Origin of the sequence: Pseudomonas viridiflava (assembly GCF_900184295.1) — a bacterium.
GTDB classification, from domain to species: Bacteria; Pseudomonadota; Gammaproteobacteria; order Pseudomonadales; family Pseudomonadaceae; genus Aquipseudomonas; species Aquipseudomonas viridiflava.
Genome location: NZ_LT855380.1, coordinates 4739123 through 5200495, shown reverse-complemented (window position 1 = coordinate 5200495; position 461373 = coordinate 4739123). Strand labels below are relative to the sequence as shown.

Genomic DNA, 461373 nt, shown 5'->3' with positions numbered 1-461373 from the left:
AACGCATCCAGCGCCGCAATGGCCGGATCGACCTTGCCATCAATCTGACCACGACGGTCAGGGTAGAAAATACTGCCGCAGGCAGTCAGCTGGGTCAGCAACGTGGCGACCACAACGCCACCAATCAAACGGGAAGGAATGCGCATGGAGAGCTCCTGAGATGAAGAGGGCAACTATACAAGGCAAAGGCTGCAAGGCTAAGACTATTGAGTGGTGGGGTGGTTCTGGTGGGTGGAACGTTACCTTGGGTCGATCACCTCTATGCGACAGCAGTTTATGGCGTACCGACCTTTCAGGCGTCCTGCCATTTCGCCCAGTCACCCAGAATGACAGGTACCCGGTCATGATCCTGAATCCAGTCATGAAGGCTAGGGTCTATCCATTTGACAGCTTGCGAAAGATCTCTATGCAGCTCATGGAGAGGCTGCCATAAAAGCGGCTCATGATGGAAACAGCGATTACGCAGGTCACGCGCTTTGTTCAGCACCGCTCGGATATTGTCAGGTTTTCGCATGTTTGCAGGGCAGTAATAGAATACCTTCATCAACGGCTTTGAGAGGCTGGCGATAGTTGCTCTGTTGAAAAGGGACGTCCAAAAACCAAAACTGAGTTCTGCCACTATATTGTCAGGGGTCGCGTTTGCTTTTCGCCTGAGTACATCCTTCTGCGCATCAAAAACTCTGTCATATAATCTTTGAAAATTATGATTTCCGGTATTGTCCCACTCTTCATACCAGTCTCTACGGCCGTACTCCACTGTCAGTTCCTTTTGAATACCATTTCGCAGGGCTACCTCCAGCACATGAAAAATAGTGACGAAGGCTTCGGCGGTTCTCATGTTATGCACGTAGGCCTCAGCTGCGCGGTCATGCTTGCCTTTATTGCATTCAAGATAACGGTGCATTCTGGGTGTCGACAGCTTTGCTTCAAGTGTTTTTCAAACCATAGCGACATGTAACTCCTGGATGTCCAGTGGGCGACGGGGCAGCCTCCAGGTGGAAATTCTAGACAGAGAGAGCTTGTTGGGTGGGGGATATATTTAGCATTGCGTTACTTTATGTGAGAGGAAGGTTAAGCAGTCTAGTTACGTTTCGGATTCGGAATTGTTAGTTGTAAGAAAAGTTACTTCTTTATGTGCGAATCTTTTTTGCTACAGGGAATCATTCGTGCCATGAGGTTCGGCTGATAACTTGAGAGTTGACGTGACTCTCTAATGTGATAAATTCACCTCGCTGCCCTGGCAACTCCACTCCCGCGATACAGAAGCGGTGACGAGATCAGGTTGAGTTATGGCCCCGCATGCGGGGCCTTCTTGTTTCTGGCGTTTGAGAGTCCTGAACCTCCAGCATTTCAAGTGTCATGTCGCCTCTCGACCCTCCTGTATTCATTCGCACGTATGTCGCACTTCCTGTTCCTGGATGGGGCTGGCCCACGTACTCGATCATCATGTGAAGCGCCCCCCACACCCGTATAATCAGCCGCCTGTTCTGGAGCTGCCATGATTTCCCTGCCTATCGATGCCGTCTTACCCGCCTTGCGTGAGGCGTTGTCCACCCGTCACGAGGCTGTGCTCGAAGCGCCGCCGGGTGCGGGCAAGACCACGCGTGTGCCGCTCGCGCTGCTGGAGGAAACCTGGCTGGCCGGGCAGACGATCCTGATGCTGGAACCGAGGCGTCTGGCTGCGCGTGCCGCCGCCGAGCGTCTGGCGAGCGAGCTGGGGGAGAAGGTGGGCGAGACCGTGGGCTATCGCATCCGGCTGGAAAGCAAGATCGGCCCCAAAACCCGCATCGAAGTGGTCACCGAAGGTATTTTGACCCGACGTCTGCAGGACGATCCGGCGCTGGAAGGTGTCGGGTTGCTGATCTTCGATGAGTTTCACGAGCGCAGTCTGGATGCCGATCTGGCACTGGCCCTGAGTCTTAACGGCCGTGAGCTGTTTCGCGACGATCAGCCGCTGAAGATTCTGCTGATGTCGGCAACGCTGGAGGGCGAGCGGCTGGCGGCGTTGCTGGACGATGCGCCGGTCGTGCGCAGCGACGGGCGTATGTTTCCGGTGACGATGCAGTGGGGGCGTCCTTTTCAGCCCGGTGAGTTTGTCGAGCCACGCGTGGTGCAGACCGTACTCGATGCGCTGGGTAGCGAGTCCGGCAGCCTGCTGGTGTTTCTGCCGGGCCAGGCCGAGATTCGTCGGGTCAATCAGCAACTGGCCGATGCGCTGGGCGAGCGCGACGATATTCTGCTGTGTCCCTTGCACGGTGAACTGGACCTGAGCGCCCAGCGTGCGGCTATCGAGCCTGCGCCCAAGGGCACGCGCAAGGTGGTGCTGGCGACCAACATCGCCGAGACCAGCCTGACCATCGACGGCGTCCGGGTGGTGATCGATGCCGGTTTGGCGCGTGTGCCGCGATTCGATCCGGGCAGCGGCATGACGCGTCTTGAAACCCAGCGCATCTCCCGCGCCAGCGCCACGCAACGCGCCGGACGAGCAGGGCGTCTGGAGCCGGGCGTGTGTTATCGCCTGTGGTCAGAAGCGCAGCACGATCAGTTGGCTGCTTACGGCACGGCGGAAATTCTGCAGGCGGATCTGGCCGGACTGGCGCTGCAACTGGCGCGCTGGGGGGTGACGCCAGCTCAGTTGGTCTGGCTGGATGTGCCGCCCGCGGCCGCTTATGCACAGGCGCAAGACCTGCTGGTACGTCTGGAAGCGCTAAGCAGTCAGCCAGAGCAACCGCGCAGCCTGACGCCCCACGGCCAGGCGATGGCCGAGTTGCCTGCTCATCCACGCATCGCCCATTTGCTTCTGCGCGGCCATGCGCTGGGGCTTGGCGATCTGGCGAGTGATGTCGCGGCGCTGCTGGGCGAGCGGGATATTCTGCGTGGCGCCGGGGCCGATCTGCATAGCCGCCTGACCTTGCTGACGGGCACCGAGCGCGCAGCACGTGGCGCACAGGGTGGCGTGCAACGGGCCAAACAGCTGGCGCGTCAGTACCGTGGCTACCTGCGCGGCAAGGCTGAAAGTCCGGTCATTGATCCCGATCACCCGCGCTGGCTCGGCGCATTACTGGCGCTGGCGTACCCGGACCGTGTCGCCCAGCAGCGTAGACCGGGTGGCGCGGAGTATCGTCTGGCCAATGGTCGCGCAGCGTTGTTTGCTGAAGCCGATGCCTTGATGAAGCAGGCATGGATCGTCGTGGCGGATCTGGGCAGTCGTCAGGGGCAGCGTGAAGAACGGATCTATCTGGCTGCCGAGTTCGACCCGGCGCTGTTCGATTCCGTGCTGGCAGAGCAGGTCACGTTGCTCGACCAGATCGACTGGGACGAGCGCGAAGGTGTGTTCCGCGCCGAACGCCAGCGCAAGGTGGGCGAATTGATCCTCAGCCGTGAGCCCCTCACCGGGCTGGACGAAGCCACACGCAGTCGCGCCTTGCTCGCGCTGGTCCGGCGCAAGGGGCTGGAGTTGTTGCCGTGGACGCCGGAGCTGCGTCAGTGGCAGGCGCGGGTCGCTTTGTTGCGCCAACTGGATCTGGAAAAACAGCCTTCCAGTGAATGGCCGGACGTGTGCGACGCCAGCCTGCTCGACACACTGGAAAGCTGGCTGCAGCCGTATCTGGGCAAAGTCACGCGGCTCAGCCATTTCGGCAACCTGGACCTGTCCTCGATCCTGCGCAACCTGCTGCCCTGGCCGCTGCCGCAGCGCCTCGATGAACTCGCGCCCCATCATCTCAGCGTGCCCTCCGGCTCATCAGTGCGCCTGGACTACAGCGAACACCCGCCCATCCTCGCCGTGCGCCTGCAGGAACTGTTCGGCCTGGCCGACACCCCGCGCATCGCCAACGGCAGACAGGTCGTCAAGCTGCACCTGCTGTCACCCGCCCGCCGTCCGGTGCAGGTCACGCAGGACTTGGCCAACTTCTGGCGCAGTACGTATGCAGAGGTGAAAAAGGATTTGAAGGGCAGGTATCCGAAGCATTACTGGCCGGATGATCCGCTGGTGGCGGAAGCTACGGCGCGGGTCAAACCGAGGAGGACGTAGGTTTGCGGGCTGTGATGATCGCCTGAGACGCGCTGACGTCGACGCGTGGCGTAACCATCAGGAGTAGCAGGGGAGGAATAACAAAAAAGGGAATGCCCTGGCGGACACTCCCTCTTGCTGCATCAGCGACGCAGGATGCGGCTGAGCAACACTGCCGCTACCGCACCAATTGCAAAGGCTGCGACCGGCTTCTCTTTGACGAACGCAGACACTGTGTCCAGCGCATCGCCGTAAGTCTTGGTCAGTTGACCGGAGGTCTGGCGGCCAGCACCTTCGGCTTCCAGCTTCGAATCACCCAGGAATCTCCCGACCGCGCCTTGCGCCTTGCCGACGAGTTTTTCTGCAACACCTTCTACCTGTTCACTCTTCATGATTCATCAAACCTTCGTGTGTAAATGGAAGCTCAGAATCAGACTGAGCGGGTGGCCAGAAGCTATCTGCACAACGTTAGGTGAGCGGGGCTGATGATTAGTTCAATGGTTGTGAGCGTGGGGTGATGTCGGCTGAAGTCGTAAGCGTTTCCGGGAATTCGGGCGCAGTTTCTGGCGGATCGAACCGAGGGGCGACGTAGTGCGTCATTCAAGCTGATATCATCCATACCGTCCAAGCCGAGCCAGTCGCCATGAATCGTCGCAAAAAAATCAATCAACTCTTGAAAGCCAACGCCAAGAAAGCCAGCGCCAAACTGGCACCGCGCAAGAAGTCTACCTACGTCAGTAAGGCAGACCGGGCGAAGCTTGCGGCTGAAGCCGGGCAGGAGTCTGTCGTTTCTTCCGAGAGCTGAGCCATAAGCCTTGAACGTATCGGATTAACCGGGTTCGATCAGTGGGCAGACACTCATTGATCCTCGAGTCGTTTCTCCATGATGATCGTGCGTTCAGCGCCATGAAATTCGTCGCGGATTTTTTGATAGCCCAGCGTGGTGTAGAACGCCTCTGCGGTAATCGATGAGGGCACGCGCAAAGCCTGAGTTCCAGCGCTGGCGGCTTTAGCATGAATAACGTTCATCAACTGCCGACCGACACCGCGACCCTGGCAGGCAGGATCGACAAAAACGCTTCTGACGACATGACCGTCGAGGCTTGCAGTACCGATGATCTGTTCGTCGTACACCGCGACGAATACCTTGCGCTTGTCGAGCATTGCGCTGACGGCTTCAGGCGCAAAGCTCTGCTCGACCTCTGCGATAACCTCAGGCGGGTAATCCTGTGAGTTTGAACTGCGCAGAGCCGCGATCACTAAACCGCTAATCGCTGCCGCGTCCTCGACTGTAGCGGGGCGAATCTGACACCGCATATCGATAGCCTCGTACTTTGGTCATCACAGCGTAGCCTGCCGTCATGCGCTTCCTCAAACGTTTACAGCTTCGCTGCTCATGTCCTGCTGCCGTCGACTTCCGTTCCTCATGTCGAACGTTGTGCGCTGCGTATTAAGCACCCGCGAATGTCGCTACACTCGCCACCTCCCAAGGATGTAAGGATCTGTGATGCCGCTCCCTGCCTGGCCGCTTCGACGCATGCTCGTGACCTGGTTATACGCTGCCGCGCTGGCGCATGTACTGGGTTCCATTGTGTTCACATGGGCGGGTTTTGCCGGGTGGCTCGACGGCTATCTGCTCACACTTGAGCAGGCATTCTGGACCGGGGCGGCGCCTGCTGCGGCGCGGGCGCAGCAGACCTGGTGGGCGGCGCTGTTCGGCGCGACGTTGCAGACCTATTCGCTGTACATGCTGGCGCTCGTGCACCTTGGCAATCGTCTGAAAAGTCACCTGCCCTGGGGTTGGCTGATGGCCGGCCTGTTGCTCTGGGCACCTCAGGACATCGCGATTTCCTTGCGGGCTGATGTCTGGTCGCACGTCTGGCTGGATGGGGCCGCGCTGCTGGCTCTCTTGCCGCCTCTGTTCTGGCTGTATCGCCATGACCGTGCCCGAGCCGATTGAATCTGCATTCTGTACTGGGCAATATGAGTCAAGGTTGATTGGGGTCGATCATTCAAAACGAAAAAAGCCCGCACATCCATTGAGGTGTGCGGGCTTTCTGCAGTCAGGGCTGTCGATCAGATCATGCGAAACCCTTTGAACGGATTCCAGCCCTGCTCACCTTTGATCTCTTTCAGGTAGTAGGCATAGTTGGTCGTCATCGCATACATCAGCGAACCTGCGACATTCATGCCGGTGCCCATCGCCTGGGAAAGTTCCAGTCCGAAAATGGCCAGCAAAACGTTCAGTACAATATTGATCCCGATCAGGATGCCCAGCAGGACGAGATTTTTCTTCCACAGGCCGAGTACAAAGAGGTAGATCGGTCCGAAGAAAAAGGCGATGAAGTTCATCTGCATCAACATTTTCTTTCCAAAACCCGGAAGGGCCTTGAAGGCGATGTTGAAGCTCGGATCCTTCGGCGCGCCATGTGCGTCGAAGAAGTCGAAGCGTTCCTGCCATTTGGCGCTGTATTTTCGTTTTGGTTGTACGTGGTCTGTGGTGTTCATGCCTGAGCTCCTTGGTCCTGGATGTATTTTTTTGATGTAACGATTCAGACGGCTTTTTCCGTAACTCTGCCATGAGGTCGATTTCAGGGATTCACATCATTCACGCGCAATACGGATAATCGATTCAATACACGCAGTACGTAACCCCCTTTGATCATCTGGCCGTGATGTCCATCACAGAAACGTTCACCACGGGAGCAATAAGTCAGGAAGGTCTGAATATCGGCCAGGTTTGCCTGTGCAATGTACTCGGGGCTCTCAAGCTTGTCGTAAGGGCGATGGTTGGGATAGTGGGTGTCGCACCAGCAGTCCTTGGCCACCGCTTTGAAAAAGTCGTGCACAACGTCGAAGTAAGTGGGCCAGTACTGACCCTCTTTGTAGATGTGTGTCTCGATTGCAATGCCGTTCGGATAGAGCCTGGGCAGGTAAGACAGCAACTCGTCGATGTCTTCGGGACCTGGAATCGGTTCGCTGGGCAGGCGTGTTTCGACCGAAGGATGCATCAGAAGCGGCGCAGGTTTAACGGGGAAACGGTGCGAGACATAAAGATCAAATGCCCAGACCTGACCTTCGGTCAGCCGCTGATCCTTATAGTGGTGAACGTCCTTCTGGTATTTCAGGAATGCTTCGGAGTCAATGCCGTCGGCGAATAACGATGCAATGGCTGCAGACTGCATGAGCCAGTAGATGTCAGGCGAGTGTTCGCCCGCCCTGGAGGTGGCGAGATCCAGTGCTCTTGAGTACAACGCGTTTGCCAGCATGCGTCCTTCTTCACGCTGCGACTCGCTTTGCTCCAGCGGTTCGGCTTTGTCCGCGTGTTCTACCCCGGCGATGTAGGCGTGATAACGCGCAAGTAACGGCGCGTCCCTGTCGGTCAGGGGCGGGCAGATTGGTGGAGAAACCAGCAGCGGTTTTTGTTCCTGAAGGCGTGATGTTTTTTCATCAGATTCGGGGCGAATATCTGGCTGTTGAATCACCGCTTTTTGGCCGAGCCAGGACTTCAATCGATGCAGAAGTTTCATCACTGGAAAACATCCATGGTTTCCCGGCAAGACTCTTCATGCCGGGTCAAGTTATGCGAGCACTTTTTACCTTCCGCCAAGGACCATAAGCCGATACTTCCTTGTACAAACTACACCTTGGGAGGCAAGCAGTCGCGGCCGAATCTTCGGCCTTCAAGGCACCATCGGCAACAAAAAGCGACCGATCACTGGCAGGTGGTCGGAGATCAGCAGCGTGTCGTCACGACGTACCCTGGCACTGACCCGTTTCACGCTTGGGCTGTAAAACAGGTAATCGACGGTTCGATCCGGCCCGCTCACGCGTGGATCGTTGGGGAAATAGGTCAGCCATTTGTTGCGATCGATTCCGCTGGCTTCGGCATTGGTCGGGATCATCGGGTATCTGTCCCAAAGTCCATGCAGTTCGCTGTCGGCTGAGTAGCCAGTGCGTAACGGTTCCGGCAGGCGTCGGTACTGGCCCAGCGGTAGCAGGTTGAAGTCGCCACCGATCAGCCACGGCGTGCCAGCGCCCTCGAATTTGTCCAGCAGGTCGCGTGTGGCGGCGATCTGTCTTTGTGCGGTGTCGCTGCTGGTTCGGGCGGCGGTCAGGTGAGTATTGATGACGGCGAGGTGGCCACCGTCGCGCAGCGGAATATAGCTGACCAGCAGTGCGTTTTTCGGCTGGAACTGGCGGCTGATGAAATTGGCATCCGGTATCGGCAGTTGCACGCGTTCGGCACGGTCGATCTGGAAACGGCTCAAGGTCGCCAGCTTGGTCCCGACGCCGCCCCAGATATGCGGGCTTGGCACAAACTCGGCGCGCCAGTAGAAGGCTTGAGAACTGCACGGATAGAGATCGACCACGCGCTCCTGAAGCAGGGCCAGTTGATCCTGATAGTCGGTGTTCTTGGCGTTGTCGTTCACTTCCTGCAGCAGGACGATATCGGGCTGTTCATCGCGGATGACGCGCGCCACTTCGTCGAGGTTGTATGCGAGGTCTTCGGGCGTCGGGCGTTCGTCCGGGCCGCTGCCGTCGGCCATGTCGTACCAGAAGACGTAGCGCTTGCCGGCCAGGTACTGAATGTTCCAGGTCATGACCTTCAGCGCCTGCCCAGGCACCAGCGGCTTTGCTGCCACTTCGGGATTGCAGCTGGTCTGTGCCGAATCACGTGCGGCCGGGCGCCAGGTCATCTGCTGAACGAGGATCAGCAGGAGGGCAGCCAGCAACAGGCCAAACAGTGTCAGGCGTAGCAGGAAGCGTTTCATCGGCTCGACCTGGAGCGCCTTGCGCTCGGTGAGGTTCGCGTTCGTCTCAGGCGGTGTGCTCCGGCTCGCTGATCAACATGAACAGCCGGAACATCACGATGCTGGTGAACAGGTTCAGAAAGCTGCTGATGCTGTCGATGAGCAGCGACACCGGTGCACTTTGCGGTTCGGGCATCAGGTAAAGCCCCACGCCTTCGAGCAGCCACAACGGGATATAGACGCACAGTACGCAGACCATGATGCGTGTGAAATGCCCGGTGGTCATCAACATGCTTTCACGCATGGCCATGAAAGGGGTCAGCCTGCGCAGCACCAGCAGGTATTCGCTGAAGGCCAGCTTGATCATCACCCAGATGCCCGGCACGACCAGCAGCGACAGGCCGAACATGATCAGCAGCGTGCTCATGGCCGAGAGCACGGCAAAGGTCGGCCACAGGCGTAATGCCATGGCCAGCAGGTCGCGAGTTGCCGGTTCCTCGCCACGGGTGCGGGCGTCAAGAAACAGAATCAGGGCGGCGGTGTAGAGCGGATAGAAAAACAGCCCGATGACCAGGCTGTAGGCAGGTGACGCCTCGGCGGACATGGCACTGCCCAGGGCTTGCTTGGCCAGCGCTTCGAGCACCACCAAGGGCAGGCAGAGCATCAGGATGCTGCCCAGATTGCGCCGGAAGAAGTAGAGCGAATCCTGGATGACGGTCAACGGGTTCATAGTAGATCGCAGGCAAAAAAGCAGGCCGTCACTTTAGCCCATGGCCTGTGTCGATCCAAGCGCAGCGGCAGTCGCGGCAAGGCTTCCTTATCTTTTTTTTCATATTGTTGAACCGCTGCCGAGCAGCCCCATTACTGATTCAGATACCGGCATTCCGCCGGAGGATGATTGATAACGGCAATCCGCGAGGTCGCCATGAACCAAGAAGAGCAAACCCTGATCGACGGTCTTTTCTCGAAACTGAAAACTGCCGAAACAACGTCCGCCCCGCGAGACACGGGGGCCGAGACGCTGATCAAGGAGCACTTGAACCGCCAGCCCGCTGCGCCTTATTACATGACGCAGGCGATTCTGGTGCAGGAAGCGGCCGTCAATCAGCTGAATCAGCAGATTAAGCAGCGTGACGAGCAGATCCAGCAATTGCAGGCCGAACTTCAGCAGGCGAAGAGTCAAACCTCTTCGGCGCCTGCCAGCGGCGGGTTTCTGTCGAACATATTCGGCAGCAGCACACCGCGAGCGCCGCAGTCGCCACCGGCTGCGTCGGGCGGTGGCTGGCGTGACGGGGCAGGTTTCAATCCGGCGCCCGCGCCGCAGGCTGGCTATGGTGCGGCGCCTGCTGCTCCCGTCGGCAGTGGTTTTCTGGGTGGAGCCCTGAAAACAGCGGCCGGTGTGGCAGGTGGTGTGATGCTGGCCGAAGGCATCAGCAGCCTGTTCAGCCATCACACTCAGCCGCAGGAAATCGTCGAAGTCATCCACGACGCGCCCGTTCAGGATCAGTTTTCCAACAATGATCAAGGCAACTGGAATCAGCCGGACCCGCAATACACGGCTGACGACAACTATAACGACGATGGCGGGATGTTCTCGGACGACGATGATTCGTTTGTTTGAGGGCGGCTGGTTCGCCTGAGCGAGATAATTTGATCGTGCCCATGCTCCGCGCTCATCGTTATACACAAGTCCGCCTCGACACTGATCGTGCCCATCGCTCCGCGTGGGCATGCCTCCCGTGACGCTCCGCGTCACAAATGGCACAGACTGGGGATTCGGTGAGCCGAGCGCATGACGTGGATAACGCCCTCGAATGTGGCACACATCTGCGCCACATTCGAGAGCGGACGCGGAGCGTCCTGGGAGGCATTCCCACGCAGAGCGTTGGAACGATCATCATCGTATTCCTTCAAGAGGACTTGTGTATAACGATGAGCGCAGAGCGTGGGAACGATCACTGTGTGTCTGATCGTGCCCATACTCTGAGTGGGCAGGCTGACCAATCGATCCCTCAATTCCCGGCTCAAGCTGGCATACTGGACGCCGATCCACGTTCCGGATCGCTGTAACCGCAGGGGCCAGCCTGCGTCATGAGGAATTGCGGTGAAGAAGATCGCGGTGTTCGCCGATGTGCAGAACCTCTATTACACCGTGCGCCAGGCGCATGGCTGTCATTTCAATTACGCCGCCTTGTGGGCGGACATCAGCAAGCGTGGCGAGATTGTCCATGCCTTTGCGTATGCCATTGACCGGGGCGACAGCAAGCAGCAGCAGTTCCAGCAGATCCTTCGCAATCTGGGCTTCACTGTGCGGCTCAAGCCGTACATCCAGCGCAGCGACGGTTCAGCGAAAGGGGACTGGGATGTGGGCATTACCATCGATATCATGGACTTCGCGCCGCAGGTCGATGAAGTGGTGCTGGCGTCGGGTGATGGCGATTTCGACATGCTGCTCGAACGCATCATCAGTAAGCATGGCGTAGAAGCGGTGGCCTATGGTGTGCCTGGGCTGACTGCCAATTCGCTGATCCGCGCTGCCAGTCGTTACGTGCCTATCGAAGGCGCGTTGTTGTTGAAATGAAATTGTTGTTGAAATGAATTCAAGGGTTGGACCAACGTGTTGGAACGTATTGCAGTCATCGACTTTGAAACCACCGGGATCTCGCCTGGCCACAGTTGCCGTGCGACCGAGATTGCCGTGGTCATCATGGAACAGGGGCGTATCGTTGATCGCTACCAGAGCCTGATGAATGCCGGTGTGCGCATCCCCGCGTTCATCGAAGGGCTGACCGGTATCAGCAACAACATGATTCGCACCGCGCCCAGTGCCGAGCGGGTGATGGGCGATGTGTGCGATTTCGTCGGTTCGACGCCACTGGTGGCGCACAACGCCTCGTTCGACCAGAAGTTCTGGGACTACGAGCTGTCGCGTATCGAGCGCACGCGTGAACAGAGTTTTGCCTGTTCGATGCTGCTCGCCCGACGTCTGATGCCGGGTGCGCCCAATCACAAGCTCGGCACGCTGACACAGTACGCACGCCTGCCCAACACCGGCAAGGCTCACCGGGCCATGGCCGATGCCGAGATGGCTGCCAACCTGACGGCTTACCTGACCAACGAGCTGCGTCAGAAACACGGCCTGGCGGGTGTTTCCCACCAGTTGCTGTGCTCATTGCAGAAAGTCCCGGCGGCGAAGATCGGTGAAGCCATCAAGCGTCAGCGCGGGCTTTGAGCGGTTTTCGCTCCTTGGTGCTTTCCTGTCTGCCCTGAGGCACCAGATGGCCTGACGGCAGGCTTCGCTCCACGGCTGTCGACAGTACAATCGATGTCTTGCTGAAGCCGAACTGCGCGATGCGGTTGATCAGGTCTTCCAGATGGGGCATCGAATCCACGGCAGCGCGCATGATCACGCAGGGGTCGCCGGTCACCCGGTGGCACTGGATCAACTCCGGTATTTTCCACAGATCGTCATATGCCTGCTGATTGCCATGACTGCCCATGCGCAGTTCGATGATGCATTGAATCGGCAAGCCCACCTTCGACAGATCGACTTTCGCCTCATACCCGGTGATGACCCCGCTGGCTTCCAGCTTGGCGACACGCTCGGCAACGGCGGGTGCCGAAAGGTTGACCAGCTTCGCCAGTTGAGCGAACGAGGCGCGGCCGTTTTGCAGCAGCGCGTCGAGCAGAATCCGATCGTATTTGTCCAGGATCATTGCAGTCTCCGGTGGCGTTCGTGCTGTTTTTGAAAACCAAGGTAAAACCGCCAAACAAGCGTCGAATCGTAAGTTTGGCGGGCGGTTAAAAAGGTTTGTCTGCTTAATATTCACGGTTTGCCTTCATACAATAAGCTCACCATAACAATGATTTTCGAGCCTGAACATGCCGCAGTCCGTTCGTTTTTCGCCGTTGCTCATCGGTGCCTTTCTGGCCCTGTACCTGATCTGGGGCTCCACCTATCTGGTCATTCGGATCGGCGTCGAGTCCTGGCCGCCGTTGATGATGGCCGGTATCCGGTTTCTGATTGCCGGGTCCCTGATGTATGGATTTCTGCGCTTTCGCGGCGTGCCGGCACCGACCTGGGCCGAGTGGAAAGGCGCGGCGGTGATCGGCTTTCTGTTGCTGACCTGCGGAAACGGCGGGGTAACGCTGGCCGAGCATGCCGGTGTGGCTTCGGGGATCGCCGCGTTGTCAGTCGCGACCATGCCGCTGTTTACCCTGCTGTTCGGCCTGTTCTGGGGCAATCGCACCACCAACCTGGAATGGGCCGGCATCATTCTGGGCCTGATCGGCATAGGTCTGCTGAATATGGGCTCGAACCTGCAAGCCAGCCCTTATGGCGCCGCGCTGGTTATTTTCGCTGCAGCGGCCTGGGCATTCGGTTCGGTGCTGAGCAAGCACCTGACCTTGCCCAAAGGGCCTATGGCCAGTGGTGCGGAAATGCTGGTTGCGGGCGCGACGTTGCTGATCGGCAGCTTTTTGAGTGGCGAACGGCTGGAGCACATGCCGACGGCGGCGGGTTGGGGCGCGCTGCTGTACCTGGTGGTGTTCGGCTCTATCGTCGCGTTCAGTGCCTACATGTACCTGCTCAAGAACGTGCGTCCGGCGGCGGCAACCAGTTATGCCTACGTCAACCCTGCGGTAGCGGTGTTGCTGGGTGTCGTGTTCGCGGGCGAAACGATCGGTCTGCCCGAGTGCCTGGCGATGGTGGTGATCATCAGCGGCGTGGTGCTGATCGGCCTGCCGCAATGGCGCAAGCCGCGACCTCAGGAAACCGTATCAGCGCCTACAAGCTAACCGAGGCGGGCCGGACAGGGTAAACTGCGCGCCTTGCGCTGAATTTTTCCTACGGTATTCCCATGACATTCGCCTCTCTCGGCCTGATCGAACCCTTGCTGCGCGCCCTTGATGCGCTTGGCTACCAGACTCCGACCCCTGTGCAGGCACAGGCGATTCCTCCGGTTCTGGCTGGCCGTGACCTGATGGCGGCCGCCCAGACCGGCACCGGCAAGACTGCAGGTTTCGCGCTGCCGCTGTTGCAGCGTCTGACGATGGAAGGGCCGAAAGTTGCCCCCAACACCATTCGTGCGCTGGTGCTGGCACCGACCCGCGAATTGGCGGAACAGGTTCACGAAAGCATTCGTCAATATGCCGAGCACCTGCCGTTGAGCACTTACGCGGTCTATGGCGGGGTTAGCATCAACCCGCAGATGATGAAACTGCGCAAAGGCGTTGACGTGCTGGTCGCCACGCCCGGTCGCCTGCTCGACCTGCATCGCCAGAACGCAGTCAAGTTCTCGCAATTGCAGACCCTGATCCTCGACGAAGCCGACCGCATGCTGGACCTGGGCTTTGCCGAAGAACTGCGTGGGATCTACGCCGCACTGCCGAAGCGTCGCCAGACCTTGCTGTTTTCCGCGACGTTCTCCGATCCGATCCGCCTGCTGGCCTCGCAGATGCTGGACGACCCGTTGACCATCGAAGTCAGCCCGCGCAACGTGGCGGCGGCATCGGTCAAGCAGTGGGTCGTGACGGTGGATAAAAAGCGCAAGGCCGACCTGTTCATCCATCTGATGAAAAAGCATCGCTGGGGTCAGGTGCTGGTGTTCGCCAAGACCCGTGTAGGCGTCGATCAACTGGTGGACCGCCTGCAGGCGCTGGGTCTGAACGCAGACGGCATTCATGGCGACAAGCCTCAGGCAACCCGTCAGCGTGCGCTGGACCGTTTCAAGAGCAATGAAGTGAAGATTCTGGTGGCGACCGATGTGGCGGCGCGCGGGCTGGACATTGACGACCTGCCGACCGTGGTCAACCTCGACCTGCCGATTGTGGCCGAGGATTACATCCACCGTATCGGTCGTACTGGCCGTGCGGGCCTGACCGGCGAGGCGATTTCGCTGGTGTGCGCCGATGAAGTCGAGCTGCTGTCGGCCATCGAAGTGCTGACCCGTCAGACCCTGGAGCGTCGTGAAGAGCAGGATTTCGAGCCAGAGCACCGCGTGCCGAGCACCGATGCCAGCGGACAGATCCTCAAGAAACCCAAGAAGCCGAAAAAGCCCAAGGTATCGGGCAGCAAGCGTAATCTGGGCAAGTGGGTCGACAGCGGCGATTCCGAGCCGGCACCGGCAGTCAAACCTGTGCGCAAGGTCCCGGTTTTCAACACCGGGCCGCGCAAGAAGAAGCCTTGAACCGCCATTGATGATTGATCGTTACCACGCGCCGCGTCCGCTCTGGAATGTGACGCAGAGCGTCACGGGCTGCATGCCCACGCGGAGCACGGGCACGATCAGTGTCCAGGTAGGCTTGATGATCGTTCCCACGCTCTGGTAACGCCGCCCAGGACGCTCCGCGTCCGCACTTGAATGCGATGCGGAGCGTCCAGGCACTTCAGTCGATCAATGATGCTCGCGAGTGGCGCGGAATTTCACGTCGGGCCAGCGCTCTTCCATCAGCGCCAGATTCACGCGGGTAGGGGCCAGGTAGGTGAGGTGACCACCACCGTCCAGCGCCAGGTTTTCCACGGCCTTGTTTTCAAACTCTTCGAGCTTCTTCTTGTCGGCGCATTCGATCCAGCGGGCGGACCACACGGTGATCGGCTCGTAGGCGCATTCGACCTTGTACTCTTCCTTCAGGCGGCTGGCGACCACGTCAAACTGCAGCACACCAACGGCGCCGAGAATGATGTCGTTGCTGCGCTGCGGGAAGAACACCTGCGTGGCGCCTTCTTCGGCCAATTGCTGCAGACCCTGACGCAACTGCTTGGACTTGAGCGGATCCTTCAGACGCACGCGACGGAACAGCTCGGGTGCGAAGTGTGGAATACCCGTGAAACCCAAACCTTCGCCTTCGGTGAAGGTGTCGCCGATCTGGATGGTGCCGTGGTTGTGCAGGCCGATGATATCGCCGGCGTAGGCCTCTTCCAGCTGCTCGCGTTCCGAGGAGAAGAAGGTCAGGGCATCACCGATCCGCACGTCCTTGCCCAGACGCACATGGCGCATTTTCATGCCCTTGTCGTAACGGCCCGAACAGATACGCATGAACGCGATACGGTCGCGGTGCTTGGGGTCCATGTTCGCCTGGATCTTGAACACGAAGCCGCTGAATTTCTCTTCTTCCGGCTCCACGGTGCGCTCGTTGGCGACGCGGGCCAGCGGCATGGGCGCCCAATTGACCACGGCGTCGAGCACGTGATCGACACCGAAGTTGCCCAGTGCGGTCCCGAAGAACACCGGCGTCAGTTGACCGTCGATGAACTCCTGCTGGTTGAATTCGTGGCAGGCGCCCTGCACCAGCTCCAGTTGCTCAACGAAGCGGTCGTACTCGTCACCCAGGTGGGCGCGGGCTTCGTCGGAGTCCAGGTTCTGGATGATCTTGGTTTCGGTGCGCTCATGCCCGTGACCGGCGGTGTAGACGATGATGTAGTCATCGGCCAGGTGATAGACGCCCTTGAAGTCACGGTAGCAACCGATCGGCCAGGTGATAGGCGCCGCCTTGATCTTGAGGACGGCTTCGATCTCGTCCAGCAGTTCGATCGGGTCGCGGATGTCGCGGTCCAGCTTGTTGATGAAGCTGACAATCGGCGTGTCGCGCAGACGGCAGACGTCCATCAGGGCGATGGTGCGTGGCTCGACACCTTTACCACCGTCCAGAACCATCAGGGCCGAGTCGACCGCCGTCAGGGTGCGGTAGGTGTCTTCCGAGAAGTCTTCGTGGCCCGGGGTGTCCAGCAGGTTGATCATGTGATCGCGATACGGGAACTGCATGACGGACGTGGTGATGGAGATGCCGCGCTGTTTCTCCATTTCCATCCAGTCGGATGTGGCGTGACGGTCGGATTTACGCGATTTGACCGTACCGGCGACGGAAATGGCCTTGCCCATCAGCAGCAGCTTTTCCGTGATGGTGGTTTTACCGGCGTCCGGGTGGGAAATAATGGCGAAAGTGCGGCGTTTCGCGACTTCGGCGGCCTGTTGGGTCATGGGAAATCGCCTGGAATGGGATTGAAAAAGGGCGCAGATTATAGCTCAACTCCGGGCAATAACCGAGCCGTTCAGTCAATCGGGGATGGCCAGTTAATGTCTCATGTGGGAACCTTTCGGGTCGTGGAGACGTCCATTCCCCCGTCAAGGCCAGTACCGAGGCCAACTTCAGGGGCTGATTCATCAGCATGTTGGCTTGACGAAGCTGCGCTCATGGCTTGTGTTATCGCCGAGGTCACACCCTCTATGGCGACCCACCCGCTGCTCTTCGCGAACGTTATTGCTGGCGCCCCGCACGGTCGCCCAGGCAAACGCGTTCGCCGACTGAAATAAGGAGTCCGCCCGTGGCAAATCGCTATGGCAAGGGGCTATTGGGAGGCGCGGTTGTTATCGCGCTCCTGGCCCTGCTGATCCACTGGATCGGCATTAGTACCATCACGCAATACCAGGATGACCTGCTGTTCTATCTTCAGGCTCACCTGCTGCTGGTTCTGTTTTCGATGCTCGCGGCCCTGGTGGTCGGTATTCCGGCAGGCATTGCCCTCAGCCGACCCAGTATGGTTGGCCGCGCCGAACGCTTCATGCAGATCTTCAACATTGGCAACACCGTCCCACCTCTCGCCGTTCTGGCCATTGCCCTCGGGATTCTCGGGATCGGCAGCGGACCCGCCATCTTCGCGCTGTTCCTCGCCTCGCTGTTGCCCATTGTGCGCAACACCTACGAAGGTTTGAAGAACGTGCAGGGCTCACTCAAGGAAGCCGCCGTCGGCATCGGCATGACGCCACGTCAGGTGCTGTGGCGTGTCGAATTGCCCAATGCCGTGCCGATCATCATCGGTGGTGTGCGGGTTGCGCTGGCGATCAACGTCGGTACTGCGCCGCTGGCCTTTCTTATCGGCGCCAACAGCCTGGGCAGCCTGATCTTCCCGGGCATCGCCCTGAACAATCAGCCGCAACTGGTGCTGGGCGCTGCCTGTACCGCTCTGCTGGCGCTGCTGCTCGACGGTCTGGTGATCATTGCCAGCCGCCTGTGGCTTGAACGCGGCCTGACTCGCTGAGCGAAGGAAATACCATGAAGAAGTTATGTTTGTTTTTAGGCTTTGCCCTGCTGTTCCCGGCACTGTCCCAGGCGGCTGAGCAACCGCTGCTGCGCGTTGGCGCACGCGTATTCACCGAGCAGACGCTGCTGGCCGAACTGACGGCGCAATACCTGCGTACCAAGAACTACAACGTGCAGATCACTGGTGGTCTGGGCAGCAACCTGGCGCGCAGCGCTCAGGAAAGCGGCCAGTTAGACCTGTTGTGGGAATACACCGGCGTCTCGCTGGTGGCCTATAACCACATCGACGAGAAACTCGACAGCGAGCAGACCTACGCCCGCGTGAAGGAAGTCGATGCGAAGAAAGGCCTGGTCTGGCTTTCGCCGTCGAAGTTCAACAACACCTACGCACTGGCACTGCCGCAGAAGGTTGCGGACAAGTATCCACAGGTCAACACCATGAGCGACCTGACCAAGGTGCTCAAGGATGAAGCCAAAGAGGGTCATGTCGTAGCGCTGGACACCGAGTTCGCCAACCGTTCCGACGGTCTGGTGGGGATGGTCAAGCATTACGACATGAATCTCGGTCGTGAAAACACCCGGCAGATGGACGCGGGTCTGGTCTACACCGCGCTGCGTAATGGTCAGGTGTTTGCCGGTCTGGTCTACACCACCGACGGCCGCCTGAACGCGTTCAAACTCAAGGTGCTGGAAGACGACAAGCGCTATTTCCCGGACTACACCGCTGCACCGGTGATTCGTCAGGAGTATCTGGATGCGCATCCGGAGATCGCCACGCTGCTCAAGCCGCTGGCTGAGCTTCTGGACAACCAGACCATGATCGACCTCAACGCCCGCGTCGATGTCGGCCATGAAAGCCCATCCTCGGTTGCCGCAGATTTCCTGCGTCAGCATCCCCTGAATTAAGGAAGGAGACGATATGAGTTTCTTGAGCGCCTTCTCCCATCTGGACTGGGCTCAGGTCCTGCAACTGACCTGGCAGCACATCACGCTGGTCGGCATTGCGGTGACCCTGGCCATCCTTATCGGTGTGCCACTGGGCGTACTGATGACGCGCTTCCCGGTGCTGGCAGGTCCGCTGCAGGCCAGCGCCACCGTGCTGCTGACCGTGCCGTCGATTGCCCTGTTCGGCCTGCTGCTGCCGTTCTACTCCAAGTTCGGTCAGGGTCTTGGCCCGATGCCGGCCATTACTGCCGTGTTCCTCTATTCCCTGTTGCCGATCATGCGCAATACCTACCTGGCCCTGACGGGTGTTGAACCGGGTATTCGCGAAGCCGCCAAGGGCATCGGCATGACCTTCGGCCAGCGCCTGCGCATGGTCGAGCTGCCGATTGCCGTGCCCGTCATCCTCGCCGGTGTACGCACCGCCGTGGTGATGAATATCGGTGTCATGACCATCGCCGCGACCATCGGCGCCGGTGGTCTGGGTGTACTCATTCTCGCTTCAATCAGCCGCAGCGATATGTCGATGCTGATCGTCGGCGCGGTACTGGTCAGCATTCTGGCCATCATCGCCGACCTGCTCCTGCAATGGCTGCAACGCACGCTGACTCCAAAAGGACTCCTCAAATGATCGAACTCCAGAACCTCTCCAAGACTTTCCAGAGCAACGGCAAAGAAGTGAAGGCTGTCGACTCGGTCAGCCTCACCGTCAACGAAGGCGAGATCTGCGTCTTCCTCGGCCCGTCGGGTTGCGGCAAGAGCACCACGCTGAAAATGATCAACCGCCTGATCATGCCGACTTCCGGCAAGGTGTTGATCAACGGTGAAGACACCACGGACCTGGACGAAGTGACCCTGCGTCGCAACATCGGTTACGTGATCCAGCAGATCGGCCTGTTCCCGAACATGACCATCGAAGAAAACATCGTGGTCGTGCCCAAGCTGTTGGGCTGGGACAAGCAGCGCTGCCATGATCGTGCCCGCGAATTGATGAGCATGATCAAGCTGGAACCCAAGCAGTACCTGCATCGCTACCCGCGTGAACTGTCCGGCGGCCAACAGCAGCGTATCGGTGTGATCCGTGCACTGGCGGCCGATGCGCCGTTGTTGCTGATGGACGAACCGTTTGGCGCAGTCGACCCGATCAACCGCGAGATGATCCAGAACGAATTCTTCGAGATGCAGCGCGCGCTGAACAAGACCGTGATCATGGTCAGCCACGACATCGACGAAGCGATCAAACTGGGCGACAAGATCGCGATCTTCCGTGGCGGCAAGCTGCTGCAGATCGATCACCCGGACACCTTGCTGGCGCACCCTGCAGACGAGTTTGTCAGCAGCTTCGTCGGCCAGGACAGCACCCTGAAGCGCCTGCTGCTGGTCAAGGCCGAAGACGCTGCCGACAACGCGCCATCGGTCAGCCCGGAAACCCCGGTGGCCGATGCGCTGGAAGTGATGGACGAAAACGACCGTCGCTACATCGTCGTCACCGACAGCGAAAACAAGGCAATGGGCTACGTCCGCCGTCGCGACCTGCACCGTCAGCAGGGCACCTGCGCCCAGTTCCTGCGCGAATTCAACGGCACGGCCGCGTACGACGAGCACTTGCGTATCCTGCTGTCGCGCATGTACGAGTTCAACCGCTCGTGGCTGCCGGTGCTGGATGCCGAGAACGTGTTCCTGGGTGAAGTGACTCAGGAGTCGATCGCGGCTTACCTGAGTTCGGGTCGTTCGCGTGGCATGAAGACGAGTATTGTGTCGCCGGCTGAAATTGCAGCGGCTGAAGTACAAGGTTGATGCTGAAAGCCCTGCGCTCAATGCGCAGGGCTTTTACTTCTGGACGCATTGATTGACGCCGCAGTCGACGGGGAGATTCATGAACCCTGTCTGATGTTTTCAGTGGGCACGAATTTTCTAGGGGTGTACGACGGCCTGGAGATGTTGCCCATCAAGCCACGTTTTTTATGGATCACAATTTTTTTAACGGACTCGTCAATTGAACCGATAGGCAAGTTTTTCCTCCGAGGGTGCTCAAAGGCACTGACCATCCCCGAAAAACCTTTCACAGGTTTGCCTGTGAGATTCGACAGTTTTGCAGCAAAGCTCAACTCGCCATCCGCTAATTCACACGATAGCAACCTGATGTTTTCATACTTGTCAGGGCTGACATCATGCTTATGAAGTAAAGCCAGCAGACTGTCTGGATCCAACGGTTTTGCGTTCGATTCCATGTAAGAAAAGCTTTTACCGCCCTGATAAAGCGGCGCAGGTGCTACGCGGCCATGAGCCATTATGTTTAGACGAGGATTTCTTTTGTAGATGTCTTCGAAAGTGTGTACGCCGATCGCTATTGAACGAAAGTTTGTTATTTTTTTGGGTACTGTTCCCAAGGTCAAGGGGGCTGCCGATGATGTTGAAAGTCGGTCCAGTGCCGTTGCCAGGAATTGCCAAGACCGTCCATTTGGGTCTGACCGGTTCACAGGGTCGCCACTGCAATAGGCATAAGCATTAAGCCCGCCCTCTGCGAAAGGGCTTAGTGAGTCAGGGCTATGAAAACGCATCAATACCGGATTGAACACCCGCCGACCGTTGCCCAGAGCATAGTGTCCGGTCGCCGGGTCAGGCCTTTCTCCGCTGAAACCGAGGATGGAAAAAGGGCTTTCCCGTAAAGCAGGATGGCCGTAAGGCGTATAAACGGCGTTGTCTTGATGGGACTTACCCTGCGCGGCCAGTACCGAGCGTTGTACGTTGGTGGCGAGCGCGTACATTTCCAGGTGGCCATTATCATGACGCTGCTCAGCCAGCAACTGTTGCTCGTATTGCAGGATCGAACGCTGCACATTGCCCTGAAGTTCGGTCGTCAGGCGGTCGTTCTGATAGAACCGTTGAATACGGGTCTGTGTCGAGAGCCCACTGCTGGCCAAGCGATCCAGCGGATCGTAGCGATAGCGATATAAGAGTCCAGTGCAATCTTTCATCGCCGCTTGCTCCTGAGCATGTCTGGGTCTGAGCAATAGCGTTGCGTTTTCAAATGCGTCTGCCTACTCGTATTTTTGCTAGCAGGGCAACAGATGACGCGAGCATAGGGCTGGGGCCAGGCGAAACTCTGCGTCTTTTGACGTCTCTAAATCAACGGGGATTACCCTCGCCAAGGAACATCAGCCTGTCACATCGGTCCGTTACACAGGAGGCCAGTGCAGCGGCCGCGACGAACGCGTGTAAAAACGCGACATTTTTTGTTGATCTCAGCCCCCTCACGCCCTAAAGTTCGCGCCGAACGTCCATGCTGGAAACGATCCATCCGGCTCAAGTACTGACGACGAGACAGCAAGGCCAGGAAGGCAAGCCCTTCAGTGGCCTTTTTGCTTTCGGCGACATGCCTTGGGAAGTAGGCGAACCAAAGTGGGGATACGGAGGACGTTCATTTGCACCCATTTACCAATTCCGTTTGCCAGACAGGAGTTCCAGCAGCATGACGATCAATGTCGAAGACTACTACGCAGCCGAAACCTTCAAGAAAATGAAGGCGTTCGCTGACAAGCAAGAAACACCTTTCGTGGTCATTGATACCAACATCATCAGCAAGGCCTACGATGACCTGCGCGCAGGCTTCGATTTCGCCAAGGTCTACTACGCCGTCAAGGCCAACCCTGCAGTCGAAATCATCGAGCTGCTGAAGAACAAGGGTTCGAGCTTCGACATCGCGTCGATCTACGAGCTGGACAAGGTCATGAGCTGCGGCGTGACCCCGGATCGCATGAGCTACGGCAACACCATCAAGAAGTCCAAGGACATCCGCTACTTTTACGAGAAGGGCGTGCGCCTGTTCGCCACCGACTCCGAAGCCGACCTGCGCAACATCGCCAAGGCCGCACCGGGTTCGAAAGTCTATGTCCGTATCCTGACCGAAGGTTCGACCACGGCTGACTGGCCTCTGTCGCGCAAATTCGGCTGCCAGACCGACATGGCCATGGACCTGCTGATCCTGGCCCGTGACCTGGGTCTGGTGCCTTACGGCATCTCGTTCCACGTGGGTTCCCAGCAGCGCGACATCAGCGTCTGGGACGCCGCGATTGCCAAGGTCAAAGTGATCTTCGAGCGTCTGAAAGAAGAAGACGGCATCGTGCTCAAGCTGATCAACATGGGTGGTGGCTTCCCGGCCAACTACATCACCCGTACCAACAGCCTGGAAACCTATGCCGAGGAAATCATCCGCTTCCTGAAGGAAGACTTCGGTGACGACCTGCCGGAAATCATCCTGGAGCCAGGCCGTTCGCTGATCTCCAACGCCGGTATTCTGGTCAGCGAAGTGGTACTGGTTGCGCGCAAGTCGCGTACTGCCGTCGAGCGTTGGGTCTATACCGATGTGGGCAAGTTCTCCGGCCTGATCGAAACCATGGACGAAGCCATCAAGTTTCCGATCTGGACCGAGAAAAAGGGCGAGATGGAAGAAGTGGTCATCGCCGGTCCTACCTGCGACAGCGCCGACATCATGTACGAAAACTACAAGTACGGCCTGCCGCTGAACCTGGCCATCGGTGACCGCATGTACTGGTTGTCGACCGGTGCGTACACCACCAGCTACAGCGCAGTGGAATTCAACGGCTTCCCGCCATTGAAGGCTTTCTACCTGTAAGCACGTTGCCGATTGGCCTGTCTGAAGTGATCCTCGCTTCAGGCAGGCCGGGCAGAGAAGTCACGCAACGCCATGCGGTCCGATTCGTCACCGATGGCGGCGGCGCGCTGAAAGTAATCAGTTGCCATGCGTCGAATGTCCGGATACGTCGCATCAAGCAGGACCTTGCGTCCCACCCTCAGAAAATTCAGATTCCCTCCCGCCAGTGCCTTTTTCAGCCAGCCCAGCGCCTGTTCGATATCCCCGCTTTCTGCCAGCACGGTTGCATGACTGAACTGACCGCGAAAATCCCCGCCTTCTGCCGAGCGTCTGTAGCACTCGTGCGCCGCTGACAGGTCACGGTGCCCCGTAACACCTTCTTCCAGATAACGCCCCAACAGGTTCATCGACTTGGCGTGCCCCAGAGTGGCGGCCTTGCGATAACAGTCCATGGCCTGTCGGTGATCCTGTTCGACGCCACGTCCCGTTGCCAGCAGGTTGCCCAGGTTGTAGAGCCCCCAATCCAGTCCCTGTTCGGCAGCCAGCCGGTAATGCAGCGCCGCCTGGAGCAGATCCGGCGTACAGCCCCAGCCATGTTCGAAGCAGCGCCCTAGCATGTTGCGGGCCATCGAATGGCCCTGGTTGGCGGCGATTCCGAACCAGGTTATGGCCAGCGCCTGATCACGCTGAATGCCGCTGCCGTCGAGCAGGATCTGGCCCAACAGCGCGTGCGCCTCGACGTTGCCCTGGGCAGCGGCGGCGAGAATCGCCTTGGCTGCCTGCGCCGGGCTTTCTTCGAGCATCGCTCTTAGATCGTCGATGTTCAGCCATTCCTTGCGGGCAAGGTTCCAGCTCATGGTCAGACCTCGACCCAGCGGCGCAGCAGGTTGTGATAGGTGCCGGTCAACTGGATCAGCGAAGGGTGATCGGGCACCTCCAGGGTGAGCTGCTGGATAGCGGTGTCCATCTCGAAAAGCAGGGCACGCTGACTGTCCTCGCGCACCAGACTCTGGGTCCAGAAGAACGAGGCGTAACGTGCACCGCGTGTCACAGCGTTGACCTTGTGCAGGCTGGTGGCCGGGTAGATCAGCAGGTCGCCGGCGGGCAGTTTGATCTGCCTTGTACCGAAGGTGTCCTGAATCTCGAGTTCGCCACCGTCGTAATCATCGGGATCACTGAAGAACAGCGTGGACGAAATATCGGTGCGTACACGCTCGGCACCACCCGGCGGCTGACGTACCGCATTGTCGATGTGGAAGTCGAAGTTGCCACCTTCCCGATAGCAGTTGAACAGCGGCGGGAAAACCTTGTGGGGCAGTGCCGCAGACATGAACAGCGGATTGCGCCACAACCGCTCCAGCAGTGCTGCACCGATTTCCCTCGCCAGCGGATGCGCTTCCGGCAATTGCAGGTTGTGCTTGGCCTTGGCCGACTGAAAACCGGCAGTGATTTTTCCATCCGCCCAGTCGGTCTGCTCCAACGCTTCACGGATGCGGGCGACTTCATCGCGATCGAAAACACCAGGAATGTGAAGGAGCATGAGAGCACCGAGAAGGTAGAAGGTTGCGAATGGTAGTGATTCCCATTGCCTCTGTATATGGCTGTTTGAGGCTGAATCGAATCTTTTGTGAAAGCTTTGTGAAGAGGATGTGCAGAAATAATATATTTTCGTAAATGTTAATGTATCTCAATTGCTACCGATACGTGTTTGCACTATATTCCGCCGCCTCGACTGCCTTGGGGGAGGATTTACAATGTCACGTCAAACACTGTCGCTTCATGCGGGTTCGCAACGCTCGATTGCTTCTGCGGTCGGGGTCGCCATCGCGGCGATGTCTGCTGCTCACATGGTTCACGCCGCTGAGAGCACAGACGAAAAGGCCTTGTCGCTGGGGGCGACGAACATCAACGGTGAACAGGCTGATGCCTCTTACAAGTCCGAAGATTCGGCCTCGAAGAAGTACACGGCACCGCTGCGCGACACGCCGAAAAGCGTCACCGTCATCCCTCAGCAGGTCATCCGTGACACCGGCGCGACCACGCTGACCGAAGCGTTGCGCACCACGCCGGGCATTACCTTTGGCGCAGGCGAGGGCGGCAATCCGGCTGCGGACCGGCCAATCATTCGTGGCTTCAACGCTGAAAGTGACGTGTTCGTCGACGGCATGCGCGATGTGGCAGCCCAGTCCCGCGAGATTTTCAACATCGAATCCGTTGAAGTCAGCAAAGGCCCAGGCTCTGCCTTTACAGGTGCGGGTTCCACCGGCGGCAGCCTGAACCTGATCACCAAGGGCGCTCATCTGGGTAATGCCTATAACGGCGGTTACACCTTTGGCTCCGACCAGACCCAGCGCTATACGCTGGACGTCAACCAGCAGATGACCGACACCTCGGCGTTTCGCCTGAACCTGATGAAGCACGACGCCAATGTCGCGGGCCGCGACAACGTCGAGACCAGCCGCTGGGGCGTGGCACCTTCGTTCGCGTTCGGTCTGGGCACCGATACCCGCATCAAGGTGGATTACTACCACCTTGAAACCGACGACATGCCTGACTACGGCATCCCGCTGACATCCACGCCAGGTCGTAGCAAGTACATCGTCGACAAGCCGGCCAGCGTCGACAAGAGCAACTTCTACGGCCTGACAGGTCGTGACTATCGCAAGAGCAGCAACGACAGCGGCACTGTGCGCATCGAGCACGACCTGAACGACAGCGTGACGCTCTCCAACAGTTTCCGCATGTCGCGCTCGACGCTGGATTACGTGGTTACCAACCCGGATGACAGCCGTGGCAACGTCGCCAATGGCAGCGTGTCGCGTTCGGCCAAAAGCCGTAACTCCACGTCCAGCGGCTTCGTTAACCAGACTGACCTGACCAGCAAGTTCGACACCGGCTTCATCAGCCACAGTCTGGTGACCGGCGTCGAGTTCTCTTATCAGGACACGCATAACCGTCCTTACACAATCACCAATGCCAACGGCAGCGCGATTGCCAGCACCTGCTCGGCAGTGCTGTTCAGGTCCGGCGACTGCACCAGCCTTGCGGATCCTTCGCCGAAGGATGCCTGGAACGGGCGGATTTCCGACAGCCTGGCCTACACCGATACCGACACCAAAACCAGCGCTGCCTATGTGTTCGACACCCTGACCCTCAATGAGCAGTGGTCGGTGAACATGGGCCTGCGCTACGACCATTACGACACGCGCTCCAGCGGTTTTGCGACGGCACGTGGCGCAACGCCTGCGGCCAACTTCGATCGCCAGAAGACCACCCAGCTCTGGAATTACCAGTTGGGCGTCGTCTACAAGCCTGCGCCGAACGGCAGCATTTACGCCGCGCTGTCCACGTCCAGCAACCCGTCCGGTGAAACCAGCGGCAACGGTGGCCTTGAACTGGCGGCCAACAACGCCGACCTCGATCCGGAAAAGAACCGCAACTACGAGCTGGGCACCAAGTGGGATTTCTTCGGTGACGACCTGTCGCTGACCGCTGCCCTGTTCCGCACCGACAAGACCAACGCGCGGATCACCGACCCGGACAACACCACCTTTCAGGTACTCGACGGCGAGCAGCGCGTTCAGGGTGTGGAGTTCACCTACGCGGGCAACCTGAGCAGCCGCTGGAAAGTGTATGGCGGTTACACCTACATGGAGAGCGAACTGGTCAAGACCACGCTGGCTGCGGACAAGGGCAATCACATGCCCAACACGCCACGCAACAGCTTCAACCTGTGGTCCACGTATCAGTTGATGCCCAAGCTGACCGTTGGCGGTGGCGCCACGTACGTCGATTCCCGTTTCGGCAACGAAGCCAATTCGGTCGAAGTCCCGTCCTACTGGCGTTACGATGCAATGGCCACTTACGCGTTGACCAAAAACGTCGACCTGCAGCTCAACGTCCAGAACCTGACCGACAAGCGTTACTTCGATCAAGTGTTCCAGACCCACTACGCGCACGTCGCCGCTGGCCGCACCGCCTTGATGAGCGCCAACTTCCACTTCTAGGGAGCTGCGCAAGGTAGACCCCGCTTATTTCGGTAGGCGGGGTTTTTCTGTATAAGGCCGCAGCGCCGTATGAAGACAGACAAGACAGGCGACGTCTCCGAGTATCAAAGTGGGCGTCCGGGCAGGCGGGTGAGGGTAGCGAGTATTGAAAAAGGTATTGTTTCAGCTGCACTGGTTCTTCGGGATCACCGCAGGGCTGGTGCTGGCCTTGATGGGCATCACCGGCGCGCTGTACTCGTTCGAAGACGAAATTCTCGATGCGCTCAATCCGAACGTGCTGCTGGTCCAGCCGCAGGGCGAAACCCTGCCGCCTGTTGAGCTGGTCCGGCGACTGGAGTCGGCGACCGGAATGACTGTCGCCATCCTCCGGGTCGAGACCGTCGGCAACCGGGTCGCTCAGGTGTTTTTTTCGCCCAGACCGGGCGAGCGTCGCGGCCCCAAACGCAATTTCGATCCTTACACCGGCGAGCTGAAAGGCGACGGGGTCGGTGAGGAATTCTTCGATTTCATCCTGCGACTGCACCGCTTTCTGGCCATGGGCGAAGTGGGCAAGCAGATCACGGGGGCGTGCACGCTGGTTCTGGTGTTCTTCTGTCTGTCCGGTCTGTACCTGCGCTGGCCGCGCAAGGCGCTGAACTGGCGTGTCTGGCTGACGCTGGACTGGGCGAAGAAGGGACGCAGCTTCAATTGGGACCTGCACTCGGTTTTCGGCACCTGGTGCCTGCTGTTCTATCTGCTGTTCGCCATCACCGGTCTGAGCTGGTCGTATGACTGGGTCAGCAATGGTCTGAACCGGCTGCTGGGCGATGCACCGGCCGAGCAACGCAAAGGCGGTGGTGGTCGTGGTGTAAATATGAGCAAGGATTCGGCGCCTGCGCCATTGGTGGTGGATTACGTCGCGATCTGGGACAGCCTGCAAAAGACTGCAGGCCCAGGCCTTGCAGCCTATAACCTGCGCCTGCCGTCAGCGGGCGGGCAGCCGGCCACGGTGTTTTACCTGCTCAAGGATTCACCTCACCCGCGCGCGCTGAACAGCGTCACCCTTGATCCGGCCAGCGGCGCGATCAGTTCGGTCTCGCGTTATGCCGAACGCAGTCTGGGCGCGCAATTACTGATCAGTAATTACGCACTGCACGTCGGCAGCTACTTTGGGATTGTCGGTCGAATCGTCATGACCGTTGCGTCATTGATGATGCCGTTGTTTTTCATCACCGGCTGGCTGTTGTATCTGGATCGCCGACGCAAGAAGCGTCAGGTCAAGGTTGCACGAGGTGATGTATCGACCGGCGCTGCGCCTGACGCCAACGCATGGTTGATCGGGTTCGCCAGCCAGAGCGGTTTCGCCGAGCAACTGGCCTGGCAGACGGCGGGGCAGTTGCAGGCCGCGGGTCTGCCGGTGCGGGTGCAGCGGCTCGGCGACATGACCGAGCAGGACCTAAGTGAAAGCCGCAACGCCCTGTTCGTGGTCAGCACCTTCGGTGACGGCGAAGCACCGGACAGTGCCCGTGGTTTCGAACGCAAGTTGCTGGGCCGTCCGCTGTCGCTGGAAACCCTCAACTATGCCGTGCTGGCGCTGGGTGATCGGCAGTATCCGAATTTCTGCGGTTTCGCTCATCGCTTGCATGACTGGCTGGCCGAGCGTGGCGGCAGCACCCTGTTTGCCCCGGTCGAGGTCGACAGCGCCGACCCTGCTGCCTTGCAGCAGTGGCAGCATCACCTTGGACAACTGACCGGCAGCACACCAACAGCGCTCTGGCAGGCCCCGGTGTTCGAGAACTGGACGCTTAATCGGCGAGAGCACCTGAACCCTGGCAGCAGTGGTTCGGGCGTCTATCTGCTGGACCTCGTAACGCCCGGCACGATGCACTGGCAGGCGGGTGATCTGGTCGAGATCCTGCCGCGCAACAGTGATGAGGCCGTGCGGAGTTTTCTCAGCGGGCTGGGCATCGATCCTGCGACCCGGATCAATGTGGACGGCCTGCAGGAGCCGGTTTTTCAGGCCCTGGCGACCCGTCAGTTGCCGCAACATCGGGCTCATCTGGTTGGACTTCACGCGCAGGCGCTGATCGATGCGCTGGTGCCGGTTTCCGCACGCGAATACTCCATTGCTTCTGTTCCGGAGGATGGCTCTCTGCAACTCATTGTGCGTCAGGAGATTCATCCTGATGGCAGCCTGGGGCTGTGTTCCGGCTGGCTGACCGAGCATGCCGCATCAGGCAGCGCGATCAGTCTGCGCTTGCGTCGCAACAGCAGCTTCCATCTGCCTGCCGAGCCGGTTCCTCTGATCCTGCTGGGTAACGGTACCGGGCTCGCGGGGCTGCGCAGCCTCTTGAAAGCGCGCATCGCCCAAGGCCAGGCGCGCAACTGGCTGCTGTTCGGCGAGCGCAATCGCGAGCATGATTTTCATTGCGGCGCAGAGCTGCAAGGCTGGCTGGAGTCGGGTGACCTGGCACGGCTGGACCTGGCGTTCTCGCGGGATAAGGCAGAGAAAGTCTACGTGCAGCATCTGTTGCGTGAGGCTGCTCAAGACCTGCGAGCATGGCTGGATGAGGGCGCAGCGATCTACATCTGCGGCAGCTTGCAGGGCATGGCATCAGGTGTGGATCACGTGTTGAACGAAGTGCTCGGCGAACGAGCCGTCAGCGAGCTGGTGGAGCAGGGACGGTATCGGCGGGATGTGTATTGAGGTCTGCTGGTTGAGGTAATCGTGCCCACGCAGACGGACACGATTACCACAAGGCAGAATCACGCTGCGACAAACTGCTCCGCGTAGTGACAGGCCACTTGGCGGTTGTCCACCAGACGCAGTTCCGGCACGTCGGTGGCGCAGCGCTCTGTCGCGTAAGGGCAGCGCTTGTGGAAGGCGCAGCCGCTTGGCGGGTTGAGCGGGTTGGGCAGTTCGCCGACGATCTTGATCTTGGGTTTCAGCGGATCAGGATGAATGGTCGGGGTCGCTGACAGCAACGCCTGAGTGTACGGGTGCAGCGGACGGTTGTAGATCTCTTCCTTGGGACCCATTTCCGCAGGCCGACCCAGATACATCACCAGCACGGTATCGGCGACATGACGCACCACCGACAGGTTGTGCGAGATGAACACGTAGGCCGTGTTGAATTCCTGCTGCAGGTCCATGAACAGGTTCAGCACCTGAGCCTGAATCGACACGTCCAGTGCCGATGTCGGTTCATCCGCAACCAGTACTTTCGGTTGCAGCATCATCGCCCGTGCCAGTGCGATCCGCTGACGCTGACCACCAGAGAACATGTGCGGATAGCGCTGATAGTGTTCGGGACGCAGACCGACCTGGGCCATCATCGCCTGCACTTTCTCGCGGCGCTCGCTGGCAGACAGGTTGGTGTTGATCAACAGCGGCTCGCCGAGCTGATCACCAATCTTCTGCCGGGGGTTCAGCGAGGCATATGGGCTCTGGAACACCATCTGCACGTCCTTGCGCAGTTGCTTGCGCTCGGACTTGCTGGCGCCAGCCACTTCCTGACCGGCAATTTTCAACGAGCCGGAAGACGGCTCTTCGATCAGGGTCAGTGCGCGGGCCAGTGTGGACTTGCCACAACCGGACTCGCCCACCACAGCCAGAGTCTTGCCCGCTTCGAGTTCGAAAGACACGCCGTTGAGCGCGCGCACCAGCGCCGTGCCTTTGAACAGGCCGCGCGAGACTTCGTAGTGACGGGTAAGGTCGCGGGCGGTAAGTACGACGCTCATCACGCCACCTCCTGATTCAAGGGATAGAAGCAGCGCGCAAGGCTGTGGGCCTTGGGATCCAGCGCCGGACGCTGTACGCGGCAGTTGTCCTGCACGTAAGGGCAGCGCGGCGAAAGCAGGCAGCCTTGCGGACGGTCGTAACGGCCAGGCACCATGCCCGGCAGCGTCGCCAGACGCTCGGCACCCATGCTGTGCTCGGGAATCGCTGCCAGCAGCGCTTCACTGTAAGGATGCGCCGGAACGTCGAACAGACCGGGCACCTGACCCACTTCCACGGCTTGACCCGCGTACATCACGCAGACCCGCTGAGCGGTTTCGGCAACAACTGCCAGGTCGTGGGTGATCAGCACCAGCGCCATGTCCTGCTCTTTCTGCAGGCTCAGCAGCAACTCCATGATCTGCGCCTGGATGGTAACGTCCAGTGCAGTGGTCGGTTCATCGGCGATCAGCAGTTTCGGCTCGCCGGCAATCGCCATGGCGATCGCAACGCGCTGACTCATACCGCCAGACAGCTGATGCGGGTAGGCATTCAGGCGTGCAGCGGCGCCAGGGATCTCGACTTTTTCCAGCAGTTCCAGGGCGCGCTGACGGGCAGCCTTGCCGGACATGCCCAAGTGCTGACGCAGCACTTCTTCGATCTGGAAACCCACGGTGTAGCTGGGGTTCAGCGCGGTCATCGGATCCTGAAACACCATCGCCAGATCCTTGCCGATGATGCGGCGACGCTGACGGGAATTGAGTTTGGTCAGGTCCTTGCCGTCGAAGTTGAGTGCGTCGGCGGTGATGATGCCGGGTGCGTCGATCAGGCCCATCAGCGCCATCATGGTCACGGATTTACCCGAACCCGACTCGCCTACGATGGCCAGAACTTCGCCCTTATCGACGCTCAGGGACAGGCCATCCACGACGGGTACGGCCTTGGCGTCGCCGAAGCGAACGTTGAGATTCTTGATTTCAAGCAGTGACATACGAATCTCCTCAGGCGGCGTTCTTGAGTTTCGGGTCCAGCGCATCGCGCAAGCCGTCGCCCATCAGGTTGATTGCCAGCACGCTGAGCAAAATGGTCAGACCGGGCAGGCTCACGACCCACCAGGCGCGTTCGATGTAATCGCGGGCCGAGGCAAGCATGGTGCCCCACTCAGGCGTCGGCGGTTGTACGCCAAGACCCAGGAAGCCCAGTGCCGCAGCATCGAGAATCGCCGACGAGAAGCTCAGGGTGGCCTGAACGATCAGCGGTGCCATGCAGTTGGGCAGCACGGTGATGAACATCAGGCGCGGCAGGGTTGCACCGGCCAGACGTGCAGCGGTCACGTAGTCGCGGTTCAGTTCGCCCATCACCGCAGCGCGGGTCAGACGGACATAGGACGGCAGCGAGACGATCGCGATGGCGATCACGGTATTGATCAGGCCAGGGCCGAGGATCGCCACGATGGCAACTGCCAGCAGCAGCGAGGGCAGGGCGAGCATGATGTCCATCAGGCGCATCACCGACGGACCCAGAATGCGCGGGAAGAAACCCGCCAGCAGGCCCAGCAGGATGCCGGGAATCAGCGACATGACCACCGAAGACAGGCCGATCAGCAGCGACAGGCGCGAGCCTTGAATCAGGCGCGACAGCAGGTCGCGGCCCAGTTCGTCGGTGCCGAGGATGAACTGCCACTGGCCGCCTTCCAGCCAGACCGGCGGGGTCAGCAGGAAGTCACGGTATTGCTCGCTCGGGTCATGCGGCGCAACCCAGGGGGCGAACAACGCGCAGAACACGATGATGATCATGAAGATCAGGCCGGCAACGGCACCTTTGTTCTTGGAGAACGCTTGCCAGAACTCTTTGTACGGGGACGGGTAAAGCAGGCTTTGATCGACTGCTACCGAAGGAGTAGGTGTGCTCATATCGATGATCTCAGCGCTGGTGACGGATGCGTGGGTTGGCAAAGCCGTAGAGGATGTCCACCACGAAGTTGACCAGGATCACCAGGCAGGCGATCAGCAGGATGCCGTTTTGCACGACCGGATAATCGCGGGCGCCGATGGCTTCGATCAGCCACTTGCCGATACCCGGCCAGGAGAAGATCGTTTCGGTCAGGACCGCACCGGCCAGCAAGGTGCCGATCTGCAGGCCGAAAACGGTCAGGACCGGAATCAGCGCGTTGCGCAGGCCGTGGACGAACACCACGCGTGCAGGCGACAGGCCCTTGGCCCTTGCGGTACGCACGTAGTCTTCACGCAGCACTTCGAGCATCGATGAACGGGTCATCCGGGCGATTACCGCCAGCGGAATGGTACCCAGCACGATGGCCGGAAGAATCAGGTGATGAAGGGCGTCGAGGAACGCGCCTTGCTCATCGCTGAGCAGGGTGTCGATCAGCATGAAGCCGGTCACTGGCGGAATGTCGTACAGCAGGTCGATCCGCCCGGACACGGGCGTCCAGCCCAGCGACACCGAGAAGAACATGATGAGGATCAGGCCCCACCAGAAGATCGGCATGGAATAACCGGCGAGGGAAATCCCCATGACCCCATGGTCGAACAGGGACCCTCGCTTGAGTGCGGCGATCACCCCGGCCAAAAGCCCGAGGACGCCCGCGAAGATCAGGGCTGCCAGCGACAACTCGAGGGTTGCCGGGAACAGCGAAGTGAACTCGGTCCAGACGCTGGTGCGCGTACGCAACGATTCACCGAGGTCGCCCTGGGCGAGCTTGCCGATGTAATCGATGTACTGGGCATAGAGCGGCTTGTTCAGGCCAAGGCGTTCCATGGCCTGGGCGTGCATTTCCGGGTCAACCCGGCGCTCGCCCATCATGACTTCCACAGGGTCGCCCGGAATCAGACGGATCAGTGCGAACGTCAGCAGGGTAATGCCGAAGAAGGTAGGGATCAGTAACCCCACCCGGCGGGCAATAAAACTAAACATCTTGTGGTGTACCTCATCAGCCGGTCAGGCGTACCGCCCTTGCTCTTGTGGAGCGCAGGCGGTGGTTTTTTCTACTTCACCCCGGTCGTGGTGAAGTTGTTATTGGTCAGCGGGCTGATATGAAAGCCTTCGACATTTTTGCGCATTGCCACGAACAGCTTCGGATAAGCCAGGCTGATCCAGGGCTGTTCCTGATTGAACACTTTTTGAGCCTGCTTATAGAGGGCAGCCCGTTCGCTCGGTTCGGTAATTTTCCGGGCTTCGGTGATTGCCGCTTCAAATTCCTTGTTGCACCAGCGTGCATAGTTCTCGCCATTCTTCGCTGCATCGCAGCTCAGGTTGGGTGTCAGGAAGTTGTCCGGGTCGCCGTTGTCGCCGGCCCATCCTGCGAAGACCATGTCATGTTCGCCCTTCTTGGCGCGCTTGAGCATTTCGCCCCATTCCATGATGCGAATGTCGAGCTTGATGCCTACCTTGGCCAGGTCCGACTGGAGCATCTGTGCGCCCACCATCGGATTGGGGTTGGTCACCGCGCCGCCGTTACGGGCGAACAGGGTAAACACCTGGCCCTCGGGTACGCCAGCTTCCTTGAGCAGCGCACGGGCTTTTTCCGGGTCATAAGGCGTGGGCTGACTCTCGGTGTCGTAGCCCATCATGGTCGGAGGGTACGGACCTACGCCTTCAGTGGCCTTGCCTTCGCCGAACAGCGCCCTGATGTAGGACTTCTTGTCGAACGCCAGATTGATCGCCTGTCGCACGCGAGCGTCGCTCAGGTATTTGTGCGAGGTGTTGATCGCCACATAGCTGGTCATCATGGACTCCATCTCGTCGATCTTGAGATTGGGGTCTGCTTTGATGTTGGCAATATCGTCAGGTTTTGGATAAAGCGCAACCTGACATTCATTGGCCTTGAGCTTTTGCAGGCGCGTGTTGTTGTCCAGAGTGATCGCGAAAATCAGCGCTTCACTAGGAACCTTGCCTTTCCAGTAATCCGGGTTGGCTTTATAGCGGACCTGAGCATCCTTGGCATAGCGTGTCAGGATGAACGGACCGGTGCCGATGGGTTTGCTGTTGAATTCGCCGGTCTTGTTGCTCTTGAGCAACTGGTCGGCGTACTCGGCGGAGTAGATCGAGGTGAACGGCATGGCCAGGTCACGCAGGAACGGCGATTCGGGGCGCGTCAGGGTGAATTTCACCGTGGAGTCGTCGACTTTCTCCACGCTCTTGAGCAGGTTCTGGAAGTCCATGCTCTCGAAATAAGGGTAACCGACCAGCGAGAGCGCGTGCCACGGGTGCTTCGGGTCCAGCTGGCGCTGGAAGCTCCAGACCACGTCGTCGGCGTTCATTTCGCGGGTGGGTTTGAAGTAGTCGGTGGTCTGGAATTTCACACCTTTGCGCAGCTTGAAGGTGTAGGTCAGGCCATCGGGGCTGATGTCCCAGCTCTCGGCGAGGCCGGGAACCGTGTCAGTCGTGCCGGGGGTGAAGGCGACCAGACGTTCGAGAATGGTTTCTGCCGAGGCGTCTGCCGTGACGGCGGTCGTGTACTGCGCGATATCGAAACCTTCAGGGCTGGCCTCTGTGCAGACCACCAGCGGCTTGGCCGAGACGGATGCAGCAGCGCTGAGCAGCGCAATGGCGATCGAAGCGCGGAGCGATAGCAGTTTCAATAGAAGCCTCCTTGATGCAATGCGAAACGGCGACCGGCGTCATGCCGGTCGCCGCTTCCCGATCACTTACAGAATGTTGAACGGAATGGTGGTCACCAGACGGAACTCGTTGATGTTGCCATCAGCCTGGTTCTCGCTGGCGCGGTGAGTGGTGTAAGTCGCACGAATCGCGGTGGCCTTGAGCGGACCGGATTGTACGGAATACGAAGTACCGATGCCGTATTCGTAGTGGGTTTCGCCGTCCATTGCGCGCACGCCGGTTTTAGTTTCAACGCCTCTGATGTCCTGCGAATCGCCGTAAACGGTACCTTTATAGTTGGTACCGTCGATGTCCCAGCCGCGGGCCTGATAGATGTTGAATTTCAAACCGGGTACGCCGTAGCTGGCCATGTTCAGTACATAGGCGATCTGCAGCGACTTTTCGTTCGGTCCGTTGAAGTCCGAGAGCAGGGAGTTGGCCAAGAAGATCGCATTGGTATCGTGAACGTAGTCGAAGTACTCGTTACCGGACACTTCCTGGTACGCAACGCTCAGGCTATGTGCGTTGTGGGTACCGGTGAAGGAAAGACTGTAGGTATCGTTGTCGATCGGACCCTGCTTGGCCTGGCCGGAATCCTTGGTCTTGTAGTAGTTCAGATTGGTGCTGAATGCCAGGGTCTTGCTGTCGCCCATTTCATGGGTGAACCCGAAGTAGTACTGGTGCCAGAAGTCTTCCACGTTCGAGGCGTAGAGGCTGGTGGTCAGGCTTTCGAACGGTTTGTAATCGGCACCGAACATGTCCACGCGATCAGCGGTCTTGGTGCGATCACCGTACTCGGAGCGGAACTTGTCCAGGCTCTGTTCCATACGCGGCGAGACACGGTCGAAGCTGCCGGCCTGGAATGACAGGTTGTTCAACTCATCGCTCTGCAGGGCGACACCCTGGAAGCTGGAAGGCAGTGCGCGGTTGCCGATAAAGGCGATGACCGGCGTGTTGACCGACTGGCGACCCATGGTCAGCACGGTGTTGGAGACACGGGCCTTGACGTTGCCCAGACCCATTTTGCTCCACTGGCCTACGGCATCACCGTCGCTGTCCGCCAGGGTGCGGTTGGATCTTGGGACGAAATCGTCGATGTCACGCTCCAGCGCGACGGCGTTGTACAGCGCCAGTTCGGTGGAGAAGCCAACCGTGCCCTGGGTGAAACCCGAGGTGTAATTGACGATAGTGCCCTGCTGCCAGTTGATGCGGCGTGGCGTCTCCTTATCCACACCGTCTTTGGTGTAAGTGAATCTGTTGTCGCGACGAAACAGTTCATTGGCATACCAGTTACGTGTCGTACCGGTCAGGTGCTGATCTTCAAGAAAGCCATTGGCTTCTGCCTGTGCGTTCTTGGTGCTCAGCCCGGTGGGCACGAAGGCTTGACTCACGGGCTCTGCCTGAACCATCGCGCCGAACGACGAGAGGGATAGAGCCAGTAATGCAGTGCTGGTTGTTTTCACGATGTACAGCTCCCTTTACTACTTTTATAAACGCCAGTTTTTTGAGTTCTGGCTTTGGTGATGCAGGGTTTAAGGCCCCGCCTTGTTATATGTTCTGGGCACAGATGGATCGCTCGCCGCCTGAAGCGGCGGTGAGCGATATCGCTGTTTACGGGTTACTCGGCGACGCTGACGCCCGAGAAGTTGTTACGACCGAACGGGCTGACGTGGAAACCTTCCACTTCCTTGCGCAACGGCTGGTTGACCGTCGAGTGGGCAATTGGCGTGATCGGCACCTGCTCTTTCAGATAACGCTGCGCCTGCTTATAGAGGTCGGTGCGTTGTTCCCGATCTGTCGTGGCAATGGCGGCTTTGATGAGCGCGTCGTATTTCTCGTCGCACCACATCGAGTAGTTGTTACCGCCGATGGCGGCGCAGCTGTACAGCGTGCCGAGCCAGTTGTCCGGGTCACCGTTGTCGCCGGTCCAGCCGATCAGCGAAATATCGTGTTCGCCGTTCTTGGTGCGCTTGAGGTATTCGCCCCACTCATAGCTGACGATCCGAACCTTGATGCCGACCTTTGCCCAGTCGGACTGAAGCATTTCGGCCATCAGTTTGGCGTTGGGGTTGTAAGGGCGCTGCACAGGCATGGCCCACAGCGTCAGCTCGGTGCCTTCCTTGATCCCGGCATCGCGCAGCATCTGCTTCGCTTTTTCCGGGTCGTAGGCGGCGTCCTTGATGGTGTCGTCATAGGACCATTGGGTCGGCGGCATGGCGTTGACGGCCAGTTGGCCTGCGCCCTGGTAGACCGCATTGATAATGGCTTTCTTGTTGACGGCCATGTCCAGTGCCTGACGTACCTGCAGGTTGCCCAATGGTTCATGGCGCACGTTGTAGGAGATGTAGCCGAGGTTGAAGCCCGGACGTTCCATCACGTTCAGCGCCTTGTCGGACCTGAGTGCTTCAAGGTCGGCCGGGCGCGGGTTCAGCGTGACCTGGCATTCGTTCTTGCGCAGCTTCTGCACGCGCACCGAGGCGTCGGTGTTGATCGCGAAAATCAGCTGGTCGATCTTCACCCGGCTCGGGTCCCAGTATTCCTTGTTGCCGCGATAGCGGATCTGCGAGTCCTTCTGGTAGCGCTGAAACACGAACGGACCCGTACCGATAGGCTGCTGATTGATGTCCCGTGCATCGCCGCTGGCCATCAACTGTTCAGCGTACTCAGCGGACAGAATGCCTGCGAAGTTCATCGCGATGTTCTGAATGAATGCGGCATCAACCGTGTTCAGGGTAAAGACCACGGTCAGCGGATCGGTCTTCTCGACGGACTTGATCTTCTTGTTCAGACCCATGCCGGTGAAGTACGGAAACTCGGTAGGGTAAGCCACGCGAAACGGATGGTCGGGCTTGAGCATGCGGTTGAAAGTGAACAGCACGTCATCGGCGTTGAAGTCGCGGGTGGGCGTGAAGGTCTTGTTGCTGTGAAACTTCACGCCCTTGCGCAGATGGAAGGTGTAGACCAGACCATCCTGCGACACGTCCCATGAGGTTGCCAGTCCAGGCACCACAGTCGTGTCGCCCTGCTTGAATTCGGTGAGGCGATTGTAAATGGGCTCGGAGGCGTCATTGTCGGTGGCCGACGTGTATTGAGCACTGTCGAACCCCGCCGGACTCGCTTCCGAACAGAACACCAGATTGCTCGCCATGCCGGTCATCGGAGTCAATGCAAGCAGACCCAGACTCAGGCAAGACGTCATCGCAAGAGTTTTACGCATGATGATCCCTATCCTTGAAGGACGAGCACTCAGGCTCGGTAACTAACAGGCCCGTGGGCGATAACTGAATAACACGCAGTGCTTGCAGGTAACGGGCCAGCTGATGGCGGGCTTCCTGCCTTTGCCATTGCCTCTGACGGTATGTCGTTGAAGGCATCCGGTAAATAGGCTTATAGGCTGCAAGACGTGTAGGAAATATCCCCCAGATAGGTGGCTTAGTGCCTTTAGTTGCACTTGGCCCACTAACCGGAAGGGTTTCTTTATTCAGGAAGAGCGTCGACTGTGCTGCGTGAACAGCACAGTCGAATCGCGTTTACTTCACGCTTACACCATAGAAGGAATTCAGACCAAACGGGCTGATCTTGAAGTCCTGCACTTTGGTGCTCATGGGCTGATAGACCGTCGAGTGCGCGATAGGCGTCATCGGCACTGCGTCCTTCAGAAGGTGTTGCGCCTGTTTGTACAGTTCGGTGCGCTTGGCCTGGTCAGGTGTCGATTTGGCCTGCTTGATGATGGCGTCGTAAGGCTTGTCACACCATTTGGCAAAGTTGTTGCCGTTCAGGGCGTCACAGCCGAACAGGGTGCCGAGCCAGTTGTCCGGGTCACCATTGTCGCCGCTCCAGCCAATCAGCATGGCACCGTTTTCGCCGTTCTTGGCGCGCTTGATGTACTCGCCCCACTCGTAGCTGACGATGCGTGCATTGATACCGATCTTCTTCCAGTCGGACTGGAGCATTTCGGCCATCAGCTTGGCATTCGGGTTGTACGGACGCTGGACAGGCATGGCCCACAGGGTGATTTCGGTGCCTTCCTTGATGCCGGCTTCCTTGAGCAGGGCCTTGGCTTTCTCGGGATCGTACTTGGCATCCTTGATCGTGGTGTCATAGGACCACTGGGTCGGCGGCATGGCATTGACGGCCAGCTGGCCTGCGCCCTGGTACACCGAATCAATGATCTGCTGCTTGTTGACGGCCATGTCCAGAGCCTGACGAACCTTGAGCTGGGACAGCGGGTTCTCGCGGTCTTCACCCTTGATCTTGTCCATCACGTTGTAGGCGATGTAACCCAGGTTGAAACCAGCCTGGTCAGGCATTTTCAGATTCTTGTCGGCCTTGAGTGGCTCCAGGTCCGCCGGACGTGGATAGGCGGTGATCTGGCATTCGCCTTTCTTGAGCTTCTGGATGCGCACCGACGGGTCGGTGGTGATGGCGAAGATCAGGTTGTCGATCTTGACGTCTTCAGGCTTCCAGTAATCCTTGTTGCCGGTGAAGCGGATGTTGGAATCCTTCTGGTAGCTCTTGAACACGAATGGGCCAGTGCCGACCGGCTTCTGGTTGATGTCCGCTGCCTTGCCTTCCTTGAGCAGCTGGTCGCCGTACTCGGCAGACTGGATCGAGGCAAAGCTCATCGCCAGGTTCTGAATGAACGCGGCATCAACGGTGTTCAGCACGAACTTGACGGTGTAGTCGTCGACCTTCTCGATCTTGGCGATGTTCTTGTCCATGCCCATATCGGTGAAGTACGGGAATTCCGTCGGTGCCGCTTTGCGGAACGGCATGTCCGGATTGATCATGCGGTTGAAGGTGAACAGCACGTCGTCGGCGTTGAATTCGCGAGTCGGTTTGAAGTACGGGGTGGTGTGGAACTTGACGCCCTTGCGCAGATGGAAGGTGTACGTCAGCACGTCGTCGGAGATGTCCCAGCTGGTCGCCAGGCCCGGCTGAACGGCAGTGCCGCCACGCTCGAACTGGGCCAGACGGTTGAACATGGTTTCTGCCGACGCGTCGAAATCGGTGCCGGTGGTGTACTGGGCCGGGTCAAAGCCCGCGGGGCTGCCTTCGGAGCAAAACACCAGATTCGATGCTGCGTGAGCGAAAGGTGCACTTGCGAGCAGGGTGGCGCCGACTAGAAACGGAATGACCGCGTGTTTGAGCATGGTGGCCTCAGTTGTTGTCATTTTTTGATTAGAGGAACCGACCTCGTGAGCCGATCCGTCCGATACTTATGCAGGGGCCATACCCAAAGCAAGATGCTGACGCCAAAGAAGCCACAAAGAGTGGCACGATCGTACAGGAATGTCGCGAAAGTGTAATTTCTGCGCTATTTGATCGTTTGCGTGACCAGTTTTGAAACAAATCGCGCCCCATTAAGAGGCGTCCGGGTGGGGTTAATGCACCCGGTTGGGGCTGCGACTGTTACCTCACTTGCTCAGACTGACCCCGTAGAACGGTGTCAGTCCGAATGGACTGATCTTGAAGTCCTGCACTTCCTTGTGCATCGGCTGGAAAACCCTGGAGTTGGCAATCGGCGTGATCGGCACCTGCTGCTTGAGAATGTGCTGGGCCTGTTGATACAGCTTGATGCGCTCGTCGCGGTTGGTCGTCAGCTTTGCCTGCTGTACCAGCTTGTCGTACGCCGGGTCGCACCATTTGGCGTAGTTGCTGCCTTTGACGGCGGCACAGCTGTACAGCACGCCGAGCCAGTTGTCCGGGTCACCGTTGTCGCCGGTCCAGCCGTAGATCATCGCGTCATGTTCGCCAGCCTTGGCGCGCTTGATGTACTCGCCCCATTCATAGCTGACGATATTGGCCTTGATGCCGATCTTGTCCCAGTCGGACTGGATCATCTGTGCCGACATGCGTGCGTTGGGGTTGGAGGCGCGCTGAACCGTCATGGCCCACAGATCGATTTTAGTGCCCGGCGCCACGCCCGCTTCCTTGAGCAACTGTTTGGCTTTGGTCAGGTCGCGGGGAGCGTCCTTGATCGTCGGGTCATAGCTCCACTGGGCTGGCGGCAGTGCGTTTTCGGCCAGCTGGCCTGCGCTCTGGTAAACAGCCTTGATGATGGCCTGTTTGTCGATGGCCATGTCCAGTGCCTGACGCACCTTGAGCTGATCAAGCGGCGGGTGAGTCACGTTGTATGCCAGAAAGCCGAGGTTGAAGCCCGGCTGGCTCAATACCTTGAGCTTCGGATCCTTCTGCACTTCCTCGATGTCCTGCGGGCGAGGGTAGCCACTGACCTGACATTCGCCGGCCTTGAGCTTCTGCAGGCGCACGGCAGCATCGCTGCTGATCGAGAAAATCAGGTTGTCGATCTTCACGTCTTCGGGTTTCCAGTACTCGGTGTTACCGGTGTAACGGATCTGCGAGTCTTTCTGGTAACGCTTGAACACGAACGGGCCGGTGCCGACAGGCTTCTGGTTGAGGTCCTGCGCCTTGCCTTCCTTGAGCAACTGATCAGCGTATTCGGCCGACTGGATAGAAGCGAAGCTCATTGCCAGGTTCTGTACGAACGCTGCATCAATATTGTTGAGCGTGAATTTGACGGTATTGGCGTCAATCTTCTCGACCTGCTTGATGGTCGTGTTCAGGCCCATGTCGGTGAAGTAGGGCGATTCGGAAGGGTAAGCCTTGCGGAACGGGTGGTTCGGGTCCAGCAGGCGGTTGAAGGTGAACAGCACGTCGTCGGCATTGAAGGTGCGGGTCGGCTTGAAGTAATCAGTGGTGTGGAATTTCACACCTTCGCGCAGGTGGAAGGTGTAGGTCAGCCCATCGGACGACACGTCCCAACGTGTTGCCAATCCTGGCTCCACTTCCGTGCCGCCGCGCTTGAACTGCGTCAGGCGGTTGAAAACGGTTTCAGCCGAGGCATCGAAATCGGTGCCGCTGGTGTACTGACTGGGGTCGAAACCTGCCGGGCTCGCTTCCGAGCAATACACCAGTGTGGTGGCTGCCTGAGCAAGAGGTGCGCAGGCCAGCAGGGCGGTGGTCAGTAGCAGCGGTTTGAAGATGGTGTGTCCCATGGATCCCTCACGAAGTGCGGCAATGACCGTGCTGAGTGTTGACACGTCTAGTGTCGACAAAAGATGTAACACGATAGTGCCGCACTTGGTCGGATAGGGACAAATCTTACTTGCCGGTGATCTTTTTCCACAGGTCCGACAGCGACGTGCTTTTAAAGAAGGTATCCAGGAAGTTGTCACTGCTGTGTTCGAATTGCTGCAGCGCTTCGGACGCATGACTCTGGATATGACGATGAAGCTGATCCAGTTCGTTTTTCAACGTCGCGCGTCTGACCTGTTCAGGATGGGCATCGGCCCATTCACGCAACAGCGTGTCTTGCCAGTCAGTGTCCATGGCGTGAGCGAAGAACCGCGCAGCGACCTGCGAAGGATGTTCGGTTTCATCTACAGAGTGCCACTGGCCCAGTACCGCCTGTCCAACCTGCAGCACGGCATGCCTGGCCAGCAGCGCAGCCGGTTCGTGCAAGGGGTGTTCGGCGTGGTCCTTGGCCAGTTGCGAGTGGGACGGATCTGTCGAACCGTTGGTATGAGGGTCATCGCCAAGCCCGGTCTGGAGATCGTCGATGCTGTTGCCAAGCATTGCCATCAGCCCCAGCAGGACGCTGCCCACGGCATTGCCAAGCAGTCGGCCGGGTGTCGCAATAAATGCATAGAAGCGTTCAACCTGCTCGGAAAAGGGCAGCAGCGCCCAGCCGTCACGTGCCTTCAGAAATTCCTCAAAGGCCCGAAGCAGGTTTTCGTCCGGGTGCTCGCCGAGCAGAATCTGGATGACCTGATCGCGTTCATAGCGAACGCCCGGCTGCAAGGCTTCGAATGGCTTGTCCTTGTTCGGAAACAGTATCTTGCCCAGCGGTGCTGCCAGGCTGGCAATGATGTCGCTGCCGCCGAAACTTCCCGTCACCAACGGCAGACGGTGCCTGCAATCGGCTTCCGACGTCCACGGCAGCACATCGGTATGGCCCAGCTTGATCAGGCTCAGTTCGACGAAGTTGGAGTGGGCGAAGAAGTCTTCGAGGATGTGCAATGCGGCGCCCATTGCCCTGAGCCCGTCAGTGGAGGACGGACCCGCCTGTACGGCGATGTCCAGATCTGTCGCCATGAGATCCACCGAGCGCTGGAGGTAGCGTTTCATGGAAGTCTCGGGATCGACCTGCAAAATGGGGTCGTCGGGCAGCGTCCAGTCTTCGAAGTCAGCGTCACGCGATTTGGGGTTGGCGGGGGCAGGGTTTATGGCCCTGGGGTTGTCGATGTGTTCGGCGGCGCGATACACGCCCAGTCGCTGCGGTGTCACGATGAAGCGCGACCGGTCTATTTTCATTAGATCGGTGAAGGCTTTCACGGCCAGTACATCAACAATTCCGGTCAGGGCTTCGCGAGACAGCAAATCAGGGAAACTCTTGGGCATGTCAGGTGCGCGGACAAGCTTGGGGTCGACCAGTTGCGAATGGTCGCGCAACCAGTTGCCGTAATAGATGGCGCGGATTTCGTCTTTTCTGAAACCGGCTGTTTCCAGAACCGCTTCAATCGAACCGTGGGTATGTCGGTGTTCGTCACCTTCACCGGCCTCGAAGCGAAGCGGCACAGGGAGCGGCTCGGCAATGTTGTCGTGCTGGTCATGGGCGGGTTGGTGGCGTGTCGGGTCTTGAGGATTCATCCGTGATTCCTGAAAGTGGGGCAGGTGCTCGGGTACGCAGCAATGCCCGGTTGGGGAGTGCGGGCAAGTTTACGGATGAAAGAATTTAGTGAAATCAGCCTGCGCGGTTGATGTCGTAAGACGCGGCCGAGGATGGCGGGAATTCTGGGGGTAATAGAAGGCGAAAAGTGGTCGTCAACCTGTGCCATTTGTGAAGCGGAGCGTCACGGGCTGCATGCCCACGCGGAGCATGGGCACGATCGTGTGATTGAGACCCCGATCGTTACCACGCTCCTGCGTGGTAACGCCGCCCAGGACGCTCCGCGTCCGCTCTCGATCCTGAGGACAGAGAGCTTATGGAACCGCCACCTCAATCACCCCGTCTGCCGCGACGCTCACCTGACTGGTGCCCGCTTCAACGTCTGGCGTCGGTGCTGCGTCTTCACGCGAGGACTTCATCATCATGGCCACTGGCGCGCGCAGGTACGGTTGCGGGTAGCCCGAGGTGTTGAGGTTCAGGTTGACCAGCTTGTAGCCGGTGCCGCCCAGCGCTTCGGTGACCAGTTGCGCACGCGCCTTGAACGCCGTGACGGCATCCTTGAGCAGGGTGTCTTCACTGGCCTTGCGCGTGGCGGGGGAGATCGAGAAGTCCATGCCGCCCATTTTCAGGTCGCCGAGCAGTTCGCCGGTCAGCTTGGACAGGGCCGCGAAATCGGCACTTTCCAGGCGGACCTCTGCGCGCTCACGCCAGCCGGTGATCTTCTGGCCCTTGTCATCGTAAATCGGATAGCTGTTACGGCTGCCCTGACGAATTTTCACATCCTTGGCCTGACGCGCCTGGCCCAGCGCCTTGTTCAACGTCTCGGTCACCTGCGCAGCCAGTTTCGCGGGGTCGCTATCCTGCGCTTCGGTGTACAGCGTCACCATCATCAGGTCTCGCTGGACTTCCTGATTGACTTCGGCGCGCAGGGAAATCTGGTTATAGCGGGCTTCTTCGGCCATGGCCGGCAGGCTGGAGAGGGTAACGGCAGCCAGCGCGAAAAGCGTGGCGGCAGGGCGGAGAGTGAACATGAGAACTCCTTGTTATAAGGCGGCCTTCGACGGCTGTCGGACGGCGCAGACTCATCAGACTGTAACCCTTGAGACTGGTTCCTGCACCCCCGACGCGCCCAACGATGCGGCGCGTTGACGCACTTTTCCAGTTTTGCGCCATGCTTGGTTATACTCGTCCCGATCCGCCTGGAGCGCTCATCAGGAGAGCTCATGCTCGCCCCCGTTCAAATGCTTTCAGCCACGCGTCAGAACCTGTGGCGCCTGACATTCATCCGCATCCTGGTATTGGCCGCACAAGCCGGTTCGGTGGGGATTGCCTGGCTGTTCGACTTTCTTCCGCTGCCGTGGCTGCAGCTGTCGATCACTCTGGGCTGTTCGCTGATCCTGTGCCTGCTGACTGTCATTCGTCTGCGCACCTCGTTGCCGCTGACCGAACTCGAATACGCCTTGCAACTGGCGCTGGACCTGCTGATCCACAGTGCGCTGCTGTATTACTCGGGTGGTTCGACCAACCCGTTCGTTTCTTATTATCTGGTGCCGCTGACCATCGCGGCGGCGACCCTGCCGTGGCGCTACTCGCTGATCCTGTCCGGCTTCGCGCTGGGGCTGTATACCTTTCTGATGGTGCAGTCCTACCCGCTGGAAACCTATCCCATTGCTCGCGAAAACATGCAGGTCTATGGCATGTGGCTGAGCTTCGTGCTGGCAGCGGGGGTGATCACGTTTTTTGCCGCGAAGATGGCTGAAGAGCTGCGCCGTCAGGACCAGCTGCGCGCCGAGCGTCGGGAAGAAGGCCTGCGTGACCAGCAACTGTTGGCTGTAGCGACGCAGGCAGCCGGAGCCGCGCATGAACTGGGTACGCCGCTGGCGACCATGAGCGTGCTGCTAAAGGAAATGCGCCAGGACCACAGCGACCCTGCCCTGCAGGATGATTTGGCCGTGCTGCAGGAGCAGGTCAAGCAATGCAAGCAGACCCTTCAGCAGCTGGTACGCGCTGCCGAGGCCAACCGGCGCATGGCGGTTGACTATCAACCGGCGACGCAGTGGCTGGATGAGTCGCTGAATCGCTGGCACCTGATGCGGCCTGAAGTGAGCTATCGCTTCCAGAAACTGGGCAAGGACGAGGTACCGATGCTGGCGCCGCCACCGGACCTCACGCAGGCACTGCTCAACCTGCTCAATAACGCTGCCGATGCCTGTCCCGACGGGCTGGAAGTCAATCTGGACTGGGACAGCACGGAAGTGTGCATCAGTATTCGTGACCACGGCGCCGGTGTGCCGCTGGCCATTGCCGAGCAGATCGGCAAACCGTTCTTTACTACCAAGGGCAAGGGTTTCGGCCTTGGCCTGTTCCTGAGCAAGGCCAGCGTCACCCGCGCGGGTGGCTCGGTAAAGCTCTACAGTCATGAAGAAGGCGGTACGCTCACCGAGCTGCGACTGCCCCGTGACACGCGAGGAGAAGAAGCATGAGTGACGAAGAGATTCAGGTAGACGGCGAAGAGTTGCCGCACCTGCTGCTGGTCGATGACGACGCGACCTTCACCCGGGTCATGGCACGCGCCATGAGCCGTCGCGGTTTTCGGGTCAGCACTGCAGGTTCGGCGGAAGAAGGTCTGATACTGGCGCAGCAGGACATCCCCGAATACGCCGCGCTGGACCTGAAGATGGATGGCGATTCCGGCCTGGTGCTGCTGCCCAAGCTGCTGGAAATGGACCCGGACATGCGCGTGGTGATCCTCACCGGTTACTCGAGCATCGCCACCGCCGTTGAAGCCATCAAGCGCGGTGCCTGCAACTACCTGTGCAAACCGGCGGATGCCGATGATGTACTGGCGGCCCTGTTGTCGGAGCATGCCAACCTCGACACGCTGGTGCCGGAAAACCCCATGTCGGTGGATCGCCTGCAGTGGGAGCATATCCAGCGCGTGCTGACCGAGCATGAAGGCAATATTTCGGCTACCGCTCGGGCGCTGGGCATGCACCGCCGGACCTTGCAGCGCAAATTGCAGAAGCGTCCCGTGCGGCGTTGATGAAGCTTTTTTCATGGTGATCGTTCAAGCGTTTTTTTGCTTCATTGTGGTCAGGCATCGTTCTTTTGCAGACAGCGAGCCTGAATTACATGAAACGCAATGCCGAGTATTCCGTCGTCAACGACACCGTTAAAGGAGCTTTTTTTCCAAGGGTATGGAAACTGATCACGCCGTATTGGCGCAGTGAAGAAAAAACCATGGCCTGGGTGCTGCTGGCCTCCGTGGTTGCGCTGTCACTGTTCAGCGTGCAGATGTCAGTGATGTTCAACAGCTGGTATCGCGAGTTCTACAACGCCTTGCAGAACAAGGACACAGGTGCATTCACGCACCTGATCCTGTATTTCAGCGGCCTGGCCGCCATCGCCATTTTCGCTGCCGTGTATCGGCTTTATCTGACGCAGATGCTTACGATCCGCTGGCGGCGCTGGCTGACCGAGCAGCATTTTGCACGCTGGCTGGCGCACAAGAATTACTACCACCTGGAGCAGGGCGGTTACACCGATAACCCGGACCAGCGTCTTTCCGAAGACCTCAATGAATTTACAACCAGCACCCTGCACCTCGGGCTTGGCCTGATGAGCGCGGTGGTCAGCCTGGTGTCGTTCTCGGTCATTCTGTGGGGCGTGTCGGGGAGTATCGAACTGTTCGGCATCACCATTCCCGGCTACATGTTCTGGGCTGCGATGCTCTACGCCATCGTCGGCAGCTTTCTGACCCACTGGATCGGTCGGCGTCTGATTCCGCTCAACAATCAACAGGAGCGCTACGAAGCGGACCTGCGTTATGCGTTGGTGCGGGTGCGGGAAAACGCGGAAAGCATCGCGCTGTCCGACGGCGAAAAGAATGAAAACCAACGGCTGAGCGGCCGGTTCTCGATGATCTGGCATAACGTCCTGACGTCGATGAAGGTGCAGAAGCGACTGACGTTCTTCACGTCCGGCTATGGCCAGATCGCGATTATCTTTCCGTTCGTTGTCGCAGCGCCCCGGTACTTTGCAGGCAAGATCGAGTTGGGTGATCTGATGCAGATCAACTCGGCGTTCGGCAATGTGCAGGAGAACTTCAGCTGGTTCATCAGCGCGTATGACACGCTGGCGTCCTGGCGGGCGACCAGTGATCGTCTGCTGAGTTTCCGTCAGGCCATGAGCGACCATGAGGCTCAGGTTCCGTCCATTCAAAGGGTGCAGACCGGGAATGCGGTGGACCTGAAAGACCTGGGCCTGACGCTGGCCAGCGGTCGGCAGTTGCTTCAGGACGCGCATCTGCATATAGGGCAGGGCGAAAAAGTGATGCTCAGTGGCCGGTCGGGCAGCGGCAAAAGCTCTTTGCTCAGGGCGCTCGGCGGCTTATGGCCCAAGGGCACGGGCAAGATCGGGATACCGGAAGGGCGTGCCCTGTTTCTGCCGCAACGGCCATATCTGCCAATCGGTACCTTGCGTGAGGCCTTGAGTTATCCACAGCCGCCCGAAAAGTTTCCGGCTGAACGGTACGCCGAGGCGCTGCGCAAATGTCGCCTCGAGCCGTTGGTGGCGCGACTGGATGACAGTGATCACTGGCAACGAGTGTTGTCGCCCGGCGAGCAGCAGCGGATGGCCTTCGCCCGTGCGCTGCTGCTGACACCGCAGTGGCTGTACATGGATGAAGCGACCTCTGCGATGGACGAAGAGGACGAGGCGGCGATGCACCATGCGATCTTCGAAGAAATTCCCGGCCTGACCCTGCTCAGCGTGGGACATCGCAGCAGTCTCAAGCGTTTTCATGACCGGCATGTGCAGGTCGAAGGCGGGCAATTGATCGAGCGCCGGGCGTCTGAACCGGCCTGATGAGGCTTATGGGTAGCGGGGCCGAGCTTTTGGGGTGTGATCATACAACCGCTGAGCTATGATTGACGCTTGTTTAACTGTCCAGAGATCGATGTTGGATATGGAAAATCAAAGCGCTCCGCCCCGCGCCCGTAGAAAGCACCGCAGCCTTGCGCAGGAGCTGGTGACTGAATTGTCCGAGCGTATTCGCAGTGGACAGCTCAAGCGTGGCGATAAATTGCCCACCGAATCCGCCATCATGGAAGAGCAGGGCGTCAGCCGTACTGTGGTTCGTGAAGCGATTTCACGCCTGCAGGCGTCCGGCCTTGTCGAAACCCGCCACGGGATCGGCACCTTTGTGCTGGATACACCGAGCCCGAGCGGTTTCCGAATCGACCCGGCCACCATCGTCACCTTGCGTGATGTGCTGGCGATTCTCGAATTGCGCATCAGCCTGGAAGTCGAGTCCGCCGGGCTGGCCGCGCAGCGCCGCAGCGCCGAGGAACTGGCTGCCATGCGTGCTGCGCTGGACGCGCTGAATGAAAGCGCAGCTCACGCGACCGATGCGGTGGCGTCTGACTTCCAGTTCCACCTGCAGATTGCGTTGTCGACCGGCAACCGCTATTTCACCGACATCATGACCCATCTGGGCACCAGCATCATTCCGCGCACGCGGCTGAACTCTGCGCGCCTGGCTCATGACGATCAGCAGCACTACATGGACCGGCTCAGCCGCGAGCACGAGGAGATCTACGAGGCCATCGCCCGTCAGGACTCCGACGCCGCCCGCGCCGCCATGCGCCTGCACCTGACCAATAGCCGCGAACGTCTGCGTCACGCTCACGAAGAGGCTGAATCGCAGCGCGCCTGATGTGACGCATAGCGTCACGGGCGGCATACCCACGCAGAGCGCTCAGCGTTATACACAAGTCGCGATGAGCATCTGGTGCGAGCACGATTTCAGCAGTGGGAGCGGACTTGTCCGCGAAAACTGGTACATCCGACGAAGATGCAGCGTCTGAAACGCAGTATTCGCGGACAAGTCCGCTCCCACTTTCAGATACCGCATTCCTCCAGGTCGATTTGTGTATAACGATGAGCGCAGAGCGTGGGCACGATCAGTGTCGGGGCGGGCTTGTGTATAACGACGAGCGCAGAGCATGGGCATGATCGGTGTGCTTGAGATCACCGCTCGTTCCCACGCTCCAGCGTGGTAACGCCTCTCTGGACGCTCTGCGTCCGCTGTTGATGTGACGCAGAGCACCTTCGGCTGACTGCCTAAGCAGGGCGTAAGCACGACCAATACGTCGGTCCAGGCACTATGCTCTGTACGAAATCTGCACTTGTCGTATAACTTTCAGCAATCCCGAATCTCGCCAAACCCAGGCCCGCCAAGGCCTTCAGCCCCATTCATCGCCTTGTAAGACAAAAACCCGTAAATGCCTGTTGAGGGAATGTATTTTCAGTTGTACGATGACTTACGACATCGGCACTGCCCCGGTGATCCATTCACAATTTATGTCCCACAGGGTGTTCGAATAATGAATCCACAAGAACTGAAGTCCATCCTCTCTTCCGGTCTGCTGTCCTTCCCGGTTACCGATTTCAATGCTCAGGGCGACTTCAATCGCGCTGGCTATATCAAGCGTCTCGAGTGGCTGGCCCCGTACGGCGCCAGCGCTCTGTTCGCAGCAGGTGGCACAGGTGAGTTCTTCTCCCTGGCCGCAAGCGAATACTCCGAAGTCATCAAGACTGCCGTTGATACCTGCGCCACCAGCGTGCCGATTCTCGCAGGCGTGGGCGGTTCGACTCGCCAGGCCATCGAATACGCTCAGGAAGCCGAGCGTCTGGGCGCCAAAGGCCTGCTGCTTCTGCCGCACTACCTGACCGAAGCCAGCCAGGACGGCGTTGCCGCACACGTTGAAGCGGTCTGCAAATCGGTCAAGATCGGCGTGGTTGTCTACAACCGCAACGTCTGCCGGCTTAACGCCTCGTTGCTGGAAAAACTGGCCGAGCGCTGCCCGAACCTGATCGGCTACAAGGATGGTCTTGGCGATATCGAACTGATGGTTTCGATCCGCCGCCGTCTGGGCGACCGCTTCTCATACCTGGGTGGTCTGCCGACCGCCGAAGTCTACGCCGCTGCCTATAAGGCGCTGGGCGTGCCGGTCTACTCCTCGGCAGTGTTCAACTTCGTGCCGAAACTGGCGATGGATTTCTACCACGCCATTGCCCGTGACGACCACGAAGCAGTCGGCAAGTACATCGACGATTTCTTCCTGCCTTACCTGGAAATCCGTAACCGCAAAGCGGGCTACGCCGTCAGCATCGTGAAAGCCGGTGCGAAAATCGCAGGCTACGACGCAGGTCCGGTCCGTGCGCCGCTGACCGACCTGACTCCAGAAGAGTGCGACATGCTCGCAGCGCTGATGGACAAGCAAGGCAAGCAGTAACACCTCTGAACACAGAACCGCTGAGCGATCAGCGGTTTTGTCGTTGGAATGCATGACCCGTACAGGTAGAAGCTGGCGTCGCCGCGACACTTCTAAGGGGCCTGTAGCGCTACACCCAAAAACAGATTTACCCGCGTAAAAAAATAACTAGTGGGAGTTCAACCGATGCAAACGTCCAAGCCGACGCACGTCCGCTATTTGATCCTGTTGATGCTGTTTCTGGTCACCACGATCAACTACGCCGACCGTGCCACCATCGCTATCGCTGGTTCAAGCATCCAGAAAGACCTTGGCATCAGTGCCGTCACTCTGGGCTATATCTTCTCTGCATTCGGCTGGGCCTACGTGGCCGGTCAGATCCCCGGTGGCTGGCTGCTCGACCGTTTCGGTTCGAAGAAAGTCTACGCCATGAGCATTTTCACCTGGTCGCTGTTCACCCTGCTGCAAGGCTATGTGGGTGAGTTCGGTATCTCGACCGCCATCGTCGCGCTGTTCATGCTGCGCTTTTTGGTGGGCCTGGCCGAAGCGCCATCCTTTCCCGGCAACGCACGTATCGTGGCTGCCTGGTTCCCGACCGCTGAACGCGGCACGGCGTCAGCCATCTTCAACTCCGCGCAATATTTCGCCACTGTATTGTTCGCGCCGCTGATGGGCTGGATCGTCTACACCTACGGCTGGCAGCACGTGTTCATCGTCATGGGCGCGGCAGGCATCGTCTTCTCCGCCATCTGGATGAAGGTCATCTACAGCCCGCGCAGCCATCCGCGCATCAACCAGGCCGAGATCGATCACATCGCCAGCAACGGCGGCATGGTCGACATGGACCAGGACAAATCGAAGTCGAAGAAAGACGGCAGCAGCGGTCCGAAATGGGACTACATCAAGCAGTTGCTGACCAACCGCATGATGCTGGGTATCTACCTGAGCCAGTACTGCATCAACGGTATTACCTACTTCTTCCTGACCTGGTTCCCTGTGTACCTTGTCCAGGAACGCGGCATGACCATCCTCAAGGCCGGTATCATAGCGTCCCTGCCCGCCATCTGTGGTTTCATCGGCGGCGTGTTGGGCGGGATCATCTCCGACTACCTGCTGCGCAAGGGCCACTCGCTGACCTTTGCCCGCAAGGCACCGATCATTTGCGGTCTGCTGCTGTCGACCTCCATCGTGACCTGCAACTACGTTGACATCGAATGGATGGTCGTGGGCTTCATGGCCCTGGCATTCTTCGGCAAAGGCGTGGGCGCACTGGGCTGGGCTGTCATGTCCGACGTATCGCCCAAGCAGATCGCCGGTCTGAGCGGCGGCCTGTTCAACACCTTCGGTAACATTGCATCGATCACCACCCCGATCGTGATTGGTTACATCATCAGCACCACCGGCTCGTTCAAATGGGCACTGGTGTTCGTCGGCGCGAACGCGCTGCTGGCGGTGATCAGTTACATTTTCATCGTGGGTGAAATCAAGCGTGTGGAATTGATAGAGCCGCCTGTAAAGGGGCCATTGCCGACCGACACGGCCAGCAACCTTTCCGAAGCAAAATCCTGAGGAAACCGTGATGAACCTGATTCAACATGCCGATTCTCCACGTTACATCCGGCTGCATCCGCTGGATAACGTGGTGGTCGTGGTCAACGACCAGGGTGTGCCGGCCGGAACCGAATTCGATAACGGCCTGGTGACTGTCGATAACGTACCGCAGAGCCACAAGGTCAGCACCGTTGACCTGGCCGAGGGCGACGCCGTGATTCGTTACGGCCATACCATCGGCTACGCCCTGCAACCGATACCGCGTGGCAGTTGGGTCAGGGAAGACCAGTTGCGCATGCCGTCAGCGCCCGCGCTCGACAGCCTGCCGATGTCCGATGCCGTACCTGCGAAGGGCGAGCCGCTGGAAGGCTACACCTTCGAAGGCTATCGCAATGCCGATGGCACCGTAGGCACTCGTAACATTCTGGGCATCACCACTACCGTGCAGTGCGTGACCGGCGTGCTCGACTTCGCCGTCAAGCGCATCCGCGATGAACTGCTGCCCAAATACCCGAACGTCGATGACGTGGTGGCGCTGACCCACAGCTACGGCTGCGGTGTAGCCATCACCGCCACCGACGCCTATATCCCGATCCGCACTGTGCGTAACCTGGCGCGCAACCCGAACCTGGGTGGCGAGGCGCTGGTGATCAGTCTGGGCTGTGAAAAGCTGCAGGCCGGCCAGGTGATGCACGAGGGCGACAGCTCGGTGGACCTGAGCGAGCCCTGGCTCTACAGGCTTCAGGACTCCAGCCACGGTTTCAGTGAAATGGTCGAGCAGATCATGGATCTGGCTGAAGTGCGCCTGAAGAAGCTGGACCTGCGTCGTCGCGAGACGGTACCGGCCTCCGAGCTGATTCTGGGCATGCAGTGCGGCGGCAGCGATGCGTTTTCCGGCATCACCGCCAACCCGGCGCTGGGCTATGCATCCGACCTGTTGCTGCGTGCAGGCGCCACTGTGATGTTTTCCGAAGTGACCGAAGTGCGTGATGCCATCTATCTGCTCACCTCCCGTGCGCAGGATCAGGACGTCGCCCAGGCGCTGGTGCGCGAAATGGACTGGTACGACCGTTACCTGGCCAAAGGCGAAGCGGATCGCAGTGCCAACACCACGCCGGGCAACAAGAAGGGCGGGTTGTCGAACATTGTCGAGAAGTCCCTCGGGTCGATCGTTAAGTCAGGCAGCAGCGCCATCAACGGCGTGCTCGGCCCTGGTGAGAGGGTCAATGGCAAAGGGCTGATCTTCTGCGCCACACCGGCCAGTGACTTTGTGTGCGGCACGCTGCAACTGGCGGCCGGGATGAATCTGCACGTGTTCACCACCGGGCGCGGCACACCGTATGGTCTGGCGATGGCTCCTGTGGTGAAGGTGTCGACCCGCACCGAGCTGGCCCAGCGCTGGCCGGACCTGATCGACATCGACGCAGGCCGCATCGCGACAGGACGCGCCAGCATCGAGGATCTGGGGTGGGAGCTGTTCCACTACTACCTGGAAGTGGCCAGCGGCAAGAAAAAGACCTGGACCGAGCACTACCGCCTGCACAACGACATCACCCTGTTCAACCCTGCGCCGATTACCTGAGGGTGCCGGGGCGTGGTCCCTGCAGGTGAAATCGAGACATTTCGGCAATCCGTGATGATCGTTCCCACGCTCCTGGGTGGTAACGCCGCCCGGGACGCTCCGCGTCCCGATTGGGACTGAGTTACGCAGGTTGTGCAGGTGTGCAACCCGGACGCGGAGCGTCCTGAGCGGCATTCCCACGCGGAGCGTGAGGAACGATCAGTGTAAAGGCTGACGTGTGCGTAGCTGATCGTGCCCACTCCGCGTGGACATGCATCCCGGGACGCTCCGCGTCCCGATTGGGACTGAGTGCGCAGGTCTTGCAGTTGCCGCCAGCCGCCTCATTTTCTTCATTTGATTGAAAGTGTTAGTGAATTTAACGGCTTCTTTCTTTGCCACAAAGGGATCAGTATCCGCAGCAGGTAGATTGCCTGCCCGGTACATCCGGCCATTCAAACGAGCCATCTTCACTTTTCGACACTGGCCTGCCTCACGCTGGCCAAGGAGACCTTTCTTGTCTTTCAAACAACCGATGTCCTGGGCTTCTGCGGCCTTGATGGTTGCGCTCGGTAGCCAGGCTGTTCAGGCTGCGACCCCCGCCAAGCTTCCAGAAGACAAGCCTGTGGGAAAAATCGAACAGGTCTTCGCGTTCCATGATGCGATGCCCACGGGCGTCAGCGTCACTGAAACAGGGCGCATTTTTGTCAACTTCCCTCGCTGGGGCGACAAGGTGCCGTTCACTGTCGGCGAATTACGCGACGGCAAGGTAGTGCCTTACCCTGACAGCGCCTTGAACCAGGCGGACCCACAGCATCCCGATAAGGGGTTCATCAGCGTTCAGAGCGTTGTCGCCGACGGTTTGGGCCATTTGTGGATACTCGATACCGCTGCACCTGAGTTCTCCAAACCGGTCGCTGGCGGCGCCAAACTGGTGGCCGTTGACCTCAAGACAAACAAGGTCGTCAAGACGTTGGTTTTCCCTGAGAACGTCATTCTGTCAGGCACCTATGTCAACGATATGCGTTTTGACTTCAGTGCCGGGAAGGAAGGCGTGATTTATGTCACCGACTCATCTGTCAGTGGCCCCGGCGCAATCATTGTCATGGACATTGCGACCGGTAAGGCCATGCGGCGTTTGAGTGGCGCAGCCTCGACGTCGGCAGACCCCGCCTTCGTGCCGAGGGTTGAAGGCCAAGTGCTGAAAATGCGTAACGCCGATGGGACCAGCAAACCGTTTGCGGTTGCTTCCGACGGTATCGCTCTGTCCTCGGACCGCCAGACCCTTTATTTCTCACCACTTTCCAGCCGACACCTGTATTCGGTGCCGACCAAGCTGCTGCGCGATCCAGCCGTGACTGAAGAGCAACTCGTCGCCGCAGTACAGGATCTGGGAGAAAAAGGGCCGTCGGATGGGCTGGAAGCCGACAGCGAAGGCGCGGTCTACGCGGGCGATTACGAAGACAACAGCATTCGCAAACGTCTTGCCGACGGAACCTGGCAGACGGTCGCTCACGATCCTCGAATGCTGTGGCCGGACACGTTGTCGGTGGCAAATGACGGCTACCTCTACTTCATCGTCAATCAGTTGCATCGCCAGGGACTGTTTCATGGCGGCAAGGATCTGCGGGAAAAGCCCTACAGCCTGTTCCGGGTGAAGATCGACGCTAAACCGGCCAGGACGCGCTGAGTTCACGCCGTTGCACAGAGCTGCTTCTGCCCGCAGGGCGTGGGAGCTCTCGCAGGTTAGGACGGCAGCGATGGGCTGCGCAGCGGCCCTTGATTGCATCGGGTACACCGCGTGCGCAGGCCTTGCTGCCGGTTCCCGGCAGATCGCCGGCAAGCCGCCTCCCACAGTCCGGTGTTTGCTGCGCGACGGTGTGTTGTCGAAGGCCTGATGGGCTCCCCATCAGGTTCGGCCTCACATCATCCAGCCGGCACGTCCCCCAGTACGGTGCGCACGTAATCAGGTGTGAGCACGTGGTACCAGAGCAGTATCGTCGACACCAGAATCGTCACGAGCACCAGCACGCCGACGCCCCACACTGCAGCCGCGTAGAGCGGTGCGTTGCCGGGTGGCAGGCGCATGAAGGTGCGAATGCCGATGATCAGCAGAAAGGTCGAATGAATGGCGGCAAGCCCGAGTACCAGAATCATCAGCCAGCGGCTGGGGTAAAGCCCTGCAAGGCCCGCGATGAAAAACGGGGTGATGGTGTAAGTGGCGAAGCCGATGCACTGGTTGAGCGTTGGCCGCGCTTCTGAGGTGCGTGACAGCCAGCGGATGAACGTGCCCATCAGCGCTGTACCGGCCAGAATGGCGATGTACAGCAGGGCACATAACTGCAAGGCGCTTTTGGTGCTCAACCAGACACGATCTTCAAGTGTCATGCTCCAGCCCACCTGTGTCGTACCGATGTACAGGCAGACGGCCGGGATCAGACCAAGCAATATCAAGTGCGGCAGGTATTGGCGTGGGCTGTGCTCTTCCTCGTCGCGTATGTCTCTCCACGCGTGGGCGGGGCGGGTGAACAGCTTGACGATAAATGCGTTCATGACATTCCCTCCGGTGGCGAACGGGTCTCGCAGGTCCTTGCGAGCCTCTTCGGATTGAATACGACGTGACGCAATGGTTTCACCGCACTGGACCGATGGCGGCCGAGCGCTCGGAAAAAGCCTGATTTTTCCTACTTCTCTGAACTTTAAGGTGCTCTCACGCCTCTTCTACAGTAAGGGCGCCGGTCTGGCCGCCTTCGTTGAATGTGCAGGAGATTTCAAATGCCTTGGATATCGGAAAATCATTTGTGGCTGTTTACAGCGATTACGGCGTTGATCGTGATTTCGGATATATGGGCGGTGATGCGTGTTCGTAAGAGCGTCACGGAGTCCAGCAACAAACTGATGTGGATCATCGTGATCGTCGCCGTGCCGATTCTTGGCGTGCTGGCTCTGCTGGTTGCAGGCCCGCGTCACGTCGACACGCCCGCCAAGCCTGAACAGCAAAGCACCAAGTACTGATTCGGTCGTCAAGGATCGCTTGCGGGTCATGAGTACTTGGCTGAGTGGTGAGGGTAATCCACCAGCCGAGCGCCAATGACCATCTCGCTGATCCAGTTGGTCAGCATCGAGCTGTAGACGCTCTGGCTGATATCGCTGCTCAGCGCATGGTCGGCACCGTCCACCAGGCGATAGGTCAGCGAGTGCGCCAGCTCGAAGGCACTGCGATAGCTCATCAGCGTGGCGTGCGGTACATAGTCGTCACGCTCTGATTCAATCAGCAGCACATCCCCTCTGAATTCCTTGCAGGCTGCCAGCGCACGATTGTCCGCTGCGGTGACGGCCGAGCGCCGGTAGTGCGCGAGTCTGTCGCGATCCAATTCCTGCTTGGGCATGTCCCAGTCGGCGTCCCAATACAGGGCAGGTACGCGCAACGCCATCCATTTGACCGGGCGCATCGCACTCAGGATGGTTGCCAGATAACCCCCGTAACTTGTGCCGATCACCGCAATGGCCTCTGGGTCCACAGAAGGGTGGCTGACGAGTCGGTCATAGGCGGCCAGCAGGTCCTCCAGGCTCTGCTCACGTGACACAGTGGCCCGAAGGCCCTCGGTGCGCTCATGACCGCGCAGGTCGAAGGTCAGGCAAACACAGCCCAGCCCCGTGATGTTCTTGGCCCGTGCCAGGTCGCGCTGCTGGCTGCCACCCCAGCCATGGACGAACAGAATGCCGGGAAACTTCTCGCACGGCGTGACGATGGACCCGGAGATGGATTGGCTGCCTACCTTGATCTCGATGATTTCACTGCGAACGTTCATAGAGGCTCCACCTGAACGAATTTGCTGATGAAGCCCACCTGAGGGTCGTCGCCCTCATAGAGCACCTGGGCATCGGCGGGAAGCGTGGTCTTGCCATACACCTCGTGGGTCGAGACAGTGACCTGTTGCAGCGCCGGGTCGGCATTGAACAACAGCAAGGCCTCTACTTCCGCTGCGCTGGCACCGCCGATGCGCCAGGATTGCTCCAGCACGCCTGAGCACTGCTGGCCTTGCGCATTGGTGCCTTGGGCGATGTCGTAGTTGCGGCGGGACGCGATGAAGCCGGGAAGGCAGGCAAATGCGGCGCTCTCGTAAGCCAGCGCCTGCTGCACGGCGTGCCTGACCGAATCGTCCAAAGGCAGACGCAACAAGGCCTGATAATCGCCCCGCACGAGGTGCAGGCGTGAACCGCCGTAGACGGTTTCACCCTGATTGTCCCGTGTCAGGTCCTGAGTCCCGTAATAACTGGCGGTCAGCCCGGCGACCTGAACCTGACCGACGCTGAAGGTCACGACCTCTGTCAGGTTTTCTTCCAGCACCAGACCGTATTCCCGTACCTCGTCCAGGTTCTGCCATGAGATGGCTTCAGCCAGCTCAGCTTCGGTCGTCACCACCACCTGACCGCGTCCTGCTGTCGCCAATACCGGTTTCAGTCGCACCGGACCGTTGGCGAGCATCTGTGTGCCGACCTTCAGCGCATCCTGTTCGGCAAAAACCGAGAAGCCAGCGAGCACGGCCTGCGCAGCCTGACGGTGAAACGCGTCTGACCAGCCGGGCGGTTTATGCGTTGCACTTTCGGGCAGCGGATGCGAAAGGGCCTTGGTCGCCATGAACGGTTCTGCGATCACGCCGCCGAACAGATCGTCGGCAGATCGAATACCGGGATGATCCCGTTCGATCAACGTCTCGGACGGGACGAAATACAGATTCCGCCCCCGATGAATCAATTCGTCGTACAGCCCGACGAACTCTGCGCCGAGCAGCGTCGCCAGCTTTTGCGCCAATACCTGGTGAACCACTGTTTCATGGGTAGAAAGGGCTTTGCGCGTAGGCAGCAGAACAACGTCGGTCTTGCCGGTTACGGTCCCGGTCATGAGCAACTCCTGTCAGTCACACAGTGTGCGGCGGATTCGTTATGACGCTTTCTTCAGCGCGCTGATCAGCTCCTGCTTGTTCATGGTCGAGCGACCGGCAATATTCAAGCCTCGTGCACGCTGCATCAGGTCCACTTTGGTCTGCGATTCCAGCGACTGGTTGTGGCGCGGTTCACCGAGTTTCGTCGCCACGGCACGCTTGGCGGAATCCTTGCGCGCTGCCGACTTGCTCGACGCCGGTGTCCTTGTTCCCGAACCGCCCTTGCGTTCGCCGCCGCCGGACTGTTTGTTGACCGTGGCCCAGGCCCGCGCTTCTGCCTCACCTTTCGAAACACCCTTTTCTTCGTAGCTTTCTTCGATATGTTCGGCCTTGCGTTTCTGCTTGTCGGTGTACTTGTCTTTATTGGCGGTGGCGTCTTTTTTCGAATTCGCGGCAGGCATGGTCTGTCTCCTATCGATCTGAATGACGGTTCGGCCGGATGTCAGAAGCGCGGACATGCTTGCAACGTACGCTTCACGCTGGCCTTGAAATTAGGAAGGACGCGACGGCGGGCGAGTTCAGCGAAAAAGGATGAGCGGCACGGTGGCAAAAATCTGAAACTCTGCAATTCTTCTGCAATGACGAGGTGTTTACATGCTCGCCATCCAGACCTGATTGAGGAGAAAGCGCATGTCGATCATTAGCAAATGGGCGTTACAGGCAGTTGTGCTGTTTTTGCTGGGCTGGATGGCTACGTTAACCACACACTGGAGTCATTCTGTGGTCAGTGGCACAGGCAGTGATCGGCTGGCCGAGCTGAACAGTGGGGCATTGAGCAATCCAGCTGCACTGGCTACCAGCGATTCCGGACAGCCTCGCTCGCAAGTGGAGTAAGTCGGATCGGGCAGGCTTTGCATGCGCGATACCGCTCACTTTTTCGCAGGCAAAAAAATGGCCCACAACAGGGTGGGCCAAATGGGATTCATCAAAGGAGTGGGTTCAATTTACCCAGCCTGACGTGAAGAAGATGTGAAATGGATGTCACCGAAACGAGAATGAATTTCAGTTTTTATTCAGGTGCATATTCAGCAAAAGATGGATGGCAAAACGCCGCTGTCAGGGCAGCGGCGTTTCAGTTGTTACAGAAATAAATGTTACAGGAAACAAAAGCAGAAACAGCTCAGCGAGCCATCGCCCTCGAGCGTCGTTCAGGCGCGCTTCGTTCGGATACGGCATGTCGTGCGGACAGCGGAAGAGAGTGGGGAGCGTCGATTCTGGATTTCATGCGGTCAGCAAATTCTTTGGCTTCCTGCCAGCTCCGGCAAGTCACCGGATAATCGTCCAGCTTCACGACCCAGTGGGCCCCGTAAACACCTTCTTCAATTCGGATAAGCATTATTGGCATCTCCAGTCAGCAAGGATGAGTCTGTGCCGAGCACCGGCGCGAAAGCAGACCGGCAAAATCCTGCGCCGAAAAGCGGCGTTGAGCTACAAAAAAATACAAATCCCGACCAATGTGCCTGTGCAACGCAATGTGTTGCGCTACACAGCACTCAAAGCGTGTTTGCAGGGCGAGCCTGACGCATGGATGTGACAGCTTGACGTTGGTCAGAACGCCAGCTTGAAACCGATCATGCCCAGCATGATCGCCAGGAAAGGACGCAGCAGATCGTCAGACACGCGCCCGGCCATGTGGCTGCCGAAATAGATGCCCGGCAGCGAGCCCATCAGCAGCCAGCCCAGCAATTCCCAGTTCATGTTGCCCATGCTGGCATGGCCCAGGCCTGCAACCAGGGTGAGGGGCACCGCGTGGGCGATTTCGGTTCCCACCAAACGGCGGGTCGGCAGCAATGGGTAAAGAATGAACAGCGCCACCGTACCGAGGGCACCTGCACCAATCGACGTCAGCGCAACCATGGTGCCAAGAATCAGGCCCGTGACCACGGTGAGCACCGTCAGGCTGGTGCCCTTGAAAAAGGAATGTCCGTCGCCACGCCCGTGGGCGAAGGCCAGCAGTCTTTTCTTGAACAGAACGGCGAGGGCGGTCAACAGCAACACGAAACCCAGCGCCTGTTTGATGATGGCGTTCAGGGCGTCGGGTGCGGCATGCAGGGTGCTCAGGAACCACAGCGTCAGCAACACCGCAGGCACGCTGCCCAGTGTCAGCAGCCCCGTGATTTTCCAGTCGATATTGTCGTTCTTGCGATGAACCAGCACACCGCCCGATTTGGTAATGGCGGCGTACAACAGATCAGTGCCTACAGCGGTGGCCGGATTGATACCGAACCACAGCAGTATCGGGGTCATCAACGAACCCCCGCCGACACCGGTCATGCCGACGATGAAGCCCACTACCAGTCCTGCTACTACAAACCCTAAACCACCCGCTTCCATATCCAACCCTGTCAAGCAAACGTATCAGGCAAAAAGTGGCGGGCAGCATAGCGGCTTTGGTTATGAGCGGTTATGAAGATGTGTTCTAAGGTTATAACCGTTTATCGCGGGTGGCAGCCGCAAGTGTTGCCTCGGCAACACTTTGCAGGCGTTGCGTGGGGCTTAGCCAGTTCACCATCATGTCGGCTTCAAGCGGTTTTGCGATCAGGTAGCCTTGCCCTTCATCGCAGCCCCATTGTTTGACCAATGTGCGGATCTCATCGGTTTCGATCCCTTCGGCAACGACGCAGTAACCGAGTTTTTTCGCCAGACCGATTAGCGCTTTCACCAGACGTTGATCCGTCTCGTCCGAGACCAGGTTGCAAATCAACGACTGGTCGAGCTTGACGGTGGTGGCTGGCAACTGACGCAGATAGTTCCAGTTGCTGTAGCCGGTGCCGAAATCGTCAATCGCGACATCCATGCCCATTTCGCGCATGCGTTCGAGCTGACTGCGAACCTCGGCAGGGTTCTGCATCAGCGCGCCTTCAGTGAACTCAAGTTCGAAGCGGGTCGGGTGGATATCGTGTTCACGCAGCAGGCTGATCATGGTGTCGGTAAATGCCGGGCCGGTGAGGTCTTCCGGCGTCACGTTGATCGCGATGCGGAAATCGAAACCCTGGCGCTGCCAGTGGGCTGCCTGCTCAATTGCGTTTCTGAGCACCCACAGGCTCAACGGGCGCATGAGCGCGGTCTTTTCCGCCAGCGGCACGAACTCCGCCGGACCGATCGGCCCCAGGGTCGGGTGATTCCAGCGCAACAGCGCTTCAACCGAAGTGCAATGGCCGGTCTTCAGATCGATGCGAGGCTGATAGACCAGACGCAACTGGTCGTGTGAGTGCACGGCGTTGGTCAGCGAGCTGAGCAGCTTGAAGGCACGCTGCTGAGCGGCATCGGAATGGGGTTCATACATGGCCCAGCCGACATTGCGGTCACGGGCGTTGTCAGCAGCGCTGATCACCAGGCGCATCCAGTCCTGCTCGGTGCTGGCGGCGTTGTCCAGCGCCACTACGCCAAGGCCGACCTGCATCTGCACGGGAATGCCGCGACACTGCACCGGTGTTTCGAAGTCCTTGAGAATCGCGCGGAACATGTTTTCAGTCGCGGCTTCTTCAGGCAGCAGAAAGGCAAAGCGTGTCGGGCTGACCTTGTAGAGCGAGCAGTCGTGCGGCAAAAGACGCTGCAGACGGTCTTTGATCGCCATCACCAGGTCCTGTGAATAGCTGTAACCCAGCGCCTTGACGATGTCGTTGAGAAACTCGGGGGTGATCATGTCCGCAGCGACCAGCCGATAGTTCTGCTTCGAACTCAGCGTCTGGGTGATGTCTTCCTCCAGGCGCGAGCGGTTATACAGGCCGGTAGGCTGGTCGATGAAGCAGCTCATTCTCAGCCCGACGATGCGTTTCATTACCAAAGAGGCGAATCGCTTGAGCATGTTCGCCTGCTTTTCGCTCATCGGCGCACGGGGGCTGGTGTCGATCACGCACAGACTGCCCAACGCGATGCCGTCATCAGTGATCAGCGGCGCCCCTGCGTAGTAGCGAATGCCAGGGTGCCCAGTGACCAGGTTGTTATCCATGAACCGCTCATCGAGCGTCGCGTCGGTCACCTCGAACGGCTCATCGGCCAGGATCGTGTAGGCGCAGAACGAAACGTCGCGAGGGGTTTCCTGGGCCTGCAGACCAACCCGGGCGCGGAACCATTGTCGATGCTCATCGACGATGGAGATCAGCGCGATGGGGGCGTCGAAGAAATTGGCAGTCATTTCCACGATTTCATCGAAGACATCGTCCGCCGTGTTCTCGAGCACGCACAGCTCCGCTATACGCAACAGACGTTGCGTTTCGTTAAACGGGATAGGGGCGCAAGCGTTCATGAGTATCTCGGAGGGGGTACATGGGTGATGACTATATGACATCACGAAGTTCACTTTATCAGCGCACCATTTTTATCTATAGCCCCACACAAGAACTTCAACGCGCTAAAAAACCTGTCCCGTCTGCTCTGAATAAGGCTTCACCCCTTTAAAACCGGGCGGTCTGGATCAACCTGAACGGGATTGAACGAATTTGCCATTCGTCGTTCAGCCTTCAGATTTCCGGATCGACTGCCCCGAAGGCGCTTTCTATTGCTTACGACAGCACTCAAGCGGTCGGCCGATAACGGAGGACAACAACAATGGCTAACACTGGGGAAAACAATCCCGGCAATTTCGCCAACGACCCGGAACGGGCATCCGAAGCAGGAAAAAAGGGTGGTCAGGCGTCAGGCGGCAATTTCGCCAATGACCCGGAAAGGGCGTCCGAAGCAGGAAAAAAGGGTGGTCAGGCGTCAGGTGGCAACTTCGCCAACGATCCTGAGCGTGCATCCGAAGCCGGCAAGAAAGGCGGGCAGGCTTCGGGTGGCAATTTCGCCAATGATCCTGAGCGGGCAGCTGAAGCAGGCAGAAAGGGAGGACAGGCATCGGGTGGCAGTGATGACCGTGAAGAGTCGGATAAATCCTGACGCGATCATTCTTTCAGCCTGACCCGTTGTTGATAGCGTTCAACATTCAGCCAGCGTAGCCGACCGGGATATAAGAGAGTCGAGTTGAGCAGTCACGCTGACTGAGTCCTCTGATCAAATAAACACATCAGATTTTCAAACTCCCGCCCGCGCAGTTAAAGTGCGCGCCCCGAGAAAGGGTCTCGGGTATGGGTTATGGAGTTTTATCAGTGAAGTACATCAGTAAAGTCGTCGCATCCGCAGCGTTTGGCCTGGTTTTGGCAGGCTGCACCGGTGCGCCGATCAAGTCGCCGCATTACGACAGCAGTCAGTACACAGTTCTGGGTCACAGCGAAGCAAGTGCTACCGGGTTGATGCTGTTTGGCTTGATTCCCATCCGTCAGAACAGCCGCTTTGTCCGCGCTCAGGATGCGGCCATCAAGGCCAAGGGCGGTGATGCGCTGATCAATACCCAAATCCAGGAGAAGTGGTTCTGGGCCTGGGTTTTGAATGGTTACACCACGACTATCTCCGGCGACGTCATCAAGCTGAAAACTGCGCAGTAAGTTTTCGGTTTTTTAGTCGAACGCGTTTGAAGAGCCCGGTTCATACCGGGCTCTTTGGTTCTGCAGGGTCGATAATCGAGTGCGATCAGTGTGATGGAGAAGCGTGTATTCAGACCTCAGTCGGCTCTGACAGCAGGGCGATCTGGCCTTGCAGCTCAGTGAGCTGCTGGTGCGCGTACAGCGTGTTGGCGATCAGCGTGCAGAACACTTTGAGGGTTTCCAGAAGCTGCTCGTCGTCGAGCTTTTTCGGCAGCGGATCGAGGCCGCACAGCGTGCCGAAGAAATCACCGGTCGGAAAAATGATCGGCAGCGAGAAATAACTCTGAAAACCGAATTTTGCCGGAATGAAGTGCTGGGCGTATTCAGGATCGGTCGCGACTTCGTTGATCACGATAGGCTGGCGATTCAATCTCAGTTCGTTGCAGAACGTGTTTTCCAGTTTGAGCTCATGACCGGCATCCAGCCCGAAATTGAGTTCGTCATATACAGCACATGCGGTCCAGCTGCTGTCGGTCACTTTGGCGATTGCGGCGAATCTGAGCCCGGTGAGTCGGGTGACCAGTCTCAACAAGCTTGAGGTGGTTTCGATTTCACTGATGACGGCCAGTTCTGCGGAAGTCAATGTGGTGTTCAATGGTGATGCCCCGACCTGGTCATTGAGAAGCTGGCAAAGCATCAGGCAGTTCTTGAACTGCATCACACTTTCGCCGCTGCTGATCCTGCCACACCTGATCAGGGGTTACATGAAATATTCCTGGAATATGACAGCAGGCCCTTTAACGGCAGAGCATTGGCGTCAATAAGCGTTCGCAGTTGCATGCACTAACAAGGCTGCCGATCAGAAAACAACGCACTCATGCTGCGGCAAAGAGCCATTAGTACACCTGTACTATAGAGCGTGTTTTTACTCGCTGATAGGCTCCTTGATTGCCCATTGAGTCGATGCAGGCCTGTCTGCCGCGCGTATGCCCACGGCCTTTCAGGTCCTGAAACGCTCCGGCGCGTACATGTCTTCACGCCTGATGACCCTTATCGAACAGTGACCTGCCACGAGTAGCGAGATCCATGCAAAAAATCACGTTGGGCTTTACCTTTGCCGTGGTTTCGACCCAGCTTTGCGCGGGCGGCTTCGGACTCAACGAACAAAGCATCAGTGGCATGGGAACGGCATTCGCCGGTCGTGCATCCTCGGCCGACGACGCCAGTACGGTGTATGGAAACCCGGCGGGCATGGCGCGGCTGCAGGGGCAGCAGATCACCGGCGGCGTCACCTTCATCGACGCGTCCTCCGACATCAGTAACCCAAGCGGCCGTTCCACCGGTACGAACAAGGGCGACATGGTGCCGTTCAAGGCCATTCCTTTCGGGTTTTATACCTACAAGCCGAATGAACAGTGGGCATTCGGGATGGGTGTTTACGCGCCGTTCGGTCTGGCGACCGATTACGAGTCGGGCTTTCAGGGACGTGCGTTTGCCAGCAGAAGCGACGCTCGGGTGATCACGCTGCAACCCACGGTCAGTTACGCCTTCAATGATCGTGTTTCCATTGGCTTCGGACCGACCATCAACCGGCTGGCAGGCGAGCTGGAGTCCGATCTGACACTCAACCCTGCCATCCCGGACACCAATGTGAAGGTCAAGGGTGACGATGTGGCCCTGGGTTTCAATGTCGGCATTCTGGCCAACCTGACGGACACCACACGAGCGGGCATGACGTACCACTCGCGAGTCCGCTACGACCTTGATTGCCACACCAACGTAGCCACCGGCGCTGGAACGCCGCCGCAGATACTGACCAGCAATCGGTATGACTGCTCGCTGCAACTGGACACGCCGGAGTCCGTGGATCTGTCGGTCACGCAAGACCTGAGCGATGCCTGGAAGCTTTACGCGGGGGCGACCTGGACCCGGTGGAGCCGCATGAAAGACCTGGACTTCAGCACGCAAAGCATCAGCCCTGCGGTCGGTGGCGTGCTGGCCTCGTCACTGTCGAATGCCGTTGCGGGCGGTCTGGACTGGCACGACACCTGGGCTTATGCGCTGGGTACGTCCTATCGCCTCAATGCCCAATGGCTTCTGCGAACCGGCATCCGCTTCGATCAATCGCCGACCAGCAACACCAACCGCTCGCCACGCACGCCGACAGGCGATCGCACGATATACAGCGTGGGCGCAGCCTACGACCTGAGCAAAGACCTGACCCTCGACGTTGCCTATTCCTGGCTCAAGGAAGAAAGCGTGAATGTCAGCCGTTCTAATGCATTGGCCAGTTACAGCGCCCGTTATGAAAACAGTGCGAGTTTTCTCGGCGTTGGCGCGACGTATCGTTTCTAGTTCTTTCAGTTTGAAGCGCTGACTAGTACATCTGCACTATAGCCCTGCCTCGGTTGAGCGCCTTAACCTACTCAACTAGCTGATATCGAATCTTCTATGCACATCCATCTTCAGGGCCGCTGGTTACAGCGGCCCTGCGAGACGTGTCGTGCCGGATTTTCGATAGACCTTTAACGATAGGCTGATAGTGGAGAGCGCTGGCATGGGTGTGTTTGGCCGAGTGGCAAGGTTAAAAGGATTGATGGCGGCATTGGCAATACTGTCGACACTGACAGCCTGCTCTACAGGCGGTGGCAATCCGCTGGATGCAATCACCGGTGAATCGAAGTATTCGCCGGCGTTCATAAAAGCCAATATCATTCCTGGCAAGTCCACCAAAGAGCAGATTCGCCAGAAGTTCGGGGCACCGACGTCTGCGCAAGACGACGTCGCCGATAATACCTCGGATTGGTCTTACTATCGCAGTGACTCAGGTTTCAACGCCTTGAAGAAAGTGGCTTATAAATACGCGAACAAATATGGTTCCGGAGAGGTCGGGTCGGCCATGTGGCAAGGTGAATCACGTATTGGCGATGCCCAGGAAGTGATGGAGGATGCCAGTACAGTGACAGGAACACAATCAACCGGACGACAGGCGAACATCGGCACAATCTATATCTATTTCAAAGGCAACGTCGTTGACCACTACAGCACGCGCTGACCGTTAGCGCTCGGCAATATACTGACCGCTGGAGGATGGGGTTGAGCCCACCTTGAAACTCAGCAACAGTGAGCGAAGTTCGGCGGGTCGGACCGGTTTCGAGAGCACCGGAATGTCCGGGTCATTCAATGCCTGGCGGACGTGTTGAAGTTCGTGGCCGGTGATCACGATGGCGGGAATGCGCCGGCCTTGCAGCCGGTTCAGGTAGGCGATGCAGTCAGCGCCTGATGCACTACGGTCCAGATCGAAGTCGGTGATGACCAGATCACAGTCAACGTGAGCGTCGGAAATGCTGACAGACGTCTGGACCTCACACCCCCACTTGCTCAATAACATGGCAGTGGCCTGCAGCACGTTTTGATTGTCCTCGATCAACATGACCCGCAGCCCGCCGAGCAGACGCTTGTTCCAGTCGATGTTGGAAGTCTGGACAGGTAGCCTGGCCGCGACAACGGGCAATCCCGTAACCATGACCACCGTACCGCGCTCCGGAATCGAGTGGATATTGACCTTCAATTTCATGAGCCGGGCGATGCGACTGACAATGCTCAGGCCCAGCCCGACACCTTCGATGTCCCGGTCGCGCTTTTCCCGCACGCGATAAAACTCGTTGCACAGGTGAGGCAAATGTTCGGCGGAAATGCCACGACCCTGGTCATAAACGCCAATGTCGAGCTTGCCCTTACGCTTGCGACAACCGATGAGTATTGGTTTGCCGGGGGCGTATTTGAAGGTGTTGGAAACCAGATTCTGCAACAGCGTACTCAGCAGCGCCGCGTCGGTACGGACGTGGTGTTTGCTGTTGCGCACGCGAATCTGCACACCGGCCCAACTGGCTGCCTCACTGTTCTGGCTCGCCAATCCCTTGAGCAATGCGTCCAGATCTACCGTCTCCAGGCGTGGCGTGACTTCGCCGCGATTGAGCGTGTAGATGTCCAGCAAGGAGCGGAACAACTGCTCGACCGAACCCAGCGCGCGGTCGATGTTGTCGACCAGTCGACGCTCGTTGTCACCCAGGCTGGCGTCGCGCAGGCACGCCGTGAACAGGCTGATGGAGTGGATCGGTTGTCGCAGGTCATGGCTGGCCTGAGCCAGAAACCGTGACTTGGCCTGGTTGGCCTCTTCGGTTTCCTTGAGGGCCAGGTGCAGTCGGCCGAGCAGAAAGTAGACGAACAACGGCAGCACCAGCATGGTCAGGATCATCATGACTGCGACCGCGTGGTGTTCGCGCAGGAAGGGGGTCAGGGCAATGATGATCAGCAGGGAAATCATCGAGAAACCGGTCGCCAGCAACAGGTAATTGCGCCCATAGCGCATGCCGTAACCGACCGTCATGCTCAGCATGACCGAGTAAACCGGAAGCAACGCTTCGCCGCCCACGGTGATGGTGACGATCCCTGCCAGATTGTCGGTGACCAGCGCAAACAGGCGCCGCCTGCCGGAAGCCCCCGGCCGCTGGGCGATGCGCACAATCAGGCCGATCGTCACGACGGCGAAACCCAGGCAGTAGCCCAGAATCACGAACATGCGCTCTTCGGAGATTTCATCCAGCGCATACGTTATGAGCGTGTACAGCGTTGAAGTGGCAATGACGGCCATGCGCAATAGCGCCTGAGTCATTTCCAGATCAATGCGTTTGGGCAATATCGACATGACGGTTACTTGATGGACAGGCTGGAAAATTGCGCGGCGGCAGCAGATCGGGTTGGCACACCCAGTGTCTTGAGCAGGCTGGAAACATGAATGCGAACGGTAAAGGGCGAGATGCCCAGTTCCTTGGCAATCTCCTTGTTGGTCTTGCCTGACGCGACCAGTCCCAGAACTTCTTTTTGCCTGCTGGTCAGGTGGCTGAGTGCAGACATTTCCACGTCGCCCAGAATCGAGCCTTCCGGCTTGTACTTGACCACGACATCGCCATTGCGAATGGCAATGAACGCTTCGGCAATTTCCAGCGGATCGATATTCTTGCCGATAAAGCCATCAGCGCCCTGCGCCATGACCTCTGAAATAGTGTCCATATCATCGACCATGGACACCACAATGATTGAGGTGCGCTTGAACTCCTTGCGAAGTTCGCCAATGGTCTGCATTGAAACAAGGCCGGGGAAGCGCAAGTCCAGCACCAGCGTGTCAATCTCGTCACCCGAGCGCGCCAGTTCAAGCACTTCGTCAAGATTGCCAGCCTGTTCGATCACCGCGTCGGGCACCAGGCGTTCTACAGTACGCAGCATGCCCTCACGAAATAACGGATGATCATCGGCCACAATAATTCTGCAAGGCATGCCGCATACTTCCACTACTCAGAGTAGAGGGCATCATACCTGATCAAGCGAGTGTATCGTGGCTGATACAGAGACTATTAACGTATATAAGGCCTGAGTAGTGGCGGTTTGTTATTAGTCGTGCACGCTTGTAGGGCAAGTCGTGTTGCTAGATGAACCATTCAAGAACAGGTTTCCATACTTATCTGCACTTTCGTTCCATATGGCTATGTGGACGGCCTGTTGCGCATCCCTGTGGATAGCAACAACAGGCGGGTGATTATCAAACGGTTTAGCCAGGTTCCACATTATGTCCTGAATCGCAGCACCAGATTATTCATATTCACGGCAAGCCTGGACAACTCATTGCTGGCCAGCAGTGTCTGGCGAGTGCCTTCGCTGCTCTGGATCGCGAGATCACGAATGCTGATCAGACTGCGATCCACGTCCCGTGCAACGTGAGCCTGCTCTTCCGAAGCGGTGGCGATCTGCAGGTTGCGGTCGTTGATTTCAAGCACCGAATCGGTGATCTGGAGCAGCGACTGGCCAGCGTCTTCGGCCGTCTTGCGGGTGCTGTGCACTTCCAGGGTGCTCTTTTGCATGGATTCAACGGTGGCGGAGGAACCCGCCTGGATGGCAGAGATCATCTGCTCGATTTCCTGCGTCGACGTTTGTGTGCGATGAGCCAGGGCACGAACCTCGTCGGCCACCACGGCAAAGCCGCGGCCCTGTTCGCCTGCACGTGCTGCTTCGATGGCCGCGTTCAGCGCTAGCAGGTTGGTCTGTTCGGCAATGGCGCGGATGACGCTGAGCACTTTGCTGATGTCCTGCGCCTGATTGGCCAGTGCGGTGACTTGCGCCGATGAGCCTTCGACCAGATGGGTCAGGCCCTGCATCGCGGTCAGCGTTTCGGTCACTCGCCTGTTGCCCAACTCAGCGGCTACGCGCGACTGTTTCGCTGCCTCGGACGTTGACGTGGCGTTTCGTGCAACTTCTTCCACCGCAGCGCTCATTTCATTCACGGCGGTGGCCGCCTGTTCGATTTCGCTGTTCTGCTGTTGCAGCGTACGGTCGGCACTTTCTGTAATCGACGTCATTTCGACTGCCGCAGTGCTCAGTTGTGTCGAAGCGCCGGAAATCTGCTGGATGGTGTCGCGCAGGTTCTTCGACATCAGGTTGAGCGCGTGCATCAGTCGCGACGCCTCATCCTTGCCGGTCACTTCAAGTTGCCGGGTCAGGTCGCCTGCTGCGATGTCTTCTGCCAGCGACAGTGAAGAGCTGATCGGCTCGACAATGCTGCGCGTCAAAGCGACGGCGAGGAATACCGTGAGAATAAAGGCAACGATCACTACGACCAGAAGTACTTTGACACTATGGTCATACACCACGGTTGCATCGTCACCGGAGCGCTTGGCCTCCTGTACGTTCTGTTCGCGCAGGGCGGTGAGCTTGTCCTGATACGCAACAGCCCGTTGCGCCTGCTCAGTGTTGGCGAACAAAAGGGCCTTGTCGTGATCGGTTGAGTCCAGCGCAATGACCTGTTTCACGCCATCGACGTACTGCACCATCTTCGAACCGGCATCGTCGAAGTTGACCCGGTCCTGCTCGCCGGAAATCAGGTTCTTTCGATAGAACTCATTGCTCGACTGGAGCGCTGCGATGGCGTCATTGGTTTTGGCGACGGCCGCAGAATGCGAGGAAGGCTCAGTGGTAGCCAGCATTCGGATACTTTCCAGGCGCGCATGGAGCAGGGCGACCTGAATGTCATCGATGACCTGAACGCTGGGAAGCGAATTCAGCGAAATGTTTTGTTCGGCCGCCCGAAGATGGCCCATCTGAACGTACGAAAAGACACCGAGCCCGACCAGCAGGACCGTTATGATGCCGAAGCAGAGCGACGCTCTGCGTGAAATATTGAGGGATCTGAGGTTCATGTTTGCCTCCGGCGGCAAAGCGTCTTGCGGGGGATAGAATGTCCCCTTCGTGTGAACAATATTTCTGCCGGAGTTGAACTTTATTGAGTTGAAAATTCATTAAAAATTATTCATTTAAATACGCGTTACTGGAAGTAGCCTGGCACGTTTGAAGGGCGTCAAAAACGCGTTTATAGATTTTACCTATCCCGCTAATAGAGGATGTTAGTTAAGTATTTACTCTAAGGTGTTAGCGCTTTTTGAGAGTGAGGTTACGCATTTTTGTAAGTATCCGACCGGTATTAACCTCAAACGAGTGTGTCGGGAGCGGACGAGGCCGATCGCATGGAGTAAATGCTCTTCACTTTCGACCTGACGCCGTGGCGTTGCATCGGGCCTTGGCGGACGCGCCCGCGCCATCCAGAAATTTCGCGACGACACCCATGCAGGCCGTGCGCTCTTCCACGTGCGGCATGTGGCTGGACTCTTTGAAAACCACCGCCTTAATGCCGGGTACGTTGTCCTCGTAAGGCTTTACCACTCGCGGCGTGGCTTCGTCATAACGGCCGGAAATCAGCAGCGTCGGCACTTGAACGAGGTGCAGGCGATCAATGATGGTCCAGTCTTTCATGGTGCCGATCACATGAAACTCGGTCGGTCCGTTCATGGCGTGGTAAACGGTCGGGTCTTCATCAATCTGGTCGAACGTACGCTGCACTTCCTCAGGCCATGGCTTAACACGGCACACATGACGGTTATAAAAGAGGCGAGACGCTTCCTTGTATTCCTCGTCCTGCAAAGTGCCGGCCTGCTCGTGTCGCAAAAGCGTTTTCTGTACGGCTTCCGGCAACTCCCGACGCAGCCGGTTGGCTTCGCTGACCCAGGTGTGCATGTCGGCTGGCGAGTTGGCGATGACCAGCGCTTTAAGACCGGACGGCCTGAGTACAGCGTGTTCGGAGGCGAGCATGCCACCCCAGGACTGGCCCAGCAGGGCGTAGTTGTTGGCGATGTCCAAATGCATCAGCAGGTTGTCCAGCTCCGCCAGAAATAGCTCGACTGTCCAGAAGTCTGCTTTTTTGTCCTGCAAATGAGTCGACTTGCCGTTTCCCAACTGGTCGTAATGAACGACGGCGCGGCCGGTGCTGGCGATGTCCTTGAACGCATCCACGTAGTCATGGGTGCAGCCGGGACCTCCGTGAAGGATGACCAGCGGCGTGTGGGGACCACGCAGATCGCCAGTGATGCGATACCAGGTCTGGTACTGGCCAAAGGGTGCGTAACCTTCCTGGATCATTATCTCTGACATGCTGTCGGTCTCCCGGTTATGGATCGGGGCACCTTAGCGCTGTTTTTCGTCAGCGATAACTGTAAGAAATGATAGGTTTTGGCCCGAAACAAAGGGTCAGCTGTCCAGCAACCTATAATGTACGGCGCGCACCACGGCCTGTACGCGGTTCTTCGCACCGAGCTTCTGCATGGCAGAGTTGAGGTGCAGTGTCACGGTGGCGACGGAGCGATTGAGGTGCTGGGCAATTTCCCTGGCGGTCAGGCCTTCGGCAGACCAGCGCAAGCATTCGCGTTCGCGGCGCGTGAGTTTGATTGCCGTGCACGAGTGCATGGCCTCGTCGAACATCGGGTAAGCCACTTCCTGAAAGGCATGAGCCAGCAGGCCGAACTCGGCGAGACTTTGTCGGGCGTCTTCCAGTGCCGCGTCGCTGCTGTCCGAGCAGATACCGGTGAGCGTTGCGAAGCCACCTTTAGGCATGTGGATTGGCACGGTCACGCCGCAGGTCATGTGGAATTCGTTCAGATATCGCACCACGGGTGTGTGCAGGTCCTTGATCACCGTGCGCAATACGGTTTCCGCCTTCGGTTGGTAAGACCACACAAATGGCGAGACGCTGTTTACCGCCAGTTGTTGAACAGGGTCGATCTGGTAATAGCCCTTGCGGCACCAGAGCGTATGCCAGTCTTCGGGGGCATTGCGCAATGTCAGCAGTGAAGGGGTGATCAGTGCACCATCATGGGCCACGGGCACCGGGCTGTAATCGTAAACCACCGAGTCGAAACCGAGCCCCGACGCAAGCATCCATGCGCAGTCCATCTGCTGGTCCAGCGTGGCTGCAGACTGTAGACGTGTATTGAAATCCGACAACCTCACGTGCATGGCATGACTTCCTTTGTCACTCGACCCATCGAACGACAACTATAGCAATGAACGAAGCAAGGAAAGTGCCACGCGCATGAATCCGGACGATCTGCGCGTTGAAAACCTATAAGAATTGCTAGCTGTCACCCGATGGACGGCGCGATAGGGTTGAGTCATGACCTGCCGGGGATAACGGTAGGCGAAGGGCGTTTTCCAACGGTTCTGACGTGTCGTTCTATCATGAGAGGCCCGCAGCGATTTTTCGGTCCTGCTCGATCTTTCTTCAACCACCTCGGGACACGCAATGAATCTGGGTCGTTATCGTTTCATTCTCCAGCGCCCGTTGCAGCTGCTGCCGGTGTTGTTCGGTATCAGCCTGGTGACCTTCATTCTGGTGCGCTCGATCCCCGGTGACCCGGCGCGCATCCTGCTGGGTGCCCGCAGCACGCCCGATGCGCTGGCCAACATTCGCGCTCAATACGGGCTCGATCAGCCGATGTGGATGCAATACGTCTACTTCATGAAAAATCTGCTGCAGGGCGATATGGGCAAGTCGCTGCTGTACAAGATTGATGTCCTGAAACTGATCGTCACACGCCTGGAACCGACCCTGTTTCTGGTGTTGGGCAGCGTCCTGCTGGCGCTGCTGATTGCTATCCCGCTCGCCACGCTGGCCGCGCGCAACAAAGGCAGTTGGGGCGATAACCTGATTCGTGTGTTTACCACCACCGGACTGGGCATGCCCGCGTTCTGGCTTGGTATCATGCTGATCCTGCTGTTCAGCGTGAAGCTGGGCTGGTTTCCGGTATCTGGTTATGGCAACGACTGGCTCGACAAGCTTCATCACATGGTGCTGCCGTGCCTGACCATCGCGCTGGCGCTGTCCGCAGTGCTGGTGCGAAACCTGCGCGCCAGCATGCTGATGGAGTTGCAGGCCGATCACGTCACGGCAGCCCGAGCCAGAGGCGTCAGTGAAGGCGCACTGTTTCGCCGTCACGTGTTGCCCAACTCGTTGGTGCCGTCCATCAACCTGCTGGCAGTGAACATCGGCTGGCTGATCAGCGGCACCGTGGTTATCGAAAGCCTGTTCGCCATTCCGGGCATTGGTCAGTTGCTGGTGCGTGGCATCTTCAGCCGCGACTACATGGTCGTGCAGGGCGTTGCGATGGTGCTGGCCTGCGGGACGGTCATGGTGAACTTTCTGGCGGACGTGGCCACGGTTGCGGTCGATCCACGGGTGAACATCAAATGAACACGGCCCAGACCCATGCTCCTGCTCAATGGCGTACGCGTCTGCGTCTACGCTTGCGCAATGGTCGGCTGGCCATGCTGCTCGGTGGTTCGCTGCTGGGCATGTGGCTGCTGCTGGCGATCTTCGCGCCGTGGCTGGCGCCCTATGATCCGATCTTCCAGAACACCGAATTGCGCCTGATGGGGCCGCACCTGGCCCACCCGTTCGGCACCGACAATTTCGGGCGCGATATTCTTTCCCGCGTGATCTGGGCGGCCCGTGTCGACCTGCAGATCTGCGTGCTCGGCGTCATCTTCCCGTTCATGATCGGCACCTTTGTCGGCGCGCTGTCCGGCTACATTGGCGGTCGCGTCGACAACCTGTGCATGCGCGTGATCGACATCGTGCTGGCGTTCCCGTTTCTGGTGCTGATGCTGGCGATCATCGCAATTCTCGGCCCCGGCCTGACCAGCTTCTATATCGCCATGGCGCTGGTGGGCTGGGTGTCTTATGCGCGTCTGATCCGTTCGCAGATCCTGGTGCTCAAGGAAAGCGACTTTGCTCTTGCCGCCAAGAGTTTGGGCTTTGGTCACCTGCGCATTCTGTTTCGTCACCTGCTGCCCAACGCGCTGTTCGGCTCGATTGTGTTTTCCATGTCCGATGCGGTGCTGGTGCTGCTCAGTGGCGCAGCGGTCAGCTATCTGGGACTGGGCGTACAGCCGCCGCTGGCGGAGTGGGGCACGATGGTTGCCGAAGGTCAGGCGTTTTTGACCACTGCCTGGTGGATCTGTCTGTTTCCGGGCCTGGCCATCGTCACCTTGGCCATGGGCTTCAGCCTGCTGGCGGACGGCGTGGCCGAAACGTTGGGAGAACGTCGATGAACACGCCGGTACTGAAGGTCAACGACATGAGCGTGGTCGCCTGCAACCGTGGCCGCGAGGTGACGCTGGTGGATCGGCTGTCATTCAAGCTGCATCAGGGTGAGATTCTCGGTCTGGTCGGTGAGAGCGGTTCGGGCAAGACCATGGCCTGCCGGGCCTTGATGCAGTTGATGCCATCGCCGGACCTGCAGGTGCGCGGTGGATCGGTGCTGCTCAACGATGTCGATCTGCTCACGCTCGACGCGGCCCGGATGCGCGCCATGCGCGGGCGTCGCATCGGCATGATCTTCCAGAACCCCAGCAGCCACCTCGATCCGTTGATGCGCATCGGCGAGCAGATTGCCGAAGGCTTTCGTCTGCATCAGGGCTCGTCGAAGCGCGAGGCGAGGGCGCAGGCCATCGACCTGTTGCGTCAGGTCGGTATTCCCGATCCGGCGTCCCGCGTGGACAACTATCCCCATGAGTTTTCCGGCGGCATGCGCCAGCGCGCCATGATTGCCGTTGCGTTGGGCTGCGGGCCGCAGGTGCTGATTGCCGACGAGCCGACCACCGCGCTCGACGTGACCGTTCAGGCGCAGATCCTGCGGTTGTTGCTCGACTTGCGTGATCGCCACGGGCTTTCGCTGATCATGATCACCCACGACCTGGGCGTGGTGGCGCAAACCTGCGACTCCATCGCCGTGATGTACGCCGGTCGCCTGTGCGAGCACGGCAGCAAACGCGGTGTGCTGGCCCGTGCGCGACATCCCTATACGCGCGGCCTGATCGAGTGTCAGCCCGCCAGCAGTGCGGGCAATGCGCTGTTGCGCACTATTCCCGGTCAGCCGCCGCTGCTCGATGCACTGCCCGAAGGCTGCCGGCTCCATACGCGCTGCACGCACGCCGGTCCGGATTGTGCTGCACAGTTACCGTTCATGCGTTCTGTCGGCGACAACCACGCCGCTGCCTGCCATTACCCGTTACCGGTGACGTCGACGCACACCGAAGATGTGCACTCATGAGCGGCCCGACGTTGCTGAACGTGAATGATCTGGTCGTGCGTTTCCCGGCTTCCGGAACCGGTTTTCTGGGCATGCACAAACAATGGGTGCAGGCCGTCAACGGTGTGTCTCTGACCATCGGCGCAGGCGAGACGCTGGGGCTGGTGGGCGAGTCCGGTAGCGGCAAGAGCACGCTGGGCCGCGCCATTCTGCGCCTGAATGACGTGACTTCCGGGCAGATCGTTTTCGATGACGTGGACGTGGCGCAGGGCAGCGGCATTCATCTGCAACGCCTGCGCAGCGAAACGGCAATGATCTTTCAGGACCCGTTCTCTTCGCTCAATCCACGCATGACCATCGGCGCCACGTTGGCTGAGGTGCTGCATGTGCAGCGCAAGGTCGCCAGGCCCGACATTCCGGCGCGCGTTATCGAACTGCTGGACATGGTCGGCCTGCGCCCGGAGTTCGCCGACCGTAAGCCCGGCGCCCTGAGCGGCGGGCAGTGTCAGCGGGTCGGTATCGCCCGCGCGCTGGCCATCGAGCCGCGGCTGATCATTGCCGACGAGTGCGTGGCCGCGCTGGATGTGTCGATTCAGGGCCAGATCATCAACCTGCTGCTGGAACTGCGCCAGCGCATGAACCTGGCCATTCTGTTCATTGCTCACGACCTGGCCATCGTGCGCCGGCTCTGTGATCGGGTGGCAGTGATGTACCTGGGCCGCATCGTCGAGGAAGGACCTGTCGAGTCGGTGTTTCTCAGCCCGCGTCATCCCTACACCGCCGCCCTGATTCAGGCGATCCCGGAAATCGATCCGGACCGCCCGTTACCCAGCGAACCGCTGCAGGGCGAACCGCCGAGCACGCTGCATCTGCCGGACGGCTGCGCGTTTCATCCACGCTGCCGTTTTGCCCGAGCCGATTGTTCCAGCATCGCACCGCCCACGCGTCATGTGGGCGAACAGCGCTACGACTGTGTGCTTGAAGAACCCGTTTTCTGATCCCGTAATCACTATCCGTTCTCGATACCGACAAGGAGTTTCCGTATATGAAAGCACGACCTGTGAAGTTGCTGACCGTCGCCATGCTGGCGGCCTGTTCTCTGGCTGCCGGGGTGGCGGAAGCCGCTGGCGTGCTGACCATCGGCCGTCGCGAAGACGGCACCACGTTCGACCCGATCAAGAGCGCGCAGAACATCGATAACTGGGTGTTTTCCAACGTCTACGACGTGCTGATCCGCGTTGATAACAAGGGCACGAAACTGGTGCCGGGGCTGGCAGAAAGCTGGAGCATTTCACCGGACGGACTCACCTACACCTTGAAGATGCGCCCGTCGAAGTTTTCCGACGGCTCCGAGCTGACTGCCAGCGATGCGGTGTTCAGCCTGCTGCGCATTCGTGATGACAAAGGCTCGCTGTGGAGCGACTCGTACAAAATCATCGACACCGCTGTGGCAAGCGACCCGCACACGCTGGTGATCACCCTGAAACATCCGTCGGCTTCGTTCCTCTCGCAACTGGCGCTGCCCAACGTCTCGATTCTTTCCGAGAAAGCCATGAAAAGTCTGGGCGAAGAAGCCTACGCGGAAAAACCGGTGGGGTCGGGTGCGTTTACCGTCAAGGAGTGGCGACGTGGCGACCGGGTGATTCTGGAAAAGAACCCCAACTTCTGGGAAGCCTCGACCGTCAGCCTTGACGGTGTTGAGTGGATCTCGGTACCGGACGACAACACTCGCATGCTCAAGGTCCAGGCCGGCGAGCTGGATGCCGCGATCTACGTGCCGTTTTCCCGCGTGGAGACTCTGAAGAAAGACGCCGGTCTGGTCGTACATGAAGACCCGTCCACCCGCGAAGATCACCTGCTGATCAACCATGAGCATGGCGCACTGGCGAAAGTGGAAGTGCGTCAGGCGCTGGACATGGCCATCGACAAGAAATCCCTCGTAGAAGCCGCCACCTTCGGACTGGGTACTGTTGCCAATTCCTACATCCCCAAAGGCGCGCTGTATCACTATGCTGACAACCTGCAACGCCCTTACGACCCGGTGAAAGCGAAGAAAATGCTGGCCGACGCGGGCGCTTCAGACCTGAAACTCAATTACATCGTCAACGCAGGCAACGAAGTCGACGAGCAGATCGCCGTCATGCTGCAACAGCAACTGGCCAAGGTTGGCGTGACCACCACGCTGCAGAAAGTCGACCCGAGCCAGAGCTGGGACATGCTGATCGCCGGTGACTACGACATCTCCGTGATGTACTGGACCAACGACATCCTCGACCCGGACCAGAAGACCACGTTCGTGCTCGGGCATGACACCAACATGAACTACATGACCCGCTACAAGAACGACAAGGTCAAGGAGCTGGTTGCCGCCGCCCGCGTGGAAATGGACCCGAAAAAACGTGAGCAGATGTACATCGACCTGCAGAAAATGGCCAAGGCCGACGTGAACTGGATCGACCTCTACTACAGCCCGTACATCAGCGTGTCGCGCAAGAACATCGAACACTTCGGCCAGAACCCGCTGGGTCGCTTCACGCTGGAGGAGACGGTCAAGCGTTGAGGTTCGGTGTTGTCTGGTCGCAGACCCCAGACTGTGGGAGCCCTCACGACGTCTTTGATGTAGCGCTGTAGCGCAGCAAACACCGGACCGTGGGAGACGGCTTGTCGGCGATGAACGATGACGCGATATTCCTGACATACCGCGTCGACTGCATCGCCGGCAAGCCGCCTCCCACTAACGGTTTTTTATTCAGCTGGCTACATTTTATTGCTGAAAGGCCGCTGCCTTTTGACCCGATACATATCGCCGTCCGCATGGCTGAGCAGGGTGTCGGCGTCTTCCCCATCTGCCGGATAACACGCGACGCCGATGCTGCAGGACGGCATGGCTATTGCGCCAGACGCCTCATCCAGCGGTTCAGCCATGGCCTCAAGAATCTGTCTGACTTTCATGGACACCGCGTCCCGGGACGGAATATCCGTCAGCAAGACTGTGAATTCGTCACCGCCAACACGGGCCACCGTGCCTGTCTCGCCAATGCAACGTTCCAGGCGCCGAGCCACCGTACACAGCACCTGATCGCCCGCAGCATGCCCGTGCACGTCGTTGATGCCCTTGAAATCATTGACGTCCAGGAACAACAAGGCCAGCGAGCTTTGGCTATGACGTGCAACCCGCAAGGCTTCGTCGAGCCGTTCGTTGAAAAGCGAGCGGTTGGTCAGCGCTGTCAAAGGATCATGATGGGCCAGAAAGCGTAACTCTTTCTCGGCCTTGGCCAGCGCCGTCACATCACGCGCGACGCCGATCCGTGCGCCGACTTCTTCAGACCAGAACGCCGCCCACAGGATGTAGACGATGCTTCCATCCTTGCGAAGGTAACGGTTACGGAAATCGAAGTGCGGTTGCCCGTTCATGACCCGGTCGATAGACGCTTTCGTGGCCGCCAGGTCTTCAGGGTGCATATAGCCAGTAATCTGCGTCCCGACCAGCTCGGCAGCGCGATAGCCCAACAGCGTCTCGCACGCATCGCTGACGAATACGATCTGGTTGTCGCTGTCGACCACAAAGACCGTATCCAGCATCAGATGGATGAGCTTGGGGTAGAGCGCTTGGAGGTCAACGGGCATGTTCAGGAACGTCCGGGTCAGGTCGTCCCGATCATAGCCTGATCATCGACTGGCGCGTCGAGGAAATGATGGCTTTCTGATGCTCTTTCAACGCGTGCCCCACAGTCCGTGGTCGCAGCAAGACTCTTGTATAACGCTGAGCACAAGCATGGGCATGATCGGCGTGCTTGAGATCACGCTGATCGTTCCTACGCTCCGCGTGGGAATGCCTCCCAGGACGCTCCGCGTCCGCTCTCGAAGGTGGCGCAGAGCGATGGGCACGATCAGGGTTGAGGCTGCATTCTGAACTTTGTGGGCCGGGCGTGGGTCTGGTCCGGGTGGTCACGGCAACGGCTTAGTGCGTTGTCATCTATTGTTACCATGAAACGCTTAGACTCGTTTTACCATAGGAACAGCGAGGATTCAGACGGCTGCATGTTGTAGCGTGCTGTTTATAAAGGAGGTTCTTGTGGATAAAAAACCTGAAAATGACGTGCCGGAACAAACGCAGAATGCCAATATCGAAGGCATCCCGGCACCCAGCGGCGACGCTAATCTGATCGATACCGACTATGTGATTGGCCAGGATAATATCAAGGGCCAGTTCTCGTTCTCGCTTGATATCCACGGCAAGGTATTCATTATTTCGGCCGCGACGGTGGTGCTCTTTGTCGTGCTGACACTTGCACTTCAGGCCGAAGTAGAGCCGCTCTTCAACGCGATACGCAATTGGTTGACCGGGCATCTGGCCTGGTTGTTCATGAGCGTGGCCAACGTTTTTGTCGTGCTGTGTCTGGCGCTCATCGTGTCGCCGCTCGGCAAGGTTCGTATTGGCGGCAGGGAAGCCAAACCGGATTACACGTATGTGGGCTGGTTCTCGATGCTGTTCGCCGCAGGCATGGGCATCGGGCTGATGTTCTATGGCGTTGCCGAGCCGATGTCTCACTATTCTGCGGCAATGGATGGTGTCAGTGTCGATGCGGCGGGCTTGCGTACCGACTGGGCGCCATTGGGCGGCGCGCAGGGTGACATGAAGGCATCCGCCGATCTGGCGATGGCGGCGACCATTTTCCATTGGGGTCTGCATCCGTGGGCCATTTACGCAATTGTCGCGTTATCGCTTGCACTGTTTTCCTATAACAAGGGATTGCCGCTTTCGATCCGCTCCATCTTCTACCCGTTGCTGGGTGAGCGGGTGTGGGGCTGGCCCGGGCATATCATTGATATTCTGGCGGTGTTTGCCACGCTCTTCGGCCTGGCCACTTCGCTGGGAATTGGTGCCGAGCAGGCTGCTGCGGGTATCGAATATCTGTTTGGTATCAAATCCAGCAATGTGAGCAAAGTCGTGCTGATCGTGGGCATTACGCTGATTGCACTGTGGTCGGTACTTGCCGGTCTGGACAAGGGTGTGAAGTTGCTGTCGCAGGTCAATATGGGACTTGCACTGCTTTTGCTCGTCTTCATTATCGTGGTGGGTCCAACAGTGGCCATCTTTACCGGGTTCTTCCATAACCTGGTCAACTACGTCGAATACCTGCCCGCACTTTCCAACCCGTTCGGACGTACCGATACCGAGTTCACTCAAGGCTGGACAGCGTTCTATTGGGCATGGTGGATCAGTTGGTCTCCTTTTGTCGGGATGTTCATTGCACGCGTCAGTCGTGGGCGTACGGTCCGCGAGTTCCTGATTTCGGTCCTTCTGGTTCCAACGCTGGTGTCGGTGCTCTGGATGACGACGTTTGGCGGCACGGCCATCGATCAGGCAACGCTGCAAGGCGTGGTCAGCGTGAAGGATGCCGTGCTCGAGCTGAAGCTGTTCGCCATGCTGGGCGAGCTCCCGCTCAAGGAAATCACCTCGTTCCTGGGTATCGTTCTGGTGATCGTGTTCTTCATCACCTCGTCCGACTCCGGCTCATTGGTGATCGACACCATCACGGCTGGCGGCAAGGTCAACGCGCCGGTTCCTCAGCGTGTTTTCTGGGCCGTCATTGAAGGCGTTATCGCCATTGCCCTGTTGCTGGGCGGCGGCCTGGTCGCACTGCAGGCGATGGCGGTTTCGACCGGTCTGCCGTTTGCGATTGTGCTGATGCTGGGCTGTATCTCGCTGGTCAAGGGGCTGCTGTCCGAGCCACGCTCCTGATCTGACGACTGAACGCAGCGAGCCTTCGGGTCGCTGCGTTCAGGTCATCCTTCGCTTCCAGTCATCAACTCCATACCTCACCCACGGTCGTCGATGGCGCATAGTGCGTGGCTATCTGCGCTTGCAGCAGCTCCGCCGTTGCCAGTGCGTCGGTCAAGGCATGGTGCGCAAGGTACTGCGGAAGATGGTAGCGACTGCGGCTGTCGGCCAGCCGGATCGACACCGGCTGACGCCTCAGCAAGCGGTCAATCCAGCCACGTTTTTTTCGGTACAGGCGCGCCTCCAGTTGCATGGTGTCGATGACCGGAAACTGAAGCCCTTCACCAATCTGTCTGCGTAATGCCTGATCGAGAAAATTGCGCTCGATGGCTCTGTAGTGCACCACCATGACCTTGCCTGCCATCGCGGTCAGCAACTGCTCCATCACGTCGGACAGCTGCGGCGCACTGTGGATGTCTGCGTGGGTGATGTGGTGAAACACCACTGAAGCACTGCTCAGCTCGGTGGGAGGTTTTATCACCCAGTAGAGTGACCGGCCGCACTGTATGCGCTTGAGGGTGAAGGGCATGATGCCAATGCTGACGATGTTGTCGGACTCGGCATTCAGCCCAGTGGTCTCCAGGTCCATGGCGAGCAACGGGATCTCGTCCAGAGGCTCATCTGCTCCCGGAACGCCGGAGCGGTAATAGTTTTGCAGGAGCGGATGGCGGGACGTTTGCGTCAGTCGGTCAAACGTCTCTGGCCAATTCAGGGGCGCAACGTCTTGGTCTGGCTTCACGGTCCGGCTCATCGCAATGACCGCGTTTGACCCGGGTAGCGAAAACGCAGGAATTTCTGCGCGCTGCTGAGCACTTGAAAGGATTCTTTCAGGTTGTGGCGCTCGCTGGTGGTGAAACGCTCGGGCTCGATGTAATTGTCGGGTTCCTGTCCCTGTTCCATCGCCTCCGCCTGATGGCGAATCCGCACCATCGATAAAAACTCGAGCGCGTAGCGCAGATGCTGCAGGCCCTCCGGCTGGATCAAGCGTGTCGCGCTGATGGCGTCCAGGCGATCGAACGAGTTCTGCGCGGTCGAGCCACAGGCCAGGGCGTGGACGCGAATCAGGTCGGTCAACGGCGCAGTCCCGCGCCCCTTGAGATTGATGATCTGCTTCTGGCGCCCATCGGTTTCCATCACAAAGGTTCGGAAGAAGCCCAGCGGCGGCGTCCGATTGAGCGCATTTCTGGCCATCGCAGCCAGAAAGTCGGGGTTTTCCTTCGACTTTTCGGCGCAGAGCGTCTTGAGCGTTTCAACCAGCTGCAGTTGCCCGTACACGCCGTCCAGGTCGAAAAAAATGCAGCTGTTGAGAAGGGTCGCAGCACTGGGCTTTTCGATCCACTGCGCGAAATAGGATTTCCAGACATGCAACGGCTGACGCCACTGCGCGTTGGTGGCCATGATGCCGCCCTTGCAATAACTGTATCCGCACGCCGCCAGTCCGTCGCTGACGAAGGCGGCGAGCTTTTTGAAGTAGTCGTCATGCAGGCCGGGGTCAAAACTGTCGTCCAGCACCAGGGCGTTGTCCTGGTCGGTGACCAGCAACTGTTCGTCCCGCGCCATGGAACCCAGCGCCATGAAGCAGTACGGAACGGGAGCCGGCCCCAGTTCCCGCTCGCCCAGTTCCAGCAGACGCTGCGTAAAGGCGCGGCCGATGCCGGAAATGGCACTGCCGATCATGTGTGCGGTTGCGCCGTCACGAACCATACGGATGTACGTGCCACGAAGATCGCGCAACAAGGACTGCAGGCCCGAAACCGATGTCTGGTTGGAAATGCTGTTGACCAGATACAGGCTGCTCTGTGACTCGTGCCGAATGATGTCCGACAGGTTGATCAGGCCCTTGGTACGGCCGCGATCCATGACCGGCAGGTGGTGAATGTTGTGCCTGAGCATGCACAGCATCGCCTCGAATACCGAGTCGTTGGCCTGAATCGTTACAGGGTCGGCCGACATGACCTGTGTAATTTCGGTATCGCCACTCAGATTGGCCGCCACCACGCGGTTACGCAGGTCTCTGTCGGTGACGATACCGAGCATTTTTTCGGTACCGTCGGCAGGTTTGTCGAGGACCACCACGCAGGAAACGCTTTCCTTGCTCATCAGCTGGGCTGCCTGCTGCACACTGGTCTGTGGCGAAACCCAGACCAGCGAGCGGGAAATCAGCGCCAACGATTTGAGTTGAATCAGCTCGCTGGCGCGTCCCTGGGCTTCGACTGCTGATTTGAGTCGCGAGTGACCTTCGGCTTCGACGAAATCGGCGAAGCTGTCATGGCGTTCGCACAGCTCGGCAAACATGTCCGAAGGGATGAAATAGATCAGGCTGTCTTCGAGCGCCTTGGCCGGAAAGCGAACCTTGTTGCTGCGCAAGAGCCCCGCCTGGCCGAAAATGTCGCCTTCGACCAGCCGGTTGTAGAGCTCTCCCGTGCGGCGGTAGATCTCAACCGCGCCGCTGCGCACATAGTGCAGATCAGTGATCTGCGACCCTGCTTCGAGAATGACGCTGCCTGCCCTGAAGTAGCTGACCTCGATTCGCTGGGCAATCATGTCCAGCGTGTCTTTGGGCAATACGTCGAAAGGAGGGAAGCGATGAAGGTGATCGCTGATCTCCTGAAGTTCGATCTGCATGAAACCTCGTGCGCTAACGTGTGTGGGCGGACTGCCCGTTCGCTGGGCAATCCGTCTGGCGAACCTTATGGACCGTTATCGGAGCGCAAAGATCGATCACCGGTTTCCGAATTTGAGCTTGCCCCATATCAGCCCGATGATCGCGGCGGTTGACGAGGCGGCCAGCACGCTGAGTTTGGCCGACGACAGCAGGGCTTCATCCGAAAACGCCAGTGAGGCGATGAAGATGGACATGGTGAAGCCGATACCGGCCAGCAACCCGACCAGAATCACGCCCGCCCAGGTCACGCCTTCCGGCAGCTTGCAGATATTGAGTTTGACCAGCGTCAGGCTGGCGAGAATGACGCCCAACGGTTTGCCCAGCACGAGCGCCAGCATCACGCCCAGAAACACGCTTTGGGACATCGCGTTATCCAGGTTGGCCCCTTCCAGATTCACCCCCGCATTGGCCAGCGCAAAAAGCGGCATGATGCCGAACGCGACCCAGGGATGCAGCGCCACCTGAACACGAAGCACCGGTGGCAGGACTTCGCGCTGCGCTTGCCTGAGCTGCTTGAGGGGCTTTGCCAGTTCTTTCGGGTCGTCATTGGCGTGAGAAAAGCGGCCCATCAGCTCCTGAAAGGTGCGTCCGATCGTTTCCATAGGACGCTCTCTGGCTGGCCGGGAATTGACCGGCGTCATCAGGCCCAGGATCACGCCTGCCAGCGTCGGATGAACCCCTGTTTTCCAAAGCCCGAACCAGACGATGGCGCCCGGCACAATGTAGGCGTAAGCCTTGCCGATCCCCATGCGCTGCAGCACGAGCACCAGTGCGAGACCGCCAAGGGCGATGAGCAGGCCGTTGTAGTTCAGGCTTTCGGTGAAGAACACGGCAATGATCAGAATGGCGACGATATCGTCGATGATCGCCAGTGCCAGCAACAGAATACGCACGCCACTGGGAATGGATTTGCCCAGCAACGCGAGGACGCCCACCGCAAAAGCGATGTCAGTGGCGGTCGGGACTGCCCAGCCTGCGTTGGCGGCGGTTCCGTGGTTCAGCGCGATGTAGATGATGGCGGGCACCATGACGCCGCCCAGTGCAGCCCCGAGCGGCAGAATCGCCAGCTTCATGCTTGCCAGTGCGCCATCCCTGATTTCCTGACGGATCTCTGCACCGACGACCAGAAAGAAAATCGTCATCAGCCCGTCGTTGACCAGAAAGTGCAATGACTGGGAGATTCTGAAATCACCAAAGCCCAGGCTCACCTGGGTGTGCCAGAAATGTTCGTAACTTTCAGCGGCGGGGCTGTTGGCCCACACCAGCGCCGCCAACGCTGCAAGCAGCAGCACGATGCCGCTGACCGCTTCGATGTGCGAGAACCTTTCCAGTGCGGACAAGGCGCGCTCTGTCAGAACCTGAGGACGTGGAATTACGGGGGCGGGGGGCTTTCTGTCGGACACAATGACTCTCCGTTGGCGGCCCGACCAACGCGTCAGCTTTAACCTGCACCGTGCGATATGCCTCGATACACCCACGGCGATGATAGAAACGTGAGCAGCCAGATGCAAATGACAGCGCTGGACACTTGAACCCGGCTGCTGCGAGCGGCCCAGCCATGTGCCAGGCTAAAGGGCATTTATTGTTGCATCGCCAACTGAAACCAGGCTGTTCAAGGACACCCGCCGGGCGGTGTATTTCGTTCTCGCCGCGCTGGGCAAGAGCTTGGGAATGAAAAACGCGAGCAGATGCACATCGCCGCTTCCCAGGACTGGATATCCATCAGCAAAAAGCCGTGAACCCGTTACCGCCAACATCGCCTCGCGGGCATCACTGACGAACATCATCTGACTGTAGCTGTTGAGCTCAAAGAACGTATCCGGTATCGGATGGATGAGTTTCGAATGGAGCGCTTGCAGGTCGACAAGCATGTTCAGAAACATCTGGTCATGTCGTTCTGATCGTCGCGTGTTCGCAAACCCGGGCGGCAAAAATATGGCTTTTTGCCGGCTGTCGATACAGTTTTTGTTCGTCAGTTTTCTGGAGTGTGGATTTGTCCTGTCGGGTCTGATGCCGGGGCTAGGACAGGTCGAGCAATACGCTGCTCTCTATTCAATCCGAAGTCGCGGTAAGGGAGTGCTCCAGATCAGTGCGCTCAAAAAGTATTGCAACGCTTTACAACGAGAGTTTCACGCATTATGGTAATAGTCATGTCACCGCCAAAAGTGGTGATAAGCACTCAATATCAAGTGTTCAAAAAACGCTTCGAAAGTCTGAGGTCACCTTATGATCTGATTGTCATTTTTTTGGAGTTTCAACGTGCACGAAGCGCTCTCTGTAGTCCGTAATCCTCGCCTCACATCCCTCGCTTTGAAATCATCGTTATCCGATGGTCATAAACGCTGTTTGCTATCTCATCGCCATCATTTGAACAATCTGCCTTTGGATGCCTGATCACCGTTCGGCTTTATAGCCGTCTGGTAGAAAATCATGGATGACGCCTGTCGGTCCGACAGTAATCTTTCATCAGGCAGTTAATGGCCGGTCTGCTGCCTCACTTTTCAGGCCCGTATTCAAACGACTCAATAGTAAATTGTCGATTCGGCTTGCCGGCTTGGTGGGGGCTGCAGTGCTGCACACACGTGATGCCTTTTCAATGTCAAAGATGAGGCACGAGGTGGTGTATTGGCTTTGTTGGATGAACACTCTATTGCATGGAATCAGTGATGAATAAGAAAGACTTAATGGAAGAGTCTGGCGCGATCAGAAACAGTTATGCAGGGCTACCTTGTCAAGGTGTCTGGACATGGTTGACGGGGAAAGAGCTGGATGGTCGTAAACCGCTCTGGTCATCTACACCTACAGAATGTGTGATATGGGCATGCCTTTGGTTTTTCGGGGGGTGTGCGCTCTCCATTAGCCTGTGCGTGGCTGACATGAGCCTGATGTGGTTGATTCCTTCCGTCATTCTTACTGCCGGCGGCGCTCGGTACATCGTGGCAACCATTATTCACCATGCGGTTCACCACACGGTTTTTGCAAGTGCTCGCAAGAACAAGGTACTGGCGGAAATCCTATCCACGGTAACGTGGGTGCAGCCATACGATGTGTATCGAAAGTTTCATGTTTTCGAACATCATGGCAGTGAATTCTCTACCGCTGACGATCAGGACCTGGCAGCGATTTACCGAATGGGTTTGACGCCCGGCAAGTCCGAGCGCGAGCTTAAAAGAACGTTGTTGCTTCAGTGTTTCAATCCGTTCATGCATTTGAAGTTTCTGATGGGGCGTTTGAAAAGTAACTTTATTGGCGCGCCTTTTTATCGGGTTATCATGAGCGTCACCTGGATGATGGTCCTGGCTGCGTTGGCCTTGACAGTCGGTGCTCAAACGTTCCTCTTGTCTGTCGCGCTGCCCTTGGTGCTGGTCTATCAGATATGTTCCATCCTGCACTTGGTGACCGAACATGTATGGGTCATCAGACCTGCGCAGCAAAGTGTCAAAGAGGCTCATCAAAACAACAGCCTGGGACGTTTTTGTGGTGAGCATACGCCGGATGATCGCAATCAGGCCATCAGGTCTCTGCAATGGTGTTTCTGGCTGGCCAGACACCTGTTCTGGCACCTGCCCGTACGCATTCTTTTCGTGCAGGGCTCTTTGGTTGTTCACGACTGGCACCATCGGCATGGGGGGAAGCGAGACTGGCCGAACTCCATCCAGGCGCGGGAAATCGAGGTGAGCAAGGAGGCCGCCAATGAGGTGTATTCCTATACTGATATCTGGGGTTTCTTCAACGCAATCGAGTACACGCTTGCTGGCATCAGTCAGTCAGATCAACACGTGGACCTGAACGAGTTGAAGTATCGACTTAACTAACGAACCACTTAAGAGTGACACACCCTTCCAATAAAGGAGTTATGGATATGACCGTGCACGCGCTGACGAAAGAAATACAAGACATCCAGGGCAACCCTCTGGATATCGTCACCGGTTTCAAGTTTGTACCCGGTAGCCATTACAGGAAAAATATTACGCTTGATGAGTTGCAGTCATTTCGTGAATTTTATGAGTCACAGATAGCGGATGATCCGTACGCTACGCAGGTTCGGGATCGGGGTATGGTCAAGGTTATTTACAACCCCTACACGTCGGCGCTCAGGGTATCGGATACGCAAAATTACTTCCAGTCCTACGGGGCGAATGATTCTGACGGCGGTAGAGTTCGCGTCTTTCCTTCCATTTCCCCGGTATTAGTGGAGAGTTCCACGTTTCAGAAGATTCTGGGGCATGATGCCGAGCTGATGAGGGCCTACTGTGATCGTTTTAATCGAGACGAGCTGAATCTGAGTATCCACTTTATCCGTTACAAGGCGGTCGAGGGCGGCGCGTCTTACAGTTCCCCTGTCTGGCTGCATGTGGATGACGAGCCTTTGGTGTTCATTCACCTGATTAATCTAACGTCCAATGCGTTGGGTGCAGATAATGTGATTTCTGGCATGGATAACAAACCAACCAATGTATTACGTCTGACAGAACCCTTCGATACACTCATTGTGGATACCATGAAAAAACATGCCGTCACCCCATTGGGCTCGTCAGGGGGGATGGCATATCGAGACGTCATGCTTATTAATCTCGAAGCCGATCTGCAGCAAAAATAGCGGGTTCGTTACTCAAAAAGGTGATTGTTGTGAATACTGTGCCAGATGAAAAACAAGGACGCATGGCCATGATCCTGGCCATGATCATTTCAGGGACCATCGGCTTTTTTGTGGTGTCCTCTGAACAGAGTCCCTTCAACGTGGTGTTTTTTAGGTGCGTGATTGGAGGTGCCGGATTATTGCTGTATTGCCTGCTGAAAGGTTATTACAGCGGCATAAAGCTTACGTCCCGGCAGGCAATGTTTCTGGTGGTAGGTGCGTTGACCTTGATATTTAACTGGGTCTTCCTTTTCACGGCCTATCGTCTGACGTCCATAGGGATCACTACAATCATCTACCATCTTCAGCCATTTTTCTTATTGTTCAGCAGTGTGCTGTTCATGAAAGAGGCCGTCAAAAGATCGAACCTCGTCTGGCTGGTACTCGCGTTTCTCGGACTGGTCATCGTCGTCAAGCCAGACCAGGCCGCAATGGATCATCGCTTTCTTCTGGGCTGCCTCAGCGCGCTTGCAGCGGCGATACTGTATGCGATCACTACCTTGATGACGCGGCAGATTTCCAATGTCTTGCGCCCTGAAGTGATTGCCAGCTCACACATGGTCATCGGGTCGCTTGTTTTCTTTTTTCTCGTTGATTTTTCTGCGCTTCCTTCCACGGCGGTTCATTGGGGGGCCATTGTGACGTTGGGTCTGTTTCATACGACCTTTATGTACTTGCTGCTTTACACGGCTTTCAAGAAGGCCGCGACTGCAAGTCTGGCTATCTTCGGATTCCTGTATCCGCTAGTCGCGCTCATTGTGGATTACCTGGCGTTCGATCATGTCATCACTGTGTGGCAGGCGTTGGGAGCAGTGCTCATTCTGGCCTCTGGCTTGGCTTACAACTACGGGATTTCCATTCCATTCATGGAAAGGAAGTGCGCCGCGGACAAGCTCCCAAATTAAGCGCCACCTCAAACATGGAGAGGCTCCGATGCTGGAAAATTATGTGAAAAAAATCCATGGGTCCCGAATTTATGAGGTGGCCGTCAAAACCCCTTTGCAAGAGGCTCCGCAGTTATCGAGCCGCTTGAATAACCGGGTTCTGTTGAAGCGAGAAGACCTTCAGCCTGTCTATTCATTCAAGCTGCGCGGTGCTTATCACAAGCTGACGCAACTGACCGATGTGCAGCGTGGGCTGGGTGTCATCACTGCTTCGGCAGGCAACCATGCGCAAGGTCTGGCATTGGCTGCAAAGATTCTGGGCTGCAATGCAACCATTGTGATGCCCATTACCACGCCCGAAATAAAGATCGAAGGTGTTCGTTCCAGAGGTGCGAAGGTTGTCCTGTTGGGGGATTCTTTTCCTGAAGCACTGGCCCACGCCCTCTCTTTGTGTGACGAGCATGGTTTCACCTTCGTTCACCCTTACGACGATCCTGATGTGATTGTCGGTCAGGGCACTGTAGCGATGGAGATTTTGCGCCAGCATCCCGATTCCATCGACGCTATTTTTGTACCTGTAGGAGGGGGTGGCCTCATCGCCGGCATCGCGGCCTATGTCAAATATATGCGTCCGGATATTCTGGTGATTGGTGTAGAGCCTGAAGATTCAAACTGCCTGCAGCAGGCTCTGCAGGCAGGCCAACGCGTCATACTGCCCCAGGTCGGACTGTTCGCTGATGGGGTGGCAGTCAGTCAGATTGGTGCTCACACGTTTGATGTCTGTAGAACATCCGTCGATGAAGTTGTCACTGTCAGCTCGGATGAAATTTGCGCAGCAATCAAAGACATTTTCGAAGATACACGGTCCATCCCTGAGCCAGCAGGTGCATTGGGGCTTGCTGGAATGAAGAAATACATCAGCAAGAAAAGCGTCTCAGGCAAGACACTTATTGCCATAAATTCGGGTGCCAACATTAACTTTGATCGGTTGCGTCACGTTGCCGAGCGTGCGGACATAGGCAAAGAGAGAGAAGCCGTTTTTGCGGTCACGCTACCTGAGAGGGCAGGAAGTCTGTGGTCTTTGTGCGAGAGCCTGCGAGATCGACAGATCACAGAGTTTGGCTATCGCTGTCAGAACGGTCCTGAGGCTCAGGTGTTTCTGGGGATACAGACACGTCCCGAACACGCGCCTCGGTCAGAGCTTATCCAGTCGCTCAAAGCATGCGGACTGATGGTGACTGATCTGACTCATAATGAACTGGCGAAATCACATGTGCGCCATATGATGGGAGGTCGCGCCACCCATCCGTTCAACGAAGTTCTTTTCCGTTTTGAGTTCCCGGAGCGTCCCGGAGCGCTGGTCCGCTTTTTGGAGAAGATAGGCACCCAGTGGAGTATTTCAATGTTTCATTACCGAAATCATGGTGCAGCAGAGGCACATGTGATTGTAGGGATGCACGTACCCGTTGAGGACAAGCAACGACTGATCAAAGTGCTGGATACAGTCGGTTATCCTTACAGGGATGAGACTGACAACGTGGCCTATAACCTTTTTCTGGGACAGACAGCGGTATTGACTCCTTTGCAGCAGAAGATGCCAGTGGTCATGACCCAAAAATATCCTGTGATGAAGGTGAGTGAGCATTGCGGTGAGGTGACGCTCGTATGAGTAAAGAAAGCATTCGAGTTTCGTTACGGGTCAGCAAGTTCCACATACTCACCACTGAATCACCCCATTGTTTGCTCGAGAAAGCTGCTCGCGCTGACGCCATCCAGATTGGCGTATCTGTTCGATGCGTACATTAGCGGTCGAGCGCCGACATTTTGGGTTAATTCTGCCTTGATGCTTTCATAAATGCGTTCATGCCCCGCCAGCTTAATCTCACGCCTGATGCTGACGCCGCGCATCGGTCAGCATCGAGATGGTCAGCTTGCGGACTTCCAGCTTGCTGATCTCCACATGAGAGCGCAGCAGCAACAGCGCTTCATCACGCTTGCGGGCCTGAAGGGCGTTGAGGATGGCAGCGTGTTCGAGGTAGGTGTGTTCGATGCGCGCGCTCTTGAAGAAGTCCAGACGTCGGACGATGCGGATGCGTTCGGTGACTTCGTGGTGCACGCGGGCCATTTCCTGGTTGCCTGACGCAGCCACCAGTTGGGTATGAAACTGCTCGTCGAGATCGGCGACCACTTGCATGTCGGTGTGCCGTTGGCTTTTGTCCACCAGCCAGTGTCCACGCAGGATGTTGAGTTCCGGGTGGACCTCGGCAGACGCACAGATACGTTCGACGGCCGCGCACTCCAGCACGATGCGCAAATCGTAGAGCTGGTCGATCTGGGTGAAGTCCAGCGGCTTGACCGACCAGCCCCGACGAAACTCGACTTCCAGATAACCCTCGCGCTGCAGGCGGTAAAGCGCATCGCGAACCGGCGTGCGTGACACCTGATAACGGTCGGCCAACTGGTTCTCGGTGAAGCGGTCATAGGGCAGCAGGTAGAAATCGAAGATTTCCTGCTTCAGTCGACGGTAGACGTCTTCGGCCAGCGCGTTGGTGGAGTGGGGCGTGCTCACGGCGTTCACTCCAGTGTGCTCAGGTCGATGCTGACATGCGCGGCAACGACTTTCCACGCGCCGTCGAAGCGGGCCCAGGTCTGCATCTGGCGTCCCAGCCGTTGAGTAACGCCATCGTGAAATTCGGTGCTGACGGTCGCGAAGTCTTCGCCGAAAGTGCTGACGACCGTGCGCACCAGTTGCCGTCCGGGACCGACGGGCTGGCAATGGCGTCGATACAGCGCAATGGCTTCAGCACCGTGCAGGTTTTCCGCCACGCCGTAACGCACGGTGTGTTCCGAATTCCAGAAATAGTCATCCAGCGTTGTCAGTTCATTGGCCAGCAACGCGCGTTCGTAATCGATGAACGCATCGGTGACGGCGGCCACCACATGGGGCAGGTTGATATCCATCAGTGTGTACTCCTTGTCTGTAGTGCCTGCTCCAGGGCTGACAACGACGTCACTCGACCGACAATGCCGCCCTGTGCGGTGATCATGTCGAGCGTCGCTTGCTTGAAGGCGGGAAAGTAACTCTCGGTGGCGTCTTCGATCAACAGGCAGCGGTAACCGCGATCATTGGCTTCGCGCATGCTGCTCTGCACACAGACCTCCGTGGTCACGCCGGCGAAGATCAGATGAGTGATGCCCGCTGTGTTCAGTCTTCCATGCAGGCCCGTGCCGAAAAACATTCCCTTGCCGGGCTTGTCGATGACCCACTCGCCAGCAATCGGCGCCAAGGCGTTGATGATCTGATTGCCCGGCTCGCCACGCACCAGAATCCGGCCCATCGGTCCGGCATCGCCGATGCGCAGGCCCGGCAGGCCATGTTCGAGTTTGGCGGGCGGGCAGTCGGCGAGGTCTTCGACATGGGATTCGCGGGTGTGGATCACGGTCATGTGTTGATCACGTGCCAGCGCCAATAGCTGTTGAACCGTCGGGATAATGGCTTGCAGGGGCAGCACGTCGTTACCCAGCGCTGCGCCGAAACCACCGGGCTCGAGAAAATCGCGCTGCATGTCGATGATTACCAGCGCGGTGCTGGCGGGCTCGAAGGCAAAGCGGGTCGGTCGGGCGCTGACGTCGATCATGCGGACTCCTTGTGCGAATGTTCAGCGCCCGCCATGTGTCGGCCGAGTTCGGTGCGGTCGGCGGTGTTCGCGAGTGTTTCGAAGACCAGCTCGCCGTCGTGGATCACCGTGATGCGGTCTGCCAGGGTCAACAGTTCGTCGAGGTCTTCGCTCAACAACAGTACGGCGGCGCCGCTGTTGCGAGCGTCGATCAGGCGTTGGTGGATCAGCGCCACGGACGCGAAATCCAGACCGAACACTGGGTTGGCGACGATCAATACGGCGATGTCCGAGGTCAGTTCGCGAGCCAGCACCGCGCGTTGCACGTTGCCGCCGGACAAGGTGCCGATGGGGCGGTTCGGATCGTTGGGCGTGACCTGAAAACGTTCGATCAGACCGCGCGCCTGAGCGGCAACCGCACGGCGGTCGATGCGCCAGCCCTGACGGCACAGCGGTGGGCGGTCAAAGTTGCGCAGGGCCAGGTTGTCGGCAACGCTGAGCCCGCCGATGCACGCATTGCGCAGCGGCTCTTCCGGCAGGCTGAACACGCGCAGGCGCTGCATCTGTTCGCGGCTGGCGTGATAAGGCTGACCGTCGATCAGTACGCGTCCGGCGCTGAACGGCCGTTGGCCCAACAGCGCTTCGGTCAGTTCGCGCTGGCCGTTGCCAGAGATACCGGCAATGCCGAGGATTTCTCCGGGGCGCACTGACAGGCTCAGTTTTTTGATTGCCAGCGTGCCCTTGTCGCCCGGCACATCAAGCTGCTCGACCTGCAATTGCGGGGCCTGTTCAGGCACGGGCGGCCGATCACTGCTGACACTGTTGGTTTGCGCATGGCCCATCATCCACGTGGCCATTTGTTGCGTCGTGGTGTCGGCGACCGCGCTGCTCGCCACCCAGCGACCTTTGCGCAATACCGTGACATCGTCGGCGTAGGTGCTGACCTCGCGAAACTTGTGGGTGATCATCAGCACCGTCAGCTCGCCACGGTGCGCCATCTGCTGCATCAGGCCCAGCACCTCGTCGGCTTCCTGCGGCGTGAGCACCGAAGTCGGCTCGTCGAGAATCACCAGCCGACGCTCCAGATACAGCTGCTTGAGAATTTCCAGCTTCTGCTTTTCACCGGCGGCCAGACTGCTGACCGGTCGTTGAATGTCGAGGCGAAACGGCATGCGTTCCATGAAGGCCTGCAGGCGTTCGTGCTCTGCGGTCCAGTCGATACGCCACGGCAGATCGCCACGCGACAGCACCAGATTTTCCGCCACGCTCAGGCCCGGCGCGACAGTAAAGTGTTGATACACCATGCCGATCTGCAACTGGTGCGAGTCGCGTGGATTGCGGATTTCGTGCTCGCGGTTATTGACCAGAATGCTGCCCGACTGCAACGGGCCGTAGCCGATGATGCCTTTGACAAGCGTACTTTTGCCGGCGCCGTTTTCGCCCAGCAACGCATGGACCGTCCCGGCCCGCACCTTGAACGACACGTCATCCAGCGCACGAAACGCGCCGAAGCTTTTGCTGGCGCCAATGGTTTCCAGACTCAGGGCGCGCATGGTCACGCTCCCAACACATCGCGAAGCATCGACGAATGCCCGACCGCACCGAACACACCGCCCTGCATCTTGATCATGCTCAGGGCAGCGGCATGGTTGGCCGGGTCGGTCGCGCCGCAGCAGTCTTCCAGCAGGATGCATTCGAAGCCGCGATCGTTGGCGTCACGCATGGTGGTGTGCACGCACACGTCCGTCGTGATGCCGGTGAGAATCAGGTTTTCGATGCCCCGGTTACGCAGTACCAATTCAAGATCGGTGGCGTAGAAAGAACCCTTGCCGGGCTTGTCGATCACGATCTCGCCGGGCAGCGGAGCGAGTTCATCGATCAGTTCCCAGCCGGGTTCGCCGCGCACCAGAATCTTGCCGCACGGGCCGGGATCGCCAATGCCCGCGCCGATACGCTGTGAGCGCCAGCGCTTGTTGGCGGGCAGGTCGCTCAGGTCCGGGCGATGGCCTTCGCGGGTATGAATGATGGTGAAACCCAGCGGACGCATCAGCGCCAGCAACCCCTTGATCGGCTCGATGGGCGCCCGGGTCAACGCCAGGTCGTAGCCCATGCTGTCCACATAGCCGCCAACGCCGCAGAAGTCGGTCTGCATGTCGATCACGATCAGCGCGGTGTTGCGTGCGTTGAGCTTGCCGTTCCACGGCCACGGATAAGGCTCGGAAGCGAGGTAGCGTTCGCTCATCGTGATGATTCCTTCCACGTCGTCGGGGTGGGTTTGAACGTACGCTCGGGTGTATCGAAGCCGCAGGCGCGGCCATCGGTGTGCACCACGTCGGCTTCCCACGGCAGGCGATACTGCCCGGCGGCCAGGTCGTGCATGTAGGTGTAAGGACAGTCCTGCGCGCCGCCGTTGACGGCGACATAACCGCGATGGCCGAACTGATAGATGTTGTTCTCCACGCCCCAGTTGATCCGGGCTTCACGGACCAGATCGGGGCGCAGTTCGCAGCAGACGATTTCATCGGCGCGTCCGCCGCCCTCGGCCATGATCGTGCCGTCGAAGTCGACGAACATCGCTTCGCCCATCGAATCGAAGGTGCCGTCGGAACCGCACATGCAGACGCTGGCGGTCTGCATCAGGTTGGTGAAGGCGTTGCTCTGGTTGGTGATCTTCCACGAGTGGCGAATCGGCGCGGTATAACCCGCCGTGCGCAGCATGATGTCCGCGCCTTTGTAAGCGCACTCACGAGCCATCTCGGGAAACATGCCGTCGTGGCAGATGATCAGCGCCAGCTTGCTGCCGCGTGGACCGTCGCACACCGGTATGCCGAGATCGCCCGGTTCCCAGGGCTCGACCGGCACCCACGGGTGCAGCTTGCGGTAATACAGCTGGATCTCGCCCATGTCGTCGACGATCAGACCGCTGTTGAACGGGTTGCCGTGCGGGTTGGCTTCCATGATCGAGAAACAGCCCCAGATGCGGTGATCCCGACAGGCCTGACGCAGCGCCGCGACTTCGGGACCGTCCAGGCTGCACATGATCTCCGGTGCCGTGCTCATGGACAGACCGTGCAGCGAATACTCGGGAAACACGATCAGGTCCATGCCGGGGTTGCTGCGCCTTGCCTTGGCGACCATCGACACCACTTTTTCGGTTTGCGCCCACAGTGCCTCGCGGGTGTGCGGGTCGGGAAGCGCCAGTTGCGCCAGACCGATCACCACGCCGTTGGGCGATTTGTTCAAGCCACCAAGACCACTGGCCATGTCATGCCTCCTCTGGAACTGTATTCATCGGGTCATGCTCAATTCGCCGGGCGCTCCGTTCAGCGTTCGGCCACGGCGGCAGGTCGCATACATCACGCCCAAGGTCAGCGCGTAGGGCGCGGCCGCAAACAGGTAGTAGCCGCTGCTGATGCCCACGGCTTGCAACGCCGGACCAATCGCACCGGCTGCGCCGAACAACAGCGACGCCCACAGGCACGCGAGCGGCCGCCAGCGGGCGAAAATCACCAGCGCCACGGCCATCAGGCCCTGACCGCTGGACAAGCCTTCGTTCCAGCTGCCGGGGTAATACAGGGACAGGTACGCACCGCCAATGCCTGCCAGCGCGCCGCCAATGGCCGTCGCGACGATGCGCACCTTGATCGGCTGATAGCCCAGCGCCTGAGCGGTCTCGGCGTGATCACCCACCAGTCGCAGCATCAGGCCCCAGCGCGTGCTGCGCAGGCCCCAATGCAACGCGAACGCCAGCGCCACACCAATGAAAAACAGTACGTTGATGTTCAAGGCCGAACGCAAACGTTCTTCATCGCTCCACGCACCCAGCGCCAGTGACGGCAGCATGGGGGCCTGCGGCTGAATGAACGCCTTGCCGAGAAAGAACGCCAGACCGGTGCCGAGCAGAATCAACGCAATACCGAACGCAATATCGTTGACGCGTGGCAACGAACAGGCGATGCCGTGCAACAGGCCCAGCAGCAGGCCGACGCCGGCAGCTGCGCCCACGCCCAGCCAGGCTGAGCCCGTCAGGCATGCAGCGGCATAGCCCGACATCGCGCCAGCCACCAGAATGCCTTCCAGCCCCAGATTGATGCGGCCGCTCTTTTCCGTCAGACATTCGCCCAGGCTGACAAACAGGAATGGCGTGCCGACGCGGATCGAACCGGCCAGCAGCGCCAGCAAAAAGGTGCTCAGGTCGATATCAGCCACGTTGCAGTGCTCCTTTTTCGACGACGGGCTGCGGTTGCGCGAGCCTGATCTTCCAGGCCGCCAGCCGCCCGCTCAGGGCTTCCCAGAGCAACAGATTGGTGAACAGCAGTCCTTCGAGAATCAGCGTGGTGGCATCCGGCAGTCCGAGACGCCGCTGCAACAGGCCGCCGCTGGCTTCCAGGCCGCCCAGCAGAATCGCGCAGAAGATGATCGCCAACGGATGATGGCGGGCGGCGAACGCGACCAGAATGCCGCTGGTGCCATACCCCGCGATCATCGCAACGTTGGCGCTGCCTTGTACCGCCGTGACTTCGAACATGCCTGCCAGACCGGCTGCCGCACCGCCAAGCAGGCAGCTCAGCAGAATCAGTCGATCCACCGGCAGGCCGATCATCAACGCCGTGCGTACGTTGCCGCCGACGACCGCGAGGGCAAAACCCTTGACGCTGTGGCGCACCAATACGTACGCGAGCAGACAGGCAATCACACCGGCTACAAGCCCCCAGTGCACTTCGAAACTGTCGCTGATGGTGCCGACCATATAGGCCTCATCCAGCGGCGGCGTGGACGGCTTGTTCAGGCTCGCCGGATCGCGCAACGGCCCTTCGACCATTTGCCTGAACAGCGCAAGCGCGATGTACGACAGCAACAGGCTGCTGATGGTCTCGTTGACGCCCCGGTGCTGGCGCATCCAGCCACTCAGACCGATCCACAGTGCACCGGTCAGCATCGCGACGAGGCCCATGCAGCCGAGCATCAGCCAGGGCGCCACCGGCGGCAGCCAGAGCGGCGTGACCGCTGCTGCCAGCCCGCCGAGCACCAGGGCACCTTCGCCGCCAATGATGATCAGCCCGGCCCGCGCGGGCAGAGCCACGCAGAGCGCGGTCAGCATCAGCGGCGCGGCGCGCTGCAAGGTGTTTTCCAGCGCAAACCAGGAGCCGAATGCGCCTTCGCCGACCAGATGCAGGGCCTGCCACGCAGGCTTGCCCTGAACCGTGAGGAACAGCAGAAACAGCACGCATGACGACATCACCGCCAACAGCGTCGGCAGGCCCGGCAACAGCGCTACGGCAATACGCCGCAGGGTTCGCGAGACCAACATCGGGCGCTCCTCAGATCTGGCCAACAACGCCTTCCACCAGATAATTCATGCTTTCCAGCGCGATATCGTTCTGCGCCTGTGCCACGCCGTCGGCGATCACGACCTTGCCTTTGTTGTCCTTGAGCGGGCCTTTGTAAATCACGAAGCCGCCCGCCATCATCTGCGCCTTGATCGCGTCGGCGTTCTTCTTGGCTTCGGCACTGACGGCTGGCCCGTAGGGCGACGTCTTGACGAAACCATCCCGCAAACCGCCGCGCAGGAAATTGATCATCGGTGCGCCGTGCTGGATCGCGGCGACATGAGCCTTGTAAGGCGTTTCCCAGTTCCATTCGGCACCGGTCAGATAGCCTTTGGGGGCGAGCGCCGCCTGGCTGGCGTGATAACCGCAGGTCATCGCGCCACGTTTCTCGGCCGTTTCGACAATCACCTTGGGGCCGTCGACGTGGCAGGTCAGCACATCGCAACCCTGATCGATCAGGCTGTTGGCGGCTTCTGCTTCCTTGATCGGCAATGACCAGTCACCGGTGAAAATCACGGTGGTGACAATGCTCGGGTCCACCGAGCGTGCGCCCATGGCAAACGCGTTCAGGTTCCGCAGCACCTGCGGCACAGGCTTGGCGGCGACGAAGCCGAGCTTTTTCGACTTGCTCATGTGCCCGGCAACCACGCCGTTCAGGTATTGGGCTTCGTCGATGTAGCCGAAAAAGCTGCCTGCGTTCATTGGGTCGCTACCGGCCTTCCACAGTCCGCCGCAGTGGGCGAAACGCACGTCCGGGTATTTCTTCGCCACCTTGACCACGTGCGGATCGAAGTAACCGAAAGAGGTCGCAAAGATCAGCGTCGCACCGTCCTGACGAATCATGGCTTCCATGGTTTTCTGCACGGCCACGGTTTCCGGGACGTTCTCTTCCTCGATCACTTTGACGTTGGGCAGTGTCTTGATGATGGCGGCCGCCTGCGCATGGGCCTGGTTGTAACCAAAGTCATCGCGGGCGCCCACGTAGATGAAACCCACCACCAGCGGGGCATCGGCGGCATAGACCCGACTGAACGGCAGCGCCGCGCTGAGACCGATAATGCCCGCCAGTTTCATGAAACTGCGACGATCGACATTCGACATTGTTGCTACCCCTGATCAATGAGTCTTGGAAGACGTGGTGTTCGCGGCGCAAAAGGAGCGCCAGCCTGTGAATTCGGTGATGTCCTGTGCGCCCGCAAGCCCGCCGGGTTCGCAAATGAAAGCCTTGACCCATTGGCCGTCGGCGAGCTGCAACGAGCCGATGCCCAGCGGTGCAGGAATGGCAGCGACGAACGCGCCGAACAGGCTGAGCGGCATTTCCCAGACCTCGACTTCGATGTGCGCGCCCTGTTCGGGCACACGAACCAGTCCGGGTTTGGCAGGCGTGGTATTCGCCAGCGCATAGAGTCGGTAGTCGGCACTGGTCGTGGTCAGGCTGCGCAGGCGAGCGCCGCCCTCCAGCAGTTGCCAGTTGAGCGGCTGGCCCTGGAGATGAGCGCCGACCACGGCGACCTGAACGGTCGCGACATTGAAGGGCAGGGGCGCCAGCGCCACGCTGTCGCGCTGATCGCTCGCACCGAAATACGCTTGCCAGCCTGCCGCGATTTCGGCCAGACGCTGGTCAGCGCCCGCCGGACCGATCAGCGTGATACCGGCAGGCAGACCGTCATCTCGACGATGCGCCGGAATGGCCAGCGCACTCATGTTCATCAGGTTGACGAAGTTGGTGTAGTAACCCAGTTGCGAATTAAGCTCGACCGGATTGGCCAGCACCGCCTCGATGGTCGGCATGCAGGGCGCGGTCGGCACCACCAGCACATCGACCTCGGCCAGCAGCGCTTCAGCCGCGCGCGTCAGCTCAGCGAGGCGATAGCGCGCCTTGAAAGCCTCCACTGCGTCGAACTGATCGGCGCTCTGCAAAATCCCGCGCACCACCGGGTGAATGTCTGCCGCATGCGTCTCGAAAAAAGCACCGACCGCAGCGCGCCGTTCGGCGACCCATGGGCCTTGATAGAGCAGGGCGGCGGCCTCGGCGAAGACATCGAATGCAACGTAGGTCAGCGTGACCAGTGGATCGCTTTCGAGTGACTTCAGCGCCTTGTCGAACGCAGCGGCTGCCTGGGTATCGCCGAAGAACTCACCGTGTTGCGGGACAGCGACCCGCCGCGCACGACGCAATACCGGTAACGCCTGCACCGCGACACTGGCCGAATCCAGTGCATCGAAATCAGCCATGACCTGCGCGACCTGCCAGGCCTGCGCCACGTCGTTGGCGAAGATCGACGGACAGTCCAGCGTGCGACAGGCCGGAACGACACCGCGACTGCTGAACAGCCCCAGGCTCGGCTTGAGCCCGACGATCCCGTTGAAACCCGCAGGCACCCGGCCCGACCCCGCCGTGTCCGTGCCCAATGCAAAACACACATGACCCCGGGCAACGGCCACGGCAGAACCCGAGCTTGAACCGCCGCTGACATACGCCGGATCACAGGCATTGCGCACCGCGCCATAGGGCGAGCGAACCCCCACCAATCCCGTCGCGAACTGATCCAGGTTGGTCTTGCCGATCAACACCGCGCCGCTGTCCAGCAAGCGCTGCACCACATGCGCGGTGGTCTGCGCCTGATAGGCAAACTCGGGGCAGGCCGCCGTGGTGGGCAGACCCGCGACATCGAAATTGTCCTTCACCGCGAAAGGAATGCCGAACAGCGGCAGCCTTTCGTACAGCGCATCGCCCAGCTCTTCCGCCAGAGCGCCGAGCGTCTTTGCTCTTTCGAGCAAACGGGAAAGCGGCGCGCGGTGAATCCAGACTTCCGGACGGTCGTCTGCGTCGATCCGCGCGTGCAGGTCTTGCAGGAAGGTCGCCAGTGAGGTCTGGCCGGTGCTGAGGGACGTCTGAATGGCAGCGATATCGAGAGCAGTCATGGGCGTGTTCATTCATGTATACAAGATTGAATGTGCCAGAGCAGGATTCGTGCCGGGTGGGGCTCAGGCTGGAGTACTGAGGGTTGGAGGTTTTTTTTGAGAGAGAGAACGCGGACTGACGCGCCATTGATGAGCACTGGGGTGGAGGCGTGCACAAGAAGCGAACAGCCTTCACGCAGTGGGCGTCAGGTTCTCCCGGATCAGAATCGAATTACCAATAGATCACTGATTTCTGCTTTCCCGTCTTACTTAAAGAGTGATGCTGGTTGGCTATTATTGAGCGTCGACATTGGCGCTTCTAATATGCGAGCGGTAAAGAGTTTGATCAGGACCTTATTCTTCAACTGCCGACAGGAGTCATGCATGGCAAAGCCCGCTGCACGTATAACGGATCCGACCCGTTGCCCGATGCCCGGACATGGAAGCAAGGCCATTGCTTCCGGATCTGCCGACGTTTTCTTCGATGGGCTGGCGGCAGCTCGCAAAGGTGATACCTGCACCTGCGGCAGTTCGCTGGTTTCGGGAGTGTCCGCGACGGTTTTCATCAACGGTAAAAACGCCGCTGTGATTGACAGTGTGGGCACTCACGGAGACATCGTGGTGGGTGGCTCCGGCACTGTGATCATCGGTGACTCGCATACTCCCGCACCGTTCGTCCCCCCTCTGCCACTGTCTATTCAAAAGATGTATGGACAGTCGTTCAGCATTACTGACAGTGAGACAGGCAAGCCCTTGGCATTGCGTGATTACGTGGCCACAGTCGACGGTGTACAGACAACTGGCGTGACCGATGCCAATGGTGTGGCCCACATCAAAACCCCGACGCCGGACGCCAGCATATCGCTGCACGTCAAGTTCAGTGCTCCGGCAAGAACGCTTCATGAACTGTCGGAGGATCAGTGATGGCTGCCCTGTTCAACACTCAAGCCACTGCGCAGGAGATCAAGCCGGGTGAACGGATGTGCCCGATCCCAATCACCGTCAACGACCGCGCAGCGACACGCGAGGCCATCATAAAAAAGGTTCGGTCCTTGAGCGCAACGTTTGTTGAGCGTTCCGCATGGGGTGCTTTGAAAGGCAAACCCGATATGGAAAAGGATTGGGATTACAGCATGATTGCCTTGCACCACGCCGGGCGAAGCCACAGCTGCACACCCGGTGCAGCGCAGATGCTGGATATTCAGCAAGGCCATCTGAGCCAGAAATACGACGATATCGGCTATCACTACGGCATCGATTGCACAGGAAAGATCTTTGAGGGGCGTGACATCCGGCTTCTGGGATCAAGCGTTTTAAAATTCAATACCGGTTTGATCGGCATTGTTTTGCTGGAAAACCTCACCACGCCGGAAGAGGGCGGTGACTGGGTTGCCACAGGGCGAATGGCCTTGGACAGCCTGGGCTACAGCACGACAAACGTGATCCCGGCCGTGCAGATCGACGCGCTAAAGCACCTCATCGGCGCACTCAAAAGTGTTTTCGTCATCAAGCACTTTGGCGGACACAGGGAGTATCCGGGACAAGCGTCCGAAGGGAAAATCTGTCCTGGAAATATCGGTATGGAGCTGGTCAGAAACCTCAGAACCCAAACCGGACTGCTACCTCCGCCGACATCGCAAGAATGAAGAAACTACTCATTGCAGCTGTGCTGACTCTTTTGGCCGTGTTGTATGTCGGCTATTACGAAGCCCTTGAAGACGGCGATATCGAGACGGTGTGGTTCCTGAAGAAGCACCCGACCTTTCAAGTGAAGTTTTATAACATTCACGCCAACGATGGTGAGATACGCCGGGTTGAGCGCCTGACGGATGAAGAGCGAAAGTGGATTATTGAATACTGCCGCTACCGGTTAGGAATCGATACCAAACTGCAGACGCAGGAAGATGTCGAAGTGTGTCGAAGAAAATAGGCTGTCGGAAGTCTGTTTCAATGCCTCACAAGAAGAGAAACAGGCCCAGCCCTCTTCGCAGGCAGGCCTGTTCAGGTCGCTGATCATCAGTGGGCAGACAACATCCACTCCAGTGTTTCGCGCAGGTGCGGTGTACTCCATCCCGGCACTGATCGCTTGAGTTGGACGTTGCACCCACACAAGGTTTTCACTTCATTGTCGCGAACGAAATCAGGGTTCACGCGAACCTCGATTTCATGCCCGGTGATTTCCTGGCACATCTCGATCACCTCACGCAGCGAGTGGGTCACACCCGAGCACACGTTGAGGGTCTTCCCCAAAGGCCGGGCTTCCAGCAAACCTCGATAGGCGCTGGTGACGGCGCGTACATCACTGAAATCCCGCCATACGTCCAGGTTGCCCAGTTCGATCGTGCTTTCTCTTCGTGTGAAGTGGGACACGATCTTGGGCAGCAGGAAGTTTTCGGCCTGCCCGACTCCGGTGTAATTGAACGGACGCGTGATCACCAGCGGCAGCCGGGCGTGCCAGAGGCTTGCCATGTACTCCATGGCAAGCTTGCTCACGGCATAGTCGTTGGCAGGCGCAGGAATCGTTGTTTCATCCAGCATGCCGGAGGAAGCATTGCCGTAAACGTTGGCACTGCTGGCGAGCAGGACGCAGTCGGGCGTTTTTCCGCTGGCTTCGATGGCCTCAAGCAGGTTGCGTGTGCCGATCAGGTTCACCTGATAGAACGCTTCCGGTGATCCGTGACCCACGAAGGCCAGCGCAGCGAGGTGGACAACGATATCCGGCTGGATCCCGGCAAGCAGCGCAGTCAGACCGTTCATATCCAGCAGATCGACCTGATGGTAGTTGTCGCTGTCCGACGGCTGGCTGCCCATGCCCACAACCTCGCAACCCTGGGCTGCGAGTTCTCTGGCCATGAAGCTTCCCGTGAAACCGTGGATGCCCGTTATCAATGCGCGTTTACCGGCGATGCTCATCAGAAGGAAAAACCTTTTTCGTTTCGACGAAGATCCGCTTCAACCATCATGCGGCACAGTTCCTCAAGGTGGGTCTTCGGTTCCCAACCCAGTACTTCAAGGGCTTTGGCAGGATTGCCGATCAACAGTTCCACTTCGGTAGGCCGGTAGAACTTCGGATTGACCGACACCAGCACCTTACCGGTGGCCGCATCGATCCCGCGTTCGGACTCGGCTTCGCCTTCCCACTGGACCGTAACGCCTGTGGCCTTGAACGCCATGCTCACGAAACTGCGGACGGTTTCGGTACGGTTGGTGGCCAGCACAAAGCTGTCCGGCGTTTCAGCCTGCAGCATCCGCCACATGCCTTCGACGTACTCCTTGGCAAATCCCCAGTCGCGCTTGGCGTCCATGTTGCCCAGCTCGAAGGAGTCCATCAGGCCCATGTTTATCTTGGCGACCGAATCAGTGATCTTGCGTGTCACGAACTCACGGCCGCGTAGGGGCGACTCATGGTTGAACAGAATGCCGCTGGCGCCAAAGATGCCGTAGGACTCACGGTAGTTGATCGTCATCCAGTGTGCGTAGAGCTTGGCGACACCGTAGGGGCTGCGTGGATAGAAGGGTGTGCTTTCAATCTGAGGAATGGACTGGACCTTGCCGAACATCTCGGATGTCGAGGCCTGATAGAAGCGGATTTTCGGATTGACGATCCGGATCGCTTCCAACAGGTTGACCGCGCCAATGCCGGTGATCTGAGCCGTGGTCAGAGGCTGTTCGAATGACACGCCAACAAAACTCTGCGCTGCGAGGTTGTAGATCTCGGTCGCTTCGGTGTTTTGCAGCAAACGGATACTGGCGGACAGGTCGGTCAGGTCGTACTCGACCAGATGGAGATTCGCATCGTGCTGAATCCCGAGTTCCTCTATGCGCCAGAAATTGACAGAGCTGGTCCGGCGATAGGTGCCATAAACGGTATAGCCTTTCTCAAGGAGCAATTGCGCCAGATAGGCGCCGTCCTGACCCGTGATGCCGGTAATGATTGCTTTCATATGAGGTGTTTGACTCCAGCAAGGAACGTGTATCCCGACGCTTTCGAGGTTGCCTGCGCTTCAAGCGAGGGGGAGTTTCAGGGTGAAAGGCTTGGATACGACGCGCCTAGCCCGGTGGCCATCACGGCCATGCCAGTACAGGTTAGCCCGAGTCGTGAAAATTTGCCGGGATCTGAAGCTGCTTCGCATTTCAGACAAAGCGTACTAATCCCGACTACGCTTGTGCCGATAACGTCGTACAACCCACACGAACGGTGCAGTCATGTTCAATACCCGCTTGAAAAAGGAATTACAGGCACAGCAGGCCGAGTTGTCCGTTTATCGGCAGATGCAGAAAGGTATCGACGCGCGCATGGTGGGGTTGACTCTGGACGCCAGCAATCGCATTGCTCATGCCAATGACAATTTCCTCAGAATGCTCGGCTATAGCGCTGATCAACTGCTTGGCAAGAATCTGGACGATCTGGTGCCACCCTACGTCAAGCAGCTCGATTGCTACCGCAACCTTAAAATGGCCGTACAAAAGGGCGAGTCGGTCATCGACAACTACCGGTTTCTGCGTGCCGATGGCAGCCTGGCGTGGATTCGCGCCATGTGGCAGCCGGTTCTGGATGACAGCGGCAAGCTGATGAACCTGCAGTGCTACGGCTCTGACATCACGCAGACCGTTGAAACCGCAGCCGAGAACTCGGCGTTTATTCAGGCATTGCTGCGCTCCACGGCGGTGATCGAGTTCAATCTGGGTGGCCACGTTTTGACGGCCAACGACCAGTTCCTGCGTGGCATGGGCTACAACCTGGCGCAGATCAAGGGCAAGCATCACAGCCTGTTCTGCGATCCGCACGAAGTGAGTCAGGCGTCGTACAAGGATTTCTGGGCGACGTTGAACCGCGGCGAATTTGTGGCCAGCCGATTCAAGCGCATCGACAGCAGTGGCCGTGATGTCTGGCTGGAAGCAACCTACAACCCGGTTCACGACGCCCAGGGCAAGCTCTACAAGATCGTCAAGTTCGCAACCGTGGTGACCGATCAGGTCTCGCGTGAAGAAGACGTCAGCCAGGCAGCGAGTGTGGCCTTCGAGATTTCCCAGCAGACCGATGTCAGCGCCCAGCGCGGCGCAGAGGTGGTGCAGAACACCGTGCAGACCATGCGCAAGATCTCCCAGGAGATGGAGTCGGCGTCGTCAGGCATCGAGGCACTGGGCAAGCAATCGCTGCTGATCAGCTCTATCGTGCAAACCATCGGCGGCATCGCCCAGCAAACCAACCTGCTGGCCCTCAACGCTGCCATCGAAGCCGCCCGCGCCGGCGAGCAGGGCCGTGGCTTTGCGGTGGTGGCCGATGAAGTCAGGCAACTGGCCGGCCGTACCAGCGCCGCAACCGAAGAGATCGTCAGCGTCGTGCAACAGAACCAGGCGCTTGCCGACGAAGCCGTACGCGGCATGGCCAATAGTCGCAGCCAGGCAGAGCAGGGCCTGATGCTGGCCAACGAGGCAGGCTCGGTGATTATCGAGATTCAGGAAGGTGCGAAACAGGTGGTGGGTGCGGTGGGGCGGTTTGCCAATCAATTGAAGTAATTGGCGCGCCCCTGGACAGCGCTCACAGGCAGGAAACAATCAACCCTAAGCCTGCGTCGCGCCAGTCTTGCCTGCTTCTATCACGAAGCGCTTGAGCGTGGAGACGGTTGCAGCAGGGTTGAGTACGTCGGAAACGATCTGGAAACGGGTCAGCATTTGTTGTTCGCTGAGCTCCACTGACACATAGCCGCGTTGACGACTGTCAAAAAACTTTATGTGCGGATTAAGTCCGAGAATAGAGTTGAAAGCGTCAAACGGAGGTCCGCTGGAGGTGACCGAAGTGCCGACGAATTCGGTGGCGACGATCCTGGAGTCCGGGTTGTTGGCGTCGGCGTGCAGGTCGGTGGTCCAGAATGAGTGGATATCTCCGCCCCAGAACACCGGGTTACGAGTCTTGTGACGTTCCAGAGACGCGAGCATTCGCTCCCGTGTCGCGATGTAGCCATCCCAGCCGTCGGTCCAGCGTCCCAGTGCCTGCGTATCCGGGTTGCGTTGCGTCAGGGGGGCGACCAGCAAGTCCTGCGCGATGACGTTCCATTGCCCTGCAGAGCGGGCAAAACTGTGGTCCAGCCAGGCTTCCTGTTCCCATCCAAGCATGGTGCGTTTCGGATCGCGCAGGTCCGGGCAGTCATTACTTACGACACGACCTCTATGGCTGCCGTTGGCCTGGATGCAAGGCTGTTCGGAGCGGTACTGGCGACCGTCCAGTACGTGAAAGCGCGCCAGACGCCCGTAGTCGATATGACGGTAAATACGCATGTCGGCGCCTTTTGGCAGGCTGCTGGCGCGCAAGGGCATGTGTTCGTAAAACGCCTGATAGGCAGCGGCCCTACGACGCAGGAAGCTCTCTGTCGAGACGTTGGGATCCTGCGACCATTGGGCTGCGTAGTCATTTTGTACTTCGTGATCATCCCAGGTCGCAACGCTCGTGGCGCAGGCATGCAGCGCCTGCAGATCCGGGTCGGTCTTGTATTGCGCATAGCGGTTTCGATAACCGGCCAGATCCATCGGCTCGGACGTGACATGGTGCCGTGGAAGGCTGTTTTTTTGCGGGGATATCCCGGATTCGTAGATGTAGTCACCCAGGAAAAACACCAGGTCCGGTCGCTCGTCGGCCAGATGTCTGTAGGCGCTGAAGTAGCCGGCCTCCCAGTGTGAGCAGGAGACGAATCCAAATCGGGCCGTCGGCATGGCGGACAATGGCGGTAACGTACAGGCCTGGCCTGTCGTGCTTTGTGCGCCAAGGCTTTCGAACTGATACCAATAAGGACGTCCTGGCTGCAAACCGCTCACTTCCACATGCACCGAATGCGCAAAGCGCGGCTGGGCCATGGTCTGTCCGGTGCGTACCACCTGGGTCATCGCTGCATCGCTGGCGACTTTCCAACGTACCGCCACCGGTTTGTCCAGACCGCCGTCACCCATGGCCGTCGTCACTTGTGGTGCCAGGCGGGTCCAGATCACGAAGCCGTCCGGCAGCGGGTCTCCGGACGCCACGCCCAGAGTGAATGGATAATCAACACCTGCACTGCGAGCAAACGGGCTGAGGATTGACAGCAGGACAGCGCCGGATACACCCGTAATGATGCGACGACGATCCGGATCGAAATCAGTCATGACGCGGCTCCAGCGATTCATATTGCGAACGCAACAGCCCGAAAAGCAGCATGTCCTTGAACACGCCGTTTTTCAGGAACACTTCCTTCATCTGGCCTTCATAAGCCAATCCGCATGCCTGTAACACTTTGGCGCTGGCCAGGTTGTCGCTGAAGCACTGACCCGCGATGCGATTGAGGTTCATGACGTTGAATCCATGGTCCAGCAAACCTTGCGCGGCTTCACGCATGTAGCCTTTGTTGCGGTAGGGAGCACCGGTCCAGTAGCCCAGCCAGGCGCTGCGATGTGGCATGGCCAGCCGCATGGAGACGACACCGATCAACTCTTCGGTTCCCAGATGTACCCCCAGACATAACGCCTTGTGATTGGCGAATTGCTCAGCGCCTTCTGCGATGAAGGCGGTGGCATGTGCAAGCGTGTAAGGGGAGGGCAACATGCCGGTCATGGCGGCAATCACAGGATCATCGGCCAGATGTGCCAGCGTTGTCGCCTGTTCGGGTCTAAGCGGGGCGAGCAACAGGCGCGAGGTCTGAATACTGGGCAGCTCGGAGCTCATCTGAAGAATCCGTCGAAGGGAACGCCCGAATGTGCAGCGCTTGCATGTCGATTTCGTGACAGGCGCAAGAACCCTTCAAGTGTCACGAAAACTGCGATTCAGAGCCATGCAATGGTCATCAAAAACTAACCGATCGGACATATTCCGTTGCTAGATTCTCGGCCTCTGACAGAGGCGGAAGACAGCATGAGAACGTGGGACGAACCCAAGAAGCGCAAGGCACACATCGAGCTGATCCCGATGATCGACGTGATGATGTTCCTGTTGGTGTTTTTCGTGCTGGTGAGCCTGAACGTCATCCCGGCATTGGGGATGAAGACTCAGCTACCCAGTGCCAGCAGTTCTCAACAGCTCAAACCGCAGAACAAGTCGATTCTCACCCTGGGCCTCAATGGCGAGCTGCAGCTCGATGGCAAAGCCACAACGGTTGACGCCCTTGTGCCCGCCTTGAAAGCACTGGAAAAGCCCGACACCAAAACCACCATCATCGTTAACAGCGACAAGGGCGTTGAAGTGGCGCGGCTGGTCGAGATCATGGATACCCTGCGCCTGGGTGGCTTTACGTCCGTCTCCATCGCCACGCGTAAATCCTGATATGTATGTCCTGTTTCGCATACGGCAATGGCTCGGCGGTCTGCCTGCATTGCTGGCCCTCATCGCAATCGTGATGGGAATGCAGACCCGGCCATTGAAAATGGACCCGGTTTACGACGAGTCGGCTGTGGAGCTGGCACTGGTCGAGCCAGAGCCGCCTGCGCCGGAGCCAGTCATCCCGCCAGAGCCTCAGCCGGTTGAGCCGGTTCAGCCTGATGAACCGCCACCGCCACCCGTGCCTGTGGTTGATAGCGAAGAGGCCGAGCCGCCGCCTCCGCCGCCAAAACCGGTGCCTAAACCCGAGCCGAAACCGAAGCCAGAACCCAAGCCTCGACCCAAACCTGCTCCAGCAGTGGCCAAGCCCGCTGAGCCGGTTCCTGCGCCTCGTCAGCCTGTGGTCAGCGCGCCTGTTGCTCCGGTTGCGCCTCCCGCGCCACCGGCACCGCCCAAAGTCGACACGCAGGGGCTGGAGGGCGGCTACCTCAAGGGATTACGCAACGAGCTGGACGGCTACAAACAGTACCCCACCGGACGCCAGGCATCGCTGGAGCGTCCGAGTGGCGAGGTGATCGTCTGGCTGCTGGTTGACCGTCAGGGGCGAGTGCTGGACTCCGGAATTCAGAGTCAGGCCTCCAGCATGCTGCTGAACCGAGCGGCGACCAGCAGTCTTCGACGCATCAAACAGGTCAAGCCATTTCCCGAGCAAGCCTTCGGCGGACGCAGCGAGCAGCGCTTCACCGCTACCTTCAACTACAGCGTGCAGTAGTACTGACAAGGAACAACGTGATGAGGTTTTCCAGAATTCACCTTGCTTTGGTCGCCGCCGGCATGAGCCACGGTATGGTCATGGCTGACACCAGCAGCGACGTCGGCACCATCGGCGTGCAAGGCAAGGCAACTTCAGGCGGCGGTTACATGGTCCAGGAGGACAGTATCAAGGCGCGCTCCACGGTGACCAAGGAAGCGCTCGACAAGCAGACTGCGACAGGCAATGCGATCGACAAGCTCAAATACACCCCTGGCCTGAACATCTCCAGCGAAGACGCCACGGGCCTGTCCGGTTTCCGTTTCACCATGCGCGGTCTCAACTCCGATCAGGTCGGCATGTCGGTCGACGGCATGCCGATCAATGACTCCGGCAACTACGCGCTGTATTCCAACCTGCTGGGCGACCCGGAAAACATCGACCAGATTTTCGTCACCCAAGGCTCTGCCGAGAGTGACGGTCCGCACATCGGTTCCAGTGGCGGCAATATAGGCATTGTGACGATTCGACCTACCAAGGAAACCGGAGCGTTCGTCAAACAGGTGGCAGGCAGCAATGGCACCTATAAGACCTTCGCCAGACTGAATACCGGTGAGGTCAACGGGCTGAGCAACTGGCTTTCGCTGTCGCACACCGAAGGCGAGAAGTGGCGTGGCGACGGCGCAGTGCGTGCCGACAAGGTTGAATGGAACAGCTTTTTCGACATGGGTTCAGGCAACACCGCCAACCTGATCCTCAAGTACCACGAGCAGGACAACAACAGTTACAGCCAGCTCACCAAGGGCCAGTTTCAGCAAGGCGGACGCAAGTTCGATCCGTACCCGTCCACGCCGGCCTTGGGCAGCAACGGCAAACTGTCCAGCTATTACGAGTTGGCGCAGAACCCGTTCCAGACGTTCACCGGTGTGCTCAATACCCAATTCAAGCTCGCCGACAACCTGTCGCTGTCGGTCATTCCGTATTATTTCTGGGGCAATGGCAGCGGCGTAGCAAGCTCATCCTTCCCGCTCAATCGTGGCTCCAACCAGGGGGGCGTGTTCGACCTGAGCAACCTGCCGACGGCCGCCGCTTACAACGCAGACGGTTCGTCGACTACTGGCGTTTACTACCGGCCGTCACGTACACAAACCTGGCGTCCGGGCATCACCACCAAGCTGAACTGGGATGTCAACGACGAGCATAGTGTGCAGGTCGGCTATTGGTATGAGCGCGCGCGTCAGTTGCAGACCCAGCCATTCATTCGCTTGAAGAGCAACGGCAAACCGCAGAGCATCTGGCCTGATTCGGACTACGTGGTCGATGCCAACGGCAACGAGGTTCAGGGTCGTGACCGTTACACCGTGACGCCCGCGCAGAAAGTCTGGGCGCAGGACACCTGGTACTTCGCTCCGGACTGGACCCTGATTGGCGGTCTGGCGTACATGAATGTCGAGCGCGAAGGGGATAACCACGGCAGCCTGACAGAACGTCCCGAAAAACGTGACCAGACCTACAACAAGCTGTTGCCCAACGTCGGCCTCAAGTACCAACTGGATGAGCGCGATCAGTTGTTCTACAGCCTGTCGCGCAACATGCGGGTGCCGCAGAACTATGTGCTTTACGACCAGGGCGCAGGCTCGATCAACAGCAAGCCGGAAACCAGCTGGAACCATGAGCTGGGCTGGCGCTTTACCGATCAGGACATGACGCTGGCGGCGACCCTGTTCTACATGCAGTTCAAGGATCGGCAAGTGTCATCCAAAGACATCAACGGTGATTTTGCAGACATCAACGCCGGTGCAGTGGACAACAGCGGTCTGGAACTGGAGTGGAGCGGTCTGCTGCCCCATCACTTCAATTACTACACCTCTTACACCTACACCCGCGCCAAACAGAAAGATGACCTGACGGTGTTCAATAACGGCGCAGCCATCGAGCTGCCGACCAGCGGCAAGCAGTTCGCCAACGTGCCGAAGAACATGCTGGCGGCCAACATCGGTTATGACGACGGCAGTTACTACGGCACTTTCGGCGGCAAGCTCACCAGCAAGCTTTATGGTGATCTGACCAACGACGAAAGCATTCCCGGGCGCGCCATCTTCAACCTTGGCGCCGGTATCTACCTGCCCGTGGACAAGAAAATCGTCAAGGACGCGACCTTGCGCCTGAACGTCGACAACCTGTTCGACAAGGAATACCTGGACGGCGTGTACACCACCAAGACCAACGCGGCGACCTACAGCGGTTTCCGCGATGGCGACCCGGCTTACATCGTCGGTGTCGAGCGTACGGTTACCGTCTCTCTCGAAGCCAACTTTTAACTGTCACTGATCCGAGGTCTGCGTCATGGATATGAATCAGCTTCACGACATCACGTTTTATGTGATGTACGCCGCTATCGCGATAGCGATTTTCGTCGCCATCGAGCGAGGTATCTACTTTGCCTATGTACGCCGTCAGGCTCGCGATCTGCGGGCGGCGCTCAGCACATCCGTGCACGGTGAAAAAGACTTGCCCGAAGCGCTGACGCGCAGGCCCGGTCTGCCGCTGGAAATGGTCCTTCCGGTTCTGGCGCAGAAAAGTGCGCAGGGGTCTCGCAGGGATCTGGATGATGTCATCGAAACCCAGTACCTGAGCACCCGTGCACCGCTGTCCCGCAGCCTGTGGCTCATTGAAACCATTACCACGGCGGCCCCATTGCTGGGGCTTCTGGGAACCATTCTGGGGATCATCGACACGTTCAAGGCTCTGGCCAGCGCCGGTGTGTCGGACCCTGGGCAGATTTCTGCCGGTATCGGTACGGCCCTTTACGCAACAGGTCTGGGCATTGCCATTGCGCTTTTCTGCGTGGTCTTTCACAACTTCTTCCAGAACAGCCTTGAGCGCATCAACGATCAGCTCAAAATCCTGCTGATCCGTGCCTCCAGTGGTGCGCGGGTTCAGGACGAAACGGTGCATCCGGTCACTGCAGCCCCATTGAACTTCCGGACGGCCTGATCGGCACCCGACGCATGTCTGTGACGCGCGTCGGTGCATCTGGTCTCTGCGACGAGATTCCCATGGTTTCCAATCTTTCGTTTAGCTGTATGCCTCTGCGTCAGTTCGGTCTGACTGTTGCGTTCTGGTTAATGAGTTCGGTTGCTCATGCCGGGTTTGCTATCCAGGGCTTCGAGCTGGTCCATACCGTTCCGGTCGGCACCGATCTTCAGACCCCCGATCTGCGAGCGCCCGGCGAAGTCTGGCGCGAGCTGTTCGATGGTGCCCGGGAGCGCATCGACATCGAGCAGTTCTATGTTGCCGATCACGCTGGCTCAGTCATGGATAAGGTGATTGAAAGCCTTGGCGCTGCCGGTCAGCGTGGGGTGCAGATACGCTTTCTTCTCGAGGAGAAAGGTCTGAAGCTTTCAGATCCAAATACGCTTGAGCGGTTGCGCAGCATTCCAAACCTCACGCTGCAGGTTCTGCCGTACGCCAAGCTGACCGGTAGCGGCATCATCCACGCCAAATTTTTTGTCGTGGACGGCCAACAGGCGTTCATAGGCAGCCAAAACTTCGACTGGCGCTCGCTCGAACACATTCATGAAACCGGTCTGCGAATAGATGAGCCGGGTGTAGTGCGGCAGGTGCAGGCCATATTCGATCAGGACTGGCGCGCCCAGGCGGCTCTCGCCGAAGGTAAGCCTGCGCCGATACCAGAACCGGGACCCGCTGCCTCGGCTGTCGGCAATTATCTGGTTGCCAGCCCGCAACGCTACAACCCGCCGGGGGTCATCGATTCGCAGGTCGAGCTTCCGCGTCTGCTGGCAGCAGCAAGGCGAGAGGTGCGTGTGCAACTGCTGGACTACGCGCCCTTGTCATACGGGCCGGACAAGGCTCGGCCGTATTACGCTGTGATCGACAACGCTATCCGCAGCGCTGCAGCGCGAGGCGTCTCGATCAAACTGATGGTTTCGGACTGGAACACCGGCATGCCGGAGGTCGCGTACCTGAAGAGTCTGGCACTGGTGCCGAACGTGCAGGTACGAGTCGTGACGCTGCCGGTCGCCGCGCAAGGCTTCATTCCCTATGCGAGGGTGATCCACAGCAAGACCATGGACATTGATGATCAGGTCGCCTGGGTGGGAACCAGTAACTGGCTCGGCGGCTATCTCGATAACTCGCGAAATCTGGAAGTGGTGATGCACGACAGCAGCATGGCCAGCAGGATAGGCGCGTTGCACCGTCAGCTATGGGACAGCCCTTACGCCAGTCCTCTGGAGATAGGTCGCGACTACCCTGAGCCGCATCCCGGCCAGCCGTGAAGTCATGCAACGTGGGAAGTACGGCAAAAAAGCGTCTGGCATTCGCTCAATGGGCGGGTGCCAGACGCTCAGTCATCAATTCCCTTCCAGCAACGTACGCAACATCCACGCAGCCTTTTCATGCACCTGCATCCGCTGTGTCAGCAGGTCGGCGGTGGGTTCGTCGCTGACTTTCTCCAATAGCGGAAACAGACCGCGTGCGGTGCGGACCACGGCTTCCTGACCTTCCACCAACTGCCTGATCATCTCGGCAGCATCAGGCACGCCCGGTTCTTCCTTGATCGACGACAAACGAGCGTAGGTCGAATAGGTGCCTGGAGCCGGAAAGCCCAGTGCGCGGATACGTTCGGCGATGGAATCCACTGCGGTCGCCAGTTCGGTGTACTGCTCTTCGAACAGCAGGTGCAGGGTGCGGAACATCGGACCTGTGACGTTCCAGTGGAAGTTGTGGGTTTTCAGGTACAGCACATAGGTGTCGGAAAGCAGGTGTGACAGGCCGTCGACGATCTGTTGGCGGTCCTGCTCGTTGATGCCGATTTCAATACGCATATCAGTCCTCAAAGGTCGGATGTATTCAAAAGTTGGGTTCATTCTAGAAAGTGCGGATCGTCAGCGGAAATCACCGTTGGCAATGGCAATCATCTACACAACCTATGAGATGAAGGATTCGTATAACTGTCCATCAGGCTCTAGGTCACAGCGCCCGCCTGGGCCACAATGGCGTTTTTTCAACTCAAGCCTGATGCGGCTGTACAAGGATTCGCGCTGATGACGTTCTCTTTCAAACCCTGGCACCGGCGCCTGGCGCTGGTCCTGCCGCTGGCGGTGATGCTGGCTGCGTGTGACAAGTCCGACAAGCCGACCACTGCGCCGAAACCGCCTCATACCACGTATGCTCAGGCCGGTTGGGAAGCGCTGCCCGCAGTGTCCGATGCTGATCTGCAGGCCGGTTTCACTTCATGGCGTAGCGCGTGCACCCGCTTGAAAGCCGACGCCGTCTGGGGGCCGACCTGTGCGGCCGCAGCCGGTCTGGAGCCTGCGCCGAGTGCCGAGCAGATCCAGACATTTCTGCACGACCAGTTGCAGGTCTACAGCCTGCGGGCTGACAACGGCAGCGCTGACGGTTTGATTACGGGTTATTACGAGCCCGTCTATCCCGGCAGCCTGACTCAGACTGAGGCGGCGAACGTGCCGGTGTATGGCGTACCGGATGATTTGATCGTGGTCAATCTGGACAGTGTCTATCCCGAACTCAAGGGCAAGCGCCTGCGCGGTCGTCTGGAAGGCCGGGTGCTCAAGCCTTATGACGATGCCGCCACCATTGGCGCCAAGGGCCTGAATGCGCCGGTTGTCGCCTGGCTGACTGATCCGATGGACCTGCAGTTTCTGCAGATCCAGGGCTCGGGACGTGTGCGTCTGGACGATGGCTCGCAAGTACGTCTGGCTTACGCCGATCAGAACGGTCGGCCGTATCGGGCCATTGGACGCTGGCTGGTCGAGCAGGGCCAATTGAAGAAGGAAGAGGTCACCATGGGCGCCATCTCCGGTTGGGCCAAGGCCAATCCTCAGCGCGTTCCCGAGCTGCTGGCGAGTAACCCCAGTTATGTGTTCTTCGGCCGTAATCCTGACAGCAACGAAGGCCCGCGCGGTTCGCTCAACGTGCCGCTGACGGCTGGCTACAGTGTGGCGATCGACCGCAAGGTCATTCCACTGGGCAGCCTGTTGTGGCTGTCGACCACTCGACCTGACGGCAGCAGCATCGTGCGGCCGGTGGCGGCTCAGGACACCGGCGGCGCCATCGCTGGCGAAGTGCGCGCCGACCTGTTTTGGGGAACGGGTGAAGAAGCCGGCAAGCTGGCCGGTGACATGAAGCAGAAGGGCAATATCTGGCTGCTGTGGCCGAAGAACATGCCGCTGCCGGTTACTGAGTGAGGTTTGCTGGATAAGAGAGAGGCACGTGTCTCCGACATCACGCTGTCGCGCAGCTGATATCGGACTGTGGGAGGCGCCACCACGTCTTCGACGTAGCGCTGTCGCGCAGCAAACTTGGTGGGAGCGGACTTGTCCGCGAAAAGGCCTGTACATCCGACGAATATTCATCGGCTGAACTACAGCATTCGCGGACAAACGGAACGCCGCCCGGTCCGCTCCCACAAAATCCAGTTTCTTCAGTAGGTTGCAGGTTGTTTGATAAGAGTCGGCGCAGTCGCTGTTTGCTGTCAGACCGCGCCTGCCTTCGTCAGGTCGTGATTCGACCCAAACGTGCATCCACTGCAAAATCCAGGTCCCGCGCGGTCGCCACGACGGTTGCGAACGCCGGATGCCGCACGTTGAGCAGGTAGTTGGATTCACGCGGAATGATCACGCTGGGCACTGCCAGCGCCAGGCTGTCGTTGGAGGCCAGCCAGGCATCGCCGAACGACGCGGTAGCGGGTGGCGCCGGTTCCTCGCGCCAGTCGGGCGGCAGGGTGTCGATGCGCGCATTGAGGATGTGTTCTTCAGCGATCTGCAGTTCAAGCATTGCGTAATGTTGCGCCACTGCGGCATTGCCCAAGTGAACCAGTACTTCCAGCAACGCCAGTGATTCGCTGCCCGCGCAATACACGCAGGCACTGCCCTTGCTGTTCCAGCGCCCTCCATAGAGTTTTGCGCCTTCGCCGTCGAATGCCTGGGCCAGCCATTTACGCTTGACCAGACGATAGACAGAAATCAAGCCATGACCCCGTGTTCCAAGCGACCGATCAGGTCGAGCACGGCCTGTGCTTCGGCAGACGTTGCGAGCATTTCCAGAGGGCGACGATTGCCCAGTCCATGGACCGGGTTGGCCAGCCAGAGGCGAGTGGCTTCGGTATCGTCCTCGAACAGATCCAGCGTCGCCTTGTATACAGCCGCTAGGCGAAACAGACGATCACTTTCTTCTGAATTGAACTGACGCACCTTCAACCGACGTTGCAACGTCGCAGGCGCAATGCCCAGATGCTCGGCCAGGGTCGAGCGGTTGAGGTCGGTGTATTGCGCCAGACGTTCGAAGATTTCATAGGGCAGTCCATTGCGCAGCGCCGTGTACAGGCTGTCGCCGCGCGGCGGAATGCCCAGCTTTTGCCAGAAATCCTGCTTCTGGATCATTGCCGGATGATAGTCGCGTATGGCGAGAGACATGATTCACCTCTACTATCGAATGATTATTTGTAAATCTATCATTTGATCATAGGACCATTCCGGCCGAAGTGACAGGCATCCAGAAAAAAATACTGGCGGCAGGCCAATCCTGATAACGATTGTACGTGACGGCTTATGAAACTCTTCTAGTATGACAACGTGTCACGTCGAGATGTGGCGGGAGTGATGTCTATATGATATCTATCATGACATAAGTCTTGCAGCCAGTTGATCTGTAGTCGTTTTAGCCCTGTTGCCGTACCCATGCTATCTGCCTCTGGCAGCCTGATTTTTTGCAGTGAGAACTACACGATGTCCACTCTTGCGCTATTGATATGCGACGACTCCAACATGGCGCGAAAGCAGTTGATGCGGGCCTTGCCTGCCGACTGGGATGTGTCGGTGACCATGGCGACTCAAGGGCAGGAGGGCCTGGAGGCGATCCGCAGCGGGTTGGGCAAGGTCGTGCTGCTGGACCTGACCATGCCGGTCATGGACGGTTATCAGACCCTGGCGGCGATTCGTGAAGAGCACCTGGACGCCAAGGTCATCGTGGTCTCCGGGGACGTGCAGGATGAGGCCGTACGCCGTGTCATGGAACTGGGCGCGCTGGCCTTCCTGAAAAAGCCGGCTGACCCGGACGAACTCAAAAGCACGCTCGAACGCCTTGGCCTGCTGGGCAAACCTTCGGCGCTGCCTGCCGCTGTTGCCGCGCAGCACACGGCGGGGCAGGGCGTCATCAGTTTTCAGGATGCATTCCGCGAAACCGTCAACGTCGCGATGGGCCGAGCCGCTGCATTGCTGGCCAAGGTGCTGGGTGTGTTTGTGCAGTTGCCGGTGCCGAACGTGAACATGCTCGAAGTGGGCGAGTTGCACATGGCGCTCGCCGATGCGCACAGTGATCAGCGCCTGACTGCAGTCTGTCAGGGCTACATCGGTGGCGGCATCGCCGGCGAAGCGCTGTTGATCTTCCACGACTCGGAAATTTCCGGCGTGTCGAAGCTGATGGGCGGCAACTCGCCCGATTCTTCCGACATGGAAATGCTGCTGGACCTGTCCACCATTCTGATCGGTGCCTGCCTGAGCGGGATTGCCGAGCAGATCGATATCGCCTTCTCGCAGGGCCATCCGCAATTGCTGGGTGCCCAGGGCGGCATCGACGAGTTGATCCGCATCAACAGCCAGCGCTGGAAAAAGACTCTGGCGGTGGAGATCAGCTACAGCGTCGAAGGCCACAACATTCATTTTGATCTGCTGATGCTGTTCACCGAAGACTCGGTCGATCTGCTGACCAAAAAACTTGCCTACCTGATGAGCTGACCCCCATGAGCAACGCTATCGAAATCAACGAGCTGCATTGGTTGCTGGCCGTCACGCAAAACATCGACGTGGGCATCGTGGTGCTCGACCTGAACTATCAGGTGTCGGTCTGGAACACCTTCATGGAGAACCGTTCGGGCGTGGTGCCTTACGTGGCCATCGGCAAGACCTTCTTCGAACTGTTCCCCGACGTAAACCAGCCATGGTTCAGCAAGAAAATCGACAACGTCGTGACGCTGGGCACGCCAGCCTTCACGATCTGGGAGCAGCGGCCTTATCTGGTGCGCTTCAAGAACTACCAGCCCATCACCGGGCAGGAAGAGTTCATGTACCAGAACACCACCCTGTTCCCGCTGCGCTCGACCACGGGCGAAATCAGCCATGTGTGTCTGGTGATCTACGACGTCACCGACGTAGCCACCAACCGTCATCAGTTGCAGGCGGTCAATGCTCAGTTGCAGAAGCTGTCTGGCGACCAGGGCTGAGGCTGTGTTCTTGCGAAAAGGCCTGCGTTCACCCATGAACGCGGCACCTTGCTCGTGCTAGGATCGCCATTTTTCCGCTGACGCTCAGGGACATCATGCGATCTCAAGCCACTCTCACTGTTTTGCCTGTCGAGCGCCCGCTGGTCGGGCGTGTCAGCCCGCCCGGTTCCAAGTCCATCACCAACCGCGCCCTGCTGCTGGCAGGTCTGGCCAAAGGCACCAGCCGCCTGACCGGCGCGCTGAAAAGTGACGACACCCGCGTGATGTCCGAAGCCCTGCGTCTGATGGGCGTGCAGGTCGATGAACCGGATGACAGCACCTTCGTGGTCACCAGTTCAGGTCACTGGCAGGCGCCGCAGCAGGCGCTGTTCCTGGGCAACGCCGGAACCGCGACGCGCTTTCTGACCGCAGCGCTGGCCAATTTCGAAGGCGACTTCGTGGTTGATGGCGACGAGTACATGCGCAAGCGCCCGATCGGCCCGCTGGTCGAAGCCTTGCAGCGCATGGGCGTTGAAGTCAGCGCTCCTACCGGCTGCCCGCCGGTCGCCATCAAGGGCAAGGGCGGTCTGGCCGCCGGGCGCATCGAGATCGACGGCAATCTGTCCAGCCAATATGTGTCGGCGTTGCTGATGGCCGGTGCCTGCGGCAAGGGGCCGCTGGAAGTCGCCCTGACCGGCAGCGAGATCGGCGCACGCGGTTACGTCGACCTGACCCTCGCGGCGATGCAGGCGTTCGGTGCCGAGGTTCAGGCCATTGGCGACGCCGCCTGGAAAGTCTCGGCGACCGGCTACCGCGCCACGGATTTCCACATCGAGCCGGACGCGTCCGCTGCGACCTACCTGTGGGCCGCTCAGGCGCTGACTCAGGGCAATATCGATCTGGGTGTCGCCACCGACGCATTCACTCAGCCTGACGCACTGGCCAGCCACATCATCGCCAGTTTCCCGAATATGCCGGCGGTGATCGACGGCTCGCAGATGCAGGACGCCATCCCGACCCTGGCCGTGCTGGCCGCGTTTAATAATCAGCCTGTGCGTTTCGTCGGCATTGCCAACTTGCGTGTGAAAGAGTGCGACCGCATTTCGGCGCTGTCCCACGGCCTGTGCGCGATTGCGCCGGGGCTGGCGGTCGAGGAGGGCGATGATCTGGTGGTAAACGCCAATCCGGCACTGGAGGGCACGACGGTCGACGCCTTGATCGACACCCACGCCGACCATCGCATTGCGATGTGCTTTGCGTTGGCGGGTCTGAAGATCGCCGGTATCCGCATTCTGGATCCGGACTGTGTCGGCAAGACGTACCCAGGCTACTGGGACGCGCTGGCCTCGCTGGGTGTCGGCATTCAGCGCTGACAGGTGCGTTGCAGCCGTTCGGTCAGATGCCGATGAACGGCTGCATGATGCGCGCAAACAGGCCGTGAAAGCGCAGCGGCGAATCGGTGGCCAGCAGGCAGATGCATTCTCCATCGGCGACAGGCTGGTGATGGACGTCACTGTCCAGATCGGCAATGTCGCCTGCCTTGAAATCGCCCATTTCGTCGCGGAATGAACCCCTGAGGACCATGGTCATTTCACTGCCGCTGTGACTGTGCATCGGCATGCTGACGCCGGGCGCGCTTTTGAGCAGCATGAGGGTGCCCTGCGCGATACCTTCGGCCCGCACGCGCTGCACGCCGGGTGCGAGCGTTTTCCACTTCAACTGACTCAGGTACTGGCCGAAATGCGCCTGCAGGCACGCGGGCATCAAGTCGGGGTCTTCATTGGAGGCCAGCAATGGGTTGATCGCCGGGCTCTGGCGCGAAGCCGGCTCATTCAGCCTTTCAAGCATCGCGGCGCGTCCACGCAACGGCACCACGGTGCTGCTGTGCTGCTGCATCAGCACGCCGCCGATCTGTTCGGCCTCCCTCAACCTTGCCCGGCAGACCGGACAACGCTCCAGATGCGCGGCCGTGACCAGCGCGATGCTTTGTGCCAGCGCGCCCGCGGCGTAGCTGATCAATGTCGAATCATCCGGGTGTCTTAAGCTGTTCATCAGGACTCCTCGATCCGGGAGCGCAGCTTCTGGAAAGCCAGCCGCAGGCAGGACTTAACGGTGCCCAGCGGCATGCCGAGACGTTCGGAGATTTCGCGATGGCTGAGCGCCTCGAAATAAGACATGCGTAGCACCTTGGCTTGATCAGTCGGCAGGTTCTGTATGGCCGAAGCCAGTTGTTGCTCCTGACGCTGGCTGTAATCGAGCGTTCGGTCCTGTGGTGCTTCCAGGCGTTCAAGTTGTTCCAGCGAATTCTGTACCTGCACCCAGCCGCGGTCCTTGCGCACGCTGTCGATGTACAGGTTGCGCGCGATCCGGAACAGCCAGGTGCCCAGACTCGCCTTGCTCGGGTCAAACGTATCGGCCTTGTGCCACAACCTGAGCAGCACCTCCTGCACCAGCTCCTCGGCCTGACCTTCCGGCACATTCAGTCCCGTGAGATAGCGCAACAACCGCGGCGCGAAGTGATCGTAAATGCGCATGAAGCTATCGCGGTCCTGCTGGCGGGCCACGGCATTGACTTCATTGATCCAAAGTCGGGTTATCGGCGAATCGCTGGATGGGGTGGACAAGTGACAGAAGGTCCTGAGACTGGCAGTTATGCTCATGATCCACCTTCTGATCGTCGTTGTCTGGTTTTGGTTCGGTATGCCTGTGTGTTACGCAGGCGAAGCGGGAACGGATCACAGGGGAAAGAAGGTGGATTGAACGGACTTTTATCAGGGCTGGCGGGGCAGATAGCGTTATCTGCGGTGAATGGTGTACTAGGCGACCCAGTCGTTTACGCGCAAGCGTTATACAGGCTGCCCTCGCTCTTTCATGAAGTCGTCGCTGACATTGTCATCCTCAAACCACTTGTCCCAATTTTCACTCACAGGCGAAATTACGCGTGATCTGCCTACCGCGACAATATCGACTCGCCTCACGTCATCTGGCAAAGCAAGTGACTCGGGCAGAAGCACTGCTTGGCCTTGTTCGGACCTGATTACCTTTGATTGTTCCATGGAAGTATCTGCAGGATGTACGAAGCGTTATTTCAGTGTGATTTTTGGGTACATGTCAAATTTTGCACCGTTGAACCTCGGGTTTTCGTCAGCTCCTGTCATTTCCTACAGTAGAAACCGACGATGCAGGCTGATACACCGGTAGCTGAACATCATCACGTTCACGGAGCCGATCATGCCTCTCACTGCCGAGCGGTTTTTATCAGGTCTGGTTTGTCTGGCCACAGTTGTTTTGATCTGCGTGGGCACAACCCTGCTCATCGTGCCCGAGCGGGCTGAGGCTGAACCGGAGAATCAGGTCACTTGCGTGAACGGCGTGCACATCGCCAAGTGGTCTCCGGGCCTGACCAATACCCGTAAGCCGGTTGATATCACCACCAAAAGCTACTGGGGGCCTTGTGAGTCGCCTTCCTCTACCCTGAGTTTCAGCGCCTCGGCCGAGCAGAGATTTCAGGCGGATTTGTCCTGCCCGCGGCTGCGCAATCTGGCTTCGCCCATCACATGGGTGATCAATTGGGACGACCGGACGACCAGTACTTACGTGTTCAACACGGCGCTTCAGGAGGTAGAGGGTAAGGGCTCGGTAGTCGTAGGGACCGGATACATCGTGGACGGCCGCTACCAGGGGGCCAGGGCTGTGACTGTCTTCGTGCTGGGAGACATCGATTCAATGATCGACGGCGACTGTGCCAGCCCCGCCGGTCTTGTCAGGATGAGTGGCCGGTCGGTGCTGGTCATAGAATGAATCGACAGGCTAAAGCGCCCGATAAAGCAGGCTGAACCCCAGCGTCATGGATTCTCCACGCTGCAACAGCTTCAACCCCGGATGCCCCGGCAGGTGGTGGGCGTTGACCGGGTGGCTGACCGGTTCGAAGCAGAAGAAGTCCAGCCCCGGCGGGCAGAAGATCAGAAAGTATTCGCTGCCGCTGGCCTCACAGTGCAGCTCGTAGCCCAAGTCGGGCTGGCGGATGACGCTGCGGCCATCCCATTCGGTGAAACCGTTGTCCAGCTTCACGTGCGGCAGGCCGTTGCCGTTTCGGAAATTCCATTCGTCGGGCAGATCCTGCCGCTCGGTGGGCAGGCCTGCCTCGTCGCACAGCCAGACCTGCGAAGCCTTGGCCTGCAGACGTGTCTCGGGCGTGCGCGGCAGGTAAGGGTGCAGGCCGAGTCCGTGCCAGGCCGCGCGGCTGTCCAGATGTGTGGTGCTCAGCTCGATGCTCAACCGGCCGTCGAGCAGCGTGTAGCGGAGTCGTGCCTGATAGGCGAAGGGAATCCGGCTGTCGAGTTGCAGGCAAACATGAGTTTCAGTCTGCTCGACGACGTCCCAGGCTTGTTGCCAGGCGCTGCCGTGAATGGGCAACGCATCGTTGGCGCTGTTGGGCGACAGGGCGAGCCAGCCGTCGGGTGTGTCGAAGCCGCCGCCACCGATCCGGTTCGACCAGGGCGCCAGCGGGTACAGCGCCAGTTTGCGAGGTGTGCCCGCAGCCACGGCTTCGTCGGAGCTGTGGCGCAGCAATGGCTGGCCGCTGCTCAGGACTGTCCAGTTGACGATGCTGCCGCCTGTCTCAGGTGCAAGGGTCAGCCGGGTCAGGCCGTCTTCAAGGGTCAGAACGTTCGCGGGCATGGTGCGGAGCCTCTTCTGTAGTGACGGATTTCGGCGGTGAAGGCGGTGTGGCGCGGCGCCAGGTCAGCAGGACGATACCACTGACGACGATCAACCCACCGATGACCTGACCGCTGCTGAGCAGTTGATCCAGAATCAGCCAGCCAAACAGCAGGCTCGCCACCGGTTCGATGTTCATGACCGGCGCATTGCGGGCGATGTCCAGGCGCGCCATGCAGATGAACAGCAGCGAAAAACCGACGCCGTACAGCAACACCAGACTGGCCAGCGCGGTCCAGCCGATGCGGCTGGTCGGCAGGTCCACGCCGCCGGGCAGCAGACCGCTGGCACCGGCCACGGCGGCAGCGATGAACACCACGACCATGGTCAGCATGCTGCGCACGGTGCCGCGCATGCTGGACAGCTTGTTGTCGGTGATCCACAGCGCGAAGGCAAACACCACCGCCGCGGTAAAGGCGTAGGCAATGCCTTCCAGCCACTGGGGCTCGCTGCTGCCGGGGTTGGACAAACGGTGCGGCACACCGAGCGCCAGAACCAGACCGAACAGAATCACGCCCATCAAGGCCGCCGCGCGGCGCGTCGGGGCTGAACCGCCCAGCGCCCAGGTCAGCAGCGCCAGCAGGATGGGTGAGACGTTGACCACCAGCAGAGCCAGTGCGACCGGAATCCGGGCCACGGCCGAGTAGATGCAGAAACTCTGGGTCGCGATCAGCAAGCCCAGCAGCAGTTGCCAGCGCCAGGTGCTGGCGGGCAGGTTGAGCCGTTCGCGTTGCAGTAGTACCAGACTGACCAGCACCAGCAGGGTGACACCGGAGCGACACAGAATCGCCAGCAGCAGGCCGGTGTCATGGTCGAAGGAAATGCGTGCGGCAATGTGATTGCCGGCAAACGAGCAGGCCAGCAGCGCCAGTATCAGGACGGCGATGTGGCGGGGAAACAGGGCAGGGGCGGACATGCGGGACCAGCCTCCTTGGCTGGAAAAAGCAGCGCTGTCATGACCCTCGCGAACAAGAGCTCGCGAGGGCTGACAGTCAGTCACGAGGATTCAGAGCACAGCGCCTGGCAGCCACAGCGAGATAGCCGGGATGTAAGTCACCAGCATCAGCACCATGAACAGTGCGGCGTAGAACGGCAGCAGGGCTTTCACAGTCGCTTCGATGGTGACTTTACCCACCGCCGCGCCCACGAACAGCACTGCACCCACCGGCGGCGTGATCAGGCCGATACCCAGGTTGACCAGCATGATCATGCCGAAGTGAACCGGATCGACGCCGACACTGGCGACCACTGGCAGCAGAATCGGGGTGAGGATCAGGATCAGCGGTGCCATGTCCATGATGGTGCCGAGCAGCAGCAACATCACGTTGATGCACATCAGAATCACGTAACGGTTATCCGACAGCGTCAGGAACGCTGTAGTGATCTTCATCGGGATTTCCATCAGCGTCAGGATGTAACCGAAGCTGGCGGCGAAACCGATCAGGATCATCACGATGGAAATGGTCCGTGCCGCCCGGTGCATCAGCTTGGGCAGGTCGCGCCATTTGTAGTCGCGGTAGATGAACATGGTCACGAAGAACGACCAGACCACGGCGATGGAGGCCGATTCGGTCGCTGTGAACACGCCCGACAGGATCCCGCCCAGAATGATGACCAGCGCCATCATGCCCCACAGTGCTTCACCGGCGATTTTCAGCGCCTGACGCATCGGGATCACTTCGCCTTTCGGGTAGTTGCGCTTGCGGGCGAAGATCATGCACAGGCCCATCATCACCGCGCTGAGCAACAGGCCCGGCATGATCCCGGCCATGAACAGCGAGGCGATTGACACCGTGCCGCCAGCGGCCAGCGAGTAGAGCACCGAGTTGTGGCTGGGTGGCGTCAGCAGGGCTTGCACCGAGCCGCTCACCGTTACGGCGGTCGAGAAGTCACGAGGGTAACCGTTGCGTTCCATTTCCGGGATCAGCACCGAGCCCACCGAAGCGGTGTCGGCCACGGACGAGCCGGAGATGGCGCCGAAGAAGGTCGAGGCCACGATGTTGACCAGTGACAGCCCGCCGCGCACGAAACCCACCAGCACCCCGGCAAAGGCCACCAGCCGTCGTGACATGCCGCCTTCGGCCATGATGGCACCGGCCAGTACAAAGAACGGAATCGCCAGCAGCGAAAATTTGTTCACGCCGCCCGCGATCTGAATCATCAGGGCATCGGCGGGGATCTCGATCCACCAGGCACCAATCAACGCCGACAAGCCCAGCGCGTAGGCCACGGGCATGCCGATCAGGATCAGTGCGATAAAGCTGCCCAACAGTACTAATGCGTCCATTTATGCGGCACCTTCGCTTTCTTCAATGACGTCGAACCGCATGACGGAGCGGTGACTCTGGTCACCCAGGAACATCCTTTCCAGCACGAAAATCAGGGTCACGATGCCGCCGATGGGAATCGGCAGATAAGAGATGCCTACCCGCAGGGACGGGATTTCACCCAGAAACTGATTCCAGGTGGTGGCGCACAGCTTGAAGCCCTTGACGATCATGAATAGCGCAACGATGGCCATCAGGATCTGCACGATCACTGTTGCCACTTTGCGAACCTGCAACGGCATGCGGTCGACCGCCATGGCCACGGCCATGTGTGCGCCAGCGCGATAACTGGCTGCAGCGCCGAAGAAGGTGAACACCACCATCAGCAGAATGGCGACCGGCTCTGGCCAGCTGGAGCCGCTGCCCAGCACGTAACGGGCGAAGATGCCCCAGGGAATGATCAGGGTCATGATCAGGACCGACAGACCCGCGATCCCGATACAGACCCGGTAAAGCGTGTCGTTGATGCGCAATAACGTATTTTTCATGGAGGCTCACCACAGCGGCGGCGAACGAGCTCTCGCTCGCCCTCGCGGCGTTATCGGACTGTCTTATTGGGCAGCTTGAGTTTTTGCCATCAGCGCAGGATCGGTCTGGACTGCTTCGATACGGCTGATCAGATCCTTGTATGGCGCGCCGTATTTGTCACGCACGGCCTGGGTTGCGTCGTAGAACGCCTTTTTCTGCTCGGCAGTCAGGGTGATGAATTCCACACCCGCGGCCTTGAGCTTGGCTTCATCGGCAGCCGATGCAGCGTCCCACAGCTTGCGCTCTTCCATCTGCGCTTCGCGCGCCAGTTTCTTCACCAGGGTTTGTTGCTCGGGCGTGAGCTTGGTCCAGGTGGTTTTCGACATCACCACGGGCTCAGGCAGGATCAGGTGCTCGGTCATGGTGTAGAACTTGGCGTTCTGATAGTGGTTGTGCTGGAAGTAGGTCGGCGGGTTGTTTTCCGCACCGTCGATCACGCCAGTCTGCAGGGCGCTGAAAATCTCGCCGGTGGCCATGGCGATACCGTTGCCGCCCATGTCGTTGATGGTGTCGATGAACACCGGGTTGCCCTGTACGCGAATCTTCATGCCCTTGAGGTCGGCGATGCTGCGTACCGGCTTCTTGGTGTACAGGTTGCGCGTGCCGCCATCCATCCAGGCCAGCGCGACCATGTTGAAGTTCGAGTTGGTGATCTTGTCGAGCATTTCCTGACCGATTTCGCCATCGATGATGGTGCGCATGTGCGCCTGGTCACGGAACACGAACGGCAGGTTGAACGCGTTGACGTCCGGTACCACCGGGCCGACGATGCCGAGGCTCACGCGGGTCATCTGGATGGCGCCGGACTGTACCTGCTCGACGACTTCCTTCTCCGAGCCCAGCACGCCGCCGGCAAACATCTTGAAGCTGATCTCGCCCTTGGTTTCTTCCTGCAGTTTTTTGCCCATGTTCTGCTCGGCCACGACCGGCGGATAGCCGGCGGGGTGCACTTCGGCGAACTTGATTTTTACTTCAGCCTGCGCGATGCCAGACATGCAGAACGCGAGCGGAAGTGCAGCGATGAGAAGTGTGCGTTTGAAGTCCATGGATATCTCCGATTTTCTTGTTTTTGGTCGGTGCTATTGGGTTCAGTGCTGTTGCTTCAATGTTGTGGCTCAGTGTGTGGATCAATCCCGGAAAACAGGCTCCTCCAGGCCTTTGACGCCGGGCCGTAGAGCGAACACACCACCGGCGAGTGGTTGATCGCTCAGATCGCCGCCAGGGCGGATAGACGTCACGAACAGGGTGTCCATGTCCGGGCCGCCGAATGCGCACATGGCGGGTTTTTTCACGGGCACGACCAGTGACTGATCAAGCTTGCCCTGTGGTGTGAAACGATGGATCAGACCGGCGTCATTGCCGCAGATCCAGTAGCAGCCATCGGCGTCGATGGCTGCACCATCCGGGCGACCCAGATAGTGGTTCATGTCCACGAACAGGCGGCGGTTGTGCGGGGTGCCGCTGTCGGTGTCGTAATCGAAGGCCCAGATCTTTTGCACGCTGGGGTGCGAGTCGGACAGGTACATCGTTTTGCCGTCCGGGCTGAACGCCAGGCCGTTGGGCACGATGAAGTCTTTCAGCACCGGTTCCAGCGTCTGTTGCCCTGCGCTGTAGCGATACATCGCGCCGACCACGGCACCGGCACTCATGTCCATGAACATGGTGCCTGCCCAGAAGCGTCCCTGACGGTCGCAACGACCATCGTTGAAACGCATGCCGGGTTGTGCGTGCGTGACCTCGAGCAGAGGCGTGGCGGTCAGGTTTTCACCGTCGCCGGGCTGCAGGTGGAACAGGCCGCTTTCCATGCCTGCCACCCAGCCACCTTTGTCATCGGCCGCGATGCAGGCCAGCATCTGCGGGGCTTTCCAGTGGCGAGTGCTGCCATCGCGTGCACTCCAGCGATGCAGGTGGCCTGCCGGGATATCGACCCAGTACAGCGCCTGATCGCGGGCACTCCAGACAGGGCTCTCACCCGTAGCGTTTTGCGCATCCAGAATCAGTTCGGCATCCATGGCGGCTCGTGTCTCCAGGCTGTTCAGGTTGTAAATGAGCGATGTTTACTCGTCGCCGAACGGCCCGGAGGCCACGAAGGCGCCGCCCTGATAGACCATGGCCGGATCGGCGGCGGCTGGCATCGGCTGGGCTTCAACCTTGTCGCGAAACACTTCCGAACTGTCCTTGGGAACATAGCCCAGCTGGCTGGCCAGGCGGTTGTTCCACCAGACGGTCTTGTTGTCCGATACGCCGTACACCACGGTATGGCCGACATTGGGCGTGTACAGGGAGCGTTCGAGCAGTTGGGTCAGGTCATCGAAGCTGAGCCAGGTGCTCATCATTCTGCGGTTCTGCGGTTCCGGGAACGAGGAGCCGATGCGGATGCTGACGGTTTCGATGCCGTAGCGATCGAAGTAGAAGCTGGCCATGTCTTCGCCGTAGGATTTGGACAGGCCGTAGTAACTGTCCGGGCGGCGCGGGGAATGGGCGTCGATGGTTTCGTCCTGCTTGTAGAAACCGATGACGTGGTTGGAGCTGGCGAAGATCACGCGCTTCACGCCGTGACGGCGGGCGGCTTCGTAGATGTGAAATACGCCGCAGATGTTTGCGCCGAGGATTTCCTCGAACGGCCGCTCTACGGAAACGCCACCGAAATGCAGAATGGCATCAACGCCTTCGACCAACTGATGAACGGCGTTCTTGTCAGAGAGGTCGCAGACCTGGACCTCTTCATGGCTGCCAGCCGCGGGCGCCATTTCGGCGATGTCGGACAGCCGGAGAATGTTCGCGTAGGGACGCAGCGTTTCGCGCAATACCTTGCCCAGGCCGCCTGCCGCGCCTGTCAGCAGGAGGCGATTGAAGGGAGTCTGCGTAGTGTGAGCCGATGCCATGAGGAAGTTTCCTGATTGTTATTTTTTGTCATCTGTTGTCGTATGACTTGCCGGATTATCGGCAGCCCTCGCGCTGCTTGTCAACGCGCCCAAAGTATTAAGTGGCCGGTGGGTGAACCGCCGTCTGGACTCTTGCGCATGACCAGGCCCGACCAGCGGAAGGGCCTGGTCCGATGCATCAGAGCAACGACAGCGGATAGCTGATGAAGACACGGTTTTCATCGAACTCGTTGGCGCTGAAGTCGCGTCGCAAACTGGAGTTCCGCCATTTGACGTTCAGGTTCTTGAACGTGCCGCTTTGTACGGTGTACGCCAGTTCCGACTCCCGGCCCCATTCCTTGCCGTCAGTGATATTGCCGGTGTGCACGTTGTCGCCACTGATATAGCGGTTCATCAGGGTCAGACCTGGTACGCCCAATACGGCGAAATTATAGTCGTGACGCAGCTGCCAGGATTTTTCCTTGGCGTTGTCGTAGCTGGAGTTGTAACTGTCGTTGGCCAGCGTGCCACCGCTGGTGCCGTTGACGCGCATCCAGGCCGTGTCGCCGCTGAGCTTCTGCAGACCGACATAAAAGGTGCTGCCGCCGTAACGGGCCGAGAGCAGGGCATATGCAGTCTTGTTGTCCAGATCGCCGGCCAGCTTGTTGCCGTCTTCCTTGCCGATGAAGTAGCCCAGGTTCGCGCCCAGGGTCCAGTCACCGAAGGTCTGGCTGTGCAGCAGGTTGAAGAACTGCTGCTGGTAGATGTCCTGCAGTTCCGAGTACCAGACGCCGACCTGTGTGCGCTTTTCATTGAAGACGTACTCGCCGCCACCAAAGTTGAAACGGTCGGAGGTGAAGGCACCGCGACCGTTCATCGACATGTCTTCCATGCTGGCGTCGTTACGCGGGCTGTTGCCGCGGAACTGACCGCCATACAGCGTCAGGCCGTCGATTTCCTTGGAGGTGATCTGTCCGCCCTGGAAAGTCTGCGGCAGCGAACGGCCGTCATCGGAACGCAGGATCGGCAGCACCGGCATCCATTCGCCGACCTTCAGCTCGGTCTTGGAAAAACGTGCCTTGCCCGCCACGCCCAGACGACCGAAATCATCTGCAGGACGCCCGTCGCTGTGAATCGGCAGCAATTGAGTGCCGCCCGTACCGCGACCGCCATCGAGCTTGATCGAATACAGCCCGAGCACGTCGACACCGAACCCGACCGTGCCTTGGGTGAAGCCCGACTTGGCGTCGAGAATGAAGCTTTGCGTCCACTCTTCAGCCTTGCTTTGCGGGGCCGCGCTGTTGGGAAACGCGGGGTTGGTGAAGTTGCGGTTGAAGTAGGCGTTACGCAGGTTGAGCGTGGCCTTGGTGTCGTCCACGAAGCCTTCGGCCATGCTCATCAACGGGCAGAGCAGCGTCATGCTGCCGACGCCCATCAGGATGCGCGAACGGGTGGTGTGAGATGTCATTATTGTTGTGCTCCCTTGGTTTAACGAAACCGTCCTCTTTTCTGGCCTTGCACAGGCAAGAGCCGACACCGACGAGGATTATGTGATGCCTGTTTCCAGGCATGGCCCTGGCTGAAAGACAGCCGGGTACCGTTCGCTGACAGTCAGCGAAATCTATAAAACACGAGTGTCTTGGAATGCTGCGAGAGGATAGAACCTTGCCGCGGCGACGGCGATCCAGGGGGTTACGCAAGGTAGAGCGGGCATACGGACGCGAGTCTTCATGGAATGGGCCCCGGCTTTGTTTTTATTGTTTTGGCGTCATAGGTTGTCGTACAACTTCGCCGATTATTTACAGGGTGTGAAGGGTTTGTCAACGCACGATTAGTCGAATATCGACCGTTTGGAATGACCTGAAAGTGCCTCACGTGAATGAGAGTGAACGCGGCCGGGGGCCTCACAGTCCACCAGACACGTATTCACTTTTTCGGAGCATTTTCAATGAATCGTTTCACCCAGAAAGTCGTTGTGGTCACAGGCGCCGGTTCCGGAATCGGCGAAGCCACGGCCAAGCGTTTTGCCAGGGAAGGCGCCAGCGTGGTGCTGGTCGGCCGCAACGAAGAAAAGCTGAAAAAAGTACACGCGCAACTGGAGGGCGAAGGTCATCTGGTCAGGGCGGCCGACGTGGCGGACCTGAGCGATGTCGAGGCGCTGTTCAAGGAAGTCGCCAGTCACTTCGGCCGTCTGGATGCGCTGGTCAATAATGCGGGCATCGTGAAGTCCGGCAAGGTCACCGAACTTGAAGTGCAAGACTGGAAAGAGCTGATGTCGGTGGACCTGGATGGCGTCTTCTATTGCACCCGCAGTGCGATGCCTGCACTGATTGTCAGCAAGGGTAATATCGTCAACGTCTCGTCGGTGTCCGGGATGGGCGGAGACTGGGGCATGAGTTTCTACAACGCGGCCAAAGGTGCGATCACCAACTTCACTCGCGCGCTGGCGTTGGACCACGGTGCCGACGGCGTGCGGGTGAACGCAGTATGCCCATCGCTGACCCGCAGTGAACTGACCGACGACATGATGGACAACGATGCGTTGATGGCCAAGTTCAAGGAACGCATCGCGCTGGGCCGTCCCGCCGAGCCTGAAGACATTGGTGACGTGATTGCCTTCCTGGCCAGCGACGACGCGCGCTTTGTCACCGGCGTCAACCTGCCGGTGGATGGCGGCCTGTCGGCTTCCAACGGACAGCCGCCGCAGGCTTGATAGTCTCCGGTGTAGCGCGGTCGTGCAGCAAGCACGGGACTGTGAGAGGCGCAACGACCTCTTCGACGTAGCGCTGTCGCGCGGCAAACTTGGTGGGAGCGGACTTGTCCGCGAAAAGGCTGTACATCCGACGAATATTCATCGACTGAACTACGGTATTCGCGGACAAGTCCGCTCCCACAAATCGTTTTTCTTCAATGAGTTACAGGTTGTTTGATAAGCGGCAGCTTGCGGGCGATCCGAGCTGTAAACCCATCGAAACACCTGCAACCATCCATCGCCCGACACGTCTGTCCCGTGTATTGGCTGCCACACTGATTTTCGGAAATGCCCTCGCAGCACTGTTTGCGCGAACCCTTTCCGACGCCTCGACCCCTTCGTTGCGTTTTACGCCTCTGAGTCTGTCTCAGGGGCGGTAGCCATGACCGTGGCGATCTGAATTTCCCATTGCCTTGATCCTTCCCCCGAAATGCAGGAGCCATCATGTTGAGCGCTCATCTGGCGCCGGCTGCCGGTCCTCTGGATCTGCTGCGCAGCCTGTGGCGTCACCGACAATTGATCATCACCATGACCCGGCGCGAAGTCATTGGTCGTTATCGCGGTTCGGTGATCGGTATCGCCTGGTCGTTTTTCAACCCGGTGCTGATGCTTGCGGTGTACACCTTTGTGTTCTCCGAAGTCTTCCAGGCCCGTTGGGTCGGGCAGGACACCGGCAAGGGCGGGTTTGCCATTCTGTTGTTCGTGGGGATGATCGTGCATGGACTGTTCGCCGAATGTGCGAACCGCGCGCCGTCGCTGATCATGAGCAACGGCAATTTCGTGAAGAAAGTGGTGTTTCCCCTGGAGGTGCTGCCCGTCGTGACGCTGGGCTCGGCCATTTTTCATGCGGGCACCAGCCTTGTCGTACTGCTGCTGGCGCAGTTCATCCTGACCCAGACTCTCTACTGGACGGCGCTCCTGTTCCCGCTGGTGCTGTTGCCGCTGGCCATCGCGACCCTGGGCTTCAGTTGGTTGCTGGCCGCGCTGGGCGTGTACCTGCGCGATGTGGGTCAGGTCATTGGCGTGCTGACCACCGTGTTGCTGTTCCTCTCGCCGGTGCTGTATCCGGTGGCGGCATTGCCTCAGGTCTACCAACCCTGGCTGAAGCTCAACCCGCTGACCTACATCATCGAAGAAAGCCGCAACGCGCTGCTGTTCGGAAACTGGCCGGACTGGCAAAGCCTGGCCCTGGCGATGCTGATCGCCTCTGCAATCGCAGCGGCAGGCTTCGGCTTCTTTCAGAAAGCTCGCAGGGGGTTCGCCGATGTCCTCTGACGAAATCGCGATCAGCGTCCGCGATATTTCCAAATGCTTTTACAGCTACGACCGACCCATGGATCGAGTCCTGCACTCGCTTGTGCCGCGAGTGCAGCGTCGACTTGGCATGCCGGTGAAGAGCTATGGGCAGGCGTTCTGGGCGCTGTGCAATGTCGATTTCGAAGTGCGGCGCGGAGAAACCGTCGGACTGGTCGGTCGCAACGGCTCAGGCAAATCGACACTGCTGCAAATCATCTGCGGCACCCTGCGGCCATCCGGCGGCTCGGTTCATACCCAGGGGCGTGTCGCGGCATTGCTGGAGCTTGGATCTGGCTTCAACCCCGAATTTACCGGTCGGGAGAACGTTTACCTGAACGCTTCGGTACTGGGGCTGAGCCGCGACGAAGTCGATCAGCGTTTCGACGCCATTGCCGGGTTTGCCGACATTGGTGACTTCATCGATCAGCCGGTGAAGACCTATTCCAGCGGCATGGCGGTGCGTCTGGCGTTCGCCGTGCAGGCGCAGGTCGATCCGCAGATCCTGATCGTCGACGAGGCGTTGTCGGTCGGCGACGCAAAATTTCAGGCCAAATGCTTCGAGCGGTTGCGACAGCTCAAGCAGAACGGCACCAGCATCCTGTTGGTCACCCATGCCAGCGAACAGGTGGTCACTCATTGCAACCGAGCCATTCTGTTGGAGGGTGGCCGGGTGGAAACGAGCGGCGCGCCGCGTGCCGTCGTCAACCGCTACATGGACATTCTGTTCGGCCGCAATCGCCAGATGACACAGGTATCGCCGAGCCCTGTGACAAACGAGTCTCCCGTTCGGCAGCCCGCTGTAAGCGTCCAGAGACTGGTACTGAACTTCGAGCAGGATGCCTTCGAGTCGCGCCCCGGTTTCAATCCACATGAGTACCGTTGGGGCGATGGTGCGGCGATGCTGATGGACTTTCACCTGTCCGTGGAAGGGCGGGAATTTCCACTCGGTATCGAGCCGGGTGCCGAGGTGCTGTTGCAGGTGGCCATCCGTTTCAACCGGCTCATCAGCCATCCGGTGCTGGGCTTCACGGTCAAGACCAAGGAGGGCGTCACGGTCTATGGCAGCAATTCCTGGCTGCTGGAGTGCGCCGCCAGTCGGCAACTCTACGAACCGGGTTCGCAACTCAGGGCGTGTCTGAGTTTCAGGAACCGGCTGTCAGCAGGCGATTACTTCATTTCTCTGGGCGTTGCCTCTCGCGAGGGCGAAGAGATCGTTCCCCACGATCGTCGCTACGACGCCATTCACATTGTCGTGGCCCCGACCCCCACGCTGTTCGGACTGGTCGATCTGGCCCTCACCATGGACTTCGATCAGGAACAGCACAATGAGGCACCTTGAGCAGAGCGGATACCGGCTGGACCGGCGTACGGGCGTGTGGGCACGTCCCGATTACGAGGGGCTGGCTTACAGCGATGGCGATGAAAATGAAGAGCGTCTTGCTGGCATCGTGCGCCAGGCGCAAGACCTGAGCGTGCTTTCAACCGAACTGGGTCAGCACTGCACCCACTGGGTTTCGCTTTATCACCTGGGCCGCGCGCGGGGCAATCTGCTGCGTCCCTTCGAGCATTGCCTGACGGGCAGGGTGCTGGAAATTGGCGCCGGTTGCGGGGCGATCAGCCGGTATCTGGGCGAGTGCGGCGCTACGGTGCTGAGCCTTGAAGGCAGCTTGCGCCGGGCCCGGATCGCGGCCAGCCGCACCCGTGATCTGGACAATGTCACGGTGATTGCCGAGCGGTTCGAGCAGTTCCAGCCGCTGCAACGCTTCGACGTCATCACCCTGATCGGCGTGCTCGAATATGCCAGCCTGTTCAATCAGGGCGATGATCCGACGCTGGACATGCTGGTCAGGGTTCGCGAACTGCTGGAGCCCGACGGCATCCTGCTGCTGGCGATTGAAAACCAGTTGGGGCTGAAATATTTCGCGGGCGCGCCAGAGGATCATCTGGCCATACCCATGGCTGGCGTGGAAGGACGTTATTCGCCCCATGGCCCGCAGACGTTCGGACGCAAGCGACTGACCCATCTCCTTGAGCGGGCCGGTTTCAGCCGTTCGGAATTTCTGTTTCCCGCCCCTGATTACAAACTGCCCAATTCCATCGTCACTCAACGCGGCTTCGAACACCCGGACTTCGATGCCGCCGCGTTGCTGTGGCAGAACGTACGCAAGGACCCGCAACTGCCGGGAGCCACGTTGTTCAATCTGGAGCGTGCCTGGCCCGTGGTGGTCGACAACGGGCTGGGCATGGATCTGGCCAATTCGTTTCTGATTGCCGCGTCCTGTTCGCTGACGCCGCTGGCCATGCCGAACCTGCTGGCGGGGCACTACAACGTCAGTCGCAAGCCCGGCTACTGCAAGCAAACCCTGTTCATCGAAACACCGGACGACATCGAAGTGCGGCATGAGCCGTTGCGCTCGGACGGTGCGCCCCACAAGGACTTTCGCCATGTGCTCTCGCGTGTCGATCCCTATCGACGCGGCAGCGTGCTCAGCCAACAGTTTCTCGACATCGCCAGCACGCCCAACTGGACCGTCAAACAGTTCGGTGCGTTTGTGGCGCGCTATTGTCAGGCGTTAAGGGATCTGCTGGCCGGGCAGGGCCACGAGTTGCCATTGCAACGTCTGGATGAACGGCTACCCGGCGTACTCATCGATGCCGTACCGCAGAACATCATTCTCGACGCGGACGACCGGCCCACACTGATCGACATTGAATGGGAGGCCGCTGCGGGTATCGAACTGGGACATCTGTTGATACGCGCGCTGTTGCTGCTGATCGCCAGTGCCTCGCCGTTCTGCAGCAGTGTGATGCCACTGACACGCAGGCAGTTCGTCACCGAAACACTGTTTCACGCAGGGCTGGAAATCACCCCGACGCAACTGGACGGTTTCATCGAACAGGAGGCGCATTTTCAGGCCTTCGTGACCGGCCTTGAGGCGAGCCGTTTTCTGAACTGGGAGGCGGACCGGATCATCAATCAGCGGGTGTCGCCGACCGCTCCCAAAATACAGGCCCGGCTGTATTACAGCGATGACGCGGGCAACTTTAAAGAGGAAGCAGCCCTGAACCTTGAAGTGCTGCCCGGTCACCAGCACCTGCGGTTTTCGCTGAGCAGCATTGAAACCCGACCTCGATCATTGCGGCTCGATCCGGTCGACCGGCGCATGACGTTTTCGCTGGACAACCTGCGGCTCGAAAAGGAGCAGACAGTGATCTGGCAGTGGGATGGCCAGACCGCAGCGCTGCCTTCGGTATCAGGTCTGCAAGAGGTGGAGCGCACCGGATCCTCTCTGCTATTCGTCAGCCTGGACGATGACCCGTATCTGCAACTGCCCGTCGACCTGTCGCAACGTCACGATATTCGCGAGCTGGTGCTGAACCTCGATCTGGTGCTGTACACCGATGAAGTCATCGCCCGCCGCATCAGTCAGGGGCTCAACTGGAGCCAGCAGCACGAGACCTCGTTACGCACGGCCGTGCAGCCCTTGTCGGATCAGATTCAGGCCCTGACGCGGCGGGTGAGTGAACTGGACAGCGCCACGCAACTGATCGAACGGCATGTGATCGAGGGCGAGATCGGCACCATTCAGACCGTCGAGCGGTTGCTGAATGAAAAGGGTCATGACCTGCGTGAACGTGAGGACCTGATCAGGCAGCTGCAGAGTGCGATGCTCGAGTTGCAGCGTGAAAAGGACACGCGCATTCATCAACTGAATCTGCGCATCCATGAGCTGGAAAACTCCTACAGCCGCAGGCTGGCTGCGCCGATTCGGCATACGGTTTTGAGCACACATCGTTTGGTCATAGCCTCGCGGCGCCTGCCTGCGCTGATTCGTCGGGGCGGCGGGTTGAAGGCCACTACACGGCGCGCCACCACGGTACTGCGCGAGCACGGTGTGCGTGGTCTCATCGAACGCGTGCGCTGGTTCAATACCGTGGGTCACGCTGCGGCACCTGAAAACGAGGCACCTGACCGTCATGATTACGCGGCGTGGATCAAACGCTACGACACGCTGAATGACAGTGCTCGTGACGCCATGCTGGAAGAGATCGGCAACTGGGAAAATCCTCCGCGGATCTCGGTCATCATGCCGGTCTTCGATCCACCGCTGGATATGCTTCGCGAGGCCATCGACAGCGTCAGACAGCAGGTCTATCCGCACTGGGAACTGTGCATTGCCGACGACGCTTCCCGGCAACCCGCCGTACGCGATTTTCTCAGGAAAATGCAGCATCAGAGTGCACAGATCAAAATCATGCTGCGCAGCGAAAACGGTCACATCTCCGCGGCCAGCAATTGCGCTCTGGACCTTGCCAGCGGGCGCTACGTCGCGCTGATGGACCATGATGACCTGCTGCCGGAGCACGCCTTGTACTGGGTGGCCCGCGCCATCGTCCACAACCCGGATGCCGGGGTGATCTATTCGGACGAAGACAAGATCGATCAGCAGGGAGCCCGAAGTGCTCCGTATTTTAAATCCGACTGGAACGCCTTTCTGTTTCGCTCGCAGAACATGATCTCTCACCTGGGCGTGTATCAGCGCGATCTGGTCAATCGTGTGGGCCGCTTCAGGGAAGGGTTCGAAGGTTCGCAGGATTACGATCTGGCGTTGCGCTGCACGGAAAAACTGAGCCCCGCGCAGATCATCCACATTCCCCGTGTGCTTTACCACTGGCGTATCCATGCAGGCAGCACGGCCGTGGCGTCGGATGAGAAGCCGTACGCGGTCCATGCCGCGGTGAAAGCGTTGAACGATCATCTGCATCGCACGGGACGAAAGGGTGAGGTGGAGTTGTTGCCCTTTGGCATGTATCGGGTGCATTACACGCTCCCAGAGCCCGCACCCTTGGTGAGCCTCATCATCCCGACCCGCAATGCGTGGGCCTTGCTCAAGCAATGCATCGACAGTATCCAGCGCCTGACCACCTATCCGCATTATGAAATTATCGTGATCGATAACGGCTCGGACGAAGCCGAGTCGCTGGCGTATTTCGCGCAGATCGATCAGCAGCCCGATATCCGCGTTCTGCGGGACGACGGGCCGTTCAATTATTCAGCGTTGAACAATCGGGCGGTCAGCCAGGCGCGCGGTGAATTGGTCGGGTTGATCAACAACGATATCGAGGTTATCTCGCCGGACTGGCTGGATGAGATGGTCTCGCTGGCGTTGCAGCCAGGCGTCGGGGCTGTCGGCGCGCGGCTGTGGTTTCCCGATGATCGGCTGCAGCATGGCGGGGTCGTTCTCGGTATCGGCGGCATCGCCAACCATGCGCACAAGTTTCTGCCCCGAGGCGAATATGGCTATTTTGCCCGTGCCGTGCTGATTCAGGAGTTTTCCGCGGTGACGGCGGCGTGTCTGGTGATCAGGAAAAAAGTCTTCGAGCAGGTCGGCGGGCTTGACGAGGTCAACCTGAAAATAGCGTTCAACGATGTCGACTTCTGCCTGCGGGTTCAGGAGGCCGGATACGTCAACGTCTGGACGCCGTATGCCGAGCTGTACCACTACGAGTCGGCGACCCGTGGTTTCGAGGACTCGCCGGAAAAACAGGAACGCTTCAATGATGAAGTGGCTTACATGGCCCGGCGCTGGCCGAAAATCAAAAGCGACTATGCCTACAATCCCAACCTGACGCTGGACGACATTGATTTCGGCCTGGCCTGGCCTCCGCGTGCTTCTGACTGGAAAGGTCCGGGGCTGCGTTGACCCTCAACTGGGGCTTTTCACTGTCGAGTGCAGCAACGATCCCGCCAGCGGTCGGGGCAACCTTCAATGCATCAAGGGTGATCGTATTCGCCATCATGAAATGAGCCTGACTGTTCAGGAGATTTTCTCGGGGACGGCTGATGGACTACAGTCAAGTACAGCAGATGACGAAGTTCCAGAACCGAGCCGTGTTAAAGAATTGAACACTGTTGAGTGGGGGCAGTAATGAAACAGCGTCCATTGATATAACAGCGCAGAGAGGGCGTTGCCGGTTCGGTTCATCACGCTTCCTGCGTCAGGTCTTTAAACTTACATCGAAGCCACCCATGAACACATCGTCTGAAATCGATATTTCAGGTCTGAGGTGTTACGACAAAACTGTCGAAGCTGTCACCTATAGCGTTCCACGCGGCATTACCCGAGAGGCTCGCGGTCGTGTCTGGATCGTCCGTGTCCTGAAGAACAAACAGGTGCAGGTCTACGCGCGTTTTCCGGACTTGCGTTACAGCGGCACCCGCCGGGCGCTGAACGCCGCCATCATTCACCTGATCCACAGCGGCCACGCCTGGCGGCGCGAGGACGTGCTGCAGCTCAACGAGCACGCGGCCGTGCACTGGCGCAAGCGCAGCGGGGTCGGCCTGTGCGCCGTGGCCTACGTGACCCGCCCGGGACCGGGCCGTGGTGAAACGTTCTTTCTTTCAACTTACAAACGCGTCGCCAGCGGACGGGGTCTGGACAAGTTTCGATCCCGCTTGATAGACGTGCTCGAGAACGCTTATGCCATACACCACGAAGGACCTGATATTCCTTATTCGATACAGAAGAAGATCCGGCAGGACATTGACCAGTTGATGGACAGCGATTATTACCGTGCTTTTTTGGAGGCGGGGAAAAGGAAGGCCGATCATATTGCGGTGGTTGATTATGTTGAGCGGCTATCGCGTTAAAGAATGATCTGAATTTGAGCGGGTTGAGGTATTAGCTTCGTTGAAATGCAGCGCATTCGATATAAAAACTGATAGTTCTTACAGTAGTCGGAATCTGGGTGGGTTGGCAGAATGAAGCCATCAGACGGTCGAGCAGATAAATGATGTTCTGACGACACATTTGATAACGTTGCCCGGATCGCCCAGTTGGTAGGGCGCCGTATGAAACACTACGGAGGTCGGTGGTTCGAGTCCACCTCCGGGCACCTTCTTCATTTCAGGTGCACCTGTCACTCTGAACAATCAAGCCCGGTCATGCCGGGCTTGATTCATTCTGCAACCTGCCTCAAATCTTGAAGTGGCTGACCATCGTCTGCAGTTGTCCGCCCAGGCGTGCGAGTTCGACGCTGGAGGCGGCGGTTTCTTCACTGGCCGAAGCGGTCTGCTCGGACACGTCGCGAACGTTGATGATGCTGCGGCTGATTTCCTCGGCCACTGCACTCTGCTCTTCGGCGGCTGCCGCGATCTGCTGGTTCATCGCCTGAATGTTGGAAACCGTCTGCGTGATGCTGTTCAGCGAGGTGCCGGCCTTGCGGCTGAGCTGCACGCTGCTGACCGTCAGATCACGGCTGCTGAGCATGATGCTGGACACCTGGCGTGTACCGTTCTGCAGCGCAGCGACCAGATTCTCGATTTCCTCAGTGGACTGCTGGGTGCGTTGCGCAAGGCCACGCACCTCGTCTGCCACCACCGCAAAACCGCGTCCTGCTTCACCGGCACGTGCGGCTTCGATGGCGGCGTTGAGTGCCAGCAGGTTGGTCTGCTCGGCGACCGCCTTGATCACGTCCATCACCTTGCCGATCTTGTCGCTTTCCTGCTCCAGCAACGTCATGGCGTCGGACGAGCGCACCACTTCGGCGGCCAGTTTTTCGATCTGGCCGATGGCTTCGCTCACCACCTGATCACCGGCACGGGCTTCCTTGTCGGCGGTCGACGCCGCTTCGGAAGCCTGCTCGGCGTTGCGCGCCACTTCGGCGACCGTGGCCGACATTTCGTGCATGGCCGTCGCCACCTGATCGGTTTCGACTTTCTGGCTGTTCACACCGGCGCTGGTCTGTTCGGTCACAGCCGACAGTTCCTCGGCTGCGCTGGCGATCTGCACCACGCTGTCGCGGATACCGCCAATCAGCTCGCGCAAGGTGGTGCCCATGCGCTGGATGCCCTGTTGCAGCACACCCAGTTCGTCACGGCGGGTCACAACCATGGTCTGCGACAGGTCGCCCGACGCGATCCGGTCGACCACCGCCATGGTTTCCTGCAGAGGACGGGTGATCTGACGCGTGATGATCACAGCGGCAATGATGCCCAGAATCATGGCCAGCAAGGTGCAACCGATCTGCATGTTGCGGGCCTGAGCGCTTTCCACGTCGCGACGATCCAGTTGCAGCTGATACATGGCCTCGCTGAGCTTGACGATGTCCTGCCCCTGTACGGTCATTTCCTTACGCGCCTGGGCGATGTCGCCGCTGGACGTCTTGAAGTTCTGCAAGGTGGTGCGATAGGCCATCAGAGACGTTTCCAGTTGCTTGAGCGCGTCGGCATGGGTAGTGCCGAACGTTGCTTTCAACTGATCGAGGTTCTTGATCGCGTCATCCAGCTTGCCTGCGGCAGACTGCTCGTTTTCCGGCGAGATGTCCGTCAGGTAACCGCGCACTTCGTAGCGCGCCTGCATCAGGTCTTCCTTGGCACCGACAATCAGCTCGTACTGGTCGAAACGGCTTTCATCGGTGGCGTCCAGCTTCTTCACGTCGGCCAGAATCCGGTCCAGCATTTCGGTGGCCTTGGTGGCATGAACCGTCAGATCCTTGCGCAATGCGATGCTGGTCTTGTAGCCGCTGCGCATGTTGTTCAGGGATTTCTGATAGTCAGCAATCACCACACCCAACTGCTGGAGCATCTGCACGTTCGCGGGGCTCTTGAACGAGGTCAGCAGCTTTTCCTGGTAGGCCTTGAAGCCGTCCAGCGAGACCTGAACGGTTTCGGCGACCTTTTCATCGCCGTCGGCCACCATGTATTGCAGGCGTGTTACCCGTAACTTTGTCAGCTGCGCGTTCAGCGACGTGATGTCGCTCATCCAGTTGCTGCGGTCGATCAGCCCACTCAGGCTGCTCCATCCCGTGAGCGCAAGAATGGCAGTAAAAACAAGTACAAGCCCGAATCCGAGGGCCAGCTTCATATTCACGCTGATGTTCGCGAACCAGCTGTTCATGATGTTCTCCAGTACAACATTGTAAAAAGTAAGGCCTTTGGGGGATTTAACGTGAATACGACCGCCGAGGCATTGGATACAGACCCTATCGGCAGCATCCCGCCAAGCTGAAATTAAAAAATACAATTAATTAAAACCGTCTGTCCCCCTTTCACAGGCTTTCTTTCGTTGCCCGACGCGGCTATAAAGGGCGCCTCGAGAACATTGAAACAGCCTGGCCCTGTCATTAAACAGTCGCCAGAATGCTGCCTGTGCTCGCACCGTGAAAAGGCTGTGGAAGTTTGAACACATGGAGTGTTCATGGAAAACAACTTTGTATGGCCCCTTATCCGAGTCTTCGGACCTGCCTATATCTTAGAGATGCTTTGAAATGACTTTGAAGTTTCGTCATAAAATCCTGCTGGCGGCATCGGGCGTTGTCGTTCTGGCGTTCGTTCTGTTCACGCTTTACAACGATTATCTGCAACGCGCGACCATCAATCAGAACCTCGAATCCTCAGTGGGGCAGGCCGGACAACTGACCGCCAGCAGCGTGCAGAACTGGTTGAGCGGACGCATTCTGGTCCTGGAAAACCTGACCCAGGACGTGGCCTATCAAGGCGTTGGCTCGGACCTGAGCGGGCTGGTTTCCCAGTCGTCGCTGGTCTCGACCTTCCAGTTCACTTACGTCGGTGACAGCAAGGGCACCTTCACCCAGCGCCCGAATGTCGAGATGCCGGCCGGTTACGATCCCCGTCAGCGCCCCTGGTACAAATCGACAGTCGATGCTGGCAACACCATCATCAGCGCGCCCTATCTGGCCTCGGTGGGCGGCCTGGTCGTGACCATCGCCAGCCCGATCAAGGTCAACGGCCAACTGGCCGGTGTCGCGGGCGGCGACCTGAGCCTCGATACGCTGGTGAAGATCATCAACTCGGTGGAATTCGGAGGCATGGGCTATGCGTTTCTGGTCAGCGGCGACGGTCAGGTGATCGTCAGCCCCGACAAGGAACAGGTCATGAAGAACCTGAAGGACATCTATCCCGGCCAGACGCTGAGCCTGGACAAGCGCATGCGTGAGGTCACGTTGAATGGCCAGCAACGCATCCTGTCGTTCACCCCGATCACCGGCCTGCCATCGGCTGACTGGTACATCGGCCTGTCGATCGACAAGGACAAGGCCTATGCGCCTCTGAGCCAGTTCCGCAGCTCTGCCATCGTTGCCGGCCTGATCGCAGTGATCGTGATTGCCATGCTGCTGAGCCTGCTGATTCGTGCCCTCATGCGCCCGTTGACCGACATGGGCCGTGCCATGCAGGACATCGCGCAGGGTGAGGGTGACCTGACCCGCCGCCTGAGCATTCAGGGCCGCGACGAGTTCGCCGATCTGGGCAGCTCGTTCAACCAGTTCGTCGAGCGTGTCCACGCCTCCATCGTGGAAGTGTCCTCCGCCACGCTGCAGGTGCATGACCTGTCGCAGCGCGTGGTGCAATCGTCCAACTCCTCGATCATCGGCTTCGATGAGCAGAGCGCGCGCACCAACAGCGTCGCCGCAGCCATCAACGAACTGGGCGCAGCCACCCAGGAAATCGCCCGCAACGCCTCGGATGCCTCCATCCAGGCCAGCGAAGCGCGCACCCAGGCCGAAGACGGTCAGGTGGTGGTGGAAAAAACCATCCACGCCATGAGCGAGCTTTCGACCAAGATCAGCGATTCCTGCACCCAGATCGCCCAGCTCAACGCCAGCACCGACAACATCGGGCAGATCCTGGACGTGATCAAAGGCATCTCGCAGCAGACCAACCTGCTGGCCCTCAACGCCGCCATCGAAGCTGCGCGCGCCGGTGAAGCCGGTCGTGGCTTTGCCGTGGTGGCCGATGAAGTGCGTAACCTTGCGCACCGCACTCAGGTGTCTGCCGACGAGATCCACAAGATGATCGGCGAGCTGCAGACCGGCTCCCAGGACGCCGTGGTGAACATGAACGAGAGCCAGGCATCCAGCCAGGGCAGCGTCGAAGTCGCCAACCAGGCCGGCAACCGCCTGCGCGATGTGACCCGCCGCATCGGCGAAATCGACGGCATGAACCAGTCGGTTGCCGCTGCGACCGAAGAGCAGACCGCCGTGGTGGAAACGCTCAACATCGACATCAACCAGATCAACTCGCTCAACCAGCAGGGCGTCGCCAACCTCAACGAAACCCTCAAGGATTGCGCGGCACTTTCCCAGCAGGCCGGACGTTTGAAACAACTGGTGGCCAGCTTCAAGATATAACTCAAGGCGTCATCGTAACGAAAAGGGCCGTCCATGTGACGGCCCTTTTTTGTTGGTTAGCGGTGATAACTTTCTGTATGGAAAATAAGTGTAGAACTGATCGTTATCCATTCCCAATTGGGTGAATTTCGATGGGAGGTGAAGGCTGTTTTAACGTTATTCGTGAAGGTAATTAACGGCTTGAAAAGTCTGACTTATTACTGTGCTCTTGGCCGTACTTAAAAATGGCTTTGCTCATCTTGCCAGATATCGTTGGAAGCATGGATCCAGCTACCGTGGATGTAATCGTTCAAAACTGTTCAATGTTTAGAAAAGCAACCACTGTTCGTCGGATTTTTATGTTTATTGAACGAGCAGATTAATAAACAGCGGTTTCTTTTTATTAGTCGCTCCTGCCAGACAGCGCTTGTATCCATGGCAGGAGTCACCTCCGGGTTTACTCATCCTCCGACTTGTTCTGATTCCGATCCGAATAAGTCGACGCCACCGCGCTCGGCTTGCTGACCACCGCAGCCGATTTGCGCTGACCCACCAGATCATCCGGATTCAAAAACAGATTCATGCGCGGGATCACCTCGATGCGCGGCTTCTTGTCAGGCCGCTCGGCCTGCCGCGTATGCCGGTTGAAGTGACGAAGCTCATGCACGTCGATGGGCTCTTCACCAGCCAGCACAAACATCGGCAGGTTGCTGTGGATCATCGCGTCGTAACGGGAACTGGCCGAGAAATACACCATCGCCCTGGGATGCGGCGCCACCTTCTTGTACTTGATGAGACTCGCCTGATCCGACAGATTGACGATGCGCCGCAACTCGGCACCCGCCGACGTCTGCTCGATGGCCACGCGGTCTTTCGACGCCTGCTGCTCGGCCGCCTTGCTCAACTGCTCCCGAACCTTGCTCACCGCCACCCGCTCGCCGCCGGTCGTGTGCCCGGCCCACGTGAACACGATCAGGCGAGGGCAGATATCGAACACCTGCGTATGACGCCCCAACTGCTTCATGCTGAACATCGGCCCCAACGCCTGACGCAGAATCTTCGACCGCGCCGTGGTCGCCAGATTGAGCTCGATACGCGTCTGCTCGACCGCTGCCATCAAGTCATCCTTTAGCTGATTGATCTCCTTCACCCAAGGCAACACGCTGCGGCTCAACGCGAAATAACCCGGCAACCGCATCACCGTCCCCGGCGCCTGACCGGGAAGGCGCTCAAACAACGTCATCGCCCGCATTGCCGCCTCAATCGCCGCTTGACCCTCCAGCGGCTGCACCTCAATCAGATCCAGCGCCTTCTGCTGCGCAAGCACCGGCAACTGCCACACCTGACCATGAACCACCCATTGAGGCCACATTTGATTGAATGCCGTTATCTTACTGACCAGACGGGCGTGGACAGTCGTTATATCGACGTACATGGTGATCTCCGAAAAATCTAATACCACCCCCCAGTGTAGCGCGTGATTTTGTACGTGCATGGAGTATGGGACGGGATCAGTCCTTGGGAAGTTCGTCCAGCTTGGCCTCTACCGCGTCATCGAAAATGATGAACAACGCCTCAGCGTCTGACGAGCGCAGCTTTCGTGTGCTTTCCAGGCTTTGGATCAGCTCGATCTGGATAGCGCGCTCGGCCTCCAGGTCTTCGCGGGTGCTGGTGGCGTTGAGGGCGCGGAGGAGGTCGTTCATCTGGTCGCGGATGGGTTTCTGGAGTCGCAGGAGGTCTAGTTTTTCTTGGGGCATGGGTTGCTCTGGAGTGAGGCGGGTGGTGAGTCGTATTTTGCTGGGCGGAAAGGGAAAGCGCTATGGGAAAGCGTGATTGAGTTGGCCATCGATCTTATAGATCGCTCCTGCGACCGTCTCGGCTCAAGCAGGCCTGTTACGATCCTGGAATTGACCGGAGCAATTCAGGACGCATCATCCACTCATAACCAAGGCTGGACCGCCCGAAAGGCCGATCTTGACGATGGGTGTTATCAACTGGCTGGATCTAGCGCGGGCAGGTTGACAGGCAGCGCTATTGCGGACTCATTGGATGAAGAACCTAAGGAGTTTTCCCATTGGGATATTTTCTGAGTAAGCCGGAACTGACGGCGGTCAGAGCTGCGCTTTCCGAAGCCTTCAATGATTTACCCATCGATTACGACTACATCGCGCACGAGGTCAAGGGCGTCGATGTGGACACGTTGTACGAGATATTTTTTTCAGAAGTGGCTCCGGTTTGCTTCACCAACATTGCGGCAGCGGTGCCTTCCGTCTGGACAGGCTTCGATCCTGACTCACTCAGTGAGGTGATTGAAGCACGGTTGGCAGAGCGTGAGAGTAGCTGGGTGCGGAGGCAGTCCGATAGGTTGCTGGTCCGGTGGCTGAGGTATAACTATGACTATCTGTGGGGGGAAATTGCTGGAAGGTTGTGAGGTTGCTGGCGAGGGAGCGCGCGGGGGTGATCTGAACTGGAATTTTAACATGTTGATTTAAATCGAATATTTCGGTTAATAAATCTGCATGGAATACTGTTTGGAATACAGATTTTTGATGCTGTTGCTTCAAGACAGTGTCGGGGGAAGTGCGCCGCCTACTCAGCGTGAAGAAGGCTCGTGGGGTGCCTGCTAGTAATCAAGGTGTACCCCTGCTTCGAACTCACCTGTTATCAGGCGCTCTATGACTTGCGGTCGCTTCAGTTTGTGCTTTGCGGCCAATTCATCCAGCTGGGCGATCACCGCTATCGGGATCATTACGTTGAGCTGTTTCTTGTCAGGAGGGTTCCAGGACTACTCATCAGGTCATTGGAATATAAACGGTATCCAGGGAGATTGAGCATCAAGAGGTAACGGTTAAAAAATACTCAATTGGCACTGGTTATGAACCTTACCCAGGAGTAGTAACCATGCACCTTGATACCCCCTGCGCCAAACGCCCTCTGCTTCGTCATCGCGATAACACCAACCTTCACCTGCACGACTTACCTACCATCGATGGCTTGCCCGTAATGCTTGCCGTAGTGGCCTTCATCCGCGAATACCTTTTCCGCCTGAAGCAGACCATTGACCTAGTGCTAGATCAGCACTGCAGGATGCTGACATTCCGAGTGGATCTACGCCTACAGGTGAGTATTGACCTGCCTGACTACGCTTACACCAACGAAGTCATTAGCCGGTTTATTGACTCCTTCAAGGCCAAGATCGAGCACAACCGCGTCAAGGCCCGTCAGCGCAACCCGTACGCCCATGACAGCAAGGTGCGTTACGTCTGGGTCAGAGAAATCGGAGAGATGGGACGCCCGCATTACCACCTGCTGATCCTGCTCAATCAGGAGGCCTACTACACGGTGGGGTGGCTGAAGTCTAAAGCCAGCAATATCAATAACCGCATGAAAGAAGCCTGGGCAAGCGCTCTGGGGCTGTCTGTTGATGACGTGAGAGGGCTGGTGAATATCCCACCAAACGCTGAATACCGAATATACCGAAATGTCCGCCCTGGTGATGTGGATGAACTGCCTGCACTGTTCTTTAGGGCAAGCTACCTCTGCAAAGCCGCTACGAAGTCCTACGGTGATAATCATCATGGATTCGGATGCAGTCGGGGATAACTGCCTTCATGCTGCGCAATAGCACCATGCCCATGGGATCCTGGCCCGCTGATGGTTTAGGCTCCGGCCAGGAATCTAAGGCTGATATGAGCGCTGTGGGATGACAGAAAAGGGAGAGCGCTGCCGACAGCATTATCAGTCGGTATACGAACGGAATCAGCCGGCACTCAGCAAGGGTCTGGCTCTTGATGAGTCGTTGCATCATTTCCTTGATCAGCGCCCGGCAGGTAAGAACCTGTCAGCGATTGATCGTGCGCAAGGCCTGGCAGCGGCATCGTTTTGGCTTGATGTGGATGCGGTAGCTGGGGCCGAACTCGCCAGCCTGGCCCTCAGCCGGGTGCTGCATTTCGATCATGCAGTCAGTGTTGAGCGGCTGTTGCACGTCGCTAGCCATAATCCGGAAAACCTTCAGTGGGCGATTCGCTACTCGAAACTGTTTGAGCGTACAGAATCCCCGCTCTGGCTTGCGCTGCGTGCGGCGCTCGCTGGGGATGAGTAGCAAGTTTTCTTGGGTGTCTGTGATCGCTTGCTTGATCAGCTCAGGCCTTTTGATGAGCTGATAGCCATCGCCGAAAAACAGCTCAAGCACTTATCGCTGCTGGAGCTGTTTCCCTACCTCAGTGTTCTGGCCTATGAGGCCTTTGCGGAAGATGTGCCCACTGATCGCTCCGGTCAGCAGTGGAAGGTCTACAACCGCATTATTTTGAACAAAATGACCCATAATTACCGGTAAGGCGCCCCGAAAGCGCCTAGAATCCAGTCACTTAGCTGCGGCTGGATTTTTTATGTCTGTGATTTTTTGGATGTCCGCTTGTTTTGAGGCTTTCTGGTTGCCACTTGAGATTGGCTTTTTCAGTCTTATGGGATTTGGGTCGATCTTAGAATAGGTATGATACTCGCGCCTGGATGAGGGCCAATGCTGACTCTGTGGCGGCATCGGCAGCATTCTATTTGCTGCACAGACTTCGCCACCGGCAGCGGTGCGATGGCGAAGCTGCCGGGCAGACAGCTTGGTATCGATTTAGTGTTACAGCTGAGTCTGTGGGCCTCGCAGGCCTGATCTCTCCAATCGGTATCGATGTCATCGCTGATGAGCCAGTTACACAAAGCAACTGACACCCTCCTAGAGTCGTACGCCGAGAACAGGGAAGACGTTACTCATGACAAAATCTGAAGCGCAAACCCGCTCAGAGCTGATTGATCAGCAATTGGCGTTGTCCGGCTGGAACGTCAAAGATCCCACTCAGGTTCTCGGAGAATTCGGCATCTTGACCGCCCTACCCGAGGGCGTGGCCGAGCCGCGCACCGTCTATGAGGGGCGCCAGTTCAGTGATTACGTCCTGCTGGGTAAAGACGGTAAACCCCTGGCGGTGATTGAAGCCAAGAAAACCAGTCGCGATGCCGCCATCGGTCGCGAGCAGGCCAAGCAGTATTGCTACAACATCCAGAAGCAACTGGGCGGTGAGCTGCCGTTCTGCTTTTATACCAATGGCCACGAGCTCTACCTCTGGGATTTGGAGAACGCTACGCCTCGAAAGGTCATTGGCTTTCCCACGCGCGACGATCTGGAACGTTTCGCCTATATCCGTCGTAATCGCAAGCCGCTGACGCAAGAGTTCATCAACACCTCTATTGCCGGACGTGATTACCAGATCCGCGCTATTCGCTCGGTGCTCGAAGGCATTGAAAAGAAAAAACGTGATTTCCTGCTGGTGATGGCCACCGGCACTGGTAAGACACGCACCTGCATTGCCATGGTCGATGCCCTGATGCGTGCTGGCCACGCCGAAAAGGTGCTGTTCCTGGTCGACCGCATCGCTCTACGCGAGCAGGCACTGGCAGCCTTCAAGGAGCACATGCCCAACGAGCCACGCTGGCCTAATGTGGGCGAAAAGCTAATTGCCAAAGACCGGCGCATTTACGTTTCCACCTATCCCACGATGCTCAACATCATTCGGGACGGGATACAGCACCTGTCACCACACTTCTTCGATTTCATAGTCGTTGATGAGAGCCACCGTTCCATCTACAACACCTTCGGCGAAGTGCTCAATTACTTCAAAACCATCACTCTAGGTTTGACGGCCACGCCGACCGATATCATCGATCACAACACCTTCCAGCTTTTCCACTGCGAAGACGGCCTACCGACCTTTGCCTACACCTTCGAAGAGGCCGTGAACAACGTGCCGCCTTACCTCTGCAACTTTCAGGTCATGAAGATTCAGACCAAGTTCCAGATGGAGGGCATCAGCAAACGCACCATTTCGCTGGAAGACCAGAAAAAGCTGATCCTGCAAGGTAAAGAGGTTGAGGAAATCAACTTCGAAGGCTCACAGCTTGAAAAGCAGGTGATCAACAAGGGCACCAACGCTTTGATCGTCCGCGAGTTCATGGAAGAGGCCATTAAGGACGCCAACGGTGTGCTGCCCGGCAAGACCATCTTCTTCTGTGCCACCAAGGCCCACGCCCGGCGCATCGAAGAAATCTTCGACAAGCTCTACCCGCAATACAACGGTGAGCTGGCCAAGGTACTGGTGTCTGAGGATCCGCGCGTCTATGGCAAAGGCGGGCTGCTAGATCAATTCACCAATAGCGACATGCCGCGCATCGCCATCAGTGTGGATATGCTCGACACCGGTATCGACGTGCGCGAGATAGTCAACCTCGTCTTCGCCAAGCCGGTGTATTCGTACACCAAGTTCTGGCAGATGGTTGGGCGCGGTACGCGTTTGCTGGAAACCAGCAAGCCCAAGCCTTGGTGCCTTGAAAAAGACATATTCCTGATTCTCGACTGCTGGGATAACTTCGAATACTTCAAGCTTAACCCCAAGGGTAAGGAGCTCAAGCCGCAGTTGCCGCTGCCCGTGCGGTTGGTGGGGCTACGACTCGACAAGATCGAGAAGGCCAACGACACCGGCCACGCCAACATTGCCGTACGCGAAGTCGCTAAGCTGCGCCTGCAAATCACCGCGCTACCCAAAGAGTCGGTGGTGATCAAGGAAGCCGCCGCCGTGCTGGCGCGACTGGAAGACGAAAATTTCTGGATCAGCCTCAGCCACGATCGACTGGAATTCCTGCGTGCCGAGATCAGGCCGCTCTTCCGCACCGTTTCTGAGGCCGACTTCAAGGCCATGCGCTTCGAGCGAGATATGCTCGAATACTCACTGGCCATGCTGAACGAAGACAAGGGGCAAGCTGAAACGATCAAGGAAGGTGTTGTCGAACAGATCAGCGAACTGCCGCTCTCGGTCAGCTTCGTGAAGCAGGAGGAGGCTCTGATCCATGCCGCGCAAACTAGTCACTACTGGGCCAAGACTGACGAAGATGCCTTCGACGAACTGGTCGCCAAACTCGGCCCGCTGATGAAATTCCGCGAGCAGAGCACCGGCCAGGAGCAAACCTACCTCGATCTGGCCGATGAGCTGCACAGAAAAGAGTGGGTGGAGTTTGGTCCTCAGCACGAGGCGGTCAGCATCAGCCGCTACCGTGAAATGGTCGAAAATCTGATTGCCGAGCTGACTGAGCACAACCCGGTGCTGCAGAAGATTAAGAGCGGTGGCGCTGTGAGCATCATTGAGGCCAATGAACTGGCTGAGCTGTTAAATGAGGAGCACCCGCACATCACCGAAGGCCTGTTGCGGCAGGTCTACAAAAACCGAAAGGCGCGCTTCATCCAGTTCATTCGTCACATCCTCGGCATAGAGGTGCTCAAGAGCTTCCCGGATGAAGTCAGTGACGCCTTTGACCAGTTCATCCGTGCCCACACCACGCTAAGCATTCGACAGATGGAGTTCCTGGCTCTGTTGAAGAACTTCATCATCGAGCGCGAAAACGTGGAGAAGAGGGACCTGATCAATGCCCCCTTTACGGTCATTCACCCGCAGGGCATTCGGGGCGTGTTTAGCCCCGCCGAAATTAACGAAATCTTGCAGCTGACCGAACGGTTGGCAGCCTAAAAAGCAGAGCACCCCATGCTACAGAACAACCCCGAACTCAAAAGTAAGATCGACCAGCTCTGGAATAAATTTTGGAGTGGCGGTATCAGCAATCCGCTCACTGCCATCGAGCAGATCACCTACTTGCTGTTCATGAAACGACTGGATGAGCTGGATCTCAAGCGCCAGTCCAACGCCGAATGGACAGATGAAGAGTACACATCAAAGTTTGATGGCGTCTGGGTTCCACCGGAGCATCGAACAAAGCTCAGTGGTCGTGAGAGTGCGGTGGAGTTAGTCGAGATCCTGGGGCGTGATCGGCGTCAGTACGGTGTCGACAAGAGTACTCTGCGCTGGAGCGAATTTAAGCGCATGCCGACCGACGAGATGCTGCAGCACGTTCAAGGCAAGGTGTTTCCCTTCCTCAAGGACTTGAACGGCGCAGAGTCCAATTTCACTCACCATATGAAAAATGCCGTGTTCATCATCCCTAAGCCAGCCCTGCTGGTCGAGGCGGTGAAGACTATCGACGAGATCTTTGAGGTGATGGAGCGCGACTCGCGCGAGAACGGTCAAGCGTTTCAGGATATTCAGGGCGATGTTTACGAGTTCCTGCTCTCGGAAATCGCTACCGCGGGCAAGAACGGCCAATTCCGCACCCCGCGGCACATCATTAAGCTGATGGCCGACCTGGTGCAGCCGCAACTGGGTCACAGGATCGCCGACCCGGCCTGTGGCTCAGGTGGTTTCCTCCTCGGGGCTTATCAGTACATCGTCACCCAGCTCGCTATCAAGGCAGGAACCAACAGCCTTATGCCCGATGAAGATGGCTTCGTGCGCACCTCGGTCGCCGCCGCCCTAACTGAGCAGGCACAAAATATTCTGCAAGAAACCCTCTATGGCTACGACATTGACGCCACCATGGTGCGTCTGGGGTTGATGAATCTCATGATGCACGGCATCGACGAGCCGCACATTGACTACAAGGACACTCTCAGCAAGAGCTACACAGAGGAATCCGAATACGACATCGTGATGGCGAACCCGCCCTTCACAGGCAGCATCGATAAGGGCGACATCAATGAAAACCTGACACTCGGGACTACCAAGACCGAGCTATTGTTCGTCGAGAACATATACCGCTTGCTCAAAAAGGGTGGTACCGCGTGCGTTATCGTTCCGCAGGGCGTGTTGTTCGGGGCCGGTGGCGCGTTCAAAGCTCTGCGCCAAAAGCTCGTGGACAGCTGCGATCTTAAGGCCGTGATCAGCCTGCCCAGCGGTGTATTCAAACCCTATGCCGGCGTCAGCACCGCCATTCTGCTGTTCACCAAGGTTTGGGGGCCAAAAGAGAAGGTTTCCCAGCCCGCCACCGAACACGTCTGGTTTTATGAGATGTCCGCCGATGGCTATTCGCTGGACGACAAGCGCAGTAAGCAAGAAGGTTTAGGTGACCTGCAAGACATCATCATCAGGTACCACGCCAGAAGTGCCACAACAGACACCGATCGCACGGCTAAATGTTTCATGGTGCCGCGCAGCGAGATCGCGGACGAGAAGAACAACTACGACCTCTCCCTTTCCCGCTACAAGGAAGACGTTTTCGAGGAAGTGCATTACGACGCGTCGGGCCTGATTCTGGATCGGCTGATTCAGGCTGAGGTGGGCGATGTGGATGAATCGGCACTGGCCAAGTTGCAGAGTGGCATCGTGCGCGAGCTGCTGGAACTGAAGGGGATGGTGGGATGAAGACCGTCCCGCTGTCTCGGATTGTACAAATAAATCCTCGGTTACCAAGGGGGCTCGAAGATTCGAGAGAAATTTCGTTTGTCCCAATGGCCTCCGTCTCTGAAGATGGAGGAATAACCCTTCAGGAAACTCGTAACTTCGGTGAAGTCAAAAAAGGTTTTACGTACTTCCAGCGGGGCGACGTCTTGCTGGCAAAAATAACCCCATGTTTTGAGAATGGGAAATCTGCACTTGCAGATAATTTAGAGCATCCTATCGGCTTCGGCTCAACGGAGTTTCACGTACTCCGCGCTATTCCAGGGAAGGTTGACTCGCGCTTTCTTTATCACTTGGTGCGCAGCAAGCAGCTCTTGTTCCTTGGTCAAAATTCGATGAAAGGGGCTGCGGGCCACAAGCGTGTGCCAGCTGAGTTCCTAGAAACTTTTGAAGTTCCGAAATGGTCCCTCGACGACCAAATCCGCATTGCCCATCTGCTTTGCAAAGTGGAAGGGCTGGTCGCCCAGCGCAAACAACATCTGCGGCAACTCGACGACCTGCTCAGAAGCGTGTTTCTGGAGATGTTTGGGCCTGACAGCCCCGGTCATGAAACTTGGCCGCAAGTTGAAATTCGCGAACTTGCCGCCGAGCACAAAGGTGCGATGCGAACAGGGCCTTTTGGCTCAAATTTGCTGCATAGTGAGTTCACTTCGGAAGGCGATGTGGCAGTGCTTGGCATAGATAACGCCGTGCAGAATCGATTTGCCTGGGGGGAACGTCGTTTCATTTCCGACGAAAAGTATCAGGAGCTTCAGAGCTATCGAATCTTCCCGGGCGACGTCATTGTCACGATTATGGGCACCATCGGTCGTTCGGCAGTAATCCCTGACGATATTCCTGTTGCTATCAATACCAAGCACCTTGCGGCAATTACTTTGAACCGAGAAGTCGCCAATCCTCTGTTCTTGTCCTACTCCATTCATTCCAGCCCATTTGTTCGGAAGCAGTTCGCCAGCAAGAACAGAGGGGCAATCATGAGCGGCCTAAACTTGGGTCTCATCAAAGAGACCAAAATCAAGCGTCCGCCAATCGAGCTGCAGAACAGATTCGCAGATATCCATGGGCAAGTAGACAAATTGAGGTCCAGCTATCTACAAAGTCTCTGCAACCTCGAGGCGCTCTACGGCGCACTGAGCCAGCAGGCCTTCAAGGGCGAGCTGGATTTGTCGCGGGTGGCGCTGCCTGCCGCCCCCATCGAAGGCGTGAGCACTGTGGCCACTGCTTTGCCTACGCCCACCGCTGCGCCAACGATCAAGCTGCCTGAACCCGAATTGCTGTTGTCGGCACTGGAATACCGCGAACAGCTTCAGCCACTGCTGCACTTTTGGCTGGAGGCCTACCGTGCGCAGTTGGGTTGTGCAGCTTTCTCCGTAGAAAGCTTCATCGCCGCCGCGCAAACCCGATTGGCAGTATTGCATCCGGACAACGATTTTGAGCTGGATGCCGATGCCTACGAGCACATCAAGTCCTGGGTGTTTGAGGCATTGACCGCTGGCCATCTTGAACAGACGCGAAACATCACTGGCCACGAAAAAGAAAGCGGTAAACCTATCTTCGGGAACATGGTTGAGCTTAAGGTTGCTCAGGCATGAAGCTGCTGCGCCTCAAGATCACCGACCCGAAAGGCTTTCGCAGCTTGCCCTGTGGTTTTGAACATTACTTCCGTACGGATTGGAGCTTGCAAGACGAATTGGCGCAGCCCGCTGGCTTTGCACCCTTCGTCTGCGCCGGGCCGAATGGCAGCGGCAAATCCAACCTGCTCGAAGTCCTGGCTGCAATCTTCTATCAGCTGGAAGTCTTGCGCGTGCGCCGCAGCTTTCTACCCGAAGCGCTGCAAGACGAGGCGCTAGATTTTTCGCCCGTCGCTTTTGAGCTGGATTACCTGATCCGCGTGGCCGTCGAGTACCGTAGTCCCGATAGCTCGGAGTGGGCGAAAGTGTGCGTGTGGAAAAACGCCGGCGAATCGGTGCGCTTTCTGTGGGAGAACCAGGACGACTTCAGCACCGATGCGTACGAGGTTTTCAAGGGGGGGCATGCCGCCATCCTAATGCCGCAGTATGTGCTGGGCTATTCGTCGGGCGAGAATGAAATTCTCAGCCTGCCATTTTTCAAGATGCGTTTCGTGCAGTTCGACGAATACTGGAAAGCACTCACACGACAGTGGAGCTACCCCGGTCACCCGGAAACGCGGCTGGCCTATCTGGACAGCAGCTTCAGCCATGCCATTCTGCTGTGCAACCTGCTATTTCAGGATGAAGCCACCTTGCAGCCTTTCCGCGAGGATGTGGGTATCGAGGCCCTACAGGAGTTCCGCATCATTCTGCGCCGCAACATTGAATTGCGACCGGAGCAACTGGCTGCCTTCGCCAGTGAAGATGAAAGCCTGCGCCAGTCGCCTGAGGATATCGTAAAGGGCAACCCGGCCTTGCATGCGGAAACCGACGAGATGGGCAACACACGCTATCGCCTGAATCTGCTGCACGCGTTGGAGGCCGATGAGAGGCTTCAACAAGAGCTGAGATCGGAGCAAGAGACGTCGGCAACGAAGTATGAAAATTTTGATCCGGCGATTACAAGACTTAAACGGTGTGCAACTCTAGTTTATGAGGACGAGGCAACCGACACGCTCATCCTCGATTTCTGGGTGAATGAGGCGACGAAGCAAGTCTTTCGTGAAAACTTCGAAAACTCTCCACTGGCACTGTTCCAGGCATTTCAGGTGTTATTGACGCTCAACTTATATGTCGTGAGCGATGCACTGAAGTCGGATCTATACACCTCAACCAGTCATTACGTCAGCGAAACGGTGCCGACGCTGGCTTCTGACCAGCGCATCATGCGTTTCAAGTTCGTGCGCTTCACCAAGCAAGGGGTGGCCGAGCCGGTGATGCTCAAGGAGTTGTCGGATGGTGAACACCAGTTGCTGCACAGCCTGGGCTTGTGCCTGTTGTTCCGTGACACCAACAGCCTGTTCCTGCTCGATGAGCCGGAAACGCACTTCAACCCGGACTGGCGCGCCAATTTCATCACCCGCCTGCGCCAGTGCCTGCCTGGCAAGGGTGAGTTTGCGCAGGAAATGCTGATCACTACCCACACGCCTTTCCTGATCTCCGACAGCAAGCCGGACAAGGTATTGGTGTTTGCCAAAGACAAAACCAGCAACACGGTCAGCATCCGTCACCCGGACTACAACACCCTGGGCGCTTCGATCAACAAGATCACCATGAACACCTTCGGCAAGCGCGAAACCATCGGCGGCCATGCCCAAGCATTGCTGGAGGCATTGCGCGCACGCTTCGAACAGGGGGATGAAGACAAGGAATCGTTGATCTCGGAGATTAACCAGCAACTCGGCGACTCGGTGGAGAAAGTGCTGCTGATCAAGGCCATCCTCGACGGAAATCAACCTGGCAATGGGGAGGCTCAGGGCTGATGCTATTTCCGTACACCTACGTGCCGCACCAGATAGAAAAAATGCAGGTTTTCATCGACTTCATATTTCATGAGGTGTGGTGCAAGGCACCGACAAGTGGCGATTACAGTTTGGACCTATTTGTTGCGAACCCTGACCTCCACGAAGTGATGACGGCACTCCACTACGACGACGGAAAAGGAGCAATGTTCTTTGCTGGGCATGTGGAACGCATCTACGGTCTGTTTTCGGCACTGACCGCCGCGCAGATCAGCGACTTTCAGCAGTGGTACCGCGGCAATAACGATCTGGAGAAAGCGTGCGCCAATGATCCGGCAGTGCCGCTCGCGAGATACAAAGACGTTATTTCTGCATATCCAATCCTTGGCAAGAAACTGGCGGAATTTTTCCGTGGGCTTTACGATAATTCAACTCTTGGGCTGTCAGCGATCAAAGGGAAAATCGGCGATATTAAAGATCACAACAAAAAATTTTTCGAAATAAATAAGGTCGGTAAATGCCCGTTCTGTGGAATTAATGACTTAAAAGGTATTCATCATACTCGTAGGGAGGCGTACGATCATTACCTTCCAAAATATCGGTACCCATTTAATTCCATTAATTTCCAAAATTTGGCACCTGCCTGCCACGAATGTAATAGTGTTTATAAGTTGAGCAAGGATCCTGCGCACAACGATTTCGGACGGCGCAAAGCTTTCTACCCGTATGTTGCTGGCCCAACTATCGAGATTCAGGTTACTCTACAACACTCAGGGGTCGCTAACTTGACTCCAGCAGACATCAATCTGAAATTTGGACCTGCAGTCAACTTTGAGGAAATTGAAACCTGGAAAGATGTTTATGGCATTGAAGAGCGCTACAAGGCTAAATTTTGCAGCGCAGATGCTAGTGACTGGATTGAACAGTTCAGGATTCTAAATCGGCGTCGAGCGTACAGTGCAAGCGAGTACATTGAGGACATTGCTCAGTCAGACCCATTTGCAAATGTCAATTTTCTCAAGCAGGCGTTTATGCAATGCTGCCAGGATATAGGCTTGCTGGCGGCTATAGAGAAATATTCTTGACGCGGGGTGATGGAGTTTCTTTTGGTGCTCTCGCTAAGTTGATGCGTTAGGCTCAGGTAAGCATTTAATCATCCTTGATGCTGAGCGGATTCAGTCGCCATCGGCGTTGCCGCTTTTAGTGAAACTGTTCATCCTCTTGCGCCGTTAGCCTTGAATCATCTGGGCTAGCGCGGCAAGTTGCTGGCCTTTGGAAGCCAATAGGGAAGATAGGCATGTTCATGGACGGTAACCGATCTATGAACCCCACCTACCGCAAGGTGGACGCCAAGGTTATCGGGCAAGAGCTGGTATGACTTTCAGAAAATATTTTAGGCGTCTTCTTCGCGCCTCTTGCGGAAATACGTAGTGGCAGCCTCATTGATTGTCAGGGTAGGTCCAAGGTGAAGCTGGATCATGTTAATTCTGAGTATTTTAAATTCGAAGGAGGTGAGGTCTACTTCTAACTCTTCCGTGAAGCACTGTTCATAGGTTTTTGCGTCGTATCCTTTAAACTCTATCCCTAGGAGTTTGAGAGCTTTGAATACTCTGCATACGCCGGAGATAAAAATAGGCATAATATCTAGATATACTTTTTTTTCTGAATATCGTTCGGCCTGAGCTTCTGCCAAAACCTTTTTAAATTCAAGGCCTTCTGCTATAAGATTGAACCGCTTTTGGATGTCAGATGGTTTTCCGAGTCGCAGGAGTTCTGATGAATTCTTGCTAGGATCTAGGCGCGAATATATATCTTCAAGTTTGACGAAGTGGTGCATGCATGATCTTGCACCACCTCTGGATTTATGACCCGCCAGCAGAAATGCCGCGCCCTCTAACCGCTCAGCGCCTTCGTTGAGCCACAATTCAGGAAGCAAACTGGAAAATAACGAGTGATCGCGGTGATGCAGCGCATTGCGTAAAGCAATTAGCAATGATGTATCTGGTTGCGCAAAGTAATCGAAATCATCCTTGGAGACATCATATAATGTATGAAAGGCTTCCAGCGTGGCCTCCCACGCTCTATCCAAATTTTCTATTGCTTCCTCTTTGTCAATTGCAACCAATCCTTTGTAGCGAATATGTTCCTCTCCGTAGATGCGCATAGTATTGGCAAGTCGACTGACTGCCCTCTGTACGATTTCCTTTTCCATGAGCCGTTCTTCCTAGCAGTTCATTTTGAGCCAATTATCTTAGCGGTGGCGGATCGTAGCGGCAGTCCTCGCAAGGGTAACCTCACACCGAAGGCACTGACCGTACCACTACCGCGGCCTACCCACTGCAAACGATGTCTATATCACACCCAATCGTTTCTTTGAGATATGCCACAGCGGCGGCCAGCACGAGGTTTTGATCAGCGGTACGATTACCAGCAGATAGACCCGGCTGAACAATCAGTATTTCGGCTTCTACGGGTTTGAAGCGTGCTGTCTTGATCAGGTCATTGAGCCTCAACCCATTTCCAGCAAGGTAGCGCGTTGGACGGTGCAGGGAGCGCAGCCGATCCTCACGTCTTTGTATGTGCTTACCGAGTTCAGAAAAGCGCCATTTCCATTTGGCCGACCTGACCGCTTGGGAGCAGACCTCCACGACATCCTTCACGCGTTCGCCAGGGGTGTCTCCTCCGGCATATTTGCAGTGGATCAGCGCAAGTCGTATACGATTATCTTCCTCCTTGAGACAGACAAGATCCGCGGCTTCACCGGCGCCGTCGTCGTCGAAAACGATGTCAAAATCACCCTGTATGAAGTGCTGGGCGGCTTTCCACTGAATAGAGTCAGCACGTGTAATGCCGTCTTTCCAGTAGGATTCTTTTGTGATGTCGACCCCTGCCCAGTCCCAAGCCTCGAAGCGCTCTTCTCCGATTTCAAGATGTCTGGGGTCTTTAGGCTCGATCAGCATGTTGCCGTCCAGCTCACTCAGGTCGACGAACCGTACCAACGGTGGGTATGAACTCAGATATTGGCTGAGCGCCCTTGACGCTTTCCCGATGGTAAGTTCGACTGCCTCACCGCTTGTCTGTGCGACGACGAATCCGTTCTCTCCGCCTACCGTTAAGGTGAAATCTGCGAACTGGCCGGTCTCGTCACAGTTCAGGGCAAACCTCATGCTGTTATCTCGCACATCAAGGTATTTCAGATCGACGAACGTGATAGGAAGGCCGTTTGGAAACGCCCGAGTGGTTAGCACGACCCTGTCTTCTGCAATACTCATGATTTCAGCCGGCCACTCGACAGCAAGCACATTCCTGTCGCTTGGAAACGCTGTCACTTCCTTAGGAATGAGGACGTTTGCAATGATGTCATCGACAACGATACTGTCATCGAGAAGTTTGGCGCCAGCCGCAGCGCACCAGTGAACGAACTCCGGTATGGAGCCTTGCTCTCGCGACCAGACCCTCCCTTTGTACGAGCAGCCAACAGAAACGCGCTCTCCATTTTCCCATCCGGTACCACTGACATTGTTCTTAACGGAGCCGCTACGCTCGGCCACACCGAGTGCTACCGCAACGTCGGCGCCTGTGTACATGGCGTAGCTCAGATTACGTCGACCGTGTTTCTTGACGCCCATGTTCTGAAACACCAAGCGGTTTACATGGCCGAGTATTCGAAACATCTGTTCGCCATGGATAAGGTCTGCTTGCCCGGTGACTTCTTCCGCTAGCTCCGGGAACAAAGAACTATGATCAGTTGAAGACAGGAATAGCAGTTCAAGCTCCGGATTGTGGTGGAGGACGAAGAGTGTCCACTCACGGTCGAGAACGCCTTTGGTATTAGTCCAGCGAACCCTGCCTTCGGCGCGGGTGACGAAGTAAAGCGTACGCATTTCTCGGTTGAGCCAGACCCCCTCAATGTGAAGTTGTTGGGAAAGCCCGTGGTGGAACCGCTCGGGAAAAAACTGTTGAGCCCTGTAAGCGGCAGTGCTGAAAACTGGGCGGAGTAATTGAGGTGACAGAGAAATTTTCGAGTCGCCTTCCTCATCCAGACGTTCGGACGCTTGCAGGAACTCAATCAACTCCCTGTGCTCCCGGACAGCATTAGAACTCAGCTCGCTCAGTACCTGATTCCAGTCGGCGTCTTCGCTGTATAGGCGCTCCAGTGAGTGGGCGACATCTTGATCGCCAATGTTGGCCACCACCGTCGCCTCGCCGATGCTCCTTCCTGCCACGCGTGTGAACCGCCCGATGAACTGGAGCGTGATAGCCAAACTCCGATGACTGTCATGGAGCGCAGCCACTTTCAACTCGGGCAGATCAAACCCTTCGCCCAACATGTCGACGCAGATCACGACCCGGGACACCCCTGAGCGCAGATCGGCCAGCTTAGCTTCAGTATCGTTGATCTTTGAATGAATCAGGATTGGTTGAAACTCAGGCGCGAGGTGTCGGTAAAGACGTTCTACGTAGGTTGCACGGACGATACTGCTGCAACGGGCTAAGAGCAGGTGATTAAGCCCCGCGTTCAAGTCACGTCGTAGCTTAGTTAGGGCTGTCACTGCGATAGCTTGGTCGGCTTGGGTGCCACCGCTCGGCTGGTGAACAGGCTCGAAATGTATCGGCTTGAAATACCCGTCACGCTGCGCGGCGGCAAGTGAGTAGTTGAAAATCACTTTCCCGTCGACGAGTTCACCATCTCTGCGAAAAGGCGTCGCAGTAAACTGCAAAATGGGCAGCGAGTGAAACGCTGATCTTAGCCCGCTCCAGGTTTTGGCGGGAACATGATGGGCTTCATCCAGTATCAGTGATTTGCACCGTTGAGCCATCTCAGCAGCGAGCGGGCTACCAGCTTCGAATGCCAGTGAACTAATGGTGGAAACCACCACATTGCATTGGGTGAAGATGTCCAAATCTGCCAGCGTCTTGGGTTTGGATGTGATCAGCCCTACTACTGGATTTGCAACTTCGTTTGGCAGCACCCCCAGAGCGCGCAGCAGTCCCAGGCTCTGAAACTTGTTCGCAGTCTGCTGGCGTAGAAGATCCCAAGGAACGACCACAAGTGTGGTCGAATGGCCGTACGCCGTCAGCGTAGCCAGCATCGTTTCAGTCTTCCCGGTGCCGGTGGGCATCACAATCGTTGCAGGCAGTGTATTGAGGCTCCAGTGAGCCCCGATGGCAAAGAGAGCGCCTAACTGGGGCGGTCGCAATCCCTCCTGTCCTGTTGGGACTTGCCCATTGGCGTCACGTTGTTCCGCTCGATATGACAGTTGATTGTGCCAGCTCCGCGCCGCATCGCGGGCTACATCGGCCCACCCAGATTCGAGGACTCGGGCTTTGAGATCGATGAGGAGGCGATGAGTCCTCCAGACGACTTTGTCCTCCCGCAGGTGAATGATTCCATCCACTCCGTCGGGCAAATTGACATTGGGCCGGTTGGTGAGTAGGACGCGGCTACCACATTCAAGCAGCCACAAGCGTTCTCTGATGCGGGGCGACACGTTCACCAAGGTCTCATTGATGACTCGGGTCGTGATGGCTGGCTGTAGCTGATGCCGGATCTTTCCTACAGAGCAGCGTTGCTCGTAAACCACTGGTGGGAGCACAACCATCAGAATCCTCCTTGAATTACCCATTGCTAGGCGCTGCTTAGGGGGAGGATTATAAACTGGATGGCTTAATGATGGCGCGGGTGACGCGCATTCGTGCGAATGGCTCACCATCGTAGTGATCACCAATTATGTGTCCGGGAATTGGTTACCACTAAAACTCCGACCAGCGCTGGCCCCAGATTTTGAGGTGCTTTCTCTGCAAGCACGAGGCTGGGCCTTGGTTGAAATCCTGACGCTAGTACTGGTACGCGAAAGCTCCGATCAACGACTGAATAAAAACTGCAAAAGTTGACCTTATTGTCCCATTTCCACATAAGGAAGAGGTTAAGGCTCTCAACGCTCGCTGTGATCCTGTGCTGAAAGTCTGATGCGCCGCTGACGGTGTCGACGTCACCCATGTGGCGCGATAGCAACCGGTCTCACTCAGAGATCGAAAACCCATTTTTTTTGTAAACGACGAGCGAGCAACCGCACCGTCAGCAAATAGTAATACCGTGTCGCTTCACCGCGTAAATTTAAGCGATGCTCAAGAAACCAAACCACATGCTTTTTTTGCCAAGCCCAAGGTGATTCTCGCTGCCAGCGCTCAGCAATTTCGGCCTGGATGATTTTTGCCTGTCGCACGTGGCGTTGCCGGGTTGCGTGCGAACCGGTCAGAACGCCAGCCAAGAACAGCTCCATATCGAATGGCTTACTCATGTCCGTCCGCCAATGTAGGCAGCGACCACGTCGATCCGACCGTGCCCAAGCTCGTAACTGATTCGCCTCCGGGCCTCGCCATCAAGGTTCCTATCTACCTTGTAACATTTGCCACCATTGATTGGCGCGGGGCATTGGGTGATCTGCTCGTAGCGCTCACATGCGTACGCCGCTCGTAGCTCATGGAAGCCTTTGAGGTTGTGTGCATGCAGGATATCCCGTGCAGGGCGGATGATTTGTTGTAGGAGATTGAGGTAGCTTTCGTCTGGTGCAATCAGATTGCGGCTACCCGCAGGCGACACCTGCCGTGCAAACCCAAGGGCACCTCGAACATAGTCGTCCACCGCAATCCAACGCGGCGCCGAGGATCCGGCGCGGCCTCCTTTGGTGCCATCCTGAATGTTGATCCTACCAAAGTCGTTAGCCTCACGGCTCAACCGTGGCAGGTCCGCCAAGATAGCCTCACGCAAGCGCATGCCGGTGGCTCGTGCCAACAGGGCTATCGCGGCGGCCCGCAGTTGATGATGGCTGCAAAGCACATCGACAATCTGCTTAACCTGTTCGCGGTCTTGGCCCTGAGGCACCGAGTGTCGAACCCCGGTGCGCTGCATACACAATGCCTTGCTCGGACTGGGTAACTTCACGTACTGATCACCGCGAAGCGCCGCCATGGTCCTGTTAACGCTGGATAGCCGGTTTAGTGCGGTACTGACGGCGAGGTCACCGCGCCCAACTACGTCGCGCAAATGCGCCGCATAGTCGGCCAACACCTTCAGATCAATCTGCCGCGCATCATTGATACCGGGCCCCAGTTCGGAACGGCACCATTTGACGAATGCCTGCCACCGATCACAGTGCGCTTTGACTGTGCCGTAATGGCCGCCGCCGAACATATCTTTCAGCGCCTGCAGTCCTGCATAGCTCAATTGCCTGCCGTAGCCGAAATTGCGGCCATCGCGTCTCCCCACCAATGCCATGTCGGTCACCTCATCGTCCGCTCTCCGATCCTCGCCCCACGTCATCCCGCCAAGAATGTTGAGTGTTATCAGGGATCAAGGCCCCTGCGACCTGTGGGGAGTGTCCACTACGCAGGACTGGCGGCTCCTTACAACCGGGAGCAAGGGCATCTCATGATCTGGCCTCCTGAGCACCGATACCGGTGGACGGGTGGAGGCTGCACTGGCTGACGAGACCAGCGCCTGAAGATCTTGAGCTGGGTGAACTCAGCGATGCGATGACCGGGGCATACCTGACTGTCAGTCAGGTGCAGTCCATTCCGTGGTCTGCGGCACCATCATCTACAGCGCTGTTGCTGGTGACGTCGGCGTTTGTCACGCCAATTGTCACGAGAGGAGTTGCCGCAAAGCCAAGTGCGATGAGGTCTGCAGCAGTGTTTGAAGCGCCCGTCTCTTTCCAGGAGAAAGAGACGGGCGCAGGTTGGCGCAAGATTCGGCCAAGCGGATAGGTTGCTGCAGGGCAGCGAAGTAGGAAGTGTCGTCTGGCGCACGAGGGCCATGATCTGAAGTAGGCATCCATCACCGGGGAGGTGACCGGGCGAGCTGCCGGACGCGAATCGCCTTTTGGGGGGAACCACCGCGGGAGCGGCGTGGCCTTCAAGGTTCGGGCCACCTGGGTTGCTGTCATCGACAGCGCTTGCACGGCCAGTTCTACGCCTGTGGATAAACCCGGTCAAGGTTCGAAATTCAGCGCCACTTTGGACTTGAAGAGCGTTTATCCACCGGTGGAATTCCGTGGTAAATCCTGGACAACGTGGTCGCTTTTTTGCTCTTCAAAGTAAGGTCCATCCAAACAGGGCGGCTTTGCAGCCCTGTTTGGATGGACCCGCGCTTAGAAGCGGATAAGCGAGGCTGCTTGCCCCGAATCTTGAACGTTCAGTTGTTGCTGCAGTTCTTGCGCCTGTACAGCGCTAGCGAATCGGCACCACGTCCTTGTCTCTGATTTGGCCGTACGCTGAGGCGAGCAGGCTGCCGGTGGCGGCTTTCTGGATGTACTCACTCCACCAGGCCATCATCGGGCGCCGGCGCTCGATGTAGTCGGCTCGGTTGTAGGCGCTGCGCACCTCATCCTTGTCGACATGCGCCAGTGCGACTTCAATGAGTTCCGGGTCCCACCCATGTTCATTCAAGATGGTGCTGGCCATAGAGCGCATGCCGTGGCTGACTAAGCGATCCTGGAAGCCCATGCGTTTCAACGCCATGTTGGCCGTTTGGCTATTGGCGTGGGTACGCGGATTTCTGTCTGCCGGGAAGACGTATTCGCGATGGCCGCTGTGAGTCTTCAGTGACTCCAACAGTGCGACGGCGTGATCACTCAACGGGATGCTGTGAGGGCGGCGCTTCTTCATCCGCTCCGGTGGGATAGTCCAGACACCCCTTTCAAAGTCGATGTCTGCCCAGCGAGTAGTTGCCGCCTCGGCGGGGCGAGTCATCGTGTGCAACTGCCATTCGATCAGGCAGCGGGTCGTGCGTTTGATACTGGCGTTCGCGATCTCCAGCATGAGCTCCGGGAGCTCTTCTGGCGGAAGCGCAGCCATGTTCTCTTTCTTGGGCTTCTTGAATACTGCCCTGATACCGCTGAGAGGGTTGGCGAAGATCAGGCCGGAGTTCACTCCGTAGGTCATGATCTCGTTAAGCCGCTGACTAAGGCGCTTGACCGTCTCCAGGCTGCCTTTCGCTTCGATCGGACGAAGCAACTCGATCACCATCGGCGCGGTGATTTTCGCGAGAGGGGTCGTTTTCAAGTCGGGAAGCACGTGCAGCATGAGCGACCGCCAAATGTCCTCGGCGTAGGCTGGGGTGACCGAGTCTTTCTTGAGCTCGAACCAGGCGGTGGCCACGTTCTCGAAGGTGTGTTCCGTTTCTGCGCGCTTGGCTTCACTCAACGTATTGCGCTGCACCTTCGGATCGATGCCTTGGGCGAGCAGCTCGCGTGCTTCGACTGCCTTCTTTCGTGCGTTCGCTAGTGACAGTTCGGGGTAGGTCCCGAAGCCGATGTTGATGCGCTTCTTGGTCACCGGTTCGCGATAGTTGAAATTCCACAGCAACGAGCCGTTGCTGCGTACTCGGAGCTGCAAACCGTCACCGTCCGTGAGGACATAATCCTTGGACGCGGGTTTGACTCCCTTGAGCTGTCGATCGGAGAGGCGGAGGTTTTGAGCAGGCATGAGATTCTCCTCAGGCACTGATTCGGTATTCCAAAGATTAGCACCGGTTGAGGTGGAATACCGCCTGGAATACCCGAACGGCTGGAACTCAAAAACTCTCGAAAGACCGCAAAAGCGCTGGAAGCCACGTATTTACTGGATTTCAGGCACAAAAAAAGACGTCCGTGGACGTCTTTAGTTGATCAAATGGTGGAGCCGGGGGGATTTGAACCCCCGTCCGCCAGTACTCCGCTGTCGGTACTACATGCTTAGCCGTGTCTATTAAGTTAACCCTCAGCGACCCGACGGGCAGGGTGCTTTGGGCGAGTTGTGTAAGTTTTAGTCGCTTCGTCCACAACGTACTAGGCGACGATCCTGTTCTATATGACAATCATTTCGGGTTTACAGGCATCCCCTGATGATTGCTGGAGCCGAAGCTACCAGAAGGAAGGCTAGCACCGCTTACGCGGCGAGAGCGTATTCCCCGTAGGTTTCGTCATTGGCAACTATAGAAAGTTGCAACAGTGGATTTACGAGTTCTGTTACCAACTCGGCATGCACCTAAAGTTTCATCACCGGCGTCGAATCCTAATCGGCCCCGAGACTGCTTTCGCAGTCGCTGGGCGGAGTGTACGCCAATCGGCGAAGCACGTCGACCCATGTGTTGCGTCCGTCAAGGCCAGCCACGACGACTGACCTTGTGGGCATGCTTACTTGCCAGCACCTTCGCTGCCAGAACCGATGTTTTGCAGCTTGGTCTTGGCCTGTGTGGTCAGCTTGACACACTTATCCTCATCGCCGGCTTTCTTGGCAGCCATGGCATCTTTCTCGGTCTTTTCGAGCATTTCTTTCACGTCGGGGCTCAGGTTGGTGCCGGACGAAGTCTGCGCATCCTTGAGGGCTTGCAGGTTCGCGCCACACAAGTCATCTGCAGCAAAAACCGGCGAAGCCAACAGTGCAGCGCTGAGGAACAATCCAGTGAGGGCGGTACGCTTCATGTGTCTCTCCTTATAGCCTGTGGACTCGGTGTGGCCGGTCAATGGTGCCGTCGCCCGAGGTTTCTGAGGGCCCGTTCAGTCGCCGGGCCTAGAAGATGGACTGTGGTGAAACGCAGGGGTTCTATTTATTTTCAGGCTCATGCGAAAAAGCCATCTGGTGCACATAAGGCACCAAAATGGGGCGATCTACGGCTTTATGTCTTGATCATGCGATTTGGCCGTGGTCACGCGATCCACCAGATACACCAGCCCGTGGTAGTCGATTCCGCCGTGTTGCGACAGGCCGATTTCACAGGTGCGGCTGGTGGAAATGCCCTCGTGGCAGAACTGCACGGCATCCTTGAGCGTGCGCAGCGAGTGTGCATTCAGTTCCGGTGTCGTGAAGCCTTTGTCGCCCGCGAAGCCGCAGCAGTGAATGCCTTCCGGGATGACCACGTTCACGCTGCATAACCTGGCCAGGTCGATCAACGCCTGGCTTTCGCCCAGGTGTTGGGTGCTGCAGGTGACGTGGACGGCGATGGGTTCCTGTTGCGGGGTGAAGGTGAGTTTGTCCAGCAGGTGGGTGCGGATGAAGCGCACCGGGTCGTACAGGTCGAGGCGCGTGTCCTTGAGGTCTTGCATCAGGCGCAGGGCGCAGGGGCTGGTGTCGCAATAGATGGGGTCGAGGCCGCCGCGGCTCGCTTTGGTCAACGCAGCGAGCAGTTGTTGCCGTTTGTCTTCGGCCTGTTCGCTGTAGCCTTTCGAGGCGAACGGCTGGCCGCAGCACAGGTTGTCCTGATCGTCGGGGAACACCACCTGATAACCGGCTTTTTCCAGCAGGCTGCGGGTTTTGTCGAGGAGTGATGACTGTTCCCTGTCGCCTGCAGAGGGGCCCATGACGCGGGAGACGCAGGCAGCCAGATAGACCACGCGCGGACGCTGGTCGTCGACCGGCGCGGTGAAACGGATCGAGTGTTCAGCCTGGGGCATGGCGGGTGTCCATTGCGGGACGCGTCCGGCCGACCGTTTGCTTAACGACGCCGACAGTTTTGCGAGTCGTGGCGCGCCCAGCAGCATGCGTGCGCCATTGGCGGCGTGCAGGGTGAAGCGTGCGCCTTGCAGGGCGGTCTTGAAGTTGTGCGCCAGCCAGGTTGCGGTTTCGTTGTGATTGGCTTCCTGACTGCGCAGCTTTTTTACCAGTTCGCCGGTGTTGATGCCGACCGGGCAGCGCTGGGCGCACAGGCCGGTCGCGGCGCAGGTATCGATGCCTTGGTAGTGATAGTCGCGCTCCAGTTGTCGGGTGTCGGCTCCGGCGCGTTTTTTCGCCTGGATGTCGCGCCAGATGACGATGCGCTGTCGCGGGCTGAGGGTCAGTCCGTTGGACGGGCAGACCGGTTCGCAGAAGCCGCACTCGATGCATTTGTCGACGATCTCGTCGGCGGCGGGCATCGGTTTCAGGTGTTTCAAATGAATGTGCGGATCGGTGCTGAGCACCACGTCAGGGTTGAGAATGCCGCTGGGGTCGAGCAGGCGTTTGAGTTGCCACATCAGTTGATAGGCGTCGCTGCCCCATTCCTTCTCGACGAAGGGCGCCATGTTGCGACCGGTGCCGTGTTCGGCCTTGAGCGAGCCGCCGAATTCAACCGCAACCAATTGCGCCACGTCGTCCATGAACGCTTGATAGCGGGCGATTTCATCGGGGTTGTTGAAGCCTTGCGTGAACACGAAGTGCAGGTTGCCCTCCAGCGCATGGCCGAACAGGATGGCTTCGTCGTAGTGGTGTTTGTCGAACAGCTCGATCAGGCGGCGCACGCCCATGGCCAGTTGTTCGACGGGGAAGGTCACGTCTTCGATGATGACCGTGGTTCCGGTCTGGCGTACGGCACCGACGGCAGGGAAGGTGTCTTTGCGGATGGCCCAGAGGCGGGCGTTTTCCACTGGGTCGTGGGTGAAGTCCACCTGCTTTTCGACTGTGAAGGCAGCCAGCGACGCCATGATCTGCAGCAGTTGTTCATCGAGCAGCACGCGTGAGGCAGCGCGGGCTTCGATCAGCAAGGCGCAGGCGTTTGCAGACAGCTCTCGCACGAAACCCGGCATGCCCGGTTTGTCCTGCACCGAGCGCAGGCTGCGTCTGTCGAGCAGTTCGACGGCGGCCACCGGCTGGGTTTTGAGGATGGTGACAGCGTTGCAGCAGGTCTCCACATCCGGAAACACGATCAACGCCGACGCCTTGTGTGGGTGATCGACCACGGTGTTGTAGGTGACTGCGCTGATGAACCCGAGCGTGCCTTCGGAGCCGACCAGCAGATGACTGAGGATATCCAGCGGTTCGTCGAAGTCCACCAATGCGTTGAGTGACAGGCCAGTGGTGTTTTTCAGGCGGTATTTGTGGCGAATTCTGGCGGCCAGTTCGGTGTTGGCGCGGGTTTCTCGTGCCAGGCGATCCAGGTTGTTTAGCAGGTCGGCGTGGCTGGCGCGAAATGCGGCGACGCTGGTGGCGTCTTCGGTGTCGAGCAGGGTGCCGTCGGCCAGAATCAGGCGAATGCCTGCGAGCGTGTGATAGGTGTTTTGCGCTGTGCCGCAGCACATGCCGCTGGCGTTATTGGCGACGATGCCGCCGATTTTACAGGCGTTGATTGAGGCCGGGTCCGGGCCGATCTTGCGTCCGAACGGCGCCAGCCAGGCATTGGCCTGCGCGCCGATAACGCCCGGTTGCAGGCGGATTTGCGTTCCCTGATCGCGCAGTTCGCGGCCGTTCCAGTTGTCGCCCAACACCAACAGCACCGAGTCGCTGATTGCCTGGCCGGACAGGCTGGTGCCTGCGGCGCGAAAGGTGATCGCGACCTTTTCGGCTTGGGCCAGCTTGAGCAGCGCGATGACTTCGTCGTCGGACTCGACGCGGATCACCAGTTTCGGAATCAGGCGGTAGAAGCTGGCGTCAGTGCCGAATGCCAGGGTCGAGAGCGGGTCATCGAAGCGACGCTTCTGCGGGATCAGACGGCGGACGCTGTCCAGAAATGCAGCGGGCAGACTCATGCGTCCTCCACGATCAGGACGATCAGGTCTTTGGGACCATGAGCGCCATACGCCAGGACCTGTTCGATGTCGGCGGTCTTAGACGGGCCGGACACCAGCAGCGCGTTGGTCGGCATACCGCCCGCCCAGTTCTGCTTGAGCTGTGCTTCGTAGAGGTTGTCGTAGATCTCGCTGGCCTTGAGCAGGGCGAAATGCACCGGTGGCACGAGGCTCATCAGGCGTGGCTCTTCGCGGGTGGGCCAGATGATCAGGCTGCCGGTGGCGGCGATGGCGCCCAGGGTGGTGGTGAAGCTGGCGGGCGTGTCGTCGAACAGGTCTTTTTTCCATTCTTCGATGGGCCGGTCGTAGGCCTTGAGCGCGGGCAGATCGGGTTGCAGGGCCCAGTACTCGCTGACCCGGCGACCGTGCGGCGTGCCCGGCGCAATCAGCAGGCTGGGTAGCTGGCGGTCCTTGACCAGTTCGCCCAGCCGGCGCGGCCAGTCCTGATCGCTGCACAGGTGAATCTCGGTGTGTACGGCTTCCATCAATTTGCGCAGTTGGGCGACCCGACTTTCCGGAGCGTAGCGCCACGGCTCGGTCACCAATGCCTCGTCGAAATTGTCGGCCACCGGTGTGGTGCCGCTGAGACTGTTGCGCAGTTTGGCGAGGATGTTGTGCCTGGCATTCATGGCTGGTCTCCAGACTTGCGTGTCAGATGCTCGCGGGCCAGCTCGTGCAGTGAGCGGGCGGCGGGTTTCGGTGCACTATGGTTTTGCGTCCACGGGCCGACGTTGCCGGGTGTCAGGCTGCGCAGCCGGGTGGCGAAAAAGCCGAACAGGCGATACATCACAGGCGAGGTGTTGAGCTTCGACCAGGCGTTCCAGATAAAGCGCTCCTTGCGCGAAAACTTGCTGCCTTGATCGCGCATGACCCGGTTTGGCGCATCGGGCGCTTTGACGTTTTCTTCGCGCAGACGCCGTAACAGCGCCGGAATCGGAATCTTCACCGGACAGACTTCGCCGCACGCGCCACACAGGGAAGACGCGCTGGGGTGATCCGGGACTTTCGCCAGGCCTGCCATGTGCGGCGTGATGATCTTGCCGATGGGGCCGGGATAGACCTCGCCATAGGTATGACCGCCGACGCGGGTATAGACCGGGCAGTGATTCATGCACGCGCCGCAGCGAATGCAATTCAGTGTCTGGCGCAGTTCGCTGTCGGCAAATGCCTGGCTGCGACCGTTATCCAGCAGCACCAGATGCACTTCCTGCGGGCCGTCCAGTTCATGGGCCTTGCGCGGGCCGGAGATCATGTTGACGTAGGTGGTGATCGGAATGCCCAGCGCGGAACGGTTCAGCAAGGACAGCAGCGGCACGGTATCGCGCAGGTTTTCGACGACCTTTTCGATCCCGGTCACGGCGATGTGCACGGGCGGCACACTGGTAACCATGCGGCCGTTGCCTTCGTTTTCCACCAGCAGCAGCGTCCCGGTTTCCGCGACTGCGAAGTTGACGCCCGAGACGCCGATGTCGGCTTCGAAGAATTTCTGGCGCAGCACGCGACGGCCGATCTGGATCAACTGATCGACGTCGGTGGTGTATTCCACGTCGAGTTTGTCGTGGAACAGCTTGCCGACCTGGCCGGCATTCTTGTGGATGGCGGGCATGATGATGTGCGAGGGCTTTTCATGGTCCATCTGCACGATGTATTCGCCCATGTCCGCTTCCAGGCACTCGATACCGCGCTCGCCGAGGAAGTCGTTCATCTCCATTTCTTCGCTGACCATCGACTTGCCCTTGATCACCTGTTTCGCTTCATGGGCTTCTACGATGGACATCACGATGGCGTTGGCTTCTTCGACCGTTTCCGCCCAGTGCACCTGCACGCCGTTGCGGATCAGGTTGCGTTCCAGTTGCTCCAGCAGGTCGGGCAGTTTGGAGAGGGCGCGGGCGCGTATGGCGTTGCCCAGCGAGCGCAGGTCTTCGCGCTCATCCGGGTTGCTGAACGCCGCTGCGCGTTTGGTCATCAGCGAATCCATGGCGCGGCGGAAGTTGCCGCGTAACTGTGGATCGCCCAGCGCCTCATGGGCGCGCTCGCGAAAATCCGGCTGATGGATTTCGACGACGGGAATGCGGGTCTGCATGTTCATCGCTGACCTCCGGTGCGTTGCCAGAGAAAGCTCGCCAGATGTTGGCCGCGGATGGATTCGCGCTGTTTTTCCAGCGAGCCGTTGATGTTCATCAGGCAGCCGCAGTCGGCGGTGAGGATCTGGTCGGCGCCTGATTCCTTCAATGCGCGGGTCTTGTCGGCGACCATCGCACCGGAAATGTCCGGCATGCGCACGCTGAAGGTCCCACCGAAGCCGCAGCATTCGCTTTCATGGTCGTGATCGACGCGCTCGACATTGCCCAGTTGCGCCAGCAGTTCACGGGCGTGCAGGTGGGTGTTCATTTCGCGGCGTGCCGAGCATGAGGTGTGCAGGGCGATGCGGGTGGGCTGGCCGTGGTCGTTCAGGCGCGTCTTGCAGACGTGCAGCAGGAATTCGGTCAGTTCATAGGTGCGGGCGGCGAGGTGCTGGACGTGCTTGAGCATCTCGGGCTCATCCTTGAACAGATCGGGGTAATGTTCGCGAAACATGCCGGCGCAAGAACCGGACGGTACGACAACCGGATCGTCGCCTTTGAACAGTGCGAGCTGAGCGCGGGCGACTTCGCGAGCCTGATCGGTGTAGCCCGAGGTGTAGGCCGGTTGCCCGCAACAGCTTTGCGCCTGTGGATAATCCACTTCGATGCCTTCGCGTTCGAGCAGGTGGATCGCGTCCATTCCGGCGTCCGGAAAAAACAGGTCCACGACGCAGGTGCCGAACAGATAGACGCGTTTCGGTTTGTCGGTCGGGTATTCACGCGGCGCATGGCGAGCAGGCGCGACGCGGGTGGCGTTGGCTGTTGGGTTGGGTGCTGCGTTGTGAAAAAGCGTACTCATCAGTTTGAGTCTCCGGGTGGGCCCGGTTATGAATGGCTGACGCCGACGGGTCGATTCGGCGCCAGTGGTGCTTCATTCAGGCATCAATGAACCAGCATGCCGGTGAACCAGTACGCCTGGGCGTAGGTGATACAGCCGACGATGGTGGCGAAAAACAGGCTGTGCTTGAGCGTGAAACGGAACAGGTCAGATTCCCTGCCGACCAGCCCGGTCGCAGCGCAGGCCACGGCGATGGACTGTGGCGAGATCATCTTGCCGGTCACACCGCCGCTGGAGTTGGCCGCGACCATCAACACGTCGCTGACGCCGAGTTGGTGGGCGGTGGTGGCCTGCAGCGAACCGAACAGTGCGTTGGCCGAGGTGTCGGAACCGGTCAGGAACACGCCCAGCCAGCCAAGGAACGGCGAGAAGAACGGGAACGCCGCGCCTGTTCCGGCCAGAACCAGCGCCAGGGTCGAGGACATGCCTGAGTAGTTCATGACGAAAGCAAAGGCCAGCACCATGCCGATAGATACGATTGCCCAGCGCAGCTCAATCAGGGTTTCCTTGAAAGTGGTCAGACCAATCTTCGGGGTGATGCGCAGGACCAGCATCGCGATGATGGCCGAGAACAGAATTGCGGTGCCCGAGGCGGCGATCAGGTCGAACTTGTACACCGCAGGCATCGCCGTCACGTTCGCGACAATCGGGGCGGTTTTCATCACCAACTGATCCAGGTGCGGCACCGGGATGTTGAAGGTGAAGGCCTGAAGGGCACCGCCAGCGGCAAACAGCGCCTTGAACGGTTTCAGTGTCCAGATCGTGACCATGCCGGTCAGGATCAGAAACGGCGACCAAGCCTTGATGATCTGGCCGAGGCTGTAGGGCGATGCGACTGAAGAGCGGGGTTTGTTGAAACCGCCCGGGCCGCCCATGATCGCTGCCGAGCCGCTGCTGACTACGACTGTGTCGGATGCGCGCTGCGGCTGCCAGACTTTCAGGAACAGCGTCAGCGAGACGATGCTGACCAGTGCCGACGTGATGTCCGGCAGTTCCGGTCCGACGAAGTTGGAGGTCAGGAATTGGGTGATCGCAAAGGTGGTGCCTGCGATCAGCGCAGCTGGCCAGGTTTCCTTGACGCCGCGTACACCGTCCATCATGAACATCAGCCAGAACGGTACGAAGATCGACAGGAAAGGCAGTTGGCGGCCTGCCATCGCGCCGATCTTGAACGCATCCAGCCCCGAGACCTGGCCTGCCACGATGATCGGAATGCCCAGCGCGCCGAACGCAACCGGCGCAGTGTTGGCGATCAGGCACAGGCCGGCGGCGTAGAGCGGGTTCAAGCCGAGGCCCACCAGCAAGGCGGCGGTGATGGCGACCGGTGCGCCGAAACCCGCCGCACCTTCCAGAAAGGCACCGAAGCAGAAGGCGATCAGCAATACCTGTAAACGCTGGTCATCGGTGATGGCCATGACCGAGCTGCGAATGATCTCGAACTGACCACTCTTGACCGTCAGTTTGTAGAGAAACACGGCCGCCACGATGATCCACGCGATGGGCCACAGTCCGTAGGCGAATCCATAGCCTGCTGCTGCCAGCGCCATGTCGGTCGGCATCTGGAAGGCGAAGATTGCCACCAGCATCGACAGCGCCAGGGTGATGCTGCCTGCGATATGGCCTTTGAGCCGGAACACGGCAAGCGCCAGGAAGAAGAACACGATGGGGATCAGTGCGGCTGCGGCGGAAAGGCCGAGGCTGCCAAGCGGTGTGTAGAGCTGTTGCCATGTCTGCATGTCGGGAGGCCCCTTAATTATTGTTGGTAAGGCCCGGTGTTCTGTGTGCGCGGCTTCGATTCGACGTCGTGTTGGCGAACGTCTGGTCGATGCTGACGATTGAATCGCACAGCTCACCAGCTCAAGGCTTTCTGTTCGAAAGGCCTTGCAGCGCCACGGAGATCAACCGCCGAACGCTGGCATTGGATAATTGGTAATACCAATTTACAATGTCTGCTGGCTAGATTAGAGGCCTTGTGATTGGTGTGTCAATTTGCGGGGTCATGACTTTTGTCGCATGGGCTCTGGAAGGGCAGTGCCAGACAGGGTTTTCGGCTGAATTGGACAGGTGCCTTGATGGCGGCAATCAGCCAGAATACGCGGGCCCGGCAGCGAGCCGGGACGTTGGAGTAAGTGCTATGGGCTTTGATCAGGTGCGTCAGCGCCGTTTGTCCGACGATATCGTCGAGCAGCTGGAAAAGATGATTCTGGAAGGCACCCTCAAATCGGGTGGGCGTTTACCGGCGGAAAGAGCGTTGGCCGAGCAGTTCGGTGTATCACGCCCGTCATTGCGCGAGGCGATTCAAAAGCTGACGGCCAAGGGCCTGTTGGTAAGTCGGCAGGGAGGCGGCAATTATGTGGTCGAGAACATTGGTTCGACGTTCAGCGACCCCTTGTTGCACTTGCTGGAAAGCAGTCCCGATGCGCAGCGCGATCTGCTGGAGTTTCGTCACACGCTGGAGGCGTCCTGCGCGTACTACGCAGCGATGCGCGCCACCGAGATGGATCGCGAGCGTCTGCGCGTGGCGTTCGAGTCACTGCTGGATTGTTATTCGCGTGCCGACGAGGTCAGCCGGGCCGAGGAGGGCGCAGCCGATGCGAGCTTCCACCTGGCGATTGCCGAGGCCAGCCACAACGCGGTGCTGCTGCACACCATCCGTGGCCTGTTCGACCTGCTCAAGCGCAATGTGGTGATCAACATTGGCGGCATGTACAAACAGCGCACGGAAACTCGCGACATGCTGATCAAGCAGCATCGGGAGCTGTACATGGCGATCATTGAAGGTCGTGCGGAAGACGCGCGCGAGGTGTCGAGCAGGCACCTGACGTATGTGCAGGAAGTGCTGGAAGAAGTCAGGCAGCAGGTTCAGCGCACGGCTCGGGCGGAGCGGCGTAATACGATGTGATATCGGTATCGGCATGCAGCCCGGACGCGGAGCGTCCTGAGAGGCATTCCCACGCGGAGCGATGGGCACGATCAGTGTCGAGACGGACTTGTGTATAACGATGAGCGCGGAGCATGGGAACGATCAGTTCCGGGGCTCAGTCGTCCTTGCCCTTGCTGCGCACGGCGCGCTGCAGCTCACGGTCCGAGTCGCGTTCGCGTTCGGTGTGGCGCTTGTCGTATTCCTTCTTGCCTTTGCCCAGAGCGATTTCGCACTTGATCAAGTGCTGCTTCCAGTAAAGGGAGAGGGCCACGCAGGCATAGCCTTTCTGCTGAACAGACGTGATGAGCTTTTCGAGCTCGCGCTGGTTCAGCAGCAGTTTGCGGGTGCGTGTCGGGTCAGCGATGACGTGCGTGCTGGCCGTCTTGAGCGGCGTGATATGGCAGCCCATCAGCCATGCCTCGCCATCCTTGAGCAGCACGTAACTGTCGACCAGCTGTACCTTGTTGGCACGCAGGCTTTTTACTTCCCAGCCAGCCAGGACCAGACCGGCCTCGAACTTGTGTTCGATGAAGTAATCGTGTCGCGCCTTCTTGTTCTGCGCGATGGTCCCTGTAGGGTGTTTCTTGAGCTTAGCCATAGGGGGCGCATTATAGGGAGTTGCTTCAATGTCGGCTACGGGAAAGCGTGTGCTTGAGCACAATGGTTGAATCCCGGACAATGCGCGCTCTTTTTTGGTTGGGCGTTTCAGTCATGTCGACAGACAAAGTCTCGGTCCACGGTAGCTGGGCAAGCCGCTGGGTATTCATTCTGGCTGCTACCGGCTCTGCCGTCGGGCTGGGCAGTATCTGGAAATTCCCCTACATGGTCGGTGCCTATGGTGGCGGCGCATTCGTGCTGGTGTTTCTGGCATGCATCGCGCTGATCGGCGTCCCCGTCATGATGGCGGAGACGCTGATCGGTCGTCGTGCACGATTGAGCCCGGCCAATGCCCTAAAGACGCTGGCGGTGGAGGCCGGTCATTCGGCGCGCTGGTCCTGGGGCGCGTTCGCCGGAATGATCACGGCGCTGCTTATCCTCTCCTTCTATAGCGTGGTCGGCGGCTGGTCGCTGGACTACATCATCGACATGGGGCGCGGTGACTTTCAGGGCGTGACGGCTGATCAGGTCGGCGCTTACTTCGGCGGCGTGATTGCCGATCCCTGGCGCCTGATTCTCTGGCACACCATTTTCATGCTGCTGTCGGCGGTCGTGATCGGTAAGGGTGTCGAAGCCGGTCTCGAGCGCAGTTTGCGCATCATGATGCCGATGCTGTTCCTGCTGATGCTGATTCTGTTGGGCTACAGCCTGACTACCGGGCACTTCATGGAAGGCGTGCATTTCATGTTCGACTTCAACCCGGACAAGGTTCTCGACGGCTTGTTGCCCGCGATGGGGCACGCGTTCTTTTCGTTGAGCGTGGGTGTCGGTTCGATCATGGTCTACGGTGCGTACATGACCAAGGGCGCGTCGATCAGCACCACGGTGGTCGGCATTGCACTGCTCGATACCTTCGTTTCGTTGCTGGCGGGCCTTGCGCTATTCCCAATCGTTTTTGCCGCAGGTCTGAACCCGAGTGAGGGGCCTGGCCTGATGTTCGTAACATTGCCATTCGCGTTCGGTAACGTAGCGTTCGGTCAGTTGATGGGCGTAGTGTTCTTCGTGTTGGTGGCGGTGGCCGCCTGGAGCTCGGCGATTTCCCTGCTTGAACCGATGGTTGCGTATCTGGTGGAACGCACCGGCGTTCGTCGTGCCTGGGTCACGTTCTGGCTGGCATTCAGTTGCTGGTTTGTTGGCCTTGGTACGGTGTTCTCGTTCAATATCTGGCAAAAGGCCAAGTTTTTCGTGAACGATGGGGGCGCTTTTCATCTCTACCAGTGGGGCGCATCCAATGGCCTGGACTTCTTCGGAGTCATCGATTTCCTCACCTCGCGGATCATGTTGCCGCTGGGTGGATTGTGTTTTGTAGTATTCGCCGGTTGGGTGATGGGCCGTGAAGCGGTGCGCGATGAGTTGTCGATTCGCAGTCCGCTGCTGTTCAGCCTGACGTTCTTTTTGATGCGCTACGTGGCGCCGCTCGGCATTCTTGTGGTGTTTGCCGCTCAGCTCTGGAAATGACGCTCACATGACTACGCATATTCAACGTTCTGCCCTTTTGCCGTACCCGGCTCGTTTCCTGTACGAGCTGGTCAATGATGTCGCGCGTTACCCGGAGTTTCTGCCGTGGTGCTCGTCGGCAACCGTTCTTGAATCCAGTGACGAGCAGATGCGCGCCAGCCTGGAAATCGCAAAAGGCGGGTTAAGCCAGCAATTCGTGACGCGAAACACGCTGATACCGGGCGAGTCGATTGTGATGGATCTGGTTGAAGGCCCTTTCGAGCAATTGCACGGCGTCTGGACGTTCAAGCAGTTGGGCGAAAAGGCCTGCAAGATCAGCCTGGATCTTTCCTTCGACTACGCAGGCCCGATCGTGCGTGCAACCCTGGGGCCGCTGTTCAATCAGGCTGCCAATACCCTGGTGGACGCATTCTGCCAGCGCGCCAAGCAGTTGCATGTCTGACACGCTGATAACGGTCGAGGTGGTCTATGCCGCCGTCGATCGTCAGGCATTGCTGAGTGTGGAAGTGCCTGCTGGCTCAACGGTGCTACAGGCGCTGGCTGCTTCCGGTATTGATCGGCATTTTCCAGAACTGGACCTGACGCGCTGTCCAGTCGGCATTTTCGGCAAGGTGGTCAGCGACCCTTCCGTGCGCTGTGTCGAGGCGGGGGAGCGAATCGAGATCTATCGCCCGTTGCTGGCCGATCCCATGGAAGCGCGCCGTCAGCGTGCGGCCAAGGCCCGTCAAAACAGGGTGCCGCCCACTGCCAGCTGAATGTTTACTGAACGTAACGCACAAAAAAGCCCGGCATGCCGGGCTTTTCTTCGAGCGTCTGGCGTCAGCGAGGGTTGACGTCCAGTGGCTCCTGGGTCGGAACAGGTACAGTCTCGACGCTGTCGACGTCTTTCTGGATCTTGTCTAGCAACGAGCCTGGTTTGGCCGGCTCTTCAGGCGGCTGCTGAGGCTGGTTCTCGACCGGCACGGTGGTGGTATCGCCGTCCTTGCCGAGGATCGCTTCATCGCGGCTTACGCCTGGCATGAAGTCGCCCGACAGGCTGACCAACTGATCGCTTTCATTGAAAATCAGACTGACGCGCTCCTGCTGGCGCTCACCGCCACCTGGCTGAAGGCTGTACAGGTAATCCCACCGATCGGCGTGGAAGGTGTCGGTCAGCAACGGGTTGCCCATGATAAACCGTACTTGCCGCCGGGTCATTCCGGGGCGCAACTGGTTTATCATGTCCTGCGTGACGACATTACCCTGCTGGATGTCGATTTTGTAAACCCCGGGGAATGAACAACCGGCGAGTGCGAGCAGTCCCACGAAGGTGAAACTGGTTAGCAAGAGCTTGGTGTTTTGCATCGGTGGGCGACTTCCACTATCTTGGCTGGGACAACGTAAACCCCGATCATACCTGCATTAAGAGAAGCTGCGAAGCAGCGTCTGCGAGAAAGCTGACCATGGTTGAAAATAGCGAACTACGTAAAGCAGGACTCAAGGTGACCCTACCGCGGGTCAAAATACTCCAAATGCTCGATTCTGCCGAGCAGCGCCACATGAGTGCCGAGGATGTTTACAAGGCATTGATGGAGGCGAGCGAGGATGTCGGTCTGGCCACGGTCTACCGTGTTCTGACTCAGTTTGAAGCCGCTGGACTGGTGGTTCGCCACAATTTCGACGGTGGTCATGCTGTGTTCGAACTGGCTGATGGCGGCCACCACGACCATATGGTCAATGTGGAGTCAGGTGAGGTGATCGAATTCTTCGACGAAGAAATCGAGAAGCTTCAGAAAGCCATCGTCGAACGACACGGCTTTGATCTGGTGGACCACAATCTGGTGCTCTACGTGCGCAACAAAAAGGCGTAAGCACACCGGCAAAGGCGACCTCAGTGTCGCCTTTGTGCTTTCTATGGTCCATGAATCCGGATCGGCGCTCTGTCGATCAGTTTTTAGCGGTAATGACCATCTTTTTGGCGTGTGCCAATGATTCCTTGGTCAGGTCGATGCCGCCCAGCATGCGCGCCACTTCCTCTATGCGCTCGGCCTTGGTCAGTTTTGACACAGCAGTGCGTGTCGCATCGTTATCCCTGACCTTGTGCACGAACAGATGCTGGTGCCCCTGCGCCGCGACCTGCGGCAGGTGAGTCACGGTCATGACCTGTCCACGCTCGCCCAAGCGTCTCAACAGCTGGCCAACAATCTCGGCCGTCGGGCCACCGATCCCCACATCGACTTCATCGAACACCAGCGTCGGTACACGTGAGGTCTGGGCGGTGATGACCTGGATCGCCAGACTGATTCGTGACAGCTCGCCACCCGACGCCACCTTCGCCAGCGCCTTGAGCGGCTGACCGGGGTTGGCGCTGACCAGCAGTTCGACGTGTTCCAGGCCATGAGGATGAGGCTCGCTGCCGGGAATGGCCTTCAATTCGATCTGGAAGCGACCGCCGGGCATGCCCAGTCGATGAATCTCCTGCTCGACGGCACTGGCCAGTCGGGTCGACGAGGTGTGACGCAGGTCACTCAGTTCGCGAGCCTTTTCCTGATAGTGGCGGGCAAACGCCTGAACCTCATGCTCAAGCCGTTCGATGGATTCATCGTTGGCATTCAGTGTTTCGATTTCATCCAGCAGCTTCTGCTGCAGGGTCGCCACTTCGTTGGGCTGGATGCGGTGTTTGCGTGCGAGTGTATAAATAGCATCGAGCCGTTCTTCAAGCTGCTGAAGTCTGGCCGGGTCAGCGTCGAAATGGTCGAGAAAGCGATTGAGCTCGCCGACGGCTTCTTCTACCTGAATCTGGGCGCTGGACAGCAGATCAGTGGCTTCGCTGAGTGCGGTAGGTGAGTTATTCACGCTGCCCAGGCGATGCAGGCTGGCCGTCAGGGCATTGAGCACGTTGCCGGAATCGCTCTCGCTGCATTGCTCGACGACCTGTCGGCAGATGCTCAGCAGGCTTTCGGCATTGGTCAGGTTCTTGTGTTCCTGCTCCAGTTGCTCCAGCTCGTTCTCGCCAAGGCTCAGGCTTTCCAGCTCTTCCAGCTGATAGCTGAGCAACTGGTGACGTGCCCGTTGCTCGTCACCCGAATTGGAAAGACGTTCCAGCTCTTGCCGGGTCTGACGCCAGCGCTGTGCCGCCAGTTGAACCTGCCGCGCCAGATCGGTCGCGCCTGCGTATTCGTCCAGCAGACGGCGGTGGGTATCGGTCTTGAGCAGGGATTGATGCTCATGCTGGCTGTGGATATCGATCAGCAGTTCGCCAAGCGCTTTCAGGTCGCCTTGAGGGCAGGGCGAGCCGTTGATGTACGAGCGCGAGCGGCCTTCTGCGGTGATGACCCGGCGCAGGATGCAGGGGCCGTCGTTGTCCAGATCGCGCTCCTTGAGCCAGACCTGTGCTTCGGGAATGTCATCGAGATCGAAGGTGGCGAGGATGTCGGCCTTGTCAGCACCCGGACGAACCACGCCGCTGTCGGCCCGGTCGCCCAGCGTCAGGCCCAGCGCGTCGAGCATGATGGATTTGCCAGCGCCGGTTTCGCCAGTGATTACGCTCATGCCTCGATCAAGCTCGAGATCGAGGTGTTCGACGATGGCGTAGTTATGTACGGAAAGGTGCACCAGCATTGAGCGGCTCCCGAGCTATTTGTCTGGTTATTTATACAGTGTTTTATTTGCTGCTGACAATGCCTTGGCTTAGCTCGATTTGATTGGTCTTCCTTGTTTTTTAGTCCGCGCAGCGAGACGTGTCGATTTTTTCTGGCTCTTTATTCCCTATTTTTTTGTGAGGAAATGCACATATCCAGTGCTGTCTGCCCTTGAAGCCGAAAATTCCGATCCCATATAGGGGGCAGAAGCGCGAGTTGGGTTCGCGGACGTTTTTAAAGGAGAACACTTATGGCTGACGAACAGAATCTGGATGCGCAGAGCCAGGACCAGGCTGCCGAAGCAGGCGCGGGCGACGAACTGACGACCCGTGTGCAAGTGCTCGAAGAGCAACTGGCTGCCGCGCAGGACCAATCCCTGCGAGTGGCTGCGGATCTGCAGAATGTCCGCCGCCGCGCTGAACAGGATGTTGAAAAGGCTCACAAGTTTGCGTTGGAAAAATTTGCCGGTGATCTGCTGCCGATCATCGACAGTCTGGAGCGAGGTATCGAGCTGTCCAGTCCGGACGACGAGAGCATTCGCCCGATGCGTGAAGGTATCGAGCTGACCTTGAAGATGTTTCAGGACACCCTCAAGCGTTATCAGTTGGAAGCCGTCGACCCGCATGGTCAGCCCTTCAGTGCCGAACAGCACCAGGCAATGGCCATGCAGGAAAGTGCAGATGTAGAGCCCAATACGGTGCTCAAAGTGTTTCAGAAGGGTTACCAGCTCAATGGTCGTCTGCTGCGCCCGGCCATGGTCGTGGTCAGCAAGGCACCGTCGCCTGTTACGCCGTCAATTGACGAGCAGGCTTGAAATCAGCTGCAAGGCCCCCATTTACAGGTCAAGCGTTTAAGAGCTACCGCAATTTGTAAACGCAGTTGCGGCAACCAAATCAAAGTTTCGGGAGAGTCAAGATGGGCAGAATTATCGGTATCGACCTGGGGACTACCAACTCCTGTGTCTCCATTCTGGAAAACGGCAAGGCCAAGGTTATCGAGAACGCTGAAGGCGCTCGCACCACGCCGTCGATCATTGCCTACGCCAACGATGGTGAAATCCTGGTCGGTCAGTCTGCAAAGCGTCAGGCTGTAACCAATCCGCACAACACGCTGTACGCAGTAAAGCGTCTGATCGGCCGTCGTTTTGACGAAGAAGTCGTTCAGAAAGACATCCAGATGGTCCCTTACAAGATCGTCAAGGCTGACAACAGCGACGCCTGGGTTGAAGTGAATGGCCAGAAAATGGCGCCTCCTCAGATTTCCGCTGAAATCCTGAAAAAGATGAAGAAGACCGCTGAAGACTACCTCGGTGAAGCTGTTACCGAAGCGGTCATCACTGTTCCTGCCTACTTCAACGACAGCCAGCGTCAGGCGACCAAGGACGCCGGCCGCATCGCGGGTCTGGACGTCAAGCGCATTATCAACGAGCCTACCGCTGCCGCTCTGGCCTACGGTATGGACAAGGCGAAGGGCGACCACACTGTCATCGTTTATGACCTGGGTGGCGGTACGTTCGACGTATCGGTTATCGAAATCGCTGAAGTCGACGGTGAGCACCAGTTCGAAGTGTTGGCCACCAACGGCGACACCTTCCTGGGTGGTGAGGACTTCGACATTCGTCTGATCGACTACCTCGTCGACGAATTCAAGAAAGAAAGCGGCATGAACCTGAAGGGCGACCCTCTGGCGATGCAGCGTCTGAAAGAAGCTGCTGAAAAGGCCAAGATCGAGCTGTCCTCCAGCATGCAGACTGACGTCAACCTGCCGTACATCACTGCAGATGCGACCGGTCCAAAGCACTTGAACGTGAAAATCTCCCGTTCGAAGCTGGAATCGTTGGTTGAAGACCTGGTTCAGCGCACCATCGAACCTTGCCGCATTGCATTGAAGGATGCTGGCATCGACATCGGCAGCATCAACGACGTGATCCTGGTCGGTGGTCAGACCCGCATGCCGCTGGTTCAGAAGCTGGTGACCGAGTTCTTCGGCAAAGAAGCGCGTAAAGACGTCAACCCGGACGAAGCGGTTGCCATGGGTGCTGCCATCCAGGGTGCGGTACTGGCCGGTGATGTCAAAGACGTTCTGCTGCTCGACGTCAGCCCGCTGACTCTGGGTATCGAAACCATGGGCGGCGTGATGACAGCGCTGATCGAGAAAAACACCACGATTCCTACCAAGAAATCGCAGGTGTTCTCGACTGCCGATGACAACCAGAGCGCTGTGACCATTCACGTGCTGCAGGGTGAGCGTAAACAAGCCGGTCAGAACAAGTCCCTGGGCAAGTTCGACCTGGCCGAGATTCCACCGGCTCCACGTGGCGTGCCACAGATCGAAGTGACCTTCGACATCGACGCCAACGGCATTCTGCACGTAGGCGCGAAAGACAAGGCCACCGGCAAGCAGCAGTCCATCGTGATCAAGGCCAACTCCGGTCTGTCCGAGGAAGAAATTCAGCAGATGGTTCGTGACGCTGAAGTCAACGCTGAGGAAGATCGCAAGTTCGAAGAGCTGGCCTCTGCCCGTAACCAGGGTGATGCGCTGGTCCACTCGACTCGCAAGATGATCTCCGATGCAGGCGACAAAGTGACTGCCGAAGAGAAGGCCGCAGTCGAAGCTGCAGTAGTCGCTCTGGAAGCCGCTGTTAAAGGCGACGACAAGGCTGCCATCGAAGCCAAGGTCGAAGAGCTGTCCAAGGTTTCCGCGCCAATCGCTCAGAAGATGTACGCCGAGCAGGCCGAGAACCCGGAAGCAGCGGCCAAGCCTGCTGACGAACCGTCCAAGGCTGACGACGCTGTCGACGCCGAGTTCGAAGAAGTGAAAGACCACAAGTAAGCGCAGGCTCACTTGCAAGCCGGTTGACCTCTTTCGAGTGGTGGCTGGTAGGATGTCGCCGCGCGGGAGCTTGCTCCCGCGTTGGCGTGTCTGGAACAGGCAAAATTTCGGCAGGCGGATTTCGGTCCGAATGCCATGTGGCAAGATCGCGATGCTCCTGCGTGGCGACTCATTCTGCCGCTTTCTCGGCCAGGTCTTTCTGGCCGTTGAACGAAGACCAGGATCGTTGAATTGACGTGAGTTGGGTCCGGGCCTGTATGGGGCTCAACGAGTTTGGCGAGGCTCAGGAGGGTCTTGCCGAACGTCCTCAAGAGTGCGGAAGAATTATGGCAAAGCGTGATTATTACGAAGTGTTGGGAGTGGAGCGAGGCTCCAGCGAGGCGGAGCTGAAAAAGGCTTACCGTCGTCTGGCGATGAAGCATCACCCTGACCGCAACCCTGATGACAAAGCGTCGGAAGAGATGTTCAAGGAGGCCAACGAGGCCTACGAAGTCCTGTCCGATGCCAGTAAGCGTGCGGCCTACGATCAGTACGGTCATGCCGGTGTCGACCCTAGCATGGGCGGCGGCGGAGGCTTTGGTGGTGGCGCTGGCGGTGCGAACTTCTCCGATATCTTCGGTGATGTATTCAGTGACTTCTTCGGTGGTGGCAGAGCTGGCGGCGGTGGACGCGGTGGTGCCCAGCGTGGCAGCGACCTGCGTTACACGCTCGAGCTGAACCTCGAAGAGGCGGTTCGTGGCACAACGGTCAGCATCCGCGTCCCGACGCTGGTCAACTGCAAGCCGTGTGATGGCAGTGGCGCGAAGAAGGGCTCTTCGCCGGTCACGTGTCCGACCTGTGGTGGTATCGGTCAGGTGCGTATGCAGCAGGGGTTCTTCTCCGTGCAGCAGACCTGCCCGCGTTGCCATGGTCACGGCAAGATCATTTCCGATCCGTGCGATTCGTGCCACGGCGAAGGCCGTGTCGAAGAGTACAAGACGCTCTCCGTCAAAGTGCCGCCAGGTGTCGATACCGGCGACCGCATTCGTCTGTCCGGCGAAGGCGAGGCGGGCGTTCAGGGTGGTCCGACGGGCGACCTGTACGTGGTCATCAACGTGCGCGAGCACGACATCTTCCAGCGTGACGGCAAGCACCTGTTCTGCGAAGTACCTATCAGCTTTACCGATGCAGCGCTGGGTGGCGAGCTTGAAGTGCCGACACTCGACGGTCGCGTCAAGCTGAAGATCCCCGAGGGTACCCAGACCGGCAAGCAGTTCCGTCTGCGCGGCAAGGGTGTTGCTCCGGTACGCGGTGGCGGTGCGGGCGATCTGATGTGTCGTGTGGCGGTCGAAACCCCGGTCAACCTCAGCAAGCGTCAGCGCGAGCTGCTGGAAGAGTTCCGCACGTCGCTTGAGAATGATGAGTCCCACTCTCCCAAGGCCAGTGGCTGGTTTGAGGGCGTGAAGCGCTTCTTCGGTGATTTGTAAGGTTATCTAAGGAAATCGGCATGCGACGTATTGCTGTAGTGGGCGCCGCCGGGCGCATGGGTAAAACCTTGATCGAAGCGATTCAACAGGCGCCTGGCGCCGGGTTGACCGCTGCGATCGATCGTCCTGACAGCACGCTGGTTGGTGCAGACGCTGGCGAGCTGGCTGCGTTGGGTCGTATCGGTGTTCCTTTGTCAGGTGATCTGGCCAAGGTCGCCGACGAGTTCGATGTGCTGATCGATTTCACGCATCCGTCGGTGACGCTCAAGAACCTGGCGTTCTGCCGCAAGGCGGGCAAGGCCATGATCATTGGCACGACCGGGTTCAGCGTTGAGGAAAAGCAGCGTCTGGTTGAGGCGGGCAAGGACATCCCGATCGTGTTCGCCGCCAATTTCAGTATCGGCGTCAACCTATGTCTGAAGTTGCTCGATACGGCGGCCCGGGTTCTGGGTGATGACGTCGATATCGAAATCACCGAAGCGCATCACCGTCACAAGGTCGACGCGCCGTCAGGCACTGCGTTGCGCATGGGTGAGGTGGTTGCCAGTGCGTTGGGGCGTGACCTGCAGAAGGTTGCGGTCTATGGTCGTGAAGGTCAGACCGGTGCGCGTGATCGTCAGAGCATCGGCTTCGCGACAATTCGCGCCGGCGATGTGGTCGGTGATCACACGGTGCTGTTTGCTGCCGACGGTGAGCGTGTCGAGATTACTCATAAGGCGTCCAGTCGCATGACGTTTGCCAAGGGTGCCGTGAGGGCCGCGATGTGGCTCGATGGCAAGGCGCCGGGGCTGTATGACATGCAGGATGTGCTGGATCTGCATTGATCCTTGCATCCGCAGTGATCAGGCCGGATTTCGTACACGCTGCGGGATTCGGCCTTTTACTGACTGATTCGCTTCAACCCGCTGTCGCATTTCCCCGCATTTCAGGCACATTGGTGGTAGACCAAAATGGGCCTTTTCTGTAAGCTACAGCTTTAGTGTGTCCACTAAAAGCGCGCAGATGATTCTATAAGAAAGCGGGGTGACGTATCTACGTCATTCCGCTTTTTTGCAACCTGCGAACGCCCTTTCAGGCTTTATTTACGGGAGGTCTTCTTGACTAAGCCAGCCATACTCGCCCTTGCTGATGGCAGCATTTTTCGCGGCGAAGCCATTGGAGCCGACGGTCAGACCGTTGGTGAGGTGGTGTTCAACACCGCAATGACAGGCTATCAGGAAATCCTTACCGATCCTTCCTATGCCCAGCAGATCGTTACCCTGACTTATCCCCATATCGGCAACACCGGCACCACGCCTGAAGACGCCGAGTCTGATCGCGTCTGGTCCGCAGGTCTGGTCATCCGTGACCTGCCTCTGGTCGCCAGCAACTGGCGTAACAAGATGTCGCTGGACGACTACCTGAAGGCCAATAACGTTGTCGCCATCGCCGGTATCGACACCCGTCGCCTGACCCGCATCCTGCGTGAGAAAGGCGCACAGAACGGCTGCATCATGGCCGGTGACAACCTCTCTGAAGAAGCCGCTATTGCGGCAGCGCGCGGCTTCCCAGGCCTCAAGGGCATGGATCTGGCCAAGGAAGTCAGCACCAAGGACACCTACGAATGGCGTTCCAGCGTCTGGGACCTGAAGACCGACAGCCATGCTGAAATCGCTGCTTCCGAGCTGCCTTACCACGTGGTTGCCTACGATTATGGTGTGAAGCTGAACATCCTGCGCATGCTGGTCGAGCGCGGCTGCCGCGTGACCGTGGTTCCGGCGCAGACGCCTGCCAAGGACGTTCTGGCCTACAACCCGGACGGTGTGTTCCTGTCCAACGGTCCTGGCGATCCAGAGCCTTGCGATTACGCGATCACTGCGATCAAGGAAGTGCTGGAAACCGAAACCCCGGTATTCGGCATCTGCCTGGGGCACCAGTTGCTCGCTCTGGCCTCCGGCGCCAAGACTGTAAAAATGGGCCATGGCCACCACGGTGCCAACCACCCGGTTCAGGATCTGGACACCGGTGTCGTCATGATCACCAGCCAGAACCACGGTTTCGCGGTAGACGAAGCCACGCTGCCAGCCAACGTGCGCGCCATCCACAAGTCGCTGTTCGACGGCACCCTGCAGGGTATCGAGCGTACCGACAAGAGCGCCTTCAGCTTCCAGGGCCACCCTGAAGCCAGCCCTGGCCCGAGCGACGTCGCGCCGCTGTTTGACCGCTTTATCGAAGCCATGGCCAAGCGACGCTGACCGGTTGCCTTGAGACTGTAGTAAGCAGGTGACCTGGCTGGACCCGGACAATACATCCGGTCGCTGCCACCCAGGCCACCTCAATGAAATGTTCAAGACGGCTTGCCGACTGACCTGCGGATTTGAGTGACAACCCATGCCAAAACGTACAGATATTAAAAGCATCCTGATTCTCGGCGCCGGCCCCATCGTGATCGGCCAGGCCTGTGAATTCGACTACTCCGGCGCCCAGGCCTGCAAGGCTCTGCGCGAAGAGGGTTACCGCGTCATCCTGGTGAACTCCAACCCGGCCACCATCATGACCGACCCGGCCATGGCTGACGCCACCTACATCGAGCCAATCAAGTGGCAGACCGTTGCCAAGATCATCGAGAAAGAGCGTCCGGACGCACTGCTGCCAACCATGGGCGGCCAGACTGCACTGAACTGTGCGCTGGATCTGGAGCGCGAAGGCGTTCTGGAGAAATTCGGCGTCGAAATGATCGGTGCCAACGCTGACACCATCGACAAGGCTGAAGACCGTTCGCGTTTCGACAAGGCGATGAAATCCATCGGTCTTGACTGCCCGCGTTCCGGCATCGCCCACTCGATGGAAGAAGCCAATGCTGTTCTTGAGCGCCTCGGCTTCCCTTGCATCATCCGTCCGTCCTTCACCATGGGCGGCACCGGTGGCGGTATCGCTTACAATCGTGAAGAGTTCGAAGAAATCTGCGCCCGTGGTCTGGACCTCTCGCCAACCAAGGAACTGCTGATCGACGAATCGCTGATCGGCTGGAAAGAGTACGAAATGGAAGTTGTCCGCGACAAAAAGGACAACTGCATCATCGTCTGCTCCATCGAAAACTTCGACCCGATGGGCGTGCACACCGGTGACTCGATCACTGTTGCGCCAGCACAGACCCTGACCGACAAGGAATACCAGATCCTGCGTAACGCCTCCCTGGCGGTGCTGCGCGAGATCGGCGTTGAAACCGGTGGCTCCAACGTCCAGTTTGGTATCTGCCCGGATACCGGTCGCATGGTCGTGATCGAGATGAACCCGCGTGTTTCGCGTTCCTCGGCACTGGCTTCCAAGGCGACCGGTTTCCCGATTGCCAGAATCGCGGCCAAGCTGGCTGTCGGCTACACGCTGGACGAGCTGTCCAACGACATCACTGGCGGCAAGACCCCGGCGTCGTTCGAGCCGTCCATCGACTACGTCGTCACCAAGCTGCCGCGCTTTGCGTTCGAGAAGTTTGCCAAGGCCGATGCTCGCCTGACCACCCAGATGAAATCAGTGGGTGAAGTCATGGCCATCGGTCGTACCTTCCAGGAATCCCTGCAGAAAGCCCTGCGTGGTCTGGAAGTGGGCGTCTGCGGTCTTGATCCGAAGCTTGATCTGAGCCATCCGGAAAGCATGAGCACGCTCAAGCGTGAGCTGACCGTTCCGGGTGCCGAGCGTATCTGGTACGTCGCTGACGCCTTTCGCGCCGGCATGAGTGTCGAAGATATCTTCGCCATGAACATGATTGACCCTTGGTTCCTGGTCCAGATCGAAGATCTGATCAAGGACGAAGAAAAGGTCAAGACACTGGGTCTGTCGGCCATCGACCGCGACCTGATGTTCCGCCTCAAGCGCAAGGGCTTCTCCGATGCCCGTCTGGCCAAGCTGCTGGGCGTGACCGAGAAGAACCTGCGTACACATCGCCACAAGCTCGAAGTGTTCCCGGTCTACAAGCGCGTCGACACCTGCGCAGCCGAGTTCGCGACCGACACCGCGTACCTGTACTCGACGTACGAAGAAGAGTGCGAAGCCAACCCTTCGACGCGCGACAAGATCATGATTCTGGGCGGCGGTCCAAACCGTATCGGCCAGGGCATCGAGTTCGACTACTGCTGCGTACACGCCGCTCTGGCGCTGCGTGACGACGGGTACGAGACCATCATGGTCAACTGCAACCCGGAAACCGTTTCCACCGATTACGACACGTCCGATCGTCTGTACTTCGAGCCGGTCACGCTGGAAGACGTACTGGAAATCGTGCGCGTCGAGAAGCCGAAGGGTGTGATCGTCCAGTACGGTGGCCAGACGCCGCTGAAACTGGCTCGTGCTCTGGAGGCCGCAGGCGTGCCGATCATCGGCACCAGCCCTGACGCCATCGACCGTGCAGAAGACCGTGAGCGCTTCCAGCAGATGGTCGAGCGTCTGAATCTGCGTCAGCCGCCAAACGCAACTGTGCGCAGCGAAGACGAAGCGATTCGTGCTGCCGCCAAGATTGGTTACCCGCTGGTCGTGCGTCCATCCTATGTACTGGGTGGTCGTGCGATGGAGATCGTTTACCAGGAAGACGAACTCAAGCGTTACTTGCGTGAAGCGGTTCAGGTCTCCAACGACAGTCCGGTGCTGCTGGACCACTTCCTGAACTGCGCCATCGAAATGGACGTCGATGCTGTCTGCGATGGCACCGACGTTGTGATCGGCGCGATCATGCAGCACATCGAACAGGCGGGCGTTCACTCCGGTGACTCCGCGTGCTCGCTGCCGCCTTACTCGCTGCCGGCTCACATCCAGGACGAGATGCGCGAACAGGTCAAGAAGATGGCGCTGGAACTGGGCGTTGTCGGCCTGATGAACGTGCAGTTGGCCTTGCAGGGCGAAGACATCTACGTCATTGAAGTCAACCCGCGTGCATCGCGTACCGTGCCGTTCGTGTCCAAGTGCATCGGTGTTTCCCTGGCCATGATCGCTGCGCGCGTGATGGCAGGCAAAACCCTGAAAGAGCTGAACTTCACCAAGGAAATCATTCCGAATTTCTACAGTGTGAAAGAAGCGGTGTTCCCGTTCGCCAAGTTCCCGGGTGTTGACCCGATCCTCGGCCCGGAGATGAAGTCGACCGGTGAAGTGATGGGCGTGGGCGACACCTTTGGTGAAGCGTTCGCCAAGGCTCAGATGGGCGCCAGCGAAGTGCTGCCGACCGGTGGCACCGCATTCATCAGCGTTCGTGACGATGACAAGCCTTTGGTGGCGGGTGTCGCGCGTGACCTGATCAGTCTTGGCTTCCAGATCGTTGCGACGGCGGGTACCGCCAAGCTGATCGAAGCAGCGGGCTTGAAGGTTCGCCGCGTCAACAAGGTCACCGAAGGTCGTCCGCACGTGGTCGACATGATCAAGAATGACGAAGTCACCCTGATCATCAACACCACCGAAGGCCGTCAGTCGATCGCGGACTCCTATTCCATTCGTCGCAACGCCTTGCAGCACAAGATTTACTGCACCACTACTATTGCAGCAGGCGAAGCCATCTGCGAAGCGCTCAAGTTCGGTCCAGAGAAGACTGTACGTCGCTTGCAGGATCTCCATGCAGGATTGAAGGCATGATCAAATACCCAATGACTGTTCAGGGCGCTCGCGCCCTGGAAGAAGAATTGACGCATCTGACCAAGGTGGTCCGTCCCAAGCTGAGCCAGGACATCGGCACGGCGCGGGAGCTGGGCGACCTGAAGGAAAATGCTGAATACCATGCTGCGCGCGAGCAGCAGGGCATGGTCGAGGCGCGTATCCGTGACATCGAAGGCCGTATGCAGAATGCCGTGGTGATCGACGTCACCACCATTCCTCACACCGGCAAGGTGATTTTCGGCACGACCGTGGAAATCGCCAACGTTGAAACGGACGAGAGCGTCACGTATCAGATCGTCGGTGAGGATGAGGCGGACATCAAGAAGGGCAAGATTTCGGTGGGTTCGCCCATCGCCCGCGCCTTGATCGCCAAGGAAGAGGGCGACGTCGTTGTCGTGAAAACGCCCAGCGGCGTGATCGAGTACGAAATCGTCGAGGTTCGTCACATCTAAGGCTCGGTGCCCGCTTATGGCGGGCGCAACCTGTCAGCCTTCAGGGTTCTGGCCTTGAAGGTTCTGGCGGTAGTCTGTTCGATAGATTGGTGCGAGAGAATCAGGAGCAGGGCGCGCTGAAAGCGGCCCTGGCTTCTGTTTTTTTAGTGCGCGCGGTGGACGTTGGACAACAGCTTGTTTACCTTTGGGTTCTTGCGATAGATCAACGCCATTTTGCCGATGACCTGAACCAGGTCGGCCGAGCCGACTTTGCAGATTTCTGCAATGGCCTGCAGGCGGCTCTCGCGGTCGAGGATGTTGAGCTTGATCTTGATCAGCTCATGATCGCTCAGTGCGCGTTCAAGCTCTGCCAGCACACCTTCAGTCAAACCATTGTCAGCCACGATCAATACCGGTTTCAGGTGGTGGCCAATGGATTTGTATTGTTTCTTCTGCTCTTGAGTGAGCGGCATAATCTGACCTCTGCGTCTGATCTTGTAAAAAGCGGCGGCCAGTTTACCCGAGCGAGTCCGGGACCGCCCAGTTAATCACGACTCGTTTATTTTTGAGGTGCCCCGTGGCCCGTTCCAAGACAAGCCATAACTGGCTCAAAGAACACTTCGACGACAAGTACGTCAAAATGGCGCAGAAGGACGGCTACCGTTCGCGTGCCAGTTACAAGCTTCTCGAGATCCAGGAAAAGGACAAGATCATCCGTCCCGGCATGACCGTGATCGACCTCGGCGCAGCGCCTGGAGGCTGGTCGCAGGTGACCAGTCGTCTGATTGGCGGTCAAGGCCGCCTGATCGCTTCCGACATCCTTGAAATGGACAGCATCCCCGATGTGACCTTCATTCAGGGCGATTTCACCGAAGATGCTGTGCTCGCACAAATTCTGGAGGCAGTCGGTAATACACAGGTAGACCTTGTGATTTCCGATATGGCCCCCAATATGAGTGGATTGAGCGCTGTCGACATGCCGCGTGCAATGTTTCTTTGCGAACTGGCGCTTGATCTGGCCGGGCGGGTTCTGCGTCCGGGTGGCGATTTCCTCATCAAGGTCTTTCAGGGTGAGGGTTTCGATGTGTACCACAAGGACATTCGCAAGCTGTTCGACAAGGTACAGATGCGCAAACCCTTGTCCTCACGCGACCGTTCCCGCGAGCAGTACCTGCTGGGGCGTGGCTTCAAAGGCATCGAAGGCGCTGCCAGCGATGAGCGTCTCTGACACAGAGCGATAGCTTTTTTTAAATAGCGTTGTCGATGCAGCATGTTCGAACATCGCGTAGTCAAAGTTTCACAAAGGGTTACAGACGTCGCCTGCCACATCTGTAGGTTCTGTAGTAAGTTAGGCCGGTGAATATCATGCGAGGCACGCTTGCTGCGTGGAGCTTGCTTCAGAGGGTAGCTAATTGAACGATATGGCAAAGAATTTGATCCTGTGGTTGATCATCGCTGCTGTCCTTGTGACGGTGATGAACAACTTCTCCAGCCCGAACGAGCCGCAGACCCTCAATTATTCCGAGTTCATCCAGCAAGTGAAGGATGGCAAGGTTGAGAAGGTTTCCGTCGACGGCTACGTCATCACTGGCAAGCGCAGCGATGGCGATACCTTCAAGACCATTCGTCCGGCTATCCAGGACAACGGTCTGATCGGCGATCTGGTCGACAACAACGTGGTTGTTGAAGGCAAGCAGCCTGAGCAGCAGAGCATCTGGACACAGTTGCTGGTCGCCAGCTTCCCGATTCTGGTGATCATCGCGGTCTTCATGTTCTTCATGCGCCAGATGCAGGGCGGAGCCGGCGGTAAAGGCGGCCCGATGAGCTTTGGCAAGAGCAAGGCGCGTCTGCTGTCTGAAGATCAGGTCAAGACCACGCTGGCTGACGTTGCAGGTTGTGACGAGGCCAAGGAAGAAGTCGGCGAGCTCGTTGAGTTCCTCCGCGATCCGGGCAAGTTCCAGCGTCTGGGTGGTCGAATTCCCCGCGGCGTGCTGATGGTCGGTCCTCCGGGTACTGGTAAGACGCTGATCGCCAAAGCCATCGCTGGCGAAGCGAAAGTGCCGTTCTTCACCATTTCCGGTTCCGACTTCGTTGAGATGTTCGTGGGTGTGGGTGCGAGCCGCGTTCGTGACATGTTCGAACAGGCCAAGAAACACGCGCCATGCATCATCTTCATTGACGAAATCGACGCTGTCGGTCGCCATCGTGGCGCTGGCATGGGCGGTGGTCATGACGAGCGCGAGCAGACTCTCAACCAGTTGCTGGTTGAGATGGACGGTTTCGAAATGAATGACGGCATCATCGTCATTGCTGCAACCAACCGCCCTGACGTGCTTGACCCTGCGCTGCTGCGTCCGGGCCGTTTCGACCGTCAGGTCGTGGTCGGTCTGCCGGACATTCGTGGTCGCGAACAGATTCTCAAGGTTCACATGCGCAAGGTTCCGATGGGCGAGGATGTGAATCCTGGCGTCATCGCTCGCGGTACACCTGGCTTCTCGGGTGCCGACCTGGCCAATCTGGTCAACGAGGCTTCACTCTTTGCTGCTCGCTCCGGCAAGCGCATCGTCGAGATGAAAGAGTTCGAACTGGCCAAGGACAAGATCATGATGGGCGCCGAGCGCAAATCGATGGTCATGTCCGAGAAGGAAAAGCAGAACACGGCCTACCACGAAGCGGGTCACGCTATCGTTGGTCGTCTGGTGCCTGAGCATGACCCGGTTTACAAGGTGTCGATCATCCCGCGCGGTCGTGCGCTGGGCGTGACCATGTTCCTGCCGGAAGAAGATCGTTACAGCCTGTCGAAGCGTGCGCTGATCAGTCAGATCTGCTCGCTGTACGGCGGCCGTATTGCTGAAGAGATGACGCTTGGCTTTGATGGCGTCACGACTGGCGCTTCCAACGACATTATGCGTGCGAGTCAGATTGCGCGGAACATGGTGACCAAGTGGGGTCTGTCGGAAAAACTGGGTCCTCTGATGTATTCCGAGGATGAAGACGCCGGTTATCTGGGTCGTGGCGGCAGTCAGAACTCCAACTTCTCCGGAGAGACGGCCAAGCTGATCGACTCCGAGGTTCGCAGCATCATCGACCTCTGCTACGGCACCGCAAAGCAGCTGCTTACGGACAACCGTGACAAGCTCGATGCCATGGCAGACGCGCTGATGAAGTATGAAACCATCGATGCCGATCAGATCGACGACATCATGTCGGGTCGTCCGCCGCGCGAGCCGCGGGATTGGGAAGGCGGTTCGGGTACCAAAGGTACGCCGATCACCCCTGATCCACGCCCGGAAACACCGATCGGTGGCCCGGCTGCTGAACATTAAGGTCTGACATGACTTCTGCGCTGTACCCGACCCGGTTGCCTTGCGGCAACCGGGTTCTTGATTTGGCCCATACGCATGTGATGGGCATTCTCAATGCAACCCCTGACTCTTTTTCGGACGGCGGCCGCTACAGCCAGCTCGATGCGGCCTTGCGTCATGCGCAAGAGATGGTTGCTGCGGGCGCTACGCTGATTGATGTGGGTGGCGAATCCACGCGTCCAGGTGCTCGTCCTGTTTCGCCCGCCGAGGAGGTCGATCGTGTCGCGCCGGTTGTCGAGCGCATTGCTCGAGAGCTGGACGTCATCATCTCCGTCGATACGTCGACCCCTGAGGTTATCGTAGAGTCCGCCAGACTGGGCGCCGGGCTTATCAACGATGTCCGCTCGTTGCGGCGTCCAGGTGCGCTGGAGGCGGCTGCCGCGACCGGTCTGCCGGTCTGTCTCATGCATATGCTGGGCGAGCCGGGCGACATGCAGGATAATCCGCATTATCAGGACCTCGTCGGCGAAGTGAGTGCCTTCCTGGCTGATCGCATGGAGCGATGCGAGGCGGCAGGCATCCCCAAAGACCGTATCATTCTTGATCCCGGTTTCGGCTTTGCGAAAACGCTGGAGCACAATCTCAGCCTGTTCAGGCACATGGAGGCGCTGCATGCTCTGGGTCGCCCCCTGCTGGTCGGCGTATCACGCAAAAGCATGATCGGCGCGGTTCTGGGTCGTCCTGTGGGCGAGCGACTGATAGGTGGGTTGGCGTTGGCCGCACTGGCCATGACCAAAGGTGCAAGAATCTTGCGTGTGCACGATGTCGCCGAAACGGCCGACGTGGTGCGCATGATTGCAGCTGTCGAAGCAGCTGAATAACAACAGTGGGGCATCCATGACTACCAGAAAATATTTCGGAACCGACGGCATTCGCGGTCGTGTTGGCCAGTTCCCGATCACTCCCGATTTCATGCTCAAGCTGGGCTGGGCGGCGGGCATGGCTTTCCGCAAGCTGGGTACCTGCCGGATCCTGGTCGGTAAGGACACGCGCATCTCGGGCTATATGTTCGAGTCGGCACTCGAGGCCGGTTTGTCCGCTGCCGGTGCCGATGTGATGCTGCTGGGTCCGATGCCCACGCCGGCCATTGCCTACCTGACGCGCACCTTCCACGCTGAGGCTGGCATCGTGATCAGCGCTTCGCACAATCCTCATTACGACAACGGCATCAAGTTCTTTTCCGGGCAGGGCACGAAACTGCCGGACGAGATCGAAATGATGATCGAGGAACTGCTCGACGCGCCAATGACCGTTGCCGAGTCCGAGAACCTGGGCAAGGTCTCCCGCATCAACGACGCCGCTGGCCGGTACATCGAGTTCTGCAAGAGCAGTGTTCCTACCAGTACCGACTTCGCTGGATTGAAAGTTGTTATCGATTGCGCACACGGTGCGACGTACAAGGTCGCGCCCAACGTGTTTCGTGAGCTGGGCGCACAGGTTATCGTGCTGTCGGCTCAGCCTGACGGTCTCAACATCAACAAGGACTGTGGCTCTACCCATATGGAGGCGCTACAGGCTGCCGTGCTGGCCGAGAAGGCTGACATGGGTATCGGCTTCGACGGTGATGGCGATCGGGTCCTGATGGTCGATCACACGGGCACCATCGTCGACGGTGACGAACTGCTGTACATCATCGCTCGCGATCTGCACGAGCGGGGTCGCTTGCAGGGCGGAGTGGTCGGGACGCTGATGAGTAATCTGGGTCTTGAGCTGGCCCTGGCTGAGCAGAATATTCCGTTCGTGCGCGCCAATGTCGGTGACCGTTATGTCATCGCCGAGCTGCTTGAGCGTAACTGGCAGGTCGGTGGTGAGAACTCCGGGCATATCGTCTGCTTCCAGCATGCCACCACGGGCGATGCGATCATCGCCGCACTGCAGGTGATTCTGGCATTGCGTCGCAGTGACATCAGCCTCGCGGAAGCGCGTCTGAGGCTGCGCAAGTGCCCACAGATCCTGATCAATGTTCGTTTTGGTGGAGACGGTGTCGACCCCGTTTCGCATCCGTCCGTTCAGGAGGCCTGTGCGCGGGTGACCGAGCAGATGGCGGGGCGTGGCAGGGTTCTGCTGCGCAAGTCCGGCACCGAGCCATTGGTCCGTGTCATGGTCGAAGGTGAAGACGAATCCCAGGTCAGGGCCCATGCTGAAGAGCTGGCAAAACTGGTTGCTGAAGTTTGCGCCTGATTTCGGCTTGCCAGTGCTCTAAGTGTTGGGTAACATCTGCGCCCACTTTGACCCACGAGGTGTAGCATGCGTCGCCCAATGGTAGCTGGTAACTGGAAAATGCACGGTACCCGCGCCAGCGTCGCTGAGCTGATCAAGGGTCTTGCCCTGCAATCGATGCCGGGCAACGTTGATGTTGCTGTGATGCCTTCGAGTCTGTTCATCGGTCAGGTGATTCAGGCGCTTGAAGCGACGTCGATCATTGTCGGCGCTCAGGATGCAGCGATACAGGCTGCGCAGGGCGCACTGACAGGCGAAGTTGCATCGAGTCAGTTGGCTGATGCGGGTTGCAAGCTGGTGTTGGTAGGGCACTCCGAGCGTCGTCAGTTGATTGGCGAGCAGGACGATGTGCTTAATCGCAAGTTTGCAGCCATCCAGGCAGAAGGTCTTACGCCGGTGCTTTGCATTGGTGAAACCCTGGAAGAGCGTCAGGCGGGCCAGACACTTGAAGTGGTCGGTCGCCAGCTGGACAGCGTCATTGCCGAGTTTGGTGTTGAAGCGTTCGTGAATGCGGTTATCGCGTACGAGCCGGTCTGGGCCATTGGCACCGGATTGACTGCTTCGCCTGAAGAGGCGCAGGAAGTTCACGCAGCCATTCGCGCCAGGCTGGCGGAAAAGAATGCCGAAGTCGCACAAGGCGTGCGACTTCTTTATGGCGGCAGCGTTAAGTCGACCAATGCGGTCGAGTTATTCAGCATGCCGGATATCGATGGGGGGCTCATTGGTGGTGCCTCCCTGAATGCAGATGAGTTCGGTGCGATCTGTCGCGCCGCGGGAAACTGAAAAAATGCTGGAAACAGTCGTAGTCGTTTTTCATCTGTTGGGCGCTCTGGGCGTTGTTGCTCTGGTATTGCTGCAGCAGGGTAAAGGTGCGGACGCAGGTGCGTCTTTCGGAGCAGGTGCATCAAATACTGTCTTCGGAGGGCAAGGAACCTCTACCTTTCTGAGTAAGTTTACTGCTATACTTGCGGCATGTTTTTTCATAACCAGCTTGGGGTTAGGTTACTTTGCTAAAGAGAAAGCTCAACAGCTGACTCAAGTAGGGTTGCCAGATCCAGCGGTATTGGAAGTGAAGCAAAAGCCGGCGGCAGATGATGTGCCGGTGCTCGAAGGGCAAAAGCCAGCTGTTGTTCCAGCTGACGTACCTCAGGCTCCAGAGCAGAAGTAAAAGAATTCAGGCGATGTTTTTGAGGTCGCCAAAAAGAGTTGTAATGCCGAGGTGGTGGAATTGGTAGACACGCAACCTTGAGGTGGTTGTGCCCATAGGGTGTAGGGGTTCGAGTCCCCTTCTCGGTACCAATTGAACAGGAGAGCCCGCACTAGCGGGCTTTCTTGTAGGTGGATGTTCGATTGACCCATAGATGGATCGGTCGTATACTTCCGCCCCAGCTTTGTCGCGGGGTGGAGCAGCTTGGTAGCTCGTCGGGCTCATAACCCGAAGGTCGTTGGTTCAAATCCAGCCCCCGCAACCAGTTTTAGCGGAGCCCCTTTTCAGGGGCTTTTTGTTAGCTGGACAGTACATGACGTCGATGTTCAGCGGCGTTCTCATGGATGGGCTTTTGCCCATTTTTTTATTTTTAAAGCATGCACGAGGGGGTTCAGGTGTCGAGCAAGCTAGAACAGTTGCAGGCCTTGTTGGCCCCGGTGGTCGAGGCTCTTGGCTATCAATGCTGGGGAATAGAGTTTCTTTCCCAGGGCCGACATTCACTGCTGCGCATTTATATCGACAAGGAAGGTGGTGTTCTGGTGGAGGACTGCGAAATCGTCAGTCGCCAGATCAGTGGTGTTTTGGACGTAGAAGATCCAATCGCTGCCGAATACACGCTTGAGGTGTCTTCTCCCGGCATGGACCGCCCACTGTTCACTCTTGAACAGTTTGCTTTGCACGCTGGGGAACAAGTGAAAATAAAGCTGCGCTCGCCCTTCGATGGCCGACGCAACTTTCAAGGCCTTCTCCGCGGGGTGGAGGAGCAGGACGTCGTGGTGCATGTAGAAGACCACGAATACCTGTTGCCGATCGACTTGATCGACAAGGCCAACATTATTCCCACGTTTGACTGAGACGTGCCAGATACTGCGGATCCCGCGGATCCAATGGCTTGCGAAAGGCGAGGCGTACGATGAGCAAAGAAGTACTGCTGGTTGTTGAGTCGGTGTCCAATGAAAAGGGCGTTCCGGCAGGTGTAATTTTCGAAGCACTGGAGCTGGCGCTTGCCACTGCTACCAAGAAGCGTTTTGAAGATGAAGTTGAACTGCGTGTGGAGATCAACCGTCACACGGGTAACTACGAGACTTTCCGTCGCTGGACAGTGGTCGAAGACGAAGATCTGGACGATCCGGCCTACGAGTTGGCTGTTGATCAGGCCCAGGCCAAAAAGCCGGGCGCCGTTGCCGGCGATCTGATCGAAGAGAAAATCGACTCCATCGAGTTCGGCCGTATTGCCGCGCAGACCGCCAAGCAAGTCATTGTGCAGAAGGTTCGTGAGGCTGAGCGTGCTCAGGTTGTCGACGCCTACCGCGAGCGTCTGGGCGAAATCATTTCCGGTACTGTCAAAAAGGTTACGCGTGACAATGTCATCGTTGACCTTGGCAACAATGCCGAAGCACTGCTGGCTCGTGAAGACATCATTTCCCGGGAGACTTTCCGGGTGGGTGTTCGCGTTCGAGCGCTGCTCAAGGAAATCCGCACCGAAAACCGCGGCCCTCAGTTGATCCTGTCGCGTACTGCGCCAGAGATGCTGATCGAGCTTTTCCGTATCGAAGTACCGGAAATTGCCGAAGGTCTGATCGAGGTGATGGCTGCCTCCCGTGACCCGGGTTCGCGTGCGAAAATCGCTGTTCGCTCCAAGGACAAACGAATCGATCCGCAAGGCGCCTGCATCGGCATGCGTGGTTCGCGAGTTCAGGCCGTTTCCGGTGAGTTGGGTGGCGAGCGTGTGGATATCGTGCTTTGGGACGATAACCCGGCACAGTTCGTGATCAATGCAATGTCCCCTGCTGAAGTAGCGGCAATCATCGTAGATGAAGATGCGCATGCAATGGACATCGCGGTTGGCGCGGACAACCTGGCCCAGGCGATTGGTCGTGGCGGTCAGAACGTGCGTCTGGCAAGTCAGTTGACTGGCTGGACCCTGAACGTAATGACCGAATCGGACATCCAGGCCAAGCAGCAAGCTGAAACCGGTGACATCCTGCGCAATTTCATCGAAGAGCTGGAAGTCGATGAAGAACTGGCACAGGTTCTGGTTGATGAAGGCTTTACCAGCCTGGAAGAGATTGCCTACGTACCGTTGGAAGAAATGCTCAACATCGACGGCTTTGACGAAGACATCGTCAACGAGCTTCGCGCTCGTGCCAAGGATCGTTTGTTGACTAAAGCCATCGCTACTGAGGAAAAGCTGGCAGACGCCCATCCGGCCGAAGACCTGCTCTCGCTTGAGGGTATGGACAAGGATTTGGCGATGGAACTGGCGGTGCGCGGCGTAGTTACCCGCGAAGACCTGGCCGAGCAGTCTATAGATGACCTGCTCGACATCGACGGCATTGACGATGATCGTGCCGGCAAGTTGATCATGGCCGCCCGAGCCCATTGGTTCGAGTAAGTAGGCGCGGCCTGAGGAGAGAAGTGCATGACGCAAGTCACGGTGAAAGAACTGGCCAAAGTGGTCGACACACCGGTAGAGCGCCTGTTACAGCAGATGCGTGAGGCAGGTCTGCCGCACACCGCCGCCGAGCAAGTTGTGACCGATAACGAAAAACAAGCCCTGTTGACGCATTTGAAAAGCGGTCACAAGGCCAAGGTGGAAGAGCCGCGCAAGATCACTTTGCAGCGCAAGACCACCAGCACCCTGCGCGTTGCTGGCAGCAAGAGCATCAGCGTTGAAGTGCGCAAGAAGAAAGTCTTCGTACAGCGCAGCCCGGAAGAAATCGAAGCCGAGCGCAAGCGTGAGATGGACGAGCGCCGTGCGGTAGAAAATGCCGCACGTCAAAAGGCTGAAGAAGAAGCCAAGCGTCGCGAAGAAGACGCGCCGCGCCAGCCTGCTGCTTCACAGACTGCGGAGCAACCTGCACCCGCAGCTGCCCAGCCTGTTGCCGCTGCCGAGCCTGCGCGTGAAGCGTCGGCGGCTCCTGCTCCGGCACATCCGAACGCAACGCCGACTGTTGAAGTCCGCAAGCGTGACGACCAGCGTCGCCCGGACAAGCCGCGCGCCGATGATCGCAATGCCCGTGGTGGCGATGGCGACCGCAAGAACGCGCCTCATCGCGCTTCGGTCAAAGAGAAGGCTCCGGCTCCACGCGTTGCCCCTCGCACTACCGACGAAGAAAGCGATGGTTTCCGTCGTGGTGGTCGTGGCAAGTCCAAGCTGAAGAAGCGCAATGCGCACGGTTTCCAGAGCCCTACCGGCCCTGTGGTTCGTGACGTTGCCATCGGCGAGACCATCACTGTCGGCGAATTGTCCGCGCAGATGTCGGTCAAGGCTGCTGAAGTCATCAAGTTCATGTTCAAGATGGGCACTCCAGTGACCATCAACCAGGTGCTGGATCAGGAAACTGCCCAGTTGATCGCCGAAGAGCTGGGCCACAAGGTCACGCTGGTCAGCGACAACGCCCTGGAAGATTCCCTGGCTGAATCGCTGAAGTTCGAAGGCGAGACGTTCTCCCGTGCACCTGTCGTGACCGTAATGGGCCACGTTGACCACGGTAAGACTTCCCTGCTCGACTACATTCGTCGTGCCAAGGTCGCTGCTGGCGAAGCCGGTGGTATCACTCAGCACATCGGTGCCTACCACGTTGAAACCGAACGCGGCATGGTCACCTTCCTCGACACCCCGGGCCACGCTGCGTTTACCGCAATGCGTGCCCGTGGTGCCAAGGCGACGGACATCGTGATCCTGGTGGTTGCGGCGGACGACGGCGTGATGCCACAGACCATCGAAGCGGTTCAGCATGCTGTTGCTGCTGGCGTGCCTCTGGTGGTTGCCGTGAACAAGATCGACAAGCCGGGCGCAGATCTTGATCGCATCCGTAGCGAGTTGTCGGTTCATGGCGTGACATCCGAAGAGTGGGGCGGTGATACGCCGTTCGTATCGGTCTCCGCGAAGATGGGTACCGGCGTTGACGAACTGCTCGAAGCCGTTCTGCTGCAGGCCGAAGTTCTGGAACTCAAGGCAACGCCGTCGGCTCCTGGCCGTGGTGTGGTTGTCGAGTCCCGTCTGGACAAGGGCCGTGGCCCGGTTGCGACGGTTCTGGTTCAGGACGGTACGCTGCGTCAGGGCGACATGGTTCTGGTCGGTTCGAACTTCGGTCGTATCCGCGCCATGCTCGACGAGAACGGCAAGCCGGTCAAAGAAGCAGGTCCTTCGATTCCGGTCGAAATCCTGGGTCTTGATGGCACGCCGGACGCTGGCGACGAGATGTCTGTACTGGCTGACGAGAAGAAAGCCCGTGAAGTCGCTCTGTTCCGCCAAGGCAAGTTCCGCGAGGTCAAACTGGCTCGCGCTCATGCCGGCAAGCTCGAAAACATCTTCGAGAACATGGGTCAGGAAGAGAAGAAGACGCTCAACATCGTCCTCAAATCCGACGTCCGCGGTTCTCTGGAAGCATTGCAGGGCGCCCTCGGCGGCCTGGGTAACGATGAAGTGCAAGTGCGCGTAGTCGGTGGCGGTGTCGGTGGTATCACCGAGAGCGACGCCAACCTGGCACTGGCCTCCAACGCTGTACTGTTCGGCTTCAACGTGCGTGCCGATGCCGGCGCTCGCAAGATCGTCGAACAGGAAGGTCTGGACATGCGTTACTACAACGTGATCTACGACATCATCGAAGACGTCAAGAAGGCCCTCACCGGCATGCTTGGCAGCGACGTCCGGGAGAACATCCTGGGTATCGCCGAAGTCCGCGATGTGTTCCGTTCGCCGAAATTCGGCGCGATCGCGGGTTGTATGGTGCTGGAAGGCGTTGTTCACCGTAACCGTCCAATCCGCGTACTGCGTGAAGACATCGTTATCTTTGAAGGCGAGCTGGAATCCCTGCGCCGCTTCAAGGACGACGCTGCCGAAGTGCGTGCCGGCATGGAATGCGGTATCGGCGTCAAGAGCTACAACGACGTCAAGGTCGGTGACAAGATCGAAGTCTTCGAGAAGGTCCAAGTGGCTCGCAGCCTCTAAATCGCGAGCTTCAGGAGCCATGGTGAAACATCGCATGCAAATGCCGCTGTCTTCATCATGGGCTCTCAACGCAACGCCCGGTCTGGCATTTGTCAGGCCGGGCGTTTGCCGCTTTCAGACTGTCAGGGTTTGGTCCCGGATCAGTAACAGGTAACAAACATGGCAAAAGAATATAGCCGCACCCAACGTATTGGCGATCAGATGCAGCGCGAGCTGGCTCAGCTGATCCGTCGCGAAATCAAGGACCCTCGTGTGGGTCTGGTCACCATCACCGCTGTCGATGTCAGCCGCGACGTGGGTCATGCCAAGATTTTCATGACCGTCATGGGCCAGGACAGCGCTGAGGAAATCGCGCAGAGCATCAAGGTGCTCAACTCTGCCGCAGGCTTCCTGCGCATGCAGCTGGCGCGTGAAATGAAGCTGCGCAGCGTGCCGCAGTTGCACTTCCACTACGACGAAAGCGTCGTGCGTGGCGCCCACCTCTCGGCATTGATCGAGCGGGCCGTGGCCGAAGACGGGCAGCACCAGGAAGGTTCTGCGCCACAAGGCGTCAAGCCTGAAAGTACCGAGGAGTAAAGGGTGGCTCAGGTCAAGCGTATACGCCGCAACGTCAGCGGGATCATCCTGCTCGACAAGCCGCTGGGTTTTACCTCCAACGCGGCCTTGCAGAAGGTTCGCTGGTTGCTCAATGCCGAGAAGGCTGGCCATACCGGCAGCCTCGATCCGCTGGCAACGGGTGTATTGCCCTTGTGCTTCGGTGAAGCCACCAAGTTTTCGCAATACCTGCTCGATTCGGACAAGTCCTACGAAACCATGATGCAACTCGGCAAGACCACGACCACGGGCGACTCCGAAGGCGATGTTCTGCTGACGCGTCCCGTGACCGTTGGTCGTGACGATATCGACGCCGCATTGCCCGCTTTTCGTGGGCAAATCAGCCAGATACCGCCGATGTACTCCGCCCTCAAGCGGGACGGACAGCCTCTTTACAAGCTGGCACGTGCAGGGGAAGTAGTGGAGCGCGAGCCCCGTTCTGTTACTATTGCGCGCTTGGAATTGCTTGCCTGCGAAGGCGACACGGCACGTCTGTCGGTCGATTGCAGCAAAGGCACCTATATCCGGACCCTGGTCGAGGATATCGGTGAGCAGCTCGGTTGTGGTGCCTACGTCGCAGAACTGCGTCGTACCCAGGCCGGACCGTTCAGTCTGGCCCAGACGGTCACGCTGGAAGAGCTTGAGCAGGTGCATGCCGACGGTGGCAATGAAGCGGTTGACCGCTTTCTGATGCCTTCGGACAGTGGCCTGCTGGACTGGCCGCTGCTGAAGTTTTCGGAGCACAGTTCGTTCTACTGGTTGCATGGTCAGCCAGTGAGAGCACCGGACGCGCCAAAGTTCGGCATGGTGCGGGTGCAGGATCATGAAGGTCGCTTCATCGGTATCGGTGAAGTCAGTGAAGACGGGCGTATTGCGCCGCGTCGATTGATTCGGTCAGAGTGACCGGAACCCGTCCATCGTCAGGCTAGCCTGCAGATGGGAGGGAACGAGGATGGCTGTCAACAGGCACGGTCAAGCCTCTTTTTTTAATACGAGGATCTGTCCTCGGCCTGTTGGAAACGTTTCTTCGGAAGCGGTTCCTTGAATAAAAGGATTGCCCACATGGCACTCAGCGTTGAAGAAAAAGCTCAGATCGTAACCGACTACCAGCAAGCTGTTGGTGACACGGGTTCGCCAGAAGTGCAAGTTGCACTGCTGACCGCCAACATCAACAAACTGCAAGGCCACTTCAAGGCCAACGGTAAGGACCACCACTCGCGTCGTGGTCTGATCCGTATGGTAAACCAGCGCCGCAAGCTGCTGGATTACCTGAAAGGTAAGGACGTTAGCCGTTACAGCGCCCTGATCGGTCGTCTGGGTCTGCGTCGCTAATAACGACGTTGCTAGAGGTTGGTTGTCTGTCGCGAATCATCGGGTTTACCCGGTGGTTCGGGCAGGCTCCCAGCCTCAAGTTTTATCTGGACTGTGGAAGGGGCCGATTCCCCACGCTGCCCAAGAATTCGCAAGAAACCAGTTCCCCAAGAGCCACAAAGAAAGGTAGGAAACCGTGAACCCGGTAATCAAGAAGTTTCAGTTCGGTCAATCGACCGTAACCCTCGAGACAGGCCGTATCGCCCGTCAGGCCTCCGGCGCAGTATTGGTCACCGTTGACGACGACGTCAGCGTGTTGGTGACTGTTGTCGGCGCCAAGCAAGCCGACGCCAGCAAAGGCTTCTTCCCCCTGTCTGTGCACTATCAGGAAAAGACCTACGCTGCCGGCAAAATTCCTGGCGGTTTCTTCAAGCGTGAAGGCCGTCCTTCCGAGAAAGAAACCCTCACCTCGCGTCTGATCGATCGCCCGATCCGCCCACTGTTCCCTGAAGGCTTCATGAACGAAGTGCAGGTTGTCTGCACCGTCGTTTCCACCAGCAAGAAAACCGATCCGGACATCGCTGCGATGATCGGTACTTCGGCTGCCCTCGCAATCTCCGGCATTCCGTTCGATGGCCCGGTCGGCGCTGCGCGCGTTGCTTTCCACGAGAGCACCGGCTACCTGCTGAACCCGACTTACGAGCAGCTTCAGGCGTCGAGCCTGGACATGGTTGTAGCCGGTACTTCCGAAGCCGTTCTGATGGTTGAATCGGAAGCCAAGGAACTGACCGAAGACCAGATGCTGGGCGCTGTTCTGTTCGCACACGACGAGTTCCAGGTTGTGATCAATGCCGTCAAGGAGCTGGCTGCCGAAGCCGCCAAGCCTACCTGGACCTGGCAGCCGAAGCCTGAAGCGACCGCACTGCTGGGCGCGATCCGTGCCGAATTCGGTGAAGCGATCTCCCAGGCTTACACCATCACCATCAAGGCCGACCGTTACGCGCGTCTGGGCGAGCTGCGTGAGCAGATCGTTGCCAAGCTGGCTGTCGAAGAAGGCAGCCCGTCTGCCAGCGAAGTCAAAGCCGCTTTCTGTGAAATCGAATACCGTACCGTTCGCGAGAACATCGTCAACGGCAAGCCGCGTATCGATGGCCGTGACACCCGCACCGTTCGTCCTCTGAACATCGAAGTCGGCGTTCTGCCGAAGACTCACGGTTCGGCACTGTTCACCCGTGGCGAAACCCAGGCACTGGTCGTTGCCACGCTGGGTACCGCGCGTGACGCACAGCTGCTCGACACCCTTGAAGGCGAGAAGAAAGACCCCTTCATGCTGCACTACAACTTCCCTCCGTTCTCGGTGGGCGAGTGTGGTCGCATGGGTGGCGCAGGCCGTCGCGAAATCGGTCACGGCCGTCTGGCACGCCGCAGCGTACAGGCCATGCTGCCGGGCGCTGATGTGTTCCCGTACACCATCCGTGTTGTATCGGAAATCACCGAGTCCAACGGCTCCAGCTCCATGGCTTCGGTCTGCGGTGCTTCCCTGGCACTGATGGACGCCGGCGTACCTATGAAGGCGCCGGTTGCTGGTATCGCCATGGGTCTGGTCAAGGAAGGCGAGAAGTTCGCTGTTCTGACCGACATCCTGGGTGACGAAGACCACCTGGGCGACATGGACTTCAAGGTAGCCGGTACCGCCAAAGGTGTCACCGCGCTGCAGATGGACATCAAGATCAAGGGCATCACCGAAGAGATCATGGAGATCGCCCTGGGCCAGGCCCTGGAAGCTCGCCTGAACATCCTCGGTCAGATGAACCAGATCATCGGTCAGTCGCGTACCGAACTGTCGGCCAACGCTCCGACCATGATCGCGATGAAGATCGACACCGACAAGATCCGTGACGTCATCGGTAAAGGCGGCGCGACCATCCGTGCAATCTGTGAAGAGACCAAGGCTTCGATCGATATCGAAGACGACGGCTCGATCAAGATCTTCGGTGAATCCAAGGAAGCGGCCGAGGCAGCTCGTCAGCGCGTTCTGGGTATCACTGCAGAAGCAGAAATCGGCAAGATCTATGTCGGCAAGGTTGAGCGCATCGTCGATTTCGGCGCATTCGTCAACATCCTGCCTGGCAAGGACGGTCTGGTTCACATCTCCATGCTGAGCGATGCTCGCGTCGAGAAAGTGACCGACATTCTGAAAGAAGGTCAGGAAGTTGAAGTACTGGTACTGGACGTGGACAACCGCGGCCGTATCAAACTGTCGATCAAGGACGTAGCCGCTGCGAAAGCATCCGGCGTCTGATTGATCAGGCTGCATTGAAAAAGGACCCTTCGGGGTCCTTTTTTTATCAGCGCAATTAAAGGCTTACAAGACCATGCTCCACGCAGCATGATTCAAACATGCATCTTGCATGCGTAAACGAGACGAAGCGGGCAATCTGCACGATTTCGTAAAATGGCTTAATTTTCAACTCATTGATTTTATTGGATTTATCAAGCTTTCGGAGATTGGCACACCCCTTGCGATATACCTGTTAACCCTGCCGCCACATGCTGGCGCAGATTTTGAGAAAAACAGGAGTTATCGTATGAAGAAGTTCGTTATCGCTGCTGCTACCGCTACTACCCTGACTCTGACCATGGCTGGCGCTGCTTTCGCACAGACCGCTGTTCAATCTCCAATGGTTCTGGCAGCTAACACCACCACTCAAGAAGTCAAAGAAGATACCTCTGACACCTGGATCACCACCAAAGTCAAAGCTGACCTGCTGACTGAAAAAGGCATCCCAGGTTCGGACATCAAGGTTGAGACCAACAAAGGCGTGGTTTCCCTGTCCTCGACAGTCGCTGTGACCGATAGCCAGAAGAAAATGGCTGTTGAAATCACCAAGAAAATCAAAGGCGTGAAAGACGTTTCTGCCGCTGGCCTGAAAGCTGAGTAATCAGCTTCTGCCCATGAGCATCCCAGTCATCTGACCGATGGAAAGTTCATGCGAGGCTACAAGGATGTAGCCATTACAGGCCCCGGCTCTTGAGTCGGGGCCTGTTCTATTGTGGGAAAGGAAAAGGTAATAAAGGAATCAGTTGCCGCGCTTGCTCTGGATTTCGGTCAGTCGGCCGCCCACAAAACGCAAGTACTGGTACATGCCATGGCTGGGGCCGTAGACCCATTCTTCAACAATGACTTCTTCGGTTTGACGATAGTAGTTCACAACCTCTTTGCTGCTCACGATCTGCTGGCTGACAGGCTCGCCGCATTTCTGCTGAACCTCGAAGGTTCTGTCCCCTGTACTGACCAACTGGCTGCCGCAACGCAAGGTCGAAGCCGCGTGAGCGTCGAGCGTGGTCGCCCCGGTCATCGCGACAAGGGCCATGTACAGCGAGAATCGAAGTGGCTTGTGCAAAATATTCACTCGCTATCCAGATGCAGTGGGCTGATGACACTGCCGTCCGCCTGCGCCTGACCCAGGCGGGCATCGACGAAGTAGACGCGCTCATCCTCGAGCTTTCCTTTGTCGACCAGGTAATCCTTGATGCTGCTGGCCCGGTTCTGTCCCAGCTCGCGTAACAGGACTTCATTGCCGCTCCAGAACTTGAGCATGGCAGCACGCATCTGGTTGGTGCGTTCTTCCTTGCCCAGATTTGCCCACTCGGCTGGTGGCTGCTGTTTCAGGCGCGCCCGGTAGATGCCTTCCAGCATGGGTGCCTTCTCGTCTTCCGGTACTTGGAGCATGCCTGCCCGGGCAGGCACCTTGTCGCCGCGACGCTGCAGGATCCTGTAGTAGGTGGCCTGATACTCACGCTCCAGCCGCTGCCGAGCGATCAGCGGGCCGTCGCTGCTGGCCGCGCTGGTGCCTTCGATCTCAAGCTTCAGGGTCGGACGCTCCTTGAGGGCGGCGGAGAGCTTGTCCAGCGCCTTTTGCGTGTCGGCGCTCAGGTCGCTTGAGCCGGGCGCAAAACTCACGTTACCGAGGTCCTCTGAGCTGCCACCGGAGACCAGACCGCCCAGCATCTTGAACGGCGCCTGAGCCGCGCGCAGCACCAGGTTGCGCAAGGTTTGCCAGACAATCGGCATCACGCTGAATTGCGGGTTGTTCAGATCACCCTCAATCGGCAGTTCAATGGAGATGCGGCCCTGAGTGTCCTTGAGCAGCGCGACCGCGAGACGGATCGGCAGATCGACCGCATCCGGGCTGTCCACTTTTTCGCCCAGTTGCAGTTGCTCCACCAGCACCTTGTTCTGCGCCTTCAACTGGCCGTTGGTGATCAGGTAGTGCAAGTCAAGATTGAGTCGACCCTTGCGAATCCTGAAGCCGGCGAACTTGCCCGAGTAGGGCGTCAGCGTTGTCAGTTCGACGCGTTTGAAGCTGGTCGCGATGTCCAGACTGGCCATCGGGTCGAACGGATTGAGACTGCCTTTGATCGTGACCGGCGCGTAGCGATCGACTTTGCCTTCAATGTTCACCGGAGCCGGTTTTGACTGGCGATTGTCGATGGTGCCAATGCGTCCGTTGAGCTGCTGCACGGCCGTGGAGAAGTTGGGCGTCAGCGTCAGGTCGGCAAAGTTGGCCGAGCCGTCCTTGATGTTCACTTCACCCACGTAAATCCCCAAAGGATTCTCTTTGGGAGCTTTGGGTGTGTTTCTGGCAGTGGTTTTCGACGTCGTCGCCGGTTTTTTATCTTCGGGCTGTGGAATCAGCAGGTCATCGACGTTGGTGGTGCGGTCGTCGTTGATCATGAAGCGCGCGTAAGGCTGCAGCATGTTGACCTTGGCAATCGACAGGCTGGTGCCATGCTGATAGTCCAGGCCCTCCAGATCAAGCTTCTCCCATTTGAGGAAATCGCGCTGCTTGAGGGTATCAAGCGTATGGAGCTGACTGACTTGTGCCTTGCCGGTCACGCTGAACGCCAGCGGTTCGGTGCTTTTCAGGTTGACGGCGAGATCACTGCCCAGCATGCCGCTGCGCATTTCAAGCTTGATGAACGGGCTGATGTAGGACTGCGCCAGTCGCAGATCGATGTCACGGGTAGTGACGTTCAACCGCGCCGTGATCGGGTTGAGATTGACCTCGCCAGCCGCCGTCAGATTGCCTTGCTTGCCCAGGCCGGTGTCGAGCTTGAGGGTGAAAGGCGACGTGTTGAGGCTGTCGAAGTTCTGCACATCCAGATTCAGCGGGCCTACATCCAGAAGTACAGGCTCTGTGGGCACGCGGTCTGCCAGATGGACCTGATAATTGCGAAGCTGAACATCGCGCAGCACCACCTGCCACGGTTTTGCGGGTTTGCCGGAGCTGGCGGTCGCCTTGGCCGATGCATCGGTGACCGGCGCAGGCTCTGCAGCTTTCTCATCGACCGGCGGTTTCTGCGGTGCAGCGGGTTTACCGGGCTTGCTGGCAAACAGTTTCTGCCAATCCAGTTGACCGTCCGCCTCACGGGCTGCCCAGGTCTCGAGGCCCTGGCTGCGGATCTTGCCGACATTGACGTGTTGCCGCGCCAGATCAACCGTGGTTTCGCTGACATCCAGACGCTTGAGACGCACCAGTGGGCGGCCGTCCGGTGCATTGAGCCCGAATGGCGCTACGCTGGCCGAGAGGTTGGTCAGCTTGAGTTCGGTTTCCTTGGACAGATCAAGTGTGTAAGCGGTGCTGAAATTCAGCACGCCGTCCTGAAGCGCCAGAGGCAGGGCGTCGCGAACGTAAGGCCACCAGAGTTTCATCTTGCCGTCAGTGACTTTCAGGGTGCCTTCAGAGGTGATCGGCACGATGCTGATGCGTCCCACCCAGTCGATCTGCCCGCCATCAGGGCCTGCCGCGACCAGCGTCATGTCGGCGTTGTCTTCGGGCAAGGTGCTGAGGTTCTTCAGCTCGAAGTTCAGCTTGTCGTAAAGAAACTCGATGGGTTCGCTGGGGCGCAGGTCGCGGAAATGCAGGTAACCGTCAGCCAGTTTTATTTCGTCAATACGCAGCGGAAACGGCTTGCCCGGTGGCTCGTCCTTGACGGGCTCACTGGCCGGGAATGTAAACAGTTGCGCCAGGTTCAGCTTGCCTTGCTTGTCGAACAGCAATTCGGTCTTTGGCTGGAGAAGCTCAACGCGTTGCAGGTGCAGGGCACGGGTCCAGAGGCTGTCGAGCTGAAGATTGGCGTAAAGCTTCTCGAAGGCAATCTGCTCCTGGCCGGGCGTGCCGATGTTCAGGCCCCACAGGGTCAGCTCGAGTGTGTAAGGGTTGAACTCCAGACGCTCGATTTTTGCGGGCGCCGTCGAATAATTCGCCAGTTGCTGATTGGCGATTCGCAAGGCGATCCCCGGAAGGATGAAAAACCCCAACAGGCTGTAGAGCACGATCACAGTCAGCAGGGAGCCAAACGTGATTTTCAATCCTCTGGACATGGGCTACGGCGTCTCGCTGTTTCGGAGGTGCTTGGAGTATGGCATGCCTGTTCGGTTCCCAAGCCACTGCCGACCTTGCTCGTAGGAAGTTTCTGGTATTCCGGCGACCTAGAGTTGCAGGATCAGAGTTTTCAGGGGCGGCTGATTATCCATGGACGGAAAATCCTCGGCAGGCTTCATCACCTGCCACTCGCGCACCGGACGACCTGCCTTGGTGGCACAGCGCAGCACCTGTTCGCGCCAGTCTTCCATGCTGACCTTCGCCAGGTTGTTGCAGCAGATCAGCACGCCGTCATCTGCGGTGCTCAACAGCGCAGGCTTGAGCAGGCTCTGATAGTCGCGCAGCAGGTCGACAGTGCCGAATGCACTCTTGGCCCAGGCAGGCGGATCCAGAAGCACCAGATCGTACTGGCGCGGCTGCAGCTTGATGTATTCAGGCAGTTTCTGGCTGCGTCGCGCCGAAACCGGAAGACCGGCCAGCTGGCGGATTGCCGGAAAGTAATCTGACTGGATGAACTGCATGGTCGGCAGTTGCGGATTCAGCGCGCCATTCTCGCGGCCGACGGCCAGATTGCCCTCGGCAAAATCCAGGTTGCACACCTCGCTCGCACCACCGGCCGCCGCGCTCAGGCCGACGCCGCAGGTGTAAGCGAACAGGTTGAGAACGCTCTTGCCTGCGCTGTGCTCTTTGACCCAGCCGCGCGTATTACGCAGGTCGAGAAACAGCAGCGGATCCTGCCCGGCATGGCGACCACGGACCCGATAATTCAAGCCCCACTCGTGACCGACCTGATCTTCAAGCGCGGCATCATCGGCCTTGTAGACGGCGTCCTGACGATCAATACGCGAATTGCCCTGCGAACGATCGTTGTAGACCAGCAAGGTTTCCAGCCCCAGATGACGGTTGACCTGTGCATGCAGCTCAAGCAGCGCTTCGCGATCAAGCCCTGTGTGAAAGCTCTGCACCAGCAGCTGCGGGCCATAACGGTCGATAGTCAGGCCGCTCGCACCCTCCTGGCTGCCATGGAACAGACGATAACAGTCGGTCCCTTGCTCATGAAGTTCGCCCAGCAGGCGCTGACGATTATCGAGGGCGACGCTGAGCGCCTGATTCAAGGAAGACATACAACGCGCCTCGGGCTGGATGGAATGAGGCGCGGGAGTTTACCAGTTACTGGCAGTCTGGAGATGCATCGCTGCAAACGACGCCTTCGCGGACAAGTCCGCATCCCACGTTGAGAACGCATTCCAAAGGTAGGAGTAGACTTGTCCACGAAGACGTCGGGGCAGACGCCGAGGATGCATCGTTTGAAATACCGCCTTCGCGGACAAGTCCGCATCCCACGTTGAGAATGCATTCCAAAGGTAGGAGTGGACTTGTCCACAAAGACGTCGTGGCAGACGCCGAGGATGCATCGCTTGAAATACCGCCTTCGCGGACAAGTCCGCATCCCACGTTGAGAATGCATTCCAAAGGTAGGAGTGGACTTGTCCACGAAGACGTCGGGGCAGACGCCGAGGATGCATCGCTTGAAATACTGCCTTCGCGGACAAGTCCGCATCCCACGTTGAAATGCACTAAATTCCGTTAAATCCAGATTGCATCCCATAACGGATAATCGCCCAGCTTGGTGACCAGACCAGCGCGCAATGGGTTTGCCACAACGTAACGCGCAATTCCAACGACGTCCTGCTCCTTGCGGATTGCTTTGTCGTGGTAGCCAGGCTGCCATAAAGGTGTCTGCTTAAGCCTTGATTTCCCCACTGCAATTGAACTTCGCGCCTATAATTGCTGCACCACTTGGGACAGATTTCTGTCTTGAAGCTCAAAAAGCCAGTGAAAGTGATCAGGCATTACAACCCAGGCCAATGTCTTTGCAAGTTTCTGTTCTTCGCAGCGTCTTAGTTCACATACGAACAGACGGACAATACCAAAATCCTTGAACACGGGTTCACGCTTTCTGACCACCGAGGTCACTAGATAAATCTGGCCAGCTTCCGAGTACCGCCCTTTGCGTAAGCGTCGCGATTCAGCACGAACAGGCATTCCGTTGCCCTCAGGTACGGGTCAAGCGCTAAACAGTAGCCCATGATTCCGAAAGCCCGAGAGCAACGTTTGTCTGAATGTGATCACCACGAAGCTTGCGCTGCTTTTTACCTCGCTGCGTTCAACGCGACAACGCCAGCGCCACACCCTGACCGCCACCAATGCACAAAGTCGCGAGACCCTTTTTGGCGTCGCGTTTGATCATTTCGTGCAACAGGGTGACCAGTACGCGGCAGCCTGATGCGCCGATGGGATGGCCGAGGGCGATGGCGCCGCCGTTGACGTTGAGTTTCGCGGGATCCAGGCCCAGTTCCTTGCCGACCGACAGCGATTGCGCTGCGAAGGCTTCGTTGGCTTCGATCAGGTCCAGTTGTTCCAGCGTCCAGCCTGCCTTGTCCAGGCAGCGGCGGGTGGCGCTGACCGGGCCGATGCCCATGACCGCCGGGTCTACGCCAGCGTTGGCGTAACCTGCAATTCGCGCCAGTACAGGCAGGCTCAGTTGTTCAGCCTTTGCGGCGCTCATCAGCATGACCGCCGCCGCGCCATCGTTCAGCGACGATGCATTACCGGCCGTTACCGTTCCGTCTTTCTTGAACGCAGGCTTGAGCTTGGCCAGCGCTTCAGCGGTGGTGCCTGCGCGTGGTTGTTCATCGGTGGCGAAGGACAGCGGATCGCCCTTGCGCTGCGGAATCAGGATCGGGGTGATTTCATCGACAAAGCGCCCGCCTTCGATGGCAGCGATCGCTTTCTGCTGGGATGACGCGGCGAAAGCATCCTGCGCCTCACGGCTGATCTCGTACTTTTCAGCCAGATTTTCGGCAGTGATGCCCATGTGATAGTCATTGAAGGCGTCCCAGAGGCCATCGCTGATCATGGTGTCGATCATTGTGGCGTGGCCCATGCGCAGACCGGTGCGCGCACCGGGCAGGACGTAGTTGGCCAGGCTCATGTTTTCCTGACCACCGGCAATGATGATTTCAGCGTCGCCACAGCGGATTGCCTGGGTCGCCAGATGCAGTGCCTTGAGACCCGAGCCGCAGACCTTGTTCAGGGTCATGGCCGGTACGGCGAAGGGCAGACCGGCCTTGATAGCCGCCTGACGCGCCGGGTTCTGACCGGCACCGGCAGTGAGCACCTGGCCCATGATGACCTCATCGACCTGCGCACCGTCCACGCCGGTCTGTTGCAGAAGCTGGCGAATGACCGCAGCGCCCAGATCGACAGCGGGGACAGTGGCCAGAGAGCCTTGAAAACTGCCCACGGCAGTGCGGGTGGCGGCAACGATAACGACGTCTTGCATGGTGCGGATCCTCATTGTTTTTGGATGGCGAGCCGATCGGTTGGGGCTGCCGTGATCACGTGGCTCATGGTGTCACAGATGGGGATCAACCTTCCAACTGCGAACCCGTCGGTCACTTTTTCGCCTCGATCAGAGCCCCATTCGTCGCCTGGCTCTATGAGAGGATCCGTCGCGCACCGCCCAGCGCAGGATGGGTGCACAACTGTTCACCCCCGACCGAATCATCTTTCGTTTCACCGGTCCCTGAGGAACATCCAGCATGTCGCTGGCCCATATTGGCAACAGCTCGATACCGGCCTGCATCATCAGCACGCCAAAAGGCTTGGCCAGCCAGTTCGGCGCTGGCGCGTCCAGCAGCAGTCGCAGCACTTCCCGGCTGCGCTCGTCGCATACAAGGTCTTTGCGAACCCTGACAAGGTAGTCGGCAATCGCATCGTGTGAGCGCGGCACGTCCTGCGCCCCAAGCCGCTCGGCAACCACAGCGGTCTCGGCGTAGTAGGTGTCCTGATCGGCCACTGAAAGCAGCGGGTCGACATAGCGCAGATGCGCCGCCATGAAACTGCTGACTTCGGCTACGTGCACCCAGGTCAGCAGAGCCGGATCGCTGGCTGCATAGGGTCGGCCGTCGGGGGCGGTTCCAGTGATTTGCAGATGGATGGTGCGCACTTTTTCTATCAGCCAGTTGACGTCCTGAGTCGAGCCAAAGGTCGTGCCCGACAGAAACTGTCCGGTGCGTCGCAGACGACCGAGCATGTCATCGCGAAAGTTGGAGTGGTCCCAGATGCCGGCAAGCGCCAGTGGATGCAGCGCCTGCAGCATCAGTGCGCTGATACCGCCGACCAGCATGCTGGTGAAGTCGCCGTGCACTTTCCAGCAGACAGCCTGCGGGCCGAACAGACCTGGGTCGCCCTTGGGGTTTTCCAGGTCCAGCTGGCCCAGTGACAGGCCGGTCAGATTGATCACCTGAGCTTCGATACGACTGCGAATGAATTCCATGTTCCCTCAGGATTAATACTGCATGCGCGGCGCTGACCATGCCTTGTGCGCTTCAGCGATTCAAGCGTTTGTCGATCAGGTCCTCAACCACGCCCGGATCTGCCAGGGTAGACGTATCCCCAAGGCTGTCGAGTTCGTTGCAGGCAATCTTGCGCAGAATGCGGCGCATGATCTTGCCCGAGCGGGTTTTCGGCAGCGCTGATGCCCATTGCACATGATCAGGTTTGGCGAAACTGCCGATCTCCTTGCTCACATGACCGAGCAATTCATCTTTCAGATCATCACTGGGGTCGATCCCGTTGATGGGCGTGACGAAGGCGTAGATACCCATGCCTTTTACGTCGTGGGGATAACCCACGACCGCGGCCTCGGCAATGTTGTCGTGCAGGACCAGCGCGCTTTCGACTTCAGCCGTGCCGATGCGATGCCCCGAGACGTTGATCACGTCATCCACGCGGCCCGTGATCCAGTAATCGCCGTCTGCGTCACGTCGCGCGCCGTCACCGGTGAAGTAGTAGCCGGGGAAGGGTTTGAAATAGGTATCGATCATGCGCTGCGGATCGCCGTACACGCTGCGAATCTGTCCCGGCCAGCTCGCTTTGATTGCCAGCAGGCCGCTGCCGGGTCCGTCTATTTCCTTGCCTTGCTCGTCGAGCAACACTGGCTGCACCCCGAACAGCGGTGCGGTGGCGCAGCCCGGTTTGATCCGGCTGAAGCCGGGGAGAGGCGTGAGCATGATGCCGCCGGTTTCGGTCTGCCACCAGGTATCGACGATGGGGCAACGCTGTTTGCCAACCTGATGAAAATACCACTCCCAGGCTTCCGGGTTGATCGGCTCGCCGACACTGCCCAGCAATCGCAGGCTCTCGCGGGATGATCCTTGCAGCGGTCCCGTGCCCTCACGCATCAGCGCTCGCAGGGCAGTGGGTGCCGTATAGAAGATATTCACGTGATGCTTGTCGATGACCTGCCAGAAACGCGATGCATTGGGATAATTGGGAACGCCCTCGAACATCAATGTGGTCGCGCCATTGGCCAGCGGCCCGTAGACGATGTAACTGTGCCCAGTGACCCAGCCGACATCCGCCGTGCACCAGAACACCTCGCCATCCCGGTAATCGAAGACGTGTTTGTGCGTCATGGCTGCCTGTAACAGATAGCCGCCTGTCGTATGCAACACGCCCTTGGGTTTTCCGGTACTGCCGGAGGTATACAGAATGAACAGCGGATCTTCAGCATCCATCTGTTCCGGCGGGCAGTCGTGACCAACGCCGTGAATCGCTTCGTGATACCAGATGTCACGGTTTTTTACCCAGTCGATTTCGCCTTGGGTGCGCTCGACAACCAGCACCGTGCTGACATCGGGACAACTTTGCAGCGCTTGATCGACATTGGCCTTGAGCGGTATGTACTTGCCGCCACGAATGCCTTCGTCGGCGGTAATCACGGTGCGGCAGTCGGCGTCGAGAATCCGGTCACGCAGCGCATCGGGCGAGAAGCCGCCAAACACGACCGAATGCACAGCGCCGATGCGCGCGCAGGCCAGCATGGCGTAGGCGGCTTCGGGGATCATCGGCATGTAGATGCACACACGGTCGCCTTTTTTCACGCCGCGCATCTTCAGCACGTTCGCCAGCCGGGCAACGTGGTGGTGCAGTTTGCTGTAGGTGATTTCGGCTGATTCGGAAGGGTTGTCGCCTTCCCAGATAATCGCGATCTGATCGGCTCGATCCGGCAAGTGGCGGTCGATGCAGTTGTGGCTGACGTTGAGCTTGCCGTCCTTGAACCAGGTGGCGTGCCCCGTGGCGAGATCAGCCTGATGCACCTGGCTCCAGGGGGCTGACCAGTCGAGAAAGGCGTTGGCCTGTTCGGCCCAGAACTCTTCGGGATGATCGATCGATTGGCGATAGAGACGTTGATAGTCGGCTTCGCTGAGCTGCGCATTTTTGCGCACCGCGTCGGCCTTGGGGAAAGCGCTGATATCGAACATGACGGCTTCCTTATTCTGTGATCCACAGAAATGGGAGTCATGCGTGGGGAGAGGGGTTCAATGCGTAGAGAGGTATGGCAGGCTGATCGTGCTCACGCAGAGCATGAGCACGATCGGATCAGACAGGGTGCATCAACCGCGGTGACGACCGCGGAAGTAGTTGATCAGGCCCTGGGTCGAAGCATCATCAGCCGGCTCTTCGGTGCCGCCGGTCAAGCGATGGTAGACCGCCTTGCCCATTTCCTTGCCCAGCTCGACGCCCCACTGGTCGAAGGCGTTGGTGCCCCAGACCACGCTTTGTACGAACACCTTGTGTTCATACATCGCGACCAGCGCGCCGAGACGGCGTGGGCTGATGCGTTCGACGACCAGCGTGTTGCTCGGACGGTTGCCAGGGATGACCTTGTGCGGTGCCAGCTTCTGCACTTCGTCTTCGGCCATGCCTTTTTCGCGCAGCTCGGCTTCGGCCTCGGACTTGGTCTTGCCCATCATCAGGGCCTGGCTTTGCGACAGGCAGTTGGCGTACAGCCATTGATGGTGGTCGGAAACCGGGTTGAAGCTGACGATTGGCACGATGAAGTCGGCCGGGATCATCTGAGTGCCTTGATGCAGCAGCTGGTGATACGCGTGCTGACCGTTGGCGCCCACGCCGCCCCAGATGACCGGGCCGGTGTCGGTAGAGACTGGCGTGCCATCCTGGCGCACGCTCTTGCCGTTGGATTCCATGTCCAGCTGCTGCAAATGCTTGGTGATGTTACGCAGGTAGTGGTCATACGGCAGGATCGCATGGCTCTGCGCATTCCAGAAGTTGCCATACCAGACGCCCAGCAAGGCCAGCAGTACCGGCATGTTCTTCTCGAACGGCGCGCTCTGGAAATGCTGGTCCATGGTGTAGGCGCCGGACAGCAGTTCCTTGAAGTTGGACATGCCGATCGCCAGTGCAATCGGCAGACCGATGGCCGACCACAGCGAGTAGCGACCGCCGACCCAGTCCCACATCGGGAAGATGTTTTCTTCGCGAATACCGAAGGCCACAGCCGCAGCGTTGTTGCTGGAGACCGCGATGAAGTGACGATGCAGTTCTGCTTCGGAGCCGCCCTGCGCCAGATACCAGGCACGTGCAGCCTGAGCGTTCTTCAATGTTTCGAGGGTGTTGAACGACTTCGACGAAACAATGAACAGCGTGGTTTCTGCACGAATCTTCATCGACAGCTCGTGGAATTCACTGCCGTCGATGTTCGCCAGGTAATGGCAGCGAACGCCTTTGTGGGCGTAGGCAACCAGTGCTTCGGAGACCAACTCCGGGCCGAGGAAGGAGCCACCGATACCGATATTGACCACGTCAGTGATCGGCTTTTCGGTGTAGCCGCGCCACAGACCGTCGTGGATGCGGCCGACCAGTTCAGTCATCTGGTTGAGCACGCGGTGTACATCCGGGATGACATCAACCCCGTTGACCTTCAGCTTGTCGCCGACAGGACGACGCAGTGCCGTGTGCAGGGCAGGGCGGCCTTCGGAGGAGTTGACCAGCTCGCCGTCATACTGTGCCTTGATCGCGTCTTTCAGGCCCACTTCATTGGCCAGGCTTACCAGCAGGTCACGCGTTTCGGTGGTAATCAGGTTTTTCGAGTAGTCGAGGAACAGGCCAGCACTGCTCAGGGTGAATTCACTGAAGCGCTTGGGATCTGCATTGAACGCCTCGCGCATGCTGAAATCCTGCATGGCTTTGCGGTGTTCACTCAACGCCTGCCAGGCGGGCAGAGCGGTCACATCGGAAGGAGTGCGGTAGTACGCCATCGCTGCGGGTTTCCTTAACTGGATCTTCTGGGGCTTTATGGAGCGAGGTTGCGATTTGACCCATTGGCCACATTACGCAGACTACGCCCTCGTCTACCTGTTTGTCTGCGCTTTGCCGTACGTAAGCCCGGTACTATTTCTCACACAACGGGCGGGCTTTTCAGTTGAATGCTGTCGGCAATCGGTTACGCAAACTGTACGGGTATGGCATTACTGGTGTGGCTTAGTTCATTGCCCGGCGCCATGTACAGCATGCGTGGCTTGAAATTGACCAGTTCTGCTTCCGAATAATGAGCGTAGGCGCAAATGATCACCCGGTCGCCGACTTTCGCCTTGTGCGCCGCGGCACCGTTCACCGAAATCATGCGCGAACCTTCTTCACCGCGAATGGCATAGGTGGTGAAGCGTTCGCCATTGTCGATGTTGTAGATCTGGATCTGTTCGTACTCACGAATCCCTGACAGGTCCAGCCACTCGCCATCGATGGCGCATGAGCCTTCATAGTCGAGCACCGCATGGGTGACTTCGGCGCGGTGCAGTTTGGCTTTGAGCATCACGGTGTGCATCTTGTTGTTATTCCTTGATCAGGTGCAGATTGTCGATCAGGCGGGTCTTGCCCATGAACGCGGCGGCTATGACGACCAGATCGCGATCCTGCACTGTGGCCGGTCGCAGACCGGTGGCCTCGCGTATTTCCAGATAGTCGATGCGAAAGCCTGCGGCTTCCAGTTGTTGCCTGTTGCGTTGCAGCAGGCCGTCGAAATCCTGCTCGCCAACGGTGATCGCCTCGCCAATCTGGCGAAGCACGCGATAGAGCGCGGGCGCAGCGGCGCGTTGTTCTTCGTTCAGGTAGCCGTTGCGTGAGGACAGCGCCAGACCGTCGTCGGCACGTACTGTCGGCTCGCCGATGATCTGGATCGGCATGTTCAGGTCGCGGACCATGGCGCGAATCACGGCCAGTTGCTGAAAGTCCTTTTCGCCGAACACCGCAACATCGGGCTGGACCATGTTGAACAGCTTGCTGACAACGGTTGCGACGCCGTCGAAATGGCCGGGGCGACTTGCGCCGCACAGGCCTTCGGAAACAAGCGGCACGCTGACGAGCGTCTGTACGCCCATGCCGTTGGGGTACATTTCTTCAACGGTGGGCGTGAACAGCAGGTCACAGCCTGCTTCCTGAAGGCGTTCCTGATCTGCCGCCAATGTGCGCGGGTAGGTGGCCAGGTCTTCGTTGGCGCCGAACTGCAAAGGATTGACGAAGATGGTCGCGACCACAAAGTCTGCGCACTGAGTCGCTCGAGTGACCAGTGCGGCATGGCCGCTGTGCAGGTTGCCCATGGTCGGCGTCAGGCCTATGCGTTTGCCTTCACGGCGTGCATTGGCGACCGCTGCGCGCAGTTCCGAAACGGTTGAGACTGTGATCATGCCGAGAATCCGTGTTCGATAGCTGGAAAGCTGACGTCTTTGACGGCGCTGACGTACGCCTGGATGGCCGACTGGATATCAGGCTGGCCGACCATGAAGTTCTTCACGAACTTGGGAACCCGTCCGGTGATGGACAGGCCGAGCATGTCGTGCAACACCAGCACCTGACCGTCGGTGGCGCTGCCTGCGCCTATACCGATGACCGGGATCTTCACCGCGTGGGTAATTTCTTCTGCCAATTCGCTCGGCACGCATTCGAGCAGAATCATCGCCGCACCGGCCTGTTCCAGCGTAATGGCATCGGCACGCATCTGGCGTGCCTGTGTTTCCAGGCGACCCTGCACCTTGTAACCGCCCAGCACATTCACCGACTGTGGCGTCAGGCCCATGTGGGCGCAGACCGGAATGCCGCGCTCTGCCAGCAAACGGATCGACTCGGCCAGCCAGGCAGCGCCTTCAACCTTGACCATGTGCGCACCGGCCTGCATCAGCGTGGTGCTGTTGATAAAGGTCTGGTCGAGGGTGGCGTTGGCCATGAACGGCAGGTCAGCGAGGATCAGCGCACCCTGGTTGCCGCGTTTGACGCAGGCGACGTGGTAAGCCATTTCCGCAGTGGTAACAGGCAGCGTGCTGTCATGACCCTGCAGGACCATGCCCAGCGAGTCACCTATCAGCAGCACTTCGACGCCCGCCTGACTGGCAGCGTGGGCGAAGGTCGCGTCGTAGCAGGTCAGCATGGTGATCTTTTCACCTTTCTGTTTCATACCCAGCAGCGACGTAACGGTTATGTTCGGCATGTAAAGTCCTCCATCAGGCGCTGAAAACTGCGGCACTCAGCGCGTGAGAGTCATCCTGGAAAAGCAGGCACACCGTCGTGTCGCGGTGTTTTGCAAAGGCCTGTTTCGCGCCCGTTCGCCACAGGGGTGGCGGCGGGAGGCCTATCTTCGTGAGGAGGGGGCGTGAAGTCAATTGCGGGTGTTACCGTTTGCCGGGGCGGTTACAGCAAGGGTAACGGGTGGCAGGAGGACACTACGCCTGAGCGGGCAAACGTTCCAGGCCAACGAACGGGCAATTATTCAGCAACTGACCCAGTTCGCGACCGTCTGCGAGGATCAGCCCAGGTGCCAGTTCGGCCAGCGGGTACAGCACGAACGGTCTTTCCTGCATGTGGTAATGCGGCACCTTGAGACGGGGTTCGTCGATCAGGTGGTTGCCGAACAGCAGGATATCCAGGTCCAGCGTGCGCGGGCCCCAGCGTTCGTGGCGCTCACGGCCCTGATCCAGCTCGATGGACTGAAGCGCGTCGAGCAAGACCAGCGGGGCGAGGGACGTGTCCAGTGCGGCGACCGCGTTGGTGAAGCGCGGTTGGCCGGGGAGCAGCGAGTCGCTGACGTAAAACGATGAGCTGCCCGCCAGTTGGCTGCCCGGCAACTGCTCCAGTGCCTTGAGGGCGCTGCGCAGTTGTTCGGCCGGGTCTGCAAGGTTGCTGCCCAGGCCGATAAAGACGCGTTCGGTTTTGAACAACGTGTTACTCACCGCCGGATGTCTCGGCACCGTTGCGCTTGCGCTTCGCGCCGCTGGTGCGACGACGTTTGCGCGGCGCGGCCCCGGCGGCTTCAGGCTTGCCACTCAGGTCGCGAATCATGTCGCGGCGCTCGCTTTCATTGCACTCCTGATAATCGGTCCACCACTGGCCCAGACCATCAGTCTGTTCGCCTGCTGATTCGCGCAGGAGCAGGAAGTCGTAACCGGCGCGGAAGCGTGAGTTGTCGAGCAGCAGATCGGCGCGTTTGCCGGAGCGACGTGGCAAGCGCTCCTGCATGTCCCAGATCTCGCGGATCGGCAGGGTGAAGCGCTTCGGAATCGCGATGCGCTGACATTGTTCGATGATCAGTTCATGTGCCGCTTCCTGCATCGCGGCGATCGGCGGCATGCCGCGTTCCTGGGCGCGCAGCACCTTGGCAGGCAGGGCGGGCCACAGCAGGGCAGCAAACAGGAAGGCCGGAGTGACCGGCTTGTTCTGCTTGATGCGCAGATCAGTGTTGATCAAGGCGTTGCTGATCAGTGTGTGCGTGTAGGTCGGGTTGTATTCCAGCGCCTTGGAGCTGGCCGGGAACAGCGGTTCGAACAGCTCCAGATCCACCAGCATCTCGAACGTCGACGCGGCATGACCGGAAAGGAACAGCTTGAGCACTTCTTCGAACAGGCGCGCCGACGGAATATCACGCAGCATGGCGGCCAGAGGACGAATCGGCAGGGCGCTGTGCTTTTCAATGCCGAAATCCAGCTTGGCGGCGAAACGCACGGCGCGCAGCATGCGCACCGGGTCTTCCTTGTAGCGCTGCTCGGGATCGCCAATCAGGCGGATCAGGCGATTGCGGATATCGTGCACGCCGTTGGCGTAATCCAGCACGCGTTCGGTAACCGGGTCGTAATACAGGGCATTGATCGTGAAGTCGCGACGCTGGGCGTCCTCTTCAAGGGTGCCGTACACGTTGTCGCGCAGGATGCGCCCGCTTTCGTTGCGCGAGGACTGATTGCTGTCCTCCTCTTCGTCATCCTGTGGATGATTGGCGCGGAACGTTGCGACTTCGATGATTTCTCGACCGAAGTGGATATGGACCAGCTTGAACCGGCGGCCAATGATGCGGGCGTTGCGAAATTCAGCACGCACCTGTTCCGGCGTGGCGCTGGTGGCGACGTCGAAATCCTTGGGCGTGATATTGAGCATCATGTCACGGACGCAGCCACCGACCAGATAGGCCTGGTAGCCTGCGTTCTGCAGGCGCTCGACGATATTGACGGCGTAGCGACTGAATTGACCGCGTTGCAGCGAATGCTGGCCGCTATTGAGCACTTCAGGCGTGGTGCGCGTGTGTTGCTGCGGCTTGCGCAGTGGAGAGCGAAATGACTGGAACAGCTTCTTCAGCATGGGATGCACTGTTTGAAGGAATATTCGGCCAAAAACGTGGAATGACCGCATGATGGGCGGGGATTCTAGCATTTAGTCGAGGGATGGTGTAGGAAGCTGTCGCTGAAGGCGGGGAAAGTGCGGCCGGGTTTTACTCTGGAAGCTACTGGGGGAGCCGAAGCTCCCCCAAAGTGTGTGCTCTTTATTATTATTTTCTGTTAGGGCTTCTTGTTTTTGTTGAGTGCCCATTCACGAGACTTTCGTCTGTGAAACCTCCCAATCGGGAGTCAAGAGCAAACGGATTGCTTTGGTCGCTGCGTTGCAATGATCATTCGATCCAACCAGTTCAGGCTCTACCTAAGGGTAGTTTTTGTTGTTCTCGGCCTGGTTGCGGGGCAAGCCCCAAATACAACTCCTCTCCAAAAGAATCAGTTAGCTGCGCCTCCGCCGTGTTGTTCTTGTTATGCGTGAGTCGATTCGTATTGTTCTTGTTATGGGTGTCGTGCTGCTTGTTGTTCTTCTTGTACAAGAGATATAGCAGGACCTGTGCCAACTTTTGAAAAACCCCGTAAACCGGGGCTTCGCTGGCTTTTGTCGGGAACGGCAGGCATAAAAAAGCCAGGACTTCGTTACCGTAAGACCCGGCTTTTGTTACGTGAGACGAGGAGGGTAACAGTTTGCGCAAAGCCCTGAGCACCGCGTGCCAGAGCCTCGCGCAAGGTGTCAGGTTTCGCTGGTTACACCCTTGCGACGGGGTATCCCCAGGCGCTGACGACGTTCCCACAGGCACTTGCGGCTGACCCCGAGTTTGCGAGCCAGCTCGGTTTCGGTCATATGGTCCTGATGTTCCAGAACGAAATGCTGGAAATAATCTTCGAGTGACAGGTCCTCGGTCGGCTCGCTGCTGCCGGAGGTCGAACCATTGGGCAGCGGCGCAAGGCCCATGTACTCATCGTCACCCAGACCGTCCAGCTCGATATCGATACCCAGCAGGTCGGCGGTGATCTCCGGGTTCTCGCAGAGAATCACCGAACGCTCTACTGCGTTTTCCAGTTCCCGGACGTTGCCCGGCCAGCTGTAGTGACGAATCGCCTGCTCGGCATCCGGTGCGAACTTCAGGTCGTTGCGGCCGACCTTGGCGCTCTGACGTGCCAGAAAGGCGTGAGCGATTTCCAGCACATCGCTGCCACGTTCGCGCAACGCCGGAAGCTTGAGGGCGATGACGTGCAGGCGATAAAAAAGGTCTTCGCGGAATTCGCCATTCTTGGCCAGGGTCTTGAGGTCCCGGTGAGTGGCTGCAATCAGTCGCACATCGACCTTTTGCGACTGCACTGAGCCAACCCGGCGAATCTCGCCTTCCTGCAGGACGCGCAACAGGCGCGCCTGGGCTTCCAGCGGCAGTTCGCCGATCTCGTCGAGAAACAGTGTGCCGCCATCCGCCGCCTCCACCAGACCGGCACGCCCGGCGCTGGCGCCGGTGAACGCGCCTTTCTCGTGGCCGAACAGCTCGGACTCGATGAGCGATTCTGGAATGGCTGCACAGTTGACGGAAATCATCGGTGCCTTGGCGCGGCGCGACAGGTTGTGCAGGGCGCGGGCGACCAGCTCTTTACCCGTGCCCGACTCGCCCTGAACCAGCACGTTGGAATCGGTCGGCGCCACTTTGCGAATCTTACTGTAAAGATCGAGCATAGGCGGGCATGAACCGATGATGCCGATCTCGCCGTTGTTGTTCGGCGCCGTACCTTTTTCGGCACTGCTCACCTTGCCCATGGCGCTGCGTTCGGCCTGCAGGCTGCTGACCGTCTGGCGGTCGCGCAGGATGCGCGACACGGCCTGAAGCATTTCGTCGTGATCGAAGGGCTTGGCGATGTAATCCACCGCGCCCATTTTCATCGAGTCGACTGCCGAGCGCAGGCTGGCGTAGCTGGTCATGATCAGCACCGGCTTGCCTTCGCCCAGCTTGATCAGCTCGGTACCGGGCGCGCCCGGGAGCCGCAGGTCACTGACGATCAGGTCAAAGGACGGGATGCTGAAACGTTCCTGAGCCTCCTGAACGGAACCGGCTTCACTGACTTCATACTGATTGCGTTCAAGCAGGCGACGCAGGGCTGAGCGGATAATCGTTTCGTCTTCGACGATCAAAATATGCGGCATTGATTCAGTTCTCTCGACGGTCTCAGTTCGCGGTGGACGTCGCGTCGACATGGCGTGGCAGAGTCACCCGGATACGGGTACCACGCTGGTGCTCGGGGTCGGCCGGGCTGTCGATGGTGATTTGTCCATAATGCTCTTCAACGATGGAATAGACCAGCGCAAGCCCCAGTCCTGTTCCTTCACCGGGGTCCTTTGTGGTGAAGAATGGCTCGAACAATCGGTCCATGATTGCCTTGGATATTCCACTGCCTTCGTCCTCGACGATCAAATCCACAGTGTGTTCGGATGCTTCGCTCTTGACCCTGACCGCGCTGCCCGCAGGCGAAGCATCGCGCGCATTGGACAGCAGGTTGATCAGCACCTGCGCAAGCCGTTGCGGGTCACCATCGACCCAGTGTTCGGGGTTGCACAGGTTATAGAACTGCACTTCGAAATTGCGTCGGTTCAATGCCAGCAGGCCGATGGCATCCTGAGCCACTTCGGCCAGACAGACGGCTTCGTCGCTGTGCTGATGAGCGCCGGCGTGGGCAAAGCTCATCAGCGACTGCACGATACGCGACACGCGTTTGGTCTGTTCGAGAATCTGGCTGCTGATTTCCTTCAGCTCGTCGTCTTCTTCACGCTCTTCCCGAAGGTTCTGCGCCAGACAGGCAATACCGGTGATCGGATTGCCGATCTCGTGGGCGACACCTGCCGCCAGTCGGCCAATGCTCGCCAGTCGTTCGGAGTGGACCAGCTTGTCTTCAAGCATCTGAGTGTCGGTCAGGTCTTCGACCAGCAGTACCAGACCGCTGTTGCCCGGAGCGAGCGGCTCGTTGATGGCCGCCTTGTGCAGGTTGAGCCAGCGGGTCTGCCCGTCCAGGCCAAGGCGCTGCTTGTGTAAGTGTTCGTCAGGCACGCTGACGAAGCCGGTCAGCAGGCCTTTCCAAGGCTCGGCAATGGTTTCAAGGCGTGACCCCACGACGCGCTGCGCGACGATGCCGGTCAGCTCTTCCATGGCGCGGTTCCACATCAGGATTTCCTGATCCTCGGCCAGCGAGCACACACCCATCGGCAGTTCCTGCAGGGTCTGGCGATGGTAGCGGCGCAGCGCATCGAGCTCGGCAGCGAGACCGGTCAGGCGCGAGTGGTAATCCTCAAGCCGGCTTTCGATGAAGTGGATATCTTCGGTGACGTATTTTTCGCTGCCCGATTTGTAGGGCAGGAACGTCTCCACCATGTCCTGAGCGACACTGGGGCCCATCAGGCCGGACAGATTGGCCTCGATCCGGTCGCGCAGGCGCCGCAAGGCGTAAGGCCTGCGTTCATCGAAAGGCAGATACAGATCGCGCAGGGCCTGTTCGACTTCTTTCTGCGCCGCCTTCGCGCCCAGCGGCTTAGCCAGTTGCGTGGCGAACTCCTGGGGCGACACGGCGTGAAGTTCGCGGCGTTGCGGCCTGCGCACGTTATCGACCGCGCAGGCCTCGGCGGCGCTGACTTCTTCGGCGCTGGCATTGGTGAACAGCGACACCAGGGTGAACAACAGCACGTTGGCGGCCAGGGATGCGATGGCCGCCATGTGCCAGCTGGTGTCGTCCAGCACGTAGATCATGTTCAGCAGCGGAATGTAGAAGCCCTGCAGGTTGCTGATCAACGGCAGCAGCATGCTCACCACCCAGACCGCGATCCCGGCCAGCAATCCGGCAATAAAGCCGCGCCGGTTCGCCGTCGGCCAGTAGAGCACTGAGAGCACGCCTGGCAGAAACTGCAGCGTCGCAACGAAGGCCACGATGCCCAGATTGGCCAGATCCTGCTGGGCGCCGAGCATCAGGTAGAAGCCATAGCCTGCGGCGATGATCGCCACGATAAGCCCGCGTCGGGTCCATTTCAGCCAGCGATAGATGTTGCCTTCAGCCGGAGGCTGGTAAAGCGGCAGCACCAGATGGTTGAGCGCCATGCCCGACAGCGCGAGCGTGGTGACGATGATCAGTCCGCTGGCCGCTGACAGACCGCCAATGTAGGCGAGCAGCGCGAGGGCCGGCTTGTTGGCGGCCATGCCGATGCCGAGGGTGAAGTATTCGGGGCTGGTCGTCGCGCCGAGCTTGAGTCCGGCCCAGAGAATCAGCGGGACGGCGAGGCTGATCAGCAGCAGGAACAGCGGCAGGCCCCAGCTTGCACTGACCAGCGAGCGCGGGTTGAGGTTTTCGGTGAAGGTCATGTGGTACATGTGCGGCATCACGATCGCCGAGGCGAAGAACACCAGCAGCAACGTGCGCCACGGACCTTCCTGCAGCGGCGTATGCAGCGAAGCCAGGGCGGTCTGATTCTGCAGCAGCCAGAGCTCCAGTTGCTGCGGCCCATCGAATACGCCATACAGCGCATACAGCCCGACGCCGCCCAGCGCGATCAGTTTGACCAGCGATTCAAACGCGATGGCGAATACCAATCCCTCGTGTTTTTCGCGCGTCGCGATGTGCCGTGAGCCGAAGAAGATCGTGAACAGCATGATGATCGCGCAAAACGCCACGGCCACACGGTCCTGCACCGGCTCGCGCGTCAGGATGCTGATCGAGTCGGCAACCGCCTGAATCTGCAGCGCCAGCAAGGGCAGCACACCAATCAGCATGAACACCGTGGTCAGCGCGCCCGCCCAGGTACTGCGGAAGCGGAACGCGAACAGGTCGGCCAGTGATGACAGCTGGTAGGTACGGGTGATCTTCAGAATCGGGTAAAGCAGCACCGGTGCCAGCAGGAATGCACCGGACACACCGAGGTAGCTGGACAGAAAGCCATAGCCGTACTGATAGGCCAGCCCGACCGTGCCGTAGAACGCCCAGGCACTGGCATAGACGCCCAACGACAGGGTGTAGGTCAGTGGATGACGAATGATTGCGCGCGGAATCAGGCCGCGCTCGCTGACCCAGGCAACACCAAACAGCACCAGCAGATAGCCGGCGCTCACCAGCAACATCTGCGTCAGGCTAAAGCTCATCGGCATCTCGCTGGCTCTGCAGAATGAAAGTCACCACGATCAGGATCAGCCAAAGCAGATAAGGCCGGTACCAGGCACCTGTCGCGTCGATCCACCAGTCCATGATGGCCGGGGAGAAAAGGTAAATACCTACCACCAGAAGCAAAACCAACCGGTATATGTACATCTGGTCTCCCTGCGCTGGTAGATGAGGAGCGGCATGGTAACGGATGCGCGACAAGCTGCAAGTAGCCATAAGCAGTAGTTTTCAGCAACCGCTCTGGCTCAGTCTATCCGGGCTTCTTCAATGTTGTGCAGCCTGGGGATAAGGTCCGGGTTCCAGTGCTCGACGCCCCAGGCCAACACCTCGTGCGCTGTTGCGTACATCAACTGCGAATCGGTGGGCTGACCCAGCGCACGCAAGGCACGCAGCAGCAGGGGCGTGGCCTGATCGGCAGGCAAGGGCGGCGAGCGATAGGATTTTCCGAGCTTGTGGCCGTCCGGTTGGGTAATCAGCGGCACGTGCAGGTAGCGCGGCTCAGGAATGCCCAGCAACTCCTGCAGATACAACTGGCGGGGAGTCGAGTCCAGCAGGTCCGCGCCGCGCACGATATCCGTCACGCCTTGCCAGGCATCGTCGATGACGACTGCCAGTTGATAGGCGTACAGGCCATCCCGGCGGCGAATCACGAAATCTCCGCTTTCATTGCCCAGGTGCATGCGGAACGTGCCTTGCACCCGGTCTTCGAAGCGATATTCCAGTTCCGGCACCCGAATACGGATGGCGGCATTGTCGGGCGAATGCCCTGCGTTGCGGCACAGGCCGGGATAAACGCCGTTATATTCTTCCAGTTGTTTGCGTGAGCAGGTGCAGGCATAGGCCAGGCCATGGCTGAACCAGCGATCGATAATGGCGGCGTAGGCGTCGTGGCGTTCGCTCTGACGGAGCAACTCGCCGTCCCACTCGAAACCGTAACGCTCCAGTGTTTCGAGAATGGCGGCTTGCGCACCGGTCACTTCACGGGGCGGATCCAGATCTTCCATGCGCATCAGCCACTGTCCGCCTGCTGCGCGCGCGTCGAGATAGGACGCAAGCGCTGCGACCAGCGAACCAAAATGCAGATAACCACTGGGCGTCGGCGCAAAGCGCCCGATGTAGGCAGATTTTTTCATGGGCCGGATGTTACTGGTGCGCAGCTTTGGCGAGCAAGCGTGAGGCGAGCTGCATCTCCACGTAGAGCGATGTGCGCGATCAAAAGCGACTTCCTGATCCGTAAAAACAAAAAAAAGACGCCGAAGCGTCTTTTTTATTCAAGGCAGGTCCTGCAGGTCACTTACCGACCTGTTTTTCCTTGATTTCCGCCAGCGTCTTGCAGTCGATGCACAGATCCGCAGTCGGACGGGCTTCGAGGCGGCGGATGCCGATCTCGACGCCGCAGGATTCGCACCAGCCATACTCTTCGTCAAGGATCAGTTGCAGCGTCTTGTCGATCTTCTTGATCAGTTTGCGTTCGCGATCACGGGCGCGAAGTTCAAGGCTGAACTCTTCTTCCTGACTGGCGCGGTCCGCCGGGTCAGGGAAATTGGCAGCTTCGTCCTTCATGTGGTCCACCGTGCGGTCGACCTCTTGCATCAAGTCCTGTTTCCACTTGTTCAGGATCTTGGTGAAGTGCGCGCGCATAGGCTCGCTCATGTACTCTTCATCCTTCGTCGGAACGTAGGGTGAAAAGCCGCTGATTAGATGGTTCTGTTGCTTTTCTGGGGTGGGCATGTATGGACCGCCTCTCACTCTTCTAATCTATTGCGCAGGATTGTTCCATCACCGACACCCGTCGGCCCTGCAGCTGCAAGCGGGCGAACTTACCAGATCAAATCGGAGTGCGCTACTCCCGGTTGTCGAGCATGACGAAGCGGTCTGCTTGCAGAGACGACCGGAACGAAACTGCCTTTACCTTAAATGAACTCTAGCTCTGGACGGCCGTCGTAGCTTTCTTTTCTTCCGGCTTTATCGATACGCCCTGCAAGATCATTTAGGGTACCGCTGGCGCAGGGTGGGTAGAATCGTGCTCCTCTGTCGTGACAATCACATTTCCAGAAGCCTTCGTCATAAAGGAAGACCCATGGCCCAGCCTTACAGTGCGCGCAGTCGCGCCATCGAACCGTTTCATGTCATGGCGCTGCTGGCGCGCGCTAATGAGCTGCAGGCGGCGGGTCACGACGTTATCCATCTGGAGATAGGCGAGCCGGATTTCACGACAGCCGCACCCATTATTGCGGCCGGCCAGGCGGCGCTGGCAGACGGCAAGACACGCTATACCGCCGCCCGTGGGCTGCCCCAGCTGCGTGAGGCGATTTCCGGTTTCTATGCCCAGCGTTATCAGGTTGAAATCGATCCCGAGCGAATTCTGGTCACGCCGGGCGGTTCGGGTGCGCTGCTGCTGGCCAGCAGTCTGCTGGTGGATCCGGGCAAGCACTGGCTCCTTGCCGATCCGGGTTATCCGTGCAATCGGCATTTTCTGCGTCTGGTCGAAGGTGGCGCGCAACTGGTGCCGGTCGGCCCGCAGGAGCGCTATCAACTGACGCCCGAACTGGTCGAACAATGCTGGAATGACGACAGTGTCGGTGCGCTGGTGGCATCGCCCGCCAATCCCACCGGTACCTTGTTGCATCGCGATGAACTGGCCGCCCTGGCGCAGACCTTGAAAGCGCGCAACGGGCATCTGGTGGTTGACGAGATTTACCACGGCCTGACCTATGGCATGGACGCCAGCAGTGTGCTTGAAGTCGATGATGACGCCTTTGTGCTCAACAGTTTTTCCAAGTACTTCGGCATGACCGGCTGGCGTCTGGGTTGGCTGGTCGCGCCGGCAGATGCGGTTGGCGACCTGGAAAAGCTGGCTCAGAACCTCTACATCAGTGCGCCCAGCATGGCGCAATACGCGGCGCTCGCCTGCTTCGAACCGCAGACGCTGGAGATTCTCGAGCAGCGCCGTGCAGAATTCGGTCGCCGTCGGGATTTCCTGCTGCCTGCCTTGCGGGAGTTGGGTTTTGGTATTGCTGTCGAGCCTGAGGGCGCGTTTTACCTGTATGCCGACATCAGCGCCTTCGGTGGTGATGCCTTTGCTTTCTGTCGACACTTCCTTGAAACCGAACATGTCGCGTTCACGCCCGGGCTGGACTTTGGTCGTCATCTGGCCGGGCATAATGTGCGCTTTGCCTACACCCAGAGCCTGCCCAGATTGCAGGAGGCTGTCGAGCGCATCGCCCGCGGCCTGCGCAGCTGGAGCGCCTGATGCGGTTTTCGCCTGAGCTGGAGCAGGGTCGCCTGATTGTTCGCTACAAACGTTTCCTGGCCGATATCGAGACCGAAAGCGGCGAGCTGTTGACCATTCATTGCCCCAACACCGGTTCGATGCTCAATTGCATGATGCCGGGAGGGCGAGTCTGGTTCAGTCGCTCCAATGATCCGAAGCGCAAATTGCCGGGAACGTGGGAAATCAGTGAAACGCCGCAGGGCCGTTTCGCGTGCATCAATACCGGGCGCGCCAACACCCTGGTGGAGGAAGCTTTGCGCGCTGGAGTGATCAGTGAGCTCGACGGTTTCACTGCGCTCAAGCGCGAGGTGGCGTATGGGCAGGAAAAAAGCCGGGTCGATTTCCGTCTCGAGTATCCCGACGGTTTTGTGTATCTGGAAGTAAAAAGCGTCACCCTCGGCTTTGACGGGTCGGCTGTCGCGGCGTTTCCTGATGCCGTGACACAACGTGGAGCGCGTCACCTGCGCGAACTGGCGGCTTTGGCACGCGATGGCGTGCGGTCGGTCCTGCTGTATTGCGTCAACCTCACCGGGATCGAATCGGTGCGACCGGCGCAGGAGATTGATCCCGCTTATGCTCTGGCGTTGAAGGACGCGATGGATGCCGGTGTCGAGGTTCTGGCCTATGGCGTGCAGTTGGATCCGCAGGAAGTACGTATCGACCGGCCCTTGCGGGTGCAATGGCTGGAATAAGCCAGCGATGATCGGGTGCTCAGTCCTGCAGGTCTTCTTCGGGCAACGTTACCCAGATACCCTGAGCATCTTCATGGGAGTCCAGCGCGGTCAGTGACTGACCTTCGCAGGGGCCGGCCACGCACTCGCCATTCTCGATCAGAAATAGCGCACCGTGGGTGGCGCACTGGATCAGGCTGGCGCTGCTGTCCAAAAACTGGTCGGGCTGCCATTCCAGAGGGATGCCGCGATGCGGGCAGCGGTTTTTGTAGATGAAAACTTCGCCTTTTCGGCGTATCGCCAGAAGCTTGTAGTCTTCCAGCTCGAACCCCCGGCTCTGTGATTCCGGCAGGTGGCTGGATGTGCAAAGAAATCTCAAGAAAACCCCATGAAGCATGAATGGTCTTTGACGTTGCTCTGGTCGAAATGTCTGCCGCCAGGGTCATTGGGTGTGATGTTAGTCTGGTAGCGCGCCAATGTGATCAGGTAATGTTGCCTGATGCCTGGATTTTCGGGCCACACGTGAGCAGTTGGATTCAGGAATGATTCGTGACACCCAGAGTGGCCTGGTGCTGACAAGCAGGCAGCTTGCCGAGCGCCTCGCTGCCGCCCCCAGGGTTCTGGTGGGCCAACAGCACGACAACCCCGATCACCATGCCGTGCAATTATGGCTTTTGCAGGTGCTGGCCGACCAGCGAGCCCAAGGGAGTGTGCTGCTCGAAACGCTGAGCCCGAACCAGCAGGCCTCTGTCGACTCGGTCCGAGAGCAGATTACCCAGTCAGATGGGCCTGTGGACCTGCCCGCAGCCTTGCAGTGGCAATCGGGCTGGAACTGGACCCTGCATGGTCCGGTCGTGCGGTTTGTGCTGGCTCAACCTTATCCCTTGCTGTCAGCCAATCTCGATCTGGGCGAAGTAAAGTCGATTTATCAGCACGTTCCTGCACTTCCGGGTTCGCGCTCTAACGCTCCTGAAGTGCAGATACTGTTGATGGGGCATCTGCGTGCCTCGCATGAAGGCCTTCTGCCTGAAGGTCAGGAGGCGGCGACGCTGGCTGTGCAGCAGCAGCGGGATCGACGTCTGGCTCAAAGCCTGCTCGACGCACCGACGCCCGCAATTCTGATCGCGGGTTTCTGGCATGCGCGCAAGGATGCGGGCGCGCCCCTGCACATTGCGGACCTTGATACGGGCGCCGCGCCGCTCGTGTTGCTGCTGGCTCAGATCGGGGATGAGATTGCCGAGGGAAGTGCCGACTACGTCTGGTACACAGTTGCCAGACCCAGGCAGGACCCAGGCATTCGGTAGCATCGGATTTTTCCTTGTTTGACGTGGTACTTGTCCCGAGCTGCAAGGGCGCGTCCTTCCGAAGCGCTGGCTCGTATATCGTCTCGCTCCCGTTTTTGCGAGCGATCTACCCATGACAGCGATCACTGCCGATGATGAGCAACTGGCACGCCAGGCCATAGCCTTGATGGAGCTCTTCGCCCTCAATCACGACGACACCGAACAGCGCATCATCGGGGTCTGTCAGCGGGCACTGACGCCGCTGGGGCCTGTAGCCGCAGTCTGTGTTTCTCCGCGTTTTGTCTGTCTGGCGCGTACGACGCTGGATCGACTTCGGGCGCATCAGGTCCGGGTTGTGGCCGTGGTCAACTTTCCCCACGGGGGAACGGATCCCGAGGCAGCGGCTTCCGAGACGCGCGCGGCCATGCTTGCGGGTGCCGACGAGATCGATGTGGTCTATCCCTTCAGGTCGTTGCTCGGCGGCGATCAGCAGACCGGTATGGATCTGCTCTCGGCCTGCCGATCCCGGCTCGATGGGCGGGTCAAATTGACGGCCACGCTTGAGACCGGCGAACTGAGAGATTCGGAAGTTATTCATACGGCTTGCGGCGCGGCCATCGAAGCGGGGGCTGATTTTCTAAAGACCGGCACCGGCAAATCCGCGCGTCACGCAACACCCCAGGCTGCGCGAATCATGCTGGAGTCCATTGCCGACACGGGCGGGCAGGTCGGCTTCAAGGTCGCAGGCGGGCTTCGCACCTTCGAAGACGCCAGGCTTTTCATCCAGTTGGCTCATGCCAGGTTTGGAGCTCACTGGATAGTAAGTGAGCGAGTACGGCTGGGCGGATCGAGTCTGCTTGATGACCTGCTGGGAAGGCTTGGCTTGTACGCATCGACAGGTCACTAAGCATCTTTCGAAGGCAAAAAAAAGACCCGGCAAAGAGCCGGGTCAAAAACCGTGATTAGCCTGATGAGGAGATAATCTGAAAGTCCGAACCAAGGTCTTTCAGTTATCATCCAGTCTCGCGACCGGATGTGATAATCATAACGATTCTCATTTGTAAGTCAACAGTTCTTTTCCCCGTATGTCAGGTGCTAGAAATCGATGCCAAAAAGCATTGGGCAGCAAGGGGGAGGGCGTCGCAGGACGTGCATGAACGAACAAAAAACCGCTCACATCCGGCAGGCGTTGCGCATACCGGTTCAGACGGTGTTTCAAGAGCAATAGCTGAAAAGCAATGCTCAGCGAGTGCGATAGCGCAGTCGGGTACCGAAATTCACAGACATCAGAATTTCGTCTGCCGTGAGTTCTGCCGGGAAATAAGCGCCCGATATCTGCGCATGCGCGATGCTCGCACCTTCCATCGGTGTGTTGCGCAAATCCAGACCGCGAAGATCGGCCGAGCGGAAGTAGGCATCTGTGAAATCGATACCGGTGGTATCCAGTTCACGCAGATCCAGACCCCGGAAATCACCCCCGGCCATGTCGATGGTGCCGGTCTTCGGCTTTTCCTGGTTGAAGCCTTCGACGTCGTCTCTACGCAGCATGATGTAAAGCGGTGAGTCGATCTGTTTGGGCTGGCTCATGATGGCCTCGTGGTTTGCGTTGGAATTATGGCGCCAGTATATCGCCACCATTACTCAGCCGTGAAGCACTACCTGCCCAACGGCTGAGCCTTGATCTCAGAGGCCGGGCAGACGCTGGCGCAACTGGTCGATCAGGCCGTCCAGATCACTGCTCTGGTTGGTCGCAACATGCTTGCTGTAGACGATTTCTTCCTCGGTCAGTGGCTCGCGGCTGGCCTGCTGGGCCTTGATAACGTCCATGGTCGCGTCCGAAGGATCGGAGTTCTGCGCCTGACGCTGTGCCAGCCAGCCTTCGATAACGGCGTCCGGCGCTTCGCAATCCAGAATCAGGAACGGTACGCCAGTGGTTTCGGCCACTTTGGCGGCTGCAACGCGCTGTTCGTGCTTGAGATAGGTGGCGTCAATCACGACGGCAAAGCCTGCGCGCAATGTTTTTCCCGCCAGCTCGTGCAGACGATTGTAGGTCGCGCTGCTGGCCTGATCTCCGTAAAGCGCGGTGCTTTCATCGGAGAACATGCGCTTGCGCTCGACGTCCGAACGCAGACGGATCGCGCCCAGCGATTCGACCAGACGCATGGCGACATGGCTTTTGCCGACAGCAGAAACCCCGTGGGTCACCACCATAAAGCACGACGGAATGGCGCTGTAGCTCTCGGCCAGATTCGCGTAATTGCGGTACTGGCGAAGGGTCGCAGCACGTTGAACGCCGTCGGCGTCGGCGGGCTGGCTGAATAGCGCAACCTTGGCGCGCACCATGGCCCGGTAGGCCTTGTAGAAGTTGAGCAGTTCAAGGCCGTCATAGTCGCCGGTCTTTTCCAGATACAGGCTGATCAGGCGTCGAGAAAGCGATTTCAAGCCGCGGTCTTCCAGGTCCATGGCCAGAAAGCCGATGTCGGCATAGACATCGGTCTTGCGGAACGGCTCGTTGAACTCGATGCAGTCGAACAGAACGACCTTGCCGTCGATCACGGTCGCGTTGCCCAGATGGATGTCGCCATGACATTCGCGGATAAAACCTTCTGCCTTGCGCTGAGTCATCAACGGCTTGAGGCGCTCGAAGCTCGATTCTGCCCATGCCTGTAAGGCATCGAGTTGAGTCAGATCAGATTTTTCGCTGATGAGAGGGCGAATCTGCTCGAAGTTCTGCAGCACTGGCGCCATGACGCTGTCGGGCGAACCGAGATCAGTGTCAGCCATGACGCGTGGTGCCTGCTCATGAACCCCGGCGATCTGGATCGCCAGTTCGTCGATATGCCCGGCGGTCAGCTCGCCGTTAGCCTGCAGGGTGCTCAGCAGGTTGGCTTGCGAGAACTGACGCATCTTGAGCGCGTACTCGATGACTTCACCGCTGCCGCCCAGTTGCGGGGCTTCGACAGAACCAGTAATCGGCAGCACTTCGAGATACAGATCGTCGGTCATGCGCTGGTTCAGGCGCAGTTCTTCGTTGCAGAAATGCTCGCGCGACGACAGCGTGGTGAAGTCGAGAAAGCCGAAGTTCGCGGGCTTTTTGATCTTGTAGGCGTAGGGGCCGGTGAGCAATACCCATGAGATATGGGTTTCGATAACCTGAAAATCTTCTACCGGATGTGGGAAAAGAGCGGGATTTTGCAGGGCTGCGATCAAAGACTGGCTCACGGGCGATCCTTCAGGAATGGATTCAAAAAATGTAACTGTTAGATGCGGCCATTATGGCCGCTTGGCGCGACGCTGCAAACCGCCGACTCGGGCGTCTGTCGAAGCCATGCAAAGTGCGTATAATCCGCGCCCATGACTCGATCCCGCACCTCTCGTCCCTCGAAAAAACAACCCTCCGGCAGCCTGCGCAAGTGGCTGGGCTGGGCGTTGAAGCTCAGCATTGTCGGTCTGGTCCTGGTGGCTGGACTGGCCATCTACCTTGACGCGATCGTCCAGGAAAAATTCTCCGGCAAGCGCTGGACGATTCCTGCGAAGGTCTACGCGCGTCCGCTGGAGCTGTTCGTTGGCCAGAAGCTCAGTCGCGATGACTTTCTCATCGAACTCGATGCGCTGGGCTACCGCCGCGAAAGCGTGGCAAACGGTCCTGGCGCTGCCGCCGTCAACGGCAACACAGTCGACCTCAATACCCGTGGCTTCCAGTTTTACGAAGGCACCGACCCGGCCCAGCAGGTCCGCGTGCGCTTCTCCGGTGATTACGTTGCCGACCTGTCGTCCGGCAACGGCAGCAAGCTGGCTGTGGCTCGTCTCGAACCGCTGCTGATAGGCGGTCTTTACCCCAAGAATCTTGAAGACCGGATCCTCATCAAGCTGGATCAGGCACCGCCATACCTGCTCGACGGGCTGGTAGCGGTTGAAGACCGTGATTTCTACCACCACTTCGGTGTGTCGCCCAAATCCATCGCGCGCGCCATTTGGGTCAACACGTCTCAGGGGCAGATGCGTCAGGGCGGCAGTACGCTGACCCAGCAGTTGGTGAAGAACTTCTACCTGACCAACGAGCGCAGTCTCTCGCGCAAACTGACCGAGGCCATGATGGCCGTGCTGCTGGAGATCCATTACAGCAAGCAGGAGATCCTCGAGGCCTACCTCAATGAGGTGTTCGTCGGTCAGGATGGTCAGCGTGCAGTGCATGGCTTCGGTCTGGCCAGCCAGTACTTCTTCAGTCAGCCTCTGTCCGAGCTGAAAATCCATCAAGTGGCGATGCTGGTCGGGCTGGTCAAGGGGCCCTCCTTCTATAACCCGCGTCGTAATCCCGAGCGCGCGCTCGAGCGCCGTAATCTGGTGCTTGATCTGTTCGAGCAGCAAGGCGTTGCCACCGCTGAAGTCGTGGCGGCAGCCAAGAAGATGCCGTTGGGCGTGACCAAGACCGGTACGCTGGCCGACAGCTCGTTCCCCGCCTTCCTGGATCTGGTCAAGCGTCAATTGCGTGAAGACTACCGCGACGAAGACTTGACCGAAGAGGGGCTGCGGATTTTCACCAGCTTCGACCCGATCCTGCAGATGAAGTCCCAGGCGGCCATGGACGATACGTTCAAGCGGCTGGCCGGGCGCAAGGGTTCCGACGATGTTGAATCGGCAATGGTCGTGACCAACCCGGAAACCGGTGAAGTGCAGGCCCTGTTGGGCAGTCGTCAGGCAGGGTTTGCAGGTTTCAACCGTGCCATCGACGCCGTGCGGCCCATCGGCTCGCTGGTCAAGCCGGCCATCTACCTCACCGCGCTTGAGCGTCCGAGTCAGTACACGCTGACCAGCTGGATCGCCGATGAACTGTTTCAGGTCAAGGGCGCTGATGGCCAGGTCTGGAAACCCCAGAACTACGATCACAAGTCACACGGCAATATCTTCCTGTATCAGGGGCTGGCGCATTCCTACAACCTGTCCACCGCCAAGCTGGGCCTTGAACTGGGTGTTCCTACCGTCTTCAAGACGCTGGCGAAGCTGGGTGTGACGCGGGAGTGGCCTGCCTATCCGTCCATGCTGCTGGGCGCTGGCGGGCTGACGCCGATGGAAGTCGCCACCATGTACCAGACCATTGCCAGCGGTGGTTTCAACACGCCGATGCGCGGTATTCGCAGTGTGCTGACCGCAGAAGGCGAGCCGCTCAAGCGCTATCCGTTCCAGATCGAGCAGCGCTTCGATCCGGGCGCCATTTATCTGGTGCAGAATGCGATGCAGCGCGTCATGCGTGAAGGTACGGGCAAGTCGGTCTATAACGTGTTGCCCGCCTCGCTGAACCTCGCGGGCAAGACAGGTACCAGTAACGATTCGCGTGACAGCTGGTTCGCCGGCTTCAGTCAGGACCTGCTGGCCGTGGTGTGGATGGGTCGCGACGATAACGGCAAGACGCCGTTCACCGGTGCCACGGGTGCGTTGCAGGTCTGGACCAGTTTCATGCGCAAGGCCGATCCGTTGCCACTGGACATGGCCATGCCGGATAACGTCGTCCAGGCCTGGGTCAACGCCCAGACCGGACAGGGTTCTGATGCCAGCTGCCCGAATGCCGTACAGATGCCGTATATTCGCGGCAGTGAACCCCAGCCCGGCGCCACATGCGGCGGCACTCCGGCACCTGCCACTGAGGTGATGGACTGGGTCAAGGGGTGGTTGAACTAAGCAATGAGGGTTTGAAGTGAATAAATGGTGGATTCCAGCTCTAACGACTCTGGCGTTGCTCAACGGTTGCGCCAGTGTGGAGCGCGGCTCGATTCCGGTTGTGGATTCGAGTTCGAAAGTGTCAAACGGCGAACGTGTCTCTGCGTCGCGTAATGGCGCGAACCAGACAAACACGGCTCAGGCTCAACCACAGGCAGTGCCGCAGGACTCAGGTGTCGTGGTGATGATCCCTGGCGCTGGTGGCAGCAATCCGGGGCAGACTTTCTCGCCGCCGGCCAGTCAGGCTCCTTTCAGTGTCGACGCACCCGCTATCGACACCTCGCCAGTCAACCAGGCTCCGGTCAACCCTGCGCCTTCCGGCAATACCAGTTACAGCATGCCGCCTTCATCGGCACCTACCGGGATTCCGTCCAGCGGTGGAGGTCTTTCCGAAGACGAGCAGTTGGATGGTCCGGTACTGGCCTTGCTGACCACCGCCCAGCAACAGCAGAGCGGGGGTGACCTGAACGGTGCATCGTCCAGTCTTGAACGTGCCCAGCGTGTCGCGCCTCGCGAACCGCAAGTGCTTTACCGTCTGGCGCAGGTTCGCCTGGCCCAGGGCGATGCAGCCCAGGCCGAGCAGCTCGCGCGTCGTGGTCTGACGTATGCCAATGGTCGCGCCAGCCTTCAGGCGAGCCTGTGGGAACTGATCGCTCAATCCCGCGAGAAGCAGGGCGACGCTGCCGGTGCGGCACTGGCGCGTCAAAAGGCCCGCTGATGGACGAGCGCTTTCCTGAGATTGCCGAACAGTTGCTGTTGATCGAGCGGGAGCTTCGGGTGCTGGGGTGGTGGGAAACCACACCGCCCAGCGAGCAGGCGTTGTCCAGTCAGGAGCCTTTCTGTGTGGACACGCTGGAATTTGCGCAGTGGCTGCAGTGGATTTTCCTGCCGCGGATGAAGATCATCCTCGAGCGCGACCTGCCGCTGCCCAATGCGTCCGGGATTCTGGAAATGGCTGAGATGGTCTATTCCGGGCGCTTGGGCGAAACCAGACTGTTGCAGCAAAATCTGGCCCGTTTCGATCAATTGATCACTGCCGTCAGCTGACCGGGTGCTGCCTAGCGGCAGTACTCGCTGATGGCTTTCTCCGTCTCTTCGATGCGCGTCTTGCGGTTTTCTTCCGTGAGACGCCTGATTTCTCCACCGACCTGCTCCCGAATCCGCGGATTGTTCTGCAACTGCGCAAGGTTGTTGCGCAGCCCCTCGCAGCTTTCCTCCCGCTTCGCCTCCTGCACCTTTACCTGAGCCTTCACTTTTGCATCGACGGCGCGTTGCTGGGCGTCATCCGATGGTGAGGTGGCAGAAGGCGAGGGTGTAGACGAAGGCTGTGGGGTTTGCACATTGATCTGCTGCGCCTCTTTGTCCGCAGGCGGATGGGCGTCGAAGTGGGTGACACCCTGGGCGTCCACCCATTTATAGATGGGTGCCGCCTGACTGCTCGTGCTCGCTGCCATGGCCAGCGCGGCAGCGAAGATCATCCATTGCATGGTGTTTCCTTGAAATGTCTATGCCACAGGAAAGCTACCATAACGGTGCGCTTCAGTCTGAAACAGTGCAATTTCAGGGCCTTGGTAACAAGAAAGCTCAACGATGACTTGACTTGAGGGGGGCGAATCACAACAATCCAAAGTTCGCTGTAGAAGGACTGCCAGAAGCAGACCCTCTCGGTAGATCATGAGGCGCACACCCGCGCCGACCTGTAACACCCGCAACGCGTTACCTCGCGCTGGGTGGGAATGTTCCGCAACACTCAGGGGCATCCCAATACTTGCTCAGTCAGTGCTGACGTAGTCGGCGACCACCGTCGCTCATGCTCTGCTTGGCAGTAAACCTATTAAGACCCGTCCCGGAGTGGGCGGTATTCTGGCGTTTTAGAGGTGAACAACGTGGAGCTTTTATCTGGCGCTGAAATGATCGTCCGCTTTTTGCGTGACGAAGGCGTTGAGCACATCTATGGGTACCCGGGTGGTGCTCTCCTGCATGTCTACGATGCCCTGTTCAAAGAACCGGCTGTGAGCCATATCCTCGTTCGCCACGAGCAGGCTGCTACGCACATGGCCGATGGCTATGCACGTGCGACCGGCAAGGCGGGTGTGGTACTGGTCACTTCCGGTCCGGGTGCAACCAACGCAATCACCGGTATCGCGACCGCTTACATGGACTCCATTCCAATGGTGGTTCTGTCTGGTCAGGTCGCCAGTACGCTGGTGGGTACCGATGCGTTCCAGGAGACCGACATGATCGGTATCTCCCGTCCGATCGTGAAGCACAGCTTCATGATCAAGCATGCGTCCGAAATCCCGGAAATCCTGAAAAAAGCATTCTATCTGGCGCAATCCGGTCGTCCTGGTCCTGTCGTCGTCGACATTCCGAAGGACATGACCAACCCGGCCGAGAAGTTCGAATACGTCTTCCCAAAGAAAGCCAAGCTGCGTTCCTACAGCCCGGCGGTTCGCGGCCACTCCGGTCAGATCCGCAAGGCCGTCGAAATGCTGCTGGCGGCCAAGCGTCCGATCATTTATGCCGGCGGCGGCGTGATCATGGGCAATGCCTCGGCGCAATTGACCGAGCTGGCTCAACTGCTCAACGCGCCGGTCACTAATACGTTGATGGGCCTGGGTTGCTATCCGGGCACGGATCGTCAGTTCGTGGGCATGCTCGGCATGCACGGCAGCTACACCGCCAACCTGGCCATGCACCACACTGATGTGATCCTCGCAGTCGGCGCGCGTTTCGATGACCGGGTCATCAATGGCGCGAGCAAATTCTGCCCGAACGCCAAGATCATCCACATCGACATCGACCCGGCTTCGATCTCCAAGACCATCAAGGCCGACGTGCCAATCGTCGGGCCTGTCGAAAGCGTGCTGACCGAAATGGTCGCCACCCTCAAAGACATCGGCGAGACACCTGACAAGGCATCCGTTGCTGCCTGGTGGAAGCAGATCGACGAGTGGCGTGCAGGCGGCGACCTGTTCCCTTACAACCGTGGCGATGGCTCGGTCATCAAGCCGCAGACCGTGATCGAAACTTTGTGCGAAGTCACCAAGGGTGATGCCTATGTCACCTCCGACGTGGGTCAGCACCAGATGTTCGCGGCTCAGTACTACCGCTTCAACAAGCCGAACCGCTGGATCAACTCGGGTGGCCTGGGCACGATGGGCTTCGGTTTCCCGGCAGCCATGGGCGTCAAACTGAACTTCCCGGATGCGCACGTTGCGTGTGTGACCGGTGAGGGCAGTATCCAGATGAACATTCAGGAGCTGTCGACCTGCCTGCAGTACGGTTTGCCGGTGAAGATCATTCTGCTCAACAACGGCGTACTGGGCATGGTTCGCCAGTGGCAGGACATGAGCTACGGCGCTCGTCACTCCCACTCCTACATGGAATCGCTGCCTGACTTCGTCAAGCTGGTCGAAGCTTACGGCCACGTCGGCATGCGCATCACTGACCTGAAAGATTTGAAGCCGAAAATGGAAGAAGCCTTTGCCATGACTGATCGTCTGGTCTTCCTCGACATTCAGGTTGATGTCACCGAGCACGTCTATCCGATGCAGATCAAGGACGGCTCCATGCGCGATATGTGGTTGAGCAAGACGGAGCGGACATAATCATGCGGCACATCATTTCCCTACTGCTGGAAAACGAACCGGGTGCGTTGTCTCGTGTCGTCGGGCTGTTCTCGCAGCGTAACTACAACATCGAAAGCCTGACGGTCGCGCCAACCGAGGACCCGACCCTGTCGCGTCTGACGCTGACCACCGTGGGCCATGATGAAGTGATCGAGCAGATCACCAAGAACCTCAACAAGCTCGTCGAAGTGGTCAAGCTCGTCGATCTGTCGGAAAGCGCGCACATCGAGCGCGAGCTGATGCTGGTCAAGGTCAAGGCCACCGGCGCACAGCGTGCCGAGATCAAGCGCACCACGGACATCTTCCGCGGGCAGATCGTCGACGTGACCGCCAGCGTCTATACCGTGCAGTTGAGCGGTACGAGCGACAAACTGGACAGCTTCATTCAGGCCATCGGCACTGCCGCCATCCTGGAAACAGTACGCAGTGGCGTGACGGGCATTGCCCGTGGCGACAAAGTGCTGAGCGTTTAACTCATTAAGCAAATGGCCTGAACGGCCAAGATAACAGGGGATTTCCATGAAAGTTTTTTACGACAAAGACTGCGACCTTTCGATCATCCAGGGCAAGAAAGTTGCCATCATCGGTTACGGTTCCCAGGGCCACGCTCAAGCGTGCAACCTGAAAGACTCCGGCGTTGATGTCACCGTTGGCCTGCGCAAGGGTTCAGCCACTGTCGCCAAAGCTGAAGCTCATGGCCTGAAAGTGACTGACGTTGCTTCCGCCGTCGCTGCTGCCGACCTCGTCATGATTCTGACCCCGGACGAGTTCCAGTCCCAGCTGTACAAGAATGAAGTCGAGCCGAACCTGAAGAAAGGCGCAACGCTGGCCTTCTCCCACGGCTTCGCCATTCACTACAACCAGGTCGTGCCACGTGCTGACCTGGACGTGATCATGATCGCGCCGAAGGCTCCAGGCCACACCGTGCGTACCGAGTTCGTAAAGGGCGGCGGTATTCCTGATCTGATCGCTGTTTACCAGGACGCTTCGGGCAACGCCAAGAACGTCGCGCTGTCCTACGCTTCGGGCGTTGGCGGCGGCCGTACCGGCATCATCGAAACCACCTTCAAGGACGAAACCGAAACCGACCTGTTCGGCGAGCAGGCTGTTCTGTGTGGCGGTACCGTCGAGCTGGTCAAGGCTGGCTTCGAAACCCTGGTTGAAGCCGGTTACGCGCCGGAAATGGCTTACTTCGAGTGCCTGCACGAATTGAAGCTGATCGTTGACCTCATGTACGAAGGCGGTATCGCCAACATGAACTACTCGATCTCCAACAACGCCGAATACGGCGAGTACGTGACGGGCCCTGAAGTCATCAACGCTGAATCCCGTCAGGCCATGCGCAACGCTCTGAAGCGCATCCAGGACGGCGAATACGCCAAGATGTTCATCAGCGAAGGTGCTACCGGCTACCCATCGATGACCGCCAAGCGTCGCAACAACGCTGCGCACGGCATCGAAATCATCGGCGAGAAACTGCGCTCGATGATGCCTTGGATCGCGGCGAACAAAATCGTCGACAAGGACAAGAACTGACCTCTTTCAGTTCATGAAAAAACGCGGCCAACAGGCCGCGTTTTTTCGTTATGGGGCCTGGCTCTGGTATAAAGCTGCATCGTTTGCCGACGAACCCTCGTCGCAGACATCTGTCGAACCTTTTCAAACCGCTGCAAGGTAATGTCCATGAGCGAACGTCCTGAAGAGCCGAACAAGGCCTCTGACGCTGAAAGTCTGCTACCAATCGATGAACACGTTGAAGAAGGGCACGATGACGAAGGCCGCAAGGTCCGTCACCGCGGCATCTATCTGCTACCCAATCTGTTCACCACCGCCAATCTGTTTGCGGGCTTCTATTCCATCATCAGTTCCATGAGCGCCCAGAGCGCCTTGAGCGCAGGTGATACGGCAGGTGCCAGCAAGTACTTCGCCTTTGCCGCCATCGCCATCTTCGTGGCCATGGTGCTGGACGGTCTCGACGGCCGTGTGGCACGCATGACCAACACGCAAAGTGCGTTCGGCGCCGAGTACGACTCGCTGTCCGACATGGTTGCCTTTGGTGTGGCGCCTGCCTTGCTGGCATTTGGCTGGGCGCTGGGCGATATGGGCAAGGTCGGCTGGATGGTTGCCTTCATCTATGTGGCCGGTGCGGCGTTGCGTCTGGCGCGTTTCAACACTCAGGTGGGCAAGGCTGACAAGCGTTACTTCATCGGGCTGGCCAGTCCGGCTGCTGCGGGTGTGGTGGCAGGTACTGTCTGGGCGTTCAGCGACTTCGGCATTCAGGGTTCCAAGTTGTCGTTCCTGGTCGCGCTGCTGGTGGCCGGTGCCGGTATGTTGATGGTCAGCAACATCAAGTACAACAGCTTCAAGGAGCTGGATCTGAGAGGGCGCGTACCGTTCGTTGCGATTCTGGCAGTGGTTCTGGTATTCGCTGTGGTGTTCAGTGATCCGCCGCGTATTCTGCTGCTGATCTTCCTCGGTTACGCGCTATCGGGTCCAGCTCAGTATTTGTTGCGTCTTCGTCGCCACAAATCCTCCAACTGATCTATTTTCCCCCATACTCCGTAGTCTATTGGTGCATCAGTTCCCCTAGGCTGCGGAGTCATCATGCTAATAAAGCTTCCTTCTGCGTCCGACTCCAAAGAGTCCGACGTTACGCCTGAATCCATTTACCTTTCCCGACGTACGCTGATGGCCAGTTCTCTGGCCGGATTGGCCGTGAGCGCCTTGCCGCGCTGGGCCAGTGCTGCAGACCCTTCCCGTTACGCCGATGTGGAGGCGGGCAAGGCGCCGGGCTGGTTTGCTGAAAAACTTCCCGACACCAAATGGCAGGCGGTGGACGTCAAGGGCGAGGCAATCACGCCTTTCAAGGACGCGACGCACTACAACAACTTTTATGAGTTCGGGACTGACAAGGGCGATCCGGCGAAAAACGCAGGTTCCTTGAGAACCGAGCCGTGGAGTGTGGTGATCGATGGTGAAGTGGGTAAGCCGGGGCGCTACGCACTCGAAGACTTCATGAAGCCTTATCAGCTGGAAGAGCGCATCTATCGTCTGCGCTGCGTGGAAGCCTGGTCGATGGTGATTCCGTGGATTGGTTTTCCCATCTCGGCATTGCTCAAGCAGGTCGAGCCGACGTCCAAGGCCAAATACATTCGTTTCGAGACGCTTGAAGATTCCAAGTCGATGCCCGGACAGCGCTCCGATTTCGCACTGATTGACTGGCCTTATGTAGAAGGGCTGCGTCTGGATGAGGCGATGAATCCACTGGCGATTCTGGCGGTAGGGATGTATGGCCGCGAATTACCCAATCAGAACGGCGCGCCCCTTCGGTTGGTGGTGCCATGGAAGTATGGCTTCAAGAGCGTGAAATCCATTGTGCGCATAAGCCTGGTAAGCGAGCAGCCCAAAACGACCTGGCAAAGCATCGCGGCCAATGAGTACGGCTTCTATGCCAACGTGAATCCGACCGTGGATCACCCGCGCTGGACCCAGGCCCGCGAACGACGTCTGCCAAGCGGGCTGTTCAGTCCCAATGTCATGGATACAAAGATGTTCAATGGTTATGAGGAGGAGGTGGCTTCTCTCTATACAGGCATGGATCTGCGGAAGGACTATTGATGCGCTATCCGTTGCTACGTCTTTGCGTATTTCTTGCTGCCTGTGTTGCGCCCGTCCTGTGGCTTTATCAGGCCTGGATATTTGCGCTGGGTCCTGATCCGGGCAAGGCGCTGGTCGAGAACTTCGGGTTGGGGGCGCTGATACTGCTGTTGATCACCCTGGCCATGACGCCGCTGCAGAAGCTGAGCGGCTGGCCGTTCTGGATTGTGGTACGTCGGCAGTTGGGCCTTTGGTGTTTTGCGTATGTGGCTTTGCACATGACCATGTATACGCTCTTCGTTCTTGGGCTGGATTTGGGGCAGTTGGGCGTCGAGTTGGTCAAGCGGCCCTATATTATTGTCGGAGCGCTCGCGTTTCTCTGTCTTCTGGTGCTGGCGGTGACGTCGAATCGATACAGTCAGCGCCGGTTGGGCGCGCGTTGGAAGAAGCTGCATCGGTTGATCTATGTGATTCTCGGGCTTGGTTTGCTGCATATGTTCTGGATTGTCCGGGCCGATCTCAAGGAGTGGGCGCTTTATGCGGCAATAGGGGCAGGGCTGCTTTTGCTGCGAATCCCCGTAATTGCTAAGCGAATCCCGCGTCTTGTTAATGTCGGAGCCAGTCGGCCGGCAAAAACCTGAAAATAACGGTTGACGCGCTCGTTGAGGTGTCTATAATTCGCCCCAATTCCGGCGCAGACGGAAACGAAAAAGCCTTGTAGTTCAATGAGTTACAAAGGTTTATCGAATGAGGTCAGCGAGGAAGTCGGTCGAGTTTGTCTGAATCGACAGCGGTGAGAAAAAAGAGTTTGACACGCGGTTGTAACGCTGTAGAATTCGCCTCCCGCTGACGAGCAACGCAGAGTTGATCGAAGCGCAAGTGATTGAAGTTGATAAGGAAACTTGGAAAACTTCAGAAAATAATCGCTTGACAGTTACAGAGGGCGCTGTAGAATGCGCGCCTCGGGTGAGACGAAAGAATCAACCCACCGCTCTTTAACAACTGAATCAAGCAATTCGTGTGGGTGCTTGTGGTGTCAGACTGAAGTCAACAGATTATCAGCAACCCAAGTTACTCCGCGAGAAATCAAAGATGTAACCAACGATTGCTGAGCCAAGTTTAGGGTTTTCTCAAAACCCAGTTAGATGTTTGAACTGAAGAGTTTGATCATGGCTCAGATTGAACGCTGGCGGCAGGCCTAACACATGCAAGTCGAGCGGTAGAGAGAAGCTTGCTTCTCTTGAGAGCGGCGGACGGGTGAGTAATGCCTAGGAATCTGCCTGGTAGTGGGGGATAACGCTCGGAAACGGACGCTAATACCGCATACGTCCTACGGGAGAAAGCAGGGGACCTTCGGGCCTTGCGCTATCAGATGAGCCTAGGTCGGATTAGCTAGTTGGTGAGGTAATGGCTCACCAAGGCGACGATCCGTAACTGGTCTGAGAGGATGATCAGTCACACTGGAACTGAGACACGGTCCAGACTCCTACGGGAGGCAGCAGTGGGGAATATTGGACAATGGGCGAAAGCCTGATCCAGCCATGCCGCGTGTGTGAAGAAGGTCTTCGGATTGTAAAGCACTTTAAGTTGGGAGGAAGGGCAGTAACCTAATACGTTATTGTTTTGACGTTACCGACAGAATAAGCACCGGCTAACTCTGTGCCAGCAGCCGCGGTAATACAGAGGGTGCAAGCGTTAATCGGAATTACTGGGCGTAAAGCGCGCGTAGGTGGTTTGTTAAGTTGAATGTGAAATCCCCGGGCTCAACCTGGGAACTGCATCCAAAACTGGCAAGCTAGAGTAGGGCAGAGGGTGGTGGAATTTCCTGTGTAGCGGTGAAATGCGTAGATATAGGAAGGAACACCAGTGGCGAAGGCGACCACCTGGGCTCATACTGACACTGAGGTGCGAAAGCGTGGGGAGCAAACAGGATTAGATACCCTGGTAGTCCACGCCGTAAACGATGTCAACTAGCCGTTGGAATCCTTGAGATTTTAGTGGCGCAGCTAACGCATTAAGTTGACCGCCTGGGGAGTACGGCCGCAAGGTTAAAACTCAAATGAATTGACGGGGGCCCGCACAAGCGGTGGAGCATGTGGTTTAATTCGAAGCAACGCGAAGAACCTTACCAGGCCTTGACATCCAATGAATCCTTTAGAGATAGAGGAGTGCCTTCGGGAGCATTGAGACAGGTGCTGCATGGCTGTCGTCAGCTCGTGTCGTGAGATGTTGGGTTAAGTCCCGTAACGAGCGCAACCCTTGTCCTTAGTTACCAGCACGTAATGGTGGGCACTCTAAGGAGACTGCCGGTGACAAACCGGAGGAAGGTGGGGATGACGTCAAGTCATCATGGCCCTTACGGCCTGGGCTACACACGTGCTACAATGGTCGGTACAGAGGGTTGCCAAACCGCGAGGTGGAGCTAATCTCACAAAACCGATCGTAGTCCGGATCGCAGTCTGCAACTCGACTGCGTGAAGTCGGAATCGCTAGTAATCGCGAATCAGAATGTCGCGGTGAATACGTTCCCGGGCCTTGTACACACCGCCCGTCACACCATGGGAGTGGGTTGCACCAGAAGTAGCTAGTCTAACCTTCGGGAGGACGGTTACCACGGTGTGATTCATGACTGGGGTGAAGTCGTAACAAGGTAGCCGTAGGGGAACCTGCGGCTGGATCACCTCCTTAATCGACGACTCAGCTGCACCATAAGCACCCACACGAATTGCTTGATTCATTGAAGAAGACGATAGAAACAGCCCGAAATTGGGTCTGTAGCTCAGTTGGTTAGAGCGCACCCCTGATAAGGGTGAGGTCGGCAGTTCGAATCTGCCCAGACCCACCAATTTTGTGTGGGAAAAGCCTGTAGAAATACGGGGCCATAGCTCAGCTGGGAGAGCGCCTGCCTTGCACGCAGGAGGTCAACGGTTCGATCCCGTTTGGCTCCACCACTTACCGCTGTTTCGTTGTTAGAGCTTAGAAATGAGCATTCCATCCACCGGGTGATGAGTGTTGATTTCTAGTCTTTGATTAGATCGTTCTTTAAAAATTTGGGTATGTGATAGAAAGAAATAGACTGTTGACCACTTTCACTGGTGGTGAACAGGCTAAGGTAAAGTTTGTGAGAACAAACTTTCGGCGAATGTCGTCTTCACAGTATAACCAGATTGCTTGGGGTTATATGGTCAAGTGAAGAAGCGCATACGGTGGATGCCTTGGCAGTCAGAGGCGATGAAAGACGTGGTAGCCTGCGAAAAGCTTCGGGGAGTCGGCAAACAGACTGTGATCCGGAGATGTCTGAATGGGGGAACCCAGCCATCATAAGATGGTTACCTTACACTGAATACATAGGTGTATGGAGCGAACCAGGGGAACTGAAACATCTAAGTACCCTGAGGAAAAGAAATCAACCGAGATTCCCTTAGTAGTGGCGAGCGAACGGGGACCAGCCCTTAAGTTGGATTGAGAGTAGCGGAACGCTCTGGAAAGTGCGGCCATAGTGGGTGATAGCCCTGTACGCGAAAGTCTCTTTGCAATGAAATCGAGTAGGACGGGGCACGAGAAACCTTGTCTGAATATGGGGGGACCATCCTCCAAGGCTAAATACTACTGACTGACCGATAGTGAACCAGTACCGTGAGGGAAAGGCGAAAAGAACCGCGGAGAGCGGAGTGAAATAGATCCTGAAACCGTATGCGTACAAGCAGTGGGAGCCCACTTTGTTGGGTGACTGCGTACCTTTTGTATAATGGGTCAGCGACTTATTTTCAGTGGCAAGCTTAACCGAATAGGGGAGGCGTAGCGAAAGCGAGTCTTAATAGGGCGTCTAGTCGCTGGGAATAGACCCGAAACCGGGCGATCTATCCATGGGCAGGTTGAAGGTTAGGTAACACTGACTGGAGGACCGAACCGACTACCGTTGAAAAGTTAGCGGATGACCTGTGGATCGGAGTGAAAGGCTAATCAAGCTCGGAGATAGCTGGTTCTCCTCGAAAGCTATTTAGGTAGCGCCTCATGTATCACTGTAGGGGGTAGAGCACTGTTTCGGCTAGGGGGTCATCCCGACTTACCAAACCGATGCAAACTCCGAATACCTACAAGTGCCGAGCATGGGAGACACACGGCGGGTGCTAACGTCCGTCGTGAAAAGGGAAACAACCCAGACCGTCAGCTAAGGTCCCAAAGTCATGGTTAAGTGGGAAACGATGTGGGAAGGCTTAGACAGCTAGGAGGTTGGCTTAGAAGCAGCCACCCTTTAAAGAAAGCGTAATAGCTCACTAGTCGAGTCGGCCTGCGCGGAAGATGTAACGGGGCTCAAACCATGCACCGAAGCTACGGGTATCACCTTTGGTGATGCGGTAGAGGAGCGTTCTGTAAGCCTGTGAAGGTGAGTTGAGAAGCTTGCTGGAGGTATCAGAAGTGCGAATGCTGACATGAGTAACGACAATGGGTGTGAAAAACACCCACGCCGAAAGACCAAGGTTTCCTGCGCAACGTTAATCGACGCAGGGTTAGTCGGTCCCTAAGGCGAGGCTGAAAAGCGTAGTCGATGGAAAACAGGTTAATATTCCTGTACTTCTGGTTATTGCGATGGAGGGACGGAGAAGGCTAGGCCAGCCTGGCGTTGGTTGTCCAGGTTTAAGGTGGTAGGCTGAGATCTTAGGTAAATCCGGGATCTCAAGGCCGAGAGCTGATGACGAGTGTTCTTTTAGAACACGAAGTGGTTGATGCCATGCTTCCAAGAAAAGCTTCTAAGCTTCAGGTAACCAGGAACCGTACCCCAAACCGACACAGGTGGTTGGGTAGAGAATACCAAGGCGCTTGAGAGAACTCGGGTGAAGGAACTAGGCAAAATGGCACCGTAACTTCGGGAGAAGGTGCGCCGGTGAGGGTGAAGCATTTACTGCGTAAGCCCACGCCGGTCGAAGATACCAGGCCGCTGCGACTGTTTATTAAAAACACAGCACTCTGCAAACACGAAAGTGGACGTATAGGGTGTGACGCCTGCCCGGTGCCGGAAGGTTAATTGATGGGGTTAGCGCAAGCGAAGCTCTTGATCGAAGCCCCGGTAAACGGCGGCCGTAACTATAACGGTCCTAAGGTAGCGAAATTCCTTGTCGGGTAAGTTCCGACCTGCACGAATGGCGTAACGATGGCGGCGCTGTCTCCACCCGAGACTCAGTGAAATTGAAATCGCTGTGAAGATGCAGTGTATCCGCGGCTAGACGGAAAGACCCCGTGAACCTTTACTATAGCTTTGCACTGGACTTTGAATTTGCTTGTGTAGGATAGGTGGGAGGCTTTGAAGCGTGGACGCCAGTCTGCGTGGAGCCAACCTTGAAATACCACCCTGGCAACTTTGAGGTTCTAACTCAGGTCCGTTATCCGGATCGAGGACAGTGTATGGTGGGTAGTTTGACTGGGGCGGTCTCCTCCTAAAGAGTAACGGAGGAGTACGAAGGTGCGCTCAGACCGGTCGGAAATCGGTCGTAGAGTATAAAGGCAAAAGCGCGCTTGACTGCGAGACAGACACGTCGAGCAGGTACGAAAGTAGGTCTTAGTGATCCGGTGGTTCTGTATGGAAGGGCCATCGCTCAACGGATAAAAGGTACTCCGGGGATAACAGGCTGATACCGCCCAAGAGTTCATATCGACGGCGGTGTTTGGCACCTCGATGTCGGCTCATCACATCCTGGGGCTGAAGCCGGTCCCAAGGGTATGGCTGTTCGCCATTTAAAGTGGTACGCGAGCTGGGTTTAGAACGTCGTGAGACAGTTCGGTCCCTATCTGCCGTGGACGTTTGAGATTTGAGAGGGGCTGCTCCTAGTACGAGAGGACCGGAGTGGACGAACCTCTGGTGTTCCGGTTGTCACGCCAGTGGCATTGCCGGGTAGCTATGTTCGGAAAAGATAACCGCTGAAAGCATCTAAGCGGGAAACTTGCCTCAAGATGAGATCTCACTGGAACCTTGAGTTCCCTGAAGGGCCGTCGAAGACTACGACGTTGATAGGTTGGGTGTGTAAGCGCTGTGAGGCGTTGAGCTAACCAATACTAATTGCCCGTGAGGCTTGACCATATAACACCCAAGCAATCTGCGACTCGAACGAGCACAGATTGCGGTGACTGTGAAGACGACACGAACCGAAAGTTTGCGTCACGAACGACACCGATATCACATACCCAATTTGCTGAATCGCGCCGCACGGCACGCTTCGGTACCCGAATTTCTTGACGACCATAGAGCATTGGAACCACCTGATCCCATCCCGAACTCAGCAGTGAAACGATGCATCGCCGATGGTAGTGTGGGGTTTCCCCATGTGAGAGTAGGTCATCGTCAAGATTAAATTCCAGAACCCCTCATCGCTCACGCGGTGAGGGGTTTTGTCTTTGTGGCGTCTGCAAAAGTGCCACGACGCTCGCCAGCCATCTATAACGCCCATCCTGCTTCCAGCGATTCAGTTGCAGACGTCAGCAGCAGCTCACAACCCCCATACGGCTGTTCACACCACGCACCGTGCAAACCATCAAGGTCATGCCCCCGAACGCCGCCCACAAAAAAGGCCGCATTCACATGCGGCCTTTTCATCACAGCGGTCCCAGACTTACGAAGCCAGCTCCGAAACCTCTTTCTTCACTTCGTCACGACGTTGGATGTACTTCCAGTCGGCTTCATCGATATAAATACCGTTCGGCCCGCTGCCGCCTTCCAGGTCGATAGCGACATGGGCAGAGACTTGGGGCTTTACACTCGCAAGGATCGGCACAAAGCCCAGCTGCAGGCTCGTCTCCAGCAATGCCGCCTGGTTCTTCTCGTCGATGTCTGCGGCTTCGTCCAGGTAGTAAGGCAAGCGCACTCGGCCAGCCTGATCACGGTCCATCAAGTGCAGCAACAGGTACATGTTGGTCAGCGCCTTGATGGTCATCGTCGTGCCGTTGGACGCAGCGCCGTCGATGTCGGTATGGATAACCGGCTGACCATTGACCTTGGTGATTTCGAAGGCCAGTTCGAATAGATCCCTGAGGCCAAGCTGGTTGTGGTTAGCCGCTACCAGACGTGCCAGGTATTCCTTGGCTTCTTCGTTCTTGTTGTCCTGCTCAGCACTCTGGCTCAGATCGAAAACCGACAGCGTCTCGCCCTCTTCGTACTGACCGGCGCTGTGGATAATCTGATCGATATGCTTGAGCGCTTCCTTGTTGGGAGCAAGCACAATGCGGAAGCTGGCCAGGTTGGACACCTGACGCTTGTTGATCTCGCGGTTGAACAGGGCAAGCTGATGCTCAAGGCTGTCATAGTCGCTACGGATGTTGCGCAGCGTGCGGGCAATGTCAGTCACGGCAGCACGACGCGCCTTGCCCAGCGTCAGCGCTTCATCGGTGCGGTGCGCATAGGCATTGATCAGCAACTGCAGTCGACGCTCCATGTCATCTTCGCTGTCGAACTTCGCCACGCCCTTGAGGCGGACCTGCGCATACAGCGCCTCGATCTGACCATCACTGCGCAGCAGACCCTGCCAGCTGTCCTGATAGTCATTGAGCAATGGCAGCAGGTTGTCCATCGAATCGTCGATCGGGTCCATGAATGGCGTGCCGAACGGCAAGTCAGTCGGCAGCAACTGGCGACGGCGCAGTGCATCGTCCAGCGTACGTTGCTTGGATTCCAGGTCGCCGATCTGTCGCGCAACCAGTTGCAGCTTGGCCGACAGCTGCTGGACACGCTCAGTAAACGCATCGCTTGAGCGTTTCAGTTCGTCCTGCGCCGCTTCCATCTGCGCCAGGTCTTCAAGCCTGGAAGGCTCTTCTGCGCTCAGCGTCTGGCAGCGACGGAAGTCTTCAAGCGCTTTCTGTGCGTCCAATACCTGCTGATACAGCGCCTCGGTCTGCGTCTTGCTCGCCGAACGATCTGCTGCCACAGCCTGTTGGGTTTTCAACTGCTTCAGTTCTTTTTCCAGACGCTCTTTCTGGTCGCGCAACGCGGCCCGATCGGCCAGCGCCTGGAGAGCGGGAGGCTCGATACTGGACAGGTTGATCGTCAAACCCGGTACGGTGAACTGATCACCCTTGAAGCCATCCAGAATCGTTTCCAGCGATTTGACCCACGCGTCGCCATCGTCCAGCGCAATACCCTGCTCGCCAAGCGGCAGACTGAACAGCGAGCTGTTGAACAGGCGCATCAGGCGCTCGACATCCGGTTGCGAGAACTCTTCGCGCAAGCGGGCGTAGCTGTTGTTGTCCGCGTGATCGAGTTGCTGCTTGAGTGACTTGAGGCGTTTTTCCAGATCGCGCAGTCGCTCGTCCAGATCCTCGGCGCTGAACTGCCGGGACTGGGCCAGTGCACCGGCCAGTTCGTCATGCGCGTCCTTGGCCGCCAGCAATTGCTGCTCCAGCACTTTCACATCGTCGACCAGAGCAAAGCGGTTCTTCAGGACCGACAGTTCACCGACCCAGCGCTGGATACCGCTGATCTCACGTTCAAGACGCATCAGTTCCTGAGTGCTGGAGCGTTGTTCGTTCTGCATTTCATCCTGCTGGGCACGGTAGTGCTCGGCCTGGATGACCAGCTCTTCCTTGCGTGCACCTGAGTAGTCCGACCAGGTGCCCAGCAAGGAATCGAGAATCGGCGAAAGACGATGCAGCTTGCCGCGCAACAGATCGCGCTGCTTGACGCCCGCAGCCAGTGCTTCGACCAGCGGACCGGCCAGCACCAGTGAGTTGTAATCCTGTTCCATGCGACGCACGTCACGGAAGGCCTCTTCACACGCCGCAATGTAGTCGACGCTGCCGGAGCGCAGGCTGTGCTCGAAGGCATCGAGGAACAGTTGCTTGAGCTTGGCGGCGGTGATTTCGCGCATGTGCAGCAGGTTGATGAACAGTGCCCGGAACGTCTTCAGGCTCTGCTCACTGGTCGAGCGCAGCGGAATCAGTGTCAGGTCCAGCGGGATCGAGGTGTGACCGCCTACCAGCAGGCGGCGCAGTTCGTCCGGCTTGAGCTCGTAGGCTTTCAGGCCCTTGCTTTCCAGATTGCTGAACAGCTCTTTCTGACGCAGGCAGGTGTCGTTCTTCTGGTAATGACCCAGATCCAGTTCACCGGCGTAGGCGAAGAACTGGTGCCCGAAGCCGCCGCCCGGGCCGCGACCGACCACACCTATGACGTGCGGGCCATGCGGCAGGGAGACTTCCACCAGAATGTAGCTGGTGTCCGAAGCGAAGTAGAAGCGTCGGGATTGTTCCAGGCTGTACTTGCCGAAGCTCATGTCCGACATGCGTGCCAGAATCGGGAACTGCAGCGCGTTGATCGACGCACTCTTGCCAAGGTTGTTCGCGCCGTACACCGACAGAGGATTCTCCAGCGGGAACAGACCCAGGCTGTAACCTGCGGTATTCAACAGGGCAAAACGGCGAATGCCAAAGCGTTCCTGGCTCATGCGTCTAACTCCTGTTCATCGGCAATGGCACGGGCCAACGCCTCTTCTTCGGTTTCTTCGCTGAATTCGGCGAGGTCCAGTGGATCATCGGTTTCCAGCAGCTTTTCATCACTGTCGTCGTCGATGAGTACCGGCGTCGGCAAGGGCAGGGCGCTGTGCAGGCTGGCTGCCAGGTCACGGTCCTGCTGCACGGAGAGGCATACGTCGAGAAAGCGGTGCATGGGCGGCAGGAATCGATAGATGCCGACCTCTTCACTGGCAAAGCCGAGCTGGGTCATGCGGCGCATGATTTTCTCTTCCAGTTCTTCCTGGGTCTGCACCTCGGCCTGCAAAAACAGATCGCGATACTTTTCCAGCATCGACGGCAATTCGTCGCGTCCCAGACTGCCGCCGTCCAGCACGGCCATCGGGTCGCGGCCCTGATCGGCCAGATGCTCGACGAGGATGAAAGTGAACAGCGCCAGACGCTGGGCGGTCTTGTTCACCTGCGCTGCGGCAAGGTCCGGCACGAAGTAGTAGAAACCACGGGTATCGCACACCAGTTCGAACCCTAGCGCCTTGAACAGCGCACGGTACTGATCCTGGAAATTGGATAGTTGGGCGTACAGCTCCGGATCACGGCGGCTGATGTGGTAGCCCTTGAACAGCTCGCGAAAGATCGGGGCGAGCTGGGACATTTCGGATAGATCAAGATGCATGAACAGTGCTCTCGGAATTCTCTGGCTGCGTGTCTGCGGGGGCAAGCAGGGCAAAGGAGCGCAGGCTGACGCGGTGCTCCCGTGTGTAATATTCGCGGCGCTCCAGGCGTTCGCGCTCAAAGCGCTTGTCGCGGGAGAGGCGTGAAAACCAATACAGCAATTCTTCTGTTTCGCCGTTCGGCTCCTGCTCCAGCAGCCAGTTCATCAGGTCCGGCATCGGCAGGGCGTCTTCGCAGCGCTCGAGCATTTCCTTGACCGTACGCGGCGCGCGGGCAGGTTCGCCCTTGCGGGTGCCGCTGGCCTTGGGGAAGCGTGCTGGCTTGGGCTCGAAGCGCGCCAGGGCGTAGACGTAGGCTTCAACCTGGCTCGCGCTGCCCAGAAAGGTGCTTTGCGGACGGGTGAACATTGGCATTGCAGCCTGCGGCACGGCGTCCAGTCCTTTGCGGCGAATGGCTGACAACGCCAGTGCTGCGCCACGGGTGACAGCGTTATGGCGACGGGCTTCTTCGCGCAGCGGCAGCAACAGCTCACGCGCATGGCGCAGGGTGAGCTGGGCGCTAGTCTGCATTTCCAGAATGCGCGCATGGGTGCGCAGCAGCATGTCGTCGTCGACCAGATGGCCCAGACGCTGCTGTTCGGTCAACAGACGCAGCAGGACATTCTCGACCTTGCGCACGCCTTGCTCGAAAGCCCCGTCGGCGTTGACCAGTTGAATCATCGGCTCGACGTATTCATCCCAGGTTGCCAGCACTTCTGCGTAGCGTTGGCGAAGCGGGATCTGCCGGTCGCTGGTCTTGGCCCGATCAGCGACCGCTACCAGTGCCTGCTCGTCATTGGCGAGCTTTTTCAGCACGTCACGGACACGCATATCCAGCAATCGAAGCTGTCTGGCCAGATCATTGGCGTCGCGAATCTCGAAGGCGTCCTGAATGTAACCGGCCAGACGTTCGAGGTGACGCAGATAGGCTTCGATTTCCAGGCACAGCCCCAGGCGGTGCTCACGGCGCAGATAGGACAGAAAGTCATGGATCTGCGCATTGAGCTCGAAACGGTTCGGGCTTTTGGCGACAGGCACCAGGATGTCCAGACGAATCCACACGTCCAGCAGATTGGTGATGTCTTGCGGGGTGCTGTCCTGTTGCTGAGCGGCAAGCTGCAGGCGCAGCTCGCTCAGGCTCAGGGTGCCCTGGTCGAAGTGTTCACATAAGGGCTCGAGTAGCGCCCAATGCTCGGCAAGGGCGCGCAGGACGCGCTTGGGTTCGATCATGGATAGGCCGACTGTTGGCGAATGAAAGGCGGCGATTGTACTGCATCATTCACTCAAGATTTCACCCTGGCGCGATATGCTTCAGCACGAAAAGACGAACAACGCTAGAATTGCGCGCCTAACTATCCACAGGTGGCCGACCCTTGCTCAATGAGTCCCGTCGCCGCGCTTATTTGACCGCCATGCAGGTGGTCAACTGGCTGCCGCGCACTGAACTGCCGTTTGCTGCACCTTCCCGTCCGGAACTGCTCGCGCCGTTGCCGCCGCCGGTCGAGGTGCAAAACGAGTTGCCAGCGGTTTCCTCACCTGCGCCTGTGGTTGCAGACAACGTGGTGCCCATCGATCGGCCATCCGAGCGAGCCTCCGAACGCCCGAAAATCGAAGTGCCGCGACCTTCGCTGGCCAGCACGCGCACCGTCGCTGCGGTCGTTGAAGACGCCGAACCCGCACCGCCCAAGGCTGTGGTCGTGCCGCCGCCGCGTTTCTCCCTGCAATTGTTGCGCGCCGGGCGTTGCATGCTGCTCGTGGAGCTGTCCACTGGCCAGCCGTTCCAGAGTCGCGACCCTTCCTATCTGTTGCTCAAGGACATGCTGCGCGCCGCCGGTCTGCCGGACAGTCCGCAGATCATTGGCGAGCCTGTGCGCTGGCCGCTGCTGGTTCGTGGCCAGATGGATCAAGGGCCGGAGGCCGCGCGTGACTTCGTGCAGGGTTTCGTCGGTGCAAGACTCGAAGATGAACCGTGCACCTGCCTGTGGCTGGTGGGCTTGCCCGCCATGAAATTCGCAGGCGAAGCCGACGCCGAATCCTACTATCAGGATTTGCAGGTAGACGGCCTGGGCACTGTGTGGGCGCTGCCGGGGCTGGAATTATTGATGGACGAGCCTGAACGCAAGGCTGATGTCTGGAAAGCCATGCGTCGGCTGATGACGCGCTGGAAACCAACTGATGAGTGATGCAATAAGCTTCCGGCCCATGACCGAGGCCGATCTGGATGCGGTGCTGAAGATCGAATACGCAGCCTTCAGCCATCCCTGGACCCGTGGCATCTTTCTGGACGGGCTCAAGTCATACGAGATCTGGCTGATGTTCGAAGGCGCTCAGCAGGTCGGGCACGGCGTGGTCCAGGTCATCATCGACGAAGCCCATCTGCTCAACATCACCGTGAAGCCGGAAAGTCAGGGGCGTGGCCTTGGGCTGCTGTTGCTGGATCACCTGATGAAGCGCGCCTACCAGCTCAATGCTCGCGAGTGCTTTCTGGAACTACGTGACAGCAACCGACCAGCCTATCGTCTGTATGAAAACTACGGTTTCAACGAGATAGGCCGGCGGCGTGATTACTACCCCGCAGTCGGCGGTCGTGAAGATGCCGTGGTCATGGCCTGCACGCTTCTGGAATAACCCGGCTTCAGCGTCCGGCCTTGCCATCCAGCGGGTCGACGATGGCCATCTCTTCTTCATCCAGACCGTCGCCACCGCCGATGTCATCTTCATCGACCACAGTCAGGTCAAGATCGGCAGGATTGCCCTCACCGCGCTCACTGGCCGAGCGGGCGCCATCTTCATGAATCAGCGTTTCAGGCGAGAGATCATCGTCGGTTGGCTGGTGGTCATCGGTGGACGCACCGGTCATGCCGGCTTCGCGCACGCGCTCATCCGGTATTTCATGTTGCAGTTCGTCTTCAGGCATAAGATCACCGATACGGGCGGTCTCATCATCCCTGAAGTTCAGTTCTTCCATGGAGCCCATGCGGTCTTCGTTATCGTCGATGGGTTCCGGTTGGGTGGCATCGAATGGACGGCGTGAATCGTTCATGACGAATCCTCATTGCAGGTGGTCTTGTTAGGTGGACCGGTCGCAACTTTGAAGATTCCTTTTTTTATCAGTACGGTTTATCAGCGCGGTTTGTCATCAAGGGTGATATCAGGTAGTGGCACAAGGACGTGACTTCCGGTGTCAAAGGCCTGTCCAAGGCTGAGCATCATAAACGAGGCATCAAAGCATGAACGAGCTACAAGACCTGATTGATAACAATGCACGTTGGGCCGAGGCGATCAAACAGGAGGACCCTGACTTCTTCGCCAAGCTGGCTCGCCAGCAGACCCCGGAATTTCTTTGGATCGGTTGCTCGGATGCGCGCGTTCCCGCCAACGAGATTGTCGGCATGTTGCCCGGCGATCTGTTCGTACACCGCAACGTGGCCAACGTTGTGCTGCACACGGACCTGAACTGCCTGTCGGTGATTCAGTACGCCGTGGATGTCTTGAAGGTCAAACACATTCTGGTGACCGGTCACTACGGCTGCGGTGGCGTTCGCGCTTCCATGCAGGACCGTCAGTTCGGCCTGATCGACGGCTGGCTGCGCACGATCCGTGATCTGTATTACGAGAATCGCAACGTGCTGGCTCAGTTGCCGACCGAAGAAGAACGCGTCGACCGTATGTGCGAGCTGAACGTGATTCAGCAGGTCGCCAACGTCGCTCACACCAGCATCGTGCAGAACGCCTGGCATCGCGGCCAGAGCCTGTCGGTGCACGGTTGCATCTATGGCATCAAGGATGGTCGCTGGAAGAGTCTGGACACCACCATCAGCGGCTTCGAGCAGTTGCCGCCTCAGTACCGCCTGCGTCCGCAGGACTGATCGAGCCTGAAGATCTATCGGACGCTGTGTTGCCTCGAAGGCACGCAGCGCCCGATGCTCAGAGCACGAATCGTTGCACCATCAGATTCAGATCCGTCGCCAGCATCGACAACGCGTTGCTGGCGACTGTGGTCTGCTGCGCGCCGGATGCGGTCTGCGATGACAGGTCGCGAATGCTGCTCAGGTTGCGATCCACTTCACCGGCGACCTGCGCCTGCTGTTCCGCCGCACTGGCAATCAGCAGATTGCGGTCGTTGATGGTGCCGGTTGAGCTGATGATCACGTTCAGGGCTTCGCCCGTCGCAGCGGCCTGCTCCAGGGTCAGGCTGGCTTGTGATGCCGTATGACGCAGCGAGCTGGCTGTCTGTTGAGTGCTTTGCTGGACCCCGCTGATCAGGCCTTCGATTTCTGTCGTCGAGGCGCTGGTGCGTTGCGCCAGTGAGCGAACTTCATCGGCGACCACGGCAAACCCGCGTCCGGCTTCACCGGCACGTGCGGCTTCGATGGCCGCGTTGAGTGCCAGCAGATTGGTCTGGTTGGCGATGGCGCGAATCACATCCAGGATGCTGCTGATGCTCTGCGTACGCTCGGCCAGCCCTTCGGCCTGATGCGATGAATCCAGCACGTTCGCGGTCAGTTCCTTGATCGAGCTGATGGTCGCCGACAGTTTGACCTGACCCTGAGCTGCCGCCTGAGTAGAGGCTTCAGACTCGCTTACCGTGTTGCTGGCATTGCCCGCCACTTCGACGGCAGCCTGACTCATCTGGTTGACCGCCACTGCCGCCTGTTCGATTTCATTGTTCTGCAATTGCAGGTTGAGGGCGCTGGCTTCGGCAATGGTGCCCATTTCCTGAACCGACTGGGACAGCTGCGTGGCGGCGGCATAAATCTGGTCGATGGTGCTGTGCAGGTTGTTGCGCATGCGGCCCAGTGTGGTCAGCAGTTGTGCGGTTTCATCCTTGCCGTCCGGAATTTCATGACGGGTCAGGTTGCCATCGGCGATGGTGCTGGCGATGTGCAGCGCATGGCGAACCGGGCGGATGATGCTGACGCTCAGACGCCAGGCCAGCAGCAGGGTGAGCGCAAGGGCGATAGCAATGGCACTCAGCGCAATGACGCGCGTCTGCTCGTAACGGGCGCTCGCTTCGTCCACGGCAGCAGCGGCACTTTGCTTGTTCAGTTCGCGCAGCAGCTGTACCTGCATGTCCATCAGGTCGCCCTGCATCGCCAGCATGGTATTGGCCAGCGTGCGTGCTTCGTCAAGCTTGTTCTGCTCGATCAGCACCATCTGGTCCTGCAGCCCCGGCATGAACGCCTTGTAGGCGTCCTGCAGGGCCATTATCGAATCATGCTCGGTGCCTGCCGGAACACGTGCCAGATAATCCGCGAAGCCTTTCTCGACTTCATTCTTGAGCTGTTCAACGTTGATCTTGCTGTTGATCACCGCGCCCGGATCGTCGGCGTTGGCAATCAGCCGAGTGGTTTCGCTGCGCAGTTTCACCAGACCGAGGGCGATGGCGTCGGCCATGGCGATGCTCGGCAAGGCGCCGCTTTCGACGGCCTCGCCCTGACGGCGAATGTCCTGCATTTGCAACAGGCAGAAGGCGCCAAGAGAAACCATGAGCAGGGCCGTGATGCCGAAGCAGATGACCAGACGTGGCGCGATCCTGAAACGGCGCAACACCGTTACCCCGGACTTTGGACGCAAGAAACGAGGCAGGAGATTTTTCACAGCAGATGACCTCTTTGAACGGACCCTTTCGGAGAGCCGTTTATAAGGCACATGTGTGATGTCTTTATGACATGTCTGCGGCGTTTTGCGTTAATGTCGCATTGATGTCATCTATGGCCGATATGCGCAGGCTTCAGTCGTGTGGCGCGCCGATTTCTTCCATCAGTTCATCCAGGCAGCGCTTCAATCGCTCGTGCCTGATCTTCGCCAGCGAAGCCCCCGAACGGGTTTGAAAACCATCGGCCAGGTGCAGCAGCTTGGTGTGAAAGTGATCGACAGCAAAGTTCTTGTCGTCATAGGGCCGCTGCGTGGCGTGCGGATCGAGAGGGTCGTAGAGATAACGTCCCATGCGTCCTGACACATAAAACACGCGCGCCACTCCAACCATGCCCAGCGCGTCGAGACGGTCGGCGTCCTGCAGGATTCTGGCTTCCAGGGTCCTGGGCGTTATTTGTGCCGAGAAGCTGTGCGCCTCGATGGCGTGAGCGACCGAAGCGATGCTTTCTTCATCCCAGCCCATTTCGGTCAGCAGCTCGCTGGCTCGGGCAGCTGCGAGTCGTGATGCTCGGGAGCGAAAGGGCGAGTTCTTTTCGACCGCCACGCAGTCATGCAACAGCGTGGCGGCCACCAGCACGCGGGCGTCACCGCCTTCATCGTCACGAATGGCGCAGACGTTTCTCCAGACTCTCAGCAAATGCGAGACGTCATGCGAACCGTCGATCTTCTCGGCGTGGGTATGCGGAATCAGCATCCGAGCGAGGTCCTCGAACGGGGCGAAACGGTTTGCGAGCATTGGACTCTCCTGATGCGACTGCTATTGAAGCATTGTAGAAAATCACGTCCCTGCAAGGCACTGACAAAGGACATGGACGTGCGATTTCTCGCGATCCACCTGAAAGCGGAAAAGCCCTTTATAATCCATGGTTTTTACCCCGATGCGAGATCCCCTGTGAGCTTACCGTCCTGCCCGAAATGCAATTCCGAATACACCTACGAAGACGGCTCCTTGCTGATCTGCCCGGAATGCGCCCACGAATGGTCCGCTGACGGCGGCGGCAGCGAAGCGTCCGACGACGTCAAGGTCATCAAGGATTCCACCGGAAACGTGTTGCAGGACGGCGATACCATCACTGTGATCAAGGACCTGAAAGTCAAAGGCTCCTCGCTGGTGGTCAAGGTCGGCACCAAGGTCAAGAACATCCGTCTGGTGGATGGCGACCATGACATCGACTGCAAGATCGATGGCATCGGCGCGATGAAGCTCAAGTCCGAGTTCGTCAGGAAGGTTTGATTCCTCGCGCTTCGCGTTTTAGCCTGAACGCCTCGCCGGTCTCGTGACCGGCGGGGCGTTTTCTTTTCTACAGCAGGGTCTGATCATGCCGAAAACTCCCGCTCCCTACCTTAAGCCCGATGAATGCGTCGTGCTGTTCGACGGCGTCTGCAAGTTGTGCAACGGCGTGGTGAAGTTTCTGATTCGTCATGACCCTGAACGGCGTTTGCGCCTGGCTGCGGTGCAGTCCGATGAAGGTCAGGCATTGTTGAAGTGGGCAGGGCTGCCGCTGGACGAGTTTCACACCATCGCCGTGATCCAGAATGGTCGCGTGTATGTGCGTTCGGATGGCTTTCTGCACATCATGCGTCTGCTGCCAGCACCATGGCCGCTATTGAGTGTCCTGCGGGTGTTTCCACGTTTCCTGCGGGACTGGGCCTACAACCGAATCGCGCTCAATCGTTATCGATTGTTCGGTCGTTATGATCAGTGCCTGCTGCCATCGCCGGATCACGAAAAACGCTTTCTCGGTGACGCCTCGTCCAGATAAGCGCTTGTGCTTACCGACCGGCGGTCACTTGTCCGGGATGTGTTTCATGGATGTGTTGTGATCAGGCGTCCCGGTCCGTAGAATTCCACATATTCGGCTGCATCTCCCCATATCGACAAAAATCCACTTCGCACACTGCGCTCGGTCCTGATCATTGAGCGGGGCGTTTTCGCGTTGTTTTTTCATTGGGGCGCATGCCTTGGTTTTTACAGGTGCCACGCGTGTTTGTGTGGCGGTAGGCCCCCGGGTCGCAACCCACTTCGAGCGTTGTATATTTTTGATGACTACACCACCGAATGCACATGCCGGTAGCTGGCTTGGCGTACTCGCTCTGGCCCTGGCGGCCTTCATTTTCAATACCACAGAGTTCGTGCCGATCGGCTTGCTGAGCAACATTGGCAAGAGCTTCGACATGACCACGGCCCAGGTCGGCCTGATGCTGACCATCTACGCCTGGGTCGTGTCGCTGATGTCGCTGCCGATGATGCTGATGACGCGAAATATCGAGCGGCGCAAGCTGCTGATTTTTGTGTTTGCGGTGTTCGTGGGCAGTCACATCGTCTCGGCCATGGCCACCAGCTTTACGGTGCTGTTGATCAGCCGGGTCGGCATTGCGTTTGCGCATGCGGTGTTCTGGTCGGTCACTGCGTCTCTGGCGGTACGTATCGCGCCGCCCGGCAAGCAGGTGCAGGCCCTTGGCTTGCTGGCGACCGGCACGTCGCTGGCGATGGTGTTGGGTATTCCATTGGGACGGGTCTTGGGCGAGGCATTGGGCTGGCGCACCACCTTCATGGGCATCGCAGGCGTCGCGGCCCTGGTCGTGGTGCTCTTGACCCGCTCGCTGCCGTTGCTGCCAAGCCAGAACTCCGGCTCGCTGAGAAGCCTGCCGATGCTGTTCAAGCGCCCGAAACTGATGGCGGTGTATTTGCTGACCGTGCTGGTGGTCACCGCCCACTTCACGGCCTACAGCTACATCGAGCCCTTCACCGAGACCGTGGCGCATCTCAGTGGTGAGGTCACGACGATTCTGTTGCTGGTCTTCGGTGGCGCTGGCGTCATGGGCTCGATCGTGTTCAGCCTGTTCAGTGATCGCTTTCCAAACGGGCTGCTGATTACCGCGATCGGCACCATTGCGGTGTGTCTGCTGATGCTGCTGCCGCTGTCCGGCGATGCTGTGACATTGGGAACACTGACGGTGGTCTGGGGCATGGCGATCATGAGCTTCGGCCTGTTGCTGCAGGCCCGCGTGCTGTCGCTTGCGCCGGATGCAACGGACGTGGCAATGGCGCTGTTTTCGGGCATCTTCAACATCGGGATCGGCGGCGGGGCGCTGCTTGGCAGCGTGGTAAGCAGCCAACTGGGCGTATCGAGCGTCGGGATTGTCGGCGGCCTGCTGGCCTTGGGCGGGTTGGGACTGTGCAGCTTTACCACGTATCACTTCGGCAAGTCGGCCAATGCAGCCGAGGCTCAAACCGAAAGCAGAGTCTGATCAGGTCACTCGCTCGCTGACCGGCGTGTCCGGGCAGCGAGCGAATCAGCTCAGGCCTTGAGACGGCCCAGCCATTCCAGCGACGTTCTCCAGATACAAATCCCCAGGAAATACGCCGACATCGCCAGCCACAGTCCCATGACCACGGGGCCATTGTGCGGATGGTTGATGATCAGCAGTGCGCTGGACAGCAACCAGACCGCTGTGACCGCAATGTTGATCGGCATGAAACGACGTACCCGGAACGGGTGCAGGAACTTCATGCGGGTCAGGGTCAGCAGGGCCAGCGCAATGATGGTGATGAAGGTCATCCAGGGGCTTGGCGAGAGGATGTAAAGGCACAGTACGACAACGTTCCAGGCAGCGGGGAAGCCCTGAAAGTAATTGTCCTTGCTCTTCATGTCGACGTTGCAGAAGCAGAACAGCGACGAAACCAGAATCACCGACACACTCAACAGCAGCGTGTAATCCGGGACCGGGATGTAGCGGTAGAGGAACAGCGCGGGAATGAATACGTAGGTCAGGTAGTCAATCACCAGGTCCAGCACCGAGCCATCGAAGTGCGGCAGGACTGAAGTAGTATTGACCTTGCGTGCCAGCGAACCGTCCACCCCATCCACGATCAGGGCGGCACCGAGCCAGAGCAGGCAGGCTTTCGGTTCATTGTTGAACAAGGCAATGGTCGCCAGGAACGCAAGGACCACGCCGGTGGCGGTGAAGCCATGCGCGCCCCAGGCGTTGAGTCTGGCTATGCGTTGATTGGTTATCACGGGGGCGCTCTCCAGGAAATAATGCTTGTCAGGGTTTGCCGTAAACCTGACCGGTAGCAACTATCGACCCGGCAATCGGCGATAAGGTTCAGCGGTGACTATCGCTCGTTTCCCTGTCGTTTTCCAGAAAACGGCGATCCGTACCTGACCGCTCGTCTCTGTATTCTGCCGGTTCGACGAAGCAGGTAGGCGGTGCGCCGTTGGCGTTGAGCTGGTTGATCAGCGTTGGCTGGCCCTGGTCGTTGAACAATACCTGGCCCACACCCGCAGAATTCCACAGCCGTTCACCCGCCTTGCTGTGTTCTGGCGTACGCGGGATGACTTTCATCAGGCGACGTTTGGTGAACCAGTTCAGCGGCGAACGCGGTGAGTATAACCACCGATTCAACCGATCAAAAGTATCCAGTAAGCGTCGGGGGAATTCATTTTTGATACCGCTGCTGGTGACTTGCCAGATGCGCGGGCCGCCACTGCGGTGCCGGATCAGGATTTCGTAGACGAACGAGTAATGAACGTCCCCCGACAGAATCACGTAATTGCCCGGCGTTCGGGAGTGGCGAAAGATGTTCAGGATCACCTGGGCCGCGCCGCGATGGGCCATCCAGTTTTCCGCATCCACCAGCAGCGGGTAGCCGCACCAGCTGAAAACGCGCTGGATAGCCTCGATCAGCTTGACCCCGAAAATCGGGGCCGGTGAAACGATGATGGCTGATTTGTGATCGATCAGCTCCTGCTGCAGTTCGCAGAGTGCTTCCCAGTCCATCAGGCCGGAAGGGTGGTTGAAGTTCGACTGACTGCGCCAGCGACGCGTTCGAGTATCCAACACCACCAGCGCTGGCGTCGTGGGCAGCACGTAATGCCATTGCTGGAATTTCAGCAGTTGATCGATCAGTGCGTCCTGGGTCTTGCTCTCCAGCTGGTTGTCACGGCTGACGGTTTCATCGCTCAAGGCTCGTGCCTGCCCGACAAGCTCGTTCAGCGCATCAGGGTTGTTACCCCAGCCCTGACACAGCAGGTAAGCAATCAAAGCGTTGCCAATGATGCGTTTCGAAAACGGATGACCGTAGGCGGTCTCTTCCCAGTTCGCCGACAGGTTCCAGTCGTCCGTGATGTCGTGGTCATCGAACATCATCATGCAGGGCAGGTGCGCCATGGCTCTGGCGACGTTGCCCAGGCCGGCTCTGAAATCATCGATCACCACGTTTTCCCGGGCATAGCGCTCGGACTCTTGCGCGTCGAGCTGCGGCATGTCCGGTGTGACGAGGGACCAGGGCACCGGCGACCAGACGAGCAGGTACATCGCCATGACTTCCGCCAGGGTCACCAGATGGTTGTCTGCAGTGGCGCTGGTGAAGACGGGCTTGCTGGTGCCGCCGAAGAAGCGATCACGCAAGGTGTCGTTACTTTTCAGGGCGGGCAACAGGTCGGCGCGCTGGTAATAGCTGGCCGGGTGGTCGTACAGACTCTGGCTGTCGTCGACCACGGCGCCTTCCAGCCTCTCGTCGAACAGGCCCAGACGGTCGATCAGCGAATGGACCCCACGCAGCATGGGGCCTGCAACGTCGTCGGCGTAGACCTGATCACCGCTCATCATCAGCAAGGCGGGACGCTGCAGTGGATCAAGTGTGTCCGCCAGCAACTGATCGACACATAACAGTCCATCGGCAGAACCATGATGCGGCTTGCGGCATGAGCCGTGGAGGATGTGGTCGATCTTGCTGCGCACCACGAAGTTGGGATGGCTGGCGCCGCTGTAGAGCAAATGGGGCGCCCAGTCGGCAATTACGGTTTGTTCGTCTTCTATATAAAGGTCGTAATCGATCAGTCGGTCCTTCGGCAAATCGCCGTCCAGGCGCACGTCGATCAGATGGATGAACGCCCGTTGGCCCATCGCGATGATCTGGCATTGCTGCTCATCGAGCGGATAGTCCGTGAATGTCGCGTCCGCCTGTTCATCAGTCCGCAGACGCAACGTCAGCGGCAACGGCCGCGAGCCCACCAGCCACAACACGAGGCGATTGGCTTCCTGTCGGCGCAGCAGCGGACCGGCAAGAACGGCGGGTAACGAATCATGCGGTGACACGGGCGAGGGGAACATCCTGGGGGCGGGCTCTGACTGAATAATTGCTGGAAATAGTAACGCAGCGCAGGTGGAAAGTTCCTGTTACACAAATCCGCATTGCTGTCAGCATGTTTCAAGGACAGGCACGCGCCCGGCAGTTGGCCAGAAAAATCTGACGTTTCCACGAAAACTCTCGCTCAAGGACTCCAGCGGTTTCGCACATTGCCGATAGAGCTTCTTACAAGGAGCTTCAGGTCGATGCATGTACGCATCTGTAATGGAGCCTTACCCAGCTTTCTCGACCAAGGATCCTGTCATGAACTGGTTTTACAACGCCAAACTGTCCACCAAGCTGTTCATCTCGTTTGCACTCTGTGCGCTCATCACGCTCGTGGTAGGCATCATCGGCAGCCAGGGCATCGGCGACCTTTCGAACAGCCTAAAGCTCACGTTCTCCAATAACCTTGTGTCGGTTGGCAAGACCAGTGAAACCAAGGCCAATGCCATCGCCCAGAACCGTGACCTCTACCGCCTGCTGTCGACAGTGGCCGCCAACGCGCCTCAGAGCGTCAAGGATCAGGTCGTCACGAACTTGCGTGAAAACCGCGCTCAGGCGGAAAAAGCGTATGCCGCCTATCGAACCACGCCACTGGAAGATGATGAGCGCGCCGCCGGTGATTTGATGGACAAGGACTGGCCTGCCTATCAGGCGGCGATTGATCGAGCCGTCAGCGTGGCTCTGGCCGGCGATGTCAATGCCGCAAGAACGCTGGTGGACGGTGAGGTTCGTGACATCTACCTCAAGATCATGAACGAGCTGAACATCATGGTTGACTCCAACGCCCGTCAAACGGGCGAGGGCGCAGTCGCTGCCGGCAAGACCGAATCTGCTGCCAAGCTCAATCTGTATGTCGGCATTGGCGTGGCGTTCCTTGCCGCCTTCCTGCTCGGCCTGTTCATCAGCCGCGTGATCAGCCGCCCGATTGCGTCCGCTCTGGTCAATGCCCAGCGTATTGCTGGTGGCGACCTGACCCAGCCGATTGTCAGCCTGCATCGTGATGAAGCCGGGCTGATGCTGTCCGCGCTCGGCGACATGCAAAACAGCCTCAAGAACACCATCGGACAAATTTCCAGTGCTGCCGACCAGCTTGCCTCGGCCGCCGAGGAATTGAACGCGGTAACAGAAGAAAGCAGCCGTGGCCTGACGCGTCAGAATGACGAGATTCAACTGGCGGCTACCGCTGTCACGGAAATGACCGCAGCGGTCGAGGAAGTGGCGCGCAACGCCATCTCCACCTCCGATGCGTCGAAGTTGACCAGCACCGAGGCGGCGACCGGTCGCGATCAGGCACGCGAAGCCGTGAACGCGATCAACACGGTGAGCACCGAGATCAGCAGTTCTACCGCGATGGTCGAGGAACTGGCTGGACGCGTTCGCGAAATCGGTCAGGTGCTGGACGTGATTCGCGGCATCGCCGAGCAGACCAACCTGCTGGCCCTCAACGCGGCCATCGAAGCCGCCCGTGCCGGCGAACAGGGTCGTGGTTTTGCCGTGGTGGCTGATGAAGTGCGGGCCCTTGCGGCCCGTACTCAGGCATCCACCGGTGAGATCGAAGCGATGATCGGCAGCGTACAGAGCAGCGCCGATCAGGCCGTTCGTGCGATGGGCAACAGTCGTACGCTGGCCAGCAACACTCAGTCACTGGCCCAGGCCACAGGCCAATCGCTGGAGCGCATCGCTCAGAGCATCGCTGAAATCAACGACCGCAACATGTTGATTGCCACGGCGTCGGAAGAACAATCCCACGTTGCGCGCGAAGTGGATCGCAACCTGATCAACATTCAGGACCTGTCCACCCAGACCGCTGCGGGCGCCAACCAGACCAGTGCATCGAGCCAGGAACTGTCGCGACTGGCGATTTCGTTCAACAACCTGGTGGGCAAGTTCAAGGTCTGATCCTCGAACGCGGTGGCAGCGTTTCACGACGCTGCCCCGGTCCTTCAAACGGCTTGAACGTCCAGGCGCTTCTGAAAGAAGAAGCGCTTGTGGCCGGGCGGGTAGTCTTCTATCTTCCCGAACTCGCTGAAGCCGTGACTGCGATAAAAGTCCGGTGCCTGGAAGTCGAAGGTGTCCAGCCACATCCCGACACAACCTTTCTCCATGGCCAGCTCTTCGGCCATCTGCATCAGACGCGAGCCTGTTCCCTGACCTCGGGTCTGTTCGGGCACGACCAGCAGCTCAATGAACAGCCAGCGATAAAAGAGGCGAGCGTGCAGACCGCCGATGATGTCGCCTTTTTCATCCCGCACGAGTAACGCGATCTTTTCCGATTGCCCGTCACCAGCCTGTTCAGCGTTGTAGCGCCTCAAAGGCTCAAGAATGGCCAGGCGATCTTCTTCCGTAGGATCGTTTTTGACTTCGATATGCACGCCCATGCGCTGACTCCCGTCCGTTGATCTCAAACCGGCAGAGTAGAGCGGCGGTCAACCGGGGTAAAGCACAGAAGGCACGTACGCCTGCGCTTGAGGGTCAGGCTGAGCGGATACAGTTACGACCGGCATGTTTAGCTGCGTACAGCGCAACGTCGGCGGCATTGATCAGTTGGTCGGCCGTGGCCAGCGGCGCTACGGCCGCGGCGACACCCAGGCTGATGGTGACCAGCGCGCCTTCGCCCTGTGCCGGATGCGGCAACTTGAGCGTCGCCAGTGCAGCTTTCATGATCTCGGCAAGTGCCTTGGCCTGGCTGACGTCGGTGTTGACCATCAGGATCAGAATTTCTTCGCCGCCATACCGAAACGCCACGGCGCCATGTTGCTGGGCATTCTGCTGGATCACCTGACTCATCAACTTCAGGCAGCTGTCGCCCTGAGGGTGACCATAGTTGTCGTTGTAGGATTTGAAGTGATCGATATCCAGCAGGATGAACGCGACGTTTGTGGGCGTCTCTCGGGAGCGTTCCCAGATCGAGCTCACCAGCTCGTCCAGATACCGTCGATTGAACAGCCGTGTCAGCGCATCGGTACGCGCAACTTCCATCAACTGGATATGCAGCAGCCGTCCGCGCAGCGCGAACAGGTAGCTCAGCCGTGCGCCTCGCTCCAGAAAGTACGAAGACATCAGCAGCAGTGCAACGGTAGACACAAATAGCAGGGCATTGGCCTGCCAGGTCAGGAAATCCGCAAAGTCAGCCAGATAGGTCGTCACCAGTTGAATGCCCAGCATGCTTAGCGTTGCCACGGTGGCGTAGCGAAACGGCAATTGCTGAATCATGGTGCAATAGACCATCACCAGCAGCATCCCCAACTGGTAATGGAGCTGGTGCGGGCTTTCGCTGTAGGTCATGACCACCATCGGCATCAGCGAGGACAGCACAGTGCCGACCGCTGCGGTTGTTTCCAGCGCACGACGAGACGTCATGCGCTGGATCAACAACAGCAAGGCGATGAACATTGGGGTAATCACGCACAGTCGGCCGATTGCGACGTAGAAAAACATGTCGCGCAACATCAGCCAGTCGCTGAGCAGGTACAGGTTGTAGATCAGTCCGCCGCCGATGCCGACCGCCGTGATGAACCGACGCCGCTGGTGCAGGGTGTCTGCTTCGTAGCGTCGTTCGAGTTCACGGCTGAACCGCAGCGTGCCCACTCCGCAGGCAATGGTTCGCTCAACTTCGGCAAGGGTCTGCGAGTCTTCCTGGGTCGGGCGATCAAGGGCGGGAGTGAGCATGTGGCACCGGGTTCATCACATCGAATCCATTAGGACAGCGCTCGAGATGTCTTAGTGCCACCATTCGTGGCGTGGGGTGCAGATATATAAATAAATGCTCGTACCAGTGAGTCCTTGGGCTGGCGACGTTCTGACGTCAGCCCAGGCTCATGTGTTACGTCACAGCATAAACCATCAGGCTCCGCCCACTTTGAAAATGGCAACCTTTTGTGCAAGTCGATCTGCGAGCTGTTCCAGCTCCCTGCTGGCCGACGCGACCTGCAGGGATCCGCTGGCGGACTTGACGGTCGAGTCGTGAATACGGGTGATGTTGACCGCGACGTCTTCGGCTACGGCGCTTTGCTGGACAGCCGCGCTGGCGATCTGGGCGTTCATGCTATTGATGGCGCCTACTTCCTGACTGATCCTGGTCAGCGCACTCTGGGCATCGCGAGTCTGCGAAACCGTCTGGGTCACCCGCTCACAGCAGTCACGCATGGTGAGTGCGGCCGCTTGGGTTCCGCTCTGCAAGCGCCCGATCATCTCGCGAATTTCCTGAGTCGATTCCTGAGTGCGAGTCGCCAGCGAGCGCACCTCATCGGCCACGACCGCGAAGCCTCGTCCGTGCTCTCCGGCGCGGGCGGCTTCAATGGCGGCGTTCAAGGCCAGCAGGTTGGTCTGCGAAGCGATGGAGTTGATCACCTCGATAACCGTCTCGATCTGCTCGCTGTCCTTGGAGACCTGCTCGACCGTTGTGGTGGTCTGCCCCAGCGTCACGGCCAGCTCTTCGATTGCCTGAGTGGTGCCCGCAACCAGACGATTGCCGCTCTCGACCTCGTTGTCGGCTTCACGAGTGGCGTTTGCGGCTCTGGAGGCATAGCTGGACACCTCACTCACCGACGCCGCCATTTGCTTGATCGCCGTCGCAACCTGTTCGGCCTCACGGGTCTGCAGGCTGATGTGATCGTTATTGCGTGTGGAGGTTGCCGAGAGCTGGCTGGAGGAATGATTCACCTCCTGTGCCGCCTTGCGTACCTGGGTAATGGTGTCAGCCAGTCGATCGAGCGCGGTTTTCAAGACACCCATGACGCTGTCGGGGTAATCAGTGACAATGGTCTGCTGCAGGTCGCCCGCAGCCAGCCGCCGGATCGCCTCAGCGACCTCGACAGGTTCTGCGCCCAGCGTGGATTTCACGAAACGAATAATCACGGTCGCCATAATGATGCTCAGCAGCAAGGCCGCACCGGTCGCCAGCAGCATCAGACCGGAAAACCGGCTGGCGGTGGTCTGCACCTCATTGAGCTGAGCCTTGATCGTGGCTTCTTCGTAATCGATCAGCGCATTGATGCGCTTCAACCATTCGCTGTAATCACCAGAGGCGCGGCTCAGCAACAACGCCTGAGCGCCCGCAATGTCGCCAGTCCGGCGCAAGTCGACCACCGCTTTGCTGGACGCGAGGGTCTTCACTTCGATTTCCTTGATGGCGCGCAGCAGCTCCTTCTCTTCACGCGTCACCCCGGCATGACCGATCAACTGGTCCATGGGCTGCGCGGAGTCGGTATAGGCCTGCTCCAGACTCGCCACCTCGGCCAGATGAAACGCAAGGTCCCGGTCGTTATTCACCAACACCGCATCGCGCACGGCAATCGCCCGGTTATGGACACTGCCCCGGAAATTGATGGCGTAACGCTGAACCTTTGCCGCGTTGTCACTGACATCCTGCAGCGTGGAATCAATGACGCCCACACGCTGCATGCCGACGGCTGTGATCAGAACGAGCAGCGACACGATGGCGGCAAAGCCGAGACCGATACGGGTAGCAAGGCGGACGGGTGTTTTCATGGTCAGGGCTCGGATTTTCGGGAGGTTCAAGTGGTGATGGCGATGGGGCATCACTTGAGAGTTGCGACCATACGTGAGGGGAGGGGATTGGACTATTAAGAATATGTAACCTGATCGTTAGCTTTTAGCTATTGAACGTTTTCTGTCGATAGTCGAGCGAGCGATGTTTATCAGAATTCAGATCGTGATCGGGCAGGCGTAAGGAGAGAATAAGCGGGGGACGAGCAGGGGGCTTCAAGGACGCCCAGAAACAAGAAAGCCCGCACGAGGCGGGCTTCTTGTTGAACTTGGTGGCTACACAGGGACTTGAACCCCGGACCCCAGCATTATGAATGCTATGCTCTAACCAACTGAGCTATGTAGCCAAGTGGCGCGCATTATTCGCGCAGAACGGATATGTGTCAAGCGTCTGTGTGAAAAATAATTGCGTACGATCAACCGGTTAGGTGGCGGCTTTCTACTGGAGCCCTTTTTTCGGGGGTCTCAGCGGTACAGATCCCGGAATGGATCGGGCTCGTTCAAGTCCATGAATTCGTCAAAGTCGTCGTAGTCCACCGCCAGGTCCCGTTGGAGCTTCAGCCAGGCCTTCAGGCTTTTCGGCTCGGTGAGCAGGGTCAGCTCATCACGCAGATGCCCGACGTGATCACGGACGACGTCAACACGCTTTGTGCACTTGGCAATCACGGTCTTGGGTCGGATGTCCGTATCGGGTTCCATCAGGAACCGTTCTCTGATCATCATCTTGCGGTCGTGAATCTCATCCTCGAGTTCGGTCAACTGGTCGCGCAGTATCAGGTTGAATTGCTTGAGGCGCTTCTCGGAGATGTTGTCGATGTGTTCCTGATCGATCTGCTCGATTTCCATCTGCATCTGAAGCAGCGCGAGCAGATCGTTACGGGCGTAGGCGTCGTTGACTCTTTGCATGAGTGCCGTCTTGCGGTCTCGCTCGGTGGCATCCTGTTCGCGATCCGGATGCAGCGCGCTGGCCAGCTTGCGATAGATTTCGCGCACCGACTGGCTGCTCTCCGCCTGTTCCTGTTCGCGACGGATGTCGCTGGCGGACGGCTTTCTGGGTTCCTGATTGACTTGTGCGGCTTCGTCCTGAGCTTTGAAGTGTTCACCGAAAAGGTGGATGACGTCTTCTGGCGAATTCAGATCAACATCGTCCCCCAGATCTATACCCAATTTTTCTTCCAGCGACGCGCGCAACATCTCGGCGGCCTCGCGTTCATCATCGTCGTAATCGTTACCGGTGTACTTGAAGTACAGCTGTTTCAATTCCTCCTCACGCCCTTGAGCCATGAGTCCTGTGATGAGTTCGAAGATGATCTCTTGCAGTGTGGCGCGGTCTTTCTTGCTCAAACGGAACTGATCATGCGCCTGGTCAAGCAGGCGCAGTCGATCCAGGTCGTTTTCTTCCTGCTGGATGAACAGCGGAAGCAACTCGGCGTTCCAGATCTGCTCGGAAGTGGTCCAGACTTCAAGCCACTGCTGAAGCAACGTACGCTTGGTTTCGAGCTTCTCCATCAGCGTATTGAATTTCTTCTGCTCTTTGCTCAGCTGGGGCCTGGACGGCTGCGCGACGACGCGTGGCGAAGAGAAAGGAGCGGTCATGGTGAGGCCTCCCTGGATAGGCGATTGGGTGGGCCGAGCCTTCGGCTGTTGGGAAGAAGCTTACTTTTTCAGACGGGCTTTCAGAATGAATAATTTGTGGATATAGGCACCCTCGGACGCCGCAGACCCGGTCCGCTTCTTGCTTGAGAGACGGTGAAACGCCAATTACGCGGCTTTTCGCCACAAAAAAGAATAGGCATCCGCGCTTTTCGTACCAATGTGAAGCGATGTGTATCGCCATTGAATCAATAGCATGGCATTTTGCTGCTATCGTTTTTTCGAAAAAGACACCGCTCTGCTTTTTTTGAAAGCGTGAGGTGTTCACGGGGAGTCGCTGGACATGAACAGTATTCTGTCGCCGGGTATGCGCCTGATGGGGCATTTCGGGTTTGCTCGCAAGTTTCAGCTCTTGTTTTTGCTGTTCATGTTGCCGCTGGTAGGCAGTGGGTGGGTGATCGCGACCGATTACCGGAACAAACTGGCGGTGATTTCGGGCGAGCAGTCAGGCGTTCGGCAACTGTTGGCCCTCGATGATCTGAACGTCGAGCTGGCAGCCCAGCGTGACCACGCTGCGCGCTGGAAAGCGGCGGATATCCTCAAGGAACCGACCCCGGAAGCCAAGGCTGCCATGGCCAACGTCGATGCCGGCAATCCGCGCATCGCCAAGGCGCTCGAAAATCTCGGCGCGGCCCTGAACGCTGAAAGTGCGCCCGCCGACACGATGAACCGCTACAAGACGCTTCAGGCCTCCGTGGCAGGCATGGACACCGCTTCCCTGCGAACCGTCGGCTGGTGGCCGGATGGCTATGATCGCTTTACCACTGCCTTGAGCAACGTCCAGGCGCTGCGCGAGCAGATCGCCATGGACAGCGGGTTGATTCTCGATCCGTGGCTCGAGACCTACATGCTGATGCAGCTTTCCACTCAGCAGGTGCCCGACCTCATTGAGCGCATCGGGCGCATGTCCAGCATTGGCCAGACCTCGGTCGCATCCGGCCAGTTCAGCCTGCAGAGCCGTTTGCAGATGCGTGATCTGCGCAGCCGTATCGACGACGCGAAGGACCAGATGCACAAGGCGGGCGCTTTGCTGATGTCCAAACTGCCAGCACAGATGCAGCCTTGGGCTGACCAATATTCGCAGGTCACGCAGGTATTGAACACCGAGCTGAAAGTACTGGATGAAGGCGTGTTTGGCGGGACCATCAAACTCAAGCCGCAGGAGTTCGAGCGCAGCATCGATACGCTGACGAAAAGCGTGGGTGACTTCCGTAATCATTCGCTCAAGGCGCTCTATGATCGACTCGACTACTACCACGACGTGTCCAACATGGAGTTCATCCCGCTGGCGGTGGTGTTCGGCGTTCTGATGTTGCTGGCGATGTACCTGTTCGCCTGCCTGCAGGCTTCGATTCGAAGCAGTGCCAGCGGTATCACCACCCTGGCCGAGTCGCTGCGGGACGGCAATCTCTGCGTGGAGGTTCCGGTTCAGGGGCGCGACGAGCTTGCAGCCATCAGCCGTGCGCTGAACGTCGCAGTCGTTCAGTTGCGCACCAGCCTGCTGGGCGTCAATCAGGAGACTGTGCGAGTCGGTGATGCAGTGCTGACGCTTAATGCCCAATCCAGCGGAACGCTCACCGAGGTTGAAGACCAGCAACAGCAGATCAGTCAGATCGCTGCCGCTGCAACCGAACTGGCAGCCACTTCCCAAGGCGTGGCCAGAAGCTGCGAACAGGCCTCTGCCAGCGCGCGACACACGCGCCAGATAGCCGAACAAAGCAGTCAGGACAGTCAGCGCACAACCGACAGCATTCAACAGCTCAACCAGCGCCTGACCGACACAGCCGCCGCGCTTGGTCGCGTCAGCGAGCAGGGCCAGCAGATTCAGTCTGTGGTGGACGCCATCCGCGGCATCGCCGAACAAACCAACCTGCTGGCGCTCAACGCTGCCATCGAGGCTGCGCGAGCGGGCGAGCAGGGTCGTGGCTTCGCAGTTGTCGCTGACGAAGTGCGCAGCCTGTCGCAGCGTACTCAGGCCTCGACAGCACAGATTGCCGGGACCGTCGACAGCCTGCGCGCGACCGTGACTCAAGCGGTCAACCTGATGGAGGCCGCGTGCGGCCAGGCGGTCAATGACGCGCGTTCGGTTACAGGCCTAGGCGAGCGACTGGGCGAGATCGCCACGGCAGTGCAGGGCGTGACTGACACGCTGGTGCAGATATCCACCGCGGTCGAGGAGCAGGCGTCCACGGCAGACGAAGTCAGCAGCAATATCCAGCAGGTCGATCAGGCTGCGGGCCGCTTGCTTGAAGGTGCTCGAGCGGTGAACAGGGCGGCGGATACGCTGAGCCAGGGGAGCCAGGCATTGAGTGGGAATACGGCGCGGTTTCGGTTGGGATGAGGCTGCCTGCATCGTTTTAGACACACAGACCGGCACGTGGGATTCCAGGCCGGTCTTTTTGTATCCATGGTCATTGGATCGGATCTGAATGATGAAACTTCGATCAGTGGTGCCTTTGGCGTTAAGGTAATGGCTGACTAGCGTTCATCCAAAGCGTAATATTCTCTGCTTTTGCAAGTGAAGATTTTCTTGAGCAGCCAGTTTAACGAGAAAGGCATGATCAGAGAGGCGAGCCCGGTGGAGGGACAGGACCTCACCAAGGCTACTGCGCGCCAGCCACATGTTGCGATCCTGATGTGCACCTACAATGGTGAGGCCTATCTCAAGGGGCAACTGGACTCCTTCCACGATCAGACTTTCTCGGACTGGACGCTTTACGTCTCAGACGATGCATCGACAGACGAAACCCGGAACATTCTGCTTGATTACCAGCATCGTTGGGGCTCCGATCGCTTGATCATTTTCGACGGCCCGTGCAACGGGTTCGCTGAGAACTTCATTTCCCTGGTTCGCCGTCCGGAACTCAAAGGTGACTACTTTGCCTTTAGCGATCAGGACGACATCTGGTTCAACGACAAGCTGACACGCAGTGTCGGTCGCCTCGAATCGCTCAGCGGAAAGAAGCCGGCACTCTATTGCTCCACCACCCGACTGGTCGACGCTGACCTGAATGTGATCGGCGTGTCGAAGCTCTTCACCAGGCCCCCGTCCTTTCAAAATGCGCTGGTCCAGAGTATCGCGGGTGCCAACACGATGTTGATCAACCGAGCTGCCCGTCATTTACTCCTGCAACTGCCTGACAGAGCCCCCTTGATCGCCCATGACTGGCTGGCCTACCTTTTGGTCACAGGTTGTGGCGGCAAGGTGATCTACGAGGCTGAGCCGACCCTGGATTATCGTCAGCACAGTGGCAATCTGATCGGGGCCAACGCAAGTTCCAGAGACAGGCTGATCAGGCTGCGCAAGATGTTGTCCGGACGTTTTGTCAAATGGAACGATGCCAACATGATCGTTCTGAAAAAGATGGAGCAAATGCTGACTGAGGAAAATCGGCATGTCCTTGCCCATTTTGACCACGGTCGACAGCAGCGCTTTTTCAAACGCATGCAGATGCTCCGCAAAGCTGGAATTTACAGGCAGACACCGCAGGGCAATCTGAGCCTGCTGCTGGCTGCGTGCCTGGGCAAGATCTAGCGGTGCCACTGTCGACGCCACGTATCGAGGGCGACGTTACGCTGGTTCTCAGTAGTGTTTCGACGGTATCGTGCAGGTCGCGCTTGTTGTAGCTGGCCAAGTGCAGCAGAATAATCCTTAGCTGCAGTCGTTGACTATCCGTATCAGGCATCGATGGCTAACCGGCTTTGGTGCGGCGCGAATGTTCCACTGTAAGGGAATACTTGAAGGCCTCAAGACATGGCCTTAAGCACGAAAATGTTCTGGAATTTCAATAATATTTGAGTATCACTATGAAGTCCCTTCCTGCAGATTTTTCTGAGTCTGATTACCTTCGTTTGAATCCTGATGTTGCGGCTGCGGGATTGGATGCAACCCATCACTATCTCGAATTCGGCCATGCTGAGGGACGGAGTTATAAAGATGATGGACAAGATAAAGATTATTTAATCAGTACTGGAATATTTGATCCTGAGTTCTATTTAAGTGAATATTCTGATGTGTCAGAAGCAGGCCTTGACCCTTACGAGCATTTTTTGAATAGCGGATGCGCTGAAGGTCGATGGGCAAGCGTATTTTTTCGAAGTGATTGGTATATGGATCGTTACCCGAGCGCGAAAAGATATGCAGGAAATAGCTTGTTTCACTATGCTGAAGTCGGCAGTAAACTCGGTTATGAGCCTAATCCTTTTTTTGAGTCTGCATACTATCTCCAGAAGTATAAAAAACAACTTAATGGTAAGGAGCCATTAGCACATTTCATTGAGCATGGTGCTGATGGCTTCAATCCGTCGCCCAGATTTGATGCGCGCGCGTATATTGATGAAACCGGATGCTCAGGTAATCCACTGAAGCATTACCTTGAAGACGGTATGCAGGCAGGTGTTCCCTTGCACAGGGCTGAGCCACTGAAATGGGGTGAGCAAGTAGAATCCGCGTTTTTGAGGGTGGTAAAGTGCTCCGATCCAGTCAAAAGAGTGGCATTGCTTATTACCCATAGTCGAGATGGGACCATAAAGCCGCACGTGCACTATTATGCAAGCCAGCTGGTGTCAGGTGGCTCATCTGTTTTTCTGATCGTTGCGTCTGATTTCGGATGCGTTGCTGTGCCAGAAGGATTGCATGACATTTGCTCCAATATCGTTGTCCGCCAGAATGTGGGATACGATTTTGCGGCTTGGGCTCATGTCATGAAAGCGTTCTCTTGGATTTATGATTGCACCGAGATTATTCTGACCAACGACAGCATTATTGGGCCCGTTGGCATGACAGGTTCGGATCTCATGGAAGTCGTCAGATCAGACCCTGCTGATATAGTAGGGCTGATCGAGAACCATGAGCATGCGGATCATCTTCAGAGCTTCTTCCTGGTGTTGGGGGAACGGGCTATAAAAGCTGAAGGTTTTAAAGAATTTTGGATGGCCGTTGTCAATCATAATGATAAGAGTAAAGTCATACGGGATTACGAGATTACATTTACTCAGCGCATGAGTGCGCTTGGTTTAAATGTGGCTTGTGTGTTTGAAAAGATAGGTATGACCAATGCGACGATATTCAAATGGGAGCAGTTACTTGAAGAGGGGTTTCCATTTTTAAAGTTTGAAGTGGTTAGAAATGCCACCGCAGAAACCCTAAAACTCATCAAGTCTAGGCTGCTTAAAATGTCGTTTGATACCTCGTTGATACCTGAGCTTGGTTGATGTTCAGCAGCCACGGTTCGGCCGTGGCTGTTGATTTCTCACACTACCGGAATCGGAATGCACGTTCCGGCTCGAGCCACGAGCGAATGAGCTAAGGGGCTTGGGCTTGATTGGAATCTGCGTCAGAAATCATTAGTAAGTAGCACTGAACGTCAAATGAGTAAGATGTCCTGAACTCTGTGGGCTTCTGGGGCAGGCGCTTGAGCCAGCCTGGATTTACTTAAAGGTCTGGTGCTTTTGAACTGGGCAGCGCCGAAAGGCTGACTAATCCCTGACTGGACAATGGTCAAAGTGTCAGAAAACCTTAGTATTTGTCGATCCACCGTAGCCAGAAGAATTCCTTGAGCTCCCTATATGGGTGTGTCAGGCAGTTGCCCTAGCGTGACGCACATATATTACGTTTTTTTGACGAGCCCCCAGCGATGTAGCAATCCAAAATGCTATCAGAAAACTTAACGCTCAAAGGCAAGTCGTGTAGTATACAAAATGTTGATTGGAGCGCGAGTCGTTGGTTTGCCAAAAGCGCCAGGAAGTGCGGTCGAAGGAATGTAAATTTATGAGGTTATTGGGTCATGCTTAAGCGTCTCCGCGAAGAAAACTCCCTTCAAAAAAGACAATCTGCTGGAGCGATTGAAAAGCTGCAGCAGGAAATCGCGTACAGAGAAGCCGCGTCACAGAAGGCATTGATTGAGCGAGATACCCACATTCATAATCTCAACCTGACGATTATGGCGCTGCAAGGCTCTACCAGCTGGAAAATCACATCGCCGCTCAGAAAGCTGGTCGCTGCCGTACGGCGTGTCGTACGTGGTGGTCAATCTGTGGAGATCACATCAGAGCAAAACACTCCACCAGAACTGATAAGTTTTGATACCGCTGGCTTGGTGCATGTGGCACCTAATGAAGAGGGTGGATTGTCCTACACGCAATGGGTCGAACAATTCGATACTATTAGCGATATCGACCGCTTGGGCATGTATGAGGAAATGGGCACGTGGGCGCTCAAACCGCTACTGTCTATTGTTATGCCTGTCTACAATCCGCCGATCGAAATGCTCAGAGAAGCCATCGAAAGTGTAAAAAATCAGATATATTTCAATTGGGAGCTGTGCATCGCTGATGACGCCTCAACCGATCACAGAGTCCGCTTGTTTCTCGATCAATGTGCCAAAGCGGACCATCGGATAAAAGTTACTTATCGTGAAGAAAACGGACATATTTCAAAAGCGAGCAATTCGGCACTTGATATTGCCGTAGGCGAATTTATCGTTTTGATGGATAACGATGATACGCTGCCTGAGCATGCATTGTTCTGGGTGACTAAGACGATCAATAAGCATCCAGACGCAGCGATCATCTATTCAGACGAAGACAAGATAGACGAGCAAGGTGTGCGGTCAGGACCTTATTTCAAAACTGACTGGAATCCTTACCTTTTCCGCTCGCACAACATGATATGCCATTTGGGTGTTTATCGCAGAGCGCTGGTGGAGAGCGTCGGAAGATTTCGTTTGGGCATGGAAGGTGCGCAAGATTACGATCTCGCGCTTCGTTGTTCAGAGCAAGCTGACCCGGCTCAGATTATACATATTCCGCGTATTCTTTATCATTGGCGCATGCACGCTGGAAGTACAGCGATGTCCGGTGATGAGAAACCCTATGCTCAAAATGCTGGCCAAAAAGCACTTGATGAACATTTAAAAAGATCCGGTATCGCGGGCCGTGCAGAGCTGCTCGACTTCGGTATGTACCGCGTCCATTACGATCTGCCAGCACGTAAACCGCTTGTCAGCCTGATCATACCCACGCGTAATGCCTATGCGCTGGTAAAACAGTGTATTGAAAGTATTCGTCATAAGACGCTGTATCCCAATTACGAAATAATTTTGGTCGATAACGGTTCCGACGATCCTCAATCGCTGCATTATTTTGACCTGCTGTCCAAACTTAAAGGCATCACCGTTATTCGTGATGACGGTGAGTTTAATTACTCGGCGATCAACAATAATGCGGTCGAGCATGCAAACGGTGAACTCGTCGGCCTGATCAACAATGACATTGAAGTCATCAGCCCTGAATGGCTGGATGAAATGGTCTCACTTGCACTGCAGCCGAATGCAGGAGCGATTGGCGCCAGGTTATGGTACCCCGATGACCGCCTGCAGCATGGTGGCGTTGTCATGGGGCCGCTGACATTGGCCGGACACGCCCATAAAATGCTGCCTAGAGGGCACCATGGTTACTTTGGCCGAGCTTCTTTGATCCAAGGAATGTCAGCGGTAACTGCAGCGTGTCTTATCGTTAAGAAATCTATTTTTCAAAAGGTAGGTGGGCTGAACGAAAACGATCTCAAAATTGCGTTTAACGATGTAGACCTTTGTTTGAAGATCATGGACGCTGGTTATCAGAATATCTGGACACCCAATGCAGATCTTTACCACCACGAGTCGGCGACCCGAGGGCTTGAGGATACACCGGAAAAGGTCAAGCGTTTTATAAGTGAAGTCGTATATATGCAAACCAAGTGGAAAGATATAATACAAAATGATCCTTTTTATAATCCCAATCTGACCTTCGCAGCTGAAGATTTTTCAATAGCTTTTCCTCCGAGAGTCAACGATTGAGATCATGTTACGGAGTTGTGGTAAGAGGTTTGTAAACACTGCGTTTGAGATACTTACAACAACCCTAGTGCTGCGCTCCCGATCTTCTCAGGAGCCAGCACAAGTTTCATGCGTTTGGACCTATACTGAAAGTCGACCGTTATGTTTATACTAAAGACTGTCTGAAATTCATTCCGTAAACCTCCTTGGAGGCAAGCGGATATGATCACAGCTTTAACACAGTGACCAGTTATTGTAGCGGATACAGATCCTACGTGTTTTCTGAGCCTGCTGAACAACTGCTCTATAACGTTGCGTTTTTTGTACTGAGGCCCGTCAAGCAGCCGTGTTAGGTCGGGTCGAATAATGCGATGCATATCGCAGAGGAACTAAAAGCTGTATTCAGCTGCGGTCGCAGTATTGACACAGAATCTGACTTTCTCTTAGGCGTTATCGGCGAGCACATAACGGTGAAGCTTGGCGGACGACCTTTGCTGGCAACACAGCCGATCTGATTCAGTGACAAACATCTGACAATCATCGCGCTTTTGTCGCTCAGGTGAGGGGGGGTAATAGCTTAAATGATAAGCAAGCACTTAGGTGAGTTTCATATCTCCCTGTTATGACGGCCTTCATGAGAACTAGATAGTAACATTCTAGCTACAGCGGTTGTCAGAAAAAATAAATCAGTGGACCTATAAGGTTTTTTGGCGGGCTCGTCGTGTTAGAACGACGGCATATTAAATGCTCTTAATCAGCAGGTCAAAACTTAAGGACTGAAATTTAGCTTACTAAATGGGTAAAGTGATCGTGGACCTAAAGTAGAAATGGAAAGCAAAGACCTTGTCTACTGATTTAGCACGCCTAGAAAAAATCTTCCACCGAATATACCCCAAGCAGTTAAGCATGACGTCAGCGTAGCTCTGAATTCTGCAGATGTAGATTAAAATCTTCGGTCGCTCAGTGGTAGTTCAGAACGCGCTCTGTTGGCGAAAAGTGTGCAGTGCTCCCTCGCTGTCAGTATGCTTAGCAATAGTAGATGGTGGGGCTTGGTTATGTATTGATAAGATAGTGACCAGTAAAAAGGCATCCTGATTTAAGGTCAGAATGTTTTCAATATGGGTAACCCAGTTGGTAGTGTATAGCGTATTGAGTGCGCCCGGTGCACAGATAACTCATCATGGCCTATTGTCTGATCAGCCAGTTAGACGCTTAGCCAGGTAGGGTTTCAGCATATTGAGGTTTCCGAGGCGTGAGGTACACGGCCTGTCGATGTGAAAAATGCATTCGCTAGATCGGCTGTGTTTTCCTCGCTGCTGGAATCAGATGGGTAATCACGTCCACGCCTAAACACTGGGTGATATAGGTCCGCCACCTGCGAGCCGGACATTACCGGTGCGATTGGGGAGAAAACTTAACAAAAAATCTAGTTTATATCCTATCGCGATGGCAGAATGGCCATCGTTCAGGTAGGTGTGACACATTTAATTCAGGAGTGGGAGAAAAAATGAATCTGCAAGTCAGTATTCTGGAAAAAATGAACAGGATAGTAGTTTTCTTGCTAATTATTGTTCCAGTGATAAGTTTTGTTATCAATTTTGTTTCTTGGTTGCGATTCGGAGTCGATGTTCCACTCCTGGATGACATGAGGCAATACTCTCAGAATGCTGCCGGACGGATGGATTGGAGTTACATTACTACCCCTGCAAATGATACGTTGTATTCGGTAGGTTTAATATTTGATGCACTTGCTTTTAGGTTTTTAGACGGAAACTCAATAGCGTATCAAGCAATTTCAATGATTGCTGTTTTAGGCGGAATTCTTTATCTCCAATGGCGGCTGTTGGCGCTTTGCACCGATAATTATGTAACAAGGGCGATGGCGTTTGCTGCCACTATCTTTATGTTGCAGCCGGACTCCTACTGGGGTCTTCAGAATATGGCATTTCATCAGGCTGTGCCAGTGCTCTGCAGCTTGTTGATAGTGTATTTGGTGCTATCAAAATTAAACTATCGTTTCTCGAGTGTTTTAATTTTCCTTATAGCCACCGTTTCCGGTTTCACGTACACCAGTGGGGCGTTTGCAAATTTCTCCATACTTTCAGCTCTGATTATTCTAGTGGCCACGCTAGACTCGGAAAAAACGGCGCGCATAAAGTACTCCGCTATCGCCATGTTCATCCCTACATTGCTGTCTGTTGCAGCGCAATTATGGGTGTTAATATGGGTTCAGCATGGTACGCATCGACCAGATGCTCCTATGGCTTATCCATGGGAAAGCGACTTTTGGTATTTTATGCTCGGAAAAGTCGGTCGCTCGTTGATGCTCCCAATGGAGTTTCCAGAGCTATCCATGATAGTAAGTATCGGTGCTTTGGTTTTATCATCACTGGTGGCTGTTTTTGCGCTTTACGAAGCCGCCAAAAAAGAAGTCGGCTCTAGTCTTTGGAAGATATCCGTCGCCTATCTTTGTGTTTTTGGAGTGGTATCTTTATATCTGTGTATTATCACTGCGGGTCGAGCAAACCTCAGGCCTGAGAGTCTCAACCTCCCTAAGGATATATTTCTTTATGGTTTTGCACGGTTTCATTTTTTCTGGGCATGCGTTTTGTGGCCGTGGGTTGTGGCATTACTAGTTGAGCTGTTTTTGGTAAAAAAGTCGTCTGTTAACCATAGATTTATGTTGTCTGCAGTATCCGTGGTGCTGTTGTCTTCATTGGTTGTGAATTCAAAGATAATGGATCACCCAAGTTTCTATAGAACTACCAAGCAGATGCGACTGGATATTTTGAGTTGTCTTTCAAATGGCGTTTCGCGCGGGATACCATTTGAATGTCCATCCCTTCATCCCCGTTTGAATATGTTGAACGTATATTATACAAGTCTCGAGGCGGGTGCCTCTTACGCGATGTTGGTCGCCAGAGCTCAGATACCTCTGGGGTCCAATGATCCTCGCCCGCTATTCAGATTGACTGACGAAGCCGATAAAGTAATTTATCAAAACGCAACGCCCGAAAATAAAGGAGCGAAAGGAGTTCTTTTGGAAACTTCAGTAGATCCGATGATGATAGTAAACATTGGTGATGGCAATGCGTTGAAAGGATGTTGGGAGTTGCAGATCAATGGCTCTTATCATTTGGATGGCCAGAATTTTGGACAACTATTTTATAAACCATCTGGCTCAAATTCATTTTCAGAAGCGGATTCTCAGGGAAATATACTTCCTGCGGGAGACGGGGTTTTCTCAATCAACGCCCGCAGTAAAAAGGGCTTTGAAAACATGATTCGCTTCGATCCGGTTATCGGTGCGGGGTCTGTCTTGATTAAACAGCTTGAGGTCCGTTGCGTGCTTAAAGACCCTGGTGGCGTTCTGATGTACTAGCTTGGCTTGGTTTATACAAAGACCGCGCTTGGTAAGCGCTCTATAAAGCCCACCCAGCCAAAGGTGGGCGTTGCAGCTGCGAGCACGAGGCTTGCAGCTCGATGAAGGCAAGGCTTAGTCTTCCTCAGTTGAGGATGCCATCAGCAAATGCTCAAGCGCGTATAGCAGCCATGGATAGGGCCCTGGGATGTTACTTGGCAGGGCTGACCAAGCTTAACAGTAAATGATCCATGATCCCCACATTCCAAGCCCGTATCTGATCGCCACTGCTGCGCTCCCGATCTCTTTCAGAAGCCAGCCCCGCCATGATGGTACCCGACGCCAAAGTCGAAAAAGTGTACCTCTACCCCAAGGTCAACGAACAAGAGTCCTATACGTAGCTACGCCACGTATAGGTGCGGCTGCCTGAGGCTTCGTCGCTTGAAGATTATGAAGCCTTGCTGCAATGGAACTGCTCTCCAGAAATACCACGGTAAACCGTTAGTCCACTGTTAGGTAGGTGGGGTAACGGACCGCATACGCTTTACGGGGCGCCGGCGTTTTCACCTTCAGACGTGTCGCTGAACAACGTAACCGCTCCATGAACCCCACATTCAAAGCACTAAGCTAATGCCAAATGCTGGGCTCCCGATTCTCTCAGGAGCCCATCGACCATGATGCGACCCGACGCCAAAGTCGAAAAAGTGTACCTCTACCCCAAACCTGTGGACTTTCGAAAATCCATCGACGGACTGGCTGCTCTGGTCGAACTGGATATCAAGGTTGCCGTGTTCGACCCGGTACTTTTCGTTTTCCTCAACAAGCCGCGCAACCGAGTGAAAATCTTGTACTGGGAGCGCAACGGCTTCTGCCTTTGGCTCAAACGCCTGGAATCGGAGCGATTCAAAACATCGCCCGATGCCACCGACGAGGCCATTGTCCTGACCGTTCAGGAACTGAACTGGCTGCTCGACGGTTTTGACCTCTGGCGTAACCGTCCCCATCAGGTTTTGACGCCGCGCTTCGTGGCCTGATTCGGTATAATCCAGGGCATGAAATCCATGCCCGACAACCTTCCCGACGATCTCCAACTGCTCAAGCAAATGCTTGCGAAGATGCAGTCGCGGGTCGGTTTTCTCGAAGAAGAGAACGCATTGCTGCGCCAGCGCTTGTTCGGACGCAAGTCCGAGCAAACAGCCGATCCGGTCACGCCGCAGTTGGCGCTCTTCAACGAAGCCGAAAGCGTCGTCGAAGCTATCGACGAAAACGCTGAAGAAGAGGTTGTCGCCCCCGCCAAGCGCCGTGGCAAGCGCAAGCCACTGCCTGCCGATCTGCCGCGCATCGAAGTCATCCACGAACTTCCCGAGCATGAACTGACTTGCGTCTGCGGCTGCCGCAAACACGCCATTGGCGAGGAAGTCAGCGAGCAGCTTGAAATCGTGCCGATGCAGATCCGGGTCATCAAGCATGTTCGTAAAGTCTATGGCTGCCGCGACTGCGAAACGGCACCCGTCACAGCAGACAAGCCAGCTCAACTGATTGAAAAGAGCATGGCCAGCCCCAGCGTTCTGGCGATGTTGCTGACGACCAAATACGTTGACGGTTTACCGCTTCATCGATTTGAAAAAGTACTGGGCCGCCACGGCATTGATATCCCGCGCCAAACCTTGGCTCGCTGGGTGATCCAGTGCGGCGAACACTTCCAGCCGCTGCTGAATTTGATGCGTGACAGCCTATTGGCCAGCCGTGTCATCCATTGCGATGAAACGCGTGTGCAGGTATTGAAAGAGCCTGACCGTGAGCCAAGCAGCCAGTCGTGGATGTGGGTGCAAACCGGCGGCCCACCGGATAGGCCGGTAATCCTTTTTGACTACTCCACCAGCCGGGCGCAGGAGGTACCTACGCGCCTGCTTGAAGGCTATCGCGGTTACGTCATGACCGATGATTATGCCGGTTACAACGCAATAGGCGCTCAAGCTGGAGTTGAACGTTTAGGCTGCTGGGCTCATGCTCGACGCAAGTTTGTTGAAGCACAGAAAGTGCAGCCCAAAGGTAAAACGGGGCGTGCCGATATCGCGCTGAACCTGATCAACAAGCTGTATGGGATCGAACGCGACTTGAAGGCCAGCAGCGACGCTGATCGTAAAATCGGCCGTCACGAACATAGCCTGCCGATACTGGCTCAATTGAAAAGCTGGATCGAAAAGACGCAGCCACAGGTCACCGCTCAGAATGCCCTGGGCAAAGCCATTAGTTACCTCGCAAGTAACTGGAGCAAGCTGGAGCGATACGTCGAGGAAGGCTACCTGCCGCTCGACAATAACGCCGCTGAACGCGCTATCCGCCCCTTCGTGATCGGAAGAAAGAACTGGCTGTTTAGCGACACGCCCAAGGGCGCGACGGCCAGTGCTCAACTGTACAGCCTGGTCGAGACTGCCAAAGCCAACGGCCAGGAACCCTATGCGTGGCTGCGCCACGCACTTGAACGTTTGCCAACGGCGACATCGGTAGAGGATTACGAAGCCTTGCTGCCGTGGAACTGCGAACCTCGACTTCACAGCTAAGCGCTTTACCTATCTTTAGCCAAGTGAGGTTTATGGAGCGCTTACTGAACAACTAGTGCCGTCCGTTCACGGAAGGGGATTGATCGCGCGTGCCGCGCCGGTGGCGTTGTTGGTGTTAGTGTTATTCGAAAAGGAGCCTTGCTTAATGTACCGGTCAAATGTGGCCTTGTTACTTGCCAAAAAACTTAGTTTCGTGATCTTGGATTAATTAATTGCCGCGCACTCGTAGAGTCCAAGAGCAAAAGGAAAACAGTCTGACGCGAGCTCGGTGTTATCAGAGCGACTCTTTTTTTGCTGAGAAAGCAAGCTTTGAAAGAATAAAGGTTACAGGCAGCGTCAGTACAATTGCTACCAAGGGCGCCAATCTCGCATCGAGCTGGAATTTCTCAACCCAGCACCACAGAATAACCAAACTAAGACAGTATTGAACGATATATATCAATGGGAGCAAAATGACGGAACGCAGGCCTTGATGGCTCTTGAATACGAAGAATCGGTTCAAGGTATACGCCAGCAGGATGCCGGTCACATAGGAGATGGTGTAGCTGACGTTGTAAGAAAGAAACATCAGCAACACGAGATAAAGTCCGTAGGTCAAGGCGGTGTTGAAACCGCCTGACATCAGGAATCGGGCAAAGTCTTGCTTCAAGAATTTAGAGACAGCCTGATTCATCATCGAGTCGTTATTCGGCGTTTGCGATCAGTGATTTGAACTCGTCATAGTTACGAACGTAGTCGGCTGAATCGTAATAATGAGAGGCGAATACAAGCAACACGGCGTCCTGAGAATAGCGGTACTGAATGCCCCACGTCATGGGCGGCAGGTGAATACCTTTGTTTGGCTTGTCCAGAACAAACTCTTCTCGATTGACGCCATCGTCAGCAACGACATGAACCGAACCTTTGACCGCGATCAGAAACTGGTGGCACTGGAGATGCGCGTGCTCGCCTCGAGTCTCGGCTGTCGGCACGTCATAAACCAGAAAGTAACGCTCGGATTTGAATGGAATCGAGCGTTCAAACTCGCCCGCAGACAGGCTGCCACGGATGTCCGACACTTCGTTCATGGTGTGCAGGGTGACGTTTTTCACGGTTGTGGCGATTACGCCAGGCGAAGCCTTTTCAGCGCGCGCTTCGCTGTTTGCTGCAACCGGCTTGGCATCCACATAACCGATGATCTTGGCCGGGTTACCCACTACGATCGCATTAGGCGGCACTGATCGTGTTACTACGGCGCCAGCCCCGACCATCGCATTCATTCCGATGGTGATGCCTGGCAGGATGGTGCAGTTGGCTCCCAGAGAAGCACCTTTACGGATAATGGTGCGAGAAAAAGTCTGCGGATAGACCTTGCTGCGTGGGAAGAGGTCATTGGTGAAGGTAGCGTTCGGGCCGATGAAGACATCGTCTTCAATGGTAATACCGTCCCACACCTGTACACCGCATTTCAGCGTGACGCGACTACCGATGATGACATCGTTCTCGATGAACACGTTGTCGCAGACATTGCATTCACTTCCCAGCCGGGCACCCGGCAGGATATGAGCAAAAGCCCAGACACGTGAGTCCTTGCCTATGTTTTCCGACTCACACAAGGCGTGACTGTGAACAAAGAAATCCTTACCGCTGCTCATTCTTTTCTCCAAATCCCTCTACCCGCATGGGGATGGCCAAGGGTCTGTTCTTTGTATTTTCGTAAGTGCGCCACGCATAAGATCCAACGATCCCCAAACCCATGAGGTTCAGGCATCCCAGGAAGGTGATAGCCAGCATGATCATTGCGTAGCCTGGAACTTCGATCCTGCCTTCAAGTTTTGCAATGAGCGTGAAGACGCCAAAAACAGCGGCCAGCGCTGAGCCAGTTGCGCCGACTCGAGTCAGTATCCTGATGGGCATGTCCGTAAATGAGAACACGCTGTCCATCAGGTAATTGATCTTCTTGCGCAATGTCCAGGCTGAGGTGCCATGGACGCGCTCCTGCCGGGTGTAGGTCACTACTTCACGGCGATAGCCCATCCAGAAAATCTGTGCGATCAAGGAGCTGTGGCGCTCCTCAAGGGTCAGCAAGGTGTCCCTGAACGCCTTGTTGCAAGCGAACATGTCCACGCCGCCCGGTGGAATCTCCGGGATGACGTAGCGTCGGTAGAAGCCCCAGAATAGTTTTGAGGCCGTTCGTGTTGCCCAGGGGTCCTGGCGGCCTTCACGCACGCCGACCACGACATCGATATCGCCGCGGGTCAGAACCCTGTTCATTTCCAGAACCAGCTCCGGCGGCTCCTGGAGGTCAGCCGCCATGACGGCGTAACGCTCACCGGTACCATGCTGCAGGCCGGTACGAATCGCCATGAAAGAACCGAAGTTTCTCGACAGCAGGATCAGCTTTGAGGTGAAGGACTGCGAGGGCAATTGCTCCCGCAGAATCTCGTAACAGCGGTCAGGGCTGCCGTCCACCACAAACACCACTTCGAGTGCATGTTCAAGCTGCACATCCAGAGCCGTTACAGCAGCGAGCAGGTCTGGAAGATTGCTCTCGTTGCGATAAACGGGAATGACCAACGTCAGCAAAATCATTGCTCCTTGGAAAAATAAGCCTTCACAGCTTCGATGACACGCTCGACTTCTTCATCGGTCAGACCAGGGAAGCATGGTAGCGAGATGACGGTATCGCACGTACGCTCGGTTACGTCCAGAGCGACCGAGGTCGCCGCGTTGTAAGCCGGTTGTTTGTGGTCGGCAATCGGATAGTGAATGTCGGTGCTGACCTGCTTTTCCTTCAGGGCTGCTGCGAACGAAGCTCGATCTTCGACGCGCACCACATAAAGGTGTCCAACGTAATCATCTGCCACCGAACACGGCAACTGCATATCCAGGCCTGCAAACGCTTCGCTGTAGCGCTTGGCAATCGAACGACGTTGTTCGTTCCAAGTGTCCAGATGCGGCAATTTGATACGCAGGATTGCAGCCTGCATTTCGTCAAGGCGACTGTTACGGCCACCAGGGATGGCAACGCGGTATTTCTGATCCCAGCCGTATTGGCGGAGCTGACGGATGCGGGCGGCGAGTTGGTCGTCGCTGGTTACCACGGCACCGCCATCACCTAGTGCACCCAGATTCTTGGTCGGATAGAAGCTGAAGCATGCGATGGTGCCAAAGCTGCCTGCCTGTTTGCCGTTACGACGAGCGCCGTGAGATTGCGCGCAATCCTCAAGGACCGGGATGCCCGCAGCCGAAGCGATCTGAACGATTTCTTCAATGTTCGCAAGCTGGCCGTACAGGTGCGTAACGATGATGACCGATGGTTTGGACGCGGTAATTACAGCGGACAGCGACTGGCTGCAAAGCGTAAGGGTCTTCGGATCAACGTCCGCGTAGACAGGCTCTGCGCCTACTGCATGGATAGCGGTGCTGCCGTAGAAACCAGCGTTTGCGACCGCAACGACCTGATCACCCTTGGATACACCCAGTCCTCTGAGTGCCAGTTCGAGCGCATCGGAGCCGTTGGCTACACTGATGCAGTTCGAGACGCCGACGTAAGCCGCGAACTCTTCCTCAAACAGCTTTACTTCGTTACCCAGTACGTACCAGTGGCTATCCAGAACGGATTTCAGCGGGGTGACGAAATCTAAGCCAGCATTGGCCGCTGTGGCAGAGAAAAGAGGAACAGTGTTTAAGTTCATGGATAGGGGCCTATAATTATTGACTGGTGACTAATCTTGAGCGGCAGCGGACTTCAAGTTCACTGATTTTGAGATCTTGAGCTTCTGTCACAGGGTCGAATCGAAGCTCTTTTTTAAATCCTGTAGGGCTATTGGCTATGAAGTTTACCTGTTGTGGGTCCTCCGAGCCAGTCAGTCTTGCCGTTGTGGAATGCAGCTCGCTGAATCCTGCGTCATCAGGCAGTAGGTAGAAAAGCTGCGCGATGCTGTCGTTTGGGGATGTCAGACGTGCAGAAACATGCAGCGTTTGACATTTAGATATGTCGTTAGTTGTGCTGAAAGTCAGATTTGGATCGAGGCTTGTTCTCAGTGTTAGAGGAACGCCGTTCGATAGCTTCTGAGCATTGGCGATGTTCAGCGTATCAAGATTTTCAGAAAGTCTGTAGTCAGGTTTGGGAAGGTTTGTCCCTAACGGTATAGGCATTACATATAGCGTTCTAGCGAAAGAGGCATTTTGAGTGCGGCCGTTTCTAATACCGTCAGAAATATCTTCCGGGTCTATGTCAAGACATTTGACAGGGCCCGTTTTCTGGATGTTTTCAGAGATACAGTTGAGCCCATTGATGCGAGCTATCATGGTTGCTTTGAAGAAGGCGTTGTTTCTTATGATAGGAGTATAAAAACATGCTACGAGCCACACCAGACATAATATTGCCGTTGTGGCGACATTGCAGGATGTCGGTCTTGCCTTGTGTTGAATCCAGTTGAATGTGATATATGCAAGCCACGGCCAAATTAGCGTAATCCAAAAAAAATGGAATCGATAAAAGCCGTAAGTAAAAATCTCCAGCGGTGAATTTATTGTGTCGGGTCGTAGGTTGGTGCGTCCCGCAGAGATTAAAAGAAGATAAATGAAAACTACAGCGCAGAGGCTAAGAAATATATACAAAGGCTCTGTCAGTTTAGGGTCTCTTTTACTGATTACCGTTGTCAGTCCCTTCAGGGCGACGATTAGTATTGTGGCAACAGCTATAGACGTGACCGTTATAGAAAACGTGGGATGTTCTATAGGTAACATTAGGGATCGTGCAACTTTTCCCAGCATAAATAGCCAGAAATCGGACTCCCAAGGATATGCCATTGGCGCGTCAGCGCGATGGGTACCGTGCTGAACTTCTATAATGACCCATAACTGCGCTGCTGTGGTGATGATGGCGGGGGCTAATAGCGCTATTCCGGCGTTGAGAACGTTTCTACGGTTCTCGCTTTTGGAAAAGACCCCGTACAGTACAGACACCAAGCAAAGCGCGAGTGCAGAAAAAGCACCGCTAATGTAGGAAAGTCCAGATATGAAGCCTAAGCAGGCTATTGAAACTGATGTAATGATGCCGTATTGAACTTTATTGGTTGCCAACATCAAAATGGCCAGCACGCATACCAAGGGTATCGCTTGGTGGTAAGCCATGTTTTGCCAGCCCCAATAAGTGTCCGGCTGCAGCATAAGTAGCGTGAATGAAAAAGATACGGCCAAGCAGCTTTTGTCTACGCAGTACCGCTTAAGAAGCTTCCACTGCAGAAGAAGAAGTCCGCCCAATACGAGCACCAAACTTAACAATTGATACGCTACAGAGTTTCCATCGAGAAAACGAAATGCGAGAGAGTCTAGCAGCAAGCCAAACGTGTAGAGAGTGTCATTGTGCGGTGTGAAAAGATAACCAAGGTCAAGCAGTCCCATTTCGTTGGCATTATATTGACGCCAGTCATCATAAAAAGGAACGTCAACACCATATCTCAACCACGACCATACGCTAATCAAAAAGCTTATGACTGGCAGCAGCATAAGTATCGATCTTAGCATCACAGCCCTGATTCCAAGGGGCTTCTGTACTGCGTTCATTAGATGCCCTTGCTAATCGTATTTGGTATAATAGATATGAGGTATGTTTTCATGTTTAAGCCTGATTTCTAGGTGGCCAGGCGAAACTAAAATCCTCGTAATCCAATGTTAGATTCGGATTGTAGGCATAGTCGCTTTGGATATTTGGCCAGCGAAATTTAATGTATTCGATTTCCGTACTGAAACGCGCCTGTTTTTCCGGCGTATCTTCAAAACCTCGCGTTGCTGATTCGTGGTGGTACAGTTCGGCAAATGGCGTCCAGACATTCACGTAGCCTGCTTCCTGCACTTTCAGGCAGAGATCAACATCGTTGAAGGCGATTTTCAAATGCACTTCTTCCAGACCACCGACCTGTTCAAATATCGCTTTCTTGATGACAAGGCACGCTGCTGTAACCGCTGAAAACTCCTGGATGAGTTCTCCTCGGCAGAAGTAGCCCGAAGCACCCTTGGGAAGGTTTTTATGGGAATGACCTGCAATCCCGCCTATGCCCGCGATGACCCCGCCGTGCTGCAAGCGGTCATTGGGATACCACAGGCGTGCGCCCACTGCGCCAACATTGTTTTGCATGGCGATTGAAACCATCTCGCCCAGCCAATCAGGACTGATCACTTCAATGTCATTGTTAATGAGGCCTATCAGCTCGCCATTTGCAATGCGTACGGCAGCGTTGTTCAACGCGGAATAGTTGAAAGGACCGTCGTCACGCAAGACACGAATATTCGGTTCCCGATCGAGTTGGGCAAAGTAGGCAAGCGATTGCGGATCATCGGAACCGTTGTCGATCAGAATGATTTCGTAATTTTTGTAAGCGGTCAAATCCTTGATGCTGTCAACGCACTGTTTGACGAGCGCATAAGCATTTCGTGTAGGAATCACCAGGCTTACCAGCGGCTGTACGGCGGGCAACTTATAGCGCACGCGGTACATGCCATGATCAGACAGTTCTGCTACGCCGATATTCCCTTTACGCCGAAGATGATCCTCCAGTGCTTTGACGCCAGCGAGCGCAGCATAAGGTTTCTCGTCACCCGCCATCGCCGTGCTGCCCGCGTGAGCGCGCCAGTGGTAAAGGACGCGTGGTATGTGGACAATCTGATTTCGCTCAAGTCGCTCTATGCACCGCAATGCAAGGTCGTAATCCTGAGCACCTTCAAGCCCGAGTGTGAATTGCCCAACATCGACAACCAGATCTTTACGGTACACGCCGAGGTGGCAGACCATATTTTGCGAGCGGAACAGAAACTCGTTCCAGTCCGACTTGAAGTAAGGCGAGCTTCGATTGCCGTCCACATCAATTTTATCTTCGTCAGAGTAGATTAGTCCGACGTCAGGGTTTTCGCGGATGGTGCGGGCGACCCAGTAAAGCGCGTGCTTGGGTAGCAGGTCGTCATTGTCCATCAGCGCGACAAACGAGCCTGTGGCAAGGCTCAAGGCTGAATTGCTGGCCGCAGAGATATGCCCGTTCGTTTCTCGAAAAATGACTTTGATGCGATCATCCTGATCGGATAAGGCTTTCAGATATTCACGAACGTCCTCGTTTGAGGAGGCGTCATCTGCAATGCAAAGCTCCCACCGGGTATAGAGTTGGGCAGAGATGCTGTCCACGGCCTCGCGCAGCAATTCGAGTGGAGGGTTATAAACAGGCATGACGATAGAAATCACTGGGCCGTCAGACCATGTAGCAATGTCTTCCCTGATGCGAGCAATTTTCTTCTCGTCCAGAGTGTCGTACTTTTGCACCCACAGTGAGTAGTCATTACGATTTTCACTGGATGTGTTATTTGCCACGACCTTTGCCCACCGTGCTTGAGCGATCACGCCGGCAATGCCTCTCACCCGCCATACGCCGTATGCTTTTTTGGCCGTGCCCACTACACCGCCGCCGCGTTGAATGATCAGCGGCAGCGAAGTCAGGTTTCTCTTGGTCTTGTAAAAACCTTTTGCCAGCTTCCTGAGAGGTGCTGTGATCTTCCAGCTGTAGGAAGAGTGCATGGAAATCATATTCAGATTCAGGTTATGAATATGAGTGTCTCTGGCTTCCAGCTCGAGGCGATGATTTTCCAGCATCGTCATTGTTTTGCTTTCAATCTCCCTGAGCTCAAGGCGTTGATTTCTTCTCAGAGTCATTGCGTCCGAATCAATGCCGGCCAGTGTCAGTCGATGATTTTCGTGCAGTAACTGGTTTTCGGTTTCGAGCTTCGCCAGAGCGAGACGATGCTGTTCAAGAGTGCGCGCCTGCTCAGCCTCCATCTGCAGCAATATCAGTTGATAATATTCCTGATTCGCGAGATGTTCTGCTTCAACGGCCATACACTGCTTTTTATGCGCGTCCAGGACTGCCTGCTTTTCGGCTTCCAGGTTCTGCAGCTCACGCTCATGGTGTTCTCTAAGGGCCGCGTTGGCAGCCTCAAATTCCATTCGCTGAAGACGATGACTCTCTTGAAGCTCAAGATTTGCGGCTTCCATTTCCGCCATTGTCAGACGATGGTTTTCGTGGATAACAAGACTTGCAGCTTCCAGTTCCGCAACTTCGAGACGATGACTTTCTTGTATTGAAAGATTTTCAACTTCGATATTGGCAAGTGTCAGGCGATGGCTTTCCTGTTCTGCCAGGTTAGCCGCCTCGATGGCCTCCAGCGCAGAGTGCTCCCTGATGCTCTGATCGGTCGTGGTCTCAAGCGCCTGCTTCAGTTCCTCTTCCTGCTGCAGCAACCTTTCAGCCACCTGAGGTTCGGTCAGCAGCGTGAACGAAATCTGAATCTTGAAAGCTTTCTGACTGATAAACGGGTTGAGATCGGCAGGCAGCATGACGTGCGGATCGTCATTGAGCGCCATGAATAACGTACCGTTGGCATTATTGGAAAACGCTGTGGTGCCCGCTGCAGTCAACGGTAAGTCTATACCGTCATGCCAGGTCCAGACCTCCTCGTTGGCGACATAGGCCTTTATCGTGCTGACCGAGAACGACTGTCGAACGTTTGCAGGGTCAAATCGCAAGGAAGCGCATCGCGACGAAGCCGGAACGCTGAAAATAACTGTTTGATACCCATCATGAACTCGATGGCTTCGAGTCCTGTCCTCGGAAAATCCACCGTCGGTGTCGCCAAGATAAAGCATCGCCATCTTGGGGCTTTCGTTGGGCGCGGATCCGGTTTTTTGAATAGTGGCTTCTGGAGCCCAGTTCAAAAAGCTTGCAGCTTCGCGTCCCGTCACTTTTTCCTGAAACATCGCCTCCAGAACTGCAAAACGATTCAGTTCTTCGTCGGTGACGGCAAGTCCAACACTGCCCAGCAATTGAATAATGAAATCACGTCGGCTGATCATGGTCGCTGTCGGGTGAAACGGCACCGTACCTGCTATCAGCAGCAACAAGCCGCGCATCAACAGATGCCCAAGCTCGACGCCGTCTTTCATCTCCCATTCAATATCGATGAGATGAGGCTCGCCTTGATCGTCGAGGATAATGTTCTGGGCAACGGCGTCCAGATAGTGACCTGGCAGACGTGAATCGACACTGTCCAGCGTTATCGGATTTCCCTCAGTCGCCAACAACTTTTTCAAGCTGTCGAGATAGAGCGTCAAGAATGGAGTGAACGTTTCAACTGTCCAGTTCTGTGTGGTAGCCGCTTGCTGGAAATGCAGACTCAGCAGCGAGCCTCTGGCGTAACCGTGAGACTCGGGCAGGATAAAGTTGAACGTATCGTCCGCATCTTCCGTTTGGGCAGCGGTGTGGCCAAGTCGCTGGTACTGAACTTCGATGCCTTCCGGGGTCTCTACGAAAACAGAGGCCTTGCAGTATGCCGCGTTGCGGCCGGTGCTGTAGTGGTAAGCCAGAATGTCGGTCGGTACTACCTGCTCGCTCTGGCATGAAGCGACTACCAGAAAGGAGTTGGCAAGGTCCATGCCCAGATGATTATCGATCACTACGGGCCAGGCTCTCTCGAGATTGAACGTAGTGTCCGCGGGCAATTGCGGATCTTTCCTGGTGTTCTGGCAGGCCAGTGCAGCGGCATCAAAATGCCTGGATTTGAAGCCCCTCTCCGTGATCATGGAGTTGGGAATCTTGTAGTCGGGGTAGGGAGACAAAAAGTCCGAGGACGCAAATCCTGCGCGATCGATGAGCGCTTCCAGCTCTTTTCTGCCAAACGTTTTCGGCTGGCGCTCTACATATCGACCTTCGATGCCGTACATGGCAATGCCTAGATGGTCTTCTGGCGCGCCCGCAAAATACTTGAGTCCTAGCTGGTTCTCGATGGCGATGAACAGATGGCCGTCAGGTTTGAGAAGCTTGCGGACTCGATTCAGCATGCCGTACGCCGGATCGGCGTCCGCGCTGAACATGCTCGCGTATTCGAGCACCCCGATCAGGGTGATGACATCGAACTGCTGATCGACCTTGAAGTCGTCGAATCTTTCCGAAAGGACTGTGACATTGTCCAGATCCCGGGTTCTGCTTGCGGCGATCGCCGCTCGACGAGGGCTGCCTTCCAAGGCCAGCACTTCAGCGCCGGCTTCGCCCAGATAGCGGCTGATCGCGCCACAGCCTGCGCCTATCTCAAGAACAGATTTACCTTTGAGCAGGTGCTCAAACGGACGAAAGATGTTTCCGCGGCTGGACGTCAGGTGATAAAGCTTTGGCCAGTCGGTGCAGTATTGAGGAAGCTCGCTGGAAAGCACTGACACGTCGTTCGCTTCACGAACAATTCTCGCCAGCTCAGTCTCGGAGTTGTCGCCATCACTGTACGCGATGCCTTGATAGTCGGAGCGAACCCAAACCGCTGTATCAACATCGTGGCTATAGCCATATCTGGAAAGATCAAGCATTAACTGTTACCGGTTCGATATCCATGGACGCACCCAGGTCGATCAAACCAAGGAGGTTGGGGGTGGGCTCTACGACGAAATGTATGGAGTCGTAGCGTCTGTCATGAGGGACGATTTCTTCACCTTCTCGAGAAGCAATCCCGACGGATATGAAGTAATCGCCGGTTGCCAAAGAACTCTTGAATTTCAGGCATGCCTTTGCCTGAGTACCAACGCCCCCTATGCTGCTCACGCCTGCGCAATCCTGCATGTAGGAATTGGTGCCGTATACGGTCACGCCTTCCTTGGTCTTGATGGTGAAACCAATGATCGGGTTGACAATCATGCGGTTAAACCTCAACGCCAGATTGAAAACAATTTCCTCACCGGACTCTACGCTGTTCGGAAACTCACGGCCTGACGCGCTCAAATGGAAATCAAGCAGCGTCGCTGCGCCATCGCCCCAGCGGTACTCGTGCGGGTTGTAGCCAGGTCGGCTGGCGTAGACATCCTCGTCAAACCGCAGCGCGATGGTATCCGTCTCAACCGGAGCGATCTCGACACGCTCGGCTTCGGCCAGGTCCAGGCTTTTGTCGGTGATCGGACTCTTGTCACGTCCGAACAGGAGGTCGGTATAGCGGTTGATGACGGGGCGTGATTCGCCAATCATCTCGATTCTGCTCTGCTCCAGCAGAATGGCGCGTGAGCAGTGGGTGACAACCTGTTCGCTGGAGTGCGTGACCAGCAGGATACTGGTGCCGTTTTCCTTCAGCTGTCGCAGGCGCTCGAAGCACTTGGCCTGGAAGCGCGCATCGCCAACGGACAGGGCCTCGTCGACGACCAGTATCTCTGGATCGACCTGAGCCTGTACCGCGAACGCCAAGCGTACTGCCATGCCGCTGGAGTAGGCTTTGACGGGCTGATCAAGGAACTCACCGATGTCGGCAAAGCCTGCAATGGCGTCGAATCGCTCATCGACTTCGTCACGGGTCAGGCCCAGCACGGCTGCGTTCAGGTAAACGTTTTCACGGCCAGTGAATTCGGGGTTGAAGCCCGAGCCCAGTTCAAGCAAGGCTGCTACACGGCCACGGGTCTGAATTTCACCGAGGGTCGGGGCCAGCGTTCCGCAGATGATCTGCAGCAGCGTGGACTTGCCGGATCCGTTGCGCCCGACAATGCCTACAGTCTCGCCTTTGTTGACATCAAAGCTGATGTCTCGCAGCGCCCAGAACTCTTTACCGTACGTGGTAGTGGCCTGTTTGCCTGCCCAACGCTGCAGTCTCGGCACCAGGGCCTGCTTGAGACGCTCATGGGGCTTGTCGTAGGTGTAAAAACACTTGGAGACGTTGTTTACGCTGATAACCGGTTGATCAGATGACATCAGCGAATCCTTTACGTGTCTTTTGGAAGAACCAGAACCCTGCGACCGCCATCAGCGAGCCGATCACTATCGCGATGCCCAGGCTGTCCCATTGAGGAAGATGTCCGAACAGCAAGACGCTGCGGCTTTCTTCAATGACGTAGGTCAGGGGGTTCATCTGCAGCCATGGTCGATAGACTTCTGGCAGCGCAGCGATTGGATAGAGAACTGGAGACAGGAACAGAAGAACAGTGGTCAGTACGGTGATCACATGGCCGACGTCGCGCAGGTAAACGCCCAATGAGGCCAGAAACCAACTGATGCCCAACGTACCCAGAATCAGAGGTACGAGGATCAGCGGAAAGAGCAGGGCGGTCCAGTACAGCGTATGGGAGATCAACAACTGGGCGATCACCAGCACCACAAGGCTGATGCAGCTGTGAAAGAGTGCAGAACCCAGGGTAATGACCGGAAGAATCTCCAGCGGGAACACCACTTTCTTCACGTAGTTGCTATTACTCATCACCAGTGAGGGCGCCCTGTTGGCACACTCTGCGAACAGGCCATGCACGATCATGCCGACGAACAAGAGGATGGCAAAACCACCCTTGCCAGTGTCGACACCGACCCAGCGGGCACTGAAAATCTCGGAAAAGACGAAGGTGTATACCGCCAGCATCAGAACCGGGTTGAAGAATGACCAGGCCAGTCCCATGACGGAGCCGCGATACCGACCGATGACTTCGCGTCGGGTCATCTGTGAAATCAATGAGCGGTTCGTCCAGAGGCTGTGTACCAGTCTCAAGGGGCCTGCAGATGGCGTCATGTGGGGATTCATTAAGCGAATACCTCGGCGTCTTCGAAACGCACGGCGTTCTGATCCTTGGCGGACAGCGCAGGCTGCTCGCTCATGGGCCATTGGATCGCTACGCTCGAATCGTTCCAGGCCAGACTGCGTTCATGCTCTGGCGCCCAGTAATCCGTGGTCTTGTACAGGAACTCGGCGCTTTCGGATAACACCACGAAGCCATGGGCGAAGCCTTCCGGAATCCACAACTGCTTTTTGTTTTCAGCACTCAAATGTATGCCTACCCATTTGCCGAATGTCGGCGAGCTTTTTCTGAGGTCCACAGCGACGTCGAACACTTCGCCCTGAGTGACGCGCACCAGCTTGCCTTGGGCTTGCCTGATTTGATAATGCAGACCCCGAAGCACACCTTTCGCCGAGCGTGAGTGATTGTCCTGAACAAAGGTAACGGGATGACCAACGGCTTCATCGAACGCTTTCTGGTTGAAGCTTTCATAGAAAAAACCGCGATCATCACCAAATACCTTTGGCTCGAAGACGATGACGTCAGGAATAGCGAGGCGGGTTGCGATCATACGTAGGGTATCTCCGAAAAACTGACCAGCGCAGACTCGTGCGGCACTGGTTTGGAAAAGCGTCTGATAAAGGATGCTTGCTGCCCGACGTGTGAGGGCATGTGGAAAAAGCGCTTTGAAGAGATAGTGCATGCGCGATGAAAAAAGCGCGTATGAGCGATTCCGGCGAAAGGCTTCTGCACGGCGTGGAGAGCGGGAGTCATCAGTACTGCTGAGCACATTGCACGCATCGTTGTTTTAGGTCTTTTCGATAGGGTTGCGATGACGAACAACTCAAGGATTTCAGTACAGGACAATTTTGCAAAAACTCATCCGGGATCGTGTGTCGGCACGAAGGCGACTCCGCATCGAAACAGACAGCTCCCCGGAGGGAACTCCCTTTGGACAAGGGTTTTGGCAGGTCGTGCCGTGCTGCTCCTTTGAGCGTCGTTACGCTGTAAACAAAGGTGCGCACATTAACATAGGCGGCCTTCGGAGAACATTCGATGGCGGGAATTTAACCATAGGATCGCTAGGTGTTTGCTCGTTCCCGACAATTCTGTTCAGGGCTTAGCTGGCGGTCGTGGATCGTCTCGCGTAGGCATTGACTTTATTTATCAATGGCTTGTGCTGGCTAGGCGCTTTCGTGTCGCGGAGGAGGATGAGCGCGTCATTATCGCGCCATCACGGCCGCAAGGCAGGCGATGACGAAAAGACCCTGGTCGCGAGGGCGGCGTCGGCATTGGCGGGCTTTGAACACGAGGCCAAAAAACAGTGCGCGTGTAGAGCCTGACTGCCCATGATCCAGCACCTTGCTGCCGCCGGTGAGTCGATCAATAAGCAATACCTGGGCAGGCCACCAGCCGTTCGTGATTTTACCCAGCCGAGTCTTGAGCGCTGCAAGGCCAGTGTTGGCGCCAACCTGATTGCCCGCGTGCTGGCGATAATCCATGCCGGGGGTCGGGTCTATGAACCAGCGAAATCCATGACTGCGGGCGAACGCGTAGCAGTACCAGTCATGCAGGCCGACATCCTGAGCCGCAGCCCAGTGTTCAAGAACCGAGGCCTTGAATGCGTCAGCAAGTGTGCGGTTCAGTACGTAAGTGCAGCCAGGGCCGGCAGCTTCGAATAAGTGATCCCACTCGACTTGCGGCTGTGCCTTGTCGAGCAGCATACGTCTGCCGTCGGGCCAGAAGGCCGTGACGTTACTCGAGTAGGCGTCATGATCACCTGAGGTCAGGCATGAAGTCGCGCGGTCGAGCTTGTCGGGATACCAGATATCGTCCTGATCCGAAAACGCCACATAATCGAATGCGGAGAAGTCGACATCTTTGATCAGGCGGAAAAAGTTGCGAGATGCCCCGCCAAACGGACCTGCTTCGGGAAGCAGAATGACGTTTGCGTGGTTCTGTGCGTAGGACATGCAGCGTGCTTCAGTGCCGTCCGTGGACGGGTCGACACTGATGAAGACGGTAACGCTGACATTGATCTGATTCAGAATGGAATCAAGTTGCTCCTTGATCCACTCCATACCGTTGTAGGCGGCCAGCAGCACGGCAACCCTGGGAAAAACAGAAGACATGCTGTCCATCGCCTTGCGGTATGAAGTGTAAAGAGGCGCCGGAAATCAGAACGATCCCAGATCCAGCAGTTTTTGCAGGTACTGACCGTAACCGGTTTTTTTCAGCTTCTGCGCTTGCGCGCCGAGTTGTTCTGGTGTGATCCAGCCATTGGTGTACGCGATTTCTTCGAGGCAGGCCACTTTCCAGCCTTGGCGCTGTTCGATGGTGTGTACGAAATGGCTCGCTTCCAGCAGCGACTCGTGGGTGCCGGTATCCAGCCAGGCAAAGCCGCGACCCAGGATTTCCACGGTCAGGCTTTTCTGTTCGAGGTAGGCGCGGTTCACGTCAGTGATTTCCAGCTCGCCGCGCTCGGAAGGCTTGATGTTCTTGGCAATCTCGACAACCTCGTTGTCGTAGAAATACAGACCGGTTACTGCGTAGCTCGATTTGGGTGCCGACGGTTTCTCTTCGATGCTCAGGGCACGGCCGGTTTCGTCGAACTCGACAACACCAAAGCGCTCAGGATCGGAAACGTGATAACCGAAGACGGTTGCACCGCTGGTCTGCTGGCTGGCGGAGCGCAGGTTCTCCGAGAAGTGCTGACCGTAGAAAATGTTGTCGCCCAGAATCAGGCAGCAAGGGTCTTTGCCGATGAACTCTTCACCGATGATGAAAGCCTGAGCCAGGCCATCCGGAGTCGGTTGCTCTGCATAAGTGAGCTGAATGCCGTACTGGCTGCCGTCGCCCAGAAGTTTGCGGAAGGAAGGCAGGTCTTCAGGCGTCGAGATGATCAGGATTTCACGCATACCGGCCAGCATCAGCACCGACAGCGGGTAGAAAATCATCGGCTTGTCGTAGATCGGCAGCATTTGCTTGGACACGCCGAGTGTCAGGGGGTGCAGACGAGTCCCCGAGCCGCCGGCCAGGATGATGCCTTTACGATTAGTCGTTGTCATTTATTCAGAGATTCCATGAGCATGCGGGTTACGCCGCTTTGCCAGTCCGGCAAATGCAGAGAAAAGTTGTGACGCAACTTTTCTGTATTCAGACGCGAATTCAGTGGGCGTTGCGCAGGTGTCGGATATTCGGTTGTAGCGATTGGATTGATCGTTTCCACAGCCAGCGGTTCCCCGTTCGCTCGAGCAAAGTCGATAACGAATTGGGCGTAGGCGTGCCAGGACACTTCTCCGGCGGGCGAAAGATGGTAAATCCCGCACAGTTCCGGGCGTGTCAGCGCCTGCTGCAGTGCAGCTGTGGCTATATCGGCCAGAAGCTCCGCGCCTGTAGGGGCACCGATCTGGTCGGCGATCACGTTAAGGCTCGGGCGGTCTTTGGCGAGGCGCAACATCGTTTTGGCGAAGTTGTTGCCTCGTGCGGCATAGACCCAGCTGGTGCGGAAGATCAGGTGCTTGCAGCCCGATGCAACGATCAGTTGTTCGCCTTCGAGCTTGGTCGCGCCGTAGTAATTGACCGGCGAGACTGCATCGGTCTCTTTCCACGCCTGGCTGCCGGTTCCGTTGAAGACATAGTCGGTCGAATAGTGGACCAGCAATGCATCCAGCTGGAGCGCTTCTTCTGCCAAGACCTGACTGGCCAGCGCATTGACCGTGCGGGCCAGTGCCTGCTCGGTTTCAGCCTTGTCCACGGCCGTGTAGGCGGCAGCATTGACGATCACTTGCGGCTGAACCTGACGAATCGTCTTGCGCAGCTCGTCGAGGTTTGACAGGTCACCGGAAATCTCGCCATAGGCTGTCGAGGCCACCTGACGGTCCAGAGCAATGACTTCGCCCAGCACGGCGAGGGAGCGTTGCAGCTCCCAGCCCACCTGGCCGTTTTTACCCAGCAGAAGAATTTTCATTTATTTATCGGCGCGAGCTGTGTAGTTCTTGTCGATCCATTGCTGGTAGCTGCCGCTTTTCACGTGAGCAACCCACTCTGGATTGTTGAGGTACCACTCCACCGTCTTGCGGATGCCGGACTCGAAGCTCTCTTCCGGAACCCAGCCCAGCTCGCGCTGGATCTTGCTGGCGTCGATAGCGTAGCGCAGATCGTGGCCAGGACGGTCCTGAACGTAAGTGATCAGGCTTGCGTGTGGCAGATGAGCCGAATCCGGACGCAGTTGGTCGAGGAGGGCACAGACCGTGTGGACGACTTCGATGTTCTGCTTTTCGTTGTGGCCACCGATGTTATAGGTCTCGCCGATCTCGCCTTCGGTCACGACCTTGTACAGTGCGCGGGCGTGATCTTCGACGTACAGCCAGTCACGAACCTGATCGCCTTTGCCGTAGATCGGCAGCGGCTTGCCTTCCAGCGCGTTGAGAATGATCAGCGGGATCAGCTTCTCAGGGAAGTGGCACGGGCCGTAGTTGTTCGAGCAGTTGGTGACCAGGGTAGGCAAACCATAGGTTCTGCTCCAGGCACGAACCAGGTGGTCGGAACTTGCCTTGCTGGCCGAGTAGGGCGAGCTTGGCTGATAAGGTGTTGTTTCGGTGAAAAGGTCTTCCGGGCCTTCCAGGTCGCCATACACTTCGTCAGTCGAAATGTGGTGGAAACGGAAGTTGCTCTTGCGTGCTTCGTCCAGCTGGTTCCAGTAGGCACGTGCCGCTTCAAGCAGCGTGTAAGTGCCGATGATGTTGGTCTGGATGAACTCGGACGGGCCGGTGATGGAGCGGTCTACATGAGATTCGGCGGCCAGGTGCATGATTGCGTCGGGCTGATGTTCCTGGAACACCTTGTCGATCGCTTCACGGTCACAGATGTCCACGTGCGCAAACGCATAGCGCTCGCTGTCTTCAACCGATTGAAGCGACTCGAGGTTGCCCGCATAGGTCAGCTTGTCGACGTTGATGACCGAATCATTTGTATTGGAAATGATATGGCGGATAACTGCCGAGCCAATGAAACCAGCGCCACCTGTTACTAAGATCTTCAAGAGAATATTCACCTTGGTTCGAGACAAGGCTTTGCCCGGTCCGTGGAGTTGATCTGGATTATGTCGCAACCATTGAGTGCCAGTCTGAAAAAATGTTCACCCAGACGCAGTGATGGCAACATGAAAGTGCGCATTTTACATAGAAAGATATGTGATCCCCATCAAATAATTCAGGGGCAGCAGAAATGCAAAAGCCCCGGTTAAGGGGCTTTGCAGTAATCACTCGAATGAGGGAGCAGAGTCTTCGAATGACCCTGTTTGGTTACACGTTGAAACGGAAGTGCAGCACGTCACCGTCCTTGACGATGTAGTCCTTGCCTTCCAGGCGCCATTTACCCGCTTCCTTTGCGCCGCCTTCACCCTTGTACTGGATGAAGTCGTCGTAGGCGACGCATTCGGCGCGGATGAAGCCTTTTTCGAAATCGGTGTGGATGACGCCTGCGGCCTGAGGTGCGGTTGCACCGACGCGGACGGTCCAGGCGCGGACTTCTTCTACACCGGCGGTGAAGTAGGTCTGCAGGTTGAGCATTTCGTAGCCTGCGCGGATCACGCGGTTCAGGCCGGGTTCTTCAAGGCCCAGGGCTTCGAGGAACATGTCTTTCTCTTCGCCGTCATCCAGCTCGGCGATTTCCGCTTCGATCTTGTTGCAGACCGGCACCAGCATCGCGCCTTCTTCTTCGGCGATGGCGCGAACCACGTCCAACAGCGGGTTGTTCTCGAAACCGTCTTCCGCGACGTTGGCAATGTACATGACCGGCTTGGTGGTCAGCAGGTGGAAGCCACGAATGACGGCTTTCTCGTCATTGCTCATGGACTTCATCAGGCTGCGTGCCGGCTTGCCTTCGGTGAAGTGGCTGATCAATTGCTCGAGCAGGCCCTTCTGGACCACTGCGTCCTTGTCGCCGCCCTTGGCGTTGCGAGTGACTTTCTGCAGTTGCTTTTCACAGCTGTCGAGGTCAGCGAAGATCAGTTCGAGGTCGATGATCTCGATATCGCGCTTGGGGTCGACACTGTTGGAGACGTGAATCACGTTCTCGTCTTCGAAGCAGCGCACCACGTGAGCGATGGCGTCGGTTTCGCGAATGTTGGCCAGAAACTTGTTGCCCAGGCCTTCACCTTTCGAGGCGCCGGCAACGAGGCCCGCGATGTCGACGAATTCCATGGTGGTCGGCAGGATGCGCTTCGGGTTCACGATCGCGGCCAGCGCGGCAAGGCGTGGATCCGGCATCGGCACGATGCCGCTGTTCGGCTCGATGGTGCAGAAGGGGAAGTTCTCGGCCGCAATACCGGATTTGGTCAGGGCGTTGAACAGGGTGGACTTGCCGACGTTAGGCAGGCCGACGATGCCGCAATTGAATCCCATGGTGTTTCCCCTCGAGTGATGTCAGGCCTTCTGGCTGTGCAGGTTTTTCATCGCCCGGTTCCATTCACCGGCGAAGATATCCGGCAGCACGCCGAGGGCAAAGTCGATACTGGCGTCCAGCTTTTCCTGTTCGGCGCGCGGCGCTCGACCCAGAACAAAGCCCGACACCTTGCTGGCATCGCCCGGGTGGCCGATGCCAAGCCGCAAGCGATGAAAAGTGTTCTGATTACCGAGCTGCGCGATGATGTCGCGCAGTCCGTTATGACCGCCATGGCCGCCGCCCACTTTGAGTTTGGCAACGCCCGGAGGCAGATCGAGTTCGTCGTGCGCCACCAGAATCGAGTCGACCGGAATGCGATAGAAACCGGCGAGTGCCGCCACGGCCTGGCCGCTGCGGTTCATGTACGTGGTGGGGATCAACAGACGAACATCCTGACCCTGATGCGAGAAGCGTCCGGTCAGGCCAAAGAATTTGCGCTCGGGAACGAGGTTGACTCGTTGCGCCGCAGCAATACGCTCAACGAAAAGAGCCCCTGCGTTATGCCGGGTCTGTTCGTATTCAGCGCCTGGATTTCCCAGGCCAACGATCAGTTTTATGGCGGTCACGACAGGGGCCCTTCCTTTGGAGTTGTGGTCAAGCCGCTGACGACAGCGGCAACGTGGACGAAAAGTGCTCATTTACCATGATGTAAACTCCGCGATTCCGCCCGCTTTGCCTGCTATCGCTCGCGATGTTTCCTGAGCAACTCCGACTCTGCACAGTAATGAAATTACTCTGCAGCGCCTTCTTCTGCTTCGCCTTCGTCTTCGTCTTTGACGATACGCGGTGCGTGGACGTTGGCGATTGCCAGGTCGGTACCGTGTGCCAAAGCGACGAACTCAACGCCTTTAGGGGCTTTCAGTTCGGACAGGTGAACGTTGTCACCCACTTCCAGCGCGCCCAGGTCAACTTCGATGAACTCAGGCAGGTCTTTCGGCAGGCAGGTCACTTCCAGTTCAGTGGTAGTGTGCGAGATCTCGCCGCCTTTCTTGACCGGAGCTTCTTCATTGATGAAGTGGATCGGCACGATAGCGGTCAGTTTCTGACCAGCGATAACGCGCACGAAGTCAGCGTGCATCACGTGGCCTTTGGCCGGGTGACGCTGCAGGGCCTTGATCAGAACGTTTTGCTTCTTACCAGCAACGTTCAGTTCGATAACGTGGCTGAAAGCAGCTTCGTTTTCGAGCAGTTTTGCAACTTCCTTGGCCAGCATGCTGATGGACTCAGGGGCTTTGTCGCCACCGTAGACAACAGCTGGAACCAGGCTAGCGAGACGACGCAGGCGGCGGCTCGCACCTTTCCCCAGGTCGGAACGCTGTTCAGCATTCAGAGTAAAATCGTTCATGTTGTTTCTCCAAAATAACCACATTCACAATGGCGTTTGCGACCAGCGCCAGAGCGATATGGGCAAAAAAGCCCCGCCCTGACCGAATGCCAGGGCGGGGCGCTTTTCGTCGACGAAATGCAGGCTTAGGGAGAACCCTTAGCGGAACATCGCGCTGATCGATTCTTCGTTGCTGATGCGGCGAACCGCTTCGGCGACTACCGGTGCAATATCCAGTTGGCGGATACGGCTACAGGCTTGTGCTGCAGCGGACAACGGGATGGTGTTCGTCACCACCAGTTCGTCCAGCACGGAATTTTCAATGTTTTCGATCGCCCGACCCGACAGCACAGGATGTGTGCAGTAGGCAAAGACCTTGGCAGCGCCATGCTCTTTCAGGGCCTTGGCCGCGTGGCACAGGGTGCCGGCGGTGTCGACCATGTCATCGACCAGAATACAGGTACGCCCTTCGACATCACCGATGATATGCATCACTTCGGAGTGATTGGCTTTCTCACGGCGTTTGTCGATGATCCCGAGATCCACGCCCAGGGATTTGGCCACTGCTCGTGCACGCACGACGCCGCCGATATCCGGGGAAACGATCATCAGGTTTTCAAAGCGCTGGTCTTCGATGTCATCCACCAGAACGGGGGAGCCGTAGATGTTATCTACCGGAATATCGAAGAAGCCCTGGATCTGGTCAGCATGAAGATCAACCGTGAGAACACGATCGATACCCACCACGGTCAGCATATCGGCAACGACTTTCGCGCTGATAGCCACACGTGCGGAACGCGGACGGCGGTCCTGACGGGCATAACCAAAGTAGGGAATCACAGCAGTGATTCGGGACGCTGAGGAGCGGCGGAAGGCATCAGCCATCACGACGAGTTCCATCAGGTTGTCATTTGTCGGAGCGCAGGTCGGCTGAATGATGAAGACGTCTTTACCGCGGACGTTTTCATTAATCTCAGTGCTGATTTCGCCGTCGGAGAACTTACCAACAGAAACATCACCCAGTGGGATATGCAGCTGACGTACTACACGCCGAGCGAGATCGGGGTTAGCATTCCCCGTAAAGACCATCATCTTGGACACGCGCAGTACCTAGAGGCTGAGGGTAACCTGGATGAGTATGGAAAATGGCAGGGGCGGCTGGATTCGAACCAACGCATGGCAGGATCAAAACCTGCTGCCTTACCGCTTGGCGACGCCCCTGTATTGAATCAATCGAGTGCCTGGCACTCAATTCCTGCTACAGATCTTGAAGCTTGCGATGCAACATCGAAATGTTACTTCCTTTCGCGACAAACCCTGTAAGGGTCTCTGTAAGAAGGGCCGAGACTTTATCAGCTTCAGCTTTGTTTGGGAAGGCCCCAAACACACAACTTCCAGTTCCGGTTAATTTTGCTTCGGTAAAATTACCTAACAAATTCAAAGCGTTACGTACTTCTGGATAACGCCTCTCTACAACCGCTTTACAGTCATTTCGACTGTTTCCCTTGGGAACGGGGCGCACTTTAATGGGCGGCGAGTCGCGTGTCAACAACGGATCTGAAAAAATTTCTGCTGTACTTACAGCGACTTGCGGAACAAGCACCAAATACCAAGGTTCTTCGGGGTTTACGGGGGTCAGAATTTCTCCGACGCCTTCTGCAAACGCCGCGTGGCCACGGACGAAAACCGGTACATCGGCACCGAGCGTCAGGCCCAGCGCGGCGAGACGATCTTCATCCCAGCCAAGATTCCACAAGTGGTTAAGACCCAGCAGGGTGGTCGCGGCGTCAGAGCTGCCGCCACCGATACCGCCACCCATGGGCAGGCGCTTTTCCAGCCAGATATCCATGCCGAGCTTGCAGCCCGACTGTTTCTGAAGTGCCCGGGCCGCCTTTACGATCAGATTGCTGTTGTGTGGAACGCCCGGCACATCGGTCTGCAGGCAAATCTCGCCGTCTTCGCGAATGGCGAAGCCCAGTTCGTCGCCGTGATCGAGAAACTGAAAGATCGTCTGCAACTCATGATAGCCGTCAGGGCGGCGTCCCAGAATATGCAGCATCAGGTTCAGTTTTGCCGGGGCGGGCAGAACCAGTTGTGGTGTGTTCATGTTCACTGCCCCAGTTTGCGAGGCTGCCAGTCCTTGATGACCAGCGTGACGTCGAGGTCCTGGCCGTGCAGTTTCACGCGCTCGGGCAGCCAGTAGCCGTTCTGTTCGACGTAACTCAGGTACTCGACCTGCCAGCCGTCCTGATCAAGGATCGCCAGACGACTGTCGCCGTCCAGGGTGACCTGGCTTTTGCTGTCCGGTGCGGGAAGGCCGCGTACCCACCACACAAGGTGAGAAACCGGGAGTCTCCAGCCGAGCTGGTCCTGCAGAAGTTCTTCAGGGGTCTTTGCTTCGTAGCGACCCTGATTGGCCACCTCGAGCGCGACTGCGCCGGGTCTGCCGGTCAGGCGCGCCGCACCGCGTCCCAGCGGACCGGAGAGACGGATGTCGTAGTAATCCTGACGCTGCAGCCAGAACAGAGTGCCGCTGCCGGAGTCTTTCGGCGCGCGAATACCGACCTTGCCGTTGATCTGCCAGCCGTCGAGGCTGCTCAGTTGCTGTTTGTGTTCGCGCCATTGCGCGGGATCGCCCTTGCCCTGAACCGATTCGCGGGACGTGAGGCCGGCACAGCCGGCAAGCAGGGCGATGAGGCTGAATACAACTACGTGGCGCAAAAACATAACGTCAAAGGGTCTCTGATCCGGTCAAGCGCCGCAGGGTGCTGCGCAGAATAGGGCTGTCGGGTTGCTGTTCCAGGGCTTTGGCCCAGACTTTTCGGGCTTCGCTCTGTTGGCCTTTGGCCCAGAGCACTTCACCCAGGTGAGCGGCAACTTCGTGGTCGGGAAAGCGTTCGAGGGCCTTGCGCAGCAGGCGTTCGGCCTCGTCCAGATTGCCCATTCGATAATTGACCCAGCCAAGGCTGTCGAGAACGGCCGGATCGTCGGGGTTTATCGAGTGAGCCTTTTCGATCAGTGCTCGTGCCTCGGCATAGCGCGTGGTGCGGTCTGAAAGCGTATAGCCCAGTGCATTGAGGGCCATGGCGTTTTCAGGCTCGCGCTTGATAATCGAGCGCAGATCCTTTTCCATCTGCGCCAGGTCATTGCGCTTTTCGGCGAGCATCGCCCGGGTGTACAGCAGATTGATGTCGTCCGGGTATTGCTTGAGCGCCTGACTCAGTACCTGCCAGCCGCGGTCGGCATGGTCGTTGCTGGTCAGGGTTTCGGCTTCGATCAGATAAAGCTGTATGGCGTATTCCGGTTGGGAGTCGCGAGCCTCGGCCAGGCGCTTGGAGGCTTCTGCGGCGTTGCCATTGCCGATCAGGATGTCGCTCTGGCGCAACTGTGCCGTCAGGAAATCAGTGCCGGGACCGACCTGGGCGTATTCATCCAGCGCGCTTTGCGGGTCATCACGCTCTTCATGAATGCGGCCCAGATTCAGGTGCGCCGAGTCGACGTGGGCACCGCGAGCGATGAGTTCTTCCAGATAACCAGCCGCCTCATCCCAGGCCTTGGCTTCCAGACAGACCAGTGCCAGCGAAAAGCGCAGGTCATCGTCTTCCGGATACTGCTGCAAAAGGCTGGAGAACTGCACCTTTGCATCATTCATGCGGTTCTGTTCCACCAGCATGCGGGCATAGGTCAGGCGCAGACGTTTGTCTTCGGGGTATTTCTTGATGCTTTTTTCAAGGATCGGCAATGCTTCCTTACCGCGTCCCATACTTTGCAGCAGGCGGGTGCGGAGCAGGATGGGCGCTACTTCGCCTTCCTTGGGGGGATTGTCTTCCAACAGCTTGAGCGACTGATCGGAGTCGCCGTTCTGCTGGAGCAACAAGGCCTTGCCGAAGATCAGTTGACCGTTATTCGGGTATTTGCCCAGCAATCGGTCAAAGCTCTTGAGCAGACCGTTGCGCGTATCCGAATCGGTTTCTGCAGCGGACAATGCCAGAAAGTCGAAATGCGTGTCGCCCTGACCCTGCAGCACCTTCTCCATGTAAGCCATGGAGTCGTCGTAGCGGCCGGAGCGCGCCAGCTGAATGGCGGCGGCCCGTTGCGCCTCGAGGTTCTTCGGGTCGTTTCTGGCCCAGATCAGCGCGGTTTCCAGGGCCGACTGGTCGGCACCCATGTATTCGGCGATGCGATAGGCACGTTCGGAAACGCCCGGATCCTGAGTCTTGATCGCCTGGGTCACGTAGTTGTCCAGCGCGATGTCGAAGCGGTTGCGTTGGCCAGCCAGCTCCGCGCTCAGCAGGCTGACAAGGGTCTCCTGAGTGAACGAACCATAAACCTGCGGCTTGGTTTCAGGCGCGGGCGGGGTGTCTTTCTGCGCAGTATCGGGCTGCGACGCAACGGGGGTCATGGACTGACAGCCGCCTAGAAAGGCCAGGGCAAGGAACAACGCGGAGAATCTATTCATATATAAGAAGGGCGGCTTACCTGCGGTTTGGATCATCATGACACAAGGCTGTTGGCAAACCCACAGCCGTCGGAAAAAGTACTGCAATGCTTATTTTAGCGGTGCTGCAGGCCCGCACAGGCGGCCTGCGACGAGCGATTCTAGTGGGACAATAATATGCGGTGGTTGTTCTGAGCTTATTGAAGTAGGACAATTGCCGGCTTCACGTCACAACCAGCGACCCTGAATGGCCTTCCTTGCACTTGGTATCAACCATAAGACCGCCTCGGTCGACGTTCGCGAGCGCGTGGCATTTACGCCCGAACAGTTGGTTGAGGCCCTGCAGCAGCTGTGTCGCCTGACGCATAGCCGTGAAGCGGCGATCCTTTCGACCTGCAATCGCAGTGAGCTGTACATCGAGCATGACGAGCTGGTGGCCGATCAGATTCTGGCCTGGCTCGCCGATTATCATCATCTGAGCCTGGATGAGCTGCGCGCCAGCGCCTATGTCCACGAAGACGACGAGGCCGTGCGGCACATGATGCGCGTGGCGTCGGGTCTCGATTCTCTGGTATTGGGCGAGCCGCAGATTCTCGGCCAGATGAAATCGGCGTACGCTGTCGCCCGCGAGGCGGGTACCGTCGGTCCGTTGCTCGGCCGACTGTTCCAGGCCACGTTCAGCGCTGCCAAACAGGTGCGCACGGACACCGCCATTGGCGAGAACCCGGTATCGGTAGCGTTTGCCGCCGTCAGTCTGGCCAAACAGATTTTCAGCGATCTGCAGCGCAGTCAGGCGTTGCTGATCGGCGCGGGCGAGACCATCACACTGGTCGCCCGGCATTTGCACGACCTTGGCGTCAAACGCATCGTGGTCGCCAACCGCACGCTGGAGCGCGCGAGTATTCTGGCCGCCGAGTTCGGTGCCCATGCGGTGTTGCTGTCGGATATTCCGGCCGAGCTGGTCAACAGCGACATTGTCATCAGCTCGACGGCCAGTCAGCTGCCGATCCTGGGCAAGGGCGCTGTTGAAAGTGCGCTGAAACTGCGCAAGCACAAGCCGATCTTCATGGTCGATATTGCCGTACCCCGCGATATCGAGCCGGAAGTCGGCGAACTGGATGACGTTTATCTGTACAGCGTCGATGACCTGCATGAAGTCGTCGCCGAGAATCTCAAGAGTCGTCAGGGCGCAGCGCTGGCCGCTGAACAGCTGGTCAGTGCCGGTGCCGAGGACTTCATGTCCCGCCTGCGTGAGTTGGCGGCAGTCGATGTGCTGCGCGCCTATCGCCAGCAGAGCGAGCGGCTGCGGGACGAAGAGCTGAGCAAGGCCCAGCGCATGCTCGCCAATGGCAGTAACGCGGAAGACGTACTGGTGCAGCTGGCGCGCGGTCTGACCAACAAATTGCTGCACGCTCCGAGCGTTCAGCTCAAGAAGCTGTCTGCCGAAGGCCGCGTCGATGCGCTGGCCATGGCTCAGGAACTTTTTGCCCTCGGTGAGGGCTCGACGGATAAAACCCCGCAATGAAAGCTTCACTGCTCAACAAGCTGGATGTGCTCAGCGACCGCTTCGAGGAACTGACTGCGTTGCTGGGCGATGCAGAAGTCATCAGCGATCAGACCAAATTTCGCGCCTACTCTCGTGAATACGCCGAGGTAGAGCCTGTTATCGCGCTCTACAATCAGCGCATCAAGCTGGTGGCCGATCTCGAAGGCGCTCAGGCACTGCTCAAGGACAGTGACCCGGACATGCGTGAAATGGCGGTCGAGGAAGTTCGGGAGACCAAACTGCAGTTGGTCGAACTGGAAGCTGAGTTGCAGCGCCTGTTGCTGCCCAAAGACCCTAACGACGGCCGTAACGTGTTTCTGGAAATACGCGCCGGTACCGGCGGCGATGAGGCGGCGATTTTCTCCGGCGACCTGTTTCGCATGTATTCGCGTTATGCCGAACGACGTGGCTGGCGCGTGGAAGTATTGTCCGAGAACGAAGGCGAACATGGCGGCTACAAGGAAGTCATTGCCCGCGTCGAAGGCGAGAACGTCTATGGCAAGCTGAAGTTCGAGTCCGGTGCGCATCGTGTGCAGCGTGTACCCGAAACCGAATCCCAGGGCCGCATTCATACGTCGGCCTGCACGGTGGCTGTATTGCCGGAGCCTGATGAGCAGCAGGCGATCGAGATCAACCCGGCGGACCTGCGTGTCGACACCTACCGTTCCTCCGGTGCCGGTGGTCAGCACGTCAACAAGACCGACTCGGCGATCCGCATCACCCACTTGCCGTCAGGTATCGTCGTGGAGTGCCAGGAAGAGCGTTCGCAGCACAAGAACAGAGCGCGTGCGATGTCCTGGTTATCTGCCAAACTCAATGACCAGCAGACCAGCGCCGCGGCCAATGCGATTGCCAGCGAGCGCAAGCTGCTGGTGGGCTCCGGTGACCGTTCGGAGCGTATTCGCACGTACAATTTCCCTCAGGGGCGAGTAACGGATCACCGCGTCAACCTGACCCTGTATTCGCTGGATGAAGTCATGGCCGGTGGAGTCGATGCAGTGATAGAGCCGCTACTCGCTGAATATCAGGCTGATCAACTTGCGGCACTGGGTGAGTAAATGACCATCATCGCCAGCTTGTTAAGAAGCGCTGAGCTTCCCGATTCCCCGACCGCCCGGCTCGACGCCGAGTTGTTGCTGGCCGCTGCCCTGGGCAAGCCCCGCAGCTTCCTGCACACCTGGCCCGAGCGCATTGTCAGCACTGAAGCGGCGCTGGCGTTCGCGGGTTACCTGCAACGTCGCCGTACCGGTGAGCCTGTTGCCTATATTCTGGGTCAGCAAGGCTTCTGGAAGCTCGACCTCGAAGTCGCGCCGCACACCCTGATTCCACGACCCGAGACTGAAATGCTGGTCGAGGCCGCACTGGAGTTGGTGCCTGCGTTCGCACCCGCTCAGGTGCTGGACCTGGGAACAGGCACCGGCGCCATCGGTCTGGCCCTGGCCAATGACCGTCAGCAGTGGAAAATCACCGCCGTCGATCGTGTGCCTGAAGCCGTGGCGCTGGCCGAGCGCAATCGCCAGCGTCTGCAACTGGACAACGCCGAAGTTCTGAACAGCCACTGGTTCAGTGCGCTGGAAGGTCGGCAGTTCGACCTGATCATCAGCAATCCGCCGTACATCGCCGAAACCGATCCGCATCTTTCGATGGGCGATGTGCGTTTCGAGCCAGGCAGTGCGCTGACCTCAGGCCCCGATGGTCTGGACGATCTGCGCACGATCATCAGCGAGGCGCCCGTTCACCTGAGTCCGGGCGGCTGGTTGTTGCTGGAACATGGCTATGACCAGGGTCCTGCAGTGCGCGAGTTGCTGATCCGTCATGGCTTCGAGCGCATTCAGACCCGCCGTGATCTGGGTGAACATGAGCGTATTACCTTCGGATGCGTGCCGTGCTGAGTGATCAGGAGCTGCTGCGCTATAGCCGGCAGATTCTGCTGCAACACGTCGATATCGAAGGACAATTGCGCCTCGGCAAAAGTCGGGCACTGATAGTAGGCCTTGGCGGGCTGGGCTCGCCGGTCGCCTTGTACCTGGCGGCTGCCGGAGTCGGCGAGCTGCACCTGGCAGACTTCGACAGTGTCGACCTGACCAATCTGCAACGCCAGATCATTCATGACACCCAGAGTGTCGGCATGACCAAGGTGGATTCGGCCATCGCCCGTCTGACCGCCATCAACCCGGAAGTCCGGCTGGTCGCCCATCGTGAAGCGCTGAACGTCGATTCATTGAGCGCTGCGGTACAGGCCGTGGATCTGGTTCTGGACTGCTCCGATAACTTCTCGACCCGCGAGGCAGTCAATGCTGCGTGCGTGATGGCTGGCAAGCCGCTGGTCAGCGGTGCGGCCATTCGGCTCGAAGGTCAGCTGTCGGTGTTCGATCCGCGGCGCAGCGAGAGTCCCTGCTACCACTGTCTATATGGGCATGGCAGCGAGGCCGAACTGACGTGCAGCGAGGCGGGTGTCATCGGTCCGCTGGTCGGACTGGTGGGCAGCCTGCAGGCCCTTGAAGCGTTGAAGCTGCTCGCAGGTTTTGGCGAACCGATGGTGGGTCGCCTATTGTTGATCGATGCATTGACCACCCGTTTTCGAGAATTGAAGGTCAAGCGTGATCCCGGTTGCAGCGTCTGTGGTGCGGCAAGCGGGCAGGGCGAGCATGCTTGACGTTCACATGAGCTATGGCAGCGACGCTCCGGTCGGGGTGTTCGACTCCGGTGTCGGAGGCCTGTCGGTGCTGGGCGAGATTCGTCAGAGGCTGCCCCACGAATCGCTGATGTACCTGGCCGATTGCGGCCACATTCCGTATGGCGAAAAAAGCCCCGAGTACATCGTCGAGCGCTGCCTGACCATTGCCGGTTTCTTTCGCGAGCAGGGTGCCAAGGCGCTGGTCGTTGCGTGCAATACGGCCACGGCGGCAGGCGTTGCCCATATCCGTCAGCTTTACCCGGATTGGCCCATCGTAGGCATGGAGCCTGCGGTCAAACCGGCGGCCGAGGCTACTCGCAGCGGCGTTGTGGGCGTTCTGGCAACAACTGGAACGCTACAGAGCGCCCGCTTCGCCGCCTTGCTCGACAGGTTCGCCAGTGATGTTCGTGTGGTGACGCAGCCCTGCCCGGGGCTGGTCGAACTGATTGAAACCGGTGATCTGCAAAGCCCACAGATTCGTCAGTTGCTGGGTCGCTACGTCGAGCCTTTGCTGGCCGAGCGTTGCGACACTGTCATTCTGGGCTGCACGCATTACCCCTTCCTCAAACCACTGCTGCAGCAAATGCTCCCCGAGTCGGTCGCCCTGATCGATACCGGCGCTGCGGTGGCGCGTCAGCTTGAGCGTCTTTTGTCCGGCAACGGTCTGCTCGCCAGTGGGCCTGCTCGCGAGACGTTGTATTGGTCCAGTGACGATCCTGACAAATTCAGAAAAGTCCTACGCGACCTATGGAAAACTTCCAGTAATGTGAGAAGCTTCCATTTGTAAAAAAAACGTGAAAAAAATCGTATCGGGGCTGAACTAACGCTTCGCCTGCGATTTCTATAAGCGCGACTGACCCAATTTCAATACTGGTAACACTTCATACAATTTAGGGCGTTTCTCATGAAGAGATTCTTTTGCATGGCTGTTTTTTCAGCCATCCTGGCGGGGCAAGTTTCAATGGCGCAGGCTGATGGCGTCGAGTTTTCGGTCGGTCAGACCGGCGAATCGACCATGACCTATCGTCTGGGCGTTCAATTCGATTGGGACAAGAGCTGGCTGCAAAGCGACGTGGGTCGTCTGACCGGTTACTGGGATGGTGCCTACACCTACTGGGACGGCAAGGATTACAAAGACAATCACAGTCTGTCGTTCTCTCCCGTTCTGGTCTATGAGTTCGCAGGCGGCAGCGTGAAGCCTTACATCGAGGCAGGTATCGGCGTTTCCGTTTTCTCGAACACTCAGGTTGAAGATCGCAAGTTTGGCTCGGCCTTCAACTTCGAAGACCGTGTCGGTTTCGGTCTGCGTTTCGCGGGCGGTCATGAGGTCGGCATCCGTGCCACTCACTACTCCAACGCCGGCATCAAACAGCCGAACGATGGTATCGAAAGCTACGCACTGCACTACAAAATGCCGTTCTGATTCAAACCTGATCGTGCCAATGCGCTGCATTGGCATGCGTCCGGCAAGCTGCAGGTCTCACCTGCAGCCCCATCAAAGATACGCCGTCGCAATCCCCTTGCGTTCGTTCAGACAATCCTCCGCTCCCGCCTCGAATTCCCTGCAGATCAACGGTCGTTTCTCATAAATCGTGCACATCATCGTGTTGCGATCCAGCGCCGCGCACCAGCCGTCGTCCAGGCGCAGCATGACCTCGCCGCCCCAGTCATCGGTATCGATGTAACGCTCGGGCACTCCCGTATCGGTGATGAGCATCACCTCCAGTTGGCAGCAGCAGGCTGCGCAGGTGGAGCAGGTGACTTTTTCCTCGTCGATGACAGGTACGAGCGGGATGAGGGTGTCGTTCAGAGGGAAGCTCCCGGGTGTCTGGCACGCACGCTTGCTGCCAGCCACTGAAGCAGGGGAAATACAGCTGCCCAGATCAAGGCCAGCAGCGTCATGCTTGGCCAGAACCCGAGCGGAAGATGAACCTGCGCCAGTTGTGAGCCGGCATAGTAAGACATCGGCCCGCCAATAGCGCCCAGAACCGCCGCCCGCCAGACGGGCGTTGCTGTCCAGGCAAGGCAATGGTTGAGCGTGGTGCCCAGAACGGCCCACAACAAAATCAGCCATAGCGGGATCAGATAACCGCCGGTGCCGAAATCGAAGACCCCTAGCGTCATCAACACACTGTCCAGCACCGTGCCCACCATTGTGACCATCAGCACCAGCCGTCCTTCGGCCGCCCATGAGCTGACCCACAGGAAGTGAATCAGCAGTACGCCGACGGCAATCAGTAGCCAGTAACTGTTGCTGCCCAGCACACAGGCGAACCAGCCCGCCTGGAACAGCGCCGCGTTGGCAATCGTCTTAAGCATTGAAACGTCCGAGCAACGGTTCACGCAGTGCTTCGGGTTTGGCCAGCAACAGTTGAGCGGTGCCGATGGTGCGCTCCAGAAATCCACCCTCGCAGTAGCACAGGTAGAACTCCCACAACCGCAGGAAATACTCGTCATAACCCAGTTCGGTCAGTTTGACGTGGGCGTGCCTGAAATTGTCGTACCACATACGCAGCGTGCGCGCGTAGTGCAGGCCGAAGTCTTCCATGTGCAGCAGGTTCATGTCGGTGTCGGAGCCGACGATGTCGAGCATCTTCGCTACTGAGGGCAGGGCGCCGCCGGGAAAGATGTAGCGCTGGATAAAGTCCACGTTGCGCTTGGCCTGCGCGTAACGCTGCTCGCGAATGGTGATCGCCTGCAGCAGCATCAGCCCGTCGCTCTTGAGCAGGCTGGCGCACTGTTTGAAATAGGTCGGCAGGAAGCGGTGGCCCACGGCTTCGATCATTTCGATGGACACCAGCTTGTCGTACTCGCCGGTCAGGTCTCGGTAGTCGGTCAGCAGCAGCGTGACACGATCCTTCAGGCCCAGCTCGTTCAGGCGTTGTTCGGTGTAGGCGAATTGCTCGGCGGAAAGGGTCGTGGTCGTGACCCGGCATCCATAATGCTGCGCCGCATAGATGGCCATGCTGCCCCAGCCCGTGCCGATTTCCAGCAGGTGATCGGTCGGTTTGAGCGCCAGCTTCTGGCAGATGCGCTCCAGTTTGTTCAACTGCGCCTGTTCCAGTGTGTCGTCCGGGCTCAGGAACTGGGCGGCGGAGTACATCATCGTCGGGTCGAGAAACTGCTCGAACAGCGTGTTACCCAAGTCGTAATGGGCCGCGATGTTTTTCTGCGAGCCTTTGCGCGTGTTGCGGTTCAGCCAGTGCAGGCCGTGAATCACCGGGCGCGTCAGGCGGGCGAAACCGCCTTCCATGGCATCCAGCACATCCAGATTGCTGACGAAGATTCTGACCACAGCTGTCAGGTCCGGCGTGGTCCAGTACCCGTGGATGAATGCCTCAGCAGCTCCGATCGAGCCGGTGCTGGCGATCATGCCCCAGGCGGCAGAATCCAGAACGTGCACTTCACCTTGAATCAGGGCGCCTGCCTTGCCGAATGTGTGGCGCTCGCCACCTTCGATGACGACCAGTTGACCATTGCGCAGGCCTGCCAGTTGTCGAAGCACACCTCGACGCAGGATGCTGGCGGTCAGGCTGTTGGTACCCAGATTGGCAGAAAAACTACTGCTACTGCTTTTCATGGCGTGAATCCTTGGGTTGCGCGGCGGCAGCACGGTACTCGCCGTCGGCGGCCTGATGGGAAAAGATCGGTATGCGTTTGGCGAGCAGGCGCATGGCCTGCCAGTAAATCGCCAGACAGGTTTTTGCGGTCATCCAGGGAAACGTGATCAGGTAACGGTGCAGCGTTTGACGGCTCAGGCTCTGGCGCGTCAGGTTGAGCGTGGCGTCGAACATTTTCAGTTCGCCCTGCCAGTCGGCCATGTGCACGCCGATGCGTTCGGCGGGCTGGCTGAAACTCATTCGGTACTCAAGATCGCGAGGCAGAAACGGTGAAACATGAAACGCCTTGGCCACGGCAAAATGCTGATGCCCATCGCCGTCGGCCGGCAGTACATAGCTGTAGCGCTCGCCCCACGGGGTGTTGGTCACTTCACACAAGATGGCGGCCAGCGTGCCGTCAGTCTCATGGCAATAGAAGAAACTCACCGGATTGAACGACAGGCCCCAGCTGCGCGCCTGAGTCAGCAGGCAAACGGAGCCGGTCGGCGTGCGCCCCAGCGCAGTACTGACCCGCTCGCGTACGGCCTCGATCAGCGACAGACCACGGCCTGTCAGTTCCGGCAGGTAGTCGCGTTCACGGAACGAGAACGGCGCAAAGCGCTTGCTCCCTGCCAGCGGCGATAAGCCGAGCACGCTGGCCTGTTCATCCAGGTCCAGATACAGCAGGCCTATGCGATAGGTGAACGCATGCGCTCGCGGCGCAAACCGCCGATGCGAGATCCAGCCGCTGTACAGCGCGCTGTTCACAGGGCTTCCCCGAAGGCTTTGGCGACACGCAGACCGCTGACCACGCCGTCTTCATGAAAGCCGTTGGCCCAATACGCGCCGCAGTACCAGGTGTGATCGACGCCGTTGATTTCTTCCCAGCGAGCCTGGGCTGCAACGGCCTGCAGGCTGTATTGCGGGTGAGCGTAGCGATAGCGGCCGATGACCTTTTCAGGATCGATGGCAGCATTCTGATTCAGGCTCACGCAGAAGGTGGTGTCGTTTTCGATGCCCTGCAGAATATTCATGTCGTACGTGACGGCCGCCAGTTGCTGCTCGCCGCCGCCCAGCCGGTAATTCCAGCTGGCCCAGGCCAGGCGGCGGTCAGGCAGCAGTCGGGTGTCGGTGTGCAGCACCACGTCGTTCTCGGCATAGCGCAACGCGCCCAGAACGCTTTGCTCTGCACTCGAAGGCTCGGCCAGCATGGCGAGGGCCTGATCGCTGTGACAGGCGAAGATCACCTTGTCGAAGCGCTCGGTGCCCATCGCGCTGTGCAGCGTGACGCCGTCCTGATCGCGCTCGACTCGGGTGACCGGACAGGACAGACGAATCTTCTCCCGAAAAGAGGCCGTCAACGGCTCGATGTAGCTTCTCGAACCGCCTTCGATCACGCACCACTGCGGCCGGTTGGTCACTGACAGCAGGCCGTGGTTCTTGAAGAAGCGCACAAAGAACTGCAGCGGGAATCCCAGCATGTCTGCCAGTGACATCGACCAGATCGCAGCGCCCATCGGCACGATGTAGTGATCGATGAAACGCTGGCCGTAACCGCCGTTCTTCAGGTAGTCACCGAGCGTGGTGTCGGCTGAAATACGCTGGTTTTCCAGGTCTTCGATGGCCAGGCGATTGAAGCGCAGAATGTCGCGCAGCATGCCCCAGAACTTGGGTGACATCAGGTTGCTGCGCTGGGCGAACAGGCTGTTGAGGTTGTTTCCGTTGTACTCGACCCCGGTACGCGGATCGTGCACCGAAAAACTCATTTCGGTGGGTTTGAACGCCACGCCCAACTGGCCGAGCAGCTTGATGAAGTTCGGATATGTCCAGTCGTTGAACACAATGAAACCGGTATCAATGGCGTGATGACGCCCGTCGATCTGCACGTCGACCGTGTGCGTGTGGCCGCCGATCCAGTCGGACGACTCGAACACCGTCACATCGTGCGAGTGGTTGAGCAGGTAGGCACTGGTCAGCCCGGCAATACCGCTGCCGACTACGGCGATTTTCATTGAAAGTCCTTATTCGACGTCGCGCCGGGTTCGGAAGAGCGTGCCATGCGCTTGCCAATGGCGAACCTGGCTCGGGCGGGCAGCATGGCCAGCAGTCGCATGCTGAAAATGAATGCGGCAGGGAAGGCGATCTCCAGCGCACGTTTTTCGCGAGCCAGATTCTGGGCGATGTATTTCGCTGCCTTGCCGACCGGCCAGCGCATGGGCATCGGAAAATCGTTTTTCTCGGTCAGCGGTGTATCAACGAAACCCGGGCTGACGATGGTCACGTCGATATTCTCGCTGGCCAGATCCAGGCGCAGGGCTTCGAACAGATAGCGCAGACCGGCCTTGGACGCGCCATAGGCTTCGGCGCGTGGCAGGGCCAGAAAGGTCACGGCACTGGCTACGCCTACCAGATGAGGACGACGCCCCTTGCGCAGCAGCGGCAAGGCTTCCTGAATACAGAAACTGCTGGCCAGCAGGTTGGTGCGCACCACGCGCTCGACCATCGCGGCTTCGAATTGCCGGGCATCGATGTACTCGCAGGTGCCTGCGTTGAGAATCGCCGTGTCCAGCGCACCCCATTCCTGAGCGATCAGGTCCGCAATGGCAGTGACCTGCAGGCCGTCGGTGATATCGCCGGTGGCCAGCAGCACTTGAGTAGGGTATTGCGCGGCCAGGTTCTGCAGCGGCTCCAGCGTGCGTGCGGTCAGCGCAACACGATGGCCCGCCTTGAGCAGTTCAATGGCCAGCGCGAGGCCGATACCGCTGCTTGCACCGGTCAGCCAGATACGTCGAGCAACAGGAGTGTTCATGCCAACCTCTTCTTGAGCCAATTGATCACCCGACCCATGACGGGCAGATGCTCATAGAGCAGTGCGCCAGCGTCGAAGTAGTCCCGGTGCCGATAAACCTTGTCGTCGCGCCACTTCAGGTGCGAGCAGCCCTGGACATGGATGGTGCGGCCATTGGCCAGACGCGGATGTGAGTAGTGCATGGTCCAGAGCAGATAGCCCTCACCGGACCGGACCTCGTCGAACGCATGGAAGTCGAAACGCAGGTCGCTGACGTTGGCATACAGCTCGGCGAAATAGCGCCGCATGTCTGCCAGGCCATGGATGTCGTGCATCGGGTCGCTGAAAGAGACGTCGTCGCTGTACAGTTCGGCGATCCGATCAAGGTTGTCCTTGTTCAGCGCCACGAAGCCTTCAGCGAATCGATGCAGGAAATCAGTCATCCGCTTTCTCCGTCGCCGACTGGCGGCCGGGCAGGGCCTTGAATGCGGCCAGCGCTCGGGCGCGGCTTTTGCTCAGGTCGACGATGGGGGCCGGATAATTCGCGACGCCAAACAGGCCGCCGGCAGAGGCCGGGTTATGGACCTGCTTTTTGTTAAGGTCAGCCAGCTCCGGCAGCCAGCGCTTGAGGAACACGCCTTCAGGGTCGAATCGTTCCGACTGCGAGAGCGGGTTGAAAATACGGAAGTAGGGCACAGAGTCCGTTCCGGTGGACGAACTCCATTGCCAGCCACCGTTGTTGGCGGCCAGGTCACCGTCGATCAGGTGGCGCATGAAAAAACGCTCGCCTTCCCGCCAGTCGATCAGCAGATTCTTGGTGAGGAACATCGCAACGACCATCCGTAGTCGGTTATGCATCCAGCCGGTCTCCAGCAATTGACGCATGGCCGCGTCAATGATCGGCAGACCGGTGCGCGCCTCTTGCCAGGCCAGCAGCTCTTCAGGCGCGTTACGCCATTGCAAGGCTTCGGTTTCGGGGCGAAACGCACGATGGCGTGAAACACGAGGATAGCCGACCAGCGTGTGCTTATAGAACTCACGCCACAGCAGTTCATTGATCCAGGTCACGCTTCCTTCACTGCCGGTCTCGAATTCACCATGATTGCTGGTCAGGGCTGCGTGCAGACATTGACGCGGCGAGACCACGCCCGCTGCAAGATAGGCCGACAGCTGGCTGGTGCCGGGCCGGGCCGGAAGGTCACGTTCAGTCTTGTAATAGTGGATCTGATCGTCAGTGAACTCGGACAGACGCCGATGCGCTTCGTCCTCACCGGCAGGCCACAAATTGCGCAGTGCCTCGGATGGCGCAGAGAAGCCTTTGACTGTTTGCGGAATCGCGTCGCTTTTGGTCGGCAAAGAGTCCTGTGGCTTGGGCGTGCGTACCGTACGCGGCATTGCTTCGTGCAGTCGCGAATAGCAGACTTTCTTGAACTGGCTGAAGACCTGGAAATAATTGCCGGTCTTGGTCAGAACACTGCCGGGCTTGAACAGCAGTTGGTCCAGATGGCTGTGGAAATGAACCCCGGCATCTTCCAGCGTCTTCTGCACCGCCTCGTCGCGGCGGGTTTCGTTGATGCCGTATTCCTCGTTGGCGTGAACTGCTTCAATCTTGAACTGCTTGCACAGTTTCGACAGGACCTCGGGCGCCTTGTCCCAGGTATCCGCTTCGCGAATCAGCAACGGCACATTGAGTTTGCCGAGCGCCTTTTCCAGCTCGACCAGATTACGCAGCCAGAAGTCGACCTTGCAGTCTGCGTCGTCATGGCTTTGCCATTGGGCCGGACTGATCAGATAGACCGCCAGTGTCGGTCCCCGCTCCATGGCGGCGCTCAAGGCAGTATTGTCATGAACGCGCAGGTCAGTGCGCAGCCAAAGCAGTTGCATGTTGAGTCCTTAGATAATGCCGAGCCTGTTGAGCTCGATCTGAGCACTGAGCGGGTCGTCGACGAGGGTCAGACCTACAACCTCGTTTGCACTTACGAGCAACTCGGCGTTATGGATCTTCACCGTTGGTCCACCCAGCACCACCGGGCAGGCAATATTGGCCAGCAAGCGTGGCAGCTGGGCGACGTTCAGGGATTTGCTCGAATACAGCACGATGCCGCGCGGTTGCAGGTATTCGGCCGCCAGCGCCAGCTCTCCGGCGGGCAGGGGCCAGTCGAACACTTCGACCGGGCAGTCGGCGCTGCTGACCAGCCATGCCGTCAGCCACAGGTGTGGCTCCAGCGGCAGGTCGGATTGGTTGACCAGCAACACGGGCCTGCCGCTGAGCTGGCGATTGTTGTGGTAGATGCGTGCGCCGAACTTGCTGCGCAGCCAGGAGTAAAAGAAGGTGCGCTCCAGTTGAGCGCCAAACTTGCCTTGCCAACGCTGTTCCAGCTCCGCCAGCAGCGGCATAAGCAGTTGCTCGCACAGGGTGCGTGGCGGGTACAGCGACATGGCCTGGTTGAACACATCATCGACTCGACGCTCGGCCAGCTCGCCAATGGCGATCAGCAGCGTCTGACGCAGCGCATCCCAGTCGTTCGAAGGCACAGGCGCGTCCTGCAGGTCGTCGTCGAGCAAGGCCTTGACCTGGCTGACCGACACGCCACGGTTGAGCCAGGTAAGGATCATCATCACGCGCTGGACGTGTTCCTGGGAATACAGGCGATGACCCTTCTCGGTACGGTGCGGCACGATCAGGCCGTAACGCCGTTCCCACGCACGCAGAGTGACGGCATTGACGCCGGTCTGACGTGCAACCTCGCGGATCGGCAGCCAGTCGTCCGGGGCATCCTTATCCAGTTCATTCATAGTCAAATCGCATTACGCAGGCTGAGGTTTTCCGGATGCGGCTGCATGTACACCTGCAGCGCCACATACGGATCCGGGTGTTGGCGGAAATGGTGTTTGAGCAGGGTCAGCGGCACGATCAAGGGCACGATCCCCTGATGGTACTGGCCGATCAACTGCTGGATTTCCTGTTTGTCCTCGGCGCCGATGGTCTGCTTGAGGTAGCCAGCCAGGTGCTGAAGTACGTTGGTGTGGGTGCGACGAGTCGCGCATTTCTTGAGCGCGGTCATCAGGTCGCTGAAATACTGCGGGGCGATGTCTTTCGGATCACTGCGGCCCATGCTGCCAAGCATTTTGCCCAATGCCTTGTATTGCACGGGGTCGTTGGCCATCAATTGATATTTGTAGCGCGAGTGGAATTCGGTCAGGGCGCGGCGCGTAACGCCTTCTTTCAGAAGCTGCTGCCACGCCGAATAAGCGAACACCCGCGTCACGAAGTTTTCCCGCAGCACGGCGTCGTTGAGACGTCCGTCTTCTTCTACCGGCAGGTTGGGGTGGCGTTCGCAGAAGGCCTTGGCGTAGATGCCGGTGCCTCCACCGTCGACCGGCGCGCCGTTCTCGCGATAAACCTTCACTCGCTCCAGGCCGCACGACGGAGATTTCTGCATGAAGATGTAACCGCAGAGGTCGCCCAGCTCTTCGGCCATCTGCGTGCCGTAATCGGCCAAGGCCTCGGTGACGTCAAGTTCGCGATTGACCGTGCCCAGCGCGCGAGGATTTTCCGCATCACCGACCAGCCGGATAGGCTCGCGCGGGATGCCCATACCGATCGCGACTTCAGGGCAGGCCTGGACGAAATCAAAGTATTGGCTCAGTGCACGGGTGCACAGATGCGATTCCTTGTGGCCGCCATTGAAGCGAACCTCGGCGCCCATCAGGCAGGCACTGATACCGAGTTTGGGCTTTTCGATTACGTCCGTTGACATCACCAACCTCTACAGAAGACTTGTACAGACAAAATGCTCTGTACAACTTGCACTCATCATAGGTGCATAGCTGTACAAGTCAAATTGTTTGTAGAGGGTGGAAAAGGGGGTTGAGGCAGTGATTACTGGGTTGTAGGAGGCCTTCACGTCTCCAGCGTAATGCTGTAGCACGGCAGCCACGCTTGAAGTGCTACTTCCAGCCCATCCGCCATACGTCCGCTGCCTGCAGCACCTGCCACGGCAGGCGCTCGCTACGTTGGGTCAGCACCGCCTGCAGCTCGATTTCCAGCACTGTGCCTTCTTCGTCCTTGAACAGCTCGGTCACCATAAAATGCTTCTCACGATTGACCGGCGTGGCTGCTGTCCATTTCGACAGCAGCAGTTTGCGTGGATTGATCTGGTTCATTGCGCGTGTTCCAACAATCGGCGTGCGGCTTCCTGACCACTGAGCCATGCGCCTTCGACCCGGCCCGACAGGCACCAGTCGCCGCACACATAAATGCCAAGGTCGGCATCGGAAAGCGCGCCCCATTCGTGAGAGCCTGCCGGGCGCGCATACAGCCAGCGGTGGGCGAGGGTAAAGACAGGTTCGGGCATCGTGCAGTCAATCATTTCCGCGAATGCGCCCTGCAACTGCTCGATGACTTCTTCCTTCGGCATGTCCAGATGCTGCCGACTCCAGTTGCTGGTGGCGTGCAGAATCCAGGTGTCGAGCGTGTCATCGCGTTCGGGTTTGCTGCGGTTGCGTGCCAGCCAGTCAACCGGGCTGTCCTGTACGAAGCAGCCTTGCATGGGCGTTTGCAGCGGTGTGCTGAATGCCAGCGCGATGGCCCACGTCGGGTCCATCTTGACCCCGGCCACCACGCTGGCCAGCTTGGGTGCCGCTGCCAGCAACGGCGTGGCCTGAGGGGCAGGCGTTGCGATGATGACGTGGCTGAACGGGCCATGGCTTTCGCCTTCCGCGTCCAGCAGGTTCCAGTGCTGTTCACCGCGAAACACTTCGGTGATGCGGCACGAGAACGACACCGGCAGATCGCCGCGCATGGCACGGGTGATGGCGCTCATGCCCGGCTTGCCAACCCAGCGAACCTGTTCGTCGGGCGACGGGCTAAGCCTGCCGTTCTGAAAGTTGTAGAGCGAAGGTGTCCACTCGGCGACATGGCCCTGGGCCTGCCACTGTTTGACGGCCGTCGCAAAGCGCCGATCGCGAGCGGTGAAATATTGCGCACCCATGTCCAGCGAGCCTGCATCGCTGCGTTTGCTGGACATCCGACCGCCGCTGCCGCGGCTTTTGTCGAACAGGTGCACCTCGTGCCCGGCTGCAATGAGCGCCTGGGCCGCTGAAAGTCCGGCGATACCGGTACCGATGATTGCGATAGGGACAGTCATAGGGGCCTCGTTACCTTGTCTGTACAGACTACGCCGTAGTTAAAACCTGTACAATCTTCTTGTCTGGTATAACTTGCAGTGGTTCTCGATTCTGTTGTGAGTCACTCTGCAACCTTGAAGGTCGAAGACGTTCAGTCTGCTGCCAATCGACAATGGGCCAACCACCCGAGCGGGGCAGTAAAGCTCCAGTCCGTTCAGGTGTGGCCTATGGTTCAGTCAATGGTTTCGTTGTCTGGATAAGCGTCACCCTTGAAAAATAGACTACTCAATTGCCACGAACGCCACGCGAGGTAACCTGCCATGCACATATTGCTGACCGGCGGTACTGGTTTGATAGGACGAGCGCTCTGCCGACACTGGTCCACCCAGGGTCATCAATTGACCGTCTGGAGTCGACGGCCCGCTGATGTGCCCAAGCTGTGCGGATCATCGGTGAAGGGCATTGCCCGTCTCGACGAACTGGGCGATCAGCCCGTCGATGCCGTCGTCAACCTGGCAGGCGCGCCGATTGCCGACAGGCCCTGGACCCGCAAGCGTCGATTGATGCTCTGGGACAGCCGCATCGGTCTGACCGAGCAGTTGCTGGCGTGGATGGGCAAGGCGACACAAAAGCCCGCGCTGATGATCTCCGGGTCGGCGGTGGGCTGGTATGGCGACAGCGGTGAACGAGAGCTGGACGAAACCTCTCACCCCGCCAAGGAAGACTTTGCCAGCCAGTTGTGCGGTGCCTGGGAAGAGACCGCGCAGCGGGGTGAAGCCTTGGGTGTGCGGGTGGTGTTGATACGCACCGGTCTGGTGTTGTCCGACCGTGGCGGCTTTCTGCAGAAACTGTTGCCGCCGTTCAAGTTCGGCATGGGCGGCCCGATTGGCAACGGTCGACAGTGGATGCCCTGGATTCACGTTCAGGACCAAATCGCAGCGATTGATTTTCTGTTGAATCTCGACGATGCCCGCGGCCCTTATAATCTTTGTGCGCCTGCGGCCGTACGCAACCGCGATTTTGCCAAGACCCTTGCAGGCATCCTGCATCGGCCGGCTTTCATGCCGATGCCTTCGCTGGCGCTCAAAGTGCTGCTGGGGGAATTGTCGGTACTGCTGCTGGGCGGGCAACGGGCGCGCCCCGATCGTCTGCAGCAAGCCGGTTTCACGTTTCGTTTTACCGATCTGAAAACCGCCCTGCAGGATCTGCTGGGTCGACACTGAAAGCCATTGAATTAGGAAGTTGCATGACTGATCACGCGTTGTTGCTGGTCAACCTGGGTTCGCCTGCATCCACCCAGGTGGCAGATGTGCGTAGCTACCTCAATCAGTTCCTCATGGACCCTTACGTCATCGACCTGCCGTGGCCGGTGCGCAGGCTGCTGGTGTCGCTGATTCTGATCAAGCGCCCGGAACAGTCTGCTCACGCCTACGCGTCGATCTGGTGGGATGAGGGCTCGCCGCTGGTGGTGCTGAGCAAGCGTCTGCAACAGGCCATGAAGAAAGAATGGGATCACGGCCCGGTCGAGCTGGCGATGCGTTACGGCGAGCCCTCCATCGAAACCGTGCTGACGCGGCTGGCAGAGCAGGGCATCAAGAAAGTCACCCTCGCGCCGCTGTATCCACAGTTTGCCGACAGCACCGTCACCACGGTCATCGAAGAAGCCAAGCGTGTAGTGCGGGCAAAATCGCTGAAGGTGCAGTTTTCACTGCTGCAGCCGTTCTTCGATCAGCCGGAATACCTGAACGCACTGGTGGACAATGTACGCCCGCACCTGGAGCAGCCACATGACCACTTGCTGCTGAGCTTTCACGGTCTGCCGGAGCGCCATTTGCACAAGCTGGACCCGACCGGTAAGCACTGCTTCAAGGAAGACTGCTGCATGACCGCGCCCGCAGAGGTGCTCGCCACCTGCTACCGCGCGCAATGCCTGCAATCGGCTGCCGCTTTTGCCAAGCGCATGGGCATCCCCGATGGCAAATGGTCGGTGTCGTTCCAGTCGCGTCTGGGGCGCGCCAAGTGGATCGAACCCTACACCGAAGCGCGCCTCGACGAGCTGGCGGCGCAGGGCGTGAAGAAGCTGCTGGTCATGTGTCCGGCATTTGTCGCCGACTGCATTGAAACGCTGGAAGAGATTGGCGACCGCGGTGCCGAGCAGTTCAAGGAAGCGGGCGGGGAGGAGTTGGTACTGATACCGTGCCTGAACGACGATCCGAACTGGGCACGTGAGTTGAACAAGCTCTGCGAACGTGCACCGTTGATGTTGTAAGGCGCTGGTTCAAACGGGACGCAGAGCGTCCCGGCCTGCATGCATGAAAGATCGTTACCACGCTCCGCGTGGTAACGCCTCCCAGGACGCTCCGCGTCCGGCCGTGATGCGACGCAGAGCGTCACGATCAACGCTCTTACGGCAACTGATCATCCAGCTGCTTGTTCTTCCAGCTGTCATTGCCCGGCAGGATCAGGTTCAGCACGATGGCGGTCACGGCGCACAGGGCGATGCCTTTCATGCCGAAATCGTCCGGGCCAGTGCCTGTACCGATCAGCACGCCACCGATACCAAACACCAGCGTCACCGAGACGATCACCAGATTGCGCGCTTCCGACAGGTCGATCCTGTGACGAATCAGGGTATTCATGCCCACCGCCGCAATCGAACCGAACAGCAGGCACAGAATCCCGCCCATCACCGGTACCGGGATACTCTGCAGCAGCGCGCCGAACTTGCCGATAAACGCCAGGGTGATCGCGAAGATCGACGCCCAGGTCATGATTTTCGGGTTGTAGTTCTTGGTCAGCATCACCGCGCCCGTCACTTCGGCGTACGTGGTATTGGGCGGACCGCCGAACAGGCCTGCGGCGGTGGTGGCAATGCCGTCACCGAGCAGGGTGCGGTGCAAACCCGGTTTCTTCAGGTAATCGCGACCGGTCACGCTGCCCACCGCAATCACACCACCGATGTGTTCAATGGCCGGAGCCAGGGCAACCGGCACGATGAACAGGATCGCCTGCCAGTTGAATTCCGGCGCGGTGAAATGCGGGATCGCCAGCCAGGGTGCTGCGGCAATCTTCGCCGTGTCGACCACACCGAAATAGAACGACAGCGCAAAACCGACGAGCACGCCGGAAATGATCGGCACCAGTCTGAAGATGCCTTTGCCGAACACTGCCACGATCAGCGTGGTGAGCAGGGCAGGCATCGAAATCAGCATCGCGGTCTGGTAATGAATCAGCTCGGCACCATCACCGGATTTGCCCATCGCCATGTTGGCGGCAATCGGCGCCATGGCCAGGCCGATGGAAATGATCACCGGACCAATCACCACCGGCGGCAGCAGGCGGTCGATAAAACCGGTGCCTTTGATCTTCACGGCCAGGCCCAGGAAGGTGTAGACGAAGCCCGCTGCCATCACACCGCCCATGGTTGCGGCGAGGCCGAACTGACCCTTGGCTAGAATGATCGGGGTGATGAAGGCAAAGCTCGATGCCAGAAATACAGGCACCTGGCGGCCGGTCACGATCTGGAACAACAGCGTGCCCAGACCTGCGGTGAACAATGCAACGTTAGGATCGAGTCCGGTGATCAGCGGCATCAGGACCAGCGCGCCAAAAGCCACGAACAGCATTTGCGCACCGGACAGAACCGTACGCCACAGTGGATCGTTGAACTCGTGCTGCGTCATCGGGTTATGCGTCCTTCTGTTTGGTGCCGAAAATCTTGTCACCGGCATCGCCAAGGCCCGGAATAATGTAACCGTGTTCGTTGAGGCGCTCATCGATGGAAGCGGTGTAGATCATCACGTCCGGGTGTGCAGCTTCCACGGCGGCAATGCCTTCGGGCGCGGCAACCAGCACCATGGCGCGGATTTCCTTGCAGCCGGCTTTCTTGAGCAGGTCGATAGTGGCAACCATCGAGCTGCCGGTCGCCAGCATCGGGTCGATGATCATCGCCAGACGCTCGTCGATTTCCGGGACCAGCTTCTCGAGGTAGGTGTGGGCCTGCAGGGTTTCTTCATTGCGGGCTACGCCCACGGCACTGACCTTGGCACCCGGAATCAGGCTGAGCACGCCGTCGAGCATGCCGATGCCGGCACGCAGAATCGGCACAACAGTGATTTTCTTGCCGGCGATTTTCTCGACCGACACGGTTCCGGCCCAGCCCTGGATATCGTAGTTTTCCAGCGTCAGGTCGGCAGTGGCTTCATAAGTAAGCAGAGCGCCCACTTCCTGAGCCAGCTCACGGAAATTCTTGGTGCTGATGTCTGCGCGGCGCATCAGGCCGAGCTTGTGGCGGATCAGCGGATGACGGATCTCACGAATGGGCATAAGGAAAGGCTCCAGCGGGGGCAAAAAAACGGCCTAGATTAATCTATTCAGCCGATACTGTCTTACGATGTGTGCAGTATTGTTCTTTGGCTTGGACGTTCGCTGCTTTTAGAAGACACTCGCAACGTTAGTCCAGAATCACTTGCTCTGAGCCGAACGGATGCGTACCTTTGCCCGCTTTTCTTACACTGCCCCCACCTGGAGAGCGCTTCATGTCTGCTGATCTCGAGCATATCCGTCAAATCATGCGCGAGGCTGACTGCCTGTACACAGAAGCCGAAGTCGATGCTGCCATCGCTCGTGTCGGCGCGCAGATCAATGCCGAACTGGCTGAACGCAACCCGGTTGTGTTTTGCGTCATGAACGGCGGCCTGATCTTTTCGGGCAAGCTGTTGACCCATCTGAACTTCCCGCTGGAAGCGTCCTACCTGCACGCGACCCGCTATCGCAACGAAACCACTGGCGGCGACCTGTTCTGGAAAGCCAAGCCGGAAGTCTCGTTTATCGACCGCGACGTGCTGATCATCGACGACATCCTCGATGAAGGCCACACGCTGGGCGCGATCATCGACTTCTGCAAACACGCTGGAGCCCGTGCGGTTCATACCGCCGTGCTGATCGACAAGGACCACGACCGCAAGGCTCGCCCGGACCTTAAAGCCAACTACGTCGGCCTGCCATGCATCGACCGCTACATCTTCGGTTTCGGCATGGATTACAAGGGCTACTGGCGCAATGCTGCCGGTATCTACGCCGTCAAAGGCATGTAACGCTGTCTGATCGCTGCTCTGGCGAGCGACCGGGGCAGCGTCTATCCGCATCTCTCAGGGACACTCTGCATGAAGCTACTGATTCCGGGCGCCCTTGCGCTGGCGCTGTTTTCAGGTCTGACCGTTGCGGTACCGGTGTCAGCCAGCCCCATGCACGACCAGTACCTGCCGCCCGACGAACAGGGCCTGCGTGTCGGTGAACCCGAGGTGCAGCAATTGATGCGGGTCACCGAGTACACCATCGTCGCCGGTAATCAGAGACCGTCGAGCCAACAGCCCATTCCGGTCACTTCGTCGTTGCTGTTGCGCCTCAAGGGCAAGTCCTTGAACAAGGGGGCGTCCATTTCGCAGGTGCTGATCCACTTCGATTCGGGCGACAGCAAGAGTCTGAAGAAACCCGCTTACGACGAGCCTTCACGCACCCTGACGCTTTACTACCCGCTGGCCCAATACCGGATTCTTGTGGATTTGCTGCGCAACGAAAAAGTGTATTGCCAGTTCATCAGTTACGCCAACGGTCACATCTGGGCCGACCTGCACACCACGCCTGCACGCGCGCGTTGAGCCGTACACTCACGCAGGGGTAAACTGCCCGCCCGTGAAAGTGTCTGCGACCAGGTGGAGCCCGCAATGCGTAAAGACAAGAAACAGTTGATTGGCGATGAGATCGGTGATGAGCAGATCAAACTGTTCCTGAATTTCGAACCCTACGATGCCACCTCGCCCTCGCTGCACAAACTGATCAAGGCCTATCGCGGTCTGCGGATCAACGATTTCGAGCGCTTTCTGGTGTTCTTCAAGGAAGCCGGTCATGACTTCGACGGCAAGGACGAGCACGGCAACGATTTCATCGCCCTGATCAAGGACCAGCGCAACGCCGATGAATACATCGAGCTGATCGAACAGGCGCGCGGCTGAGGGATTGCCGGCTAAGTGATCGTACCCACGCTCCTGCGCTCATCGTTATACACAAGTCCGCAAGACGCGCAAAACGGTGGGCAAAACGAAAGTGACTGACTGAATGCATACCCCCGTCCGTGGTCGCAGCAAGGCTCGGGCATAACGCTGAGCACAAGCATGGGCATGATCGGCGTGCCTGAGATCACGCTGATCGTTCCTACGCTCCGCGTGGGAATGCCGCCCAGGACGCTCCGCGTCCGCTCTCGAATGTGGCGCAGATGCGTGGACAAGCTCAAGCGTTATCCACGTCATGCGCTCGGCCCACTGAATTCGCAATCTGTGCCATTTGTGACGCGGAGCGTCACGGGATGCATGCCCACGCGGAGCGATGGGCACGATCTGAAGCGACTCGGAGTTACTTCCGGGCCTTGTAGGCCTTGCCGTAATGCCGTTCCAGTCTGGACTGCAACAGCTCCAGCCCGATCGACATGATCCAGTACAGCACCGCAGCGGTGGTCAGCATTTCGATGTAGCGATAGCTGGACCGGCCGTAGGATTGCGCCAGAAACATCACTTCCCAGACGCCCATCACCGAGATCAGCGACGAATCCTTGAGCATCGAGATGAACTGATTGGTCGTCGGCGGGATGATGGTGCGCATGGCCTGGGGCAGGGTGACGCGCCAGAAGATCTGGGTGGGACGCAGCCCCAGCGCCAGTGCCGCTTCACTCTGTCCCGCCGCGACACCGATGATGCCTGCGCGAAAGATCTCGCTCAGGTAGGCCCCATAGTTGAGCGACAGGGCGATCACGCCGGCCATGATCGCGCCCGGCACAATCCCCACCTGTGGCAAGCCCAGGTAGATGAGCAGGATCTGAATCAGCAGCGGCGTGCCGCGAAAGAACGACGCGTAGAAGCTGGCGATGCCGAAGGCCACAGCACTGCTGGACAGCCTTGCCAGCGCCGTGACGAAACCCAGCACCACCGATACGATGATCGAGCACACGGACACGAACAGCGTCAGCGCCGCGCCTTGCAGAAAGCCGTTGGGCGCAAGGTGCAGGCCGATCAGGTTGGGCAGCTTGTCGAGAATGATCGACAGCTTCAGGTCGAAGCTCAGGAAGAAGCCCGCAAACAGCACGAACATGACCAGCCAGGTCAGGTACAGCCGCGTGCGGAAACCGAAGATGCGCTTGAGCAGGCTTTGATCAGCCTGCTCGGGTGGACGTGGGAAAGAAGTCATTTACTGATATCGGCGCCGATCCACTTTTGCGACAGCTTGCTGAGGGTGCCGTCCTTTTTCAGCTCGGCGAACACTTCACGCACTTTGGCGTCCCACTCGGGGTCGTTCTTCTCGATGGCGACGAAGTTGGGTTCTTCATACAGAGACTCACCGGCCAGCTTGAAGCGCTTGTCCTGATCAAGTCGCGGTTTGGCGGTCACCAGGTTGGTCAACACGGCGTCCAGACGCACCCCGGCACCGAGTCCCAGATCCTGGAAAGCAACGTTGTCGTTGTCGTACGGGGCGATCTGCACGTTCTCGAACGGGTATTGCAGCGGCTTGTCTTCCGCCCCTTCGATTACGAGGTTTTTGTTCAGGTAACTTTCATAACTGGAAGCGCTGGTCAGACCGACCTTTTTGTCGCTCAGGTCCTTGGCCGAATGAATGCGGTCATCCTTGGCGTTGACCACGATCACCGCAGGCGATGCGTAGTACTCGACCGGGAAGTTGAACACTTCAGCACGGGCCTTGCTCGGAGTCATCGAGCAGACGCAGATGTCGTAACGACCGCTCCAGCGACCGGCCGCGATCACGTCCCAGGACGGTGTTTCGAGGCGCAACTTGACGCCCAGCTTCTGTGCGACTGCCTTGGCGACGTCGACGTCAAAGCCGTCCAGTTCATTCTTGTCGTTCAGAAAAGAGAACGGTGGATAACTTTCCATGAGGACGTTGACCAGCTCTTTGTTCTTCTGCACGCGGTCCAGTGTGGCGCCGGCCAGGGCTTGAGTGGAGGCGGCCAGAGTAACCAGGCCAATGCCCAGCAAAGCGCTAAGTTTCACGGATGTCCCCTGAGAAAGTGTTTGTAGTTTGATGAAAGTGCCGTATTAAATACGTTATACAAGACTGACTCATAATGAGTTTTTTTCATATACATATAAGTAGATCACATATGACCCAAGGCTCAACTGTAATTCTCGATGGCGGCATGGGCCGCGAACTACAGCGTCGCGGCGCGCCATTTCGTCAGCCGGAATGGTCCGCACTGGCCTTGAGCGAAGCACCCGAGGCCGTCAGCGATGTGCACGCCGCTTATATCGAAAGTGGCGCTCAGGTGATTACCAGCAACAGCTACGCGGTGGTGCCGTTTCACATCGGCGAAGAGCGCTTTGCGAAGGAAGGTCAGGCGCTGGCCGCACTGGCCGGGAAACTCGCACGCGCTTCAGCCGATGCCTCCGGTGGCCGTGCGCGCGTGGCAGGTTCGATCCCGCCGTTGTTCGGCTCCTACCGTCCGGACTTGTACAAGCCGGAGCGGGCTGCCGAAATCCTGCAGCCGTTGGTGGCCGGTCTGACGCCCTATGTCGATCTCTGGCTGGCCGAGACCCAGAGCTGCATCCTCGAAGCGCAGACCATTCGCGCAGGCCTGCCAGTAGATGGCAAACCGTTCTGGCTGTCCTTCACGCTGCAGGACGAAGACACTGACGAAGTTCCACGTCTGCGTTCAGGCGAGCCCGTGGCAGATGCTGCCCGTGCAGCGGCTGAAATGGGCGTTTCGACGCTGCTGTTCAATTGCAGCCAGCCGGAAGTGATTGGCGGCGCCATCGATGCTGCACGCGAGGTGTTCAAAACGTTGAACGCTGATATCGCCATCGGTGCCTACGCCAACGCCTTCCCGCCGCAACCCAAGGACGCCAAGGCGAACGATGGTCTGGATGAACTGCGCGAAGATCTCGATCCGCAGGGTTATCAGCAGTGGGCGGCAGACTGGGTCAAGCGCGGTGCCACGCACATCGGCGGTTGCTGCGGTATCGGCCCTGAGCACATCGCGGTGCTGTCCCGCAGTCTTTGATCCTTCGCCTTTAAGCGCACAAAGAAAAACCCCGTGGCTCGCTGGAGTCCACGGGGTTTTTCAATTCAACGAGCAGCCATCAAATCAGGCGAAGCTCTGTTCCTGATTGGTTTTTTCAGTCAGCTCCAGATTCTCATCGTTCTGGGTGCTGACGCGCTCGTAAAGCTCTGCGTCGGTTTCCAGCGCCTTTTCCCGAGCCGGGAAAATCTCGCTGAGCTTGGCAGCCCACTCGGTGCGGGTTTTTTCCGGGAAGCAGCGTTCGATCAGTTCCAGCATGATCGATACCGTCACCGAGGCGCCCGGCGAAGCGCCGAGCAACGCCGCGAGTGAGCCATCCTTCGCCGAGACCAGTTCGGTGCCGAATTGCAGCACACCGCCTTTCTTGGCGTCTTTCTTGATGATCTGCACGCGCTGACCGGCTACTTCCAGGCGCCAGTCTTCGGCTTTGGCTTCCGGATAGAAGCGACGCAACGACTCAAGACGCTGCTCCATGGACTGCATCACTTCGCTGACCAGGTACTTGGTCAGGTCCATGTTGTCGCGGGCCACCGCCAGCATCGGCTTGATGTTGGCCACGCGCACCGACAGCGGCAGGTCCAGGAACGAACCGTGCTTCAGGAACTTGGTGGTGAAACCGGCGTAAGGTCCGAACAGCAGGGACTTCTTGCCATCGACTACGCGGGTATCCAGGTGCGGCACCGACATCGGCGGCGAACCCACTGCGGCCTGGCTGTAGACCTTGGCCTGGTGATGCTTGACCACTTCCGGGTTGTCGCAACGCAGCCACTGGCCACTGACCGGGAAGCCACCGAAACCCTTGCTCTCCTCGATGCCGGACATCTGCAGCAACGGCAATGCCGCGCCACCTGCACCGAGGAACACGAATTTGGCGTCGATCTGCCGGGTGCCGCCGCTGTTCACGTCCTTGATGGTCACGGTCCAGCCATCGCCCCTGCGGGTCAGGTCGGTCACGCGTTTGCAGTATTTGACCTGAGCGTCAGGCGCGCTGGAAAGGTGCTTGAGCAACTGATTGGTCAGTGCACCGAAGTTGACGTCGGTGCCGTTCATCATGCGCGTCGCAGCGATTTTTTCGTCCGCCGGACGGCCCGGCATCATCAGCGGCATCCACTCGGCAAGTTTGGCCTTGTCTTCGGTGTACTCCATCGACGAGAACGCGTGATGCTTGCGCATCGCCTCGAAGCGGGTCTTGAGGAACGAGATGCCGTTTTCGCCTTGAACGAAGCTCAGGTGCGGAACCGGATTGATGAACGACTTCGCCGAACCGAAGGTGCCCTTGCGGGCCAGGTAGGCCCAGAACTGCTTCGACACTTCGAACTGGGTGTTGATGTGCACCGCTTTCTTGATGTCGATAGAGCCATCGGCAGCAGGCGGGGTGTAGTTGAGTTCGCACAGGCCGGCGTGGCCGGTGCCTGCGTTGTTCCAGGGGTTGGAACTCTCTGCAGCACCGGAGTCCATGAGCTCAACGACTTCCAGCTTGAGGCCGGGGTCGAGCTCTTTGAGCAGTACGGCCAGCGTGGCACTCATGATGCCGGCTCCGACCAGTACTACATCGACTGCTTCGTTATGCGCCATTAACGCGTCTCCAAAATCTGCAGCACCAAATTGACGGCATACGATCCTGAGGCTGTGTGCCGGGATGTCGGGGCAAGGGTCTGGGTTGTGCCCATCGCTTCCCGGCCAGGATCGCCTGTCCGATTCTTCGCAATTTTTCGCATCTCTCGCGCAGGTCCCGGTCAGGCTCGATCAAGGTTCATCAATGAGGCATGAACGCATGTTTGAACCCGCTCGGCCATTCGACCATCGTCAAGGTACGGGTCACGCAGGCGACCTGAACCTGACGATCGTCGTCAGGCCCCGGTAATGGAGGCGCAGTCGCGGTCAGTCCTGTTCGAAAGGGCCGGTTCAGACGCTGATGGTGCATTTACAAACGCGTACCTATTCATTTGCTCGCCACACTCTTGTGAAGTAGTGAAACCGTTTTTCACGTTCTTTTGGAAACGCGAACCAAACCTCAAAAATGGCTGCGATAGCAGCTCTGGCAGATCGCTGCATACAAGGTGAGGCGCTGACAGACCAGAAAGGTTCGATAGGATTCGAGCGATTCTGCACCATTCATCGAGCACACCGGCGTGCAATGACCTGTGTGGGCGGCTCTCTGTGGGCAGAACGGAGGCGCTAATACGGCGATTAGCAGTGCTGCGAGGCCCGATCAGGAGACGTCCTTATAATCGGGGGGAGATTATAGCGATGAAACGACAGGAATTGATCGGTTTAAGTGACTTTTATTCGTGATCGGGTCAGGCGGTGATTAACTGGCGGCGCGTTGCTCGCACGTTACGCTGCGCAACACGGGCGCTAGCGGGCAGTGGCCGGTTCAACCAGTTGAGTCGCTGCTCGGTCACTTCGACCCACTCATGTCCTGATGGACGCTCGGCGCAGTGCTTGAACGCGCGGCAGATACCGGCGTGGTCCACGCGGGCGTAGTGGCGGTGCTGTGGGCGTGCGGTGAAGAGGGACCAGAAAAGATTCATGGCGCAGCTCCTTTCGTGAGTGAGCGTCGAGGCAGTGAAGGCAAGTCTGCCGCGCAGATATGACGCCCTGATTACATCTCGGGAACCTGAACCATCCACGGTTTATGACGGTCCCAGCCTTGTCGGTTGGCGGACACTGGTTTGCCGGTGTTGCACGCCGCTATACTGCGGCACATTTAGTGTCTGGTCCTTGGAGAGATGAGCATGCTGCGTCGCCTTTTGTTCGGTTTGCTTGCTGTAAGCAGTTTGACCCTGGTGGGCTGTGCCCATAGCCCGCAACAACTCAGCCCGCAACCCAAGCTGAACGCACAACTCGCGCCTGTCGGACGCGGTCAGCCGGTCATCGTGCGCGTGGTAGACGGTCGTCCTGGACCGACGCTGGGCACGCGCGGCGGCATGTACCCGGAGACCAGTTCGATCAGCGTCAGCGGCAACGACATCGTGCCCAAGCTGCAGGCTCAGGCTGAAGCCGCCGTGCGTCTGCTGGGTTTCACCCCGACTCAGGGTGGCGGCAACGCACCTCAGTTGACCGTGACCCTCGCAGACCTCAAGTATCAGTCGCCTAAAGAAGGCTTGTACGTGACCGAAGCCACCATTAGCTCGACCTTCCGCGCCGACGTTCGCAACAACGGCCGTAACTACAGCGGTCGTTATGCTGCGTCGCTGGACCAGCGTTTCGGCATGGCGCCTAACCAGGAAACCAACACCAAGCTGGTGAGTGATGTCCTGAGCGATGCGCTGACTCGCGTTTTCCAGGATCCGACCATCGGTTCGACCCTGTCGCAATAAATCAGCGCTGAATAAAAAGCCCGGCCCTCGATGAGAGGGCCGGGCTTTTTTACATCTGCAGGTCGCTGGCTGGATCAGGCTGCCTGCTGATAGAAGTCCAGAAAGCTGAAGCCGGTGTCTTGGTCCATGTCCGGCAGATCATGATGAACGTGACCGCCCAGAGCGCAGTAGACCAGCCAGTGGCGGTCCTGAACATTGAACGCCAAAGCATCGATCAGCTCCTGCTGTTCATCGCTCTGCGCGATCAGATAAAGGCGATCCTGGTTTTTTGCATGCAGCATGACAAGCTCCAAAAGGAAGGAAGTCCGTTTCTTGAGGAGCCACACAATGCCGAGGGCGCGTTACGGTTAGGTGACAGCGCGAGGGAAATTTCTTACAGGATGATTCGAGCCGTGGGCTTGGCTCACTGAATGCGCAATCTTCACTATTTGTGACGCAGAGCGTCACGGGCTGCATGCCCACGCGGAGCATGGGCACGATCAGTGTGCCTGGAGACCTCCGCTCGTTCCAACGCTCTGCGCTCATCGTTATACGCAAGTCCTCTTGGAGGAATACGATGATGATCGTTCCCACGCTCTGCGTGGGAATGCCTCCCAGGACGCTCCGCGTCCGGCCGTTATCAAATTGGCACGATCACCGGCGATTCAAAGCGCCAGGCCTGCCTTGACTCGATATTGATTACGCACGGGCATCGCATATTGCTGCACCAGATAAGGACGGTGCTCGGCGGGCGCGCCTGCCAGTCTGCTTTCCCATTCATCTTTTGCACGATTGAGCTCATCGACAGGGAACAGGTCGGCAGCCAGCGGCACGTTCAGGGCCGGGTCGGCATGGGTCCACTGCGCGTACGCCAGGTAATGCACCGGGAACAGGCGATAGCCGCCGAGGATCTGACGGTCCATTTCGATGGCCAGTTGCTTGGTGTCTTCGAAATGCTCGGTGATCGGCGGCGCGAAGTTCACGTGCACGCGACCTTTATAGCCGGTGATGCCCAGTGCGATGCTCACGTCGTCCTCACCCGGCGTCTTGGTGTAGACGCCGGTGGTGGCGCGGATATACAGCTCGCGCGCCTTGGCCTGATCACAGGGATCGTATTCGTAGCTGATGGACACCGGAATCAGGTTCAGCGAACGAATCACATCGCCGAAAGGCTCATCCTTGCGGCTCATGTGAAACATCTTGAGGATCGCCGACTCGGTACGGTCATCTCCGTCCTTGGCGCGACCTTCGGCCTGGGCAATCCAGATCGACTGGCAGTCCTTGGTGATCGAGTGATTGATGTACGCCGACAGCAACTGATAGGCCGCCATCTTCTCGCGTCGCCCGATGATCGAGCGATGCACGATAAAGCTCTTGTTCAGGCGCATCAGGTCGCTGACAAAGGGCTTCTGCAGCAGGTTGTCGCCAATCGCAATGCGCGGCGTCGGCAGGCCTGCGTGGTACACGGCGTAGTTGACGAACGCCGGGTCCATCACGATATCGCGGTGGTTGGCCAGAAACAGATAGGCACAGCCGGACTTGAGTTGCTCGACGCCGGTATAGGTGACGCCGTCGGTGGCGCGCTCGATGGTGTGGTCGACGTAGTACTCGACTTTGTCCTGCAGTGTGGCGACCGAATCGATACCGGCGAACTCACGGCGCAGCTTGCGGGCCAGGGTCGGTTGCAGAAACCAGCCGAACGCAGGCGCCAGACGAGGAAAACGGAATTTGGTCAGAATCGCGAGAAAGGCTTTATCACTCAGCAGACGTGCCAGAACGGCTGGGACTTCTGAATCGTTGTAAGGTCGGATGGCATCGAATTCGCCCATCATGCTCTCTTGTTGGAATCGGATAGGGTAAAAAGAAGGCAGGTTTTTCACGACAACCTTCAAAGAATGGCGCAATTATACGCACAACTGATCCCGGAGACCGCGATGCAGGAATTACAGAGTTACGACTGCCCTTACTGCGGCGAGCCCGTCGAAGCGTTACTGGATCTGTCCGGCGGTGATCAACAGTATATTGAAGACTGTCAGGTCTGCTGCCGCCCGATCGTATTCGACCTCCAGACCGACGGCGAGCAATGGACGCTGGATGTACGCACCGAGAACGAGTGATGCAGAGAATCTACGAGCCGGAAAACCTCATGGAAGGCGAGTTGCTGCAAGGCATGCTGGCCAGTGAAGGGATCGAAGCGGGCCTCACGGGCCGTGATCTTCTGGGTGGCATGGGTGAGTTGCCGGTGTTCGGCCTGCTGTGGATCACTGTCGACGACGACAAGGTCGAGCGCGCACGGGAACTGATCACTGCGTACAATGCCGCTTCGCCTTTGTCCGGTGGCGATGAGCCGGACAGTTTTCCCGATGTACTGGTGTGCTGAACGCCGTCTTTAAAGAGTCCGATTACCCCTCATGTGTGGACGTTATGCCCTGTTTCGCTGGACCCCCGCCTTCGCGGCCTTGCCCGGTTTTCCGGCTGACCAGCAGGCCCAGTGGAATATTTCTCCGGCGGACTGGGTGTTGATCATGCGCGCCGCCGAAGAGGGCGGCGACATCGAACTGGTGCGTGCCCGCTGGGGCCTGACCCCGGCCTGGCTGACGGATCTGTCGAAAACCCCGGCTCATGCACGCGCTGAAACCGTGGCCGAACAGCCCATGTTTCGCGAAGCCTTCAAGCAGCGGCGCTGCCTGCTTCCCGCCAATGGCTTCTATGAATGGCGCGGCACCTCGCGCAAGCGTCCGTTCTGGCTCACTCCGGGGGAAGGCTCAGCCTTGTTTTTTGCAGCGATCTGGGAAGCCTATCCGGTTCAGGGTCATACCTACCTGAGTGTCGCAGTGGTGACTCAGGCCGCCGCCACTCAGCGCCGTCCCTTGATTCTGGATGCTGAAGGTCAGAAAGCCTGGCTGTCGCCCGATACGCCGCTCCCCAAACTGCAAGCCTTGCTGGCTGCCCCGCAGGTCGCGCTGCGTGAACGGCCACTGGCCAATCTGGTGAACGACCCGAAGCTCAATGCGCCAGAGTGTCTGACGCCGCTGAGTTGATAAATGTGTATAAGCTGACACGCGCCTGATACACACCTGGCATACCCAAGGAACCATTTACCACTGGCATGTACCAATATGGCAATTGGCTGGTATCTGGCGCTGGGCGTATTCACGCCCTAGGATGACCGCCTCACGAACAAGGAGATCCACCCATGCGTCAGTCATTTGCCCTCTGTGCCTTGAGCGCTGCGTTACTGCTCGGCGGGTGTCAGGCCGTCAATACCACGACCGGTGATTCGGTAGGTGTCGAGCGCAAGCAGTACATGTTCAGCATGCTGTCCACGGATGAAGTGAACAAAATGTACGCCCAGTCCTACCAGCAGACGGTAGGCGAGGCGAGCAGCAAAGGCGTGCTGGACACCACCAGTTCAGACGCCAAGCGCGTCAATGCGATTGCCAAACGACTGATCGCGCAGGCGCCGAAGCTGCGTCCCGATTCGGCGCAATGGCAGTGGGAAGTGAACCTGATCAAGAGCGATGACCTGAACGCCAACTGCGGTCCTGGCGGCAAGATCATTTTCTTCACGGGCCTGATCGATACCCTGAAGCTGACCGACGACGAAATCGCTGCGGTCATGGGCCATGAAATCGCCCATGCCTTGCGTGAACACGGACGTGAAGCGATGTCCAAGGCTTACGGCGTGGCAATGGCCAAACAGGGCGCTGGCGCTTTGCTCGGTCTGGGTCAGGACACCATGGCGCTCGCCGACACCGCGGTTAATTACAGCATGACCCTGCCCAACAGCCGCAGCAACGAAAACGAAGCGGATCTACTGGGCCTTGAGTTGGCTGCGCGCGCCGGTTACAACCCCAACGCGGCGATCACCCTCTGGCAGAAAATGACTCAGAATTCGGGCGGTTCCCAGCCTGAGTTCATGAGCACTCACCCGGCTTCGGAACACCGCATTGCCTCTCTGCAGGCTGCGATTCCCAAGGTGATGCCGCTGTATCAGAGCGCTCCCAAGTCCTGATCGACCTCCATGAACGGCGCGTTGCCTGACAACCTGCAACGCGCCTGATCCCGTCAAATATCAAACCCAGCCACTGACCTGCATGGCCTTGTACACCGCGACCAGCGCCAGTACGAAGAAGGCACAGGCGGCCAGTCGACGAATCATGGTCAGCGGCAGTTTGTCTGCTGCGAAATTACCCGCCAGCACCACCGGCACGTTGGCGATCAGCATGCCGACCGTGGTGCCGATGATCACCAGCCACAGATGCGAATACTGCGCGGCCAGCATGACGGTCGCGATCTGGGTCTTGTCGCCGATTTCAGCGATGAAGAAGGTGATGAGGGTAGTCATGAACGGGCCGAATTTACGTGCCGTGCTGGCTTCGTCATCGTCCATCTTGTCCGGAACCAGAGTCCAGAGCGCGGTAGCGGTGAAGCTTGCGGCCAGAATCCAGTGCAGGACTGCGTCGGAAAGGAAGCTGCTGAACCAGGCCCCTACTGCGCCGGCGGCCGCATGGTTGGCCAGGGTCGCGGCGACGATGCCGGCGATGATGGGCCAGGGTTTGCGAAAGCGTGCGGCGAGGATGAGCGCGAGCAATTGCGTCTTGTCACCGATCTCGGCGAGCGCAACGACTGCGGTAGGGATTAAGAGTGATTCCAGCATCAGGTTTCCTAAGGGGCGGGTCGACACGGCTATGACACGTACAGCCTTCCCGCCCCGGGTAAGGTGTTCGTGTCATAGGTCTTGTCAAACCACCGATCCGTCTGAGCGGATTCTGGGTCGCACGCACCATGGTCTGAGGACCAAGTATGTTGATACGTGCCGGACGAGCGTGAGGCTCGTGGGAGACTACTCCCCTAGGACGGAGCGGATTCTGCCCTTGCAGAATCCTTTCGGCAAGCTCTTATTTCAAGAACGTTTGGCGCTGTAGATCTTGAACCCATTGCCTTGGGCACGGACTTCGCAGGCCCCGACATGCTCTTCGATCAGTGGCTGATAGCGCAGGAAATTATTCGCGACCAAGCGCAGTTCGCCACCTGATTTCAGATGTTGGCGTGCTTTTCTCAGCAGATTTTCGGTGGCCATGTAGTCAGTATGAACACCGACATGAAACGGCGGATTGCTCAAAATCGTGTTCAATCCCATGGGCGCCGCATCGATTCCGTCACCGGTCAAAACCTGTGCCTCAAGACCGTTGGCCGCCAGCGTCAGGCGCGAACTGGCCGTAGCGAATGCGTCCACATCCAGCATTACGACTTCGTTGTGCGGGTAGCGGCGCTTCACAGCAGCACCGAGAACGCCCGCGCCGCAGCCGAAGTCCAGCAGATTGCCGCTTGGCAGCTTGTCGATGTTTTCCAACAGAAGCGCTGAACCTCGATCCAGACGACCGTGGCTGAATACGCCGGGGAGGCTGATGACGGTGAGCGGGCCGTCCTGCAGGTCAATCTGATAAGGCTTGGCGAGGCTTTCCAGGCTGACTGCCTGCGGAGCTGTCTCGACGGTGACCTGCCAGAGCTGACAGTGACGCGCGCTGTCCAGCTTGCGAGCACGCCCGAACGGACTCAGTTGCCGAGCGGCGGCTTCGATACCGCCGCGTTTTTCACCGACCAGAAACAGCTCGCGACCCTGAAGGCGCGAGGCCAGTGCGTTGAGCAGGTAATCGGTCAGGTCGCGGGCCTTGGGCAGGAACAGCACGGCGGCCTCGAATGGCTCTTCCGGCGCCTCGACACCAAAGTGCGTGCGTCCTTCGAAGCGTGCATCCAGCGCAGCCTGATCACCGGCATGCCAGCACCAGCCACGGGCCTGCTGCAGTTTCCCGAGCAGGTCGTCGGCAGGCAATCCGGCCAACAACAGCGAGCCCTGAAACAGCTCGGCCTGACGGAGTAACACTTCACTGCGCGGGTCCATGGAATGGCTCCTGAAAAAGCGCGCAGTTTAACAGGATTGGCGAACGGGCATTCTGGAGAAAGGCGCAGGATCGCAGTGCCTGAACCTCCAGCGATCAGGTCTGCCTCACGCTGATCGTTCCTCACGCGTGGGAATGCCGCTCAGGACGCTCCGCGTCCCTGCACGCTGCGCCGCCTTAAAGGATCAGCCACTCACCACCCTGACCGGCGCACCGGCAAAGAATGCCCGGGCGTTTTCGGTGATCTGGCTGACGATACGCTGACGCGCTTCCCTGGCGCCCCAGGCGCTGTGCGGGGTGATGATCAGGCGCGGAATGTCGCCTGCGAGCAGGGGATTGCCTGCGACCGGAGGCTCAACGCTCAGCACGTCCGACGCTGCGCCGCCCAGATGGCCGTTGCGCAGTGCGTCGGCCAGGGCCTGTTCATTGATCAGCCCGCCGCGCGCGGTGTTGACGATAAATGCATGAGGTTTCATCAGACTCAGTTCGTACGCGCCGATCATGTCGCGGGTGTTGTCGTTGAGCGGGCAGTGCAGGGTGAGCGCATCGACCTGGGGCAACAGTTCTGTCAGCGGCAGGCGATCCGCGCGCGCTGGCCGACCTGGAATCTGCCCCAGCAACACACGCATGCCGAACGCCTCGGCCAGCCGTGCCACCGCGCCGCCCAGTTCGCCGTGGCCCAGCAGGCCCAGGGTCTTGCCTTCCAGCTCTACGATCGGAAAATCCAGCAGGCAGAACTGCTTCGATTTCTGCCACAGACCCTGGTGCACAGCCTGTTGGTAATCCGGCAGGCGCGTCGCCAGAGCCAGCAGCAGAAGCAGCGTGTGCTGGGCCACCGATGGCGTGCCGTAACCCTGGCAATTGCACACCGTCACGCCATGTTCGCGTGCGGAGATCAGGTCGACATTGTTGGTGCCCGTCGCAGTGACCAGAACCAGCTTGAGGTCCGGACAGGCTGCAAACGTGCCGGCATCGATCACGACCTTGTTGCTGATTGCAACCTGAGCACCCTTCAGGCGTTCGGCCACCTGCTCAGCTGTCGTACTGGCGTGCAGAACCAGTTCGCCAACACTTTCACGCAGTGTTCCCAGATCCAGATCGCCCAGATCCAGCGACGTGTGGTCGAGGAAAACTGCTCTGCCGGGATTACTCATAGCTGTACCTTTTGCGGAGAAAATGAAAAGCGTAGTGTGATCAGCCTATCAGAGCCCAGGCTTGCCAACATTCCAGGAGAACCAATCATGTATTGGCCAGAATTTCTCACCGTCGCGCTGATCCATCTGCTGGCCGTCGCCAGCCCCGGCCCCGATTTCGCCGTTGTGGTACGCGAAAGTGTTACCCATGGTCGCAAGGCCGGTACCTGGGCGGCGCTGGGTGTCGGCTCGGCGATTTTCGTGCACGTGGGCTATTCGCTGTTGGGCATCGGGATCATCGTTTCGCAATCCATCGTGCTGTTCAACGCCTTGAAATGGGCGGCAGCGGCGTACTTGCTGTACATCGGCTTCAAGGCCCTGCGGTCCAAACCTGCCAGCGCGACGGATGACGTCATCAAGGCCCCGGCGGGCGAGCGCACCGCGAAAGGCGCTTACGTGAGTGGTTTCGTCACCAATGGCCTCAACCCCAAGGCCACGTTGTTTTTCCTGTCGCTGTTCACCGTGGTGATCAACCCGCACACGCCGTTGCTGGTACAGGGCGGATACGGTGTCTACCTCGCGGCGGCGACCGCTTTGTGGTTCTGCCTGGTCGCCCGGCTGTTCAGCCAGGCACGGGTGCGCGCCGGTTTTGCGCGTATGGGCCACTGGTTCGACCGGGCGATGGGCGGGGTGTTGATCGCACTGGGCGTGAAGCTTGCGCTGACCGAGGTGCGCTGAGTGACAGAGAAATGAACGTGCAGGTTCGCGTGACAGACGAGAGCAGGTTCAGCGGAGAGTGGCTGGCCAGACGCCTGCATGGCTCGGATGAACAAATCATCATTTTGGCTGATTTGGCTGGCGAGGCGGTGCTCTAGAGTCCATATTTCAGGCTTGGCCTGTGAACTTTGGAAAGGGACTCATATGTTACAGACTCGCGTTCTTCCGCCAGCCGATGGCGCTTATCAGTACCCTCTGTTGCTCAAACGACTTCTGATGTCTGGCAGTCGCTATGAAAAAACGCGTGAAATCGTTTACCGGGATTCTGTTCGCTACACCTATGTCGAACTCAATGAACGTATCTGTCGCCTTGCCAATGCGCTGACAGCGGCCGGGGTCAAGGCTGGTGATACGGTGGCAGTCATGGACTGGGACAGCCACCGGTATCTTGAGTGCATGTTTGCGATCCCCATGATTGGTGCGGTGATACACACCGTCAACGTGCGACTCTCGCCCGAGCAGATTGCCTACACCATCAACCATGCTGACGACCGGGTCGTGCTGGTCAATAGCGAGTTCGTGGGCCTTTACAACGCTATTGCCGGGCACCTGACCACCGTCGAGAAAACCCTGCTGCTGACCGATCTGCCGGAAAAGACGGCCGATTTGCCGAACCTGGTCGGTGAATACGAAGAACTGCTGGCGGCGGCGAGTCCCGAATACGAATTCGAGGATTTCGACGAAAACTCGGTCGCCACCATGTTCTACACCACGGGCACGACGGGTAACCCCAAGGGTGTGTACTTCACCCACCGGCAACTGGTCCTGCACACCATGGGGGTCGCGACCATCATGGGCTGCATCGACAGCGTGCGGCTGCTGGGTACCGATGACGTTTACATGCCGATCACCCCGATGTTCCACGTGCATGCGTGGGGCGTCCCCTACGCCGCGACCATGCTCGGGCTAAAACAGGTGTATCCCGGCCGTTACGATCCTGAACTGCTGGTCGAGCTGTGGCGCAAGGAGAAGGTGACGTTCTCCCACTGTGTGCCGACCATCATGCAGATGCTGCTCAACGCCAAGTCTGCTGCCGACATTGATTTCGGCGGTTGGAAGATCATCATCGGCGGCAGTTCGCTCACGCGCACGCTGTACAAGGCGGCCAAGGCGAAAGGGATTCAGCTCACGGCGGCTTACGGCATGTCCGAAACCGGGCCGCTGATTTCCGTGGCGCACATCAACGAAGAACTGAAAGCGGGCAGTGAAGACGAGCGCATCACGTACCGGATCAAGGCGGGTGTGCCGGGCATGCTGGTGGACGCGGCGATTGTCGATGAACACGGCAACTTTTTGCCAGCCGATGGCGAAACCCAGGGCGAACTGGTGTTGCGTGCGCCCTGGCTGAGCGAGAGTTACTACCGAGAGCCTGAAAAGGGTGCCGAGATGTGGGCGGGCGGCTGGATGCACACTGGTGATGTGGCAACGCTGGACGGCATGGGTTTCATCGACATTCGTGACCGTATAAAAGACGTGATCAAGACCGGCGGCGAGTGGATTTCCTCTCTCGCGCTGGAAGACCTGTGCAGTCGGCACGCCGCCGTACGCGAAGTGGCCGTGGTCGGGATTCCTGACCCGCAGTGGGGCGAGCGGCCTTTTGCGTTGCTGGTGGTGCGCGAAGGGCATGAGCTGGATGCGCGGATTCTGAAGGAGCATCTCAAGCCTTTCGTCGAGCAGGGACACATCAACAAGTGGGCCATTCCCAGCCAGATCGCGCTTGTTACTGAAATTCCCAAAACCAGCGTCGGCAAGCTCGACAAGAAGAAGATGCGTCTGGATATCGTCCAGTGGCAGAGCAGCAACAGTGCATTTCTCTCCACGCTGTGACTGATTTGAACGCTGTGCGCCCGCCGTGCGAGTCAGTGCGGCAGGTGCTTGCGTCGAGGACACCGCGCTGCGCCTTGCCAAATCGCCAATTTAAGCCATTCTCCCCTCCAGGCCTGTCACGCAGTTCCTCGGGAACAGGCGGGCCAGAGGCGTTGATGCTGCAAATCACACTTTAGAGGGATCAAGCATCAGCGCCCGCTGGATATAGTCGGCATAGGGAATGCGCAAGAGCGGAAGTACATTTTGTGTTGGAGCCATTCAGGCTGCCTGATGAGTGTTGCCAGTCAGTTTTTGATTCGACTGCTGAGTCGTTTTTGGATTTTCCCCCTGCCATAACAATAAAAGCACATGGAGTAGCGTCGATGACAACCACCAACCCCTTCTGGCGCCGGGCGAAACTGCCTCTGGCTGTCAGTCTTGCCTCTTCGCTCGCCGGTCCTGCTTTCGGCGTTTCCTTCAACATCGGCGAGATTGAAGGCAGCTTCGACTCCTCGCTCTCCGTGGGCGCCAGCTGGTCGACCGAAAAGGCCAACAAGAACCTTATCGGGGCCAACAATGGCGGGCGCGGGCTGTCCCAGACGTCAGACGATGGCCACTTGAACTTCAAGCGTGGGGAGACGTTCTCGAAGATCTTCAAGGGCATTCATGACCTGGAGCTGAAATACGGCGACACCGGCGTCTTCATGCGTGGCAAGTACTGGTATGACTTCGAACTCAAGGACGAAGGGCGAGAATTCAAGGACATCAGCGATTCGAACCGCAAGGAAGGCGCCAAGTCGTCTGGGTTCCAGTTGCTCGATGCCTTCGTGTATCACAACTATTCGATCGCTGATCAGCCTGGCTCGGTCCGTTTCGGCAAGCAGGTCATCAGTTGGGGTGAAAGCACCTTCATCGGTGGCGGCATCAACAGCGTCAACCCTATCGACGTGTCCGCGTTCCGTCGGCCTGGCTCGGAAATCAAGGAAGGCCTGATTCCGGTCAACATGTTCTATCTATCGCAGAGCCTGACCGACAACCTGTCGGCCGAAGGTTTCTACCAGCTCGAGTGGGACCAGACGGTTACCGACAACTGCGGCACATTCTTCTCCCAGCCCGACGTCATCTCCGACGGCTGTGACAACAACCTCGCCGTACTGCGCAGCCGCAGCGGTTTGAACACCTCGCTGGCCGCAGCAGGTCTGCCGGCTGCCGCGCGCGGCGCCGTGTTCAACTCGCTGAGCCAGCAGGGCGTGGTGTTCGGCAATCCTGACGAAGGCGCGGTCGTGCGCCGTGGCCCTGACCGCGATGCGCGTGACAGCGGCCAGTTCGGTTTCGCCCTGCGTTACAACTATGAGCCGCTGGACACCGAGTTCGGTGCCTACATGATGAACTACCACAGTCGTGCGCCGATCTTCAGCGGACGCGGCGGTTCGGCAGCCTCTTTCAGCCCGGCCGGGCTGGTAGGTTCGCTGGTGCGCAATGGCATTCCGCAAGCCACGGCCGCGCGTCTGGCGCCGACCTTGCTGCCTGTCGTGGTGGCCGGTAACTCCAGCTATTACGTTGAATACCCTGAAGACATTCGCCTGTATGGCCTGAGCTTCTCCACCACACTGCCTACCGGCACTGCGTGGAGTGGTGAAATCAGCTACCGTCCGAACGCGCCGGTTCAGGTCAACACCACCGACATTCTGTATTCGGGCATTTCGCCGCTCAACCCGAACGTGTCGCTGCTGAACGGCCAGCCCAACACCGACCAGCCGGGTTATCGCCGCAAGGAAATCACCCAACTGCAGACCACCTTCACCCAGTTCTTCGATCAGGTCATGGGTGCCGAGCGTCTGACCCTGGTGGGCGAGGTCGGCTTCACGCACGTTGGCGGTCTGGAAAGCACGTCCGAGATCCGCTACGGCCGTGACCCGGTCTACGGGCCAGGCCCATTGCCTGGTGGCCAATGCGCCACGCTCAACGCCGGTACGCTCACCGGTGCCGACCAGAACAACCTGACCCGCTACTGCGAGAACGATGGTTTCACCACCTCCAACTCCTGGGGCTACCGCGCTCGCGCCATCTGGGACTACAACAGCTTCTTCGCCGGTGTGAACTTGCGCCCGAGTGTGGCCTGGTCGCATGACGTCAAGGGCTACTCGCCAGGCCCGGGCGGCAACTTCGAAGAAGGACGCAAGGCGGTCAGCCTCGGTCTGGATGCCGAATACCAGAACACCTATACCGCAGCCCTTTCCTACACCAACTTCTTCGATGGGAAGTACACCACGGTTGATGACCGCGACTTCGTTGCGCTCAGCTTCGGCATGAACTTCTAAGAACACGGTTTTTTCGGGATGACGATAAATATGAAAATAACAAAGGGTCTGTTGCAAGCCGGTCTGTTGAGCGTGTCGCTGCTGGCGACCAGCGTCATGGCGGCGGTGTCTGAATCCGAGGCGGCAAAACTGGGGACGTCTTTGACGCCCATGGGGGCAGAGAAGGCGGGTAACGCGGCGAACACCATTTCGGCCTGGACGCCGATGCCGAAGAACGCCGGCGCAGTCGACAGCAAGGGGTTCCTGGCCAATCCTTACGCCAGCGAAAAGCCGTTGTTCACCATCACGGCGGCCAACGTCGAGCAGTACAAGGACAAGCTGGCACCCGGCCAATACGCGATGTTCAAGCGTTACCCGGACAGTTACCGGATTCCGGTGTATCCGACACATCGTGGTGCAACCGTACCGGACGATGTCTACGCAGCCATCAAGCGTAACGCGACGACCACCAAACTGGTCGGCGGCGGCAGCGGACTGGAGAACTTCGAGACGGCCATCCCGTTTCCAATCCCGGCCAATGGCGTCGAAGTGATCTGGAACCACATCACCCGCTACCGTGGCGGCAGCGTGAAGCGTCTGGTGACCCAGGCCACTCCGCAGCCCAACGGTTCCTACAGCCTCGTGTACTTCGCCGATCAGTTCGTGTTCCGCGACAAGATGCGCGATTTCGATCCGAAGAATCCGGGCAACGTGCTGTTCTATTTCAAGCAGGAAGTGACTGCGCCGGCACGTCTGGCCGGTGGCGTACTGTTGGTCCACGAAACACTCGACCAGGTGAAGGAGCCGCGTTCGGCCTGGCTGTACAACGCCGGTCAGCGACGTGTGCGCCGGGCGCCGCAGGTCTCGTATGACGGGCCGGGCACTGCCTCGGACGGCCTGCGGACCTCCGACAACCTGGACATGTACAACGGTGCGCCGGATCGCTACGACTGGAAACTGATAGGCAAGCAGGAGATGTACATCGCCTCCAACAGCCACAAGCTGGACGATCCGACGCTTAAGTACGCCGACATCATCAAGGCCGGTCACATCAATCAGGACCTGACCCGTTACGAGCTGCGTCGTGTCTGGCACGTGACTGCGACCTTGAAGGAAGGTCAGCGCCACATCTATGCCAAGCGTGACTTCTTCATCGACGAAGACACCTGGCAGGCAGCAGTGATCGACCACTACGACGGCCGCGGCCAACTGTGGCGCGTCGCCGAAGCGCATGCCGAGAACTACTACGACAAACAAGTGCCGTGGTACGCCATTGAAACACTCTACGACCTGCAGTCGGGCCGTTACGTGGCGCTGGGCATGAAAAACGAAGAGAAACGTGCCTACGAATTCGGCTTCACGGCGGGCACCAGCGACTTCACGCCAAACGCGCTGCGTCAGGAGGGCGTTCGTTAATCACCGGTTTGTAGCGCTTGCGGATACACGAAGCGCTTCTGTGGAAAACGCTTGAACAGCAAAGCCCCGTCCGCGGGGCTTTTTTGCGTCTGGCCGCAGGCCTTATAAGTCGTAGGAATTTTGTTACAGTCTTTTCAATGATGACCTTCAAAACGATCCGCTAACCCGCTAGTCTCCGAGCACTGCCAAGCCGAACAAATCGATTCATACAAGAGCCGGCCATGACTGATCTGTCCCGTATGCAAGGGTTCGCAGACAGCGCGATTCCTGCGTTGGAAGGGCGATTCTTCCGACCGCCACTGCCCGATGGCCATGTTCCCAGACCCCGATTGTGCCAGCGCCTTCACGAAGGGTTGTCTGGGCGATTGCTGCTGGTCTGTGCTCCGGCCGGGTTTGGAAAAAGCTCTCTGGCGGTCGAGTTCTGTCAGGCGTTACCGGAGAAATGGCAAAGCGTGTGGCTGGGTCTGAGCTCCAGAGACCAGGATCCTGGACGTTTTCTGGAACGTCTGCTGGCAGGGCTTCAGCAGTTCCTTCCGCAATTGGGCGCGCAGGCGATGGGGTTGCTGAAGATGCGCCAGCGTCATCAGCCGTTTGCCTTTGAACCCTGGCTCGACGGACTGCTGGACGAACTGGCCGTTCACTTGATGCTCAGTCAGCCGCTCTTGCTGGTACTCGACGACTACCATCTGGCCCAGGGCAGTGTGCTTGATCGTTGTCTCCAGTTTCTGCTCAACCATTTGCCGGCGGGTCTGGTGGTAATGGTCACCAGCCGTCAGCGACCTGACTGGCATCTGGCCCGCCTGCGTCTTTCACGCCAGTTACTCGAAATCAACGAACATGACCTGCGGCTCACCCATGACGAGTCCATCGCATTGCTGGACCGGCACAGCCGCTCGCTCGACAACGAAGCGCTGCAAAGGCTGATTGAGCGCAGTGAGGGCTGGGTGGCGGGGCTGCGTTTCTGGCTGCTGGCGGCTGCCGAAGCCGGTGATGACAACGCTTTGCCTCAGGCGCTGCATGGCGGCGAGGTGATGATTCGCGAGTACCTGCTCGAAGAAGTCATCGACTGCCTGCCCGCCGAGGCTCAGGCGTTTCTTTATGAGACGGCGTGCCTGGAACGCTTTTGCAGCGCCCTGTGCGACGCAGCCCGGGATACCCACGACAGCGCCGAAATGCTGCGCTACCTGCAGGCGCATCAGGTGTTTCTGGTGCCGCTCGACGAGCAGGGCCACTGGTTTCGCTATCACCATTTGTTCTCAGACCTGCTGCGTACCCGGCAGGCCAGTGGCCCGCAGCAGACACGCCTGCACCTGAATGCCTGTCGCTGGTTCAGCGATCAGGGGCTGCTTGACGAAGCCGTTGAGCAGGCCCTGCGCGCCGGGCATCTGGATGTCGCAGCGAATCTGGTGCAGAACCTCTCCGAAGAACAGCTGCTGGCTGAGCAGAACGTCGGCATGTTGCTGCGCTGGAAAATGGATTTGCCTGACAGCCTGCTGACCAGCACCCCGCGTTTGATCGTGCTGTATGCCTGGGCATTGGGCCTGGCCTGCCAGCTGGATGCCGCCGAAGAACTGGCCAATCAGTTGAGTCGCTTCCTGCCCGCGCCGTCGGCAACCGCACAAAAATCCATGCTGGCCCAGTGGTTGGCGCTGAGTGGCGTGATTGCTCGTGGTCGGGGCGACAGCGACAGGACGCTGCGGTATTGCAGCGAAGCCCTGCTCAGCCTGCCCGAAAAACGTTACGGGCAGCGCCTGGTGTGCCTTTCGACGCTTGCCAATCTGGCCATCGCCCAAGGCGATCTGTGGCGCGCCCGCGCATTGAATCGCGATGCGCTGGAGCTGGCGCAACGGGTCGCAAATCCATTGTTCGAAGCGCTCGCCCACTATGATCGCGCCAGAGCCTTGCAGGCTCGGGGCGAGGTCCTGCGGGCGCTCGAAGAGGTGCGTCAGGGTCAACAGCGCCTCAAAGGACTGTCCTCGTCTCGTCTGTATGCGGTACGGGCGCGTCTGACCTTGTATGAAGGCTATCTGCTGACGCTGTGCATGCAGGTCGATGCGGGGCGGGCAAAACTGCTGGCCGGTCTGGCCGAAGCCCATGCCTGTCGCGATATCAGCGTGCTCATCGGCCATTGTGTGATTGCCACGATGGAAGGCTGTGCAGGGCGTTTTGCCGAAGCCTTTGCGGAGCTGGCCGAGGCCGAACGGTTGATGCACATCTGGGATGTCCCGCCGATTTATTACCTGGCCATGATCACGCTGGTCAAATGTGAACTCTGGCTGGTGCAGGGACGCATCGACCTGGCCGAGTCATGGTTGCTGCGCCTCACTCAGACCTACACCGGCGAGCTGGCCGCTGGCGCGCCTGAATGCCACCCACAGTTACCGCAGCAGATCGAACTGCAGCGCGCCATGCTGGACCGTATCAACGGCGATCATTGTGCCAGCGAGAAACGTCTTCTGGCGCTTGAAGAGCAGTCCCTGCGGATCGGTGCGCAATTGGTGGGCCTTTTGGCCATGACTCAGCATATCGGCCTGTTGCTTGACGCGGCCCGCCATGACGAAGCCCGGGAACGCTTGATGCGTAGCCTGCAGCCCGCCGCTGGTGGTGCGCTGTTTGCGTTTCGTGCGTTGCTCGACGAACACCCGCAATGGCTTCGTGATCAACTGCTCCAGGCACCGCCCTGCGCTGTGCGTAACGCGTTGCTTGAACACCTCCCCGCGTGCCAGGCGCGTCCCGTCGCAGAGTCCGTGCACGGCAGCGACTGCCTGAGCGTGCGTGAGCTGGACGTGCTGCGATTGATCGCACAGGGCTGTTCGAATCAGGAAATCAGCGAGCAATTGTTCATCTCGCTGCACACGGTCAAGACCCACGCCAGCCACATCAACAGCAAGCTGGGCGTGGAGCGCCGGACCCAGGCGGTGGCGAGGGCCAAGGCGCTGGGGCTGTTGAGTTAACCCGAGACGGACTGATCCGGCGCCAGGCCTGACCAGAGGTGATCGACGCTGTCCAGCCCCCAGTCGGCGGGGAGTTCAATCTTGATAATGGCGTCCCGGTCTTCGTTGCTCGCCAGGTCAATGATCTGCGCCGCGAAGGTCTTGCGGGTGCGTGCGGACATGAAAACCTTCACCCTGGGCGTCAGCAACGACGCGTCACTCTGCTCCATGACCACGCCCAGTCGCCCACTTTCAAGGCGCACCAGCGCACCCACCGGGTAGATGCCCACGGTCTTGACGAAAGTCTGGAACACCACGTCATCGAAGTGGCCTTTCCAGGAAGCCATCTCACGGATCGAATGGGCAACACCCCAGCCTTTCTTGTACGGTCGGTCCGAGGTGATCGCGTCATACACGTCGCAGACCGCACTCATTCTGGCGAAGATGCTGATGTCCGACCCTTGCAATCCATCGGGGTAACCCGAGCCGTCGACCTTCTCATGGTGATGCAGGCAGACATCCATCACCAGCGCCGCGACTGGCAGATTCTCCTCGAGAATTTTCAGACCCTGCTCGGGGTGGGTTTTCATCAGGGTGAATTCTTCGACGGTCAGCCTGCCGGGTTTGTTGAGGACTTCCGGTGCAATCATCATTTTGCCGACGTCATGCATGAGTCCCGCTACGCCGGCCTCACGGACCTGCTCATCGTTCATGCCCATCCGCCGGGCAAGCGCCACCATCAACGCGCAGACGGCAACCGAATGCATGTAGGTGTACTCATCCGATGTCTTGAGGCGGGACAGGCTGATCAGGGCGTGCGGATGGCGCAGGATCGAGTTGGAAATTTCCTCGACCATCAGGTCCACATTGTCCATCTTCATGGCGTACCCCATCCGGGCCTCGCTGAACATGTTCATCACGACATCGCGGGCCTTGCCGCAAATGGCTCTGGCGCGCTTGACCTCCTGTTCCAGGCTGACCGCTGCAGTGTCGTCATGCGCCGAGGCCGGTGTGGGTTGCGGCGTGTGATCACGGCCCTGTTGCGTGTCGATCCAGACCTCGAGGGTATCGGAAGACTGAATGCGTTTGAGCACATCGGTATCGTGAAGAACGGTTTCGACGTGAGCGACCCAGAAAGGATCACTGTTCCAAGGGCGGCAGAACTTATGGATGTGCATGCCAAGGCTGAGTTCGGAGACGGGGATCTTTTTCAGCATGCCCAGCCACCCAGATCTGGCTCGATGGAGCAGCCTGTGCGTGAGCAGGGCGCAACGGCCCCTTTGGATTGTGTGGTCTGGCGATGGATCGACATGACTTCACCTTATTGACTGCAAGGATCATCCTGATCTCGTAACGCCAGTATAAGCAGCAGTTCAGGAAAAGATCTTGTGTATTTAACTGACGTCAATAAGTTGCTGATTCTGTTTTTGTTGTTTTAGATCAATGGCTTGTAGCTTTAATGGGTTGTGCCTCCAGCGCTTGATAAAAACAATCAATGACCGTGACAGAGTGGTCGGCGGCCGAGAGCGCCGACCGGTCTTTCAAATCGTCGGCAGGACACCGGGCAGCGGATGATATTGACGTCCGAAATACACCAGCGCGTCCGATTGGCTTTCATGCCGGATGTCCTGCACCTCGCAGAACAGAATGTCGTGGGTGCCGACACTCACTGACTGGCTGATTCGGCAGTCCAATGCCAGCTTGGCGCCATCGAGTAACGGTGCGCCGGTCAGACCTTCCAGCCATTGGCCGCCAGCGAAGCGCTCGGCCTGAGAGTTCTTGCCGCCAAACAGGTTGGACAGCGCCTGCTGCTCGTGACCCAGCGTGTTCACGCACAACGTGCCATTGCCCACGAAGGCCTCGTACACCGATGCACTGCGGTTGATGCAGACCAGCAGCGTCGGTGGCTGGTCGGTCACGCTGCAGACTGCGGTCGCGGTGAATCCGGCCCTGCCGTGCGGGCCATCGGTGGTGATCACGTTGACTGCGGCAGCGAGGCTGGACATCGCGTCGCGAAATTGAAGCTGGGTGACGGCAGTGGTTTCGGCTGGGCGTATTGCGGATTGAGTGTGCATGGCAACGGTCCTTCAGGCCTGGGCGCTGAGAAAGTCGAGCAGGGCTCGGTGAAAGGGATGAGGGTCAGTGATGTTCGAGGCGTGACCGCCGTATTCCAGAAGCACCAGCCTGGCGTCGGGGAGCGTGTCGGCCAGATGCTGTGAACGCTGCCATGGCACCAGCATGTCGTCGCGATTGGCGATCAGCAGCGTCGGGGTGCGAATGTCCGCAAGGTTCGCCTCGATGTCGAAGCTTTCCAGCGCATGAATGCGCCGCAGCAGGTTGTCGGTGTCGGGGAAGTGCGCCAGCGCGTGCGCCTCGTCGCTGGCAAGCCGCGTGGTGTTCGCCGCGATCCAGTCGGCCGGATAAAGAAACAGCGCCTGGGCCTGCACATAGGCTTCAGGCCCGCTGTTCAACAGCAGTTTCTTGCGCACCGAAAAACAGCGGGCACTGTGCGGATTCGGGCTGCTCCAGGCGTTGATCAGCACCTGACTGTCCAGCAGTCGCGGGCGCAGCAGCGACAGCTCAAGCCCGACCAGCCCGCCCAGTGCATGACCCATGAAGTGGCAGCGCTGAATGTCGAGCGAGTCGAGCAGTTCCAGCAGTTCGAGCGCCATGTGGCGAATCGAATAATCCGGCGGCAATACGGCGGGGCTGCGTCCAGTGCCCGCATGGTCGTAGACCAGCACCTGATAGTCACGGGTCAGGATCAGCAGGTCGTCGGCCCAGTATCGGCTGGAGCCGCCGAGGCCCGAACTGAGCACCAGTGTCGGGGCGTCGGCTGTTTGCGAAGCGTGAAGTTCATGGAACATGCAGGCGCTCCAGGTGGGCGGCGAGCGCCCACGTTCGAGGTTCAGCCGATGTGGGCGATGCTGGCGATTTCAATGAGTGCTTCTGGCTTTACCAGGCCGCACTGGATGCAATAGCGCGCCGGTTTCTCGCCCGCGAAGTACTCGGCATACACTTCGTTGACTTTGGCGTAATCGGCCCAGTCGCGAATCATGATCATGTTGAAGGTGACGTCATCCATCGTGCCGCCTGCGGTTTCGATCACGCTCTTGATGGTTTCCAGCACGTGACGGGTCTGTGCAGTCGCATCGCCGACATGCACCACGTTGTTGTCCTTGTCGAAGGGCAGGGTGCCAGACACGTAGAGCACGCCATCGGCCATCGAGCCCGGTACGAATGGGGCAATCGGCTTGGTGGTGCCAGCAGGAATGATCGCTTTCTTGGTCATGCTCAGATCCTCACAAAGGTTGCCCGACCGGGCTGAAGGTGGTGCAGAAATCATCGACGCTGGAGACCCAGCCAAAGAAGGTTTCGATGTTGAACAGGGCGGCCTGCTGAGCGAACTCGGGGCCTGCCTGATGAGTGGCGTCGGCCAGAACCACGCCGAAATATTCCAGGTGAAAGCCGTCACGCAAGGTCGATTCGACGCAGACGTTGGTGGCGATTCCGGTGAACACCAGATTACGAATGCCACGGCTGCGCAGCACGCTGTCGAAGCTGGAATTGAAGAAGCCGCTGTAGCGAATCTTCGGCACCACGATATCGCCGGGTTCAGGCTTCAGTTCATCGACCAGCTGATAGTCCCAGCCGCCCTTGGCCAGTAACTGACCTTCAAGTTCGGGCCGCTTGCGCATGGTTTTCAGTGCATTCGACTTGTGCCAGTTGGGTGAGCCGGGGCCGCCTGCTTCCACGTAGGCCGGGTCCCAGCCGTTCTGGAAAAAGATCACCGGGATACCGGCCGCACGTGCGGTGGCGCAGGCCTTTTTGATGTTGGCAATGACCGGTCCCGTGCTGCTGACATCGAACCCGGCCAGGTCCAGGTAGCCGCCGAGCGAGGCGTAGGCGTTCTGCATATCGACCACCACCAGCGCCGTCTCGCCAGCTTTCATGCGCAGGGCTTCGGGGCGGGCGGGCAGGTCGCGGGCGGGTTGCAGATCGGGCGGCAAATCCACACCGGCAATCGTTGCAGGCCCGTTCATCAAACCACCTCCTTGAGCGGCAGGATGTGACTGCGGCTGCTCATCAGTGGCTGAATCTTCTGACCGAAATCTTCGACGCCCTTCACGAAATCGTCGAAGGTCAGCATCACGCCCTGAGTGCCAGGAACGCTGGCTACTTCGTCGAGCATCTTCGCCACATTGGCCCAGGAGCCGACCAGCGTGCCCATATTGATGTTGACCGCCGAGGTCGGGTCGGCCATCTGCCGCAGGTTCGAGCCTGCGCTCTTGTCGGCCGAGCCCTTGTCGCTCAGCCAGGCAATGGCTTCCTCGTCGGCGCCGTCCTTGATGTGCTCCCAACGAGCGCGTGCGGCTTCGTCGGTGTCATCGGCGATGATCATGAACAGTACGCAGGAGGTGACGTTGCGCCCGGTCTGTTCGTTGGCCTCGATCAGCTTCTGCGCGGTGGGCGCGAACGCGGTCGGGGTGTTCACGCCTTTGCCGAAGCAGAAGTTGTAGTCGGCGTACTGGGCCGAGAACGCCATGCCGGCTTCACTTTGCCCGGCACAGATCAGCTTCATGTCGGCTTTCGGACGTGGACTGACGCGGCAGTCCTGCATGCTGAAATGTTCGCCCTGAAAGTCACTGCTGCCGGTGGCCCACAGGTCACGCAGCACCTGTGCGTATTCGGCCAGATATTCGTAGCGGGTGTGGAAGAACTCATCGCCCGGCCACAGGCCCATTTGCTCGTATTCGGGTTTCTGCCAGCCAGTGACCAGATTGATGCCGAAGCGGCCATTGGAAATCGAGTCGATGGTCGACGCCATTCGCGCGGCAATCGCGGGCGGAATGGTCAGCGTCGCGACTGTGGCGAACAACTGGATCCTGCTGGTCACGGCGGCGAGTCCGGCCATGAGCGTGAACGACTCCAGATTGTGTTCCCAGAACTGCGTCTTGCCGCCGAAGCCGCGCAATTTGATCATCGACAGCGCGAAGTCGAAACCGTAGTGCTCGGCCTTTTGCACGATCTGTTTGTTGAGGTCGAAGGTGGGCATGTACTGCGGTGCGTTGCTGGAAATCAGCCAGCCGTTGTTGCCGATGGGGATGAAGATACCGATGTCCATATGAGGCCTCTCTGCGATAGTCGATGCGTGCCCCAGGGACAACGGGCGGCACTTGAACCGAACTTGCATGGAGCGGGCCAGCTTTGGTTTGTTGTTATTATTCAAATGGTTAGGAAATTAATTCGTTTATTTCGGACCATTTGGTCTGGATTAGAGCACTTGGTTTGTGCAGGGCGCACGCTGATGGGGCATGCGGCGGATAAATGCGCGGCGCGGTTCGCATCCATATCGACAAAGTGTGTCCGCCCGTTAAGATGCCTGCTTATTTCGGCATCACCGGATGGATGTGCGTGAACAAGAAACCTCCCGTGACAGAGCCCGCGAGCAAACGCGTGCGCAAGGTCAAGCCCGACAAGGCAGTCAAGGCGACCCGCGAGCCCAGTGCATCCGCCCTCAAGCGACGCCTGCGGCTCATGGAAGGCAAGCGCAGCGTGATTCTCGATGCCGCGCTGGAAATCTTCTCCCGTTACGGCGTGCATGGCAGCAGCCTGGATCAGGTGGCGAGCCTGGCGGACGTGTCCAAGACCAACCTGCTGTATTACTTCAGCAGCAAGGACGACCTGTATCTGAACGTGCTGCGCCAGTTGCTGGAAGTGTGGCTCAGCCCCTTGCTGCACTTCACTGCCGACAAGGACCCGCAGCAGGCCATCGGTGCCTATCTGAAGGCCAAGCTGGAAATGTCCCGCGATCATCCGGCCGAGTCCCGGCTGTTCTGCATGGAAGTGATGCAGGGCGCGCCGCTGATACAGGGCGAACTGCAGCATCCGTTGCGCGACACGGTGCAGACCAAGGTCGCGGTCATTCAGCACTGGATCGACAGCGGCCAGTTGGCGCCAATCAATCCGCATCACCTGATCTTCTCGTTGTGGGCGACCACCCAGCATTACGCAGACTTCCGCACGCAGGTCGAGGCGGTGACGGGCAGAACCCTGGATGACCCCGAGTTCTTCGACGAGGTTCTGGAGAGTCTGCGCAGCATGATCCTGGACGGCATCCTGCCGCGTGGTGCTTCGTCAAAAAAGCCTTGAGCCTCTGACGAAACGCTATCCAATGTGGTGGCGCCACCACGTCTTCGACGTAGCGCTGTCGCGCAGCAAACACAGGACCGTGGGAGCGGACTTGTCCGCGAAGAGGTGGTACAGCCGATGTAAGTTCAGCGACTGAAATGCAGCATTCGCGGACAAGTCCGCTCCCACAAAATCCAGTTTCTTCAGTGGTTTATAGGTTGTTTGATAAGAGGCGGCTTGCCGGCGATGGCATCAGTCCAGTCGCTGATGTGTTGCCTGGGAAAATGCCTCGCCGGCAAGCCGCCTCCCACAGTCCGATGTTTGCCGTACGCACCCCGGCTGAGCAGCAACCGGTCACTCTGCACAAACCAAGTGCTCTGAATCGGACCATCTGATCCGTTTTGATCATGCTGTTTTCTACAGTCCATTGTTTCATAACGTCTTTTCTTCGGTGGCATGGATGCTGCTATTGCCTGCTGGGTCGGCCCCGCGCTGTTCTTGCAGGCCATTACCCTCAGGAAAACGTCTATGTACAAGAAACTGTTGCCCGGGACTTTGTGTGCGGCTGTTGCGTTCGGGATGGGCAGCCTTGCCCAGGCGGAAGGGCTGACCCTCAAAGGCCCGGCGAAAATCGCCATGGTGTACATCAGTCCGCGCAACGACGGCGGCTGGACCCAGGCATTCGACGAGGCGCGGCAAAAACTGGAAAAGGATCTGGACACTAAAATCCAGTACGTCGAAAGCGTTCCTGAAAACGCGGCTGCCATCACACCGGTGGTCGATCGCCTGATCGCACGTGGCGCGAACATCATCGTCGGTACGGCTTTCGGTTACTCCGACACCTTCCTGACACTGGCCAAAAAATACCCTGAAGTGGCGTTCCTGAACGGCTCGGGCACCACCAACGCGCCCAACCTGGAGTCGTTCTACGGTCGCACCTATGAAAGCCAGTACCTGTGCGGCATGGCAGCAGGCGCCGCGTCGAAAACCGGCAAGCTGGGCTTCGTGGCCGCCAACCCGTTCGGGCAGGTCAACTGGACCATCAATGCCTACGAGCTGGGTGCGAAGCAGATCAACCCGAAGGCCACGGTCGCGGTCGTTTACACGGGTGCCTGGAACGACCCGGTCAAGGAGCGTGCGGCAACCATGGCGCTGATCGACAACGGGGTCGATGTGGTCGGTCAGCACGTCGACAGCCCCACGCCGCAGATCGTCGCCCAGGAGCGCGGTATTCACGGCACCGGTCACCATCGCGATCTCAGCGAATTTGCGCCCAAGGCCACCGTCTGTTCGTCGGTCTGGGTCTGGGACCGATTCCTGGGGCCTGAACTCAAGAAAGTCATCGCCGGCAACTGGACGCCCGCAGCCAATGGCGCGCTGCTGTCGATGGAGCAGGGCGGTACTGACATCAGCCTGACCAAGGACGCGATTATTTCTGCGGACAACCGGCAGAAGATCGAAGCTGAGCGCGCCGAACTGCTGGCTGGTCGAAAAATCATCTACAGCGGCCCGATGGCGGATCGAGACGGCAAGGAGCGCATCGCCGTCGGGCAGCATTTGTCTGACCCTGATTTGTGGAAAATGGACTGGTTCGTCGAAGGCGTGATGACTCAGCAATGAGTCAGGTCAATGCGCTTCAACTCACCGGGATCAGCAAGTCGTTCGACGGCTTCAAGGCGCTGATCGACGCCGACTTCACCGCTCACTGGGGCGAGGTCCATGCGCTGTTGGGCGAGAACGGTGCGGGCAAATCGTCGCTGATGAACATCGCCGCCGGTCTGTATGCACCGGAAACCGGTTCGCTGTTCATTGACGACAATCCGGTCCAGTTGCAAGGCCCCAAGGATGCGAGCCGCTACCGGATTGGCATGGTGCATCAACACTTCAAGCTGGTGAAGCCGTTCACGGTGGCGCAGAACATTCTGTTGGGGCTGCGTGAACAGCCGGGCGAGGGTGGTTATCGCAAGCGTCTGCGGGCGCTTGAGCAGGAGATTGCCGCCAAGGCCGAGGAATTGGGTTTCGTGCTCGACCCGACCCGCAACGTCGACAGCCTGTCGGTCGCCGAACAGCAGCGTGTGGAGATTCTCAAGGTGCTGCTGGCCGGTGCGCGGATTCTGATTCTTGACGAACCCACGGCCGTGCTCACCGATCAGGAGGCCGAGCGTCTGTTGATGACCGTGCAGACCTTTGCCCGACAGGGCGCAGCAGTGGTTCTGGTGACGCATAAGATGGCCGACGTGAAGCGCTACGCCGACCGGGTGACCGTGATGCGCGGCGGCAGAACGATCCAGACCCTCGACCCGCAAAGCGTCAGCGTTCAGCAACTGGTGCAACTGACCGTGGGCGATTCCGCACCGGTCAGCGAGCGCAGTCCGGCCATGCCCGGCGAGGTCCGTCTGCAGGTCAGAGACCTGCACAGCGCTGAGGGCAATAACGCGTTGAACGGCGTAAACATGACCCTGCGTGCCGGGCAGATCTACGGCATCGCAGGCGTCGGCGGCAACGGTCAGGCGGAACTGGCCAACGCGCTGATGGGGCTGCCCCAACCCACCGAAGGCGAGATTCATCTGGCGCAGTTCGGTGATCTGCGCACCGCATCGACCGAGCAACGGCGTCAGCTGCGTATCGCCTCGATCCCGGCAGATCGCTACGGCGCGGCGCTGGCCGGTTCGCTGTCGGTGGCCGAGAACTTTGGCGTGGGCAATATCCATGGCGGCCAGTACGGCTCGTTCTGGCGCATGCGCTACTCGCGTCTGAAGCAGGACGCGCAAAAGGCCGTCGTGGATTTCGATGTGCAGGGCGTGCGTTCGCTCGATCAGAAAGCCGCGCTGTTGTCGGGTGGTAATGCGCAGAAGCTGGTGATCGCTCGAGAGTTCAGCCGCGACCCGCAACTGGTGCTGGTCCACAGCCCCAGCCGGGGCCTGGATGTTCGCGCCACACAGGCTGTGCATGACCGGCTACGGGCGGCGCGTGATGCAGGCGCAGCCGTGTTGGTGATCAGCGAAGACCTGGACGAGGTTCTGACCCTGTCTGACCGGATCGGGGTAATGAACGGCGGGCGCATCGTCGCCGAGTTCGAGCATCCCGCCGACCGTCAGGCCATAGGCAAAGCGATGGTGAGTCATGACTGAATCGACTGTTTTGCACGCAGGCAGTGCGCCGCGAAGCCCCTTGCTGTCGCGACGCTACACATTGGAAATACGCCAGCAAACAGGCTGGCCGCTGCAAGCGCTGATCATTGCGCTGGCGTTGCTGGTCGGCTTGGCCATCTGCACCGCCATTCTGATCATGGCGGGCGTTCCTGCGGATGAGCTGCTCAATGAGTTCGTCATGCAGACCGTATTCGATGCACAGAACTTCAAGGCCGTGCTGTTTCAGGCCTCGCCCATGATCATGGTCGGTCTGGCAGGCTGCATGGCATTCCGGGCGAGGTTCTGGAACCTGGGGCTTGAGGGGCAGATGATTTGGGGCGCCATCGGTGCCACGGCCATTTCGCTGTTTGACGTGGGGCCGGACATGCTGCGCCTGCCATTGATGATGGCGGCTGCCATCGTCTGCGCGATGCTCTGGAGTCTGGGGCCGATCCTGTTGAAGCTGAAGTGGCAGGTCAATGAAATCATCTCGACCCTGATGCTCAATTACATCGCCGCCAATTTTCTGCTGCATCTGGTCTACGGCAGTTGGAAAGATCCACGGGACAACTTTCCGTATTCGCCTGCGTTGCGCAGTTTCGAGCGCCTGCCGGACCTGTTTGCCGGATACAACGCGGCCATCGTGCTGGCGCTGCTGGTCATGCTGCTGACGTTGTGGTTCATCGGCATTTCCCGGGCCGGTCTGTACCTGCGCTTTGTCGATGCCAACCCGAAAGTGGCCGGTGCGGTAGGCGTGCCGGTGCGCAAGATGATCATGGGCACTGTGCTGCTGTCGGGCGCACTGGCGGGGCTTGCGGGGTTTGTCGTGACCTCGGGACAGGAGGGTCGTTTGACCCAGTCGTTCTATCAGGGTTATGGCTTTTCCGGGATTCTCATCGCGTTTCTGGCGCGCAACAATCCGGTGGCGGCAACGATTGTGGCGCTGCTGATCGCCATGCTGTTCGTGGCGGGGCGCAACCTGCAGGTGTTCTATCAGATCCCGTTTTCGATGGTGCAACTGATCCAGGCGATTCTGGTGATCTGCGTGGCCTCGTCCGATTTCTTCATTCGTCATCGCCTGCGACGCATTCAGGCAGGAGCACGCTGATGGACCTTCTTTCTCACTGGTTGGGCAGCGCGCCGGATTTTGCAGTGCCCTTTGCGTTGGCCGCGCTCGGCCTGATTCTGATCGAACGCAGCGGCGTGCTGGCGCTGGGCGTCGAAGGCATGATGCTGGTAGGCGCGCTGGCGGGCATCGGCATGCAATTGAGTGTCGGCTCGCCCGGCATTTCGCTGCTGGCCTCGATGGCGGCGGCGGGCGTGGTGTCGTTGCTGTTCGCCTTGATGGTGTTGGTGTTGCGGATCAATCAGGTGATCGCCGGGCTGGCGCTGGTGTTTTTCTGCCAGGGGCTGACCGGTTTGCTGGGTACGCTGCTGGGCTGGACCAATCGTCCGGTCAGCGGTCTGCAGGCCGTGGAGTTGTGGCCGCTGTCGGAGTTGCCCGTGGTGGGCAAGGTGTTTGTCCAGAATCCGCTGGTGTACCTGACCGTGTTGATCTTCTTCGCCGTGGTCTGGTTGCTGGAGCGCACGCGCACCGGTCTGCGTTTGCGCGCGGTTGGCGAAAACCCACAGGCGGCCGACGCGGCGGGCATTTCGGTGCTGGGCTATCGGCTGGCGGCCATTGTGGCTGGCTCGGCGCTGATGGGCCTGGCAGGCGGTTTCATTGCGGTGCTGAGCACCAAGATGTGGATCGCCGACATGACTGGCGGGCGCGGCTGGATCGCCGTTTCACTGGTCATCTTTGCGCGTTGGTCGCCCTGGCGTGCCTTGGCCGGGGCGCTGCTGTTCGGCGGCATCGAAGCGTTGATTCCGCAACTGGCAGCAACCGGCGTGAAGCTGCCGCAGTACTTCGTGTTGATGACACCCTATGCCGTCACCCTGCTGGTGATGGTCTGGGTCGCCGCTGGCAGGCGACAGTCCTCAAGCCAGCCGGGTGCGCTGGGTGAGCCGTATATTCGTGAAGAGCGGCGATGACTCAGCAGGCGGACGGTTCAGGCCGGGTTAAGGAATTTTTGACGGGCGCCATGCTCTAATCGGTCATTAGCGTTCGTCCAACCCAGGAGCTTCTGAATGTTCATGTCTCGTCGTTTGATTATTGCAGCCACCGCTGTGGCCATGCTTTCCGGCTGTGCGACGTCCAATCCCTATGACAATCAGGGCCAGGCTCAAAGCTCCGGTGGCATGAACAAGACTGCCAAATACGGCGGGCTGGGTGCCCTGGCTGGTGCGGTGGCCGGTGCCGCCATCGACCATAACCATCGCGGCAAAGGTGCATTGATCGGCGCTGCCGTGGTAGGTGCTGCATCCGCAGGCTACGGCTATTACGCGGACAAACAGGAAGCGGCGTTGCGTGCGAGCATGGCCAATACCGGTGTCGAGGTGCAGCGTCAGGGTGATCAGATCAAGTTGATCATGCCGGGCAACATCACTTTCGCCACCGACTCGTCGGCGATTGCCAGCAGCTTCTATTCCCCGCTCAACAACCTGGCGAATTCGCTGAAGCAATTCAACCAGAGCAACATTGAAATCATCGGCTACACCGACAGCACCGGCAGCCGTCAGCACAACATGGACCTGTCCCAGCAGCGCGCACAGAGCGTCGCAACTTACCTGACTTCCCAAGGGGTTGATCAGGCTCACCTGTCGGTACGCGGTGCCGGTCCCGATCAGCCAATCGCGAGCAACGCCGACGCCAACGGCCGCGCCCAGAACCGTCGCGTAGAGGTCAACCTCAAGCCGATTCCGGGTCAGCAATATCAGCAATACCAGCAGTAAGCTCCCTTACTGATGATCGTGCCCATGCTCCGCGCTCATCGTTATACACAAGTCCGCAAGACGCGCAAAACGGTGGGCAAAACGAAAGTGACTGACTGAATGCATACCCCGTGGGAGGCGGCTTGTCGGCGATGGCGTCAGTTCAGTTACTGATAGATCACTTCAGAAAAAGCATCGCCGGCAAGCCGCCTCCCACAGTCCGTGGTCGCAGCAAGACTCGGGTATAACGCTGAGCACAAGCATGGGCATGATCGGCGTGCTTGAGATCACGCTGATCGTTCCTACGCTCCGCGTGGGAATGCCGCTCAGGACGCTCCGCGTCCGCTCTCGAATGTGGCGCAGATGCTAGCCCAAGCTCCAGCGTTATCCACGTCATGCGCTCGGCTTACTGAATCCGCAATCTGTGCCATTTGTGACGCGGAGCGTCACGGGAGGCATTCCCACGCGGAGCGATGGGCACGATCAGTGTCGAGGCCGACTTGTGTGTAGCGATGAGCGCAGAGCATGGGTACGATCATGAATCAACCGCGATACTGCTCGTGCATCCGTTCCAGCAACTGGTCTTTCTCTTCCCACAGCGCGTTGATCCACTGCTGGAATTCCAGGCGGTATTCGCCGTCCTGATCGTAGTTTTTGCCCACGAACTGCTGCGGGATTCTGATCTCTTCGAAGTGGGCGACCACGTCTTTCACTCTGCCGCACAGCAAGTCCCAATAGCCCGGCCGGCCAGCGGGATAGTGAATGGTCACGTTGATGATCGACTCAAGCTGCTCGCCCATCGCATCCAGCACGAAAGCAATGCCGCCCGCCTTGGGTTTCAGCAAATGGCGGAACGGCGAGTTCTGCTCGGCATACTTGCCCGGCGTGAAGCGCGTGCCTTCTGCGAAGTTGAAGATACCCACCGGGTTGTGACGAAACTTCGCGCACGTGCGACGGGTGGTTTCCAGGTCCTTGCCCTTTTTCTCGGGATGCTTGGCCAGGTACGCCTTGGAATAGCGCTTCATGAACGGAAAGCCCAACGCCCACCATGCCAGACCAATCACCGGCACCCAGATCAGTTCCTGCTTGAGAAAGAACTTCAACGGTCGGATACGGCGGTTCAGCACGTACTGCAGCACCATGATGTCGACCCAGCTCTGATGGTTGCTGGTCACCAGATACGAGTGCTTGTAGTCCAGCCCTTCGAGGCCGGTCAGGTGCCAGCGGGTGTTGCACAGCAGTCTGATCCACGCATTGTTATTGCCGATCCAGGTTTCCTGAATGTGGCTCATCATCCAATCGGTGAGGCGCTGGGCGGCAGAGAAGGGCAGGCAGATCTTGAAGATCGTGACCACGAACAGCACCGTGCAGCAGACGACGGTGTTCAGCGCCAACAGCAGCGAGGCGAGGACGCCGCGCAATGGGGCAGGCAGGAAATCCATGAAGGATAAAGCTCCGCAGAAAAGTGGGATGCCGCAGATTTGCCTGCGGCACCTGTGTGTTTATGACGCCAGTGTATCGGCCTGAATGGCAGTCAACGCAATGGTGTAGACGATGTCGTCGACCTGAGCGCCACGAGGCAGATCGTTGACCGGCTTGCGCAGGCCTTGCAGCATCGGCCCGAGACTCACGCAGTCGGCACTGCGCTGCACAGCCTTGTACGTGGTGTTGCCGGTGTTCAGATCCGGGAACACAAACACATTGGCGCGTCCCGCGACCGGGCTGTCAGGCGCCAGTTGCCGTGCGACGTGCTCGTTGGCGGCGGCATCATACTGCAGCGGTCCGTCGATCAATAGATCACGCTTGGTTTCGCGGGCCAGTTGCGTAGCTTCGCGGACTTTCTCGACCTCTTCGCCGCTGGCCGAATTGCCGCTCGAATAGCTGATCATCGCCACGCGGGGCGAGATGCCGAACGCGATGGCGGAGTCGGCGCTTTGCAAGGCAATCTCGGCCAGTTCGCTGGCGCTCGGGTGCGGGTTCATGATGCAGTCGCCATAGACCAGCACCTGCTCGGGAAACAGCATGAAGAATACTGACGACACCAGCGTGCAGCCCGGCGCGGTCTTGATCAGTTGCAGGGCAGGGCGAATAGTGTTTGCAGTGGAGTGAACGACGCCTGACACCAGCCCGTCGACCTCATCCAGCGCCAGCATGACCGTGCCGATCACCACGGGATCTTCAAGTTGCTGCTCGGCCATGGGCGCGTTCAGGCTTTTGCTTCTGCGCAGGTCCACCATCGGCGCAACGTAGCGCTCGCGAATCAGGTCCGGGTCGAGAATTTCCAGCCCCGGTGGCAGCTCGATGCCGTGGGCCTGTGCAACCGCTTGCACCTCCTCAGGCTTGGCCAGCAGTACGCAGCGCGCAATGCCGCGGGCCTGACAGATCGCGGCCGCCTGAATGGTCAGCGGCTCGTTGCCTTCCGGCAGCACGATGCGCTTGTTGGCGGCCTGCGCACGCTGGATCAACTGATAACGGAACACGGCAGGCGACAGGCGCAATTCGCGTGGCGTACCACAGCGCTGATGCAGCCACTTGGCGTCCAGATGGCTGGCGACGAAATCCGTGATGATTTCCGCACGCTCGCGGTCATCAATGGGGATTTCCTTGTTCAATTGATTGAGGCGATTGGCAGTGTCGTAGGAGCCGGTGCTCACTGACAGAACCGGCAGTCCTGCCTGCAACGCGCCGCGGCACAATTCCATGATGCGCGGGTCAGGTACGGTATCGCTGGTCAGCAACAGACCCGCCAGCGGCACGCCATTCATGGCGGCCAGGCTTACGGCGAGAATGATGTCGTCGCGGTCGCCCGGCGTCACCACCAGCACGCCTGGCTTGAGCAGAGGCACGGTATTGAGCACGGTTCGCGCGCAGATAATGATCCGCGACATGCGACGCTGATCGTAATCGCCTGCGTTGAGCACCTGAGCGCCCAGCAATTCGGCGACGTCACGGGTACGCGGCGCGTTGAGTTCGGCCTGATAGGGAATACAGCCCAGCAGACGGAAATCGCCATTGCGCAGCAGTGGTGAGTGCTCCTTCAGACGAGCGGCGAAGACTTCCATGCTTTCGTCGGTGCGCACTTTGTTGAGAATGACGCCAAGCACCTTCGGGTCCTTGGGGCCGCCGAACAACTGAGCCTGTAATTCGACCCGTCCGGACAGCTCGGTCAGCACCTCGTTTTCCGGCGCGGACACCAGAATCACCTCGGCATCCAGGCTCTTGGCCAAGTGCAGGTTGACCCGCGCGGCATAGCTGGCGCTGCGTGTCGGCACCATGCCTTCGACTACCAGCACATCCTTGCCGACGGCTGCCTGCTGGTAAAGATTGATAATTTCTTCAAGCAGCTCGTCCAGCTGCCCGTCGCCCAGCATGCGTTCGACGTGCGCCAGAGCAAGCGGTTTGGGCGGTTTGAGGCCGTGGGTGCGGGCCATCAGTTCGGTCGAGCGTTCCGGGCCCAGATCGCCGGGATGCGGCTGGGCGATCGGCTTGAAAAAACCGACTTTCAGGCCGGCGCGCTCCAGAGTGCGCACCAGCCCGAGGCTGATGGAGGTCAACCCCACGCCAAAATCCGTGGGGGCGATGAAGAACGTCTGCATACTGGCTTCTCGATTGAGCAGTGCAAGGGCAGTGGCGAAGGTGAACAGCCGACAACCGTAAAAAGACCGGGAACCGTCTAATGCGGATCCTCTTTGCCAAGACTATCGTTATCCGCAGCTTTCGCACACCAGCCGCAGTGAAAGCCCTGACCTATTTTCTGTTGGCGTTGAGCGGGGTCCAGCACCCATGCCCGCGATTGCCACGGCGGCTGGTGACGAAGATGCTGCGTGTGGCCGCAGGACAGCATCGCAACCCAGTGTCCTTCTTCGTCCTGCCGGAAATCGATGACCGTTGACTTTTCCAATTGGGCCCGTCTGTCAGAGTTGCGTTCGCTTTCGGGCGATGGCTTGGTTAAACTTGCTCGTTCTTCAATCTTAAGCAAAGGTCTTGTCCCCATGCCGATCGCCGCCAATAAGGCTGTCTCCATTGACTATACCCTGACCAACGACGCTGGTGAGGTCATCGACAGCTCCACCGGTGGCGCGCCGCTGGTTTACCTGCAAGGTGCTGGCAACATCATTCCGGGCCTCGAAAAGGCCCTTGAAGGTAAAGATGTCGGTGACGAGCTGGATGTCGCCATCGAGCCGGAAGAAGCCTACGGCGAATACTCCGCCGAACTGGTCAGCACCCTGAGCCGCAGCATGTTCGAAGGCGTTGACGAGCTTCAGGTCGGCATGCAGTTTCATGCTTCCGGCCCTGACGGCGGCATGCAGATCGTGACCATTCGCGATCTGGACGGCGACGACGTCACTGTCGACGGCAACCACCCGCTCGCCGGTCAGCGTCTGAACTTCAAAGTGAAAGTCGTGGACATTCGTGATGCCAGCCAAGAAGAAATAGCTCATGGCCACGTTCATGGCGAAGGCGGCCATCATCACTGATTTGTGCTGCTAAGCTCAGATCACTGACAAAGGCGCTCTGGCCGTTCTGCGATGACGACTTTCGTTTCGCGTACGGTCATTGCGCCTTTTCGGGTTCTGGCGCAAGGCTCGGGTTTCAAGGGGGTTCTTCATGAGTGCTTTTCACGACATCAAGCTGAAAGCGCTGGATGGTCAGGAGCTGTCACTGGCTCCGTTCAAGGACAAGGCGGTTCTGGTTGTCAATGTCGCTTCGAAGTGCGGTCTCACACCGCAGTATGCAGCGCTCGAGAACCTGTACCAGCAATACAAGGACAAGGGCCTGATGATTCTGGGACTGCCCTGCAACCAGTTTGCGGGCCAGGAGCCGGGCACCGAACAGGAAATTGCCGAGTTCTGCGAGCTCAATTATGGCGTGACCTTTCCTCTGGGCGAAAAGCTTGAGGTCAACGGTCCGCATCGTCATCCGCTCTATCGCCTGCTGGCGGGTGAGGGTGCCGAGTTTCCCGGTGATATCACTTGGAATTTTGAAAAGTTTCTCGTTCGAAAGAGCGGCGAAGTCATCGCACGCTTCTCGCCGCGTACAGCGCCTGATGATCCTGCCGTCATTCTGGCAATCGAAAAAGCGTTGGGTCTGAACTGATCAACCTTCCGGGTGGCCTCCGACTCTTTGGCCACCCCATGTTTTTACCGCTTCTGTACTCAAATCAGTCAAATCAATAGTACTGGGCCTGCGCTCCCGGTCAGCCCTATGCTGCGCCTCTGATCCGGCATTCTTCGCCGAATCGCTATCCCTCAACTCTCGTCGGAGACCCGCGCATGCCGGTAAAAGCCTTGTTCAAACCCTTTCATCTGGGCAGCCTGGAATTATCGTCACGTGTGGTCATGGCGCCTATGACGCGCTCGTTCTCGCCCGGCCATGTGCCGAACTCGAAGGTCGTCGAATATTACCGGCGTCGGGCAGCCGCAGGCGTCGGTCTGATCATCACCGAAGGCACGACGGTGAACCACAAGGCTTCCAATGGCTATCCCAACGTCCCGCAGTTCTTCGGTGAAGCGCCGCTGGCGGGCTGGAAGAAAGTGGTTGATGCCGTGCACGCCGAAGGTGGCAAGATCGCCCCGCAGCTCTGGCATGTCGGCGCGGTACGTCGCCTCGGCACCGAGCCGGACGGCAGCGTGCCTGCCTACGGGCCGATGGAAAAGGTCAAGGACGGGCAAGTGCTGGTCCACGGCATGAGCAAGCAGGACATTGATGAAGTGGTGGCTGCGTTCGCGCAGGCAGCAGCGGATGCCAAGGCCATCGGGATGGATGGCGTGGAGATCCACGGTGCTCACGGCTATCTGATCGACCAGTTTTTCTGGGAGGGCAGCAACCAGCGCACCGACGAATACGGTGGTAGCCTCGCCAACCGTTCGCGCTTTGCCATCGAGCTGATTCAGGTCGTACGCGCTGCGGTCGGACCGGATTACCCGATCATCTTCCGTTTCTCACAGTGGAAGCAGCAGGATTACACCGCACGTCTGGTGCAAACTCCGCAGGCGCTGGGTGAGTTCCTGCAGCCGCTGTCGGACGCCGGTGTGGATATCTTTCACTGCTCGACACGTCGGTTCTGGGAAGCGGAATTCGAAGGCTCCGATCTGAACCTGGCAGGCTGGACGCGCAAACTGACCGGCAAACCGACCATTACCGTCGGCAGCGTTGGCCTGGACGGCGAGTTCCTGCAATTCATGGTCAACACCGACAAGGTGGCTCAGCCGGCCAGCCTGGAAAATCTCTTGCAGCGGCTGGGCAACGATGAGTTCGATCTGGTCGCCGTAGGTCGTGCGCTACTGGTCGATCCCGATTGGGCAGTCAAGGTGCGCGAAGGGCGTGAGCAGGACATTCTGCCGTTCAGTCGAGAGGCACTGACGACGTTGGTCTGATGGTCTGACGAGCAACCTTTGCGACCTCGACTTCAGTCACGCTTTCCCGGGGCGTGGAGACGTCCAGCAACTGCCGTTCGAACTGATCGATGATTGCCGCCCAGCCCTGACGACTTGCGTGCTGCCTGGCATTCAGGCGCACGCGGCGCAGGGTTTCGCTGTCTTCCAGCAGCCAGTGCGCGGCGTCTATGAACGCCGCTTCATCGCCTGGCATGGCCAGCGCGCCATTGTGGCCGTGACGAATATGCTGCCCGGCGGCCGCTTCATCGTAGGCAACCACGCCCAGACCGGACGCCAATGCTTCCAGCACCACGTTGCCAAAGGTTTCAGTCAGGCTGGGAAACAGAAACATGTCGCCTGACGCATAGTGCGTCGCCAGCGCCTCGCCCCGTTGCGTGCCGCAGAGGATTGCCTCTGGAATCTGTTGTTCCAGCCAGGCTCGCTGAGGCCCGTCGCCGACAATGATCAGCTTGAGGTTGCGTTGCGGGTAACTCGCCTTCAGCGTCTCGAAACTGGCCTTGAGCAGCCCCAGATTCTTCTCTGGTGCGAGCCTGCCGACATGAATTACCCCCGTGTCATTCGCCCCCAGACCCCAGCTTTCGCGCAAGGACTGTGAACGCCGTGAAGGGTGAAACAGTTGACTGTCCACGCCCCGCGACAGCAACTCGATGCGCTCGAAACCGCGCCGCTCCAGCTCCACTTTCTGGCTGACGCTGGGCACCAACGTGATCCGCGAACGATTGTGGAACCAGCGCAGGTAATGGGTGATCAGGCGAGTGATAAAACCCATGCCGTATTGCTGTGTGTATTGAGGGAAGTTGGTGTGGAAGCCGCTCACCACCGCAATTCCGAGACGTCTGGCAGCACGTAACGCGGAAAGCCCCAGCGGCCCCTCGGTGGCGATATACAGCACATCCGGCCGTTTGCGCTGCCAGCGGCGCAACAACTTGTGCATCGAAGACTGCCCCCACTGCAATCCCGGATAGCCCGGAATCGGCCAGCCCCGGCACAGCATCAGATCATCGGCTGCGCTCGATACAGCGTCCTCGCTCTGGCGGGGACGGATCAGCTCGACCCGGTGCCCGCGCAAGCGCAAGCCGTCGCACAGCCGCCCCAGGGTGTTGGCAACGCCATTGATCTCGGGGCTGAAGGTTTCAGTGATAAGCGTGACATGCAGGGATTGGCTCATAGGAAGAGTTTCGACCGTAGACATGTCGGTTATGTGGCGGGTTTGTGATGGATTTGTGATCGGGTGCTTCGGGGCGGGGGTGTGTCAGGTTGTGGTTTCAGATGCCATGTTCAAGCCAAGTCTGTTGCAGGGACTACATGACGTTAATCTTCGTCTTAAGAAAAGGTGAGTTTTTTCGTTAAGTTCGTTGTGGTATTTATTTAAACTCTTATTTGTTCATTTTTTGAGTAACGTCTGGTTATCGGATTTTTATATCCGTCTACCGCTACGCAGTGGTTCGGCAGTGTCCGTTCGGCTGTTAGGGAAATTACTCAAGGATTGAATAAATGAAATTTGACTTCAAAAAATTGAAGCGTACTCGCTCGGCCGCAGGAATTGCATTGGCACTCTGCGTTTTTTCAGGAACGACTGTCGCGGGCAGCTATCAGTCGTCGGTCAGGTTGCCTGTGATACATTCGAAAGATTATTTATACAAGGCTGATTTGCCCGTTGGCAGAGGTGTGCCACCGGGTGCGGTGATTAAAAATGTAAGCTGGAACTGGAATGTGACGGGCTGGCCTCAAGGGCTGGAGGTTTATCTGTGTCAGGTTCCCAGTCCGTGTGTGGACATCTCTCGTCAGAGGCGAGGTTCGACGGTCAGTTTTAATGGACGATTTGCAGCCCAGCTCCTTTCGTTTAAGCTCAGGATCGGGGCCGCTGGACGTACACCCGTCGCTGGGCATTTAGGTACTGTCACGGTGAGTTGGTAGTCTTTTAGCCCCGCCCTGATGCGCTCGGGCGGGGCGCGGTTTACCAGTTGGTCATCTTTTTAAAACGATCAGGCAGGCCGTCGCTGAAATCTATTAGCTTTTTTAGCAGTTCCAAGTCGGATGTTCCCTTTAAGACTTCTGTCTCATACAGCTGATTTCGTTTTTCTCTGACCGAGTGTAGCATGTCTGAAAAATACGCCTTTGATTCTCTCGTTACAGGCTCGCCTGTAGAGTAGTATCGAATGACAGGGTAGTCCGAGAGGTCAAGCAGTTCGAGGTTCATTGTTCTGTGCATAAAATCGTGAATAAGCACTTTAAGTTCCGCGGAGTCATTGATTGCCTCTTTTACCCGATTCTTCTGAGCTGCTCCGTTCGTTTCAAACTCATGGCCCGACGCGTAGGGCTTGTGTAGCGTACTTCCCAGTGCAAGTCCTGGGGGATGACTGTGTTCTGCTCCTGCCTCCTTTGACCTTCCAGCCTGAACCGCCATGGACGCAGAGACTCTCTCCATCGCCGCAGGCCTTGCCGAAAAGCCCTTCTCTTCAACTGCAGACCTGCGCTGCTCAATACTCATGTTCTGCATAAAGAACGAGGAGCGCGGTTGAACCGGGCGACTCAGCGTCGCGGAGGCAGGCGTTATCGAGCGTTCCTGTCTGGATGACTCCGCACGCTTCAATATCTGAGAAAACTGGCCTGGTCGAGATGGCGCAGCTTTTTCCATTCCCGCAGATTGACGTGTTTTGCCGCTTTGTGATGCGGCCGATAGTGTTTGAGTTTCCATGGCATTGCCCTCCGTGTGGTTCAGGATGCAGAGCAAGTCGAATGCCAGTTTTGGAGTTTCTTTAAGGTCCTACAAGAACGAGGCAGGAAAGATTGAGTTAACTATTATCGTCCTACATACGATGCCTACACGTAGCAAGTGTCGGCGGGAGGCAGACTTTTTCCGCTTCGGGTAAAAGTTTGCCGCAGTTCTATATGTAAGGGTGAGTGGGTGTAAGAGTTTGTACAGTGAGCTGTAAGATTGTTCTGATTGCCGGATTTACTGAAGAGCCGAAGATCACTGATGTCCTGTTATCTCTATAAGGCCACTGTCCGGAGTGTAGCCCGGACAGTGGTCTCAGGCACGTATCAGCCGAAGTCGGCCACCAGTTGATTGATCAGTTCAGCCACCTTGTCCAGGCTTGGCTCGGCAATGCGGTGTTCGTCGGCAAATGAATACTGAACGCTGAACAGTCCGCTATCCGGCCCGTCGGCGTACTCAACTTCATCGTTTTCATAAACGCGGTGCCACGCGTCTTCGCTGATGGAGCGGGAAAAGATGACCATCCTTTCTCCGACACTGGTGCCCATGCCATTGATGAACGCTTCGTCCGGATCGATGCCCCACTCGGACAGTTGGCCGACCAGAAACTCCCGGATCTGCGCTTTGATATCTTCGGCATTGCCTTGTTTGGCGAGTACATTTGGGTTGTGTTGCGTCGTCATGATCTAACTTCCTTGTCAAGTTCATGTGTCTTCATGTGGCTGCGTTGCAGCCTTGCATGAACAGGTTGATTGAAACCCTATTAGACATGCCTTTTGCATTGCGCGAGTTGTAGATAATTACACGCAGTGATTTTTTACAGGGCTGCCGGAAGCGGGGCTTCCGGCAGCATGTCCCTGTTCATCAGGCACCGGTAACCCGGCTCGGCAAGGCATCAGCCCCGCGCTCACGCACCCAGAACAATGTCGCCCCGGCCACTGCTGCCGGCATCATCAGAATGTTGACCACCGGAATCAGCAGCGCCACATACACGATGCCGCCGAAACTCAGGCTCTGCCAGCGTTTGGACTTGAGCCAGGCAAGCATCTCGTTCCAGCCCAGCTTGTGGTTGTCGGCCGGGTAGTCGATGTACTGGATGGCCATCATCCACACGCCGAACAGCAGCCACAGCGGGGCGGCGATGATGTTGGCCACGGGTATGAATGAAAGGATGAACAGCCCGAGCATGCGCGGCAGCATGTAGCCCAGTTTGCGTGCCTCGCGGGCAAGGGTGCGGGGTACCAAGGCAACCAGTTCGGCCCAGCTGAAGTCCGGGGAATCATCCACGCCGCGCACCACGGCTTCGACCTTCTCTGACAGAAAGCCGTTGAACGGCGCAGCAATGATGTTGGCGACCATGGTGAAGGTGAAGAACACCATCAGCAGCACCAGCGCGACGAACAGCGGCCAGAGGATGTAGGTGAGAAAGCTCAGCCAGTGGGGAAGCGTGGGCATGAACGCGTCGACCCAGAGTTCGAACTGATGTATCGCCAGATAGATCACGCCGCAGAACAGCACCAGATTGATGCTCAACGGCAGCAGGACGAACAGGCGCAGTCCAGGGCTCAGGACCAGTTTCAGGCCTTCCTTGAGGTATTGCGGGCCGGTAAGGGCAGGAGCAGGCATGGCAGCCTCCGAAAGCTTGAAAGGCGTGACCTTACCGGCTTTGCGATGGCCTTGAAAGAGGAGGCTTGAAGCCGGTCTGGCAGGGCTGATCCGGCTTGTGGTCGATCCGTCGCCTTTGAGAGGGATAATCTGAACATCGCCACAGACACAGGATCAGAATGGCCTCTGGGTTGTATAGAAGCGGCCTATAAGGTGGATTGTGAAACGATATTTCCTTACTCTCTGCCACCCCGATAGGCTTGTCACCAATTTCAGGACCTGTCCTTACAATTTTCATGGAGTTATCAATGAGCGTACTGGTAAACAAGTCAGCCCCGGATTTCGACGCAGCAGCAGTATTGGGTGATGGTTCCATCGTCGACAGCTTCAAACTGTCCTCCCTGCGCGGCAAGTACGTGGTCTTGTTCTTCTGGCCTCTGGATTTCACCTTTGTCTGCCCCTCGGAAATCATTGCCCACAACAACCGCATCGCCAAATTCCGCGAGCTGGGTGTTGAAGTGGTTGGCGTTTCCATCGATTCGCAATTCACCCACTTCGCGTGGCGCAGCACTCCGGTAGAAAAAGGCGGCATTGGCGAGGTCGAGTTCACCATGGTGGCCGACGTGAAACACGAGATCACTCGCGCCTATGGCATCGAACACGACGACGGCGTTGCACTGCGCGCATCGTTCCTGATCGACAAGGCTGGCGTTGTCCAGCACCAGGTGGTGAACAACCTGCCGCTGGGTCGTGACGTGGACGACATGGTGCGTCTGGTCGAAGCGCTGCAGTTCACCGAAGAGCACGGCGAAGTCTGCCCGGCAGGCTGGCGTCCGGGCCAGAAAGGCATGAAGGCCGACGCTCAGGGCGTCGCCGATTACCTTGCTTCCAACGCCAAGAGCCTGTAATCGATGGCGGCGGCCTGGCTCAGCGTCAGGTCGCCGCATCAGAATTGTCAGGACGGCCGAGCGGTTTCGGCCATCCTTACTTATCCAGCCGTTCCGACCGCGGCGTAAACGGCCGGTCGATAGGAGTGTGTCATGTCAGACGTACGTCATTCCCGAGTGATCATTCTCGGTTCCGGCCCTGCCGGTTACAGCGCTGCGGTGTATGCCGCGCGCGCCAACCTGAAGCCTCTGCTCATCACCGGCATGCAGGCTGGCGGTCAGCTGACCACGACCACTGAAGTCGATAACTGGCCGGGCGACCCGCATGGCCTGACCGGCCCGGTTCTGATGGAGCGCATGCGCGAGCACGCCGAGCGTTTCGAGACCGAGATCGTGTTCGATCACATCAACTCGGTCGATCTGGCAGGCAAGCCGTTCAGCCTGCAGGGCGACAGCGCAACCTACACCTGCGACGCGTTGATCATCGCAACCGGTGCGAGCGCTCGTTACCTGGGCCTGCCCTCGGAAGAAGCGTTCATGGGCAAGGGTGTATCTGCCTGTGCGACCTGCGATGGTTTCTTCTATCGCAACCGCGAAGTGGCGGTGGTCGGTGGCGGTAACACTGCTGTTGAAGAGGCGCTTTATCTGGCCAACATCGCGAGCAAGGTGACGCTGGTTCACCGTCGCGAGACCTTCCGCGCCGAGAAGATCCTGATCGACAAGCTGCATGCGCGCGTCGCGGAAGGCAAGATCGAGCTCAAGCTCAACGCAACGCTGGACGAAGTGCTGGGTGACAACATGGGCGTGACCGGTGCTCGCCTGAAAAACAACGACGGCAGCAGCGACGAACTGAAAGTCGACGGTGTGTTCATCGCCATCGGCCACACGCCGAACACCTCACTGTTCGACGGTCAGTTGGCGTTGAAAGACGGCTACATGGTTGTGCAGGGTGGCCGTGAAGGCAACGCAACTGCCACCAGCGTCGAGGGTGTGTTCGCAGCGGGCGACGTTGCAGACCACGTGTACCGTCAGGCAATCACCTCGGCGGGCGCAGGCTGCATGGCTGCACTGGATGTTGAGCGTTATCTGGACGGCCTGGCCAACGCCTCGTTCTGATTGCGTTCTGCAGACATGAAAAAACCGGCCTTGTGCCGGTTTTTTTGTGGGCTTTATCTCTGACAAGGCGCTGTCGCGCAGCAGACACCGGACCTCGTGGGAGCGGACCGAGCGGCGTTCCGTTTGTCCGCGAATGCAGTATTCCAGTCACTGCATATGCGTTGGATGACTGGCCTTTTCGCGGACAAGTCCGCTCTTATCAAACACCTGCAACCCACTGAAGAAACGCGTTTTTGTGGGAGCGGACTTGTCCGCGAATGCTGTAGTTCAGCCGATGAATATTCGTCGGATGTACTGGCCTTTTCGCGGACAAGTCCGCTCCCACCAAGTTTGCTGCGCGACAGCGCTACGTCGAAGACGTGGTGGCGCCTCCCACAAAAACGTGTTCATCCAGCAGATTACGTGTTGTTTGATAAGAGGCAGCGTGCCGGGAGACAGACCCCCGCCGTACTTCAACCCTTGCGCTTGAGCGGCTTGCCTTCGAACGTCACGCCCGCCAGACCATGCTTGATCAGCGCACGAATATTGCCGTGGTCGCTGCCATCGGGTGTGGCCTGCACGGAACGGTAGTGTTCGCCGAACGCCAGCAGTGCCTCTTCATCGCTCAGGCCTTCCAGCAGGGCCATGCCCAGGGTCTTGCACGAACCTTCGTTCTGGCCCGCCGCGTTGTCGACATCACCGTTACGGAACGCCTGTGGCTGGTAGTCGTAGGTTTCGGCGATGAAGGCGAGGGTGTCGGCAAAGGCGTGTTCGCCGCTGCGCAGACGGGTGCTCAGGGCGTTCAGGTCAGTCATGCTTGGGTTCCTTGGCGAAGGCAGCCTGTTGCTCGGGGCTGGCTTCTTTCTGGTACTGGGCTTTCCACTCGCTGTACGGCATGCCGTAGACCACTTCGCGGGCGTCATCGAGGCTGATGTCGATGTGTTTCTCGTCGGCCGCAGCCTTGTACCATTTGGACAGGCAGTTGCGGCAGAAGCCGGACAGGTTCATCAGGTCGATGTTCTGGACGTCCTTGCGGCTGTCCAGATGCGCCACCAGTCGGCGAAAGGCGGCGGCTTCGAGTTCGAGGCGTTCTTGCTCGGTCATGACGGGCTCTTTTCGGTCAGTAAAGTGACGTCATGATAAGAGTTTCAGCGTTGACCGGCGAGCGTGATCGAGACGGATTCGGCAAAACGCAGCGCGTGCGGCTTGTCGACTTCCACTTCGGCGTAGGTCACCGCCTGATGGCTCATGACCAGATCCAGCACTTCCTGGGTCAACCGCTCAAGCAGCGCGAAGCGATTGCCTTCGACGTGCTGAATGATCGCCTTGGTGATGGTGCGGTAGTTGAGCGCATGTTCGATGTCGTTGTCGCGCACCGCTTCTTGGGCGACATACAGAATCGTCAGGTTGATCAGTACATCCTGCTTGTTGAGAATCTCGTCTTCATTGATACCGATGAACGTGCGCAGTCGCAGGTCCTTGACGCGAATGTGCGCGGTTCCGGGTTCCAGTCGGGCCATCGTTATTTGCTCCTTGCGATCAATTGCAGAAACTCCATGCGCGTCGTGCTGGACTCGCGGAATGCACCCAGCATGACCGACGTGTGCATGGTCGAGTTCTGCTTTTCGACGCCGCGCATCATCATGCACATGTGCTTGGCTTCGATCACCACGGCGACGCCGGAAGCTCCGGTCACTTCCTGAATCGCTTCGGCGATCTGGCGGGTCAGGTTTTCCTGGATCTGCAGGCGTCGGGCGAACATGTCGACGATGCGGGCGATCTTCGACAGACCCAGTACCTTGCCGGTCGGAATGTACGCAACGTGCGCCTTGCCGATGAACGGCAGCAGGTGATGCTCGCACAGCGAATACAGCTCAATGTTCTGGACAATGACCATTTCGTCGTTGTCGGACGCGAACAGTGCGCCATTGACGATTTCTTCAACGCTCTGCGTGTAACCATGACACAGATACTGCATCGCCTTGGCGGCGCGCTTGGGAGTATCCAGAAGGCCTTCGCGTTCCGGGTCTTCACCGAGGCCGACCAGAATGTCTCGATAATGCTGTGGCAGGGATAAGCTCATCAGATTGATCCTCGGGGCGGCCTACTTGACGTGCCGTCCACCGTTTACGGTCAGTGTGGTGCCGGTGACATAAGTGGAGTCCAGAAGGTAACGCAGGCTCTGGTAGATCACTTCTGCACCCGGCTCTATGCCCAGCGCCGATTTGGCGAGGACGTTGGCGCGGTACGCTGCGTCGTCCGTGGGTTGAAACATCAGCAATGCCGGAGCAATGCCGTTGACCTTGATGCGCGGTGCGAGCCGCGCGGCAAACGACAGGGTCAGGCTTTCCAGGCCTGCCTTGCTGGCGCAATACGCGATGTGCTTGCTGCTGCCCTTGCGAGTGACGTCATCGCTGATGTGAACGATGTCGGCCACCTCGCTGGCGTGCAGCAGTGGCGCGCAGTGCAGGTTGATGAGGTAGGGCGCAAGCATGTGTACGTTGAACATCCTGCTGAACTGCCCGGCTTCATCGCCTGGTGTTTCAGCGAGCCACTCGGAGGCGTTGTGCACGATGGCCCGCAGGCTGTCGGTGTGGTCTTTGAGTGCTTCGATAAACGCCATGATGCCCGCTTCGCTGGAGAAATCGCCTTGCAGGGCGAGAGCACCTGCCCGGCGCAATTCATCGATACCGGGCCGCTCGCTGCGATAGCTGACGATCACAGGATGGCCCTGCTCCAGCAGACGCTGCGCACAATGCAGGCCCACTCGCTGGCTGGCGCCGGTGATCAGAATCGGTGCAGAAGAAAAGTCCATCGGCAGTTCACGCATCATGTCGGTAAGAGGGTGTTTGCTAGCCAGCCTGAGGAAACGACCTACATTAAAGTGTTGCTCAGACTGACAGCAAACTTATACCAGAGGATTTTTTTGTACAACCCTGATCAGCGCGAATCACACGTTCTTCGAGCGGGCGGGGCGTCTAATATGGGAAAAACAAGCGGCTTGATCGATTTTTGCGCGCGAGCAAGACCTGTACCGTCTGAATGGTTTTGTACAGGTCTTGTCGGGTTATCGGGAGGACGCGGAGTGGGTTCGGCGTGACGCTGCGGTTGGCGAAGTCTGTAGCCAGGGTGCCAAAAGGCGTGTGGACAGCGGTATGAACAGATAGACCATCAGCGGCGTCAGGATTGCAGTGCTGATCATGATGCGTGGCAGCAGGTCGAGATGATTGAGCAGCGGACCCAGCAGAAAATTGAAAATCAGCGAAACCGGAAAGAATGCCAGCCAGATGGCGACAGCCTGTTTCCAACGCGGCGGGCGTTGATCGGCAGCGCCGAACCAGCCGTCTATGCCACTCACACGATGTTCCGAGGGTTGCGCGAACAGCCCGCTGCCGCGCACCAGCCAGGAGCGTCGTGAAGCAGAATGCTCCCAGGCGTGCATGGTCTGCTCGTCGGTAAAGCGGAAAATGATCTGGAATTCGTCATCGCCAGGCGGCGGAGCGAGTACGCCGGAACCCAGATAGCCGGGAAAGTCGGTGGCCAGTTGTTCGCCTTCGTGCAGCCAGGCCATCATTTCCTGATAGCGGCCATGGGCGACACGGCGTGCAACCATCAAGGTGACGGGTGAGGTAGACATTGTGTATCTCCGGTAGAGGCGTGAGGTTCCCGGGTAGGGAGGTCACATGGCGCGGCGCCGGGGTGGTGGGCCGCGTCAGCTTCACTCAGAAGCAAGCAAGGATTATTCCTGAATCCGTTTAAAACACGTAGAACTTTGTAGTCGCTCGCTGGCCTCAATTTCTGACGCCCGGCGCTATAGACCGTTCGACGGCGCTGTTTACAATGCGTCGCACAAATACAAGTGATAACCCGGCATGACCCAACCTATTGATCACCCCCTTGTCCGGAAAGATCCCGACGAGGATTTCAGGCAACAAGAGCTTTATCCGATTCGCGAGGTTGCCCGTCTGACCGGCGTCAACCCGGTCACGCTGCGCGCATGGGAGCGTCGGTACGGCCTGATTCAGCCAACGCGCACCGAGAGTGGGCATCGGCTGTATTCGCAGTCCGACATCGAAACCGTACGCAGCATTCTCGACTGGATAGAGCGGGGCGTGGCTGTCAGCAAGATCGGCAAGATCCTGGCCCGCAGCGAAAGTACTCGCAGTCAGTCGTCACCGTCGGAGAATCCGCTGTCCCGAGCGGACTGGACGCAGTGGCAGAGTCAGCTGAGGCAGGCTATCGGCATGTTCGACGAGCGTCGCCTGGAGCAACTCTACGGGCAGATTTTCTCGACCTATTCACTCGTGGTGGTGTTCGAAGACATTCTGATGCCGCTGTGGCGGGAGGTGATGCTCAATCAGAATACGTTCGGGCATACCAGCGAAGGGTTGTTCTTCGATACCTTTCTGCGCGGCAGGGTGCTGCAGCGGCTGCAACTGGCCAACGATTCGGCAAAGGGCGTGGTGGTGCTGGCCGCTCTGTCTTCTCAGGACCGGGAGCTTGAGTTGTCGGTTGCAGGATTGTTCATGGGGAGTGCGGAGATTGCCATTAGAGTGCTGGCTATCGGTCAGCCTTTTGACGAGCTGAGTCTGGTCTGCGAACGGGTCGGGTCTCTGGCGCTGGTGCTGTTTTCCAGCACGTCATTTGCCGTTGATCTGCCAAAGCGTCTGAACAGACTGGCATTGACGCTGGAATGCCCGGTACTGCTTGCAGGGGAAGTGTCGCACTTCGTTCAGGAGGGGCTTGCCGGATCTACAATCGCCTGCCTTGGCAGTGATGGTCGTTCGATGAATCGTTTGCTCAAGCAGTTTCTGGCGGGGCAGATGGACAGCTGACAGCGTGTCCCGGGTAACGACCAGGCGTCACTGATGCAGGGAAGGGTGCATGCGCCGATGTTCCTGCAGGATGTATTGACGCAGGCGCTCCGAATCTTCCTTGCTGTGCTGGCTCAGGCGGTAGGCACCCAGATTGTTGTCCTTCAATCGCTCAAGCTTGCCGCGCATGGCGATAGGCGCTTGTCCCACCGGATTGAACCAGGCGGCAAAGTGCTTGGGCAGCTTGCCCTGCTTTCTGCTCTCAAGCAGAACGCCCTTGAACGACAGCTCGTGAACCCACAGGGACGTCAGCGAGCCTTTTTCAGTCTCCAGGGGCACCGGCTCTTCCAGGACCAGACGCCAGGGACGAATCTGCGGACCTTCTTCGAAGATGCTGGGCGCACCCAGTTCAAGGTGCAGGGCGTGGAACTCGTCTTCGACCAGGTGCAGCGGAAAATTCATTTGCTGATTTTCGAACTGGGCGTGGATCGTGACCTGCTCGTGGGCTGCCAGCCGGGTCAGCAAATCCTGAATCTGTACGCCGCCATTGACCAGCAGACTGCGCGTGCTGTCACGCACGTTCAGTTTGGGGTTGCGATGCATGCTCTGGATGAAATCCAGCTCAGCTTGCGTCAATAGGGAATCAGGTTGCATGAGGAGACTCGAACTAACAGGCAATTGATGAAGAAGACCTTTTGATCTGCACAGCGTTCCTGCCGCTCGTCGTATTTTCAGCTATTTCCCGATTTCAATGCTTCAATTTCTGCCTTGGCCTCTGCCAACTGGTCCACAAGTTCTTTGATCCGTTGCTCATTCTGGACCTGAACGGTGACATCTTTTTGAATCCCGATGTAATACATGAGCTGGTTGGCTTCGTTGCGCACTGGCGTGATCGACAGCTCATTCCAGAACGTGCTGCCGTCCTTGCGATAGTTACGCAGTATCTGACGGCATGCCTGGCCACTGCGTATGGCTTTCTGAATGGCCTCGAGTGCTTCCTGCTGACGGTCGGTGGCCTGTAGAAACCGGCAATCCTGATACAGCACTTCTTCCACGCTGTAGCCGGTCAGGGCGGCAAAACCCTTGTTGGCATAGATGAGGATGTTGTCGTCGCCTTCCTGCTCGGCCACGACAATACCGTCGGTCGATGCATCTATGACCAGTTGCAGCAATTTTGCGTTGATCATCACGTGGCATTCCCGAGCAGATTTCACCGTCGCATTCTAGGGCCTGTCGTCGCTTCAGTGCGAGCCGTGTCACTTGACGGGGCTGAAATACCAAAGGCCTCTGGGGCATACTGTCGCCCTTTTTCAAGCTGCCAGAGGATGAGTCATGAGAATCGCGATTGTGTGCGGTTCGGTCTACGGATCGGCCGAAGAAGTGGCCCGGCATGCAGGCGGGCTGCTGCGCGCAGCAGGTCACGAGACGCTGCTCAACCCTCGCATCACCCTGCCTGAGCTGTTGGCCTTCGAGCCGCAGGCCTTGCTGGCCGTGACCTCGACCACCGGCATGGGAGAGCTGCCCGACAACATCATGCCGATCTACTCCCAGTTGCGTGACCAGTTGCCTGCTGCGCTGCGCGGCTTGCCCGGCGGGGTCATCGGTTTGGGTGACGCGAGTTACGGCGATACGTTCTGCGCAGGCGGTGAGCAACTGCGTGAGTTGTTTGCCGAGTTGGGCGTCAGTGAAGTGCAGGCCATGCTGCAACTGGATGCCAGCGAAAGCGTCACGCCTGAGAGCGATGCCGAGCCCTGGCTGGCTGATTTCATCAAGCACCTGGGCTGAATCCATCCCGCTGCGTTATTGAGCACCATTCAGCCGCGGCTGTATTCATTGTGGACGGCGTCCTGCTGGTCAACACTCAGTGGATTACATCCCTTTGACAGTGGAGCCAGCAATGAGCGAATCCGTGCGTTTTGAAGACAAGGTAGTCATCGTGACGGGAGCGGGCGGAGGTCTTGGGCGTGCTCACGCACTGCTGTTCGCGAAACACGGTGCTCGGGTGGTCGTCAATGATCTGGGCGGATCGGCGCAGGGTGAGGGTGCCAACGCCTCGGCGGCCGACCGTGTGGTGGCAGAGATCCGCGAAGCAGGAGGCACGGCGGTCGCCAATCACGACTCGGTGACCGACGGCGGCCACATTGTGCAGCACGCCCTCGATGCTTTCGGCCGCATCGATGTTGTGGTCAACAATGCCGGTATTCTGCGCGACAAGTCCTTCGCCAAAATGGAGGATGCCGACTGGGATCTGGTTTACCGGGTTCACGTGGAAGGCGCCTACAAAGTCACGCATGCCGCCTGGCCGTACTTGCGTGAGCAGAATTTCGGTCGGGTGATCTTCACTTCTTCGACCTCGGGTATTTACGGCAACTTCGGCCAGTCCAACTACGGGATGGCCAAGCTCGGGCTGTACGGTCTGACCCGCACGCTTGCACTGGAAGGCCGCAAGAACGGCATCCTGGTCAACGCCATCGCGCCAACCGGCGGCACACGCATGACCGAGGGCCTGATACCGGCCAACGTATTCGAGCTGCTCAAGCCCGAGCTGGTCAGCCCGCTGGTGGTGTACCTGGGCAGTGACGGCTGCCAGGAAAGCGGCAGCCTGTTCGAAGTGGGGGGCGGCTGGATCGGCAAGGTTCGCTGGGAACGCAGCCTGGGCGCCTGCTTCGATCCGCATGCAGGCTTCAGCCCTGAGGATGTCGCCGAACACTGGCAAACCATCGGCAATTTCGACGACGCGGCGCATCCGGTGGATAACATCGACGCGTTGAAGGAGATGATGGCCAATCTGCAAAAATATGTGAGGTGACGCCCGTATTCAGCTTGTTCACATGCAGGGCAGAGCTATTTTCTCGGCCCTGTGATGCCGTTTTTTATTTCTCTAAAGTTGATTCTTTGTAAGTCCATAGTTTGAAGTTGAGGATTAGTTACCGTTCTCTGTAAGAATTGTCCGGTGCAGTTGTAAGTTTGGTACGGATTTTTGAGGCTCTATCAATAAATACCTTTTCACTCCGATATGACGGTTGAACGTATTCATTATCGGAGTAGCCCATGGCCGGATCCATCTGGGGTGATTTGCCACCTTTCACCGTTAAAATGCCCGAAGCGCGCGCCGTTATTAAAGCGCACAAGGTTCAGATCAGTCAGGTGCTGCGAGAGGTCGGGGAAAATGCGCTTGCGCTCAACTCGTTAGCGATGGGAAAACGCAAGATGAAGCCGATGTTCAAGGACTTCAACCCGGAGCAGATCACCCCCAAGGACTTGAGCAGAGCGGGGATGGTGCTGTTCAAAGCCGGTTTTATCGATAATCACACAGCCGAACTCATGAGCCGCGCCGGTGACGAGTTTGACAATAAAGGTAATGTGCTTAATCCGGACAGGGAAATCAATGCACTGGAATTCTTCGCCGGCCGTATTGTGGACATGAAAGAAAAGTCCGCTTGGGGGGACCCCTACGCCAAACTGCTATTACCGGATTACATTCGAACCATTCATATTATCCAAAACCTCGCGGCGTTTGCCCAGTCCGGCGACAGTTATGACATGCGCAAGTTTGAAGCGTTGGAAAAGGAAGGCTCCAAACAGAGCAAGCATTATATAAAAGGGTGACCGTGCGGCCAGATAATAAGCTGCGCAAAAAAAACCGCCGCACAGCAAACTGTGCAGCGGTTAATGGAAGTTGATTCAGGGGAGCTGAAAAACAACGTCTTCAAGGGGGAGAAGGTTAGCGTCCCTGACGCGTTTGAAACATCCTCGGACAGGATATGCAGCGTTACCCGAGCGGTAACAATACGCAGGCCTCGGCGTATGTCAGGCAGACGGTCAATGCACACTTCGGTGAGATGGTAACTGGCTCAGGCGTTCGGTGAGCTTGAGTCGCTGTATCGGGTCGTCACTGAGCAGCAAAGCATGCTGCAGATCGAAGCGCTCGGCCTGTGGGCATTCCAGTGACTGATAAAGGCTGGCGCGAGCCATGTGATCGCTGCTCGTAGCCTGGCCCAGTTCGACGATCCGGTCCGCATCCTTGAGAGCCGCGATCAGGTCATCATTGATGATGTGCAGATGCCTCAGGTTGCGCGACAGCCGCTGCAGCATGTTCACGGGCGTGGCCCGCATCATGTGCACGGCCTGCAGCTGCATGGTGGGTCCGAACTGACGCACCAGCAGCTCGCGGCAATCTCTGGGGTACAGCCTGCGGCCGCCACAGGGGTCCAGCAGGTGATCCGCGCCCGGCACACGCAGCAGGAAGTGTCCGGGGAAGTTGACACCTTCCATCGCGATATCCAGCCGTCTTGCAATCTCCATGGCCACCAGCGCGAGCCCCAGTGGCTGACCACGACGACGTTGCACCACCTTGTGCAGCAACGCCGAGTCGGGCCTGGGCGGGTTCCAGTCATCCTGTTGAAAGCCCAGGGCGCTGAGCTGGCGCAAGAGCAACTGGGCCAGCTCGCAGGCTGGAGCCACCGGCAGTGCCGCGTCAATTCGGTGCTGCAACAGATCGATCTCGGCCATGAGTTCGTGACGGGGGAAGTGCGCGTCATGTTCGGTCGACACCCACAACGCGGCTTCGAAGACCGAAGGCGGTGTGCGTTGCAGGCAGTCCAGGCAATGCTGACGTGGAGTCATTGACCCCTCCGTGCTGACAGATTGGGTAAAAGCGTGCTGTTCTGATTCCTTTTAGCCCTGCCGACGTATTTCGTCCAGCACCGCTTGTATCTGCCTGAGCGGTCGATTGTTTTTCCGGGCCAGCGCCTATACTCGCCTGACATAAGAAGGGGGAGCACACCGCATGTTCGCTCTCATGCAACAGTCACGTGCCGAGGCGCTGCATCTGGTGTGCGATCCGGATGCAGGATTGAAAGCCGTTATCGCCATTCACAGCAGCCGCCTGGGACCTGCACTGGGCGGATGCCGCTACCTGACCTATCCAGACGAAGATAGCGCGATAGAAGATGCCATTCAATTGGCAAGAAGCATGAGCTACAAGGCGGCCCTCGCCGGTCTGCCGATGGGGGGCGGCAAGGCGGTGATCATGCGAGCCGCGCAGCGCGTCGAACGGCCGGCATTGTTCGAAGCCTTTGGGCGCTTTGTCGAAACCCTTCAGGGCCGTTACATCACCGCTGTCGACAGCGGCACGTCCAGTGTCGACATGGATTGTGTTGCGCTCAGTACCCGGCATGTCACCAGCACCAGCGACGCAGGCGACCCGTCGATCAGCACAGCGATGGGCATGTTCACCGGCATTCGGGCCACGGCCATGGCGCGTCTGGGCAGCGATAATCTGGAAGGGTTGCGCGTTGCGATTCAGGGGCTGGGTCATGTGGGATATCCGCTGGCCGCTCTGCTGCATGCCGCTGGAGCCGAATTACTGGTGAGCGATCTGGACAGCGATAAGGTGCAACGGGCAATGACGCAACTCGATGCGCACCCCATTGCGTGCGAAGCGCTGCTAAGTACGCCGTGCGACATTCTTGTACCCTGCGGTCTGGGGCATGTATTGAACTGCAAGAGCGTTGCGCAGTTGCGTTGTGCAGCCGTCGCGGGTGCGGCGAACAACCAGTTGACCAGCCTTCAGGTGGCTGACCAGCTGGAAGCCCGGGGGATCCTGTATGCACCGGATTACGTCATCAATTCGGGAGGGCTGATTTACGTTGCGCTGAAACACAACGGCGAAGAGCAGGGCACGATCGATCGCCATCTTTCCCGCATCGGGATGCGACTGACCGAGGTCTTCGCCCACTCGCAGGCGGAAAAACGGTCACCAGCCCGCATTGCCGATGCATTGGCAGAGCGGCTGTTGAATGAGTGATGCCTCCCACGGTCCGGGTTCGCTCACCTGAGACTGGAGCGCAGGGAGTTAAAGGCTATTTCCTCAGTGCCTTGACCAGCGCAGGCGTTACGTAATGCGGGCCGTCGAACAGGTACAAGGGGTAGCCGTCATAGGCGGCAAGCTGTGGCTTCAACTCGGCAGCCGTCGCCGAGCGAAAGCCGCCGCCGACCTGCGGGCGAAACGCTTCGACGATGATCCTCACCCGGTTCTTGCCCAGCCGTGTGCGCAAGGCATCGGCGTAAGTGCGGGCGACCGGCGCGGTGCGGGCGTATACGCCCACGCCGTCCTGAAAGAATACGCCGATGTCATCCGGCAGCCAGGTTTTCAGCCAGTCGGCGGTCGCGGCAGGGCCAATGTTGGCGCCATCGTAGACGCTGATCCATAACGGCCTTGGCAGCTTTGCCAGCAGCGCGGGCAGTTCTTTGGCGCGGCTCCAGCTTGGATCGACCTCAGCGGGGAAATACCACCCGGTGATATTAAGTGGCGTCTTGACCTTGGCCAGTTGCGCCGACAGCACCGCCAGTTGCTCGATATTGTCCCGCGACTGGTTTTCGCTGAAATGCCCGGCCAGCCCGAGAATCACATCCTGTGCCCAGGGCTCCTTGCCGATGCGTGACCAATCCGGCAGGACTGGCACTGTGGGCAGCGTTGTACCGGGAATGAATGCCTGGTTATCCACCGCCGTCCATTGCACCAGCAGCTCCCGTGCGCCAAGCCTGTCCCAGTCTCCCTCGATGTCCACCGTTGCGTTGTCCGGCTGCCAGACGATGCCGACAATCTGCGAGCCTTTGGAAGGAAACAGCTGACCCAATTCGCCCGTCACAATACCGAGCGCACCGATCAGCAGAGCCACCAGCGAGGTCTTGATCAAGGGCCTTCCCTGTAACAGCGAAATCAGACCCTTCAAGCATTGTTCCTCGTTGCACTTTGCGCCAGTACGATCACCATGAGAATGTCATGCGTGCGAACACACCCTGAGCGCGGTCATCGCCAAATACCTTCTCCCGGTACTGCACGGAGACGTCGACATAGGATTGCGGCGCCTTGTACTTGTCCTCACGGAACCAGTAGCGCACGCCTGTGCCGACACCCAGCCCGCCCGCATTATCGGACGAGGTGCGGTTGCGACCCAGTGCATCGACTTCGCTGCGCATCTTCGAGTCGTAGTCCACGGCGGCGACCACATGCGGGAACACCACCAGCCTTGGACTGATGCTGTCGATGCGGAAACTGCGGCCGACCTGCCATTCGCTGTTGAAGTAATTGCGCTTGTCCTGCAGATAGCGACCGCCTTCCATGTACAGCTGTGAGGTCCACCAGCTCGGCACATCCACTCGCAGATCGGTACCGATGCTGGAACCGTAGCCCAGCCGCACCAGCCAGTCGCCGTCGATATTGGAACTGCCAAGCGGAAAGGTCCGTTCCAGCGCGCCGATGACGTTGACACGGCTGAACGGCTTGACCCGCACCCCGAGCGCGCCTTGCAAGGCATCCGCGCCGGTGTCGGCACTGCTTTCCTTGCTCCACAGCGTATCGGTCACGCGGCCGTACAGCTCGACAAAGCGCGCGTTGCGGTAGCCGAACGGCCGCCAGAAGATTTCGGTGCTGTTCTGCACGCTGTCACTGTTGCTGCTCGGCGCGCCATTCAGGCCGCTGGAAGTGCTGGCACCGCGATAAGTCGTGGTGTTGGTCACGCCCCATTCGCGGGACAGGTCGGACACCGCCCGGCGGGTGTCGAACACCTGCTGGTCCGGCATCTGCAGATCACCGGTCTGTTGGTAATCCAGCACGCGTCGGAAATAGGCAATCGCCTGTGCGTCATCCGAGTTACGCATGGCCGTGTAGGCGGCGTCCTGAACTTCCTTAGGCTTGAGCCAGACCTGCCGGTCCACACGCTTGAACTCGTTCAACGCACCGCGATCATCGCCTGCCTGGCTGAGCAGGTAGGCAAGCTGCACTTCGTCACCCGGTTGCAACTGTCCCGAGTCGCGGGCCTGCTGCATTCGCTGCATGGCCTCGTTGGGTTGTCCCATCGCGGCATACAACGAAGCCTGTTCGCGCAGAGGCAGATTGCCGACGGCCAGTGCCTGGGCAAAATCCTGGCGCGCTCCAGAGCTGTCGCCCAGTCGCTGGCGCATCTGCCCGCGCTGAACGAGCAGGGTCGCATCGTTGCCATTGAGCGCCAGCGCTTCAGTCGCCGCAGAACGTGCCTCGCCATATTGCTGTTGGGCAATCAGCGCGCTGACCAGCAGTTTTCGATAAGCCACTTGTTGCGGGAAGCGGCGCACGGCATCACGGGCTTCGCTCAACGCTGTTTCGTTGTCGTCTCGGGCCAATGCGGCATAGCCACGGGCAGCCGTATTGGCTGCAAGCTGCTCCTCGATCGCCTGTCGACGTCGGTCCAACGCCGGTTGCGGTCCGACAGCCTGAACGGCGTCGTCGATTGCCACTTGAGCCTCTTCTAGGCGCTGTTGACGTTGCAGCGCTTCGATCAGCATCATGCGGTAATCGAGGTTCTTCGGTGCCTGACCGATGGCCTTGCGGGCATGCAGCGCCGAACCCGCGTAGTCTCGGTTGGCGTAGGCGCGCAGGGCGAGATTGCCTTCCAGATAACCGGGTTTTGGTCGGGCGGCAGGGTAGCGTTGCGGGTGATCGCGTCGTTCCTTGTCACGCTCGGCCAGCGCGATCAGCGTGCGCAACTGGTCAGCATCCTCACGCTGACGCAAGGCTTCGCGGGCCTTGGCGATGGCCAGGTCGTAATCCTTGCGGTTGTAGGCCGCATACGCTTCGTTGGCGACGGCGTAGGCCGGGCCGGTCAACGGCAGCGGCAGGATTTCGGCCTGACTGAACGGCGAACACAGGCTCAGGCCAGTCGTCATCAGCGACAGAATCAACGGGCGCTTCATAGCGGCTGCTCCGGGAGTGCGTCAGTTCGGTAAAGGTCGTGCTGACGTGCCACTGCGTGCTCGATGGTTTCGCGAGGCAGCACGCCGATGTCCACCAGGTAATCACCGATCCGGCCGTGGACATGCGGTTTGTAGCCGAGCATGGCCTTGCTGAACACGTCGCGGTCCAGCAATCCCTGCTCGATCAGCAGGTCGCCCAGCAACGGCGTGGCGGCAGGCAATGGCTGACCACCGACGGCTTGCAGCAAGCGCAGTTGCGCGACGATCTCGCTTTCACGGGCGATCAGCTGCACAGGTTCTGCACCCAGTTGTTCGGTGATCTGTTGCAGACCTTCTTCGGTCAACGGGCTGGCAACGGCGATTTCCTGCCGCCCCTGAATGGCGACAGACAGTGGAACGGCGCGCCAGCGCAGACAGAATTCGTCTGCGAGAGGCGAGTCGGCAGCGCGTTTGCTCGCGATGTCAAACACCCGGGGCAGGTCGCTCTGAAAGGCAATCGCTTCAGCCAGGGTTTCATCGTCGAGCCAGCCGTGGCTCAACAGGATGCGGCCCAACGGCAGCCTGCGGGTCTGTTGTTCGACCAGCGCGGTCTGCAGTTTCTCGTCGTTGATGGCTTGCCACGACAGCAGCACGCTGCCCAGCCGACGCGGCGCGATGGCGACCAGGTCGGTGGACGGGAAGTCGTGCATGGTCTTGTCCCACGCCAGCTTGCGATTGAGCAGCTTGCCCACCAGAAACATCCGCCAGGCCCGCGCCGCAGCCATGAAGTTGACGAAGTTACCGACCACCATGCGCGGCAGTGACAGCAGGCCGTGTTGCCAGCCGTACAGAATCGTCGTGAAATAGAAGCGGTGCACCATTCGCCAGAGCAGCGCAATGCCGTTGGCCACCAGCAGGTATTTGATGAGGCCATTGGTTTCGAATGGCGTCGGGAAACTGGTGTTCCACAGCCCGCTGGCGCGCAACACGATCAGCGCCACCAACTGCACCAGAATGAGGTAGGCAATGATGCTGATGAACGAAGTCACCACGCCCTTGCGGTCGCGAAACAACAGGTAGCGGTTGGCAAGCGAACCGCTCCAGCCCATCTGCTCCCAGCCTTGCAGGCCGATGCCCAGCGTCCAGCGAGCCTTCTGGCGAAACGCGGTGCGAAAGGTGTCCGGGAAAAACTCGCGAACACACAGCGGCATTTCCAGCGTCGACTCATACGGCTTGCGAAACCAGGATTTGCGCAAGACGCGAAACTGCACCGGGAAGCGTACGAAAATCGCCTGCATGCCGTACTTCGCCAGACGCGCGCCGACGTCGTAGTCCTCGGTCAGGCTTTCGGTGTTGAACGGCTGATTCTGGTTTTCGTCGGCCAGGACCATCAGGGCCCGACGCGAAAAACAGGTGCCCACGCCTGCGGACGGGACGGTATCGGTCATGCTTTCACGCACCACCAGATCCTTGCCGTGCCACTCGGCGAACTCGTCCATGTAGGTGCCCGCCACCCATTCGTACCAGTTGCGTTCCAGCGACACGACCGGCAGCTGGATCATGTCCTTGCGTGGCAGCAGGTAGTTGAACAGGCGCAGTTCCAGCGGGTGCAGCACGTCTTCGCTGTCATGCAGGATGGTCCCGGCGAACTGCATGGCATGGGTTTTCTCGTAGAGAAAGATCGCCTGGATCACCCAGTTCAGGCAGTCGGCCTTGCAAGTCGGGCCGTCATGAGGCACTTCAACGCGGTGCAGTTGTTTGTAGCGACGACGCATGCGCTCCACTTCATCGATGGTGCGCTGGTCGTTGATGTAGGTGCCGACGAACACCACGTAGTTCTGATAGTCGAGGGTCGACACCATGTTCTCGATCATCGGCGCAATGACGTCGTATTCCAGCCACGCCGGCACCATGATCGCCAGCGGCTGTTCGTCACGGGCCATCAACTGCTCGGCAGTCAGTGGCCGGTAGCGGCGTTCGGCGGTGAACTTGCGGTACAGGCGTCTGGCCCAGTACCAGACATCGATGATCAGGTCATCGATGCTCGACACCAGAATGATCAGGCCGACGACGATGGTCGCGACTTCCAGCACGCTGTAGTAATGGGCCAGCCAGTACGGCCAATAGAGCGACGTCATTGGGGCGTCCCGTTACGAGCGATTGCGACGGGCGCGACGGCCAGCCAGCAACAGCAGAAGAAACACCACGATTGCGCCGGGGATCAGCCACAGCAGCGAAGGCTTGCGCCACGCGTCCAGTCCGGTGGGTTCGTTGTCCTCGATCATCTGGCTGCCGGTCGGGTCCTTGGTATCGAAGGTCACCAGCGAACCGCTGTCAGCCAGCAGCGTGGCGTTGCCGCGCTCCAGCACCAGCGGACGGGCGAAGCTTGGCGCCTGACCGCCCAGTGTGCGATAGACCATGCCGCGCTGGTTGCCAGCCTCGACCACTTGCAGCGAAGCCAGGTGATTGAGTGTCTTGAGGTCCAGCAGCGTCTGCTCCTTGTGATTGATCAGCAAATGCCCGTCGTTGCCGACCTTGACCGACTCGGCACCGTCCTTGACCGGCAGGTCGAAGGCCAGGAATGCTTTTTCCGGGGCCACCGCAACACTGACGTCGTCGCTGACACTGAGCTGCGCACGCAGCGGCGACACGCCCGAGGCGCTGGCCACGTGGATGACCTGCGGCAGGCTGTCGGCCGGACGGTCGAGCCAGGTTTTAGGAACCATCACCTGAGTGCTGGCGGCAAAGCGTGCGGCCATGCCGGAGAAGTCGTCGCCAGGCGCCACCTTGTCGATGACCACATGGCTGGTCGGCAATACCGAAATCGGGAACGCCTGTGGCGTTTCCAGGCACTGATTGCTGACCGGCTGACGCTGGAAGGACACGCGCAGGGTGTTCTGTGCCGCCAACGCGTACTGAGGAATGCGCGCTTCGATGCGCTCCTTGCGGCCATCGGCATTCAGCTGCATGGCGCCGATCAGGTAGTCATTGAGGAACAGTGTGGCAACCGGCGGTGTTCCCGATGCACCCGGCGCTGCGGCGACATCGATCATGGCGGTCACCGGCACACGACCGTCATAAGCCACACTGCCCAGCGGGAACGAAGCGCTCCAGTCGGTCTTGGCCAGTACGTCCACCGTGCCCGGGCGACCACCGAGGCGCGTCAAGGCCACGCGGCCGTCTTCACTGAGCGGCATGGTGGTTTCTTCGCCGATGGACAATTGGCGAGTGAGCGCCAGTTTGTTCCAGGCTGAACTGAACAGACCGATGGCTTTGACCGCTGAGTCGGGCTTGATCATCAGCAGCGCGCGATTGCCAAGCAGCGCCAGGCTGACGTCGCTACCGGCGTCGGTGGCCAGGGTTTTTCTGCCCTGACGTTCGCGCCATTGGCTCAGCGCGGTGGCTGCCGAAGCGTCGAGCCCTTGGACCTGTTCCTGCAAGGCGTTCAGCGAATCGTCGATAGCCTTGAGCAGTTGCGGATCGTTGATGGCCAGATCGGCCTGCAGCGCCGGGGTCTGGCCCAGCATCAGCAAGGCACCGATTTCCGCCTGATTCTTCAACGTGTACTGGCCCTGGCCGTCAAGGCTGGCAAAGGCCGGAATCTGCTTGAGTTCGGCAGGCACGCGCAGACCGCTCAGGTCTATGCTGTCCTGAACGACCGGAAACGGCAGAATACGTGCCTGTTTACCGATACGTTCAAGCGCTACACCCAGACGCCAGGCGGCATCGTAGCTGGCGCCGGACAGCGTGCCGGGCGCAACGAGCAGGCCGGGTTTGCCGGGCAGCGCGTTCCATGCTGCGCCCACATCCTGCAATTGACTGGCGTCGTAGCTGTAGGTCAGGCGAGTGTGCGGATCGATGCGCAGTACATTGCCGATGGCGCGTTGATCTTCGCAAAGCGTTTTCGAGATCACCGAAGACCAGGCAATGCCCAGTCGTACCGATCCGGTTTCCCGCGCAGCTTTGTCCACACCCAGCGTAGCGCTGGCATTGCCTTGCTCTTCGTTGAGGCCCAGCGCGCGCACCGGGTAGCCATCCAGCGACAGCAGCAAGGTATTACGACCTGCCTCGCCGTTCAGGTAGCTGGCATCGAAGTTCAGGGTCGCATCTGTCAGCGCCACATTGGCAGGCACCGGCAGGTACAACTCGCGACGCGCGTCGGTCGCGTTGAGGATGATCGGACGGTCGATCCCCAGCTCCCGCAGTTCAATCACACGCTCCTGGCGGGCGTCCTGAGTGATACGGTTGATCGCCTGTGTCAGTGGGCTTTCTGCAGCCAGCGCAAAGGTGGGCATCAGAGCCAGCAGGCTCATCCCGCAGGCAAGGGCGTTCAACGCGCCCGTGTTCACGGTAACGGAAGATTTCATCAGGCAGATCTCTTGGAGGCTCTAGGCCGTTGGTTCTTGGTGCGAAGCGGGTCCGCAGAATGTTTTTGTAGGCACCCGGTCTGAACCGGGTGCCTTGGAAGGTGTGCAGTTTTTGTCGATTCTTAGCTGTGCGCCTGTGTCAGCGAGCCATGGCGCGCAACGGTTCAGGCTGAGACAGGGACGGCGGCGCCATCTCGATCTGCTCTGGACGACGACGCGGCAACTCGACGACAAACTCGCTGATCGGACGACCCATCAGCACGTCGACGATGCGCGCGCTGGCCTTGCCATCGCCATAAGGGTTCGCTGCGTGCGAGGCGTTCTGCCAAAGCTGCTCATCATCGAACAGCGCACTGACGCCCTGAATGATCGCCTCGGCTTCGGTGCCCACCAGACGCACGGTCCCTGCGGCCACAGCCTCGGGGCGCTCGGTCACATCACGCATCACCAACACCGGTTTGCCGAGCGATGGCGCTTCCTCCTGCACGCCGCCGGAGTCGGTGAGAATCACGTGGGCACGCTGCATGAGGCGCACGAACGACAGGTAGTCCAGCGGTTTGATCAGGTGCACATTGGGCATGTCACCCAGGTGTTCCGTGACCGGTCCCAGTACATTAGGGTTCAGGTGCACCGGGTAGACGATCTGTATGTCGTCGCGCATGGCGAGGGCGCGCAGTGCCTTGCAGATGTTCAGGAAGCCGTCGCCAAAGTTCTCGCGGCGGTGACCTGTCACCACCAGAACCTTGCGCTCAGGCACCAGAAACGAAAACTGTCGGTCGAGCGCATGACGCAGCTGGCGATTGGAGTCGATGCGCTGTGCGGTCATCTGCAACGCGTCGATCACGGTATTGCCGGTCACGAAGGACACACCCTGAAGGCGTTCGCCCAGTACATTGCGACGAGACTCGGCAGTCGGTGTGAACAGGTGATCGGAAATCAGATCGATACAGCGACGGTTCATCTCTTCCGGCCATGGCTGACGGATATCCCCGGTGCGCAAGCCCGCTTCGACGTGACCGATCGGGATCTGCCGGTGAAACGCCGACATGGCCGCAACCATCGCTGACGTGGTGTCGCCGTGGACCAGCACCTTGTCGGGTTTCATCTCGTCCAGAATCGGGTCGATGGCTGCGTACAGCGCAGCGGTCAGGGAATTCAGAGTCTGATGGGGGCGCATCACATCGAGGCTGTAATCGGCTTTCAGCTCGAACATATCGAGCACCTGCTGCAGCATGCTCTGGTGTTGGCCGGTAATGCAGATTCTCGAGTCGATACCCGGTTCCGCAGCAAGGGCCTTGACCAGAGGCGCCATCTTGATAGCCTCCGGACGAGTGCCAAAAATAGACAGAATTTTCATTCTGGCGTGCTGAGTAGCCATTGATTTTCTCCCGCCCGTCTATAGGCGTCGCACAGCAGTTGACCTGGGCTATGAGCAGCTCAAGTAACCAGCGAGTTGTATGATTTTTCGGGCGGGTGATATCGGAGTGGATGACTCGATGTTCACTTCAATGTGAAGTAGCGTTGTGCCTTGATACCCGGATTTGCGACGATTATTAGCAGATGATATTAGTAATGCCAAACTTTTTATAAAGTATTTTACAAAGGGAATATCAGGCGGAACTTTGTTTTTGAAAGTCGGTCAGTGAAGGGTTGATTGTTTTTGGAGGGAGCTTTCGACCAGCAAAAGCGGGGTGTTGAGGGGCGTTGTATAGCGGGAGATTGAACTTTTTCAAATGCCTCGATAAAGGCTGTTGGGTCTTGGCTTTAAATAAGGTTTTTGGAGGTATCGTTTTCCTGACGCCTGATTAATGACAGTGGTGAATACCACGGTTCATAAAAATGACGTGATTATAATGACGGTGTATCAGGACGCTGGAAGTTAGTCGTTTATGCTGTAGCTGAGCGGTCTGTATGCGGTGCGTCAGGTAACATTGATTCTACAAAGTAGTACATGAATATAGAATGTATGCGCGCCATAGAGTGGCGTATCAAGAAATGAGCCGCGGCCAGCTCGCATGAAGAAGCCGCGGGACTCTGAGGTGCAAGCCTGATGTGAATCAGCTGTCAGCGTCAGCAGCGGAAGGTTCGGACAGCTCGCTCAGGGCTGAAGCATTGTTCTTGAATGCGGCGGCGAACACGGCGCGATTCTTCGCCATGTAGATGCTCGCATCTTCTGCGTGCTTCTCGGAAAGCCCCGGCACGTTCTTGACCAGAACGTCGGTGAGAAGCTCGGCCAGCTCCAGCATTTGGTCGTGCGCATCGGCGAGTTTACGGTCCACGAAAGTAGTCTCCAGATCGCGGGTACTGCGGTAAAGGGTTTCAACAGCCATTTTGGCCTCGTCGTCATATCCAGTGTGGAAGGGCTGGCCCCGGTGCACGTTGACCGGGGTGGTGCAACAGACAGTGATCCTGCATGGCTGGCGTGACAGTCGCCACATCACATGCCTTGCGTGTGAAACAAGCCATTACTGTATCTTTATACAGTGTTCAGCATAAGCCAGGCAACCCCTGTCTGGATAGTGGCCTTCACGCATCTTTTTCTCGCGCAGATGTGCCTTGCGACAACCCGTCGCGCTCTCAACCATAGCCTATGGCCCTGTTCCTGCTTTAAAAAGCACGCCACACAGCGCGTCACACGCACACCGCATCATCCGATCCAGTTCGGATCGAGATAAACGAAGGTTCAGAGGTAGAGAGTCATGGGAAACAAATGGGCAGAAAAAATGCGCCAACGCGTGCATGCGCAAGCCGAATCACTGGGCAATCTCTGCGTCGAGAGCTTTCACTTCCTGGCACTGTTCGCCATTGGCGCCATCACGGCATGGGCCTCGGTTGTGGCTTTTCTGGGAATGGTCGAGAAGGGCAACGTCACGGTCGATGACATCCTGCTGCTGTTCATCTACCTCGAACTGGGCGCGATGACGGGGATTTATTTCAAGACCAACCACATGCCGGTGCGTTTCCTGATCTACGTAGCGATCACCGCGTTGACGCGTCTGCTGATCTCGGACGTGTCTCATCACAATCCGCCTGATCTGGGCATCATCTACCTGTGTGGCGGCATTCTATTGCTGGCATTTGCGATTCTGGTCGTGCGCTATGCGTCGTACAAATACCCGTCGGCCAAGATCCCCGACTCATCCAGCCCGGTAAAAGGCGCGGTGACGGAAGAAAAAGGCGATGTTTGAAATACGCTGACGATCGTTCCCATGCTCGTGCGCTAAGCGTTATACATAAGTCTTCTTGGAGGAATACGATAATGATCGTTCCTACGCTCCGCGTGGGAATGCCCCCCAGGACGCTCCGCGTCCGCTCTTGAATGTGGCGCAGATGCGCGGCCAAGCTCCAGCGTTATCCACGTCATGCGCTCGGCTCACTGGATCCCCAATCTGTGCCATTTGTGACGCAGAGCGTCACGGGATGCATGCCCACGCGGAGCGATGGGCACGATCAGTGTTAGGGCTGACTTGTGTATAACGATGAGTGCTCGTGCGTGGGAGCGACGCCCGGAACGCTCCGCGTCCGCTCTCGAATGTGACGCAGAGCGCCCCGGGCGGCATGCCAATGCAGAGCATTGGCACGATCTGCTTAAGTAGCGGACTGGCTCGATATCCAGTCTGCCACCGATCAGTTGACCCACACCCCGGCATGCCAATGCCATCCATCACCCGCGCTTTCCCAATGCGGATGCACATAGCGATAGCCAGGTCGTTCCGCTACCCAGTGGCCGTGAACCGGTACATAACGTCCGTCACTCCAATGCCAGTAACCACGCGACCAGACATACCCCGGACGAGGCGCAGGCTCCACCTCGATCACCCGCTCGGGCGGCGGCTGAGGCGCGATCACTTCAACATATTCATGGGGCGGCGGTCGTCGTTCGTGGACGATTCGCTCTTCGACGCAGCCGGACGCCACTACCAGTGTTGCAACCAATATCCCGTAACGTAAGAACATGTTGCCTCCTCGGAATGCTCCGCAGGTGGAATGCAGCCGAGGCCATTGCCGGAGCTGCTTGAATGTCAGTGCGCAGGGACAGGTTTAACAGCTTGAATCTGTACTCTGCCTGAACTTGCTGCACACTTGCTGCACAGAGGAGGCGGGGCAGTAGGCAATATTTCTTTTTCACCTGCTGATTTTTGCGTTGAGATAAAGCTTGTATTCCAGCACCATTCTGGTTCCCGAAGGCTTCAGATGGACAGGATTCCGGCATGCTGGACGCTAACGCAACCCATATCTCCCTCACGCTGGAGGGCATATCCGTTGACTTTCAAGTGCTTGCTTTCGTCGGTCGCGAAGCGCTCAACCAGCCGTATTGCTTTGACATCGAACTGGTCAGCGCACGACCTGACATTGCACTTGAAGAACTGCTGCACAAGCGCGCCTGCCTGACCTTTGGTGCCACCGGCAAGGGTGTCATCCACGGTCTGGTCTATCGCATCGAGCAAGGTGACTCCGGCAAAAGGCTGACCCGTTACAGCATCAGTCTGGTGCCTCAGCTTGCCTACCTGCGACACAATCACGACCAGCAGATCTTCCAGCAACTGTCAGTGCCAAAGATCATCGCTCAGGTGCTGGAAGCACGCGGCATCCTGGCCGACGCCTATCGCTTTCAGCTCGGCGCGGTTTACCCCGAGCGTGATTACTGCGTGCAGTACGATGAGTCCGACCTGCATTTCATCCAGCGGCTTTGCGAAGAAGAGGGGATTCATTTCCACTTTCAACATTCCGCCAGCGGACACACCCTGGTGTTCGGAGACGATCAGACGGTGTTCCCCAAGCTTGCGCCCGTGAGCTATCAACAGGACTCCGGCATGGCTGCCGAGCAACCGGTGATCAAACGTTTCAATCTGCGCCTGGAAACCCGTAGCACCCGTGTCAGCCGCCGCGATTACGACTTTGAAAAACCCAGCGTTCTGCCCGAAAGCTCAGCCAAAAGCGAGTTTGCTCCGGACCTTGAAGATTACGATTATCCGGGGCGGTTCACCGACCGTGCCCGCGGTAAACAGCTGGCAACGCGAGCCCTTGAGCGCCATCGCAGCGACTATCGTCTGGCAGAAGGCAAAGGCGACGAGCCTACACTGGTCAGCGGCCACTTCCTGGCCCTCAACGAACATCCGCGCGCCGAGTGGAATGATCTGTGGCTGCTGCTGGAGGTTATTCACGAGGGCAAGCAGCCCCAGGTGCTCGGTGAAAACATCACCAGCGATGTGACTGACAACAAAGACGACTTTCACCAGGGCTACCGCAACCGTTTTCTTGCCACACCTTGGGATGCCCACTTTCGTCCGGAGCTCGAGCATCCAAAACCCAAGGTGCTCGGCAGCCAGACCGCCATCGTCACCGGCCCGGCAGGTGAAGAGATCCATACCGACCCGTACGGTCGCGTCAAAGTGCAGTTCTTCTGGGATCGCGAGGGTCAGTCGGACGGCAACACCACATGCTGGCTGCGCGTTGCCAACGGCTGGGCAGGCAGCGCTTACGGCGCAATCGCTATCCCGCGCATAGGTATGGAAGTACTTGTCACCTTTCTTGAAGGTGATCCTGATCAGCCGCTGATCACCGGCTGCCTGTATCACAAGGAAAACCTTGTGCCCTACGAGCTGCCCGCCAACAAGACCCGTAGCACCTTCAAAACCCTCAGCTCACCGGGTGGTCAGGGTTACAACGAATTTCGTATCGAAGACAGGAAAGGCGCCGAACAGATCTACATCCATGCCCAGCGTGACTGGGATGAGAACATCGAGCACGACCAGAAGATCCATATCGGCAACGAGCGGCACGACACGGTTGAAGCCAATGTCCTCAGCCAGTTCAAGGTTGAAGAACACCGCATCACACATCTGGACCGCAAGACCGAAACCCGTGCCGACGATCACCTGACCGTGGGCGCGACGCAGCATCTGAAGGTAGGCACCGCGCAGTTCGTCGAAGCCGGTCAGGAAATCCACTACCACGCAGGTCAGAAGGTGGTGGTGGAAGGGGGCATGGAGCTCACGTCCAAGGCAGGCGGGAGTTTCATCAAGCTTGATGCCGGTGGCGTAACGATCAGCGGGGCGGAGGTAAAGGTCAATACAGGAGGCTCTGCGGGTGTCGGGACCGGGATCGGTATTCTGGCCCCGCTCATTCCTGGGCTGGCTGCTGTCGACGCCGCCGGGAATCTGATGAAAGAAGCCAAGGCCAACCCGACCTGGCTTGAGCTGAACCTGCATTATGACAACCTTGAACCGGTGCCTGGTGCGTCGTATCGCGTCGACTTTGCCGATGGATCGACACGCGAAGGTGTGCTGGACGACGACGGCTTCGCCCGGCTCGAAGATGTTCCGCAAGGCCCGGCCAAGGTCTACTACGGCGAAGATCCGAGGCCGTTCACTCGCGAAAGCGTGACCGTTGTCCAGAACTCGGATGAAAAGGTTAACGAAGACCTACGCAAACTCGGTCTGGACCCAGACCAGATCGATCTACAGGCATTGGTGGAAAAAGCCGCAGGGAGAGTGTCATGAGCGGGGAAGTCACTGAAGGAACAAATGGCGGCGAAGACCGCAGCGACGCTTATCAGGAGGCTGCTGTTGAACTGGCCAAGGGTATTGCGCTCGGTGCCGTCCCTTTTCTTGGCCAGGCCATCGACGCCTACGACACCATCGAGTCGTCGATCGTCCTTTACAACTCAGAGTCGACGTCAGGTAAGGAGGACGCTCAGTTTGACCTGTTGATGGCCATCATCGGCTGGATTCCAGGGCCGGGTGACGGCCTCAAGAAAAGCATGCGCATCGTCAACAAGGACCCCGAACGCTACGCCCCGGTCCTCTTTGACCTGCTGCGTTTCGTGCTGCAGGAATGCGGCATCAAGACCAGCCCTGAAGAACTGCTCAAGCAGGTATTCGATGCCGGGAAGCTGCGGGGTGAGCTGGATGACATCATCACAGGCGTCAAGGGTTCCTCGACATTTCAAGGGCTGCCCAACTGGGCAAAGACGTCTGTCGTTACCGTCCTTGCCGCCTCCCGCGACAACATGCCAGCCATAGTTGGCGTCGTTGAAAAGCGACTGGTGAAATGGAAGGGAATGCAGCGAAACAGCTCTGCGGCGTCCTCTGGTTCCAGTCATCCGAAACGGGTCGAGAAGCCCGCCAGCAAGGACACGACTGTTGCGGCGCAGGGTAAGGAAAACGCCAGCGGCACCCATTCCAATCAGGTCGAAGCTTCCCGAGTTGGCCTGCAAGCACCGTCCAGTATTCTGAACGAAGGGCTGGGCGTGAGTGGCGAACACATCGCCGACTATATCTGCGCAGTCGAATTTGGCTGGGGCAAGGACTGGGACGGGCATGACAAGGGCTCGGACGGGAAGTGGCTTGAGGGTTTGCCGAGTGGGAGCAAGTTGGGGAAGCTGTCGGCGGGTGGTAGTCCGAAGGCGAAGCATGTGCTTTACAAGTTGACAGATGGTGCGAATGGAACGGGCATTGATGCTGTATGGAGAGCTGATCCGGCCAACAATGAAGGAAAGAAATTCGCTATCGTCGAAGCCAAGGCGAGTCGGGATGAAGATGCCCCGAAATTTACACGTAAACTGAACAATACGCGGAAGCCGGGGATTGGATCCAAGCTGGGTGTATCCGGGATATCTGATCCTAGCGAGCTAATTGAACCAATAGACCAAAACGACACACAAACTAACAGCAACAGTCTTAGCAGTGGCAAAAGAAAAAAAGCAAAAACTAACCGCGAAGTCGATGTCAGCAATAGAAAGAGGGATGTTTTAGTACAGATGAGTAGCGAGTGGATAACTAGAAATATTGACAGAGCTGTGAACGGAAGAGCTCTTGCATATCAAGTGATGAGTTCCTATAGTCGCCATCTATTTTACGCACCTCTATTCCACACCAGTTTGAGTCCAAAGGAGCATGCCAGCGCCCAACTAGAAAGCCTTAGCGAAAGTACTCACAGAAATCATAAATCATTTCATTATACCGAGCATGAAGTGAAAGGATTTGTAAATAAACGAAAAAAATCCTTAACAAAAAAACATGGCGCACTAGACTCGCTTAAGATTGAGGTTTAACTACCATGAGCAAAAGACAACGTTTTTTTAGCGAGAGCCACTACGACAACTTCTTGAAAGAATACCATAAAGTTATTGAACTTAGTAATACAACTCCACTTCAGGCTGATTCGCCTGAGGAAGAGGCAATGCTGCGCTCAACATACCTAGTGCAGCTATCACTTGATAAGCTTCTAGCCACTTATACGATTGGGGGCGAGATTTCCTCACTAGCCCCAGCACTCGAGGAACTAGTAGAAAGATACGAAACAAGGCAACTCAAGCTTGCAGAGTATAAAGGAATTCCTGACATATCTCCACTTGCAATAAGCGACTGGGCTGATCAATATGAAGAATGTGTTCAGGTTATAGGGTTCTGTATTCTGCTACATCGCACTGATCTTCTCACTAGGTTTGTGATGCTAATTGATCGCGCTGGTTATGCTGGCGACGATACTCTATATGAAGACCTGCTTGTCAAAGTTTTGCCAAACAGACATGATGTGGATCAATGGTTTCACGATATTTACTCGCCCTTAATTCGGGCGATCTATGCGGACAGCAAAGAGGATGCCACAGCATGCCTGAAAGAGTACTGCAGTCGGTGGTACCCTGCGTTCGAACAAGCACCGTGGCATGAAAGTCATTTAAAAGGAGAAAATGGTAATTACGTCGGATACTGGGCAATTGAAGCTGGAGCCATCGCTTTTTTGTACGGTATAGATGACAGTAAAATAGACCACATGGTCTACCCCAAAGACCTGGTCGAATACGCCAGAAATTACAATGGTGAAGCTGGCTCCCAAATCAACCGCATTGTCGCTGGCGACCCCTGCAGCAAAACAGGCTACTGGTTCACCCCAGCCCAAGCCAATTCAAGACGCCACTTTCAGCAAGGCGAGATCATGCCAAGTATCAGTGATTCGACGTGGGGCGATACGCTTTGGTACTGGTCGGGAGAGGATTAAGGCGGCAGATCGGCGGGGGAAATATGCTCTTAAGACCAGCCCTGAAGAACTGCTCAAGCAGGTATTCGATGCTGGGAAGCTGCGCGGTGAGCTGGATGACATCATCACAGGCGTCAAGGGTTCCTCGACATTTCAAGGGCTGCCCAACTGGGCAAAGACGTCTGTCGTTACCGTCCTTGCCGCCTCCCGCGACAACATGCCAGCCATAGTTGGCGTCGTTGAAAAGCGACTGGTGAAATGGAAGGGAATGCAGCGAAACAGCTCTGCGGCGTCCTCTGGTTCCAGTCATCCGAAACGGGTCGAGAAGCCCGCCAGCAAGGACACGACTGTTGCGGCGCAGGGTAAGGAAAACGCCAGCGGCACCCATTCCAATCAGGTCGAAGCTTCCCGAGTTGGCCTGCAAGCACCGTCCAGCATTCTGAACGAAGGGCTGGGCGTCAGTGGCGAGCACATCGCCGACTATATTTGCGCAGTCGAATTTGGCTGGGGCAAGGACTGGGACGGGCATGACAAGGGCTCGGACGGGAAGTGGCTTGAGGGTTTGCCGAGTGGGAGCAAGTTGGGGAAGCTGTCAGCTGGCGGAAGTCCTAAGGCAAAGCATGTGCTTTACAAGCTGACAGATGGGGCGAACGGAACAGGGATTGATGCGGTTTGGCGGGCTGATCCTGCTAACAATGGGGGTAAGAAATTTGCGATTGTCGAAGCCAAGGCGAGTAAGGATGAGGATGCGCCTAAGTTTATGCGAAAGTTGAACAATACGCGTAAACCGGGGGTTGCGTCCAAACTGGGTGTGTCTGGCCTGGGTGATCCTAGCGAGTTAATCGAGCCTATTGAGAATGATCCAGATATTGCTGACGGTAAAAAGAAAAAAACTCTTAATTCTGGAAAAGCAAGCACTCAAGCTAAGCCAGCTTCTAAAAAATCACCCGCTAAAAGTAAACAAATATTGGTTCAGATGAGCATCGAGTGGATAGGCAGAAACCTTGATAAGGCAGTCAAGGGTAACGCTCTGGTTGCACAGATACTGGCGTCAAATAGCAGGCATCTTTTTTACTCTCCACTGTATCATTCAAGCTTGAGTCCTAAAGAGCATGCTGAGGCTAGGCTAAAAGGGTTAGATGAAGTTGATCACCGAAATCATAATGCTTTTCACTATGGCGAAATGGAAGTCAAGCGTTTCGTAAATAAGCGTAAAAAGTCTTTGGCCAGAAAATACGGTGCTTTAGAGACACTTAAGGTTGAGGCGTAATTATGAGTAAGCGGCAAAAATTTTTCAGTGAAAAGCATTACGAGATTTATCTTGCAGAACACGATGAGGTAGTTGAGTTTTTCAAGATCAATGATTTTCAGTCTGATTCGCCTGAAGAAGAGCTTTCGCTTAGGGGCGCCTTTTTTCAAACTTTGGCGCTCAAGAGGATTTTTATCGCCTATACAGCTGGAGAGACGATTGAATCGCTTTTCCATCTGCTTGACGATTTGATTGATAAATATGAGGTCCGTCAAAAAACTCTTGCTATTTATGAAGGTGCACCAAATATTTCGCCCTTGGCTTTAGATGACTGGCCAGATCAATACGAAGAAGCAGTTCAAGTCATTAGTTTATGCATCTTGATGCATCGCATTGACCTGTTGGCACGTTTTGTGAGACTTATGGATGAAGCGGGCTATGCTGGTGATGACACTCTTTACGAAGATTTGTTAAGAAAAGTTTTGCCTAACAGGCATGATGTTGATCAGTGGTATCACGACGTATATACACCCCTTATTCAAGCTATCTATGTTGTCGATAAAACAGAAGCACCGAGGTTGCTAAAAAAATATTGTCAGCAATGGTATCCAGCATTTAAACAAGCTCCGTGGCACGACACTCACCATCAAGGAGACGGTGGGAACTATGTGGGTTATTGGGCCTTCGAAGCTGGTGCAATCGCCTTCCTATATAACATAGACGACAGCAAGATAGATCATATGGTCTATCCCAAGGATTTGGTCGAGTACGCAAGAAATTACCAAGGTGCTAATGGCACTCAGATCAACCGAGTGGTCGCTGGCGATCCCTGCACCAAGACCGGTTATTGGTTTACTCCAGCCCAGGCCGATTCAAGACGCCACTTTCAGCAAGGCGAGATCATGCCAAGTATCAGTGATTCGACGTGGGGCGATACGCTTTGGTACTGGTCGGGAGAGGATTAAGGCGGCAGATCGGCGGGGGAAATATGCTCTCAAGACCAGCCCTGAAGAACTGCTCAAGCAGGTATTCGATGCCGGAAAGCTGCGCGGTGAGCTGGAGGACATCATTACAGGCGTCAAGGGTTCCTCGACATTTCAAGGGCTGCCCAACTGGGCAAAGATATCTGTCGTTACCGTCCTTGCCGCCTCCCGCGACAACATGCCAGCCATAGTTGGCGTCGTTGAAAAGCGACTGGTGAAATGGAAGGGAATGCAGCGAAACAGCTCTGCGGCGTCCTCTGGTTCCAGTCATCCGAAACGGGTCGAGAAGCCCGCCAGCAAGGACACGACTGTTGCGGCGCAGGGTAAGGAAAACGCCGGCGGCACCCATTCCAATCAGGTCGAAGCTTCCCGAGTTGGCCTGCAAGCACCGTCCAGTATTCTGAACGAAGGGCTGGGCGTGAGTGGCGAACACATTGCCGACTATATTTGCGCAGTCGAGTTTGGCTGGGGCAAGGACTGGGACGGGCATGACAAGGGCTCGGACGGGAAGTGGCTTGAGGGTTTGCCGAGTGGGAGCAAGATGGGGAAGCTTTCTAAAGGTGGCAGTCCGAAGGGAAAGCACATCCTTTACAAGTTAACCGACGGCGCTAACGGAACAGGTATTGATGCAGTATGGCGCGCGAATCCTGCTAACAACGGAGGCGAAAAATTTGCCATAGTCGAGGCCAAGGCGAGCCGTGATGAAGATGCGCCGAAATTTATGCGTAAAATGAACAATACTCGGAAGCCGGGGGTTAGTTCTAAACTGGGAGTGTCGGGCCTTGCTGAGCCAAGCGAACTGATTGAGCCCCGTGAAATCCCAGAAAACAAATCACTTGCTAATAAATCAAAAAAAGTAAGCACTGGTAAAAATAATACTAATACAACAAAAATCGAAGCTCGCCCATCTAAAGCTCCAAGGCGTTTACTTGTTCAAATGAGTGACGAGTGGATTGAGGAGAATTTGGAGAAAGCCGTCTCGACGTATTCTTTACAGCTTCAAGTGGCTGCATCATACAGTCGCCATTTGTTCTACACACCGTTATATCACGGCAGCCTGAGTCCCAAAGAACATGCAAGCGCCCGCTTGAACAACTCTGATGAGTCTTCCCACCAGAGTCACAAGGCTTTTCATTACGGAGAGAATGAAGTTAAAGGCTTCGTGAACAAGCGTAAAAAATCTTTAGCCAAAAAGTATGGCGCACTAGACTCTCTCAAGTTTGAGGCCTAACCAGATGATCAAAAGACAAAAACTCTTTAGCGAAACCCATTATAAGAACTTTCTTAACGATCATGATGAGGCGACAGAGCTTCTAAAAAAAAAGATATTTAAGTCGGATACCCCTGAAGGGGAAGCTACGCTTCGCTCAAGATTCACACAGCGTTTAGCACTTCGAAGGCTCACAGCGACATATACAGCGGGAGAGGACATATCATCTCTCCCACCTCTACTTGAAGATTTGATTGAAAAGTATGAGGCACGACAAGCTGCTCTTGCAACGTCAGAAAATTCGCCTGACATTTCACCTTTGGCATTAGATAGCTGGCCACACGAATATGAGGAGTGCGTACAAGTCATAGGGTTCTGCATCCTATTACATCGCATTGACCTATTGAAGCGATTCGTCAAGCTTATAGATAATGGCGGGTACGAGGGGGAAGATACACTATATGAAGATCTACTTTGCAAAATGCTACCTAGCAGGCACGATATCGATCAATGGTATCACGACGTATATTCATCTTTAGTACAGGCAATATATGCAAAATCCAAAATTGAAGCTGCTGAATATTTGGAGAAATATTGCAAACAATGGTATCCCGCATTTAAACAGGCTCCTTGGCACGACACGCACCTTCAGGGAGAAGACGGTAATTATGTAGGCTATTGGGCCATCGAAGCCGGCGCCATCGCTTTCCTATACAACATAGACGACAGCAAGATAGATCATATGGTCTATCCCAAGGACCTGGTCGAATACGCAAGAAATTATCAAGGCGCTAACGGCACTCAGATCAACCGAGTGGTCGCTGGCGATCCCTGCACCAAGACCGGCTACTGGTTTACTCCAGCCCAAGCCAATTCAAGACGCCACTTTCAGCAAGGCGAAATCATGCCAAGTATCAGTGATTCGACGTGGGGCGATACGCTTTGGTATTGGTCGGGAGAAGAATGAAATCTTCAATGAAGCGTTCAACGCGAAGTCAGTGTTGAACGCTTTGTCATCAAAGCCCCGTCGACTGGATAGGACGTGGCAAGGGTTGAATCAGGATTCATGGTTGTTTTAAAACCTGACAGCCCGATCAGATCCCCGCCGCCAGATTCGGCCGCTTTCGCTGCCACTCGTCATTGGACGGCGCGCCTGGCTGGCGAAGGGCTGCGCCATCTGTCATTGCAGCCAGGATCTTGATTGCGCTGTCGCCACGTTCGATGGCAATGCCGAACTGCACGCTTTCTATCAGGCGGCGCAGGCGTTCCGGGTCGTTACGTTGAGCGGCGCTGATCAGGCGCTTGGCGACGACGCCACGTTCATTGGAGAGCGTCAGCATGATGCTGCCGTCCAGTCCTTGAATGCTCAGATTCACCCGATAGTCCGGATGGAAAGTGTCCGTGATCATCTGAAAAGGATTGTCCATATCATTTACCTGCTCAATGGTTCTGCATAAGTTGACCGGGTGTAAGTCCTTTTGGTTCTCAGCGGCCGATCAGTGGCTTGGCCGTGGTTTGGGTGTCGCCATTGGTGGGTTGCACGGTTCGGGCCATTTTCAGGAGTCGGCTGATTCGACGCGCTGGATCTGTAACCGTCAGCACCGAATTTCGCTGAAGGCAGGTGCACTGTCAGCTCGGCGACGGCGATGCTTGAAGGCACCTGATCAGATCTGTCTCGTGTACTGACGGATGCTGTCAGAAAGGCGATTTTTTCTAATCCAGTTCGATGGATTGTCAGACATTCAGACGCTTTTCCTTTTCGGGCAAACATTCGCGTTTGCGGGATGGAAACCTCGTTTGGAGGTGTTCCGAAAAGCGCGGCAGTGGAGGCTCTGGACTGCGGCTGGAAGAGGGTAGAATGCCCGCCTTGCGGGTAATCAGCTAGCGCTTGAAGGCAGGTCAGCGATGACCGTTTTTGCTCGCGGGAGAGGCTGGAACAGCGCCCGGTATTGGCTTTGTCACTGGATGTTAAATTCGATAGACGGCATCTGGACGTTGCCCGGCAGCAGGGTGACTGTGTTCCAGGTGATACAAAGATGTGCGTCGAGCGTTTGTGGTGCGCACCGATCAGTCGCAGGCTGGGTCATTTTGCGATGCGTTTGCCCGGCCAGTATCGGGCATCACGAATAGACAAGAAGGGCGAACCCTTGCGGATTCGCCCTTCTTGTCTATTCGTGAAACCTGTTCATGCAGTGAATCGGAATCAGCTTAAACGAGCGGCTTCTTTCTCCTGTTCTTTTTCCAGGAATTCCTCTTCAAGCAGCGCGTCCGGGCTGACCGAATCCTCATCCTGCTCGGTCAGGATGGGCGCTGCACCGCGCTTGCCGCGCAGCTTGCCGAACAGATGCTCAAGGGCGTGATCGAGTTTTACCGCCGCGCCATCCACAGCCTGATCTACCGTATCGGCCTTGTGGGAAACAGAAATAGGTTGGTGTCCTTTTGGCCGGGCTTCCATCTGGCATTTGATGTCATGCGGGCCTGGCTTGTCGCCGTTTTCATCGCGGATATGGACTTCCACGCGAGTCAGGTATTCGTCGTAATGTTCGAGCGTGCTTTCAACGGTGGTACGAACCCACTCCTCCAGTCGGATACTGCTTTCGATGTGATTATCGCTATTGACCTGGATTTGCATAGTTAATCCTTATTAGGGCTTGCTCGTGTGAGCCTGGACTGCGCGATGACTCGCGGTTTCGTTTGCGCTCATTCACAGTGTTGGCGGCAATGACCCAACAATTCAACCCCAATATGGAAGAAATATTTCGCAGTAGAAAAAAACAGGAAGTGTTTGAACGAAAATTCCATACGGTAACGGTATGGATTTCCTACTGGTATGTCTGGGAGGGGAGGGTGATCGTGTCATTGTGAGTCAGGCGTGCATCGTGACGCTCCGCGTCACAAATGGCGCAGATTGCGGATTCGGCGAGCCGAGCGCATGACATGTATGACGATAAGCGCTGGAGCTTGGGCATGCACCCACGACGCTCTGCGACACATTCGAGAGCGGACGCGGAGCGTCCTGGGAGGCGTTACCACGCTGCAGCGTGGGAACGATCAGCGTGATCTCAAGCTCACCGACCATGCCCATGCTTGCGCTCAGAGTTATACCCAGGTCTTGCTGCAACCATGGGGTGCATGGGCACGATCAGTCAGCGATCAAAACGCAACCGAGGTCTGCACGTACAGCGTGCGTGGCTCGCCGACGTATTTGCCGCGGTTGTTGTCGTCGAAAGAGCGGGTGTAGTACTGGCGGTTGAAGATGTTCTTCACGCCGACTGCCACGTTCAGGTCGGACAGCTGCGGGCCGAAGTCGTAACCGGCGCGGGTGCTGAACAGCATGTAGCCGGGAATGCGGCCGGTGCTGCCGTCGGCGCTTTCAGCCGAGGTGTTGGCGTTGTCGGCGAACTGGTCGCTCTGGAATGAGCTGTCCAGGTTGAGTTTCCATGGGCCTTCGGTGTAGCTGACGCCCATCGTGCCTTTGTGCTTCGAGGAGAACGGCACACGGTTGCCCTTGTTCGGGCCGTCCTCGCGGATGGTGGCGTCCACGAACGCGTAGGTTGCGTACACGTCGTAACCCGCCAGTGCCGGGCTCAGACCTTCCAGCGCGTAGTTGATGCTGGTCTCGATGCCCTGATGGCGTGTCTCGCCGCGGGCGATGACGGTGTCGTTGGTCTGGTTGCTGTCGTACTGGTTGTCGAAGTTGATCAGGAAGGCCCCGATCTCGGCGCGCAGGTTGCCGTTGTCATAGCGCGTGCCCAGCTCCCAGGTGCGTGCTTTCTCGGGTTTCACTTCGCCGCCGGTGACACGGTTTGGCATCTGGCTGTACTGCACGCTGCCGAACGAGCCTTCGGTGTTGGCGTACAGGTTCCAGGTGTCGGTGAGGTGGTAGAGCACGTTCAATGCAGGCAACGCGGTGTTGTAGTCGCCCTGGTATTTGACGTTGGTCAGGTTGTTGTTCTGCGCGGTGTCGATCATCTCGTAGCGAATGCCGGGCGTGATGGTCCACTTGCCGATGTCGATCCGGTCATCGATGTAGAACGCGTGCGCCTCGGTCGATCCACGGGTGTCGCGGTCGTTGCGGCTGGCAGTGGTCGGCAAATCGCCGGACACCGGTTCGCGATAGCGCAGTTCATGACCCGCTTCGTTCACGTAGCGATAGCCGACGCCCACTTCGTGCCAGGTTTCACCCAGCGCGAAACCTTGCGAGAAACGTGTTTCCAGGCCGCGTACCCAGTATTCACGAGGCGACAGGGAGACAAAGCTGCCCTGGTCCAGATAACCACTGCGCAGGGTCTTGGTGAAGAAGGTGTTGGCAGTGAAAACGCGGGCATCCTGCTCGTAGCGATAGCCGAAGTTGAACATGGTGCGACGGCCCCAGAACTTGTCTTTCAGTCGAGTCGACTGATACGGATCGGCATCGTAGTCCGCAACACTCAGGCCGCCAGGCATTTCGGCTTCGCCATCGTAGTACTGGGCCATGGCGTTGAGGCTGTTGGCGTCGTCGATCTGGTATTTGCCTTTGAGGATCAGGTCATCGATCTGTGTGTCACTGTGCTCGCGCCAGTCGCCGCCGCGCACGCCGGAATACAAAATCGCGCCGCCCAGGCCATTGTCAGCGGTACCGCCCGCCAGCAGGTTGCCGGTGGTCTTGAAGCCGTCGTGGCTGGAAGACGGGCTGGTTTCGGTCTGGATGCCGCCTTTGAGCGTTGGTTCGTCGGGAATGGCGCGGGTCACGAAGTTGACGATACCGCCGACGTTCTGCGGGCCGTAACGCACTGCGCCACCGCCACGCACCACGTCCACGGCGTCCATGTTGCCCATGCTGATCGGCGCGAATGACAACTGCGGCTGACCGTAAGGTGCGAACGGCACCGGGATGCCATCCATCAACACGGTGGAGCGTGAGGCCAAACGTGGATTCAGGCCGCGAATGCCGAAGTTCAGCGCCATGTCATGGCTGCCCGTGCCGTTGTTGTCCGGGGCATTGACGCCGGGGATGCGGTTCAGTACATCACGGGCGGAGGTGGCGCCGACACGTTCGAATTCTTCGCGGCGGATCACGTCACGTGCGCCAGGATGTTCGAACACGTTGGTCTGCTGAGCCTCGCCCAGCCAGTCACCGACGACCGTTGAGACACCCAGTTCTATCGGTGCGCCAGCGACACTGGCCGATTGCACGGTGAAGCCGTTATTGCCATCAGCCACGGCATTCAGACCAGTGCCCTCGAGCAGTGCGTTGAGGCCTTGCCCGGGCGTGTATTGACCTTCGAGGCCACGGCTTTTCAGGCCGCTGGTGATCTGCGAACCATAGGAAATCAGCACGCCTGCTTCCCGACCAAATTGGCTCAACGCCGTTTCCAGCTCGCTCGGTGCGATGTGGTAAACCCTGGGTGCTGCATCTGCTGCATAGGCCATCGACAGGCTGCCCACCGAAAGGCTGGCGCCGAAAATGACATGGCGCAACGTGCGCACCAACGGAGAGAGTTGGGTAGGGCGGGCTGACATGCGGGAGTCCTCGACCGGAGATTGAAAATGCTTTCCCTGTCTGTCACGCGAGGATCTGGAAACGGCTCACGTATTTTGAAATATATTTACGACGCCATTAAGCCGGGACGCGGAGCGTCCTGAGCGGCATTCCCACGCGGAGCGTAGGAACGATCAGCGTGATCTCAAGCACGCCGATCATGCCCATGCTTGTACTCAGCGTTATACCCGAGTCTTGCTGCGGCCACGGACGGTGGGAGGCGGCTTGCCGGCGATGCTTTTTCTGAAGCGATCTATCAGTGACTGAACTGACGCCATCGCCGGCAAGCCGCCTCCCACGGGGTATGCATTCAGTCAGTCACTTTCGTTTTGCCCCCTGTTTTGGGCGTCTTGCGGACTTATGTATAACGATGAGCGCGGAGCATGAGGAACGATCGGCATGGTCTGATCATGCACACCCGTGGTTCAAACCCGCGCCTGCACGTTCACCCAATACCGGGTAAAGCGCTGAATGCGCACGGGCAGGGCGATTTCCAGCATGTCGAGGATGCGTTCGCTGTCTGCCAGCGGGTAGCTGCCGGAGATCAGCAGGTTGGCCACTTTCGCGTCGCAGTTCAGACGGCCGCGGCGGTAACGTCCCAGTTCGCCGAGGAAATCGCTCAGTTTCATGCGCGAAGCGACCAGCATGCCGTCGGCCCAGGCGCCGCTGCTCGCATCCACGGGGCGGACGCTGTCCCAGGCGTTGCGGCTGAACGTCACCTGTTGCTGCGCCTGCACGATCAGCCCCGTACCTGCGCGCTCACCGGGAGCCAGTTCGACCACTCCGGCGAACACCGCCAGTTGCGTGCGTCCATTGAGCTGGCGCAGGTTGAAACGACTGCTGCCGGTCGCGACCTTCACGGAGCCCTCGGCGGTCAGCAGGTTCAGCGGTCGGGTATCGGCCGAGGCGGTCATCAGGATTTCGCCCGACAACAGCCGAATGAGTCGCTGCTGCACATCGAATTTCACATCCACGGCGCTGGCGGTGTTCAACTGGATCTGGCTGCCGTCGCTCAAGGCCACCTTGCGCTGTTCGCCCACGCCGCTGTTGTAATCGGCCAGCAAGGGTTGCAGCGCGATCTGGTCACGCAGGCTCCAGCCCGCGATTGAACCTGCGCCCAGCAACAACAGCAATTTGAGCGCGTGACGTCGGCTGCCGGATTTAGGCGCGCCCAGCGCTGCGTGGGCGAGCGGTGATGAAAGACCACCCAGGCGTTGATTGACCCGCTGGATGTGTGCCCATGCCCGTTGATGCTCGGCGTTGCCATTGAGCCAGAGCTGCCAGGCCTTCTGACGACCCGTATTCAACGAACCTTCCTGCATTTCCAGCAGCCAGCCGACGGCCTGATGCGCAACCGCAGGCGAGATGTCGGACTTGTTCAGGGATTCGCTGTTCAGGTTCATAGGGCGAAGTAGCAGCGCAGGGCGGCCTTGTTCAGGTGGCGTTTGACCGTTGCGATGGAAATACCCAACGCGCTGGCGATTTCGCCATGGCTCAGGCCATCAACCTGCGACATCAGGAACGCGCTTTTCACCGGGCCTGGAAGGCCATCCAGCAATTGATCCAGTTCCACCAGCGTTTCAAGAATGATCGCCCGTTCTTCTTCGGATGGCGCCACGCTCTCGGGCAGTTCGGACAGCGCCTGATAATAAGCGCGTTCCAGATCCTGACGTCGGTAGTGATTGCACAGCACGCGTCGGGCGATGGTGGTCAGGAACGCGCGCGGCTCGACGATCTGCTGCGTGTCGCGCGCGCCCAGCACCTTGATGAACGTGTCCTGCGCCAGATCCGCGGCACTGTGCGGACAGCCGAGCCTGCGCCGCAACCAGCCCGTCAGCCAGGCGTTATGCGCCCGGAACAGGCCGTCGACGGTGTGGGTGAGAGCAGGGTGGGTGCTGTGCATCACGAAAGCAATCCAGAGGATTCATGGGTGGCGTGGATTCTGTCAGACTCTTTTGCGTATGAGAATATTTATCATTAATATTGCGCTTCATTCGTCGGTTTGAAGGCGAATCAGGATTTGGCTGGAGCCATCACCCGCTTCCCGCTGCTCAATCTCCCGGACGAAGACGCTCCAATGGATCGCTCACCTGCCGCAACCACCCCGGTGGTCAAGAAGCGACTACCCAAAACCCGAGGCGTGACAGTTGCCTATCGACTGGCCGTGGCCTCGCGGGCGCTCGCAGCTATCTTCGCCGGTTATCTGCTGGCTTCGATTACCAGCATCTGCATTGCGCAGTGGCTGCCGCTGCCCCGTGCCGAAGCGGTGGTGACGGCAATGATGCTGTCCTTCCTTGTCTATCTGGTCGCCGTGCTCTGGTGCTTCGCCTGTCGTACGGCGCTGCAGGCCTGGGTCGGCGTGTTGGCGCCCTGCGCTGTGCTCGGCGCTGCGTACGCCTGCGGCAGGTGGTTGTCATGAAAGAGGGCTTCCGTCAGGCGATGGCCTGGCTGCACACCTGGATCGGTCTTCTGTTCGGCTGGTTGCTGTTCGCGATTTTCCTGACCGGGACGCTCTCGTACTTCAAGGACGAGATCACCCAGTGGATGCAGCCGGAGATTGCGGCACGCACCCTCAATGCCAGCGCCAGCGTGCAACTGGCCCAGACCTACCTGCAAACCCATGCTGCCGGTGCGTCGCGCTGGTTCATCAGTCTGCCTGACGAGCGAACGCCGGGGCTGTCGGTGGGTTGGCTGCCGGAAGGCAAGGCGGGTCAGCGCAACAATTTCGTGCGCAAGCTGCTCGACCCGCAGACCGGTGCCGAGGTGCAGGCGCGCGAAACGCGGGGTGGAGATTTCTTCTACCGCTTCCACTATCAGCTACAGATGCCGTACCCGTGGGGTCGCTGGCTGGCAACCATCGCCGCGATGGTGATGTTCGTCGCGCTGGTCACCGGCATCATCATTCACAAGAAAGTCTTCAAGGAGTTCTTCACTTTCCGTCCTCGCAAGGGCCAGCGCTCCTGGCTCGATGGGCATAACGCACTGGGCATACTGGTGCTGCCGTTTCATCTGATGATCACCTACAGCAGTCTGGTGATCTTCATGTCGATGGTCATGCCCGCCAGCATCCTGACCGCCTACGGCAACGTTCAGGCGTTCTATAGCGAAGCGTTTCCGGCTTCTCGTTCCGTCAAAGCCGAAGGCAATCCCGCGCCGTTGATTGCGCTGGCGCCTCTGGTCAAGACGGCGACCGAGCGCTGGGAAACCGGCCATGTCGGGCGGGTGATTGTGAATAACCCGGGCAATGCGGCGGCATCGGTTCTGCTGACCCGCGATGACAAGGGCAGCATCGTGCTGGAGCGTGGCGGTGCGTTGACCTTCAACGGCGTCAGCGGCGAGTTGCAGGACGAAGTGCCGGAACGGCCAATGGCGTTGCAGGTTTCAGGCGCGATGTACGGCCTGCATGTCGGCCATTTTGCCGATCCACTGTTGCGCTGGTTGTACTTCATTTTCGGCATCGCAGGCACTGCCATGATCGGCACGGGACTGGTGATGTGGCTGGGCAAACGTCAACTCAAGCACGCTAAAAGCGGTGTGTTGCCACTGGAGCTGAGGTTGGTGGAGGTGCTGAACATCGCCAGCATGTCCGGCCTGATGATCGCCGTGGCTGCATTTTTCTGGGCCAATCGCGTGATACCCGCAGGTTTGGCCGGGCGTGCGGAGTGGGAAGTCAGTGTGTTTTTCAGTGTCTGGGGCGTTTCCGTGCTGCACGCGTTGGTGCGCCGTGGTCGCAGTGCCTGGCGTGAGCAGTTGTGGTCAGGTGCATTTCTGTTTGCCGCATTGCCGCTGCTGGATCTGCTGACCAGCGGGCGCTATCTGATGGATTCGCTTGCCGCAGGCCATTGGGTGCTCGCAGCCTTTGACCTGACGGCCTTTGCGACGGGGCTGTTTCTGGGCTGGACGGCGACGAAGTTCACGTCGTCACCTGCCAGCAAGGCACTGCGCCCGGACAGCCTGCCGCTGCAGGCCGGCCCGCAGGAGGCGAACTGATGCTGCTTGCGGCGTTGTTGTGCTATCTGGGTTTTGCGGCGCTGTGCCTTTCCATGCCGCGTCATTACGTTGAGCTGTGCAAGGGACCGCTTACCGAGCGTCGTCGACTGAACTTCAAACTGATCGGCTGGGGTGCGCTGCTGGTTTCGCTCTGGCCTGCAGTGGACGCCGACGGTTGGGCCATCGGGCTGGTGCAGTGGTGTGCGGTATTGATGGCCAGCGCCGTGGTGCTGGTTTCGCTGATGCCCTTCCGGCCACGCTGGGTGCTGACGCTGGCCGGTTGCGCCGTAATGCTCAGCCCGCTGGCCGCGCTCGATCAGATGTATTAGAGCGCCGTCAGTGCCATGCGGTACTCACCGGGTGTCGCGCCCATGGCTTGGCGGAACCGGTTGCTGAAATGACTGGCGCTGGCAAATCCACAGGCCAGCGCAATCTCGCCGAGCGGTTTGCCGGTGGTGCGCAGCAACCGACGCGCCTGTTCCAGGCGTCGTGCCAGCAGGTATTGGTGAGGCGGCAGCCCGAAGCTTTCCCGAAACATGCGGGCGAAGTGGTATTCCGACAGGGCGCACAGACCTGCCAGCTGGCCGAGACTCAGCGGATCTGCCAGGTGCGTCTCGATGAAGTCCACCAGTTGCCTTCGCAAGTGTGGCGCCAGCCCGCCTTTCAAACGCAGACCTTCGCGCTGCCCGGTCTGGCTCAGCAGTGCATGACCGATCATCTCGTGCGCCAGACTGCTGGTCAGTAAACGCTCCCCCGGCTCGGCCCAGTTCAGGCGGATCAACTGCTGGAAACGCTGTGTCTGTGCGGGATCGTCGAGAAAGGTGTTCTCCTGCAGCTGCATCTCGCGCGGCTCGCGATCCAGCAGCGTGACGCAACTGAGTGCGAATTGCTCGGCGCTGAAATACAGGTGCGCCAGACGGATTTCGCCGTTCACGATCCATGCAGACTCATGTCCGGCAGGCAGGATGCAGAGTTTGCCCGGCGAGCCTTTCTGATCGGGCCTGTCACGCCGGAAGGTGCCGGTGCCGTCTTCGATGTAGCAGGAAAGCGTGTGGTGGGTGGGCGCGTGATATTCCTGAGAGTCATGCCGGTTGTTCCACAGCGCTGCCATCAACCCATCGCCCAGCGTCGCGCTCTGTTCGAGACAGGAGTGGGGCGAGCTGTTCAGGGCCTGAAAGACCTGGATGGATTCGATGGATGGCATGGCGATTCCTCTATGACGCTCATCCTACCTGCGACAGGCTCCGCTGCCAGCACCCCGTCGATCAAATGCGCAAGATTGTGCAAGCGCGCATGGCGAGGCGCGCAGCAGACTGATGGCTCATCAAGGAGCCTGCGTCATGAACATTTCGCTTTATCTGCTGACCGTGCTGATTTGGGGCACGACCTGGATTGCGCTCAAGCTCCAGCTCGGCGAGGTCGCCATTCCTGTCTCCATCGTCTATCGCTTCGCGCTGGCCGCGCTGGTACTGTTCGCGATTCTGCTGATCACCCGGCGGCTGCAGCCGGTCAATCGGCGTGGTCAGTTGATCTGTCTGGCGCAGGGTGTCTGTCTGTTCTGCGTCAACTTCATGTGTTTTCTGACCGCGAGTCAGTGGATCCCCAGCGGCCTGATCGCCGTCGTGTTCTCGACCGCAACCTTGTGGAACGCGCTGAATGCGCGGGTGTTTTTTCGCCAGAAGATCGCCAGCAATGTCCTGATCGGCGGTGCGCTGGGATTGCTGGGATTGGGTTGCCTGTTCTGGCCTGAACTGTCCGGGCACGGTGCCAGCCATCAGACCCTGATCGGGTTGGGTCTGGCGTTGCTCGGCACGCTGTGCTTTTCGGCAGGCAACATGCTGTCGAGCATGCAGCAGAAAGCCGGTCTGCGTCCGCTGACCACTAATGCCTGGGGCATGTTTTATGGCGCAACGCTTCTCGGCCTGTACTGCCTGCTCAGCGGCACGCCGTTCACGTTCGAATGGAATACTCGTTACGTGGGATCTCTACTGTACCTGGTCATTCCCGGTTCGGTGATCGGCTTCACCGCGTACCTGACACTGGTCGGCCGCATGGGTCCGGAGCGTGCGGCGTATTGCACCGTGCTGTTCCCGGTCGTGGCGCTGAACATCTCGGCGTGGGTCGAAGGATATCAGTGGACCTCGGCTGCGCTGGTCGGGCTGGTGCTGGTGATGGCGGGGAATGTGCTGGTGTTCAGGAAGGTAAAGCCGGTGGCGTTGCCGACCGCAGGCATCAGTCAGCCCTCACGTTGACGTTCTCTTGCGCTGACCCAAAGGGACGCGGAGCGTCCCGGGCGGCATGCCGATGCGGAGCATCGGCACGATCAGGCAGCAAACTGCTGTGCAATCAACCCTTCCACACCTGCGGATTGACCAGATCCTGCGGGCGCTCACCCAGCAGTGCGCTGCGCAGGTTGTGGTAGGCACGGTCGGCCATGGCCTGACGGGTTTCGGTGGTGGCCGAGCCGATGTGGGGCAGGGTGACGGCGTTCTTGAGCTGGAACAGCGGCGATTCGCTCAGCGGTTCCTTTTCGTACACGTCCAGGCCTGCGCCGCGGATGGTGCCGTTCTGCAGGGCTTCGATCAGCGCCGGTTCGTCGACGATCGGACCGCGTGCGATGTTGATCAGAATCGCGCTCGGCTTCATCAGACTCAGCTCGCGGCGCGAGATCAGGTGGCGAGTCTTGTCGCTCAACGGCACCACGAGACACACGAAATCGGATTCGGCCAGCAACTGATCCAGGCTGCGGAACTGTGCGCCCAATTCCTGCTCAAGTTCGGTCTTGCGGCTGTTGCCGCTGTACAGGATCGGCATGTTGAAACCCAGTCGGCCACGGCGCGCAATGGCTGCGCCGATGTTGCCCATGCCCACGATACCCAGCGTCTTGCCATGCACATCGGTGCCGAAATGCGGCGCCTCGATGCTGCGTGTCCACTGGCCCGCCTTGGTCCAGGCGTCCAGCTCGGCCACGCGGCGTGCGCTGCTCATGATCAGCGAAAAACCCAGGTCGGCGGTGCTTTCAGTCAGCACGTCCGGCGTGTTGGTCAGCATGATGCCGCGCTCGCTCAGGTAGCCGACGTCGTAGTTGTCGTAACCCACCGAAATGCTCGATACCACTTCCAGACGGCTGGCGTTCGCCAACTGTTCGCGGCCCAGTTTGCGGCCGGCACCGATCATCCCGTGGGACTCGGGCAGGGCTTCTTCGAACTGGGCATTGAGGTCGCCACGCTTCGGGTCGGGGACGATCACAGTGAAATCGTGCGACAGGCGCTCGGCCATTTCAGGGGACACACGGCTGAAGGCGAGTACGGTTTTTTTCATTGGGCAGTCACTCTTGAGCGGGTTGAATGAGTAGCACGCTAACATTCCTGCCCGCCTGATTGCAGCCGCTTTTTACAGTTGTACGACGTCAGGACATGTTCTTGAGCGCCTGCACGTGCAGATCCGCTTCATCCGCCGCGAGAATCTCCGGCAGCGAGCCGCGCAGGTACTCGACCCAGGTCTTGATCTTGGCATCCAGGTACTGGCGCGAAGGGTAGATGGCGTACAGGTTCAACTCCTGAGAGCGATAGTCGGACATGATGCGCACCAGCGTACCGTTGCGCAGGCCTTCGATGGCCGAATAGATCGGCAGGATACCGACACCCATGCCGCTGGAAATCGCGGTTTTCATGGCATCCGCCGAATTGACCAGCAACGGCGAGGTGGTGATGGTGACCATCTCCTGACCGTCCGGGCCGTCGAACAGCCATTTCTCCAGCGGAAACACCGGGCTTACCAGACGCAGGCAGGCGTGGTTCAGCAGGTCCGCAGGCTTGTGCGCAGTGCCGAACGTCTTGATGTACTCCGGCGATGCACAGACGATGCTGTAGGTGATGCCCAAACGCTGAGACACGAAGCCCGAGTCCGGCAGTTCGCTGGCCAGCACGATCGACACGTCGTAACCGTCTTCCAGCAGATCAGGCACACGACTGGTCAGCGTCAGGTCGAACGACACGTCCGGGTGGCTGCGCCGATAACGGGCGATGGCATCGACCACGTAATGCTGACCGACACCCGGCATCGAATGCATCTTGAGCTGCCCGGCCGGACGCGCATGGGCGTCGCTGGCTTCGGCTTCGGCCTCTTCGACAGACATCAGAATCTGTTCGCATCGCAGCAGATAGCGCTTGCCGGCTTCGGTCAGCGCGATACGGCGCGTGGTGCGATTGAGCAGACGGGTCTGCAAGTGCGCTTCCAGGTTGGAGACGGCACGCGACACGTTGGCGGTGGTGGTGTCGAGCAACGCCGCTGCGGCGGTAAAGCTGCCCGCTTGCGCCACGCAACTGAAGGCACGCATGTTTTGCAGGGTGTCCATGGTTCTTCTCTGAATGGAACAGCTTCAATAGACGACAAATTGTGACATGAAGTAACAACAGCATGTCAGTCATACCAATGGATTATCGCCGTTTCGGTAATAAAGAATCACACATCTCCCTGCTTATCGCCATGTCGAGCGCCGCCTAGAATCGCCGCCATTCGAGGCGTTTCATTACCGGTCGGGAATTCGCAGCTGTGCCGCGTCGCATCATCAGAGGGCTCAAGCCCCTCGGTCTCATGGCTTTATCGTTCGTCATCAGCGGCTGCATCGGAACCGGCGGAATCGGACCCAAGGGTGACCTGTTGCCCGCCGACAGTCTGGCCACCGATCAGGCCATTCAGCGCGCCGCGCTCAGCGCACACTGGCCGAACCAGCAGTGGTGGCGCGTCTACAACGACCCGCAACTGAATCGCTGGATCGAGCTCGCGATCCTTGGCAGTCCGAGCCTGGCCATGGCTGCCGCAAGAGTCAGGGACGCCAGAGCTATGGCGGGGGTGGCCGAATCCGCCGAGTCGCTGCAGGTTCAGGGCACCGCCAGTCTGGCGCGTCATGAATGGCCGAGCGATCAGTTTTATGGCCCCGGTGCGCTCGCCGATAGTCACACCTGGGACAATAATGCCTCGCTGGGTCTGAGTTACGCGCTTGACCTGTGGGGACGCGAGCGTAGCGCCAGCGAACAGGCGCTTGACCTGGCGCACATGAGTGCCGCCGAGCAGCGGCAGGCTCAGCTTGAGTTGCAGGAAAATGTCGTCCGCGCCTACATCCAATTCTCCCTGAACTTCGCCCGCCTGGAGATCGCCCAAGCGACTCTGGCCCAGCAACAGCAGATGCTGGAGCTGGCGCAACGTCGGCTCAAGGGCGGCCTGGGCACGCACTTCGAAGTCAGTCAGGCTGAGGCGCCGTTGCCGGAGATCCATCGGCAGATCGACGAGCTCGAAGAAGCCATCGCCCTGGGGCGTAATCAACTGGCGGCACTGGCGGGCAAAGGGCCGGGTGACGGAGCGACCTTGCAGCGTCCCGCCCTTGCGCTGAACACTGAACTGACGCTGCCGTCGGCCCTGCCTGCGCAACTGCTTGGCCAGCGGCCTGATGTGGTTGCCAGTCAGTGGCGTGTCGCCGCGCAGGCGCGAGGCCTGGACGTGGCCCATGCCAATTTCTATCCCAACGTCGATCTGGTCGCCAGTCTGGGTTACATGGCGACAGGGGGCGGCATGCTGGAGTTTCTGACCGGCAGCAAGTTCAGCTACAAGGCAGGCCCTGCGCTCACGCTGCCGATCTTTGACGGCGGACGTCTGCGTGCTGAACTGGGGCGCGCGTCGGCCGGGTACGATCTGGCGGTTGCGCATTACAACCAGACGCTGGTCACGGCGCTGCAAAGTGTGTCCGACCAGTTGATTCGTCGCGCCTCGCTCGACAAGCAACAGGTGTACGCAGCCGAGTCGGTGGCGTCGGCGCGCAAGACGTACGACATCGCCATGATCGCGTATCAGCGCGGGTTGACCGATTACCTGAATGTGCTCAACGCCCAGACCCTGCTGTTTCGTCAACAACAGGTTCAGCAGCAGGTCGAGGCTGCGCGCCTGAGCGCCTATGCCGGACTGGTGGTGGCGCTGGGTGGCGGGTTGTCGGCGGGAAACGATTTACCTGCGGCTTTTGTTGAAACGGGCAAGAAGGTCGACCACTGATATGACCACGCTTGCTCATCGGATTATCGCGCTGCCCTGGCGTCGTGAGTTCAACGGTTGGGCGCGCAGCGACGGCGTGACCTGGATCTATATCGGCAAGGTATTGATCGCCGCATTCCTGACGTATTGGCTAGCGCTGCGCCTTGAACTGCCGCAGCCGCGCACCGCGATCATTACCGTATTCATCGTCATGCAGCCGCAAAGCGGGCAGGTATTCGCCAAGAGTTTTTACCGGCTGCTCGGAACGCTGGCGGGCTCGGCCATGATGGTGCTGCTGATGGCAATGTTCGCCCAGAACCCGGTGCCGTTCCTCGGTTGTCTGGCGCTGTGGGTCGGGTTCTGTTCGGCAGGTGCAGCGCGCTATCGCAACTTTCGTGCGTATGGTTTCGTGCTCGCCGGTTACACCGCCGCCATGATCGGCCTGCCTGCGCTGGCGCATCCGGAAGGCGCGTTCATGGCGGCGGTGTGGCGGGTACTGGAAATCTCGCTGGGCATTCTCTGTGCGACTGCCGTCAGCGCGGTGGTGCTGCCGCAGAGCGCCAGTGCGGCGATGCGCAACGCGCTCTATCAACGGTTTGGTGTCTTCGCCCGCTTCGTGATCGACGGCCTTCGCGGCACTCAGGCGCAAGACGCTTTCGAGACCGGCAACGTGCGATTCGTCGCAGAAGCCATCGGCCTGGAGGGGCTGCGCAGCGTCACGGTATTCGAAGACCCGCACATGCGCCGACGCAACGGACGGCTCAACCGCCTGAACAGCGAGTTCATGGCCGTTACCACGCGTTTCAACGCGCTGCATCAACTGCTTGAGCGGCTACGTGTCGAGCGTTCGAACGCTGTGCTGAGTCACGTCGAGCCGGGACTCGATCAGTTGACCGCGCTGCTCGATGCGTTTGCCGACAAGCCCTTGACCAGTCCCGACGCTGGGCGACTGGTCGCGCATCTGGAAACACTCAAGGCGCAGTGGCCGGATACGGTCAGGCATTTGCGTGCCGATTTTGAAAAAGCGGTTCCCGACGAGGCCCAATGGCTGGATTTTCATACGGCATTCGAGCTGCTGTATCGCCTTCTGAACGAGTTGCTCGGCTATGCCCAGACCCACGCATCGCTGGCCGATCATCAGCATGTGCGTGAGCAGTGGAATGAGCCCTTCGTGCCACGCACGCACTGGATGACGGCAGCGGCTGCGGGCGTTCGCGCGACGTGTGTGGTTGCGCTGTTGAGCGCTTACTGGGTGCTGACCGCCTGGCCCAGCGGGGCGGTCACGACGCTGGCTTCGGCTGCAACCGTCGCGCTGTCTTCGACCACACACAATCCCCGACGCATGTCGTTTCAGATGGCTTGCGGCACGCTCCTCGGCGCGCTGCTCGGGTTTGTCGAAACCTTTTTTCTGTTTCCGCAGATCGATGGCTTTCCTTTGCTGTGCGTTTTGCTTACACCGGTTTTCGTGCTGGGTGCTTTCCTCGGTTCCCGGCCGCAATGGACCGGGTACGGGCTGGGCTTGCTGATCTTTTTCAGCATCGGCTCGGTGCCGGACAACCTGACGGTCTATGACCCTTACACGTTCATCAACGATTACATCGCCATGGTGATCGGCATGCTGTTCTGTGCCGCTGCGGGCGCAATCATCCTGCCGCCCAACAGCCGCTGGATGTGGCAGCGACTCGAGCAGGCGTTGCGTGATCAGGTGGTGTTCGCGATCAGTGCGCCCTTGCAACGACTGGGTTCGCGTTTCGAGAGTCAGACCCGCGACCTCATGCATCAGGCATATGGCCTGGCCATCGGCAGACCTGAGGTGCAGCGTGAACTGTTGCGCTGGATGTTCGTCGTGCTGGAAGTCGGTCACGCGATCATCGAGCTGCGTCGCGAGCAGGCCGTGCTGCCGGTTCATCCAAGCTATGCCGAGTATCAACCCTGGCGCATTGCGTTGCGGGTAATGGGACGGGCGTTGGTCCGTCTGTTCATCCAGCCTGACGAGAACAACCTGCAGCGTTGTCTGCTGGCAGTCGATCAGGCGCTCAATCGGGTTCAGGAAGCGGACGAGCCGTTTGCCTCGCACTTCGATACTTCGGTGCTGCGCCGGGTGAAAAGCTACCTGCACTTCATTCGCTCTTCGTTGCTGAACCCTCAATCACCCATGGCTGCCTATGGCTGCGTAGCTGGTTTTTCTGGAGTGGCCCATGCCGCGTGAGATCGCCTTTCATGGTTTGTACATGCCGACCGTGAGCCTGATGTTTCTGCTTGCGATGGCCCTGGCCTGGGGGCTGGATCGCCTGTTGGCAGGGCTGGATCTGTATCGCCACTTCTGGCATCCGGCGTTACTTCGCCTGAGCCTGTTCACCTGTCTGTTCGGCGCGCTGGCGCTGCCTCTTTATCGTTGATGTCTGGCTCGGGAAATCTTCGGATGAAAAAGTTTTTCAGCGTGATCGCCACGTTGCTGTTTCTGGCGCTGGCTCTGTGGATCGGACGCACGTTATGGGTCCAATACATGGACACGCCCTGGACCCGCGACGGCCGTGTGCGCGCCGACATCATCAATGTGGCGGCGGATGTCTCCGGCACCGTGATCGATGTGCCGGTGCACGACAACCAGCAGGTCAGGCGCGGCGACCTGTTGATGCAGATCGACCCGGAGCACTACCGGATTGCAGTCAGGCAGGCCCAGGCGCTGCTGGCCTCGCGCAAGGCCACCTGGGAGATGCGCAAGCTCAACGCCAAACGCCGCGCCGACATGGACGAACTGGTGATCTCGGCGGAAAACCGTGATGACGCGAGCACCGTCGCAACCTCGGCGCTGGCGGACTATCAACTGGCTCAGGCACAGCTGGAGGCGGCGGAACTGAACCTGTCGCGCACTCGCGTGCTGGCGTCGGTGGATGGCTATGTCACCAACCTGAACGTGCATCGGGGTGACTACGCGCGCATTGGCGAGGCGAAGATGGCGGTGGTTGATATGAACTCGTTCTGGGTCTATGGCTTCTTCGAAGAAACCAAACTGCCGCACGTGAAAGTGGGTGATCCGGCGGACATGCAATTGATGAGTGGTGGGGTGATCCAGGGCCACGTCGAAAGCATCGCGCGCGGTATTTATGACCGCGACAACCCACAAAGCCGCGAGCTGGTCGCCGACGTCAACCCGACCTTCAACTGGGTCCGCCTGGCCCAGCGTGTACCGGTACGCATCCATCTGGATCGCGTGCCGGACGGTGTGCAGTTGTCAGCGGGAATGACATGCACGGTGATTGTGACGCCAGGCTGATCTTGCCCCTCTGATCATTCCTCACACGCCGCGTATGATCGTTCCCACTCTGCGCTCACAAATCCGGCTCAACACTGATCGTGCCCATCGCTCCGCGTGGGCATGCCTCCCGTGACGCTCCGCGTCACAAATGGCACAGACTACGGATCCAGTGAGCCGAGCGCATGACGTGGATAACGGCGGAGCTTGGCCACGCATCTGAGCCACATTCGAGAGCGGACGCGGAGCGTCCTGGGAGGCATTCCCACGCAGAGCGCTCATCGTTATACACAAGTCGCGATAAGCGTTTGGAGCGGGCACGGTTATGACCGTGGGAGCGGACTTGTCCGCGAAAAGTTAATACATCCGACGAAGATGCAGCGTCTGCAAATCAGTATTCGCGGACAAGTCCGCTCCCACTTTCGGATAGCGCGTTCCTTCAGGTCGATTTGTGTATAACGATGAGCGCGGAGCGTGGGCACGAGCAGGTTACGGCGTATCACAACGACGCATTCAACCCGAACCGCTTGCGCAGTCCGCTTTCCAACAATGCCTTGGGCAGTAGCCATGACATCAGCGGCAGCACGCGTGAGCCGTTGCCCAGGCGCAGAAGACGCGGCGGGTTGGCTTGCTGGACGGCCTTGAGCAGGTCGCGGGCGAAGTCGGTGGCGGGTGTGGGGTTGTCCTGCGACGCCTTGGCGCGGGCACGGATGCCTTCACGGATCGGCCACCAAGGCGACTGCTCGCTGATCAACTGCTCGGCCTCGTGGCTGGCGTTCTTCGCAAAACTCGAGGCAATGGCGCCCGGCTGAACTTCCATCACCTGCACGCCAAACGGTGCCAGTTCCAGACGCAGCGCATCGCTGAGTGCATGCACGGCCGCTTTCGAGGCGCAGTAGGCACCCGCGAACGGCGTCACCAGCACGCCGGAAACGCTGCCGATATTGACCACCAGTCCCTTGTTGCGGCGCAGCGCCGGGAACAGCGCCTTCGTGACGCCGACCACCGAGAACACATTGGTTTCGAATTGCCGTTGCAGCGCCTCGACGCCGCCATCCAGCAACGGCCCCATCGCGCCGTAACCCGCGTTGTTGATCAGCACATCGAGCCCGCTGTGTTCCAACCCGGCAGCGAGTTGTTCCAGTGCCATGCTGTCGTTGACATCCAGTTGCACGGCAATGAAACCGGCTGCGCTCAGCGTGGCGACGTCTTCCTGCTTGCGCGCCGTGGCCCACACTTCGTAACCGTTCGCCTTGAAGGCGTCGGCGAGTGCGCGACCTATTCCGCTGGAACAGCCAGTGATGAGAGCGATGGGCATGTCGATGTCCTTAGGGATCAGTCCGAGAAACTGCCTTGCAGATGTTCTGCGCGAAACTCCAGGGTTTGCGGGCGATAGCCATTGCGCAGCGCAGGCACCGGCACGCAGTCCTGCCAGTTGCCGTCCGCCTGCAACTCGCCGGGGCCACGGTAGCGCGCAGAAGTGTAGGTGTTATCCGCCAGATTGACCGTATCGCCGGGCGCATACGCAGCGATCCGCCAACGCAGTTCCAATAGCGACGCCGTGTTGCGGTTGGTGACTGAGACTTGCAACGGACGATCAGCCGGACATTGCTGAGGCGCGTAGGCCAGACGGATATCCAGTTGCTCCAACTGCCGGGTCTCGCGACTGTCCTGCCAGATCACAATGGCGGCCACTATTCCCAGCCCCGCAGCTGCCGCCAGCGACACCGGCAGGGCCTTCGCCGGGTAGCGCAGCAGCAGAATGAGCCAGGTCAGGATTAACAGGATGCCGATCAGCATGCAGCGGGTCTCCAGCGAGGGGCGGTGCTGGACATCCTACAGAAAGGGAAGGGCCGTTGACCAATAAGGTCGGACGAGGCGTGGAAGCGCAGCCGCAGTGATGCGTTACACACCGGGTCCTTTGATCAGGCCCTGTTCAATTCCTGCCCCATCCGTTCGGGTATCAGCGCATCGCCCCGGTGTTCCGACCCTTTGACCTGAGCCGACCCTGTGGCCGTTGCTTTGTGCCCCGGATCATGATTAACCCTTACGGGTTTCCTGCTTTCAGTAAATCGAAAACAGGTGGGTTCAGTTTGATCCCAGCATGCGCCACTTTTTATCTCTTAATACGAACGAGACGACGTCTCCCTTATTAAGGGTAATAGAGACTGATGGATTATCCGATCCCGCAAGCATCAGCTCGGTTGAGTAATCCGCAGTACTCTTTATCTGTAACGGGCAAGTCTCATATCCACCCTCTGGTAGCCGCAGCCTCCTTGTCCACTGGCCATTCCACACCCGTACGTTAAGGTAACGTCCCGTGTAATTGATTTGATATTCTTCAGATTGGGGCACGTCAATCGTTCCACCCCATGCCTTGGATTCTGCCCTGATTCTGTTGGCGTGAATGCAGTTATCAACCAGTCGCTGTCGCAACGACCAGTCGGTATTGATAATGTAAAATTTTTGAATGTAAGACCCTTGATCCTCTGAATAGAACCACTCACGAATTTTATCGGAGAAGTCATCCGGTGTGCCGAGGGGAGGCTTGTTGTATTTGGCGCACTGGATGGACCATAGTTCGTTGTAAGGTTTGGGATAGGTTGCGATGTCGTCCATGTACTCCTTTAGTGTGCCGGTAGAAGGGAAGTTTTCGCCTATCCATTTCTGTTTGACACCGTCCCAGAATAACGGATCCCGTCGATCGTCTTCGTAGGCAATGACCACGCCATAATCACCGTGATTCCAGATTTGCTCTATCGTTAGCGCATTCATCCAGCGTGGAATTATTGCGGCGCCCAAGCTGTTTTTGATCAGGGCTTGAAGCTCTTTGTGCGCGGCATCAGTGAAGTTCTTGAACTGATGAAAGTCGAGGATGACAATTTCTTTTTTTGGATTTCCTTCAGCGGGTTTATGGTTGCGGAACATCTTGACCCCTTCCAGGATGTCGTAACCAACGGTACGGCCGGAATTGAGGCTATGGTAAATGCTGAAACGAGAGTGGCTACTGATGGGAGCGTTTTCCTTGAATTCCACTCTGAGGTCCAGCACCCGGATACCGTTCATCAATTGGTGATGCGGCGATATATCCTGGCAGGTTTCCCAGCTTTGGGTGTAACTGGCGTCTTTATCCATACCCGAGTCGTGGGTACCGGGCAGGATGGCGTCCATGATGCGCAGGGTTCGGCCTCCGTGGTAGGTGGTTTGCCACGTACTTCGATGCTCGTTGGTGAAAGGCCTGCACACTCCGCCCGATACACCACCCCCTCCAGGGCAGCCGCTTAGCATTGATCCGCCAGAACGTGAGTATTCCGCTATGTTTTCTTCGACCTGACGCAACGCTTCATCTGCGCTTGTAATCAGGTGTCTTAAACGGTCTTTGAATTCCGTCGACAAACGCTGGAGTTCCTGCTGTTTCGCAAGTCTTTCAGCGTCAAGTGTGTCCATGCTCTCAGGGTGCGGCGGTGGCTGGTCAGGGCCAGTGTCGATGAGTTTTTCGACAGCGCCTAATTCGTCTTCAATTCTCTTTTTAAGTACGCTTGAATATTCCTTGATCCACGTTGCCAGTCGATGACGCTCTTCATCGAGTGCCAGGGTCGTGGCATCGAGGGCGCTCGGTTCTTCAACGGGGTGCTGTGCTTGCTCAAGGCTGGGCGTTGTCTCCTGCTCCGTTCCTGCAGTTGAGGGCTCGGTGTCTGCTGCCCTGTCAGTCTGCTGAGGCTGTTCACTGTCCACTTTTCTTTCGTCTTCGCCGTTCATGGCCATCTCCTGATGAGTGATTACTACTCAATCCAAGAAAAGCAAACACAGCGACCTCAGGATACTGGCACAACTGTTAGGCCTGTCCGGCCCGGCTAATGCGCGAAACTCCAGGGTTTGCGGGCGATAGCCATTGCGCACGGCAGGCATTGGCACAATCCTGCCAGTTGCCGTCCGCCTGCCACTCGCTGGGGACGTGCAGCCTGGATGAGGCACGCTTGCATCATCCGGGTTTTATGATTGGCAGCGCTCAGTCATACGAAGGTATAAATTTTGGACGTCGGCAACTCGGCTTTACTCCCGAGCAGTACGCTTGTGATTTTTGCCTTTTGCCCATAGTTGATACTTGCAGACGGTTCGGCTGACTACCCGATAACGTTAAGCAGAGTGAGAACTTCTGGCTACTGACAGAAATAACAGTGCAGACGATAGACATTGCGCGGGACATGACTTATTTCTCGCTGGGGCCGTCGGCAGCTCCTCGCTGTGTTTGAAGGGGGCCATGAGGGCATTGAGGATCTCGATGTCCACTGATCCATTGCATGATCATTTCTTCTTCCTCTGCCGGTGTATTCGTCCAGAACACCTAAACTTTGAAGAGGTCATTCAAGGACGACTCGGCCGTGAATACAGCAAACACCTCGTTACATTGCTATACGCCCACCTTGCAGGTGACGGACCCTCGTGGGATGCCTGTCCGTTCGGCTGCATTCTTTCGCCTGAACGCTGCCGATGAGCCGGAGATCCGGGTTGACCGCTCTGCGTTCGATGCCGCGGGTCGTCTGGTTGGACGCTGGGACGCTCGCTTGTGGGCCGTTCAGGCCGCGGCCAATGTGATTTCCAGGCATTCGCTGAGCGGTTCTGTTCTGTCGACCGACAGCGTTGATGCCGGCTGGCGGGTCGTGTTGCCAGGAGAGAGTGAGCAGCCGATATACGTCTGGGACGGTCGAAAGATTGTACGAAGCATGCAGTACGATGCGCTGCTCAGGCCGACGGCTGTGTTCGAAGACCAGCGCTGTGTGGAACGCCTGCTTTATGGCGGGCCTGACCTGGCAGCGCGAAACCTGTGTGGTCAGTTGAGTCGCCACGATGATCCGGCAGGCACCCGATTGAACGGCGAGTTCGGTCTGACCGGTACTGTGATAGCGCAAACCCGGCATTTTCTGCGTGAACTCGACAGCCCGGACTGGTCTGAATCAATTCCTGAGCGTAACGCCTCGCTGGAGGTCGACAACGGCGCGACCACGCATTGGCGTTATAACCCGTTGGGCGAGGTCATACAGCGGACCGATGCCTTGGGCAGTGTTCACTTCCTGGACCAGACGGTCGCCGGTCAGCTAAAGGCCAGCCGATTGCAGCTTGGGAATCAGTCGGAGAAGACACTGGTCAGCGATATCCGCTACGACGCTCAGAACCGCGTTGTGTCAGAAACAGCAGGCAATGGTGTGGTGAGCACCGCGGTTTATCAGAGCGAAGACGGTCGGCTTGTGGAGCTGAAAGCAACGAATGCCTATGGATCGCTGTTGCAGAATCTGCTGTACGCCTACGATGCGGTTGGCAATGTCCTGCGCATCGAAGACTGCGCTCAGCCGACCGAGTATTACGCCAATCAACGTATCGATCCGGTGTCGACATATCGGTACGACACCCTATATCAATTGGTCGAGGCAACAGGCCGAGAAGCCGCAACCGTCAAGCACGGACCGACTTTCCCGTTTTTTCAGAGCCCGCCCGATCCTGCGCAACTGGCCAATTACACGCAAACCTATCGTTATGATGCGAGTGGCAATCTGCTGCAGTTGACCCACGTTGGCGCACAGTCCCATTCGCAAACGATGGCTGTGGCCAGGCGGAGTAATCGCAGCCTGCCGGTCATCGACAATCTGCCACCCGGTGAAGAGGAAATAGCCCGCGCGTTCGACGCAAATGGCAATCTGTTAGCGCTGCAAGCAGGACAGAACCTGAGCTGGGATCGACGCAACCAGTTGCAGGATGTGCGCCCGGTGATACGTGAAGCCGGCGAAGACGACAGCGAGCATTACCGTTACGACGCCAGCGGCCAGCGTGTACGCAAAGTACGTGTGACTCAGGCAGGGTCCGTGGTCCATCGAGCCGAAGTGCGTTACTTGCCAGGACTGGAAATCCGCACCAACACTGCCACTCGCGAAATGCTGTACGTCATCACAGGTCAGGCCGGACGCAGCGGCTTGCGGGTGTTGCATTGGGAAGCTGGCCAGCCGGACAGCCTCGACAACGATCAGATCCGCTACACGCTGAACGACCACCTGGGCTCCGGCACGCTGGAGCTTGATGAGCAGGCGCACCTGATCAGCCAGGAAAGTTACTACCCGTTCGGTGGCACCTCATGGTGGGCGGCGCGCAGTGCCATTGAAGCGAGTTACAAGACCGTGCGCTATTCCGGCAAGGAGCGAGACGTGACAGGGCTGTATTACTACGGGTTGAGGTATTACGCATCGTGGTTGCAGCGATGGATCAATCCGGATCCGGCGGGGAACGTGGATGGGTTGAATCTGTACCGTATGGTCAAAAATAATCCGATGTGCCAGCAGGATAGATGTGGCACTCAGCCGAACGATATAAATGATCCAGAACTGCTTGAGGCTGATCCTCAGCCCTTGCCGACTGTGTTGCCCCTACTGCCAAGCACCGCGCGGGATGCCAGAAGCAGCGCATTGGAAGCAACTGGAAGTACTTCAAGGTTCACGCTCAGGCCGGCCGGTTATAAGAAATATGTCACTTTGGATTATCCAGACTTCACGATAAAACAATTTGAGTCACACAGTCCCGTTGCTAAAAAGGATCTTATTATCCACGGGCATGGAAGGCTGCGATCACCGGTGCACAAGATTTATAACGCACCCATCAAGCTTGGTTTTTACGCGCCTCCAGACAATCTGCTGTCCGTATCTCGAAGCGAACTGTACCGATTTCAATCGAGAAAGCTTCAAGTCGCTCCTGTGGAGGTCATCGAATGCGGTATGGAGTCACGCGATTATGAAATCGCCTACTCATCGGCTTTCGACAGTAAATTTGCTAATGGTCTTTACCACTCACAATTGTTGAATCGCAAGCCTGCGATTTCAGCCTCATCGATCCAGCACGTTGAAAATTATCACGATGTGCTGATCGTCAAACCAGGAAAGTCCGTGCCATTGAGCAAGTTATTGAAACAGGTACCTGCCTATGATCAGGTTCATGCCTTGTTTTGCAGGTCTCGCGGCCTTTCCGGGCCGGTGCATGAGTTTTCCACAACGAAGAATCGCAACAACTAAAAAGCCCCCGCCACTGTCTTGCGGATGGGATACGCAAGACAGTGACAGGGGCCGGTGTTCTACCGTTTTTTTGCTAACCGCTGATCAGCGCGCGATGGTCTGCGTCTTCACACCGGCTTCCAGCGCGCCCGAGCGGCCGTAGACGTCTTCGAAACGCTCGATGTCGTCTTCGCCCAGGTAGCTGCCCGATTGGACTTCGATGATTTCCAATGGAATCTTGCCCGGGTTTTTCAGGCGATGGACCGAAGCGATCGGGATGTAGGTGGACTGGTTCTCGGTCAGCAGGAACACGTTCTCGTCACAGGTTACCTGCGCAGTACCGGATACCACGATCCAGTGCTCGGCGCGGTGGTGGTGCATTTGCAGCGACAGGCACGCGCCCGGCTTGACCGAGATACGCTTGACCTGGAAGCGGCCGCCCATGTCCACGGAGTCATACGAACCCCATGGACGGTACACTTCGAGGTGGTTTTGGGTTTCGGTACGGCCCTGTTCGTTCAGGGTGTTGACCATCTGCTTGACGCCCTGGACCTTGTCCTTGTGGGCAATCATCATGGCGTCCTTGGTTTCGACGACCACGATGTTGTCCAGACCGATCACCGACACCAGCTTGCCATTGCCGTGGATCATGCAGTTGCGGCTGTCCTGGATCACGACGTCGCCCTTGGTGACGTTACCGTTGGCATCCTTGGCATTCACTTCCCACAGTGACGACCAGCAGCCGACATCGCTCCAGCCTGCCGACAGCGGCACGACGCAGGCGCGCTGGGTTTTTTCCATCACGGCGTAGTCGATCGAGTTGTCCGGGCAGCAGGCGAAAGTGGAGGCGTCGATTTCAACGGCGTCGCCATCGTGAACGCTGCGCTCCAGGGTCAGCAGGCAGGTGTCGTAGATGTCCGGATCGTGCTTTTTCAGCTCTTCCAGGAAGCGGCTGGCACGGAACAGGAACATGCCGCTGTTCCAGTAGTAACCACCGGCCTCGACGAACTCGTTGGCGCGTTTTTCGTCAGGCTTTTCGACGAACTGCGACACGCGGCTCACGCCTTCCGGCAGCAGTGCATCAGCGGTGGATTTGATGTAGCCGTAACCGGTTTCCGGCTTGTTCGCCGGTACGCCGAACAGCACCATTTCGCCACGCTCGGCGGCCACAGTCGCCAGTGCCAGCGCGCGTTGCAGGGCTTTCTGGTCTTCGATCACGTGGTCGGCCGGCAGCACCAGCATCAGGCCATCGTTACCTTCGTTGACCAGTTTCATGGCGGTCAGGGCCACGGCCGGCGCAGTGTTGCGGCCGAACGGTTCCATGAGAATCGCCTGGGTTTCCAGTTTCAGGGCCGCGAGTTGCTCGCTGACGATGAAACGGTGTTCCTTGTTGCAGACAATGATCGGCTCCTGCATGCCGTCGAATACAAGACGCTGCAGCGTTTGCTGGAACAGGGTCTGGTCGCCGGTCAGTGCCAGGAACTGTTTAGGGAATTGCTTGCGCGAAAGCGGCCAGAGTCGTGAACCGCTACCACCTGACAAGATCACTGGAATCATTTTATTTCTCCAATAGCATTCAATATGGGCTGTACGTGCTGTCTGTCGTTTCTGTCTTTTTCTTGTTCCGCACCGGCCGGTTCAGGGCATTGCCATGAACCGCCCAGCTTTATCCTTTAGCGGGTTGCAACCGGTGGCTTGACCCACACTGGCGAGAGACTGCTGCCACTGCCGGTGATGTACAGAACGGCGGCTTCGCCACGCTCCAGGGCCACAGGTTTCACATCGGTGACTTTCTTGTCGCCGTCGTACAGCGCCAGACTGACTTTGACCGGATTGATTTCACGCTCGCCGGTGCCCTTGGCTGCCACAGCCTTGACCACATCGGTCTTGCCGTCGGCGGTTTTCAGGGTCAGTGCCTTGTCGCTGAGGTTCTGCACGCGAACCAGGGATTTCTGCTTGTTCTTGAACGGTGGTTCTTCGATCAGTTGCGGTTTGCCGCTGGCGTTGTTGACCAGGGTGTAATAGTGATCGCCTGCCAGTTTCACCGGCACGCTCTGGCTGCCCAGCTTGGCGGTGTAGTCGCCCTGTGGCATGAAGCTGAACGCGGTGCTGCCCAGTGGCGCGACTTCGTTCATGTTGGTGTTACCGACGCTGGCGCTGATTTCAGCGTTGCTGGCGTTGTAGACACGCACGAAGGTCGAGCCTTTCGGAGCGGTCGGGCCGTACAGGGCGGAGTCACCTGCGAAGGCTTGCAGGGACATCAGGCCCAGGCCTGCGGCCAGTGCGCAGGTTTTGAAGAAACGGTTCTTGTTCGAACGGTTTGCAGTCGTGTGTTGGGTCATGAGTCAGTCCTCTCAGTTTTGCGCCCGGTTGGGCGACTCGGATGGGTTGGCGTTCAACGCCACGTTATCTTGGGTATTTCGCGATTTTTTCAGCTCGGCGATCCACTGCTGATCGAACTCGCCAAGGTCGTTGTGAGCCGGCAGGTAGCGCTCCGGGAATTCCCAGATGACCACTTGCGGCGGGGTGTTCTTGAAGGCGTCGGTCTGCAGGTACTTGAGCATCGGCAGAATCGGGCCATGGCCGTCTTCGGCGTAGTTGACGACGTCGCTGCGCAGGGCTTCTTTCAACGCACCGACGAAGTTCCAGTTCGGGTTGGCGCTGTAGCTGGTGCCGACCAGACCGACCGGAATGTCGCTGTCTGCGAACAGGGCATCATCGCCAGCGGGTTCGCCCTGAACCGGATCGGTGCTGCGTTGCTGCAGCTCGTCAGGCTTTGGCAGCATGTTGCTGAACAGCGGATCCAGCGGCAGGAACGTGGTCAGGTCACCCTTGTACGACTCGCTGCCCTTGGCCTGAGTGACGAACTGTTCGGGCTCGCCTTCCAGCGGCGTTTTCTGGGCGATGGCGACGCCCAGTTGCTGCGCAGCCACTTCGGCGCCCATCGGCGTCCAATGCGTATCGGTGCGCAGGAAAACCTGGCCCTTCTGCTTGGCCGCCTGCAAGGGTGCCAGCAGGTCGGGAGCGAAGATCCCGGCCTTGGCGACCTGCGCATGGAACTGCTGATACAGATCGGCGTGCAGGCTGGCTGGCTTGGTGTCGCCGATGTGTTCCGGGTACAGACGGGTCTTGGCCGGAACGATGGCCAGAACCAGTTTGGTGCCCTGTTTTTCCAGCGCGTCACGTACGCCCTGGATCAACGCCAGGTTGTCCGCTTCGTTCTGCTCGCCGTTGGCAACGGCATCGAACTCTTCATCGGTGTACAGCCACTGGTCCTTGCCGAGCACGACGCCGGGACGGCCTTCGTTGAACAGCTTGTAATCCAGCGCCGCCCAGAGGTTGGTGCCCAGGCGCTTGATCGGAAACTCATCGTCGTAATGGGTTTCCGCCGCCTTGGTCCACTTGCCGTTGAGTACGGTGGTCTCGGCCGAAGTCGAGAACGTGCTGAAGCTGCGCAGCGACCAGGCGCCCAGGATCAACAGCAGACCCAGGAAGATGGCGATGTAGAGGATTCGTAATGAACGGGTCATGTCAGGCTCCTCAGAACTGGAAGTAAAGGAACGGCGAGAAGCTCTGCGCCGAAAGTTTGAGAATCGAAGCAACGAACAGCAGCAGGATCAGTGCGCGCATGGCGTAGCGGGGCCAGTCGGCAACCCAGTAGGCCGGTTGCACCTGCGCTTCGCTGCCCACGGTGTAGCCAGGCAGATGCAGGCTGCCGGGCGCGTCGCCAGGAACGGCCTTGATGGTGCCCGGTTGCGCAGTCGCAGGGCCGTCGGCCTTGGCGCTCTTGCCATCGTCGGCCTGACGGTTCTGGTAGAAGTCACGCAGACCGAAGAACGCCAGGGTTGCGTAGGCCAGAACCAGCGTCGCCACTTGCAGGCCAGTGAGGCTTGCACGGTTGAGCTCGGACAGTTGCCATTCGCCGAAGCTGAACATGGCGCCGTACATGCGGCCCGCCACGTGCAGGTTTTCTGCGCGGAAGATCACCCAGCCAATCACCACCAGCAGGAAAGTCAGTGCCCAGCGGATCACGTTGAAGCTGTAAGGCTTGGTGTTGATGCCCAGCGCTTTCTCGATTGCCAGCCACATGCCGTGCCAGGCACCCCAGATGATGTAGGTGACGTTGGCGCCGTGCCAGAGACCGCCCAGCAGCATGGTCAGGAACAGGTTGCGGTAGGTCGCGAACTTGCCGCCACGGTTGCCGCCCAGGGTGATGTACAGGTAGTCACGCAGCCAGGTGGACAGGCTGATGTGCCAGCGACGCCAGAACTCGGTGATCGACTGGCTGATGTAGGGCTGCTTGAAGTTTTCCATGAAGCGGAAACCCATCATCAGACCCAGGCCGATAGCCATGTCGCTGTAACCGGAGAAGTCGAAATACAGCTGTGCGGTGTACGCCAGTGCGCCGAGCCAGGCATCGCCTGTGGTCGGGCTCTGCAGGGCGAAGCAGTGATCCGCCACGACCGCGAGGGTGTCGGCGATGAACACTTTCTTGATGAAGCCCTGCATGAAGCGCGTGGCGCCTTCGGAGAACTTGTCCAGTGTGTGCGTGCGGTTGTTGAACTGGTCGGCCAGGTCGCGGAAGCGCAACACGGGACCTGCGATCAGGTGCGGGAAGATCGCCACGAACGCCGCAAAATCGATCAGGTTGCGGGTTGCCGGGGTGTCGCCGCGATACACGTCGATGATGTAGCTGATGGACTCGAACACGTAGAACGAGATACCGATCGGCAACAGTACGTGCGTCAGGATGAACGGTTCCAGACCCATGGAGGTCATGGCCGCGTTGATGCTGTCCACGCCGAAGTTCGCGTATTTGAAATAGCCCAGAATGCCGAGGTCCACGACCACGCCGAGCAGCAGCCAGCGCTGTGCCGGTTTGGTCCGCACGCCTGCTGCGCCCACCTGAAGGCCGATCCAGTAGTTCCAGACCGTGACGCCGATGAACAGCGCCAGGAAGTCCACACGCCACCAGGCGTAGAAGATGTAGCTGGCGATCAGCAGCAGCAGATTGCGATAGCGTTGCCCGCTCAGGTAGTACAAGCCGAGGAAGATCGGCAAGAACAGGAACAGGAACACGTTGGATGAGAAAACCATCCTTATCTCTCCGTTTGTCCAACATTCAAGGGCCCAAAGCCCCCCCAAACCCCCCATCGAAAACAGGGGGGTGAATCACTGAGGGAGCCGATAAATCAGCTCCCGCCATTCAAAGCATTACGTCACCGAATCAGGAACCGTCCTTGTCGCCTTTTTCATGGGACGGGTCGTAGACCTTGGTCAGGTCGCCGCCCAGACGGAACGTCTTGAACGGCTGCTTTTCATGTTTCTCTTCAAGCGTTTCGGCGTTGCAGGTGTAGAGCGCGCAGAACGGTTCCAGCCAGGCGAATTTCGGGTCCTTCTTCAGGTCCGTCATGTCCTGTTTTTCGCCGTTGTGCTCGGCAAACATCGAAGGATCCTTCACCCCGGCCAGCACGCGATCAGCCAGTCGCTTCAAGGCGCCGTTGTTTTCCGGACGCAGATCCACACCATTGGCCTGGGCAAAGCTGGCGATCATGGCCAGTGGCGGCAGGGCATAGTTGTGGTACGAGAGGGCGCGTTGACGGCGCTTCATTTCGTTCGGCAGGAAACCGTCCTTGTCCACCTGATTGGCGGCAACCTTGAATTCCTTCACTGCCCAGTCGAACAGGTCCTGACGATTGGTCGCGACAGCCGTTGCCATCACCGACCAGGCGGCCCAGTACGAGTGGTTGTTGATTTTTTCCAGCGGCAGATTGCTCCAGTCGCTGACGACCTGATCAGCCAGTTTGCTGAACCAGGCTTCGATGATCTGCGCGTCCTGCTGACGGTTTGCCAGCGGTTTGGACTCGGAGAATTTCAACCGCAGGTACGCCGATGACATGCTGCCCAGCGCCCATTTGCGCATCGACTTGCCGGTGTGGTTGAACTCGCGGGATTCAAGCGCATCGGCCTTGGCCCATGTGGTCATCATGTTCAACGCGCAGTCGAGCTGCTCGGGACGACCGTCACGCATGTACTGCATCACGACTTTGCTGACGCCGCGTTCAAGGGTGGTGATGTCCTTGGTCGCATCGCGAAAGGCTTCTTCGGATTTCAGGTTCAGCGTGGCGCGAGCCTTGTCAGAGCCTTCGTACTTGCTGCGAAACACCAATTTGTCGGTGTACGGCTTGGGAATGGCATCACAGGTAAAGTTGTGATCACCGGTCTTCATTTTTTCGATCGGTGCGTCATAACCCTTGGGTGGGACCAGTGTCGCGGCTGCGGATGCACCCATGGCCCAGGCCATCGATGACAGGATTGCCATCGACAGCAGGGTAGGGCGTATCAGTTTCGGAGTCTGCATAAGTCACCTCATAGTCCGGCTTGAGCGGTGTGTTTCGCAGCGCTCGGGAACACGTTGCGTTTGCATACTTTCGCTTCGACTTTCTGTGGTTCTGCTCCTGCTTCCGGTCCCTGGATTTCGAGGGCCAGCAACTGCTGATCAGCCCAGTCCTCGTCTTCGCGCAATTCAAAGGCGAAGCGTCCATCGGTGTCAGATGTTTCCGGTTTTTCGATTTTCAGGTCTTCGTGACGACCGTTCATGTACCAGAGCCTGGCCTGAAGGACTTTCACGGAGGTGTCGTCGAAGCGGATATCGATCTGGTTGCTGCCGTTACGAATGTCCTTGATGCCGTTCTTGCCGTTGACCAGCACTTCGTTGTTGCCCGGCTTCAGGGTGGTGCTGGCGCTCATGACCGCCGGCTTGCCTTCGCAACCGTTGTCCAGCAGTGCCATCATCTGGCGATAGATGGTTTCCTGATCGAGGCGATACAGCGGCGAGAATTCCCAGATGAGAATTTTCGGCGGACGCTTCTGGAAGTCTTCGCTGCCCAGGTACTGCAACATCGAACCTTCCAGACCACCGCCGGGGAACGCCACGTTCAGCACGTCCGCGCTGAGGTATTCCTGCAGGAAGCCGCCGAAGTTGTAGTTCTTGCCACTGTGGCTGGTGCCGACCAGGGTGATTTCCGGGTTGCCGGAATCGCCGAACAGATCGCCGTCACCGGCTTCGCCTTTCGGCTCGGTGCTGAACTGGTCCATGTACTGGATCGCGTAGCTGGTGCCGCACAACTGGCCTGCCATGTTGTGCAGGGTGCCGGTCTTGCCCATGCGTCCAGAGATGTGGCTTTCGAACTCACGCTTGGGAATGTCCGCGTAGCCCGGGACTTTCTTGACGGTCTCGGCCACGATCTTCGCCGTGCGTTGTGCGCCATAAGGCGTCCAGTGCTGGTCGCCGCGGAAGTAGAAGTCGTGCGCCTGCTGCTCGTTGGTGAGCGGTGACAGGTCAGGCACCCAATAGCCCATCTTGCTGAAGCGACCGAGCATGGCCTGATAGTTTTTCAGCGCCTTGTCGTAGTCGTACTTGTCGCGTTCGGCCGGGAACAGTTTGTTGCGATCCACCAGGCCGCGCGTCGGCTGATAGACCACCACCAGCTCGACCCCCTTGCTCTTGAACGCGTCATGCAGTTCTTTCATGCGGCGGTAGCCGGCAGGCGTGGTGTCGAATTCGGTACGCAGGTCTTCCTGGGTACGGAACAGCCAGTCGCCTTCGGCCTGTACCAGCGTGGTGAAGTTCTGCTGATAGCGAGTGGTGTAGTTCTTCGCGTCGTGCGCAGCCGGGCACAGGCTGCAGCAGGGCTCGGCGGTAAAGGTCGGCGCCTGCGAGTCGTCGGCCCGAGCGACACCGGCTGCGGCCATCAGCGCAGCAGTGAGGCTGGACAGGCTCAACAGCTTGATCAAATGTGCGTGCATAACAATACCCTTCCTCATTCCCGCAGCTCGGTCTGGCTTTCGACGGGGTCGATCAATACGGCTTTTTTCTGGCGTACCAGCAGGTCGAGGATCTCGTTCTGGCGCTCGCCCAGGATGCCGTTGAGGCTGATGCCGACTTCCTTGGTCGGGGCCAGCATCGAGACGCGATACAGCTCGACACTCAGGGGCGAGTCGATGGACAGCGGGCCGGAGCCGTTGCTGGCCAGTTCGCCGCCGACCATGATCAGCGACACCTGAGCGTCGAACGGATCGAGCTCGATGTCGCGGTCGGTATCGCTCAGGTCCTTGATGTGACCGTAAACGCCCATCAGCCCGTTACCGGTGGCGATGTTTTCGTACAGCTTGATGTTCACGCTGTTACGCACACGGATACCGTGGCGGCGGTTGGCAATCACACGGTTGCCCCACAGCAGGTTGTTGCCGCTTTCGTACAGGGTGATACCGTCGGTGTGGTTCTGATAGATCTCGTTGTAGGCGACGATGTTGCCGACGCTGTTACGGTCCAGAACCACGCCGGACAACTTGTTGTCATGGCTCTTGTTGCGGAAGATGAAGCTGTTGTCGACTTCCCGGGAAATGATGATCCCGTGCTTCTTCTTGGTCCCGTAGACGTCGTTCTCGGCGATGATCAGACCGTGGGAACGGTCGTGCGGGTCAATGCCGTAGACGATGTTGTCGCGGTAGGTGTTGCCCTTGACCACGAAATCACGCGTCTCGTAGCAGTAGAAGCCGTACCACATGTCCGAGAATTCCGAATCAATGATCCAGCCGGTCGGTTCGGCACGCTTGAGGATCTTCGCGGTGTTCGGCGTGTACTGGGAAATACTGATGCCGTAGGACTTGCTCTGGTCATAGCCCATGCTCGCCATTTTGGTGTTGGCGATCCAGGTTTCCGAGCCACCCCAGGTCAGCACGAACGGGCGAAACTCGTCAGGCTTGCGATAGGTCGCCAGGCTGTTGCGGGTCTCACTCCAGGCGTTGACCTGAGTGTGGGTGATCAGCATCTTACCTTCGCTGACGATGAACGAGCCTTTCTCCTGAGACAGACGCAATTCCCTGGTCTTGCTGTCGATCTCGAAGATGCCGGTTTCCTTGACCAGGATCGGCAGACGCGCCACGTAGACGCCCGGCGACACTTCATTCAGAAACTGCTTGGGCACCTTCTTGACCAGGTCCTGAAGGTTCACGTAGCCGTCGGAAATCATGATCGCTTGCGGGATACCCTTCTGACGGGCCACCCATTCAGCCATCTTGTTGTCGCCGCCGATGAATTCCTTCAGGCCGGTTTCTTCCATCATCCGGGCAACAGTGATCTTGCCCGGCTTGTTGCGAACGATCTTTTTCAGTGCCGCCTCGGCGGTGTAGCCGCTGAGGTCGGGCAGGACCGGCTTGGCCATTTCCAGCGGCGCGGTCGGCGGGCTGGTGATGGTATAGGTCTTGGCCTGTTGCAGCTCCTTGACCACCGCCTTCGGCGCCTCGGGGGTGACAGGCGCGTTGGCCAGTGCGGCACCACTGGCCATCAGCAGCGCGCTGCTCAGCACGGCGCTTTCCAGCAGGGCGTGTGGCCAGGTGCGGCTACGCCCGTTGCTTGCTTGACTGTTCATCTGTGGCACTCCTTTGGCGGTTCGCATCAGAAGCGCCAGATGACGTCGACAATGGCGCGGTGCATGTATTCATCCACGCCGTTGTGGTACGCGTCGCCGGGCTTGAAGACGCCGGCACGCAAGCGCACCAGAGCCGACGGTTCGTCGAAGGACTGGCTCAGCGAGGCTGGCAACAGACCCTGTTTGAAGTACTTGGTCACGACCAGATCCATTTCCTGACCCAGATCCTTGCGACCGTCTTCCAGCGGCAGCGAGCTGAAGGTATTGCTGTCGCCGTTCTCGCGAACAGCGTTGATACCCGAGCCACCGATGCCGGTGTTGCCGTCTACACGGCGGAACTTGTGGTAGATCAGCGAGGCGTCGTATTCCTCGTTCATCTGCCAGGAAGCGAACAGCGAGCCGGTTTCCACGTTGGCCATTTCGCCCTGGAAGGCTTCACCGAAGCGATGGATACGCGAGCGGGTGCCGGTCCAGTTCGAACGGTTGCTTTCCAGGCCGTTCTGAACGTAATCCTTGCTGGCGCGCGAGTAGGCCGCACCGACTTGCCACTGAGGGTCCAGACGCAGACGCAGGCCCAGGTCTGTGGCCCAGCCGTTCATGTCGCGGCTGTTCTTCTCGCCTGCAAAGTACTGGTCATTCACGCCGTTGACGCGGATCTCGTCACGGTCGCCGTTGAGCCAGGTCAGGCTGCCCCAGTAGTTGAGCTGATTAGTGTTGCGGTAGTTGTAGGCATCGCTGTCAGCCTGCAGACCCAGCCAGGTCAGATCGCCGTTGGAGGTCTTGTCCAGGTCGTCCAGTTCCTGACCCTGATCCTTGAGCTTGCCGTCGTCGTGGCTGTAGTGCGCACGTACGCCTGCCCAGTGACCCGGAGTCCACTGGTAGCTGGCCGAACCGAACAGGTGCTGGCGATCTTCATCGTCGGGGGCCAGTTCGGTCAGGTCGGTGCGGTATTCGCTGAAACGTTGTGCAGCGCCCACTTCGGCACGCAGCAGTGTGGTGTCGAAAGTCCAGTTGATGGCTTCGATATTGGTGTCGTGCCACTGGCCGTCGTCATTGCGCAGACGCTGACGACCGACTTTCAGGATCTCGCCGGGGTAGGGCGTGAAACCGCTGTAGCCGATCCAGAATTCGCGCAGTGCCAGGTAGGATTTGTCGACTTCGCGCTCGCTGGCCGTGCCACGGGACACTTGAGTCTGGCCGTCGCCTGCGCCGGTGGATTGCTCCAGCGGGTCGGTCTGAATAGTGTCGGTGGCGGTGACCACCTGGCCCATGGCGTAACCGCTCCAGTTGCCGCGCTCGCCGTAGACCCATGGACGCAGGTCCAGGCCCAGACCGCTGACGTCGCCGCCCGAACGGGTGCCCAGATCACGGTCGTCTTCAAGTTGGCCGGTGGCTTTCACTTCCAGACCGAAGTTCTGTTGTTCGGTCAGGGCAGCCAGTGTCGGGCACGCCCACAGCAGGCTGAAGCCAAGGCCCACGCCGGCGGCCATTAGGGGATTCAACTTCATAGTGCTTCCTCACCGTCTTTTTCTTCTTGCAGGGCCTGCATCGCCATCACGCTCTGGTTGGCGGCTGCGCCCCGGACTTTTTGCTCACGTGCCAACAGATCCTTGGCGCCGGCGAGCTTTTCAGGCGGCAGTGTGGTGCTCAGTTGCTGGGCCAGCTCAGTGGCCTGCGGTGTTTCGCTGGTCAGTGCCAGTTGGGCGAATACCCAGGCATTGACCGGGTCAGGTTTGGTGCCCTTGCCTTGGGAGAACAGTTGCGCGAGGGCGAAGTCGGCGCTGTTCTGGCCACCACGGGCGGCGGTCAACAGCTCGTCCACGGCTTTCTGCGGATAGACCTGACCGAGGTAGCCGCGGCGGTAGATCTGACCCAGGTAGTAATGGGCGGAGATTTCCGTCGCTGCGGCTTTCTTCAAGTGCGCTTCGGCCTTGAAGGCGTCGGGCGTGACCCATTTGCCTTCGTAGTACAGGCGACCCAGCAGCAGCTCGGCGCGTGGCTGGTCGGCTGCGCGGCCGTTTTCCAGGTACTCCATCATCTTGTTGACGTCGCCCAGTTCGGGGAAGTCGTAAAGCAGCTTGGCCAGGGTGACCCACGAAGCGGGATAGCCCGGCGCGATGCCTTCCAGCAATTGCTGGGCAGTCTTTTCGTCTGGCGTGCCGATGGTCGAGTCGCCCAGTACGCGTGCCACGCTGTCCACGCGCTGAGCGCTGATGCGGCCAGCGGCGTGTTCGCTTTTCAGGCGTTCGATCAAGGCAGCCTGCGGCTCGGCCTGACCACGCGTCTGGTAGACGGTGGCCAGTTCGACGTAGCAGATGTCAGTGGTGTTCAGCGCCTGCTTGCAGATGCTTTCCACTTCATCCAGATGCTCGGCGTAGGTGCCCTGGGTGCGATACAGCAGCACCTGGGCCAGACCTGCTTCCGGATAACCGGCAGCGCGCCACTGGCTGATCTTCTGCTGCGCATTCACGTCCGGGAAGGTGTGCGGGTATTGCAGATAGAGCATGGCCAGCGGGACCAGCGTGCCGGACTCACCATTGGCGAAGGCTTTCTTCAGCAGCGTTTCGGCTTCGTGGCGTTCGGCGTCGGTGGCGTCCGGCTTGGCGGCCAGCAGACGGCCCAGGCGCGATTGCGCCCGTGGCGAAGTCTCGGCGGCCGCACGGTAAGTGGCTTCCGCCTGCTTGAGCAGGGCAGGGTCGCGGGTGTTGACCTGGATATCAGCCAGGCCAACCTGTGCATCGCTGTAGCCCAGGTCCGCCAGCTGCCGATAGTTCTGCTCCGCCAATGCAGTGTCGCCGTTTTTCAAGGCTTCATTGGCAAGACGTTGGTCAGGCAGGCCGGCACAGCCGCTCAGGCCGAGCGCGACGGCGAGGCTCAATAGCGTGGGGGTCGACAGGCGTCGTAATGGGCTGCTCATGATTACAGACCCGCGGCCACGGCTTTGTCGATCAGCCAGTTCACGGATGGACCGCGATCACTGACCACTTCGACAGGACGGCCGGCGAGCGAGCTGCTCAGGCTTTCGTCAGGCTTGATCTGCACACGGATGTCGGTGGACAGGTCGGTGTCGCTCAGGTTGGTGCTGCTGACGATCTCGCCAGTGCGCAGTTTGTTTTCGCCTGCAACCTGGAAGCTGACACGGGTGCCCGGCTTGACGTCGTTGAACTGGCGATAGGTGAAGCGTGCTTCAACAGTGGCCGGCGCATTGCGTGGCACCAGTTGGAAGATCACCTGACCCTTGCTGGCGTACTGACCGTCGGCGACCAGTTGGCGAGCCACGACGCAGTCACATGGGCTGGTCAGGGTGCCGCTCATCTGCTTGCCATACAGCTCTTCGATTTTCGCAGGCTGCAGGTCTTCACCGGTCAGGCTGCCTTTGAGCATTTCCAGCATGCTGGTGTTGAAGCTGGCCAGTGGTGCGCCTTTGGTGGTTTCGCCGTTCGGCTGAACCAGGCTCTGCACGGTGCCTTCGCGCGGCATGGTGATGTCCATGCTCGGGATCGAGACCAGACCGGCCGAGGCGTGGCTGACGAAGTACAGGCCGTAGATGGTCTTGAAGATGAAACCGAACGCTGCCAGACCGACGATGAAGATGCCGAGGCTGAAGGTGACTGCACGCAGGCGACCCATGGCGCTCATGCCGCCGTCGTTGCCCTTGACCTTGCGCGCCTTGGTGAAGTTGTCGCGCTGCAGGGTTGCCAGCACTTCGCCCAGGCTGACGATGTCGCCGGACAGGTGCGAGGTGATCAGGTGGCGCAGTGTGGCGATGTCCTGGGCTTCCAGATTCTGGAACTGGCAACCGACACGGCCGCTGGCGTTGTCCACCGAACGGACCTGCATTTCCACGTCCATGGCCAGACCGAGGTTGTCGATCAAAAACTGCAGGCGGCCCTTGATGACCTCACCTGCGGTGTAGCGCTGACCCTGCGGGGCGATGAAGCTCAGGCCGCCGGCCGACAGGTCTTCGATGCGCACCAGCGGGGCGTTCGGCTGATCATTCAGCAGGCGCAGCTTGGCAGGGATCTTGACCCGGGCGTGTTGGCGCTGGGCTTCGGATTCATGTACGACGTTCGCATTCACGGCTGTATTCATGGCTAATTTTCCTACTTAAGCGATTAATCCGTTGGCCCGGTCAAACCATCGTCAACAGCACGGCGACGAAGATGGTGCCAGCCGAGAAAGTCATGGTTCGGGACGACCACGTGTTGAACCAACCCTGAAAGCTGGCCATGTCGCGGCTGAGTTTGGTGTCCTGGCGCGTCCAGGACTGGCGGTCCAGGCGGAAGAAGACGTAGATCTTCATCAGGGCGCCGACGATCTGGTTGTAATAGAGAATCAGGGGGTACGCAGGGCCGATCCTGTGTCCCGAGAAGGACAACAGCAGCGTGAGGATCAGGCGGGTCATGCCGATCCACAGCAGGTACATCAGCAGAAAGGCTCCGCCGTACTTGAAGCTGGCGATGATGGCGACCGTCAGACCGAGGATGGAGGTCCACATCGATACACGCTGGTCGAACAGCACCACACTGGTGAACAGGCCAAGGCGACGAACACCCAGGCCCAGCGCACGCGAGTTCTGACGCAGGTTGTTGCCGTACCAGCGGTACATCAGCTTGCGGCTGGCCTTGAGGAAACTCTTCTCGGGCGGGTGCTCGACCGTGTTGATCGCGGCATCCGGCACGTAGAAAGTGTCGTATCCAAGGCGCATCAGGCTGAACCAGCTGGATTTGTCGTCGCCGGTCAGGAACCGGAACGTGCCCAGACGCCAGTGGTTGAGCGAGTCGCTTTCCACGTCGGCGATGAACTCGGGGTCGGTGACCACGGTGGCGCGGAAGACCGACATACGACCGGTCATGGTCAGAACGCGCTTGGACAGGGCCATCGAGCACATGTTGATGTGACGCTGAGCGAAACGCAGCTTGTGCCACTCGCTCATGATGTAACCGCCGCGCACTTCACAGAACTCGTTGGTGGTCAGGCCGCCGACGTTGTCGAACAGCTGAAACCACGGCACGGTCTTGGCCACGACGCCTTCATTCAGAACGGTGTCACCATCGATCACCGCAACCACCGCGCGCTCATCCGGAAGGTGGCGGGAAATGGCACGGAAACCGTAGGCCAGACCGTCACGCTTGCCGGTGCCAGGGATGCGCACGAAGTCCAGCTTCACGCGGTCCGGCGGGTTGAGACGGGCCCACATCGCCTTGACCAGCAGCTCATCGGACATTTCCACCAGCGAGCAGACGATGGTGGTCGGCAGACCGCAATTGATCGCTTCACGAATGACCGAGCTGTACACCTGAGCGGTGGTCAGCGCGTCGATACGAAAGCTGGTGACCATCAGGAACACATGGGACGGATCTGCAGCCTTACCCAACTTTTGAACCTTGCGGCGCAAGTGCGGATAAACGATGTACAGAAAGATCATCCCGCGCACAAAGTGCGTAATACCCATCGAATAACGCCAGATACCCACGGCGCCAATCAGAAAGATAAAGTTCTTCGACTGTGAGTCGAAGATACTGGTGGGCAATGCCGTGGCAATACCCATTAATAAACTGAGATAAAACAGCCAACCGGCGGCCTGTAAAAGGCCGTGTTTTAGCCTCTGCATAATCTGTATCCCTAAGTCAGTTGCAAGCCTCAAGCCCCAGGCCCAAGCAGTGCTTGAACGAGTGGCCTGGAGCTTGGCGCTTGTGGCTTGCGGCTGATTTACCAGCAGATACCTTCGGCACGGCCATCTTCACTGGTGGCCTTGGACATGAAGCCCACCAGGTCGATGACGCGCTTGCCTTCAGGGGTCTTGTCGGCGAGTACGCGGAAGCGCTCGTCGCGGTTGCCCAGGATGATGATGTCAGAGTCGTTGACGACCTGATCGAAGTCGGAATTCAGCAGCGAGGAAACGTGCGGGATTTTCGATTCGATGTAGTCTTTGTTGGCGCCGTGAACACGTGCGTATTCAACGTTGCTGTCGAAGATGCTCAGGTCGAAGCCCTTGCCGATCAGCATTTCGGCCAGCTCTACCAGCGGGCTTTCGCGCAGGTCGTCGGTGCCGGCCTTGAAGCTCAGACCCAGCAGTGCAACCTTGCGGCTGTCGTAGCTGGCGACCATGTCGAAGGCGTTCTGCACCTGGGAAACGTTGCTGCGCATCAGGGAGTTGAGCAGAGGCGCTTCAACGTCCAGCGTGCTGGCGCGGTAGGTCAGGGCGCGCACGTCCTTCGGCAGGCAGGAACCACCGAATGCGAAGCCTGGGCGCATGTAGTACTGGGACAGGTTCAGTGCCTTGTCCTGGCAGACAACGTCCATCACTTCACGGCCATCGACGCCGACGGCCTTGGCAATGTTGCCGATTTCGTTGGCGAAGGTGACTTTGGTGGCGTGCCACACGTTGCAGGTGTACTTGATCATTTCGGCAACGGCGATGTCCTTGCGGATGATCGGTGCGTCCAGTTCTTCGTACAGCGATTGCAGAACGTCGCCCGAAGCCTTGTCGAACTCGCCGATGACGGTCATCGGTGGCAGGTCGTAGTCCTTGATCGCGGTGCTTTCACGCAGGAACTCAGGGTTTACGGCAACGCCGAAGTCAACGCCCGCTTTCTTGCCGGAGCAGTCTTCCAGAATCGGGATGACGACATTGGCAACGGTGCCCGGCAGTACGGTGCTGCGGACCACGATGGTGTGACGGGAAGTCTTGTCACGCAGTACGTAACCGATTTCGCGGCACACGGATTCGATGAAGTCGAGTTCCAGGTCGCCGTTTTTCTTGCTCGGTGTACCGACGCAGATCATCGACAGATCGGTGGCGCGAATAGCCTCGGAGAAGTCCGTGGTGCCACGCAGTTTGCCCGTACGAATACCTTGCGCCAGCAGGTCTTCAAGACCCGGTTCAACGATGGGCGATTTGCCGTTATTGATCAGGTCGATCTTGGTGCTGGAAATATCCACACCGACAACTTCATGACCCCGTGCAGAAAGGCAACCGGCACAGACTGCACCGACATAACCCAAACCAAAGATGCTGATACGCATCGTACTCTCCTCGATTTTCACGCCATAAGTTGGCTGGATATTAATTTTTGGCCAGCAGATGTCACACGCGAGTCGTGACAGCGTGTAAGGCCATCTAACTAACGCAGGCATATTTAAGAGTGAGTGCCCAAACAAGCGAGGCGAACCCAAATGACACTAAGTACAAGCGGCAGGTGACCTGTCCTTCCGGGCGGGGCCCTGCTCTCTTGGATGCAGTAAACCACTCCATGTATAGCGATCGACGGCGGATCAGGAGCTGAAAGCCTTTGGCCAGAGCCTTGGCTGTTTCGTCGAGTCCTGCGCGCCACACCGGTCCGGTGCTTCGCCTGTCTACCTACTTCAACTAGTGATATGAGTTTTAATTTCGGTACCTGCAGCCTCTTCCCGTGGAAAAGGACTGCCTGCGGGTAACTTCCCTTTGTCCTCGCTTCGCTGTAGGTGATCTCCTACAGAGTGGCCGAGAATTGTTACGGGATGTAGGAGCGTAAGGTTTCCCATTTAGTTCCGGGCCACTCGTCCTGTTTGGGAGATTTTGATGTATCAATCTTGTGACATGGGTAGTTGCATACTGATGGCGCACAAGGGTGAAGTCCCTTATAAACAGGGGTTAGATGTCACCTGATATAAAAGTGCCATTACTGTTTAAGACTAAA

Annotated in this window: 391 protein-coding genes, 7 tRNA genes, 3 rRNA genes, 1 other RNA gene, 7 pseudogenes and 1 riboswitch (1 of these 410 running past the window's edge); of the genes and pseudogenes, 187 read left to right on the top strand and 222 right to left on the bottom strand. The window is 58.1% G+C overall.

What is annotated here, in order from left to right:
- A protein-coding gene (gene pmcY, locus CFBP1590_RS23390) for a periplasmic Zn2+ metallochaperone PmcY (protein WP_088236023.1) crosses the window boundary here: on the bottom strand, positions 1 to 146 show its beginning. It extends 274 nt beyond the left edge of the window; the window shows 146 of its 420 coding nt (coding positions 1–146); it begins with the start codon at positions 144 to 146; the stop codon falls past the left edge of the window.
- A gap of 146 nt (positions 147 to 292) precedes the next feature.
- A complete protein-coding gene (locus CFBP1590_RS23385) occupies positions 293 to 904 on the bottom strand; it encodes an Abi family protein (protein WP_088236022.1) in 612 nt (203 codons plus the stop codon).
- Between the two features lie 594 nt (positions 905 to 1498).
- Between CFBP1590_RS23385 and hrpB the strand changes: the two genes are divergently transcribed.
- On the top strand, positions 1499 to 4033 hold the full coding sequence (gene hrpB, locus CFBP1590_RS23380) for an ATP-dependent helicase HrpB (RefSeq protein ID WP_088236021.1): 2535 nt from the start codon (positions 1499 to 1501) through the stop codon (positions 4031 to 4033).
- A 122-nt stretch (positions 4034 to 4155) separates the two neighbouring features.
- Here hrpB and CFBP1590_RS23375 read toward each other — a convergent pair whose 3' ends face one another.
- Positions 4156 to 4404 carry a CsbD family protein gene (locus tag CFBP1590_RS23375; protein ID WP_004885010.1) on the bottom strand — a complete coding sequence of 83 codons (249 nt, stop codon included), beginning with the start codon at positions 4402 to 4404 and terminating at the stop codon, positions 4156 to 4158.
- 251 nt (positions 4405 to 4655) lie between these two features.
- On the opposite strand from CFBP1590_RS23375, the gene CFBP1590_RS23370 reads away from it, so the two are divergent.
- Entirely contained in the window at positions 4656 to 4817 is a 162-nt protein-coding gene (locus CFBP1590_RS23370; RefSeq protein WP_004885007.1) for a DUF2986 domain-containing protein, read from the top strand.
- 53 nt (positions 4818 to 4870) lie between these two features.
- Here the strand turns inward: CFBP1590_RS23370 and CFBP1590_RS23365 are convergent, their stop codons facing one another.
- The gene (locus CFBP1590_RS23365) at positions 4871 to 5329 is read right to left on the bottom strand and encodes a GNAT family N-acetyltransferase (protein WP_088236020.1); all 459 of its coding nucleotides are present in this window, start codon (positions 5327 to 5329) and stop codon (positions 4871 to 4873) included.
- A 190-nt stretch (positions 5330 to 5519) separates the two neighbouring features.
- On the opposite strand from CFBP1590_RS23365, the gene CFBP1590_RS23360 reads away from it, so the two are divergent.
- Entirely contained in the window at positions 5520 to 5972 is a 453-nt protein-coding gene (locus CFBP1590_RS23360; RefSeq protein WP_058431870.1) for a hypothetical protein, read from the top strand.
- 116 nt (positions 5973 to 6088) lie between these two features.
- Here the strand turns inward: CFBP1590_RS23360 and CFBP1590_RS23355 are convergent, their stop codons facing one another.
- From CFBP1590_RS23355 to CFBP1590_RS23340, 4 genes are all read right to left on the bottom strand, one after another.
- Positions 6089 to 6520, bottom strand: coding sequence for a DUF2628 domain-containing protein (locus CFBP1590_RS23355; protein WP_058431869.1), 432 nt, complete (start codon positions 6518 to 6520; stop codon positions 6089 to 6091).
- 83 nt (positions 6521 to 6603) lie between these two features.
- Positions 6604 to 7545 carry a DUF6508 domain-containing protein gene (locus CFBP1590_RS23350; RefSeq protein WP_167383104.1) on the bottom strand — a complete coding sequence of 314 codons (942 nt, stop codon included), beginning with the start codon at positions 7543 to 7545 and terminating at the stop codon, positions 6604 to 6606.
- 150 nt (positions 7546 to 7695) lie between these two features.
- The gene (locus tag CFBP1590_RS23345; protein WP_058431867.1) at positions 7696 to 8787 is read right to left on the bottom strand and encodes an endonuclease/exonuclease/phosphatase family protein; all 1092 of its coding nucleotides are present in this window, start codon (positions 8785 to 8787) and stop codon (positions 7696 to 7698) included.
- Positions 8788 to 8833: 46 nt separating this feature from the next.
- Positions 8834 to 9496, bottom strand: a complete 663-nt coding sequence (locus CFBP1590_RS23340) for a YciC family protein (RefSeq protein WP_004884988.1) — start codon at positions 9494 to 9496, stop codon at positions 8834 to 8836.
- Between the two features lie 195 nt (positions 9497 to 9691).
- On the opposite strand from CFBP1590_RS23340, the gene CFBP1590_RS23335 reads away from it, so the two are divergent.
- The 3 genes from CFBP1590_RS23335 (at position 9692) to CFBP1590_RS23325 (ending at position 11998) form a co-directional block, all read left to right on the top strand.
- Entirely contained in the window at positions 9692 to 10387 is a 696-nt protein-coding gene (locus tag CFBP1590_RS23335) for a DUF2076 domain-containing protein (RefSeq protein WP_088236018.1), read from the top strand.
- 483 nt (positions 10388 to 10870) lie between these two features.
- Positions 10871 to 11347 (top strand): NYN domain-containing protein, encoded by a 477-nt coding sequence (locus CFBP1590_RS23330; RefSeq protein WP_004887906.1) that lies wholly within the window; start codon positions 10871 to 10873, stop codon positions 11345 to 11347.
- Between the two features lie 39 nt (positions 11348 to 11386).
- Positions 11387 to 11998, top strand: a complete 612-nt coding sequence (locus CFBP1590_RS23325; RefSeq protein ID WP_025994169.1) for a 3'-5' exonuclease — start codon at positions 11387 to 11389, stop codon at positions 11996 to 11998.
- Here the strand turns inward: CFBP1590_RS23325 and CFBP1590_RS23320 are convergent.
- Entirely contained in the window at positions 11976 to 12482 is a 507-nt protein-coding gene (locus CFBP1590_RS23320; RefSeq protein WP_088236017.1) for an Lrp/AsnC family transcriptional regulator, read from the bottom strand. The genes CFBP1590_RS23325 and CFBP1590_RS23320 overlap by 23 nt on opposite strands.
- Before the next feature lie 166 nt (positions 12483 to 12648).
- On the opposite strand from CFBP1590_RS23320, the gene yedA reads away from it, so the two are divergent.
- Both yedA and rhlE1 read left to right on the top strand, forming a co-directional pair.
- The gene (gene yedA / locus CFBP1590_RS23315; protein WP_069144961.1) at positions 12649 to 13563 is read left to right on the top strand and encodes a drug/metabolite exporter YedA; all 915 of its coding nucleotides are present in this window, start codon (positions 12649 to 12651) and stop codon (positions 13561 to 13563) included.
- 62 nt (positions 13564 to 13625) lie between these two features.
- A complete protein-coding gene (rhlE1, locus tag CFBP1590_RS23310) occupies positions 13626 to 14954 on the top strand; it encodes an RNA helicase RhlE1 (RefSeq protein ID WP_004887899.1) in 1329 nt (442 codons plus the stop codon).
- A gap of 207 nt (positions 14955 to 15161) precedes the next feature.
- Here rhlE1 and CFBP1590_RS23305 read toward each other — a convergent pair whose 3' ends face one another.
- On the bottom strand, positions 15162 to 16745 hold the full coding sequence (locus tag CFBP1590_RS23305; protein ID WP_024695419.1) for a peptide chain release factor 3: 1584 nt from the start codon (positions 16743 to 16745) through the stop codon (positions 15162 to 15164).
- A 344-nt stretch (positions 16746 to 17089) separates the two neighbouring features.
- Between CFBP1590_RS23305 and CFBP1590_RS23295 the strand changes: the two genes are divergently transcribed.
- The 4 genes from CFBP1590_RS23295 to CFBP1590_RS23280 are packed head-to-tail and all read left to right on the top strand — an operon-like array spanning position 17090 to position 20544.
- The gene (locus tag CFBP1590_RS23295) at positions 17090 to 17803 is read left to right on the top strand and encodes an ABC transporter permease (RefSeq protein WP_058431864.1); all 714 of its coding nucleotides are present in this window, start codon (positions 17090 to 17092) and stop codon (positions 17801 to 17803) included.
- Between the two features lie 14 nt (positions 17804 to 17817).
- On the top strand, positions 17818 to 18711 hold the full coding sequence (locus tag CFBP1590_RS23290) for a glycine betaine ABC transporter substrate-binding protein (RefSeq protein ID WP_029244397.1): 894 nt from the start codon (positions 17818 to 17820) through the stop codon (positions 18709 to 18711).
- Between the two features lie 13 nt (positions 18712 to 18724).
- A complete protein-coding gene (locus CFBP1590_RS23285; protein WP_025994175.1) occupies positions 18725 to 19378 on the top strand; it encodes an ABC transporter permease in 654 nt (217 codons plus the stop codon).
- Positions 19375 to 20544: an osmoprotectant ABC transporter ATP-binding protein OsmV gene (locus CFBP1590_RS23280; protein ID WP_029244396.1), complete on the top strand. Its 1170-nt coding sequence runs from the start codon at positions 19375 to 19377 to the stop codon at positions 20542 to 20544. The genes CFBP1590_RS23285 and CFBP1590_RS23280 overlap by 4 nt, the downstream gene beginning before the upstream one ends.
- A gap of 77 nt (positions 20545 to 20621) precedes the next feature.
- Here the strand turns inward: CFBP1590_RS23280 and CFBP1590_RS23275 are convergent, their stop codons facing one another.
- A complete protein-coding gene (locus CFBP1590_RS23275) occupies positions 20622 to 21725 on the bottom strand; it encodes an RHS repeat-associated core domain-containing protein (protein WP_122414954.1) in 1104 nt (367 codons plus the stop codon).
- A gap of 494 nt (positions 21726 to 22219) precedes the next feature.
- Between CFBP1590_RS23275 and CFBP1590_RS23270 the strand changes: the two genes are divergently transcribed.
- Complete coding sequence (locus CFBP1590_RS23270; RefSeq protein WP_004887887.1) at positions 22220 to 23383, top strand: type III PLP-dependent enzyme; 1164 nt, start codon at positions 22220 to 22222, stop codon at positions 23381 to 23383.
- 38 nt (positions 23384 to 23421) lie between these two features.
- Here the strand turns inward: CFBP1590_RS23270 and CFBP1590_RS23265 are convergent, their stop codons facing one another.
- A complete protein-coding gene (locus CFBP1590_RS23265) occupies positions 23422 to 24219 on the bottom strand; it encodes a tetratricopeptide repeat protein (RefSeq protein WP_058431861.1) in 798 nt (265 codons plus the stop codon).
- Positions 24220 to 24221: 2 nt separating this feature from the next.
- Positions 24222 to 24902: a Fe2+-dependent dioxygenase gene (locus CFBP1590_RS23260; RefSeq protein WP_058431860.1), complete on the bottom strand. Its 681-nt coding sequence runs from the start codon at positions 24900 to 24902 to the stop codon at positions 24222 to 24224.
- A gap of 214 nt (positions 24903 to 25116) precedes the next feature.
- Here CFBP1590_RS23260 and CFBP1590_RS23255 point away from each other — a divergent pair, with 214 nt between their 5' ends.
- Together CFBP1590_RS23255 and CFBP1590_RS23250 are read left to right on the top strand one after the other, a co-directional pair.
- Positions 25117 to 27369, top strand: a complete 2253-nt coding sequence (locus CFBP1590_RS23255) for a TonB-dependent receptor (protein WP_088236016.1) — start codon at positions 25117 to 25119, stop codon at positions 27367 to 27369.
- Positions 27370 to 27514: 145 nt separating this feature from the next.
- The gene (locus CFBP1590_RS23250) at positions 27515 to 30055 is read left to right on the top strand and encodes a sulfite reductase flavoprotein subunit alpha (RefSeq protein WP_088236015.1); all 2541 of its coding nucleotides are present in this window, start codon (positions 27515 to 27517) and stop codon (positions 30053 to 30055) included.
- Between the two features lie 59 nt (positions 30056 to 30114).
- Here CFBP1590_RS23250 and CFBP1590_RS23245 read toward each other — a convergent pair whose 3' ends face one another.
- From CFBP1590_RS23245 to CFBP1590_RS23195, 11 genes are all read right to left on the bottom strand, one after another.
- Complete coding sequence (locus CFBP1590_RS23245) at positions 30115 to 31089, bottom strand: peptide ABC transporter ATP-binding protein (protein WP_004887877.1); 975 nt, start codon at positions 31087 to 31089, stop codon at positions 30115 to 30117.
- Positions 31089 to 32057 (bottom strand): ABC transporter ATP-binding protein, encoded by a 969-nt coding sequence (locus CFBP1590_RS23240; protein ID WP_004887874.1) that lies wholly within the window; start codon positions 32055 to 32057, stop codon positions 31089 to 31091. The genes CFBP1590_RS23245 and CFBP1590_RS23240 overlap by 1 nt, the downstream gene beginning before the upstream one ends.
- 10 nt (positions 32058 to 32067) lie before the next feature.
- Entirely contained in the window at positions 32068 to 32979 is a 912-nt protein-coding gene (locus CFBP1590_RS23235; RefSeq protein ID WP_024687674.1) for an ABC transporter permease subunit, read from the bottom strand.
- A gap of 10 nt (positions 32980 to 32989) precedes the next feature.
- On the bottom strand, positions 32990 to 34000 hold the full coding sequence (locus CFBP1590_RS23230; protein WP_004887871.1) for an ABC transporter permease subunit: 1011 nt from the start codon (positions 33998 to 34000) through the stop codon (positions 32990 to 32992).
- Positions 34001 to 34071: 71 nt separating this feature from the next.
- Positions 34072 to 35667: an ABC transporter substrate-binding protein gene (locus CFBP1590_RS23225; protein WP_088236014.1), complete on the bottom strand. Its 1596-nt coding sequence runs from the start codon at positions 35665 to 35667 to the stop codon at positions 34072 to 34074.
- A gap of 66 nt (positions 35668 to 35733) precedes the next feature.
- Positions 35734 to 37149 (bottom strand): OprD family porin, encoded by a 1416-nt coding sequence (locus CFBP1590_RS23220; protein WP_058431857.1) that lies wholly within the window; start codon positions 37147 to 37149, stop codon positions 35734 to 35736.
- Positions 37150 to 37304: 155 nt separating this feature from the next.
- A complete protein-coding gene (locus tag CFBP1590_RS23215; protein WP_043306787.1) occupies positions 37305 to 38903 on the bottom strand; it encodes an ABC transporter substrate-binding protein in 1599 nt (532 codons plus the stop codon).
- Between the two features lie 313 nt (positions 38904 to 39216).
- Complete coding sequence (locus tag CFBP1590_RS23210; protein ID WP_029244387.1) at positions 39217 to 40839, bottom strand: ABC transporter substrate-binding protein; 1623 nt, start codon at positions 40837 to 40839, stop codon at positions 39217 to 39219.
- Between the two features lie 264 nt (positions 40840 to 41103).
- Positions 41104 to 42705 carry an ABC transporter substrate-binding protein gene (locus CFBP1590_RS23205; RefSeq protein ID WP_088236013.1) on the bottom strand — a complete coding sequence of 534 codons (1602 nt, stop codon included), beginning with the start codon at positions 42703 to 42705 and terminating at the stop codon, positions 41104 to 41106.
- Between the two features lie 106 nt (positions 42706 to 42811).
- On the bottom strand, positions 42812 to 44359 hold the full coding sequence (locus CFBP1590_RS23200) for an HET-C-related protein (protein WP_088236012.1): 1548 nt from the start codon (positions 44357 to 44359) through the stop codon (positions 42812 to 42814).
- A 333-nt stretch (positions 44360 to 44692) separates the two neighbouring features.
- Positions 44693 to 45409, bottom strand: a complete 717-nt coding sequence (locus CFBP1590_RS23195; RefSeq protein ID WP_058431854.1) for an SIMPL domain-containing protein — start codon at positions 45407 to 45409, stop codon at positions 44693 to 44695.
- A 192-nt stretch (positions 45410 to 45601) separates the two neighbouring features.
- Here CFBP1590_RS23195 and CFBP1590_RS23190 point away from each other — a divergent pair, with 192 nt between their 5' ends.
- The 8 genes from CFBP1590_RS23190 to CFBP1590_RS23150 all read left to right on the top strand — a co-directional run bounded on the left by CFBP1590_RS23190 (position 45602) and on the right by CFBP1590_RS23150 (position 56454).
- On the top strand, positions 45602 to 46861 hold the full coding sequence (locus CFBP1590_RS23190) for an ATP-binding protein (RefSeq protein WP_025994187.1): 1260 nt from the start codon (positions 45602 to 45604) through the stop codon (positions 46859 to 46861).
- Positions 46858 to 47421, top strand: a complete 564-nt coding sequence (locus tag CFBP1590_RS23185) for a response regulator transcription factor (RefSeq protein ID WP_025994188.1) — start codon at positions 46858 to 46860, stop codon at positions 47419 to 47421. The genes CFBP1590_RS23190 and CFBP1590_RS23185 overlap by 4 nt, the downstream gene beginning before the upstream one ends.
- An 89-nt stretch (positions 47422 to 47510) precedes the next feature.
- Positions 47511 to 49244: an ABC transporter ATP-binding protein/permease gene (locus tag CFBP1590_RS23175; protein ID WP_088236011.1), complete on the top strand. Its 1734-nt coding sequence runs from the start codon at positions 47511 to 47513 to the stop codon at positions 49242 to 49244.
- A 100-nt stretch (positions 49245 to 49344) separates the two neighbouring features.
- Positions 49345 to 50094, top strand: a complete 750-nt coding sequence (locus tag CFBP1590_RS23170) for a FadR/GntR family transcriptional regulator (protein WP_004883131.1) — start codon at positions 49345 to 49347, stop codon at positions 50092 to 50094.
- Between the two features lie 670 nt (positions 50095 to 50764).
- Positions 50765 to 51676: a 5-dehydro-4-deoxyglucarate dehydratase gene (gene kdgD, locus CFBP1590_RS23165; protein ID WP_004883139.1), complete on the top strand. Its 912-nt coding sequence runs from the start codon at positions 50765 to 50767 to the stop codon at positions 51674 to 51676.
- Between the two features lie 165 nt (positions 51677 to 51841).
- Positions 51842 to 53224 carry an MFS transporter gene (locus CFBP1590_RS23160; protein ID WP_029241998.1) on the top strand — a complete coding sequence of 461 codons (1383 nt, stop codon included), beginning with the start codon at positions 51842 to 51844 and terminating at the stop codon, positions 53222 to 53224.
- Between the two features lie 10 nt (positions 53225 to 53234).
- Entirely contained in the window at positions 53235 to 54788 is a 1554-nt protein-coding gene (gene garD / locus CFBP1590_RS23155) for a galactarate dehydratase (RefSeq protein WP_029241999.1), read from the top strand.
- A 511-nt stretch (positions 54789 to 55299) separates the two neighbouring features.
- Positions 55300 to 56454: an L-dopachrome tautomerase-related protein gene (locus CFBP1590_RS23150; protein ID WP_374729073.1), complete on the top strand. Its 1155-nt coding sequence runs from the start codon at positions 55300 to 55302 to the stop codon at positions 56452 to 56454.
- Positions 56455 to 56690: 236 nt separating this feature from the next.
- On the opposite strand, the gene CFBP1590_RS23145 is transcribed toward CFBP1590_RS23150, so the two are convergent.
- The gene (locus tag CFBP1590_RS23145; RefSeq protein WP_043306779.1) at positions 56691 to 57317 is read right to left on the bottom strand and encodes a Yip1 family protein; all 627 of its coding nucleotides are present in this window, start codon (positions 57315 to 57317) and stop codon (positions 56691 to 56693) included.
- Positions 57318 to 57539: 222 nt separating this feature from the next.
- On the opposite strand from CFBP1590_RS23145, the gene CFBP1590_RS23140 reads away from it, so the two are divergent.
- On the top strand, positions 57540 to 57779 hold the full coding sequence (locus CFBP1590_RS23140; protein WP_004883154.1) for a PLD nuclease N-terminal domain-containing protein: 240 nt from the start codon (positions 57540 to 57542) through the stop codon (positions 57777 to 57779).
- A gap of 26 nt (positions 57780 to 57805) precedes the next feature.
- On the opposite strand, the gene CFBP1590_RS23135 is transcribed toward CFBP1590_RS23140, so the two are convergent.
- The 3 genes from CFBP1590_RS23135 to CFBP1590_RS23125 are packed head-to-tail and all read right to left on the bottom strand — an operon-like array spanning position 57806 to position 60111.
- On the bottom strand, positions 57806 to 58576 hold the full coding sequence (locus CFBP1590_RS23135; protein WP_088236010.1) for an alpha/beta hydrolase family protein: 771 nt from the start codon (positions 58574 to 58576) through the stop codon (positions 57806 to 57808).
- Positions 58573 to 59676: a DUF3182 family protein gene (locus CFBP1590_RS23130; protein WP_374729012.1), complete on the bottom strand. Its 1104-nt coding sequence runs from the start codon at positions 59674 to 59676 to the stop codon at positions 58573 to 58575. Before CFBP1590_RS23130 ends, CFBP1590_RS23135 begins: the two co-directional genes overlap by 4 nt.
- Before the next feature lie 33 nt (positions 59677 to 59709).
- Complete coding sequence (locus tag CFBP1590_RS23125) at positions 59710 to 60111, bottom strand: Rho termination factor N-terminal domain-containing protein (RefSeq protein WP_029242004.1); 402 nt, start codon at positions 60109 to 60111, stop codon at positions 59710 to 59712.
- Between the two features lie 229 nt (positions 60112 to 60340).
- On the opposite strand from CFBP1590_RS23125, the gene CFBP1590_RS23120 reads away from it, so the two are divergent.
- The gene (locus tag CFBP1590_RS23120; RefSeq protein ID WP_088236008.1) at positions 60341 to 60544 is read left to right on the top strand and encodes a hypothetical protein; all 204 of its coding nucleotides are present in this window, start codon (positions 60341 to 60343) and stop codon (positions 60542 to 60544) included.
- A 286-nt stretch (positions 60545 to 60830) separates the two neighbouring features.
- On the opposite strand, the gene CFBP1590_RS28355 is transcribed toward CFBP1590_RS23120, so the two are convergent.
- The 3 genes from CFBP1590_RS28355 to CFBP1590_RS23105 form a co-directional block, all read right to left on the bottom strand.
- Positions 60831 to 61046 (bottom strand): hypothetical protein, encoded by a 216-nt coding sequence (locus CFBP1590_RS28355; RefSeq protein WP_004883170.1) that lies wholly within the window; start codon positions 61044 to 61046, stop codon positions 60831 to 60833.
- 212 nt (positions 61047 to 61258) lie between these two features.
- Positions 61259 to 62044, bottom strand: coding sequence for a sulfite exporter TauE/SafE family protein (locus tag CFBP1590_RS23110; protein WP_025994198.1), 786 nt, complete (start codon positions 62042 to 62044; stop codon positions 61259 to 61261).
- 91 nt (positions 62045 to 62135) lie between these two features.
- Positions 62136 to 63959 (bottom strand): sensor domain-containing phosphodiesterase, encoded by a 1824-nt coding sequence (locus tag CFBP1590_RS23105; RefSeq protein WP_088236007.1) that lies wholly within the window; start codon positions 63957 to 63959, stop codon positions 62136 to 62138.
- Between the two features lie 302 nt (positions 63960 to 64261).
- On the opposite strand from CFBP1590_RS23105, the gene CFBP1590_RS23100 reads away from it, so the two are divergent.
- Both CFBP1590_RS23100 and CFBP1590_RS23095 read left to right on the top strand, forming a co-directional pair.
- Positions 64262 to 64588, top strand: coding sequence for a con-10 family general stress protein (locus CFBP1590_RS23100; protein ID WP_029242006.1), 327 nt, complete (start codon positions 64262 to 64264; stop codon positions 64586 to 64588).
- A gap of 209 nt (positions 64589 to 64797) precedes the next feature.
- Positions 64798 to 65133 carry a hypothetical protein gene (locus tag CFBP1590_RS23095; protein ID WP_029242007.1) on the top strand — a complete coding sequence of 112 codons (336 nt, stop codon included), beginning with the start codon at positions 64798 to 64800 and terminating at the stop codon, positions 65131 to 65133.
- A 109-nt stretch (positions 65134 to 65242) separates the two neighbouring features.
- Here CFBP1590_RS23095 and CFBP1590_RS23090 read toward each other — a convergent pair whose 3' ends face one another.
- Complete coding sequence (locus CFBP1590_RS23090) at positions 65243 to 65767, bottom strand: GAF domain-containing protein (protein WP_050562178.1); 525 nt, start codon at positions 65765 to 65767, stop codon at positions 65243 to 65245.
- Between the two features lie 431 nt (positions 65768 to 66198).
- Here CFBP1590_RS23090 and CFBP1590_RS23085 point away from each other — a divergent pair, with 431 nt between their 5' ends.
- Both CFBP1590_RS23085 and CFBP1590_RS23080 read left to right on the top strand, forming a co-directional pair.
- Positions 66199 to 67467: an OmpP1/FadL family transporter gene (locus CFBP1590_RS23085; protein WP_088236006.1), complete on the top strand. Its 1269-nt coding sequence runs from the start codon at positions 66199 to 66201 to the stop codon at positions 67465 to 67467.
- Between the two features lie 202 nt (positions 67468 to 67669).
- On the top strand, positions 67670 to 68167 hold the full coding sequence (locus CFBP1590_RS23080) for a hypothetical protein (protein WP_231991763.1): 498 nt from the start codon (positions 67670 to 67672) through the stop codon (positions 68165 to 68167).
- 3 nt (positions 68168 to 68170) lie between these two features.
- Here CFBP1590_RS23080 and CFBP1590_RS23075 read toward each other — a convergent pair whose 3' ends face one another.
- The 5 genes from CFBP1590_RS23075 to CFBP1590_RS23055 form a co-directional block, all read right to left on the bottom strand.
- Entirely contained in the window at positions 68171 to 69787 is a 1617-nt protein-coding gene (locus CFBP1590_RS23075; protein ID WP_167383128.1) for an ATP-binding response regulator, read from the bottom strand.
- A 38-nt stretch (positions 69788 to 69825) separates the two neighbouring features.
- Positions 69826 to 70449 (bottom strand): response regulator, encoded by a 624-nt coding sequence (locus CFBP1590_RS23070; protein ID WP_088236003.1) that lies wholly within the window; start codon positions 70447 to 70449, stop codon positions 69826 to 69828.
- 287 nt (positions 70450 to 70736) lie between these two features.
- On the bottom strand, positions 70737 to 72362 hold the full coding sequence (locus CFBP1590_RS23065; protein ID WP_088236002.1) for a methyl-accepting chemotaxis protein: 1626 nt from the start codon (positions 72360 to 72362) through the stop codon (positions 70737 to 70739).
- Between the two features lie 340 nt (positions 72363 to 72702).
- On the bottom strand, positions 72703 to 73647 hold the full coding sequence (locus CFBP1590_RS23060) for a proline iminopeptidase-family hydrolase (RefSeq protein ID WP_088236001.1): 945 nt from the start codon (positions 73645 to 73647) through the stop codon (positions 72703 to 72705).
- Between the two features lie 96 nt (positions 73648 to 73743).
- Positions 73744 to 74508: a LuxR family transcriptional regulator gene (locus CFBP1590_RS23055; protein ID WP_029242013.1), complete on the bottom strand. Its 765-nt coding sequence runs from the start codon at positions 74506 to 74508 to the stop codon at positions 73744 to 73746.
- 286 nt (positions 74509 to 74794) lie between these two features.
- Between CFBP1590_RS23055 and CFBP1590_RS23050 the strand changes: the two genes are divergently transcribed.
- The 5 genes from CFBP1590_RS23050 to CFBP1590_RS23030 are packed head-to-tail and all read left to right on the top strand — an operon-like array spanning position 74795 to position 80142.
- Positions 74795 to 75742: an ABC transporter permease gene (locus CFBP1590_RS23050; RefSeq protein ID WP_029242014.1), complete on the top strand. Its 948-nt coding sequence runs from the start codon at positions 74795 to 74797 to the stop codon at positions 75740 to 75742.
- Positions 75739 to 76602: an ABC transporter permease gene (locus tag CFBP1590_RS23045; RefSeq protein WP_029242015.1), complete on the top strand. Its 864-nt coding sequence runs from the start codon at positions 75739 to 75741 to the stop codon at positions 76600 to 76602. The genes CFBP1590_RS23050 and CFBP1590_RS23045 overlap by 4 nt, the downstream gene beginning before the upstream one ends.
- On the top strand, positions 76599 to 77603 hold the full coding sequence (locus tag CFBP1590_RS23040) for an ABC transporter ATP-binding protein (protein WP_088236000.1): 1005 nt from the start codon (positions 76599 to 76601) through the stop codon (positions 77601 to 77603). Before CFBP1590_RS23045 ends, CFBP1590_RS23040 begins: the two co-directional genes overlap by 4 nt.
- Positions 77600 to 78580 carry an ABC transporter ATP-binding protein gene (locus CFBP1590_RS23035; protein ID WP_029242017.1) on the top strand — a complete coding sequence of 327 codons (981 nt, stop codon included), beginning with the start codon at positions 77600 to 77602 and terminating at the stop codon, positions 78578 to 78580. Before CFBP1590_RS23040 ends, CFBP1590_RS23035 begins: the two co-directional genes overlap by 4 nt.
- Before the next feature lie 47 nt (positions 78581 to 78627).
- Complete coding sequence (locus tag CFBP1590_RS23030; RefSeq protein ID WP_029242018.1) at positions 78628 to 80142, top strand: ABC transporter substrate-binding protein; 1515 nt, start codon at positions 78628 to 78630, stop codon at positions 80140 to 80142.
- A 197-nt stretch (positions 80143 to 80339) separates the two neighbouring features.
- Here the strand turns inward: CFBP1590_RS23030 and CFBP1590_RS23025 are convergent, their stop codons facing one another.
- Positions 80340 to 81209 carry a sensor domain-containing diguanylate cyclase gene (locus CFBP1590_RS23025; protein ID WP_088235999.1) on the bottom strand — a complete coding sequence of 290 codons (870 nt, stop codon included), beginning with the start codon at positions 81207 to 81209 and terminating at the stop codon, positions 80340 to 80342.
- A gap of 448 nt (positions 81210 to 81657) precedes the next feature.
- Here CFBP1590_RS23025 and CFBP1590_RS23015 point away from each other — a divergent pair, with 448 nt between their 5' ends.
- The gene (locus CFBP1590_RS23015; protein ID WP_088235997.1) at positions 81658 to 83328 is read left to right on the top strand and encodes a BCCT family transporter; all 1671 of its coding nucleotides are present in this window, start codon (positions 81658 to 81660) and stop codon (positions 83326 to 83328) included.
- 64 nt (positions 83329 to 83392) lie between these two features.
- On the opposite strand, the gene CFBP1590_RS23010 is transcribed toward CFBP1590_RS23015, so the two are convergent.
- The 4 genes from CFBP1590_RS23010 to CFBP1590_RS22995 all read right to left on the bottom strand — a co-directional run bounded on the left by CFBP1590_RS23010 (position 83393) and on the right by CFBP1590_RS22995 (position 87915).
- Entirely contained in the window at positions 83393 to 84118 is a 726-nt protein-coding gene (locus CFBP1590_RS23010; RefSeq protein WP_088235996.1) for a 3'-5' exonuclease, read from the bottom strand.
- Positions 84115 to 85992 (bottom strand): DUF294 nucleotidyltransferase-like domain-containing protein, encoded by a 1878-nt coding sequence (locus CFBP1590_RS23005; RefSeq protein ID WP_088235995.1) that lies wholly within the window; start codon positions 85990 to 85992, stop codon positions 84115 to 84117. The genes CFBP1590_RS23010 and CFBP1590_RS23005 overlap by 4 nt, the downstream gene beginning before the upstream one ends.
- Before the next feature lie 96 nt (positions 85993 to 86088).
- Positions 86089 to 87372 (bottom strand): Na+/H+ antiporter NhaA, encoded by a 1284-nt coding sequence (nhaA, locus tag CFBP1590_RS23000; protein WP_374729011.1) that lies wholly within the window; start codon positions 87370 to 87372, stop codon positions 86089 to 86091.
- 228 nt (positions 87373 to 87600) lie between these two features.
- The gene (locus tag CFBP1590_RS22995; RefSeq protein ID WP_088235994.1) at positions 87601 to 87915 is read right to left on the bottom strand and encodes a hypothetical protein; all 315 of its coding nucleotides are present in this window, start codon (positions 87913 to 87915) and stop codon (positions 87601 to 87603) included.
- Positions 87916 to 88698: 783 nt separating this feature from the next.
- Between CFBP1590_RS22995 and CFBP1590_RS22990 the strand changes: the two genes are divergently transcribed.
- The 4 genes and pseudogenes from CFBP1590_RS22990 to ilvA form a co-directional block, all read left to right on the top strand.
- Complete coding sequence (locus tag CFBP1590_RS22990) at positions 88699 to 89847, top strand: fatty acid desaturase (RefSeq protein WP_162864329.1); 1149 nt, start codon at positions 88699 to 88701, stop codon at positions 89845 to 89847.
- 47 nt (positions 89848 to 89894) lie between these two features.
- Positions 89895 to 90632, top strand: coding sequence for a 2OG-Fe dioxygenase family protein (locus CFBP1590_RS22985; RefSeq protein ID WP_162864328.1), 738 nt, complete (start codon positions 89895 to 89897; stop codon positions 90630 to 90632).
- Positions 90633 to 90661: 29 nt separating this feature from the next.
- A complete protein-coding gene (locus tag CFBP1590_RS22980) occupies positions 90662 to 91576 on the top strand; it encodes a DMT family transporter (RefSeq protein ID WP_134743246.1) in 915 nt (304 codons plus the stop codon).
- Positions 91572 to 93116, top strand: a pseudogene (gene ilvA, locus CFBP1590_RS22975) (threonine ammonia-lyase, biosynthetic); the annotation flags it as partial. The gene CFBP1590_RS22980 and the pseudogene ilvA, both read left to right, overlap by 5 nt.
- A 321-nt stretch (positions 93117 to 93437) precedes the next feature.
- Here the strand turns inward: ilvA and CFBP1590_RS22965 are convergent.
- From CFBP1590_RS22965 to atzF, 10 genes are read right to left on the bottom strand one after another with little or no spacing between them, the layout of a single operon-like run.
- On the bottom strand, positions 93438 to 94124 hold the full coding sequence (locus CFBP1590_RS22965; protein ID WP_025994218.1) for a GntR family transcriptional regulator: 687 nt from the start codon (positions 94122 to 94124) through the stop codon (positions 93438 to 93440).
- A gap of 5 nt (positions 94125 to 94129) precedes the next feature.
- Positions 94130 to 94516 carry an oxalurate catabolism protein HpxZ gene (hpxZ, locus tag CFBP1590_RS22960; RefSeq protein WP_004883220.1) on the bottom strand — a complete coding sequence of 129 codons (387 nt, stop codon included), beginning with the start codon at positions 94514 to 94516 and terminating at the stop codon, positions 94130 to 94132.
- Positions 94516 to 95193, bottom strand: coding sequence for a cysteine hydrolase family protein (locus CFBP1590_RS22955; RefSeq protein ID WP_029242026.1), 678 nt, complete (start codon positions 95191 to 95193; stop codon positions 94516 to 94518). The genes hpxZ and CFBP1590_RS22955 overlap by 1 nt, the downstream gene beginning before the upstream one ends.
- The gene (locus tag CFBP1590_RS22950) at positions 95190 to 96725 is read right to left on the bottom strand and encodes an ABC transporter ATP-binding protein (protein WP_088235988.1); all 1536 of its coding nucleotides are present in this window, start codon (positions 96723 to 96725) and stop codon (positions 95190 to 95192) included. Before CFBP1590_RS22950 ends, CFBP1590_RS22955 begins: the two co-directional genes overlap by 4 nt.
- Before the next feature lie 2 nt (positions 96726 to 96727).
- Entirely contained in the window at positions 96728 to 97414 is a 687-nt protein-coding gene (biuH, locus tag CFBP1590_RS22945; protein ID WP_043304693.1) for a biuret amidohydrolase, read from the bottom strand.
- The gene (locus CFBP1590_RS22940; RefSeq protein ID WP_004883228.1) at positions 97411 to 98436 is read right to left on the bottom strand and encodes a formamidase; all 1026 of its coding nucleotides are present in this window, start codon (positions 98434 to 98436) and stop codon (positions 97411 to 97413) included. Before CFBP1590_RS22940 ends, biuH begins: the two co-directional genes overlap by 4 nt.
- A 24-nt stretch (positions 98437 to 98460) precedes the next feature.
- Positions 98461 to 99381, bottom strand: a complete 921-nt coding sequence (locus CFBP1590_RS22935) for an ABC transporter permease (protein ID WP_004883229.1) — start codon at positions 99379 to 99381, stop codon at positions 98461 to 98463.
- A complete protein-coding gene (locus tag CFBP1590_RS22930; protein WP_088235987.1) occupies positions 99374 to 100483 on the bottom strand; it encodes an ABC transporter permease in 1110 nt (369 codons plus the stop codon). Before CFBP1590_RS22930 ends, CFBP1590_RS22935 begins: the two co-directional genes overlap by 8 nt.
- Before the next feature lie 10 nt (positions 100484 to 100493).
- Entirely contained in the window at positions 100494 to 101603 is a 1110-nt protein-coding gene (locus CFBP1590_RS22925; protein WP_088235986.1) for a BMP family ABC transporter substrate-binding protein, read from the bottom strand.
- Between the two features lie 15 nt (positions 101604 to 101618).
- Positions 101619 to 103427 (bottom strand): allophanate hydrolase, encoded by a 1809-nt coding sequence (gene atzF, locus CFBP1590_RS22920; RefSeq protein WP_167383102.1) that lies wholly within the window; start codon positions 103425 to 103427, stop codon positions 101619 to 101621.
- Positions 103428 to 103790: 363 nt separating this feature from the next.
- Here atzF and CFBP1590_RS22915 point away from each other — a divergent pair, with 363 nt between their 5' ends.
- The 3 genes from CFBP1590_RS22915 to CFBP1590_RS22905 are packed head-to-tail and all read left to right on the top strand — an operon-like array spanning position 103791 to position 105336.
- Positions 103791 to 104330 (top strand): PAAR domain-containing protein, encoded by a 540-nt coding sequence (locus CFBP1590_RS22915; protein WP_058432075.1) that lies wholly within the window; start codon positions 103791 to 103793, stop codon positions 104328 to 104330.
- Positions 104330 to 105052: a peptidoglycan recognition protein family protein gene (locus CFBP1590_RS22910; RefSeq protein ID WP_029242033.1), complete on the top strand. Its 723-nt coding sequence runs from the start codon at positions 104330 to 104332 to the stop codon at positions 105050 to 105052. The genes CFBP1590_RS22915 and CFBP1590_RS22910 overlap by 1 nt, the downstream gene beginning before the upstream one ends.
- Positions 105049 to 105336: a hypothetical protein gene (locus CFBP1590_RS22905; protein WP_029242034.1), complete on the top strand. Its 288-nt coding sequence runs from the start codon at positions 105049 to 105051 to the stop codon at positions 105334 to 105336. Before CFBP1590_RS22910 ends, CFBP1590_RS22905 begins: the two co-directional genes overlap by 4 nt.
- A gap of 86 nt (positions 105337 to 105422) precedes the next feature.
- Here CFBP1590_RS22905 and CFBP1590_RS22900 read toward each other — a convergent pair whose 3' ends face one another.
- The gene (locus tag CFBP1590_RS22900; protein WP_088235984.1) at positions 105423 to 106319 is read right to left on the bottom strand and encodes a GDP-mannose 4,6-dehydratase; all 897 of its coding nucleotides are present in this window, start codon (positions 106317 to 106319) and stop codon (positions 105423 to 105425) included.
- On the bottom strand, positions 106319 to 107350 hold the full coding sequence (gene gmd / locus CFBP1590_RS22895; RefSeq protein WP_088235983.1) for a GDP-mannose 4,6-dehydratase: 1032 nt from the start codon (positions 107348 to 107350) through the stop codon (positions 106319 to 106321). Before gmd ends, CFBP1590_RS22900 begins: the two co-directional genes overlap by 1 nt.
- 262 nt (positions 107351 to 107612) lie before the next feature.
- On the opposite strand from gmd, the gene CFBP1590_RS28745 reads away from it, so the two are divergent.
- The gene (locus tag CFBP1590_RS28745; protein ID WP_088235982.1) at positions 107613 to 108926 is read left to right on the top strand and encodes a methyl-accepting chemotaxis protein; all 1314 of its coding nucleotides are present in this window, start codon (positions 107613 to 107615) and stop codon (positions 108924 to 108926) included.
- Between the two features lie 45 nt (positions 108927 to 108971).
- On the opposite strand, the gene CFBP1590_RS22885 is transcribed toward CFBP1590_RS28745, so the two are convergent.
- The gene (locus CFBP1590_RS22885; RefSeq protein ID WP_088235981.1) at positions 108972 to 110543 is read right to left on the bottom strand and encodes an alkaline phosphatase D family protein; all 1572 of its coding nucleotides are present in this window, start codon (positions 110541 to 110543) and stop codon (positions 108972 to 108974) included.
- Positions 110536 to 111099, bottom strand: a complete 564-nt coding sequence (locus tag CFBP1590_RS22880) for a GNAT family N-acetyltransferase (protein WP_029242039.1) — start codon at positions 111097 to 111099, stop codon at positions 110536 to 110538. Before CFBP1590_RS22880 ends, CFBP1590_RS22885 begins: the two co-directional genes overlap by 8 nt.
- Positions 111100 to 111285: 186 nt before the next feature.
- Between CFBP1590_RS22880 and CFBP1590_RS22875 the strand changes: the two genes are divergently transcribed.
- The 5 genes from CFBP1590_RS22875 to CFBP1590_RS22855 all read left to right on the top strand — a co-directional run bounded on the left by CFBP1590_RS22875 (position 111286) and on the right by CFBP1590_RS22855 (position 116739).
- Positions 111286 to 111693: an ExbD/TolR family protein gene (locus tag CFBP1590_RS22875; protein WP_003380333.1), complete on the top strand. Its 408-nt coding sequence runs from the start codon at positions 111286 to 111288 to the stop codon at positions 111691 to 111693.
- Between the two features lies 1 nt (position 111694).
- The gene (locus tag CFBP1590_RS22870) at positions 111695 to 112459 is read left to right on the top strand and encodes an energy transducer TonB family protein (RefSeq protein ID WP_088235980.1); all 765 of its coding nucleotides are present in this window, start codon (positions 111695 to 111697) and stop codon (positions 112457 to 112459) included.
- A gap of 20 nt (positions 112460 to 112479) precedes the next feature.
- Entirely contained in the window at positions 112480 to 114759 is a 2280-nt protein-coding gene (locus CFBP1590_RS22865; protein WP_029242041.1) for a TonB-dependent receptor, read from the top strand.
- A 25-nt stretch (positions 114760 to 114784) separates the two neighbouring features.
- Entirely contained in the window at positions 114785 to 115435 is a 651-nt protein-coding gene (locus tag CFBP1590_RS22860; RefSeq protein ID WP_088235979.1) for a MotA/TolQ/ExbB proton channel family protein, read from the top strand.
- A gap of 89 nt (positions 115436 to 115524) precedes the next feature.
- Positions 115525 to 116739 carry a phospholipase D-like domain-containing protein gene (locus tag CFBP1590_RS22855; RefSeq protein ID WP_231991880.1) on the top strand — a complete coding sequence of 405 codons (1215 nt, stop codon included), beginning with the start codon at positions 115525 to 115527 and terminating at the stop codon, positions 116737 to 116739.
- 75 nt (positions 116740 to 116814) lie between these two features.
- Here CFBP1590_RS22855 and CFBP1590_RS22850 read toward each other — a convergent pair whose 3' ends face one another.
- Positions 116815 to 117288 carry a Dps family protein gene (locus tag CFBP1590_RS22850; protein WP_004883263.1) on the bottom strand — a complete coding sequence of 158 codons (474 nt, stop codon included), beginning with the start codon at positions 117286 to 117288 and terminating at the stop codon, positions 116815 to 116817.
- 219 nt (positions 117289 to 117507) lie between these two features.
- On the opposite strand from CFBP1590_RS22850, the gene mltA reads away from it, so the two are divergent.
- On the top strand, positions 117508 to 118671 hold the full coding sequence (gene mltA / locus CFBP1590_RS22845; RefSeq protein WP_004883264.1) for a murein transglycosylase A: 1164 nt from the start codon (positions 117508 to 117510) through the stop codon (positions 118669 to 118671).
- A 307-nt stretch (positions 118672 to 118978) separates the two neighbouring features.
- Here mltA and CFBP1590_RS22840 read toward each other — a convergent pair whose 3' ends face one another.
- Both CFBP1590_RS22840 and parS read right to left on the bottom strand, forming a co-directional pair.
- On the bottom strand, positions 118979 to 119452 hold the full coding sequence (locus CFBP1590_RS22840; RefSeq protein WP_029242045.1) for an RES family NAD+ phosphorylase: 474 nt from the start codon (positions 119450 to 119452) through the stop codon (positions 118979 to 118981).
- Positions 119449 to 119898: a type II RES/Xre toxin-antitoxin system antitoxin gene (parS, locus tag CFBP1590_RS22835; protein ID WP_029242046.1), complete on the bottom strand. Its 450-nt coding sequence runs from the start codon at positions 119896 to 119898 to the stop codon at positions 119449 to 119451. The genes CFBP1590_RS22840 and parS overlap by 4 nt, the downstream gene beginning before the upstream one ends.
- Before the next feature lie 312 nt (positions 119899 to 120210).
- On the opposite strand from parS, the gene CFBP1590_RS22830 reads away from it, so the two are divergent.
- The 3 genes from CFBP1590_RS22830 to aroA all read left to right on the top strand — a co-directional run bounded on the left by CFBP1590_RS22830 (position 120211) and on the right by aroA (position 123055).
- Complete coding sequence (locus tag CFBP1590_RS22830; RefSeq protein ID WP_029242047.1) at positions 120211 to 121218, top strand: response regulator; 1008 nt, start codon at positions 120211 to 120213, stop codon at positions 121216 to 121218.
- Between the two features lie 5 nt (positions 121219 to 121223).
- Positions 121224 to 121703: a PAS domain-containing protein gene (locus CFBP1590_RS22825; RefSeq protein ID WP_025994242.1), complete on the top strand. Its 480-nt coding sequence runs from the start codon at positions 121224 to 121226 to the stop codon at positions 121701 to 121703.
- A 95-nt stretch (positions 121704 to 121798) separates the two neighbouring features.
- Positions 121799 to 123055, top strand: a complete 1257-nt coding sequence (gene aroA / locus CFBP1590_RS22820; protein ID WP_029242048.1) for a 3-phosphoshikimate 1-carboxyvinyltransferase — start codon at positions 121799 to 121801, stop codon at positions 123053 to 123055.
- Between the two features lie 22 nt (positions 123056 to 123077).
- Here aroA and CFBP1590_RS22815 read toward each other — a convergent pair whose 3' ends face one another.
- The 3 genes from CFBP1590_RS22815 to vapB form a co-directional block, all read right to left on the bottom strand.
- Positions 123078 to 123734: a ChrR family anti-sigma-E factor gene (locus CFBP1590_RS22815; protein WP_029242049.1), complete on the bottom strand. Its 657-nt coding sequence runs from the start codon at positions 123732 to 123734 to the stop codon at positions 123078 to 123080.
- The gene (locus CFBP1590_RS22810; protein WP_025994245.1) at positions 123734 to 124246 is read right to left on the bottom strand and encodes a sigma-70 family RNA polymerase sigma factor; all 513 of its coding nucleotides are present in this window, start codon (positions 124244 to 124246) and stop codon (positions 123734 to 123736) included. Before CFBP1590_RS22810 ends, CFBP1590_RS22815 begins: the two co-directional genes overlap by 1 nt.
- A gap of 282 nt (positions 124247 to 124528) precedes the next feature.
- Entirely contained in the window at positions 124529 to 124738 is a 210-nt protein-coding gene (vapB, locus tag CFBP1590_RS22805; protein WP_029242050.1) for a type II toxin-antitoxin system VapB family antitoxin, read from the bottom strand.
- Positions 124739 to 124913: 175 nt separating this feature from the next.
- Between vapB and CFBP1590_RS22800 the strand changes: the two genes are divergently transcribed.
- Entirely contained in the window at positions 124914 to 125483 is a 570-nt protein-coding gene (locus CFBP1590_RS22800; protein ID WP_050575366.1) for a hypothetical protein, read from the top strand.
- Positions 125484 to 125492: 9 nt separating this feature from the next.
- Here the strand turns inward: CFBP1590_RS22800 and CFBP1590_RS22795 are convergent, their stop codons facing one another.
- The 8 genes from CFBP1590_RS22795 to CFBP1590_RS22760 form a co-directional block, all read right to left on the bottom strand.
- Positions 125493 to 126362: an aldose 1-epimerase gene (locus CFBP1590_RS22795; protein WP_088236458.1), complete on the bottom strand. Its 870-nt coding sequence runs from the start codon at positions 126360 to 126362 to the stop codon at positions 125493 to 125495.
- Positions 126337 to 127317: an EamA family transporter gene (locus tag CFBP1590_RS22790; protein WP_088235978.1), complete on the bottom strand. Its 981-nt coding sequence runs from the start codon at positions 127315 to 127317 to the stop codon at positions 126337 to 126339. Before CFBP1590_RS22790 ends, CFBP1590_RS22795 begins: the two co-directional genes overlap by 26 nt.
- Positions 127318 to 127407: 90 nt before the next feature.
- On the bottom strand, positions 127408 to 128688 hold the full coding sequence (locus CFBP1590_RS22785; protein ID WP_004883289.1) for a TRAP transporter large permease: 1281 nt from the start codon (positions 128686 to 128688) through the stop codon (positions 127408 to 127410).
- Complete coding sequence (locus CFBP1590_RS22780) at positions 128689 to 129216, bottom strand: TRAP transporter small permease (RefSeq protein WP_004883291.1); 528 nt, start codon at positions 129214 to 129216, stop codon at positions 128689 to 128691.
- A 63-nt stretch (positions 129217 to 129279) separates the two neighbouring features.
- Positions 129280 to 130302 carry a TRAP transporter substrate-binding protein gene (locus CFBP1590_RS22775; RefSeq protein ID WP_004883294.1) on the bottom strand — a complete coding sequence of 341 codons (1023 nt, stop codon included), beginning with the start codon at positions 130300 to 130302 and terminating at the stop codon, positions 129280 to 129282.
- An 81-nt stretch (positions 130303 to 130383) separates the two neighbouring features.
- Positions 130384 to 131268: a glucurono-1,5-lactonase gene (locus CFBP1590_RS22770; protein WP_088235977.1), complete on the bottom strand. Its 885-nt coding sequence runs from the start codon at positions 131266 to 131268 to the stop codon at positions 130384 to 130386.
- Between the two features lie 45 nt (positions 131269 to 131313).
- On the bottom strand, positions 131314 to 132141 hold the full coding sequence (locus CFBP1590_RS22765; RefSeq protein ID WP_088235976.1) for an NAD-dependent epimerase/dehydratase family protein: 828 nt from the start codon (positions 132139 to 132141) through the stop codon (positions 131314 to 131316).
- 178 nt (positions 132142 to 132319) lie between these two features.
- A complete protein-coding gene (locus CFBP1590_RS22760) occupies positions 132320 to 133588 on the bottom strand; it encodes an OprD family porin (protein ID WP_029242055.1) in 1269 nt (422 codons plus the stop codon).
- Between the two features lie 480 nt (positions 133589 to 134068).
- Here CFBP1590_RS22760 and budC point away from each other — a divergent pair, with 480 nt between their 5' ends.
- From budC to CFBP1590_RS22730, 6 genes are all read left to right on the top strand, one after another.
- Positions 134069 to 134833, top strand: coding sequence for a meso-2,3-butanediol dehydrogenase (budC, locus tag CFBP1590_RS22755; RefSeq protein ID WP_088235975.1), 765 nt, complete (start codon positions 134069 to 134071; stop codon positions 134831 to 134833).
- Between the two features lie 483 nt (positions 134834 to 135316).
- Entirely contained in the window at positions 135317 to 136147 is an 831-nt protein-coding gene (locus tag CFBP1590_RS22750) for an ABC transporter permease (RefSeq protein WP_371321589.1), read from the top strand.
- On the top strand, positions 136137 to 137507 hold the full coding sequence (locus CFBP1590_RS22745) for an ABC transporter ATP-binding protein (protein ID WP_088235974.1): 1371 nt from the start codon (positions 136137 to 136139) through the stop codon (positions 137505 to 137507). The genes CFBP1590_RS22750 and CFBP1590_RS22745 overlap by 11 nt, the downstream gene beginning before the upstream one ends.
- Positions 137494 to 141873, top strand: a complete 4380-nt coding sequence (locus CFBP1590_RS22740) for a glycosyltransferase (protein ID WP_088235973.1) — start codon at positions 137494 to 137496, stop codon at positions 141871 to 141873. Before CFBP1590_RS22745 ends, CFBP1590_RS22740 begins: the two co-directional genes overlap by 14 nt.
- A gap of 326 nt (positions 141874 to 142199) precedes the next feature.
- Positions 142200 to 142820, top strand: a complete 621-nt coding sequence (locus tag CFBP1590_RS22735) for a hypothetical protein (protein WP_088235972.1) — start codon at positions 142200 to 142202, stop codon at positions 142818 to 142820.
- A gap of 171 nt (positions 142821 to 142991) precedes the next feature.
- Positions 142992 to 143065 (top strand) — tRNA-Phe (locus tag CFBP1590_RS22730).
- Positions 143066 to 143145: 80 nt separating this feature from the next.
- Here the strand turns inward: CFBP1590_RS22730 and CFBP1590_RS28585 are convergent.
- A complete protein-coding gene (locus tag CFBP1590_RS28585) occupies positions 143146 to 143850 on the bottom strand; it encodes a methyl-accepting chemotaxis protein (protein ID WP_374729071.1) in 705 nt (234 codons plus the stop codon).
- Positions 143851 to 144048: 198 nt separating this feature from the next.
- A pseudogene (locus CFBP1590_RS28580) lies at positions 144049 to 144933 on the bottom strand (methyl-accepting chemotaxis protein); the annotation flags it as partial.
- A 505-nt stretch (positions 144934 to 145438) separates the two neighbouring features.
- On the opposite strand from CFBP1590_RS28580, the pseudogene CFBP1590_RS28575 reads away from it, so the two are divergent.
- Together CFBP1590_RS28575 and CFBP1590_RS28570 are read left to right on the top strand one after the other, a co-directional pair.
- Positions 145439 to 146413 (top strand): annotated as a pseudogene (locus CFBP1590_RS28575) (PDC sensor domain-containing protein); the annotation flags it as partial.
- A gap of 69 nt (positions 146414 to 146482) precedes the next feature.
- Positions 146483 to 147319 carry a methyl-accepting chemotaxis protein gene (locus tag CFBP1590_RS28570; RefSeq protein WP_374729070.1) on the top strand — a complete coding sequence of 279 codons (837 nt, stop codon included), beginning with the start codon at positions 146483 to 146485 and terminating at the stop codon, positions 147317 to 147319.
- Between the two features lie 436 nt (positions 147320 to 147755).
- Here CFBP1590_RS28570 and CFBP1590_RS22715 read toward each other — a convergent pair whose 3' ends face one another.
- Together CFBP1590_RS22715 and CFBP1590_RS22710 are read right to left on the bottom strand one after the other, a co-directional pair.
- A complete protein-coding gene (locus tag CFBP1590_RS22715; RefSeq protein ID WP_088235970.1) occupies positions 147756 to 148733 on the bottom strand; it encodes a DNA replication terminus site-binding protein in 978 nt (325 codons plus the stop codon).
- Between the two features lie 76 nt (positions 148734 to 148809).
- A complete protein-coding gene (locus CFBP1590_RS22710) occupies positions 148810 to 149055 on the bottom strand; it encodes a hypothetical protein (RefSeq protein WP_004883334.1) in 246 nt (81 codons plus the stop codon).
- A gap of 317 nt (positions 149056 to 149372) precedes the next feature.
- Here CFBP1590_RS22710 and CFBP1590_RS22700 point away from each other — a divergent pair, with 317 nt between their 5' ends.
- The 9 genes from CFBP1590_RS22700 to CFBP1590_RS22665 all read left to right on the top strand — a co-directional run bounded on the left by CFBP1590_RS22700 (position 149373) and on the right by CFBP1590_RS22665 (position 161118).
- Positions 149373 to 149729, top strand: coding sequence for a DUF7079 family protein (locus tag CFBP1590_RS22700; RefSeq protein ID WP_088235968.1), 357 nt, complete (start codon positions 149373 to 149375; stop codon positions 149727 to 149729).
- 470 nt (positions 149730 to 150199) lie between these two features.
- Positions 150200 to 150901, top strand: coding sequence for an inovirus Gp2 family protein (locus CFBP1590_RS22695; protein ID WP_143517778.1), 702 nt, complete (start codon positions 150200 to 150202; stop codon positions 150899 to 150901).
- A gap of 100 nt (positions 150902 to 151001) precedes the next feature.
- A complete protein-coding gene (locus CFBP1590_RS28175; protein ID WP_231991761.1) occupies positions 151002 to 151400 on the top strand; it encodes a hypothetical protein in 399 nt (132 codons plus the stop codon).
- Between the two features lie 27 nt (positions 151401 to 151427).
- A complete protein-coding gene (locus tag CFBP1590_RS28170; protein WP_231991759.1) occupies positions 151428 to 151634 on the top strand; it encodes a hypothetical protein in 207 nt (68 codons plus the stop codon).
- A gap of 427 nt (positions 151635 to 152061) precedes the next feature.
- Positions 152062 to 154860 (top strand): type I restriction endonuclease subunit R, encoded by a 2799-nt coding sequence (locus CFBP1590_RS22685; protein ID WP_088235967.1) that lies wholly within the window; start codon positions 152062 to 152064, stop codon positions 154858 to 154860.
- A 15-nt stretch (positions 154861 to 154875) separates the two neighbouring features.
- Positions 154876 to 156585 carry a type I restriction-modification system subunit M gene (locus tag CFBP1590_RS22680; protein WP_088235966.1) on the top strand — a complete coding sequence of 570 codons (1710 nt, stop codon included), beginning with the start codon at positions 154876 to 154878 and terminating at the stop codon, positions 156583 to 156585.
- A complete protein-coding gene (locus tag CFBP1590_RS22675; protein ID WP_088235965.1) occupies positions 156582 to 158213 on the top strand; it encodes a restriction endonuclease subunit S in 1632 nt (543 codons plus the stop codon). The genes CFBP1590_RS22680 and CFBP1590_RS22675 overlap by 4 nt, the downstream gene beginning before the upstream one ends.
- Positions 158210 to 160054 carry a restriction system-associated AAA family ATPase gene (locus CFBP1590_RS22670; protein WP_088235964.1) on the top strand — a complete coding sequence of 615 codons (1845 nt, stop codon included), beginning with the start codon at positions 158210 to 158212 and terminating at the stop codon, positions 160052 to 160054. The genes CFBP1590_RS22675 and CFBP1590_RS22670 overlap by 4 nt, the downstream gene beginning before the upstream one ends.
- A complete protein-coding gene (locus CFBP1590_RS22665; protein ID WP_088235963.1) occupies positions 160054 to 161118 on the top strand; it encodes an HNH endonuclease in 1065 nt (354 codons plus the stop codon). The genes CFBP1590_RS22670 and CFBP1590_RS22665 overlap by 1 nt, the downstream gene beginning before the upstream one ends.
- A gap of 308 nt (positions 161119 to 161426) precedes the next feature.
- Here the strand turns inward: CFBP1590_RS22665 and CFBP1590_RS22660 are convergent, their stop codons facing one another.
- The 12 genes from CFBP1590_RS22660 to CFBP1590_RS22600 form a co-directional block, all read right to left on the bottom strand.
- Positions 161427 to 162245 (bottom strand): hypothetical protein, encoded by an 819-nt coding sequence (locus CFBP1590_RS22660; protein ID WP_088235962.1) that lies wholly within the window; start codon positions 162243 to 162245, stop codon positions 161427 to 161429.
- Between the two features lie 118 nt (positions 162246 to 162363).
- Positions 162364 to 165636, bottom strand: coding sequence for a DEAD/DEAH box helicase (locus CFBP1590_RS22655; protein ID WP_088235961.1), 3273 nt, complete (start codon positions 165634 to 165636; stop codon positions 162364 to 162366).
- A 423-nt stretch (positions 165637 to 166059) separates the two neighbouring features.
- Positions 166060 to 166335 (bottom strand): hypothetical protein, encoded by a 276-nt coding sequence (locus CFBP1590_RS22650; protein WP_088235960.1) that lies wholly within the window; start codon positions 166333 to 166335, stop codon positions 166060 to 166062.
- Positions 166332 to 167312, bottom strand: coding sequence for an integrase domain-containing protein (locus CFBP1590_RS22645; protein WP_088236455.1), 981 nt, complete (start codon positions 167310 to 167312; stop codon positions 166332 to 166334). The genes CFBP1590_RS22650 and CFBP1590_RS22645 overlap by 4 nt, the downstream gene beginning before the upstream one ends.
- A gap of 950 nt (positions 167313 to 168262) precedes the next feature.
- Positions 168263 to 169519 (bottom strand): integrase domain-containing protein, encoded by a 1257-nt coding sequence (locus CFBP1590_RS22635; protein WP_088235959.1) that lies wholly within the window; start codon positions 169517 to 169519, stop codon positions 168263 to 168265.
- 187 nt (positions 169520 to 169706) lie between these two features.
- Positions 169707 to 170098: a transfer-messenger RNA gene (gene ssrA, locus CFBP1590_RS22630) on the bottom strand.
- 110 nt (positions 170099 to 170208) lie between these two features.
- Positions 170209 to 170496: a PA2433 domain-containing protein gene (locus tag CFBP1590_RS22625; RefSeq protein ID WP_058432162.1), complete on the bottom strand. Its 288-nt coding sequence runs from the start codon at positions 170494 to 170496 to the stop codon at positions 170209 to 170211.
- A gap of 186 nt (positions 170497 to 170682) precedes the next feature.
- Positions 170683 to 173511 (bottom strand): FAD-binding and (Fe-S)-binding domain-containing protein, encoded by a 2829-nt coding sequence (locus CFBP1590_RS22620; protein WP_088235958.1) that lies wholly within the window; start codon positions 173509 to 173511, stop codon positions 170683 to 170685.
- A complete protein-coding gene (locus CFBP1590_RS22615) occupies positions 173508 to 174179 on the bottom strand; it encodes a LutC/YkgG family protein (RefSeq protein WP_088235957.1) in 672 nt (223 codons plus the stop codon). The genes CFBP1590_RS22620 and CFBP1590_RS22615 overlap by 4 nt, the downstream gene beginning before the upstream one ends.
- On the bottom strand, positions 174176 to 175639 hold the full coding sequence (locus CFBP1590_RS22610; protein ID WP_088235956.1) for a LutB/LldF family L-lactate oxidation iron-sulfur protein: 1464 nt from the start codon (positions 175637 to 175639) through the stop codon (positions 174176 to 174178). The genes CFBP1590_RS22615 and CFBP1590_RS22610 overlap by 4 nt, the downstream gene beginning before the upstream one ends.
- Positions 175636 to 176472 carry a (Fe-S)-binding protein gene (locus tag CFBP1590_RS22605; protein ID WP_088235955.1) on the bottom strand — a complete coding sequence of 279 codons (837 nt, stop codon included), beginning with the start codon at positions 176470 to 176472 and terminating at the stop codon, positions 175636 to 175638. The genes CFBP1590_RS22610 and CFBP1590_RS22605 overlap by 4 nt, the downstream gene beginning before the upstream one ends.
- 83 nt (positions 176473 to 176555) lie before the next feature.
- The gene (locus CFBP1590_RS22600) at positions 176556 to 178247 is read right to left on the bottom strand and encodes a lactate permease LctP family transporter (RefSeq protein WP_029242083.1); all 1692 of its coding nucleotides are present in this window, start codon (positions 178245 to 178247) and stop codon (positions 176556 to 176558) included.
- Between the two features lie 398 nt (positions 178248 to 178645).
- On the opposite strand from CFBP1590_RS22600, the gene CFBP1590_RS22595 reads away from it, so the two are divergent.
- Positions 178646 to 179413, top strand: a complete 768-nt coding sequence (locus CFBP1590_RS22595; RefSeq protein WP_004883375.1) for a GntR family transcriptional regulator — start codon at positions 178646 to 178648, stop codon at positions 179411 to 179413.
- Positions 179414 to 179549: 136 nt separating this feature from the next.
- Here the strand turns inward: CFBP1590_RS22595 and smpB are convergent, their stop codons facing one another.
- Positions 179550 to 180032: an SsrA-binding protein SmpB gene (smpB, locus tag CFBP1590_RS22590; protein WP_025996617.1), complete on the bottom strand. Its 483-nt coding sequence runs from the start codon at positions 180030 to 180032 to the stop codon at positions 179550 to 179552.
- Between the two features lie 113 nt (positions 180033 to 180145).
- Between smpB and CFBP1590_RS22585 the strand changes: the two genes are divergently transcribed.
- The 3 genes from CFBP1590_RS22585 to CFBP1590_RS22575 are packed head-to-tail and all read left to right on the top strand — an operon-like array spanning position 180146 to position 182304.
- Positions 180146 to 181549, top strand: a complete 1404-nt coding sequence (locus CFBP1590_RS22585; RefSeq protein WP_004880017.1) for a sodium-dependent transporter — start codon at positions 180146 to 180148, stop codon at positions 181547 to 181549.
- 7 nt (positions 181550 to 181556) lie between these two features.
- The gene (locus CFBP1590_RS22580) at positions 181557 to 181991 is read left to right on the top strand and encodes a type II toxin-antitoxin system RatA family toxin (RefSeq protein ID WP_029244460.1); all 435 of its coding nucleotides are present in this window, start codon (positions 181557 to 181559) and stop codon (positions 181989 to 181991) included.
- The gene (locus CFBP1590_RS22575) at positions 181984 to 182304 is read left to right on the top strand and encodes an RnfH family protein (RefSeq protein ID WP_088235954.1); all 321 of its coding nucleotides are present in this window, start codon (positions 181984 to 181986) and stop codon (positions 182302 to 182304) included. The genes CFBP1590_RS22580 and CFBP1590_RS22575 overlap by 8 nt, the downstream gene beginning before the upstream one ends.
- 64 nt (positions 182305 to 182368) lie before the next feature.
- On the opposite strand, the gene CFBP1590_RS22570 is transcribed toward CFBP1590_RS22575, so the two are convergent.
- Complete coding sequence (locus tag CFBP1590_RS22570; RefSeq protein ID WP_004880010.1) at positions 182369 to 182893, bottom strand: outer membrane protein assembly factor BamE; 525 nt, start codon at positions 182891 to 182893, stop codon at positions 182369 to 182371.
- Between the two features lie 98 nt (positions 182894 to 182991).
- On the opposite strand from CFBP1590_RS22570, the gene fur reads away from it, so the two are divergent.
- A complete protein-coding gene (fur, locus tag CFBP1590_RS22565) occupies positions 182992 to 183399 on the top strand; it encodes a ferric iron uptake transcriptional regulator (RefSeq protein WP_002555142.1) in 408 nt (135 codons plus the stop codon).
- Positions 183400 to 183475: 76 nt separating this feature from the next.
- Here the strand turns inward: fur and recN are convergent, their stop codons facing one another.
- Positions 183476 to 185149: a DNA repair protein RecN gene (gene recN / locus CFBP1590_RS22560; RefSeq protein WP_088235953.1), complete on the bottom strand. Its 1674-nt coding sequence runs from the start codon at positions 185147 to 185149 to the stop codon at positions 183476 to 183478.
- 270 nt (positions 185150 to 185419) lie between these two features.
- On the opposite strand from recN, the gene grpE reads away from it, so the two are divergent.
- The 7 genes from grpE to greA all read left to right on the top strand — a co-directional run bounded on the left by grpE (position 185420) and on the right by greA (position 195532).
- Positions 185420 to 185983 (top strand): nucleotide exchange factor GrpE, encoded by a 564-nt coding sequence (grpE, locus tag CFBP1590_RS22555; RefSeq protein ID WP_004880006.1) that lies wholly within the window; start codon positions 185420 to 185422, stop codon positions 185981 to 185983.
- Between the two features lie 65 nt (positions 185984 to 186048).
- Positions 186049 to 188001, top strand: a complete 1953-nt coding sequence (gene dnaK / locus CFBP1590_RS22550) for a molecular chaperone DnaK (protein WP_269457913.1) — start codon at positions 186049 to 186051, stop codon at positions 187999 to 188001.
- Between the two features lie 326 nt (positions 188002 to 188327).
- Entirely contained in the window at positions 188328 to 189467 is a 1140-nt protein-coding gene (dnaJ, locus tag CFBP1590_RS22545) for a molecular chaperone DnaJ (protein WP_004880000.1), read from the top strand.
- Between the two features lie 20 nt (positions 189468 to 189487).
- Positions 189488 to 190291: a 4-hydroxy-tetrahydrodipicolinate reductase gene (dapB, locus tag CFBP1590_RS22540; protein ID WP_029244464.1), complete on the top strand. Its 804-nt coding sequence runs from the start codon at positions 189488 to 189490 to the stop codon at positions 190289 to 190291.
- A 273-nt stretch (positions 190292 to 190564) separates the two neighbouring features.
- On the top strand, positions 190565 to 191701 hold the full coding sequence (gene carA, locus CFBP1590_RS22535) for a glutamine-hydrolyzing carbamoyl-phosphate synthase small subunit (protein ID WP_088235951.1): 1137 nt from the start codon (positions 190565 to 190567) through the stop codon (positions 191699 to 191701).
- Positions 191702 to 191837: 136 nt separating this feature from the next.
- The gene (carB, locus tag CFBP1590_RS22530) at positions 191838 to 195059 is read left to right on the top strand and encodes a carbamoyl-phosphate synthase large subunit (protein ID WP_025996621.1); all 3222 of its coding nucleotides are present in this window, start codon (positions 191838 to 191840) and stop codon (positions 195057 to 195059) included.
- Positions 195056 to 195532: a transcription elongation factor GreA gene (gene greA, locus CFBP1590_RS22525; RefSeq protein ID WP_004879992.1), complete on the top strand. Its 477-nt coding sequence runs from the start codon at positions 195056 to 195058 to the stop codon at positions 195530 to 195532. The genes carB and greA overlap by 4 nt, the downstream gene beginning before the upstream one ends.
- A gap of 143 nt (positions 195533 to 195675) precedes the next feature.
- On the opposite strand, the gene CFBP1590_RS22520 is transcribed toward greA, so the two are convergent.
- Positions 195676 to 195984, bottom strand: coding sequence for a YhbY family RNA-binding protein (locus tag CFBP1590_RS22520; RefSeq protein WP_088235950.1), 309 nt, complete (start codon positions 195982 to 195984; stop codon positions 195676 to 195678).
- A gap of 104 nt (positions 195985 to 196088) precedes the next feature.
- On the opposite strand from CFBP1590_RS22520, the gene rlmE reads away from it, so the two are divergent.
- The 16 genes from rlmE (at position 196089) to CFBP1590_RS22435 (ending at position 212107) form a co-directional block, all read left to right on the top strand.
- Positions 196089 to 196739 carry a 23S rRNA (uridine(2552)-2'-O)-methyltransferase RlmE gene (gene rlmE, locus CFBP1590_RS22515; protein WP_004879989.1) on the top strand — a complete coding sequence of 217 codons (651 nt, stop codon included), beginning with the start codon at positions 196089 to 196091 and terminating at the stop codon, positions 196737 to 196739.
- 193 nt (positions 196740 to 196932) lie between these two features.
- On the top strand, positions 196933 to 198837 hold the full coding sequence (gene ftsH, locus CFBP1590_RS22510; protein WP_004879987.1) for an ATP-dependent zinc metalloprotease FtsH: 1905 nt from the start codon (positions 196933 to 196935) through the stop codon (positions 198835 to 198837).
- Between the two features lie 8 nt (positions 198838 to 198845).
- Positions 198846 to 199697, top strand: coding sequence for a dihydropteroate synthase (gene folP / locus CFBP1590_RS22505; protein WP_088235949.1), 852 nt, complete (start codon positions 198846 to 198848; stop codon positions 199695 to 199697).
- Between the two features lie 16 nt (positions 199698 to 199713).
- Entirely contained in the window at positions 199714 to 201057 is a 1344-nt protein-coding gene (gene glmM, locus CFBP1590_RS22500) for a phosphoglucosamine mutase (protein ID WP_029244467.1), read from the top strand.
- A gap of 66 nt (positions 201058 to 201123) precedes the next feature.
- The gene (tpiA, locus tag CFBP1590_RS22495) at positions 201124 to 201879 is read left to right on the top strand and encodes a triose-phosphate isomerase (RefSeq protein WP_069143061.1); all 756 of its coding nucleotides are present in this window, start codon (positions 201124 to 201126) and stop codon (positions 201877 to 201879) included.
- A 4-nt stretch (positions 201880 to 201883) separates the two neighbouring features.
- Complete coding sequence (gene secG / locus CFBP1590_RS22490; protein ID WP_004879981.1) at positions 201884 to 202264, top strand: preprotein translocase subunit SecG; 381 nt, start codon at positions 201884 to 201886, stop codon at positions 202262 to 202264.
- A 45-nt stretch (positions 202265 to 202309) separates the two neighbouring features.
- Positions 202310 to 202395, top strand: a tRNA-Leu gene (locus CFBP1590_RS22485).
- Between the two features lie 96 nt (positions 202396 to 202491).
- Positions 202492 to 202568: transfer RNA gene (locus CFBP1590_RS22480), tRNA-Met, on the top strand.
- Between the two features lie 130 nt (positions 202569 to 202698).
- On the top strand, positions 202699 to 203157 hold the full coding sequence (gene rimP / locus CFBP1590_RS22475) for a ribosome maturation factor RimP (RefSeq protein ID WP_004879978.1): 459 nt from the start codon (positions 202699 to 202701) through the stop codon (positions 203155 to 203157).
- Positions 203158 to 203216: 59 nt separating this feature from the next.
- The gene (nusA, locus tag CFBP1590_RS22470; protein WP_004879977.1) at positions 203217 to 204698 is read left to right on the top strand and encodes a transcription termination factor NusA; all 1482 of its coding nucleotides are present in this window, start codon (positions 203217 to 203219) and stop codon (positions 204696 to 204698) included.
- Between the two features lie 27 nt (positions 204699 to 204725).
- Entirely contained in the window at positions 204726 to 207260 is a 2535-nt protein-coding gene (gene infB, locus CFBP1590_RS22465) for a translation initiation factor IF-2 (protein WP_029244469.1), read from the top strand.
- 159 nt (positions 207261 to 207419) lie between these two features.
- On the top strand, positions 207420 to 207836 hold the full coding sequence (rbfA, locus tag CFBP1590_RS22460; protein WP_004879974.1) for a 30S ribosome-binding factor RbfA: 417 nt from the start codon (positions 207420 to 207422) through the stop codon (positions 207834 to 207836).
- A 3-nt stretch (positions 207837 to 207839) separates the two neighbouring features.
- Positions 207840 to 208757: a tRNA pseudouridine(55) synthase TruB gene (gene truB / locus CFBP1590_RS22455; RefSeq protein ID WP_088235948.1), complete on the top strand. Its 918-nt coding sequence runs from the start codon at positions 207840 to 207842 to the stop codon at positions 208755 to 208757.
- A 159-nt stretch (positions 208758 to 208916) separates the two neighbouring features.
- Positions 208917 to 209186 carry a 30S ribosomal protein S15 gene (gene rpsO / locus CFBP1590_RS22450; protein WP_002555121.1) on the top strand — a complete coding sequence of 90 codons (270 nt, stop codon included), beginning with the start codon at positions 208917 to 208919 and terminating at the stop codon, positions 209184 to 209186.
- A gap of 175 nt (positions 209187 to 209361) precedes the next feature.
- On the top strand, positions 209362 to 211467 hold the full coding sequence (gene pnp / locus CFBP1590_RS22440) for a polyribonucleotide nucleotidyltransferase (protein ID WP_088235947.1): 2106 nt from the start codon (positions 209362 to 209364) through the stop codon (positions 211465 to 211467).
- Between the two features lie 286 nt (positions 211468 to 211753).
- On the top strand, positions 211754 to 212107 hold the full coding sequence (locus CFBP1590_RS22435; protein ID WP_004879967.1) for a BON domain-containing protein: 354 nt from the start codon (positions 211754 to 211756) through the stop codon (positions 212105 to 212107).
- Between the two features lie 138 nt (positions 212108 to 212245).
- Here CFBP1590_RS22435 and CFBP1590_RS22430 read toward each other — a convergent pair whose 3' ends face one another.
- The 18 genes and pseudogenes from CFBP1590_RS22430 to dksA all read right to left on the bottom strand — a co-directional run bounded on the left by CFBP1590_RS22430 (position 212246) and on the right by dksA (position 234897).
- On the bottom strand, positions 212246 to 212524 hold the full coding sequence (locus CFBP1590_RS22430) for a DUF2845 domain-containing protein (protein ID WP_088236454.1): 279 nt from the start codon (positions 212522 to 212524) through the stop codon (positions 212246 to 212248).
- A gap of 50 nt (positions 212525 to 212574) precedes the next feature.
- Entirely contained in the window at positions 212575 to 215553 is a 2979-nt protein-coding gene (locus CFBP1590_RS22425) for a DUF748 domain-containing protein (protein WP_088235946.1), read from the bottom strand.
- Between the two features lie 108 nt (positions 215554 to 215661).
- Entirely contained in the window at positions 215662 to 216678 is a 1017-nt protein-coding gene (locus CFBP1590_RS22420) for a class I SAM-dependent rRNA methyltransferase (RefSeq protein ID WP_088235945.1), read from the bottom strand.
- Positions 216679 to 217141: 463 nt separating this feature from the next.
- A pseudogene (locus CFBP1590_RS22415) lies at positions 217142 to 217600 on the bottom strand (REP-associated tyrosine transposase).
- A 121-nt stretch (positions 217601 to 217721) separates the two neighbouring features.
- Entirely contained in the window at positions 217722 to 218900 is a 1179-nt protein-coding gene (locus CFBP1590_RS22410; RefSeq protein ID WP_088235944.1) for an acetyl-CoA C-acetyltransferase, read from the bottom strand.
- Positions 218901 to 219029: 129 nt separating this feature from the next.
- A complete protein-coding gene (locus tag CFBP1590_RS22405; protein ID WP_088235943.1) occupies positions 219030 to 219896 on the bottom strand; it encodes an oxygenase MpaB family protein in 867 nt (288 codons plus the stop codon).
- 52 nt (positions 219897 to 219948) lie between these two features.
- Entirely contained in the window at positions 219949 to 221886 is a 1938-nt protein-coding gene (acs, locus tag CFBP1590_RS22400; protein WP_088235942.1) for an acetate--CoA ligase, read from the bottom strand.
- 132 nt (positions 221887 to 222018) lie between these two features.
- Positions 222019 to 223683 (bottom strand): glucose-6-phosphate isomerase, encoded by a 1665-nt coding sequence (gene pgi / locus CFBP1590_RS22395; RefSeq protein WP_088235941.1) that lies wholly within the window; start codon positions 223681 to 223683, stop codon positions 222019 to 222021.
- 185 nt (positions 223684 to 223868) lie between these two features.
- Positions 223869 to 224249: an aspartate 1-decarboxylase gene (gene panD, locus CFBP1590_RS22390; RefSeq protein WP_025996635.1), complete on the bottom strand. Its 381-nt coding sequence runs from the start codon at positions 224247 to 224249 to the stop codon at positions 223869 to 223871.
- Positions 224250 to 224256: 7 nt separating this feature from the next.
- On the bottom strand, positions 224257 to 225108 hold the full coding sequence (gene panC / locus CFBP1590_RS22385; protein WP_058431526.1) for a pantoate--beta-alanine ligase: 852 nt from the start codon (positions 225106 to 225108) through the stop codon (positions 224257 to 224259).
- Positions 225105 to 225905, bottom strand: coding sequence for a 3-methyl-2-oxobutanoate hydroxymethyltransferase (gene panB, locus CFBP1590_RS22380; RefSeq protein WP_004879941.1), 801 nt, complete (start codon positions 225903 to 225905; stop codon positions 225105 to 225107). The genes panC and panB overlap by 4 nt, the downstream gene beginning before the upstream one ends.
- Positions 225906 to 226137: 232 nt before the next feature.
- Positions 226138 to 226644 carry a 2-amino-4-hydroxy-6-hydroxymethyldihydropteridine diphosphokinase gene (gene folK / locus CFBP1590_RS22375; protein WP_058431527.1) on the bottom strand — a complete coding sequence of 169 codons (507 nt, stop codon included), beginning with the start codon at positions 226642 to 226644 and terminating at the stop codon, positions 226138 to 226140.
- Entirely contained in the window at positions 226637 to 228040 is a 1404-nt protein-coding gene (locus CFBP1590_RS22370) for a polynucleotide adenylyltransferase PcnB (protein ID WP_058431528.1), read from the bottom strand. Before CFBP1590_RS22370 ends, folK begins: the two co-directional genes overlap by 8 nt.
- Before the next feature lie 702 nt (positions 228041 to 228742).
- Positions 228743 to 230176, bottom strand: coding sequence for a sigma-54-dependent transcriptional regulator (locus CFBP1590_RS22360; RefSeq protein WP_043304143.1), 1434 nt, complete (start codon positions 230174 to 230176; stop codon positions 228743 to 228745).
- A gap of 22 nt (positions 230177 to 230198) precedes the next feature.
- Positions 230199 to 233153: a sensor histidine kinase gene (locus tag CFBP1590_RS22355; protein WP_088235940.1), complete on the bottom strand. Its 2955-nt coding sequence runs from the start codon at positions 233151 to 233153 to the stop codon at positions 230199 to 230201.
- The gene (locus CFBP1590_RS22350) at positions 233137 to 233313 is read right to left on the bottom strand and encodes a hypothetical protein (RefSeq protein WP_004879930.1); all 177 of its coding nucleotides are present in this window, start codon (positions 233311 to 233313) and stop codon (positions 233137 to 233139) included. Before CFBP1590_RS22350 ends, CFBP1590_RS22355 begins: the two co-directional genes overlap by 17 nt.
- Before the next feature lie 98 nt (positions 233314 to 233411).
- Positions 233412 to 234299 carry a tRNA glutamyl-Q(34) synthetase GluQRS gene (gene gluQRS, locus CFBP1590_RS22345; RefSeq protein WP_088235939.1) on the bottom strand — a complete coding sequence of 296 codons (888 nt, stop codon included), beginning with the start codon at positions 234297 to 234299 and terminating at the stop codon, positions 233412 to 233414.
- A gap of 157 nt (positions 234300 to 234456) precedes the next feature.
- On the bottom strand, positions 234457 to 234897 hold the full coding sequence (dksA, locus tag CFBP1590_RS22340) for an RNA polymerase-binding protein DksA (protein WP_004879927.1): 441 nt from the start codon (positions 234895 to 234897) through the stop codon (positions 234457 to 234459).
- A 349-nt stretch (positions 234898 to 235246) separates the two neighbouring features.
- Here dksA and CFBP1590_RS22335 point away from each other — a divergent pair, with 349 nt between their 5' ends.
- Together CFBP1590_RS22335 and sfsA are read left to right on the top strand one after the other, a co-directional pair.
- Positions 235247 to 236419, top strand: a complete 1173-nt coding sequence (locus tag CFBP1590_RS22335) for a pyridoxal phosphate-dependent aminotransferase (protein WP_088235938.1) — start codon at positions 235247 to 235249, stop codon at positions 236417 to 236419.
- Positions 236419 to 237132, top strand: coding sequence for a DNA/RNA nuclease SfsA (gene sfsA, locus CFBP1590_RS22330; protein ID WP_088235937.1), 714 nt, complete (start codon positions 236419 to 236421; stop codon positions 237130 to 237132). Before CFBP1590_RS22335 ends, sfsA begins: the two co-directional genes overlap by 1 nt.
- Before the next feature lie 19 nt (positions 237133 to 237151).
- Here the strand turns inward: sfsA and CFBP1590_RS22325 are convergent, their stop codons facing one another.
- Positions 237152 to 237508, bottom strand: coding sequence for a Rieske (2Fe-2S) protein (locus CFBP1590_RS22325; RefSeq protein ID WP_371306680.1), 357 nt, complete (start codon positions 237506 to 237508; stop codon positions 237152 to 237154).
- 145 nt (positions 237509 to 237653) lie between these two features.
- Between CFBP1590_RS22325 and CFBP1590_RS22320 the strand changes: the two genes are divergently transcribed.
- Together CFBP1590_RS22320 and deoC are read left to right on the top strand one after the other, a co-directional pair.
- Positions 237654 to 238415: a ChaN family lipoprotein gene (locus CFBP1590_RS22320; protein WP_088235936.1), complete on the top strand. Its 762-nt coding sequence runs from the start codon at positions 237654 to 237656 to the stop codon at positions 238413 to 238415.
- 112 nt (positions 238416 to 238527) lie between these two features.
- Positions 238528 to 239301, top strand: coding sequence for a deoxyribose-phosphate aldolase (gene deoC / locus CFBP1590_RS22315; RefSeq protein WP_088235935.1), 774 nt, complete (start codon positions 238528 to 238530; stop codon positions 239299 to 239301).
- Between the two features lie 335 nt (positions 239302 to 239636).
- Here the strand turns inward: deoC and CFBP1590_RS22310 are convergent, their stop codons facing one another.
- Both CFBP1590_RS22310 and CFBP1590_RS22305 read right to left on the bottom strand, forming a co-directional pair.
- Positions 239637 to 239981 carry a pentapeptide repeat-containing protein gene (locus tag CFBP1590_RS22310; RefSeq protein ID WP_029244484.1) on the bottom strand — a complete coding sequence of 115 codons (345 nt, stop codon included), beginning with the start codon at positions 239979 to 239981 and terminating at the stop codon, positions 239637 to 239639.
- Between the two features lie 96 nt (positions 239982 to 240077).
- Positions 240078 to 241616: a bifunctional aminoglycoside phosphotransferase/ATP-binding protein gene (locus CFBP1590_RS22305; RefSeq protein ID WP_088235934.1), complete on the bottom strand. Its 1539-nt coding sequence runs from the start codon at positions 241614 to 241616 to the stop codon at positions 240078 to 240080.
- A 132-nt stretch (positions 241617 to 241748) separates the two neighbouring features.
- Between CFBP1590_RS22305 and mrcB the strand changes: the two genes are divergently transcribed.
- Genes mrcB through CFBP1590_RS22290 form a run of 3 tightly spaced genes read left to right on the top strand, consistent with a single transcriptional unit; the run spans position 241749 to position 245156 of the window.
- Positions 241749 to 244070 (top strand): penicillin-binding protein 1B, encoded by a 2322-nt coding sequence (gene mrcB / locus CFBP1590_RS22300; protein WP_029244486.1) that lies wholly within the window; start codon positions 241749 to 241751, stop codon positions 244068 to 244070.
- A 16-nt stretch (positions 244071 to 244086) separates the two neighbouring features.
- Entirely contained in the window at positions 244087 to 244827 is a 741-nt protein-coding gene (locus CFBP1590_RS22295; RefSeq protein WP_029244487.1) for a hypothetical protein, read from the top strand.
- Positions 244827 to 245156 (top strand): YqcC family protein, encoded by a 330-nt coding sequence (locus CFBP1590_RS22290; RefSeq protein ID WP_088235933.1) that lies wholly within the window; start codon positions 244827 to 244829, stop codon positions 245154 to 245156. Before CFBP1590_RS22295 ends, CFBP1590_RS22290 begins: the two co-directional genes overlap by 1 nt.
- 11 nt (positions 245157 to 245167) lie before the next feature.
- Here the strand turns inward: CFBP1590_RS22290 and CFBP1590_RS22285 are convergent, their stop codons facing one another.
- A complete protein-coding gene (locus CFBP1590_RS22285; RefSeq protein ID WP_004879907.1) occupies positions 245168 to 245596 on the bottom strand; it encodes a DUF4124 domain-containing protein in 429 nt (142 codons plus the stop codon).
- 399 nt (positions 245597 to 245995) lie between these two features.
- Here CFBP1590_RS22285 and CFBP1590_RS22280 point away from each other — a divergent pair, with 399 nt between their 5' ends.
- From CFBP1590_RS22280 to rrf, 11 genes are all read left to right on the top strand, one after another.
- Positions 245996 to 247720, top strand: coding sequence for an acetolactate synthase 3 large subunit (locus CFBP1590_RS22280; RefSeq protein ID WP_004879904.1), 1725 nt, complete (start codon positions 245996 to 245998; stop codon positions 247718 to 247720).
- Positions 247721 to 247722: 2 nt separating this feature from the next.
- Positions 247723 to 248214: an acetolactate synthase small subunit gene (gene ilvN, locus CFBP1590_RS22275; RefSeq protein ID WP_004879902.1), complete on the top strand. Its 492-nt coding sequence runs from the start codon at positions 247723 to 247725 to the stop codon at positions 248212 to 248214.
- Positions 248215 to 248260: 46 nt separating this feature from the next.
- Positions 248261 to 249277 carry a ketol-acid reductoisomerase gene (gene ilvC, locus CFBP1590_RS22270; RefSeq protein WP_002552076.1) on the top strand — a complete coding sequence of 339 codons (1017 nt, stop codon included), beginning with the start codon at positions 248261 to 248263 and terminating at the stop codon, positions 249275 to 249277.
- Between the two features lie 147 nt (positions 249278 to 249424).
- Positions 249425 to 250282, top strand: a complete 858-nt coding sequence (pssA, locus tag CFBP1590_RS22265) for a CDP-diacylglycerol--serine O-phosphatidyltransferase (protein WP_004879900.1) — start codon at positions 249425 to 249427, stop codon at positions 250280 to 250282.
- 63 nt (positions 250283 to 250345) lie between these two features.
- A complete protein-coding gene (gene msrP, locus CFBP1590_RS22260; protein WP_058431534.1) occupies positions 250346 to 251359 on the top strand; it encodes a protein-methionine-sulfoxide reductase catalytic subunit MsrP in 1014 nt (337 codons plus the stop codon).
- Entirely contained in the window at positions 251359 to 251979 is a 621-nt protein-coding gene (msrQ, locus tag CFBP1590_RS22255; RefSeq protein WP_058431535.1) for a protein-methionine-sulfoxide reductase heme-binding subunit MsrQ, read from the top strand. The genes msrP and msrQ overlap by 1 nt, the downstream gene beginning before the upstream one ends.
- Positions 251980 to 252489: 510 nt before the next feature.
- A 16S ribosomal RNA gene (locus tag CFBP1590_RS22245) occupies positions 252490 to 254026 on the top strand.
- 80 nt (positions 254027 to 254106) lie between these two features.
- Positions 254107 to 254183: transfer RNA gene (locus CFBP1590_RS22240), tRNA-Ile, on the top strand.
- Between the two features lie 30 nt (positions 254184 to 254213).
- Positions 254214 to 254289, top strand: a tRNA-Ala gene (locus CFBP1590_RS22235).
- A gap of 232 nt (positions 254290 to 254521) precedes the next feature.
- Positions 254522 to 257414 (top strand): 23S ribosomal RNA (locus CFBP1590_RS22230).
- Between the two features lie 151 nt (positions 257415 to 257565).
- A 5S ribosomal RNA gene (gene rrf / locus CFBP1590_RS22225) occupies positions 257566 to 257681 on the top strand.
- Together the 16S, 23S and 5S rRNA genes with 2 tRNA genes alongside form the textbook arrangement of a ribosomal RNA operon.
- 262 nt (positions 257682 to 257943) lie before the next feature.
- Here the strand turns inward: rrf and mksF are convergent.
- From mksF to mksB, 3 genes are read right to left on the bottom strand one after another with little or no spacing between them, the layout of a single operon-like run.
- Complete coding sequence (gene mksF / locus CFBP1590_RS22220; protein WP_043304130.1) at positions 257944 to 260763, bottom strand: Mks condensin complex protein MksF; 2820 nt, start codon at positions 260761 to 260763, stop codon at positions 257944 to 257946.
- Positions 260760 to 261461 (bottom strand): Mks condensin complex protein MksE, encoded by a 702-nt coding sequence (mksE, locus tag CFBP1590_RS22215; RefSeq protein WP_029241424.1) that lies wholly within the window; start codon positions 261459 to 261461, stop codon positions 260760 to 260762. Before mksE ends, mksF begins: the two co-directional genes overlap by 4 nt.
- The gene (mksB, locus tag CFBP1590_RS22210; RefSeq protein WP_004879892.1) at positions 261451 to 262728 is read right to left on the bottom strand and encodes an Mks condensin complex protein MksB; all 1278 of its coding nucleotides are present in this window, start codon (positions 262726 to 262728) and stop codon (positions 261451 to 261453) included. Before mksB ends, mksE begins: the two co-directional genes overlap by 11 nt.
- 143 nt (positions 262729 to 262871) lie before the next feature.
- On the opposite strand from mksB, the gene CFBP1590_RS22205 reads away from it, so the two are divergent.
- Together CFBP1590_RS22205 and rimI are read left to right on the top strand one after the other, a co-directional pair.
- Positions 262872 to 263681: a hypothetical protein gene (locus CFBP1590_RS22205; RefSeq protein WP_029241425.1), complete on the top strand. Its 810-nt coding sequence runs from the start codon at positions 262872 to 262874 to the stop codon at positions 263679 to 263681.
- Positions 263674 to 264126 carry a ribosomal protein S18-alanine N-acetyltransferase gene (rimI, locus tag CFBP1590_RS22200; RefSeq protein ID WP_004879887.1) on the top strand — a complete coding sequence of 151 codons (453 nt, stop codon included), beginning with the start codon at positions 263674 to 263676 and terminating at the stop codon, positions 264124 to 264126. The genes CFBP1590_RS22205 and rimI overlap by 8 nt, the downstream gene beginning before the upstream one ends.
- A 7-nt stretch (positions 264127 to 264133) precedes the next feature.
- On the opposite strand, the gene CFBP1590_RS22195 is transcribed toward rimI, so the two are convergent.
- On the bottom strand, positions 264134 to 264541 hold the full coding sequence (locus tag CFBP1590_RS22195) for a hypothetical protein (protein WP_058430969.1): 408 nt from the start codon (positions 264539 to 264541) through the stop codon (positions 264134 to 264136).
- A 187-nt stretch (positions 264542 to 264728) separates the two neighbouring features.
- On the opposite strand from CFBP1590_RS22195, the gene can reads away from it, so the two are divergent.
- On the top strand, positions 264729 to 265367 hold the full coding sequence (can, locus tag CFBP1590_RS22190; RefSeq protein WP_004879883.1) for a carbonate dehydratase: 639 nt from the start codon (positions 264729 to 264731) through the stop codon (positions 265365 to 265367).
- Between the two features lie 58 nt (positions 265368 to 265425).
- Here the strand turns inward: can and CFBP1590_RS22185 are convergent, their stop codons facing one another.
- Both CFBP1590_RS22185 and CFBP1590_RS22180 read right to left on the bottom strand, forming a co-directional pair.
- Positions 265426 to 267051 carry a methyl-accepting chemotaxis protein gene (locus CFBP1590_RS22185; protein WP_162999638.1) on the bottom strand — a complete coding sequence of 542 codons (1626 nt, stop codon included), beginning with the start codon at positions 267049 to 267051 and terminating at the stop codon, positions 265426 to 265428.
- Between the two features lie 181 nt (positions 267052 to 267232).
- A complete protein-coding gene (locus tag CFBP1590_RS22180; RefSeq protein WP_088235931.1) occupies positions 267233 to 267892 on the bottom strand; it encodes an HD domain-containing protein in 660 nt (219 codons plus the stop codon).
- Between the two features lie 156 nt (positions 267893 to 268048).
- On the opposite strand from CFBP1590_RS22180, the gene CFBP1590_RS22175 reads away from it, so the two are divergent.
- The 3 genes from CFBP1590_RS22175 (at position 268049) to CFBP1590_RS22165 (ending at position 270408) form a co-directional block, all read left to right on the top strand.
- Positions 268049 to 268390, top strand: coding sequence for a zinc ribbon domain-containing protein YjdM (locus tag CFBP1590_RS22175; RefSeq protein WP_025993143.1), 342 nt, complete (start codon positions 268049 to 268051; stop codon positions 268388 to 268390).
- Between the two features lie 85 nt (positions 268391 to 268475).
- On the top strand, positions 268476 to 268919 hold the full coding sequence (locus CFBP1590_RS22170; protein WP_043304122.1) for a thiol-disulfide oxidoreductase DCC family protein: 444 nt from the start codon (positions 268476 to 268478) through the stop codon (positions 268917 to 268919).
- Positions 268920 to 269196: 277 nt separating this feature from the next.
- Positions 269197 to 270408, top strand: a complete 1212-nt coding sequence (locus CFBP1590_RS22165; RefSeq protein WP_025993144.1) for a sugar transporter — start codon at positions 269197 to 269199, stop codon at positions 270406 to 270408.
- A 50-nt stretch (positions 270409 to 270458) separates the two neighbouring features.
- Here the strand turns inward: CFBP1590_RS22165 and pcsA are convergent, their stop codons facing one another.
- Positions 270459 to 271178, bottom strand: coding sequence for a phosphatidylcholine synthase (gene pcsA / locus CFBP1590_RS22160; protein ID WP_004879872.1), 720 nt, complete (start codon positions 271176 to 271178; stop codon positions 270459 to 270461).
- Positions 271179 to 271266: 88 nt separating this feature from the next.
- On the bottom strand, positions 271267 to 273276 hold the full coding sequence (locus CFBP1590_RS22155; RefSeq protein ID WP_058430972.1) for an alkaline phosphatase D family protein: 2010 nt from the start codon (positions 273274 to 273276) through the stop codon (positions 271267 to 271269).
- A 226-nt stretch (positions 273277 to 273502) separates the two neighbouring features.
- Here CFBP1590_RS22155 and CFBP1590_RS28740 point away from each other — a divergent pair.
- Both CFBP1590_RS28740 and CFBP1590_RS28735 read left to right on the top strand, forming a co-directional pair.
- Positions 273503 to 274339 (top strand): annotated as a pseudogene (locus CFBP1590_RS28740) (MCP four helix bundle domain-containing protein); the annotation flags it as partial.
- The gene (locus tag CFBP1590_RS28735; RefSeq protein WP_406656082.1) at positions 274313 to 275197 is read left to right on the top strand and encodes a methyl-accepting chemotaxis protein; all 885 of its coding nucleotides are present in this window, start codon (positions 274313 to 274315) and stop codon (positions 275195 to 275197) included. The pseudogene CFBP1590_RS28740 and the gene CFBP1590_RS28735, both read left to right, overlap by 27 nt.
- A 44-nt stretch (positions 275198 to 275241) precedes the next feature.
- Here CFBP1590_RS28735 and CFBP1590_RS22145 read toward each other — a convergent pair whose 3' ends face one another.
- The 6 genes and pseudogenes from CFBP1590_RS22145 to CFBP1590_RS22125 all read right to left on the bottom strand — a co-directional run bounded on the left by CFBP1590_RS22145 (position 275242) and on the right by CFBP1590_RS22125 (position 280402).
- Positions 275242 to 275676, bottom strand: coding sequence for a GNAT family N-acetyltransferase (locus CFBP1590_RS22145; protein ID WP_088235930.1), 435 nt, complete (start codon positions 275674 to 275676; stop codon positions 275242 to 275244).
- 94 nt (positions 275677 to 275770) lie between these two features.
- Positions 275771 to 276967 (bottom strand): GGDEF domain-containing protein, encoded by a 1197-nt coding sequence (locus CFBP1590_RS22140; protein ID WP_088235929.1) that lies wholly within the window; start codon positions 276965 to 276967, stop codon positions 275771 to 275773.
- 174 nt (positions 276968 to 277141) lie between these two features.
- Positions 277142 to 277657: pseudogene (locus tag CFBP1590_RS28565) on the bottom strand (methyl-accepting chemotaxis protein); the annotation flags it as partial.
- A gap of 618 nt (positions 277658 to 278275) precedes the next feature.
- Positions 278276 to 278788, bottom strand: a pseudogene (locus CFBP1590_RS28560) (MCP four helix bundle domain-containing protein); the annotation flags it as partial.
- Positions 278789 to 279076: 288 nt separating this feature from the next.
- Positions 279077 to 279153: transfer RNA gene (locus tag CFBP1590_RS22130), tRNA-Met, on the bottom strand.
- Between the two features lie 118 nt (positions 279154 to 279271).
- Complete coding sequence (locus CFBP1590_RS22125) at positions 279272 to 280402, bottom strand: J domain-containing protein (protein WP_088235927.1); 1131 nt, start codon at positions 280400 to 280402, stop codon at positions 279272 to 279274.
- Between the two features lie 340 nt (positions 280403 to 280742).
- Between CFBP1590_RS22125 and CFBP1590_RS22120 the strand changes: the two genes are divergently transcribed.
- From CFBP1590_RS22120 to tnpC, 7 genes are all read left to right on the top strand, one after another.
- A complete protein-coding gene (locus CFBP1590_RS22120; protein ID WP_088235926.1) occupies positions 280743 to 282800 on the top strand; it encodes a methyl-accepting chemotaxis protein in 2058 nt (685 codons plus the stop codon).
- 294 nt (positions 282801 to 283094) lie between these two features.
- Entirely contained in the window at positions 283095 to 283994 is a 900-nt protein-coding gene (locus tag CFBP1590_RS22115; protein WP_088236452.1) for a glycosyltransferase family 2 protein, read from the top strand.
- 272 nt (positions 283995 to 284266) lie between these two features.
- Positions 284267 to 285673, top strand: coding sequence for a rhamnan synthesis F family protein (locus CFBP1590_RS22110; protein ID WP_088235925.1), 1407 nt, complete (start codon positions 284267 to 284269; stop codon positions 285671 to 285673).
- 572 nt (positions 285674 to 286245) lie between these two features.
- Positions 286246 to 288297, top strand: coding sequence for a glycosyltransferase family 2 protein (locus tag CFBP1590_RS22105; RefSeq protein ID WP_088235924.1), 2052 nt, complete (start codon positions 286246 to 286248; stop codon positions 288295 to 288297).
- Positions 288298 to 289783: 1486 nt separating this feature from the next.
- Positions 289784 to 291658: a hypothetical protein gene (locus CFBP1590_RS22100; protein ID WP_088235923.1), complete on the top strand. Its 1875-nt coding sequence runs from the start codon at positions 289784 to 289786 to the stop codon at positions 291656 to 291658.
- A gap of 653 nt (positions 291659 to 292311) precedes the next feature.
- Positions 292312 to 292671: an IS66 family insertion sequence element accessory protein TnpB gene (gene tnpB, locus CFBP1590_RS22095; protein ID WP_004883347.1), complete on the top strand. Its 360-nt coding sequence runs from the start codon at positions 292312 to 292314 to the stop codon at positions 292669 to 292671.
- 18 nt (positions 292672 to 292689) lie between these two features.
- Entirely contained in the window at positions 292690 to 294201 is a 1512-nt protein-coding gene (tnpC, locus tag CFBP1590_RS22090; RefSeq protein ID WP_088235922.1) for an IS66 family transposase, read from the top strand.
- A gap of 274 nt (positions 294202 to 294475) precedes the next feature.
- Here the strand turns inward: tnpC and CFBP1590_RS22085 are convergent, their stop codons facing one another.
- The 21 genes from CFBP1590_RS22085 to CFBP1590_RS21985 form a co-directional block, all read right to left on the bottom strand.
- Positions 294476 to 294877, bottom strand: coding sequence for a GtrA family protein (locus CFBP1590_RS22085; protein WP_029241340.1), 402 nt, complete (start codon positions 294875 to 294877; stop codon positions 294476 to 294478).
- A 7-nt stretch (positions 294878 to 294884) separates the two neighbouring features.
- Positions 294885 to 295835: a WxcM-like domain-containing protein gene (locus tag CFBP1590_RS28305; protein WP_088235921.1), complete on the bottom strand. Its 951-nt coding sequence runs from the start codon at positions 295833 to 295835 to the stop codon at positions 294885 to 294887.
- Positions 295822 to 296772, bottom strand: a complete 951-nt coding sequence (locus tag CFBP1590_RS22075; protein WP_029241338.1) for a glycosyltransferase family 2 protein — start codon at positions 296770 to 296772, stop codon at positions 295822 to 295824. Before CFBP1590_RS22075 ends, CFBP1590_RS28305 begins: the two co-directional genes overlap by 14 nt.
- Positions 296769 to 297878 carry a DegT/DnrJ/EryC1/StrS family aminotransferase gene (locus CFBP1590_RS22070; RefSeq protein WP_029241337.1) on the bottom strand — a complete coding sequence of 370 codons (1110 nt, stop codon included), beginning with the start codon at positions 297876 to 297878 and terminating at the stop codon, positions 296769 to 296771. The genes CFBP1590_RS22075 and CFBP1590_RS22070 overlap by 4 nt, the downstream gene beginning before the upstream one ends.
- Positions 297879 to 297894: 16 nt before the next feature.
- Positions 297895 to 299697, bottom strand: coding sequence for a hypothetical protein (locus CFBP1590_RS22065; protein ID WP_145958184.1), 1803 nt, complete (start codon positions 299695 to 299697; stop codon positions 297895 to 297897).
- Positions 299698 to 299809: 112 nt separating this feature from the next.
- On the bottom strand, positions 299810 to 304582 hold the full coding sequence (locus CFBP1590_RS22060) for a glycosyltransferase (protein ID WP_088235919.1): 4773 nt from the start codon (positions 304580 to 304582) through the stop codon (positions 299810 to 299812).
- Complete coding sequence (locus CFBP1590_RS22055; protein ID WP_069145128.1) at positions 304575 to 305942, bottom strand: ABC transporter ATP-binding protein; 1368 nt, start codon at positions 305940 to 305942, stop codon at positions 304575 to 304577. Before CFBP1590_RS22055 ends, CFBP1590_RS22060 begins: the two co-directional genes overlap by 8 nt.
- Positions 305932 to 306759, bottom strand: a complete 828-nt coding sequence (locus CFBP1590_RS22050; RefSeq protein ID WP_025993228.1) for an ABC transporter permease — start codon at positions 306757 to 306759, stop codon at positions 305932 to 305934. Before CFBP1590_RS22050 ends, CFBP1590_RS22055 begins: the two co-directional genes overlap by 11 nt.
- The gene (rfbC, locus tag CFBP1590_RS22045; RefSeq protein WP_029241333.1) at positions 306759 to 307304 is read right to left on the bottom strand and encodes a dTDP-4-dehydrorhamnose 3,5-epimerase; all 546 of its coding nucleotides are present in this window, start codon (positions 307302 to 307304) and stop codon (positions 306759 to 306761) included. Before rfbC ends, CFBP1590_RS22050 begins: the two co-directional genes overlap by 1 nt.
- A 652-nt stretch (positions 307305 to 307956) precedes the next feature.
- A complete protein-coding gene (locus CFBP1590_RS22040) occupies positions 307957 to 308865 on the bottom strand; it encodes a glycosyltransferase (RefSeq protein ID WP_088236451.1) in 909 nt (302 codons plus the stop codon).
- A gap of 45 nt (positions 308866 to 308910) precedes the next feature.
- The gene (rfbA, locus tag CFBP1590_RS22035) at positions 308911 to 309801 is read right to left on the bottom strand and encodes a glucose-1-phosphate thymidylyltransferase RfbA (protein WP_088235918.1); all 891 of its coding nucleotides are present in this window, start codon (positions 309799 to 309801) and stop codon (positions 308911 to 308913) included.
- Positions 309798 to 310703 carry a dTDP-4-dehydrorhamnose reductase gene (gene rfbD, locus CFBP1590_RS22030; RefSeq protein WP_088235917.1) on the bottom strand — a complete coding sequence of 302 codons (906 nt, stop codon included), beginning with the start codon at positions 310701 to 310703 and terminating at the stop codon, positions 309798 to 309800. Before rfbD ends, rfbA begins: the two co-directional genes overlap by 4 nt.
- Positions 310704 to 311777 (bottom strand): dTDP-glucose 4,6-dehydratase, encoded by a 1074-nt coding sequence (rfbB, locus tag CFBP1590_RS22025; RefSeq protein ID WP_004879815.1) that lies wholly within the window; start codon positions 311775 to 311777, stop codon positions 310704 to 310706.
- Positions 311778 to 312039: 262 nt separating this feature from the next.
- The gene (ychF, locus tag CFBP1590_RS22020) at positions 312040 to 313140 is read right to left on the bottom strand and encodes a redox-regulated ATPase YchF (RefSeq protein ID WP_088235916.1); all 1101 of its coding nucleotides are present in this window, start codon (positions 313138 to 313140) and stop codon (positions 312040 to 312042) included.
- A gap of 21 nt (positions 313141 to 313161) precedes the next feature.
- Entirely contained in the window at positions 313162 to 313746 is a 585-nt protein-coding gene (gene pth, locus CFBP1590_RS22015) for an aminoacyl-tRNA hydrolase (RefSeq protein WP_088235915.1), read from the bottom strand.
- Between the two features lie 164 nt (positions 313747 to 313910).
- Positions 313911 to 314525, bottom strand: coding sequence for a 50S ribosomal protein L25/general stress protein Ctc (locus CFBP1590_RS22010; protein WP_004879810.1), 615 nt, complete (start codon positions 314523 to 314525; stop codon positions 313911 to 313913).
- Between the two features lie 138 nt (positions 314526 to 314663).
- Positions 314664 to 315605 carry a ribose-phosphate pyrophosphokinase gene (locus CFBP1590_RS22005; protein ID WP_002552145.1) on the bottom strand — a complete coding sequence of 314 codons (942 nt, stop codon included), beginning with the start codon at positions 315603 to 315605 and terminating at the stop codon, positions 314664 to 314666.
- A gap of 45 nt (positions 315606 to 315650) precedes the next feature.
- Positions 315651 to 315725: transfer RNA gene (locus CFBP1590_RS22000), tRNA-Gln, on the bottom strand.
- Between the two features lie 37 nt (positions 315726 to 315762).
- The gene (gene ispE, locus CFBP1590_RS21995) at positions 315763 to 316611 is read right to left on the bottom strand and encodes a 4-(cytidine 5'-diphospho)-2-C-methyl-D-erythritol kinase (RefSeq protein WP_058430986.1); all 849 of its coding nucleotides are present in this window, start codon (positions 316609 to 316611) and stop codon (positions 315763 to 315765) included.
- A 2-nt stretch (positions 316612 to 316613) separates the two neighbouring features.
- Positions 316614 to 317231, bottom strand: a complete 618-nt coding sequence (gene lolB / locus CFBP1590_RS21990) for a lipoprotein insertase outer membrane protein LolB (RefSeq protein ID WP_088235914.1) — start codon at positions 317229 to 317231, stop codon at positions 316614 to 316616.
- 4 nt (positions 317232 to 317235) lie between these two features.
- Positions 317236 to 318963, bottom strand: a complete 1728-nt coding sequence (locus tag CFBP1590_RS21985; protein WP_088235913.1) for a tetratricopeptide repeat protein — start codon at positions 318961 to 318963, stop codon at positions 317236 to 317238.
- Between the two features lie 226 nt (positions 318964 to 319189).
- Between CFBP1590_RS21985 and hemA the strand changes: the two genes are divergently transcribed.
- From hemA to CFBP1590_RS21955, 6 genes are all read left to right on the top strand, one after another.
- A complete protein-coding gene (hemA, locus tag CFBP1590_RS21980) occupies positions 319190 to 320467 on the top strand; it encodes a glutamyl-tRNA reductase (protein WP_004879802.1) in 1278 nt (425 codons plus the stop codon).
- The gene (prfA, locus tag CFBP1590_RS21975) at positions 320464 to 321546 is read left to right on the top strand and encodes a peptide chain release factor 1 (RefSeq protein ID WP_004879800.1); all 1083 of its coding nucleotides are present in this window, start codon (positions 320464 to 320466) and stop codon (positions 321544 to 321546) included. Before hemA ends, prfA begins: the two co-directional genes overlap by 4 nt.
- On the top strand, positions 321547 to 322380 hold the full coding sequence (gene prmC, locus CFBP1590_RS21970; RefSeq protein WP_088235912.1) for a peptide chain release factor N(5)-glutamine methyltransferase: 834 nt from the start codon (positions 321547 to 321549) through the stop codon (positions 322378 to 322380).
- Positions 322374 to 323144 (top strand): molybdopterin-synthase adenylyltransferase MoeB, encoded by a 771-nt coding sequence (locus tag CFBP1590_RS21965; protein WP_167383101.1) that lies wholly within the window; start codon positions 322374 to 322376, stop codon positions 323142 to 323144. Before prmC ends, CFBP1590_RS21965 begins: the two co-directional genes overlap by 7 nt.
- A complete protein-coding gene (gene murI / locus CFBP1590_RS21960; RefSeq protein ID WP_088235910.1) occupies positions 323137 to 323952 on the top strand; it encodes a glutamate racemase in 816 nt (271 codons plus the stop codon). The genes CFBP1590_RS21965 and murI overlap by 8 nt, the downstream gene beginning before the upstream one ends.
- Positions 323953 to 324069: 117 nt before the next feature.
- Positions 324070 to 324588, top strand: a complete 519-nt coding sequence (locus CFBP1590_RS21955; RefSeq protein WP_004879792.1) for an acyloxyacyl hydrolase — start codon at positions 324070 to 324072, stop codon at positions 324586 to 324588.
- Between the two features lie 72 nt (positions 324589 to 324660).
- On the opposite strand, the gene CFBP1590_RS21950 is transcribed toward CFBP1590_RS21955, so the two are convergent.
- The 12 genes from CFBP1590_RS21950 to CFBP1590_RS21895 form a co-directional block, all read right to left on the bottom strand.
- Complete coding sequence (locus CFBP1590_RS21950; protein ID WP_244998717.1) at positions 324661 to 324975, bottom strand: YkgJ family cysteine cluster protein; 315 nt, start codon at positions 324973 to 324975, stop codon at positions 324661 to 324663.
- Entirely contained in the window at positions 324972 to 325484 is a 513-nt protein-coding gene (locus CFBP1590_RS21945) for a DUF2878 domain-containing protein (protein ID WP_088235909.1), read from the bottom strand. Before CFBP1590_RS21945 ends, CFBP1590_RS21950 begins: the two co-directional genes overlap by 4 nt.
- Positions 325477 to 326745, bottom strand: coding sequence for an SAM-dependent methyltransferase (locus tag CFBP1590_RS21940; RefSeq protein ID WP_025993215.1), 1269 nt, complete (start codon positions 326743 to 326745; stop codon positions 325477 to 325479). Before CFBP1590_RS21940 ends, CFBP1590_RS21945 begins: the two co-directional genes overlap by 8 nt.
- Positions 326732 to 327532 (bottom strand): DUF1365 domain-containing protein, encoded by an 801-nt coding sequence (locus CFBP1590_RS21935; RefSeq protein WP_088235908.1) that lies wholly within the window; start codon positions 327530 to 327532, stop codon positions 326732 to 326734. The genes CFBP1590_RS21940 and CFBP1590_RS21935 overlap by 14 nt, the downstream gene beginning before the upstream one ends.
- Positions 327529 to 328776 (bottom strand): NAD(P)/FAD-dependent oxidoreductase, encoded by a 1248-nt coding sequence (locus tag CFBP1590_RS21930; protein ID WP_088235907.1) that lies wholly within the window; start codon positions 328774 to 328776, stop codon positions 327529 to 327531. Before CFBP1590_RS21930 ends, CFBP1590_RS21935 begins: the two co-directional genes overlap by 4 nt.
- Entirely contained in the window at positions 328773 to 329573 is an 801-nt protein-coding gene (locus tag CFBP1590_RS21925) for an SDR family NAD(P)-dependent oxidoreductase (protein ID WP_088235906.1), read from the bottom strand. Before CFBP1590_RS21925 ends, CFBP1590_RS21930 begins: the two co-directional genes overlap by 4 nt.
- Complete coding sequence (locus CFBP1590_RS21920) at positions 329570 to 329995, bottom strand: nuclear transport factor 2 family protein (protein ID WP_069145138.1); 426 nt, start codon at positions 329993 to 329995, stop codon at positions 329570 to 329572. Before CFBP1590_RS21920 ends, CFBP1590_RS21925 begins: the two co-directional genes overlap by 4 nt.
- Entirely contained in the window at positions 329988 to 331436 is a 1449-nt protein-coding gene (gene phrB, locus CFBP1590_RS21915; protein ID WP_088235905.1) for a deoxyribodipyrimidine photo-lyase, read from the bottom strand. The genes CFBP1590_RS21920 and phrB overlap by 8 nt, the downstream gene beginning before the upstream one ends.
- Before the next feature lie 9 nt (positions 331437 to 331445).
- The gene (locus CFBP1590_RS21910; protein ID WP_058430995.1) at positions 331446 to 332348 is read right to left on the bottom strand and encodes a MerR family transcriptional regulator; all 903 of its coding nucleotides are present in this window, start codon (positions 332346 to 332348) and stop codon (positions 331446 to 331448) included.
- Between the two features lie 2 nt (positions 332349 to 332350).
- Entirely contained in the window at positions 332351 to 333313 is a 963-nt protein-coding gene (locus CFBP1590_RS21905) for a YbgA family protein (protein WP_058430996.1), read from the bottom strand.
- Between the two features lie 190 nt (positions 333314 to 333503).
- Complete coding sequence (locus CFBP1590_RS21900) at positions 333504 to 333719, bottom strand: TIGR02450 family Trp-rich protein (protein WP_004879770.1); 216 nt, start codon at positions 333717 to 333719, stop codon at positions 333504 to 333506.
- Positions 333716 to 334702 (bottom strand): NAD(P)/FAD-dependent oxidoreductase, encoded by a 987-nt coding sequence (locus tag CFBP1590_RS21895; RefSeq protein WP_088235904.1) that lies wholly within the window; start codon positions 334700 to 334702, stop codon positions 333716 to 333718. Before CFBP1590_RS21895 ends, CFBP1590_RS21900 begins: the two co-directional genes overlap by 4 nt.
- Positions 334703 to 335002: 300 nt before the next feature.
- On the opposite strand from CFBP1590_RS21895, the gene CFBP1590_RS21890 reads away from it, so the two are divergent.
- Together CFBP1590_RS21890 and hemH are read left to right on the top strand one after the other, a co-directional pair.
- The gene (locus CFBP1590_RS21890) at positions 335003 to 335905 is read left to right on the top strand and encodes a TIGR01777 family oxidoreductase (protein ID WP_058430997.1); all 903 of its coding nucleotides are present in this window, start codon (positions 335003 to 335005) and stop codon (positions 335903 to 335905) included.
- A 23-nt stretch (positions 335906 to 335928) separates the two neighbouring features.
- Positions 335929 to 336951, top strand: a complete 1023-nt coding sequence (gene hemH / locus CFBP1590_RS21885) for a ferrochelatase (protein ID WP_025993206.1) — start codon at positions 335929 to 335931, stop codon at positions 336949 to 336951.
- A gap of 136 nt (positions 336952 to 337087) precedes the next feature.
- On the opposite strand, the gene CFBP1590_RS21880 is transcribed toward hemH, so the two are convergent.
- Together CFBP1590_RS21880 and upp are read right to left on the bottom strand one after the other, a co-directional pair.
- Positions 337088 to 338365, bottom strand: a complete 1278-nt coding sequence (locus CFBP1590_RS21880; RefSeq protein ID WP_004879760.1) for a uracil-xanthine permease family protein — start codon at positions 338363 to 338365, stop codon at positions 337088 to 337090.
- 4 nt (positions 338366 to 338369) lie between these two features.
- Positions 338370 to 339008, bottom strand: a complete 639-nt coding sequence (gene upp / locus CFBP1590_RS21875; RefSeq protein ID WP_004879758.1) for a uracil phosphoribosyltransferase — start codon at positions 339006 to 339008, stop codon at positions 338370 to 338372.
- 212 nt (positions 339009 to 339220) lie between these two features.
- Between upp and CFBP1590_RS21870 the strand changes: the two genes are divergently transcribed.
- The 3 genes from CFBP1590_RS21870 (at position 339221) to CFBP1590_RS21860 (ending at position 340696) form a co-directional block, all read left to right on the top strand.
- A complete protein-coding gene (locus CFBP1590_RS21870; RefSeq protein ID WP_004879756.1) occupies positions 339221 to 339778 on the top strand; it encodes a hypoxanthine-guanine phosphoribosyltransferase in 558 nt (185 codons plus the stop codon).
- Between the two features lie 69 nt (positions 339779 to 339847).
- Complete coding sequence (locus tag CFBP1590_RS21865; protein ID WP_029241315.1) at positions 339848 to 340342, top strand: hypothetical protein; 495 nt, start codon at positions 339848 to 339850, stop codon at positions 340340 to 340342.
- 66 nt (positions 340343 to 340408) lie between these two features.
- Positions 340409 to 340696 carry a PA4642 family protein gene (locus tag CFBP1590_RS21860; RefSeq protein WP_029241314.1) on the top strand — a complete coding sequence of 96 codons (288 nt, stop codon included), beginning with the start codon at positions 340409 to 340411 and terminating at the stop codon, positions 340694 to 340696.
- Between the two features lie 397 nt (positions 340697 to 341093).
- On the opposite strand, the gene CFBP1590_RS21855 is transcribed toward CFBP1590_RS21860, so the two are convergent.
- Together CFBP1590_RS21855 and CFBP1590_RS21850 are read right to left on the bottom strand one after the other, a co-directional pair.
- Positions 341094 to 341921 (bottom strand): amino acid ABC transporter permease, encoded by an 828-nt coding sequence (locus CFBP1590_RS21855; protein WP_004879752.1) that lies wholly within the window; start codon positions 341919 to 341921, stop codon positions 341094 to 341096.
- Entirely contained in the window at positions 341918 to 342739 is an 822-nt protein-coding gene (locus CFBP1590_RS21850; RefSeq protein WP_004879750.1) for an ABC transporter substrate-binding protein, read from the bottom strand. Before CFBP1590_RS21850 ends, CFBP1590_RS21855 begins: the two co-directional genes overlap by 4 nt.
- A gap of 110 nt (positions 342740 to 342849) precedes the next feature.
- Between CFBP1590_RS21850 and CFBP1590_RS21845 the strand changes: the two genes are divergently transcribed.
- The gene (locus CFBP1590_RS21845) at positions 342850 to 343746 is read left to right on the top strand and encodes a homocysteine S-methyltransferase family protein (RefSeq protein WP_025993203.1); all 897 of its coding nucleotides are present in this window, start codon (positions 342850 to 342852) and stop codon (positions 343744 to 343746) included.
- A gap of 84 nt (positions 343747 to 343830) precedes the next feature.
- Here CFBP1590_RS21845 and mqo read toward each other — a convergent pair whose 3' ends face one another.
- Complete coding sequence (gene mqo / locus CFBP1590_RS21840; RefSeq protein ID WP_058430999.1) at positions 343831 to 345339, bottom strand: malate dehydrogenase (quinone); 1509 nt, start codon at positions 345337 to 345339, stop codon at positions 343831 to 343833.
- A 725-nt stretch (positions 345340 to 346064) separates the two neighbouring features.
- Complete coding sequence (locus tag CFBP1590_RS21835) at positions 346065 to 346298, bottom strand: hypothetical protein (RefSeq protein ID WP_029242149.1); 234 nt, start codon at positions 346296 to 346298, stop codon at positions 346065 to 346067.
- A 204-nt stretch (positions 346299 to 346502) separates the two neighbouring features.
- Between CFBP1590_RS21835 and CFBP1590_RS21830 the strand changes: the two genes are divergently transcribed.
- Positions 346503 to 347087 carry a YajG family lipoprotein gene (locus tag CFBP1590_RS21830; RefSeq protein WP_025993200.1) on the top strand — a complete coding sequence of 195 codons (585 nt, stop codon included), beginning with the start codon at positions 346503 to 346505 and terminating at the stop codon, positions 347085 to 347087.
- A gap of 74 nt (positions 347088 to 347161) precedes the next feature.
- On the opposite strand, the gene CFBP1590_RS21825 is transcribed toward CFBP1590_RS21830, so the two are convergent.
- Together CFBP1590_RS21825 and CFBP1590_RS21820 are read right to left on the bottom strand one after the other, a co-directional pair.
- Positions 347162 to 347368 carry a hypothetical protein gene (locus tag CFBP1590_RS21825; protein ID WP_004879742.1) on the bottom strand — a complete coding sequence of 69 codons (207 nt, stop codon included), beginning with the start codon at positions 347366 to 347368 and terminating at the stop codon, positions 347162 to 347164.
- Between the two features lie 363 nt (positions 347369 to 347731).
- On the bottom strand, positions 347732 to 348895 hold the full coding sequence (locus CFBP1590_RS21820) for a 1-acyl-sn-glycerol-3-phosphate acyltransferase (protein WP_058431000.1): 1164 nt from the start codon (positions 348893 to 348895) through the stop codon (positions 347732 to 347734).
- Positions 348896 to 349000: 105 nt separating this feature from the next.
- Between CFBP1590_RS21820 and CFBP1590_RS21815 the strand changes: the two genes are divergently transcribed.
- The 4 genes from CFBP1590_RS21815 (at position 349001) to CFBP1590_RS21800 (ending at position 351081) form a co-directional block, all read left to right on the top strand.
- The gene (locus CFBP1590_RS21815; protein ID WP_025996322.1) at positions 349001 to 349183 is read left to right on the top strand and encodes a CPXCG motif-containing cysteine-rich protein; all 183 of its coding nucleotides are present in this window, start codon (positions 349001 to 349003) and stop codon (positions 349181 to 349183) included.
- Entirely contained in the window at positions 349183 to 349446 is a 264-nt protein-coding gene (locus CFBP1590_RS21810) for a putative signal transducing protein (protein ID WP_004885160.1), read from the top strand. The genes CFBP1590_RS21815 and CFBP1590_RS21810 overlap by 1 nt, the downstream gene beginning before the upstream one ends.
- A gap of 31 nt (positions 349447 to 349477) precedes the next feature.
- Entirely contained in the window at positions 349478 to 350107 is a 630-nt protein-coding gene (locus CFBP1590_RS21805; protein WP_029242106.1) for an SOS response-associated peptidase, read from the top strand.
- Positions 350108 to 350262: 155 nt separating this feature from the next.
- On the top strand, positions 350263 to 351081 hold the full coding sequence (locus CFBP1590_RS21800) for a M48 family metallopeptidase (protein WP_029242107.1): 819 nt from the start codon (positions 350263 to 350265) through the stop codon (positions 351079 to 351081).
- A gap of 60 nt (positions 351082 to 351141) precedes the next feature.
- On the opposite strand, the gene CFBP1590_RS21795 is transcribed toward CFBP1590_RS21800, so the two are convergent.
- The 3 genes from CFBP1590_RS21795 to CFBP1590_RS21785 all read right to left on the bottom strand — a co-directional run bounded on the left by CFBP1590_RS21795 (position 351142) and on the right by CFBP1590_RS21785 (position 354123).
- A complete protein-coding gene (locus tag CFBP1590_RS21795) occupies positions 351142 to 351726 on the bottom strand; it encodes a TMEM165/GDT1 family protein (protein WP_004885157.1) in 585 nt (194 codons plus the stop codon).
- 69 nt (positions 351727 to 351795) lie between these two features.
- A riboswitch (yybP-ykoY riboswitch) is annotated at positions 351796 to 351934 on the bottom strand.
- Positions 351935 to 351972: 38 nt separating this feature from the next.
- Positions 351973 to 352971, bottom strand: coding sequence for a methyltransferase (locus CFBP1590_RS21790; RefSeq protein ID WP_029242108.1), 999 nt, complete (start codon positions 352969 to 352971; stop codon positions 351973 to 351975).
- Between the two features lie 183 nt (positions 352972 to 353154).
- Positions 353155 to 354123, bottom strand: a complete 969-nt coding sequence (locus CFBP1590_RS21785) for a 2-hydroxyacid dehydrogenase (RefSeq protein ID WP_029242109.1) — start codon at positions 354121 to 354123, stop codon at positions 353155 to 353157.
- An 87-nt stretch (positions 354124 to 354210) separates the two neighbouring features.
- Between CFBP1590_RS21785 and CFBP1590_RS21780 the strand changes: the two genes are divergently transcribed.
- The 5 genes from CFBP1590_RS21780 to CFBP1590_RS21760 all read left to right on the top strand — a co-directional run bounded on the left by CFBP1590_RS21780 (position 354211) and on the right by CFBP1590_RS21760 (position 363355).
- Positions 354211 to 354840 carry a LysE family translocator gene (locus CFBP1590_RS21780; RefSeq protein WP_088235901.1) on the top strand — a complete coding sequence of 210 codons (630 nt, stop codon included), beginning with the start codon at positions 354211 to 354213 and terminating at the stop codon, positions 354838 to 354840.
- A 183-nt stretch (positions 354841 to 355023) separates the two neighbouring features.
- Positions 355024 to 356706 (top strand): fatty acid--CoA ligase, encoded by a 1683-nt coding sequence (locus CFBP1590_RS21775; RefSeq protein ID WP_088235900.1) that lies wholly within the window; start codon positions 355024 to 355026, stop codon positions 356704 to 356706.
- Between the two features lie 362 nt (positions 356707 to 357068).
- Positions 357069 to 359006, top strand: coding sequence for a DUF1302 domain-containing protein (locus CFBP1590_RS21770; RefSeq protein WP_004885152.1), 1938 nt, complete (start codon positions 357069 to 357071; stop codon positions 359004 to 359006).
- Positions 359007 to 359036: 30 nt separating this feature from the next.
- Positions 359037 to 360401: a DUF1329 domain-containing protein gene (locus CFBP1590_RS21765; protein WP_025996330.1), complete on the top strand. Its 1365-nt coding sequence runs from the start codon at positions 359037 to 359039 to the stop codon at positions 360399 to 360401.
- A gap of 221 nt (positions 360402 to 360622) precedes the next feature.
- The gene (locus CFBP1590_RS21760; protein WP_029242112.1) at positions 360623 to 363355 is read left to right on the top strand and encodes a winged helix-turn-helix domain-containing protein; all 2733 of its coding nucleotides are present in this window, start codon (positions 360623 to 360625) and stop codon (positions 363353 to 363355) included.
- Here CFBP1590_RS21760 and CFBP1590_RS21755 read toward each other — a convergent pair.
- The 6 genes from CFBP1590_RS21755 to rutA form a co-directional block, all read right to left on the bottom strand.
- Positions 363352 to 364551, bottom strand: a complete 1200-nt coding sequence (locus CFBP1590_RS21755; protein ID WP_088235899.1) for a cyclic di-GMP phosphodiesterase — start codon at positions 364549 to 364551, stop codon at positions 363352 to 363354. The genes CFBP1590_RS21760 and CFBP1590_RS21755 overlap by 4 nt on opposite strands.
- 324 nt (positions 364552 to 364875) lie before the next feature.
- Positions 364876 to 365409, bottom strand: a complete 534-nt coding sequence (gene rutF / locus CFBP1590_RS21750; protein WP_058431006.1) for an NADH-dependent FMN reductase RutF — start codon at positions 365407 to 365409, stop codon at positions 364876 to 364878.
- A 12-nt stretch (positions 365410 to 365421) separates the two neighbouring features.
- The gene (gene rutD, locus CFBP1590_RS21745) at positions 365422 to 366201 is read right to left on the bottom strand and encodes a pyrimidine utilization protein D (RefSeq protein WP_088235898.1); all 780 of its coding nucleotides are present in this window, start codon (positions 366199 to 366201) and stop codon (positions 365422 to 365424) included.
- Positions 366202 to 366242: 41 nt separating this feature from the next.
- Positions 366243 to 366626 (bottom strand): pyrimidine utilization protein C, encoded by a 384-nt coding sequence (rutC, locus tag CFBP1590_RS21740; RefSeq protein WP_004885146.1) that lies wholly within the window; start codon positions 366624 to 366626, stop codon positions 366243 to 366245.
- A 10-nt stretch (positions 366627 to 366636) separates the two neighbouring features.
- A complete protein-coding gene (gene rutB / locus CFBP1590_RS21735) occupies positions 366637 to 367377 on the bottom strand; it encodes a pyrimidine utilization protein B (protein WP_029242116.1) in 741 nt (246 codons plus the stop codon).
- Complete coding sequence (gene rutA / locus CFBP1590_RS21730) at positions 367377 to 368459, bottom strand: pyrimidine utilization protein A (RefSeq protein ID WP_029242117.1); 1083 nt, start codon at positions 368457 to 368459, stop codon at positions 367377 to 367379. The genes rutB and rutA overlap by 1 nt, the downstream gene beginning before the upstream one ends.
- A gap of 284 nt (positions 368460 to 368743) precedes the next feature.
- Here rutA and rutR point away from each other — a divergent pair, with 284 nt between their 5' ends.
- The 6 genes from rutR (at position 368744) to CFBP1590_RS21700 (ending at position 375432) form a co-directional block, all read left to right on the top strand.
- Positions 368744 to 369487: a pyrimidine utilization regulatory protein R gene (gene rutR, locus CFBP1590_RS21725; RefSeq protein WP_004885143.1), complete on the top strand. Its 744-nt coding sequence runs from the start codon at positions 368744 to 368746 to the stop codon at positions 369485 to 369487.
- 507 nt (positions 369488 to 369994) lie between these two features.
- The gene (locus CFBP1590_RS21720) at positions 369995 to 371086 is read left to right on the top strand and encodes a BMP family ABC transporter substrate-binding protein (RefSeq protein WP_088235897.1); all 1092 of its coding nucleotides are present in this window, start codon (positions 369995 to 369997) and stop codon (positions 371084 to 371086) included.
- The gene (locus tag CFBP1590_RS21715; protein ID WP_088235896.1) at positions 371083 to 372597 is read left to right on the top strand and encodes an ABC transporter ATP-binding protein; all 1515 of its coding nucleotides are present in this window, start codon (positions 371083 to 371085) and stop codon (positions 372595 to 372597) included. The genes CFBP1590_RS21720 and CFBP1590_RS21715 overlap by 4 nt, the downstream gene beginning before the upstream one ends.
- A complete protein-coding gene (locus tag CFBP1590_RS21710; protein ID WP_029242244.1) occupies positions 372590 to 373705 on the top strand; it encodes an ABC transporter permease in 1116 nt (371 codons plus the stop codon). Before CFBP1590_RS21715 ends, CFBP1590_RS21710 begins: the two co-directional genes overlap by 8 nt.
- Positions 373705 to 374631, top strand: a complete 927-nt coding sequence (locus CFBP1590_RS21705) for an ABC transporter permease (RefSeq protein WP_029242245.1) — start codon at positions 373705 to 373707, stop codon at positions 374629 to 374631. The genes CFBP1590_RS21710 and CFBP1590_RS21705 overlap by 1 nt, the downstream gene beginning before the upstream one ends.
- Positions 374632 to 374727: 96 nt before the next feature.
- Positions 374728 to 375432 (top strand): YiaD family glycine zipper/OmpA-like lipoprotein, encoded by a 705-nt coding sequence (locus tag CFBP1590_RS21700; RefSeq protein WP_004885138.1) that lies wholly within the window; start codon positions 374728 to 374730, stop codon positions 375430 to 375432.
- Positions 375433 to 375953: 521 nt separating this feature from the next.
- Here CFBP1590_RS21700 and yihG read toward each other — a convergent pair.
- From yihG to CFBP1590_RS27910, 3 genes are all read right to left on the bottom strand, one after another.
- Positions 375954 to 376853, bottom strand: a complete 900-nt coding sequence (gene yihG, locus CFBP1590_RS21695; protein WP_088235895.1) for a 1-acylglycerol-3-phosphate O-acyltransferase, YihG family — start codon at positions 376851 to 376853, stop codon at positions 375954 to 375956.
- A 60-nt stretch (positions 376854 to 376913) separates the two neighbouring features.
- A complete protein-coding gene (pta, locus tag CFBP1590_RS21690) occupies positions 376914 to 379007 on the bottom strand; it encodes a phosphate acetyltransferase (protein ID WP_058432174.1) in 2094 nt (697 codons plus the stop codon).
- Positions 379008 to 379084: 77 nt separating this feature from the next.
- Positions 379085 to 379390: a DUF3565 domain-containing protein gene (locus CFBP1590_RS27910; RefSeq protein ID WP_122414972.1), complete on the bottom strand. Its 306-nt coding sequence runs from the start codon at positions 379388 to 379390 to the stop codon at positions 379085 to 379087.
- Positions 379391 to 379403: 13 nt separating this feature from the next.
- On the opposite strand from CFBP1590_RS27910, the gene CFBP1590_RS21680 reads away from it, so the two are divergent.
- The 3 genes from CFBP1590_RS21680 (at position 379404) to CFBP1590_RS21670 (ending at position 381788) form a co-directional block, all read left to right on the top strand.
- On the top strand, positions 379404 to 379889 hold the full coding sequence (locus CFBP1590_RS21680) for an FKBP-type peptidyl-prolyl cis-trans isomerase (RefSeq protein WP_029242247.1): 486 nt from the start codon (positions 379404 to 379406) through the stop codon (positions 379887 to 379889).
- Positions 379890 to 380019: 130 nt separating this feature from the next.
- Entirely contained in the window at positions 380020 to 380508 is a 489-nt protein-coding gene (locus CFBP1590_RS21675) for a glutathione peroxidase (RefSeq protein WP_029242248.1), read from the top strand.
- A 176-nt stretch (positions 380509 to 380684) separates the two neighbouring features.
- Positions 380685 to 381788: an NADH:flavin oxidoreductase gene (locus CFBP1590_RS21670; protein ID WP_058432175.1), complete on the top strand. Its 1104-nt coding sequence runs from the start codon at positions 380685 to 380687 to the stop codon at positions 381786 to 381788.
- Here the strand turns inward: CFBP1590_RS21670 and CFBP1590_RS21665 are convergent.
- Positions 381757 to 382977 carry a glycosyltransferase family 4 protein gene (locus CFBP1590_RS21665; protein WP_058432176.1) on the bottom strand — a complete coding sequence of 407 codons (1221 nt, stop codon included), beginning with the start codon at positions 382975 to 382977 and terminating at the stop codon, positions 381757 to 381759. The genes CFBP1590_RS21670 and CFBP1590_RS21665 overlap by 32 nt on opposite strands.
- Positions 382978 to 383303: 326 nt before the next feature.
- Here CFBP1590_RS21665 and CFBP1590_RS21660 point away from each other — a divergent pair, with 326 nt between their 5' ends.
- Positions 383304 to 383726: a flagellar protein FlhE gene (locus CFBP1590_RS21660; protein WP_231500883.1), complete on the top strand. Its 423-nt coding sequence runs from the start codon at positions 383304 to 383306 to the stop codon at positions 383724 to 383726.
- A 40-nt stretch (positions 383727 to 383766) separates the two neighbouring features.
- Here the strand turns inward: CFBP1590_RS21660 and CFBP1590_RS27990 are convergent, their stop codons facing one another.
- The 3 genes from CFBP1590_RS27990 to cysZ all read right to left on the bottom strand — a co-directional run bounded on the left by CFBP1590_RS27990 (position 383767) and on the right by cysZ (position 386154).
- A complete protein-coding gene (locus CFBP1590_RS27990; RefSeq protein ID WP_191625398.1) occupies positions 383767 to 384507 on the bottom strand; it encodes a hypothetical protein in 741 nt (246 codons plus the stop codon).
- 347 nt (positions 384508 to 384854) lie between these two features.
- Complete coding sequence (locus CFBP1590_RS21650; RefSeq protein WP_043305741.1) at positions 384855 to 385211, bottom strand: hypothetical protein; 357 nt, start codon at positions 385209 to 385211, stop codon at positions 384855 to 384857.
- A gap of 181 nt (positions 385212 to 385392) precedes the next feature.
- On the bottom strand, positions 385393 to 386154 hold the full coding sequence (cysZ, locus tag CFBP1590_RS21645; RefSeq protein WP_088235894.1) for a sulfate transporter CysZ: 762 nt from the start codon (positions 386152 to 386154) through the stop codon (positions 385393 to 385395).
- A gap of 287 nt (positions 386155 to 386441) precedes the next feature.
- Here cysZ and CFBP1590_RS21640 point away from each other — a divergent pair, with 287 nt between their 5' ends.
- The gene (locus CFBP1590_RS21640; RefSeq protein ID WP_004885127.1) at positions 386442 to 387041 is read left to right on the top strand and encodes a peroxiredoxin; all 600 of its coding nucleotides are present in this window, start codon (positions 386442 to 386444) and stop codon (positions 387039 to 387041) included.
- A 132-nt stretch (positions 387042 to 387173) separates the two neighbouring features.
- Positions 387174 to 388136: a thioredoxin-disulfide reductase gene (gene trxB, locus CFBP1590_RS21635; protein WP_004885126.1), complete on the top strand. Its 963-nt coding sequence runs from the start codon at positions 387174 to 387176 to the stop codon at positions 388134 to 388136.
- Positions 388137 to 388588: 452 nt separating this feature from the next.
- On the opposite strand, the gene CFBP1590_RS21630 is transcribed toward trxB, so the two are convergent.
- The 6 genes from CFBP1590_RS21630 to CFBP1590_RS21605 form a co-directional block, all read right to left on the bottom strand.
- Positions 388589 to 388930, bottom strand: coding sequence for a HopJ type III effector protein (locus tag CFBP1590_RS21630; protein WP_088235893.1), 342 nt, complete (start codon positions 388928 to 388930; stop codon positions 388589 to 388591).
- The gene (locus CFBP1590_RS21625; RefSeq protein ID WP_029242254.1) at positions 388923 to 389219 is read right to left on the bottom strand and encodes a DUF1244 domain-containing protein; all 297 of its coding nucleotides are present in this window, start codon (positions 389217 to 389219) and stop codon (positions 388923 to 388925) included. The genes CFBP1590_RS21630 and CFBP1590_RS21625 overlap by 8 nt, the downstream gene beginning before the upstream one ends.
- A 44-nt stretch (positions 389220 to 389263) precedes the next feature.
- On the bottom strand, positions 389264 to 389635 hold the full coding sequence (folX, locus tag CFBP1590_RS21620; protein WP_029242255.1) for a dihydroneopterin triphosphate 2'-epimerase: 372 nt from the start codon (positions 389633 to 389635) through the stop codon (positions 389264 to 389266).
- Between the two features lie 2 nt (positions 389636 to 389637).
- Complete coding sequence (folE, locus tag CFBP1590_RS21615; protein WP_088235892.1) at positions 389638 to 390198, bottom strand: GTP cyclohydrolase I FolE; 561 nt, start codon at positions 390196 to 390198, stop codon at positions 389638 to 389640.
- 21 nt (positions 390199 to 390219) lie between these two features.
- Positions 390220 to 390930 (bottom strand): dihydromonapterin reductase, encoded by a 711-nt coding sequence (gene folM, locus CFBP1590_RS21610; protein WP_088236449.1) that lies wholly within the window; start codon positions 390928 to 390930, stop codon positions 390220 to 390222.
- A gap of 252 nt (positions 390931 to 391182) precedes the next feature.
- Complete coding sequence (locus CFBP1590_RS21605) at positions 391183 to 391752, bottom strand: putative antibiotic biosynthesis monooxygenase (RefSeq protein ID WP_004885120.1); 570 nt, start codon at positions 391750 to 391752, stop codon at positions 391183 to 391185.
- A 235-nt stretch (positions 391753 to 391987) separates the two neighbouring features.
- On the opposite strand from CFBP1590_RS21605, the gene CFBP1590_RS21600 reads away from it, so the two are divergent.
- Positions 391988 to 392950, top strand: coding sequence for a MerR family transcriptional regulator (locus tag CFBP1590_RS21600; RefSeq protein WP_058432178.1), 963 nt, complete (start codon positions 391988 to 391990; stop codon positions 392948 to 392950).
- Positions 392951 to 392977: 27 nt separating this feature from the next.
- Here the strand turns inward: CFBP1590_RS21600 and CFBP1590_RS21595 are convergent, their stop codons facing one another.
- Positions 392978 to 393583, bottom strand: a complete 606-nt coding sequence (locus CFBP1590_RS21595) for a hypothetical protein (RefSeq protein ID WP_004885118.1) — start codon at positions 393581 to 393583, stop codon at positions 392978 to 392980.
- 77 nt (positions 393584 to 393660) lie between these two features.
- Complete coding sequence (locus CFBP1590_RS21590; protein WP_004885117.1) at positions 393661 to 394116, bottom strand: PAS domain-containing protein; 456 nt, start codon at positions 394114 to 394116, stop codon at positions 393661 to 393663.
- 145 nt (positions 394117 to 394261) lie between these two features.
- On the opposite strand from CFBP1590_RS21590, the gene CFBP1590_RS21585 reads away from it, so the two are divergent.
- The 3 genes from CFBP1590_RS21585 (at position 394262) to CFBP1590_RS21575 (ending at position 396538) form a co-directional block, all read left to right on the top strand.
- Positions 394262 to 394714, top strand: coding sequence for a flavodoxin (locus CFBP1590_RS21585; RefSeq protein WP_029242258.1), 453 nt, complete (start codon positions 394262 to 394264; stop codon positions 394712 to 394714).
- A 112-nt stretch (positions 394715 to 394826) separates the two neighbouring features.
- Positions 394827 to 395738, top strand: a complete 912-nt coding sequence (locus CFBP1590_RS21580; protein ID WP_088235891.1) for an SDR family oxidoreductase — start codon at positions 394827 to 394829, stop codon at positions 395736 to 395738.
- A 242-nt stretch (positions 395739 to 395980) separates the two neighbouring features.
- Positions 395981 to 396538 carry a hypothetical protein gene (locus tag CFBP1590_RS21575; RefSeq protein WP_088235890.1) on the top strand — a complete coding sequence of 186 codons (558 nt, stop codon included), beginning with the start codon at positions 395981 to 395983 and terminating at the stop codon, positions 396536 to 396538.
- Positions 396539 to 396751: 213 nt separating this feature from the next.
- On the opposite strand, the gene CFBP1590_RS21570 is transcribed toward CFBP1590_RS21575, so the two are convergent.
- Positions 396752 to 397555 carry a SirB1 family protein gene (locus CFBP1590_RS21570; protein WP_088235889.1) on the bottom strand — a complete coding sequence of 268 codons (804 nt, stop codon included), beginning with the start codon at positions 397553 to 397555 and terminating at the stop codon, positions 396752 to 396754.
- A 163-nt stretch (positions 397556 to 397718) separates the two neighbouring features.
- Here CFBP1590_RS21570 and CFBP1590_RS21565 point away from each other — a divergent pair, with 163 nt between their 5' ends.
- Entirely contained in the window at positions 397719 to 398738 is a 1020-nt protein-coding gene (locus tag CFBP1590_RS21565; RefSeq protein WP_088235888.1) for a Leu/Phe/Val dehydrogenase, read from the top strand.
- A 55-nt stretch (positions 398739 to 398793) separates the two neighbouring features.
- Here the strand turns inward: CFBP1590_RS21565 and CFBP1590_RS21560 are convergent, their stop codons facing one another.
- The 6 genes from CFBP1590_RS21560 to CFBP1590_RS21535 all read right to left on the bottom strand — a co-directional run bounded on the left by CFBP1590_RS21560 (position 398794) and on the right by CFBP1590_RS21535 (position 408341).
- Complete coding sequence (locus CFBP1590_RS21560; RefSeq protein ID WP_025994809.1) at positions 398794 to 399666, bottom strand: alpha-amylase family protein; 873 nt, start codon at positions 399664 to 399666, stop codon at positions 398794 to 398796.
- Between the two features lie 34 nt (positions 399667 to 399700).
- Positions 399701 to 401665, bottom strand: coding sequence for an NfrA family protein (locus CFBP1590_RS21555; RefSeq protein WP_088235887.1), 1965 nt, complete (start codon positions 401663 to 401665; stop codon positions 399701 to 399703).
- A complete protein-coding gene (locus CFBP1590_RS21550) occupies positions 401662 to 403782 on the bottom strand; it encodes a glycosyl transferase family protein (protein WP_088235886.1) in 2121 nt (706 codons plus the stop codon). Before CFBP1590_RS21550 ends, CFBP1590_RS21555 begins: the two co-directional genes overlap by 4 nt.
- 12 nt (positions 403783 to 403794) lie before the next feature.
- Positions 403795 to 406011: a cellulose biosynthesis cyclic di-GMP-binding regulatory protein BcsB gene (locus tag CFBP1590_RS21545; RefSeq protein WP_088235885.1), complete on the bottom strand. Its 2217-nt coding sequence runs from the start codon at positions 406009 to 406011 to the stop codon at positions 403795 to 403797.
- Positions 406012 to 406150: 139 nt separating this feature from the next.
- Entirely contained in the window at positions 406151 to 407389 is a 1239-nt protein-coding gene (wecB, locus tag CFBP1590_RS21540) for a non-hydrolyzing UDP-N-acetylglucosamine 2-epimerase (protein WP_043303036.1), read from the bottom strand.
- Between the two features lie 679 nt (positions 407390 to 408068).
- Complete coding sequence (locus tag CFBP1590_RS21535) at positions 408069 to 408341, bottom strand: YebG family protein (protein ID WP_025994814.1); 273 nt, start codon at positions 408339 to 408341, stop codon at positions 408069 to 408071.
- 369 nt (positions 408342 to 408710) lie between these two features.
- On the opposite strand from CFBP1590_RS21535, the gene CFBP1590_RS21530 reads away from it, so the two are divergent.
- A complete protein-coding gene (locus CFBP1590_RS21530) occupies positions 408711 to 409199 on the top strand; it encodes a phosphate-starvation-inducible protein PsiE (RefSeq protein WP_004885105.1) in 489 nt (162 codons plus the stop codon).
- A 439-nt stretch (positions 409200 to 409638) separates the two neighbouring features.
- Here CFBP1590_RS21530 and CFBP1590_RS21525 read toward each other — a convergent pair whose 3' ends face one another.
- Positions 409639 to 409968 (bottom strand): YXWGXW repeat-containing protein, encoded by a 330-nt coding sequence (locus tag CFBP1590_RS21525; protein ID WP_057409429.1) that lies wholly within the window; start codon positions 409966 to 409968, stop codon positions 409639 to 409641.
- A 254-nt stretch (positions 409969 to 410222) separates the two neighbouring features.
- Here CFBP1590_RS21525 and CFBP1590_RS21520 point away from each other — a divergent pair, with 254 nt between their 5' ends.
- From CFBP1590_RS21520 to CFBP1590_RS21490, 7 genes are read left to right on the top strand one after another with little or no spacing between them, the layout of a single operon-like run.
- Entirely contained in the window at positions 410223 to 412514 is a 2292-nt protein-coding gene (locus CFBP1590_RS21520) for a type VI secretion system Vgr family protein (RefSeq protein WP_088235884.1), read from the top strand.
- Entirely contained in the window at positions 412511 to 414067 is a 1557-nt protein-coding gene (locus CFBP1590_RS21515) for a hypothetical protein (protein WP_088235883.1), read from the top strand. Before CFBP1590_RS21520 ends, CFBP1590_RS21515 begins: the two co-directional genes overlap by 4 nt.
- 5 nt (positions 414068 to 414072) lie before the next feature.
- Complete coding sequence (locus CFBP1590_RS21510; RefSeq protein WP_088235882.1) at positions 414073 to 415014, top strand: PoNe immunity protein domain-containing protein; 942 nt, start codon at positions 414073 to 414075, stop codon at positions 415012 to 415014.
- Positions 414983 to 416263: a hypothetical protein gene (locus CFBP1590_RS21505; protein ID WP_374729069.1), complete on the top strand. Its 1281-nt coding sequence runs from the start codon at positions 414983 to 414985 to the stop codon at positions 416261 to 416263. Before CFBP1590_RS21510 ends, CFBP1590_RS21505 begins: the two co-directional genes overlap by 32 nt.
- 2 nt (positions 416264 to 416265) lie before the next feature.
- Positions 416266 to 417207 (top strand): PoNe immunity protein domain-containing protein, encoded by a 942-nt coding sequence (locus CFBP1590_RS21500; RefSeq protein ID WP_088235881.1) that lies wholly within the window; start codon positions 416266 to 416268, stop codon positions 417205 to 417207.
- Entirely contained in the window at positions 417176 to 418456 is a 1281-nt protein-coding gene (locus CFBP1590_RS21495) for a hypothetical protein (RefSeq protein ID WP_374729068.1), read from the top strand. The genes CFBP1590_RS21500 and CFBP1590_RS21495 overlap by 32 nt, the downstream gene beginning before the upstream one ends.
- 4 nt (positions 418457 to 418460) lie before the next feature.
- Entirely contained in the window at positions 418461 to 419402 is a 942-nt protein-coding gene (locus tag CFBP1590_RS21490; RefSeq protein ID WP_088235880.1) for a PoNe immunity protein domain-containing protein, read from the top strand.
- Positions 419403 to 419529: 127 nt separating this feature from the next.
- Here CFBP1590_RS21490 and CFBP1590_RS21485 read toward each other — a convergent pair whose 3' ends face one another.
- The 5 genes from CFBP1590_RS21485 to CFBP1590_RS21465 all read right to left on the bottom strand — a co-directional run bounded on the left by CFBP1590_RS21485 (position 419530) and on the right by CFBP1590_RS21465 (position 425859).
- The gene (locus CFBP1590_RS21485; protein ID WP_025996389.1) at positions 419530 to 419862 is read right to left on the bottom strand and encodes a DUF3509 domain-containing protein; all 333 of its coding nucleotides are present in this window, start codon (positions 419860 to 419862) and stop codon (positions 419530 to 419532) included.
- Positions 419863 to 420638: 776 nt separating this feature from the next.
- A complete protein-coding gene (locus CFBP1590_RS21480; protein WP_004885100.1) occupies positions 420639 to 421067 on the bottom strand; it encodes an HPF/RaiA family ribosome-associated protein in 429 nt (142 codons plus the stop codon).
- 521 nt (positions 421068 to 421588) lie between these two features.
- On the bottom strand, positions 421589 to 423937 hold the full coding sequence (fecA, locus tag CFBP1590_RS21475) for a TonB-dependent Fe(3+) dicitrate receptor FecA (protein WP_058432189.1): 2349 nt from the start codon (positions 423935 to 423937) through the stop codon (positions 421589 to 421591).
- 444 nt (positions 423938 to 424381) lie between these two features.
- Entirely contained in the window at positions 424382 to 425359 is a 978-nt protein-coding gene (locus tag CFBP1590_RS21470; protein WP_088235879.1) for a FecR domain-containing protein, read from the bottom strand.
- A complete protein-coding gene (locus tag CFBP1590_RS21465; protein ID WP_043303027.1) occupies positions 425356 to 425859 on the bottom strand; it encodes a sigma-70 family RNA polymerase sigma factor in 504 nt (167 codons plus the stop codon). Before CFBP1590_RS21465 ends, CFBP1590_RS21470 begins: the two co-directional genes overlap by 4 nt.
- Positions 425860 to 426033: 174 nt before the next feature.
- On the opposite strand from CFBP1590_RS21465, the gene CFBP1590_RS21460 reads away from it, so the two are divergent.
- Genes CFBP1590_RS21460 through CFBP1590_RS21450 form a run of 3 tightly spaced genes read left to right on the top strand, consistent with a single transcriptional unit; the run spans position 426034 to position 428275 of the window.
- Positions 426034 to 426375: a DUF3649 domain-containing protein gene (locus CFBP1590_RS21460; protein WP_058432966.1), complete on the top strand. Its 342-nt coding sequence runs from the start codon at positions 426034 to 426036 to the stop codon at positions 426373 to 426375.
- Between the two features lie 20 nt (positions 426376 to 426395).
- Entirely contained in the window at positions 426396 to 427946 is a 1551-nt protein-coding gene (locus CFBP1590_RS21455) for a PepSY-associated TM helix domain-containing protein (RefSeq protein ID WP_167383127.1), read from the top strand.
- Entirely contained in the window at positions 427946 to 428275 is a 330-nt protein-coding gene (locus tag CFBP1590_RS21450; protein WP_058432967.1) for a DUF3325 domain-containing protein, read from the top strand. Before CFBP1590_RS21455 ends, CFBP1590_RS21450 begins: the two co-directional genes overlap by 1 nt.
- Here the strand turns inward: CFBP1590_RS21450 and CFBP1590_RS21445 are convergent.
- Positions 428272 to 429150 (bottom strand): AraC family transcriptional regulator, encoded by an 879-nt coding sequence (locus CFBP1590_RS21445; RefSeq protein WP_029242277.1) that lies wholly within the window; start codon positions 429148 to 429150, stop codon positions 428272 to 428274. The two genes, CFBP1590_RS21450 and CFBP1590_RS21445, sit on opposite strands and share 4 nt — an antisense overlap.
- Before the next feature lie 136 nt (positions 429151 to 429286).
- Here CFBP1590_RS21445 and CFBP1590_RS21440 point away from each other — a divergent pair, with 136 nt between their 5' ends.
- Positions 429287 to 430198 (top strand): DMT family transporter, encoded by a 912-nt coding sequence (locus CFBP1590_RS21440; RefSeq protein WP_058432969.1) that lies wholly within the window; start codon positions 429287 to 429289, stop codon positions 430196 to 430198.
- 94 nt (positions 430199 to 430292) lie between these two features.
- On the opposite strand, the gene CFBP1590_RS21435 is transcribed toward CFBP1590_RS21440, so the two are convergent.
- Positions 430293 to 431267: a 2-hydroxyacid dehydrogenase gene (locus tag CFBP1590_RS21435; RefSeq protein WP_088235877.1), complete on the bottom strand. Its 975-nt coding sequence runs from the start codon at positions 431265 to 431267 to the stop codon at positions 430293 to 430295.
- A gap of 88 nt (positions 431268 to 431355) precedes the next feature.
- Positions 431356 to 432303, bottom strand: a complete 948-nt coding sequence (locus CFBP1590_RS21430; protein ID WP_004886288.1) for a LysR family transcriptional regulator — start codon at positions 432301 to 432303, stop codon at positions 431356 to 431358.
- 197 nt (positions 432304 to 432500) lie between these two features.
- Here CFBP1590_RS21430 and CFBP1590_RS21425 point away from each other — a divergent pair, with 197 nt between their 5' ends.
- From CFBP1590_RS21425 to CFBP1590_RS21410, 4 genes are read left to right on the top strand one after another with little or no spacing between them, the layout of a single operon-like run.
- Positions 432501 to 433991 carry an efflux transporter outer membrane subunit gene (locus CFBP1590_RS21425; RefSeq protein ID WP_088235876.1) on the top strand — a complete coding sequence of 497 codons (1491 nt, stop codon included), beginning with the start codon at positions 432501 to 432503 and terminating at the stop codon, positions 433989 to 433991.
- Position 433992: 1 nt separating this feature from the next.
- Positions 433993 to 436179 (top strand): FUSC family protein, encoded by a 2187-nt coding sequence (locus CFBP1590_RS21420; RefSeq protein ID WP_088235875.1) that lies wholly within the window; start codon positions 433993 to 433995, stop codon positions 436177 to 436179.
- Positions 436169 to 436369, top strand: coding sequence for a DUF1656 domain-containing protein (locus tag CFBP1590_RS21415; RefSeq protein WP_004886281.1), 201 nt, complete (start codon positions 436169 to 436171; stop codon positions 436367 to 436369). The genes CFBP1590_RS21420 and CFBP1590_RS21415 overlap by 11 nt, the downstream gene beginning before the upstream one ends.
- Before the next feature lie 23 nt (positions 436370 to 436392).
- Entirely contained in the window at positions 436393 to 437247 is an 855-nt protein-coding gene (locus tag CFBP1590_RS21410; RefSeq protein ID WP_029242282.1) for an efflux RND transporter periplasmic adaptor subunit, read from the top strand.
- A 478-nt stretch (positions 437248 to 437725) separates the two neighbouring features.
- Here the strand turns inward: CFBP1590_RS21410 and CFBP1590_RS21405 are convergent, their stop codons facing one another.
- The 3 genes from CFBP1590_RS21405 to CFBP1590_RS27985 form a co-directional block, all read right to left on the bottom strand.
- Positions 437726 to 438544 (bottom strand): SDR family oxidoreductase, encoded by an 819-nt coding sequence (locus tag CFBP1590_RS21405; RefSeq protein ID WP_088235874.1) that lies wholly within the window; start codon positions 438542 to 438544, stop codon positions 437726 to 437728.
- A gap of 17 nt (positions 438545 to 438561) precedes the next feature.
- Positions 438562 to 439026, bottom strand: a complete 465-nt coding sequence (locus tag CFBP1590_RS21400) for a hypothetical protein (protein ID WP_043303071.1) — start codon at positions 439024 to 439026, stop codon at positions 438562 to 438564.
- Between the two features lie 288 nt (positions 439027 to 439314).
- A complete protein-coding gene (locus tag CFBP1590_RS27985; protein WP_191625393.1) occupies positions 439315 to 440985 on the bottom strand; it encodes a hypothetical protein in 1671 nt (556 codons plus the stop codon).
- A 623-nt stretch (positions 440986 to 441608) separates the two neighbouring features.
- Here CFBP1590_RS27985 and CFBP1590_RS21390 point away from each other — a divergent pair.
- Complete coding sequence (locus tag CFBP1590_RS21390) at positions 441609 to 444278, top strand: RHS repeat domain-containing protein (RefSeq protein WP_231991753.1); 2670 nt, start codon at positions 441609 to 441611, stop codon at positions 444276 to 444278.
- A gap of 84 nt (positions 444279 to 444362) precedes the next feature.
- On the opposite strand, the gene CFBP1590_RS21385 is transcribed toward CFBP1590_RS21390, so the two are convergent.
- The 12 genes from CFBP1590_RS21385 to CFBP1590_RS21330 all read right to left on the bottom strand — a co-directional run bounded on the left by CFBP1590_RS21385 (position 444363) and on the right by CFBP1590_RS21330 (position 460720).
- Positions 444363 to 445814: a mannose-1-phosphate guanylyltransferase/mannose-6-phosphate isomerase gene (locus tag CFBP1590_RS21385; protein ID WP_025994632.1), complete on the bottom strand. Its 1452-nt coding sequence runs from the start codon at positions 445812 to 445814 to the stop codon at positions 444363 to 444365.
- A 116-nt stretch (positions 445815 to 445930) separates the two neighbouring features.
- A complete protein-coding gene (locus CFBP1590_RS21380; RefSeq protein ID WP_004886260.1) occupies positions 445931 to 446599 on the bottom strand; it encodes an alginate O-acetyltransferase AlgF in 669 nt (222 codons plus the stop codon).
- A 12-nt stretch (positions 446600 to 446611) separates the two neighbouring features.
- On the bottom strand, positions 446612 to 447787 hold the full coding sequence (locus CFBP1590_RS21375; protein ID WP_058432329.1) for an alginate O-acetyltransferase: 1176 nt from the start codon (positions 447785 to 447787) through the stop codon (positions 446612 to 446614).
- Positions 447788 to 447797: 10 nt separating this feature from the next.
- Positions 447798 to 449354, bottom strand: a complete 1557-nt coding sequence (locus CFBP1590_RS21370; protein ID WP_088235872.1) for an MBOAT family O-acyltransferase — start codon at positions 449352 to 449354, stop codon at positions 447798 to 447800.
- A 130-nt stretch (positions 449355 to 449484) separates the two neighbouring features.
- Entirely contained in the window at positions 449485 to 450618 is a 1134-nt protein-coding gene (locus tag CFBP1590_RS21365) for a mannuronate-specific alginate lyase (protein ID WP_004886251.1), read from the bottom strand.
- 8 nt (positions 450619 to 450626) lie between these two features.
- Positions 450627 to 452066: an alginate O-acetyltransferase AlgX-related protein gene (locus CFBP1590_RS21360; protein ID WP_004886247.1), complete on the bottom strand. Its 1440-nt coding sequence runs from the start codon at positions 452064 to 452066 to the stop codon at positions 450627 to 450629.
- Between the two features lie 14 nt (positions 452067 to 452080).
- Positions 452081 to 453691, bottom strand: a complete 1611-nt coding sequence (algG, locus tag CFBP1590_RS21355; RefSeq protein WP_025994637.1) for a mannuronan 5-epimerase AlgG — start codon at positions 453689 to 453691, stop codon at positions 452081 to 452083.
- Between the two features lie 26 nt (positions 453692 to 453717).
- Positions 453718 to 455199, bottom strand: a complete 1482-nt coding sequence (locus CFBP1590_RS21350; RefSeq protein WP_004886241.1) for an alginate export family protein — start codon at positions 455197 to 455199, stop codon at positions 453718 to 453720.
- Positions 455196 to 456608: an alginate biosynthesis TPR repeat lipoprotein AlgK gene (gene algK / locus CFBP1590_RS21345; RefSeq protein ID WP_029242288.1), complete on the bottom strand. Its 1413-nt coding sequence runs from the start codon at positions 456606 to 456608 to the stop codon at positions 455196 to 455198. The genes CFBP1590_RS21350 and algK overlap by 4 nt, the downstream gene beginning before the upstream one ends.
- A gap of 2 nt (positions 456609 to 456610) precedes the next feature.
- Entirely contained in the window at positions 456611 to 457783 is a 1173-nt protein-coding gene (locus tag CFBP1590_RS21340) for an alginate biosynthesis protein Alg44 (protein WP_004886234.1), read from the bottom strand.
- Between the two features lie 40 nt (positions 457784 to 457823).
- Positions 457824 to 459305: a mannuronan synthase gene (gene alg8, locus CFBP1590_RS21335; RefSeq protein WP_025994639.1), complete on the bottom strand. Its 1482-nt coding sequence runs from the start codon at positions 459303 to 459305 to the stop codon at positions 457824 to 457826.
- A gap of 98 nt (positions 459306 to 459403) precedes the next feature.
- Positions 459404 to 460720, bottom strand: a complete 1317-nt coding sequence (locus CFBP1590_RS21330) for a nucleotide sugar dehydrogenase (protein ID WP_004886229.1) — start codon at positions 460718 to 460720, stop codon at positions 459404 to 459406.
- Positions 460721 to 461373 lie beyond the last annotated feature (653 nt).

Coding starts and splice junctions, on each gene's coding strand:
- CFBP1590_RS23385 (WP_088236022.1), bottom strand. CDS start 904: ATGCACCGTTATCTTGAATGCAATAAAGGCAAGCATGACCGCGCAGCT.
- hrpB (WP_088236021.1), top strand. CDS start 1,499: ATGATTTCCCTGCCTATCGATGCCGTCTTACCCGCCTTGCGTGAGGCG.
- CFBP1590_RS23375 (WP_004885010.1), bottom strand. CDS start 4,404: ATGAAGAGTGAACAGGTAGAAGGTGTTGCAGAAAAACTCGTCGGCAAG.
- CFBP1590_RS23370 (WP_004885007.1), top strand. CDS start 4,656: ATGAATCGTCGCAAAAAAATCAATCAACTCTTGAAAGCCAACGCCAAG.
- CFBP1590_RS23365 (WP_088236020.1), bottom strand. CDS start 5,329: ATGCGGTGTCAGATTCGCCCCGCTACAGTCGAGGACGCGGCAGCGATT.
- CFBP1590_RS23360 (WP_058431870.1), top strand. CDS start 5,520: ATGCCGCTCCCTGCCTGGCCGCTTCGACGCATGCTCGTGACCTGGTTA.
- CFBP1590_RS23355 (WP_058431869.1), bottom strand. CDS start 6,520: ATGAACACCACAGACCACGTACAACCAAAACGAAAATACAGCGCCAAA.
- CFBP1590_RS23345 (WP_058431867.1), bottom strand. CDS start 8,787: ATGAAACGCTTCCTGCTACGCCTGACACTGTTTGGCCTGTTGCTGGCT.
- CFBP1590_RS23340 (WP_004884988.1), bottom strand. CDS start 9,496: ATGAACCCGTTGACCGTCATCCAGGATTCGCTCTACTTCTTCCGGCGC.
- CFBP1590_RS23335 (WP_088236018.1), top strand. CDS start 9,692: ATGAACCAAGAAGAGCAAACCCTGATCGACGGTCTTTTCTCGAAACTG.
- CFBP1590_RS23320 (WP_088236017.1), bottom strand. CDS start 12,482: ATGATCCTGGACAAATACGATCGGATTCTGCTCGACGCGCTGCTGCAA.
- yedA (WP_069144961.1), top strand. CDS start 12,649: ATGCCGCAGTCCGTTCGTTTTTCGCCGTTGCTCATCGGTGCCTTTCTG.
- rhlE1 (WP_004887899.1), top strand. CDS start 13,626: ATGACATTCGCCTCTCTCGGCCTGATCGAACCCTTGCTGCGCGCCCTT.
- CFBP1590_RS23305 (WP_024695419.1), bottom strand. CDS start 16,745: ATGACCCAACAGGCCGCCGAAGTCGCGAAACGCCGCACTTTCGCCATT.
- CFBP1590_RS23290 (WP_029244397.1), top strand. CDS start 17,818: ATGAAGAAGTTATGTTTGTTTTTAGGCTTTGCCCTGCTGTTCCCGGCA.
- CFBP1590_RS23285 (WP_025994175.1), top strand. CDS start 18,725: ATGAGTTTCTTGAGCGCCTTCTCCCATCTGGACTGGGCTCAGGTCCTG.
- CFBP1590_RS23280 (WP_029244396.1), top strand. CDS start 19,375: ATGATCGAACTCCAGAACCTCTCCAAGACTTTCCAGAGCAACGGCAAA.
- CFBP1590_RS23275 (WP_122414954.1), bottom strand. CDS start 21,725: ATGAAAGATTGCACTGGACTCTTATATCGCTATCGCTACGATCCGCTG.
- CFBP1590_RS23270 (WP_004887887.1), top strand. CDS start 22,220: ATGACGATCAATGTCGAAGACTACTACGCAGCCGAAACCTTCAAGAAA.
- CFBP1590_RS23265 (WP_058431861.1), bottom strand. CDS start 24,219: ATGAGCTGGAACCTTGCCCGCAAGGAATGGCTGAACATCGACGATCTA.
- CFBP1590_RS23260 (WP_058431860.1), bottom strand. CDS start 24,902: ATGCTCCTTCACATTCCTGGTGTTTTCGATCGCGATGAAGTCGCCCGC.
- CFBP1590_RS23255 (WP_088236016.1), top strand. CDS start 25,117: ATGTCACGTCAAACACTGTCGCTTCATGCGGGTTCGCAACGCTCGATT.
- CFBP1590_RS23245 (WP_004887877.1), bottom strand. CDS start 31,089: ATGAGCGTCGTACTTACCGCCCGCGACCTTACCCGTCACTACGAAGTC.
- CFBP1590_RS23240 (WP_004887874.1), bottom strand. CDS start 32,057: ATGTCACTGCTTGAAATCAAGAATCTCAACGTTCGCTTCGGCGACGCC.
- CFBP1590_RS23235 (WP_024687674.1), bottom strand. CDS start 32,979: ATGAGCACACCTACTCCTTCGGTAGCAGTCGATCAAAGCCTGCTTTAC.
- CFBP1590_RS23230 (WP_004887871.1), bottom strand. CDS start 34,000: ATGTTTAGTTTTATTGCCCGCCGGGTGGGGTTACTGATCCCTACCTTC.
- CFBP1590_RS23215 (WP_043306787.1), bottom strand. CDS start 38,903: ATGCGTAAAACTCTTGCGATGACGTCTTGCCTGAGTCTGGGTCTGCTT.
- CFBP1590_RS23210 (WP_029244387.1), bottom strand. CDS start 40,839: ATGCTCAAACACGCGGTCATTCCGTTTCTAGTCGGCGCCACCCTGCTC.
- CFBP1590_RS23205 (WP_088236013.1), bottom strand. CDS start 42,705: ATGGGACACACCATCTTCAAACCGCTGCTACTGACCACCGCCCTGCTG.
- CFBP1590_RS23200 (WP_088236012.1), bottom strand. CDS start 44,359: ATGAATCCTCAAGACCCGACACGCCACCAACCCGCCCATGACCAGCAC.
- CFBP1590_RS23195 (WP_058431854.1), bottom strand. CDS start 45,409: ATGTTCACTCTCCGCCCTGCCGCCACGCTTTTCGCGCTGGCTGCCGTT.
- CFBP1590_RS23190 (WP_025994187.1), top strand. CDS start 45,602: ATGCTCGCCCCCGTTCAAATGCTTTCAGCCACGCGTCAGAACCTGTGG.
- CFBP1590_RS23185 (WP_025994188.1), top strand. CDS start 46,858: ATGAGTGACGAAGAGATTCAGGTAGACGGCGAAGAGTTGCCGCACCTG.
- CFBP1590_RS23175 (WP_088236011.1), top strand. CDS start 47,511: ATGAAACGCAATGCCGAGTATTCCGTCGTCAACGACACCGTTAAAGGA.
- CFBP1590_RS23170 (WP_004883131.1), top strand. CDS start 49,345: ATGGAAAATCAAAGCGCTCCGCCCCGCGCCCGTAGAAAGCACCGCAGC.
- kdgD (WP_004883139.1), top strand. CDS start 50,765: ATGAATCCACAAGAACTGAAGTCCATCCTCTCTTCCGGTCTGCTGTCC.
- CFBP1590_RS23160 (WP_029241998.1), top strand. CDS start 51,842: ATGCAAACGTCCAAGCCGACGCACGTCCGCTATTTGATCCTGTTGATG.
- garD (WP_029241999.1), top strand. CDS start 53,235: ATGAACCTGATTCAACATGCCGATTCTCCACGTTACATCCGGCTGCAT.
- CFBP1590_RS23150 (WP_374729073.1), top strand. CDS start 55,300: ATGTCCTGGGCTTCTGCGGCCTTGATGGTTGCGCTCGGTAGCCAGGCT.
- CFBP1590_RS23145 (WP_043306779.1), bottom strand. CDS start 57,317: ATGAACGCATTTATCGTCAAGCTGTTCACCCGCCCCGCCCACGCGTGG.
- CFBP1590_RS23140 (WP_004883154.1), top strand. CDS start 57,540: ATGCCTTGGATATCGGAAAATCATTTGTGGCTGTTTACAGCGATTACG.
- CFBP1590_RS23135 (WP_088236010.1), bottom strand. CDS start 58,576: ATGAACGTTCGCAGTGAAATCATCGAGATCAAGGTAGGCAGCCAATCC.
- CFBP1590_RS23125 (WP_029242004.1), bottom strand. CDS start 60,111: ATGCCTGCCGCGAATTCGAAAAAAGACGCCACCGCCAATAAAGACAAG.
- CFBP1590_RS23120 (WP_088236008.1), top strand. CDS start 60,341: ATGTCGATCATTAGCAAATGGGCGTTACAGGCAGTTGTGCTGTTTTTG.
- CFBP1590_RS28355 (WP_004883170.1), bottom strand. CDS start 61,046: ATGCTTATCCGAATTGAAGAAGGTGTTTACGGGGCCCACTGGGTCGTG.
- CFBP1590_RS23110 (WP_025994198.1), bottom strand. CDS start 62,044: ATGGAAGCGGGTGGTTTAGGGTTTGTAGTAGCAGGACTGGTAGTGGGC.
- CFBP1590_RS23105 (WP_088236007.1), bottom strand. CDS start 63,959: ATGAACGCTTGCGCCCCTATCCCGTTTAACGAAACGCAACGTCTGTTG.
- CFBP1590_RS23100 (WP_029242006.1), top strand. CDS start 64,262: ATGGCTAACACTGGGGAAAACAATCCCGGCAATTTCGCCAACGACCCG.
- CFBP1590_RS23085 (WP_088236006.1), top strand. CDS start 66,199: ATGCAAAAAATCACGTTGGGCTTTACCTTTGCCGTGGTTTCGACCCAG.
- CFBP1590_RS23080 (WP_231991763.1), top strand. CDS start 67,670: ATGGGTGTGTTTGGCCGAGTGGCAAGGTTAAAAGGATTGATGGCGGCA.
- CFBP1590_RS23075 (WP_167383128.1), bottom strand. CDS start 69,787: ATGACTCAGGCGCTATTGCGCATGGCCGTCATTGCCACTTCAACGCTG.
- CFBP1590_RS23070 (WP_088236003.1), bottom strand. CDS start 70,449: ATGCCTTGCAGAATTATTGTGGCCGATGATCATCCGTTATTTCGTGAG.
- CFBP1590_RS23065 (WP_088236002.1), bottom strand. CDS start 72,362: ATGAACCTCAGATCCCTCAATATTTCACGCAGAGCGTCGCTCTGCTTC.
- CFBP1590_RS23060 (WP_088236001.1), bottom strand. CDS start 73,647: ATGTCAGAGATAATGATCCAGGAAGGTTACGCACCCTTTGGCCAGTAC.
- CFBP1590_RS23055 (WP_029242013.1), bottom strand. CDS start 74,508: ATGCACGTGAGGTTGTCGGATTTCAATACACGTCTACAGTCTGCAGCC.
- CFBP1590_RS23050 (WP_029242014.1), top strand. CDS start 74,795: ATGAATCTGGGTCGTTATCGTTTCATTCTCCAGCGCCCGTTGCAGCTG.
- CFBP1590_RS23045 (WP_029242015.1), top strand. CDS start 75,739: ATGAACACGGCCCAGACCCATGCTCCTGCTCAATGGCGTACGCGTCTG.
- CFBP1590_RS23040 (WP_088236000.1), top strand. CDS start 76,599: ATGAACACGCCGGTACTGAAGGTCAACGACATGAGCGTGGTCGCCTGC.
- CFBP1590_RS23035 (WP_029242017.1), top strand. CDS start 77,600: ATGAGCGGCCCGACGTTGCTGAACGTGAATGATCTGGTCGTGCGTTTC.
- CFBP1590_RS23030 (WP_029242018.1), top strand. CDS start 78,628: ATGAAAGCACGACCTGTGAAGTTGCTGACCGTCGCCATGCTGGCGGCC.
- CFBP1590_RS23025 (WP_088235999.1), bottom strand. CDS start 81,209: ATGCCCGTTGACCTCCAAGCGCTCTACCCCAAGCTCATCCATCTGATG.
- CFBP1590_RS23010 (WP_088235996.1), bottom strand. CDS start 84,118: ATGAGCCGGACCGTGAAGCCAGACCAAGACGTTGCGCCCCTGAATTGG.
- CFBP1590_RS23005 (WP_088235995.1), bottom strand. CDS start 85,992: ATGCAGATCGAACTTCAGGAGATCAGCGATCACCTTCATCGCTTCCCT.
- CFBP1590_RS22995 (WP_088235994.1), bottom strand. CDS start 87,915: ATGTTTCTGAACATGCTTGTCGACCTGCAAGCGCTCCATTCGAAACTC.
- CFBP1590_RS22990 (WP_162864329.1), top strand. CDS start 88,699: ATGAATAAGAAAGACTTAATGGAAGAGTCTGGCGCGATCAGAAACAGT.
- CFBP1590_RS22985 (WP_162864328.1), top strand. CDS start 89,895: ATGACCGTGCACGCGCTGACGAAAGAAATACAAGACATCCAGGGCAAC.
- hpxZ (WP_004883220.1), bottom strand. CDS start 94,516: ATGGATATCAACCTGCCCCATGTGGTGGCCGCCGTCACCGATGCGTTC.
- CFBP1590_RS22955 (WP_029242026.1), bottom strand. CDS start 95,193: ATGATCGACGTCAGCGCCCGACCGACCCGCTTTGCCTTCGAGCCCGCC.
- CFBP1590_RS22950 (WP_088235988.1), bottom strand. CDS start 96,725: ATGCGCGCCCTGAGTCTGGAAACCATTGGCGCCAGCAAAAGCTTCGGC.
- biuH (WP_043304693.1), bottom strand. CDS start 97,414: ATGAGCGAACGCTACCTCGCTTCCGAGCCTTATCCGTGGCCGTGGAAC.
- CFBP1590_RS22940 (WP_004883228.1), bottom strand. CDS start 98,436: ATGGCCAGTGGTCTTGGTGGCTTGAACAAATCGCCCAACGGCGTGGTG.
- CFBP1590_RS22930 (WP_088235987.1), bottom strand. CDS start 100,483: ATGTTGGTCTCGCGAACCCTGCGGCGTATTGCCGTAGCGCTGTTGCCG.
- CFBP1590_RS22925 (WP_088235986.1), bottom strand. CDS start 101,603: ATGTCGAATGTCGATCGTCGCAGTTTCATGAAACTGGCGGGCATTATC.
- atzF (WP_167383102.1), bottom strand. CDS start 103,427: ATGACTGCTCTCGATATCGCTGCCATTCAGACGTCCCTCAGCACCGGC.
- CFBP1590_RS22915 (WP_058432075.1), top strand. CDS start 103,791: ATGGCAAAGCCCGCTGCACGTATAACGGATCCGACCCGTTGCCCGATG.
- CFBP1590_RS22910 (WP_029242033.1), top strand. CDS start 104,330: ATGGCTGCCCTGTTCAACACTCAAGCCACTGCGCAGGAGATCAAGCCG.
- CFBP1590_RS22905 (WP_029242034.1), top strand. CDS start 105,049: ATGAAGAAACTACTCATTGCAGCTGTGCTGACTCTTTTGGCCGTGTTG.
- CFBP1590_RS22900 (WP_088235984.1), bottom strand. CDS start 106,319: ATGAGCATCGCCGGTAAACGCGCATTGATAACGGGCATCCACGGTTTC.
- gmd (WP_088235983.1), bottom strand. CDS start 107,350: ATGAAAGCAATCATTACCGGCATCACGGGTCAGGACGGCGCCTATCTG.
- CFBP1590_RS28745 (WP_088235982.1), top strand. CDS start 107,613: ATGTTCAATACCCGCTTGAAAAAGGAATTACAGGCACAGCAGGCCGAG.
- CFBP1590_RS22885 (WP_088235981.1), bottom strand. CDS start 110,543: ATGACTGATTTCGATCCGGATCGTCGTCGCATCATTACGGGTGTATCC.
- CFBP1590_RS22880 (WP_029242039.1), bottom strand. CDS start 111,099: ATGAGCTCCGAGCTGCCCAGTATTCAGACCTCGCGCCTGTTGCTCGCC.
- CFBP1590_RS22875 (WP_003380333.1), top strand. CDS start 111,286: ATGAGAACGTGGGACGAACCCAAGAAGCGCAAGGCACACATCGAGCTG.
- CFBP1590_RS22870 (WP_088235980.1), top strand. CDS start 111,695: ATGTATGTCCTGTTTCGCATACGGCAATGGCTCGGCGGTCTGCCTGCA.
- CFBP1590_RS22865 (WP_029242041.1), top strand. CDS start 112,480: ATGAGGTTTTCCAGAATTCACCTTGCTTTGGTCGCCGCCGGCATGAGC.
- CFBP1590_RS22860 (WP_088235979.1), top strand. CDS start 114,785: ATGGATATGAATCAGCTTCACGACATCACGTTTTATGTGATGTACGCC.
- CFBP1590_RS22855 (WP_231991880.1), top strand. CDS start 115,525: ATGCCTCTGCGTCAGTTCGGTCTGACTGTTGCGTTCTGGTTAATGAGT.
- CFBP1590_RS22850 (WP_004883263.1), bottom strand. CDS start 117,288: ATGCGTATTGAAATCGGCATCAACGAGCAGGACCGCCAACAGATCGTC.
- mltA (WP_004883264.1), top strand. CDS start 117,508: ATGACGTTCTCTTTCAAACCCTGGCACCGGCGCCTGGCGCTGGTCCTG.
- parS (WP_029242046.1), bottom strand. CDS start 119,898: ATGTCTCTCGCCATACGCGACTATCATCCGGCAATGATCCAGAAGCAG.
- CFBP1590_RS22830 (WP_029242047.1), top strand. CDS start 120,211: ATGTCCACTCTTGCGCTATTGATATGCGACGACTCCAACATGGCGCGA.
- CFBP1590_RS22825 (WP_025994242.1), top strand. CDS start 121,224: ATGAGCAACGCTATCGAAATCAACGAGCTGCATTGGTTGCTGGCCGTC.
- aroA (WP_029242048.1), top strand. CDS start 121,799: ATGCGATCTCAAGCCACTCTCACTGTTTTGCCTGTCGAGCGCCCGCTG.
- CFBP1590_RS22815 (WP_029242049.1), bottom strand. CDS start 123,734: ATGAACAGCTTAAGACACCCGGATGATTCGACATTGATCAGCTACGCC.
- vapB (WP_029242050.1), bottom strand. CDS start 124,738: ATGGAACAATCAAAGGTAATCAGGTCCGAACAAGGCCAAGCAGTGCTT.
- CFBP1590_RS22800 (WP_050575366.1), top strand. CDS start 124,914: ATGCCTCTCACTGCCGAGCGGTTTTTATCAGGTCTGGTTTGTCTGGCC.
- CFBP1590_RS22795 (WP_088236458.1), bottom strand. CDS start 126,362: ATGCCCGCGAACGTTCTGACCCTTGAAGACGGCCTGACCCGGCTGACC.
- CFBP1590_RS22790 (WP_088235978.1), bottom strand. CDS start 127,317: ATGTCCGCCCCTGCCCTGTTTCCCCGCCACATCGCCGTCCTGATACTG.
- CFBP1590_RS22785 (WP_004883289.1), bottom strand. CDS start 128,688: ATGGACGCATTAGTACTGTTGGGCAGCTTTATCGCACTGATCCTGATC.
- CFBP1590_RS22780 (WP_004883291.1), bottom strand. CDS start 129,216: ATGAAAAATACGTTATTGCGCATCAACGACACGCTTTACCGGGTCTGT.
- CFBP1590_RS22775 (WP_004883294.1), bottom strand. CDS start 130,302: ATGGACTTCAAACGCACACTTCTCATCGCTGCACTTCCGCTCGCGTTC.
- CFBP1590_RS22770 (WP_088235977.1), bottom strand. CDS start 131,268: ATGGATGCCGAACTGATTCTGGATGCGCAAAACGCTACGGGTGAGAGC.
- CFBP1590_RS22765 (WP_088235976.1), bottom strand. CDS start 132,141: ATGGCATCGGCTCACACTACGCAGACTCCCTTCAATCGCCTCCTGCTG.
- CFBP1590_RS22760 (WP_029242055.1), bottom strand. CDS start 133,588: ATGACATCTCACACCACCCGTTCGCGCATCCTGATGGGCGTCGGCAGC.
- budC (WP_088235975.1), top strand. CDS start 134,069: ATGAATCGTTTCACCCAGAAAGTCGTTGTGGTCACAGGCGCCGGTTCC.
- CFBP1590_RS22750 (WP_371321589.1), top strand. CDS start 135,317: ATGTTGAGCGCTCATCTGGCGCCGGCTGCCGGTCCTCTGGATCTGCTG.
- CFBP1590_RS22745 (WP_088235974.1), top strand. CDS start 136,137: ATGTCCTCTGACGAAATCGCGATCAGCGTCCGCGATATTTCCAAATGC.
- CFBP1590_RS22740 (WP_088235973.1), top strand. CDS start 137,494: ATGAGGCACCTTGAGCAGAGCGGATACCGGCTGGACCGGCGTACGGGC.
- CFBP1590_RS22735 (WP_088235972.1), top strand. CDS start 142,200: ATGAACACATCGTCTGAAATCGATATTTCAGGTCTGAGGTGTTACGAC.
- CFBP1590_RS28585 (WP_374729071.1), bottom strand. CDS start 143,850: ATGTCGGCCACGGTCGCCGAAGTGGCGCGCAACGCCGAGCAGGCTTCC.
- CFBP1590_RS22715 (WP_088235970.1), bottom strand. CDS start 148,733: ATGTACGTCGATATAACGACTGTCCACGCCCGTCTGGTCAGTAAGATA.
- CFBP1590_RS22710 (WP_004883334.1), bottom strand. CDS start 149,055: ATGCCCCAAGAAAAACTAGACCTCCTGCGACTCCAGAAACCCATCCGC.
- CFBP1590_RS22695 (WP_143517778.1), top strand. CDS start 150,200: ATGCACCTTGATACCCCCTGCGCCAAACGCCCTCTGCTTCGTCATCGC.
- CFBP1590_RS28175 (WP_231991761.1), top strand. CDS start 151,002: ATGACAGAAAAGGGAGAGCGCTGCCGACAGCATTATCAGTCGGTATAC.
- CFBP1590_RS22685 (WP_088235967.1), top strand. CDS start 152,062: ATGACAAAATCTGAAGCGCAAACCCGCTCAGAGCTGATTGATCAGCAA.
- CFBP1590_RS22680 (WP_088235966.1), top strand. CDS start 154,876: ATGCTACAGAACAACCCCGAACTCAAAAGTAAGATCGACCAGCTCTGG.
- CFBP1590_RS22675 (WP_088235965.1), top strand. CDS start 156,582: ATGAAGACCGTCCCGCTGTCTCGGATTGTACAAATAAATCCTCGGTTA.
- CFBP1590_RS22670 (WP_088235964.1), top strand. CDS start 158,210: ATGAAGCTGCTGCGCCTCAAGATCACCGACCCGAAAGGCTTTCGCAGC.
- CFBP1590_RS22665 (WP_088235963.1), top strand. CDS start 160,054: ATGCTATTTCCGTACACCTACGTGCCGCACCAGATAGAAAAAATGCAG.
- CFBP1590_RS22660 (WP_088235962.1), bottom strand. CDS start 162,245: ATGGAAAAGGAAATCGTACAGAGGGCAGTCAGTCGACTTGCCAATACT.
- CFBP1590_RS22655 (WP_088235961.1), bottom strand. CDS start 165,636: ATGGTTGTGCTCCCACCAGTGGTTTACGAGCAACGCTGCTCTGTAGGA.
- CFBP1590_RS22650 (WP_088235960.1), bottom strand. CDS start 166,335: ATGAGTAAGCCATTCGATATGGAGCTGTTCTTGGCTGGCGTTCTGACC.
- CFBP1590_RS22645 (WP_088236455.1), bottom strand. CDS start 167,312: ATGGCATTGGTGGGGAGACGCGATGGCCGCAATTTCGGCTACGGCAGG.
- CFBP1590_RS22635 (WP_088235959.1), bottom strand. CDS start 169,519: ATGCCTGCTCAAAACCTCCGCCTCTCCGATCGACAGCTCAAGGGAGTC.
- CFBP1590_RS22625 (WP_058432162.1), bottom strand. CDS start 170,496: ATGAAGCGTACCGCCCTCACTGGATTGTTCCTCAGCGCTGCACTGTTG.
- CFBP1590_RS22620 (WP_088235958.1), bottom strand. CDS start 173,511: ATGAGTCTGCCCGCTGCATTTCTGGACAGCGTCCGCCGTCTGATCCCG.
- CFBP1590_RS22615 (WP_088235957.1), bottom strand. CDS start 174,179: ATGAATGCCAGGCACAACATCCTCGCCAAACTGCGCAACAGTCTCAGC.
- CFBP1590_RS22610 (WP_088235956.1), bottom strand. CDS start 175,639: ATGAACATGCAGACCCGCATTCCCGTCGTCGAAATCCATCAGCCGGAT.
- CFBP1590_RS22605 (WP_088235955.1), bottom strand. CDS start 176,472: ATGAGTACGCTTTTTCACAACGCAGCACCCAACCCAACAGCCAACGCC.
- CFBP1590_RS22600 (WP_029242083.1), bottom strand. CDS start 178,247: ATGCAGACATGGCAACAGCTCTACACACCGCTTGGCAGCCTCGGCCTT.
- CFBP1590_RS22595 (WP_004883375.1), top strand. CDS start 178,646: ATGGGCTTTGATCAGGTGCGTCAGCGCCGTTTGTCCGACGATATCGTC.
- smpB (WP_025996617.1), bottom strand. CDS start 180,032: ATGGCTAAGCTCAAGAAACACCCTACAGGGACCATCGCGCAGAACAAG.
- CFBP1590_RS22585 (WP_004880017.1), top strand. CDS start 180,146: ATGTCGACAGACAAAGTCTCGGTCCACGGTAGCTGGGCAAGCCGCTGG.
- CFBP1590_RS22580 (WP_029244460.1), top strand. CDS start 181,557: ATGACTACGCATATTCAACGTTCTGCCCTTTTGCCGTACCCGGCTCGT.
- CFBP1590_RS22575 (WP_088235954.1), top strand. CDS start 181,984: ATGTCTGACACGCTGATAACGGTCGAGGTGGTCTATGCCGCCGTCGAT.
- CFBP1590_RS22570 (WP_004880010.1), bottom strand. CDS start 182,893: ATGCAAAACACCAAGCTCTTGCTAACCAGTTTCACCTTCGTGGGACTG.
- fur (WP_002555142.1), top strand. CDS start 182,992: ATGGTTGAAAATAGCGAACTACGTAAAGCAGGACTCAAGGTGACCCTA.
- recN (WP_088235953.1), bottom strand. CDS start 185,149: ATGCTGGTGCACCTTTCCGTACATAACTACGCCATCGTCGAACACCTC.
- grpE (WP_004880006.1), top strand. CDS start 185,420: ATGGCTGACGAACAGAATCTGGATGCGCAGAGCCAGGACCAGGCTGCC.
- dnaJ (WP_004880000.1), top strand. CDS start 188,328: ATGGCAAAGCGTGATTATTACGAAGTGTTGGGAGTGGAGCGAGGCTCC.
- dapB (WP_029244464.1), top strand. CDS start 189,488: ATGCGACGTATTGCTGTAGTGGGCGCCGCCGGGCGCATGGGTAAAACC.
- carB (WP_025996621.1), top strand. CDS start 191,838: ATGCCAAAACGTACAGATATTAAAAGCATCCTGATTCTCGGCGCCGGC.
- greA (WP_004879992.1), top strand. CDS start 195,056: ATGATCAAATACCCAATGACTGTTCAGGGCGCTCGCGCCCTGGAAGAA.
- CFBP1590_RS22520 (WP_088235950.1), bottom strand. CDS start 195,984: ATGCCGCTCACTCAAGAGCAGAAGAAACAATACAAATCCATTGGCCAC.
- ftsH (WP_004879987.1), top strand. CDS start 196,933: ATGGCAAAGAATTTGATCCTGTGGTTGATCATCGCTGCTGTCCTTGTG.
- folP (WP_088235949.1), top strand. CDS start 198,846: ATGACTTCTGCGCTGTACCCGACCCGGTTGCCTTGCGGCAACCGGGTT.
- glmM (WP_029244467.1), top strand. CDS start 199,714: ATGACTACCAGAAAATATTTCGGAACCGACGGCATTCGCGGTCGTGTT.
- tpiA (WP_069143061.1), top strand. CDS start 201,124: ATGCGTCGCCCAATGGTAGCTGGTAACTGGAAAATGCACGGTACCCGC.
- secG (WP_004879981.1), top strand. CDS start 201,884: ATGCTGGAAACAGTCGTAGTCGTTTTTCATCTGTTGGGCGCTCTGGGC.
- nusA (WP_004879977.1), top strand. CDS start 203,217: ATGAGCAAAGAAGTACTGCTGGTTGTTGAGTCGGTGTCCAATGAAAAG.
- infB (WP_029244469.1), top strand. CDS start 204,726: ATGACGCAAGTCACGGTGAAAGAACTGGCCAAAGTGGTCGACACACCG.
- rbfA (WP_004879974.1), top strand. CDS start 207,420: ATGGCAAAAGAATATAGCCGCACCCAACGTATTGGCGATCAGATGCAG.
- rpsO (WP_002555121.1), top strand. CDS start 208,917: ATGGCACTCAGCGTTGAAGAAAAAGCTCAGATCGTAACCGACTACCAG.
- CFBP1590_RS22435 (WP_004879967.1), top strand. CDS start 211,754: ATGAAGAAGTTCGTTATCGCTGCTGCTACCGCTACTACCCTGACTCTG.
- CFBP1590_RS22430 (WP_088236454.1), bottom strand. CDS start 212,524: ATGACCGGGGCGACCACGCTCGACGCTCACGCGGCTTCGACCTTGCGT.
- CFBP1590_RS22425 (WP_088235946.1), bottom strand. CDS start 215,553: ATGTCCAGAGGATTGAAAATCACGTTTGGCTCCCTGCTGACTGTGATC.
- CFBP1590_RS22420 (WP_088235945.1), bottom strand. CDS start 216,678: ATGTCTTCCTTGAATCAGGCGCTCAGCGTCGCCCTCGATAATCGTCAG.
- CFBP1590_RS22410 (WP_088235944.1), bottom strand. CDS start 218,900: ATGCAAGACGTCGTTATCGTTGCCGCCACCCGCACTGCCGTGGGCAGT.
- CFBP1590_RS22405 (WP_088235943.1), bottom strand. CDS start 219,896: ATGGAATTCATTCGCAGTCGTATCGAAGCTCAGGTGATCAATCTGACC.
- acs (WP_088235942.1), bottom strand. CDS start 221,886: ATGTTCGATATCAGCGCTTTCCCCAAGGCCGACGCGGTGCGCAAAAAT.
- pgi (WP_088235941.1), bottom strand. CDS start 223,683: ATGGCGTACTACCGCACTCCTTCCGATGTGACCGCTCTGCCCGCCTGG.
- panD (WP_025996635.1), bottom strand. CDS start 224,249: ATGCACACCGTGATGCTCAAAGCCAAACTGCACCGCGCCGAAGTCACC.
- panC (WP_058431526.1), bottom strand. CDS start 225,108: ATGATCACAGTCTCAACCGTTTCGGAACTGCGCGCAGCGGTCGCCAAT.
- panB (WP_004879941.1), bottom strand. CDS start 225,905: ATGCCGAACATAACCGTTACGTCGCTGCTGGGTATGAAACAGAAAGGT.
- CFBP1590_RS22370 (WP_058431528.1), bottom strand. CDS start 228,040: ATGCTGAAGAAGCTGTTCCAGTCATTTCGCTCTCCACTGCGCAAGCCG.
- CFBP1590_RS22360 (WP_043304143.1), bottom strand. CDS start 230,176: ATGCCGCATATTTTGATCGTCGAAGACGAAACGATTATCCGCTCAGCC.
- CFBP1590_RS22355 (WP_088235940.1), bottom strand. CDS start 233,153: ATGCCGATGAGCTTTAGCCTGACGCAGATGTTGCTGGTGAGCGCCGGC.
- CFBP1590_RS22350 (WP_004879930.1), bottom strand. CDS start 233,313: ATGTACATATACCGGTTGGTTTTGCTTCTGGTGGTAGGTATTTACCTT.
- gluQRS (WP_088235939.1), bottom strand. CDS start 234,299: ATGAAAAAATCTGCCTACATCGGGCGCTTTGCGCCGACGCCCAGTGGT.
- dksA (WP_004879927.1), bottom strand. CDS start 234,897: ATGCCCACCCCAGAAAAGCAACAGAACCATCTAATCAGCGGCTTTTCA.
- CFBP1590_RS22335 (WP_088235938.1), top strand. CDS start 235,247: ATGGCCCAGCCTTACAGTGCGCGCAGTCGCGCCATCGAACCGTTTCAT.
- sfsA (WP_088235937.1), top strand. CDS start 236,419: ATGCGGTTTTCGCCTGAGCTGGAGCAGGGTCGCCTGATTGTTCGCTAC.
- CFBP1590_RS22325 (WP_371306680.1), bottom strand. CDS start 237,508: ATGCTTCATGGGGTTTTCTTGAGATTTCTTTGCACATCCAGCCACCTG.
- CFBP1590_RS22320 (WP_088235936.1), top strand. CDS start 237,654: ATGATTCGTGACACCCAGAGTGGCCTGGTGCTGACAAGCAGGCAGCTT.
- deoC (WP_088235935.1), top strand. CDS start 238,528: ATGACAGCGATCACTGCCGATGATGAGCAACTGGCACGCCAGGCCATA.
- CFBP1590_RS22310 (WP_029244484.1), bottom strand. CDS start 239,981: ATGAGCCAGCCCAAACAGATCGACTCACCGCTTTACATCATGCTGCGT.
- mrcB (WP_029244486.1), top strand. CDS start 241,749: ATGACTCGATCCCGCACCTCTCGTCCCTCGAAAAAACAACCCTCCGGC.
- CFBP1590_RS22290 (WP_088235933.1), top strand. CDS start 244,827: ATGGACGAGCGCTTTCCTGAGATTGCCGAACAGTTGCTGTTGATCGAG.
- CFBP1590_RS22285 (WP_004879907.1), bottom strand. CDS start 245,596: ATGCAATGGATGATCTTCGCTGCCGCGCTGGCCATGGCAGCGAGCACG.
- ilvN (WP_004879902.1), top strand. CDS start 247,723: ATGCGGCACATCATTTCCCTACTGCTGGAAAACGAACCGGGTGCGTTG.
- ilvC (WP_002552076.1), top strand. CDS start 248,261: ATGAAAGTTTTTTACGACAAAGACTGCGACCTTTCGATCATCCAGGGC.
- pssA (WP_004879900.1), top strand. CDS start 249,425: ATGAGCGAACGTCCTGAAGAGCCGAACAAGGCCTCTGACGCTGAAAGT.
- msrP (WP_058431534.1), top strand. CDS start 250,346: ATGCTAATAAAGCTTCCTTCTGCGTCCGACTCCAAAGAGTCCGACGTT.
- msrQ (WP_058431535.1), top strand. CDS start 251,359: ATGCGCTATCCGTTGCTACGTCTTTGCGTATTTCTTGCTGCCTGTGTT.
- mksF (WP_043304130.1), bottom strand. CDS start 260,763: ATGAGCCAGGAACGCTTTGGCATTCGCCGTTTTGCCCTGTTGAATACC.
- mksE (WP_029241424.1), bottom strand. CDS start 261,461: ATGCATCTTGATCTATCCGAAATGTCCCAGCTCGCCCCGATCTTTCGC.
- mksB (WP_004879892.1), bottom strand. CDS start 262,728: ATGATCGAACCCAAGCGCGTCCTGCGCGCCCTTGCCGAGCATTGGGCG.
- rimI (WP_004879887.1), top strand. CDS start 263,674: ATGAGTGATGCAATAAGCTTCCGGCCCATGACCGAGGCCGATCTGGAT.
- CFBP1590_RS22195 (WP_058430969.1), bottom strand. CDS start 264,541: ATGAACGATTCACGCCGTCCATTCGATGCCACCCAACCGGAACCCATC.
- can (WP_004879883.1), top strand. CDS start 264,729: ATGAACGAGCTACAAGACCTGATTGATAACAATGCACGTTGGGCCGAG.
- CFBP1590_RS22180 (WP_088235931.1), bottom strand. CDS start 267,892: ATGCTCGCAAACCGTTTCGCCCCGTTCGAGGACCTCGCTCGGATGCTG.
- CFBP1590_RS22170 (WP_043304122.1), top strand. CDS start 268,476: ATGCCGAAAACTCCCGCTCCCTACCTTAAGCCCGATGAATGCGTCGTG.
- CFBP1590_RS22155 (WP_058430972.1), bottom strand. CDS start 273,276: ATGTTCCCCTCGCCCGTGTCACCGCATGATTCGTTACCCGCCGTTCTT.
- CFBP1590_RS28735 (WP_406656082.1), top strand. CDS start 274,313: ATGCTGTCCGCGCTCGGCGACATGCAAAACAGCCTCAAGAACACCATC.
- CFBP1590_RS22145 (WP_088235930.1), bottom strand. CDS start 275,676: ATGGGCGTGCATATCGAAGTCAAAAACGATCCTACGGAAGAAGATCGC.
- CFBP1590_RS22140 (WP_088235929.1), bottom strand. CDS start 276,967: ATGCTCACTCCCGCCCTTGATCGCCCGACCCAGGAAGACTCGCAGACC.
- CFBP1590_RS22125 (WP_088235927.1), bottom strand. CDS start 280,402: ATGACCGCTCCTTTCTCTTCGCCACGCGTCGTCGCGCAGCCGTCCAGG.
- CFBP1590_RS22120 (WP_088235926.1), top strand. CDS start 280,743: ATGAACAGTATTCTGTCGCCGGGTATGCGCCTGATGGGGCATTTCGGG.
- CFBP1590_RS22115 (WP_088236452.1), top strand. CDS start 283,095: ATGTGCACCTACAATGGTGAGGCCTATCTCAAGGGGCAACTGGACTCC.
- CFBP1590_RS22110 (WP_088235925.1), top strand. CDS start 284,267: ATGAAGTCCCTTCCTGCAGATTTTTCTGAGTCTGATTACCTTCGTTTG.
- CFBP1590_RS22105 (WP_088235924.1), top strand. CDS start 286,246: ATGCTTAAGCGTCTCCGCGAAGAAAACTCCCTTCAAAAAAGACAATCT.
- CFBP1590_RS22100 (WP_088235923.1), top strand. CDS start 289,784: ATGAATCTGCAAGTCAGTATTCTGGAAAAAATGAACAGGATAGTAGTT.
- tnpB (WP_004883347.1), top strand. CDS start 292,312: ATGATGCGACCCGACGCCAAAGTCGAAAAAGTGTACCTCTACCCCAAA.
- tnpC (WP_088235922.1), top strand. CDS start 292,690: ATGAAATCCATGCCCGACAACCTTCCCGACGATCTCCAACTGCTCAAG.
- CFBP1590_RS22085 (WP_029241340.1), bottom strand. CDS start 294,877: ATGATGAATCAGGCTGTCTCTAAATTCTTGAAGCAAGACTTTGCCCGA.
- CFBP1590_RS28305 (WP_088235921.1), bottom strand. CDS start 295,835: ATGAGCAGCGGTAAGGATTTCTTTGTTCACAGTCACGCCTTGTGTGAG.
- CFBP1590_RS22075 (WP_029241338.1), bottom strand. CDS start 296,772: ATGATTTTGCTGACGTTGGTCATTCCCGTTTATCGCAACGAGAGCAAT.
- CFBP1590_RS22070 (WP_029241337.1), bottom strand. CDS start 297,878: ATGAACTTAAACACTGTTCCTCTTTTCTCTGCCACAGCGGCCAATGCT.
- CFBP1590_RS22065 (WP_145958184.1), bottom strand. CDS start 299,697: ATGCTGCTGCCAGTCATAAGCTTTTTGATTAGCGTATGGTCGTGGTTG.
- CFBP1590_RS22060 (WP_088235919.1), bottom strand. CDS start 304,582: ATGCTTGATCTTTCCAGATATGGCTATAGCCACGATGTTGATACAGCG.
- CFBP1590_RS22055 (WP_069145128.1), bottom strand. CDS start 305,942: ATGTCATCTGATCAACCGGTTATCAGCGTAAACAACGTCTCCAAGTGT.
- CFBP1590_RS22050 (WP_025993228.1), bottom strand. CDS start 306,759: ATGAATCCCCACATGACGCCATCTGCAGGCCCCTTGAGACTGGTACAC.
- rfbC (WP_029241333.1), bottom strand. CDS start 307,304: ATGATCGCAACCCGCCTCGCTATTCCTGACGTCATCGTCTTCGAGCCA.
- CFBP1590_RS22040 (WP_088236451.1), bottom strand. CDS start 308,865: ATGTCTTCTGTTTTTCCCAGGGTTGCCGTGCTGCTGGCCGCCTACAAC.
- rfbA (WP_088235918.1), bottom strand. CDS start 309,801: ATGACAACGACTAATCGTAAAGGCATCATCCTGGCCGGCGGCTCGGGG.
- rfbD (WP_088235917.1), bottom strand. CDS start 310,703: ATGAAAATTCTTCTGCTGGGTAAAAACGGCCAGGTGGGCTGGGAGCTG.
- ychF (WP_088235916.1), bottom strand. CDS start 313,140: ATGGGATTCAATTGCGGCATCGTCGGCCTGCCTAACGTCGGCAAGTCC.
- CFBP1590_RS22010 (WP_004879810.1), bottom strand. CDS start 314,525: ATGAACGATTTTACTCTGAATGCTGAACAGCGTTCCGACCTGGGGAAA.
- ispE (WP_058430986.1), bottom strand. CDS start 316,611: ATGAACACACCACAACTGGTTCTGCCCGCCCCGGCAAAACTGAACCTG.
- lolB (WP_088235914.1), bottom strand. CDS start 317,231: ATGTTTTTGCGCCACGTAGTTGTATTCAGCCTCATCGCCCTGCTTGCC.
- CFBP1590_RS21985 (WP_088235913.1), bottom strand. CDS start 318,963: ATGAATAGATTCTCCGCGTTGTTCCTTGCCCTGGCCTTTCTAGGCGGC.
- hemA (WP_004879802.1), top strand. CDS start 319,190: ATGGCCTTCCTTGCACTTGGTATCAACCATAAGACCGCCTCGGTCGAC.
- prfA (WP_004879800.1), top strand. CDS start 320,464: ATGAAAGCTTCACTGCTCAACAAGCTGGATGTGCTCAGCGACCGCTTC.
- prmC (WP_088235912.1), top strand. CDS start 321,547: ATGACCATCATCGCCAGCTTGTTAAGAAGCGCTGAGCTTCCCGATTCC.
- murI (WP_088235910.1), top strand. CDS start 323,137: ATGCTTGACGTTCACATGAGCTATGGCAGCGACGCTCCGGTCGGGGTG.
- CFBP1590_RS21955 (WP_004879792.1), top strand. CDS start 324,070: ATGAAGAGATTCTTTTGCATGGCTGTTTTTTCAGCCATCCTGGCGGGG.
- CFBP1590_RS21945 (WP_088235909.1), bottom strand. CDS start 325,484: ATGCTTAAGACGATTGCCAACGCGGCGCTGTTCCAGGCGGGCTGGTTC.
- CFBP1590_RS21940 (WP_025993215.1), bottom strand. CDS start 326,745: ATGAAAAGCAGTAGCAGTAGTTTTTCTGCCAATCTGGGTACCAACAGC.
- CFBP1590_RS21930 (WP_088235907.1), bottom strand. CDS start 328,776: ATGAAAATCGCCGTAGTCGGCAGCGGTATTGCCGGGCTGACCAGTGCC.
- CFBP1590_RS21925 (WP_088235906.1), bottom strand. CDS start 329,573: ATGAACACTCCTGTTGCTCGACGTATCTGGCTGACCGGTGCAAGCAGC.
- CFBP1590_RS21920 (WP_069145138.1), bottom strand. CDS start 329,995: ATGACTGATTTCCTGCATCGATTCGCTGAAGGCTTCGTGGCGCTGAAC.
- phrB (WP_088235905.1), bottom strand. CDS start 331,436: ATGCAACTGCTTTGGCTGCGCACTGACCTGCGCGTTCATGACAATACT.
- CFBP1590_RS21910 (WP_058430995.1), bottom strand. CDS start 332,348: ATGAATGAACTGGATAAGGATGCCCCGGACGACTGGCTGCCGATCCGC.
- CFBP1590_RS21905 (WP_058430996.1), bottom strand. CDS start 333,313: ATGTCAACGGACGTAATCGAAAAGCCCAAACTCGGTATCAGTGCCTGC.
- CFBP1590_RS21900 (WP_004879770.1), bottom strand. CDS start 333,719: ATGAACCAGATCAATCCACGCAAACTGCTGCTGTCGAAATGGACAGCA.
- CFBP1590_RS21895 (WP_088235904.1), bottom strand. CDS start 334,702: ATGACTGTCCCTATCGCAATCATCGGTACCGGTATCGCCGGACTTTCA.
- CFBP1590_RS21890 (WP_058430997.1), top strand. CDS start 335,003: ATGCACATATTGCTGACCGGCGGTACTGGTTTGATAGGACGAGCGCTC.
- hemH (WP_025993206.1), top strand. CDS start 335,929: ATGACTGATCACGCGTTGTTGCTGGTCAACCTGGGTTCGCCTGCATCC.
- CFBP1590_RS21880 (WP_004879760.1), bottom strand. CDS start 338,365: ATGACGCAGCACGAGTTCAACGATCCACTGTGGCGTACGGTTCTGTCC.
- upp (WP_004879758.1), bottom strand. CDS start 339,008: ATGCCCATTCGTGAGATCCGTCATCCGCTGATCCGCCACAAGCTCGGC.
- CFBP1590_RS21870 (WP_004879756.1), top strand. CDS start 339,221: ATGTCTGCTGATCTCGAGCATATCCGTCAAATCATGCGCGAGGCTGAC.
- CFBP1590_RS21865 (WP_029241315.1), top strand. CDS start 339,848: ATGAAGCTACTGATTCCGGGCGCCCTTGCGCTGGCGCTGTTTTCAGGT.
- CFBP1590_RS21860 (WP_029241314.1), top strand. CDS start 340,409: ATGCGTAAAGACAAGAAACAGTTGATTGGCGATGAGATCGGTGATGAG.
- CFBP1590_RS21855 (WP_004879752.1), bottom strand. CDS start 341,921: ATGACTTCTTTCCCACGTCCACCCGAGCAGGCTGATCAAAGCCTGCTC.
- CFBP1590_RS21845 (WP_025993203.1), top strand. CDS start 342,850: ATGACCCAAGGCTCAACTGTAATTCTCGATGGCGGCATGGGCCGCGAA.
- mqo (WP_058430999.1), bottom strand. CDS start 345,339: ATGGCGCATAACGAAGCAGTCGATGTAGTACTGGTCGGAGCCGGCATC.
- CFBP1590_RS21835 (WP_029242149.1), bottom strand. CDS start 346,298: ATGAATCTTTTCTGGTCCCTCTTCACCGCACGCCCACAGCACCGCCAC.
- CFBP1590_RS21830 (WP_025993200.1), top strand. CDS start 346,503: ATGCTGCGTCGCCTTTTGTTCGGTTTGCTTGCTGTAAGCAGTTTGACC.
- CFBP1590_RS21825 (WP_004879742.1), bottom strand. CDS start 347,368: ATGCTGCATGCAAAAAACCAGGATCGCCTTTATCTGATCGCGCAGAGC.
- CFBP1590_RS21820 (WP_058431000.1), bottom strand. CDS start 348,895: ATGGGCGAATTCGATGCCATCCGACCTTACAACGATTCAGAAGTCCCA.
- CFBP1590_RS21815 (WP_025996322.1), top strand. CDS start 349,001: ATGCAGGAATTACAGAGTTACGACTGCCCTTACTGCGGCGAGCCCGTC.
- CFBP1590_RS21810 (WP_004885160.1), top strand. CDS start 349,183: ATGCAGAGAATCTACGAGCCGGAAAACCTCATGGAAGGCGAGTTGCTG.
- CFBP1590_RS21805 (WP_029242106.1), top strand. CDS start 349,478: ATGTGTGGACGTTATGCCCTGTTTCGCTGGACCCCCGCCTTCGCGGCC.
- CFBP1590_RS21800 (WP_029242107.1), top strand. CDS start 350,263: ATGCGTCAGTCATTTGCCCTCTGTGCCTTGAGCGCTGCGTTACTGCTC.
- CFBP1590_RS21795 (WP_004885157.1), bottom strand. CDS start 351,726: ATGCTGGAATCACTCTTAATCCCTACCGCAGTCGTTGCGCTCGCCGAG.
- CFBP1590_RS21790 (WP_029242108.1), bottom strand. CDS start 352,971: ATGGACCCGCGCAGTGAAGTGTTACTCCGTCAGGCCGAGCTGTTTCAG.
- CFBP1590_RS21785 (WP_029242109.1), bottom strand. CDS start 354,123: ATGAGTAATCCCGGCAGAGCAGTTTTCCTCGACCACACGTCGCTGGAT.
- CFBP1590_RS21780 (WP_088235901.1), top strand. CDS start 354,211: ATGTATTGGCCAGAATTTCTCACCGTCGCGCTGATCCATCTGCTGGCC.
- CFBP1590_RS21775 (WP_088235900.1), top strand. CDS start 355,024: ATGTTACAGACTCGCGTTCTTCCGCCAGCCGATGGCGCTTATCAGTAC.
- CFBP1590_RS21770 (WP_004885152.1), top strand. CDS start 357,069: ATGACAACCACCAACCCCTTCTGGCGCCGGGCGAAACTGCCTCTGGCT.
- CFBP1590_RS21765 (WP_025996330.1), top strand. CDS start 359,037: ATGAAAATAACAAAGGGTCTGTTGCAAGCCGGTCTGTTGAGCGTGTCG.
- CFBP1590_RS21760 (WP_029242112.1), top strand. CDS start 360,623: ATGACTGATCTGTCCCGTATGCAAGGGTTCGCAGACAGCGCGATTCCT.
- CFBP1590_RS21755 (WP_088235899.1), bottom strand. CDS start 364,551: ATGCTGAAAAAGATCCCCGTCTCCGAACTCAGCCTTGGCATGCACATC.
- rutF (WP_058431006.1), bottom strand. CDS start 365,409: ATGCACACTCAATCCGCAATACGCCCAGCCGAAACCACTGCCGTCACC.
- rutD (WP_088235898.1), bottom strand. CDS start 366,201: ATGTTCCATGAACTTCACGCTTCGCAAACAGCCGACGCCCCGACACTG.
- rutC (WP_004885146.1), bottom strand. CDS start 366,626: ATGACCAAGAAAGCGATCATTCCTGCTGGCACCACCAAGCCGATTGCC.
- rutB (WP_029242116.1), bottom strand. CDS start 367,377: ATGAACGGGCCTGCAACGATTGCCGGTGTGGATTTGCCGCCCGATCTG.
- rutA (WP_029242117.1), bottom strand. CDS start 368,459: ATGGACATCGGTATCTTCATCCCCATCGGCAACAACGGCTGGCTGATT.
- rutR (WP_004885143.1), top strand. CDS start 368,744: ATGTGCGTGAACAAGAAACCTCCCGTGACAGAGCCCGCGAGCAAACGC.
- CFBP1590_RS21720 (WP_088235897.1), top strand. CDS start 369,995: ATGTACAAGAAACTGTTGCCCGGGACTTTGTGTGCGGCTGTTGCGTTC.
- CFBP1590_RS21715 (WP_088235896.1), top strand. CDS start 371,083: ATGAGTCAGGTCAATGCGCTTCAACTCACCGGGATCAGCAAGTCGTTC.
- CFBP1590_RS21710 (WP_029242244.1), top strand. CDS start 372,590: ATGACTGAATCGACTGTTTTGCACGCAGGCAGTGCGCCGCGAAGCCCC.
- CFBP1590_RS21705 (WP_029242245.1), top strand. CDS start 373,705: ATGGACCTTCTTTCTCACTGGTTGGGCAGCGCGCCGGATTTTGCAGTG.
- CFBP1590_RS21700 (WP_004885138.1), top strand. CDS start 374,728: ATGTTCATGTCTCGTCGTTTGATTATTGCAGCCACCGCTGTGGCCATG.
- yihG (WP_088235895.1), bottom strand. CDS start 376,853: ATGGATTTCCTGCCTGCCCCATTGCGCGGCGTCCTCGCCTCGCTGCTG.
- pta (WP_058432174.1), bottom strand. CDS start 379,007: ATGCAGACGTTCTTCATCGCCCCCACGGATTTTGGCGTGGGGTTGACC.
- CFBP1590_RS21680 (WP_029242247.1), top strand. CDS start 379,404: ATGCCGATCGCCGCCAATAAGGCTGTCTCCATTGACTATACCCTGACC.
- CFBP1590_RS21675 (WP_029242248.1), top strand. CDS start 380,020: ATGAGTGCTTTTCACGACATCAAGCTGAAAGCGCTGGATGGTCAGGAG.
- CFBP1590_RS21670 (WP_058432175.1), top strand. CDS start 380,685: ATGCCGGTAAAAGCCTTGTTCAAACCCTTTCATCTGGGCAGCCTGGAA.
- CFBP1590_RS21665 (WP_058432176.1), bottom strand. CDS start 382,977: ATGAGCCAATCCCTGCATGTCACGCTTATCACTGAAACCTTCAGCCCC.
- CFBP1590_RS21660 (WP_231500883.1), top strand. CDS start 383,304: ATGAAATTTGACTTCAAAAAATTGAAGCGTACTCGCTCGGCCGCAGGA.
- CFBP1590_RS27990 (WP_191625398.1), bottom strand. CDS start 384,507: ATGGAAACTCAAACACTATCGGCCGCATCACAAAGCGGCAAAACACGT.
- CFBP1590_RS21650 (WP_043305741.1), bottom strand. CDS start 385,211: ATGACGACGCAACACAACCCAAATGTACTCGCCAAACAAGGCAATGCC.
- cysZ (WP_088235894.1), bottom strand. CDS start 386,154: ATGCCTGCTCCTGCCCTTACCGGCCCGCAATACCTCAAGGAAGGCCTG.
- CFBP1590_RS21640 (WP_004885127.1), top strand. CDS start 386,442: ATGAGCGTACTGGTAAACAAGTCAGCCCCGGATTTCGACGCAGCAGCA.
- trxB (WP_004885126.1), top strand. CDS start 387,174: ATGTCAGACGTACGTCATTCCCGAGTGATCATTCTCGGTTCCGGCCCT.
- CFBP1590_RS21630 (WP_088235893.1), bottom strand. CDS start 388,930: ATGACTGACCTGAACGCCCTGAGCACCCGTCTGCGCAGCGGCGAACAC.
- CFBP1590_RS21625 (WP_029242254.1), bottom strand. CDS start 389,219: ATGACCGAGCAAGAACGCCTCGAACTCGAAGCCGCCGCCTTTCGCCGA.
- folX (WP_029242255.1), bottom strand. CDS start 389,635: ATGGCCCGACTGGAACCCGGAACCGCGCACATTCGCGTCAAGGACCTG.
- folE (WP_088235892.1), bottom strand. CDS start 390,198: ATGAGCTTATCCCTGCCACAGCATTATCGAGACATTCTGGTCGGCCTC.
- folM (WP_088236449.1), bottom strand. CDS start 390,930: ATGGACTTTTCTTCTGCACCGATTCTGATCACCGGCGCCAGCCAGCGA.
- CFBP1590_RS21605 (WP_004885120.1), bottom strand. CDS start 391,752: ATGTCTACCTCACCCGTCACCTTGATGGTTGCACGCCGTGTCGCCCAT.
- CFBP1590_RS21600 (WP_058432178.1), top strand. CDS start 391,988: ATGACCCAACCTATTGATCACCCCCTTGTCCGGAAAGATCCCGACGAG.
- CFBP1590_RS21595 (WP_004885118.1), bottom strand. CDS start 393,583: ATGCAACCTGATTCCCTATTGACGCAAGCTGAGCTGGATTTCATCCAG.
- CFBP1590_RS21590 (WP_004885117.1), bottom strand. CDS start 394,116: ATGATCAACGCAAAATTGCTGCAACTGGTCATAGATGCATCGACCGAC.
- CFBP1590_RS21585 (WP_029242258.1), top strand. CDS start 394,262: ATGAGAATCGCGATTGTGTGCGGTTCGGTCTACGGATCGGCCGAAGAA.
- CFBP1590_RS21580 (WP_088235891.1), top strand. CDS start 394,827: ATGAGCGAATCCGTGCGTTTTGAAGACAAGGTAGTCATCGTGACGGGA.
- CFBP1590_RS21575 (WP_088235890.1), top strand. CDS start 395,981: ATGGCCGGATCCATCTGGGGTGATTTGCCACCTTTCACCGTTAAAATG.
- CFBP1590_RS21570 (WP_088235889.1), bottom strand. CDS start 397,555: ATGACTCCACGTCAGCATTGCCTGGACTGCCTGCAACGCACACCGCCT.
- CFBP1590_RS21565 (WP_088235888.1), top strand. CDS start 397,719: ATGTTCGCTCTCATGCAACAGTCACGTGCCGAGGCGCTGCATCTGGTG.
- CFBP1590_RS21555 (WP_088235887.1), bottom strand. CDS start 401,665: ATGAAGCGCCCGTTGATTCTGTCGCTGATGACGACTGGCCTGAGCCTG.
- CFBP1590_RS21550 (WP_088235886.1), bottom strand. CDS start 403,782: ATGACGTCGCTCTATTGGCCGTACTGGCTGGCCCATTACTACAGCGTG.
- CFBP1590_RS21545 (WP_088235885.1), bottom strand. CDS start 406,011: ATGAAATCTTCCGTTACCGTGAACACGGGCGCGTTGAACGCCCTTGCC.
- wecB (WP_043303036.1), bottom strand. CDS start 407,389: ATGGCTACTCAGCACGCCAGAATGAAAATTCTGTCTATTTTTGGCACT.
- CFBP1590_RS21535 (WP_025994814.1), bottom strand. CDS start 408,341: ATGGCTGTTGAAACCCTTTACCGCAGTACCCGCGATCTGGAGACTACT.
- CFBP1590_RS21530 (WP_004885105.1), top strand. CDS start 408,711: ATGGGAAACAAATGGGCAGAAAAAATGCGCCAACGCGTGCATGCGCAA.
- CFBP1590_RS21525 (WP_057409429.1), bottom strand. CDS start 409,968: ATGTTCTTACGTTACGGGATATTGGTTGCAACACTGGTAGTGGCGTCC.
- CFBP1590_RS21520 (WP_088235884.1), top strand. CDS start 410,223: ATGCTGGACGCTAACGCAACCCATATCTCCCTCACGCTGGAGGGCATA.
- CFBP1590_RS21515 (WP_088235883.1), top strand. CDS start 412,511: ATGAGCGGGGAAGTCACTGAAGGAACAAATGGCGGCGAAGACCGCAGC.
- CFBP1590_RS21510 (WP_088235882.1), top strand. CDS start 414,073: ATGAGCAAAAGACAACGTTTTTTTAGCGAGAGCCACTACGACAACTTC.
- CFBP1590_RS21500 (WP_088235881.1), top strand. CDS start 416,266: ATGAGTAAGCGGCAAAAATTTTTCAGTGAAAAGCATTACGAGATTTAT.
- CFBP1590_RS21490 (WP_088235880.1), top strand. CDS start 418,461: ATGATCAAAAGACAAAAACTCTTTAGCGAAACCCATTATAAGAACTTT.
- CFBP1590_RS21485 (WP_025996389.1), bottom strand. CDS start 419,862: ATGGACAATCCTTTTCAGATGATCACGGACACTTTCCATCCGGACTAT.
- CFBP1590_RS21480 (WP_004885100.1), bottom strand. CDS start 421,067: ATGCAAATCCAGGTCAATAGCGATAATCACATCGAAAGCAGTATCCGA.
- fecA (WP_058432189.1), bottom strand. CDS start 423,937: ATGTCAGCCCGCCCTACCCAACTCTCTCCGTTGGTGCGCACGTTGCGC.
- CFBP1590_RS21470 (WP_088235879.1), bottom strand. CDS start 425,359: ATGAACCTGAACAGCGAATCCCTGAACAAGTCCGACATCTCGCCTGCG.
- CFBP1590_RS21465 (WP_043303027.1), bottom strand. CDS start 425,859: ATGCACAGCACCCACCCTGCTCTCACCCACACCGTCGACGGCCTGTTC.
- CFBP1590_RS21460 (WP_058432966.1), top strand. CDS start 426,034: ATGGATCGCTCACCTGCCGCAACCACCCCGGTGGTCAAGAAGCGACTA.
- CFBP1590_RS21455 (WP_167383127.1), top strand. CDS start 426,396: ATGGCCTGGCTGCACACCTGGATCGGTCTTCTGTTCGGCTGGTTGCTG.
- CFBP1590_RS21450 (WP_058432967.1), top strand. CDS start 427,946: ATGCTGCTTGCGGCGTTGTTGTGCTATCTGGGTTTTGCGGCGCTGTGC.
- CFBP1590_RS21445 (WP_029242277.1), bottom strand. CDS start 429,150: ATGCCATCCATCGAATCCATCCAGGTCTTTCAGGCCCTGAACAGCTCG.
- CFBP1590_RS21440 (WP_058432969.1), top strand. CDS start 429,287: ATGAACATTTCGCTTTATCTGCTGACCGTGCTGATTTGGGGCACGACC.
- CFBP1590_RS21435 (WP_088235877.1), bottom strand. CDS start 431,267: ATGAAAAAAACCGTACTCGCCTTCAGCCGTGTGTCCCCTGAAATGGCC.
- CFBP1590_RS21430 (WP_004886288.1), bottom strand. CDS start 432,303: ATGGACACCCTGCAAAACATGCGTGCCTTCAGTTGCGTGGCGCAAGCG.
- CFBP1590_RS21420 (WP_088235875.1), top strand. CDS start 433,993: ATGACCACGCTTGCTCATCGGATTATCGCGCTGCCCTGGCGTCGTGAG.
- CFBP1590_RS21415 (WP_004886281.1), top strand. CDS start 436,169: ATGCCGCGTGAGATCGCCTTTCATGGTTTGTACATGCCGACCGTGAGC.
- CFBP1590_RS21410 (WP_029242282.1), top strand. CDS start 436,393: ATGAAAAAGTTTTTCAGCGTGATCGCCACGTTGCTGTTTCTGGCGCTG.
- CFBP1590_RS21405 (WP_088235874.1), bottom strand. CDS start 438,544: ATGCCCATCGCTCTCATCACTGGCTGTTCCAGCGGAATAGGTCGCGCA.
- CFBP1590_RS21400 (WP_043303071.1), bottom strand. CDS start 439,026: ATGCTGATCGGCATCCTGTTAATCCTGACCTGGCTCATTCTGCTGCTG.
- CFBP1590_RS27985 (WP_191625393.1), bottom strand. CDS start 440,985: ATGAACGGCGAAGACGAAAGAAAAGTGGACAGTGAACAGCCTCAGCAG.
- CFBP1590_RS21385 (WP_025994632.1), bottom strand. CDS start 445,814: ATGATTCCAGTGATCTTGTCAGGTGGTAGCGGTTCACGACTCTGGCCG.
- CFBP1590_RS21380 (WP_004886260.1), bottom strand. CDS start 446,599: ATGACCCAACACACGACTGCAAACCGTTCGAACAAGAACCGTTTCTTC.
- CFBP1590_RS21375 (WP_058432329.1), bottom strand. CDS start 447,787: ATGACCCGTTCATTACGAATCCTCTACATCGCCATCTTCCTGGGTCTG.
- CFBP1590_RS21370 (WP_088235872.1), bottom strand. CDS start 449,354: ATGGTTTTCTCATCCAACGTGTTCCTGTTCCTGTTCTTGCCGATCTTC.
- CFBP1590_RS21365 (WP_004886251.1), bottom strand. CDS start 450,618: ATGCAGACTCCGAAACTGATACGCCCTACCCTGCTGTCGATGGCAATC.
- CFBP1590_RS21360 (WP_004886247.1), bottom strand. CDS start 452,066: ATGCACGCACATTTGATCAAGCTGTTGAGCCTGTCCAGCCTCACTGCT.
- algG (WP_025994637.1), bottom strand. CDS start 453,691: ATGAACAGTCAAGCAAGCAACGGGCGTAGCCGCACCTGGCCACACGCC.
- CFBP1590_RS21350 (WP_004886241.1), bottom strand. CDS start 455,199: ATGAAGTTGAATCCCCTAATGGCCGCCGGCGTGGGCCTTGGCTTCAGC.
- algK (WP_029242288.1), bottom strand. CDS start 456,608: ATGAGCAGCCCATTACGACGCCTGTCGACCCCCACGCTATTGAGCCTC.
- CFBP1590_RS21340 (WP_004886234.1), bottom strand. CDS start 457,783: ATGAATACAGCCGTGAATGCGAACGTCGTACATGAATCCGAAGCCCAG.
- alg8 (WP_025994639.1), bottom strand. CDS start 459,305: ATGCAGAGGCTAAAACACGGCCTTTTACAGGCCGCCGGTTGGCTGTTT.
- CFBP1590_RS21330 (WP_004886229.1), bottom strand. CDS start 460,720: ATGCGTATCAGCATCTTTGGTTTGGGTTATGTCGGTGCAGTCTGTGCC.